Below are 461373 nucleotides of genomic sequence, written 5' to 3'. Positions count from 1 at the left end.
CGGCGAGGGCCAGCACCGCGCCCGCGACGAACCCGATGACGGCCTGCGGCCCCCCGAAGGCCGCCACCATCAGCGGGATGGTCACGAACGGCCCGATGCCGCACATCTGGCTCATGTTGAGCGCGGTGGCCTGGAAGAGCCCGATGCGGCGTACGAACCCGACCCGCGGCTCCGGCCGTTGTCCCGTGTCTGCCATGGCGGTCAGCCCTTTCTCGCGCCGGACGGTGCCCTGCCCACTGCACAGGTAGCACCGGCGTGCCGGAAGCGTCCATGACCTGGACGTCGGTGAACCGTCCGGGCGTTCTGTCACCGCCCGGACGGCGCAGTGTAGGTTCCGACTCCGAGGGAGCGCGGGCGAACGCGCGGAACCGGGGAACGGGGCGTCGAGAGGGCGGACATGCGGGTGCGTGGATCACGGGTGGCCGTCGTCGGCGGGTCGGTCGCGGGGTGCGCCACCGCGCTCGCCGCGGCGCGGGCCGGAGCCGGCGAGGTCGTGGTGTACGAGCGGGCGGCCGGCGGCCTCCAGGACCGGGGCGTCGGCCTCGCCGTCCACGACGACCGCTACGCCGAGCTGGCGGCGGCCGGGCACCTGGGGCCGGACGTGCCCTGGCGGCGGCTGACCCGGCGCCCCTGGATCGTGCGGGACGGCGGCGCGCCCGCCGGACGGGCGGTGGGCGTGCTGCCGTTCCCCTTCCGCTCGTACAACTGGGGATCGCTCTGGCGGGAGTTACGGGCGGGGCTGCCCGCCTCCGTCGGCTACGTCCAGGGCGCGGCCGTCGAGCGGGTGCTGCCCGGACCGGACGGCGCCGCGCTGCGGTTCGCCGACGGGCGCACCGAGCGCTTCGACCTGGTCGTCGGCGCCGACGGCTACCGCTCGGCCGTCCGGGCCGCGACCCGGGCGGCCACCGTGCCCGCGTACGCCGGCTATCTGGCCTGGCGCGGCACCCTGCCGGTGGAGCTGCTGCCCGGCCCCCACGACGCCTGGCCCGAGCACGACGCCGCGACCGTCGTCTTCCCCGGCGGCCATATGATCGTCTACCGCATCCCCGGCCCGGGCGGCCGGGGCACCTCCGCGAACTGGGTCTTCTACACCGCGCCGCCCGCCTCCGTCGGCCCGGCCCTCCGGGACGCCACCAGCCTGCCCGCCGGCACGGTCACCGACGAGCTGGTCTCCCACCACGCGGCGGTCGTCGAGGAGCGCTTCCCGCCGTACTGGCAGGAGGTCGTCCGGCGCACGCCCCGGTCCGGCACGTACGTCCAGCCGATCTACGACCTGGCCGTGCCGCACTACGGCGAGGGCCGGCTCGTCCTCGCCGGGGACGCGGCCGCCGTCGCCCGCCCGCACTCCGGCAGCGGCGCCGTGAAGGCCCTCCAGGACGCCGCGGTGCTGGAGCGGGTGCTGCGCGAGGAGCCGGACCTGGACGCCGCGGTCCGTGCCTACGACGCCGAACGGTCGCCCACCGGCCGGGCCGTGGTCGGCGTCGGCCGCCGGCTCGGCCGCGCGCAGGTGCAGGCCACCCCCGACTGGGCGGCCATGGACCAGGAGGCAGTCGACACCTGGTGGCGCACGGCGGCCGACGGCGGCCGGGGCTTCGGCGGGCAGGCCCTGACGGGGCCTCGGGAGTGACCCGGAAGGCGCGTTCCGGAGTGCGTCCGGCGACGGGGCGGGGCGCTTATTGCACATCTATGGCAACTGCCACATCCTTGCCACAAGCGCCGGTCGGAGCGCTATGGTGGCCCGGCCGTGGTGTTCGGGAAGACCGGTGACAGGCCCTCGTGGCCCGAGTCCGGAGCGGCCCTCGCCACTGTGATCGGGGAGTTCCCGTTCCGTTCCGCGCGCCGCCACGGCGCGCGGAGCCACTGGCCGCAGCCCGCGGCCGGGAAGGCAGGGGCGGGCGCGCGCGAACCCGTAAGCCAGGAGACCGGCCACGGCATCACGCGATGATCCACGAGGTGCTTGGAGCGTTCACCCCCGATGACCCTGCCCACCGACGCCCCCGGCGCCGCCCCCACCGAAGCCCCCGGCGGCGCGCTGCCCGCCTTCCGGTGGCGCCGCCAGGACACCGTACGCACCGCCGGCCTGCTGGCGGTCGTCGCCGCCCTGCACGTCGTCGCGTTCGGCGTCCTCTATCTGCTCGTCGTCCCCGACCACTACACCGTGGGCTCCAAGGTCTACGGGGTCGGCCTCGGCATCACGGCCTACACCCTCGGCATGCGGCACGCCTTCGACGCCGACCACATCGCCGCCATCGACAACACCACCCGCAAGCTGATGGCCGACGGCAAGCGCCCGGTCTCGGTCGGCTTCTGGTTCGCGCTCGGCCACTCCAGCGTCGTGGTGGCCATGGCGGCCCTGGTCGCGGGCGGCACCCAGGCCGCGGGGACCCTCCTCGACGAGGAGTCCACCACGCACCAGACCCTCGGCGTGGTCGGCACCACCGTCTCCGGCGGCTTCCTCTACCTCATCGCCGCCCTCAACCTCGTCGCCCTCGCGGGCATCCTGCGCATCTTCCGCGCCATGCGCGAGGGCCGCTACGACGAGCGGGAACTGGAGCGCCACCTCGACTCGCGCGGCTTCATGAACCGGATCCTCGGCCGCTTCACCCGCTCCATCACCCGCCCCGGCCAGATGTACCCGCTGGGCTTCCTCTTCGGCCTCGGCTTCGACACCGCCACCGAGGTCACCCTCATGGTGATGGCGGGCAGCGGCGCCGCCGCCGGCCTGCCCTGGTACGCGATCCTGTGCCTGCCGCTGCTGTTCGCCGCCGGCATGAGCCTCTTCGACACCCTCGACGGCACGTTCATGAACTTCGCCTACCAGTGGGCGTTCTCCAACCCCGTCCGCAAGGTCTACTACAACCTCACCATCACCGGACTGTCGATCGCCGTCGCCTTCCTCATCGGCACCATCGAGCTGGTGAGCGTCCTGCACGAGAAGCTCGGCCTCGACGACGCGCTGACCGGCTGGATCGCCGGCCTGAACCTCGACAACGTCGGCTTCGTGATCGTCGGCCTGTTCGTGGTCGTGTGGGCGGCGGCGCTGGCGTACTGGCGCTTCGGCAAGGTCGAACAGCGCTGGGCGGCGCGCACGTCGACCGCGGCGCCCAAGGGCTGAGGGGCGCACGACGCGGAGGGGCCGGGAGGAGCCCCGGTGCGTAGCGGGCGGGGCGCCGGGGAAGGCGCCCCGCCCGTCACCGCCTAGGCCGCCGCACCCCGCCCCGGCGGGAACGGCACGGCGGCCAGCACCGGGAGCAGCCACTCCTCCTCGTGGTCCAGATGGGCCGTCAGCTCCGCCACCATCCGCGCCAGTTCCGCCCGGAACCGCACGGGATCCGCCGCTCCGATGTCCCCCAGCAGCGCCAGCAGCTCGTCCTTGACACGCGCCACCGTCCGGTGTTCCTCCCGGAGCCGGCCGAGCGCGTCACGCAGTCGCGGGTGGTGCTCCGCGAGCGCGGGGAAGACATGGGCGTCCTCGCCCGTGTGATGGAACGTCAGGGTCCCGCAGAACGCCAGGCAGTGCTGCCTGATCTGCATGCCCAGCCCCGGCGCCGGCGGTTCGCCGGGGCCCCGGTGGGCCGCGACCGCCGCCAGATGGGCGTCGGTCTCGGCGAATACGTGCTTCAGCTGCGCGCGCAGCCAGGTGTGGACCTCCAGGAGCTTGTCGGCGAGGGTGACGACCTCGCGGGGGCCTCCCGCGTCCGCGTGCTCGGCGCGCTCCAGTGCCACGACGGGCAGGAGGCGGGAGGTCCGCTCCTGGTATGCGGCGTAGCCGGGCTCGGCCCGGGTCACCCGCGCGAACAGCCGGTCGCGCCGGGCGCCCTCGGCGGGGACCGCGACGGCCTCGAACTCCTCGGTGCCCAGCTCCACCCGCACCAGGGGATGGGCGAGCAGGTTGTGGTACCAGGCGGGGTGGGCGGGGGCGCCGAGGTTGGAGCCGACGACCAGCAGGAGCCCCTCGTGGCGGACGTAGCCGAGGGGAGTGGTGTGCGAGGCGCCCGATCGCGCGCCGGTGGTGGTCAGCAGCAGGAGGTCACCGCCCTCGAAGGGGCCGCCGACCTTTCCTCCGTTGGCGCGGAACTCCTCGATGACGGACTGGTTGAACGATATGGGCATGACGGTGTGGGCTCTCCGGAGCGGGTACGTGAGCCGCGGTCGATCGCGGCGAAGTGATGGTGAAGAGCGCGACGGGGCGCGCCGAGGCGCGGCGGCGTGCGGAAAGAGGCACGCGGCGGCGCCGTACGGTCAGGCGCTGCCTGTGAAGTGAGAACTCATGGGAAGACCCTTTGAGGAAAGGTGTCTCGCCCGATCGCCGGCCTGCCCACTGCTCTTCGGCCGGCGTCACGCGGACACGCGCCCCATTAGAGCCATGTGCCGGTGCTCATGTCAATGCGGATGAGGCGCCTCCGCGTCGCTGCCGGCACCCCTGCGCGTCCGGCGCCGCCGCCCGTTCCGCCGCTCAGCGGGGGAGGGCGGCCGCCTCGCTCCCCTCGGCCGCGCTCGCGGGAAAAGGCTGGTCGTGACCGGCGGTGGGGGAGGCGCACACCCCGAACCAGGCGGCGACCCCGAGGACGACTGCGACGAAGCGGCGCATGCGAAGTTCCTTCCGGTGCGGGAGAGTCGGCGCGAGCGGGCGGCTCGGCGGCCGGGTCGCCCGAGGGCTTCCCAGCCGCCGGGACGCGCATGCGGTACTCACCCGAACGGGGGCGGCGGGCGGGGTCCGTGCCCTACGTTCAGGTGAACTCCGGTGGGTTTCCCGGCCCTTGGGTGAGTGGGCGGGGCTCAGCCGCCGGGTGTGTCCTGCGGTGCCCGAGCGGCCCGCGGGCGGGTGTCCGGGCGTTCGTCACGGCGACGCGGCCGGCAGCACGACCTCGAAGCGGCAGCCCCCGGGCACGTTCCGGACCGCCGCCCGGCCCGCGTGGGCCTCGACGATGCCGCGGACGATCGCCAGGCCCAGCCCCGCCCCCGCCGGAGGCGTCCGCGCCTCCGAACCGCGCCAGCCGGTGTCGAAGACGCGCGGCAGGTCCTCCTCCGGGATGCCGCCGCAGCCGTCCGTGACGGACAGGACGACCGTGTCCGCGTCGCGGCGCGCCGCCACGGCGACCGTGCCGTCGGCGGGGGTGCGGCGGATGGCGTTGACGAGGAGGTTGCCCAGTACGCGCGTCATCTCCTTCCCGTCCACTTCGACCGGCACCGGGTCCACCCGGTCCCCGACGAGCCGGACGCCGTGCTCGCGCGCCAGCGGCCCCGCGCCGGCGAGGGCGTCGCCCACCAGGTCGTACACCGACATCCGGCTGGGGGTGAGCGGCAGCGCCCCCGCGTGGATGCGGGAGAGCTCGAAGAGGTCCCCGACCATGGAGTTGAGCCGGTCGACCTCGGTGCGGATCTGCCGGAAGTAGCGCGGGGGATCCTCGGCGACGCCGTCCTCCAGCGCCTCCGACATCGCGCGGAGCCCGGCCAGCGGGGTCCGCAGGTCGTGCGAGATCCAGGCGACGAGCTCGCGCCGGGACGTCTCCAGCGCCTGCTCGCGCTCCCGTGACCGCGCGAGCTTCTCGCTCGTCGCCGCGAGCTCACGGCCGAGCGCGGCCAGTTCCGCCGTCGCGTCGCCGGCGGGGGCCGCGAAGCTGCCGTCGTCGCCGAAGGACCGCGCGGCGAGGGTCAGGGCGTTGCTGCGGGCCACCACCCACCGGCCGAGCAGCAGCGCGGTGGCGAGGGAGACGACGGCGGCCATCGCGCAGACCGTGGTCACGACCGTCAGGTCGTGCGAGGAGAGGAACATCGCCCGGGCCACGGCCAGGGTGCCCGCCAGCATCGCGGTCACCGAGACGGCCGCGACCACGGTCAGGGCCACGGCCACCGAGCGGTGGCGCAGGGCGCGCAGCGCGAGGGCGCCCAGCAGCCCGGCCGCGGCGGCGCCCAGGAAGGCGAACAGGGCGATCAGCAGGACGTCACGCATCGCGGGCCCCGTTTCCGGCAGCGCCTCCGGCCGTGTCCCCGGCGGTCTCCCCGGCCGTGCCCGCTCCCGTTTCCCCGGCCGTGCCCCCGCCTGTGTCCCTGTCTGTGTCTCCGCCCGTGTCGAAGCGGTACCCCACGCCCCAGACGGTCCGGATCAGCCGTGGCCGCGCGGGATCGTCCTCGACCTTGGCGCGCAGCCGTCGTACGTGCACGGTCACGGTCGACAGGTCGCCGAACTCCCACCCCCACACCTCGCGCATCAGCTCCTCGCGGCCGCACGCCCGCCCCGGGTGCCGCACGAGGAACGCCAGGAGGTCGAATTCCCGCAGTGTGAGGGCGAGTTCGGCGCCGTCCTTGGTAGCGCGGCGGGACGCGGGGTCGAGCGCGATCCCGCCCGCGCGCAGGGGTGGCGCCGCCGCGGGACCGGAGGACGCGACCGTCGCCCGCGCCTGCGCGCGGCGCAGCACGGACGTGACGCGCAGCACCAGCTCGCGGGGGCTGAAGGGCTTGGTCACATAGTCGTCCGCGCCGACCTCCAGGCCGAGGATGCGGTCGTCCTCGTCGCCGCGCGCGGTCAGCATGATGACCGGTACGGGCCCGTGCGCGCGGAGCCTGCGGCAGACCTCGAGGCCGTCCATGCCCGGCAGCATCAGGTCGAGGACGACCAGGTCGGGCGGGAACGCGGCGGCCCGCTCCAGGGCGGCGGGCCCGTCGGCGACGCGGTCGACGGCGAAGCCGGCCCGGCCGAGGTACCCGGCCACGACCTCGGCGACGGTCGGATCGTCGTCGACGACGAGGACGCGGGCGGTGTGGTGCGTGAAGTGCATGCGGCAAGCGTCGCACCGCGGCGGCGCGGACGCCCGGCCGGACCGGGGCCGGCGGCTCGGTCCCGGTCCGGCGCCGCCCGGGGGCTCAGACCAGGTTCTTCTCCAGCGCCGCGATGTACTTGCGGATCGAGTGGTCGCGTACGCCGTCGCTCGCCGGCGCGAGGGGGTCCGCGGAGAGGCCCTTGGCACGGTCGGCCAGGCCGCCCAGGAGACTCATGCTCTCGTGGACCTTGCCGCGGGAGTCGATGTACCGCAGGTTCTCGACGTGGGTGTAGGCGGGCTCCGGAGGCAGTTGCGGCACGATGTCGTTGTTGTTGACGAAGCGGTACATGCGCTCCTTGAAGCCCTTGTTGTACGCGGTGGCGAGCAGCCGGTCGCAGGTGCGCGGCTGGCCGAAGGTGCAGACGCCGTCCGCGCGCAGCCGCGGCTCCTCCAGGTACATCCGCGCCGCGGCGAGCATGGCCAGGGCGCCGCCGAGGCTGTGCCCGGTGAACCACACGCTCTGCCCGTCGGTGCGGAACTCCGCGAGGGCCTTCTTGACGTCGGGGAAGATGGAGTCCAGCGCCTCCCCGAAGCCGTAGTGGACGTAACCGGTCCGTCCCGGTCCGGGCCAGGGCGGGGTGGTCGCGTCCGAGAGCCAGTCCCGGATCTGCGCGGGCTCCGTGCCGCGGAACGCGGTGATGATCATGTGGTCGCTGGCGAGGGTGAACGCCTGTGTGTCCTCCAGCGGGAACGGCGGTGTGAACCGGGTGCGGTGGTGGCGCACGCGGTCGAAACCCCAGTGGGCGGCCCGTTCCTCGATGGTGGCCTCGTCCTTGTAGGCCAGGTCGGACGCCTGGGCCAGCCAGTAGGCCTGGGTGAGGCCGCAGGTGCTGGCGTGGTGGTCGATCGTGGACGGTACGGGCACGGCGGGTTCCTCCTGGGTCGGTACGGACACCGCCTCCCCGGCGGCGTTCGCGCGCGGGGGAGGCACCGCTGGATGTCGTATCCGCTGCGGCGGCCCGCGCCGATGACCCCCGCCCGACTTCACCCGAAAGGCGGTGTCGCCCTCGCGCGGTTGCCGCGCCCCGATAGGCTCACGGCCGTCCCCGGCCGGCGAGGCCGCAGGGTCCGAGAGGAGACGGCATTGTCCGCAGCCGAGGCGGTGACGGACGGGGCCGCCGGGCCGGACGCCGAGTTCTGGCTCGTCGTCGGTACCGGGCTGAGCGGAATGCGGATCGTCGGGGAGCTGACGGAGGCCTGCGAACGGCTTCTGACAGGTCGTTACGCGGTCGTCCGCACGGACGAACTGCTCCTGGGGGTGCACGGCGGCCGGCTGACCCTGCACGACGTCGGCGGCCGGCCGCTGACCGCGCCGGCCGTCGCCTACGCCCGGATGAGCAGCGCGGTACTGAGCACCGACCGGGAGATCACGCTGCTGCGCCACCTGGAGGCGATGGGCACGGCCCTGATCAACCCGACCGCCGCGGTGCTGGCCTGCGTCAACAAGTTCTGGCACCTCCAGCAGCTCGCGGTGGCGGGGCTGCCGGTCCCCGACACCCGCAGCTACGCGGACGTCCCCCTGTCGAAGGTGATCGACGCCGGTGTGCCCGAGCCGTGCGTGGTGAAGTCGGTGCGCGGCCAGCAGGGCCGGCGGGTCTTCCTCGCCCCCGACGCCGCGATGCTGCGCGCCGTCCACGGCAGCCTGAGGGACGACTCGCCGTACGTGTTCCAGCGGTACGTGGCGCACTCGCACGGGCGGGACCTGCGCGTGATCGTGGTCGACGGGCGTGCCGTCGCGGCGCAGATCCGCTCGGCCACCGACGGCGGCCTGACGTCGAACCTGGCGCTGGGCGGTACGGCCGAGCTGTGCCTGGGCCGGCACCCGGCGGGGGAGGAGCTCGCCGTACGGGCCGCCGAGGTGCTGGGGCTCGGTGTCGCCGGCGTGGACCTGCTCTTCGAGCCGGACGGCGGTTTCACGATCTGCGAGGTGAACGTCCACGTCGGCTGGCGGGCCTATATGGCCGAGGTCGCCCCGGCGGTCGTCGCCGCCTGCCGGGACCGGCTGGACGCGGCGGGCGGCGCCGGTGCCGGCGCGGGCCCCGGTTCCGCCGGCGGCGCGCCCGGCCCGGTCACTTGATCGTGGTGTCCCCGAACGACACGAGGAGCCGGCGCATCAGGTCCGACAGTTCCTCGGCCTCCGCGCGGTCGAAGAGCTCCAGCATGCGGGCCTCGTGGGCGAGGTGGTCGGCCATGTACTCGCGGGTGAGCTCGCGGCCCCGCTCGGTGAGCCGGATCTTCACCGAGCGCCGGTCCGCCGTGTCCCGCACCCGCTCGACCAGGCCCTTGGCCTCCATGCGGTCGATGCGGTTGGTGATGGCGCCCGACGTCACCATGGCGGCCTTGCGGAAGGCGCCGGCGGTCAGCTCGTAGGGCGGCCCCGACCGTTGCAGCGTGGTGAGGACGTCGAACTCGCCCAGCTCCAGCCCGCGCTCGGCCGCGAACGCCCGGAACCGCTTCTCCAGTGCCGAGCCCAGTCGCTGGAGACGGCCGAAGACATGCACCGGCCACAGGTCGTCCGCCAGGTCGGGGCGCTCCACGAGCCACTGCTCGATGATCTCGTCGACCGCGTCCCGCTCGGTGTCCTCGCTCGCTGCGTCGCCGCTCATCGCTCTCCTTCGGCCGGTCCGGCATCGTCCCCCCGATGATATCTCAACATTGAGACACTTGACGTTGAATAAATCGGAGTGGTTTTATCTCAACGTTGAAATTATCAACCTTGAGCAGAAGGAGCTCCCATGTCCACGTCCCCCCTCGCCCTCGACACCGCCGCCCAGGACCTCCTCTTCCGCGAGGCCCGCACCGCGAACACCTTCTCCTCCGAGCCGGTGACCGACGAGCAACTGCGAGCCGTCTACGACCTGGTCAAGTACGGCCCCACCGCCTTCAACCAGAGCCCGCTGCGCGTCACCCTGGTCCGCTCGCCCGAGGCCCGCGAGCGCCTCCTGAAGCACATGGCCGAGGGCAACCGGGCCAAGACCGCCGCCGCACCGCTCGTCGCGATCCTCTCCGCGGACAACGAGTTCCACGAGGAGCTCCCGCAGCTGGTCCCCCACAACCCGCGGGTCAAGGACGACTTCTTCGGCGAGCGCCGGGTCCGCGAGCAGTCCGCGCTGCTGAACGCCACCCTCCAGGCCGCCTACTTCATCGTCGGCGTCCGCGCCGCCGGCCTGGCGGCGGGCCCCATGACCGGCTACGACGCCACCGGCCTCCAGGAGGAGTTCCTGGACGGTGACCACACGCCGCTGATGGTGGTCAACATCGGCCGGCCCGGCGAGAACCCCTGGTTCCCGCGCTCCCCGCGCCTCGCCTACGACCAGGCCGTCACCACCCTCTGACACCCCCTCGTCACCCCGACACCCTTCACCTCACCAGGAGCACCCCATGTCCGATCAGCTGGTCGCCGAGCCCGCCACCGCCTCCGCGCCGCCCCGCACCGTAGAGGCGCCGGCCGGGCGGGTGCCGGTCCTCTGGCTGGCCCTGCTCGCGGCCCCCATCGCCATGGGCGCCAACGCCCCCGTGCTGATCCTGCCCGGCATGGCCGACTCCCTCGGGGTCCCCACGTCCACCGCCACCTGGCTCGTCACCGTCTTCGCCTGGGCGATGACCGTCGGCTCACCGCTGTGCGCGGGACTGATCAGACAGCGCGGCCTGCGTCCGGCCCTCCTCGTCAGCGCGGCGGCCGTCGTCGCCGGCACCGCCGTCGTCACCACCGCCCCCTGGCTGCCCCTCGCCCTCACCGGCCGCGCCGTCCAGGCCGTCGGCGGCGCGGGCCTGGTCGCCGTCGCCATGAACCTCGCCGGCTCCACCCGGCGCATGGGGGTCATCACCGCGGGCTTCGGCGTGCTCGGCGCCTCCGGGCCCCTGCTCGGCTCGCTCCTCGCGGACGCCGTCTCCTGGCGCCTGGCCCTGACGCTGTCCGCCGTCTCGCTCCTCGCGACCCCCGTGGTCTGGCGGTACACCCGCCGGACCCGGCCCGCCACCACGACGTTCGACGCCACCGGCGCCGGCCTCGTCGTCGCCCTGGCCTCCGCCCTCGTCCTCGTCCCCACGGCCCCGCTCACCGCCGCCCTCACCGCCCTGGCCGTCGCCGTCCCGCTCGTCCTCCACACCCGGCGCCACCCGGACGGCTTCGTCCCCGCCGTCCTGCTGCGCTCGCCCGCCTTCATCGGATCCGCGCTCCTCGCCTGCGCGTTCTCGACCTCCTACTTCTCCCTCCTCTTCAGCCTGCCGCGCCTGATCGCCCAGCGCACTCCCTGGAGCACCGACGCCATCGGCACCGGGCAGCTCGTCGCCCTGCTCGTCGGCTCGGCCCTGTCCTGGCTGCTGTCCGCGGCCTCCGGACGCCTGGGACACCGCACCGTCCTCACCGTCCTGATCACCCTCGGCGCCCTCGCACCCCTCACCGCCGCCCTCGCCACCTGGGGCCCCCTGCTCCTGCTCACCGCCACGGTCGCCGTCCTCGTCTCCACCGGCGGCAACGCGGTCCTGTCCGTCCGCGCCGCCAAGGACGCCCCCGACCACCAGCGCCCCACGGCGATCGGCCTGTTCGTCCTCTGCTACCAGCTGGGCGGAGCGCTCGGCCCCGCGCTCGCGGCGCTGCTGGTCCTGAAGTGAGACCCGGGGCGTGTGCGTACGCGCCCGACGGCCCGCGCGGCCGGTGACGGGAGACGAGCCCTTCCGAAGGGCTCGTCTCCCGTCACCGGCCGCGCGGCCGCGTCCCCCGTGGCCGACGGCCCGGGGGACGCGTGTGGCCGGGTGCGTTCACTTGTTCTCCTTCTCCTTCTCCTGCCGGAGGTGCCGGGATGTGGCCAGAGCGACAGCGGCGACGGCGACGACTCCGCAACCCGCCAGGATCATGTCGTTGTTGACGCCGCCGCCCGTGCTCTCCCCGGTGCGCGGAGCACCCTTGGGATCTTGGCCGACCCGTGGGGCAGCGCGGCGCTGTGCTGCCGGAGGGAGGCCTTGGCCGCGTGGTGCGCCGGAGTGGTGCCGCCCGGGTGGGGGCGCGGACCCGGTGTCGCGGGGTCGACCTTGAGGGTCGTACCGGCGGTTCCGTTGCTACAGACCAGCTTCACCGGGTAGGTGCCCGGGCGCGCGGTGATGTGCAGCCGGCCCTGGATGTCCTGCGGGTCGGTGCGGGTGAGCGTGACGGCGCCCGCCTGGGAGGTGACCGACTTGACGGTGGCTCCCGGGTACGGGGCGCACGAGCCGCTGATGTTCACCGTCTGCCCGGTACGTGCCTCACTCGGGCTGACGCTGATCCTGGCGGCGCCGACGAGCGGTCCGTGGCCGGACCCGCCGGAGCCCCCGGAGCCCCCGGAGCCTCCGGCGGCGGTCGCGACCGGCGCGAAGGCCAGGGCGCCGCACAGTGCGAGCGCGGAGCCCGCGGTGACGAGTGTGGTGTTCATGGGGATCGACGTCCTTTCGTCGATATCGGTGGTGCCGCGGTCCGTTTGCCGTCGCGGCGGGAACGTCTCCACCGTCGTCGACTTCGCCGCCCGGCGGTGTCGGGCCGGCGGGGGACCGGCCGGGCCTTCGGACGTCCTCCGGCGGGGGTCCCCCGACCGGTGGGGGCGAAGCCCCGCGTGGCGGCACCCCGCCCCACCCGGAACCGCCGAGCCCCCCGCACGCGTTTTCGAGCAGGACGGAGCAACGGGCACGGCCGCACCCAGGGGGGCACACGTGGAGCAGGAACCGGAACAGCTGCGAGGCCTCGGCAGACGCGGCCTGCTCCTCGGCGGCGCCGCCACCGCAGCGGGCCTGGCCACGGCGGGATACGCGGGACAGGACGACCTCAAGAGGTGGTGGTGGCGCACCGCAGGGCGGGAGCGGCCGCGCACCGACGGCGCGCTCGACCACGCGGGCGCCGAGTGGGTCGCCGCGTCGTCGGCGAACTGGCGGCGGGCGGACCGGCCCGCCGACTACACCGTCGACCGGATCGTCGTCCACGTCGTCGAGGGCAGCTACGGCGACGCCCTTCAGGTCTTCCGCGACCCCCTGCACGAGGCCGCCGCGCACTACGTCGTCCGTAAGGACGGCCACATCGCGCAGACCGTCCGCGAGCTGGACGTCGCCTTCCACTCCGGGAACCGGAAGTTCAACGAGCGCAGCGTCGGGATCGAACACGAGGGCTACGTGGACCGCCCGCGCGACTTCACGGACGCGATGTACGCGGCGTCCGCCCGGCTGGCGGCCGACATCTGCGCCCGTCACTCGATCCCGGTGGACCGGACGCACCTCGTCGCCCACTCCGAGGTGCCGGGGGCCGACCACACGGATCCGGGGCCGCACTGGGACTGGGACCGGTACCTGAGGCTCGTACGGGCCGCCGCGCGCTGAGGGTCTCCCGCCGCACGTCCTGCCACCTCCGGTTGCGGGAGCGGGCCGTTCGCCTAGGGTGACAGCGTGATCCGTCCCCCAGCCGCGCGTGCCGGGCGGCGCCCGGCGACCGGAACGGACCGGGAGCCGTCGTGGACGTGAGCGGGCCGGTCCGGTGGCTGCTGCGGCAGGAGCAGGGCGCCGAGCACCTCCGGAGCGCCACCTGGGCCACCGTCGCCGGGCTCACCGGCTTCTACGTCCTGCGGTACGGCTTCGAGGCGCCCGACATGGCCCTCTACGCCCTGTTCGGCGCACTGCCCCTGTGCCTGTTCGCCCAGGTGCCGGGCGCGGCGCCGGAGCGGACCCGTACGTTCCTCGCGGTGCTGCCGGCCGGCTGGGCGCTGGTCACGGCCGGCACCCTGCTCGCCGCGCACTCCTGGAGTGCCGCCTGCGGCATGTTCGTGGTGGGCTTCACGGCCTCGTTCCTGGGGGTCGGCGGTCCGCGTCTGGGCGGGCTGGCCACCGCCTTCCAGCTGTACTACCTGCTCCCCTGCTTCCCGCCCTACGCCCCCGGGACGCTGGGCGAACGGCTCGGCGGGCTCACCGTCGGGATCCTGCTCACCGCCCTGGTGGACCGGCTCCTGTGGCGTACGGAACGGCCGGTCCCGTACCGGACCCTCCTCGCCGACGCGGTGGACGCCGTGGCCGGCTACTGCGCCGCCACCGGGCGCCTGATGGCCGGCCCGGGCGACGGCACGGACCGGGCCGCGGCACGGCGGTGCGAGGAGGAGGCCGGCCGGGCGCTGCGGGCGACGCTGCTGTCCCGGGTGGCGCCGGCCGAGCGGCCCACGTCCGCCTCGCTGCGGGACCGGGCCTGCTACGACGTCCGCTCCGCCGTCCGGCACGTACGCGCGCAGCTGGACCGGCTGGTGGCCGGGGCGCGGGGGCCGGACCCCGACGCCACGCGGCTGCTGGAGCACACCGCGGCGGCGCTGCGGGAAGCCGGGCGGACCCTGCGCTCGGGGTCCCCGGGGCCGCGCGGCGACGGCCTGCCCACGGCGCTGGGCGCCTTCCGCGCCGGGCGGGCGCGGCGGCTGGCCGGTATCTCGGCCGTGCGGCTGCGCCAGGACTCGGTCGTCCAGGCGGCGGCCGCGGGCGCGGTGCTGGCGGGCGAGGGCGCCCGGATCGCCTTCGGGGCACCGCTCGACACCCGGTGGCGGCGGCCCGGCGGCCCGTTCGCGTACGCCACGCTGCGCGCCCCCGGCCGGTGGTGGCGGCGGCTCGCGCTGCATCTGACGCCGCGCTCGGTCCTCCTCCAGAACGCGCTCCGCCTGGCCTTCGCCCTGGCCGGCGCGCGGCTGATCGTCGGGGCCCTGGAACTGCCGCACGGCTTCTGGGTGCTGCTGACGGTCCTCAGCCTGATGCGCACCTCGGCCGCGGACACCCGGGGCGCCCTGCCGCCCGCGTTCCTGGGCGTGGCCGTCGCCGCGGCGGTCGCGACGCTGATGCTCGTCGTGGTCGGCGACACGCCCGCCTTCTACATCGCCGTCGCGCCCGTGGTGTTCCTGGTGGGGTTCGCCGTGGGGCCCGTGCTGGGCTCCGCCTGGACGCAGGCGGCGCTGACGCTCGTCCTCGTGCTGCTCTTCGTCCAGATCCTGCCCCCGGACCGGCACCTGCCCGCCGTGCGGCTCATGGACGTCGTGATCGGCGGCTCCCTCGGCGCGGCGGCGAGCCTGCTGGCCTGGCCCCGGGGAGCGGGAGGCGAGCTGCGGCGCTCCGTCATGGACTTCATGGTCCGGGGCGCGGAGGCGTGCGGGGCGGTGACGTTCCGGCTGTGCCACGGCCTCGCGCACGACCGCGGTACGGATCCGCTGCGGCCGGCCCGGACCGCGATGCAGCTGGCCCAGGCGGCCCACACCCAGTACCGGACGGAGCGCGCGGGCCGGGACGCGACGAGCCCGCCCTGGGAGACGGCCATGCAGCCCGGCCACCACACCGTCAGCGGCGGCGAACTGCTGCTCACGGCCCGGCGGGGCGGCGCCGGCACACCGCTGCCCCCGGAGGCGACCGCCCTGCTGGCGGCCCTGGCCGAGCGGGTGACGGCCGACTGCCTGCGCGCCGCGGACGTCGTCCGCTCGGCGGGGTCCTCGGGGCCCGACGGGCCTCCGGGCCGGTATCCGGCGGCGGAGTCGGAAGTGCTGCGCCACGCGGTGGAGGGGGTGCCGGAGGTGGACGACGCGGCGGTGCTGCTGATCGCGGACACGGAGGCGTGGCTGACGGGGGTGGCGCATGACGCGGCGTGGGTGGTGGAGGTGTCCCGGGCAGGGGCGGGTGGGGGCACCACTTGAGGGGGCGGGGTGGGTGCCGCTGCGCGGGGCTTTTCCCCAGCCCCGCCCCTTCCCGAAACCGGGGAGTACCCCGGGCCCCCGGCCGCGCTACCGCGCGGTGGCCTCATACGCCGGCCGGGCTGGATTCTTCCCCTGTCCGAGGCTGGCTTTTCCGGCCCGGTTCCGGGCAACGATTCAGCCCGTCCGGCGCTTGAGGGCCGGGGTCCGGGGCGGAGCCCCGGTTCGGGAAGGGGCGGGGCTGGGGACAAAGCCCCGCGCAGCGGCACCCGTCACCCAGCCGTCACGCAACCCCCTTCTTCTCCTCGTTCACCGCCGGCGTCCCGTTGTCACCCGCGACCGGCCCGGAGCCACCGCGACCGTGCCGCGGCGTGTCCGGCCCCGGATTCTCGACCTTCGTGTGGGACGTGAACACCTTTCCGTTCCGCGCCGTGCACGAGGCCTTCTCGTCGGCCGTCATGGGCCGGGTCTTGACGACCACGGCGTTCTTGACGCCGTCGGTGTCATTGGGGGCGGGGCTGGTGATGGTGTCGTCCCAGTACCAGTAGTAGTGGCTCCAGTGGGGGTTGTCGTAGTGGGTCTGCCACCTGCCGGAGACCTCGCGCATCACCTGGGCCCGGGAGATCCAGCCGACCTCGCCCGGCTTGACGGTCATGCCCATGCTGCCGCCGTCCGTGTGATTGACCTGCCAGCTGTGGCCGTACTTCGCGGTGACGCTCGTGTCCACGATGCCCGCGATCTTTCCGCCCGCGGTGACGGAGACCTCGAAGGTGTCCGTCGATCCGACGCTGTCCGACCAGTTCAGCCCCTGCGTGGCGTCGGACGTGCTGCAGTTGTAGAGGGTGTCGGAGACCTGGTGGTAATTGCCGAGGTAAGCCTTGTCGACGACGGGGTCGTTGAAGGTGCACTTGCCGACGCCGCTGGCGCAGTCCGCCATGAGCTCCTTCTCGGTGGGCTCACTGTCCGCCGCGGCGGGCAGCGCGGCGGCGCCGACCATGACGGCCGCGGCGACGCCCGTGAGGAGTATGCGCTTCCTGCCGACCGTCCTGGTGCTGAATTTCGACATACGCGTTCACCTGAACCCTTTCGAGTTTCGGAATTTACGGTTCCGGTTCGGTCCGCGAATTCAGGCTGCCCCACGCCCCTGCACGGGAAGAACAAAGGCGAGGCAAAGGACCGCCGATGCGCCTGGTCTCACATGTCCCGAGGGGGCAAGAAATTCTCTTCCGCGGCATGGAGAGTTTCTATTCCGGCACGTCGCGAGGTATTCGGAAGGCGATTTCCCGGAATTCCACCGGACGCGCCGGACCCCGCGCGGACGCCGCTCTCCCGCGGGCCGGCGGACTCCGCCCGCCCCGGCTCCTGAGGGGCCGTGCCCCGGGCGCGGGCCCCCGTGACCAGCACACCCAGGATCGCCACGACGGCCCCGCAGCCGGTGACGATCCACCACGCCGGCCGGGTCGCGTCCGCGAAGCCTGCCGCGTCACCGGTGCCCGGCGCGTGGCCCAGGCCCGCCGACAGGACGGCACCCATCACCGCCACGCCCACGGACACGCCGACCCGGCAGCTCGCCGTGCTGATCGCCGAGGCGACGCCGGCCCGGGCCCGTGGCATCCCCGCGACCGCGAGCCCGGTCGCGGGGACGTCGACCAGGCCGACGCCCGCGCCGAACAGCGCGTAGGCGAGGAGCAGCAGCGCGACGGACGACCCGGCGTGCAGGACGGTGAACGACAGCCCGCTGAGCACCGTGGCCAGGCCCGCGAGCACCAGCGGCGGCCGGGGGCCGTGGCGGGCCACCAGCCGGCCCGCCACGGGGGCGAGGAGCACCGTCATCACCGGCATCGGCAGCATCCACAGCCCCGCCGACAGGGCGGACAGCCCGCGCACGTCCTGGAGGTAGAGGGTGCTCAGGAAGAGGAACCCGCCGAGCGCGGCGAAGGCGGCCAGGGAGATGACCACGGAGCCGGTGAAGGGGGCGCTGCGGAAGAACCCCAGCTCGATCAGGGGGTCGCGGCGCCGGTGCTCGTACGGGATCAGCGCGGTCAGCGAGGCCGCCGCGACGGTCAGGCACGCGAGGACGGCCGGGGAGGCCCAGCCCCGGTGCGGCGCCTCGATGACGGCGTAGGTCAGGCCGCCGAGGAGGGCGATGACCAGGAGCTGGCCGACCGCGTCGGTCCGCCGGGGCGTGGGCGTCCGGGACTCCGGCAGGTGGCGGGCGGAGAGCGCCAGCACGGCGAGCCCGACGGGCACGTTGATCCAGAAGATCGAGCGCCATCCCTCGGCCGCCACCAGTACCCCGCCGACCAGCGGGCCGACGGCCAGGCCGATGCCGAACGTGCCGCTCCACATGCCGATCGCCCGGCTGCGCTCCGCCTTGTCCGGGAACGTGTGCGTGATCACCGACAGGGAGACCGGGGCGATCACCGCGCCACCGAGGGCCTGCACCACCCGGGAGCCGATGAGGGTGTCCAGACCGGGGGCGAGGCCGCACAGCGCCGAGCCGACGGTGAAGGCGGCCACTCCGGCCCGCAGGGTGCGGCGCCGGCCCGTCCGGTCGCCGACCGATCCCGCGAGCAGCATCAGCGCGGCGACGACGAGGTTGTAGGCGTCGACCACCCACTGGAGCCCGGCGATGGAGGCGCCCAGCTCCCTCCGCATGACGGGCAGGGCGACGTTGAGCGCGGTGCTGTCGAGACCGACCATGAGCACGGCCAGGCAGCAGACGGTCAGCGTCAGCCGGCCACGAGCGGACCTCAGCGTGATCATGAGTGGTCCCCCGCGCGCGGCGGGCGCGCGGCGGCCGGACGGACGCCGTCGTACGGCACCTCCGCCGGGGCCGGGGCCCGCCGTCGCGGCACGCCGTCGTGGACCGTGCCCACGGGCTCGTCCGGCGCGGTGCGCGGTGCGGCGTGGCGGCACAGTTCGGCAGCGTGGGCGGCCGTTCCCTCCGGCGCGTCCGGGGCGGTGAACAGCGTGATCTCACGGGACACGCCCGGCAGGGGACGGATGACCTGGGAGCGCAGCCGGGGCGGCACGGCGCCGGAGGGAACGGCGGTGAGCCCGGCGCCGTCCGCGGCGAGGGCGATCGCGGCACCGGCGGAGGGGACCTCCAGGAACGGCCGGCGCGGAAGCGGGCCGGGCTCGTCGGCGCCGGCGAGGAGGGCGAGCGGGCTCCGGCCGTCCTCCCGGTAGCAGATCCACCGGTCGTCGAGAAGCTCCCGCACGGGCGCGGCCCCGCCGCGCAGCGGATGGTCCGCCGGGCAGACCACGACGAACTCCTCGGTGCCGAAGGGCCGTATCGCGCCGTGCCACCCCTCCGGGCGCGGTCCTGCACCGAGGTCGGCGGCCCCCGAGGTCACGCCGTCCTGGAGCAGCCGCCGGCTCCCGCTCAGGCTGACGACGAGGCCGGTGTCCGGCCGCGCGAGCGACCACGCCCGCAGCACGGGCAGGAGCCCGGGCAGGAGCGAGGGCAGCGTGGCCACGCGCAGGGGCGCCTCGCGGGCACCGCCCGCGGCCAGTGCCGCGGAGCGCGCCTGCCGGGCGCAGCGCAGGGCGGTCCGGGCGTGCGGCAGGAGCGCCTCCCCGGCGGGCGTGGGGCGTACGCCGTCGGCCCCGCGTACGAGCAAGGGGGTGCCCACGGCGCGTTCCAGGGCCTTGAGCTGCTGGGAGACGGTCGGTTCCGTCACGTGCAGCCGCCGGGCGGCGCGCGTCAGGCGGCCCTCGCCGAGGGTGACGACGAGGTATTCGAGTTGCCGGAGGGAGAGGTTCACGCTGTCTTCGGCGACGGGTGCCGGGGGCTCGTACGGGCTGTCGCGGCGCGGTCGTGCCCGGTCGTCGCCGGTGAGCGGGGGGCTGGTCATGGCGGGCACCTCCCACGGTGTCGCGTCGGATGGGTGTCGGACGGCCGTCGCGGCGGCGGCCACGGGTACGGCCGCTCAGGCGGCCGGGAGCAGTTCGGCCCAGATGGTCTTGCCGTCGGGCGTGTACCGGGTGCCCCAGCGGTCGGTGAGCTGGGCGACGAGGAAGAGGCCGCGGCCGCCCTCGTCGTAGGTGCGGGCCCTGCGCAGGCGCGGCGCGGTGTGCCCGGCGTCGGAGACCTCGCAGATCAGACGGGTGTCGTGGATCAGCCGCAGCCGGACGGGGGCGGCGCCGTAGCGGATGGCGTTGGTGACGAGTTCGCTGACGACGAGCTCGGTGGTGAAGACGAGGTCGTCCAGGCCCCAGGTGGTGAGCTGACGCGTCGCCAGGGCGCGGGCGTCGGCGACGGCGGACGGGTCGGGGGCGAGCTCCCAGGTACGCGTCCTGTCACCGGGCAGCGCGCGGGTACGGGCGAGGAGCAGGGCGACGTCGTCCCCGGGCTTCTCCGGGAGCAGGGTGTCGAGGACGCTGTCGCACGTCTCCTCCAGGGAGTCCGCGGCCCCGGCCATCGCGCGCAGCAGCCGGTCGCCGCCGTGGCGGATGTCGTGGTCGGCCGATTCGACGAGCCCGTCGGTGTAGAGGGCGAGGACGCTGCCCTCGGGCAGTGAGACCTCGCGCGACTCGAAGGGCAGGCCGCCGAGACCGAGGGGCGGCCCGTGCGGCAGGTCCAGGAAGCGGGCGTCGCCGTCGGGGGTGAGGAGGACGGGCGCGGGGTGGCCCGCGGCGGCCATGACGCACGTCCGGGTGAGGGGGTCGTAGACGGCGTAGACACAGGTGGCGCAGAGCTCGTCGAAGGAGCCCGGCGCGCCCGGGTCGTGCTGTTCGCGCTGGTTCTGGAGGACGAGGTCGTCGAGGTGGGTGAGGAGCTCGTCGGGCGGCATGTCGAGGTCGGCGAGGGTGCGCACGGCGGTGCGGAGCCGGCCCATGGTGGCGGACGCGTACAGGCCGTGCCCGACCACGTCGCCCACGACGAGGGCGACCCGGGTGCCGGACAGGGGGATGACGTCGAACCAGTCGCCGCCCACGCCCGCCTCGGAGCAGGCGGGGAGGTAGCGGGAGGCCACGTCGACGGCGTTCTGGGTCGCCGGCCGGGCGGGGAGCAGGCTGCGCTGGAGGGTCACGGCGACGGCGCGTTCGCGGGTGTAGCGGCGGGCGTTGTCGATGCAGGTGGCGGCCCTGGCGGTGATGTCCTCGGCGACCAGCGCGTCGTCCTCGTCGAAGGGACCGCTCCGCCGGCTCCGGGCGAACTGGGCGAGCCCCAGCACCTGGCCGCGGGCCTTGAGCGGCACCGCGAGGACGGAGTGGATGCCGTCGCCGCGCGTGCTCTCGTCGAAGGTGAGCGCGCCGGACGACCACCGGCACGGCCCCGCGTGGGCGCCGAGGTGGAAGCGGGTGGCCCGGCCGGAGGCCAGGACGCGGGCGGGCAGCGAGCGCGGGGCGAGGGGGACGGCCCTCCGGCCCGGGCGGGGGAGCGGGGGCGCGCCGTGCGTCGCGCGCTGGGCGACACGGCGCAGCGCGGTGACGGGGGCGTCCTGCGGCCGGGCGTCGGCGAGGACGGGGTCGGCGAGGACCGAGTCGAGCAGGTCGACCGTGACGGCGTCGGCGAACCGGCCGCAGGTGACGTCCGCGAGTTCCTGCGCGGTGCGGGCGAGGTCCAAGGTGGTGCCGATACGGGCGGTGGCCTCGTTGACCAGGGACAGCCGCCGTCTGGCCAGGTATTCGCGGGTGGTGTCGAGCGCCGCGACCGCGAGGCCCAGCGGCCGGCCGGCGCCGTCCTCGACGGGGGTGAGGAAGGTCGTCCACGCCCGCTCCCGGTCCTCGCCGGGCACGGTCACGCGGACGTCGGCCCGGGCCGGCCGCCCGCTGCGCATGACCTGGGCGCCCTGACGGGCCAGCTCGTTCAGCGGCGGGTCGGGAAGCAGGTCCGTGAGGAGCCGGCCGTGGGTCTCGTCCTCGGTGCGGCCCGAGATGTACGCCATCTCGTCGTTGGCCCGGACCTGACGGCAGTCGCGGTCGTAGAGGGCCATGGCGATGGGCGCCTGGGTGAAGGCGTGCTCCATGAGGGGGGTGACGGCCTCCGGGGTGTCCGGGGGCGGAGCGGGGGCGGCCGGGGCGGGGACACCGGTCCTGGTGAGGGGGTTCATCGTCGGGCCTCTTCTCTGCGGGGTCTGGTGCCGGAGGGTGGTCCGGGCTTCCGCCGGGGGCCGCCGGAGGGTCTCCGCCGGCCTTCCTCCGGGCCGGCCGGTGGAGGGCCGGGGTCTGCCGGGGGGCGGTCCTCTTCCTCCGGGCCGCCGGTGGAAGACCGAGGGCCTGCCGGGGGTCCACCGGAGGGGCGGGCCGGTCCTCCGCGGAACGGCCGGACCCGGTTTCCGCCGTGCTTCTGCCGGAAGGGTGGCCGGGTGCTGTTCCCAGGCTGGCCGGGGCCGGGCGCGGCCGGGATCGGCCGACCGGCCGCGCGGGGGTCCGACCTCCCTCCTCCGACGAGGGGACAGCTACCCCGCCGCCTCCGCGCCCGGGCCGCCGAGGACGCGTGGCCGGAGGGGGCGGAGGCCGGGGGAGCACGGTGGATTCCCCCGGCCGGTGGACCGGTCGGCCGATACGCGGGGCGGGGCGGGGTTCCTACGGTGAGAGGGAGAGGCCGGTAGCGGGCGGAGGGGGCGTGGCGCGGAACCCGCGCAGGGCGGGCCCGGGACGTCCGGGCCGATGCGACTGGTCCCGCACGTACGGACCGGCACGTCTGGTCCCGCACGTACGGGCCGGCACGTCTGGTCCCGCACGTCCGGGCCGGTACGTCTGGCCCGGTCCGCGTCACGGCGTACCCCCCGACCGCCTCCCGCGTACGGACCGGCCCGCGCGGCGCCGCGAGCGGCCACGGGCCCCCGTCCCACAGACCCCGGAGAGGAAGGGCACCGATCATGCGACACCCCGCACACCCGAACCCCGCGGAGGCCGGTGCCGGACGCGCGTCCGGCACCCGGCGGGGGCGGGCTTCCCTGGCGGTCCTCCGGCGCACGGTTCTTCGGTGCACGGTTCTTCGGCGTACGGGCCGGCCCCGTATCGACCGGCGGCGTATGGGGCGGACGCGTACGGACCAGCGGCGCACGGGTCGGCGGCGTACGGATCACCGGCGTACGGACCGGCCGCGTACCGACCTGCGGCGCACAGGCCGGCCGCGTACGGCGCGTCGCCGCCGGCAGGCCCGCGCCGGTCTGTTCTTCCTGGTGACCTTGATCGCCCTCGGGGTCTGCCTGATCCTCCTCGGCGGCCGCACGCCCGCCCCCGCACCCCCGCCCGGACCGGGCGTGGGCGCCACCGCCCCGGTGTCGCCCGGCCCGGGGACCGCCGCGCCCATGTCCCGTTCGGAGCCCGTGCGGCTGGCGATCCCCTCGCTCGGCGTCACCGCCCCCGTGATGTCCCTCGGCCAGGAGGCCGACGGCACCGTGGAGGTGCCCCCGATCGCGAGGAACGCGCCGGCGGGCTGGTACCGCGGCTCCCCGACCCCCGGCGAGGCCGGTGCCTCCGTGATCCTCGGGCACTCGACCGTGGGCCGGTACGGCGACGGCGTGTTCTTCTCCATCGGCCGGCTGCGGCCGGGCGCCACGATCGAGGTGACCCGGGCGGACGGCACCACGGCGGTGTTCACCGTCCGGGCCGTGGAGCAGTACGCCAAGGCGGACTTCCCCGCGGATCGGGTGTACGCGGGGTCGGGGGTGCCGCGGTTGAGGTTGGTGACGTGCGGGGGGCCGCGGGACGGGGTGGGCGGGTACCGCGACAATGTGGTCGTGTTCGCGGATCTGACGGGTTGGCGGGCGGCTTAGTGGTGCCGGGGGCTTTTTCCCCAGCCCCGCCCCTTCCCGATACCGGGGGCGAGCCCCCGGCCCCCCTTTTCCGCGCTCCGCGCGGTGTCCTCAAGCGCCGGACGGGCTGAAAATCAGCCCGTCCGGCGCTTGAGGACCGGGGTCCGAGGCGGAGCCCCGGTTCGGGAAGGGGCGGGGCTGGGGAAAAATCCGCCCGCAGGGCGCCCACCCCTACCCCCGCCCGTCCTCCCCCACCACCCCCACCAGCCGCACCCCACCGAACACCCACCGCAACCAAAGCACCGACTCCACGTCCCAGTACGGCGGCGCGGCCGCCACCCCACCCCCGACCCGCACCCGGAATCCCTGTGTCGCGGCGATCGCCCGCAGCGTCATATGGACACCGGCGTAGTCCTGAGCCACCGCCCGCCAGTCGGGGAAGACGGAGCCGTCGTGGACGAGCGGATAGCGCTCGACGAAGGCCGCCCAGGCGGTGGCGTCACCGATCTCCAGGACCTCCGCCGTGGGGTCCGTGACCGGGAGTTCCCAGGTGTACCAGGGGCGGGGGTGGAGGCTGGAGCCCTGGTCGAGGTACATGCGCCACATGCCCGTACCGCCGTGCCGCGCCGTCGAGGTGTAGAGCCCCACGTGGAACGGCTTCGTGCTGGGCGGAAGGGGGGCGTCGCGGGGGGCGCGGAACCGCTCCCGGCGCGGGACGGACTCGCGGGAGGGCGCCAGTTCGTGGGGGCCGGTGCCGATCCAGTGCTGGCGGGTCCGCTCCAGGGGGCCGAGGACGATGCCCGGCTCCTCGCGCGCGAGGTGACGCAGCAGCAGGCAGTCCTCGACCGCCGCGTCCGCCTCGGACGGGTCGACGACGGCCGGGCCCCCGGCGAGGGCCGCCATCTCGGGCTCGGTCCACAGCGGCATGACCGAGGTGAAATGACGCAGCAGGACGTCGGCGTCGGCATCGGGGCCGGCGGCCGGGTCCGCCGCCGTGTCGAGCTGTGTCACTCTCCGGCGCAGGATCCGGGCGGGGGTGGGGCGCACGTCGGGACTCCTTCCCCGGCGGCGCCCCCGTGCAACGTGCCGCCGCTCCGGCGGCGGGTCAGCAGCTGATGGGCACTTCCTGGCCGAGGCCGTTGGCGGAGGCGGTCGGGGGGTTGTAGCCGGGCGGGAAGACGACCTTGAAGTACATCCAGCCGCGGTAGTTGCCGGGGCTGCACGGCACCGCCGCGTTGTTCTGCGCGGAGGCGGTGCCCGACTGCGTCCGCAGTGCCGACTGCTTGACGAGGTGTCCGTTCTTGTACAGGGCCGCCCGTGTGGTGATCTCCGACACGCGCGCCGTGCAGGAGACGGTCACGACGACGTTCACCGTGCCGGGCACATGGGTGGAGTTGTGCGGGCGCTGCACCTGGCCCTGGCATCGGATCACGGCCGAGGCGTCGGCATCCGAGCCGGCCTTCCCGGCCTCCACGCCGCCCCCGGGGTCGTCCGGGGCGGTCGAGGGCACGGTGGCCGGAGCGGAAGGGTCGGCCGCAGTGACTCCCGCCGAGGCGGGGGAGGTGCCGCCGAGGAGCGCGAGGACCGCCGACGCCGCGGCGACGACCGTCATCCTCCGTACGCGCATGTCTTCTCCTTCATCACATCAGGACTTCAGGACTCCATGACTTCAGCGCTTGGTGGCTGCGTCACGGAGGCCGCCGCGAGGTGCGGACGAGGGCCCGCGGCCGCGACGGCCTGGTATGAACCCATCAAGAAGGAGATCCTACGAAAGGTAATCGATTCGCCACTTATAGTGAAATACGTTCGAGTGGAGATTCGGCCACACCCGGGGGAAGGGGCTCAGGGTCTGCCTTTTTCCGGCTCGACGGAACGTTATCGGCCACCTCGATCACTCGGATCGCACGGTGCGCCGCGCCGGAGGAGCTCCCGATACCCCCGGCCCCTCGCGCCCCAAACGTAGGCCAACACGGCATAGTGGACGCGATCGCCGGCCCTGGCCACCGTCGCCCATCCCCGGGATCCGGGACGGGCCGCGCGAACCGCCCTCCCTTCGATGGCGTGAATACGACCATGCCCTCCCGGTCACCTCGACCAACATCATTAAGCGCTGATTCACTTGCGTCACAGGAGCTCCTCACAGTTCGCCCGATCGGGCTGTTCCGGGGGCTCCTTCTTGACGCATGCGCCCAGACGGAAGGGACCGGGATGTCGACCGCAGCGCACCGGCAGCAGCCGGAGCAGCCCGCACAGCACACGGGCAGGGGACAGCTCAGCCTGGGGATCGCCGCTGCGCGGAACCTGGCGACCACCACCAAGAGCGTCCCGCAGATGCAGGGCATCAGCTCCCGCTGGCTGCTGCGCATGCTGCCCTGGCTGGAGGTGAAGGGCGGCGCCTACCGGGTCAACCGCCGTCTGACGTACGAGGTCGGCGACGGCCGGATCACCTTCGTCCAGGAAGGCACCGCCGTCCGGGTCGTTCCCGCGGAGCTGGGGGAGCTGCCGCTGCTGCGCGGCTTCCACGACGACGCGACGCTGCGCGCGCTGGCCGAGCGGTGCCGGCAGCGCGAGTACGAGCCCGGCCAGGTCATCGCCGAGCAGGGCGGGTCCGTCGACCACGTCTATCTGATCGCGCGCGGCAAGGTGGAGAAGGCCGGCACCGGCAAGTACGGCGAGGAGACCCGGCGCGGTGTCCTGGCCGACGGCGCCTTCTTCGGCGACCGTGCCGTGGCCGAGGAGCCGGGCGAGTGGGAGTTCACGGCGCGCGCGATGACCGCGTGCACCGTCCTGGCCCTGCCCCGGACCGCCTACGAGGAGGTGGCGGGCCGCGACGAGCGGCTGCGCACCCACGTCCGGCGGCGCCAGGCCGACAAGGCGCGGCCGCAGAACAAGAAGGGCGAGGCGAACATCGCCCTCGCCGCCGGCCACACCGGCGAGCCCGTCCTGCCCGGCACCTTCGTCGACTACGACCTCGAACCCCGCGAGTACGAGCTGAGCGTGGCCCAGACGATTCTCCGGGTGCACACCAGGGTCGCCGACCTCTACAACGACCCGATGGACCAGGTCGAGCAGCAGCTGCGGCTGACCATCGAGGCGCTGCGCGAGCGCCAGGAGTCCGAGCTCGTCAACAACCCCGAGTTCGGCCTGCTGCACAACGCCGACCACAGCCAGCGCATCTCCACCCACTCCGGCCCGCCCACGCCCGACGACATGGACGAGCTGCTGAGCATGCGGCGGGGCACCCGGGCCTTCTTCGCCCACCCCCGGGCCGTCTCCGCCCTCGCCCGTGAGTGCAACAAGCGCGGCCTGAACTTCGACAGCGCCGACGTGAACGGTCACTCCGTGCCCGCCTGGCGCGGCGTCCCGATCCTGCCCTGCGGCAAGATCCCCGTCTCGGACGCGGGCACCTCCGCCATCCTCGCCATGCGTCTGGGCGAGGACGAGCAGGGTGTGGTCGGCCTGCGGCAGACCGGGATCCCCGACGAGTACGAGCCCGGCCTGAACGTGCGGTTCATGGGCATCAGCGACCAGGCCCACATCTCCTACCTGGTCAGCACCTACTACTCGGCAGCGGTTCTGGTCCCCGACGCGCTCGGTGTCCTCGAGAACGTCGAGGTCTTCCACACCCCGTCCTGACGGGCACGACCCTCCTGGAGCGGAGAGAAGAACCTGTGTCACTGCTGTCCCGGATCACCGCGCCCACGGCCCCGCACGACGTGGCGCGGCTCGTGGCCACGCTGCTCACCCACCAGCGGGGCGTCCGCCCCTCCGCGCCGGCCGCGCTGCCCGGCACCGCCGCCCGCCGGGTGGGCGCCGCCCTGCCCACCGGGCCCACGGGGCTGGGCACTTCGGCCGCCCGCGTCGGAGCGCGGAAGGCGGCCCGCGAAGCGGCCGGGCGGGAGGGCGGCCGGGACGGCGGCACCCCCGCCGTCCCGGCGGAGCGCGGCTCAGGCGTCCCCCCGCTCTACTGCCCGCCCGCGCTCCGGGACGACCCGGCGCTCGCCCGGGAGGTCAACGACCGGCTGGTGGACTGGGCCGACGAGACCGGCATCTACGCCGGACGCCTCGACCGCGTCCGCGCGGCCGACTTCGGGCGTCTGATGACGCTGGCCCACCCCGACGCCGACGACCCCGACCGCCTGCTGGCGGCGGGGAAGTGCGCCCTGGCGGAATGGGCCACGGACGACTACTACTGCGACGACGAGACCGCCGGCTCCAGGACCGAACTCCTCGGCTCCCAGCTCGGCCTCGCCTACGCGGCCGTCGATCCCTCCCACCTCCCCGTCCGTTACGCGCCCGCCCTGGAGAGGGAGATGCGCGGCGACCCCGTACGGGTCGCCCTGCGCTCGGCCCTCGGCCATCTGGACCGCTACGCGGAGCCCTCCCAGGTGAACCGGCTGCGGCACGAGATCTCCGTCCTCTTCGTCGGCTACGGCCAGGAGGGCTCCTGGCGGTCCCGCGGCCACATGCCCAGCGTCCACGAATACCTGTCCCACCGTCAGATCAACAGCTTCCTGCCCTGCATCGCCCTGACCGACGTGGTCGGCGGCTACGCCCTGAGCGCCACCGAGTACGCCGACCCGCGCGTGCGCCGCGCCGTGACGACCGCCGCCACCGCCGCCACGCTCGTCAACGACCTGTACTCGATGACGAAGGAACACGACTCCTCCGACGTGGAGTTCAACCTGCCCCTCGTCGTCGCCGAGGAGGAACGGTGCTCGCCGCGCGAGGCCGTCGAGCGGAGCGCCGCGATCCACGACGAGCTGGTGCACGCCTTCGAGACGCAGGCCGCTGCCCTCGCCCTCACCGGATCGCCCCAGCTGGGCCGGTTCCTCGCGGGGGTGTGGGCCTGGCTCGGCGGCAACCGCGAGTGGCACAGCGGCAGCTCCCGCTACCACAGCGCCTGAGCCCGCGCCCGTACCCGCCCGTACCGCCCGTCCTCCCGGGCACCACACACATCCCCCTGCACGCATGCTGTAAGGAGCACCCCATGACGACCACGCCCGCGCCCGCCCCCGGCGTCCTGCGCACCGCCTACCAGAAGTCCGTCGCGGAGTACTGGAACAACGAGAAGGACCCGGTCAACCTCCGCCTGGGCGACGTCGACGGCCTCTACCACCACCACTACGGGCTCGGCGACTACGACCCGTCCGTCCTGGAGGGCCCCGAGGAGACCCGGGACGCGCGCATCATCGAGGAGCTGCACCGCCTGGAGTCCGCCCAGGCCGACGTCCTCCTCGACAACCTCGGGCCTATCGCGGCCGACCAGCGCGTGCTGGACGCCGGCTGCGGCCGCGGCGGCACCAGCATCATGGCCAACGCCCGCTTCGGCTGCCGGGCCGACGGCGTCTCCATCTCGCAGACCCAGGTGGACTTCGCCAACGAGCAGGCCCGCAAGCGCGGCGTGGACGACAAGGTCCGCTACCACTTCGCCAACATGCTGGACACCGGCCTGCCCACCGGCGCCTTCCAGGGCATCTGGAACAACGAGTCCACCATGTACGTGGACCTGCACGAGCTCTTCGCCGAGCACGCCCGCCAGCTTGCCTACGGCGGCCGCTACGTCACCATCACCGGCTGCTCCAACGACGTGACGGGCCTGCGCTCGAAGGCCGTCAGCCGCATCGACGAGCACTACACGTGCAACATCCACCCGCGCAGCGCCTACTTCAAGGCCATGGCCGCCAACGGCCTCGTGCCCATCAACGTCGTCGACCTCACGGCCGACACCATCCCGTACTGGGAGCTGCGGGCTCAGTCCTCGCTCGCCACCGGCGTCGAGGACCCGTTCCTGACCGCGTACCGCGAGGGCAGCTTCCACTACCTCCTGATCGCCGCCGACCGCATCTGACCGGGGCCGCCCACCCACCGGGGTGGGCGGCGCCGCGACGGATCCGCCCGGTCACACCGCCGAAGGGACGGGCAGCGAGGGAATCGCGCCGCTCACCAGGCCGGGGATCTTCGTCAGCATGTCGTTCAGGTCCTTGATGGCGTCGGCCGCGGAGGCGTCGGTCGCCGCGGTGTCCTTCTTGGCGACGTCGTCGAGGAGCTTGCTCACGTCCTTGATCAGCTTGTCCAGTGCCTGCTTGATCTCCGCGGCCGGGTCCGGGGCCATGGGCGCGGCCTTGGGGCGGGCGGCGATGTCGTCGAGCAGCCGCTCGGCCGGCCGGTCGAGCTGCCGCTGGAGGTCCCGGAGTGTCGCCGTGTCAGCGGATCCGGACCGCGCCTCCCGCGTGATGCGGGAGACCAGCGTCCGTATCTCCTCCAGCGCGACGGGCACCTCGTTCCGCTGGAGGGCTTCGGTCCGTGCCCCGGGGGCCGCCGCGGGCGCTTCCGCCAGTGCGGGCCCCGCCACCCCCAGGACGAGCGAGCCGCAGGCCGCGGCGGTGAGCGTGGTGGAGAGCCATGTGGTGCGCATGACGGTATGCCCTTCCGTTCGGTGGGGCTGCCGGAGCAGCTTTCCGTTCACTCTGGGCCGACCCGCGACCCCCCACCACTTCCGCTGTCACGGTCCGTACCGCCGTGAGCACCTCCGGCCCACGGGCCGCCCTGCGGACACCAGGGGGACGGGCCGTTCCCGGAGGCGGGGCCGGCCGTGGGGCCGAACGAGTGAGCCGGGCGCTCGCGACCGCGGCCGATGCCGAGGATGCCCGGCCCGGGGGACCGGGGGGAACCGCCCCCTGAACGGCCGCCCGGTAAAACTGTCGCCCCGTCAGGGAACCCGGGGCCCGATCCCCACATCCTGATATTCACGACACGTACGCACGGCTCAGAGCCGTGCGCAGTTCCCTGGGGGGATCACATGTTCGCGTTCAACAGACACGCGGTGGCTACCGCGTTCGTCGCCTGCGCTCTCGCCGCGGGCGGTCTCACGGCCACCGCGACCCCGGCCGCCGCCGTCCACGGCGGGCAGGACACCACCACGACGGCCCACCCGTACGCCATGCTCCTCCAGACGCGGGGCGGGGAGCAGGTCTGCGGCGGCACCCTCGTCGCGCCCACGAAGGTGCTCACCGCCGCGCACTGCGTCAAGAACGCCGAAAAGGCCCGGGAACTGCTGGTCATAGGCGGGCGCACCGAGATCCGCAGCACCAAGGGAACGGTCCGGAACGTCTCCTCCGTCAAGCTCCACCCGCGGTACGACGACACCACGCTGACCTACGACGCGGCGGTCCTCACCCTCTCCGCGCCGATGCCGTACACCCCGCTCCCGGTGGCCGGCCCCAAGGACGCCGCCCTCTACACCTTCGGGAAGACCGCGACGACCATGGGCTGGGGCATGACCGCCCGCGACACCCCGGCGACCCGGCTGAAGTCCGCCGTGCTCACCCTGGCACCGCTCAAGAGCTGTGAGCCCTTCACCGACCCCGGCGAGTCCGACGCGCAGAAGACGTGCGGGACCGGTGCCCCCGGCACCCGCGACAGCATCTGCCGCGGCGACTCCGGCGGTCCGCTCGTCGCGGGAGGCAAGGTGATCGGCGTCGTCTCCACCGGCAACAAGTACTGCGACGACCAGTACCCGGTCTCCGTCTACACCCGGGCCGACCTGGTCGCCCAGGGGCTCGGCCTGCCGGTCGCGTAGCGTGCCACGACCGGCGGCGGCCCCGCATGAGGCGGTGGTACCGGGGTACCCGGGGGCGATGTGGTTCTTCCGGCTTCCTGGGGTCTACGCGCCGCAGGAGGACACGGCGGCACTTCTGGAGGCACTGGCGCGCGAGCGCCTGCCCCGGGGCGCGGCCGTGCTCGACGTGGGGACCGGCTCCGGCGTCCTGGCGGTGGAGGCGGCCCGCCGCCGCGCCCGGGTCGTGGCCGTCGACACCTCGTGCCGCGCCGTGCTCACGACCCGGCTCAACGCCCGGCTGGCGGGCGTGCGCGTACGGGCACTGCGGGGCGAGCTGTCGGCCGCCGGGCCCGAGGGACCCTTCGACCTGGTCCTCGCCAACCCTCCGTACGTGCCGGCCCCGGACGACGCGCGGCACCGCCGGGGCCCGAGGCGGGCCTGGGCGGGCGGGCCGGACGGGCGGGCCGTCCTGGACCGGCTGTGCGAAGAGCTCCCGGACCTGCTGAGGCCGGGTGCGCGGGTACTGATCGTGCACTCGGCCGTGAGCGGGCCGGAGCGGACCGTCCGGGCGCTGGAGAAGGGCGGCCTGTCCGCGGAGGTGACCTCGCGGCGCGTGGTCGCGTTCGGCCCCGTCATGCGTGGCCAGGCCGCCTGGCTGCGGAAGCGGGGACTGATCGGCGCCGACGAGGGGCGGGAGGAGCTGGTGGTGGTGCGTGGTGAGTACCGTGCCTGACATGCCTGACGTGCCTGACGTGCCTGACGAGGCGGACGGTGCCGACGGGCGTGCGCGGCCGGCGTGCGGGGTGCCGGATCCCGGTCGCGGGACACCTGAAACCGGGACGCCCGAAGCCGGGACGCCCGAAGCCGGGACGCCCGTACGCGAGAAGGGGACGGAAGCGCGGCGCGTGTCCCAGGAGCCGGGCGGGCCGATGCTGATCGAAGGACCGGTGGAGTTCGTGCGGGAGGACGGCGGCATCGTCCGCTCCGACCGCCCGGTCGTCGCGCTGTGCACCTGCCGCCGCAGCCGCCGCTACCCGTTCTGCGACACCAGCCACCGCCGCCGTCGGGCCCGCTGAGCGGCGGCGGCCCTCACAGCGGTGTACGGACGGCGGACCGGCCGGCCGCCCACGCCCGGAGGACATCGGCGCCGAGCCGCTCCTCCAGCAGTACGGTCGCGTCGGCGCCGAAGGCGATGTCACGCGCCAGCCCGGGGTCGTCCGCGAGCAGGCCGCCGACGACCTCGTGCCGCACCAGCTGCTCGTGCACGGCGTCCGCCTCGACGTGCTCGGCGTAGAAGTGACGGGCCGCGGCCCCCGCGCCGAGCCGGTCGATCGCCTCGACCAGCCGCCCGGAAGAGGGGGACGAGGTGATCTCCACGACCGCGAAGTGCCCGGCGAGCGCGCCCCGGTGCGCCCGGTGCAGCCCCAGGAGCGACATCAGGTTCACCACGGCCAGCATCGGCGCCGTGCCCGCTTCCAGGTAGCGGCCGTACGCCGGGTCGAGGCCGAGGTCGCCCATCAGGGCGGCGAACAGGTCCGCGTGGATGCGGTCGGCGCGGCCCGCGCCGAACTCGTCGTACTCCACGGCCACCAGCCCCGCCTTGGCCCGCCCCGTCAGCCGGGGCACGGCCCAGGCGTGCGGATCCGCCTCCTTCAGCTGGTAGAGCGAGCGCAGCGCCGCGTACTCCCGCAGGTGGGACAGGCGGCCCTCGTCGCGCAGGAAGTGCGAGACGCCCGCGCCGTCCTCGGGCTCCACCAGCACCTCCCGCAGCGCGGCGGTGACGTCGTCGCGGGCCGGGACCTCCTCGCGCAGCGCCGCCAGGAAGGCCCGTTCCAGCGCGCCCCGCAGCCCGAGCAGCCCGGGGTCCCACTCCCAAGCGTCGTCGACGCCGTCGAACCCGCGGTAGTGCAGCTCGTAGCAGAGGTACAGGGCGAGCTGGAGGTCGTCCCCGTACGGGTCCGCGTCGCGCGCGGCGGCGTCCGGGAGCGGGGAGTCCCGCCCGCCGGGTTCCCGGCGGAGCGCGCCGGTCACCGCTTCGGACAGCTCTCCCCGCGCTTCGGGCAATGCCGGCACCGCCGCTCCTCCCCGGTCGTTCGCGGGTCAGGCCGCCGTGGCCCGGCCGCGGGCACGTCCGTCGCCGTCGCGGACGCCGCTACCAGTAGTGCTTCCGGCCTCCGACCGCGTGCCCCACGGCTCCCAGTACCCAGAGAACCAGGCCGATCACGACCAGCACGATGCCGATCGTCCACAGGATGGAGATGCCGGCCAGGAACCCGATGAGGAGAAGAATGACTCCGAGGACGATCATGATGACCTCCCGGTCAGGCGGAGTGTCCTCTCCCACTGTCCACCCGCCGCCGAGCGCCGCGCCACTCGGCGGGGCGCGGGACGTCTTCCCTGGTGGCCCGCTGGTGGCCCGCGCCCGTGGGACGGCTGCCGGGCGCGGGCGGCGAGGCCCGCGAACGCCGCCGCCGGCCGGCAGGGCACTCCGCCGGCCCGCCTCGCCTCCCGGGGCTCACGCGGCGGCCGCGAACAGCTCCCCGGCCTCGGCGATGGCCCGTGCCAGTGCCTCCGGCTCCGGCCGCAGGCCGGCCACGAGCGTGTCGACGGTCCGGAGACCGGCCCGCTCCAGGAGCCGTTTCTCGTTGGTGGTCCACTCGCCGCGCGCCGCCAGCACCGCGTGCGCCGTCTCCATGGCGGCGATCGCCAGCGCGCCCGCGACCTCGGCCGCCCGGCCGCGCCGGGCGTACGCGCCCTCGGCGTAGCGCAGCGTCATGGCCGCCCGGTCCCGCCACACCGGCGGGGCCGCCTCGCGCAAGGCCCGCGGGTACTCGGGTCGCGGCAGGGAGCCGCGCAGCACCCGGCTGAGGGCGAGCTCGGCGACCAGCAGATAGCTGGGGACGCCCGCGAGGTGGAACATCAGGGGCTCCCAGCGGAAGCGGCCCCGCCGGGCCTCGGCGAGCTCGTGGCCGACCACGTCGAGGTCGCGGTAGTGGACGTCGACCCGCCGGCCGTCGACCGTGAGCCAGGCCCCGCCGTTGAAGACGCCGCCGCCCCAGTCGCCGATCCCGGAGACCTCGCCCGCCCAGCCGAGGGCACGCAGGTCGGCCGGGCGGAAATCGCCCCGGTAGTACACGGCCAGGTCCCAGTCGCTGTCGGGGGAGTGGGTGCTCTGGGCGCGCGAGCCGCCGAGGGTGACGGCGCGGACGGCGGGCAGGTCAGCGAGCCGGCCGGCGACGTGGTCGAGGAAGAGATCGTCTGTCATGGGGATCCGATCGTGAGAAGTGTGCGACGGGCGGCGCGGGCGCACCGGACGGGCGCCGGAGCGGAGGCTCGGACGGCGCCGTGGGGCCGGTGTACCGGGTGTCATCACTTCACGGCGCCGACCCTACCGTTCCCCTCGCCGCCGGGCGGAGCGATTTTTCCGGCCGTGCCGGAGCCCCTCGGGGCCGTGCCGGACCGGACGCCCGCTGCGGCCCGGGCGGGGACGCCGGTGTCCGGAGGGCTCCCCCGGCCGTACCCCCGGGGGGTGGCGATTCCCGGTCCGGCATTTCCGTAGGATTGCGGCGCAGATCATGGCCCGGGGGCGGAACCTCCGGAGCCCTTCGTCCCTCCATAGGGGCGGAAACACACGGTCATGTCCTTCGGGGCAGAGGAATGTCCGGAGCGACGTGATGACGCAAGCCAGCAACGGGACCTATCAGGCGCAGGGGTATATCCGCGCCCGCCGCGCCAAGAGATGGACGCTCGTGGTGGTGTGCATAGCCGTGGTCGGCCTGATAACCGCCGGCGTGCTCAATTACCTCAAGATCGGCCCGTTCTCCGACAAGGGTGAACCGGTCAGCTTCGGCCAGGACCAGGCCTCCGGCAAGGGCGGCGGCCAGGCGGGCGGCACGGACGGCGCGGCGGCCCCGGACTCCAAGATCCTCATGCCCACCGGGCCCCAGGCCGACTTCAAGAACGCCGACACCCTCGGGGACGGTACGCACATCGCCGTCACCACCCTGGAGGGCAAGAAGTCCGGATTCACGGGCAAGGTGTGGGTCTGGGCGCCCAAGGAATACAAGGACCCGAAGTTCAAGGACCACGGCTTCCCGGTCCTGATCGCCCTGCCCGGTGGCCCCGGATTCCCGAACAACTACTGGATGGGCACCAACCTCAAGCTCCAGTCGTCCATCTCCAAGTGGTACGCGGAGGGCAAGAGCAAGCCGTTCCTGCTGGCCATGCCGGTGCTCAACCCCAAGAACAACGGAACGTACTGGGACGGCAGCGACATCCCCGGCCAGCCGAGGATGGGCACCTGGCTGACCGAGGACGTCCCGGACCTGATGAAGGCCAATTTCCGCACGATCAAGTCGCGGGACGGCTGGGCGTTCATGGGCTCCTCCTCCGGCGGTTTCGCCGGGATGAAGGCCGTGCTGAAGCACCCGGACAAGTTCAAGGCGGCGATCGCCTCCGGCCCGGACTTCTACCCGGACTCCCCGCTGTGGAAGGGCCACCCCAAGGAGCGGGACGAGAACGACCCCAAGCTGCTGGCGAAGGACCTGATCGCCCGCAAGGGCCCCGACGTCTACATCGCCTTCCAGTACGGCACGCGGGAGGACCCCATCACCATCGAGGGGGTCAAGCACTTCGTGAAGGAATTCGGGAACGGTCCGGTGCACACCACGGTCAAGGAGATACCGGGCGGGAAGCACGACGCCGCCACGTATGTGCCGAGCATGGGGCAGGGGCCGATCCAGTTCATCAGCGAACAGCTCTCGGATCCGATTCCGGCGTCCTGACGGACGCGCGGGGCGGGGCGGACCTTTCCGGTCCGCCCCGCCCCTTTTTGTGACCTGGGTGTCGCTTCCGGGGTGGGGTGCCGCTGCGCGGGGCCGGGGAGAAACCCCCGTCAGACCCCCGGCAACCCCGCCCCCACGCACCGCACATCCCCTTCCGGCACCGCCCCGTCCACCAGATACGCCCCCACCGCCCCGTCCACGCACCCGTTGCCCCGGCTCGCGAAGACGCCGTGCGAGTAGTCGTTCTCCAGGGTCACCAGGCGGGAGCCGGGAAGCTCGCGGCGCAGCCGGTGCGCGCCCTCGACGGGCGTGACCGGATCGTGCGCGGACGCGACGAGGAGGACCGGCGGCGCGGCGGGGGAGCCGAGCGCCGTGCGGTGGGCCGGCCGGTGGTGCCAGTACGCGCAGGCCGACGCCTCGATGCCGGTGAGGACCGGCAGCGGGTCGAGCCGCCGCAGCCCCCGGATGCCGGCCGTGACCCGCGCGGGGCTCGGGCCGGGGCCGTCCGCGCACTTCACGACGCGGTTCGCGGCCTCGTAGTTGCGGGATGCGGGGCCGTCGAACGGCGCGGCGGGCCGTAGCCCGTCGACCGAGCCGTCCCGCAGATACGCGCCCAGGGCCTCGCCGAGCGGCGCCCACCGCTCCGTACGGCCCAGCGCCCGGTACACCGCCCGGTCGAACTCCGCCGGGCCGAAGCCGCCGGCCGGGCGCGCCGCCAGCCCGGCGCGCACCCGCTCGTACGCGGATCGCACCTCGCGCGCGTCGCTCCCGAGCCCGAACCGCCCGTCGTGGGCGGCGAGCCAGCCGAACAGGGTGTCGCGCTGCCGCAGCATGGCCCGCGCCTGGACGAGGTCGAAGTCGTACCAGTCCGTGGGGCCGACGACGCTGTCCAGGACCATCCGGCCCGTACGGTGCGGGAAGCGGGCCGCGTACGCCGCGCCGAGGTAACTGCCGTAGGAGACGCCGAGGAAGCCGAGGCGCGGTTCACCGAGCGCGGCGCGGATCGCGTCCATGTCCTCGGCCGTGGCCCCGGTCGACAGGTGGGGGAGCGCCGCGCCGGCACCGGCCGCGCAGTCGTCGGCGAGGCGGCGCAGCGCCGTGTCCCGCGCCCGTTCGGCGGCCCGGTCCCGGGGCACGGGGTCCGCCGCCGGTGCCGCGAAGAGCCCGCCCATCGGGCCGCAGCCGACCGGGGCGCTGCGGCCGACGCCGCGTGGGTCGAATCCGATGACGTCGTAGGCGCGGCGTACCCGTTCGGGGAGTTTGGCGCGCTTGGTCACGGCGTAGGCCAGGCCGGATCCGCCGGGCCCGCCGGGGTTGACGAGCAGGATGCCGCGGCGTTCGGCGGGTGTGCCGGTGGCGCGGACGCGTGAGACCGCGATGTCCAGGCGCGGCCCGTCGGGGCGGCTCCGGTCGAGCGGCACGCTCAGCGATCCGCACTCGACGCGGGCGGGCGCGGGCGGGGCGGGCACCCCGGCGGGGCAGGCGCCGAACTCCAGCGACGCGGAAGGTGATCGGGGCGGCGCGGCCGCATGGGCCGGGGCGGCGGGGGAGAGGGCGGCGGTCGCCGCCAGGAGGGAGCAGAAGGCGGCGGTGGTGCGGGTGAGGGGGCCGGCCGGGGGGTTCGGGCGGGTCGAGCGGCGCACGGGTCTCGCAATCGGGAGGAGGGGCTGGAGGTAAGGGGTGTGACGGCTGAGGCTGACGAGACAGCAGATGACAATGACAACCATTACCGATAGCGTGTGCACGGTCAAGACGGGCCGAGCCGCCCCGAGGGCCTCCGCCGGCATGCCCGCGCCCCTCGACACCGCCACGGAAAAGGAGAGTTGTGGGACATCTGCTGATGGTCGAGAGCTGGGTCGGGGCGATGAGCAGACTGCTGCCCCGGGCGATCCGCGAGGGCGGGCACGAATTCACCTTCCTCACCCGCGACCTCCACCACTACCTGCGATCCGCCCCCGAGGGCACCGCTCACCCCCTGCTGGGCGCGCGCAACGTCCTCACCGCCGACACCAACGACCTCGCCACGCTGCTGCCGTACATCGAGCGACTGCACCGGACCCTGCGCTTCGACGGCGTCGTCACCTCCTGCGACTACTACCTCCCCACCGTCGCCCGGCTCGCCGCCGCCCTCGGGCTGCCCGGCCCGGAGGCCGCCGCCGTCACCGACGCCTGCCGCAAGGACGCCACCCGCCGCGTCCTCGGACGCGCCGGTGTCCCCGGACCCCGCTACGCCGTCTGCCCGGACCTGGCCGCCGCCACCGAGGCCGCCCGCACCCTCGGCTACCCGCTCGTGTTCAAGCCCGTCGACCTCTGCGCCGGGATGTACGTACGCGAGGTCGCCGACGAGAAGGAGCTCGCCGCCGCCCACCGGGCGCTCGCCGGCTTCCCCGTCAACGCCCGCGGCCAGCGGCGCGAGCCCGCGGTCCTCCTCGAAGAGCTCCTGCACGGTCCCGAGGTCAGCGTCGAGACCGTGTCGTACGGCGGTGTCACGCGGGTCGTGGGCGTCACCGACAAGAGCGTGGGCGGCGCCCCCGCCTTCGTCGAGACCGGGCACATGTTCCCCGCCGCCCTCCCCGAGGCGCAGCGGGCGGCCGCCGCCGGCACCGCCGTACGCGCGCTCGCCGCGCTCGGCCTCGACGGGCTCGTCGCCCACACCGAGATCAAGCTCACCCCCGACGGCCCGCGCGTCGTCGAGGTCAACCCCCGCCCCGCCGGCAACCGGATCACCGAACTCGTCCGCCACGTCACCGGCGTCGACCTCGCCGCCGCCTGCGTGGACGTCGCCCTCGGCCGCACACCGGACCTCGCCGTCCGCGACACCGGGGTGCGCAGCGCCGCCGTCGGCTTCCTCATACCCGAGGAGACGGGCACGCTGGAGCGCATAGAAGGGGCCGAGACGCTCACCGGCGCGCCCGGCGTCCTCGAAGCCCGCCTCGCCGAGCCCGGCACCGCCGTCAAGGCCTCCGGCAGCAACAACGACTACCTCGGCCACGTCATGGCGGCCGACCGCGACGGCCCCGGCGCGCGGGAGCGCGTCGAACGGCTCCTCGCCGGCCTCCGCCCCCGGACGGCGGTGCGCCCGTGACCCCCACCGCCCCGCTCACCCGGGCCGCCTCCCTCCCCGATCTCGAACAGCGCGTCCGTGACGGCGGGTTCGGGCCCGCGCCCGAAGACCTGCGGATCTCCGTCGCCTTCACCACCACCCAGGCCGTACGCCACGAAGGCCGCGGCGGCGGCTACCGGAACGAGGTGCTCAGCCTCCGCCTCGGCGAGGCGGTCGGCTCCTGCGCCGTCGAACCGGGCACCCTGCCCCCCACCACGGTCGAGGACTGCGCCGGCGCGCCCGTAGCCCGCCTCCTCGCGCACCCCGCCACGGCCGTGCGCACCGCCGCCCTCGACGCCTACCTGATGCACGTCACCCCGCACACCGCCGACCACGGGGCACACCCCTGGCCGCTGCCCGCCGGCAGCTCGCTGCACAAGTCCCGGGCACGGGCGCGCGGTGTCGTCGACCTGCTGCGCGCCGCCCCCGGGCAGCGCGTCCTCGTCGTCGGCGTCGTCAACTCCCTGCTGGAGGCGCTGCGTGCGCGCGGCCTCGACTACGTGCCGTGCGACCTCAAGGGCGGCACCACCGAGTGGGGCGAGACCGTCCGCACCGACGCGCTCGCCGCACTCGACGGCTGCGACGCCGTGCTCGCCTCCGGGATGACCCTCGGCAACGGCACGTTCGAGCCCCTGCGCGAGCACGCCGTCCGGAACGGCAAGCAACTGGTGATGTTCGCCCAGACCGGCAGCGCGATCCTGCCGCGACTGCTCGGCGCCGGCGTCGACGCCGTGTGCGCGGAACCGTACCCCTTCTTCTGGCTGGACGGCGGCCCCGGCGTCATCCACCGCTACGGAGCCGGCTCCGGCCGGGGCGCCACGCGCCCGTACGGGCGGCCCGCCGCGGGAGGCACCGTATGAGCCGTACCCCGCGCCCCCGGCCGGGCCGCACCGCGAACCGTCCGGCGCACCGGCACACCGGCCACTCCTCCCCGCCCGCCGCCCCCTGGGCTCCCCGGGCCCCGCGCGCCAACCGCGAACTCCTCGGCCTCCTCGGCCGCACGCCCCTCGCCCGCATCACCGCTGACCTCCCCTGTCCCCACCCGGGCTTCTGGGCCAAGCTCGAAGGACTCGGCGCCGGTGGGATGAAGGCCCGCGCCGCCGTGTCCATGCTCATGGGCGCCGAGGAGCGCGGCGAGCTCCTCCCGGGCGCCCCCGTCGTCGAGTCCACCTCCGGCACCCTCGGCGTCGGCCTGGCCTTCGCCGGGCAGGCACTCGGCCACCCCGTCGTCCTCGTCGGCGACACCGGCCTGGAGCCCGCCATGCGACAGCTCCTGCGCTCGTACGGCGCCCGCCTCGACATCGTCGACCGGCCGGACGCCGAGGGCGGCTGGCAGGCGGCCCGGCTGCGACGGCTGCGCGAGCTGCTGGCGGAGCACCCGGACGCGTACTGGCCCGATCAGTACAACAACCCCGACAACGTGGCCGGTTACGCCTCCCTCGCCGCGGAGCTCGCCGGCGCGCTCGACCACCTCGACGTCCTCGTGTGCAGCGTCGGCACGGGCGGCCACAGCGCCGGCATCGCCGGGCCGCTGCGCCGCCACTGGCCCCGGCTGCGGATCGTCGGCGTCGACGCCACCGGCTCCACCATCTTCGGCCAGCCCGCCCGGCCCCGGCTGATGCGCGGCCTCGGCAGCAGCATCCACCCGCGCAACGTCGCCTACGACGCCTTCGACGAGGTCCACTGGGTCGGCCCCGCCGAGGCGGCGGGCGCCTGCCGGCGCCTGGCCCGGCAGAACTTCGTCAGCGGCGGCTGGAGCACGGGCGCCGCCGCCCTCGTCGCGGCCTGGGCCGCCCGCGTGCACCCCGGCGCCGTCGTCGCCACCGTCTTCCCCGACGGCCCGCACCGCTACCTCGGCACGCTCTTCGACGACGACTTCACCACCGCCCACGGCCTCGACCTCACGACCGCCGCCACCCGCCCCGTGGAGATCCCCCACCCCCGGGCGGCGGAAGCGGTCGGGTGGGCACGGTGCGCGACGGTCGTGGACCCGCTGAACCGCCGCCCGGTCGCGGCCGGGTGCGCCGCGACCGGCTCTCCGGTCGGCGCTTGCGCTGTCCCGGAGGCGCGGCCGGGCCCGGATGTACGGAGCGTCCGGGAGACGCGGATCGTTCCGGAGACACGGCCCGGCCTGGATGTACGGACCGTCCCGAAGACAGAGCCCGGTCCGGAGACGCGACCCGTACTGGAGACGCGGATCGTTCCGGAGACACGGCCGGTCCCGGATGTACGGACCGCCCTGAAGACAGAGCCCGGTCCGGAGACGCGATCCGTACTGGAGACGCGGATCGTCCCGGACGTGCGGACCGTCCCGGGTGCGTTGCCCGGCCCGGACACACGGACCGGCCCGGAAGCTCGGCCTGGCCTGGAAACGCGGCCCGGCCCGGATGCGTGGCCCGTCGGGGAGACGCGGCCCGGCCCGGATCTACGGCCTGACCCGTATGCGCCGACCGTCCCGGACGCGCGGACCGTCCTGGAGGCGCGACCCCTCCCGGATGTACAGCCCGTCCCGGACGCACGGACCCGCCCGGACGGGGCGGCGCCCGCCGCCGGAGGTGCCGCGTGAAGACCACCCTGCACACCACCCGGCTGCGGCTCGCCGAACCCTTCCGGATCTCACGGGCCGTCATGGACGCCCGGGACGCCGTCCGGCTGTCCGTCGAGCACGGCGGCCTGAGCGGTCACGGCGAGGTCGTCGCCAGCGTGTACTACGGGCTCGACACCGCCACGATACGGCGGCTGCTCGGCGTCGCCGCCCGGGTCCTCGGCCGGTTCGCCACGCCCGAGAGCGCCCTCGACGCCCAGCGGGAACGCAGGCTCCTGCCCGCGAGCACGCCCCCGGGCGTCGCCGCCGCCGTCGACGCGGCCCTCCTCGACCTCGTCGGCAAGCGGGCCGGCACACCCGTGCACGCGCTCCTCGGCACCACCGCCCCGCCCGCCGCGCCGACGGCCCGCACCCTCGGCATCATGTCCCCCGTCCAGGCGGCCCTCCGCGCCCGCGCTCTCGCCGACAGCGGGTTCACCGTCCTCAAGGTCAAGGGCGGGTCCCCCGACCCGAGGACGACCTCGCCCGCGTCCGGGCGGTCCGCGAGGCCGCCCCGCACGCCGCGCTGCTCCTCGACCCCAACGGCGCCTGGAGCGCCGGTCAGGCGCGCGCACTCCTGCCGCGCTTCGCCGAACTCGGCGTCGAGGCCGTCGAACAGCCCACCGTCCCCGGCGACCCCGAGGCCCTGGCCCGGCTCGCCGAGGGCTCCCCGCTGCCCGTCATCGCCGACGAGGACGCCGTCGGCCCCGAGGACGTCCGCCGCCTGGCCGGACGCGTGCACGGGATCAACGTCAAGCTCGCCAAGTGCGGCGGCGTCCACGCCGCCCTGCGCATCGCCGAGTCGCTCCGGGGCAGCGGCACCGCCCTCATGCTCGGCTGCCTGACGGCCAGTTCGCTGGGGCTCGCCCCGGCCGTGCACCTCGCCGACCGGGCCCGCTGGGTCGACCTCGACGGCCACCTCCTCCTCGCCCACGACCCCTGGGAGGGCATCGGCGGCACCGACGGCACCGTACGCGCGAGCGACCGCGCCGGCCTGGGCGTACGCCCGAGACCCGAGCCCGCTCCGACGCCCACGCGGGCGGCCCACGCCCCGGACAAGTCCCCCGCCCGAGAAGAGTCCGCACCATGAAGACATGGCGTGAGATACGCGGCTTCCCGCCCGCGATCCGCCTCCTGCTCGTCAACCAGCTCGGCGTCAACACCGGCTTCTACCTGCTCATCCCCTACCTCGCCACCCACCTCGGCCAGGACCTCGGCATGTCCGCCGCCGTCGTCGGCATCGTCCTCGGCGTCCGCAACCTCAGCCAGCAGGGCCTGTTCATCCTCGGCGGCTCGGCCGCGGACCGGCTCGGCGCCCGCGGCGTGATCATCGCCGGCTGCGCGCTGCGCACGGTCGGCTTCGCCCTCTTCGCCCTCGGCGACGGCCTGCCCGTCCTGCTCGCCGCGTCCGTCCTCAGCGGCCTCGCGGGAGCCCTGTTCAACCCGGCCGTACGCGCCTACCTGGCCCGGGAGGCGGGCGACCGCAAGGCCGAGGCGTTCGCCCTGTTCAACGTCTTCGCGACGACCGGCGCCCTGGTCGGCCCGCTCCTCGGCAGCGCCCTGCTGTTCGTCGACTTCCGGCTCTCCGCGCTCACCGCCGCCGGCGTCTTCGCCGTCCTCACGGTCGCCCAGGCCCTCGTCCTGCCGGCAGGCGAGGCCACCCCGAGCGGCGGCACCGTGCTCGCCGACTGGCGGGAGGTCGTCTCCCACCGCGCCTTCCTCGCCTTCGCCCTCGCCATGGTCGGCATGTTCACCATGGAGAACCAGCTCTACCTCCTGCTCCCCGACGGCGCCCGCCGGGCCACCGGCTGGGACGGCGCGGCGGGACTCGTCTTCCTCGTCGGCACCCTCGCCAACCTGACCCTCCAACTGCGCATCACCACCGCCCTCAAGAACCGGCGCACCCGCGCGGTGTGGATCAGTGCCGGACTCGCCCTGATGGCCCTCGCGTTCGTCCCGCCCATGGCCGTCGCCGGGGCCTCCGCGCCCGACGGCCCGGTCCGGGCCGCCCTCGGCCTGCTGCCGGTGCTCGCCGGGGCCCTCCTGCTCTACCTGGGCGTGATGGTGGCGCAGCCGTTCGTGATGGAGCTCGTCCCCGAATTCGGCAGGCCCGAGCTCACCGGCACCTACTTCGGCGTCTTCTACGTCGTCTCCGGCATCGCCGCGGCCGTCGGGAACACGGTCGTCGGCTGGGCCATGGACGCGGGCGGCGACCGGGCGGCCTGGCTGCCGTGGGCCTGCTGCCTCGCCCTGGGCCTGATGTCGGCCGCGGCCGTCGCCAGGCTGCACCGGACGCGGGCCCTGCCCGAACGCCTGCCGGCGGAGGCGGCCCGATGACCGGCGAGAACCTCCTCACCGACAACCCGGCCCTGTACGAGGCCCGGTTCCCCGACCCCGGGCACCTCGCCGCCCGCTGGGCGGACGCCTGCCTCACCGCGCACGGGGCGGGTCCCCGCGTCCTGGACCTCGGCTGCGGGACCGGCCGCGACGCCGCGTGGCTGCACCGCGCGGGCCGCGACGTCACCGGCGCCGACCTCTCCGGACCGATGCTCGCCCACGCCCGCGCCCACCACCCCGGGCCTGCCTACGTCCGCGCCGACCTGCGCGGCTTCGACCTGCCCGGACCGGCGTTCGACGCCGTCGTCTGCCTCGACAGCGCCCTGCTGTACTGCCACACGAACGAGGACCTGGACGGCCTGCTGTCCTCCTGCCGCCGCGCCCTGCGGCCCGGCGGGCTGCTCGTCGCGGAGATGCGCAACGGGGCGTTCTTCCTGGGCAGTACGGAGCTGCTGGACGCGCCGTCGTCCGGCGGGTTCGCCTGGGAGGGCACGACGTACACGTACGTCACCACGCTGACCGTGGACCGCGCCGCACAGTTGCTGCGCCGCCGGCGCGTGTGGACCTCGGACGACGGGGCGGCACCGGTGGAACAGGAGTCCGCGTGGCGGCTGCTGTTCCCGCAGGAACTCCGCCACGCGCTGGCCGCGCACGGCTTCGAGGTGCTGGCCCTGCACGACGGGCCGGGGCCGCGGACGTCGCCGGCGTGGGCGGGGGAGGGTGTGCCGGTGGGGCCGGGGCGGGCGGACGGGGACCGGCTGCATGTGGTGGCCAGGGTGGTGGGCGACTGAGGGAGTTTTCCCCAGCCCCGCCCCTTCCCGGAACTGGGGGCGAGCCCCCGGACCCCCGGCTGCGGGGCTCTCCCCCCCCGGGCCCCGATTCCGCGCTGCCGCGCGGTGGCCTCAAACTCCCCCAGCTACCGCTGGGAGGTGCCCCCAGCCGGGCTGGATTTGCCCTCTGTCCGTGGCTGGCTTTCCGCCCGGTTCCGGGCAACCACTCAGCCCGTCCGGCGTTTGAGGACCGGGGTCCGGGGCGGAGCCCCGGTATCGGGAAGGGGCGGGGTGGGGACAAGGCCCCACGCAGCGGCCCCCCACCCACCCCCACCTGCCACATCCACATCCGCACCCGCACCCGCACCCGCGCCCGCGCCCCCCACCCCCACCCCACGAACAAGGAGCGCCATGCACCCCACCCCCCGCCGCACCTTCCTCACCGCCGCCGGCGCCGGCATAGCCACCCTCACCCTCGCCGCCTGCGGCCCCGGCACCGGCCCCTCACCCGCAGACGACAAGGGCAAGCCGAAACGCGGCGGCCGCCTCCGCGCCGCCTTCGCCGGCGGCGGCGCCGCCGAGACCCTCGACCCGCACCTCAGCAACCTCTTCGCCGACGCCGCCCGCGCCAAGGCCCTCTTCGACAAGCTCGCCGACTACGGCTCCGACATGACCCCGCGCCCCCGCCTGGCCGAGCGCTGGGAAGCGGCCGGCCCCGGGCTCGACCGGTGGACCGTCACCCTTCGCGAGGCCACCTTCCACGACGGCAGGCCCGTCACCGCCGAGGACGTCCTCTTCAGCTACCGCCGCATCGCCGACCCCAAGAAGGCGTTCCGGGCCAAGGCCTCCCTGGAGCCCATCGACCTCGACGCGAGCCGTGCCACCGGCCCCCGCACCGTCGAGTTCCGGCTCAAGCGGCCCACCGCCGAATTCCCCAACGTCCTGGCCGCGTTCGGCGCGTACATCGTCCCCAAGGGCGCCGAGCGCTTCGACAAGCCGGTCGGCTCGGGGCCCTTCCGCTTCGTGTCCTTCACGCCCGGCCGCTCCGCGCGCTTCCGCCGCAACGACGCCTACTGGGACGGCGCGCCCCACCTCGACGAACTCGAATTCGTCGTCGCCAACGAGGAGTCCGCGCGCGTCGGCGCCCTCCTCGGCGGCCAGGTCGACTACGCGCACGAGCTCAACCCCACCACCGCCCGGGCCCACGAGGGCAAGGGCCGGATCGAGATCGTACGGCTGCGCAACAGCGCCATGCAGGGCTTCGCCATGAAGACCGACAGGGCACCGTTCGACGACCCGCGCGTCCGCGAGGCGTTCTTCCTCATCGCCGACCGCAAGGAGCTCGTCGACGGCGCGCTGTCCGGCGCCGGGGAGATCGGCAACGACCTCTTCGGCAAGGGCTACGCCCACTACGCCGCCGGCCTGCCCCAGCGCACGCAGGACCTCGACCGCGCCCGCCACCTCCTCAAGGCGGCCGGCGCCGACGACCTCCGCGTCACCCTCGACACCTCGCCCGTCGCGGCCGGATTCACCGAGGCCGCCGGCATCTTCCGCGACCAGGCGAGGAAGGCGGGCGTCACCGTCGAGGTGCGCACCGGCAACAAGGACAGCTACTGGAAGGACATCCTCGACTCCGGCACCCTGGCCAGTTACCGCTCCGGCGCCATGCCCATCGAGGCCCACATCTCCCAGCGGCTGCTCACCGGCTCCACCACCAACGCCACCCACTGGCGCCACAAGGACTTCGACGACCTCTACCAGCGCCTCCAGTCCACCAAGGACACCGCCGAACGCGCGGGGCTCTACGAGCGGATGCAGCGCCGGCTGCACACCGAGGGCGGCTTCCTGGTCTGGGGCTTCGCCGACTGGATCGTCGGCACCGGCCGCCGGGTGCGCGGCGTCGCGCGCGACGCCCCCGCCAACACCCTCGACTGGGCCCGCTTCGACACCGTGTGGCTCGCGTGAACCGCTGGATCGCCCGGCGGCTCCTGCTCGGCCTCGCCCAGACGGCCGGCGTCGTCCTGCTCGTCTTCGCGCTCACCGAGGCGCTGCCCGGCGACGCGGCCGTGGCCCTCGCCGGCGACGACCCGGACCCCGCCCGCATCGCCGCGCTCCGCGAGGCCCTGCACCTGGACCGGCCCGCGCACGAACGCCTCGCCGACTGGGCCGCCGGCCTGCTCCACGGCGACCTCGGCGTCTCGCTCGCCTCCGGGCGGCCGGTCACCGACGCCCTCGCCGCCGGGGCCGGGCCGACGCTGCTGCTGGCCGTACTGACCCTCGTCCTCCTGGTGCCCCTCGGCGTCGGGCTGGGCGTGCTGGCCGCCCGGTACGAGGGCGGGCCCGTGGACCGGGCCGTCAGCGCGGTGACGCTCGCGGTGTACGCGATGCCCGAATTCGCCTTCGGTATCCTGCTCGTGACCGTCTTCGCGCTCCGCCTGGCCTGGCTGCCGCCGACCGCCGTCGGCTACGGCACCGACCTGCTCGCCCACCCGGCGGTGCTCGTCCTGCCCGTCCTCGTGCTGCTCTCCCGGCCCGTGTGCTCGCTCGGCAGGCTCGTCCGCGCCGGCATGGCCGAGGCGCTGGCCTCCCCGTACGCCGCGCAGGCCCGCCGGTACGGCGTCCCCGGCGCCCGGGTGCGGTGGGCGCACGCCCTGCCCAACGCCGTGGCCCCGGCCGCCCAGCAGCTCGCGCGGACCGCCGACTGGCTGCTGTGCGGTGTGATCGTGGTGGAGGCGCTGTTCGCGATCCCCGGGCTCGGCACGGTCCTCGTCGACGCGGTCGCCGCCCGGGACGTGCCCGTGGTGCAGGGCCTCGCCGTGGTCTTCGGGCTGGTCGCCGTCGTCCTCAGCCTCGGCGCGGACCTGGTCGCCCGCCGCTTCGCGCCCCGGGCGGGGGTGGCGGCATGAGGGCGGCGGCCCGCACGCCGGGTGTCCTCCGTACGCGGCGTGCCCTCCGCGTGCCGCGCGTGCTCCGCGCCCGGAGCCGGTTCCTGCTCGGCGCGGCCCTCGCCGGTGTGCCGCTGCTGCTCGCGCTGCTGGGCCCGTGGCTCGCGGGCGCGGAGGGCCCGCGCGGTGTGTCGTTCACGGCGGGCGGCGGGCACTGGCTCGGCACCGACTTCGTGGGGCGGGACGTCCGGCGGCAGGTGCTGCTCGGCGGCCGGTCCGTCGTGGCCGTGTCCGTGGCGGCCACGGCGCTCGCCTACGCGGTGGCCCTGCCGCTGGGCCTCGCCGCGGCGCTCACCCGCCGGGCGTGGCTGGAGGAGGCGCTGATGCGCCCGCTGGACGTCCTGCTGGCCGTGCCGTCGCTGCTGCTCCTGCTGCTGGTAGCGGCGGTGTACCGGCCCGGCACGGCGGGACTGGCGGTGCTCGTGGCGCTCGTCAACGTCCCCGACGCCGCCCGGATCGTCCGGGCCAGGGCCGCCGAGGCCGCCGCCCGCCCGGCGGTGGAGGCCCTGCGAGCCCAGGGCGAGACGTGGTGGCGGATGGCCGTGGGCTACGTCGCCCGGTCCATGGTCCGCACGCTCGCCGCCGACGCGGGCGTACGGCTCACCGGTGCGCTGTACCTGGTCGCCACGGCCGCCTTCCTCGGCGTGGGCGTGGAGGCCGACGCCGCGGACTGGGCGGTGATGGTCGACCGCAACCGCACCGGCCTGTCCGTGCAGCCGTGGGCGGTCGTGGTGCCCGCGCTGCTGGTCGTGGCGCTGACGGTCGGCGTGAACCTGCTGTGCGACGCGGGGACGTCGACGGCGCGGAAGGGAGAACGACGGTGAGGGAACAGAGGAGGGGCACCGGCACGGCCGACGCCGTGGCCGTGGCCGGGACCGAGGGCGGCCCCGGCCGCATCGCCTCCGCCGGCACCGACGCCGTGGCCGAAGTCCGGGACCTGCGGGTCGAGATCGGCGGACGGGCCGTCGTCGACGGTGTCGGCCTGACCGCCCGGCCCGGCCGGGTCACGGCGCTCGTCGGCGCGTCCGGGAGCGGCAAGACGACGACCGGCCTCGCCCTGCTGGGGGAGTACCCGGACGGCGCGCGGGTCACGGGTGAGGTACGGGTGGCGGAGGGGCCGGTGGGCTACGTACCGCAGCATCCGGCGTCCGTCCTCAACCCGGCGCGGCGCGTCGGCGCGCTGCTCGCCGACATCGCACGGGCGGGAACGGCGGACCTGCCCCGGCGCGCCCGGCGCGCGGCGCGCCGCGCGCGCGTCCTGGCGGCGCTCGCGGCCGCCCAGCTCCCCGACGGGGAGGAGGTGCTGACCCGCTACCCGCACCAGCTCTCCGGCGGCCAGCAGCAGCGTGTCGTCCTCGCCCAGGCCCTCCTCCTCGGCGCCCGCACCGTCGTCGCCGACGAGCCCACCACGGGTCTGGACGCCCTCACCCGCCGCCGCGTCGCCGGGGAACTCGCCGCCGTGGCCCGCCGGGGCGTCGCCGTCCTCCTGCTCAGCCACGACCTCGATCTGGTCCGCGAACTGGCGGACGAGGTCCTGGTGATGCGCGCCGGCCGCGTGGTCGAGTCGGGCCCGACGGAGGAGCTGTGGCTCAGCCCGCGCCACCCCTGGACCCGCGAACTGCTCGGGACGCCGGACGAACCCACCGCCGGAGCCCAGGGGGAAGGCGAATCCCGCCCGGCCACCGCGCCTGCCCGTGCCGGTGCGGACGACCCTGCTTCCGTCCACGGCGGCGCGGCGGGCCCTGCCTCCGTCGGCGGCTCCACTCCTGCCCGCGGCCGCGCGGCTGCCGCCGTTCCGGCCCGTGGCAGTGTGTCTGCCCCGGCTCCTGCCGTCTGCGGCGTGGCGGTCCCCGCCTCCGCCGGCGGCTCCGCAGGTGGTCCCGCTCCTGTCCGTGGCAGTGCGCTTGCCCCGGTTTCCGCTCCCGGCAGCGTGCCTGCCGGGGGCAGCGTGGACGGCCCTGCCTCCGTCGGTGGCCTCGCAGGTGATCCCGCTTCTGCCCGTGGCCGCGCGGCTGCCGCCGTTCCGGCCCGTGGCAGTGTGTCTGCCCCGGCTCCTGCCGTCTGCGGCGTGGCGGTCCCCGCCTCCGCCGGCGGCTCCGCAGGTGGTCCCGCTCCTGTCCGTGGCAGTGCGCTTGCCCCGGTTTCCGCTCCCGGTAGCGTGCCTGCCGGGGGCAGCGTGGACGGCCCTGCCTCCGTCGGTGGCCTCGCAGGTGATCCCGCTTCTGCCCGCGGCCGCGCGGCTGCCGCCGTTCCGGCCCGTGGCAGTGTGTCTGCCCCGGCTCCTGCCGTCTGCGGCGCGGCGGTCCCCGCCTCCGCCGGCGGCTCCGCAGATGGTCCCGCTCCTTTCCACGGCACTGCGCCTGCCCCGGCTCCCACCCCCGGCAGCGTGCCCGGCCCCGTCCCCGCCCGCGGCACCGCGCCCGGCACCCCACCCGCCCCCGTCCTCGAAGCCCGCGCTGTCACCGCCCGTCACCGGGGCACCCCCGCCCTGCTGCGCGACGCCTCTCTCAGCGTCCGCGCGGGGGAGTGCCTGGCCGTCGTCGGCCGGTCCGGAAGCGGGAAGACCACGCTCGCCCGCTGCCTGGCCGGGCTGCACTCCCGGTACGAGGGCCACGTGTTGCTGGACGGCGCCCCTCTGCCGCGCAGCCTGCGGCAGCGGGACCGCGCGCGGCTGGCCGCCGTGCAGTACGTCTTCCAGGACGCGCGGGCCGCCTTCGACGAGTACCGGCCCGTACTCGACCAGGTCGCCCGCACGGCCGTGCGGCTGCGCGGCGTCGGGCCGGGCGCGGCCGAGGAGGAGGCGGTCGCCGCGCTCGGCCGGGTGGGGCTGACCGAGGAGACGGCGCGCCGGCGGCCCGGCGGGCTCTCCGGGGGTGAGCTCCAGCGCGCCGCCCTGGTCCGCGCGCTGCTGGCCCGGCCCCGGGTGCTGATCTGCGACGAGGTCACCTCCGGCCTCGACTCCGTCACCCGGCGCGGCATCCTGCGCCTGCTCGCGGACCTCGCCCGGGAGCCGGACGGGCCGGCGCTCGTGCTGATCACCCACGACCTGGACACGGCGGCCCTGGCCGACAGGATCGCGGTCCTGGACGCGGGCCGGATCGTCGAACAGGGCCCGGCCACGGAGGTTCTGACGGCTCCGCGGCACGCCTTCACGCGGGCGCTGACAGGCTCGTCCGGAGCCACGACCGACGGTGATCCGGGCCGGGCCGTCGCCCACCACCGGCAGGCCCCGCCGGAAGCAGGCGGTGGCGCGGCCGGGGCGCGCACCCGGCCGTAGCGGGCGCGAGGCCGGGCCGCCGTGCCCCGGAGGGGTGCGGTCGGCGCTTCTCCGGCCCGCACCCGGATATCTAGACTGCTGGCATGGTTTCGGGGGGCTGGGGATGGTTCACGACCGTCGCGTCGATCCTGATCGGCCAGGCCACGGTGGTGACGATGGGCTTCGTCAACAACCGCTCCCAGGCCCGGCGGGAAGCGCTGGCCAGGGTGGCCGACCGGTACAAGACGGTCGCCGAGCGCCGGGAGATGTTCGAGCTGACCCAGCTCGTCGAGGTGAACACCCTGCTGCGGAACGCCGTGACCTCCCTCCACGCCTTCGTCTCGGCGCGGCGGCACTACCGGTCGCGCATCCGGGAGGACCCGGCGGCGCCGCCGGAGACCTACCGGCAGCCGATGCTGGACGCGTCCGCCGCGTCGGACACCGCTCTCGACGCCCTCCGGTCCCAGATCGGCTTCATCCTGGCGGACGACGTCCGGGCGCTGGCCGACGCCGCGGAGAAGGCGCTGACGATGGCCGCGGCGAGCGTGCTGCGCGACGAGGCGGTCGACTCCGGCGCCCTGGGAGCCAGGGCCAACGCCGCGTACGAAGCCCTGTCCGTCCGGCTCCGGGACATCTACGCCACCCGGGAGTCGGCCGTGCCGGCGGCCTAGGTCACCGGTGTCCCGGCCAGGGGTCCGTCACCCGGGCGATCCGCCCGCCCACCCGGGCGGGGGTCCGTGCGACCCGCTCCCGTTCACGGAGCGAGAGGTCACGGAGCGAGAGGTCATGGCCAAGCCGGTCCGCGCGGCGTCCGAACACCTCCGCGCGCCGCCGTCGCCGCTCATCTACATAACTGCACGATTGTGCAGTGGTTGGGGGCGTGACGCTCCCACGCGCGGCCCGACGGGCAAGCAACTGGTCGGGCCCTTGGACGGGCACGGGTACGAGCGAGGGGCCGGTACGAGCGTGGGCAGTGAAGAGTTCATCAGCTGGCGCAACCATTTCCTGCTGCTGCTCGACCGGATCCCGACCCCGATCGCGGTCTGCCGGGCGGACGGCGAGGTCACGGTCGCCAACCCGGCCATGGCCGCGGAGTGGGGCACGGCGCCCGTGCGGCTGCGCGGCCGGAACCTCCACGAGCTCTTCCGGCCCAGGGCGCCCGGCAGGCTCGACCGGCACATCGAGGCGCTGCGGCTGGGCCGCCGGCCCCGGCACCCGATCGAGGTGCGCTGGCTGGTGGGCACGGACGGCGTCGAGCGGGAGGGCGAGCTGCTCGTCGACCCGGTCGGCGACGCGTTCCCGGCCAGCCCGATGCTGCTGGCGGTGCTGCGCGTACGGTCCGAGACCGTGCCCCGCCAGGCCGAGCCGATGGCGGAGGTCAGCGTCGTCGAGGGGCACATCCTGGCGCTGGCGGCGGCCGGGGCCACGACCGCGGCCATCGGCAAGGCCGTCGGCCTGACGGTCGACGGCGTCAACTACCACTTGACCAGGCTCACCCGGCGCTGGCGGGTGCCGAACCGCACCGCGCTGGTGGCCAAGGCCTATGTGCTGGGCGTCCTCTCCACGCGGGAGTGGCCGCCCGCCCCGGCCCCTCAGCGGGCCCGTGGCGCGTGCCGCAGCACGCAGTCGCCGCACATGCCGCCGGGCGGCACCCGGTAGTACAGGCAGCAGGTGGTCCGGACGAAGGACGGGCCACCCGGGCCCCCGGCGCTCAGGGTGCCGGTGCCGCGCAGCACCGGGTCGTCCAGGATCTCCCCGGCCAGGGCCAGTGCGCGGGCGGCCTCCCGCGGCCGGTCCTGTGCGCGGCACCACGTGTGGAGCACCCGCAGCGAACCGGCCAGTGAGGACGCGGCGTTCCCCCACAGCAGCCGCCCCGAGACGGGGACGGCCGCGCGGGTGGCGGTGTGCAGGAGGGCCAGCGGCCCGTGCAGGACCCGCTCGCGGATCAGGCCCGCGGCGTCGTCCGAGGGCGGCAGCGCCTCCGGCCGGGGCAGCCACAGGTCCTCCGGGGCCGTCCGGGCGGGATGCCAGCCGAGCCGCCCGGACGAGAGGTCGGGGACCCGCCCGGTGAGGACGGCCGAGCCGAGGGCGACGGAGAGCAGCCGCCCCGCGATGCCCTGGAAGGCGACGGACGCGGCGACCCGCCGGTCCTCCGTCCCCAGCCGCTCCGACACGGTCGCCACCCGGGCCCGCACCGCCTCCTCGCCGAGCGGAAGGTAGCCGGCGGCGTCCACGGAGCCGGTGTCCTCGGTACGCAGGGCGAAGAAGGGGCCGACCGAGGCGAGTTCGCGAAGGCGCATGGGCGAGTCGTTCCGTTTCGGTGAGGTCGTCGTCCGGCCGGGCCGGGACCCGTGCCCGGGGGACGGGAAGCGGGTCCCCGGCAGCCTCCCACAGGCCCGGGAGGGCACCGCCCCCGGGCGCTGTGAGCCCGGCCACGGACCCGCTGCCGCACGCTGTGCCAGGGCGCGGCGAGGGAGCCCTGGGGCCGCCGTCGCCACACCTGGCGAGCGAGGCATCATGACAGGGAGTCCCCCTCTCGATACCCTCGGCGCTGACAACGATGTCAGATCGGATGACGCGTCATACGAGGGGCGTGGACGATGAGATGCACCGGATGGGCTTCGCACCGAGGTCACCTGCGGCCGCGCGTCGGCGCCGTCGCGCTCGCCCTCGCGGCGATGCTGGGCGGCACCGCGCTCGTACCACCGCCGCCGGCCGCCGCCGCGGCCGAGGTCCCCACGGACCTGGTGAACCCCTTCATCGGCACCCAGAACGAGGGCAACACCTTCCCCGGGGCCGCCGTGCCCTTCGGCATGGTGCAGCTCTCCCCCGACACCGGGCACAGCACCGGCTACGACTACAAGGACCGCCGCATCCGGGGCTTCAGCACCGTCCACCTGTCGGGCGTCGGCTGCCGCATCGGCGGCGACCTGCCCGTGCTGCCCACCACGGGCGACGTGAAGCAGACCGACTACGGACGCTACGCCGCGGACTTCAGCCACACCGACGAGACGGCCCGCCCCGGCTACTACCGCGTCAAGCTGTCCTCCTACGGCGGCGTCACCGCCGAGCTGACGGCGGGCCGCCGCACCGGCCACCAGCGCTACACCTTCCCGGCCACCGACAAGGCCAACGTGCTCCTGAACACCGGGCAGTCGCTGCACCGGACGGTCAGCACCTCCGTCGAGGTCGTGGACTCCCGCACCGTCCGCTCGACGATCACCGGCCGCGGCTTCTGCCAGGACACCCGCCCGTACACCGTGCACACCCTGACCCGCTTCGACCGTCCGTTCGCCGCCTACGGCACCTGGAAGGACGACCAGGTCACCACGGGCTCCAAGACCTCCTCCGGCACCGGCCGCAACGGCGCCTGGGTGCGCTTCGACACCACCCGGGACCGCACCGTCGAGGCGACCACCGCGATCAGCTACGTCGACGCGGCGGGCGCGGCGGGCAACCTGCGCGCGGAGGACAGGGGCTTCGACCGCACGGAGCGGGCCGCGCGCGAGGCCTGGGCGGAGCGCCTGGACGACGTACGGGTCCAGGGCGGGGACCGGACGCTGCGCCGCGTCTTCCACTCCTCGCTCTACCGTGCCTTCCTCTCGCCCAACATCGGCAGCGACGCCGACGGCCGCTACACCGGCTGGGACCAGCGGACGCACCGCGCCGACGGCTTCACCTACTACCAGAACTGGTCGCTGTGGGACACCTACCGCACCCAGGCGCAGCTGCTGGCCCTGCTCGCGCCGCGTGAGGCGCGGGACATGGCGCTGTCGGTGCTGCGGGTCGACACCGACGGCGGCTGGCTGCCCAAGTGGGGCTACGGGACGGTCGAGACGAACATCATGACGGGCGACCCGGTGACCCCGTTCCTCACCACCGCCTACCAGCACGGGCTGCTGAAGGGGCACGAGGAGGAGGCGTACCGGATCCTGCGGAGGAACGCGGACGGCGTGCCGCCGCCCGGCAACCCCGGCGTCGGCCGGGAGGGCAACGCCGAGTACATCCGGGACGGTTACGTCCCCTACCTGCCCGGCCGGCCCAAGCGGAAGCCGGGTGACTCCGACTTCCACCAGGGCGCCTCGGCGACGCTGGAGTACGCGCTCGCCGACGCGGTGCTCGCCGAGATGGCCGAGGGCCTGGGCCACCGCGCCGACGCCGCCCGCTACACGGCCCGGTCGCGGAACTACCGCAAGCTGTACGACGCGAGCACCGGCTTCTTCCGGGCCCGGGGCGCCGACGGCTCCTTCGCCGGGCCGGCCGACCCGGCGAAGAGCGTCGGCTTCCACGAGGGCACCGCCTGGCAGTACCAGTGGCTGGTGCCGCAGGACCTGCCCGGGATGGTGGAGCTGATCGGCGGCCGGGAGGCGGCCAACCGCCGGCTCGACTCCTTCTTCGCCTACGACCGGCTGCTGAAGGACCCGGCGCGGACGGCCCGCGAGGTGTGGGTGCACGGCCCGTACGACTACTACAACGCCGACAAGTACAACCCGCAGAACGAGCCGGACCTCATCGCCCCGTACACCTACCTCTCCACCGGCCGGCCGTGGCAGACCACGGACGTGGTGCACGCGGCGCTCACCCTCTTCACGGACGGGCCCACCGGCATGACCGGCAACGACGACCTGGGCACCATGTCCGCCTGGATGATCTTCTCCGCGATCGGGGTGTACCCGGTGCAGCCCGGCGGGGACACCTGGGGGCTGAGTACCCCGGTGTTCGACCGGGTCGACCTGCGGCTGGACCGGGACTGGTACCCGAACGGGCGCTTCACGGTGACGGCGCCGGGCACCTCGGCCACCGCCCGCTACATCCGGTCGGCCCGGCTCGACGGTTCCCCGTACGGGCGTACGTTCCTGACGACGGAGCAGCTGACGGAGGGCCGGCGCCTGGACTTCACCGTCGGTGACTCCCCGTCGGACTGGGGCACCGGCCGCCGGGACGCGGCGCCCGCCATCGGCTGAACCGGCGGGCCCGGCGCGGGGCGGCGGCTTCCGTCGCCGCCCCCGCTCCGCCATGATGACCGGCCGTCAGGGTCGACGAGAGGACACCACATGGCTGGGCTCCGGGCGGGTCACGGCGTGCTGCGCCGCAAACCGATCGAGACGATCGAGGAGGGCGATGCGGACGAACGGCTGACCCGGACGCTGGGGCTGTGGCAGCTCACCGCGATCGGGGTCGGCGGCATCATCGGCGCGGGCATCTTCAGCCTCGCGGGTACCATCGCCAACGGCACCGCGGGCCCGGCCGTGCTGATCTCGTTCCTGATCGCGGGCGTCGCGAGCGCGGCGGCGGCCTTCTCGTACGCCGAGTTCGCGGGCCTGATCCCGCGCGCCGGATCGGCCTACACCTACGGCTATGTGGTCCTCGGTGAGCTGGCCGGCTGGTTCATCGGCTGGGACCTGCTGCTGGAGTACACCGCGATCGTGGCGGTGGTGGCGATCGGCATCTCGGGCTACATCAACTTCCTGCTCAACGAGATGAGCGCCGAGCTGCCGCGGTGGATGCTGGGCGCGCCGGGCACCGGCGACGGACACCGGGTCGACCTGTTCGCGGCGGTGCTGTGCCTGCTGATCGCCTATCTGCTGACCCTCGGCATCAAGAACGCCGCCCGCTTCGAGACCGTCGTGGTCGTCCTCAAGGTGCTCGTGGTGGCGGTCGTCGTCGTGGTGGGCTTCTTCCATGTGAAGGCGGCCAACTACGAGCCGTTCTTCCCCTTCGGGGTGAGCGGCGCGTTCACCGGCGCGGCCACGGTGTTCTTCGCGGTCTTCGGCTACGACGCGATGTCCACGGCGGCCGAGGAGTCCAAGGACGCGCAGCGGCACATGCCCAAGGCCATCCTGTACTCGCTGGCGATCTCGATGGTGCTCTACGTGCTGGCCTGCCTCGTGCTGACCGGGATGCAGAACTACAAGGAGATCGACAAGGAGAGCGGCTTCTCCACGGCCTTCAAGTCGGTGGGGCTGGGCTGGCTCGCGGACGTCATCGCCGTGGGCGCGATCATCGGCATCCTCACGGTGATGTTCACCTTCATGCTCGGGGTCACCCGCGTGTGGTTCTCGATGAGCCGGGACGGGCTGCTGCCGCACTGGTTCGCCAAGACCCACCCGACCCGCCACGTGCCGACGCGCGTGACCTGGATCGTCGGCTTCGCGTCCGCGGCGATCGCCGGCTTCGTCCCGATCGGCGAGGCGGCGGAGCTGACCAACATCGGCATCCTGCTGGCCTTCGCGGTGGTGTGCACCGCCGTGATCATCCTGCGCTACAAGCGGCCGGAGCTGCCGCGGGCCTTCCGTTGCCCGGCGGTGCCGCTGGTGCCCGCGATCGGCGTGGCCGCGTCGATCTGGCTGATCACCTATCTGGCGTGGCAGACCTGGCTGCGGTTCGCCATGTGGTTCGCGGTCGGTCTGGTGGTGTACTTCGCGTACTCCTACCGCCACTCGGGTCTGGCCAGGGCGGAGAACCGGCCGGACTGAGCGCGCGCCGGCACCGGCGGGGGCCCCTCATTTGAGGAGGCGGGACAGCCGCCGGTCCGCGAGCGGCTTCCCGCCCGTCTGGCAGGTGGGGCAGTACTGGAGGGAGGAGTCCCGGTACGACACCTCCCGGACGGTGTCCCCGCAGACCGGGCAGGGCTCACCGGTGCGGCCGTGCACCCGCAGGCCGCTCTTCTTCTCGGCCTTCAGCTCCCCGGCGGCGTGCCCGCGCGCCCGCTCCACGGCGCCGCGCAGCGTCGTGCCGACCGTCTCGTACAGGACGGCCGTCTCCTGCGGCGTCAGGCTCGCGGCGAGCTTGAAGGGGGACGTCCGGGCCGCGTGCAGGATCTCGTCCGAGTAGGCGTTGCCGATGCCCGCGATCACGCTCTGGTCGCGCAGGACGCCCTTGACCTGCCGCCGCTCCCCGGCCAGCAGCGCGGCGAAGGCGTCGAAGGTGAACTCGGGCGCGAGGGGGTCCGGGCCCAGCCGCGCGACGCCCGGCACGTCGTCCGGGCGGCGCACGCAGTGGACGGCGAGCCGCTTCTGGGTGCCCGCCTCGGTGAGGTCGAAGCCCGCCCCGCCGGCCAGCCGCAGGCGCAGCGCGAGCGGGCCCTTGCCCGGGCGGGGCGGGGCGTCGGGGAGCCGGTCGTGCCAGCGCAGCCAGCCGGCCCGGGCCAGGTGGAACACCAGGTGCGGGCCGCCGTCGGTGGCCAGGTCCAGGAACTTGCCGTGCCGCCGCACGGCGGTCACCGCGCGCCCTTCGATCGCGTCGAGCGGCGGGTCGTAGGTCTTGAGGACGCTCACGGCCAGCGGGAGGACCCGCTCGACGGTACGGCCGACCGCGCGCTCGGCCAGGAAATCGACGAGGGCCTCGACCTCCGGCAGCTCCGGCATGCCTCCAGTCTGCCGCAGGGGGCGGGCGCGGCAAGTCAGCGGACGGTGGCGTCCCAGTCGACGCGGTAGCCGTGCAGCCAGTCGCCGTCGGGAGCCCGGGCGGGGCCGGCCGCCTCGCCGCCGTCCGTCCGGCGCTCCTCGTCGGGGCCCGGCCGGGCGCGGCCCGCCAGGCCGGCGGACAGGGCCACGACCCGCTCGACCCGCTCGCGCCGCAGCCGCTCGTAGGCCCGGAACGCCGGCTCGGGGCCGGGCAGGTCGCGCAGACAGCGGGCGAGGACCACGCCGTCCTCGATGGCGATGGACGCGCCCTGGGCGGCGTTGGGCGCGGTGGCGTGGACCGCGTCGCCCACCAGGACGGTGTGACGGTCGTGCCAGACGGGGGTGGTGGGCATGTCGTAGGTGTTCATGCCGATGACGGCGTCACCGGTGGCGGCGACGATCGCGGCGGCCGGGGTCCGGTCCCCGGTGAGGGCCTCGGTGGCGTGCCGCCGCCACCAATCGGGCGTGGCGGCGGAGAGCTCCGCGCGGGACAGCTCGGCGCCCCGGATGTTGGCGAACCAGTGGGTGGTGCCGTCTGGGGAGGTCGTACAGCCGAAGAACGCCCGCTTGCCGAAGATCATCCGGTAGGTGCGGGGCGGCGCGGGGTGGACGGTGGCGCGGGTGCGGCCGCACACGCTGGCGTAGCCGGTGTAGCGCGGCGGGGGCGCGTGGGGATCGAGGACGGAGCGGGTCGCGGAATGGATGCCGTCGGCGCCGATCAGCAGATCCCCCTCGGCACGCGAGCCGTCCGCGAAGTACGCGACGACCGTGCCGCGCGGGCCGGTCGTGGCGTCCACGAGGCGCTTGCCGTACGCCACTTGGATGCCGCGCCGCGCGGCCTCGTCGAGCAGCGTGCGGTAGAGGACGGAGCGCTGCACGGTACGCGGGCTGAGCCCCGGGTCCCACGACCCGGCGATGGGCTGGCTGCCGAGCGGCTCCCCGGAGTCGTCGATGAACTCCACGGTCTCGGCGGGGAACGACCGCTCGCGCACGGGCCGTTCGGCGTCGATGGCGCGCAGTGCGGCGAGCCCGTTGGCGAAGAGGACGAGGAACGCCCCGAGGTGGTCCGCGCCGCCCGGGTACGCCTCGTGGACGACGACGTCGATGCCGGCGCGGCGCAGGGCCATGGCGGTCACGGGTCCGGCGATGCCGCCACCGATGATCAGAGCGCGGGTCATTGCCCTCCGTCCCGCCGGACCGGTCGCGCCGGCGCCGGTCCGAGGGTATCCGGGGGGAGGCCGGCGTGCGTAGACCGCGTGGCGGGGGCGGGGGTGGCCGCTGCGCGGGGGCTTTCCCCCACCCCGCCCCTTCCCGAATGTCCTCAATCGCCGGACGGGCTGGTTTTCAGCCTGTCCGGCGTTTGAGGACCGGGGTCCGGGGCGGAGCCCCGGTTACGGGAAGGGGCGGGGCTGGGGAAAGGCCCGCCGCAGGCGCACCCCGCCCCCCCGTTACCCGCCCGCCGAACCCAGCGCCGCCAAGAGATACGGCGCCGTCGCCCCGCCCGCCCCCGCCACCTCCCGCGGCACCCCCGCCGCCACGATCCGGCCGCCCGCCGCCCCGCCGCCCGGACCCATGTCGATGACATGGTCGGCCCCGGCCGCGACGGCCATGTCGTGCTCGACGACCACCACCGTGTTCCCCGCGTCGACCAGCCCGTGCAACTGCCGCAGCAGCAGTTCGGTGTCGGCGGGGTGGAGACCGGTGGTGGGCTCGTCCAGGACGTACAGGGTGTGCCCCCGGTGCGTGCGCTGGAGCTCCGTGGCGAGCTTGATGCGCTGTGCCTCGCCGCCGGACAGCTCCGTGGCGGGCTGGCCCAGGCGGAGGTAGCCGAGGCCGACGTCCTGGAGGGTGCGCAGGCCGCGCCGGGCGGCGGGCACGTCGGCGAGGAAGTCCACCGCGGTGTCGACGGTCAGGTCCAGGACCTCGGCGACGTTCCTGCCCCGGTAGGTGATCTCCAGGGTCCCGGGGTTGTAGCGCGCGCCGCGGCAGGCGTCGCAGGGCGCGTACGCGCCGGGGAGGAAGAGGAGTTCCACGGCGACGAAGCCCTCGCCCTGGCACACCTCGCAGCGCCCGCCGGTGACGTTGAAGGAGAAGCGCCCCGCGGTGTAGCCGCGCTCGCGTGCGCCGTCGGTGGCGGCGAAGACCTTGCGCACCGCGTCGAACAGGCCGGTGTACGTGGCGAGGTTGGAGCGCGGGGTACGGCCGATGGGCTTCTGGTCGACGCGTACGAGCCGGTGCACGGCGTCCAGGCCCTCGGCGGCCCGCACCGCGCGGCCCGCCGTCCCGCCGTTCTCCGCCGTCTCGTCCAGGTGGGCGGCGACGGTGTCGGCGAGGGCCTGTCCGACGAGCGTGGACTTGCCCGAGCCGGAGACGCCGGTGACGGCCGTGAAGACGCCGAGGGGGAAGTCGGCGTCGAGACCCTGGAGGTTGTGGCGGGTGATGCCGCGCAGCCGCAGGGTGCCGGAGGGACGGCGGGGCGCGCGGGGCTCCGCCGCGGGACCCTCGGGGAAGACGAAGCGGCGGGTGGCGGACGCGGCGACGTCCGCGAGGCCGGCGACGGGTCCGCTGTAGAGGATCCGGCCGCCGTGCTCGCCCGCGTGCGGCCCGACCTCCACGATCCAGTCGGCGCGGCGCACGACGTCCATGTGGTGCTCGACGACGAACAGGGAGTTCCCCGCGGCCTTCAGCCGGTCCAGGACGGTGAGCAGCGCGGCGCTGTCGGCCGGGTGCAGGCCCGCCGAGGGCTCGTCGAGGACGTAGACGACGCCGAAGAGGCCGGAGCGCAGCTGGGTGGCGAGGCGGAGCCGCTGGAGCTCGCCGGAGGAGAGGGTCGGGGTGGGCCGGTCCATGCCGAGGTAGCCGAGGCCGAGTTCGGTGAGGACCTCGATCCGGGCGACGAGGTCGGCGGCGAGGGTCGCGGCCGCGCCGTCCCCGTCGAGGGCCGGGCGCAGGGTGGCGGCGAGGCCGGACAGCGGCATGGCGGCGAGCGTGGCGATGTCGTGCCCGGCGAAGGTGACGGCGAGCGCCTCCGGCCGCAGCCGCCGCCCGTCGCAGACGGGGCACGGCCCGGTCACCATGTGCCGCTCGGCGCGGGCCCGCAGGGCGGCGCTCCTGGACTCGGCGACGGTGTGCAGGACGTAGCGCTTCGCGCTCATGTACGTGCCCTTGTACGGGCGTTGGATGCGGCCCGCGTCACGGACGGGGTGCACGGTGACGACGGGCTGCTCGTCGGTGAAGAGGATCCACTCGCGGTCCGCGGCCGGCAGCTCGCGCCAAGGCCGGTCGACGTCGTGCCCGAGGGCGGCGAGGATGTCCCGGAGATTCTTGCCCTGCCAGGCGCCGGGCCAGGCGGCGACGGCCCCCTCGCGGACGGACAGCGAGGGGTCGGGCACCAGCGACTCCTCGGTGACCCGGTGGACCCGCCCGAGCCCGTGGCACTCCGGGCAGGCCCCGGCGGGCGTGTTCGGCGAGAACGCGTCGGAGTCCAGCCGGGCGGCCCCCTCGGGGTACGCGCCGGCGCGGGAGAACAGCATCCGCAGGGAGTTGGAGAGCGTGGTGACGGTCCCGACGGACGACCGCGACGTGGGCGCGGACCGCCGCTGCTCCAGCGCGACGGCGGGCGGCAGCCCCGTGATCTCCCCGACCTTGGGCGCGCCCACCTGGTGGATCAGCCGCCGCGCGTACGGCGCCACGGACTCGAAGTACCGCCGCTGCGCCTCGGCGTAGACGGTGCCGAACGCCAGCGAGGACTTCCCGGAACCGGAGACCCCGGCGAACACGACGAGCGCGTCCCGGGGGATGTCGACGTCGACCCCCCGGAGGTTGTGCTCCCGCGCGCCGCGCACCCGGACGAAGGGGTCGTGGGCGGGGTGGGGCGTCGCGGGGTCGGCGGACGGGGTCATGGGGCTCCAGATCGGCGCGGGGTGCGCGGTGCGCGCGGCGGTGCGTTTCGCGCCGATTTTATGGGGTTCGGGGAGAGGCCCGCCGTGGGGGTGGGCGCTTCCCGGCCCGCTCCTTCGTGGGAGGTGCGCACCGGCGGGGACGTCACCCGGGACCTCGCCCACCGGTCGCGGAGACGGCCCTACCCCGCCCGGACGGCTCCTTCGCTCCCTCGGCCACCGCCGGGAGGTGCCCCCGGGCGGGGACGTCGCCCGGGACCTCGCCCACCGGCTGGAGGAGGGGGCCCTACCCCGCCTCCTCCAGCCGGAACCCCACCTTCAGGCCCACCTGGAAGTGCTGGATCACCCCGTCCTCGATGTGCCCGCGGACCTCCGTCATCTCGAACCAGTCGAGCCCGCGCAGCGTCTGCGCCGCGCGGCCGATGCCGTTGCGGATCGCCGCGTCCACGCCGTCGGGCGAGGACCCGACGATCTCGGTCACGCGATAGGTGTGGTCGGACATGACTCTCCCTCGGTCGGTCCCTGGGCGGAGCTCACAGGGCTCGTCCCACCGTGCCCCAGGTCACCGTCCGGCGCGAGGCGAGAGCCGGGGCGTCAGACCGGGGGACGCCGCTCCGCGCGGGCCTTGAGGGCGGCGTTGAGGGACCGGAAGTCCGTCCTGGTGTCGCGGATCCTGCGCTCCAGCAGGGGGACGAGGAGTCCCCTGAACACCTCGCTCTGGACGAGCCGGGTGCCTCCGGCCACAGGGGTGAGGAGGAAGCGGTGCTCGCCCTCGAAGAGGCCCGGCACCGGGAGCCGGCCGAGCCAGCGCAGTTCCCGGCCGGGCTCGGCGGTCAGCACCCGGGGCCGGAAGATCATCGGGCGCCCGCGCGCGGGGAACGCCCTCAGCGTGAGGGTCCGGCCGGCGGCCACCCTGCCGCCGGCCTCCCGGATGAAGGGGTTCCATTCGGGGTAGCGGCGCAGGTCGGTGAGGACCGACCAGACCTCCATGGGCTCCGCCCGGATCTCGGTCTCCTCGGAAATCTCGCGCATGCGCGCACCGTACCGCCGCCGAACGGCTAGCGCGGTGGATCCACCTCGAACGTGTCGGCCACGGGCGCGAGGGGGTCCACGGCCGCCGTCACGTCGCCGACGGGGCCGCGCTCGCCGCCCGGGGCCGGGCGGACGGCGGTGCCCGCGGAGTACACCGCGAGGAGCCGGCCCGCCCCGTCGACCACGGGGATGGCCTTCGGGATGACGCTCCCGCCGCCGGTCAGTCTCAGCACGAGCACGCCGTCCCGCTGCTCCAGCAGCAGCCCGCCGGACTCCTCGGGCGCTTCCGCCGCGCCCTCCGCCGCGTCCTCCAGCTCCGCCATGCCGTACGCCTCCTCGGTGCCGGGCAGCCGCAGGCTACCCACGGCGGCGGGCCGTGACACCCCTGCCCCACGGGAGTCCCGCGGCGCCCGCGAGGCCCCCGCTACGGCACCACCGTCACCGGCCAGCGCCCCGCCTTCACCAGCCGCACCGCCACCGAGCCGACGATGCGGTGCCCCGCCTGCTCCGAGGCGCCGACGACCACCGCGTCCGCCGTCAGCTCGTCGGCCGCGCGGACCAGCCCCGCGTAGGGGTCGCCCCGGAAGGTGTGGAACTCCCAGCGCACCGCGAAGATGCCCCGCAGCCGCTCCGTCGTGGCCCGGATCTCCGCCAGCAGCTCCTCCGCGACCTCCTCGGTGGCCTCCACGACCGGCGCGCCCAGAGCGGCGCCGCCGGCCAGGACCGGCTGGACGTACACCACGGCCAGCAGGGCGTTCTGACGCCGGGCCAGCCCCGCCGCGTAGGCGGCGGCCCGCCAGGAGGTGTCCGAGCCGTCGACACCGACGACGATCACCTTCGGGCCGTCGGTGCCCCGCTCGAAGCCGGTCGGAAGGCCTTCGCCGCGTCCCTGGTCCGTGTCCTCGTTCACACCGGCAGGCTAACGGGCACGGACAGGGACAGCGCGAAGCGCCCCTCCTCGTCCGTCCACCACCGGCTCAGCCCGAAGCCGGCCGCCGCCAGTTCCGCCCGCACCCCCTCCCGGCGGAACTTCGCCGAGATCTCCGTCCGCAGCTCCTCGCCCGCCGCGAAGTGGACCGCCAGATCGAGGGCGGGGACCTTCGCGACGAGGGCGGTACGGGCCCGCAGCCGCATCTCGATCCACTCCCGTTCCGCGTCCCAGAGGGCGACGTGGTCGAAGTCGTCCGGGTCGAAGTCGGCCTCCAGCTCACGGTTGATCACCGACAGCACGTTCTTGTTGAAGGCGGCGGTCACGCCCGCCGCGTCGTCGTAGGCGGCGACGAGCGTCCGCTCGTCCTTCACCAGGTCCGTGCCCAGCAGCAGCGCGTCGCCCGGGGCGAGTTCCGCGCGGACGGCGGCGAGGAAGACCGCCCGTTCGGCCGGGCGCAGATTGCCGATCGTGCCGCCCAGGAAGGCGAGCAGCCGGGGGCCCGGCGTGCCGGGCAGCGCCAGCCCGTACTGGAAGTCGGCGACGAGCGCGTGCACGGTCAGGGCGGGGTGCTCGGCGAGCAGCGTACGGGCCGCCCCGGCCAGGGCGCTCTCGCTGACGTCGACGGGGACGTAGTGGTCCAGGGAGGGCAGCGCGCCGATCAGGTGCCGGGTCTTGTCGGACGAGCCGGAGCCCAGCTCCACGAGCGTACGGGCGCCGGTGGCCGCGGCGATCTCACCGGCGCGGGACACCAGGATCTCCCGCTCGGCCCGCGTCGGGTAGTACTCCGGCAGCAGGGTGATCTCGTCGAACAGCTCGCTGCCCCGGGCGTCGTAGAACCACTTCGGGGGGAGCTCCTTGGGCGAGCGGGTGAGCCCCGTGGCGACGTCCGCGCGCAGCGCGGCGGCGGTCGCGTCGAGGGGAAGGGTGCGGGTCAGGGCGAACGGGCTCACGAAACGGGCTCCTTGAGCGAAGGAAGCGAGGAGAGCGGGGAGAGCGGGACGACGGAGAGCTCGGCGCGGGTGGCGGTGAGCAGCGTCCGGTCCGGCGCCTGTGTCCAGCGCGGGTCGTCGTCGTAGGGCTCGGACGCGACGGCCGTGCGGCCGTCCGCCACCAGGTACCAGAGGCTGTCGCCCCACGCGGTCGCGGTGACCGACGCGCCGTCGGTGAGCAGCAGGTTGAGCCGCGAGCCGGGCGCGGCCGAGGCCAGCGCCGCGACGGTGGCCGCGAGCGCCCGGCCCGGCGGCTCGCCGCCGCGCAGCCGCCGCTCCACCAGCGCCCAGACGAACGCCGAGTCGCACCGGGCCGCCAGCCGCAGCAGATCGGCGCGCGGCAGCAGCGCCGTGAGCGGGGCGACGGAGTCCGGCCAGCCGGTCAGCGCCCCGTTGTGGCTGAACAGCCACGGCCCGCCCGCGAAGGGGGCCGCCGCCGCCTCGCCGTCGGCGCTCGCCTCGGTGGCGTCCCGCACCGCCGCGAGCAGCGCCCCGGTGCGGACGACGCGCGCGAGATCGGCGAAGGACGGATCGGCCCAGATGGGCCCGGCCCGCCGGTAGCGGGCCGGCACGGGGTCCTCCGGGGCGTACCAGCCGACCCCGAAGCCGTCCGCGTTGACCGTGCCGTAGCGCTGCCGGCGCGGTGCCCACGACTGGCGGAACAGCGCGTGCGCCGGCTCCACCACGGTCGCGCCGATGGGCTCCGGGGGTCCCAGCACCGCGAGGTGGCGGCACATCAGGACGGCTCCGCGTCGCGCGCCGTGCGGAAGCCGGCGAAGATCTGCCGGCGGACCGGCAGGTCCCAGTTGCGGAACGTGCCCCGGCAGGCCACCGGGTCGACGGCGAAGGAACCGCCGCGCAGCACCTTGTGGGCCTCGCCGAAGAACACCTCCGAGTACTCCCGGTAGGGGAAGGCCCGGAAGCCCGGATAGGGCAGGAAGTCGCTCGACGTCCACTCCCACACGTCGCCGATCAGCTGCCGCACCCCCAGCGGGGACGCCCCGGCCGCGTACGCCCCCACCGGTGCCGGGCGCAGGTGCCGCTGGCCGAGGTTGGCGCGGTCGGGCGTGGGGTCCGCGTCACCCCACGGATAGCGGCGGGAGCGGCCGGAGGCCGGGTCGTGGCGGGCCGCCTTCTCCCACTCCGCCTCCGTGGGGAGCCGCCGCCCCGCCCACGCCGCGTACGCCGCCGCCTCGTACCAGCTCACGTGCAGCACCGGCTCCTCCAGGGGCACGGGCTCCTCGGCGCCGAACCGCCGCCGCACCCACCCCGTGCCCTCGCGCCGCCAGAACAGCGGCGCGGCGAGGCCGTGGCGGCGCACCTGCTCCCAGCCGCCCGGCCGCCACCAGCGGGCGTCGGCGTAGCCGCCGTCCTCGACGAACCGCAGGTACGCGCCGTTGCTGACGGGCAGCGTGTCGAGGAAGTAGGACGGCACGAAGCGGGCGTGCGCGGGCCGTTCGTTGTCCAGCGCCCACGGCTCGGCCGACGTGCCCATCGTGAACGGCCCGCCCTCGATCAGGACCTCCGCCGGCAGCGCGCCCGCGTCCGGCGCGGCCCCCGGTGGCTCCGGGGCGGACAGCACCGCCGGCCCCCGGCGCAGCTGGTGGGTGATGAGCATCGTCTCGTCGTGCTGCTGCTCGTGCTGGGCGATCATGCCGAAGGCGAACCCGGCCTCCAGCAGCGGCGCCCCCGACAGCGGCACTCTCTCCAGGACGTCCAGGACCCGGTCCCGCACGTCCGCCACATAGCCGCGCGCCTCCTCGGGCGCCAGCAGCGGCAGTCTCGGGCGCTCGGCACGCGGGTGCTCGAACGCGTCGTACACGGAGTCGATCTCGGGCCGCAGCGCCTCGCGGCCGCCCACGGTGCGCAGCAGCCACTGCTCCTCCTGATTGCCGATGTGCGCGAGGTCCCAGACCAGCGGCGACATCAGGGGGGAGTGCTGGGCGGTCAGCTCGGGCCCGTCCACACAGCCGGTGAGCGCGTGGGTGCGCGCCCGGGCGGTACGGAGGGCGTCCGCGGCCCGCCGCCGGAGGGCGGCGGGGTCGGACTCGGGGACGGTCATGCGCGGCGCTCCTTGCCGAGGACGTGGTCCAGGAGGTCGTCGGCGGGGCACCGGGCGCGGTCGACGTACCGGGCGGTGAAGTCGTCGACGGCGGCCAGGACCCGGGACGTCACCCCCATCCGGGGCAGTGCCTCCCGGGCCGCCGCGAAGCAGGCGACCGCCGCGGCGTGCAGCTCGGGGTCGGCCAGGCCGTGCCGGGCGGCGTTCCGCCACAGCGGGTTGTCCGGCGGGGGCGCCGCGCCGGCCGTGTCCGCGAGGGCCTTCACCACGCGGTAGGCCGTCTCGGACGCCACCGGGTCGTCGAACAGCGCGGCCGTCACGGCGAGCGGCACCAGCCAGCCGTCCTCCCCGGGCTGCGCGTCGATCATGCGCAGCTCCAGGTGGCCACGCGGCCGTACGGGCGGGAACAGCGTGGTCAGGTGGTAGGCGACGTCGTCCGCGGTGGGCCGCCGGGGCCGCCCGGTGCGCGTCCAGCGGCGCAGGTCCAGGCCCTCCGGGGCGTCCCACGGCCGGTCACCGGACTGCACGCACATCACCGGCGCGTCCAGGACGTACCCGGCCCAGGCCGCCCGGAGGTCCGGGAGCTCCGGCGGGGCCAGGGCGCGCCCGGGGTCGACGTCGGCGTAGGCGGCCTGCCGGGTGGAGCGCCAGCCGGTCGGGCGGCCCAGGTGCAGCGGGGAATTGGCGAACGCGGCGACGAGCACCGCGCCCAGCAGGTGCGCGAGCCGCCAGCGCCGCCCGAAACCGAGCGGACCGGGCTCCTCGAACCCGGCGTCGACGCACACCTGGACGGACGCGGTGCGGCACATGATGGTGCGCCCCGCGCCGTTGCGCCGGTCGTAGAAGGCCTCCATGGCCTCGTAGCGGGGGGTCTTGAGGACGCGCCGCGGAGGGTGCCAGGGGTCCTGGCCGTAGCCGGCGAGGACCAGTCCGAGGTCGCGGAGCGCGGGACGGGCGGCGTCGAGATCGGCGGAGACCTCCGCCACGCAGGTGGCGAGGGAGTCCGCGGGCCGGGAGCTGAACTCCAGCTGGCCGCCCGGCTCGACGGTGATCAGGGACCGCAGCGGCAGGTCACGCAGGCGGTCGGCGGCCGCCGCCAGCAGAGGCGGAGGGACCGGTCGGGCGGGGTCACGCAGGTCGTGGACGAGCCATTCCAGCTCCACTCCGAGGAGCCTGGGCGGGCCCGTCTTGAAACAGATGCCGCGCACGAGCGCGTTGACCTCCGCCTCGTCCACGAACTCGGCGGGGCCCGCCCTGTCGGACTCGCTGTCCGCCATGGTCCGTACCTCCCGTCCATCGCCGCATGCGGAACCTCAGCGGTTCCGCTGAACACCACGGGTGGAGCCGGGCCCCACGGTCCCATCGCGCTCGTCCGGCCTCAAGGGCACCTCGTCATTGTGACGAGCCCTTGACGTGCACGCCAGAGGAGGGCGTACGGTCGCAAAAGTGACCGGATCCGAGGTGCCCGCCGACATCCACCATCCCGAGACCTATGCCCGCGGGGTGCCCTACGCACGCTTCCGGGAATTACGGGAGCACAGCCCCGTCCACTGGACGGCGGAGCCGGCCGTCGGTCCCTGGCCCGCCGGCCCGGGCTACTGGGCCGTCCTCCGGCACGCCGACGTCAAGCACGTGCTGCGCACCCCCGAGATCTTCTCCTCGCACCTGGGCGCCACCCAGATCCCCGACCCGGACACCCCCGAGGACCTCGGCTTCGTCCGGTCGATGATGCTCAACCAGGACCCGCCCGCCCACGCGCGGCTGCGCCGCATCGTCGCCTCCGCCTTCACCCCGCGCGCCGTCCGGGAGCTGGAGGCCGTCATCGAGGCCCGCGCCCGTGCCCTGGTCGACGGCGTGGCGGACCGGGGAGCGGCGGACTTCGTGGAGCTCGCCGCGGACCTGCCCGTGTGGACCCTCGCGCACATCATGGGCGTGCCCGATCAGGACCGGCGGCTGTTCTACGACTGGTCCAACCGCGTCATCGGCTACCAGGACCCCGACCACGCCGGATCGGCGACCGCCGACCCCGCGGCGCTCACCCCGGCGGGCCGCGCCGCCCTCGCCCGCCGGCCCGCCACGCTCGCCCGCCCCGACGGCAGCATGATCAGCCCGCGCTCGCGGGAGGCCCTCGCCGACATGTTCGCCTACGCGCACGCGCTGTCCGGCGAGCCCCGGCCCGGCAGCGTGATGGCGCACATGCGCGAGGCCGGCCTGACCCGCGACGAGTTCGAGACGATGTTCTTCCTCTTCGCGGTGGCCGGCAACGAGACCCTGCGCAACGGCATCCCCGGCGGTCTGCTGACCCTCCTGGACCACCCCGGCCAGTACGAGCTGTTCCGCACCCGCCCGGAGCTGACCGCGCCGGCCGTGGAGGAGATGCTCCGCCACTGGCCGCCCGTCATGGACTTCCGCCGCACCGCCACCCGCGACACGGAGCTCGCCGGGGTGCGGATCCGGCGCGGGGAGAAGGTCGTCGTCTTCCACGCCTCCGCCAACCGCGACGAGCGCGTCTTCCCCGACCCCGACCGCTTCGACATCACCCGCACGCCCAACGACCACGTCAGCTTCGGCTTCGGCCCGCACGTCTGCCTGGGCGCCCACCTCGCGCGCGTCCAGCTGCGGGCCGTACTGCGGGCCGCCGTCGACCGGCTGCCCGGCCTGGAGCGGGCGGGCGAGCCGGTCCGGCTGACGTCCAACTTCCAGAACGGCCTCAAGCACCTGCCCGTCAGATGGCGAACATGTCGGTGAAGGCGCCGCTGGCGTCGCCCACGGCATGGCCGAAGGGGGAGTTGAAGTCCCAGATGAGGAAGAGGAGGAAGGCGATCAGGGCGCTGTAGAGCCCCGCCAGCAGCAGCTCGCGCGGTGACCGCCCGATCTGGAGCGTGAAGATCAGCCCCACCGCCACCAGCGCGCCCGCGACCAGCCCGAACCACACCACGCCCGGCATGGTGGGCTCGGAGTTCTCGCCCCGGGAGGTGCGCGCGGCGTCCGCCGCGCCGACCTGGTCCAGGATCGGCTGGTACGACTGGCCCTCGTGGTCGTTGCGCGGCTCGTAGGAGGTCACGTCCTCCCGGATCTTGGCCAGCAACTGCGCGCTGCGCTCGGTCAGTCCGCCGTTCTTGAGCATGACCGGCCACTCCTTGTGGACGACGTAGCTCACGTAGGTGTCGATGTCCTCGCGCACCTGGTCCCGGGCGGCCGGCGCGTACACCTGGACCCGCTCGTGGATCTCGTGCAGCGCCTGGGCCTCGGCGCGGACCTCGTCCTGGGCGCCGTTGCGCGCCTCCCAGACGCCGGCGATGGCCAGGCCGAGGACGATGGCGTAGACCACGCCGATCATCATCGTCATGTACTCGATGACGTCGGGGGTCTCGCTCGGATCGACGTCCTCGCCGAGCCTGCGGTGCCGCAGCAAGGTGATGGTCAGGACGACCGCGCAGGCGGCGGCCATCGCCAGGGCCAGGACCAGCCACTCGGACAAGGGAAAACCTCCGGGGTGAGGATGTCTGCGGGTACGGGAACGTGGGCGGGGCGTCAGCCGCGGCGCCCGCCGCCACCGCGCGGCCGCAGCAGGGCGGCCGAGAGCACGGCCGGAGCGGTGAGCAGCAGGGTGAAGGTCACCAGCGAGACGCCGCCTTCGGGGCGCTTGGAGACCGACTGGTGGTAGGCGCGGGGCGCGATGTGCGACGACGGTGTGGGTACGGGGGTGGGCGTCGGCTCCGGCGCGGGGGCCGGGGGCGGCGGTACGTCGCCGCCGCGCGCGATCACCGGCCGGGGCGCCGGCGCCGGCGGGGGCGCGGGCCGCTCCGGCGGTACGGGCGTGGGCGAGGGGGCGGGCGGCCGGGGCGCGGGCGGCTCGATCCGGACGGCCGGCGGGCGGGGGCGCGGTGCGGGACAGTGGCCGATGACGGCCGCGCTGCCGCCGGCCCGCGCGTCGACCGTCACGCACCCCGGGTCGTCCCGGATCACCACGGACGCGCCGTCGCCCGTCGTGACGGTCACGCTGCCCAGGTGCCGGCGCCCGGAGGCCCGGTCACGCCCCGGCGGTCCCTCGATGACGACGGTGGGGGAGGAGGCGCCGGCCGCGGGACGGCCGTGGGGGTGGGCCGGAGGAGCCGGGCGGGGCCGGCCGGCGGGGAAGAACGTTCCGCCAACGCGGACGCCTCGCACGTCCCCCGTGTCCCCTGGACCGTCTCCGGCGCTGTCCGCCTGTGCCGGTGCGGCCACGGCTGTCGCCAGCACGGCCGCGAAGGCCACGATCCCCGTCCGCCCCGCGCATACCCATCCACTCACGACAGAGATCTTGGTGGTCGGCAAGGCTTCCGCTTCGCTTTCGCGCCTCAATCCCTCCGATGGGATGAAGAACTGTGTGCGTTATGTGTGGAACATCTTCGGCAAGAAGGGCATACCGGGAGGGAGCGCCGAGACCCGGAAGCCGGGCCGCCGCACCTCACGGACCGTCATATCCGCGCCTCTCGGAGCCCGGAGAAGTCCCCGTGCCGGCCCGCGCCCGCGGCGAAGCGCGCCGCTCCCTCGGTGGCGTGCTCCAACGACGTCATCCCGTAGGCGAGTTCGGCCTCCATCGCGCGTTCCTCCGGCAGCCCCTCCTGGCCCAGCAGCGAGGCCCGGTCGCCGCGCAGGCACTCCTGCGGGAAGCGGGCGATCCCCGCCGCCAGTTCCTCCGCCGCCCGGCGTGACTCCCCGGGCGGCACGAGGCGGTTGACGAGCCCGATGGCGTGGGCCTCCGGCGCCTGTACCGGGCGGCCGGTCAGGATCAGGTCCATGGCCCGGCCCGCCCCGATCAGCCGGGGCAGCCGGACCGTACCGCCGTCGATCAGCGGCACGCCCCAGCGGCGGCAGAAGACGCCGAACACCGCGTCCTCCTCGGCCACGCGCAGATCGCACCACAGCGCCAGCTCCAGGCCGCCCGCCACCGCGTGGCCGCTCACCGCCGCGACGACCGGCTTCGACAGGCGCAGCCGGGTCGGGCCCATCGGCCCGTCGCCGCCGGGCGCGACGCGGTTGCCGCGCCCGGTGCCGAACGCCTTGAGGTCGGCGCCCGCGCAGAAGGTCCCGCCCTCGCCCCACAGCACCGCCACCCGCGCGCCCTCGTCCGCCTCGAACTCCCGGAAGGCGTCGGCGAGCGCGGTCGCCATGGGCCCGTCGACGGCGTTGCGGACCCCGGGCCGGGCGAGGATCACCGTGGTGACCGGTCCGGCCCGGACCACGCGGACGCCGGCGGTCACCGCGCGTCCTTCGCCCGCGCGCGCTCCAGGATCGCGCCCAGGTCCGCGCCGGCCGGCAGGGTGCCGAAGGCGTTGCCCCAGTCCGCGTCCAGCCGCGAGGCGCAGAAGGCGTCCGCGACGGCCGGGGTGCTGTGGCGGACCAGCAGGCTGCCCTGGAGGACGAGCGTGAGCTGCTCGGCGACGCGGCGGGCGAGGAGCTGCGCGCGGCCGGGGTCGGTGAGCTCGCCGAGGAGGCGGCGCAGGCGCGCGGCCGCCGCGTCGAGCCGGGCGTCCGCGCCGGCCGCCGCCTCGACCTCGGCGAAGTAGGCCGTGAGGGCGGCGGGTTCCCGGCCGAGCGCCCGCAGCACGTCCAGCGCCGCGACGTTGCCCGAGCCCTCCCAGATCGACAGCAGCGGCGCCTCGCGGTAGAGCCGGGGCATGCCCGACTCCTCGACGTAGCCGTTGCCGCCCAGGCATTCGAGGGCCTCGGCGGCGTGCGCGCTGCCGCGCTTGCACACCCAGTACTTCCCGGCGGCCAGCGCGAGGCGCCGCAGCGCGGCCTCCCCGGCGTCGCCCGCCTCGGACCGGTCGAGCGCCGCCGCCAGCCGCATCGCCAGCACCGTCGCCGCCTCGGACTCGACGGCGAGGTCCGCCAGGACGTTGCGCATCAGCGGCTGGTCGATCAGCTCGGCGCCGAACGCGCGCCGGTGCGCGGTGTGGTGCAGCGCCTGCCGCAGCCCGGCCCGCATCCCGGCGGCCGAGCCGATCACGCAGTCGAGCCGGGTCATGTTGACCATCTCGACGATCGTGCGCACCCCGCGCCCCGGCTCACCGACCGGCCAGGCCACGGCCCCCTCGTACTCGATCTCGGCCGAGGCGTTGGAGCGGTTGCCGAGCTTGTCCTTCAGCCGCTGGATCCGCATCGCGTTGCGCGTGCCGTCGGGCAGCACCCGGGGCATCAGGAAGCAGGTCAGGCCCTCCGCCGCCTGCGCCAGGACCAGGAAGACATCGCTCATCGGCGCCGACGTGAACCACTTGTGGCCGGTGATCACGTACGAGCCGTCGGCGGCCGGGACCGCCGTCGTGGTGTTGGCCCGGACGTCCGAGCCGCCCTGCTTCTCCGTCATCGACATGCCGGCGATCAGCCCCCGCTTGCCCAGCGGCGGCCGCAGCCCGAAGTCGTACGAGCGCGCGGCAAGCAGCGGTTCGTAGGCTGCGGCCAGCGCGGGCGCGGCGCGCAGCGCGGGCACGGCGGCGTAGGTCATGGAGACGGGACAGCCGTGGCCGGGCTCGGCCTGCGCCCAGACGTAGAACTTCGCCGCGCGCGCCAGGTGCGCGCCGGGGCCGCCCTCCGCCCAGGGGGCGGCGTGCTGGCCGCTCTCCACGGCGACGGCCATCAGCTGGTGCCAGGCGGGGTGGAACTCCACCTCGTCGACGCGGTGGCCGTAGCGGTCGTGGGTGTGCGCCACCGGCGGGTGGGCCTCGGCCATCCGGGCCCAGTCCTGCACCTCGGCCGACCCCGCCCGCGCGCCCAGCTCGCGCACCTCGGCCTCGGCGCCCCCGGCGCCGTCGCGCCGCAGGGCCTCCAGCAGGGCGGGGTCGTCGGCCGTGGTGAAACCGGTCAGGGGCGGAGCCTGGTTCAGGACTTCATGCGTGGCGCTCATGGGACGACCTCCGGACGGACGGGCGGGCACGAGGGGCATTACAGTTTTATGATGCGTGATCGGAGGCTGTAATGGACAGTGTCTCGCCGGACAGCGGCGACGGCGGCGGGAATCCCGGCGGAGCCGCGGGCGGCGCACTCGCCCTGCGGCCCCTGACCGCGCGCTCGGTCGTCCTCTCCACGCTGCTCGGCCATCACCCGCCCGCGCTCCCGGCCCGTGCCCTCGTCCGCGTCGGCGAGCTGTTCGGCACCGCCGAAGGGGCGGTCCGCACCGCCCTGACCCGGATGGTCGCCGCCGGTGACCTGGAGCAGCGCGACGGCGCGTACCGCCTCACCGACCGGCTCCTCGCCCGTCAGGCCCGCCAGGACGACAGCCGCGCCCCGCGCACCCGTCCCTGGGACGGCGGCTGGGAGATCGCCGTCGTCACCCCCGACCGCCGCCCCGCCGCCGAGCGCGCGGCCCTCCGTCAGGCCATGGCAGCCCTCCGCCTCGCCGAGCTGCGCGAGGGCTGCTGGCTGCGCCCGGCCAACCTCGTCCGCGACCGGCCCGCCGTCGTCACCGAGCAGTGCGCGCTGCTCACCGGCGCCGCGCCGGAGGGCGACCCGGCGCGGCTCGCCGCCACGCTGTGGGACCTGGACGCCTGGGCGGTACGGGCCCGCGCCCTGGAAGCGGCGCTGCGCCGGGAGCGCGCCGAGGGCCTGGCCCAGCGGTTCACCGTCTCGGCGGCCGTCCTGCGCCACCTCCTGGCGGACCCGGTGCTGCCGGCGGCCCTGCTGCCGGCGGACTGGCCGGGGGACCGGCTGCGGCGGCACTACGAGGACTTCGACCGGGAGTTCCGGAAGCTGCTGCTGCGGCACATCGGCGGGTAGCCTGCGCGGGTCACCGGCGCGCCGCGCCGCCCAGCTCGTCCAGGTGCGGGGCCGACAGGTGCAGCACCTCGTAGCGCTCGGTGGCGTCCTCGTCCTCAGGTACGGAGTGCTCCCACAGCGTCAGCCGCATCAGCTGCCAGTGGCGCGGGTCGACGGCCAGCGCGGCCGTGTGCACACCCTCCCGCGTGGCGAGCCGGCGCAGCAGCCGGGTCTCCTCCTCGACCAGAGCGGCCAGGTCGCCCGGCTCCGCGCCGGGCGGGACCGGGGTCAGCCGCCGGGAGGCGGCCGTGGGCACCTGGCCGCGGGCCGGGCCCGCCTCCGTCGCCAGGCCCGTCCAGTGGTGGACGGCGGGCCGGCCGAAGTCGCCGACGATCCCCTGGAAGCCGCCCCCGCCGACGAGGAAGTGGCTCATCGCGTCCGTGTCCTGCCACAGGTAGACGGGCGCGTACTGATTGACGGGCGAGCCGCCGACACCGCGCTCCCGGATCACATAGGCCTTCAGGCCCAGCCCGGGGAGGTCGTCGAGGAGGTGGCCGCGGGTGGCGACGCGGGTGCGGATGATCCCCATGTCGTAGTCGGCGGGAAGGGTGATCTCGTACTGCATGGCGTACATGGCGTGGCGGTCCTTGCTGTCCAAAGGGCTGTTCGGAGCGGTGCGGGGCTGTTCAGGAGGCGGGCGCGGCGGCGTACTCGGCGTCGGTGACGGCCTCGTCGACCTCGGCCTCGGTGCCGTCGGCGGCCGCCTCCTGGACGACGAGGTGGGTCATGGGCGTTGTCGCGCCGGCGCCGTGCCAGTGCCACTCACCGGGCTCGATCCGGACGGTGTCGCCCACGCCGATCGGCTCCACCGGGCCGCCGCGCCGCTGCACCAGCCCCGCGCCCTCGGTCACGTGCAGGACCTGGCCGAGCGGGTGGCGGTGCCAGTGCGTACGGGCGCCGGGGGCGAAGCGCACGCTGCCGACCCGCACGCGGGACGGGGGAGCGGGGGCGGCCAGCTCGTCGATGTGCACGGCGCCGGTGACCAGCTCGGACGGTGCGGCGACGGCGTCCGGGCGAGTGCGGATGATCTTCATGCCCGCACTGTACATACCAGTAGGTACAGAATCCAGCGGCGGTGTCCCGGCCGGGGAGCCGCCCGCCCGGCGCACTCCGCTCGCGCCACCGCCCGCCCCGTACGAGGCTGGGCGCATGATCAGCGGACGCGCCGTTCCCGCAGTGACGGCCGCGCTGGCGGCGGTGCTCACCTGCCTGGCCCCGCCCGCCCTCGCGGCCCCCCGCCCCGCGGCCCCACCCCGTACCGCCTCGGCCTGGCTGCCCTACTGGGAACCCGGCGCCTACCGCGACGCCCTCGCCCACGCCGACCGGCTCCACACCGTCAGCCCCTTCTGGTACGAGGCCACCGCCGCCGACCGCGTCACCGCCCACCCCGGCGCCGGCGACCGGACCGTCGTCGACGGCCTGCGCGCCGCCGGGATCAAGGTCGTGCCCACCGTCACCGAGAGCCTCGACGCCGAGGTGATGGCCCGCCTGATGGGCGACGCGAGGACCCGCGCCGCGCACATCGACACCCTGGTGCGGCTCACCACCGACCACGCCTACGACGGCCTCGACCTCGACTACGAGAAGATGAACGAGGGCGCCCGCACCCCGGGCCTCGTCGAGCGCGTCCGCACCGGCTTCAACGCCCTGACCACACAGCTGTGCGCCCGGCTGCACGCCCTGCGCAAGGAGTGCGTGGCCGCCGTCTTCCCCCGCACCGCCGCCCCCGCGCACGACGAGGGACCGGTCTTCGACTACGCCCACCTCGGCCGCACCCTCGACCGCCTGCGGATCATGGGCTACAACCTGCACAACGCCCTCGACGAGCCCGGCCCGCTCTCCAGCCCCGCCTGGTACGACGAGATCCTCAGCTACGCCACCGCTCGGGTGCCCGCCCGCCGCATCGAGATGGGCCTCCCCGCCTACGGCTGGGACCACCGCGTCGGCGACACCGCCCGCGCCACCCACCGCACCACCCGGGAGGCCGAGGCGCTGCGCCGCCGCGTCGGCGCGCCCTACGCCCTGGACCCCGTCTCCCGCACCCCGCACTTCACCTACACCGAGGACGGGAAGCGGCGCGAGGTCTGGTACCAGGACGCCCGCGGCGTCGCCGCCCACCTGCCCGTCCTGCGGAAGTACGGGGTGACGGGGACCGCGCTGTGGGCCCTGGACTTCGAGGACCCCGGGCTGTGGCCGGTCCTCGCCGGCGAGCGGTCCGAACGCGGGCCCACCGCCCGGCCGAGACCGGCGAATATGAGCAGTCGGTGACAGTTCGGGCGTCGGGAGGCCCGTGCGGCGCACGTGTGTGCGGCGGGGAACGATACTTGTCCGCATGTCACGCGTGCTGCTGATCGAGGACGACCGGGCCGTACGGGAAGCCGTCCTCCTCACCCTGCGCCGCCGCGGCCACGAGGTCGAGGGCGCGGCCACCGGCGAGGCCGGGCTCTCCGCCATGGAGACCTTCCGCCCCGACCTGGTCCTGCTCGACCTCATGCTGCCCGACAAGAGCGGCTTCGAGGTGTGCCGGCGCATCCGCGCCACCCAGCAGATCCCGATCATCATGCTCACCGCCCGAGGCGACGACATAGACGTCGTCCTCGGCCTGGAGGCCGGCGCCGACGACTACATCGTCAAGCCCGCCCGCGGCGAGGTCCTCGAAGCCCGCATCCGCGCCGTGCTGCGCCGCGCCGCCCCGGGCGACGGTGGCCCCGACCCCGCCGCGAGCCAGCCCGTGGAGACGCACGGCGACCTCTCCATCGACCGCAAGGGCCTGCTTGTCGCGAAGCACGGCCAGGACCTGCCGCTCGCCCCCTCCGAGATGAAGCTGCTGCTGTACCTGTCGGCGACCCCGGGCCGGGTCTTCAGCCGCCAGCAGCTCCTGGAGCACGTGTGGGAGCACAGCTACCACGGTGACGCCCGCCTGGTCGACGCCTGTGTGATGCGCCTGCGCACCAAGGTCGAGGACTCCACCCGGTCGCCGAAGTACATCCAGACCGTGCGCGGCTTCGGCTACCGCTTCGGACCCCTGTGAAGCGGCCGCGCTTCCGCAGGCCCGCGTTCCCGCGCCCCGACCTCCGGCGCCCCGAGTTCCGCCGGCCGTCGCTGCGCGCCCTCGCGTCGGGCCTGCGCGCCCGCCTGGTCGTCGCGTTCCTGCTGGTCGCCGCGCTCAGCGCGCTCACCACGGCGGGGCTGACCTTCCGCGAGGCCCGCACGGCGATCCTCAAGCGCACCCAGGACACCGCCGTCTCCGCCCTGCGCTCCCAGGTCAACTCGCAGATCCCCGACTACAGCTTCCCGCCCAGCCAGCAGAAGCTCCTGGAGCTCACGCACGGCCTCACCCGGGCCGGCGAGGCCCAGCACTGGATCATCCACGTCCGCTACGAGGACCACCCGATGGTCCCCGCCGCCGACGTGAAGGCGGTCATCCCGCAGGGGCTCCGGCAGAAGGTCCGCAACGGCATCGCGGCCTTCCAGCGCATGGACATCGACGGCAACGCCTGGCTCGCCATAGGCCTGCCCGTCACCTACGCGGACACCGGCCGGCCCTCCGGCCTGGAGGTCTACGCCCAGATGCCGCTCCGCGAGGACGAGATCAACGTACGGGCGCTCGTCCAGGCCGCGCAGAGCGGCGCCGTGCCCGGCGTGGCGCTGGCCGCCGTGCCCGCCCTGATCGCCGCGCGCGGCGTGCTCCGGCCCGTGCGCGAGCTGCGCCGCGCCACCCGCAAGATCGCCGCCGGCGAGCTGGACACCCGCCTCAAGGTCACCGGCCGCGACGAGCTCGCCGACCTCTCCCGCACCTTCAACGACATGGCCGAGGCCCTGGAGGAGAACGTCGCCGAGCTGCGCCGCATGGAGGCCAACTCCCGGCGCTTCGCCGCCGACGTCTCGCACGAGCTGCGCACCCCGCTGGCCGCCATGACCGCCGTCGTCGACGTCCTGGACGACGACGCCGGCTCGCTCGACCCCGACACCGCCTACGCGGTGCGCCTCATCAGCGAGGAGACCGGCAAGCTCGCCCGCATGGTCGAGGACCTGATGGAGATCTCCCGCTTCGACGCGGGCGCCGCCGCGCTCCACCTGGACGAGGTCGACGTCGCCGAGACCGTCCGCAAGACCCTCCAGGCGCGCGGCTGGCAGGACGAGGTGGCCGTCGACCTGCCCGAGGGCGTCCGCGCCCGGCTCGACCCGCGCCGCATCGACGTCGTGGTCGCCAACCTCGTGGGCAACGCCCTCAAGCACGGCGGCGGACCCGTCGGCGTCGCGGTCCGGGTGGCGGAGGGCAAGGCCCCGGGCGCCGCCGGCGAACGGCTGCTGATCGAGATCGCGGACCGGGGCCGGGGCATCGACCCCGAGGTGCTCCCGCACGTCTTCGAGCGCTTCTTCAAGGCGGACTCCGCCCGGGCCCGCTCCGAGGGCAGCGGCCTCGGACTCGCGATCACCCTGGAGAACGTGCGCCTGCACGACGGGACCGTACGGGCCGCCAACCGCCCCGAGGGCGGCGCGGTGTTCACGGTGGACCTGCCGCTGCGCCACTGCGGAGGTGAGGAAGGATGAGGAAGGGACGCCCGGCCCTGGCCGCGCTGCTGCTGACCGGGACGCTCGCGGGGTGCGGGGTCACCTCCACGGACGTCATCGACGTGGGGCAGCCCGCCAGCGGTGCCAAGCGGCCCGGCACGACCCAGGAGAAGGGGGCCAGGATCTATCTGATGTCCCCGACCGGAGTGAAGTCGGTGCCCCGCGACGCCAAGACCAAGCTCGGCGCGGAGGACGCCGTCGCCCTGCTCCTCAACGGGCCGGAGACCGACGAGCGCGTCCGCGGGCTCTACACCGACCTGCCCAGGATGCGGGCCGACCAGGTGCACGTCACCACCGGCACCCTGCGGGTGAGCGTCCAGATGCCGATCAACGTCCTGAAGCTGAGCCTGGCCGCCCGGAGCCAGCTCGTGTGCACGGCGGCGGACAACGAGACGCCCCGCAGGCGCCAGGTCCACGACGTGAAGGTGGAGCTCAGCGGCGGCGGCTACGTCATCTCCGATCTGGTCTGCGACAGCAACAACGCCTTCCCCGCGGCCAAGCTGCCCACCCCGCAGGTCGACGGCGGCAGCGGCGGCGGGGGCCGCTGAATCCGCGTCGCCGCGTCCCCGCTGGGGAACGCGCCGTCAGGTCCTGGGGAAGCTGAAGGTGTAGCCCTCCTGCTTCAGCCACGGCAGCAGCCGCTCCAGCGCCTCGACGGTCTGCTTGCGCGACCCGCCGTCGTCGTGCACCAGGACGGTCGGCCCCTTGCCGATCTGCCGCTTGACGGTGTCCACGATCTTGTCGACGCCCGGGTGCTGGAAGTCCTTGGTGTCGACGTTCCAGCCGAGGGGGCGCATGCCGTTCTCGGCGGCGATCCTGCGGCTGTCGGGGGTGAAGGCGCCACCGGGTGCCCGGTAGTAGGGGACCGGGGCGCCGCCCGACGCCTCCTCGATCAGCTTCTTGGCGTCGAGGATCTCCTTCGACTGGTACTCGACGGACTTCTTGTCCATCGTCGTGTCGTGCGACATGGAGTGGTCGCACAGCCGGTGGCCCCCGGCGACGACCCGCTTCACGAGGTCCGGGTGCTTCGCCGCGTTGGGGCCGATCATGCAGAACGTCGCCTTGACGTCGTACCGCTTCAGCAGGTCGAGGACCTGGGGGGTCCAAGTGGGGTCCGGCCCGTCGTCGACGGTGAGGTTCACGGTCTTCCCGGGGTCCTCGGAGAGGTGCTCGATCTCCTGGCTCACCTGCCTGGCCGGCGCGGACCGCTCCGCCGCCGGGGAACCGCCCCCGGAGCCGCGCTCGTTCGCCGCCACCGCGAGCGTGCCGCCGGCTATCGCGAGGACCGCCGCCGTGGCCACGATCCGGTACCTCTGCTTCTTCGGCAGCGCCATGGCGTCGCCCCGCCCTCCCTGTAGGTGCCTGTTACACCGAATGAGAGGGGAGGAGCGGGGGAAAAGGATCCCGCTGTTACCGATTGCTCATCAACCGGGCACGGGAACCGCACGTGCCGCCAGGAATTCCCGCCCTCCGAGGGCCCGGTGAGGCGCGTGCCGCCACATGGTGCTGTGGTGGCCGGAGCGGGCGGAGCCGCCGTGTGCCGTTCCCGTGGCGGTGGTGCCGGGACCCGTGGACGGCCCGGTCCCGCCGCGCGGGTGACCCGGCCTCACCCGTGGCTTCACCCCCACGGGTGAGGGGCGGTGCCCGTCAGGGCTGGAGGCCGCCGAGCCGTCCTTCGAGGAGGACGAGCAGCTCGGCGAGCGTCTCCGCGAGCCGCTCCCGGTGCTCCTCGCCCAGCCCCTCCAGGAGCGTGCTCTCGTAGCCCAGCTGATGGGGGACCAGCCGGTCGATGAGGCCGGTGCCCTCCTCGGTGAGGGAGAGGTGGGCCACGCGCCGGTCGCGCTCGTCGGCGCGCCGGGCGACGAGGCCCCGGTCCTCCAGGACGCGCAGCCGCTTGGTGACGGCCGCCCCGGACGCGAAGGTCTCCCGCGAGATCTGCCCGGGCGTCAGCTCCCGCCCCGTGCGCCGCAGGGTGCCGAGGATGTCGAACTCTGCCCGCGTCAGGCCCTCCCGCACCAGCGGGGCGTCCGTCGCCTGCTGGAGCAGCGCCGCGCAGCGGTTGAGCCGGCCGATCACGGCCATCGGCGCGGTGTCGAGTCCCGGGTGGACCTGCTGCCACTGGCGCAGCACGCGCGCGACGACGTCCTCGGTCACGGTCTCTGGTCCTTTCCCTGGGTGCTCCGGTGAAGATTCTGCCGTCCCGCCGGTGACCATCCGTAAGGAGGTCCGTCCACCGCGCGTCCGGGCCGGTCCCGGCGGGTCAGGCGGCGGCCGGCGCGAGCCTGCGGACGAGCGCGGCCAGCGCCCGGTGCCCGTCGTGCTCGGCGAGCCGTACGCGCTCCGCGGGCAGGGCGCGCTGCCACCACTCGCCGGCCGCGACGTCCGCCGCCTCCCGCAGCTCGACGAGCGCGGTCGCGAGCCGGTCGCGGGCCCGGCCCGCCTCGTGAGCGGAGTGCGGGGCGTCCAGCAGGGCGAGGGCCGCCGCCCGCGCCTCGGACAGCCGGCCCAGCGCGGCGTCGGTACGGTCCGCCGCGCGCCGGTTGGTGACCAGCACGCAGACGAGCAGTCCCACCGCCGCGCCGATGAGCGTATCGGTCCAGCGGTCGCCGATGAGCTCCCGGGCCGGGTGACCGCCACCGAATTCGGTCAGCAGCAGGGCCATGGGGGTGACGCACACGCTCGCGAGCCAGTAGTTGCGGGCGATGAGGGCCTCCGCGCCGATCAGCAGGACCACGGTGAGCAGCGCCGTCGCCGCGTGCCCGGTCCGGACGGCCGGCGGCAGCAGGGCGAAGAGGAGCAGCCCGAGGAGGTTGCCGAGGACCCGCTGGAGCGCGCGCTGCCAGGACAGCGCGGTGTTCGCCTGGAAGACGGAGGCGGCGGTGACCACGGCCCAGTACGGATGGCCGACGCCCAGGGCGAGCGAGGCCCAGCCGGCCGCCGCGGCCCCGGCCGCGACCCGGACGGCGACGGGCACGAGCGGCGAGCGGAGGCGGCGGCGCCGGGAACGGGCGGGGGAGGGGCCGGCCGCTCCCACCGGCGCTCCGGCCCCGGTGGCCGTCGGCGCGTCCTGGGGCCCGGCGGACCGGACCGGCTCAGGCCCGGCGGCCGTAGCGGCGCCGGTTCCGCCGGTGGCGGGAGCCGGCCACGGGCCGTCCGGCAGCGGACGGCCCGCGCGGAGGTCGCGTGCCCAGGACTCGTGGAGCCGTGCGGCGGCGCCGTCCGCCCCCTCCGTGATCGTGGCCGATTCCGCGCGCAGGAGCAGTCCCTCCAGCCCCGCGAGCGGATGACCGTCCGCCCGTGTGTGCGCGAGCCCCCGCCGGGCCGTGTGCAGCGCGGCCGTCGCCGCGTGCCGGGCCCCCGGCACCTCGTCCCCCGCGCGCGGAGCAGCCGGGCCGTGGCCTCCAGCGCGCGGGCCGCGACGACGCGCTCGGGCCCGTGCGGCCGTACGAGCGCGGGGGCCATGCACACCAGCCAGGCGAACGCGCCGCACGCGAGGACCAGCCCGAGGTGGAGCGGCACCTGCCCGAGCCGCTGCGGCGCGAAGCACGCGCCCGCCGTGACGAAGGTGAGGACGATGTTTCCGGGCGGCCCGATCCGCGACGCGTCGCACAGCACCTTCTGGGCGGCCGCCAGCAGTGCCGCGACCAGCACCAGCAGCGCGGCGGAGCCGGTCAGGGAGGCGGCCGTCAGCGCCACGCCGACGCCGGCCGTCATGCCCAGGACCAGGACGGCGAGCGCCCCGGCCCGCGCGGCGTACGGCAGGGCGTGGCCGTAGAGCGCGCACAGGGCCCCGGCGGAGGTGTAGAGGACGAGGTCGGGGCGGCCGGCGGCGAGCAGCGCGCCGTCCGCCACGGCCGTCGCCGTGGCGGCGCTGAACGCGGGTTTGTACCAGATGTCACTGGGTCGGTTCAGCCGCCACGTGCCGCGCAGGGGCAGTGGACGGGCGCGCGTTCCGAGGGGTGTGAGCTGTGTGGACACCCCAATAGATTAACAAGTGTTTTACTCACGAAATAAATCCAGGGCGAGAGCCCGGAAGTCCGCCGGGGAGCCCCACGCGGACCGCAGGGCCCGCGCCTTCCCGATCCACAGCGACAGGTCGTACTCCGCGGTGTACCCGATCGCGCCGTGCAGCTGGAGCGCGGTGCGGGCCGCCGCGTACGCCACGTCGCAGGCCGTGGCCTTCGCCGCGGCGACCTCCGCCGCCGCGCCCGGCGCGCCCGCCGCGAGGGCGACGGCCGCGCCGTGCACCAGCGGCCGGGCGAACTCCAGCCCGGTCCGGGTGTCCGCGAGCCGGTGCTTGACCGCCTGGAACGCGCCCACGGGCGAACCGAACTGCGTCCGCGCCCCCACGTACGCCACGGTCCGCTCCAGCAGCGCCCGTCCGACCCCGAGCGCCTGGGCGGCGCAGGCGAACGCGGCGAGGTCGGCGGCGTGCGCGGCGGCGGCCCGCACGGCGGCCCCCGGCAGGGGAAGCTCCCGGCCGGGGACGGGCCGGGCGAGCCGCCGCGCGGGATCGACGGAGCCCTGCACCGGGCCGTGCCCGCCGGCGAGGAACAGCCGGGGCGGCCGTGGCGGGGGAGCGGGGAGGAGACGCCCGCGCCGGAGCGGGCGGCTCGCCGGCGTACGGCCGGTGCCCCCGCTGTCCGCTCCCGCGCCTTCCGCTGCCTCGTCCGCCGCCCCCTCCCGCACCACGAACACCCCGTCGCACACGTCCGCGTCCAGCGCGTACGGCCCGCCGCCCGGCAGTGTGAGCGTCAGCCGGGCCTCGCCCGCGCACACCCGGGGCAGCCACTCGGCGGCCGGGCCCGGCTCACCGGCGTCGGCCAGGCGTGACAGCAGCGCCGCCACCGCCGCCGTCTCGACCACCGGGCCCGGCACCGCGTGCCGCCCCAGCCGCTCGTAGGCCACGGCCAGTTCCACCGGCAGCGGCCCCACCCCGCCGTAGGCCTCCGGCACGGCCAGGCCGAAGACGCCGGCCTCCGCGAGCCGCCGCCACAGCGTGAGACCCGGCCCGTGCTCGCCCCGCGCCCAGGCCCGTACGGCCCCCGGCGTGCCGGCCGCCGTGAGCATCCGGTCGAGGGCGCGCCCGAACGCGACCTGCTCGTCGTCCAGCAGGAACCTCATCCGCCGCCCCTCCCCTTCGGCAGCCCCAGCACCCGCTCGGCCACGATGTCCCGCTGGATCTCGTTCGTCCCCGCGTACAGCGGCCCGGCCAGCGCGAACGTGTACCCGTCCGCCCAGCGGCCGCCCTCCGGCGCGTCGCCCGCCGTGTCGGCGAGCTCGCCGTACGGGCCGAGGAGGTCCAGGGCCGTCTCGTGCAGGGCGAGGTCCAGCTCGGACCAGAAGAGCTTGTTCATGCTGGGCTCCGCGCCGAGCGCGCCCCCGGCCGCGAGCCGCGCCGCGACGCCGTACCCGTACAGCTGGTACGCCCGGGCCCGGACCGCGACGTCGGCGACCCGGTCGCGCAGCGCCGTGTCGGCCGGGTCCGCCGTCTCCCGCCACAGCGCGACGAGCCGCCGGGCGGCGGCCAGGAACCGGCCGGGGCTGCGCAGGGTCAGCCCGCGCTCGTCGCCCGCCGTGCTCATGGCCACCCGCCAGCCCCGGCCCGGCTCGCCGAGCACATCGGCGTCCGGCACGAAGACGTCGTCGAGGAAGAGCTCCGCGAAGGCCGGCTTGCCGTCGAGACGGCCGAGGGGCCGCACGGTCACGCCGGGCGCGTCGAGCGGGAACATCGCGTACGTCAGCCCGTGGTGCGGCGGCCTGCCGGGGTCCGCGTGGCTGCGGAAGAGGCCGAACGCCCGGTCCGCGAACGCGGCCCGCGACGACCACGTCTTCTGGCCGCGCAGCAGCCACCCGCCCCGCTCGCGCACGGCCACCGACCGCAAGGAGGCGAGGTCGGACCCGGCCTCCGGCTCCGACCAGGCCTGCGCCCAGACCGTCGCGCCGCTCGCCATCGGCGGCAGCAGCCGGGCCCGCTGCTCCTCGGTGCCGTGGGCGAACAGGGCGGGCGCGAGCAGGCAGACGCCGTTCTGCGAGACGCGGGCGGGCGCGCCGGCGGCGTGGTACTCCTCCTCGAAGACCAGCCACTCCAGCAGCGAGCGCCCCCGGCCGCCGTACTCCTCGGGCCAGGTCACCGCCGACCAGCGGCCCGCGGCCAGCGTCCGCTCCCAGGCCCGGTGTTCGGCGAAGCCCTCCCGGGTCTCCAGCGAGCGCGGCGGTACCGGCGGCACGTGCGCGGCGAGCCAGGCGCGGGCCTCCGCGCGGAACGCCTCCTGCCCGGGGGTGAGGTCCAGGTCCATCAGCCGCCGCGCTCCTTCATCGCCCGTACGTCCATGCCGCCGAGCGGGTCCGCGGCGGTCTCCGCGTTGTGCGCGTGCGCGAGGTGGTGCAGGCCGAAGGCGGAGTCGAGGCCGCTGTGCAGCCCCTGGAGGTCCTCGGCCTGGTTGACGGCCCGCTTCGCCAGGGCCAGCCCCATCCGGGGCATCTCCGCGACCCGGGCGGCCAGTTCGGCCGTGCCGGCCGCGAGCCGGTCGCGCGGCACCACGCGGTTGACCATCCCGAGCTCGTGGGCGCGCCACGCCGTCATGCGGTCCCCGGTGAAGAGCAGCTCCTTGGCGACGCGCGGCGGCAGCACCCACGGATGGGCGAAGTACTCGACGCCGGGGATCCCCATCCGGACGACCGGGTCGGCGAAGAACGCGTCCTCGCTCGCCACGATCAGATCGCACACCCAGGCCAGCATCAACCCGCCCGCCACACAGGCGCCCTGCACGGAGGCGATCATCGGCTTGGGCAGCTCGCGCCAGCGCCGGCACATGCCCAGATAGACCTCGGACTCGCGCGCGAAGCGGCTCTCCGCGCCCGCCTTGCCGCAGTGGTCCCACCACAGGCCCGCGCGGCGCGGGAACGGCAGGTGGGCGTCGCGCCGCGGCGTGCCGATGTCGTGGCCCGCCGAGAAGTGGTCGCCCGCCCCGGCGAGGACGACGACCTTGACGCGGTCGTCGGCGGCCGCCTCGCCGAAGGCGTCGTCCAGGGCGTAAGTCATCGCGGAGTTCTGCGCGTTGCGGTACTCGGGCCGGTCCATGACGACGGTCGCGACCGGGCCGCTGCGCTCGTAGCGCACTGTCGGGGCGTCTGGTGCGGACGGGGGCATGGCCATCCTTCCCTAACAAGTGTTTGGTAGGTTAACGTACGGCCATGAGCAGCGTCGAGGCGTCCGACGACCACCCAACGACCGCTCGTCCAGGGGTCCGTGGCGGGCCGCCGGCCTGCCCCGCCGGGCATGAGCTCCTGGCCGGCCGCACGGCCGTCATCACCGCCGCGGCCGGCACCGGCATCGGCGGCGCCACCGCCCGGCGCTTCCTCGAAGAGGGCGCCCGGGTCGTCCTCGGCGACTCCCACGCGCGCCGCCTCCGGGTCTGCGTCGCCACGCTCAGCGACGAGTTCGGCGGCCGCCAGGTCACCGGACTGCCCTGCGACGTCACCGACGAGGCGCAGGTCGGAGCCCTCTTCGACCTCGCCGAGGAGCGGCACGGCCGCCTCGACGTCGTCGTCAACAACGCCGGGCTCGGCGGCACCGCCGAGCTCGTCGAGATGACCGACGAGCAGTGGGACAAGGTCCTCGACACCACCCTCACGGGCACGTTCCGCTGCACCCGCGCCGCCCTGCGCAGGCTGCGGGCGAGCGGCACCGGAGGCGTCGTCGTCAACAACGCCTCCGTCCTGGGCTGGCGCGCCCAGCGCGGCCAGGCCCACTACGCCGCCGCCAAGGCGGGCGTCATGGCGCTCACCCGGTGCGCGGCCGTGGAGGCGGCGGAGCACGGCGTACGCGTCAACGCCGTCGCGCCCAGCCTCGCCCTGCACCCGCATCTGGCCAAGGTCACCACGCCCGGACTCCTCGCCGGACTCACCGCGCTGGAGGTCTCCGGACGGCACGCCGAACCCTGGGAGATCGCCAACGTCATCGTCTTCCTGGCCAGCGGCTACTCCTCCTACATGACCGGCGAGACGGTCTCCGTCAGCAGCCAGCGCGCGTGACCGCGGATGCCTCCCACCGGCCCGCGCATGGCCGACAATGACCGGGTGCCGACGAACAGCAAGACCGACGACAGCAAGGCCGCGCACAGCAAGGCCGCCGGCCCCGCTCCCGCCCGACGCCGTGAACTCCTCGCCACCGCCGCCGAGGTGTTCGCCGCACAGGGCTACAACGCCACCACCGTCCGCAGGATCGCCGACGAGGCCGGACTCCTCGCCGGAAGCCTCTACTACCACTTCGACTCCAAGGAGTCGATGCTCGACGAGATCCTCGCCACCTTCCTCGACGAGCTGTGGGCCGGCTACGACGCCGTGCTGGCCGCCGGCCACGGCCCCCGCGAGACCCTCGAAGCGCTCGTCACCGAGTCCTTCCGGGAGATCGACCGGCACCGGCCCGCCGTCGCCATCTACCAGAAGGAGTCCCGGCACCTCGCCGCGCAGCCCCGCTTCGCCTATCTCGCCGCGTCCCAGCGCAGGTTCGAGAAGCTGTGGCTCGGCACGCTGGAGCGCGGCGTGGCCGACGGCGCCTTCCGCGCCGACCTCGACGCCCGGCTCACCTACCGCTTCGTCCGCGACACCGTCTGGGTCGCCGCGTCCTGGTACCGGCCGGGAGGCCGGCACCGCCCCGAGGAGATCGCCCGCCAGTACCTGTCCATGGTCCTGGACGGCATCGCCGTCCGGACCTGACCCCGGAGGAGCCGCAGCCATGCCCGAGGCCTACATCGTCGGAGCCGTCCGCACCCCCGTCGGCCGGCGCGGCGGCGGACTCGCCGCCGCCCACCCCGCCGACCTCGGCGCCCATGTGCTGCGCGCCCTGATGGAACGCACGGGCGTGGACCCGGCCGCCGTCGAGGACGTCGTGTTCGGCTGCCTCGACACGGTCGGCCCCCAGGCCGGCGACATCGCCCGGACGAGCTGGCTGGCCGCGGGCCTCCCCGAGGAGGTGCCCGGCGTCACCGTCGACCGGCAGTGCGGCTCGGGCCAGCAGGCCGTCCACTTCGCCGCCCAGGGCGTCCTGTCCGGCACCCAGGACCTCGTCGTCGCGGGCGGCACCCAGAACATGTCGCAGATCCCCCTCGCCTACGCCACCCGCCGGGCCACCGAGCCGCTCGGGCTCACCGACGGCCCGTTCGCCGGCTCGGCGGGCTGGCGGGCACGCTACGGGGACCGGCCCGTCAGCCAGTTCGCCGGCGCCGAGCTGATCGCCGCGCAGTGGGGGATCCCGCGCGCCGCCATGGAGGAGTTCGCGCTCCGCTCCCACCGGCGTGCCGTCCGCGCCGCCGACGAGAGCCGCTTCGACCGCGAACTCGCCCCCTACGGGCGGGTCACGGCCGACGAAGGACCCCGCCGGGACACCTCCCTGGAGAAGATGGCCGCCCTGCCGCCGCTCGCCGGGGGCGGCCGGCTCACCGCGGCCCTCTCCTCCCAGATATCCGACGGCGCAGCCGCCCTGCTCCTCGCGAGCGACCGCGCCCTCCGCGACCACGGCCTGACCCCGCGCGCCCGCGTCCACCACCTCTCCGTCCGCGGCGACGACCCCCTCCGGATGCTCACGGCGCCCATCCCCGCCACGGTCCTCGCCCTCAAGAAGACGGGCCTGACCATGGACGACATCGACCTCGTCGAGATCAACGAGGCCTTCGCCCCGGTCGTCCTCGCCTGGCTGAAGGACACCGGCGCCGACCCGGACAGGACCAACGTCAACGGTGGCGCGCTCGCCCTGGGCCACCCCCTGGGGGCGACGGGGGCGCGGCTGATGACGACGCTGCTGCACGAACTGGAGCGGACCGGCGGCCGGTACGGACTCCAGACGATGTGCGAGGGCGGCGGCCAGGCGAACGTCACGATCATCGAACGGCTGTAGCCCCGCGGTCCGCTACGCCCGGCCGGGGTCCCGCACGGAGGTGACGTCCTCCATGCCCATCCGGCGCAGCATCGTCCGCTGCCGTTCGGCGCGCACGGCGTTGACCTCCTGCGCGCCGTGGTGCTGCGGGTCCACGACGACGCGCGCCGGACGCGTCCCCGGCTCCATGGCGATCACGTCGCGGATCCTCTCCGCCACCTCCTCGACATCCGTGCGCGCCCCCGGCAGCGCCAGCGAGTCCAGGCTGGAGGCGAGCGCCTCGACCCGCTCCCGGAGGCCCGAGTAGACCGCGGCCCGCTCGGTGTCCTCCGGGTGCCGCGCCCCGGCGAAGTGGTCGGTGCCGCTGGTGTAGGCGCCCGGCTGGACGATGACGCAGTCGATGCCGAACGCGGAGTTCTCGTAGAACGTGGTCTCCGCCAGCCGGTCCTCGGCCGCCTTGGCCGCGACGTACGGGCCCTGGAAGGGGCTGGTGATCTCGGACGTCACCGAGCCGACGTAGACGACGAGACCGCCGCCCTGTTCCCGCATCCGCGGCAGCACCGCCCGGTTGACCCGCAGATGGCCGATCACGTTGACGTCGAAGCAGTGCGCGACCTGCTCCGGGGTGAAGGCCTCGGTGGGGCCGATGACCAGCATGCCCGCGTTGTTGACGAGCACGTCGAGCCGGCCCTGTTCGGCGACGACGGTCTTGACCGCCGCCGCGGCGGAGGCCTCGTCGCCCGTGTCGAGCTCCACGACACGCAGATCGGCGGAGTTCTCCCGGGCCCAGTCGAGCAGGCTCCTCGCGCGGTCCGCGTTGCGGGCGGCGACATCGCGCATGCTGGCGTAGACGGTGTGCCCGGCCGCGGCGAGCGTACGGGCGGTGAGGGCGCCGAATCCGCTGCCGGCGCCGGTGATGAGGACGACGGACATCTGCTGCCTTCCCTTCTTCCGGCGACGGCGGTAAGGCCCGCGGGCGCCGGACGTACGGGGTCCGCGGGCCTCACCCGTACACGATCACGGAGCGGCCGCGGCTGGTGCCGTCGGCCATGGCGGTCAGCACACCGGGCGCGTCGTCGAGGGCGATCGGCGTGACCGTGGGCAGGATGCCGTGCGCGGCCGCGAAGTCGAGCGCGTCCCGCAGGTCGTGCGGCGAGCCGGAGGGCGAGCCCATCACCCGCAGCCGGTTCATGATCAGCGGCTGGGTGGGCACGGCCAGCGGCTCGGGGCCGTAGCCGAGGAGCAGCAGGGTGCCGTCCGGCGCCAGCCCGCCGAAGGCGGCCAGGGCGGCGTCGGTGCTCGGCGCGGCGTTGACGACCAGGTCCGCGCCGCCGCCCCACGCCTTCAGCGCCTCGGCCGGGTCCTGCTCCTCGGTGGCGACGAACAACTCGGCGCCCATCCCGCGCGCCTGCCCCTCGCTGTCGCGCGACCGCGCGAGCGCGGCGACCCGCGCCCCCATGGCGACCGCGAGCCGTACGACCATGCCGCCCACCCCGCCGATGCCGACCACCGCCACGCGCTGCCCGGGCCGCGCCCCGGCCCGCCGCAGCCCGTTGAACGCGGTGACCCCGGCACACATCAGGGGGGCCGCCGCCACCGGGTCCAGACCGTCCGGCAGCGGGGAGACGAACCCCTCCCTGGCCAGGAAGTACTCGGCGTAGCCGCCGTCGGTGGCGATGCCGGTGACCTTCTTCCCCGGGCACAGGATCGGCTCACCCCGCGCGCAGGCGGAGCAGTGCCCGCACGAGGAGTGCAGGAACTGCGCGCCGACGGGCGTACCCGGCTCGGGCCAGGTCACTCCCGGGCCGAGCCGCTCCACGACTCCGGTGATCTCATGGCCGGGCACCGTCGGGTACCGGGCGAACGGATAGTGCCCGTGCACCAGATTGACCTCGGAGAAGCACATGCCGCACGCGGTGACCCGGACCAGGACCTCACCCGCTCCGGGCTCCGGTGTCTCGCGTTCCTCAAGGCTGAGTGTCGTTTCGGGGGCCTTCAATACGGCAGCGCGCATGGTCCGCTCCGAGAGCTCGGTCGGGACTGTCGGCACAGGTGAGGCGGGGCGGGGCGTACGGGGACGGGAGACCGCGCGTCACCCCTTCGAGGGCATGCCCTTCCATCCTGCGACACGTCCGGGAGGACCGCATGTCCGGGATTCCGTACCGGTGGGCGCGGCCGGTACGGGCGTCCACGGCGGGAGGCCGGCGTCCGGCATAGGCTGGATCCCCTACGTGAGCGACAGGAGGCCGAGGTGGCCGGGACGGCGCTGACCGAGGTGATGGCCGAACTGGCGGGGCTCGACGACCCGAAGGCCCGCTCGGTGAACGAGAAGCACGGTGACGATCACGGCGTGAACCTCACCGCGCTGCGCGCGCTCGCGAAGCGGCTGAAGACGCAGCAGGAGCTCGCGGGCCGGCTGTGGGAGACGGGCGACAGCGCGGCGAGACTGCTGGGGATCCTGATCTGCCGTCCGAAGGCGTTCGGGCGGGACGAGCTGGACGCCATGCTGCGCGAGGCGCGCACCCCCAAGGTGCACGACTGGCTCGTGAATTACGTGGTGAAGAAGAACCCGCACGCGGAAGAGCTGCGTCTGGCCTGGTCCGCCGATCCGGATCCGGTGGTCGCGAGCGCCGGCTGGGCGCTGACCACCGAACGCGTGGCGAAGAAGCCCGAGGGCCTCGACCTCGCGGGACTGCTCGATGTCATCGAGGCGGAGATGAAGGACGCTCCGGACCGTCTCCAGTGGGCGATGAACCACTGCCTGGCCGTGATCGGCATCGAGCACGCCGGGTACCGGGACCGTGCGCTCGCCATCGGCGAGCGCCTGGAGGTGCTCAAGGACTACCCGGCCTCCCCGGGCTGCACGTCCCCGTTCGCGCCCGTCTGGATCACCGAGATGGTGCGCCGGCGGCAAGGCTCGTAGAACCCGTAGAAGGGGGAGGGGGCGGGTTCCCGCGCGTGCTCGCACGCTCCGGGGGAGTCATTGCGCCCCGTACACCGCACCCGGTGGACGCGCCGCCTTCAGCAACCCCCGCACCTCCTCGCCCAGTTCACCCGCCTCCCATCGTCCCGCCCGCTCCACCGCGGGGCCCGGGCTCCAGCCCTCCATGACCGTGACGCGTCCCCCCTCGGCCTCGAACACCCGGCCGTTCACCCCGGCCGACGCCGCCGAGGCGAGCCACACCACCAGGGGGGACACGTTCTCCGGGGCCATGGCGTCGAAGCCCCGCTCCGGCGCCGCCATCCCGGGGAAGGCCCGTTCCGTCATCCGGGTGCGGGCGGCCGGGGCGACGGCGTTGGTCTGGACGCCGTAGCGGGCGAGTTCGGCGGCGGCGACGAGGGTGAGGCCGACGACGCCGGCCTTGGCGGCGGCGTACCCGGCCTGTCCGACGCTGCCCAGCAGGCCCGCGCCCGACGTGGTGTTGACGATCCGCGCGACGGGCGTACGGCCTGCCTTCGCCTCGGCGCGCCAGTGGGCGGCGGCGTGCCGCAGGGGAAGGAAGTGGCCCTTGAGGTGGACGCGGACGACCGCGTCCCAGTCGTCCTCGCCGAGGTTGACGAGCATCCGGTCCCGCAGGAAGCCGGCGTTGTTGACGAGCGCGTCGAGCCGCCCGAAGGCGTCCAGGGCGGTGGCGACGAGCGAGGCCGCGCCCTCGGTGGTGGCGATGTCGCCGGCGTGCGCGACGGCCCGCCCGCCGCGTGCGGTGATCTCGTCGGCGACGTGGCGCGCGGGGCCCGCCCCGCCGCCTTCGCCCCCGGGGTCCACGCCGAGGTCGTTGACGACGACCGCCGCCCCCGCCGCGGCGAGCCCGAGGGCGTGGGCCCGGCCCAGGCCGCGGCCGGCGCCGGTGACGGCGGCGACGCGTCCGGCGCAGATTCCGGTCATCTCTTCACTCCTCGTGGTGGGTTCGGGCGGCGGCCAGGAACGCGGGGCGCTCCCCGCCGCCGTGGACGAGCAGAGCGGCGCCCGTGATGTAGGCGGCCCGGCCGGAGGCGAGGAAGACGGCCGCGTCGCCGATCTCGTCGGGCTCGGCCAGACGGCCCGCCGGTACGGTGCGGGCGACGGCGGCGACCCCGTCCGCGTCCCCGTAGTGGAGGTGGGCGGACTCGGTGCGCACCATGCCGAGCACGAGGGTGTTCACCCGCACCTCCGGGGCCCATTCGACGGCCATGGTGCGGGCGAGGTGCTCCAGCCCGGCCTTGGCGGCGCCGTAGGCGGCGGTGCCCGGGGAGGGCCGGGCCCCGCTCACGCTGCCGGTCATCAGGACGCAGCCGCCGTCCGGTGCCGCGCGCAGGAGCCCGTACGCGGCGAGGGAGACGGTCAGCGGGGCGGTGAGGTTGAGGGCGAGGACCTTCGCGTGGCCCGCCGCGTCCGCCGCGCCCAGGGGCCGGTACGGTGTCCCGCCCGCGTTGTTGACCAGGACGTCCAGGCGCCCGTACCCCTCCGCGACGGTGGCGAGCAGGCCCTCCACGGCGGCCTGCTCCCGCAGGTCGGCGGGGAGGAAGCGGGCGGTGCGCCCGTCCGCCGCGACCGGCCGCCCGGGCGGTCTGCGGGCGCAGACGACGACGCGCGCGCCGGTGCGCAGGAAGGCCCGGGCGATGCCCGCGCCGACACCGCGCGTCCCGCCGGTGACGAGCACGACCCGGTCGTCCGGGCCGTGGGGGCGGTGAGCTGTGGCCATACGGGCACCTCCCGTGGGGACCGGTCCGCTGCTACCGTCGAACACCTAACAAACGTTTGGTGGAAAGGTAGCTGATCCCCTGATGGGTGTCTCCACCTCCCGGCCCGAACCGGGCGTCGCCGTCGTCACCGTGGACTTCCCGCCCGTCAACGCCCTTCCCGTGCACGGCTGGTACGAACTGGCCGACGCCTTCCGCGCCACGGGCGCCGACCCCGGCGTCCGCTGCGTCGTCCTGGCCGCCGCCGGGCGCGGCTTCAACGCCGGCGTCGACATCAAGGAGCTGCGGAGCACCCCCGGCCACACGGCCCTGCTCGGCGCCAACCACGGCTGCGCCGCCGCCTTCTCGGCCGTCTACGACTGCCCGGTGCCGGTCGTCGCCGCCGTGCACGGCTTCTGCCTGGGCGGCGGCGTGGGCCTCGCCGGCAACGCCGACGCCGTCATCGCCTCCGACGACGCCGTGTTCGGCCTGCCCGAGCTGGACCGGGGCGCCCTCGGCGCCGCCACCCACCTGTCCCGGCTCGTCCCGCAGCACCTGATGCGCACCCTGTACTACACCTCCCGCACGGTCACCGCGCGGGAGCTGCACGGCCACGGCTCCGTGTGGCGGGTGGTGCCGCGCGGCGAACTGCCCGCGGCCGCCCTGGCGCTGGCGCGGGAGATCGCGGCCAAGGACGGCTCGCTGCTGCGGCTGGCCAAGGCCGCCCTCAACGGCATCGACCCCGTCGACGTGCACCGCTCCTACCGCTACGAGCAGGGCTTCACCTTCGAGGCGAACCTCAGCGGCGTCGCCGACCGCCTCCGCGAGACCTTCGCGCCCGGCTCCGCCGAACGGCCCACCGAGGAGGACCGCGCATGACCGCCGACAAACGGATGACCGCCGACGAGGCCGTGTCCCGCCTGGAGAGCGGCATGACGATCGGCATCGGCGGCTGGGGCTCCCGGCGCAAACCCATGGCCCTGGTACGGGCCCTGCTGCGCTCGGACGTCACCGATCTCACCGTGGTCTCCTACGGCGGCCCGGACGTCGGCCTGCTGGCCGCGGCCGGCCGCGTACGCAGGCTCGTCGCGGCCTTCACCACCTTGGACTCCATCCCCCTGGAGCCGCACTTCCGGGCCGCCCGCCAGCGCGGCGAGCTCGAACTCACCGAGCTGGACGAGGCGATGTTCATGTGGGGGCTGACGGCCGCCGCCCACCGGCTGCCGTTCCTGCCCGTCCGGGCCGGGCTCGGCTCGGACGTGATGACGGCCTGGCCCGAGCTGCGGACGGTCGTCTCGCCCTACGAGGACGGCGAGGAGCTCGTCGCCGTGCCCGCGCTGACACTGGACGCCGCGCTGGTCCACCTCAACCGGGCGGACGCCCGGGGCAACGCCCAGTACCTGGGCCCGGACCCGTACTTCGACGACCTCTTCTGCGAGGCCGCGCGGGAGGCGTACGTCTCGTGCGAACGCGTCGTCGACAGCGCCGCCTTCGCGGAGCTGGGCGGCCCGCAGACGCTGCTGGTGCGGCGCGCGTGCGTCAACGGCGTCATCGAGGCCCCGGGCGGCGCGCACTTCACCTCCTGCGCCCCCGACTACGAGCGCGACGAGGCGTTCCAGGCCGCCTATGCCCGGGCCGCCGCGGACCCGGCGGCCTGGCGGGAGTTCACCGGCCGCTTCCTCTCCGGCGACGAGGCCGACTACCGCGCGGCCGTCGCCGACTTCACCCGGGAGGCGGCGTGAGCGCGACCCGGGCCGAGGTGTGCGCGGTGGCCTGCGCGGAGGCGTGGCGCGGCGACGGGGAGATCCTGGCGAGCCCGATCGGCGTCCTGCCGACGATCGGCGCGCGGCTGGCCCGGCTGACGTTCTCGCCGGACCTGCTGCTGACGGACGGCGAGGCGCTGCTGATCGCCGACACCCCCGCACTGGGCGCGAAGGCGGCCGTCGTCGAGGGGTGGCTGCCCTTCCGCCGCCACCTCGCGATGGTCAGCGGCGGCCGGCGGCACGTGATGATGGGCGCGAGCCAGCTCGACCGGCACGGCAACCAGAACATCTCCCGCATCGGCGCCGCGGCACGGCCGGCGCGGCAGCTCCTCGGCGTGCGAGGGGCGCCCGGCAACACCGTCAACCACCCCACGAGCTACTGGATCCCCCGCCACTCGCCCCGGGTGCTGGTCGAGCGGGTCGACATGGTGTGCGGCGTCGGCCACGACCGCGCGGCGGCCGCCGGACCGCCCGCCACCCGCTTCCACCGCATCCCGCGCGTCGTCACCGACCTGGCCGTCCTCGACTTCGCGACGCCGGACCGCACGATGCGGGTCCGGTCCCTGCACCCGGGCGTGACCGCCGAGGAATTGTGCGCGGCGACGGGCTTCCCGCTCGACGTCCCCGCCGGTGTGCCGCGCACCCGCGCCCCGAACGCCGAGGAGCTGCGGCTGATCCGGGACGTCCTCGACCCGGACGCCCTGCGCGAGCGGGAGGTACGGGCGTGAGGACGGCCCTCACCGACCTCGTCGGCGTCCGGTACCCGATCGTGCAGACCGGCATGGGCTGGGTGGCCGGGCCCCGCCTGGTCTCGGCGGTGGCGAACGCGGGCGCGCTCGGCATCCTGGGCTCCGCCACCATGACGCCCGGACGGCTGCGGTCGGCGGTCCGGGAGGTGCGGTCGCGCACGGACCGGCCGTTCGGGGTGAACCTGCGCGCGGACGCGGGGGACGCGGCCGAGCGGGTGGCCGTCCTGGTGGAGGAGCGGGTCGCGGTCGCCTCGTTCGCCCTCGCGCCCTCCCGCGACCTGATCTCCCGGCTGAAGGACGCCGGGATCGTCGTCGTCCCGTCCGTGGGCGCCCGGCGGCACGCCGAGAAGGTCGTGGCGTGGGGCGCGGACGCGGTGCTGGTCCAGGGCGCCGAGGGCGGTGGCCACACGGGCCGGGTGGCCACGTCGGTGCTGCTGCCGCAGGTGGTGGACGCGGTCGGCGTCCCGGTCGTCGCCGCGGGCGGCTTCCACGACGGGCGCGGACTGGTCGCGGCGCTCGCGTACGGCGCCGCCGGGGTGGCGATGGGCACCCGCTTCCTGCTGACGGCCGAGAGCACGGTCCCGGCGGCCGTGAAGGCCGCCTACCTCGCGGCGGCGGTCGAGGACGTCACCGTGACGACGAAAGTCGACGGCCTCCCGCACCGCGTGCTGCGGACCCCGTTCGTCACCGCGCTCGAACGCTCGGGCCGCGCCGCCACGCTCGTACGGGCGCTGCGGCACGCGGCGGCGTTCGGCCGGCTGGCCGGCCTGGGCCCGGGCCGCCTGGTGCGGGACGGGCTGGCGCTCCGCCGGGGCAAGGGCCTCACCTGGAGCCAGGTCCTCCTGGCCGCGAACACGCCGATGCTCCTGAAGGCGGCCATGGTGGACGGCCGTACGGACGCCGGGGTGATGGCCTCGGGGCAGGTCGTCGGCCTCATCGACGACCTGCCGTCGTGCGCCGAGCTGGTCGGGCGCGTCATGGCCGAGGCACGCGCGGCGCTGGCGGGCCTGCCGGAACCGTCCTGAGACGCGGACGGGCCCCTCCGGCGGTGGCCGGAGGGGCCCGTGCGGCGGAGAGCGCCGGTCAGGACACGATGTCCTTGTTCCGGAAGTGCCGGAACGCCAGCGCGAACAGCACCAGCGCGTAACCCGCCGACACCGCCACGCCCTTGATCATCCCGCCCCATTCCAGATGCGGCTGGAGCGCGTCCGCCCACGCGTACTGCCAGTGCGCGGGCAGCAGGTCGCGCCAGTCGCCGAGGGCCGTGACCGCGTCCAGGACGTTGCCCACGATGGTCAGGCCCACCGCGCCGCCGACCGCGCCCAGCGGGGCGTCCGTGACCGTCGAGAGCCAGAACGCCAGACCGGCCGTCACCAGCTGGCCGACGAAGACGTACCCGACGACGATCGCGAGCCGCGCGGTGGCCGTGCCGGCCGGCAGCGCCCCGCCGGTGGGGATCTGGAGCGGCCCCCACCCGTACGCGGCCGTGCCCGCCGCCAGGGCGACCACGGGCAGCAGCACCATCGCGGCGGCGCTGAACGCCAGCGCCACGGTCAGCTTGCTCGCCAGCAGGCGGGCGCGCGGCACGGGCGCCGCCAGCAGGTAGCGCAGCGACGACCAGCCCGCCTCCGACGCCACCGTGTCACCGCAGAACAGCGCCACCGGCACCACCAGCAGGAAGCCCGCCGAGACGAACAGGCACGTGGCCGCGAAGTTCGCGCCCGAGGCCGTCGCCGTGTCGATCAGGGTGACCCTGTTGTCCCGGCCACCGCGCTCCCCGCCGATCGCGAAGGCCGCGATCAGCACGAACGGCAGCACCGCGAGCACCGCTCCGACCACGAGGGTGCGGCGGCGCCGCAGCTGCCGCATCGCCTCCACACGCAGCGGCAGCGTGTGCCGGGCGCGGTAGCCGGGGGCGGACTCCGGCGCGGCCTGTCCCGCCTGCGTCACCGAGCTCATGACGGGCCTCCGATCAGGGTCAGGAACGCGTCCTCGAGACGGCGGTGCGGACCCACGCGCGCCACCGGGACCTCCAGCCGGACCAGCTCCACCAGCAGCGTGGCGGCGCTCATGCCGTCGAGCCGCACCAGCAGCCCGTCCTCGCCGCGGACGGCGGAGGCGACACCGGGCAGCGCCGCCACCTTCTCCACCACCGGCTCCGGCAGCTCGCCCTCCACGCCGACCAGCAGGGTGTCGCCGGAGCCGACGATGTCCGCGACGGGCCCGGCCGTCACCAGCCGGCCGCGGTCCATCACCACCAGGTGCGTGCAGGACTGCTCGACCTCGGAGAGGAGATGGCTGGAGACGATGACGGTGCGGCCGGCCGCCGCGTAACGGATCATCACCTCGCGCATCTCGCGGATCTGCGGCGGGTCGAGCCCGTTGGTCGGCTCGTCGAGGATCAGCAGGTCCGGCAGGCCCAGCATCGCCTGCGCGATCGCCAGCCGCTGCCGCATGCCCTGGGAGTACGTCCGTACGGCCCGCTCCAGGGCGGAGCCGAGCCCCGCGATCTCCAGGGCCTCCTCGATGTGCGCGTCCTCGGCCGGGCGGCCGGTCGCCTGCCAGTACAGGTCGAGGTTGGCCCGCCCGGACAGGTGCGGCAGGAAGCCCGCGCCCTCCACGAACGCCCCGACCCGCGACAGCACCGGGGCGCCGGGCCGGATCGCGTGCCCGAAGACCCGCACCTCACCACCGTCGGGGCGGATGAGGCCCATGAGCATGCGCAGAGTGGTCGTCTTGCCCGCGCCGTTCGGGCCGAGCAGGCCCAGCACCTGGCCGCGCTCCACCCGGAACGACAGCTCCCGCACCGCGTACCGGTCGGCGGACCTGGCATACCGCTTGCTCAGGCCGGTGATCTGCAACGGCACCTCGGCGAGCGCCGGATCGGGCGCGGCGGCGGTGGTGCGCCGGCGGCCGGTCAGCAGCACGGCCGCCGCGACGGCCGCGCCGCCGAGCGGCAGCCCCCACGTCCACCAGGGCAGCGCGGCCGAGGCGGTGCGCACGCCGGGCGCGGTCGGCACGCTCAGGCCGTCACCGGCGAGCGCGACGGTGTACGTGGCCGGCCTGACCGGTGAGGCGTAGCCGAGGTCGGTGGCGGAGAGCACGAGCCGCATCCGGTGCCCGGACTCGAAGACGTGGTCGACGGCGGGGAGCCGCAGCTCGACCGTCCTGCCGTCGCGGGCGCCCTCGACGCGGACCGGGGCGACCAGCTGTCCGGGCAGCACCTGCTGACCGTTCGGGCCGACGTCGTAGACCTTGGCGAAGAGGACGGCGTCCCCGCTGCCGGAGGCGACCTTGACCTTCACGGTCGGGGATCCGGTCACCCGGACGCCCTCGGTGAGCCGGGCGGAGTCGAAGCGGGCGTGCTGACCGGGGAAGTCCAGCGAGACGCCGACCCCCAGCCCCGACAGCTGGGCGACCCCGCCCAGGCCGGGCACCGCCGAGATCGCGGGCGGTGTGGCGCCCGCCGGGTTGCCGAACGTCTGCGGGCGGCCGGTCAGACCGACCGTCCGGGTGTCGCCGCGCAGCCCCGGGTAGGTGTCCCCGCTCGCGCCGCGCAGCCGGGCCTTGCCGTCAGTGGTGTCGATGCCGCCGGTCCGGCTGACGCGGAAGGCGGGGCCCGTGTCCACGCCCTCGTCGTCCTTCAGATAGCGGTCGAACCACGCCTTCACGCGGCCCTCGACGCGGCCGGCCTCGGTGTCGGTGCCGCCGTCGTGGCCGCCCGCGATCCAGTCGACGGAGACGGGCGCGCCGTTCCGGCCGATCGCGCGGGCGGCGGCGTCGGACTGGTCGAGCGGGAAGAGCGAGTCGGCCTGCCCCTGGACCAGGAGCGTGGGCACCTTGATGCCGGCGGCGACGGCCGAGGGGCTGCGCCGCTCCAGCAGCTCGCGCGCCGCGGCGTCCGGGGCCCCGGCGACGGCCACCCGCTCGTACATCGCGCACAGCGTCGTCTCGAACCGGCCGCAGCCCGGCTTCCCGGGCGGGGGCGGGGCCGCGGCCTTGCCCCCGCCGAGGGGTCCGGCCGGGACGCCGCCCGACCCGGTGGTGAAGAAGACGCCCGACCACAGGCTCTTGAAGACGCCGGACGGGAAGAGGGAGTCGGCGAGGTTCCAGTAGGTGATCTGCGGGGCTATGGCGTCCACGCGCTTGTCGTGTCCCGCGGCCAGCAGGGCGACCGCGCCGCCGTACGAGCCGCCCGCGATGCCCACCCTGGGGTCGCCGGCCTTGTCGAGGCGGACCTCGGGGCGGGCGGCCAGCCAGTCGATCAGCCGGCGGGCGTCGGCGACCTCGCGGTCGGGGTCGTTGAGCCCGATCCGGCCGGTGGAGCGCCCGAAGCCGCGCGCGGACCAGGTCAGCACGGCGTAGCCGTCGCGCGCCAGGTCCTCGGCCTGCTGACGCAGGTCGTCCTTGCTGCCGCCGAAGCCGTGCGCCAGCAGGACGGCGGGCCTGCGGTCCGGGCCGCCGGCGGTGTAGAAGGACGTGTCGATCCGCACCGTGCCCTTGCCGCCCGGTTCCTCGGGCATCGTCAGGAACCGGTCCTCGCGGTGCACGGGCGCACCACCGCCGGAGGCCGATGCCGCGGTCCAGGTGCCGGCCCCGGCGAGGACGGCGCCGGCGGCCAGGGCGGCGACCAGCCGCCCGCGGCGCCGGCGGGGGAGACGGAGTTTCATGTCCGCATGCTAAGCGGAGGTCCCGCACGGCTGGCCGGGCGGTCAGTCCCGGGCCATCGCGGCCAGCTTGGTGACGGTGTTCCAGTTGCGCGCGGTGCCCACGACCCCCAGGCGCCGCTCCGTCAGCTTCTTCGCCAGCCGGGAGTCCCGGATGCCCAGGGCGCAGTGCAGATAGAGGACGCGCTCCCCCAGGGCGAACTCCTCGGGCGCGAACTCCGCCGGGTCGAGGTCCGCGACGGCGGCCGGGTCGACCGGGCCGGAGAGGAACGTCACCAGGAAGCGCGACGGGTCGACCTCCTGTCCGGCGAACGGATTACCGTCAACCACCCGGCGCAGTTCACCCTCGGTGCGGACCAGACAGCTCACGGTCAGCCCGAGCTCCTGGGAGATCGCCCGCTCCAGACCGGCGGCCAGGCCCTCCTCGTCGGCGTCCGGGTGGGTGAACACGGCGTTGCCGCTGTTGAGGTGCGTCCGCACGGATCCGCAGCCCAGCCCGGTCAGCAGCGCGCGCAGGGTCTGCATGGGCACGCGCTGCTTGCCGCCGACGTTGATACCGCGCAACAGCGCCACATAGGTCGTCACTCCGTCACCGTAATATGCCCGCCATCACCGATGTGAAGGGCGATCGCATGGTGCACGAGGCTTCGCGAAGAAGGAACGGGGGCAGGGCGCGGGCCGGCTGGGCCCTCGCCGTGCTCGCACTGCTGCTGACGGCGGCCGGCGCACCGCCCGCGGGGGCCGAGGCCCCGGTGGAGAACCCCGCCCGGGTGGTGCGGGAGGTGCGGATCGACGACCGCACGCGCGACGTGGAGGTCCGGTCCCCCGAGATCGACGGACTGACCCACACCAAGTGGGTGCGGCTGCTGCTGCCCAAGACCTGGAGACCGGGCGCCAAGCGCACGTGGCCCACGCTGTGGCTGCTGCACGGCGGCGGTGGTGACCACAAGGACTGGACGGCCAACACCCATGTCGAGGAGCTCGTCGCCGGCCGGGACGCGATCGTCGTCATGCCGGAGACCAGCGGGTGCAGCGCCTACAGCGACTGGTGGAACCACGGCCGCGGCGGCGCCCCCAAGTGGGAGACCTACCTCCTGGACGAGCTGCGGCCGCTGCTGGAGCGGACGTACGGGGCGGACGCCCGGCGGGCCGCCGTCGCGGGCCTGTCCATGGGCGGCCTGGGCGCCCTGAAGTTCGCCGCCGCCCGCCCGGGCGAGTTCCGCGCGGCCGCGTCCTACAGCGGCGCCGTCAACCTCCTCCACAAGTCGCCCGACGGCGGCTTCGACGGCCCCGACGCGGTCAAGGCCGGAGGGCTCGTGTGCCTCACGGACTGGCAGCGGGTGTGGGGCGAGCCCGGATACCCCTTCGACACCACCGACCCCGGCGATGTGCGCCAGCGGGCCCTCTGGGAGCGCAACAGCCCCTTGTACCAGGCCGCGAAGCTCGCCGGCACGCCGCTGTACCTCTCCTACGGCGACGGCACGAAGAAGGGCCCGGACTGGAAATGGGGCGACCCGGCGCCGCCCGCGTCGCGCTGCACGGACCCGGCGACGCACGGCACGGACGACGGGATCGAGCGCGCGATCCACGGCATGAACCAGGAGCTGCGGCAACGGCTCGCGGAGCTGCGGATCCCGGCGACGGTGTGCGCGTCGGCGGGGGTGCACACGTGGCCGTACTGGGAGCGGGAGTTGGTGGCGTCGTTCCCGATGCTGATGGGGGCGCTGGGGGCGTAGCCCCGGTCCGCCCGGCTCGGGTGTGCCTGCCGGGCCGCCTCGTCGAGCGGGGCGGCCCGGCAGCCGTGCGGGGCGGCTCGCTCAGGCGCGGGCCAGCCGCAGCGTGACGATCTCGAACGGCCGCAGCGACAGGGGCACCCGCCTCTCCTCGGCCGTGACCGTCTCCGACGGCCGTTCCAGCAGGTCGCACACCGATACCGTCCCCGGTGCGAACCCCGCGCTCAGCGTTCCCCGGGCCCGGCCGCCCAGCGACTCGTACAGCCGCACCACCACGTCCCCGCTGCCGTCGTCGGCCAGCTTGACCGCCGAGATCACGATCGCCTCGTTGTCGACGCGGACCAGCGGCGCCACGGCGGCGCCGCCCGGCACCCGCCGCTCCGGAAGGTTGATCCGGTACCCCTCGCGCACCGCGTCCCCCACGGACGCGTGCGGCACCAGCGCGTAGCGGAAGCGGTGCACGCCCTGATCGGTGCGTGGGTCGGGGAAGCGCGGCGCGCGCAGGAGGGAGAGGCGGACCGTCGTCGTGGTGCCGGGGGCGCCCGAGGAGGCGTCCCGCACCGTGCGCGTCACGTCGTAGCCGTACGTGGAGTCGTTCACGACCGCCACGCCCCAGCCGGGCTCCTCCAGGTGCACGAACCGGTGCGCGCACGCCTCGAACTTCGCCGCCTCCCAGCTGGTGTTGGTGTGCGTGGGGCGGTAGAGGTGGCCGAACTGGGTCTCGGCCGCCGTACGGTCGGCGTGCAGGTCGAGCGGGAAGGTCGCCTTGAGGAACTTCTCCGTCTCGTGCCAGTCGACCACCGTCTCGATGTCCAGCCGCCGCGCGCCGCCGGGGAGCGAGAGCACCTGCTCGACGCGTGAGGACCCGAAGGCCCGGACCACGCGCACGGTGCCCTCGTCCGTGAGCTCCATCGTCTCCACGTCCGTCAGGTCCGTCACCGTGTTCCGGTAGAACAGGTCGACGTCCCACGCGTCCCACATGTTCGGGAAGTCCTGGTGCAGCTGGAGGAGGTTGGCCGCCGCCCCGGGCGCGATCGTCTCCCGCCCCGCCTCGTGGTCGAGCACGGAGACCACCAGCCCCCGCCCGTCGACCTCCGCCCGCAGCAGCCCGTTGTCGAGGACGAAACCGCCGCCCTCGCGCGGCCGGGCCGTGGCCGGGGGCGCGGCCTCGTCCGGCACGAGGCACGCGGCGTGGGCCGGGGCCCCGCCCCGCCCGTGCGGCGCCGCGTTGAAGACCACCGTCCCGCCGCCCGTGCCGTCGCCCGCCAGCGCCGCCAGCGCGTCGCCGACGATCTCCTCCAGCTCCGCCGCCACCCGCGCGTACGTCGCCGCCGCCTCGCGGTGCACCCACGCGATGGACGTGCCCGGCAGGATGTCGTGGAACTGGTGCAGCAGCACCGTCTTCCAGATCCGGTCCAGCCGTTCGTACGGATACGCGAACCCGGTCCGCACCGCCGCCGTGGCCGCCCACAGCTCCGCCTCGTACAGCAGGTGCTCCGCCCGCCGGTTGCCCTGCTTGGTGCGGGCCTGGCTGGTCAGCGTCGCCCGGTGCAGCTCCAGATACAGCTCGCCCACCCACACCGGCGCGTGCGCGTACTCCGCGTGCGCCTTCTCGAAGAACGCCGACGGCTTCTCGAAGACGACCGTCGCCGAACCCTCCAGATCCGCCAGCCGCTTCGCCCGCGCCAGCATCTCGCGCGTCGTCCCGCCCCCGCCGTCACCCCATCCGGTGGGGGCGAGCGACCGGGTGGCGCCGCCCTTCTCCTGGAAGTTGCGGACCGCGTGCGCGAGCTCCTGGCCCGAAAGCTGGGAGTTGTAGGTGTCGATCGGCGGGAAGTGCGTGAACACCCGGGTGCCGTCCAGGCCCTCCCACCAGAAGGTGTGGTGCGGGAACTTGTTCGTCCGGCTCCAGGAGATCTTCTGCGTCAGGAACCACTTCGCCCCCGCCAGCCGCACCAGCTGCGGCAGCGCGGCCGAATAGCCGAAGCTGTCCGGCAGCCAGACCTCCTCCGTCTCGATGCCGAACTCCTCCAGGAAGAACCGCTTCCCGTGGACGAACTGTCGCGCCAGCGCCTCCGACCCGGGCATGTTCGTGTCGGACTCCACCCACATGCCGCCCACGGGCACGAACCGGCCCTCCGCGACGGCCTTCTTCACCCGCGCGTAGACCTCCGGCCGGTGCTCCTTGACCCACGCGAACTGCTGCGCCTGGGACATGGCGTAGACGAACTCCGGCTCGTCCTCCAGCAGCGCCGTCATGTTCGCGGTCGTACGGGCCACCTTGCGCACCGTCTCCCGCAGCGGCCACAGCCACGCCGAGTCGATGTGCGCGTGCCCCACGGCGCTGATCCGGTGGGCGGAGGCGTGCGCGGGCGCGGCGAGGGCGGGCGCGAGCTCCACGCGCGCCCGGGCCGCCGTGCCCCCGACGTCCTGGAGGTCGACCGCGTCGAGCGCCCGCTCCACCGCCCGCAGGATCTCCCAGCGGCGCGGCGAGTCCGGCGACAGCTCGGCCATCAGCTCGCCCAGCACCTCCAGGTCCTGCACCAGCTCCCAGACCGTCCGGTCCAGGACGGCCAGGTCCATCCGGGCCAGCCGGTAGCGCGGCGCCGGGTCCGCCGTCTCCCGGTCGCCCAGCTCCGTCGGCCGGAACGGCCGGTAGTCCAGGATCACCGGGTTCGCCGCCGCCTCGATGTGCAGCAGCACCTCCTCGCCGCCCGCGACCGTGCCACCGTGGTCCCCGATCCGCACCCACTGGTTACGGGGGTTGAGGCCCTTCACGGGCGAGCCGTCCGGACGGTAGACGAGCCCCTCGCACTGGAAACCGGGCATGTTCTCGTCGAAGCCCAGGTCGAGCAGCGCCTCGACCGTCCGGCCTGCCCACTCCCGCGGCACCCGCCCGGTCACGGTGAACCAGCTCGTGGCCCACGGCGGCCCCCACTCGGCACCCACCTCGATGGGCGTCCGGGCGGCGGCCAGGCCCTCCGCCACGGGCACGGGCTCACCCGGCGCGTGCCACACGGAGACGGCCAGCGGCACCGACTCCGGATACACGGCGGGCCGGATGCGCTCCTCCAGCACACGCTTCAGACGGGCTTCGGTGAGGGTGCGGTCGTTGTGCATGAGGTCGGTGTCCTAACGCAGAGGGTCTACCAGCGGAAGGTGACGGACGCGGGCGCCGAGGAGGCGTACAGCTCGTCCACGGCGCGCACCTCGACGCGCGTGGCCGCCTCACCGGCCGCGCGGCGCAGGGCCGCGACGTAGTAGGCATGCCCACAGGTGCCCCCGAGGAAGCGACGGCCGCCGCCGGGCAGGAGCTGGTGCAGCTCGTAATGGCGTACGGACCCGGGGGAGCGGACGGGTGCCGTCCAGGCCAGGCGCAGCGCCACCGTCCCGTCGGCGCCCGGGCGCGACGCCGTGACCGTGGGCGTGCCCGGCCGGCCGGGCGGCGCGGGCGCGGCGTCACGCACCGCGAGGCCGCCCAGCCGCCAGCGGACCGTCCCGCCGTCCGGCGCGACGAGCCGTACGCCCAGGGAGAGAATCGTTCCGCCGGCCCGCTCGCGCAGCGCGCGGCCGACGCGCACGGCCGCCGTCGTCCAGCCGCGCCCGCCCGCCCGGAGGGTCCCGGCGGGCAGGTGGACGAGCCGGGACGGGCCGCCCCGCGCGGCGGCCACCTCCAGCGCCAGCTCCACCCGCACCGCCGCCGAGCCGTCGTCCGACCGGTGGGCGAGCTCCATGACCGTCGCGGCCGAGAGCGGGAGCCGCGCCGGGAAGAGCTCCACCGCCGCCGGGGCCGTGAGCCCGCCGGTCACCAGAAGGCTGCCGCCGCCCCGCCAGGCGTCGGCGAAGTCGAAGCCCACGGTGGGCCGGGCGCCGGTGGTACGGATCACCCAGCGGCGGCCGGGCAGCCGGTCCTGGAGCCCCAGGTGGTTCCAGGCGGAGTCCGACAGCCGGGTCCCGCGCTCGTACCAGCCCGGCCCGTGCCCGGTGTTGAAGCTCGTCGCGAAGGGCAGCGCGGTGAGCGTGGAGCGGTCCGCCACCGACGCCGCCGGAGGGCGCCAGCCGCCGCTGTCCGGGGCGGCCGGGTCCAGGGCGTGCCCGGACCAGAAGCGGTCGTCGCGCGCGTGGAAGTCCGCCGGGGTCCGGGCGGCCGCGGGCAGGCTCTTCCACGTCCACTCGGGGCGATAGAAGCCGTACGAGGTCACGTGCGGGCCGTCCGGCGGGACGACCGCGTCCCAGTCGACCCGGGTGTCCCAGCCGTTCGCCTCGACGTCGACGCCGGCCCACAGCTCGTACCGGCCGCGTTCGCGCTCCTCCGCGCGCCGCGCCGAGGAGACGAGCCCGGACCGGTCCCAGTTGAAGTTGAGGAACATCGAGTCGGACGCCTCGAAGAAGGGCGCGTTGCGGTCGTTGAGCTCGTTCTGCCAGGAGATGTCGCCGGTGACGGTCATCGCGTCGTACCAGGTGACCCGCAGCCCCTCGCCGCGCGCCCGCAGGTGGGCGACGAAGTCACGGGTGTCCGCGCCCAGCCGGGCGTCGCCGCCACCGGTCTCCGCGTTGAGGAACCACCCGTCGAAGCCGTACGCGTGGGCCACCCGGATCAGCTGGTCGGCGAGCGGGAAGCCGCCGTCCGGACCGCGCCGCACCAGCTCCCGCGTCCAGCTCAACCGCCCGCCGTACGCGGCCGGCGGCAGGAACACCGTCCCGAGCACGGGCACGCCGTTGCGGTGCGCCGCGTCCACGACGGGCGCGTTGGGCGCGAGGATCAGGCCCTCGCCCGAGGAGCCGCCCCAGAAGACCAGTTCGTCGAGGTAGGCCCAGTGCGTCAGGGCGTAGAAGTCCGCGGTGGCCGAGCCCTGCGCGGGGTTGCCCGAGGTCGGCGCGAAGGAGACGAGCGCGCTGACGCGGGCCTGCCCGGCGCGCGCGGTGGCGTTGGCGGGCGGCGGCGTGAAGCGGGCCGCGAGCGGCACGGTGGCCCGGTTGAAGGGAAGGTCGGCATCACCCTCGGGCGTCCAGGAGCGCAGGCTCCGCCAGACGATCCCGGCACCGGGCGAGCCGTCCGGGAGGCTGTCGGGGTACCAGTAGGAGGCGTAGGGCTGGAGCGTCCCCTCGCTCCCGGTGGACGCACGGGCCGCACCGGTCGCGGCGGCGGCGAGGGCGGCCGTCAGGAGGACGGAGCGGCGGGTGACTCTCTTACACACGGGGACTCCTTGGCGCAGGCGAGGGGCAGTCCGGAAGTTTCAGCCCGTCCGGCGTTTGAGGACCGGGGTCCGGGGCGGAGCCCCGGTTACGGGAAGGGGCGGGTAGGGGAAAAGGCCCCCCGCAGGGGCCACCTATCCCACCTCGTCCACCGACACGACGGAGTCGATCCCCCGCGCCGCCAGCCACTTTCCGTCCCCCGCCCGCGAAGCCAGCACGACGGCGGGCCGAACCCCCCGCGCGGCCGCCCGCGTCCACGCCTCGAAGAACGCCCCGCCCGGCGCGCACACCGACCGCGACGGCGCCGTCTCCACGTCCCCCACGTCCAGCACCAGCGCCGTGCGCCGGGGCTCCGGCTCCCGTCCGCCCTCGTGCCATTCGCGTACCGCGCGGGCGAAGGCCTCCCCGGCGGGTTTGATCCGGCGGTCGTTGGTGAACAGCCCCAGGCCGTACTCCAGCTCCGGGAAGTCGGCGAGGGCCCGGTCGACGTCGTGCGAGCACCACCAGGTGACGCCCCACAGGCCGGTGCAGTCCAGCGCGTGGGCGAGCGTCGCCCGGGTGAAGGCGGCGGCCCGCTCGGGCGGGATGTGCGGGGCCGGTGCCCCGACCTCCTGGAGCCACACGGGCCGGTCCGGGTCGTCGGCCCAGGCCTTGGACAGTTCGACGAGGTAGGCGGCGTGCCGCTCGGTCGCCGCGCCCGTGGGCCCGTGCCGCTGCGCGGTGCCGTTGAACACCCAGGAGTGCACGGCCGTCATGGCGCCGAGCCGCGCGGAGTGGGCGGGTGTGAAGGGGTGCGTGTCGTCGTACCAGGCGGCGTCGTAGGAGGCGTGCAGATGGGCCCGCCCCGGCGCCGCCTTCCCGCAGGCGTCGAGCATCCGGCCCAGCCAGCGCCCGGCCTGGTCGGGCCGGATCCGGTCCGGGTCGGGGTGCGGGTCGCCGGAGAACTGGTCGACCTCGTTGCCGACCGTCATGCCGAGGAAGTGCGGCCGGTCGGCGAGCGCCGAGGCCAGCGCGGTCAGGTACGCCTCCTGGGCCTCGACGACGTCGGGGTCGGTGAACATGTTGCGGCGGTGCCAGGTGGTGGTCCAGGAAGGGATGAAGTCGAAGCTCGACAGGTGGCCCTGGAGGCCGTCGACGGCCACGTCGAGTCCGCGCTCACCGGCCGCGTCGACCAGCGCGACCAGCTGCTCGACGGCGCGCGGGCGGATGAGGGCCCGGTTGGGCTGGAAGAGCGGCCACAGCGGGAAGACGCGGATGTGGTCGAGGCCGAGGGCGGTGAGCGAGTCGAGGTCGGCGCGGATGTCGTCGAGGTCGAAGTCGAGCCAGTGGTGGAACCAGCCCCGGGTGGGCGTGTAGTTGACGCCGAAGCGCATACGGGTGTCGTCCCTTCGGGCGGGTGCGGTGGCCGGTCAGCCCTTGACGGCGCCCTCGCCGACGCCGCGGAAGAAGTACCGCTGGAGGCAGGCGAACATCACGAGGAGCGGGGCGACGGCGATGACGGTCCCGGCGGCGACCAGCCGGGGGTTCTGCTGGAACGTGCCGTGCAGGAAGTTCAGGCCCACGGTCAGGGTGAAGCGGTCCGGGTCCGAGAGCACGATCAAAGGCCACAGGAAGTCGTCCCAGGCCCCCATGAACGCGAAGATCGCGACGGCGGCGAGGGTGCCCCGCACCGACGGCAGGGCGATCCGGGTGAACCGCTGCCACACGTTCGCCCCGTCGATCACGGCCGCCTCCTCCACCTCGTACGGGAGGTTCGCGAAGGCGTTGCGCATCAGCAGCACGTTGAGCGCCCCGACCGCCCCGGGCAGGACCACGGCGGTGAGGGTGTTGTTCAGCTGGAGGTCGCGCATCATGGTGAACTGCGCGATGACGATGGATTCCAGGGGTACGAGCAGCGCCGCCACGAAGGCGAGCCCGGCCGCCTTGCGGCCGCGGAAGCGCAGCCGGGCGAGGGCGTAGCCGGCCATGGAGGCGCCGACGAGGTTGGTGACGACGTTGGCGGCCGCGACCTTGAGCGAGTTCAGGGCGTAGTCCCAGACGGGGACGATGTCGGCGACGCCCTTGTAGTTGTCCAGGGTGGGGTGCTCGGGGAGGAGGCCGGGCGGGTAGGTGTAGATGTCCTCGGTGGTGCTCTTCAGCGAGGTCGACAGCTGCCACAGGAACGGGCCGACGGAGACCGCCAGCACGGCGAGCATCAGCAGATAGCGCAGGGCCTTCTCCCCGCCGGTCGTACGGGTCACCCGTCGGCCTCCTTACGGTCGGCGCGCAGCACCAGCAGCATCAGCAGCAGGGTGAGGACGAAGACGGCGAGGGAGAGAGCGGAGGCGTAGCCCACCCGCCCGTTCAGCCCGGTGCCCGTGCGCTGGACGAGCATGACGAGCGTGGTGTCCTGGCCGGCCGGGCCGCCCGTGGGCCCGGCCAGCAGATAGACCTCGGAGAAGACCTTGAACGCCGCGACCGACGACAGGGCGCCGACCAGCACCATCGTGGAGCGCAGGGCGGGCACGGTGACGCTGGCGAAGCGGCGCAGGGGGCCGGCCCCGTCGACGGCCGCGGCCTCGTGGAGCTCGCGCGGCACGTTCGCCAGCGCCGCCAGATAGATGATCATGTAGTAGCCGAGGCCCCGCCAGACCGTCAGCGCCATCGCGCTGAGCAGCAGCAGCCACTGGTCGCCGAGGAAGGCGACCGGCCCGGCGCCCAGGAACCGCAGGATGCCGTTGACGAGACCGCGGTCGTCCAGCATCCATCCCCAGATCAGCGACACCACCACGACGGAGGCCACGACCGGGGTGTAGAACGCGGAGCGGAAGAACGTGACGCCGGGCAGCTTCTTGTGGACCAGGAGCGCGAGCAGCAGCGGCAGCAGCACGGTGAGGGGCACGACCGCGACCACGTACAGGACGCTGTTGCGCAGGGCCACCCAGAACTGTTCGTCGTCCAGCATCTCCCGGAAGTTCCGCAGCCCGACCCAGGTGCCGGGCGTGAGCGTACGGGCGTCGGTGAACGCCTTGTGGACGGTGCTGAGGAAGGGGTAGAGGACGAAGGCGGCGACGACCCCGAGGCCCGGCAGCAGGAAGAGCCAGGGGCTGGCGGCCCGGTGCGTGCGGACGCGGCCCGCGCGGGCGGGCCGCCGCTCCGGGGTGCGCCCGGCGGCGCGCTGCACGGCCGTCAGCTCCGCTTGAGGAGCTTGTCGCTCTGCGCGGCGGCGTCGTCGAGGGCCTCTTTCGGGGACTTCTTGCCCTGGAGCGCCTTGGCGACCTCGTTCTTGAGCACGACCTTCATCTCGTCGCTCATCACCACGGGCGTGTAGTTGACCGCGCCCTTGAGCATCTTCGCCGAGGCCACCCGGACCCGGCCCTCGTCCGTGCCGTCGTCCTTCGTCCAGTACGGGTCGTCCAGCGAACCCTTGGTGCTGGGGAAGACGGCGACCTGGTGGGCGAAGGCCTCCTGGTTCCGGCGGTCCGTGACGAAGTGGGCGAACGCGACGGCCGCGGCCTTGTGCTTGCCGCGCGCGTTGACGGCCAGGCCCATCACGTACATGTTCGGCTTGCCGTTGTTGTTCGGGGCGTCGGTGATGCCGAGATTCCTGTACAGGGCCGGCGCGTTCTTCTTGAACGTCCCCAGGTCGTGGGCGCTGCCCGGATTCATGGCGACCTTCTGCTCCAGGAATTTCTGCCCGGATTTCTCGGGGGTGTTGGTGAGCGCCTGGGCGTCGAGCGCGCCGCGGTCGTAGAGCTCCTTGTAGCGGGTCAGCAGCTCGACGCCTTCGGGCTCGTTGTAGGTGAACCGGGTGGCGTCCTCGTTCATCAGCTTCACGCCGTAGCGGCCGAAGTCCTCGATCGACGGGGTGCCGGCGAGTGTCGCCGTCCGCCCGCCCGGCTTCCCGGCCATGGCGCGGGCCGCGGTGAACAGTTCGTCGTAGCTCTTCGGCGGTTTCTCGGGATCGAGCCCGGCCTGCCGGAAGAGGGACTTGTTGTAGAAGAGCGGGCCGGTGTTGAGGTACCAGGGGAAGGCGTACGAACCGTCCAGGCCGGGCAGCGTGTTGCCCTGCCAGGCCTCCGGCGTGTACTCGTCCTTGAAGCGGGCGGCCGCCTTCTCCTTGTCCAGGTTCATCAGGAGCCCGGCCTTCGCCAGCGGATAGGAGAGGTCGGGCGAGACGTTGACGACGTCGGGCAGGGTGCCGGCGCCGGCGTCCGCGCTGAGCTTCTCCGCGTAGTTCTCGGCCGGCTGGTCCAGCCATCTGACCTTGACGCCGGGATTCGCCTTCTCGAAATCACGCACCAGGCCGTCGAAATAGCCCTTGAAGTTGCTGCGCAGATTCCAGGTCTGGAAAGTGATGCTGCCCTCGGGCTTGCCGTCCGCGCCACCGCCTCCACCGCCGTCCCCGCCGGAACCGCAGGCGCTGAGCAGGAGAACGGAGGCGAGGAGCGGGGCGGTGACTACCGCGGCGCTGCGGGAGGGTGGCATGGCCGGTGAACTCCTTCGGTCGGACCGGGGAGACGAGGGCGAGCGCAACAAAAACTGCACCCGGGCCGCCGTGAAGTCAATACTCCCGGCGTACTTCCGTCGCGCACTAATGCGCTTTAGTCTGCGGCGAGTTGGCATACTGGAAGGCGTGCCGGCCCGCCGTCTCGGGCCGTTGCCGATCCAGTGCCTCGGTACGGCCCGCCGCGCCCGCGGGACGGAGGGAGAGCCATGCGCCGGACGCCGGCCCGCCGGCCGACCATGAAGGACATCGCCCGCCGCGCGGGGGTCTCGGAGAGCGCCGTGTCCTTCGCGCTCAACGGCCGGCCGGGCGTCTCGGAGGCCACCCGCGCACGGGTGCGGCGCGTCGCCGAACAGCTCGGCTGGCAGCCCAGCACCGCGGCCCGCGCCCTGTCCGGGGAGGGAGCGGCCACCGTGGGGCTGGTCCTCGCCCGGCCCGCCCGCACCCTGGGTGTCGAGTCGTTCTTCCTCCAGCTCGTCTCCGGCGTCCAGGAAGCCCTCGCCGTGCGCCGCCTCGGGCTGCTCTTCCAGCTGGTGGAGGACGTCGGCGCCGAGTGCGACGTGCACCGCCGCTGGTGGGCCGAGCGCCGCGTGGACGGTCTCCTCGTCGTCGACCCGCGCGCCGAGGACCCCCGGCCGGCGCTGCTGGACGGGCTCGGCCTGCCCGCGGTGGTGATCGGCGCCCTCGACGGCGTCCCCGGCGCGCATGGGAACGGAGGCGTCCCCGGTCCGCCCCACGGAGTGATCTCCAACCTCTGGGCCGACGACACCGGGGCGATGGCCTCCATCGTCGGTCACCTCCACGCCCTTGGCCACCGCCGCATCACGCACATCGCGGGCCTCCCCGAACTCGCCCACACCCGGCGCCGCATGGCCTGCCTGCGTGCCGAGGCCGCCCGGCGCGGCCTGCCCGACGTCACCTCCGTGACCACGGACTACTCCGACGCACAAGGTGCCGAAGCCACCCGCCGGCTGCTGGCCGGCGAGCGGCCGCCCACCGCGCTCGTCTACGACAACGACGTGATGGCCGTGGCGGGGCTGGCCGTGGCGGCGGAGCGCGGTGTGCCCGTGCCGGACCGGCTGTCGATCGTCGCCTGGGACGACTCGGTCCTCTGCCGCAGCTCCCACCCGGCGCTGACCTCGCTCACCCGCGACACGGCCGCCTTCGGCAGGCAGGCGGCGGAACTCCTGACGGCCCTGCTGGACGGTGCGCCGGCACGGCGGGTCCAGGCGCCGACCCCCCGCCTGGCACGCCGCGATTCGACGGGCCGGGCGCCCGCCTGAACGGCCCCCGGGCGGCGCCGCGCCGCCGTCCGGTCCGGCGACCCGCACCGCCCGCACGGCGTCCGAGAGCGGGAACCAGCCCTTCCGGCGGGCGCGGACCCCTGTTCCCGGCCCTTACCGACCGCTTAGTATGCGACGCGTCCGACCGCGGCTCACCCCACCACGGAGGCCCCATGAAGGCATGGCGAGTGCACCGAACAGGCGAACCCCGCACGGTGATGCGCCTGGAGGACACCCCGGACCCCACGCCCGGCCCGGGTCAGCTCCTCGTCCGGGTCCGGGCCGCGAACGTCAACTTCCCCGACGCGCTGCTGTGCAGAGGTCAGTACCAGGTCAGCCCGCCCCTGCCGTTCACCCCGGGCGTCGAGCTCTGCGCCGAGGTCCTCGCGCCCGGCGAGGGCGCCGAGGGCACGGTCGGGGCCCGGATCCTCGCGCGACCGGCCCTCCCGTCGGGCGGTTTCGCCGAACGTACGGTCGTCGACGCCCGGAGCGCCCTGCCCGTCCCCGCGGCCCTGGACGACGCCGAGGCAGCCGCCCTCCACATCGGTTATCAGACCGGCTGGTTCGGCCTGCACCGCCGCGCCCGGCTCCGCGCCGGCGAGACCCTCCTCGTCCACGCGGCGGCCGGCGGCGTCGGCAGCGCGGCCGTTCAGCTCGGCAAGGCCGCCGGGGCCACCGTCATCGGTGTCGCCGGCGGCCCGGACAAGGCGCGCACCGCCCGGGAACTGGGCTGCGACCTGGTGCTGGACCGCCGCGCCGACGACGTCGTCGCGGCGGTGAAGGAGGCGACCGGCGGCCGCGGGGCGGACGTCGTCTACGACCCGGTCGGCGGCGACGCCTTCGCGTGGTCCACCAAGTGCGTCGCCTTCGAGGGCCGTATCGTGGTCGTCGGCTTCGCCAGCGGCACCGTTCCGAAAGCCGCCCTCAACCACGCCCTGGTGAAGAACTACACGATCCTGGGCCTGCACTGGGGCCTGTACCAGACCAAGGACCCGGCCGCCGTCCGCGCCTGCCACGACGAGCTGACGCACCTCGCCGACCAGGGAGCGGTCCGCCCCCTCGTGAGCGAGCGGGTGCCGCTGGAGGCCGCCGCCGACGCCGTCCAGCGCGTCGCCGACGGCACCACGACCGGCCGGATCGTCGTCGTTCCCGCCGAGGAGGCGCCCTGATGAGCTCCACCCACCCCGGCCCGGCCGACCCGGAGGCGGCCGACGCCGCCGGGCTGCGCGCCCGTACCGCCGCGCTGCTCGCCGCCCACGACCCCGCCACCACACCACGGCTCGACTTCCTGCGGGCCCGCTTCGACGCCGGGCTCGCCTGGGTCCACTTCCCCGCGGGCCTCGGCGGGCTGGGGGCGCCGCGCGCCCTCCAGCCCGTCGTCGACGCCGAACTGGCCGCGGCCGGCGCCCCCGGGAACGACCCCCGCCGCATCGGCATCGGCCTCGGCATGGCCGCGCCCACCCTCCTCCAGTACGGCACCGACGAGCAGAAGCGGCGTTTCCTGCGCCCGTTGTGGACCGGCGAGGAGGTGTGGTGCCAGCTCTTCAGCGAGCCCGGCGCGGGCTCCGACCTGGCCGCGCTCGCCACCAGGGCGGTGCGTGACGGCGACGGCTGGCGGGTCGACGGCCAGAAGGTGTGGACCTCCAGCGCGCACCTCGCCCGCTGGGCGATCCTCCTCGCCCGCACGGACCCCACGGTGCCCAAGCACGCGGGCCTGACCTACTTCGTCTGCGACATGACCGACCCGGGCGTCGAGGTGCGGCCGCTGCGCCAGATCACCGGCGAGGCCGAGTTCAACGAGGTGTTCCTGACCGGCGTGCGCGTCCCCGACGCCCACCGCCTCGGCGCCGTCGGCGAGGGCTGGCGGGTCGCGCGGACCACCCTCATGAACGAGCGGGTCGCCATCGGCGGCAGCGCCGAGCCCGGCACGCCCGGCGGGACCAGGGAGACGGGCCTGCTCGGCCTCGTCGCCGACACCTGGCGCGCCCACCCCGAGCTGCGCACCCACGACCTCCACCAGCGGCTGCTGAGGCTGTGGGTGGAGGCGGAGGCCGCCCGGCTCACCGGCGAGCGGCTGCGCCAGCAGCTGCGGCGCGGCCGCCCCGGGCCGGAGGGCTCCGGCCTGAAGCTGTCCTTCGCCCGCCTCAACCAGGAGCTCAGCGGCCTGGAGGTCGAGCTGCTCGCCGAGGACGGCCTGGCGTACGGCGACTGGACCATGACCCGGCCCGAGGTCGTCGACTTCACGGGCCGTGACGCCGGCTACCGCTATCTGCGGGCCAAGGGCAACTCCATCGAGGGCGGCACCTCGGAGGTGCTGCTCAACATCGTCGCCGAGCGCGTCCTGGGGCTGCCGCCCGAGCCCCGTACCGACAAGGACCTCCCGTGGAAGGACCTGCCCCGATGACCCCGCCGCCCTCCACCGCCGCCTCCGCCGCACCGCCCGACCTGCTGCACTCGGAGGCCGAGGAGGACCTGCGCGCGGCCGTCCGCTCCCTGCTCACCCACCGCGGCGCCCCCGCCTCGGTGCTCGCCGGGGCCGAGAGCGGCCGGCCGTACGACGCGGAGCTCTGGCGGTCCCTGGCCTCCGGCATGGGGACGGCCGGGCTCCTGGTGCCCGACAAGCTCGGCGGACAGGGCGCGTCCGCGCGCGAGACGGCCGTCGTCCTGGAGGAGCTGGGCCGCGCCGTCGCCCCCGTGCCCTACCTCACCAGCGCCGTCCTGGCGGTCACCACCCTCCTCGGCTGCGACACCGGCGACGACGAGGTGGCCGCGCCGCTCGCCGCGCTCGCCGGGGGCCGCCGGGTGGGTGCCCTCGCCGTGCCGCTGACGACCCCGCCGGGCGCCGGGCAGGCGCGGAACGTACGGGTCGCCGGCGCCGGACGGCGGCCGCTGCTCAGCGGCGAGGTCACCGCCGTCGCGGGCGCGGCCGGGGCGGACCTCCTGCTCGTTCCCGCGGACACCGGGCTGTACGCCGTGGACGCCGGCGGGGAAGGTGTGCGGATCACCCCGGTCACCTCGCTGGACCTCACCCGGCCGATCGCCCGTGTCACTCTCACCGAGGCCCCGGGCAGCCCCCTCGCCGGGCCCGGCCGGGCCCGGGCCGCCGTCGACGCCGCGCTGCTCGCCGGCGCCGGTCTGCTCGCCTCGGAGCAGCTCGGGGTCGCGGAGTGGTGCCTGGAGGAGACGGTGCGCTACACGGGCGAGCGGCGGCAGTTCGGCCGCCCCGTCGGCTCGTTCCAGGCGCTCAAGCACCGGCTGGCGGCCCTGTGGCTGGAGGTCGCCTCCGCCCGTGCCGTGGCGCGCAACGCCGCCGACGCGCTCGCCACCGGCTCGGCGGACACGGCGGTCGCCGTCGCCGTCGCGCAGGCGTACTGCGGTGAGGTCGCGGTGCGGGCCGCGCAGGAGTGCGTGCAGCTCCACGGCGGCATCGGCATGACCTGGGAGCACCCGGCCCACCTCTACCTCAAGCGCGCCAAGAGTGCCGAGCTCGCGCTCGGCACTCCGGGGCGGCACCGCGAGGCCCTGGCCCGGCTGGTGGACCTGCCGGGCCCGCAGGACTGACGCGGCTGTCCGCGCGGGGCTCTCAGGAGCGGGCGCCGGCCCCGGCCGGCTCCCGCTCGGGCGCGCCGGTGCCCGGTCCGGAGGCCACGGTCCTCGACCGCGGCGCGGCCGCGCGGCGCACCGTCGCGACGGCGACGCCGGCCAGGACGAGCAGGCCACCGCCGACGGCGGTCGGCGCGGGGACGTTCCCGAGCAGGGCCGCGTCCAGGGCGAGCGCGGCGACCGGCACCGCGTAGAGCACGAGCGAGGCCGTGGAGGCGGTCGTCGCGCGCAGGGTGCGCGACCAGGTCCAGAAGGCCATCGCGGTGCAGCCGATGCCCAGCCAGAGGACCGCCGCGGTGCGGTGGCCGTCGGCCGCCGCGATCTGCCCGACGGCGCCGGGCGCCGTGGCCAGCAGGGGCAGCAGGCCGAAGAGGCTGCCGTAGAAGACGCATTCGGCGCCGGAGTACTTCTTCAGCAGCGGCTTCTGGAGCGCGAAGGAGGTGGCCTGGGTCGCGGCGGCGGCCAGGACCATGAGCGCGCCCATGAGGGAGCCGCTGCCCCCGCCGGTCGTGACCGCGACCAGCAGCGCGCCGGAGAGGGCGACGCCCAGCCCGGCCAGTCCGCGCCGGCCGGGCCGGTCGCCGAGGAAGGCCATGCCGAGGACGGTGGTGAAGACCGGCGAGGCGGCGATCAGCATCGCCGCGGTGCCCGCGTCGACGCTCTCCTCACCCGCGCACAGCAGCACCTGGTAGGCCGTCATGCCGGTGAGGCCGAACGCCGCCATGCGCAGGGCGTCGGCGCGCCGCAGCCGGCCGATCTTCCCGAGCGCCAGGAACGGCAGGAGCAGCACCACGGTGACGGTGATCCGCAGCAGGGCGATCGCGGCGGGGGAGTAGTCCGGCAGCGCGACCTGGATCGCGGTGAACGCGGATCCCCACAGCACCGCCGTCGTGGCCATGGGAAGCCAAGGGGTCGCCGCACGCTGTGCCGCCATGGAAAACACCACCAGCTCGGTCGGAAAGGACTGAGCCGTCAAATTAACAACGGGCGATCTATAAGGCAAATAATGAATTCTATTTCTCTCTCAAAGGAATCCTTTTAAGTGGTGGTCAGCGCCTGCGCACCAGCGGGAACGGCAGCGTCTCGCGGATCGACAGCCCCGTCAGGAACATGACCAGCCGGTCCACCCCCACCCCGAGCCCGCCCGTCGGCGGCATCGCGTACTCCAGCGCCCGCAGGAAGTCCTCGTCCAGCTCCATCGCCTCCGGGTCACCGCCCGCCGCCAGCAGCGACTGCGCCGTCAGCCGGCGCCGCTGCTCCACCGGATCGATGAGCTCCGAGTACGCCGTCCCCAGCTCCGTGCCGAAGGCCACGAGGTCCCAGCGCTCGGCCAGCCGCGGGTCCGTCCGGTGCGGCCGGGTGAGCGGCGAGACGTCGGTCGGGAAGTCCTTGTAGAAGACCGGCAGCTCCGTGCGCTCCTCGACCAGCCGCTCGTACATCTCCAGCACGATGTCCCCGCGCCCGTGCTCCGGCTTGTGCGGCACCCCGGCGGCGTCGCAGTGCCGGCGCAGGGCGGCCACGGACGTGTCCGCGCCGACCTCCTCACCGAGCGCCTCCGAGAGCGCGCCGTAGACGGTCTTCACCGGCCACGGGCCCGAGATGTCGTGCTCGACCAGCCTGCCCCCGGCGTCCGCCCGCAGCGCCACCGCCGAACCGTGGGCCGCGACGGCCGCCCCCTGGATCAGCTCACGGGTGAGGTCGAGCATCACGTCGTAGTCCGCGAACGCCTGATACGCCTCCAGCATCGTGAATTCGGGATTGTGCTTGTACGAGACGCCCTCGTTGCGAAAGGTGCGGCCCATTTCGAAGACCTTTTCCATGCCTCCCACGCACAGCCGCTTCAGATACAGCTCGGGCGCGATCCGCAGATACAGGTCGAGGTCGTAGGCGTTGATGTGGGTGGTGAAGGGCCGGGCGTTCGCACCGCCGTGGATCTGCTGGAGCATCGGCGTCTCGACCTCCAGATAGCCCCGGTCGAGCAGCCCCTGCCGGAGCGCCTGGACGGCCGCGCTCCGGGCCCGCACGGTCTGCCGGGCCTCCGGCGAGACCGCGAGGTCCACATAGCGCATCCGCACCCGCGCCTCGGGGTCGGCCAGTCCCCGGCGCTTGTCCGGGAGCGGGCGCAGACACTTGGCGATCATCCGGCTCCGGGTCACGAAGACGGTGAGCTCGCCGCGGTCGGTGGTGCCCACCTCGCCCTCGGCCTCGATGTGGTCACCGAGGTCGACGTGGGCGGCGAAGGCCCGCAGGCACGCCGCCCCCGAGTCGTCGCGGGTGAAGGTCAGCTGGAGATCGCCCGACCAGTCGCGCAGCACCGCGAAGGCGACCCCGCCGTGGTTGCGCACCAGCAGCACCCGCCCGGCCACCGTTACCCGCTCGCCCGTACGGACCGAGGGCGGCAGGCCCGGGTGCGCGGCCCGCACGGCGGCGAGGGAGTGCGTGCGGCGGGCGTCGACCGGATAGGGGTCGACCCCCGCGGCCCGCAGCCGCTCCAGCTTGTTCCGCCGCACCCGCACCTGCTCGGGCAGGCCCGCGAGCTCGTCCCGCTCCGCGGCCTCCCCGGTGTCGGCGAGGCCGAGTTCGGACAGCGACGGCAGGCCCGCCGTCGAGGCGGGGGAGACGACGCCCCGGGGCCGCCGGCCCCGGCGCCACAGCGTGCCCAGGCTCGGCACCGAGACGAAGCCCTCCGCGATGCCCGCCGCCAGCCCGATCCGGGCCAGGGCACCCGTGTCCGCGTAGCAGAGGAACCGCGGGTGCCACTCCGGGTTGTACTTCACGTTCGAGCGGTAGAGCGCCTCCAGCTGCCACCACTTGGAGAAGAACAGCAGCAGCCGCCGCCACAGCCGCAGCACCGGCCCCGCGCCGATCCGGGCGCCCTCCTCGAACGCGGACCGGAAGACCGCGAAGTTCAGCGAGACCCGCTTGACGCCGAACCGGCCCGCCTGCGCGCACAGCTGGGCGACCATGAACTCCATGACGCCGTTGGGCGCGGCCCGGTCCCGGCGCATCACGTCCAGCGACACCCCGTCGCGCCCCCAGGGCACGAACGACAGCAGCGCGATCATCCTGCCCTCGTTGTCGAACGCCTCGACCAGCAGGCAGTCGCCGTCCGCCGGGTCGCCCAGCCGGCCCAGCGCCATCGAGAAGCCGCGCTCGGTCTCGGTGTCCCGCCAGGCGTCGGCGCGGTGGATGACCTCACCCATCTCCTCGTCCGAGAGCGCCGAGTGGCGCCGGATCCGGGTGGTCGCGCCCGTCCGCTCCACCCGGTTGACGGCCTGCCGGGTCACCCGCATCTCCCGGCCGTCGAGGTCGAACGCCGGGACCTGGAGGATCGCCTCGTCGCCCAGTTGCAGCGCGCCCAGCCCCGAGCGCGCGTACGCCTTGGCCCCGGCCTCGCTGGCCCCCATCACGGCCGGCTGCCAGCCGTAGCGGCCCGCGAGCTCCAGCCACGCGTCGATCGCCGGCGTCCACGCCTCCGGATCGCCCAGCGGATCGCCGGAGGCCAGCGCGACCCCGGCCTCGACGCGGTAGGTGACCGCGGCCTTCCCGCTCGGGGAGAACACCACGGCCTTGTCCCGGCGGGTCGCGAAATAGCCCAGCGAGTCCTGGCTGCCGTAGCGGCCGAGGAGGGCGCGGATGCGCGGCTCCTCGTCGTCGTGCAGCGCCGCCTCCAGACGCTGCGAGCGGAAGAGCGTCATCGCGGCGTTGAGCAGCGCCAGCGCGCCCAGCAGACCGAGCAGGAAGTACAGCCAGTGCGGCGGGTGCCCGTCGAAGTGCCGGCCGCTGACCAGACCGCCGCACACCTTGTTGGCGACGAACAGCAGCCGGTTGCCGCCGCCGGGCTCCAGCGAGCCCGGGAACAGCGACACCAGCCCCCAGCCCAGCAGCACCGCGGCGCCGAGACCGGCCGCCAGCACCAGCAGCGCCCGCAGGAACGCGCCGCGCCGCGACGCCGCGTAGAACTCCCGCCGGGCCAGGACCAGCAGCGCCATCGCGGCGACGCAGAGCACGAGCGAGGGGATCGTGTCCCAGTAGCCCACGGCCAGCAGCAGCACGTCGGCGATCAGCAGCAGGGTCAGGTAACCCAGGACGAACCAGAGCGTGACCCGCTTGCGGGCCGCCATCGCCGCCGCCAGGAGCAGCAGGAAGACCGCGTAGGCGAGGTTCGGGGCCGTCGGGACCGTCAGCGTGTCCAGCGCGTCGGTCAGCGGCCGCGCCGCGCGCCGCAGGGGTGTGATCAAGGACGTGACCGCGCAGAACAGGCCCAGCAGCCCGAAGAAGATCGCGAAGCCGTTGGGCACCCGGTGCAGCAGCCGGCGCCAGGCGGATCCCCGGCCCTCGGGGCCCTCCCGGCGGTCCCGCGCCCGCTCCGCCGCGGCGGGCCGGCCCGTGGCGTGCTGCGCGTCCGGGGCTGTGCGGCTCATTCCGCCAGCCTAGGCACGCCGCGCCCGGCATGCCCGCCGAGCACCGCGCACCGGTGACGTCACCCCCTCCCGTCCGGGGCGTCCGGGCCGGTGGGGGCCGGCGGGACGAGGCGCGGCAGGGTCGCGGGCACCCCTCGGCGTACCGAGCCGGGGGCCCGGGCCACGGTGCGGTGGCGCCGGTGGGCGGACGAACTGAGCTGCCAGGGCACACTGATGACCATCACGCCGGGGACGAACAGCAGCCGCCCCTTGAGCCACAGCGCCGACTGGTTGTGCAGGACGTTCTCCCACCAGCGCCCCACGACGTACTCGGGGACGAACACGCTCACGATGTCGCGCGGGCTGTCGCGGTTGAGCGCGCGCACGTACCCCACCACCGGCCGCGTCACCTCGCGGTAGGGGGACTCCAGGGTCTTGAGCGGCACCTCGATGCCGTACGCGTCCCACCGCTCCCGCAGCGCCCGCGCCTCCTCGGCCTCGACGGCCACGTTGAGGGCCTCCAGCGCGTCGGGCCGGGTGGCCCGCGCGTAGGCGAGCGCCCGCAGCGTCGGCTTGTGGATCTTGGATACGAGCACGACGGCGCGGACCCGCGACGGCAGGGCACTCGCGTCGGCGGCGTCGGTGACGGCGAGTTCGGCGTCGGTGTTGTCGTAGTGGCGCCGGATGCCGCGCATCATCAGCCACAGCAGCACCGCGGCGATCACCGCGAGATAGGCGCCCTGGGTGAACTTCGTCAGCAGCACGATGACCAGGACCAGGCCGGTGACCCCGGCCCCCAGGGCGTTGATCGCCCGCGCCGTGTGGATCCGCCGGCGCGCCGCCGGCGCGGGCCCCTCCCGCAGCTCGCCGTTCCAGTGCCGGACCATGCCCGTCTGGGAGAGCGTGAAGGAGGTGAAGACGCCGAGGATGTAGAGGTGGATGAGGCTGGTGACGGACGCGTCGTAGGCCCACAGCAGGGCGGCGGCGACCGTGGCCAGGGCCAGGATGCCGTTGGAGAAGGCGAGCCGGTCGCCCCGCGTGTGCAGCTGGTGCGGCAGGTAGCGGTGCTGGGCCAGGATGGACGACAGCAGCGGGAAGCCGTTGAACGCGGTGTTCGCGGCCAGGATCAGCACCAGCGCGGTGGCCGCCTGGATGTAGAAGAAGCCGAAGCCGTCCGGGCCGCCGAAGACGGCCGCGGCGAGCTGCGCGATGACGGTGCGCTGCGGCACGGTCCCGCAGTCCCCCTCGAAGCCGGTCAGCCGGCAGGTGTCGGAGGCGATCCGCACATCGGCGATCAGCGCCAGCGCGGTGATCCCGGAGAACATCAGCACCGCGATCAGCCCCATCGCGGCCATCGTCGTCGCGGCGTTGCGGGACTTGGGCTTGCGGAAGGCGGGCACGCCGTTGGAGATGGCCTCCACACCGGTGAGCGCCGTACAGCCGCTGGAGAACGCCCGGAGCACGAGGAGCAGCAGGGCCAGACCCGTCAGATCCGTGTCGCCCGGGTCCGGGACGATGCCGTAGCGGGCGGACTCCGCCACCGGCGCGTCGCCGGCGGCCCAGCGGACCAGCCCGGTCGCGCAGAGCACGGCGATGCCGGTGACGAAGAGGTAGGTGGGAGCCGCGAAGGCCCGGCCGGATTCGCGCAGCCCGCGCAGGTTCACCGCCGCCAGCAGCACCACGAACCCCACCGCGAGGGCCGTGCGGTGCTCGTTCCAGGAGGGGAAGGCGGAGATGATGTTGTCCACGCCGGAGGCGACGGAGACCGCCACCGTCATCACGTAGTCGACCAGCAGCGACGCGGCCACGACCAGCCCGGCCGACGCGCCCAGGTTGGTCGACACCACCTCGTACGAGCCGCCGCCGGACGGATAGGCGTGGACGACCTGCCGGTAGGACAGCACCACGACGGCCATCAGCGTCACGACCGCCAGTGCCACCCAGGTGGTGAAGTGGAGATAGGCGAGGCCGCCGAGCGTGAGCACCAGCAGGATCTCCTGCGTGGCGTAGGCGACGGACGAGAGCGGGTCGGACGCGAAGATGGGCAGCGCCAGCCGCTTGGGCAGCAGCGTCTCCTGAAGACCCTCGCTGGGAAGTGCCCTGCCTACGACCAAGCGCTTGACCGCGTCCACGAATCTCGCCACGCCCGTGAGCGTAGAGCGCCGTTCCCGCTTCAGGAGCTACCGAGAGATACGAAAGTAAGGGAAAACGGCCGAACCAGTGAATTCGTACCCGAATGGAGTACGGCGGCCTTCGTGGATATCAGGCCGCAATGGGACAGACTGGCGACAACCGCGCCGCCCGGAAGGTGCCGTCTGGAAGGTTCGCCATGGCCGTCTCGATCTCCGTGGTCCTACTGCTGCTGATCCTGGCGGTGGTGTTCCTCCGCAACGGCGGGCTGAAGGCCTCGCACGCCTTGGTCTGCGTCCTGCTCGGATTCTTCCTCGCGAGCACGAGCGTCGCCCCGACCATCTACGACGGCATCTCCGCCACCACGCGCATCGTCGGCGGCGTACGGCCCTGACGCCGCGGCTCCCTCCGGCCGGCCGCACCGGCGGGAGGGAACCACGGAGGTCAGGCCACCCGTCCGGCTACCCGCGACCGATCTCGACGTCCTCCAGCACACCGAGCGCGTCCGGCACCAGGATGGCCGCGGAGTAGTAGGCGCTCACCAGGTAGGACGAGACCGCCTGCTCGCTGATGCCCATGAAGCGCACATTGAGGCTCGGCTGGTACTCGTCCGGGATGCCGGTCTGGTGCAGACCCACTACGCCCTGGTTCTCCTCGCCCGTCCGCATGGCGAGGATCGAGCTCGTCCCCGACTCGGTCACCGGGATCTTGTTGCACGGCAGCAGCGGCACCCCGCGCCAGGACCGCACCGCGGTGCCCATGACGTCGACGGCCTGCGGGTACAGACCCCGGCTCGTGCACTCCCGGCCGAACGCCGCGATGGTGCGCGGATGGGCGAGCAGATACTGCGTCTTGCGGCGCCGGGCCAGCAGCTCGTCGAGGTCGTCCGGGGTGGGCGGGCCCGTGCGGGTGTGGATGCGCTGCTTGAGGTCGGCGTTGTGGAGCAGGCCGAACTCGCGGTTGTTGACCATCTCGTGTTCCTGGCGCTCGCGGAGCGCCTCGACGGTCAGCCGGAGCTGCTGCTCCAGCTGGCTCATCGGCTCGTTGTAGAGGTCGGCGACGCGGGTGTGCACCCGCAGCACCGTCTGCGCCACGCTCAGTTCGTACTCGCGCGGCGCCGGCTCGTAGTCGACGAACGTGCCCGGGATCGGCGGCTCGCCCGTGTGCCCGGAGGTCACCGTGATGTCGGCCTCACCGCGCCGGTTCAGCGGCGGGTGGGTCCGGGAGGCGAAGCCCGCGACGTGCTCGCGCAGCGCCTCGGAGCGGTCGGCGAGCTCCTGGAACGCCTGGAGGGGGAGCGCCAGCACGGTGCAGCGCGTGACGGCCCGTACCGTGAACGCCCAGGTGCCGTCCGGCTCCAGCGGCACCGTCTCGCCGAAGTAGTCCCCGTCGGCCAGCACGCCGAGCACGGTCTCGTCGCCGTACTTGCCGGGGCCGGTGCGGTTGAGCTTGCCGTGGGCGATCAGGTAGATGTGATCGGCCGGGGCGCCCACCTCGACGAGCGTGTCGCCCGCCGCGTACTCGCGCTGGACGAAGCCGTCCGCCAGTGCCTCCAGCGCGGTGTTGTCGTCGAAGCCCCGCAGGAGGGGCAGTTCGCCCAGCTCCGGCGGGATGACCCGCACCTCCGTGCCGGTCGAGATGAACTCGACCCGGCCGTCCCCGACGGTGTAGGTCAGTCGCCTGTTCACCCGGTACGTGCCCGCGGACACCTGCACCCACGGCAGCACCCGCAGCAGCCAGCGGGAGGAGATCCCCTGCATCTGCGGTACGGACTTCGTCGTGGTGGCGAGCTGCCGTGCTGCGGCTGTGCCCAGGCTCAGCTGGGACTCGCCCGTCCGCTCGGCGTGATCGGGCTCCACTGACGTGGTCATAGCTGGTCATCACCCATCTGTTGCGTTGTCCGGCTGTTGCGTTCTCCGGCGCGGAAATGTGCGGTGCTTTTCGGATGAGGGCACCCGGCGGTCCGGTGCCCCACGGGTCAGTGCCCGACTTCGACGTTCTCCAGAATTCCCAGCGCGTCGGGGACCAGGACGGCCGCGGAGTAGTAGGCGCTCACGAGATAGGAGATGATGGCCTGCTCGCTGATTCCCATGAACCGCACGGAGAGACTGGGGCGGTACTCGTCGGGAATTCCCGTACGGTGCAGGCCGACCACTCCCTGCGCGTCCTCTCCGGTCCGCATCAGCAGAATGGAGCTGACGCCGTTGTCGGTGACCGGGATCTTGTTGCACGGGAAGATGGGCACGCCTCGCCAGGCGGGCACGGAGTGGCCGCCGACCTGCACGGGGTCGGGGTAGATGCCCCGGCTGTTGAACTCGCGGGCGATCGCCGCGATCGCCCGGGGGTGCGCCAGCAGGAAGCCGGGGTCCTTCCACACGGTGGCCAGCAGCTCGTCGAGGTCGTCCGGGGTGGGCGGGCCCGTGCGGGTGTGGATGCGCTGCTTGAGGTCGGCGTTGTGGAGCAGGCCGAACTCGCGGTTGTTGACCATCTCGTGTTCCTGGCGCTCGCGGAGCGCCTCGATCGTCAGCCGGAGTTGCTGCTCGACCTGGTTCATCGGCTCGTTGTAGAGGTCGGCGACACGGGTGTGCACCCGCAGCACCGTCTGCGCCACGCTCAGCCCGAACTCACGGGGCGCCAACTCGTAGTCGGCGAAGACGCCGGGCAGGGCCGGCTCGCCCGAGTGGCCGGAGGCGACGTCGATGGCCGATTCCCCGTACTCGTTCTGCGGGCGGCTCGTGGTGGAGCGGAACGCCGCGACATGGGAGCGCAGCCCCTCCGAGCGCTCCAGGACCGCCTCGAACTCCTGGCGGGGCAGGGTCAGCACCGTACAGGCGGTGACGGCCTTGACCGTGAAGTCCCACTCGCTCGCCTCGGGCGCCGCGAGCGCCCGGTCGCCGAAGTACCCGCCGTCGGCCAGCACACCGAGCACGGCCGGGTCGCCGTACTCGCCCTCACGTTCCTTGTGGACCTTGCCGTGGGCGATCAGGACGACCTGATCGGCCGGCTGCCCGGCCTCCACCAGCACCTCGCCGGGCCGGTACTCGCGCTGGGTGAAGCGGCCCGCCAGCTCCTCCAGCACCGCCGGGTCGGAGAAGCCGCGCAGCAGCGGCAGCTCGCCCAGCTCCGCGGGGATGACCCGCACTTCCGCGCCGGTGGAGACGAACTCCACCCGGCCGTCGCCCAGTGTGTGTGTCAGCCGCCGGTTGACCCGGTACGTACCTCCGGGGACATGGACCCACGACAGGAGACGCAGCAGCCACCGTGAGGAGATGCCCTGCATCTGGGGTACGGACTTTGTCGTGGTCGCCAGATTCCGTGCGGCCGCGGTGCCCAGGCTCAGGGAGCCCGGCCCGTTATTACTGTCGGCGTCGGTGCCGGTCTCCACTGACGTCGTCATATTCGAATTCCCACCCATCCCATTGCGGAACTGCCCCTTGCGGGCCCCGACGGTTGCTTTCCGCTTGCGCAACGTCGAAGCTAGCAGCGGGATTTGACCGACGCAGTCACTCGAATGGGTGGATTGATCGACGATGTTAAGTTCGGATAAAAATGCCGATGCCGTTCGCGACCGCTCGTTCCGCCCCGCCCGACGGATGGTTGCGCACCGCGGTGCGGCCGTCGTCGGGGTCGCGGGTGACCATCGTGCTCGAACCCCCGCCGTCGAGGTTCAGGGCGTCGTCGGCCCCGAGCTCCCGCATGACGTCGGCCAGTTCGGCGATGGTCAGACCGGTGCGGTAGTCGGCGGCGCCGTCCAGCGCCAGCAGGTAGAAGACGCGCCCGCCGCCGCCCGAGCCCGCCGCGGAGCGGATGGCCGAGGTGACGCCGTCCAGCCTCGCCAGAGGCTGCCCGCCGCGCAGCACCGGGAACCCCCCGACCGCGAAGCGCAGGGCGCCGGGCTTGGCGGAGTCCAGATGCTCCTTGACGCGCACCCTGTCACCCACGCGCAGCTTGCGCAGCTCGCGCGCCCCCGCCTCGCGCCCCACCAGCACGACCGATCCGGAGGCGATCGTCCCGCGTCCCGGCCGCTCCGCCACGGAGGCCACCCGCTCGCGCCGCACGGTCACCTCGTAGGTGTCACCGCTGCACGGCGCGCTCCGGTCGGTGTCCGTACCGCAGACGGCGCGGACCCGTGAGGTGGCGCCCCAAGAGGGGGTGTACGCGCCGATGCCGCCGACCGGAAGGGCGTACTGGTTCAGCCCGCGCAGCGTCAGCCTGCGGCCCGCGGCGGTCACCGTGCCGTCCAGGGTGAGCCGGTCGAGCCGGGCCCTGCCGTCCGTGCCGACGCCGATGACGTCGCGGGTGGTGACGCCCGTCGGCATCGCGGGCCCGAAGCGCTGGCCGTTGGGCACTGCGGCGCCGAGCCGGCGGCCGCTCGCGACGGACGGCCCCACCGGGGCGCCGGTCGCGTCCACCCCTGGGTGCTGGGTCTCCGTGATGTTGAAGAAGTCCCCGTTGATCCCGCCGACCGCGCCGCGCTGGGAGACCATCCGGGAGACCGTCGACCGCGCGGCCACCGTGCCCGGGTACAGCAGGTCCATCGAGACCGCCGCGACATCCAGATCCGCCGTCAGGAGATGGCCGTACGCCGGGCCGTGCGAGGCCGCCAGCGAGAACTCCTGATAGGTCACGCCCGGCGCCACCGGGGAGAGGGCACCGAGCCGCAGGGCCGTCCGCGGCCCCGTCTCCGCCCAGGCCGTTCCCCCGCCGACCAGCGAGGTCCATGCCATCAGAATCGCGAATACCGCGCGCACGCGGCTGCTACGTCTCTTCACAGTCACCCCAGAGGTCCCGTCAACTCTGGCACGGCACAAAAGAGTTCACCATGCCCCGAAAGAACGACAGGGAACGTACCGACGTCGACGCGGGCAACTCTCGGCACATCCCTGCCCACCGGCCCGTCGGGCCCGGATACTCACAGAAGCCGGCCCCCGCGTGCCACCGGCCGCCGCACACCGCCGCACACCGACCCGGGAGACGCCATGACCCCTGCCATGCCCCCCGTCGTGAACCCCGCCACGTCCCCGCGCACGCGCCGCGCCGCCGTCGTCACCCTCGGGGCCGCTCTCGCGGGAGCCCTCGCGGGACCCGCCCTGGCCGTGCCCGCCACCCGGGCCGGGGCGGACAGGCTCCAAGGGCCCGCCGGACCACCGCTGGCCCGCGCCCACGCGCACAACGACTACGAGCACCCGCACCCGCTCGCCGACGCGCTCTCCCACGGGTTCGGCAGCGTCGAGGCGGACATCTGGCTGGTCGGCCGGAAGCTCCTCGTCGCCCACGACGCCTCCGGGCTCGACCCTTCCCGCACCCTCGAATCGCTCTACCTCGAACCGCTGCTGCGCCGGGTGAGAGCCGGGCACGGCCGCGTCTACGAGGGGTACGACCTGTCCGTGCAGCTGCTCGTCGACATCAAGACCGAGGGCGCCGCCACCTACCGGGAGCTCGCCCGGCACCTGCGGCGCTACCGGTCGATGCTCAGCTACTGCGTCGGTGAGCGGGTGCGCCACGGCGCGGTGACCGCGGTCGTCTCCGGCGACCGGGGCGCGCGGGTGCCCATGGCGACGGAACGGGTGCGACGGGCCTTCTACGACGCCCGGCTCGCCGACCTCGGCACCGGTGTGCCGGCCTCCTTCGCCCCGCTCGTCAGCGACAACTGGAACACCAAGTTCAGCTGGCAGGGCGTCGGCCCGATGCCCGAGCGGGAACGGGCCGAGCTGGTGCGGATCGTGTCCCTGGCGCACGCCGAGCACCGGCGGGTGCGCTTCTGGGCCACACCCGACCGGCCCGGCCCGGCGCGGGAAGCGGTCTGGCGGGAACTCCTCGCGGCCGGCGCGGACCACCTCAACACCGACGACCTGGCGGGGCTCGAGGCGTTCCTCCGCGCGGCCGGCTGAATGCCCTGCGTACGGTTCGACAACCACCGTCGGATCGTAAGGTTATGGGATAAACCGGATGCGGGAGCCACGCGGTGACGGGCCGGCGTTTTCGCCCGGTCGCACGACCGGCCGTACCGGCGGGCGCGGGAGGCGGGCGCGCTGTCGGGCGGGCGGTGGAATGTCATGATCCGGAGCGGAAGATGTGGCGGTACCGTCATCGCGCGGTGGCGGAGGTGCGGACGCGGGGAGCCTGGTCCGTATGACCGCTTCTTCTGGTCCACCCGGTCCCCCCGGCCCACCCGGCCCGCCTTACGGTCCGCCCTCGGGCCCGCCGCCTCCGCCTCCGGGCGGGTTCGGTCCCGCCCGGCCGCCCTGGGATCCCGAGCCGCCGCCCGGCGGGGAGGGCGGTGGCCGGCGGATCGCCGTCGCCGTGGCCGTACTGGTGGTCATCGCCGCGCTCGCGCTGGGGGCCGTGCTGTTCATCAGGGACGGCGACGGCGAGGAGCGGGACGGGCCGGGCGGGAGAAACCCGTCCGCGGAGCCGTCACCGTCCTTCTCCCTCCCCAGCGGACTGCCGTCGGGGCTGCCGACGGCCCTGCCCAGCGGCCTGCCGACGCGCCTGCCCACGAAACTGCCCACCAAGCTGCCGTCGGGCTTCCCCACGAGCTGGCCCAGCGGGTTCCCCACCGAGCTGCTGCCGCGGCTCCCCGACAGCAAGCCCGTCGTGACCGCCGGCCGGGAGCCGGGCGCCGGTCACTGAGCGGGCACGGCCTGGATGTCGAGCTCGATCCGGATCGTCGCGCCGATCATGGCGATGCCGCGCTGGAGCATCGAGCGCCAGTCCAGGGTGAAGTCCTCGCGGTGCAGCTCGGTCGAGGCCGAGCAGGCGGTGCGGGTCTCGCCCATGATGCCGGTGCCGATGCCCAGGTACCGGGTGTCGAGGGCGATGTTCCGGCTGACGCCGTGGAGGTTGAGCACACCCTGGACGGTCCACCGCGAACCACCGCGGTGGACGAAGCGCTCGCTGGTGAACTGCATGTGGGGGAACTTGGCCACGTTGAGGAACTCCGCGGAGCACAGGTGCGCGTCGCGCTGGGCGACGCCCGTGTCGATGCTCGCGGTCTCGATGACGACGTCGAGCCGGGAGTCCTCCATGCGCTCGCCGATCCACAGGGAGCCCTCGAACCGGTTGAACCGGCCGTGGACCTCGGCGAGCCCGATGTGCCGGGAGATGAAGCGCACGGCGGTGTGGTCGGGGTCGATGCGCCACGCGCCCGGCGAGGGCATGGAGGGTGCCGGCGCCGGCTCCAGGGCCATCGGGTCGAGGGTGGTCCGTACGCCGTCCGCGGACTGGAACGTGCGGCGTACGGGCGTGAACCCCTCGGCGGTCACGGCGAGGCTGTACTCGCCCGGCGCCACGGTCGCCGCGAAGCGGCCGTGCGGGTCGGTCTGGCCGTGGACGACCTCCTGGCCGTGGACGTCCCGGACGGACACCTCGGCTCTGTGCATCGGCAGGCGCACGGGGTCGAGGACGACACAGTCGAGGGCCCCCGCGCCGTACGGGATCGGTGCGTTCTGCCGGTAAGGAGAACGCTTGTAACGGCGCAGCAGGGCGAAAGCCATCCCAAAGGACCTTTCCGTGACCAGAAGGTGATTGAAGACTAGATCACCATATTCTGGCACTGATAGGCAAAACGTCACCGATCGCCTTGGAAAGCTCGATTTCTCGACTGTGTCGCCTTTGGTTTATCCGTTCCCCTCCGTAAGGAGCTCGGCGAGCGCCGTCGCCGGATCGTGTGCGCAGGGACCGGCCGGCAGCCAGTGGCCGCCCTCCCGGCGGTAGGGCCACCAGCGGTCGTCCGGCCCGTAGCGCAACTGCGCCGCGGTGCCGACGACCGTCCACCGGTTGCGCGTCGCCCGCAGCCGGGGCGCCGGCCCCTCCTCCCACGCCGCGGCCAGCTGGGCTCCGGCGCGCGCCAGCGCCTCGGGCTCCGGCGCCCACTCCTCCTCCAGGACGGCCAGTGCGGCCGGTCCGCCGCACTCCCAGGCCCGTACGGCCCGCGTCAGCGCGGCGCCGTCGCGGCCCGAGCCCGTCGCGAGCCTGGCGGCCACCCGGGCGGGGGCGCCCGCGGCGGCGAGCCGGACCGCGTCCTGCGACACGGTCAGGCCGGCCGGTACGGGCGTCCGTTCGTGTCCCGGCGCCAGGGCTTCCGCCAGCAGTCGCCGGGCGCGGGCCGCGGCGTCCGCGGCGAGGAACTCCAGCGCCTCGACGTCGAGCCCGGGCGGGGGCGCGGTATCGGCGACGAGCGCGAGGGGCCTGCCGGGCGCGTCCACCGGCGGAGGCGGGCCGGGCAGGGCGTGAGGGCCGGTGCGTGCGGCGAAGGCCTCCAGGGCGGGGATCCCGGGCGGCGCCTCGGCGGACGGCTCCGGTGCGTGGGAGGCGCTGCGCGCCTGGAGGTCGTCCAGCAGCTCACGCTCTCCGCGTCCGCGCATCAGCAGCAGGACGAAGGGGTCCTCGTCGAGGAGCCTGGCCATCTGATGGCACAGGGCCGCCGTGTGCGGGCAGTGGTCCCATGCCTCGCAGCCGCACTCCGGCTCCAGGTCGCCGATGCCGGGCAGGAGCTCCACACCGGCCGCGAGCGCGTCCTCGGCCAGGTGCGACGGTATGTCGTGGTCGAGGAGCGCGGCGATGTACCCGGCCCGGTCGGCCACCAGGTCCAGCAGCCGGTCCCACTCGGCGGCGGAGAGCTGCTGGACCATCACATCGGAGCGGTACGCGGTGCCGTCGCGGTCGCGCACGAGCGCGGTGATCCGGCCCGGCCGGACGGACACCGCGCCCACCGCGCCCGCGCGCGCGTGCCGGCGCCCCGCCTTCACCTGCTGGCCGTCCAGCGCCGTGTCCTCCAGCGCCTTGAGCCACGCGCGCCCCCACCAGCTCCGGGCGAAGCCCTGCCCGGGCGCGGGCGGCAGCGCCGCGAACGTCCGCTCCACGCTGTCCTGTCCGGTCATCGTCCCGCCCCCCTCAGTGCGACGAGCTCGGCGAGCTCGGCGTCGGTCAGTTCGGTCACGGCCGCCTCCGCGGAGCCCAGCACGGAGTCCGCCAGGGCCTGCTTGCGGGTGAGCATCTCCGCGATCCGGTCCTCGATCGTGCCCTCGGTGACCAGGCGGTGCACCTGCACGGGCTGCGTCTGGCCGATGCGGTAGGCCCGGTCGGTGGCCTGAGCCTCGACGGCGGGGTTCCACCAGCGGTCGAAGTGCACCACGTGCCCGGCCCGGGTGAGGTTCAGGCCCGTGCCGGCGGCCTTCAGCGACAGCAGGAAGACCGGTACCTCGCCGTCCTGGAAGCGCCGGACCATCTCCTCGCGCCGGGGCACCGGCGTACCGCCGTGCAGGAACTGCGCCGCGACGCCCCGGTCCGCCAGGTGCCGCTCCAGCAGCCGGGCCATCTGCACGTACTGCGTGAACACCAGCACGCTCGCGCCCTCCGCGAGGATGGTGTCCAGCAGCTCGTCCAGCAGCTCGACCTTGCCCGAACGGCCCGCGATCCGAGGGCTGCCGGGCTCCTTGAGGTACTGCGAGGGGTGGTTGCAGATCTGCTTCAGTCCGGTGAGGAGCTTGACGATCAGCCCCCGCCGCTCGATGCCGTCCGCCGCCTCGACCTCGGCGAGGATCTCCCGCACCACGGCCTCGTACAGCCCCGTCTGCTCCTTGGTGAGCGCGACCGCGCGGTCCGTCTCGGTCTTCGGCGGCAGCTCGGGGGCGATCCCGGGGTCGGACTTGCGGCGGCGCAGCAGGAACGGGCCCACGAGGGCCGCCAGGCGCTCGGCGGCGGCCGGGTCGGCACCGCCCTCGACCGCCTGGGCGTAGCGCCTGCGGAAGGCGCCCAGGGAGCCGAGGAGCCCGGGCGTCGTCCAGTCGAGGATCGCCCACAGCTCGGAGAGGTTGTTCTCCACCGGTGTGCCGGTGAGCGCGACCCGCGCCTTCGCGCCGATGTCGCGCAGCCGCTTCGCGGTGTCGGAGTACGGGTTCTTGACGTGCTGTGCCTCGTCGGCGACGACCATGCCCCAGCCGGTGGCGGCCAGCCGCTCCGTGTCGAGGCGCATCGTGCCGTAGGTGGTGAGGACGAACTCGCCGTCCGCCAGGCCGTCCAGGGTCCGCCCGGAGCCGTGGAAGCGGCGTACGGGCGTCCCGGGCGCGAACTTCTCGATCTCGCGCTGCCAGTTGCCCATCAGGGAGGTCGGGCAGACCACCAGGGTCGGTCCGGCGGCCTCGGGGAGGGTCCCGCGGTGCAGGTGCAGGGCGATGAGGGTGATGGTCTTGCCGAGGCCCATGTCGTCGGCGAGGCAGCCGCCGAGGCCGAGCGAGGTCATCCGGTGCAGCCAGGCCAGACCGCGCAGCTGGTAGTCGCGCAGGGTGGCGGCGAGCGCGGCGGGCTGGGCGAGCGGCTCCTCGCCGCCGTCCGGGTCGGCGATGCGGTCCCGGAGCGCCGCCAGCCAGCCGGTCGCCGCGACCTCGACGGTCTCCTCGCCGTCGCCTTCCTCCCTGGCGGGCGCGTGGCCCGTAAGGGCGGCGCCGAGCGCCTCGACCGGGGTGAGCGCGCGGTCCCGCCGGCCGAGGGCGCGGCGGACGGACTCGGGGTCGACGAGCACCCATTGGTCGCGCAGGCGCACGGCCGGCCGGCTGGCCTCGGCGAGCCGGTCCAGCTCCTCCTTCGTCAGCTCTTGGTCGCCGACGGCGAATCGCCAGCTGAAGGTGAGCAGGGCGTCCGCCGACAGCAGGGAGGGCATCCCGGAGCGGTCCTTGCCGAACGCCTTACGGTCGTCTCCGTCTCCGTCTTCCTCCGCGGGTGGGCCGACGACGGCGCGCGCGGTGAGCTCGCGCGCCATGTCCTTGGGCCAGTGCACCTGGACGCCGGTGGCGTCCAGCGCCGCCGAGGCGGCCCCGAGCAGCTCGCCGACCTCCTCGTCGGCGAGATCGACCGCGTCGGGCACCGCGGCCGACAGCAGCGGGGTGAGCGCGGGCCAGGCGTGCGCGGCGCGGCGCAGGGCGAGCAGGGCGTTCATACGCGCGCCCCGGCCGAGCGCGGCGGCCACGGGGGAGGCCCCGGACCAGACCTCGGCGGCGTCGGCGACGAGGGCGGGGTCGGTGAGGCTGTGCAGTTGGAGCACGGCCCGGAAACGCGGCGCGGCCCCCTCCTCGTCGAGTCCCAGGACCTCGACCCGGAGCGAGAGGCGTACGCCCGCGTCGTGCCCGGCGGCGACGGCGTCCGCCCAGGCGCGTCGCGCGGGCGTCCGCTGCGGTTCGGCCGCGGCGAAGGCGGGTCCGCCCGCGGCCAGCGCCGCGGCGGGGGAGCGGGGCAGGCCGTCGGCGACCGCGTCCAGGAAGGAGCGGACGAGCCGCTCCGGATCGGGCAGCAGCAGCGGCCCGGTGCCCGGCAGGGGCACGGCGTGCGCGGCGGGCGGCATGGCGGCGGCCAGCTCCCGCACCCGGGCCAGGTCCTCTGGGGCGAGCGGTCCCGCGCGCCAGGCGTCGTGGTCGGTCGCCGTCAGACCGGGCAGCAGGCGGCCACGGGCGGCCAGTTGCAGGGCGAGCACCGCGGCGGCTCCCCAGAAGGCCGCCGCCTCGTCGGCGCGTGCCGCCCGCGCGCGGGTGAGCACGGGCACGGCATCGCGTACGGGCAGCACCATGGCCCGTACGTCCAGGGTGCCGACGCCGGTCCCGTCGGCGACGGCCACGGTCAGATCTTCGACGGCGCCGGGTCCGGCGGGCGGGTCGCCGTCCGGCCGCCAGAAGGCCACGCGCCCCGTGCGGGCGGGGTCGCCCGGGAGGAAGACCGCCGGACAGCGGGCGAGCAGGGAGATCTCGGAGGGTGTTGCGGCAGAGGGCGGTGTCACAGCGCTGCGCATTCCTCAAATTTGACTAGTGGAGCTCGGAGCGGCCGAGGGTACAGGACGCGCGCCCCGGAAGGAGGCCCGCCGCGTGTGAACCACGCCACGCCCAGGGCGAGGGGGTGTAGCCAGCCCCCCTCGCCCGGCAGGGGCAGACCCCCCACGGTTCCGGGTGGTGCCGCCATGGCCGTCCCGTGCCCCCGATCCGTACGTTCTGTGAGGTCAGCCCGCCGACCGACCGTCCGGAGATGCCATGCCCCAGGCCACCGCCCCACCCGCAGAACGCGCCGCCGGCAGCGATTTCGCCCCGCTGCTGCGCCAGGTCAGGGAACAGGGCCTGCTCGAACGCCGCCGCGGCTGGTACGCGCTCGCCATCGCCGCGAACCTGCTCGCGCTCGCCGCCACGGCCGCCGGGATCGTGCTCGTGGGCGACTCCTGGTGGGCCCTCCCGCTGGCCGTTCCCGCCGCGGTGTTCTGCGCCCGGGCCTGCTTCGTCGGCCACGACGGCGGGCACGCGCAGATAGCCGCCACCCGGCGCGGCAACCGCCTGATCGGCCTGCTCCACGCCGACCTGCTGCTCGGCATGAGCTACGGCTGGTGGAACGACAAGCACAACCGCCACCACGCCAACCCCAACCACGTCGACAAGGACCCGGACGTCGGCGTCGGCGCGCTCGTATGGACACAAGGACAGGCCGCGCGGCGCGAAGGGGCCTTCGTCCGCTGGCTGACCCGCAACCAGGCCCGGCTCTTCTTCCCCATGCTCCTTCTCGAAGGTCTCAACCTGAAGGTTTCGGGCGTCCGCGACCTCAAAAGGCAAGAGGCGCCGGAACGCCGGGTGGAGGCGATGCTGATGGTCCTCCACTGGACGGGCTACGCGACCCTCCTCCTGTCGTCGATGTCCCCCGGTAAGGCTGTCGCCTTCGCGCTGCTGCACCACGCGCTCTTCGGGCTGCACCTCGGCGCCGTCTTCGCCCCCAACCACAAGGGCATGGAGATGCCCGACCCGGACGGCGAGCGCTGGGGGCACCTGCGCCGCCAGGTCCTCACCTCGCGCAACGTACGCGGCAGCGCGCTGACGGACTGGTTCCTCGGCGGCCTGAACTACCAGATCGAGCACCACCTCTTCCCCAGCATGCCCCGCCCCCACCTGCGGCTCGCCAGGCCGCTGGTGCGCGCCCACTGCCGCGCGGCCGGACTGCCCTACACGGAGACCGGCCTCGTCGACTCCTACCGCCAGGCGCTGCGCCACATGCACGAGGTGGGCGCGCCGCTGCGCGCGGAGCGCTCCCTCACCGGGCGGTGAAGGCAGGGGCCAGGGCGGCCCGCATGGAGACCGACGGACTGCCCGAACCGTCCGCCGGCACGGTCCACAGGTCGGATCCGTAGTCGCCCGGCAGGGAGTAGACGAGGGTCCTTCCGTCCCGCCAGACCGCCTGGTCGTCGACGCTCCGCCGCTCGGCCGTGGGCGTCTCCCGCAGGGTGCGCAGGTCCAGCACGTACAGCCGCCAGGGCGCGTCGGAGGACGCGCCCTCCACGCGCTTCTTGTAGGCGACCCGCGTCCCGTCCGGTGACAGCGACGGGCACTCGACGTTGGTGTGCACGGTGTGCAGGGTCCGGGCCGCGCGGTCGCCCCGGACGAGGTACGTCCGCCCGCCGGTCGCCGCCGTGGCGTAGAACCGTGTGTCGTCGGCGAAAGTGACGCCCCAGACGTTGAGGTCCACCGGCTTCCGGGGCCGGCCGTCCAGGAAGAAGCGGTAGTCCTCCAGCGTCCGGTCCAGGTGGCCGGTGCGGAGGTCGAGCACCGACGTGCGCGTCGAGAACGCCGTGCCCGCGTACGAGTCGCCGCTGACGAAGACTGTCCAGGCGGCGCTGCGGCCGCCGGGGGAGACCCGGGCACGGGAGGGCACGCCCGCCAGGTCGTAGCGGCGCGTCTCGCGCAGCCGGGAGTCGAGGACCACGGCGCGGTAGGTGTCGCGGAGCCCGCCGCGCACCGCCCGCAGACAGACGCCGGTGCCGCCGGCCGTGTGGAAGCGCAGGCAGCGCACCCCGGACGAGGTGCGCGGGCCCGTGGGATCACCGGCCGGGACCGACGCGATCTCGTCGCGGTGCGGGCCCCACGCCATGTTCCGGAACACGCTGACCCCGGGCGCGTCCAGGGTGACCTCACCGGACCGCACGTCCGGTCCGCCGGACCGGGCGTGGTCCTTCTCCGCCGCCCGCCCCGCGGCGTGCAGGGTGGCGCCCACGGCGACACCGCCGAGGACGAGGACGGCGACGAGGAGGATCAGGACGCGGCTCTTACCACTCACGTGACTCTTACGGTTCAACGGAAGGACTCCGGTGGGACGTCGGCGGGAACTCGGCGGGTGCGGGACGCAGCAGGAGGGCGCCGGCGGCGGTGGACACGACGAGCCCGGCGGCCGCGGCGCCCAGCGCCGTGCGGTCGCCCCAGACGGTCCAGGCCGCCCCGAACGCGATCGAGCAGACGAACCGGGCGGCGGCCTGACCGGTCTGCACCACCGCCAGCCCGGTGCCCCGTACCGCGCTCGGCACGGCGTCGGCGGTCGCGGCGGCCAGGACGCCGTCGGTGGCCGCGTAGAAGCTCCCGTGCAGCGCGAGGACGAGGCAGCAGAGCGCCGCGGACTCGCCGAGCGGGGCGACGAGCAGGCCGTAGGCCGCCAGGAGCGCGAGATGGCCGCAGAGGAAGAGCCTCCGGCGTCCCACTCGGTCGGCGACGACGCCCAGGGGAACGGCCAGCAGGAGGAAGGCGGAGGCCGTTCCCAGGGGCAGCAGGGGGAACCACGCCTCGGACAGGCCCAGGCGCCGTTGCAGGGTGAGGTAGAGGAAGGAGTCGCTGACCGTGGTCAGGCCCAGCAGCACGGCGCAGCCGGTCAGCCGGCGGACGGCGGGACGGCGCAGCACGGCGCGCAGCGGCGCCCTTCCCACCCCGGGTGCCGGGCCCGGTGGTGCGGCGGTCCGGCCGGGTACGAACAGCAGGAGGACGAGGACGCCGAGGACGGCCACGCAGCCGCTGACGGTGAAGACGGCGTCGTAGCCGCCCGCGGCGGCCCGCAGGATCATGAACGCCACGAGCGGTCCGAGCAGCGCGCCCGCGGTGTCCATCGCCCGGTGCACACCGAACGCCCGGCCCCGGGCGCCGGGTTCGCAGGCGAGCGAGATCATCGCGTCGCGCGGCGCCGTGCGCAGCCCCTTGCCGGTGCGGTCGGCGGCCAGCACGGCGCCGATCAGCGGCATGCTGTGCGCGACGAGCAGCAGGGGCTTGCAGAGGGCGGAGAGCCCGTACCCGGCCAGCGCCACGGCCTTGGGTCCGCCGCCCCGGTCGGAGAGCCTGCCGCCCACGAGGCGTACGAGCGCGCTGACGCCGTTGTAGACGCCGTCCAGAAGGCCGAATCCGAGCGGGGACAGGCCGAGTTCGGCCACCAGGTAGAGCGGCAGGACGGCGGCCACCATCTCCGAGGAGACGTCGGTGACCAGGCTGACGGTGCCCAGGGCGAGCACGGCGCCGGGGACGGCCGCGGCCCGCCGGCCGGGGAGGGGTCGCCGGCCGGCGGTGTCGGGGTGGTCCGGGGTGCGGTCCGGGGTGGTGCGGCTGTCCGCGACGTACACGGTCAGCTGTTCCAGATGCCGGTGATGTCCTTGGCGTTCGCGGCCTGTCCGGCGTGTGAGGTGCCGTACATGTCCTCGATGGTGCGCAGCACGTCGTAGTGGTTGTAGGTCGTCCCCGACGTGGCGCCCTCCTTGACGGGCTGCCCGTACAGGACGGTCGGGATGCGGTTGCCGCTCAGCCGGTTGTCCTCGTCGAAGGTGATGAGGAGCAGGCTGTTGTGGGTCTTGGCCCAGTCGGCGTAGCCCTTGAGGTTGTTCTTCAGCCAGGTGTCGCCGGTGCGCACGGAACAGTCGTGCATGTCACTACAGAGGTTCGGGACGACGAAGGAGACCGTGGGCAGCTTCGTGTAGTCGGTGGGGAAGGCGCTCATGGTGTGCGCGGTGCCGGTGGGCACGTTCCCGAAGCCGAACCAAGGGTTGTGCTTCTGCGCGTACTTGCCGCTCTTGCACACGGTCGAGCCCTCGCTCGGCAGGGACTCGTTGTAGCTGGCCCAGGTCTTGCCGGCGGAGATGAGCTCGGAGGCGAGGTTGGGCTCGTCGCTGAAGCCGGGGGTGACGCAGCTGTCGTCGGTGACGCCCTGGGTGTCACCCGAGAAGAGCGCGTAGTAGTTCGGCTGGCTGGGGTGCGTCTCGGCGTACGAGCTCGTCAGGTTGGCGCCCCCGGAGACCAGGGAGTTGATGTACGGGGCGCCGGAGGTCCCGATGACCTGGCCGTAGGCGTGGTTCTCGAAGACGACGACCACGACGTGGTCGGGCGTGGGCACGGCCGCCGCGGCCGAGGACTCGGAGGCCCACAGGCCCAGGGACGTGGCGGCGAGCGCGAAGGACGCGGTCAGCGCGCCCAGGTGGCGGCGGGAGCGGCGGGATCTGTGGGGGTGGTGGGCTGCGGCGGACACGGATCCTCCGTACAGGGGGAGCGGGCTGGGGGCAGGGGGTGGGTGCCTGCGGCTTCGAGGGCAATGTAGGACTGACGGAATGACATGTACACGCCTTTCGGGTGACGGGACGGGGAACAGTGGCCGAGCGGCGCGTGAGCGCGCGCCGGAGGGGGCGGCCGGCAGGGGGCGGTCGTCAGGCCCCCGGCAGGCCGAGCAGGGACCGCGCCACGCGCTGCGGCGACTCGTCGTGCTCGCGGGCCAGGGCTATGACGGCGCGACAGGCGAGCTCGTTCACACCGAAGCAGAGCGCCTCCGGCGACACCCAGCGGGACGCCTCCGCGCACCGCTCGTGGTCGTCCTCGGCGCACGCCGCCACGTACACGGCCGCCGCCTCGAAGAGATTCCGCTGCCGGCCCGCCGGTGGCTGCGGAGAAGGGACGTGCCGGGCATTCTCGAAACGCTTGCGGAGCTTGTCGAACACTGCGGATCACCTGCCCCGTGAAGTGTTTGCCGTACGGTCGTTCAAGTGTGCCCTTCGCCCGTAGAGTTGAACCTCCGACGAACGAAAGGGAGACCGCGCGGTGAAACGCTTCGACTGGCTCAGGGAGATTCAGCGGCTCGACCCCGAGAAGGACTTCCTCCGGATCTATCAGATCATGTCGACCCTGGAATTTCCCTGGGACACGACGCGGGCATTGGAGCTCGCCCTTTACAGGACTTACGCCGTGCCCAGCATCGGCCGTCTCCTGGGGGAGACCGGCGAGTTCGTCAACCGCACGCAGAAGCGCTACGACGACACCACGCTGCTGCTCGACGCGGTCGTGGAGCACGGTTTCGACAGTGAGACCGGCCGGTCGGCCATCCGCCGTATCAACCAGATGCACCGCAGCTATGACATCAGCAACGACGATATGCGCTACGTCCTGTGCACCTTTGTCGCGGTCCCCGGAAGGTGGCTCGACCGCTACGGCTGGCGAAGGGTTACCGAGCACGAGCGCCGGGCCATGGCGGCGTACTACAGGACCCTCGGGCGGCATATGGGTATCCGGGACATTCCCGAGACCTACGACGACTTCTGCCGCTGCCTCGACGAGTACGAGGACGCCTACTTCGGGTGGGACGAGGACGGGCGCGCCGTCTCGGACGCCACCCTGGACCTGATGGCCTCCTGGTATCCGGCACCTTTGGCTCCGCTTGTTCGCGGCGCGAGCAAGGCCCTCCTGGACGAGCCGTTGCTGCGCGCGTTCCGTTACGAGAGCCCGCACCCCGCCGCCCGCGCCCTGGTCCAGGGAGCGCTGCGTGCCAGGGCCAAGGCCGTGCGGCTCCTCCCGCCGCGGCGCACCCCGCACCACGCCCGCCAGAACCCCGAGATCAAGGGTTATCCGAACGGCTACGACGTCGCCGAACTCGGCACCTTCCACGGCTCCCAGGCTCCCAAGCGGCTGGGTGCGTGCCCGGTGCCCCACGGGAGGTGAGGATTCCTCTCGCCACCCCCAACCCTCGAACAGTTGCTCGTAGCGCGGGGATAGTGTGACTCCCCCGTAGCGGAGTCACTGAAGGGGTTCGGGGTATGCGTCAGGTCGAGTTCGGTCCCACGGGGGCACATGTGCGCTGGACCGAGGCGGCGGGGGAGGGCCCCGCGCGGGTCTACGTCCACGGCCTCGGTTCCGCCTCGACCGTGTACCACGCGCACATCGCCGCGGACCCCGCCCTCGCCGGGCGGCGGTCGCTCTTCGTCGACCTCCCCGGACACGGCATCAGCGACCGTCCGCTCGACTTCGGTTACACCCTGGAGGAGCACGCCGACGCCCTGGCCGCCGTACTGGACGTGGCCGGGGCGCGAGGCGCCGAGCTGATCGGGCACAGCATGGGCGGCGCCGTCGCCGTCGTGCTCGCGGCCCGGCGCCCCGACCTGGTCTCACGGCTGGTCCTGGCGGAGGCGAACCTCGACCCGAACCCGCCCAGGACGGCCGGGAGCAGTGGCATGGCGGCCTACACGGAGGACGCCTTCGTGCGGGGCGGGGGCTTCGAGGAGACGCTGGAGAGGGTCGGCCCCCTGTGGCGCGCGACGATGCGCCTGGCTGACCCGACCGCCCTCCACCGCACCGCGGTCGCCCTGGTCCGCGGGACCACGCCCACGATGCGCGCCATGCTCCTGGAGCTCGACATTCCGCGTGTGTACCTGGTGGGGGAGCACGGCGACGACATCGCCGGCCGGCCGGAGCTGACGGCGGCCGGGGTGACCGTAAGGACGATCGCCGGGGCCGGCCACAACATCATGTTCGACAATCCGGAGGACTTCGTGGCGGCGGTGGCGGGGCGGGCGGCGTAGGGGCGGAGCCGGCCCGCCCGGCGCCTGAGGACCGGAGCCTCGATCCGGGAAGAGGCGGGGCCGGAGGCGGGGCCCGCTCAGCCGGTACGGCGTCCCCACCCACCCCGCATGCGCCGCTGCTGCTCACCCCTCCCGTCAGAGGCGATCCGCGACCACGAGGAACCGCGCGTCCTCGTCCACATACGACACCATCCGCCACCCGCCCCTCCCCAGCAGCGGCCCGAGATTCCCCTCCGCCCGCTCGTCGTCCGCCGTGATCCGCCGCCCATGGCGCGCGGCCAGTGCCGCCCGCCCGACCGGGTGGAAGAGCGCGAGGCGGCCGCCGGGGCGGACGATCCGGGCCAGCTCCCGGAAGCCCGCCTCCGCGTCGGCGAGATGGGAGATGAGGCCCGCGGCGAAGACGGCGTCGACCGAGCCGTCCCGGAGCGGCAGCCGTGTGACGTCCGCCAGGAGGAGCCGCCCGTCGCGGTCCCGGCCGGCCCGCACGGCCGCCCGGAGCATCGCGGGCGTGAGGTCCGCGCCGAGTACGACCCCGCGCGGGCCCACCGCGCTGCGCAGCGCCGGCAGCGCCCGGCCCGTACCGCACCCCGCGTCCAGGACCACGTCACCGGGGCGCAGGCCGAGGCCGGCGACGGCCGCACCGTAGGCGGGCCCGTCGTCGGGGAACCTGGCGTCCCAGCCGTCGGCCCGTGCGGTGAAGAACTCCTGCACCCGGGTGGGGTCGTCGCTCACGTCATGGCTCCTTCGATGAGGGGGAATCGGTTCTCCGGGCGGCCGGCCGCCCGGACGCGGCTCCGGTCCTCGTGACCTTGTCCGCGTCGCGTCCCCATCCTGCGCCAACTGGCCAACAGGGAGGTGCCGACGGTACGGGCGGGTTGCCGACGGGGCCCCGGTGGGCAAGGCTGGCACGGCAGTCACGGGGAAGAGCGGAACGGGGAGGCGGGACATGGCACTCAGCAAGGAACTCGACTGGATGCTCGACGACCTGACCGAGCGCGTCGAGAACATACGCCACGCGTTGGTGCTGTCCAACGACGGCCTGGTGACGGGCGCGAGTTCCTCTCTCGAAAGGGAGGACGCCGAGCACCTCGCGGCGGTCGCGTCCGGGCTGCACAGCCTCGCGAAGGGGACCGGACGGCAGTTCAGGGCGGGCGGGGTGCGCCAGACGATGGTCGAATTCGACGAAGGCGTGCTGTTCGTGACGGCGGCGGGGGGCGGGAGCTGCCTGTGCGTGCTCGGTGGGCCGGGCGCGGACATCGGGCAGGTCGCCTACGAGATGACGCTGCTGGTCAACCGCGTCGGCGAGCACCTGGGTATCGAGACCCGGCGGCAAGGGGGCGCCGACGGCGCCGATCCGGCCCCGGGCCGCGGGCGCTGACGGGAGTTATCCACAGGGCTGACGCGCTGTCGCGACCCGGCGCTATCTTCGTCACTGTCGGTGACCGAAGTGGGGCGGGGAGGCTGTCATGGCAGTGCAGCAGTGTCAGAAGCGGGGGACAGCGGTGGCCGCTGTCCCGTTCGCGAGGGCCGCGCGGGAGCTGGAGCTCAAGCCGCGCGAGTTCGAGCTGGCCGTCCAGCTGGGGCTCGTGCGGACCGTCAGCGCCGGGCCGGGGGGGGGCCGGCGCCGGGTCGCGCGGGAGGAGATCGACCGGCACGTGGCCGGTCCGGGGTTCCCGGAGGCCCTGCGCACCCGTGTGTGGGTGGTGGGCACGTCCGAGGGCGCCGAGCTCATGGGCATCAGCCCGGCCCGGTTCGGACGCCTGGCCAGGGCCGGCTGCTTCGCCCCCGTGCGCTTCTACGTCAATCGCTATCGCGCCGTGGTCTGGCACTATCTGGCCACCGATCTCGTGGACTTCGCGGACGCCAGCCCCGAACTCCTCACCGGGCGCACACCGGCGGCCCTGCGCGACGCTCTGGAGGAGCGCGAGGACCGCCGGGCCCGTGGCTGGCGTGCCCGGCGGCTCGACCAGCTGCTGGCGTTGACCGACGACCCGTGGGAGCGGGCGGCGGCCACCGCGTCGGTGCTCGGCCCCGAGCAGCTGGCCGACGCGGTTCCGGATCCGTACGAACGGGCTCGCGTGAGCGAGCTGAGGCCGGAGCTGTCCGCCGTGCGCGCGGACACGCAAGCTGTCCGCGTGGTGGTCGAGAGGGTGACCCTGGCGGCGGATCCCGAGGAGATCGCCTGGTACCGGAAGCAGCTCACGGACGCGCTGGCGCGGGCCCGCGCGGCCTGCCCCGTGACCGGGCCCGAAGGGTATGCGGTGCGGGTGACGGCCCGAGAGGAGCCGTCGGCCCGGGAGGCGAGGCCGGCGCCGGAGCCGGCGGTGGGGCTGCGGGCACTGTGGGGACGGCTGCGGGGCCGGAGATGACGTACCGTCGGCCGCGCGGGCCGGGTCCGCGGGCCGGCCGGCGCCGGTGGAGCAGGCCCGCGGCCAGGGACTCTCACGGCATCTTGCGGAAGAGCCCTTCCTGCATCACCGAGACCAGCAGCCGGCCCTCACGGTCGAAGATCTGCCCCCGGGCAAGCCCCCTGGCACCCGTCGCGATCGGGGACTCCTGCTGGTAGAGGAACCACTGATCGGCGTGGATGGGCCGGTGGAACCACATGGCGTGGTCCAGGGAGGCCATGTCGAAGCCGCGCTGTCCCCACAGCGGCTCGACGGGGATGCGCACCGCGTCCAGGAGCGTCATGTCGCTGGCGTAGGTGAGGGCGCAGGTGTGGACGAGCGGGTCGTCGCCGAGCGGCCCGAGCGCGCGCATCCACACCGCGCTGCGCGGCTCCGCGTCTGCCAGCTCCCGTGCGGTCCAGCGCAGCCGGTCCACGTAGCGGATGTCGAACGCCAGCCTGCGCTCCATGTGCCGGAGCGCGCTCGGCAGCTCGCCGCCGAGGTGTTCGCGGATCTCGTCCGCGAGCTTGGGCAGCTCCTCGGGGCCCGGCACCCGGGGCGCCGCCACCTGGTGCTCGAACCCCGGTTCGCTGTGATGGAAGGAGGCGGTGAGGTTGAAGATCGTGCGCCCCTGCTGGACGGCCACCACCCGCCGGGTGGTGAAGGACCGCCCGTCGCGCACCCGCTCCACCTGGTACACGATGGGCACCCCGGGCCGGCCGGGGCGCAGGAAGTACGCGTGGAGCGAGTGCACGGGCCGGTCGCCGTCGGTGGTCCGCCCCGCCGCGACCAGCGCCTGCCCGGCCACCTGGCCGCCGAAGACGCGCTGCAACGACTCGTCCGGGCTGCGGCCCCGGAAGATGTTGAGGTCGATCTGCTCCAGGTCGAGCAGACCCACCAGGCGGTCGGTGGGACTGGTCATCGGTACTCCTTCACCGCTCGAGGAAACCGCGCGGGCGGTGCCTCGGAGGCTACAGCTGACCGACGTCCATGACGCGGACCACCGCGCGGCCTTCCTCGTCGGAGGCCGCGAGGTCCACCTCGGCGGAGATGCCCCAGTCGTGGTCGCCGTTGGGGTCGGCGAAGGTCTGCCGGACCCGCCACAGGCCGTCCTCGGGCTTCTCCTCGATCCGCAGCAGTTTCGGGCCCCGGGCGTCCGGGCCGGTGCCCAGCTCGTCGTACTCGTCCCAGTAGGCGTCCATGGCCTCGCCCCAGCGGTCCTCGTCCCAGCCGGACTCGGCGTCCATCTCGCCGAGCTCGCCGACCTTGTCGAGCGCGGCCAGCTCGACCCGGCGGAACAGTGCGTTGCGCACCAGCACCCGGAAGGCGCGGGCGTTGGCGGTGACCGGCTTCACCTGGTCGGCCCGCTCCTGGGCCTGCTCCGCCGTCTCCACCTCCGGGTTGGCCAGCTGCTCCCACTCGTCCAGCAGGCTGGAGTCGACCTGGCGCACCATCTCGCCCAGCCAGGCGATCAGGTCCTCGAAGTCGTCGGACTTGAGGTCGTCGGGCACGGTGTGGTCCAGCGCCTTGAACGCGCTGGCGAGATAGCGCAGCACGATGCCCTCGGTCCGCGCGAGGTCGTAGTGGGAGGTGAACTCCGTGAAGGTCATCGCGCGCTCGTACATGTCGCGGATGACCGACTTCGGCGACAGCGGGTGGTCGCCGACCCAGGGGTGGCTCCTGCGGTAGACGTCGTAGGCGTGGGACAGCACCTCCTCCAGCGGCTTGGGGTAGGTGACGTCCATGAGCCGCTCCATGCGGTCCTCGTACTCGACGCCGTCCGCCTTCATCGCCGCGACGGCCTCGCCCCGCGCCTTGTTCTGCTGCGCGGCCAGGATCTGCCGGGGGTCGTCGAGCGTCGACTCGACGACGGAGACCATGTCCAGGGCGTAGGACGGCGACTCCGGGTCGAGGAGCTCGAAGGCGGCGAGCGCGAAGGTCGACAGCGGCTGGTTGAGGGCGAAGTCCGACTGGAGGTCCACCGTCAGGCGGACGATCCGGCCCTCGGCGTCGGGCTCGTCGAGCCGCTCGACCACGCCGCCGTCCAGCAGCGAGCGGTAGATGGCGATGGCGCGGCGGATGTGCCGCAGCTGGTTGCGGCGCGGCTCGTGGTTGTCCTCCAGCAGGCGGCGCATCGCCTGGAAGGCGTCCCCGGGCCGCGCGATGACGGCCAGCAGCATCGCGTGCGTGACGCGGAAGCGGGAGGTGAGCTGCTCCGGCTCGGCGGCGATGAGCTTCTCGAAGGTGTTCTCACCCCAGTTGACGAAGCCCTCGGGGGCCTTCTTGCGGACCACCTTGCGCCGCTTCTTGGGATCGTCGCCCGCCTTGGCCAGCGCCTTCTCGTTCTCCACGACGTGCTCGGGGGCCTGGGCGACGACGAACCCGGCCGTGTCGAAGCCGGCCCGGCCGGCCCGGCCCGCGATCTGGTGGAACTCCCGGGCCCGCAGCGTGCGCACCCGCTGGCCGTCGTACTTCGTGAGCGCGGTGAACAGCACGGTGCGGATCGGCACGTTGACGCCGACGCCGAGGGTGTCCGTACCGCAGATGACCTTGAGCAGACCGGCCTGGGCCAGCCGCTCCACCAGGCGCCGGTACTTGGGCAGCATTCCGGCGTGGTGCACGCCGATGCCGTGCCGGACGTAGCGCGAGAGGTTCCGGCCGAACTTCGTGGTGAAGCGGAAATTGCCGATCAGCTTGGCGATCTCGTCCTTCTCCTCGCGCGAGCACATGTTGATGCTCATGAGCGCCTGCGCCCGCTCCACGGCGGCCGCCTGGGTGAAGTGCACGATGTACACCGGTGCCTGCTGCGTCTGCAACAGCTCGGTCAGGGTCTCGGTGAGCGGCGTCGCGCGGTATTCGTAGGACAGCGGGACCGGTCGCGTGGCGGAGCGGACCACGGTGGTGGGCCGGCCGGTGCGCCGGGTGAGGTCCTCCTCGAAGCGGGAGACGTCACCCAGCGTCGCGGACATCAGGATGAACTGGGCCTGGGGCAGTTCGAGCAGCGGGATCTGCCACGCCCAGCCGCGGTCGGGCTCCGCGTAGAAGTGGAACTCGTCCATCACGACCTGGCCGATGTCGGCGTCCTTGCCGTCGCGCAGCGCGATGGAGGCGAGGACCTCGGCGGTGCAGCAGATCACGGGCGCGTCGGCGTTGACCGAGGCGTCGCCCGTGAGCATGCCGACGTTCTCCGTGCCGAAGATCTTGCACAGGTCGAAGAACTTCTCCGAGACCAGCGCCTTGATGGGCGCGGTGTAGAAGGTCACCTGGTCGTTGGCCAGCGCGGTGAAGTGCGCGCCCGCCGCGACGAGGCTCTTGCCGGACCCCGTCGGCGTCGACAGGATCACGTTCGCTCCGGAGACGACCTCGATCAGTGCCTCCTCCTGCGCGGGGTACAGCGTGATACCCCGCTCCTCGGCCCAGGTCGAGAAAGCCTCGAAGAGGGCATCGGGGTCGGCATGGCTCGGCATCTGATCGATAAGGGTCACGCCTCCATACTGCCTGGCCCATGGCCGGATCAGAGAACCGGGCGGCGGATCGATGATCATCGGAGGCTACGCTGAGTCGCCGACCCGATGTCAGGAAAACGGGACTTCGGCCTACAAAAGGGGTGGAATCGGAATGATGGGACCGGCGCACTCGCTCTCAGGCGCTGCCGCCTGGCTGGGGGTGGGATCGGCGGTCGCGGCGGCCGGGCACCCCATGCCCTGGCCCGTGCTCATCGTCGGCGCCCTGATCTGCGCCGGCGCGGCACTCGCGCCCGACCTCGACCACAAGTCCGCCACGATATCGAGAGCGTTCGGCCCGATCTCCCGCGTCCTCTGCGAGATCATCGACAAGCTGTCGCACTCCGTCTACAAAGCCACGCGAGGTCACGGCGATCCCCGCCGCAACGGCGGTCACCGCACCCTCACCCACACCTGGCTCTGGGCGGTGCTGATAGGCGCCGGCGCCTCGGTCCTCGCCATGACCGGCGGCCGCTGGGCCGTCCTCGGCATCCTCTTCGTCCACCTGGTGCTCGCCGTCGAAGGTCTCCTCTGGCGCATGGCCAGGACCTCCAGCGACGTCCTCGTATGGCTCCTCGGCGCCACCAGCGCCTGGATACTCGCGGGCGTCCTCAACGAACCGGGCAACGGCTCCGACTGGCTCTTCACCGGCGCCGGCCAGGAGTACATGTGGCTCGGCCTGCCCATCGTCCTCGGCGCCCTCGTGCACGACATCGGGGACGCGCTCACCGTCTCCGGGTGCCCGATCCTCTGGCCGATACCCATCGGCCGCAAGCGCTGGTACCCGATCGGACCGCCGAAGGCCATGCGCTTCCGGGCGGGCAGTTGGGTGGAGCTGAAGGTCCTCATGCCGGTCTTCGTGCTGCTCGGCGGCGTGGGCGGACTCGGGGCCCTGGGAGTCATCTGACCTCCCGGGCCCCGGCCCCGGCCCCCCGCCGACGCGTCGGCTACTGATGCCAGGAGCGCCACAGCGCCGCGTACGCGCCGTCCGCCGCGACCAGCTCGTCGTGGCTGCCCAGCTCGGTGATCCGGCCGTCCTCCGTCACCGCGATCACATCCGCGTCGTGCGCGGTGTGCAGCCGGTGCGCGATCGCCACGACCGTCCGGCCCTCCAGCACGCGCGCCAGCGAACGCTCCAGGTGCCGGGCCGCGCGCGGGTCCAGCAGCGACGTCGCCTCGTCCAGCACCAGCGTGTGCGGGTCGGCGAGGACGAGCCGGGCCAGCGCGACCTGCTGCGCCTGGGCCGGGGTCAGCACCGTCCCACCCGAGCCGACCTCCGTGTCCAGGCCGCTCTCCAGCGCCCGCGCCCAGTCCTCAGCGTCCACCGCGGCGAGGGCGCTCCACAGCTCGGCGTCGTCGGCGGTCGCGCGGGCGAGCCGCAGATTGTCCCGCAGCGAACCCACGAAGACGTGGTGCTCCTGGTTGACCAGCGCCACGTGCCGGCGCACGCTCTCCGCCGGCATCCGCGCCAGCTCCGCGCCGCCGAGCGTCACGCTGCCCGACCGCGGCGCGTAGATCCCCGCCAGCAGCCGCCCCAGGGTCGACTTGCCCGCGCCGGACGGCCCGACCAGCGCGATCCTGCTGCCGGGCGGGACCTCAAGGGACACACCGTGGAGCACATCGCTGCCCTCCCGGTAGCCGAAGCGCACCTCGTCCGCGCGCACCGCCCGTCCCCGGGGAGCCACGCCCTCGTCCGCGCCTTCGGGCTCGATCTCGCGGACCCCCACCAGGCGGGCCAGCGACACCTGGGCGATCTGGAGCTCGTCGTACCACCTGAGGATCAGCCCGATCGGGTCGATCAGCATCTGCGCGAAGAGCGCCCCCGTCGTCAGCTGTCCGACCGAGACCCAGCCCTGGAGCACGAAGACGCCACCGATGATCAGCACCGAGCCGAAGACCAGCGCGTGCGTCACATTGATCACCGGGAACAGCACCGACCGCAGCCACAGCGTGTAGCGCTCCCATCGGGTCCACTCCGCCACGCGTCGGTCGGAGAGCGCCACCCGGCGTTCACCCAACCGGTGCGCCTCGATCGTCCGCCCCGCGTCCACGGTCTCCGTGAGCGAGGCCGCCACCGCCGCGTACCCCGCGGCCTCCGACCGATAGGCGGCGGGCGCCCGCCGGAAGTACCAGCGGCAGCCGATCACGAGCACCGGGAGCGCGACCAGCACACACAGCGCCAGCGGCGGCGCGGTCACCGTCAGTGCGCCGAGCAGCAGCCCGGCCCACACGAAACCGATCGCCAACTGCGGCACGGCCTCCCGCATGGCTTCGGCCAGCCGGTCGATGTCGGTGGTGATGCGGGACAGCAGATCGCCCGTGCCCGCCCGCTCCAGGACGCCCGGCGGGAGGGCCACCGACCGCACGAGGAAGTCCTCCCGCAGGTCCGCCAGCATCTCCTCGCCGAGCACCGCCCCGCGCAGCCGCACCATGCGCACGAACACGGTCTGCACGCCCAGGGCGACCGCGAACAGCGAGATGGTCAGCCCCAGACGGATGTCCTCCTTGCCCGAGGACAGGTCCTCGACCAGGCCGCCCAGCAGGTACGGGCCGACCATGGAGGCCGTCACCGCGACCGCGTTCACCACCACCAGCAGCACGAAGGCCTTGCGGTGCCTGCGGAGCATCCCCCGCACATAGCCCCGTACGGTCGCGGGCGCGGCGACGGGCAAAGTGGTCGCCGACTCCGGTGCCGCCGGGTCGTACGCCGGTGGCGCCACGCCGATCATGCCGACTCCTCGATCTGTTCGGTCTTCTCCAGACGGGTGAGCTCCGTGTCGAGCGCCGTCCCCGTGTCCTCACCGGCCGCGCCCTTCGCGGGCCCGGCGCTCTCCTCGTCGGTCTCCCGCGTGACGACCGCGCGGTAGGCGGGGGCCTCACGCAACAGCTCGCGGTGCGTGCCCACGGCCGCCACCCGGTCCTCCCGGGTGAACACCACGCGATCGGCACGGTCCAGCAGCAGCGGGCTGGAGGAGAACACCACCGTCGTACGGCCCTCCCGCAGCTCCTTCAGGCCGTCCGCGATCCGGGCCTCGGTGTGCGAGTCGACCGCCGAGGTCGGCTCGTCCAGCACCAGCACCTCCGGGTCGGTGATCAGCGACCGGGCCAGCGCCAGCCGCTGCCGCTGTCCCCCGGACAGCGACCGGCCCCGCTCGGTGATCCGGGTCCGCATCGGGTCGCCGGAGTCGTCCGCCGACGCCTGCGCCAGCGCGGTCAGCACATCACCGCACTGCGCGGCCTTCAGCGCGGCGTCGGTCCCTACGGCCCCCGAGGAAGGCACGTCGAGCAGCTCGGCGAGCGTCCCCGACAGCAGCACGGGGTCCTTGTCCTGGACGAGCACCGCCGCACGGGCCTCGTTCAGCGGGATCTCGTCCAGCGCCACACCGCCCAGCAGCGCCGACGCCGCCTTCGCCGCCCCGGGCGCATGCCCGCCCAGCCTCTCGGCGAGCCGGCCGGCGGCGTCCGGGTCGCCGCAGACCACCGCGGTCAGCCGTCCGGCCGGGGCGAGCAGCCCGCTCTCCGGGTCGTAGAGATCGCCCGACGGTGCCTCTCCGGCCCGCGTGGTGTCCGCCGACGGCGCGGTCCGCCGCAGTGCCAGCACCCGCGCGGCGCGCGCCGCGGACGGCCGGGAGAAGGAGTACGCCATCGCGATCTCCTCGAACTGGTGCAGCGGGAACAGCAGGAACGTCACCGTGCCGTAGACCGTGACCAGCTCACCCACGCCGATCCGGCCGTCCTGGACCAGCCCGACGCCGTACCAGACAACCGCGATCAGCAGCAGTCCCGGCAGCAGCACCTGCACCGCCGCGATCAGCGCCCACATCCGGGCACTGTGCACGGCGGCCTTACGGACCTCCTGCGAGGCACGGCGGTAGCGGGCCAGGAACAGCTCCTCGCCACCGATGCCCCTCAGCACACGCAGACCGGCCACCGTGTCGGACGCCAGCTCGGTCGCGCGGCCCGCCTTCTCGCGCTGGTCGTCGGCCCGCCTCGTCGCGTGCGGGAGCAGCGGCAGCACGGCCAGGACCAGCACCGGAACCCCGATCGCCGTGACCACGCCGAGCGCCGGCTGGTAGATCACGAGCGCCACGCACACCGCCACGGTCGTCAGAGCGGCGGAGACGAACCGCGAGAACGCCTCCACGAACCAGCCGATCTTCTCGACGTCACCCGTCGACACCGCGACGACCTCACCGGCCGCGACCCTGCGCGTGAGCGTGGCCCCCAACTCGGCCGTGCGCCGGGCCAGGAGCTGCTGCACCCGGGCGGCGGCCGTGATCCAGTTGGTGACGGCCACCCGGTGCAGCATCGTGTCGCCCAGCGCGATGAGGACCCCCAGCAGCACCATCAGCCCGCCCGCGAGCGCCAGTCGGCCACCGGACCGGTCCACCACGGCCTGCACGGAGAGCCCCAGCACCACCGGCAGCAACGCCACCGCGGCCATGTGCACGACGCCCCACAGCATGGCCTTGACCTGGCCGGCCACCTGCTTCCGGCCGAGCCAGAGCAGGAGCCGCGGCCCCGACCGCACGTCCGGTCGGCCGGGATCGGTATACGGAAGATCGCGAATCTGCATGACATCCCAGGGGGTCGGGGCGCGAGGACGGGCCTGTGCAAGGCTTGCGCCACACGACCACGGCGTTCAACTGGTTTTCCCGCCCGGCCCCGGATACGGCCAAAGGGGCACTGGCGTACAGCAGTGCGAAGCGCTTCACTCCTGCCACATGAGACGACTGCTTCTCGCGCTGTGCGCCGCGGCCGTCGGCCTGACGCTGGGCATCAGCCCCGCCACGGCCGCGGCGCCGCCCACCGAGTTCGGCACCGACTGGCACGACCCGGTCACCGCCGGGCCACCGGTGTCCACGCCGGACACCACCTCGTGCAAGGTCACCGTCGCCGACACCGAGTTCCGCGACTACACCCCCTACCGGGGGACGTACCTCCCGCCCAAGGCATGCGGCGACCGCTGGAACAAGGTCGTCCTGCGCCTCGAAGGCGCCGTCGCAGGGCGGCAGTACGACCGCCTCGGCTATGTGCGGATCGGTGGTGTGGAGGTCCTGCGCACCTCCACGCCCGAGCCCTCACCGGAAGGGATCACCTGGAACGTCGAGAAGGACGTCACCCGCTACGCCGCCGCGCTGCGTGACCGGCAGCCCGTCGAGATGCTCATCGGCAACGTCGTGAACAGCACCTACACGGGCGTCATCAAGGTCAAGGTGACGCTGACGTTCTACGCCGCCGAGGGCCGCGTCGAGCCCGCACGGACCCCCGACAAGGTCCTCACCCTGGACGGGGCGCAGCAGGTGGGCACGGCCTCCGAAGGGCAGTTGACCACGCCGCGCAACAGCGAGCGGATCGTGGCCGAGGTGTACGCGACCGGCTCGGGCGGCGGCTGCGAGGAGTTCTGGTACCTCACCGTGCCGGACGCCGCGCCGTACTCCTGCAAGGCCAAGGACGGCCCCTACCGGGAGGTGCGGGTCTCGGTGGACGGCCGGCTCGCGGGAATCGCCGCGCCCTTCCCGACCGTATGGACGGGTGGATGGTCGAATCCCTTCCTCTGGTACGTCATCCCCGGCCCGCGCGCCTTCGACGTGCGGCCGGTGGAGTACGACCTCACGCCCTTCGCGGGGCAGCTGAACGACGGCAAGCCGCACCGGATCTCGATCTCCGTGGCCGGGGTCCCCGAAGGGCAGAGCGGGTGGAGCACGCCCACGAACGTCCTGGTCTGGCAGGACGCCGGAGCGTCGCGGGTCACCGGCGCCCTGACGGCCCACCGGGCGGGGGAGCCGGCGGGCACGGTGGCGCACGAACCGGGCGCCGAGCACCGGTTGAAGGCCGAGGGCCGCCACTCGCTCACGGTCTCGGGCTACCTCGACACCTCGCACGGCCGGGTCACCACGACCGTCGAGCGGAACGTCGCCAACACCTCCACGCACCGCTGGACGGAGGGCGAGGCGACGGACGCGCTCCAGGCCCGCTGGAACGACGACGAGACCGTCGTGACCGGCGGCCGGGGCCCCGCGACGGTGACCCGTACCCACCGCGCGTACACCATGGACGGTGAGATCACCGGTGCGACGGGCGAACGGCTGCGTACCGTGATGACGATGGGCGACCGCTCGGACAGCGTCACCGCGCGGGCCGGCAAGAGGCTCGACTGGTCGCGCCTGGACGACACGTACACCGGGGACGCCGCGTACAACCAGAACGTGCCGCGGGAACAACGGCACGCGACGGGTGTCTCCCGTGAGCGCTACCGGCTGTACGGGCCCGGCACCTGCCACGACCGGACCCTCGCCACCGCCCAGGGGGAGCTGACGGAGGACATCCGGCGCTGCTGAGCGCGCGACCCGGGCGGGCCCGGGGCCGGACGGCCTCGGGCCCGCCCGGTGCGTCCGCGCCGCCTCGCCTCAGCAGTGGTGGCCAGGGCCTCGCATGAGCTCGGTGAGCAGGCTGCCAAGGGTGTCCCGCTGCTCCGCGGAGAGCGGGGCCAGTATGTCCTCGACCGCGGCCCGCCGCGCCTCCCGCAGCTCCCGCAGGGTGGCGCGGCCCGCCTCGGTGAGCTCGATACGGATCACGCGGCGGTTGGTGGGATCCGGCACCCGGCGTACGGCGCCGTTCGCCTCCAGGGCGTCCACCAGCGTCGTGACCGCCCGCGGCACCACTTCGAGGCGCTGGGCGAGGTCGGCCATCCGGGGCGGCTCGTCGTACTGCGCCACCGTGCGCAGCAGCCGGGACTGGGCGGGCGTGATGCCGACCGGGTCCAGGTAGAGCTTCTGGGCGCGGTGGAGCCGGCGCGTGAGGCGCAGCAGCTGTTCGGCCAGCTGTCCGGACGGGTCGGAGGCGGTCATGATCAGAGATTACAGGACGGAGTGCATTGTGAGCATAGGTAACAGTGAGCTATGCTCGGTACGGCATCGTTGCCCCGGCCCTTCCGCCGCCCTTCCGCTCGTTCCTCTCCGCAATCCCCTCTCGCCGCACCCGGCGCCCAGAGCACTTCGCGATCAGAGAACTAGGAGCCCATGCGTCACGACGAACCCGACTGGACACCCCCGCCCGCCGACCCGGAGCAGCCCGCGCAGGTGCGCCGCATCCTCCGGCTCTTCCATCCCTACCGCGGCAGACTCGCCCTCGTCGGGCTGCTCGTCGCCGCTTCCTCGCTCGTCTCGGTGGCCTCGCCGTTCCTCCTGCGCGAGGTCCTCGACGTCGCCATCCCGCAGGGGCGCACGGGTCTGCTGAGCCTGCTGGCGATCGGCATGATCGCCGCGGCCGTCGTCACGGGCGTCCTCGGCGTCCTCCAGACCCTCGTGTCCACCACGGTCGGCCAGCGCGTGATGCACGACCTGCGCACCGCGGTCTACGACCGCCTCCAGCGCATGCCGCTGGCCTTCTTCACCCGCACCCGGACCGGCGAGGTGCAGTCCCGCATCGCCAACGACATCGGCGGCATGCAGGCCACCGTGACCTCCACCGCGACCTCACTGGTCTCCAACCTCACCAGCGTGGTCGCCACGATCGTCGCGATGCTCGCCCTGGACTGGCGGCTCACGGCCGTCTCCCTGCTCCTGCTGCCGGTGTTCGTCTGGATCAGCCGTCGCGTCGGCCGCGAGCGCAAGCGGATCACTTCCCAGCGGCAGAAGCAGATGGCGGCCATGGCCGCGATGGTCACCGAGTCCCTTTCGGTGAGCGGGATCCTGCTCGGCCGCACCATGGGGCGCTCGGACTCCCTGACGCAGGCCTTCGGCAAGGAATCCGAGCGGCTCGTAGGGCTCGAAGTGCGTTCCAGCATGGCCGGGCGCTGGCGGATGTCCACCATCGGGATCGTGATGGCCGCCATGCCCGCCGTCATCTACTGGGCCGCGGGCATCGCCCTGCGCACCGGCGGGCCGGCCATATCGCTCGGCACGCTCGTCGCCTTCGTCTCCCTCCAGCAGGGCCTTTTCCGCCCCGCCGTGAGCCTGCTCTCCACGGGCGTGCAGGTGCAGACCTCGCTCGCCCTGTTCCAGCGCATCTTCGAATACCTGGACCTGCCGGTCGACATCGCCGAGCCGGACCATCCGGTGCGGCTGGAAAAGGTGCGCGGCGACGTCCGTTTCGACCACGTCACGTTCTCGTACGACCCGGCGGTCCAGGGAGCCGGCGGGGCGGGCGCGACGCTCAGTGACATCGACCTCGCCGTCCCGGCCGGCGGCAGCCTGGCCGTCGTCGGCCCGACCGGCTCCGGGAAGAGCACCCTCAGCTATTTGGTGCCGCGCCTGTACGACGTCACCGGCGGCCGGGTCCTGCTCGACGGGGTCGACGTCCGCGACCTCGACTTCGACACGCTCGCCCGCGCCGTCGGGGTGGTCTCGCAGGAGACCTACCTCTTCCACGCCTCGGTGGCCGACAACCTCCGTTTCGCCAAGCCGGACGCGACCGACGAGGAACTCGTCGCCGCCGCCCGGGCGGCGCAGATCCACGACCACATCGCGTCCCTTCCCGAGGGCTACGACACCCTGGTCGGCGAGCGGGGCTACCGCTTCTCCGGCGGGGAGAAGCAGCGCCTCGCCATCGCCCGTACGATCCTGCGCGACCCGCCCGTCCTCATCCTGGACGAGGCGACCAGCGCACTGGACACCCGTACCGAACACGCCGTGCAGGAGGCCATCGACGCGCTCTCCGCGGGGCGGACGACCATCACCATCGCCCACCGGCTCTCCACGGTCCGGGACGCCGATCAGATCGTCGTCCTCGATCGCGGCCGTGTCGCCGAGCGCGGCACCCACCAGGAACTCCTCGCGGACGACGGGCACTACGCCGCGCTGGTGCGCCGCGACGCACGCCTGACGGCCGACGTCTGACGCTGTCCCCAAGGGCTCAGAGGGAGCCCAGGTCGACGGCTTCGGCCATGATCCGGTAACCCGCGTCATTGGGGTGCTTGAGATCGCCGCAGTCATAGCCGGGCTCCAGCACCTCGGGGTCGTCGGCCGAGGCGAGGGCGGCGGCGAAGTCGGCCACCGCGTCGTACTCCCCGGAGGTGCGGATCCACTCGTTGAGCGCGACGCGCTTCGCCTCGGCCCGCGGGGTGTGGTACTCCGATCCCTTGAAAGGAAGGATGGTCGCCCCGATGACCTTGACGCCACGGTCGTGGGCCCTCCGGATCAGCGAGCGGTAACCGGCGATCAATTGCTCCACCGTGACGTCCGGGTTGGGCTTGTAGGTCTCCAGGTCGACCTCGCTGAAGCCGATGTCGTTGAGACCGCCGAAGACGATCACGGAGCGGACGCCGGGCTTGTCGAGCACATCGCGCTCGAACCGGCTCACGGCCCGGTCGCCGTACCACTGCGAGTCGCTCAGCACGAGGTTGCCGCCGATGCCCGCGTTGAGCACCGCCCACCGGTCCCCGGTCGCGGCGAGCCGCTCGGCGAGCACGTCCGGATAGCGGCGGTCGGCGTCCACGGTGGAGCCGAAGCCGTCCGTGATCGAGTCACCGAAGGCCACCACGGTGCCCTTCAGCGGCTCCCCGCCCGACAGCTCGACGTCGGAGAGGTAGTACCAGGAGTGGGTGCGCGCGTCGAAGCTCCCGCCCTCGGCATCGGCCGTCCGGTCGCCCGCCGCCCGGTAGCTGGTCGCATAGGCCTGGGCGTGGAAGGTCGAGGGCCCGGTCGGGCCGTCGAAGAAGAGCGTCACGGCCACGGAGTCGAACGCTTCGGTGCGGAGCTCCGTCGCGTCGCTGACCGTCTCGCCCCCGGCGGGGATCGTCACCGACGTCAGGCCGCCGAAGGTCACCTCCCTGGCCGTTCCGGGCCGGAGCGCCGCGCCTTCCCCCGCCAGGGCGATGCCCGCGGCGGACACCGTCAGCGGCTGCTCGCCGAAACGGTTCGACAGCCGTATCCGGGCGCCGGTGCCCCCACCGGCGACACGCACGACCTGGCGGACGGACTGCTGGGCGAAGCCCGCCTCGGACCAGTTCTCCTCGAACCCGGCGCTCGGCCGCTGGACCGGTGCCGCCCAGCCGACCGACCAGGTTGTCGCGGATTCCGCAGTCCGCCGCTCCTCCGTGCGAAGTGCCGCCGCCGGAGCCGTTTCCTGAACTGTCATGATCTCGCCTCTTCCTTGCGTGGGATGAACCGCTGAGGAAGAGACTGCCGCCGGCCGGACGGGCCACCCAGACCTGTGTGCTTCGTACGAACCCCGTGCGTACCACTGGCAGTGTCACCCTCCGAGAACCGGACTCGGACGGGTGTGCGATAGAGGTGGTGAGGGGACCAGAGGATCATGACGCAATCCAAGTCCCTGCCCGCGGACGGTGCTCACACCGTGACACCGGAAGGAGCACCACCTTCCGCTTCCCGCTCCTCGATACGACAGCTCGCGGCGGCGTCCGTCGGCAACGCCGCCGAGTGGTACGACTGGTACGCCTATTCCTTCCTCGCCGTCTACTTCGCCGACCGGGTATTCCCCAAGGGCTCCGGAAACTCCCTCGTCCCCCTGCTCTCGACCTTCGCCGTCTTCGCCGTCGGCTTCTTCATGCGCCCGGTCGGCGGCCTCCTGATGGGCTCGATCGCCGACCGGCGTGGTCGTCGCGCCGCTCTCACCGCCACGATCCTGCTCATGGGAGGCGGCAGCCTGCTGGTGGCGCTCACCCCCACCTACGCCTCCGCCGGCGTGCTCGCCCCCGTGGTCCTCGTCGTCGCACGCCTGGTCCAGGGACTGTCGGTCGGAGGAGAGTTCGCGGCCTCGACGACGTTCCTCGTGGAGTCGGCGGGCCCCGGCCGCCGAGGGCTGTTCTCCAGCTTCCAGTACGTGTCCACCACCATCGGGCAACTGCTCGCCTCCGGCATCGCCGCGCTCCTCGCCCACCTCCTCACCGAGGGGCAGATGGGCGACTGGGGCTGGCGAGTGCCGTTCCTCGTCGGCGCGCTCATCAGCCTGGTCGGCTTCTGGATCCGGCAGGGCGCCCACGAGACAAGGGAAGTGCCGCACGGGACGGACGCGGAGCGCCCCGCCCTCTTCGAAGCGCTGCGCCGCCACCCCCGTGAGTCCCTCCTCATCTGCGGCATCACCGCGGGCGGCACCCTCGCCTACTACACCTGGACCACGTACCTGCCGACCTACGCCCAGGTGAACGCCGGTTTCGACAAGGGCGACGCGCTGATCGCGAGTACCCTCTCCCTGGCGTTCTTCGCCGTCCTCCAGCCACTGGGCGGACTGCTGTCCGACAGGGTGGGGCGACGACCACTGCTGATCGGCTTCGCGCTGGGATTCGCGATCCTGGCGGTGCCCCTCCTGCACGCGATCACCAGCGCGTTCCTCTCCCTGCTGCTCGTGCAGTGCGCGGGGATGGTGCTGCTCACCGGCTACACCTCGATCGCCGCCGCCGTCAACGCCGAAATCTTCCCCGCGCGGGTCAGGGCGGCCGGAATCGGCTTCCCCTATTCCCTCACCGTCGCGCTGTTCGGAGGGACCGCGCCCTACCTGGGCACCTGGTTCAAGGAGTCCGGCCACCCCGGGGCGTTCCCCTGGTACGTCGCCGGGCTCTGCCTGGTCTCCGCCTGCGTCTACGCGGTCCTCCCGGAGACGGCCAAGCGCCCCCTCGACCGCTAGGCGTGTCCCGGGTCCGCCGAGAACTCCGCCCGGATCGCGTCCGTATGGGCGCCGAGCTCCGGCACGGCACCCATCGCCGCCTCCCGCCCTGCCACCGAGACCGGTGGCAGCAACCCCCGCAGTGGACCCACGGGCGAGTCGAACTCGCGCCAGCGGTCCCGGGCGCGCAGCTGCGGATGGTCGGCGAACTCCGCGACCGTCCGCAGCCGCGCGTTGGCGATGCCCGCGCCGTCCAGCAGGGCGGCGACTCCGCCCGCCGTGTGCTGGGCGAAGTGCTTCTCCATGACAGCGGTCAGTTCGTCGTCATGAGCGCGCCGCGACGGGTTGTCCGCGAAGCGGGCGTCGCGTACCAGCGCGGGCTCGCGCAGCACCCGCTCGCACAGGGCCACCCATTCCCGGTCGTTCTGCACGCTCAGGAAGACGCGGGCGCCGTCGCCGCAGCCGTAGTGCCCGTACGGCGAGATGGTCGGGTGCCGGGCGCCGCTGCGGGTGAGCGGAGCGCCGCCGTAGGCCTGCGCGAAGTACGGCTGTCCCATCCACTCCGCGAGCGCGTCGAGCAGCGAGACGGACAGCGAGGTGCCCTCCCCGGTGCGCTCACGCTCGTACAGCGCGGTGAGGATGCCGGAGTAGGTGTACATGCCGCCGGCGATGTCGGCGACGGAGATGCCGGGCCGGGCGGGGGAGTCGGGGCTTCCGGTGATCGACAGCAGTCCGGTCTCGCACTGCACCAGCAGGTCGTAGGCCTTCTTGTCGTGGTACGGGCCGGTCGCGCCGTAGCCGGTGATGTCGCAGGTGATCAGGCGTGGATGGCGGGTACGCAGCGCCTGGCCGCCGAGCCCGAGGCGGTCGGCCGCGCCGGGGCCGAGGTTCTGGACGAAGACGTCGGCACGGGCGAGGATCCGGTCGAGCAGCGCGCGGTCCTCGTCGGCCTTGAGATCGAGGGCCACGCTCTCCTTTCCTCGGTTGACCCAGACGAAATAGGCGGAGATCCCCTTCACCCTGCGGTCGTAATCCCGGGCGAAGTCCCCTTGTCCGGGCCGCTCGATCTTGATCACTCGTGCGCCGAGGTCCGCCAGTTGACGGGTGGCGAAGGGCGCGGCGACGGCCTGTTCGAGGGCGACGACGGTGATGTCACGCAGTGGCGGTTCCAACTCGACTCCTCCCATTGGTGTGATCGTATGACCGAGACTGTGGACAGTCGAGTACCGCTGGACGCCCTCCCGTCTACGCTCGCGTTCATGGAGATCAGGGGGAGATCCACCGTCGGGGGAACCCGCCACCGGCCGTCAGCGCGCGGGCCGCAGGCGGTAGGAGTAGCTGTACGCACGGTCGGCGGGCAGCAGATAGCTCGCCAGGGGAGGGGCACCCCAGGAGTCGTTTCCGCCCACGCCCATCTGCCGGTGGTTGACCGCCATTACGGTCTCCTCGCGCGCCACCACCGCATGGGGATGCCTGAGCCCTTCGAGGTCGAAGGGCGTCCAGCGCGACGCGCTGATCTCCAGCGGATCCGCGTCCCCGCCCGGCTCGGCCAGCACGGTCAGCCCGATGCCGTCCGGGGCGGTGAGGGAAGCATGACGGACGTCCGTGACGTCGCCGGCCTGTTGCGGGCGCGCGTACGGCATGCGGGGTGTGTCCAGCGACGCGCGGTGGAGGCCCATGAACGCTCCGGTGCGCCGGTCCCGGTAGTTCTCGTGCGGCCCCCGGCCGTACCAGGTGAGAGTCCGGAAGGCGGGCGGCACGGTCAGCAGGGCGCCGATCAGGGGGAGTTCCGGGAGTCCGTCACCGGGGGTGAGTGTGTGCCGGACGAGGATCTCGCCGTCACCGCGCACGGTGAGGAGGGTCTTCCAGAGCGAGACGGCCGGGGCGGTGGGCAGCGTGGCGGTGACGGCGAGGGCGACCTCGGAAGGCGTGAGCCGGGTGACCTCCACGCCGGTGACCGTGCGGTGTGCCCCGGCGTCCCGCCAGGTGCGCAGGGTGACGTGGGCGCCACGGCCGATGTCGTTGTCGGTCGGCGCGCGCCAGAAGTTGGGCACCGGGCCGCCCGTCAGCAGTTCGTTTCCCTGGTGACGGTAGGTGGTCAGGACCCCGGTCGCGCGGTCGAGGACCAGAAGGAGTTCAGGGCCGGTCACCGTGACGGAGCGGGGGGTCTGCGCGATGTCGAGCGTCCGCGCCGGCGTCGTACCGCGGGCAGGGGCCGCCGCCGGGGCGTGCCAGGGCAGCGCGAGCTGCTCGTGGGCGACGACATGTCCCGCCTCCGCCCAAGGCGTGGCGTCCCGGAGGGCGAACGACACGTTCAGCCAGTACTCCGCGCCGGGTTCAGGCTTCTCCGGCGCCTCCAGCGGGAGTTCCACCGTCGTGGTCCCGCCCGCCTCGACCGGCGGCGCGGCAAGGGCGCCATGCTGGACGGTTTCGCCGTCGCGGGTGACCTCCCACCTCAGTTCGTACGCCTGAAGGCCGGTGAAGAGCTGCTTGTTGGTGATCCGGACGGTCCTCTCGGCGAGGTCCCCGGCGTCGACGCGCACGGGTTGGTAGACCTTCTTCACCTCGCGCAGAGCGGGACGGGGGCGCCGGTCGGCGTCGACGAGCCCGTTGCAGCAGAAGTTGCCGTCGGAGTGGGCGCCGGGGCTCCAGTCGCCGCCGTAGGAGAGGAAGCCGCGCCCGGGGTCGCCGGGCACCGGCAGGCGGATCGCCTGATCGGCGAAGTCCCAGATGAACCCGCCGTGGAGACGCGGATGGGCGTCGATGACGTCCCAGTACTCCTGGAGGTTGCCGGTGCTGTTGCCCATGGAATGCGCGTACTCGCACAGGACGAACGGCTTGGTGCCGCCCGAGGTGGCGTAGGCCTCGACCTCCGCCGGTGTGGCGTACATCCGCGACTCGACGTCGGCCACCTCGTTCATGCCCTCGTAGTGCACGGGCCTGGAGGGGTCCCGGCCGTGCACCCAGTCGGCCATGACTTCGAAGGTGCGGCCCCGGCCCGCCTCGTTGCCCAGCGACCAGAGCACGACGCTGGGGTGGTTCTTGTCCCGCTCCACCAGGCTGCGGAGCCGGTCCAGGCAGGCGGCGGTCCACTCGGGCCGGCTCGCCGGCAGGGTGTCGCGGAGGGCGTGCGTCTCCAGGTCTGCCTCGTCGACCACGTAGAGGCCGTACTCGTCGCACAGCTCAAGCCAGCGCGGATGGTTGGGGTAGTGCGAGGTGCGGACGGCGTTGATGTTGTGCCGCTTCATGATGAGGATGTCCTCGACCATCCGCCGCTCGGGGACCGCCTGCCCGTGGTCGGGGTCGCATTCATGCCGGTTGACGCCCCGGAGGACGAGCGGCTTGCCGTTGAGGGCGAGCTCGCCGTGCCCGTAGGAGAGCGTGCGGAAGCCGACACGCGTCCGCTGGACGTCGAGGGGTTCGCCGTCCGGGTCGAGCAGTTCGACGACCAGGGTGTAGAGGTGGGGTTCCTCGGCCGACCACAGAGCGGGTGCGGTGACGTGCTCCATGAGCTCGACGGTCGCGTCCCCGGAGCCGTCGAAGCGGGCGGTGCCGGTGGCGGAGAGGACGTGCTCACCACGTGCGTCGTGGAGCGCGGCCCGTACCCGGTGCCCGGAGTCCGGTGCGGGACCCGTGTCGGCGCGCAGGGTCACGGTCACCCGCAGGTCGGCGTCACGGAAGGCCTCGTCCAGCTCGGTCCGTACGAACAGGTCGTGCACGCGCACACGCGGGACGGAGTAGAGGAACACCTCGCGGAAGATCCCGGACAGGTCGATCAGGTCCTGGTCCTCCAGCCAGCTCCCCTTGCACCAGCGGTAGACCTCGACGGCCAGGGTATTGGCCGAGGCTTCCTCGCCGGAGCGGAGGCAGGGGGTGATGTCGAACTCCGCGGGGGCGTAACTGTCCTCGCTGTAGCCGACCCGCTCGCCGTTCACCCACACGAAGAAGGCGGACTTCACTCCCTGGAAGGAGATCAGGGTCCGCCGGCCGGCCCAGGCTCGGGGGACGGTGAAGGTGCGGCGGTAGGAGCCGACCGGGTTGAAGGCGGTGGGAGCGTGAGGGGGAGTGGGCTGCTCGTAGCCGGTCCAGGGATAGGCGACGTTGAGGTAGACGGGTTCCGGGTAGCCCTGTGTCTCCCAGTTGCCTGGCACGGTGAGGTGTGCCCAGCCGGTGTCGTCGAAGCCGGGGGCGTGGAAGTCGACGGGGCGCTCGGCGGGATTCCGGGACCAGGCGAACCGCCAGGGGCCGTCGAGCGAGAGGCGGTACGGCGAGTCCGCGGGCCCGGCGGTGAGCGCGGCCCGGGCGTCCGCGAGGGGGACGAGCGGGGCGCGGGCGGGTTCCCGGTTCTCCTGGAAGTGTTCCGGGGAGGCGTCTGTCACGAGGGAGGAGCGGGGGTCCGGTCGTCGTGCGCGCATACGTCGGCTCCGGATGAGCGATACGCGAAGGAACAGGAGACGCCAGGATCGAACAGAACCCTTCCCCGCCACAAGCCCAGCGACCGGCGTGCCTCAGCCGGACCGTGGATCACCCGTCACGAGGATCACTTCCAGGGTGCGCGGCCCATGGACGCCCTCGACCCGGTCGAGCTCGATGTCGCTGGTCGCCGAGGGGCCCGAGACCCACGTGAGCGGCCGGGCCGCCGCCGGCGCCAGGCGTTCCAGGGCCTGCGGCACCGAATCCACCACCTGGTCCGCCGCCCGCACCACACACAGGTGGTGGTCCGGCACGAGGGTGAGGGCGCGGCGTCCCTGCCCCGGGCCCGCGTCGAGCACCAGCGTGCCGGTCTCGGCGATCGCCAGGGCGCAGCCGGTGACGACGCTGTCCACCCGGTCCAGCTCGCTCGGCGTCAGCGCGGGGGTGTCCGACAGCATGTCCACCGGGGCGTCCTGGAGCCATGCGCGGGGCAGCCCGGCGGGTACGACCACGCGGCGGGCGCCGCGCTCCGCGAGCAGCCGGGCGAGGAGGGCGGGCAGGCCGGGGGCGTCCACACGGTGGACGTGGGCACGGTAGTCCGCGAGGTTCTCGGCGAGGAGGTCGAGGGACTCCGCGGGGGTCCGCTCGCCATGGACCCGCAGATAGTCGCGCGTCACCGGGTGGTCCTCCGGGCGCTCGTCCCGTGGCACGTCGGCCAGGGCACGGCGCACCCGTCCCAGGACCCGCTCCCTGCTCGTGCCGCCGCCGTTCACGCCGTCGCTGTTCACGCGGTGCCGCCACGGGTGCGGGCCCACCAGTCGCGGAACGACTCCGCGGGGACGGCGGGCAGCTCGCGGGTGTCCGTCCAGGCGCGGCCCGGCCCCGGGAGCCGCCGCGGCTGGAGCCGGCGGGTCCGGGCGAGGATCCGCTGGCCGCGGCGGAGCGCGCCCGGGTGGTCGAAGGCCCAGCGGGCGGCCCGCATCGCGGCCCGTTCGGTGGCGTGCCCCTTCGCGGGCCTGATGACCGTGCGTGTCCCGCGGACCGTCACCTCACCGCCTTCCGCCACCCGCTCCCGCAGGTGGACGAGCACCTCCGGGATGTCGATGGCGACGGGACAGACCTCGAAGCAGGCGCCGCACAGCGAGGAGGCGTACGGAAGGGACTCCTCCAGCGGGGAGGAGAGACCGCGCAGCTGGGGAGTGAGGATCGCCCCGATCGGCCCGGGGTACGGCGAGCCGTACGCGTGGCCCCCGGCCCGCTCGTACACGGGGCAGACGTTGAGACAGGCCGAGCAGCGGATGCAGCGCAGCGCCTGGCGGCCGACCTCGTCGGCGAGGGTGTCGGTGCGCCCGTTGTCGAGCAGCACCAGATGGAAGACGCGGGGCCCGTCGCCGTCGGCGGTGCCCGTCCACATCGACGTGTACGGGTTCATCCGCTCGGCCGTCGAGGAGCGGGGCAGCAGTTGGAGGAAGACCTCCAGGTCCCGCCAGGTGGGCACGGTCTTCTCGATACCGACGACGGAGATCAGCGTCTCGGGGAGTGTCAGGCACATACGGCCGTTGCCCTCGGACTCGACCACGACGAGGGTGCCCGTCTCGGCGACCATGAAGTTGGCGCCGGACACCCCGACCTTGGCACGGAGGAACTTCTCCCGCAGGTGCTGCCTCGCGGCTTCGGCCAGTTCGGCGGGCCGGTCGGTCAGCCCTTCGGGGGCCGGGCGCCCCCAGCTCGCCATCCGGTCCCGGAAGATGTCGCGGATCTCGCCGCGGTTGCGGTGGATGGCGGGGACGAGGATGTGCGAGGGGAGGTCGTCGCCCAGTTGCACGATCAGTTCGGCCAGGTCGGTCTCGTACGCCCGGATACCGGCCTCCGCGAGGGCCTCATTGAGCCCGATCTCCTGCGTGGCCATGGACTTGACCTTGACCACCTCGTGCTCGCCGGTGGCCCGTACGAGATCGGTGACGATGCGGTTCGCCTCGGCGGCGTCGGCGGCCCAGTGGACGGTGCCCCCGGCCCGTGTCACGGCTTCCTCCAGCCGGACGAGGTGGTGGTCGAGATGGCGCAGGGTGCGGTCCTTGATCGCGGCGCCGGCCTCCCGCAGCCGTGCCCAGTCGTCCAGTTCGGCGACCGCCCGGGCGCGCTTGGCGCGGATGGTGTGCGTCGCGTGGCGGAGATTGGCGCGCAGCCGGCCGTCGCGGGTGGCGGCGTCGGCGGCCTGGGGGAAGGCGGGCATACCGAGGTACGTGGCCCCGCCCTGCGGGAAGCCCGCCCCGCCCCGCGGGGCCCTCGCTCCGTCGCGGCTCATCGGGCCGGGTCCTTCGTGCCGGCGAGGATCTCGGCGATGTGCACGGGGCGCACGGGCGAGCCCTCCCGGGCGAGGACGCCGCCGATGTGCATCAGACAGGAGTTGTCGACCGTGCAGACGGCCTCGGCGCCGGTCCGGGCGATGGCCCGGGATTTGTCGGAGCCCATCGCGGAGGACACGGCCGGGTTCTTCACCGCGAAGGTGCCGCCGAAGCCGCAGCACTCCTCCGCCCCCTCCAGCTCCCGCAGTTCCAGCCCCTCGACCCGCTCCAGCAGCCGCCGGGGCCGGTCGCCGAGGCCCAGTACCCGTAGCCCATGACACGTGGGGTGGTAGGTGACCGTATGAGGGAAGTACGCGCCGACGTCCGTCACGCCCAGCACGTCGACGAGGAATTCGGTGAGTTCGTAGGTCTTGGGCACCACGCTCGCGGCGGCCTCGGACAGCTCCGTGCCCCGTCCCTCGGCCTCGGCCCTGGCCCCGATCCTCGGGTAGTTGTCCCGGACCATGGCGGCGCACGACCCGGACGGGGCGACGATGTGGTCGTGGTCGCGGAAGGCCGCCGCGTACCGGCGCACGAGCGGCTCGGTCTGGTGCCGGTAGCCGGTGTTGAACATCGGCTGACCGCAGCAGCTCTGCGCCATGGGGAAGTCGACCTGGACACCGAGCCGTTCCAGCAGGGCCACCACGGCCCGGCCCGTGCGGGGGTAGAGCGAGTCGTTGACGCAGGTGACGAAAAGGCCCACGCGCATGACTCCTCCTCACGGCCCGACAGCCGGGGCGCCGATAGTGATCATCCGCGCCTCATACTGCCGCAGCGGCCGACCGCTGGGAAGGACCGGTGACCGGTCACCGGTGGGACGGGCCGTCCGTGCCGCCCATGGCGAGGGCGGTCAGGCCGGTGCCGGCAGGAGGGCGCCGGTGGAGGCGCCCAGGAGTGCCTTGATCTCGCGTACCGCGCCGCGGCCCGCCCTGTTGGCCCCGATGGTGCTCGCCGACGGTCCGTAGCCGACCAGGTGGACGCGGGGGTCGCGGACCGCGCGCGTGCCCTCGACGCGGATGCCGCCGCCGGGCTCGCGCAGCCTCAGCGGCGCCAAGTGGTCGATCACGGCCCGGAAGCCGGTGGCCCAGAGGATGACGTCGGCGTCCACCGAGGTGCCGTCCGCCCACTCCACCCCGTCCGGGGTGACGCGGTCGAACATCGGCCGGCGGACGAGCACGCCCGCGGCGCGGGCCCGCTCCATGGCCGCCGTCATCGGCAGCCCGGTCACGGACACCACGCTCTGCGGCGGCAGCCCCTGGCGCACCCGCTCCTCCACGAGGGCCACCGCGTTCCGTCCCCGGTCCTCGTCGAAGGGGCCCTCGCGGAAGGCGGGCGGCCGGCGTGTCACCCAGGTCGTCTCCGCTCCGGCTTCGGCGATCTCCATCAGGTGCTGCACACCGGAGGTGCCACCGCCCACGACGATCACCCGCTGCCCGGCGAACTCCCAGGGCCCGGGGTAGTTCGCGGTGTGCAGCTGGCGGCCGCGGAAGGTCTCCTGGCCGGGGTAGCGGGGCCAGAAGGGGCGGTCCCAGGTGCCGGTGGCGTTGATCAGCGCACGGGCCGACCACACCCCCTCGGAGGTCTCGACGAGGAGCCGGCCCCCGTCGCCCTCGCGCACGGCACGCACTCCCACGGGGCGGCGTACGCGCAGGTCGAAGGCGTGCTCGTACTCGGCGAAGTACGCGCTGATCACTTCGGAGGAGGGCCGGGTGTCGTCGGCCCCGGTCAGCTCCATGCCGGGCAGGGCGTGCATGCCGTGCACCTTGCCGTAGGTGAGCGAGGGCCAGCGGAACTGCCAGGCCCCGCCCGGCGCCGGCGCGTGGTCCAGGACGACGAAGTCACGGTCCGGCTCGTACCCCGCCCGGCGCAGGTGGTAGGCGCTGGAGAGGCCCGCCTGCCCGGCGCCGATCACCAGGACGTCCACCTCGCGCTCACGCACCACAGCATTGTTCATGCTTCTACTAACTAGGCGGGTGGAAGATCTCTTCCCGAGGCCTCCGTGCGGCTCCGAGGCCTCCATGCGGCTCCGAGGCCTCCGCGCGTGCTTCGAGAGCGGAGCGGAGCCGGCCATGAGCGCTCGCGCTCCCGCGGGAGCCGCCGCGTGCCCTCACGCGCCGGGCGCACTCGCGGGCTGCCGCAACCGGCCGCCGTGCGCCGCCGTCTCATAGCAACGCATCATCACCGCATCGGGGGAGTTGACAATGGTCAGGCTCATCTTCCGACTGTTAGCAGAGGCCGCCGCGGGCAGCGTGGTGACCTGGATCCTCTCGCACCTGGGTGACCTCGGTACCTTCTTCGGCCTGCTCGGGAGCGGGGGACTGCTCGGCGGCACGATATTTTTCGACGGGGCCCAGGCCGGGCTGGTCCGGTTCGGTGTCGCCGTCGCCGTGTTCGTCACCCCGTTCTTCTGCGCCAACGCGTACGAGCGTCACGAGGGAAAGCCCATCGCGGCGGTCGTCGCGGAGGAACCCCGGACCGGCACCACCTGGGACGAGACCGGCGGTTCCGTGATCAAAAAGATCACGCCCGGCGGCAACAAGCCACAGACCTGCCCCGACGGCGGCACGGCACCCCACTGCGGCGGGACCACGTCCCCCGTGCCGTCCGCCACCTCGACCCGCGGCCCGAGCCCGGAGCCGAGCCGTACCTCCAGCGGAGGTCCCGGCGTCCCGTCGAGCCCGGGCGTGACCCGGAGCCCGTCCCCCACCGCGCCTCCGTCCGCCACCCGCGGCCCGTCCCCGAGTACCGGCATCTCAGGTGACACGGTGGGCGGCAGCACGAACGGCACCACGAACGGCACGACGGGGGGCATCGACCCCGGCGGCCGGGTCTCCCCGCCCGCACCCCGGCGCTCGTCACCGCCGACCGTCCCGGCTCCCGACCCGAACCCCGCCCCGAACGGCGACCGGAACACCCCGGCCGGCCCGCCCGGCGGCCCCGGCGTCGCGCCCGACCGCGCCCGGAGCGGGGCACCGACGCCCTGAGGATCAGCCCTGCGGTTACCGTGAAGAAATGGCTGACACCTTCACCACCCGCACGATCAACGTCCCGACGGGCTCCGTCGAGACCGTTTACGACCTGACGGACGCGTGCTCCGCATTCCTCCAGGAGACCGCCCGGGGGCGGGACGGCCTGCTCAACGTCTTCACCCCCCACGCCACCGCCGGCCTGGCCGTGATCGAGACCGGTGCCGGCAGCGACGACGATCTCCTGGCCGCCCTCCACGACCTCCTCCCGGCCGACGACCGGTGGCGTCATCGCCACGGCACCCCTGGTCACGGCCGGGACCATGTCCTCCCCGCCCTGGTGCCGCCGCACGCCACGCTCCCGGTGGTCGGGGGCGAACTGGCCCTGGGGACATGGCAGTCGGTCGTCCTGGTCGATACGAACGTGGACAACCCGGACCGTCAGGTCCGCCTTTCCTTCCTCGGCTGAGGGAGCGGCGAGGCCGGCAGGCAATGCCGAAAGACTGACAGGCCCGCAAAAAAGCCCCTATGGGAGCACTCCCATAGGGGCATCATTCAGTTACCCAGACATGCATGCATCCGCGGCGACGGGCATCAGTCCCGCTGCGCCGACTCCGGAAGCCGGCGGAGCTTCACGTCGGACCTGGTCTTCGTCTTGAAGGCCCAGTCCAGCATCTTCACGGCGTCCGGATAGCGCTGCGTGGGGTCGTTGAGGAGGACGCCCACGACGGTCCGGCCGTCGCGCTGGGCGGCGAAGACCAGGCAGGGTCCGGCCGCGGTGCCGGTGCCCGTCTTGATGCCGAGCGCACCCTTGTAGGAGCCCAGCAGCTTGTTCGTGTTGTCCCAGTAGTACGTGCGGTTGACGTTCGCCGCCTTCTGCTGGGTGGACGTCGTCTTCACGACCGTGCGGAACGTGCTGTTGGAGAGCGCGTGGCCGGCGAGCTTGGCCGCATCGCGCGCCGAGGTGTAGTTGGCGCCCTTCGCCGATATGCCGTCGAAGGAGTCGTACTTGGTGTTCTTCATGCCCAGGTCGGCGGCCTTCTTGTTCATCTTGGCGATGAACGAGGTGGTGCGCGCCGACTCGGTCTTGCCCGCGCCGAAGGTGTCGGCGAGCGCGTACGCCGCGTCGCACCCGGACGGCAGCATCAGGCCGTACAGCAGCTGCCGCACGGTCATCTTGTCGCCGGTCCGCAGGTCGGCGGTGCTCGCCCCGTTCCGCGCCACGTAGTCGCGGTAGGACTGCTTGACGGTGACCTTCTTGTCGAGGTCGACGCCCCGGGTGTCCAGGACGACCGTGGCGGTCATGATCTTGGTGGTGCTGGCCATCTGCCGTCTGGTGTCGGCGTCCTTGGCCCACAGCTGGCGGTTCTTGCCGCTGTCGAGCAGGAACGCGCCCTTCGCGGCCACGGCCGGGCCGGTGGCGGCCTCCGCGGTCGTCGCGGGGAGTGCGACGGCGACCGCCGCGGTCGAGGCGATCAGGGCCGCGCCCCAGCGGCGGGCCGGTCTTCCCTCACATCGCTCCATCTATGCCTCTGTTTCTCACGTGCCGATTCTCGCTTGTCGAGCCGGGCGAGCAGATGATCGCACCAACTCTTTCGCCAGGAGAAACCGAGGCCCCTCGCTCACCTCCCGCGACCCACCCGTGGACCACCTTCGCGTCGAATTCCTTCCGGGGCATGGGGAAAACAGCCCGACGCGCCGGACGCGAGGGTGCCGGCGGACCCCGCTGGAGAGGTACGGCGAAGCGGCGCACGTGGGAGGCGTACGGGTGAGGGCACGGGGCGTCGTGAGGGCCCGTCCACCGGCTCGTCATTCCTCGGCCTACTGCCCACGTGTTCCGTCGAGATCGAAAATGACCGAGGCCTGCCGGGGAATGCAAGGAACGTGTTTCCGCTGAATGGGGGAGATGCTCATGCGCCGCAGGATGCGGACGTAATCACGTCCGGCGGCCAGGACGGTGTCACGAATTCCGCTGAGCCGCCCGCCCCACCGCGTCCACGAGCGGCACCATCCGATACGGAACCCGTTCGCGCAGTACGACCTCCGTGCGGGTACGCACCACCCCGGGGAGCTGGACGAGCAGCTGGATCACGTCCTCCAGGTGCCCGGCGTCCCGCGCGACGACGCGCGCCATCATGTCGCCGCCCCCGGTGATGGAGAAGGCCTCGATGATCTCGGGGACCTCGGCCAGCGACGTCGCGACCGGGTCGAGATGGCCCTGGGTGACCTCGATGTGGACGAAGGCCAGCACGGGGTGGCCGAGCGCGGCGGGCGAGAGGCGCGGCCCCGTCCCCGTGATCACACCGTCCCGCTCCAGCCGGTCCAGGCGGGCCTGGAGCGTGCCGCGCGCGATGCCCAGCAGCCGCGCGTACTCGCGCACGCTGGTGCGTGGCTGCTCCAGCAGCAAACGGAGGATCTTCGAGTCCAAAGCGTCCACAGCCATGCGCCGACGGCCTCCTCATGGTCGGGATTCCCGGCCGGTCAATGTACCAATGGCTCATCCCCTCGGCCCGGAGAGCCTCTCGACGGCCTTTCGGAGGCGTGACGGGACCACGCCATGCGGACCGGCGGCCGGGCGAGGGCGCCATTGGTCCTCCTCCGGCCGGAACCATGGCCTCAGGAGTGTGCCATTGGTCCAGTGGAATTCGCCTCTCTTGAGCCAACAGCCGATGAGATGTTGTGATGGAGCAGTCGATGGCGCTGCGGATGATCCCGCGGCGCCTTTTTCATGCCGGAACGTAGAAGGGCGGCAGCTCTGAAGAGAATGTTCGTGGCACCGGACCCGGGCCGGGTCAGGCTGCGCACCGCGGCCCGCGCCGTCCTGGGCGTGGGCTTCGCGGTCACCGTCGTGGAGCTGTCCGGCCTGCCGCTGCCCGCCACCATCGCGGGCGGCCTGGCGGCGCTGCTCGCCATGTTCACCGTCGGCGACCCGACCGCGCGGCGCCAGGTGGTCACCACCGCGCTGCTGCCCGTCGTCGGCTTCCCCGTGCTCGCGCTGGCCGCTTCCCTGCACGGCCTGCCGCTGCTGCGCGACGCGGCCTTCCTCGCGGTCGTCTTCTGCGGGGTCTACGCCCGCCGCTGGGGCCCGCGCGGACAGGCGCTCGGGATCTTCGGCTTCATGATGTTCTTCGCCACGCAGTTCCTGCACGCCGTCCCCGCGCAGCTGCCCCAGCTGTACCTGGCCGTGCTGCTGTCCCTCGCGGCGTGCGGGCTCGTCCGCTTCGGCGTCTGGTGTTTCGAGCGCCGCACCCCGCCGCCCGCCGGCCCCGCCCCGCTGGCCGCCCGCGGCCTCGCCCGTCCCACGACCCGGCAGGCCTTCCAGAACACCTTCGCGTGCGCCATCGCCCTCGGCGTCGGCCAGCTCGTCTCCGACGAGCGCTGGTACTGGGCCGTCGGCACCGCCTGGTGGATCTTCGTCAACACCGCCTCGCGCGGCGAGACCCTCGTGCGCGGCTTCCGCCGCGTCGTCGGCACCCTGGCCGGCATCGCCGTCGGCCTCCTGGTCGCGGTGCCGCTGCACGGGGCGCCCGGGCCCACCGCCCTCCTCGTCGCCGTCTGCGTCTTCGGGATCTTCTACACGGCCGCGCCCTCGTACAGCTGGATGATGTTCTTCGTGACCGTCATGGCCGGTCTCCTCTACGGGCTCCTCGGCGTGCTCCACCCCGGGCTGCTCACCCTGCGCTTCGAGCAGACCCTCGTGGGCGCCGCCGGGGCGGCGCTCGCCGTCGCCCTCGTCCTGCCCGTCACCACCCACGCGGCCACCGACGCCTGGATACAGCGCGCCCTGCTGGCCGTGCGGCACTGCACCGCGGAGACCGCCCGGCGGCTGGCGGGCGACGAGTCCGCCGACCCCGCCCCGCACGTCGCCGAGCTCGAACTGCTCCTCGGCAAGGTCCGGGTCTCCCTCGCACCCCTCCTGCACCCGCTCAGCCCCCTGCGCGTCCGCAAGGAGCGCGCCCGGCAGGTCATGGCGCACCTCGACGACTGCGCCCGGCAGGCCCGTGGCCTGGCGGCGGTCGCGGCCGACCCGGACGCCTCGCACGACGCCCGGCTCACCGCCGCCTGCCAGCGGGTCGAGACGGCGCTCCACGGTCTGGTCGCGCCCGGCGGGGAGCAGGCGCCCCTGGCCGCCGCGGCCCTCGACGCCGTTCCCCACCACCACCCCGGCGCCGAGCGCGCGCTCGCCCACCTGCGCGAGCTGGAGGAGGCGATCTCCTCGCTCGCCAAGCCGCTGCGCGGCAACCCGCGCGGGGTGTTCGCCGAGGCCTGACGCGCCCCGCCGTCGCTCCCCGCGTCCCCTTCTCCGGGACCGTCCGGCACCTGTGTGCCGGGCGGTCCCGGAGCCCGTTCCAGGACACCGACCGTTCCCTGACACGTCCCTGACCTCGCTCTGTCGGTGTCTGCGTGTAGCGTCGGAGACACACGTGGTCCAAGGGGAGGGCGGCATGGTGATCAGCAGCGCACGGCCGAGGCGTCGGGGGAGTCTCGCGTACATCGGTTCGTTCACGGAGGCGGGCGGCCCCGGTCTGACCGTCGCCGAGGCCGACCCGGACACCGGTGTCCTGACGCCGGTGCACTCCACCGACGCGGTCGTGAACCCGTCGTTCCTCGCGCTCTCGCCCGGCGCGGACGTCCTCTACGCGGTGAGCGAGACCGACGAGGGCGCCGTGGCGGCCTTCTCCCTCGCCGACCCCGCCCGGCCCGAGCCGCTCGGTAGGCCCGTGCCCGTGCGGGGCGACGGCCCCACCCACCTCGTCTTCGCGGGCACGCACGTGTTCACCGCCAACTACGGTTCGGGCAGTGTGAGCGCCCTGCCGGTCCGTACGGGCGGCGGCCTCGGCGCGCCCGCGGCGGTCCTGCCGCACCGGGGCGGCGGTCCGGTCGCCGACCGGCAGGAGGCGCCGCACGCGCACGCCGTCGTGCCCGACCCCTCCGGCCGCTGGCTCCTCGCCGTCGACCTCGGCACGGACTCCGTGTGGATCCACGCCCTGGACCCGGTGTCCGGCCTGCCCCGCCCGCACCACGAGACGGCGCTGCGGCCCGGCACGGGCCCCCGGCACCTCGCCTTCCACCCGCGAGGCGACCGGGCCTATGTGCTCAACGAACTGGAGTCGACGGTCACGGTGTGCCGCTGGGACGCGGCGAAGGGGGCCTTGGAGCCGTTGGGTGAGACGCGCGTCGTACCGCCGGACGCCGGGGTCGTGAACTATCCGTCGGCGCCCGTGATCTCGCCCGACGGGCGGTTCCTGTGGGTCGCCAACCGCGGACACGACAGCGTCACCACCCTCGCTCTCGACGCCTCGGGCGACGGCCTCGAACTCCGCTCGGCGGTCGGCTGCGGGGGCCGCTGGCCCCGGGACCTGACGCTGCACCCCTCGGGGCGCCACCTGTACGCGGCCAACGAGCGCTCCGGCGACGTCGCGTGGTTCACCGTCGATCCGGCCACCGGCATACCGCGGCCCGGCGGCACGCTCCCGGTGGCCGCCGCGTCCTGTGTGATCTTCGCCTGAGGCGTGCGGGCGCCGGGACGGGTGGACCCGGCCGTGCGGGCTCAGGACCCACCTCGCGCCACACCCTCAAGCTGAACTCCAGGGTGAGACCCTCAGGGCTCCCGCGAGCGCGGCACCGGTCCGCCGTCGGCGCGGATCCGGCCCCGGACGTGCCTGGGGGCCCCGGACGTGCCGGAGGGGCCCCCGCCGGGCGGGAGCCCCTCTCCGGACACCGGACGGCCGATCGGGCCCGTCAGGCGTGTACAGCTCGTGCGTCGTGCGCGCCGCTCAGCGGCCCGGTACGCCCTGCGGAGCCGGCTGGGGGGTGATGCCCAGCACGCTCGCGTACTTCGCGAGCGCCAGCTTGCCGATCGCCGGGTAGGCGCCCAGCGGCTCGGCCGCCGCGCAGGAGATCTCACGCGCGGCGTCGGCGGCGAGACCCTCGGCCACCTCGGGGCCGATCAGGCACGGCGCGAGCGCCAGCTGCCGGGAGCCGGAACCGCGCAGTTGCTCGGCGGCGCGGGCGATGGCGCCCTCCTCGTCCAGCGCGGCGGCCAGGACCGGCACGGCCAGACGGGCGGAGAGCAGCATCCCGGTGATGCCGGCGGCCTGCACGGCCTCCTCGCCGCCCACCGTCGCCAGGATGATCCCGTCGGCAGCGGTTGCAACTGTGAACAGTCGGGCGCGGTCGGCGCGGGCCAGCCCGGCCTCCGAGAGGCGCACGTGCAGCGCCTCGGCGAGCAGCGGGTGCGGGCCGAGCGTGTCGGTGAGCTCGGTGACGGAGCCGCTGTTCATGACCGACTGGCGTATCCGCCGGAGCAGCGCGTTGTCGGGTCCGGCGAGCAGCGGCACGGTGATGGCGGTGGGCCAGCGGTCCCAGGAGTCGGCGGCGTCCTCCGCGCTGCCCGAGGCCTCGGCTTCGCGCGCGCGAGCGGCGCGCTGGGCGGCCGCGTGCGCGAGGACGGACTCCAGCGACGGGTAGCCGCCGCTGTCGCCCTCGGCGTCGACGTAGCCGATCCGCGCGTCGATGCCGGGGAGCTCGGAGCGGGCGATGCTCAGGATCTCCTCGGCGAGGCCGCGGGTGGCGGGCTCGGGTGTGCCCGGCACGGCGAGGACCAGCGGAGGCGCACCCACCGGCGCGGCCGCTGGCTCCGGTCGCCGATGCCGTCCGGGCTGACGGGGTCGCGGCATTCGTACGGGCAGGCCAGGCGCGGGCCCTGTGGGGGAGCTCATGGCGCCGCATGTTAGTCGTTCATCGCACCGGACTGTTCGGGTGGGTCCGTCCCGGTCTTGTCTGTCCGGATTTATTCGCCTGCGCATACGACGAATGAATGAGTGTTCAGCAAATGATACGGAGCATCGCGGGGTCGGCCGGCACCAGGAGACTGTCCGTCACCAACGCTCCCGCCACGCGTAATGCGCCGTCCAGCGGTTCGCCCACGGCGTCGACCGGCCGCGCGTGAGGTAGTTGCTTTTGCAACTCTTCGCGCACGGGTGCGAGCAAGGGATCGCCCATCCGGAACAATCCGCCGACGAGTGCCACTTCACACGTCGCACCGGCCCCCTCCGTCGCCTCGCCCGGGGGCGTCCCCGCATCCGGATCCGCGGATTTCCGGCCGGAAAACGTCCGGCCGGATGTGAGGGAGATATCGGAGATGCCGGACATATTGGGGGGCCGGTCCGCGGTAGCGGTGGCCGGCGGGCAGGCCGCGGCCGCCGCGCCGGCGATGTGCCAGGCGGCCTCGCGGAGGATGGCGGCGGCGACCGGGTCGGCCGCCGCGCACGCGGCGACCTCCGGGGCGAACGAGGCGAGCACGGCCGGACGGTCCGCCCGCGGGTACAGCAGCCCCGGCAGCCCTTCCGCCGGACCGAACACCGCGCGCAGCCGGTCGAGCAACGCCTTCGAACCGCCGGCCCGCCCGTCGTGCGCCCGCATGGCCGCTTCCAGCCCGGCGCGCCCGATCCAGGCGCCGCCGCCGCAGTCCCCGAGCAGGTGCCCCCAGCCGTCCGCGCGCCGCCAGCCGCCTTCGGGGGTCAGGTCCGTCCCCAGGGCCACCATGCCCGTGCCGGCCGCCACGACGACCCCGGGGCGCTGCCCCAGGGCCCCCACGTACGCGGTCACCGCGTCCGAGGCCAGGGCGAGCCGCCGGGTGCCGAGCGCCTCGCGCAAGGCGGACGGCAGGACGGCGCGGAGTCCGTCCCCCATCCCGGCCATGCCGGCCGCGCCCACACAGACGGCCTCGCAGCACCCGCCGCCCGCGCGCCCGAGGAGCTCGCGGGCAGCGGTCAGCACCTGCTCCAGGAGGCCGCGGGCGTCGATGCCGCCCGGGCCGACGGCGACGGGCACGGAGGAGGACCAGCGCAGCGAAGAGCCCCCGCCGTCGGCGGGGGCCAGGGCGACACGGACGCCCGAGCCGCCGGAGTCGACACCCAGGACATGACCGGACGGCCGTGTCGTCGGAGTCATCGGAGCGGTCGTCTCCGCGGGGCCCGGGACGGCGCCGGGCGCCGGGTCACGGAAGCCGCCAGTCCACCGGGGCCGCCCCCTGCCGGGTCAGCAGCTCGTTGGCCCGGCTGAAGGGCCGGGAGCCGAAGAAGCCGCGGTCGGCGGACATGGGCGAGGGGTGGGCGGACTCCACGGACGGCACCTGCCCGAGCAGCGGGCGCAGATTGCGGGCGTCGCGGCCCCACAGGATCGCCACCATCGGGCCGCCCCGGGCGACCAGCGCCCGGATCGCCTGCTCGGTGACCTCTTCCCAGCCCTTGCCGCGGTGCGCGGCGGGCTTGCGCGGGGCCGTGGTCAGCGCGCGGTTGAGGAGCAGCACGCCCTGGCGCGTCCACGGGGTCAGGTCCCCGTTCGACGGTCGCGGCAGTCCCAGGTCCGTGTGCATCTCGCGGTATATGTTCTCCAGGCTGCCGGGCAGCGGCCGCACCTCGGGCGCGACGGAGAAGCTCAGCCCCACGGCGTGACCCGGTGTCGGGTACGGGTCCTGACCGACGATCAGAACCCTCACTTCGTCGAAGGGCTGCTGGAAGGCCCGCAGCACATTCGCGCCCGAGGGCAGGTACGTACGGCCCGCGGCGATCTCGGCGCGCAGGAAGTCGCCCATCGCGGCGATCCGCCCGGCCACCGGCTCCAATGCCTTGGCCCAGCCCGGTTCGACGATCTCATTCAACGGTCGTGCAGCCACGGGGCGTCACTCTACTGGCTCAGTCCGTTCCCGTACGAACGCGCCTTCCCGCCGCCGTCCGTGCGAACCCCGCCGTGCCTCGGCCACCTGCCTCCGCGGCATCCCCCGGACGAGTGATCACCTTGCCGCTTCGAGGGCGGCCGGATACCTCCGGAGACCGCCGGGCGGTGGTCTCCGGAAGCGTGTACGGGCGGGTCAGAGGGCCCGGCCGTACTGGGCCGGCACGCGCTTGGCGGCGCCCAGCGCGTCGGCGGCGCGGTGCGCCCAGTGCGGGTCGCGCAGCAGCTCGCGGCCGAGCAGGACGGCGTCGGCCTCGCCCGCGGCGACGATCTTCTCGGCCTGCTCGGGCTCGGTGATCAGGCCCGCCACGGCGGCCGGCAGCCCGGCCTCGTCCTGCACCCGGCTCGCGAACGGCACCTGGTAGCCGGGGCCGACCGGGATGACCGCGTCGGGCACGAGGCCGCCGGTGGAGACGTCGAGCAGGTCCACGCCGTGGGCCCGCAGTTCACGGGCGAGGGCCACGGTCTGGTCCGCGGTCCAGCCCTCGCGCCCGTCGTCGGCGTTCTCCGAGAGCCAGTCGGTGGCCGAGACACGGAAGAAGACCGGCAGGTCCTCCGGCCACACCGTGCGCACCGCGTCGACGACCTCCAGGGCGAACCGGATGCGGTTCTCGAAGGAGCCGCCGTAGGCGTCGGTGCGGTGGTTGCTGTGCGGGGAGAGGAACTCGTGGATGAGGTAGCCGTGCGCGCCGTGCACCTCGACGACCTCGAAGCCGGCGGCCAGGGCGCGCCGGGCGGCGGCCGCGAACTGGCCCACGACCTCCTGGATCTGCTCCACCGTCAGCTCGACGGGCGCGGGGTGGCGGTCGTCGAAGGCGACCGCGCTGGGGGCGACGGTCTGCCAGGCCTCGTCGGCGTCGGCGTATCCGCTGCCGTGCCAGGGGCGCTTGGTCGACGCCTTGCGGCCGGCGTGCGCTATCTGGATGCCGGGGACCGTGCCCCGCTCCTTGAGGAAGGCGGTGATCCGGCGCAGCGCGTCGGCCTGGGTGTCGTTCCAGATGCCCAGGTCTCCGGGGCTGATCCGGCCCTCGGGGCTGACGGCAGTCGCCTCCAGCAGGACCAGTCCGGTGCCGCCGGTGGCGCGGGCGGCATAGTGGGCGAAGTGCCAGTCCTGTGCCACGCCCGCGTTCGGTCCGAACGCGTCCGCGGAGTACTGGCACATGGGTGCCATCCAGACGCGGTTGGGGAAGGTCAGCGACCGAAGGGAGTAAGGCTCGAAGAGTGCGCTCACGCTCACAACAGACTCCAAATGCGCTACACGGGTGGGGCAACGGGCGCGGTGTCCGCCGTTGGGCGTCGACCACGGTTCGTACGATACCCATCGTAGTACGCTGGATGTCAAACTACGAGGATCCTCGTACAATGAGGTTCTCGCCCGGCACCGACGGCGAGAACGACCGAGCCCGGAGGAGCAGCCGTGCGGACACAGACCCGGCCCCCGTCGACCGGCCGCTCCCTGGAGCACCCCGACCGCGACCTGATCCGCCTGGAGGACGTGCTCCACGCCCTCTCCGACCCCATGCGCCTCCAGATCGTGTGCACGCTCGCGCGCTGCGAGGACGAGCAGAGCTGTTCCGTCTTCGACCTTCCGGTGAGCAAGTCCACGACCACGCACCACTTCCGGGTGCTCCGCGAGAGCGGCGTGATCAGCCAGATCTACCGGGGGACCGCCAAGATGAACGCGCTGCGCCGCGACGACCTGGAGGAGCTCTTCCCCGGGCTGCTCGACAGCGTCCTCACGGGTGCCCACCGCCAGGCGGCGCGACTGGAGGCGGCCGGCCGGTAGGCCCTTGGGGGACCGTCCGCCGCCTTCCGGTTACGTACCCTCCTGCCTACCGTCCCGCGCGCACCGGTGACGGCGGTTCCGCGCCCGCCTCAGCCCCGCGTGCCGTGGGCGGCGCCGAGCAGGCCCGCCCAGTCCGGGATCTTCACCGGACCCCGGCCCAGGCTCGCTCCGAGCGCTGCCTCCGCCGCCTCGATCCCCAGCCAGCCCGGCCACTCCACGGGCTCCTGGCCCGCCGCACGCAGCGCGGCGCGCGTGTCCCGCGCGGGCCGCCGCTCCAGCAGCGCCCGCGCGTCGGCGAGCAGCGACGCCACGGTCTCCTTGGCGCACGAGCGGTTGGTCCCGATCACCCCGGTCGGCCCCCGCTTGATCCAGCCCGCCACGTACTCGCCCGGCGACGGCGTACCGTCCCGCAGCACCCGCCCCCGGTCGTGCGGGACCGTCCCGCTGCCCTCGTCGAACGGCAGCCCCGCGATCGGCACCCCGCGGTAGCCCACCGACCGCAGCACCAGCCCCGCCTCGATCTCCTCGAACCGGCCCGTGCCCGTCACCCCGCCCCGCCCGTCCGGAGCGGTCCGCTCGAAGCGCACCGCGCGCACCGCCTCGTCGCCGAGCAGCGCCACCGGGCGCAGGAAGAACCGCAGGCGGATCCGGCGCGCCCGCCCGAGCGGCGGCCGCCCGGCCCAGCCCCGCAGCACCTCGACGTTGCGCCGCACCGCGGCGGGCAGCCCGGACGGGTCGGCCCAGCCCGCGTCCAGCTCCGCCTCCTCGGGTTGTACGAGCGTCTCGGCGCCCGGCAGCGCCCCCAGTTCGCGCAGCTCCTTCGTGGTGAACCGGGCCTGTGACGGGCCGCGCCGGCCCACCATGTGCACATCGGTCACCCGGCTGTCGGCGAGCGCGGCCAGCGCCGCGTCCGGCACGTCGGTGTGCCGCAGCTCCTCGGCGCCGCGCGCCAGCACCCGGGCCACGTCGACCGCCACGTTGCCCACCCCGATGACGACCGCCGACCGCGCGCCGAGCACGAAACCGCCCGGCGCGGCGTCCGGGTGGGCGCTGTACCAGGAGACGAACTCGGTGGCGGAGAAGCTGCCGGGCAGGTCCTCACCGGGGATGCCGAGCCGCCGGTCGGTCGCCGCCCCGACGCAGTAGACCACCGCGTGGTAGAGGTCCAGCAGTCGCCCGGGCGGCAGCTCGCGCGGGCCGTCGCCCACCGCGACATTGCCGAGGAAGGTGATGCCAGGGTGCTCCAGCGTGGTCCGCAGGGTGTTCTGGAGCGACTTGATCTTCTCGTGGTCGGGCGCCACGCCGTAGCGCACCAGGCCGTACGGGCACGGCAGGCGGTCCAGGACGTCCACCGTCACCCCGGGCACGTCCCGCTGCTGAACGAGGGCCTGCGCGGCGTAGACCCCGCTCGGTCCCGATCCCACGACTGCGACGCGAAGCACGCTGGGCCCCTTCCCGCGGCAGGGCCGCAGACGTCCCGCAGAGACCTCCAGAATGGCACCGGGGGACGGGATACGGGAGAGGCGCGCGAGACCGGGGGCGGCCGGAAACAGCGGGACCGCCTCTTTCCGCGCGCCGAGCCGGACGCGTGGCTTCCGGCGGAGTGGATCACGAGGCCCGCGTAGGTGATTCCCGGGGCGCGAAATTGACGGGCGAGGCTTCACCCGGGCGTGTTAACGTAGCGATCGTTAGTGTTCGACCGGATTTCTGAGCGAGTAGGGAGGTGAGGTTGATGACCGTGCTGAAGACCGCTGCCGTGCGCAGCGCCCGGACCATCCTCACGTCCCGGGCCCCGGTCTGACCGCTTCCGCGACCCCTCCGCGCGACGAGCCCGTGCTCGGCGTGCCGGTCGTCTCCGTGTGCTGACGGGGCCCCTTCCCGCAAGGGCCTTCCGACTTGTTCCGCAGCTCTCTGCTTCTCACGGTCCTCCGCCTGTCCTCCCGGCAGCCGGACGCGCCGGGCCCTTCGGGAACGAATCGCACCGATCCCAAGAAACGGACAGTCATCCCGTCATGAACACTCGCACCGACTGGATCACCCGCACCGAGACCGACGCCGACATCCCCGCGATCCGCGCCGTCGTCCTCGCCGCCTTCGACACCCCTCTGGAGGCCGGCCTCGTCGACGCCCTGCGCGCCGACACCTCCTGGATCCCGGGCCTCTCCGTGGTCACCCAGACCACGGACGGCACCGTCGTCGGCCACGCGTTGCTGACCCGCTGCCACATCGGCGACACCCCGGCCCTCTGCCTGGCCCCCGTCGCCGTCCTCCCGGAGTACCAGAAGACCGGCGCCGGCTCCGCGGCCGTCCGCGCCGCGCTCGACGCGGCCGAGGCCATGGGCGAGAACGCCGTCACCGTGCTCGGACACCCCGACTACTACCCGAGGTTCGGCTTCACCCGCGCCTCCACGTACGGGATCCGTCCCACGATCGACGTCCCGGACGAGGCCATGATGGTCCTCGGCCTCGACGCCGGCCGACCGCTCCCCGCCGGAACGCTGCACTACGCGGCCCCGTTCGGTATCTAGGCGGATCGATCAGCCGCTCGGTTCCTCACCGCGCCGGGCGTCGAAGCCCTCGCGCGGCGCGGGACCGGGCGGCACGCCCAGCCCCCAGTCCAGCCCGTACCGCCGGAACAACTCGGCGCGCAGAAGCCCGGCGGGCATCGGCGCCCCCGGCAGCAACACAGCTACCACCGAGCCCATCAACAGGGCGCGCAGCAGCCGGTAATCGGTCTCCGGATCGGCCGAGCCGTAACACGCCATGGTGTCCCGCAGCAGATGGGCGAGGCACCGCTGGTCCGGACACTGGAGGAAACCGTCCTCCTGGAGGATGCCCGCCATGTGCGTGCGCATCAGCAACGGACGGTCGCGGGCGAGGCCGAGGACCGCGTCGATCGCCCGCGCCAGCCGCTCCCGGCCGTCCGTCGCGCGCGGCGGACGCTCCAGCTCCGCGGCCAGTCGCAGGTGCATCAGCCGGTGCACGGCGGACTGGAGGAGCTGCCGCTTGCCGGGGAAGTAGTACGACACCAATCCGCGCGCCGTGCCCGCCCGGTCCGCGATGTCGGCGAGCGTCGTCGCCTCGTACCCGTGCTCGGCCACGAGTTCGACGGTGGCGTCGAGCAGTCGCTCGCGCGACCGGCGCCGCAACTCCTCGTTGACGGACGCGCTGCGAGGAGACATGCCCTAACTCCTGCGTTGACTGGCTCCGGGCCAATATACTCAGCGTGTCTCCGGTTGTCCTTGCCGCCAACGCGCCGGCCGGGATCCGGTGCGTCCGCTGATCGGGCGCCGCGGGGGAGCGCCCGATCAGCGGACGATGCACGGATCAGCGCCACTGCCCAGGCCAAGGGACGCCCGTAGGCGGGCAGATGGGCACGGGACGGGAAAAACGTGACCGCACCCCGGAATCTACGCGCGAAGCCCTGCCGGCGGTTACGTTGTCACCATGAGCAACCTTGATCGACAAGCCGCCCTCACCCTCTGCGGCGGCCGCGCCGGAGTCCCCGGCGAGCCGGTGCACGAACTGCTCGCGCCCAAGCATGTGCGGCTCGGTGAATCCACCCACGTACGCCGGCTGCTTCCCAACCTCGGCCGTCGCATGGTCGGAGCCTGGGCCTTTGTCGATCATTACGGGCCGGACGACATCGCCGACGAGCCCGGCATGCAGGTGGCTCCCCATCCGCACATGGGGCTCCAGACCGTCAGCTGGCTCCACGACGGCGAGGTCCTCCACCGCGACAGCCTCGGCAGCCTGCGGACGATCCGCCCGCGCGAACTCGGCCTGATGACATCGGGCCGGGCGATCTCCCACTCCGAGGAGAGCCCCCGCCCGCACCCCCGCCTCCTGCACGGCGCGCAGCTCTGGGTCGCCCTGCCGGATGCCCACCGGCACGTCGACCCGCACTTCGAACACCACCCGGACTTGCCGCTCGTCACCGCCCCGGGCCTGACGGCGACCGTCATCCTCGGCGAACTCGACGGCGCCCGCTCACCCGGCACCACCTACAGCCCTCTCGTCGGCGCCGACCTGACCCTCGCGCGCGGCACACGGACGAGCCTGCCGCTCGACCCGGACTTCGAGTACGCCGTCCTGTCCATGTCGGGCGAGGTCCACGTCGACGGCGTCCCCGTCCTGCCCGGCTCGATGCTCTACCTCGGCTGCGGCCGCACCGAACTGCCCCTGCGCGCCGAGTCGGACGCCGGCTTGATGCTCCTGGGCGGCGAGCCCTTCGAGGAGCGGATCGTCATGTGGTGGAACTTCATCGGCCGCTCGCAGGCGGACATCGAGGAGGCCCGGAACGACTGGACGGAGGGCACCCGCTTCGGCGAGGTGCACGGCTACGCGGGGGACCGGCTGCCGGCTCCCGCGCTGCCGCCGGTGGCGCTCAAACCGCGGGGGAGGGTGCGTTGACCCGCGGCTGAGCCGCTGGACCGCGTCTCCCCGGGGCCCTTGCGCTGCCTCCCTCGGCCAGCTCGGCGGAGGCAGGCGCGGCGCTCCGGCTTACCTGGCTGCTCAACGGGAGTTCCTCGTCCAGCGCCGACGGGTCCATGCGGTGCCCGGAGTCCGTGGGGACCGTGATCACGGCGTCCTCGCCGAGTCCGATGAAGCCGGCGGCGCGGGCGAGGGAGAAGTGGGCGGCGCGGGAGCACAGGACGCGCGGCCGGGCGCCGGACGGGATGCCGGTGCGGGCGGCGGAGACGCCGAAGTGGCGGGCGACGGTGTGGTCGCGTGCGAGGAGGAGCCCCATGAGGTCGGACTCGGTGCCGCCGGTGGTGACGACGCCGGAGGCGGTGGCGGGGTCGTAGTCGGCCAGTCCGGCGAGCGCGGCGACGACGGAGCGCTCGACGGTGGTGGTGGCGGGGGCCTGGTCCCAGGAGTCCCGGGAGGGGTTGAGGGCGGCGGCCATGTCGGCGGCTACGGCCACGGCCAGTGGCGGGCAGTGCGGATGACCGGCGCAGGCCGGGTCGGCGGGGTCGGCGGCGCCCGCGGCCAGCAGGCGGGTCACCTCCGCCAGCGCGGCGGTCGCCCCCGTCCCGTGTTCGGGGAGCGGTGTGCCGAGCCGGGTTTCCCACCGGGCCGCGAGCTCGCCGGGAGCGCCGGCCGGGACGGGGCCGCCACGCTCGGCGCTTCCCTCGCTCAGCGCCAGGACGGCAGTGGACAGCAACTCGCCCAGTACGGTGGGGCCTCCGCGGCCCTGAGCCAGGCTGCTGCTCAAGGCGCTCGGCGTGCTGCACGGGTGTTCGCCTCCGAGAGCGTCGGTGAAGCGTTCCAGGATCGTTTCGGTTTCCTCATCGCTGAAGCCGGACGACGACGTCGTGCCGGCCACCGAGCTCGACGATGAGCCCGCGCTCGGGCCGGGCCGCGCGTACGACGCGGGCCGGAGAGGGGTTGGCCGGAAGGCTGCCGAGGGGGTCGGGTTCGCTCTCGGGGGCGATCAGTTCCACCCCGAGCAGCGGTCCGCGGACGTCGCCGGCGTGTGCGTACCGGGTGCGCGGCCCGTCCCTCCCCGTTGACCGCGGGCCTCACGAGACTGTTGGCTTCCCCCGGCTCGTACACCATCCATCGCTCCAGCAAGGGGAGTCGCATGCGCTATCTCAGAAGGACGGCAGTCGTTGCGGCGGCCTTAGGGACCTGCGTGACGGTGCTGCCGGCGGCCGCCGCTACGGAGGGGCACAGGCAGCGTACCGAGCGGGTGAGCGTAGCCGCCGACGGTACGGAGGCGAACGGCGAGTCGGGGCAGGGGAAGATCAGTGGCGACGGCCGCGTCGTCGTCTTCGGCTCGGGGGCCGACAACCTGATCCCCGGCGACCCTCGCAAGGGCGGCCCCTTCGTGAAGGAGTTGCGCACCGGCAGGGTCGAGCGGGTCGCCGTGGCCCCCGACGGCACCCCGTCCGACGGCTCGACATGGGACGTGGCGGTCAACGCCAACGGCCGGTATGTCGTCTTCAGCTCGGACGCGACGAACCTCGTGCCGGGTGGCAACCCCACCGGCAGCACCGAGGTGTACGTGCGCGACCGCTGGACCGGGCGCACCGAGATCCTCATCGGGAACCCGAAGCAGGCCCGTGTCGACAACAGTGAACCATCGATCAGCGCCGACGGTCGCTATGTCGCCTTCCTCTCCACGCGCGGCGACCTGGTGCCAGGGGACACCAACGACGCGCGGGACGTGTTCGTGAAGGACCGGTGGCGGGGGACCGTCGAACGCGTCAGCGTCGCCTCCGACGGCACCCAGGGCGACGGCGAATCCGCCTCCCCGGTGATCAGCGCGGACGGCAGCCGCGTCGGATTCAAGAGCAGGGCATCCAACCTGGTCCCCCGAGCGGGCACCGACGAGGACCTGCGGGCGCGGCCCCGGGCGCGGGCGTTCTACGCGCACGAGCTGCGCACCGGCCGCACCGAGCTGGCCGCGCACTCCCGCACGGGGGCGAAGGTGGCGGTTCTCACCGACATCGGTCTGAGCCCGGACGGGCGCCACGCGCTGTTCATGAGCGCCAACGACGACATCGTCGCCGGTGACACCAACCGCACCGCGGACGCCTTCGCCACGGACCTGCGCACGGGCGTCACCCGGCGGCTCAGCGTGGCCGCCGACGGAACCGAGGCCGACGGGCTGTCCTACGGGCACGTGGCGATGAGCGCCGACAACCGGCGCGCGTTCTTCACGTCCAGTGCCTCCAACCTGGTGCCGGACGACACCAACGGCAAGGAGGACGTGTTCGCGCGCGACCTGCGGACCGGCGCGGTGGAGCGCGTCAACGTCGCGTCCGACGGGACCCAGGCGAGCGGGTTCTCGCTGAATTTCAGCGTCGACCTGTCCGGGCGCACGGCGGTGTTCGACAGCGAGGACGCCGACCTCGTGCCCGACGACCGCAACGGGGGGAGCGACGTCTTCCTCCGGCACCTGCGGTGAGCCGGGCGGCTACGGCGAAGTCGGGGAATGAGCACGCGACCCATCAGTTTCGGCTCAATGCCGGGGGTCACCATGTTGGCCAGGGCTGAACTCAATCTGTAGTCCGATGGGGTGAAGCCGTACCGGGAGCACCTCCGTGCTGTTGCCCACGAAACTCGGATGCCGGGGCAGGTCGCGGTCGGGTACGGCGAGCGCGAGGCCGGGGTAGCGGTCGAAGAGGGCTTCCAGGGCGGTCGTCGCCTCCAGCCGGGCCAGCTGTGCGCCCAGGCAGTAGTGCGGGCCGTGGCCGAAGGAGAGGTGCCGGACCGCGGGGCGGCGGGTGACGAGGAAGCGGGCCGCGTCGGAGCCGTGCGCGCGCTCGTCGCGGCCGGCGGCGGTGTACGAGGCGAGCACCGGGGTGCCCCGGGGGATGACCGTGTCACCGACCTTCAGATCGCGGGTGGGGTAGCGGAAGGGGAAGAAACTCACCGGGCTGTCGTAGCGCAGGGTCTCCTCGACGACATCTGCCCAGCTCGCCGCTCCCGCGCGTACCAGTGCCAGTTGCTCGGGGTGCGTGCACAGCGCCCGTACCGCGTTGGTGATCAGATTCAGTGTGGTCTCGTGCCCGGCGATGACCATCAGCAGGAGGGTGCCGACGAGCTCGCGGTCGTCGAGACGGTCGCCGTCCTCGGCCTGCGCGGCCAGGAGGGCGCTGGTGAGGTCGTCCCCCGGGGCGGCCCGGCGCCGGGCGACGACGAGGCCGAGGACCTGGGCCATGTCACGGTTGGCGGCCAGGGCGCGTTCCCGCGTGGTCGTGGTGCTCACGATCAGATTCGACAGCTCGTGCAGTCTGCCGCGCATGTCCGGGTCGACGCCGAGCAGTTCACTGATGACAGCCATGGGCAGCGGAAGTGCGAAGTGCTCGCGCAGGTCGACCACCCCCGGGACCGTCGTTTCCTCGCTGAACGCCGCCTCTCCGAGAGCGTCCAGCAGCAGGGTCGTCAGCTCCTCGACGCGGGGCCGTAACCCTTCGACGCGACGGGGGGTGAAGACCTGGGTGACCAGGCCCCGCAACCGCCGGTGGTCGTCGCCGTCCGCGGTGGTCATCCCCTCGACGGTGGCGAAAGTGGCCAGCGGCCACCCTGGTGGTACGGCCCCCTCACGCAGCGCCGCGAAGTGGCAGGCGTTCTTCGCGACGTCCGGGTGGGCGAGGAACGCCTTCAGCTCCTCGTGCCGGGTGACCGCCACGGCGGCGACCTCGCCCGGCAGGACCACCGGAACGGCAGGGCCCCGCGCGCGCAGCCGGTCGTTGTCCGCGTGCTGGTCGGCTCCTGTGGGGTCGAGGCGGTGCGGAGTGACGGGACTGTCCTGCATCTGAGGCTCCTCGGGGCGGGTATGGCGGATGAGGCTTCATCGGACGGGAGTGACATGGTGCCGTCAACTTCTGCACCGCACCCCCTCCGTACCCATCGCGTCCGCGGCCGACCCTGGCCCCGCTGCGCTGGACCGGTATGTCACGACCCGCCGGGCCCCGGGACGATGGAGACGCTCGGTTCTGAGCAGGGGGCAGGGGGCAGGGGGCAGGGGGGGCAAGGGAGGGCAGGGGCAGCCGGGAGAATGGTGGAGAGACCGTCCCGTCGTGTGACCCACGTCATGGGAACCCGTACCCCCCACCGGACATATACAGACGTGACGTCAATACACACCCGCATCAGGGACGGCGACCCGGACTCCTTCCGCCATCTCTTCCGCTCGCACGCCCAGCTCGTCCACCGCTACGCCATCCGCGCCACCGGCGACTGGGCCACCGCCGAGGACGTCGTCTCGCTCACGTTCCTGGAGGCCTGGCGTCTCCGCGCCAGGATTCCCGAGGAACCGGACGGCGCGAAGGCCTGGCTGATGGGCATCGCGGTGAACGTCCAGCGCAACACCAGCCGTGCCGCCCGCCGCCACGAGAAGGCCCTGGCCCGCATGCCCGCCAAGGAACCCGTGCCGGACATCGCCGGTGAGGTGGTGGGCAGGATGGCGGACGCCGAGCAGCTCACCGCCGCGAAGAACGCCCTGGGGAAGCTGCGCCGGTCGGAGCGCGAGGTCGTCACCCTCTGCGTCTGGTCCGGCCTGAGCTACGCGGAAGCCGCCGAGGCCCTGGGCGTGGCCGTCGGCACCGTACGGTCGCGGCTGTTCCGGGCCCGCGAGCGCCTGCGCAAGCTCGCCGAACACGAGCTCCGGAAGAACGCGGACGGGGCGGCGGCCCGGCGCGGCCCGAGCACCACCACCTGCACCTGAACCGGCCGAAAGAGAAGTGGAACCGATGATGCGTACCTCCCGGCGGCCCCAAGGGTCGCTCAACCTCGGCGACTTCGACCTCCTCCTCCCGCGGCAGGACGAGACCTCCCTGTCCCAGGCCCGGCAGGACCTGCTCGAAGAGGCCCTGTGGGCCGAGGCACACCGCACCGCCCCCGCGCGCCGCGCTCCCGTGCGCGCCGCACGGCCTGGATCGCGCTCCCGGCAGCAGCGGCCGTGATAGCGGGCGCCGTGATCGTCGCCCCGGACAGCTCCGGTACGTCCGGTACGGACACCAGCCCGCCGAGGGCCGGCGCGAAGCCGGCACCCGGCACCGCCAAGGGCCTGTCGGCGACGGTCGACCGCATCTCGCTCGCGGCGGCACAGCGGCCTGCCCTGGAGCCCCGGCAGGATCAGTACATCTACGTGGAGAGCAAGGTGAGGGGCGGGTCGGTCGACAGGGCGGGCGGCAAGGAGAAGCTCGTGGTGACTCCGCTGCGCTCGCGCCAGGTCTGGCACTCGCCCGACGGTCTCAAGGGCTTCATCTATGAGCCCGGCCATGAATTCATGGACAAGAACGGCGAGGACCTCGACCTCGACCGTCCCGATGACGTCACCGAGCGAGGCTCCTACAACAGCGTCAAGAAGCTCCCCACGGACCCTGACGTCCTGCTCAAGCGCCTCTACCAGGGGGAAGGGTGGGTGACCCGCAGGCCGACTGGACGGCGTTCGGGGAGATAGGCCAGCTGCTGGAGGAGCAGATCGCGCCCCCGGAGATCAGCGCCGCACTGTTCAAGGCGGCCGCCAAGATCCCGGGCGTCACGCTCGTGGACAAGACCGTCGACGCGACCGGCCGGGCCGGAGTCGCGATCGCCCACACCGGTCCCGTCAGCCGTCAGGAGTGGATCTTCGACAAGGGCACTTATGAGTACCTCGGCCAGCGCGACGTGCTGGTCAAGCCGTACCGGGGCCTCGAACCCGGCGCCGTCACCTCCGAGACCGTGGTCCTCAAGCGGGCCGTGGTCGACGCGAAGAAGGAACTCCCCGACGGCACGACGCTCTGACCTGATCGGACCTCGGGCGGGCGGCGAGCCCTGATCATGGGTCGCTGCCTGGAGCCGGACGCTTCCCTGTCCGGCGGCGGGTCGGACGCGGTGGCGTGTTCGGTCAGGCCGCCCCCGCCCAGGCTTTGCGGGCCAGCAGGTGAACCTCCTGGAACTGCCGTCGGTCGGTGGGCTGAGGCTCGCGAACCATCCGGGCCACCTCGCCCAATCCGGACTCGCGCAGCATCGCGGCAAGATGATCAGGCCACCAGCGATAGGCCGGCGCGACCGTGTGATCGAAGACCTGCGTCGGCTGGGACGGGCCGTCGCTTGCCGAGAAGCCGATCAGGAGGTGGCCGCCGGGTGCCAGCACGCGGTGGAACTCCGCCAAGATGACGGGGAGTTCCCGCGGCGGCGTGTGGATGACGGACCAGCGTGAGAGTACGCCGCCCAGCGCGCCGTCGGCGATGTCCAAGGCGGCCATCGAGCCCACGTCGAACCGCAGGTCCGGGTGGGCCTGTCGAGCCAGTTCGATCATCGAGGGAGAGGCGTCGACGCCGAACGCCGCCAGTCCGAGCTCGTCCAGATGAGCAGTTATATGGCCAGGTCCGCACCCCAGGTCCCCGACCTGGCTGTTCCCACTCGCACGGACGACCTCGGCGAAGACACCCAAGATCGCGCGGTCCAGGGGGCTGTCGCGCAGCGTGTCGCGGAACAGCCGCGCGTAGGTGGGTGCGGCAGCGTCGTAGGCCTCGCGGGTGGCATTGAGGGCATCGTGTTCGAGCATGCTCGCGACTGTAATACTTCCTGGCGCGTCGAAGGCCACCTGTAGGCCCTGCCTGTCAGTGGTCTGCCGGGCTGACGGAGTGTCGGCCGCCCCCCGTCAGCCGGTATGGCGGACTCGAACGAGGAGGCGGCGGCCCGACCGGGTGCTCATCGCCGCCCGCACCCAGGGCAAGGCGCCCTGGAGGTCCTTCGAAGCGGCGGCCGGTGCGCTGCCCCCTCGCCGACGGTCAGTGCCGCTCTCTGTCGCGCACCAGCCGGTGCTCCGCGTCCCCTACGCCTCGCGTGCGTACGAGCTGTCCATCGCCGCCGCCATCCTCAGGTACGGGGCCGCGTCCTCCGAGCGGTTCTGGCGTTCCAGGCTGCGGCCCAGCAGCAGGTAGGCGTAGGCCTCCGCCGGGGCGTGGGCGATCACTCGGCGGGCCTCCGCCTCGGCCCGCCGGAGCTGGGCGGAGTGGTAGTAGGAGCGCGCGAGGAGCAGCCGGGCCGCGAGGTGGGCCGGCTCGGCCTCGACGATCGGGGTCAGGATGCGCGCGGCCTCGGTGTAGTCCCTGGCCTCGAAGAAGAGGTGGGCGCGCGCGTACTCGTCCGCCAGCGGGTGCGGCGTGGCCGGCAGCTCGGCGGTGGGCGAGAACGGGGTGAAGTCGGTCATGGACGGCTCCTTTCACCCACCCTCAACATAGGTGAAGCTTGAACTATTTCCTGGGCCTCCGCTACGCCGGTCTCCCGGCTCCGCCTCGTCCCGCGACCGCCGCGTACGCCCCCACCGACAGCGCCACCAGCGCCCCGCCCAGCAGCCACCCGCCCACCACGTCCGACAACCAGTGCACCCCCAGATACACCCGCGTGAAACCCACCCCGACCACCGACACCACGGCGGCCACCAGCGCACCACGCACCCACCGCACGCCGGCGCCGTGCAGCCACAGCAGCCACACCAGCAGCCCGCAGGCCACCGTCGCGCTCAGCGCGTGCCCCGACGGGAACGCCTGGTAGTGCGCCATCGCCACCGGGTCCGCCCACGACGGCCGGTCCCGGCCCACCGCCGCCTTCAGCCCCTGCTGGAGTGCGGTACCGAGCAGCGACGTGACCGCGATCCACGCCGCCAGCACCCCTTCGCGCCGCCGCACCAGCCACAGCGCGGTCACGGCGAGCGCCGCCCGCATCGTCCAGGGGTCCCACAGCCAGTCCGACAGCAGGCGCATGGCGTGGGTCCAGCCGCGGTGACCCGTGGCCGCCGGGTGCAGCCCGTCCGCGACCCGCCCGTCCAGTGTCAGCAGCGGTGCCCATTCGGCGCTCACCAGCACCAGGAGCACCACGAACAGCGCGCCCAGCACGGCACCGGCCCGTATCGGCACCGAGGACCGGTACGGGCGGACGTCGGCCGGGAGCGGAAGAGGGAGGCGCCGCGGAGAATGCATGATCAGATCGTCGCCGATCGGACCACGCCGGCACCAGACGCCGGGGACGCCCGTCAGCCGAGGGCGCTGAGCCCCGGCACGAAAGTCACCAGCAGGGGGACCGCCGGCACCAGCGCCGCCGCGGCCGTGAGCCGCAGCCGCCGGGCCGCCGTCAGCCGGGGCGCGGGCGCCAGCAGCCGGTGCACCCGGCCCGGCACCTGGGAGAGCTGGGTCGGGCAGGGGCCGAACACCCCACGGTCCTCGTTGAGTTCGACCAGCGCCAGGGCGGTGTTCAGCCGGCCGAAGCGGCGCGACGCCGCGTCGTCCGCCGCCAGCTCCACCAGGTGGTGCACCTGGTCGCGGAACGCCGCGAACACCGGCACCTGCGGGAAGCCGTTCGCCAGCGCGCCCGAGCAGTGCAGCAGCCAGTCGTGCCGGGCCCGCGCGTGTCCCTGCTCATGGGCCAGCACGGCGTCCAGCCGCTCGCCCTTGAGCCGCCGCAGCGCCGCCGTGGTGATCACCACCTGAGGCGCGGCGCCACCCAGCGACCACGCGTCGGGCCGCTCGCCCTCCAGCACCACCAGCCGCTCCGCGCCCGCGTCCTCACCGGGCAGCCGGGGGGAGCGTACGACCAGCTCCGCGCGCCGCTGCCGGCGCTGGGCCCGCGCCCCTCGCACCTCCCGGGTGAGCATCGCCGCCGTCCACACCGCCCCGCACGCGAGAGCGACGGCCAGCGGCGCCGCCCACGACGCGTACGAGGTCAGCGCGTACGCCTCCACCACCGCGTGCGGGGCGACCGCGAAGACATGGCCGCGCACGGCCTCCCAGGCCGCGGCCGCGCTCAGCGACATCGCGAGCGCGCAGCACAGCAGCACGGCCGCCACCACGCACTGCCACACCCACAGGGCCACGACGGGTTCGCGGTCGGGCCAGTCGGCACGGGTCAGCAGGCGCGGCGCCATTGCCGCGACCAGTCCGGCGAGGACCAGCAAGGCGAGCGGGACCATCATGGCCGAAGCCTATGAGGGCCGGGCCGCGCACGGGTACGCCCCGGTACGCGAAGTGACGTATGCCACGGCCGTACGGCGCCCCCAGGCGATATACAGCAGCCCCGAGCCGCGACGGAACGCCCGTTCACATCGTCAGCAGCATCGCCAGCATCCCGATGCCCATGGACAGCCGGCAGGCGTTGGTGAGATTCGGCCGGCCCGGCCACGTCACCTCACCGGACGTCGCGGCCACCACCGGCACCAGCACCGCCACCGTGCGGACCACGTACACCGCGAAGTACACCAGCAGCAGCCCCGTCAGCAGCGGCGTCCCGGCCGGTTCGTGACCCGCCACGTGCCCCGAGTGCCCGGCCATGGGGGCGCCCGCCATCGCCAGCGCCATATAGACCATCGCGAACGCGCCCACCGCGTGGTGCAGGTGATTCGGCTCGGTGCGTCCCCGCGCCGCCACCACCAGCGACCGCAGCCCGGCCGCGCCGAAGACGACCGCGAACAGCGGCGCGCCCCACGGGCGGGTGTCCAGCACGGCCGTCGGCACGGCCATCGCGGCCATGCCGAGACCCATCAGGGCGTCCCCACCGGTGGCCCGGCCGCCGGCCGGCCCCGCGTCCGTCCGTATCCGGGCCAGGCAGTACGCGCCCGTCGCGGCGCACAGCGCCACCAGCAACCAGCCGACCAGCGGCGGTCCTTGCACGGCACACCTCCCCGGACGCGCGGACCCACCCGAACGCGCAGACCCACCCCCGGAGGATTCCCCTTCCCGCACGCGGCATGGGAGCGCACGGGCGCACAGGGGGAGCACGGGACGCCCAAGCGTGCGCCCGCGCATTCGCCGGATGCGGGTGAGGAGGGGCGGCCCGGTCTTCCGCGGGGCTGATCCGGGTCATGGACGGACGCCGGGTCCGGTGAGGAGTGCCTCTTCGGCCGCTCGGACGGCGTCGACCATGTCGATCTTGCGGCCCATTGAACACCGCGCCACCGGCCCCACCGTCCGACCGTGACCACCCTGCGAATGGATACGATCGGGGGCCGGCGGCAGGTGTCGGCAGGGCCTGTGTGCACTTCGGCAACCGCCGCAGGTACGGCGATTTCTGTAAACGCCGCAGCTCGGCCGTCGTTTCGAGGTTCGAGGAATTCTCTCGGACTCCGGGTGCGGTGCTCGTTTCGATCCGCGCGGGGCGAGGAGCCCGTATCCGAGAAGTCGTCAACGCGTAAACAAACTGAGGGCTTCCGGGGGCACCGCGAGCGAGTCGGCAGTCTAGGACAATGGCATATCACCGCCCATTGCCCACCGCTGCCCGCACGAGGATCCGATCGCGCCCGGCGAACCACGCGCCGGACCCGTCCACCGCTCCGGAACGGGCCGAGGCGCGCGTGCCGGCAGCCGTCGCACCAGCGCCATGGCGGAAACGCGCAGGCCGTCTCGGGCCTTGACGGTCGGCCACTGAGGCTCTCCCCGGTCCACCCCGGCCACGGGCACGAACACCGCCCCGCCCCTCGTCCCGCTCCCGCCGGAACACTGACGCGCCATCCGGCTGAAGATCGAAAACCGTCACGAGGTGTTATCGGGAAGGGCTCGCCCGTCACTTCGGTGAGTTTGATCAGGAGAGAATTCAGTCAATACGGTAACTTGACTCGGGTGAATTGATCATTCCGGGGTGGAATGCTTTGTTCCCGATCGAAGAGGTGCCATGCTTGACAGATGCGTCAAAGGCCGGTCTCACTCGGGTGCGGCCGGCGGGGGAAATAGCGGGATTCGCTTCCCAGGCTTCGTCGGCCTGGTTGGAGGGTGGCTGTTGGCGCCCCATTTCACAGAGGAATCCCAGGGCTGAAAGACGACGTGAAATACCGGGGGAATGCCAGTGAAGTTCAACTTGCTCGGTGCTCTGGAGATGGTGACCGACGACGGGCGGTCCCTGGAGCTGAACACCTCGAAGACGGGACAGGTGATCGCGCTGCTTCTTGTGCGGTGCCGGGAGACGGTCAGCTCCGACACGCTGCTCGAAGAGCTGTGGGGGCAGCGATTACCGCGCAGCGCCCGGACCACGCTTCAGACGTACGTGTACCACGCGCGGCAGATGTTCGACCGGGAACTGCCCGGGCGGGCCGGGCACGAGGTGCTCGTGACCCGACCGCCCGGGTACGCGATCCTGGCCGACGAGGAGCTCGTCGACAGCAAGCGCTTCGAGCGCCTCGTCAGGGAAGGCAAGGGACTCCTGGACGCGGGCCGTCCCGAGGACGCGATGGCGCGGCTGGACGAGGCCCTGGCGATGTGGCGTGGCCCCGCCTTCTCCGGGATGGCCTTGGGCAGAGTGCTCAGCGCACATCTGACGCACCTGTGCGAGGTGCGCATACGGGCGATCAACCTGCGCATCGAAGTGCTGCGCCGGCTCGGCTTCTACCAGGAGCTGGTGCCCGAGCTCAGCTCGCTGGTCGCGTTCCACCCGCTCAACGAGCACTTCCACGCCCAGTTGATCGAGGCCCTGTACAAGACCGGGCGGCGGGCCGACGCCCTTCGGGCGTACCAGCAGCTGCGCACCGTCCTGGACCAGGAACTCGGCGTCGAACCGGCACCGGAGATCCGGCGGTTGCAGTACGAGGTGTTGAACCACGGTCGGTACGACGAGGAACGGCCCACGCGCGGCGTCGCTCCGCGCGACCGCTTCGAGGCGTCCTGGGGCTTTCGCGCCAAGGCCGGCTAGGTTCCGGGCCGGCGCGCGAGTCGCGGACCGCGCCCCGGTGCCCGGCCGGACAGGCCGGGCACCGGGGCACGCGGCCGCCTCGGCTCGGCGCGGCTCTCCCGGTTCCGTGCTCAGATCTCCAGGCACTGGGCCGCGTAGGAGTCGGCCGCGGGCTGGAACCGGAGCGCGATGTGGCTGGCGGCGGAGTTGACGTCCCGCCACAGCCGTTGCAGCGGGCCGGCCTCGGCCTGCCCCGAGGTGCCCGCCGCGTGGAAGAGCCGGTTCACCGACGTGACGAGGAGGTCGACGGCGTAGGAGCAGTCGCGCAGATTGCGCGTCACTTCGAGGCGGGTGGCCGCCGCTCCCTTGTCGCCGATCAGCGAGGCACGTTCGAGAAGGATTGCCGCGGCGTCGATGTCGGCCGCGCAGCGGGCCAGTGCGGCGTGCACCGAGGTCCGGTCGATCTGCGGGGCGCCGGGGCGTGACGCGGCTGACCTGATCTTCTCGGTGAGGTACGCCGACCAGACTGCGAGCGCCCCGCGCGCGGCGCCGAGCACCGGGGTCGCGAAGGAGAGGCCGTTGACCGCCTCCAGCGGCACCGAGTGGCAGGGCGCGGTCGAGTCCACGGCGCGTCCGGTGAACAGGTCCTGGCGGTCGAAGCACCGGGAGTCGGGGACGAGGACGTCCTCGACCGTGACGGTGTTGCTGCCGGTGGCCCGCATGCCGATGTTGAACCAGGTGTCGGTGACGGAGAACTGCCCCCTGGGCACGGCGAACACCTTGGCCGCGGGCCGCTCCGCGCCGGGGACGTCGGCGCACACCAGCGTCCAGTCGGAGAAGTCCACCGCGCTGATGTAGGGCCACTGGCCGCTCACCCGCCAGCCGCCCGGCACCTTACGGGCCCGGCCTGCCGGCACCAGGGACCCGACCACCACGGTGTCCGGGCCGCCCGCCCACACCTCGCGGAAGCCGTCCGCGGGCAGGAACGCGGCCATCCGCGAGAGGTTGGCCATCAGCGAGGCGCACCAGGCGGTGGCCGCGCAGTTCCGGCCGATCTCGGCCACCGCCGGGGTCAGTTCCCGGAACGTGCCGGCGTTCCCGCCGCATTCGACGGGCACGAAGTGCCGGGGGAATCCGGCGTCGACGAGGGCCTGGGCCACCTCCGGGTCGAGCCTGCGTGCGGATTCCGCCGCGGTCGCGCGCTCGGCGGCGAGGGCGGCGACGCCGGCGGCCGCCGGAGCCGCCTCGGTCCCGGTCGCGGACGGCGCGGTGGTGGCGATGCGGGGCGGGGATTGGTCCAGCATCCCGGTACCTCACTGGTCTCCGTGGCAGCCCACGGCTCGGCTCGGTTGGGGCGTTCCAGACACTCGTCCGCCGCCGTCCAACGCGACTCGATTCCGGCTGGAAGAGCCGGGGTTCACCCCAGCGACCAGCGCAGGAGGTCGTCGAGACCGGCCTTGACGTCCTGGGCGGTCGTCCCGCGCGCCTGCCGCTGATGGTCCATCAAGAGGGCGGAGACCGGGGCGAGGAGCGCGTCGGCGAGGAAGCGCACGTCGGTCCCCGGTGGCGTCACCTGTGTGAGCAGCGTGACCAGATGCGTGTGGTGGACCGCGTACGGGCCGCTGCGGTAGCGGGCCCCTGGAGCGCTGGCCTCGGCCGCGAGGATCAGCTCGAACTGCGCGGTGCCCCGGTCGGCGAGGGCGTGCAGGAACGCCCGGATGCGCGCGCCGGGTTCGGCACCCGGCCCCAGCGGGGGCGGCCCCGTCATGAAATCCCGCTGGAAACCGCGCTCGTGCTCGTCGAGGAGGGCGAAGACCAGCCCCGCACGGTCGCCGAAGCGGCGGTAGAGGGTGCCCACGCCGATTCCGGCCTCGCCCGCGACCAGGTCGACGGTGAGCCCCTGCACGCCGTGCCGGGCCACGATGCGGGCCGCGGCGTCGAGGATCCTGCGGCGGTTGCGGGCGGCGTCGGCGCGCTCGGGAGCGGTCTTTCCGGCCAGTGGCAGCGACGTCAGCAGCTCCGGCGCGACGGACGACGGCGTCGGGGCCGGGCGGCGGCTGTCCACCGTGGTTCCTCACTTCCTGCCGGGAGGGCGGTCGGGGAAGTCTACGTGATCTTCGCGGAACCGAGCGGGAGGGGCTTTCTGATGCTTTCTGATCCCCCTTGTAATCGGAGTGCGCTCCGGTTAGTGTCTGGCCCCGTACGCTAGCACGCCCCAACTCCCGCTGAACGCAAGGGTGTTCCAAGGCCGGAAGGCGGGCCGCCGCGGTCCGTGCCGCCCCGCGCCGGACCTGCCCGAACCGCACCGCACGCGCCCCTTGGTCAAGCCCGCGCAAGACAACAAGGCAGGAATCCCTGATGAGCCTGAATGTCGCCGTCATCTACTACTCCGCGACCGGGAACGTGCACCAGATCGCCCAGGCGGTCGCCGAGGGAGCGGGCAAGGGCGGGGCGGAGGTGCGCCTGCGCCGGGTCGCCGAACTCGCCCCGGGCAGCGCGATCGACGCCAACCCCGCGTGGCGGGCGCACATCGACGCCACCACCGACGTCGAGCTCGCCACGCTCGACGACCTGACCTGGGCCCACGGCGTCGCCTTCGGCACCCCGACGCGGTTCGGGAACGTCTCCGCGCAGCTCAAGCAATTCCTGGACACCACCGGCGGACTGTGGGCCTCCGGTGCGCTCGCGGACAAGACGGCGACCGGCTTCACCAGCGCCGCCAACCACCACGGCGGCAACGAGTCCACGCTGCTCGCCCTGTACAACACCATGCACCACTGGGGCGCGATCACCGTCCCGCCCGGCTACACCGACGCCAGTGTCTACCCCGCGGGCGGCAACCCCTACGGCACCTCGCACGCCTCGCAAGGCGGCGGCCCCTCACCGGAGGTGCTCGCCGCGGCCCGTTTCCAGGGCCTGCGCCTGGCCCGGATCACCGCCCGGATCGTCGGCGACGGCCGGAACTGAACCGGCGCACGGCACCACGGGCGTGGCCCCACCGCACAGCGGCGCACGACCGCACCGGGACTTCGAGCCGTCTTCGAGCGGGCCCGGAGAGTGTCGCGGGGGACGGACCGCCCATGCGGCGGACCGGACGCGGCAGATCCGGCCGCGCAGGCATTCAGGCAGCACAGGGGGAGAGCAAGCAGCCATGGCAGACCACCCCGACGAGCAGCGATCACACCGAGCCACGGCGCCGGCGGGCGAACACCCGCACCAGCGCGAGGTGCTGTGGAACACCGACTTCGGCGAGGGCTTCGCCACCAGTGGGCCCGGCGCGCGCTGGTACCACTCCGCGACCGGTCCCTACGTCGGGGACGACGGAGTGGTCACCACCGGTGCGCACGGCCTGCGGGTCGACTCCAGCGGCGTCGGCGAGAATGGCACGCCCGCGTTCGTCCGCACCCTCGCCCAGGAGCGGGAGAACGGCCACGGGCTGCCCGGCCTGCTCGACCACGTCAAATGGCTCGCCTACATCCAGCACCAGTCCTCCGCGGGGCTCCCCGGCTTCGACGCGCCACCCGAAGGGGAGCTGGTGTTCGAGGTCCAGGTGTCCGGCCGTACCTACGGCACGGAGGGGCATCCCTTCGGCGAATCCGTCACCGACCCCGAGGACGACCTGCGCCTCGCGTCGACCGCGGTCAACGCCTTCGACCCGGAGACGCTCCTGGTCGTCGACTTCTTCCTGACCAACTCCCGGATCTACGCCTTCTACGAGCGGCTGCCGTTCGCCCGCCGGCAGCTGGGTGACTACGCCTCGTTCTCCTACGCGATCCCCGTCGCCCGGCGCTCGCCCGATCAGCAGCACCACCTCGCCCTGCACTACGACCGCTCCGCGGGCCGGGTGCGCTGGGTGGCCGACGGCGAGGAGGTCTTCCGGGTGGAACGGCTCGGCCGCCGCCTCGCCTCCTCGCGGCACCTCGTCCTGGATCACGGGGGCGACGAGACGCACATCGCGCCGCGCCAGCTCAACGGCGGCATGGGCATGTTCAGCCTCCTCGACGGCGCGCGTCCCGGACAGGCCGGAGCCGCTCTGGTGCGGCTGTCCGGCACGGAGGACTTCTACTTCGCCCCGGCTGAGGGACAGCCGCGGCCGCAGACGTTCCTGGACGACAAGAGCGCGCGGGCCAGCCGGCTCTTCGGCCAGGGCGCGAGCCTCTCCGTGGCCCGCTACACCGTCTGGAGGGGGCACGGCAGGTGAACCGACACGACACCGAGCCGCCCGCCCCGGCAGCGGCCGAGCTGGCCGGGACCTGGCGCCTCGTCTCGTACGTCGATGTGGACGAGGCGGGCAACGTCAGCGAGGGGCCGCTCGGCCCCGCCCCCGAGGGGCTCCTCATCTACCACGAGCAGGGGCACATGGCGGTCAGCATGATGCGCACCGGTGCCCCCGCGGCCGCCGGGCCGGGGGAGCGGGCGGGGGGAGCGCCCCCGGCCCGGCAACACGAGACGTTCATGGGGTACGCGGGGCGGTGGCGCCTCGCCGACGAGCGCACCGTGGTGCACCACGTCGCCGTCAGCGCCCACGGCCACCAAGTGGGCCAGGAACTCGTCCGCGAGCTGGAGCGGGACGGCGACCGGATCGTCCTGCACGGCACGGCGGTGATCGGCGGGCGGCCGCAGCGGCGGCGGCTCCGCTGGGAACGGGTGCGCGGGTGAGCCCGTCCCGCGCTCCCCGGACCGACGGGCGGACGGGGTGAGCCGACCCCGGCCCGCCGGGGGCCGGACGACGCCCCCGTACCCGCACGACAGCAGACCACGGGCAATGTCCATCGTTCTTCAACGCAAAGGAAACTCCGCCATGAAGGCTCTGATCGCTTCCTCCTACGGCCCGGTCGACCAGCTGACCGTCACCGACGTGACCAAGCCGGTACCCGCGGCCGGGCAGGTGCTGATCAAGGTGCGGGCCGCGAGCCTGAACGCCCTCGACATCCGCCTCACGACGGGCGCGTTCCGCGAGCAGATGCCCGTGGAGCACCCCTTCCACCTCGGGCTCGACGCCGCGGGAACGGTGGAGGTCGTGGGCGAGGGCGTGTCCCGCTTCACGGCGGGCGACGAGGTCGTGGCCTTCACCTACCCGTTCTTCGGCACCGTCGCCGAATACGCGCTGGCCGGCGAAGGCCCGAACCTGGTGCACCGTCCGAAGTCCCTGTCGCCGGAGGCCGCCGCCGCCCTCCCGCAGGCGGCCATGACCGCCGCCGCCGCGCACGACGCGGCCCAGCTCAAGTCCGGCCAGAGCGCGCTGGTGATCGGCGCGTCCGGCGGTGTCGGGTCCTTCCTGGTGCAGCTCGCCCACCGGTCCGGAGCCCAGGTGCTGGCCACCGGCAAGCCCGAGGACGAGGCGTACCTGCGCCGCCTGGGGGCCGTCGAGACGATCGACTACACCGGCAAGGACGTCGTCGAGGAAGCACGCCGCCTGCGCCCCGACGGCGTGGACGTGGTGATCGACCTGATCAACGCGGGGCCGGGACTCGCCGCCACCGCGGCCGCGGCCAGGAACGCTGGCCTCCTGGTCTCCACGCTGGGCGGCGCGCCGGGGTTCGAGCGCGGGGTCACGGTGGCCTACGTGGGGGTGGACCAGGGCGTCGGGCAGCTCGAGGACCTCGTCCGGCGCGCCGCCGAGGGGCAGCTGGACGTGCAGGTCGAGACCTTCCCGTTCTCCCGGGCCGTCGAGGCGGCGCAGCGGTTCGCCGGCTCCCACTCCCGCGGCAAGCTCGTCATCACCTTCTGAACCCACCGCCGCCCGCGGCCCCGGCGGGGCCGCGGGCGGCACGCCGCACGAAGCGACCCCACCGAGGTGACTGCCGTGGCCTACGACTACGACCCCGAGCTCGCTCCCTGGGCGGCGCGCCTCGCCCCGGTCGACTACACGGACCCGGTCGCCGCGCGGGCCGCGGTCCGGGGCATCGCCGGGCGCCAGGCGCCCTACCGGCCCCTCGGCGCCGTCGAGGTGTCCGAGGCCGCCGCCCCCGGCCCGGACGGCGCCCCACCGGTGCCGCTGCGCGTCTACCGGCCCGCCGCCCGGGGCGCGCGGCCCGGCCCCGGACTGCTGTACCTGCACTGGGGCGGCTTCGTCTGCGGCGACCTGGACGCCCTGCACCCCACGTGTCTGCGCCTGGCGGACCACACCGGCGCCGTCGTGGTCGCACCGGCCTACCGCCTCGCTCCCGAGCACCCCTTTCCCGCCGGCCCGGAGGACGCCTACGCCGCCCTGTGCTGGACGGCGGGGAACGCGGCTCGGCTCGGCGTGGACCGGGACCGGCTCGGGATCGGTGGCGAGAGCGCCGGGGGAGGACTGGCCGCCGCGGTCGCCTTGCTGGCCCGCGACCGCGGCGGGCCGCCCCTGCGCATGCAGTGCCTGATGTGGCCGGAGCTCGACGACCGCCTCGACACGGTCTCGGCCCGCGCTTTCACCGACACACCGAAATGGGACCGAGCCTCCGCACAGGCGAGCTGGGGCCACTACCTGGGGCCGCGCCACCGGCCCGGCGCCGACGGGGTGCCTCCGTACGCCGCACCCGCGCGAGCGGCGGACCTGTCCGGACTGCCGCCCGCGTATGTGTGCGCCTGCGAGTACGACCCAGGGCGCGACGAGGCCCTCGCCTACGCCCACCGGCTCATCCAGGCGGGGGTACGCACCGAGATCGGCTACTGGCCGGGGACGTTCCACGCCTCGGTCTCGGTCGCCGGCGCGGCCGTGAGCCGGAGGATGCTCGCGGACCAGACCGACGCGCTCGTCCGCGGTCTGGGCGGCACGGCGCGGGACACACCGCACGCCGACACCGAGGGAGGGAAGCGCACGTGAGTCATGGCGCGGCAGAGAAGGTGATCTGGGACGCCGACTTCGCCGGCGGGTTCACCACGACGGGCCCGGACGCCCGCTGGTGGCACTACGCGCAGCGGCCCTACGTCGGCGACGACGGGCATGTGACGACCTCGGCACAGGGCCTGCGAGTGGTCTCCAGCGGCGTCAACCCGGCCACGGGGGAGCCCGCCTTCGTGCGCAGCCTGGGACAGGACCACGCCAACGGCGCCGGACTGCCCGGCGAGATAGACCACGTCAAATGGCTGTCCTACGCCAACGAGCGGGCCGCCGGAGGGATGCCCGGGTTCGACGCGGTCCGCGGGCAGGTGCTCCACTTCGACACGGTGTTCTCGGGGCGTACCTACGGCACGGCCGCCCACCCCTTCGGCGAGGCGGTCGCCGACCCGGACAGCGACCTGAGGCTGGCCTCGGTGGCGGCCCCCGTCGTGGACTTCGAGAGCTTCATCGGTGTCGAGTTCTTCCTCACCAATACCAAGGTGTACGTCTTCTACGAACGGCTGCCCTTCGGCCGCGAGCGGCTCGGTGACTACGCGGCGTTCCTCTACGCCGTCCCGGTCGCGGACCGCACGCCCGAGGACGTGCATCACTGCCGGGTCTCCTACGACCGCGCCGCCGGAACGGTGCGTTACCTCCTGGAGGGCGAGGAGGTCTTCCGGGTGGACCGGCTCGGACACCGCCTGGCCGGCGACGAGCACCTGGTGCTGGAGCACGGGGGCGAGGACACACCGGCCGAACCACGCCAGTTCGCCGCCGGAATCGGTTTGTTCACCGTTCTGGACGGAGCGCTGCCGGGCCGCGCGGACCCCTCCGGCCTGGTCCGCCTCACTCCCCGGCCCGGGCAGTACTACAGCACGCGGCAGGGGCCGCCGGCCCCGCAGGCCTTCGTGGACCCCGGCAGTGCGGAGACCAGCAGGCTCTTCGGGCAGGGGGCCGAGGTGACGGTGGCCTCCTGCACCGTCTCCGTGTCCGAGGCGGCCGGCGGCTGAGACCCTTCGGCAAGCGCACGCGAGCGGGGCCCGCGGAAGCGGGCCCCGATGTGCGTCCGGGAGCGCTCAGGACCTGTGCGGAAGCTCGACGGACTGCGCGTGGCGGAAGAAGTCCGTGGGGTCGAACCGCGCCTTGGCCCGTTGCAGCCTGCGGTAGTTGTCCTTGTAGTACAGGGCGTGCCAGGGCACCCCCGACCGGTTGAACCTCGGGTCCTTGATGTCGGTGTCCGGCGAGTTGATGTAGCAGCCGTCGGACTGCTCGTTGGGCACCGGGTAACCGCCGGTCGAGTCGAAGGCGGTGTGGTAGATGTCGCGGAGCCAGCCCATGTGGTGATCGTCCTCGCGCGGGTCCTGCCAGTAGTTCTCGAACAGGGCGAGGAACGCCGAGTCGCGGTGCGCGGACGCGGTGGCGTGCGGATCGACGGCGTTGATCCGGCCGCCCGCCACTCCGGTGAGCTGGAGCGTGGCGTGGGGGTTGGTGTAGTCGTCCCGGGTCATCTGCTCGTAGAGCGTGCCTATCTGGGCGTCGGTGAAGCCCTTGCGCATGTACGCGGACTTCACGGCGCTGCGCATGGCGGGGCTGGTCATCAGCGTGGGGTTGCTGGTGCCGATCAGCTCGGTCGCGTCCAGCCAGGACAGCTTCTGCGCGGGCGGGACGGCGGCCTTCGTTCCCTGGGTGATCGCCGAGAGGTAATCGGTCAGCAGCTCCTCGGCGTGCGGGATCCCGGCGTCGATCTGGGTCAGGATGTTGACGGACTGCGACGCCTTGTGCTGAAGGAACACCACTCCGGTCAGCGAGGTGTACGGCGAGTCCGGGGCCTTGTTCCGCTCGTGCCAGGTGCCGAAGTTGCGCACCAGGTGGGTGAAGCCGGTGCGGTCCAGGTCTGACCAGGGGATCGGGACGACGCTCAGGAGCACGTCCTTGGGCGGGCGCGGGAGCTGCGCGGACGGGTTCGCCTCGCGCCTGCCCGGAGAGCGGAACCAGTAGCGCGTGACGATGCCGAAGTTGCCGCCACCGCCGCCGGTGACCGCCCACCACAGGTCGTGGTTCGGGTCGTCGGGGTTGCGGGACGCGGTGATCCGGCGGGCCCGGCGGTCGCGGCCGACGACCACCATCTCCACCGCCTCCAAGTGGTCCACCACATAGCCGAACTTGCGGGACAGCAGCCCGTATCCGCCGCCGCTGGCGTGGCCACCGATGCCGACGCCGGGGCACACCCCGCCCGGCAGCGTCACCCCCCACCCCTTGAACAACCACTCGTAGATCCGGCCCAGTTTGGCGCCGCCCTCGACGGCGAAGGCCCGGCGCCGTTCGCAGTAGTAGACGTCGTACATCAGCGACAGGTCGATGATGACCTCGGTCTCCGGGTGGTAGACGAACGGCGCGTAGCTGTGGCCACCGCCGCGCACGGAGACCCGCTGCCCGGCCCGGGCGGCCCGGTCCACGGCGTGCAGGACCTGGTCGGAGTTGCCGACCACGTGAACGTACTGGGGTGCGGCGACCCACCGTTTGTCATTGCCGCTGACGAGCTCGGGATAGCGGGGGTCGTCCGGCGTGACCTGTACCGCGCGGAAGGGCGCGGCGATGCTCTGTACGGGCTCGACGGCGACCGCGGCGGCCTCGGGCGGGGAAATCTCTCTGTGCTCCGCCGGCTGCTCGCTCTTCGTGATGTCCATGGTTACCTTCTCGTGTTCCTCATCGCTTGCCGGATGACGCTGCCGGGTCCGTGGAACGGCCGGGACGGTCCGGGGTCTCGTAGTCCGAGGGATCGACGCGGCGGGTGCGGCGCCAGTACTCCTGCGCCGTGAAAGGCCAGTTCTGTGCCGAGCGCCCTTTCTCGTTGGTGAACCAGTTGCTCACCTTCGACCACCCCCAGGCCCGCTCCGAGTTGGCCCGGTCGACCCAGGCGTTGTACGCGTCGTGAACATCCCTCTTCACGTCCAGGGACCGCCGTCCGCTTTCGAGCAGCAGTCGGACGGCGTCGAGAAGGTAGGTCACTCCGCACTCGGAGAAGTAGAAAATACTGCCTCCCTGCCCGGAGAGGTTGGTGTTCGGGCCATAAAGGCAGAAGAGATTGGGAAATCCGGGAACGGTCAGGCCCAGGTATGCGCGGGCGTCCCCGTCCCATGTCTCGTGCAGATCCGCACCACCGATACCGGTGACGCGCATCGGTGCCAGAAATCGGGAAGCGGCAAATCCAGTTCCGTAAATGAGGATATCGGCCTCGTGCAGAACACCGTCCGCGGTGCGCACACCGCTTTCGGTGATTTCCGAGATCTTTTCGGTGACCAGCGTGACATTGTCCCGCCGCAGCGTCCGCAGCCACACCCCGTTGTCCCGCAGCACCCGCTTGGCCCCCACCGGATACCGCGGGAGCACGCGCGGGAGCAGTTCGGGCGCGTCGGTCAGCTGAGCCTGGAGGTGGCGCGTGAGAGTGGCGCGCAACTCGTCGTTGACCGCGGAGACGGCCCGCTCGGTGGGCGGGTGGTCCGGGTCCACGATCCAGCCCTCCAGTACGCCCCGCAGGCCCGGGGCGAAGAGCCAGAAGCGGTGCCAGGCCGCGTAGTAGGGGATGTGCTCGTACAGCCAGGCGGTGCTCGGCGGCACCGGGTCGTGGTAGTGCGGGGTGGGGCGCAGCCACGGCGGCGTGCGCTGGAACACGGTCAGCTCACCGGCGATCTTGGCCACTTCCGGAATGAACTGGTACGCGCTGGCGCCCGTCCCGATGACGGCCACCCGGCGGCCGGCGAGCGGTACACCGTGGTCCCAGGAGGCGGAGTGGAACGCCGGACCGGCGAACCGCTCCCGGCCGGGGATGTCCGGCAGTTCGGGCCGGTTCAGCTGCCCTACGGCGCTCACCAGCACTTCGCTCCGCACGCTCCGCTCCCCGTCCGGGCCGTGCAGCCGCAGCCGCCAGCGGGCGCTCTCCTCCTCCCAGCACGCCTCCCGCACCTCGGTGTTGAACCGGATGTGCTCGTACAGGCCGTACTCCTTGGCGAACGCCTGGAAGTACTCCAGGAGCTGGTCCTGCGTGCAGAAGTGGTCCGGCCAGTCGGAGCGGTTGGCGAACGGGTAGCTGTACAGATGGCTGGGGACGTCGACCCGGCAGCCCGGGTAGTGGTTCTCCAGCCAGGTGCCGCCGACGTCGTCGTTCTTCTCGTAGATGGTGAACGGCACGCCCGCCTGGGCCAGCCGGTATCCGGCGAGCAGTCCGCTCATCCCGGCGCCGATGATCGACACGCGCACGGCGCCGGGGCCCCGGGGCCGCTCGGGCGCCTCGCCGGCCGGTGCGGCGAAGTCCCGCGCCCGCCAGCGCGGGGCCCTCGGGTCCTGGCCGGGAAGGACGATCTCCTCGGCGAGCAGGGGCAGCACGTCCTCGGTGTCGCCGCCCATGGCCCAGCCGCTGATCCGGCGCAGCGTCTCCCGGTCGGGCGGGGGCGGGGGCACGCTGCCCGCCTGCCGGTAGCGGACGAGCGCGCCGAACGCGGTCTCCCGCGCCGCGGCCCGCTGCTCGGCGGAGAGACCGCCCTGCGGGGCGAAGAGCCAGCCGGCGGCCCGCAGGTCCTCGCGCAGGACGGACAAATCGCCCGTGAGGTGTGCCACGGTCATCAGCAGAGCGGGCACTTCGGCGCTCTCCAAGTGGGCCCGCAGCGCGTCGTCATCGACGGTGATCGGCTTCAGCGGCCCGTGGAACGACATGGGGCGACGCCTTTCGTGACGGGAGGTGGGACCGGGCGGTGCGTCGCCCGGCGGACGTGGGGCACGGCCCCCGGACCGGGCCGGACCTGACTGGTGCTCATGGGCCCGGTCCCCGGGGCGTGCCGCTCCGGGCGCAGTCCGCACCGCACAGGGAGCCGAAACCCCGGTCGACATAGACGGCGGGGCGGCCGCCGCGTTCCGGCAGCGTCACATGCTCCGCCTCCCCGAGGAGGATCACATGGTCCCCCGCGTCCACCCGGCGCCGCACCGCGCACTCCACGACCGCGAGCGCCCCGGCCACCACGGTGCCCCCGTGCGCGGTGGGCACGAAGCCGCCGCCGGAGAACTTGTCCGGGCTCTTGCCGGCGAACCGCCGGGCGAGCTCGGAGTGCTCGTGCCCCTCGCGGAGCACGCTGACGGCGAACCGCGGACTCCGCGCGAAGACCGGGTAGCAGCGCGCCGACGTGGCCAGACAGACCAGGAGCAGCGGCGGATCCAGCGAGAGCGAGCAGAGCGAACTCGCGGTGAAGCCGTGCGGCCTGCCGTGCCGGTCGTGCGTGGTGACGATGGCGACCCCGGAGGGGAAGCGGGTCATCGCGCCGCGGAACAGGGCGGGGTCCAGGCCCGCGCCGCCGCCGTCCGGACCCGGGGCCGCACAGGCTCCCGGTGCCGACCGGGCGTCCACCCCGGGCCGTGCCGTCACGGCGTCGCCTTACGGTGCACGAAGTCGGATATCGAGACCGTGTACCGCCGCTCGGCGCGGTCGTAGTCCATGCAGTACTTGGTCGGGTACCACCCGGAGACATCCCACGCCTTGGGCTGTTTGACCGGCTCGCAGCCGCCCGCGCGCCCGCGCGCGAGCCCCTCGATCCAAGCCTTGGCGACCATGGGCTCGTAGAAGGTGATCCGGCCGTCGTACGCGCCGTACATGAACGTCTCCGTGAACGGCTTGCCGTTCATCTCCGGCGCGTCCATGTCCATCAGGTGGTTGCCCATCTGCGGCACCACGGCGCCCATGTCCATGTACCGGGCCGGCATGTGCCGCTCCGGTACCGGCTTGCGCGCGGTCTTGAGGTCGTCGCAGTTCATGAGGCCGGCGCACGGGCCGGTGCGGATGCGGCGCACGGCCGCCTCGTCCTGGGTGTAGAAGTGGAAGTCGAAGTGCGGGACGCTGTAGTACTCCGGCGGATGGCCCCGCGGGTCCCAGGTCAGTTGCGCCCAGCTGAAGGGGCCGCCGACGTGCTCACGGAACCCCTTGGGCAGGTCCAGGGCCGTCTCGACCTCGTCCACGCACTCCGTGGCCCGGTCCACCGTGCCGTCGCCGTTCACGTCATAGCAGAGCTTGCCGTCGCCCTCCTTGGGCAGGTTCCGCAGGGCGGCGGCGGAGAAGGTGTAGCCGAGGGTGAGCGGGCGGGAGCCGCGGCGCTGGGAGTAGACGCGGATGGTCCCGTCGCCCAGGCGCTGGGGCGTGCCGTACTCGGTCTTGACGCGGCCGTGGGCCGCCGGGTCCGCGGCGGGCCGCGAGGCGTCCGCGCGGCCGGTGTCCGCCGCCGCCCAGGCGCCGAACAGGGCGGCGGCCGCGAGGACCGCCATGCCGGCGCGGCGCGCGCGCCGGCCGCGGGTGGCCGAGCTGGACTGTCGACTGGGTGCCGTCTGCACGGGCGAGGTCCTTTCCGGATCGGGTAGGTGAGGCGGGTCGAGCGGTGTGTGCCGTCAGCGGTGCGGTACGAGCGCGGGGCGCGACGCGCGGCGGGTCACGCCAGGCAGGTGGGCAGGCGGCCCCCGTTGAACGTGACCATCTCGCCGAACGCGGCCACCGGGTCCACGCCGTGCGCCGGTGCGTCCGCCGCGGCGGACGCCGGCCCCGGCAGCTCGGCGCGGGCGACATGCAGATTGCCGACGATGCGCTCGGCGTCGAGCAGGTGGTCGAACTGCGCCCGGTGCGCGCTCCTCGCCGTCTCCAGAGGGGTGAGACCCCGCGCCGCGCCCTCCTCGGCCAGGCCCTGGATCCACCGCAGATACCGGGCGTTGTCGTCGAGGACCTCGGGGCCGGTGACCGGCCCGTGCCCGGACACCACGGTCCGCGGCCGCAGCGCGCGCAGCCGCTCGATCGCCCGTAGCGTCCCGGCGACCGTGCCGAACAGACAGAACGGCGCGGCCCCGGAGAACACCACGTCCCCGGCGAAGAGCACCCGCTCGTCCGGCAGCCACACCACCACGTCACCAGTGGTGTGCGCCGGGCCCACGTGCAGCAGCTCCACCCGCCGCTCGCCCAGGTGCAGCGTGAGAGCGTCGCGGAAGGTCAGGTTCGGCAACGAGAGGCGCACGTCGCCCCACTCCACGTGCGGCCACAGGCCGGTGAGGGCGAGCCCGGTGGCCGCCATCTCGGTGCGCGTCCGCTCGTGCGCGAGGATCGTGGCCCCGGGCCCGAAGACCTGGTTGCCGAAGGTGTGATCGCCGTGGTGGTGGGTGTTGACCAGGGTGCGGGCCGGACCGGGACGGAGCCGGTCCACGGCTTCGCGCAGCCGCTCGGCGCGCCGCACGGTCGCCAGCGTGTCCACCACGACGGCGCCCCGCGGCCCGGCGAGCACCCCGGAGTTGCTCAGGCACCAGCCCCCGGGAGGCTGTTCGTAGACATAGACCTGATCGGCCACCTCGACCAGGCGCGCGTCGTCGGCCACGGGAGGCGTGGCGGTCACGGTGTCCCCTCGCGAGGCGGACTGCCCGGCGCGAGCGCCGCGGCGTTCGCGCCCGCGTAGGCGGCCGCGTGGGTGAGCGTGGTGCGGCTGTTGGCGCCCAGCGCCTCGCGCAGGTACGCCCGCGCCTCGGCGAGGGTGCGGCCCTCGCCGAGCACCTTGGGGACGGCGGCCGGGTCGACCGCGACGGTGTGCCGGGCGACGGCCACGGCGCCGCCCGCCCCGTCCGGGGTGAACTCCCAGGCCCCGCTGTGTCCCAGCAGCAGCGCGGGTGGCACCAGTTGTTTGTAGACGATCGACGAGTCCGGGAAGCAGAGCCGCACGGAGCGCGTCGTGTGCGCGCCGCCGTCCGCGGTGACCGTCTCCATCTCCATGTCCTGCACCCCGGGCGGGTCCACGCGCAGCCGCACCCGGCGTACATGCGGCAGTCGCCGCGGCCAGGCGTCGGCGCGGTCCACGAACGCGTAGGCGTCCGCCGCCGCACCGGAGAGCTCGATGCGGTCGGTGAAGGAGAAGACCAGCTCGTCGATCGCATGAGGGAGTTCGGCGATCCGCGCGAGGGCGGCCAGCTCCCGCTCGCTGTTGCGGTTCACCCCCTCGGTGACCCACGCGCCCGCCTCCTGGCCGAGCGTGGTGAAGTCGTGGGTGAGACTCACCATGGTCCTGCCGTCCGGCTGCGGGGCGAACCGCCATCGGCCGCCCATCGAGGCGAACGGCGACTGGCCGCGCTCCTGGCGGAACGTCACGGTGCGCTCCCGCGGATCCAGCGTGCGCCGCGAGACCCAGTTCTTGACCTCGCCGTTGACCAGGGCCCACAGATGAAAGCGCTCGGTGCCGTCGCCCCGCTCCAGATGCCGGACGTGCACGGTGGGTTCGAAGATCACCGGCCATCGGGTCACATCGGCCACCAGCGTGTACACGGTGTCCGCGGGAGCCGCGACGACGCGGGTGTGCAGGGTGTGGTGCTCTCGTAGCTCGGTCATGGTCGAGGGCCTTCCGGGTCGGCGGGTCGGTCGGTGAGCGCCGCGCGCCGCTTCACACGGTCTTCGCGGTGGGGCCGTTGACCAGGTCGAGTACGTCGCGCGGGCTGGTGAGCTGCGGGATCACCTCGTCCGGCACCTGCACGCCGAACTCGTTCTCGATGCGCACGGCGGCCTCCAGCAGGGCGAGGGAGTCGTAGCCGAGCTCCTCGAAGGGCCGGTCGTGCACGTCCTCGCCCGCCGGCCAGGACTCGCTCGCGCCCCCGCAGACGGCCAGGATGCGGTGCAGATCGTCGAGGGTCATGGTGGTGTTCGTCATGGTCGAATCCTTGCTGTCAGTGGTGAGGCGACGCCTGGACGGATGAGCATCAGAGGGTTGCCTCGCGTACCACCACGGCCGAGTTGAACCCCCATCGGCCGCGGGCGAGGACCAGGGCGCAGGCGACGCGGGCCTCCCGCGGGCCCTTGGTCACCAGGTCGATCCCGTAATCGGCCGGGACGTCGACGACGGCCCCGGAAGCCGGGATCACACCGTCCCGGATGGTCAGGAGCGCGGTGGCGACGTCCAGCGGACCGCCGCCCGCGTAGAGCCTCCCGGTGAGCGCCTTGGGCGCGGTCACCGGCACCCGGTGTGCCCCGAAAAGCTCCCGGATCGCCGTGGCCTCGGCACGGTCCAGGTCGCGGACACCGGCCGCGTCCGCGAACACCACGTCCACGTCCTGGGGCGTCAGCCCGGCCTGGGCCAGGGCCTGCTCGGCCGCCCGGCGCAGCCCCGGTGGCCGCCCGGGAGGTGCGGCGAGTTCCCCCCGGACGCCCTCCGGGGCGGGGTCGAAGGTCGAGGCGTACCCGGCGATCTCCCCGTACACCCGGCCCGCCCCGCGCGCCCGGGCCGCCACGGGGTCCTCGACCACCAGGATCGCCCCGCCCTCGCCCGGCACATAGCCGCAGGCCGCCGCGTCGAACGGCAGGTAGGCGCGCTCCGGGTCGGTGGCGTGGCTGATCCGCCCGCTGGACAGGTGGGAGACCCACCCCCACGGGTCGAACGCGGAGTCCACGCCTCCGGTGACCACCAGGGGAGTGCCGCGGTGGACGGTGCGCCGGGCGTGTCCGAGGGCGTCGAGGCCGCCGGCCTGCTCGGCCACCAGGGCGCTGCTGGGTCCGCGCATACCGTTGCGGATCGAGATCTGACCGGTGTTGACCGCGTAGAACCAGGCGAAGGACTCGTACACGCTGACCGCCTGGGGGCCGACGCTCCACAGCTTCTTGAACTCCCGGTGGGTGAACTCGAAGCCGCCGCACCCGTTGGAGGTCACCACGCCCATGTCGTAGTCCGTGGTGCTCGACGGATCCACGCCCGCGTCGGCGATCGCCCAGTCCGCGGCGGTCAGCGCGAGCCGGGTCGAGACGTCGGTCTGCGGAAGGAGCCGGCTCGGCAGGTGCGCGGACGCGTCGAAGTCCTCGATCTGACCCGCCAGCCGGGCCGGATAGCGGGACGTGTCGAAGCGGGTGATCGGTACGACGCCCGAGCGGCCCGCGAGGACCGCCTCCCAGTAGCGCTCCAGGCCGAGGCCGTTGGGCGCGGCGACGCCGATGCCGGTCACGTACACCGGGCGGGTGCCCGGGTGCGGGCTCGCGCCGGGGCCGGGCTGCCGCGCGACGGCCGCCGCTCCGACGGCACTCATGAGACCTCCTGGGGGCTGCGCAGGACCATCGCGCTCTGGAACCCGCCGAAGCCGCTGCCCACGGTGAGGACCGTGTCCACCCGGTGCTCGCGAGCGGTGACCGGTACGTAGTCCAGGTCGCACTCGGGGTCGCTGGTGTGCAGATTGGCCGTGGGCGGAACCACGTTGTGCTCGATGGCCAGCAGCGATGCCGCGATCTCCACCGAGCCGATGGCGCCGAGCGAGTGCCCCACCATCGACTTGATCGAGCTGACCGGGGTCTCGTAGGCGTGCTGCCCGAGACTGCGCTTGAACGCGGCGGTCTCGTGGCGGTCGTTCTGCTTGGTCCCCGAGCCGTGCGCGTTGATGTAGTCCACGGCCGTCACATCGGCCCGCGACTCGTCGAGGGCGACCCGGATCGCCTCGGCCATCTCCCGGCCGTCCGGCTTGAGGCCGGTCATATGGAACGCGTTGGAGCGCGTCGCGTACCCGGTGACCTCGGCGTAGATGTGCGCGTCGCGGCGCCGGGCGCTGTCGTACTCCTCGAGGACGAACATGGCCGCGCCCTCGGCGAGCACGAAGCCGTTCCGGGAGCCGTCGAAGGGGCGCGAGGCGTGCTCCGGGTCGTCGTTGCGCGGCGTGGTCGCCTTGATGGCGTCGAAGCAGGCCACCACGATCGGGGTGATCGGCGTGTCGCAGGCCCCGGCCACCATCACGTCGGCGCTGCCCTCACGGATCAGCTGCGCGGCGTGGCCGACCGAATCGAGCCCCGAGGTGCAGCCGTTGGAGACCATCGCCACCGGGCCCTCGGCGCCCACCGTCCACGCGACCTCGGCCGCCATCACACTCGGCGCCATGTAGTCGAACATGTGCGGGGAGAGCCGCGCGGGGTCCATCTCCCAGTCACGGCCCCGGCCGGACAGGGCCAGGTATTCGCGTTCGAGGCTCGTGGCGGCCGCGACCGCGCTGCCCAGAGCGACACCGACGCGGTACGGGTCCAGGCCGCCGAAGCCGAGCCCGCTGTCCCTGACGGCCTCTTTCGCGCAGACCACCGCGAACTGGGTGGCCCGGTCCATGCGGTCGATCTCCGGTGCCGTGAGTCCCTCGATGACCGGGTCGAAGTCGGCTTCGGCGGCGACCTGCGACCGGTAGGGCGAAGGGTCGAAGAACGTGATCCTGCGGGTGGCGGTGCGGCCGTTGGTCAGCGTGGACCAGAACTCCTTCGCGCCCTTGCCTCCGGGGGCCCGGATGCCGATTCCGGTGATCACGACACGGCGCGTCATCGGGGGCCGTCCACGGCCGTCGGCACAGTTGAACTGAGCATCTCAGTGCGTTCCTTTGCGTTGGTGTGGGGCGGGGGAGCGGGCGGCGCGGCCGGCGCGTGCCGGTGCGCGGCGAACAGGGGGCGCGGCTCCACGCCCCCTTCCCGGCCCGGGCCGCGGACCGGCGGGATCAGTAGTTGCCGAGCCCGCCGCAGACGTTCAGGGCCTGGGCGGTCACCGCGTTGGCGCCCTCGCTCACCAGGTAGTCGACCATCGCGGCGACCTCGCCGGACTCCACGTACCGGCCGATCGGCGCGCGGGCGCTGATCCGGCGGTGTGCCTCCTCCGTGTCCACGCCCCAGATCGCCGCGTAGTGCTCACGCACTCCCACGGCCATGGGCGTCTCGACGAACCCCGGGCAGACCGCGTTCACCGTGATGCCGGTCTTGGCGAGCTCCAGACCGAGCGCCTTGGAGAAGCCGACGACGCCGTGCTTGGAAGCCGAGTACGGGGCGGCGTGGATCACGCCCTGCTTGCCGCCGGTGGAGGCGATGTTGATGATCCGGCCCCAGCTCTTGTCCTGGAGGCCGCCGCGCGTCAGCACCTGCTTGGTGACGAGGAAGACGCTGTTCAAGTTGGTGTCGATCACGTCGTACCAGACCTCGTCCGGGATCTCGGCGGTGTTCCCGCCACCGGGCCGGCCGGCGTTGTTGACCAGGATGTCGATGGGGCCGAAGCGGTCGACGGCCGCGTCCACGAGCGCGCGGATCCGCTCCGGCTTCCGGACGTCGCAGGACCGCCCGTCCACATCGAGGCCCAGATCGCGCAGCTCCTTGACGGTCGCGGCCACCGCGTCCTCGCGCCGCGAGCAGATGTAGACGCTGATGCCCTGCCGGCCCAGGCCCTTGGCGATCTCTAGGCCCATGCCGCTGGTCGCTCCGGTGACCAGTGCCACTCGCCGGGTGCGTTCCGCCATGGTCGGTCCTTTCGGGTTCTGCCGGGACAGCCCGGGCGTTTCGCTCTGGCTGCGAACTGCGCTCCACGCTGGCCGGAGGTGCTCGAACCCGGATCCAATCGGACTGGAATTCCGGTCTCGCCGGAGCGGAACGGCACCCGTGACGGGGTGGCCGGCGGCCGGGAGCCGCATCGAGTGGACTTCGAGGGGACTTGGACGAGCAGGCCGGACGGTGGCGGGGCCGACGACAGTGAAGGGTCGCCCGGCACCGTCCACCGAAGGGGCTTCAGCCATGACGAGCAGGCGTAGCGGCAGCGAACCGGACGAGCGTTTGCTGTACGCCGAGGTCCAGCAGTTCTACGCGCGGCAGATGCAGTCGCTCGACGCGGGCAAACTGGAGGCGTACGCGGAGACGTTCACCGAGGACGGCGAGTTCTCCCACACGCCGGGCCGCGAACCGTCGCGGACCCGCGCGGGCATCACGGCGGACCTGTACGACTTCCACAAGCGGTTCGAGGACGACCCGGTACAGCGCAGGCACTGGTTCAACATGATCGACCTGGATCCGCAGGACGACGGCAGCATCCACTCCACGTTCTACGTGCTCGTGGTGACCACCAGGCCCGGAGTGCGCGAGCCCGAGGTCGCCCCGAGCTGCCTGGTGCAGGACGTGCTGGTGCACGAGAACGGCGAACTGCGCAACCGCTCCCGGCGGGTGGGATACGACCAGTTCCTCATCTGAACCCTGAGGACCACGCCGCCGGGAGGGCGGTCAGCGACCGATGTGCGACATGTCCGGGTACCGCTCGCCGCGCACCGCGCCCGGGGGACGGCCGTCTCCAGAGCCGCGAGCGTCCGCCCGGACAGCTCCACCTCCGTGGCGGCCACGTTCTGCTCCAGGTAGCTCCGCCGCTTGGTGCCCGGAATCGGCACGATGTCCTCGCCCTGCGCGAGCAGCCAGGCGAGGGAGAGCTGGGCCGGGCTGAGCCCGGCCTCGTTCGCGATCTCCCGGACCCTGGCCACGAGACGCGCGTTGTGCTCGGCGTTCTCACCGAGGAAGCGGGGCGCCGCCCGGCGGAAGTCTCCGTCGGCCAGTTCGGACGCGGGCGGCAGGGCGCCGCCGAGCAGGCCCCGGCTGATCGGGGCGTAGGCGACCAGGGAGACGCCGAGCTCCCGGGCCGTAGGCAGCACGCTCTCCTCGACGTCCCGGCTGAACAGCGAGAACTCGCTCTGCAACGCGGAGATCGGATGCACCGAGCAGGCCCGGCGAAGGGTCTGCGCGCTCACCTCGGACAGCCCGAGCCAGCGCACCTTCCCGGCCCGCACCAGCTCGGCCATCGCCCCGACGGTCTCCTCGATGGGCACCTGGGGATCGCGACGGTGCAGGTAGTACAGGTCGATGTGGTCCACGCAGAGCCTGGCAAGGGACGCGTCGCAGGCGGCGCGCACATATTCCGGGCTGCCGTTGATGCCACGCGCCGCGGGATCCCCGGCACGGACCACACCGAACTTGGTGGCGAGCAGCACACGGTCGCGACGGTCCGCGACGGCGCGCCCGACCAGGCGCTCGTTCTCCCCGATCCCGTACATGTCGGCGGTGTCCAGCAGATTCACCCCGAGGTCGAGGGCGCGGTGGATGACCGCGATCGACTCCGGCTCCCGGGCACTGCCGTAGAACTCCGACATGCCCATGCAGCCGAGTCCGAGAGGGAAGACCTCGGGTCCCTCACGACCGACGCGGCGGAGCTTCATACGCATTCCTTCCCCCCGCCCGGTCAGCCGGCGTCCTCGATCAGTTCGTCGAGCGAGGAGCCCTCCGGCACGCCCTGGCCCACGTCCCAGTGCTCGGCGAGGCGGCCTTCCTCGATCCGCCAGATGTCCACCACCACCGAGGGCGGTACGTCCGGCGCGACCCTGGCCACGCTGTGCGTCCATACCTGGTCGCCCTCGGCCACCATGCGCCGCACCGTCAGCGAGAACCCGGGCATGGCGGCGGCGACGGCCGAGAACGTCTCGACGGTCCGGTCGCGGCCCGCGCCGACGCCGTGGTGGTGGTTGACGAAGCCCTCGGTGAGCAACCGGCGGGCCTGGTCGAAGTCCTTGTCGTTGTAGAACAGCCGGATGTACTCGGCCACGAGATCCTTGTTCGCCTGAAGGGACTTCGCTAAGGAGTTCTCTGAGTTCATTCCTTCACCCTTCCACGAACGGGTGTGGCCCACTAGCTGTTCTGTCCAGGTGCGGCCGAACCCGTCTTCCGGAGGCCGGAGGTCCGGCGACGTGGGGCCCGGGGCCGGACCTAGATCCCCGGGCGGTAGCGCATCGGATGGTCCTCCGGCACCTCCACCACCGCGATCCGCACCCCGTCCGGATCCGCGATCCACATCTCGATCAGCCCCCACGGCTTGCGCTCCGGCGGCTCCAGGATGGCGACGCCCCGCCGGGCCAGCTCCTCGTGCGTGGCCGCCGCGTCCGCGACCTGCAACCACAACTCCATGCCGGGCCCCGGGGGAGTCTCGGAGCGGCCCGAGACCTCCAGGTATCCGCCGCCCAGGAAATAGACGGTGCCGCGCTCCGGGCCCGTGCCGAACTCGCGGTAGACCGCGAGTCCCAGCGTGCTTCCGTAGAAGGTACGGGAGCGCTCGGGGTCGGTGGGCCGGAGGAGCACCCTGCTGCTGAGTACGTGCGCCATGACCGTGACTGTACGCACCATGGATCGGGTTAGTGTTCATACGAGTCGAAACGTATGGAGAGGAACCTACGGGTGACCATGGAAACCGCCGGCAGCCGCGCTGCCGAGCCGACCTTCCGCACCGCCACCGCCGCCGATGTGCCCGATCTCGTGGCGCTCGTCGAATCGGCCTACCGGGGTGACGACAGCCGGGCCGGGTGGACGACCGAGGCGGACCTGCTCGACGGCCAGCGGACCGATCCCGACGGCGTCCTGGCCGTGGTGACCGACGCGAACAGCCGGCTGCTCGTGGTCGAGCTCGACGGTGCCATGGTCGCCTGCTGCCAGCTCGAACACCGTGGTGACCACGCGTACTTCGGGATGTTCGCGGTCCGGCCGGCGATGCAGGGCGCCGGCCTCGGCAAGCTGATCATCGCGGAGGCGGAACGTTTCGTCCGCGCCGAGTGGGACGCCCGCGAGATGCACATGACGGTCATCCGGCAGCGTGACGACCTGATCGCCTGGTACGAGCGCCGTGGCTACGCGCGCACCGGCGAGATGAGCCCCTTCCCCTACGGCGACGAGCGCTTCGGCGTCCCGCAGCGCGACGACCTCGAATTCGAGCTGCTGCTCAAGAAGCTGCCGTAAGCGGTGCGGCGATAGCCGGTAGGCCGTCACGCACGACAGATATGGGTAAGGGGCTCCGGCTACAGCCGGAGCCCCTTACCCATGTCATCCCGTCACGGACGCCCTCACAGCCTGCCGGCCTCCACCAGCCGCCGCAGGAACCGCCGCGTGCGCTCCTCTTGCGGATCGCCGAAGACCTCGGCCGCGGTGCCGCGCTCCAGCACCACCCCGCCGTCCAGGAAGCAGACCTGGTCGGCGACGTCCCGGGCGAAGCCCATCTCGTGGGTGGCCAGGACCATGGTCATGCCCTCCTCCTTGAGGTCGCGCACGACGCCCAGCACCTCACCGACCAGCTCCGGGTCGAGGGCCGCGGTGATCTCGTCGAGCAGCAGCAGCCGGGGCCGGCCCGCCAGCGCCCGTACGATCGCGACCCGCTGCTGCTGGCCGCCGCTCAGCCGGTCCGGGTACTCGCCCGCCTTTCCGCCCAGGCCCAGCCGCTCCAGCAGTTCCCGTGCCCGCTCCTCCGCCCGCGCGCGCGGCTCCCCGTGCACCCGGCGCGGCGCGAGGGTGATGTTGTCGAGCACCGTCATGTGCGGGAAGAGGTTGTAGGCCTGGAAGACCACTCCGATCCGGCGGCGCACGGTGTCCGGGTCCACGCGGGGGTCGGTGATGTCCTCGCCGTCGAGGAAGATCGCGCCGTCGTCGATCTCCTCCAGCAGGTTCGCGCAGCGCAGCAGCGTCGACTTGCCGGAGCCGGAGGCGCCGATCAGTGCCGTGACCGTGTGCGGCGCGACCTCCAGGTCGACGTCGCGCAGGACGACGGTCCGCCCGAAGGTCTTACGGACCGCCTCCAGCCGCAGCACGGGCGCCGAGGAGCCCTGCCCGGGCGCCGGGGCGCCTGCCCCGGCCGCCGCGCCGTCCTCCCGCGGCACCGGCACCGAGGCGTCCTTCCGCAGCCCGCCCGGCACCGGCGTGCCCTCGTCCTTACGGTCGCCGGTCGCGCCGTCGCTGGTCATACGATCCCTCCCTGGGCCCGGCGGCGGTCCATCCGGGCCGTGACCCAGTCCGTGAACCGGGTCGCGGGGATGGTGAGGGCGACGAAGATGAGCCCGGCGACCACGTACGGCGTGTAGTTGAAGCTCTTGCTCGCGACGATCTGCGCCGCGTACACGGCGTCGACCGCGCCCGCGATCGACACGAGACCGGTGTCCTTCTGGAGCGAGACCAGGTCGTTGAGGAGCGGCGGCACGACCCGCCGCACGGCCTGCGGCAGGACGACGAAGCGCAGGGTCTGCCGGCCGTTGAGCCCCAGGGAGCGGGCGGCGGCCCGCTGGCTGGGATGGACGGACTCGATGCCCGCCCGGAAGACCTCCGCGACGTACGCCGAGTAGGTGAGGACCAGCGCCGTCCCGCCCAGCAGCACCGGGTCGGTGGTGACGCCCTGGAGGCGCAGGGCCGGGATGCCGAAGACCACCATGAGCAGGCAGATCACCAGCGGCAGACCGCGGAAGAAGTCGGTGTAGGCGGTGGCCAGCGCGCGCAGCGGGAAGAACACCGGGCCGCGCAGCGTGCGGGCCACGGCGATCAGCATCCCGAGGATCAGGACGGCCGCCCCGCAGATGACCAGCAGCCGCACGTTGAGCCACAGGCCGTCGAGCACCTTGGGCAGCGCCTCGCGGGCGTAGTGCGCGCTGAAGAACGTCTCCCGGGTGCGGGGCCAGCCGGGGGAGTTGACGACGGCGAGGAACAGCACGACGCCCGTGACGAGGGTGCTGAGGGCGGCCACCGCGGTGGCCCGGCGGGCCCGGGTCCGTTTGAAGCGCTCGCGCTCCAGGCGCCGCGCGGACGGTACGTACCGGTCCTCGGCCGCCGTGCCCGCGGCGTCCGCGACGGGCACGGGCGCCCCGGCCGCCGTGTCCCCGGCCGTCACTTCAGCACCGGGGCGTCGACGGCCTCGGAGAGCCACCGCTTCTCCAGCTTCGCCAGCGTGCCGTCCTTGCGCAGGGAGTCGACGGCGCCGCTGACGCAGCCGGTGAGCCGGCTGCCCTTGTCCAGGACGAGCCCGAACTGTTCGGCCTTGCCGCTCCCGGCCGCGAACTGGCCGACGATCTTCGCGTCCGTGACCTCGGCCGAGGTGATGTAGAAGGCGGTGGGCAGGTCCACGACGATCGCGTCGACCTGGCCGTTCTTCAGGGCGGTCTTGGCGAAGTCGTTCTTCTGGAAGACGGCCGGTGCCTGGCCGGGCTTGATGACGTCGTTGACGACGTCGAGGCTGGTGGTGCCGACCTGCGCCCCCAGCTTCACCCCCTTGAGGTCCGCGGCCGTGGTGGCCTTGGCGGCGGGGGAGTCCTTGAGGGCGACGACGGCCTGCCGGACGTCGTAGTAGCCGGAGGAGAAGTCGACGGCCCGGCGGCGCTCGTCGCTGACGGAGATCTGGTTGATGTCGAAATCGAATTTCTTCGCGCCGGGTGCGACGGCGCTGTTGAAGGGCACGGTCTGCCACACCACGTCGGTCCTGGCGTAGCCGAGCCGGTCGGCGACGGCGTAGGCGACGGCGGACTCGAAGCCCTCGCCGCTCGTCGGGTCGTCGTCGCGGAACCAGGGGGCGTAGGCGGGCTTGTCGGTGCCCACGGTGAGCTTTCCGGCGGTCTCGGTGGCCAGCTCGCCCTTGGCGCAGGCGGCGGCTCCGGCGGACGGCCCGGCGGGGGACTTCGCGGCGTCGGTGTCGTCCTGCGGGGCACAGCCGACGGCGGCGGTGAGGAGGACGGCGAGGCCGGCCGCGAACGGGGCGGCGCGGCGCGTGGCGCGGCGGCGCGGGAGCGGATCGGCGTGGTGTACGCGCTGGTTGGCGACGGGCATGGCGGGAGACTGGCAGTGCCCGTGGTGATCTGTCCAGGTCAGGCCATGATCCGTCCGAATAGCGGAAGACTGTTGCCGATTCGTGAACAGTGCGCGTCCCGGACGGGCCCCGGAAATGCGCCGGAGGTGGCCGGAAACTGGCTGGAAACCGCCTACGGCCTCCTAGGACGCTGTCTGATGCGGATGAGGCTCGTGAGGCGAAAACGCACGTTTGAGGCGATCGACGTGTCCAGAAGCAGGAAAAAACGCGGCCCGACCGGGGGGTCGGCAGGATAATTTGTCGCTCTCCCTCTTGAGGTGGAGAACCGCGCACGGATACGGTGTCTTAACGCCAAGTTCTCCTGAGGAGGGGTAGCCATGACGGAAATTCTTGCGTCCACGGCGATAGCGGCCGAGGAATCGACCACCGAGCGGGTAGTCGACCACCCGGCCTGGAGGGTGCTCAAGGACGCAGTCGAGACGATCCGGCCGTGGCAGTCCCCCGACGGGTCCATCGACCTCGACGCGGAGGGCGCACCCCCGGGCGAGACCGTCCGAGCGGAGATCGGCCGCGTCGTCGCGGCCGTCGAGGAGCTCTCACCCCTCCTGCCCCACGACGCGGCCTATCACACGGCCCTCGTCGCGGACCTCCGCCGCTGGGCCGACGCCGGCTTCGGCGTCCCGGACTTCCTCGACTCGCTGCTGGTCTTCCACCCCGCCGCGCACCGCGCCGACGGCCTCCAGCACCTCGTCGTCTTCCCGATGTACACGCAGAACGGCAACCCCGACCGCAACCTCGAAGCGGTCGTGCTGCGCGTCGTGTGGCCGGAGTGGCTCGCCGAGCTGGAGCGCACCCGCTTCGACAACCCCCTCTTCCTCAGCATCACCTTCGAGGACTTCACCGCGGGCTACGACACCCACTCCGCGGTCCTCTTCCCGGAGACCATCGCCGTGCGCGAGGCCCCCGAGCGCTTCACCTGGGGCGCGATCTTCTGCGACCGCGAGGGCGCCCGCTTCCGCCGCGTCACCGAGGCGGCCGTCGCCGCCCTCGGCCTGGAGCTGCCGGCCGACATCGCCGGGATGATCGGCGACCAGCACCGCTGCCAGCAGGCCTTCGCCCTGTGGGACATGGTCCACGACCGCACCCACAGCCACGGCGACCTGCCCTTCGACCCCTTCATGATCAAGCAGCGGCAGCCGTTCTGGATGTACGGCCTGGAGGAGCTGCGCTGCGACCTCACCGCCTTCAAGGAGGCCGTGAAGCTGGAGGCCGACGGCTACGGCCAGGGCCGCGACGCGCAGTACGCCATCCTCTTCGACCGGATGTTCCGCTTCCCGGTCAGCGGCGAGCGCGTGCGCAACTACGACGGCCTCGGCGGCCAGCTGCTCTTCGCCTACCTCCACCAGCACGACGTCGTACGCTGGACGGACAACACCCTCCACATCGACTGGGACCGGGCCCCGCAGGTCACCAACCAGCTGTGCGCCGAGATCGAGAAGCTCTACCGCGACGGCATCGACCGCCCCAAGCTCGTCCACTGGCTCGCCGCCTACGAGCTCGTCTCGACCTACCTCGCCCCGCACCCCGGCTCCGTGTGGGCCAAGGGCCCCGACGCCCTCGACCTCACACTGCCGCCCCGCAAGCTCGTCGACGACGTGCTTCCGGACGAGTTCCCGCTCAGCATGTTCTTCGAGGCCCTTGCCAAGAAGCTGCGCACCGTGATCGCCTCGACCAAGGGGATCACCGCCGCGGACGTCGAGCAGGTGGCCGCGTGAGCGAGCGCGAGAAAGAGGCGACGAAGATGAGCATTCCGACGAACGGCGGCCGCCTGGACGGCGCCGTGGTGGCGGTGGCGGGAGCGGCCGGCCCGGCCGGCCGCGCGGCCCTGCTGCGCCTGGCGGAGGCCGGTGCCACGGTCGTCGCCTCCGACGCCGACGCCGCACGCCTCGCCGAGGCCGTGGACGCCGCCCGCTACGCCCACGGCGGCGCCACCGTCACCGGCGACACCGTCGACCTCCTGGACCTCGACGCCACCCGCGCCTGGGTGGACCGCACCGAGAAGGAGTTCGGCCGCATCGACGGCCTCGTCCACCTCGTGGGCGGCTGGCGCGGCTCGTCGACCTTCGCCGAGACCGACCTCGCCGACTGGGAGCTGCTGGAGAAGCTGCTCATCCGCACGGTGCAGCACACCTCGCTCGCCTTCGAGGGTGCCCTCCAGCGCAGCGGCAACGGCCGCTATCTGCTGATCAGCGCCGCCGGCGCCAGCAAGCCCACCGCCGGCAACGCCGCCTACGCCGCCTCCAAGGCCGCGGCCGAGGCGTGGACGCTCGCGCTCGCCGACTCCTTCCGCAAGGCGGGGGGCGACGAGGGCCCGAAGGCGGCCGCTGCCATCCTGGTGATCAAGGCGCTGGTGCACGACGCCATGCGCGCCGAGCGCCCGACCGCGAAATTCGCGGGCTTCACGGACGTCAAGGACCTGGCCGAGGCCATCGTCGGCGTCTGGGACATGCCCGCCCAGGAAGTGAACGGAACCCGTCAGTGGCTGACTCCGCAACCGTGACCCAGGCACCCTCCCCGGGGGCGACCGACGCGATACGCCGGCACGACCCCGAGGTGCGCGGCTTCGCCAGCGACAACTACGCGGGCGCCCACCCCGAGATCCTCGCGGCGCTCGCCCTCGCCAACGGCGGCCACCAGGTCGCCTACGGCGAGGACGACTACACCGCCCATCTCCAGGACGTGATGCGCGCCCACTTCGGGCCGACCGCCGAGGCCTTCCCGGTCTTCAACGGCACGGGCGCCAACGTGGTCGCCCTCCAGGCGGCCACCGAGCGCTGGGGCGCGGTCGTCTGCGCCGCCTCCGCGCACATCAACGTCGACGAGTGCGGGGCGCCCGAGCGGGTCGGCGGCCTCAAGCTGCTGACCGTGCCGACCGAGCACGGCAAGCTCACCCCCGAGCTCATCGACCGCGAGGCCTGGGGCTGGGAGGACGAGCACCGCGCGCAGCCGCAGGTCGTCTCGATCACCCAGACCACCGAGCTGGGCACCTGCTACACCCCGGAGGAGATCCGGGAGATCTGCGACCACGCCCACGAGCGCGGCATGAAGGTCCACCTGGACGGCGCGCGGATCGCCAACGCGGCGGCCACGCTGGGCGTCCCGCTGCGCGCCTTCACCACCGACGCGGGCGTGGACCTGCTCTCCTTCGGCGGCACGAAGAACGGCATGGTCTTCGGCGAGTGCGTCGTCGTGCTCAACCCCGACGCCGTGCGGGCGATGAAGCACCTGCGCAAGATGTCGATGCAGCTCGCCTCCAAGATGCGCTTCGTCTCCGCGCAGTTCGAGGCCCTGCTCACCGGCGACCTGTGGCTGCGCAGCGCCACGCACGCCAACGCCATGGCCGGCCGGCTGGCCGAGGGCGTGCGCTCCGTCGAAGGCGTCGAGGTGCTGCACCCGGTGCAGTCCAACGCCGTCTTCGCCCGGCTCCCGCACGACGTCAGCGAGCGCCTCCAGAAGCGCTACCGCTTCTACTTCTGGGACGAGGCGGCCGGCGACGTCCGCTGGATGTGCTCCTTCGACACCACCGAGGCCGACGTGGACGCCTTCGCCGCGGCGATCGCGGAGGAGATGGGCAAGCGGTAACGCGCGTACGCGGGTGAGCCCGGCCGGGAGTCGTCGACTCGCGGCCGGGCTCATTTGTGCGCCACCCGGTGTACGGGCCCGTCCGCCGGGTGGCGTACGGGCCCCTGCCGCCCGGCTAGCGGCGGTCCAGGACCGCCGCCTCGGCCGGGGTCGGCGCCGTACCGCCCAGGTGCGCCGGGATCCACCAGGTGTCCGAGGCGTCCTTGGGGCGCACGGGATAGGCCCGCTGGGCGGCCTCCAGCAGCTCCTGGACGCGCCCGCGCACCCGCTCGGTCACCGTGTCCGCGTGCTCGGCCGGATCGGCGCTCATGGGCTCGCCCACCCGCATCGTGATCGGGATGTGGTTGCGGCCCAGATTCCGCTTGTGCCCCTTGGTCCACAGCCGCTGGGTGCCCCACAGCGCCATCGGGAGCAGCGGCACCCCCGCCTCCTGCGCCAGCCGGGCCGCGCCCGACTTGAAGTTCTTCAGCGTGAACGACTGCGAGATCGTCGCCTCCGGGAAGACCCCGATGATCTCGCCCGAGCGGAGCGCGGACAGCGCGTGCTTGTAGGCGTCCATGCCGGCCGCGCGGTCCACGGGGATGTGCTTCATCGCCCGCATCAGCGGCCCCGACACCTTGTGCCGGAACACCGACTCCTTCGCCATGAAGCGCACCAGCCGCTTGGCGGGCCGGGCGGCCAGGCCGCAGAAGATGAAGTCCAGGTACCCGATGTGGTTGCTCACCAGGACCGCCCCGCCGCGCCGCGGAACGTGCTCGGTGCCCTGGATGTCGAAGCGCAGGTCCAACGCCTTGAACATGGTGCGGGCGGTACCGATCACCGGGGGGTAGACGAGCTCTGCCATATCGGACAATCCTCTGGGCCTGGGGGAGGGGGCTCCCGGCGGAAGTTACGCGGCCGTAGGTTGTCGGCCCGTGCCGAATCGTGCCTGATCGTCCGGGTCAGGGACCAGCGAGGGCACCCCGCGGGCCGGGAGATTCTCATCACGTCGGCCCGCCGCCCGGTTACCGCCGAAGGTACACCGCGCCCCCACGGGAACCCCCGGGGAGACACCGGGCGGAAATTTTCCCGCCCCCGGCGGTGCTGCAATCGGCGGTACCCATGGGCCCGGCCCGTGGACGACCACACGAGGACAACGACGGCGGAGGGAAGAACGTGCCGGGGCGGGACGGGAAGGTGCGGCTCGACGCCGCGGACATCGGCGCGGAGCTGGGGGAGCGGGCCACGCTCGTCCAGTTCTCCAGCGCCTTCTGCCAGCCCTGCCGGGCTACCAGACGCACGCTCGCGGAGGTCGCGGCCATGGTCGAGGGCGTCGCCCATGTGGAGATCGACGCCGAGGCCCGCCTCGGCCTCGTGCGCGCCCTGGAGATCGCCGCCACCCCCACCACGCTCGTCCTGGACGCGCGCGGCCGGATCGTGCGCCGGGCCGCCGGGCAGCCGAGGAAGGCCGATGTCATCGCGGCCCTGGGCGCGGCCCTGTGATCGCCGTGATCCGTCTCCCATATGCCCGGCCGCACTTGACGCTGCGCACCACTGATCGTCAGTGTGACGCTATGTGGCCTGGACCGCTTCTCCACGGACGCGTTCTCCACGGACGCGCGCACATCGATCTGCTGCGGACCGCGAGCGCGCGCTGTCCGGGTCGTCGGTGACCCCCTCGCGCCCGCACAGCTCCTGGTTCGACACCACTTCTGGTCCGACCTCCAGCAGAAGGACAGATCCATGACGGCCACGCCCGCTCTCGGCACGCCCGCCCTCGCCGCCCCCGAACTGCTGCGCTCCGTCTTCCGCCGGCACGCCGCCGGCGTCGCCGTGATCACGGCGGGCGGCGCGCGCCCGGTCGGTTTCACCGCCACCTCCCTCACCTCCGTCGCCGCCGAGCCCCCGCTGATCTCCTTCGGGGTGGGCACCGGCTCCTCCAGCTGGCCCGTGCTGGCCGAGGCCGAGCACGTCGGCGTGCACATACTCGGCGAGCACCAGCAGGAGCTGGCCGGCACCTTCGCGCGCAGCGGCGCCGACCGCTTCGCCCCGCCCACCCGCTGGCAGGAGGGCCCCGAGGGGGTGCCGCTGCTCGACGGCGTCCTGGCCTGGATGGTGTGCCGCGTCGTGGCCAAGGTGCCCGCCGGCGACCACCGCCTCGTGCTCGCCGAGGTCGTGGCCGGCGACCCCGACGGGGCGGGCCGCCCGCTCGTCTACCACCAGGGGCGCTTCAACGGTCTGCGGGACTGAGACGTCCCTGATCTCCCGCGTTGGGCAGATCACAGCCGACCACCCTTGCGCTCGGGTGACACGCTCGATGTACTGACGAGTAACATTCCGCTCGGGGCGCAGGCCGGTCCGACCGGAATCCGCCCCACAAGGCGCCTATGCTGCCTGCACAAGGCAGCTACGAAGAGACGATGCAGTAGGAGAGCCGGCGTGAGCTTGAGGATCGTTGTCTGTGTGAAGTACGTGCCCGACGCCACCGGCGACCGGCACTTCGCCGAGGACCTGACCGTCGACCGTGACGACGTGGACGGCCTGCTCTCGGAGCTCGACGAGTACGCCGTCGAGCAGGCGCTTCAGATCGCCGACGAGGCGGACGACGCGGAGATCACCGTGCTGACCGTCGGCCCCGAGGACGCCAAGGACGCGCTGCGCAAGGCGCTCTCCATGGGTGCCCACAAGGCCGTCCACGTCGAGGACGACGACCTGCACGGCACCGACGCGCTCGGCACCTCGCTGGTGCTGGCCAAGGCCGTCGAGCACGTCGGCTACGACCTGGTCATCTCCGGCATGGCCTCCACCGACGGCGGCATGGGTGTCGTCCCGGCGATGCTGGCCGAGCGCCTGGGCGTCCCGCAGGTGACGCTGCTGTCCGAGGTCGCCGTGGCCGACGGCAAGGTGACCGGCCGCCGTGACGGCGACGCCGCGAGCGAGCAGCTCGAAGCCTCCCTCCCGGCCGTCGTGTCCGTCACCGACCAGTCCGGCGAGGCCCGTTACCCGTCCTTCAAGGGCATCATGGCCGCCAAGAAGAAGCCGGTGGAGTCCCTGGACCTCTCCGACCTCGGCCTGGAGGCCGAGGAGGTCGGCCTGGAGGGCGCCTGGACGAAGGTCGACGAGGCCAACGAGCGCCCGGCCCGCACGGCCGGCACCGTCGTCAAGGACGAGGGCGAGGGCGGCAAGCAGCTCGCCGAGTTCCTCGCGGGCCAGAAGTTCATCTAGCGGCCGGTCCGGGGACGGGCCCGTCCCGAACCCCCGGAGCGCACCGCGGCTGAGCTTCCGTCAGCCCGCAAGAACGCCGTCACCCGCCCTATTTTTCCGCTCAGGAGTGCAATCCCATGGCTGAAGTCCTCGTCTACGTCGACCACGTGGACGGCGCCGTCCGCAAGCCCACCCTCGAACTGCTCACCCTCGCCCGCCGCATCGGCGAGCCCGTCGCCGTGCACCTCGGCGCCGGTGCCGACGCCGCGGCGCGGACGCTCGCCGAGTACGGCGCGGTGAAGGTCCTCACCGCCGACGCCCCCGAGTTCGCCGACTACCTCGTCGTGCCGAAGGTCGACGCGCTCCAGGCCGCCTTCGAGGCCGTCTCCCCGGCCGCCGTGCTCGTCCCGTCCTCCGCCGAGGGCAAGGAGATCGCGGCCCGCCTCGCGGTCCGCATCGGCTCCGGCATCATCACCGACGCCGTCGACCTGGAGGCCGGCGCCGAGGGCCCGGTGGCCACGCAGTCCGTCTTCGCGGCCTCGTACTCCACCAAGTCCCGCGTCACCAAGGGCACGCCGGTCATCACCGTCAAGCCCAACTCCGCCGCCCCGGAGGCCGCCCCGGCCGCCGGTACGGTCGAGCAGCTCGCCGTCTCCTTCGGGAGCGCGTCCACCGGCACCAAGGTCGTCTCCCGCACCCCGCGCGAGTCCACCGGCCGCCCGGAGCTGACCGAGGCCGCGATCGTGGTCTCCGGCGGCCGCGGCGTCAACGGCTCCGAGAACTTCTCCCTCATCGAGGGCCTGGCCGACTCGCTCGGCGCGGCCGTCGGCGCCTCCCGCGCCGCAGTCGACGCCGGCTGGTACCCGCACACCAACCAGGTCGGCCAGACCGGCAAGTCGGTCTCGCCGCAGCTGTACATCGCGGCGGGCATCTCCGGCGCGATCCAGCACCGCGCCGGCATGCAGACCTCGAAGACGATCGTCGCCATCAACAAGGACGCCGAGGCCCCGATCTTCGACCTGGTCGACTACGGCGTGGTCGGCGACCTCTTCGAGGTCGTCCCGCAGCTCACCGAGGAGGTCAAGTCCCGCAAGGGCTGACCCCGCTCGCCCCTGGGCCCCCGTGCGCACGCGCACGGGGGCCCAGGGCGTTTCCCGGCACCCCGCCCCGGCACCCGCCCGATCCCCGTGCGCCCCGGGGCTGTTGACCTTCCGCCCGGCCCGTCGATAGCTTCGCCGGACGGACAGTCGATTCCGCCCAGCGGAAGTACGGAGGCGTCTCATGGGGCAGCAGCGGACGGTCGCGACCACCTTCGCGAGCACGGTGACGGAACGGATCGGCGCCTCCCTCGCCGGCGTCGACGCCGAGCTCGCGCGCCGCTACCCGGGCGACCCGGGCACCCGCCAGCCCGTCCACACCGTCTACGTCCCCGCCGACGCCCTCACGGCCGGCACCCCGCGCTCCTGGGGCGACCAGGCGCTCGACGCGCTCGACGCGCACGCCCCCGACGCCGGCGCCTTCGCCGCCGTCCTCGGCATACCCGACGACCTCGCCGGGCCCGTCCACGCGCGCGTACGGGCGAAGCTGGAGCGCGAGCCGGTCGAGGACCTGCGGATCGACTTCGAGGACGGCTACGGCCCGCGGCCCGACGACGAGGAGGACGCGGCGGCCGCGCGCGCCGCGGAGCTGGTGTCCCGGGCGTGCGCCGACGGCACGGCCACCCCGTACGTCGGCATCCGCATGAAGTGCCTGGAGGCCGCCGTCCGCGACCGCGGCATCCGCACCCTCGACATCTTCCTCACCGGCCTGATGGACGCGGGCGGCCTGCCCGGCGGACTCGTCCTCACCCTCCCCAAGGTGAGCTACGCCGAGCAGGTGGCCGCGATGGCGGGGCTGGCCGAGGAGTTCGAGAAGGCCCGCGGCCTGGAGAACGGCCGGCTCCGGTTCGAGATCCAGATCGAGACCACCCAGGCGGTGCTCGGCGCCGACGGCCGCGCCACCGTGGCCCGCATGATCGACGCCGCCGGGGGCCGGGCCACCTCCCTGCACTACGGCACCTTCGACTACAGCGCCGCCTGCGGCGTCGGCGCCGCTCAGCAGTCGCCCGACCACCCGGCGGCCGACCACGCCAAGGCCGTGATGCAGGTCGCCGCCGCCGGCACCGGCGTCCGGCTCTCCGACGGCTCGACCAACGTCCTGCCCGTCGGCCCGACCCCACGGGTCCACGACGCCTGGCGGCTCCACCACCGGCTCGTACGGCGCTCGCTGGAGCGCGCGTACTACCAGGGCTGGGACATGCACCCGGGCCACCTGCCGACGCGCTACGCGGCCGTGTACGCCTTCTACCGGGAGGGGCTGGAGGCCACCGCGGCGCGGCTCACCGCGTACGTCGCCCGCTCCGGCGGCGACGTGCTGGACGAGCCCGCCACCGCGCGGGCGCTCAGCGGCCATCTGCTGCGCGGTCTGGACTGCGGTGCCGTCGACACGGCGGAGGTCGCCGGGCTCACCGGGCTCTCCCGCGCGGACCTCGACCGGCTCGCGGGGCGGGCGAAGTAGCGGGGGCGTCCCCTGCCGGGTCCGGGCCCGGAGGAGGGCTCAGCCCTCGGCGGGCGGGAGTTCGCCCGAGCCGCGCACGACCAGACGGGTCGGCAGCTCCACCCGGCGGGGCGGCTCCAGCACACCGTCCAGGCGGCGGAAGAGCCGCTCGGCCGCCGTGCGGCCCAGCCGGGCCGCGTCCTGGGCGACGACCGTGACGCCGGGGGAGAGCAGGTCGGCGAGCTCGAAGTCGTCGAAGCCGACGAGCGCGACCGGGCGCCGCGCCCCGGCGAGGACACGCACCACCGTGACCGTCACGCGGTTGTTGCCCGCGAACAGGGCCGTGACCGGCCGGGCCCCGCCGAGCATCCGCTCCGCCTCCCGCCGGACCCGCTCGGGGGCGGTCGCGCCCAGCGACACCCAGGCGTCGTTCACGGGCAGCCCGGCGTCGGCCATGGCCGCGCGGTAGCCCCGCAGCCGCTCGGTGGCCGTGTGGATGTGCGGCTGGTCGCCGAGGAAGCCGATGCGGCGGTGACCGTGCGCGATGAGGTGGGCGACGCCCTCGCGGGCACCGCCGAAGCTGTCGGAGAGCACGACGTCGGCGTCCAGCAGGCCGGCCGGGCGGTCCACGAAGACGGTGGCGACGCCCGCGGCTATCTCCGGTTCGAGGTAGCGGTGGTCGCTGCCCGCGGGGATGACGATCAGGCCGTCGACCCGGCGGGCGCAGAACGCCAGTGCCAGTTCGCGCTCGCGCTCGGCGTCCTCGGCGCTGGAGCCGTTGATGAGCAGCGCCCCGTGGGCCCGGGCCACCTCCTCGACGGCGCGGTTCAGCGGCGCGTAGAAGGGGTCGGCGAGGTCTTCGAGGACGAGCCCGATGGAGGCGGTCCGGCCCTTGCGCAGGATGCGCGCGCTGTCGTTGCGGCGGAAGCCGAGAGCGGTGATGGCGTCCCGCACCCGCCGCTCGGTGTCCGGGGTGACGCCCGGCTCGCCGTTCACCACCCGCGAGACGGTCTTGAGCCCCACCCCGGCGCGCGCGGCCACGTCCTTCATGGTCGGACGGGTGCCGTAGCGCTGCTGGGGGCTGTTCTCGACCACGGTGCATCTTCCTTCGCGCGGGACGCCGGGAGTACGGGGTGACGTCGAGCATAGAGCCTGGACAACGTTGTCAACTCTGGGGAGACTGACGACCTCACGCCATCCCGCACGCCGTGGACCAGGAGAGATCGCCTCCATGCCCGCCTCCATGCCCGCCTCAACGCCCGTTTCCGTACCCGCCTCCCCGGACCCCGGTCTGGTCGCGGCCCTCGACATCGGCGGAACCAAGATCGCCGGCGCGCTGGTGGACAGCCGGGGCCGGCTGCTCGCCCGCGCGCGGCGGCCCACGCCCGCCCGGGAGGACGGCGCCACCGTGATGGGCGCGGTGGCCGAGGTGCTCGACGCGCTCGCGGCGGACGGCGGGTGGCCGCGGGTGCGCGCCGTGGGCATCGGCAGCGCGGGACCCGTGGACGCCTCCCGAGGCACCGTCAGCCCGGTCAACGTCCCCGGCTGGCGGGGCTACCCGCTGGTCGAGGAGGTGGCGCGGCGGGTGGCCGGACGCCCCGTCACCCTGGTCGGCGACGGCGTCGCGATGACCGCCGCCGAACACTGGCAGGGCGCGGCACGGGGCCGGGCCAACGCCCTGTGCATGGTGGTCTCCACCGGGGTCGGCGGCGGCCTCGTCCTCGACGGCCGGCTGCACACCGGACCCACGGGGAACGCAGGGCACATCGGTCACATCAGTGTCGACCTCGACGGGGACGCCTGCCCCTGCGGCGCCCGCGGCTGCGTCGAGCGCATCGCCAGCGGACCCAACATCGCGCGCCGGGCCCTCGACGCCGGCTGGCGCCCCGGCCCCGACGGCGACCGGTCCGCCGCGGCCGTCGCGGCGGCCGCCCGCGCCGGGGACGCGGTGGCCCTCGCCTCCTTCGAGCGGGCCGCCCAGGCGCTCGCCGCGGGCATCGCCGCGACGGCGACGCTGGTGGAGATCGAGGTGGCCGTCATAGGCGGCGGTGTGGCGGGCGCGGGCGACATCCTCTTCGCGCCGCTGCGCGCGCGCCTGCGCGACTACGCGACGCTGTCCTTCGCGGCCGGCGTCGAGGTGCTGCCCGCCCGGCTCGGCCCGGACGCGGGCCTGGTGGGCGCCGCCGCCGCGGCGGCCCAGGGCACGGGGCTCTGGCAGGTGCCCGGGGCACGGTGACGGCGGCCCGGTCGTAGGGCGGGCCCGACGGCGTCGGTACGGCCCGCTGGACGCCCCCGACCTGTCGGCCCGTCACGACCCCCGCACCCCGGCCATCCCACCCACCACACCCGGTCCCTGGCGCGACGGCGTACGCACCGGTCGGCGTGGCCGGGAGCGCGCCGGGCAAGGCCCGCACGGGGGCGCGAGGGCGGAAACCGGACGCCGTCGGGCGTCCGGGAGCCCCGCCGTGCGTCATGCCGCTCGCACGCGTTTCCGTGGCAAGGTGTTCCGGGCACGTCACAGGGGCCTACGGAGAAGGGGGAACCGTGATCGTCTGGCTTAACGGCGCGTTCGGTGCGGGGAAGACCAGCACGGCGAGGGAGCTGACCGAGCTGGTCCCGGGCAGCACCCTGTACGACCCCGAGGTGATAGGCGGGGCGCTGGGACACCTCCTGCCGCCGAAGAGACTGGGCGAGGTCGGTGACTTCCAGGACCTGCCGATCTGGCGCCGGCTGGTCGTCGACGCGGCGGCCGCGCTGCTCACGGAGGTCGGCGGGGCGCTCGTGGTCCCCATGACGCTGCTGCGCCAGGAGTACCGCGACGAGATCTTCGGCGGGCTGGCCGCGCGGCGCATCCCGGTCCGGCATGTGCTGCTGGACACCGACGAAACGATCCTGCGCGGCCGCATCGAGGGCCGCGAGGACTACCCCGACGACCCCGGACGCACCGAGTCCGTGCGCCAGTGGTGCCGCGACCACATCGGCCCCTACCGGGCCGCCCTGCCCTGGCTGCGGTCCGACGCCTTCACCCTCGACACCGGCGCGCTGACCCCCCGCGAGGCCGCCGGGCGGATCGCCGACGCCCTGCGCACCGGCGCCGCCGGCACCTGCGCGATCGTCCAGACCCCCGAGCCGCGGGCCGAGACGCTGGCCGCCGGCGTGCTGCTCTTCGACGAGGAGGACCGGGTGCTCCTCGTCGACCCCACCTACAAGCCCGGCTGGGAGTTCCCCGGCGGGGTCGTGGAACCGGGCGAGGCGCCCGCCCGCGCCGGCGTGCGCGAGGTCGCCGAGGAGTTAGGCGTCGAACTCCCCTCCGTGCCCCGGCTGCTCGTCGTCGACTGGGAGCCGCCGAACCCGCCGGGCTTCGGCGGGATGCGGTTCCTCTTCGACGGCGGCCGGCTCCCGGGCGCGGACGGGGACCGGCTGCTGCTGCCCGGCTCGGAGCTGCGCGGCTGGCGCTTCGTCACCGAGGACGAGGCGGCCGGGCTGCTGCCGCCCGTCCGCCTGAAGCGGCTCCGGTGGGCGCTGCGCGCCCGGGAACAGGGCCGCCCGCTCAACCTTGAGGCGGGCGTGCCCGTCGGCTGAGGTCCGGCCCGCGCCGTGCCCGGCGAGGGTGCCCGTACGGGCACCCTCCGCCCGCCGTGGAGCGGCGTGGCGGCGTCAGCTCCGGCTGTCCGCGTAATGGGTGAGGAAGAGGGCCTCGGCGAGCGAGAGCCGCTCCAGCTCCTCCGGGGAGACGCTCTCGTTCACCGCGTGGATCTGGGCGTCCGGCTCGCTCAGGCCGATCAGGAGGATCTCCGCCTCGGGGTAGAGGGCGTCCAGCGCGTTGCACAGCGGGATCGAGCCGCCCATGCCGGAGATCTGCATCTCCTGGCCCGGGTACGCGACGCGCATGGCCTCGGCCATCGACGCGTACGCCGGGCTCCCGGTGTCGGCGCGGAACGCCTGGCCCTGGCCCACCTGCTCCACGGCCACCCGGGCGCCCCACGGCGCGGCCGACTCCAGGTGCGCCGTCAGCAGCTTCGTCGCCTCGACCGCGCACGTGCCCGGCGGCACCCGCAGGCTGACGAGCGCCCGCGCGCCCGCGTGCACGGCCGGGGTGGCGCCCACGACCGGCGGGCAGTCGATGCCGAGCACCGTGACGGCCGGGCGCGCCCACAGGCGGTCGGCGACGGTGCCTGAGCCGATCAGGCCCACCCCGTCGAGGACCTTGGCGTCCTTGCGGAACTCCTCCTCCGGGTACTGGAGACCCTCCCAGGCCGCGTCCGACGGCAGCCCGTCCACCACGGTCGTGCCGTCCTCGGCGCGCAGCGAGTCCAGGATGCGGATCAGCGCGGCGAGCGCGTCCGGCGCCGCCCCGCCGAACTGACCGGAGTGCAGATTGCCCTCCAGCGTGTCCACCTGGACGCGGACCAGCGTCATGCCGCGCAGCGTCGCCGTCACGGTCGGCAGGCCCACCCGGAAGTTCCCCGCGTCACCGATGACGATGGCGTCGGCGGCCAGCAGCTCCGGGTGCTCCTGCGCGTAGCGCTCCAGGCCACCCGTGCCCTGCTCCTCCGAGCCCTCCACGACGACCTTCAGGTTGACCGGGACGCCGCCGTGCTCCTTCAGCGCCCGGATCGCGGTGAGGTGCATGATCAGGCCGCCCTTGCAGTCGGCGGCACCCCGCCCGTACCAGCGGCCGTCGCGCTCGGTCAGCTCGAACGGCGGCGACAGCCAGGCGGCCTCGTCCAGCGGCGGCTGCACGTCGTAGTGCGCGTAGAGCAGCACCGTGGGGGCGCCCGCCGGACCCGGCAGGAAGCCGTAGACCGACTGCGTGCCGTCCGGGGTGTCCAGGAGCGCCACGTCCGTGAAGCCCTCGGCGCGCAGCGCCCGGGCCACCCAGTCCGCCGCGGCCTCGCACTCGCTGCGGGGGAACTGCGCCTCGTCCGCGACCGACGCGAAGGCCACCAGCTCCGCCAGCTCCGCCCTGGCACGGGACTGGAGGGCGGCGACGGTCTCCGCGAGCGCGGTCGGCCGGGGCGGGACGGGCGAGGACGGTTCCATGGGAACGCTCCTTGGGGGCGAGGCGTTATATCCGTACGTACGGGCGATTGTCTGCTGATCCTCCCATGGTCCGTCGCACGGCTCCTCCCTGGACCCCGGCCGTCCGCGCCCCTTCGGACCCGGCCCCGGATCCCCCCGGAGCGCGGGCGACGGCCTTCCCACGGCGGAGCGCGGGGCCGGGGGGCCTTAGGATGCGGGCGGTAGCCCTAGCCGGTGATCGAGCGGGAGTAGAAGCACAGGTGAGCAGCGACAACGCAGCCCAGGACGCGGAGCGGGACGCGACCGGGGGTCAGGAACCGGTGTGGGACGTCGTGGTGGTGGGGGCGGGCCCCGCGGGGGCCTCGGCCGCCCACGCGGCGGCGTCCGCGGGCCGCCGGGTGCTCCTCCTGGAGAAGGCCGAACTGCCGCGCTACAAGACGTGCGGCGGCGGCATCATCGGCCCCTCCCGGGACTCCCTGCCGCCGGGCTTCGAACTGCCCCTGCGTGACCGGGTGCACGCCGTCACCTTCTCGCTCAACGGGAAGCTGACCCGCACCCGCCGCTCCAAGCGGATGCTCTTCGGCCTCATCAATCGCCCCGAGTTCGACGCCGCGCTCGTCGACTCCGCCCGCGCGGCCGGCGCCGAGGTGCGCACGGGCGTCACGGTCTCCCGGGTCGAGCAGCACGGCCCGGCCGTGCCCGACCGGCGCACCGTCGCGGTCGTCCTCGGTGACGGCACGACCGTCCTCGCCCGCGCGGTCGTCGGCGCCGACGGCAGCGCCGGGCGCATAGGAGCCCACGTCGGCGTCAAGCTCGACCAGGTCGACCTCGGCCTGGAGGCCGAGATCCCGGTCCCGCCGACCGTCGCCGAGGACTGGGCCGGCCGGGTGCTCATCGACTGGGGCCCGATCCCGGGCAGTTACGGCTGGGTCTTCCCCAAGGGCGACACCCTCACCGTGGGCGTGATCTCCGCCCGCGGCGACGGCTCGGCCACCAAGCGCTATCTGGAGGACTTCATCGCCCGGCTCGGCCTGGCCGGCTTCGAGCCCAGCATCTCCTCCGGGCACCTCACCCGCTGCCGCTCCGACGACTCGCCGCTCTCGCGCGGCCGGGTGATCGTGTGCGGTGACGCCGCCGGACTGCTGGAGCCGTGGACCCGCGAGGGCATCTCCTTCGCCCTGCGCTCCGGGCGGCTGGCGGGGGAGTGGGCCGTCCGCATCGGCGAGGCGCAGGACGCCGTCGACGCCCGCCGGCAGGCGCTGAACTACGCCTTCGCCATCAAGGCCGGCCTCGGCGTGGAGATGGGCGTCGGCCGCCGCATGCTCGCCTTCTACCAGCGCCGCCCCGGCCTGATGCACGCCGCGCTCACCGGCTTCCGGCCGGCGTGGCAGGTCTTCGTGAAGATCACCCGGGGGACCACCACGCTCGCCGAGGTCGTCCGCACGCACTCCATGGCCCGGCGGGTGCTGTCCTCGATGGACCGCTGACGGCGCCGCCCGGCGCGTGGAAGGGCGGGCTACTCCCCGGGGAGCAGCCACGACCACCCCGTGCGGTGGACGCCCCGTGCCCGCCCCGCCCACTAGCGTGGCCGGTATGGGTCGCGACAGACGGGCGCCGTGGGCGCGCGAGGACGGCGCCGGGCCGCCGTGGGAGCGCCGGCCGGGCGGCCGGGGCCCGTCCCGGCGGCTGCCCTGGCCCTCCACCCTCGCGGTCGCGCTCGTCCAGCAGGCCGGCAGCCACTTCGCGGCCCTGAACCAGCCCGACCGGGCGCCCCTGGACTCCTTCGCCCGGGTCCTGCTCGCCGTGGGGCCGGCCTTCCTGCTGATCCGCCACCGCCGTCCCCGGGTCGCCGTCTTCGGGGCGTCCGCCGCCACCATGCTCTACCTCGGCGGCGGCTACCCCTACGGCCCCGTCTTCCTCAGCGTCGTCGTCGCCTGCTTCACCGCGATCGTCGCGGGTCACCGGCGCGCGGCCTGGTGCGCCGTGGCCCTGCTCTGGGCCGGGCACCTCCTCCTCGCCCACTGGCTCTACCGGTGGCTGCCGCCGGGCGGCGACGGACCGGCGCCCTGGAACGAGGAGTGGGCGCCCGCCGCCTGGGCCGTGGCCGTCGTCGTCGTGGCCGAGCTCGTGCACGTACGCCGTGAGCAGTGGGCCCGCGAGCGGGCGGAACGGGCCATGGCCGAGCGCCGCCGCGCCGACGAGGAGCGGCTGCGGATCGCCCGCGAGCTGCACGACGTGCTGGCGCACAGCATCTCCGTCATCAACGTCCAGGCCGGGGTGGGCCTGGCGCTCCTCGACGAGCACCCCGAGCAGGCCCGCGCGGCGCTCGTCACCATCAAGGCCGCGGGCAAGGAGGCCCTCGGCGAGGTCCGCCAGGTCCTGGACACCCTCCGTGCCCCCGGCGAGGCCCCGCGCGCGCCCGCGCCCGGCCTCGACCGCCTGCCGGAGCTGGCCGAGCAGGCCGCCGACGCGGGCCTGACCGTCGACATCTCCACGGAGGACGTGCCGGCCGGTCTGCCGCCCGGCACCGAACTGGCCGCCTTCCGCATCGTCCAGGAGGCCCTCACCAACATCGTCCGCCACTCCGGCTCCCGCACCGCCCGGGTCCGGCTGAGCCACCGGGACGGCGCCCTCGAACTGCGCGTCGACGACGACGGGCCCGCCGCCCCCGCGGCCAAGGAGGCCCTCCCGGGCGGCGGCAGGGGACTGGTCGGCATGCGGGAGCGGGCCGCGGCCCTGGGCGGTACGGTCGAGGCGGGCCCCCGGCCCGACGGCGGCTTCCGGGTACGTGCCCGGCTTCCCCTCACCGCCCGGCACCAGGAGGAACCGTGACCGCTGACCCGGGCCCCGGCCGCCCCGAGCGGTCCGGGACGCACGGCCCCGGACCGGTGGGAGGCGCGCCGGAGAGGGGCCCGGTCCGGGTGCTGCTCGCGGACGACCAGCTCCTCGTGCGCGCCGGGTTCCGCGCCCTGCTGGACGTCCAGCCCGACATCACGGTCGTCGGCGAGGCATCCGACGGCGAGCGGGCCCTGGCCCTGGTGCGCGAACTGCGGCCCGACGCCGTGCTGATGGACATCCGGATGCCCGTGCTCGACGGGCTCGCCGCCACCCGCCGGATCACCGAGGACCCCGCCCTGGCGGAGGTGCGGGTCGTCATGCTCACCACCTTCGAACTGGACGAGTACGTCTTCGAGGCGATCCGCTCCGGGGCCTCCGGCTTCCTCGTCAAGGACACCGAGCCCGCGGAGCTGCTGCGCGCCGTACGGGCCGTCGTGGCCGGCGACGCCCTGCTCTCGCCAGGGGTGACGCGCCGCCTCATCGCCGAGTTCGCCGCGCGCTCCAAGGCGCCGGCCGAGCCCGCGGGGCTGGCGGAGCTGACGGACCGCGAGCGCGAGGTGATGGCGCTGGTCGGCATGGGGCTGTCCAACGAGGAGATCGCCCGCCGACTCGTCGTCAGCCCGCTCACCGCCAAGACCCACGTCAGCCGCACCATGGTCAAGCTGGGCGCCCGGGACCGCGCCCAACTCGTCGTCCTCGCCTACGAGACGGGGCTGGTACGGCCCGGCTGGCTGAGCTGACCCGGGGCGGCGGCCCGCCGGTCCGGCGTTCGGGAAGGGGCCGGCATCGAGGCGGCGCTGTCCGGGCCGGGGCGTGCCTCTTCCGGTCCGGGGTTTCGGCCGGCTCCGGAAAGGCCCGTGGGCTCGCTCTCCGGCCCACGGCCTTCGCCGCCCGGCTCAGAACAGGGCGTCCGGCCCGGCCGGCTCCGGCGGGCGGACGGCCGCCGTGACCGCCGTCCCCGGGTCCGTGGCCCGCAGCGCCCACCCCGCCAGCTGCCGGGCGTCGACCAGCAGCAGCCGCCCGTCCGCCGTATCCAGATACACATCGGGCCCGGCGACCGCCGCGACCCGGCCCGCTATCGCGCACCCCGGGGAGAGCCCGACCAGACCGGGGCCGGGCCGGAGGCGGTCGAGGTGGAACTCCTCGTCGTGGTGCACCGGCGCGAACGCGCGGACCGCCAGCGACTCCGGCAGACCGGCGAGCCCGAGAGCCCGCCCGTGGAGCTCCGCCAACTCGGCCGTCCGCGGCTCCCGCGCGGGCAGCGGGTGCCGGGCGGCGCGCTTGGCGGCGTACGGGAAGCGGTCGGGGACGGCGAGCGCCGCGCCGAGCACGGCCTCCGCCCGGCGGGCGGCCATCAGCGGGCCGCGGCCGAGCAGCGCGTAGGACAGTGCCGCCTGCTCCCGCAACCGGGCCCCCTCGCGCTCGGCCGCCGTGATCCCGACCTTGATCAGGCCCGGGCCGAACCACGCCAGATAGACGTCGTACGGGCGCGGGTCGTCGGCGACGGTGTCGGCGGCCACGGAGTGCGCCCGGTCCAGCCGCGCGCACTCCGCGCACTGCGCCGAGACGGCCGTGGCCGTCAGGGCCGCGCCGGCCGGGCACGGGGTGTGCCGGCCGCCCCTGCGGACCCCGAGACAGCGCCGGGCGTCGCCGGTGGTGAAGGCCAGCTGCCGCCCGGCGGGCAGCGGCGAGGTGCGCCCGCCGCGCACCGGGTGCAGCCAGGCCAGCTCGGGCCCGGTGGGTGGCCGGCGCACCCCGGCGCACCGCCAGTCGTCGCCTTCCGCGCGCATACCGCCCCACCCCTTCCCGTTCGCCGGCCCCGGGCCCCGCCCGGCTGTTCCCCTGCGTGAAGTGTGTCAGGCGCCACTGACAACGCCCGGGCCCCTCACCGGGTCGCGGCCCGCACCACGTTCCGGGTTCCATAGGCGATCAGCGCGGCCATGGCCGCGAGGCCCGCGACCGTCGTCAGGGCGGTGGGCAGCGAGAACCACTCCGCGAGGAAGCCGATCGCCGGCGGCCCGAGCAGCATGCCGCCGTAGCCGAATGTGGAGGCCAGCGCGACCCCGCTCGGTCCGGCCAGCTCGCCCGCCCGTCCGATCGCGACGGGGAAGATGTTGGCCAGGCCGAACCCGGTGACCGCGAAGCCGACGATCGCCATCCAGGCCGTCGGGGCGAGGGAGCCGAGCAGCATGCCCAGCGACGCCGTCGCGCCGCCCGCGACCAGCGTCCGCGTCTGGCCCAGCCGTTCGAGGAGCGCGGTGCCCGACAGCCGTCCGACGGTCATGGCGAGCGCGAAGACGGAGTAGCCGACGGCCGCGAGGCCCGCCCGCGCGCCGAGGTCCTGCTGGAGGTGGAGCGCGCCCCAGTCGGCGAGCGCTCCCTCACCGTAGGAGTCGCACAGGGCGATCAGACCCAGGACCACGACCAGGCCGCGCCGGCTGCCGGCCGGCTTCGCGCCGGGTGCCGCCGCGGGGGCCACCCGGTCGACGACGGGCGCCGGCCGGGACAGCAGCGCGCGCCCGGCGAGCACGCTCACGACGAGGCCCAGGCCGGTGAGGAGCAGCAGGTGGCGGGTGACGGACAGGTGCCCGGCGACCAGCCCGCCGAGCCCCGCGCCGAGCATCCCGCCGAGGCTGTACGCGGCGTGGAAGCCGGGCATCACCGGCCTGCGCATCGCCGCCACGAGGTCCACGGCGGCACTGTTCATGGAGACGTTGAGCCCGCCGTAGGCGACGCCGAAGACGAGAAGGACGAGTCCGAGGGTGAGCGCCGAGTGGGTGAGCGGCGGCAGGGCGATGCCCAGGCACATCAGCACGGCGGCGGCGACCGTGACCGGGTGGCTCCCGAACCGGCGGCACAGCCGGCCGGTCACCGTCATGGTGGCCACGGCACCCGCCGACACGCCGAGCAGGGCGAGGCCGAGATCCCCGGCCGAGGCGCCGGTCTGCTCCTTGATGGCGGGGATGCGGACCACCCAGCCGGCGAAGAGGAGGCCGTCGAGGGCGAAGAAGAGGGTGAGGGCGGTGCGGAGGCGGCGGAGGTCGGGATCGGTGGGTATCCGGCCGGATCGGCTCGAAATGGCTGTCCGTATTTTGTTCAGCGTCGGCACAAAGTCAGAATAGGGGTGTGACCCAGACTCGGACAACACGTTTGGAACGCGGCCGTGGCGCCCTCGGCCCGGCGCTGGAGCTCGTCCACACCGGCCGCGCCCCCACCCGGGCCGTGCTCACCGCCGAGCTCGGCGTGACCCGCGCGACCGCCGGCGCCGTCGCGGCCGAGCTGGAGGCCCTCGGGCTGATCGAGGTCGACGCGCGCCCCGGCGCCGCCGCCGGGTCCCAGGGCCGGCCCTCCCACCGGCTCTCCCTCGCCCCGGACGGTCCCGTCGTCCTGGCCGCGCAGATCCACGCCGACGGGTTCCGCGCCGCCCTCGTCGGCCTCGGCGGCCGCATGGTCGCCACCGCCCCCGGCTGTATGACCGTACCCGCCGACCCCGCGCACATCATCGACGCCGTCGTCGAGGCCGGAGCGGGGCTGCTGCGCGGGACGGACCGCCGCTGTCTGGGCGCGGGACTCGCCGTGCCCTCGGCCGTCGCCGAACCGGAGGGCACCGCTCTCAACCCGCTGCACCTCTCCTGGCCCGCCGGGGCGCCGGTCCGCGAGCTGTTCACCGAGGCGCTCGCCAAGGCGGACGTCCCCGGTCCCGGCGGCACGACCGCCCTCGGCGTCACCGGCAACGACGTCAATCTGGCCGCTCTCGCCGAGCACCGCCACGGTGCGGGGCGCGGCGCCCGGCACCTGCTGTGCGTCGCCACCGGACACCGCGGCGTCGGCGGCGCGCTCGTCCTCGACGGCCGGCTGCACAGCGGCAGCTCCGGCCTCGCCCTGGAAGTGGGCCACCTTACGGTCAACCCCGCCGGTCTGCCCTGTCACTGCGGCAGCCGTGGCTGCCTGGACGTCGAGGCCGACCCGCTGGCCTTCCTGACGGCCGCGGGCCGCGACCCGGGGCCCGAGGTCTCCTTGCTCCAGCAGTCCCGCGACCTGCTCCGCACGGAGTACGCCGACCCGGCCGTGCGCGCCGCCGCCGAGCTGATCGTCGACCGGCTCGGCCTCGGCCTCGCGGGCCTGGTCAACATCCTCAACCCGGACCGCATCATCCTCGGCGGCCTCCACCGCGAACTGCTCGAAGCCGACCCCGAACGCCTCCGCGCGGTCGTCGCCGACCGCAGCCTGTGGGGCCGCAGCGGCAGCGTGCCCATCCTGTCCTGCACCCTCGACCACAACAGCCTCATCGGAGCGGCCGAGGCGGCGTGGCAGCCCGTCCTGGACGATCCCCTGGCGGCGCTCGGCTGAACGGACCGTCCGGCTTCGTCAGGAGGACCTGACGGGAACGGGGCACGAGGCGGGGAGTACACGCAGAGCGGCCGCGTACTCCCCGCGGGGGAGCGCGACCGACCCCGGCCGTACGACGACGGACGGGCCCGTCGCGACGAGGCTCGGTGGTGCAAGGGAAACACCCTCACCACCGAGGAGCTGACACCTCATGAACACCCTCGCGTACACCGCGGCCGACGGCGGCCCCGGTCCCTGGATCCTCTTCTTCCCGCTGATCTGGGCGGCCGTCGTGATCGGCGTCATCGTCCTCCTGCGCCGCACGGTGTGGCGCGGTCGCACCTCCTGCCAGGGCCGGGCGGCGCCTCCCGGACCCTCGCCGACGGCCCTCCTGGGCGGCCGGTACGCCGCGGGCGAGATCGACGAGGACGAGTACCGGCGCCGGATGGCCGTACTGGAGAAGGACTTCGGCACTCACACGGGAGGCACGAGAGCGAAATAGCGGTCGAGCGCGCGCCGGTCGCCCGTCACGTCGAGCCGCTCCGCGGGGATCCGCTGCCACAGGAACAGCAGCAGGTCCGAGGCGGTCCCCGCCACCTCGACGTCGCGGGGTCCGGCGCCGCCGGCGGTCCGCACGTCGTCCCCGTCGAAGGACACGGTCCACTCTCCGGGGCCGTCGGTCCGCCGGAACCCGAACCGCTCGCCCGCGCCCGCCGGGACGCTCTTCCAGGTCCGCCGGGCCGGCACGAACACCTCGAAGTTGTGGCCGACGGCGTCCGCCGCGAAGTCCGCCTCCAGGGGGCGGGCCGTGCCGAGCGCCCGCTCGGCGTCCCAGCGGTGCACCGACGCCTCGACGGCCTGCACCCGCCGCCAGAACCCGACCGTCCGCTCCCCGGACCACGTCCACGCCCACGCGTCCGGTGCACGGTCTCCCAGCACCGACTCCAGGGCGCCGGCCCCGGCCGCGAACCAGTCGGACAGACTTGCGGGCACCGGGCCTTGATGGGGAGCGTTCTCGGGAAGCGGCCAGTCGTGGGTGTCCGCGGGCAGACCGAGATAGGAGAGGTCCGAGGGGTCCGGCGGGCCGTCGAGCCGCCGCGTCACGATATGGGCCACGGCCCGGTGGACACTGCCCAGATGGACGACCAGGTCGGCCACCGACCAGCCGGGGCAGGAGGGGACCAGGGGCGATCCGCCCGCGTCGGCCGCGCGCCGTACCGCCGCCTCGAACGCCAGGACTTCACGGTGGAATACGGAGAGGTGGTCCACGGCCTCACTCTGCCACGCGGCGCCGCCCGGGGCGGTGCGATCGGCCGGGAGCCCTTGGCATCTACGCCACCGGACCGTGGCGCGCGGGCGCGTACCGGAGGCGTGCGGGGACGTGCGTCCCTGCGCGGTGGGGCCCGGGACCCGGCCCGCCCGGCGGGCGGCGCGTCCGACGTGTCGCGCGCCGTCGCGGCCGTTGCGTGCCGCTCCCGCGAGGGTGGGTGGGGTGACCGGGTGGGGGTGCGCCCGCCGGGCGGCTCAGCCGGGGACGGGGGAGCGGCCGCCGAGCGACGCCGTCCGGAGAGCCGCCGCGGGCTTCTCGAAGACGGACTCGTCGAGCGCGGGCAACCGGGTGACGGACTGTTCGAACGTGACGGCGCGGTCGGCCTGCGTGCGCCGGGCCGCGGGCGTACCGGGCACGGCGAGCGTGAACCACACGACCTTCCCGCCGTCGTGCCGCTCCTGCACCCCCCAGCTGGCGCTGACGGCGGCGATCAGGGCCAGGCCACGCCCGTGCGTGCTCCCGGTGTCGGCGTCCCCGAGGCGCGGCAGCCGGGGGTCGTGGTCCCGCACCGAGACCGTGAGCTGGTCCAGGACGAGGTCGATCTCCACGGTGCAGCGTTTGTCGGGTTCCGCGTGCCGGTGCACGTTGGTCAGGAGCTCGGTGACGCCGAGCGCGGCGGTGTCGATGAGGGGATCGAGATGCCAGTAACGGAGCTGCGCAGATACGATTCTGCGGACCTGGCCGATCCGCGGCGGCAGAGCCTGGAGCTCTACGGTGCAGTGCTTGTTCGGTCGACTGATCACGGCTGCGACTCCCTGAAGAAGTAGGGCTAGCCTGATGCAGATAGGCGTTCTGGCACGCGCCGGGTCCGGTCCAACGGCGGTGGCGGCTGAGCCGGTCGGCGGAACACTGATCCGGAGTGTAATCGCCGCTCTACCCTCGGTGATGCCGATACGAGTCAAGGGTCGGTTCTCACCGCCACATGCGCAACTCCTACGCCTTCAGCCCCGCGCATCGCTGTCGCGCGCGGAGCGGACCGCCTCCAGGAACCGCCGGACCGCCGAGGGCCCCGGTTCCTCGGCCGCACCGTCCCGGCCGCCCAGGGTGAGGACGTAGCGTGTGCCGTTCACCCGTGCCCGCGCCCGGTCCCGGGCGGCGAACCACGGTTTGCTCGCGTGGACCGCGTCCAGCGGAGCGCTGTCTATCTCCCGGCCGTAGCTCGTCAGCAGCTCCAGCCTGCCGTCCTTGATCTTCACCTGACCGGCCCTGGTGAGAGAGCGCAGAGCCCGCTCGATCCGCACCCCGGTCGCGTTGAACTCCGGCTCCGCCACGGCAACCGCCTCCCCGGCCGAATCGTGTGCCTGGTGCGCAGTCTGCCTGTGAGGCGGCTCACGCACCAGTGCCCATTTATGATCGAAACGTCCGGGTGCTCCCGTATGAGCCAGGACGAACTGCGTGAGGAGCGTCGTGAACAGCACCGTGCGCGCGGGCGGCTCCGCCGGCCCCACCCCCACCCTCGACATCGACCGCAGCGACCCCGCCCACCGGGCCTGGCTGGCCGAGGCGGTCCGGAAGGTGCAGGCCGACGCGAACCGTTCGGCCGACACCCACCTGCTGCGCTTCCCCCTGCCGCAGGAGTGGGGCATCGACCTCTACCTCAAGGACGAGTCCACCCACCCCACCGGCAGCCTCAAGCACCGCCTCGCCCGCTCACTCTTCCTCTACGGCCTGTGCAACGGCTGGATCCGCCCCGACGCCCCCGTCGTGGAGGCCTCCAGCGGCTCCACCGCCGTCTCCGAGGCCTACTTCGCCGCCCTGATCGGCGTCCCCTTCGTCGCCGTCATGCCCCGCACCACCAGCCGGGAGAAATGCCGGCTGATCCAGGCCCAGGGCGCCCGCTGCCACTTCGTCGACGACCCCCGGACGATGTACGCCGAGGCGGCCGCCCTCGCCGAGCGGACCGGCGGCCACTACATGGACCAGTTCACCTACGCCGAACGGGCCACGGACTGGCGCGGCAACAACAACATCGCCGAGTCGATCTACCAGCAGCTGCGCCTCGAACGCCACCCGGTGCCCGCCTGGATCGTCGCCACCGCCGGCACCGGTGGCACCTCCGCGACCCTCGCCCGCTATGTGCGCTACATGCAGCACGACACCCACATCTGCGTCGCCGACCCCGAGAACTCCTGCTTCTTCGACGGCTGGCGGGACCACGACCCCACCGCGACGAGCGACCGCGGCTCACGCATCGAGGGCATCGGCCGGCCCCGCATGGAGCCCAGCTTCGTGGCCGGCGCGATCGACCGGATGATGAAGGTCCCGGACGCCGCGAGCGTCGCGGCCGTACGGGCCCTGGACGCGGCCATCGGCCGTAAGGCGGGCGGCTCCAGCGGCACCGGCCTCTGGAGCGCGCTGAAGATCGTCGCCGAACTCGCCGACCAGGGCCGTCAGGGCAGCGTCGTCACCCTCATCTGCGACCCCGGGGAGCGCTACCTCGACAAGTACTACTCCGACGCCTGGCTCGCCGAGCAGGGCCTGGACATCGCGCCGTACACCGCGGCCATCACCACCTTCCTGGCGACCGGCCACTGGCCCGGCTGACACCTCCCGCGAGGCGGTACGGGCACCCCGGCCGGCGTCCCTGGCGGCCCCGCCGTCCACGCCTAGAGGTCCGCGGTCTCGCCGAAGCCGTCCGCCACCACCAGCTCCGGCAGCCGCTCGGCGATCTCCCGGCGCGCCGCCGGCGGCAGCCCCGCGTCCGTGACCAGGGCGTCCACCTCGTCGAGCGTGGCGAAGGAACTCAGCGCCACCGTCCCCCATTTGGTGTGGTCCGCCAGGACCACCACCCGGCGCGCCGCCCGCACGAAATGCCGGTTGGTCTCCGCCTCCGCCAGATTCGGCGTCGACAGCCCCGCCTCGGCGGAGATCCCGTGCACCCCGATGAACAGCACGTCGAAGTGCAGCGAGCGGATCGCGGCGTCCGCCACCGGCCCGACCAGCGTGTCCGAGGGTGTCCGCACCCCGCCCGTGAGCACCACCGTCGCCGCGCCCGGCCGCGCCGCGGGCCCCGTCGACGACACGGAACGCTGCGCCGTGTGGAACACGTCGGCGGCCCGCACCGAATTCGTCACCACCGTCAGGTCCGGGACGTCGACCAGCCGCTGCGCCAGCGCGAACACCGTCGTCCCGCCGGCCAGGGCGATCGCGCCGCCCCGCGCGGCCATCCGCGCCGCCGCCCGCGCGATGTCCTCCTTCGCCGCCAGCTCCAGGGCCGACTTGGCCTCGAAGCCGGGTTCGTGGGCCGTCGCCTCCGTGACCGGCACCGCGCCGCCGTGCACCTTCTCCACGACGCCCTGCCTGGCCAGGGCGTCGAGATCCCGGCGGACCGTCATGTCCGAGACGTTCAGTCTGCGCGTCAGCTCGTTGACCCGCACGCCGCCGCGCCGCCGGACCTCGTCCAGGATCAGGGCGCGCCGCTGCTCCGCGAGGAGGTTCTGGTTGTCGCTCACCCGGGCCGTCCTCTCCGGTCAGCCGCCGACAGCTGTGCCAGCTCATCTTCCCACGCACGTAAGGCAGATGATCGGCTTCGTTCAACTCTCATCACGATTGCGCCTCGTTCGGCGCCGCGCGCGCATTGTCAGTGCCTCCTGGGACGATTCTTGAAGTGAGGGACCACACCGGGATCGGGGGACGCGGTGGCAGCACAGGAACAGCCGGCGACGGCACCAGGACTCGCTCTCGAACTGCTCGTGCACGGCGTCGGCGGCGCCACTCCGGAGACCATGCTGGGCGATCCGCGCACCGAGCGCGTCACCGGCGACGACATCGCGGGCATCCACCGCCGCACCGACGACCTCGACGCCGAGGCCCGCCCGCGCGAGCCGCGCGACGGGCCCGTCCGCGAGGCCTATGTGTGGTCCAACCTCACCTCGGGGAACGGCTCGCGCGCCCTCTGGCTCGTCCTGCTGCCCTTCATGATCGTCAATCTCGCCCACTGGATGCGCCCCGCCGCCGACGCCCGCACCCGCGCGTCGCGGGCCTACGGCGTGCTGGTCCGCCTCGTCGCCCTCAGCCTCACCGTCCTGCTCACCGCCGCGATCTGCGAGGTCACCCTCGACCTGACGGCCTGGCAGTGCGCGGGCACCCGCGCGTGCTCCTCGGGCAAGGCGTGGCTCGGCTTCATGTCCTCCGCCAGGGACGGCTGGTGGAGCCAGCCCGGCCGGCGGCTCGCCCTGGCCGCCGTCGTGCCCGCCGCCCTCACCGGCCTGCTGTGGTTCCTCTCCCACCGCACCTGGAGCGCCTACGAGACCCAGCCGCCCGCCGGTTCCGCCCCCGACGACAGTGAGCTCCGCACGGGCGGCGGCCCGGCCCTGCGGCTGCCCGGCTTCTGGTACGGCCGGCGCATCGTCGCCCGCCTGCGCGCCGCGCACACCGCGGCCGCCCTGCTGACCGTCGCCGCCGTCCTCACCCAGGCCGCCACCCGTCACGACCGCGCGCCCGGTGGCAGCCCGGCCCTGGACGTCACCGGCTGGGCCCTCGTCACCGCCCTGTCGGCCGCCGGAGCCCTCACGCTCGTCACCGTCTGCCGCCGCGGCCGCCACGAGACCGCCCCCGACGGGAGGACCGACCGCGCCGCCGTCCGGGCGCTGCCCGCCGCGGCCCTCGCCCTGCTGGTGCTCGCCGTCCTGCACGCCGCCTGGAGCCGCCCCCGCTGGGTCTCCTCCGGCATGCTCCCCGGTGACCGCCTCTTCGGCGCCGTCGGCCTCACGCAGATCCTCCTGGCCGTCCTCCTGGCCGTCGTCGCCCGCCGCCTCCACCGCGCCGAGCCCGTCGAGCGGGCACCGCTGGCCGGGCTCGCCGGCCCCGTCGTCGCCACGCTCGCCTGTGCCCTCGGCGGCCTCATGACCGCGGGCGTCGCCCAGCGGGCCGCGGACTGGCTCGACGGCCGCGCCACCCCCGGCATGGGCGGCAGCCCGATCGCCGGCCCCCCGGTCGTCCTGTCCTGGCAGGCCGCCGCCATACCCCCGCTGCTCGCCGCCCTGCTCCTGCTGGCGCTTTACCTCGCCGTGCGCGCCATGCGGGTCCGCCGCGCGCTGCTGCGCACCGTCCCCGGCGACTACCCCGGCGAGGAGCCCGACCGGGCCCGTACGAGCGCCATCGCGGGCGCCGTCGCCCGCGCCGGGCTCACCGACTCCGCCCCCTGGGTCGCCGGCACCGCGGCCGGGCTCACCCTCCTCCTCGGCGGTGGCGCCCTCGCCGGCGCCTGGGCCACCGGTGACGTACCCGGCCGCGCCGCCCACGGCACGCCCGAAGCCGTCGAGAGCTGCGCCCAGACCGCCCAGGCACTCGGCTCCTGGTGCGTCGGCCTCGGCTTCGTCCTCCTGCTCACCTGGGGCCGGCGCGCCTACCGCGATCCCGCCGCGCGCCGCACCGTCGGCATCCTCTGGGACGTCGGCACCTTCTGGCCCCGCGCCGCCCACCCCTTCGCCCCGCCCTGCTACGCCGAGCGCGCCGTCCCCGACCTCACCTGGCGGATGCGCACATGGACCGAGCGCACGGGCGGCAGGCTCGTCATCTCCGGCCACTCCCAGGGCAGCGTCCTCGCGGCCGCCGCCGTCTGGCAGCTCGACCGCGGGACCCGTGCGCGGGTCGCCCTGCTCACCCACGGCTCGCCCCTGGAGCGCCTCTACGGCCGCTGGTTCCCCGCCTACTTCGGGCCCGCGCAGCTCACGGCGCTGCACCACGACCTTCGGTGCTGGCGCAATCTGTGGCGCCGTACCGACCCCATCGGCGGCCCCGTCCGCCTCCCTCCCGGCGAGGCCGGCGACACCGCCCGCCGCGTCGACCGGGGCCCTCTCAAGGACCCCCTGGCCTACGGGCGCACGCCCGAGCACCCGCTGCCCGCCCCCGTCCTCTGCCACTCCCGCTACCAGGCCGACCCGGCCTTCGCCGAGGAGCGCACGGCGCTGCTGGCCGAGCTGGCCGCCTGGATACCCGCTCAGGGCAGCTCGGGCAGGTCCTCCGGGTAGAGCAGCGTCAGCTCGTCCGTGCTCGGCGCGGACAGCTGCGCCACCCGGCCCGCGTGGTGCTCGACCATCGATTCGAAGGTCTGCCGGGCGGTCCGGCCGTTGCCGAAGGCCGGGCCCTTGGGGATCTCCGTGAAGTACTTCAGCAGGGCGTCCGCCGCTCCCTCGCCGAGCCGGTACTCCTGCTCGACCGCCTGCTGCTCCACGATCCGCAGCAGCTCGTCCGGCGCGTAGTCGGTGAAGGTGATGGTCCGTGAGAAGCGCGAGGCCACACCCGGGTTGACGGTCAGGAAGCGCTGCATCTCCGCGGTGTAGCCGGCGACGATCACCACGACCGCGTCCCGGTGGTCCTCCATCAGCTTCACCAGCGTGTCGATGGCCTCCCGGCCGAAGTCCCGCCCGGAGTCCTCGGGCGACAGGGCGTACGCCTCGTCGATGAAGAGGACGCCGCCGCGCGCCCGGTCGAAGGCCTCCTGGGTACGGATCGCCGTCGACCCGATGTGCTCGCCCACCAGGTCCACCCGGGAGACCTCCACCAGGTGCCCGCTCTCCAGCACCCCCAGCGAGGCGAGGATCTCGCCGTAGAGCCGCGCCACCGTGGTCTTGCCGGTGCCGGGGGAGCCGGTGAAGACCAGGTGCCGGCGCACGGACGCCGCCTTGAGCCCCGCCTCCTGCCGCCGCCGCCCGACCTCGATCATGTCCGTGAGCGCCCGCACCTCGCGCTTGACGCTCTCCAGACCCACCAGGGCGTCCAGCTCGCCGAGCACCGTCGCCGCCGGGCGCCCGGTCTCACGGGCGGCCGGCACGGCGTCGTCGGGGGAGCGCTGGAGGGGTACCCCGACCGACAGCACCGGCGTCGGGGGAGCCGGCGGCGCCTCCACCACCGGGGCGCCGAGGGCCCGCCCCCGCGACAGCGAGGCCCCGGCCGTGGCGATCGCGCCCTCGTCGCTCGTACAGCCCTCGCTCACGGTGCCGGCCTCGGCGAACTCGTAGCCGCCGCGCGCGCACCGCTCCGTGCGGCACCGGCTCAGCGTCGAACGGCAGCCGTCGATGACGTGGAAGCCGTAGCCGCCGCTGCCCGTCACCCGGCAGTCGTGGAAGGTGCCCCGGCCGCCCGCCGACACATAGAAGCCCGCCTCGGCGGGCGAACTGACCGTGCAGCGCTCGACGGTGGGATCCGCGCCCTTGGTGACGATGACGCCCGTGGCCGCCGCGTCGATGGTGCAGTCCGTCATCACGCCGCCGCTGCCGTGGTCGCGGAACCACGCGCCCGTACCGGCCTGCCGGATCCGGCAGTCGTCGAGGCGGGCCGTCGCGCCGTCACTCACCGACACGGCGGTGTTCCGGACCTGCGCGAGATCGCTGTCGACCACCTCGACGGCGGACCCCCGGTCCAGCACGAACAGGGCGTCCGGCACCTCGCGCACCCGGCAGGCGCCCAGCACGGCGGTCGCGCCGTCGCTCACCCAGACGGCCGGATAGTCGCCCGTGCTCTCGTGGATGTCGCACCGGTCGGCCTCCACGCGGGTGCCGGGGTCCCACACGGACAGGCCGTTGCGCCCGAAGCGGCGCACCGCCGTGCGCGTCATCGACAGGACCGAACGGGAGCGCAGGTCCACCCCGTTCTCCGGGACGTCGTGGATCTCGCAGTCCATCAGCGAGAGCACCGCGTCGGTGTCCAGGGTCACGCCGTCGCCCGAGGTGCGGTGCACCTGGCAGTCGGTCAGATGCCCGGCCGCGCGGGCGGTCACCTGCACCCCCGTGCCCCTGATCTCGTAGACCTCGCAGCCGATCGCCTCCAGGGCGCTGCCCTCGCCGGTGACGGACAGCCCCGCGCCCGAGGACTGGTGCACCCGGCAGCGCTCGAACCGCGGGTGGGCGCCACCGCGCACGGTGACCCCCGACTGCCCGGCGGCCACCACCTCGCAGTCCTCGAAGAAGCCGCCCGAGCCGTCCAGCACGCTGATCCCGATGCCGCCGGGGTTGTCGACCGTGCAGCGGCGCACCGTGGGCCGGGAGCCCCCGCGCACCTCGATGCCCGCCGCGGACCGGGTGGTGATCCGCAGATCGGCCAGCTCCGGGGCACCGTCCTCGACGAGCAGCGCGGGCGCCGCGGCGTCCTGCCCCTCGATGTGGAGGTCCAGCAGTGCCGCCGACGCCCGCACGGTCAGGGCGACGCCCTCCGTCGGGGCGATCCGCACCGAGCCGCGCGTGCCCTCGCTGCCGCGCAGGGTGACGGCGCGCGTGACCACCAGATTCTCGCGGTAGGTGCCCGGCGCGACGGACAGGACGTCGCCGTCGGCCGACGCCTCCAGGGCCGAGGCCAGGGAGTCGTACTCCCCCGTGCGCCGTCGCCACCGCGACGTACCGCTGTGCGTCACCTGGACCGAGCCCTGTGCCATGGTGCTGCTCTGCCCCCACCTCGTGCGTGCGTTCACCGGCACGATACGTACCGGCCGGACCACCGTAGCGCGCGCGGGCCACGGGAGTTGACCGGTCAGCTCCCCGCGTCCGCGCGACCCCAGGTGTGGGCGGCCTGCCGCCAGGAGCGGTCCCAGTCGGCGTACCGCCGTCGGGTGAGCCTCCAGACGACCACCCTGCGGCACCCTTCGATCAGCCCCGCGGCGCCCGCGCCGGCGCCGGCACCGGCGAGGACCGCGTGGACGGTGGCGGTGCCCCGGTCCATGGGGCGGCCCGCGACCCGCCCCTGGTCGTCCGTCCACAGCCGGAAGCGGTGGCCGGGGTCGGCGGCGTCGCGGACGGCGACCACGCCGGAGAGCCGCTCGCCCTCCGGGCCCGGCCAGCGGGCGATCACCCGGAGGTGCCCCTCGCGTTCGGTCGCGGCCTCGCGGTCCGTCCCGGTGGGCCGGCTCCGCAGGGTGCGCAGCGCCGTGGCGGTCACGAGGTGGCGGTGCCGCTGCTGTTCGCGGACCGTCTCCCGCAGCGCCTTGTGCGCGAGCGTCCCCGTCGCCCAGCCGACGGCCGTGCCGGCCAGCAGCATCAGGGCCACGGCGGCCACGCAGATCCATGCCTCCAGGGCGTCGGTACGGCGGCGCAGCGGATTGCGCCGCCATCGCCATGCCCACCTCGTCGCGCGCACCACGCTCACCCCCTTCCGCGTTCCGTAGATACCTCACACAGGGCATCGCATGCGGATGAAGACGGCGGAGAGAGCAAAATCACCCCCTCCGGATGCCGTTCGGGGCGGCGCGTTGACGGGTGGCGTGCGGTGACGGGGCGGCAGGGGCGTGCGGAGCGCTCGTTTCCCGAGGGGTTCGGACGCCGGATCCGGAGGCCGGTCCCGGAAGGTCCGGGCGCGGGAGCCGGCTCTCAGAGGTCCGGGCTCAGGAGGCCCGGGCCAGGATCTCGACGGGGTCGCCCACGCGCAGCACCCCGGTGCGCTCGGGGATGAGGTTCATGCCGAACACCGCGCCGTTGCCTATCCGGTGGTGCCGGACGAGCGTGCGCAGCGGCTCCTTGCCCCGTACGGCCGTGAGCTGGTCGGTCGTGGTGACGACGCAGCGCTTGCTGGGCTTGACGGCCCGGAAGGTGACCTCGCCGATCCGGACGCGCCGCCAGCCGTCCTCGGCCCAGGGCTCGGTGCCCGCGATCACCACGTTCGGCCGGAACCGGTTCATGGGCAGCGGGCCCTCCGCCGCGTGATCGCCCTCGGCGATCAGGGAGTTGAGGGCGTCCAGCGAGCCGAGCGTGGCGGCCAGCAGCGGAAAGCCGTCGGCGAAGCTCACGGTCTCGCCCGGCAGGGAGTACTCGGGATCGATCCCGCGCCGGACCGCCGGGTCGTCCATGTGCAGGAGGCGGGCCGGGCACTCCAGGAAGTCGCTCACCCACGCGTCCGCCGCCGGCCCGGCGGGCACGGCCTCGATCTTGTCCCGGAACACCTGCACCGTGACCGTGCCGCCCTGCTCGGCGACGTCGGGCACGGGGACGTCGAGCGGCTCGGAGCCCGGCGCGTGGAGCCGGATCCCGCCGGCCGCCGAGGGCCGCGCCGAGGCCAACGCGAGTCTCGGCCGCTGCCGTTGGGTGATCTGCGCACCGCTCTCGTCGGTGACCAGCCACCGCCGGTCCCCGGCGAGCCCCCAGGGCTCCACGGCCGCCTCGGCGGGCGCGCACCCGGCCATGGACTTGACGGGGTAGTAGTGGACCGAGGTCAGCGCTGGCGTGGACATGCTGCCATCCTGCCACCGCGCCCCGTTGATCGGATGATTCCCCCCTCGCCCGCCCCGGCCCCCCGGCACCCGGCGTGGCCCGGCCGTCCGGCCGGGTCGGCGAGGCTCAGTAGCCGCCCTGCTGCGGGGGGTACGGGCGGTTGTACGGATCCTCGTACTGCGCGGGGGCGGGGCGGGGTGCCACGGGCCGCATCGCGTCGTACCCGGCCGGGCCGGCGGGACCGGCGGCCGCGGGGCGCGGCTGCTGCTGGTACTGCTGGGGGCCGGTGTAGCGCGGCGCCTGCTGCGGGATGTAGGGCGCCGGGGCCTGCTGGAGGCCGGCGGGCTGCTGGCCGTTCCCGGCCGGGTAGCCGTACTGCTGGCCGGGGGCGGCGTAGCCGTTCTGCGGCGCCTGCGGCTGCGGCGCGGCCGACGGGCCGGAGGGCAGCGCCGGCAGGGCGGGCAGCTGGCTCCCGCCGTCGTACGGGGACGACACCCGGATGGGTGCGATCTGCGGGGTGCCCCGCTCCGCGACAAGGCTGTCGTAGATGGGGGTGTCCGGGAACGACGGCGTGGCGTAGTAGCCACCGCCGTAGGTGCTGCGGGGGGAGGTCATAGCGCATAAGTTAAGCCCTTTCCCCGGCCCGGTCTACGCCGAGGTCGCCGCAACCCCTTTCTGACCTGCAAAGACGCAGGTCAGGACAGAAACGACAGGTAGGGACACATCCATACGAGCGGGTGATCCGGTCACCGCTTTTCGGCGTGTCGCACGACCTGTTCGCACCTTTTCCGACGATGTGCCCGGCGGTGAACTGGCGGTCCGTCAGGTGGCGCCGGAGGCGGCCGGGGAGCGGGCCGCCTCCGCCGGGGTCGCCGGGTGCCGGGTGCGGTCGGGGGCGGCCGGGGTCAGGCGGTGCGCTCCTCCTCGCGCTCCCCGCTCCACCCGGTGTGGAACGAGCCCTCGCGGTCGACACGCCGGTAGGTGTGCGCCCCGAAGAAGTCGCGCTGCCCCTGCGTCAGCGCGGCGGGCAGCCGCTCGGCGCGCAGCGCGTCGTAGTACGCGAGGGCGGCGGAGAACCCGGGCGTGGGCACGCCGTGGGTGACGGCCGTGGTGACGACCGAGCGCCAGGCGTCCTGGGCCCGGCCGACCTCCTCCGCGAAGCCCTTGTCGGCCAGCAGGGTGGGGAGGGCCGGGTCGGCGGCGAAGGCGCTCCGGATGCGGTCCAGGAACGCGGCCCGGATGATGCAGCCGCCCCGCCAGATGGCGGCCGTCGCGCCCAGGTCGATGTCCCAGCCGTACTCGGCGCTCGCGGCGCTGATCATGTTCCAGCCCTGGGCGTACGAGACGACCTTCGACGCGTACAGCGCCTCCTCGACCCGCGCGGCGAAGGCCTCCGCCTCGTCGGCGGAGAGGCTCTCGCGCCGCGGCCCGGGCAGTCCCCGGGCCGCCTCGCGGAGATCGCGGTGACCGGACACCGAGCGGGCGAACACGGCCTCGGCGATGCCGGACACCGGGGTCCCGAGGTCCAGCGCGGTCTGCACCGTCCACCGGCCGGTGCCCTTCTGCTCGGCCTCGTCGGCCACCACGTCCACGAAGGGCCGCCCGGTGTCCGCGTCGGTGTGGGCGAGCACCTCCGCGGTGATCTCGATGAGGTACGAGTCCAGGCGCCCGGCGTTCCAGCCGCGGAAGGTCTCGGCGATCCGGGCCGGCTCGAACCCGGCGACGTTGCGCAGCAGGTCGTAGGCCTCGGCGATGAGCTGCATGTCGGCGTACTCGATGCCGTTGTGCACCATCTTGACGAAGTGTCCGGCGCCGTCGGGTCCGACGTGGGTGCAGCAGGGCGTGCCGTCCTTCGCCTTCGCGGCGATGGATTCGAGGAGCGGGCCGAGGGAGTTGTAGGACTCCTCCGATCCGCCGGGCATGATGGCGGGCCCGTTGAGCGCGCCTTCTTCACCACCGGAGATACCGGCGCCGACGAAGTGGATGCCTTTCTCTCGGAGTGCCTTTTCACGGCGGCGGGTGTCGGCGAAGTGGGCGTTGCCGCCGTCGATGATGACGTCGCCGGGCTCCAGGAGGACGGCGAACTCGTCGATGACGGCGTCGGTGGGGTCGCCCGCCTTGACCATGACGATGATGCGGCGCGGCTTCTGGAGGGCGGCGACGAACTCCTCGGCGGACTCGGCCGGGACGAAGTCGCCCTCGTGGCCGTGCTGGTCGACGAGCGCCTTCGTCTTGGCGTAGGTGCGGTTGTGGAGGGCGACGGTGTGCCCGTGCCGGGCGAAGTTGCGGGCGAGGTTGCTGCCCATGACGGCGAGCCCGGTGACACCGATCTGCGCGGTGGCCTTGGGGGAGGGGGTGCTGGGCATTGCGGGGATCCACTCCTGTCACGTGCGTCGGTGAGGCTGTGCGTAAGGCTTGTGCGAGGCGGCAACGCCGGCGGGTGTCGAGCTCTTCCCGCCGGGATGCCGGGCATCACCTGGTCATCGTGGCACGGGCGTGGGGAGGCGGGCGGGAGTGCGCTGAGGTGACCTCGATCTTGTCACCTTGCTCTTTGACGGAGGCGGCCGCAGTCGGGGCCCGATTGTGTGACTCGGACAAGTGTGGGCTCCGGGTGGGCGGTCACTGGATCGGAGTGCCGGGGGCGAGAGGGGCGCGGTCCTACAGCTGATGGAGCGTCAAGACATCCGGCCGCCAGGCCGTGGAATCCACGACGCAGGCCGTGGTACGGCCCCGCTGTGTGCGTGACTCTTTGAACTCCGTCTTCAGGCTCCGGGTGGCATCACCCGCCATGTGGCGGGGTGATCACCCCGCCGACCGGCGGAATTCCATGGTGGTGAGGCCGGTTCCGGGGCACGTCACGCGGGCTCTCGGGCCGGCCGGCAGCACTCCCGTGCTTGCCACCGGCGGCCGTCCGCTGACTGCCGAAGTCGTGGTCCGGTCGGGGAACGCCGGTTCGATGTCTCCTATATCCTGGAACGGCACCCTGGACTGTAGGAACGGAGGATTCGACCATGCCTGGGCCTGATGTCACGGTCATCATCGCCGCGTACAACGCCATGCCGTACGTGACCGGTAGCGTCACCTCTGTTCTCGACCAGTCCCTGGGAGCGGACCGGATCGAGCTGATCGCGGTCGACGACGGTTCCACGGACGGTACGGCGGAGGAGCTGGACCGGCTGGCGGAGCGCGCGCCGCTGATGCATGTGATCCATCAGCCGAACTCCGGTGGCCCGGCGGGTCCGCGCAACCTCGGACTCGACCGCGCCGCCGGACGCTACGTCTATTTCCTCGACGCGGATGACCGCATCGGCCCCGAGGCCCTTGAGCGCATGGTCGCGGCGGCCGACGAGAACGGCTCCGACGTCGTCCTCGGGCGGATCGTGGGGGAGGGCGGGCGCCGCGCACCCCGGTCGATGTTCAAGCGGGACCAGCCCAGGACCGATGTGTTCTCCTCCAGGGTCTACTGGACCCTCAACCCCATGAAGCTGTTCCGTCGCGAGCTGATCGACCGGCTCCGGCTCCGCTTCGACACGGGCCTGTCGATCGGCGAGGACCAGCCGTTCGTCGCCACCGCCTACCTTGAGGCCGCCGCGATATCCGTCGTCGCCGACTACGACTGCCTTTACTGGGTCGCGCGCGAGGACGGCAACAACATCACCGCGCAGGAGCACGGCACACGGATGCGGATGGATCTCTTCCGCACGATGGCCGAGCTCGTCGCCGACCGGGTACCGGCCGGCCCCGACCGCGACGCGCTGATGCACCGGCACTTCGCCGTCGAGCTGCGGGACGCCGTGCTCCAGCTGAGTCGTGAACCCCGGCGTGACGTCCAGGAGAAGCTGCTGCACGAGCTGGCCGACCTGGTCGCGCTCTACTGGACCGACGGCCTGGCCGCCCGCCTGCCCGCCGTGGTCCGCCTGCGCTGCCACCTCATAGGCCGTGCGCTTCTCGACGAACTCCTCACCCTTGTCCACTGGGAGCTCGACCGAGGTGCCGCCAGCTACGGCATCACCACCCTCGCCGCCACGGCCACGACCCTTCCGGAGATCCAGGTCGAAGGCGGCCGTGCCTACGCCCTTTACCCCTACTTCCGCGACAGCACGCTGAACATCCCCGACGACTGCTACGACCTCACGGCCGAGCTGGGCGTCCGCCACCGCGTCGACTCCGCGGTGCTCGACGCCACCCGGCTGCGCCTCACGGGTCACGCCTACATCCACCGAATAGCCACGCGTGATGTCACCACGGAGCTCGTCCTCCGCAAGCGCGGCACGGATACGGAGCGTCGCCTCGCGGTCCGCCACACCCCTGCTCCGGGTATCGACAAGGACAGCGACCTCCACGACTACAGCGCGGCGGGGTACGAAGCGGCGATCGAGCTCGCGCCGTTGACGGCCGGTCTCTGGGACATCTCGCTCGCTGTGGGCGCCCAGGGCATCGTGAAGGAGGCCCGCCTCGGCAGCGGCCGCGCGGAGGCGGTGACCACGGCGACCACCATGCTCGTCACGGACGAGGGGACCGCGGTCGCCCTCTACACCACCAAGCCTTACGGCAATCTGACGCTGGACGTGGGCGAGACACGGCACCGCGTCACGCCGCGCCTGCGGGTCACCGGCGCACAGTGGTCGACCGAGACCCCGGCCACCCTCGTCGTGAACGGACGTTGCACGCTGAACGGTTGGCCTCTCGGCGCACTCACCGTGCGTGCCAAGGGGGCGGAAGGCGTCGAACGGGCAGTGCCCGTCGAGCCCTCGTCCGCCAAGGGCGCGTTCACGGCCCAGGTGCCCTGCGCGACCGCCGGGGAGTGGGAGCTGACCCTCCGCCTCGCCGTGGAGGGCAAGGAGTGGTCGGTTCCCGTGCCCGCGCAGCCCTCGCTGAAGCCCGCCCGCTGGCGGCGGTTCGGTATGCCGTGGTACGCCAAGCCGCTGGCGGGGCGTGACGTGCTGACCTTGCGGGTGGGGCGGGTGGAGTTGCTGAAGGCGGCGCGAGCGCGGTTGAAACGGCGTTAGCCTCCGGGGCGGACGGCCCGCGAAGGGCCACCCCCGGGGAGACACGGCGCCGCTTGCCGCCCCTGCCGCCTCGCCCGCCACGGGCATCGGGCACCATGGGGGCATGAGCGTAGTGAAGATCAACGTCCTGACGGTCCCCGCCGACCAGCGCGAGCTCCTGGAGAAGCGGTTCGCGGCGCGAGCCGGCCTCGTGGAGGGCGCGGACGGGTTCGAGTGGTTCGAGCTGCTGCGGCCCGTGGACGGGACGGACGACTACTTCGTCTACACCCGCTGGCGCAGCGAGGAGGACTACCAGAACTGGTTCAACGGCACGATGCGGCAGGGGCACCAGGGCGGCGGCGACGGCGAGCGGCCGAAGCCGGCGGCCACGGGGTCGAAGCTGATGGCCTTCGAGGTCGTCCAGCACGCGACGCCCGGGAACGACTGACGCCCCGGGCCGGCGGGGTCACCGCGCCGCCGCGCCGTGACCCCGTCCCTCTCCGGGGCCGGGACGGCCCGCCGGCACCGCCGTGCTCACAGCCAGCCCAGCCGCGCCGCCTTCAGGCCCGCCTCGAAGCGGCTGCGGGCGCCGAGGCGGTCCATCAGGGAGGCCATCGTGCGGCGGGCGGTGCGCGGTGAGACATGGAGCTGCCGGGCGGCGGACTCGTCCGTGTGCCCCTGGGCGATGTAGGCGAGCAGCGCGCGTTCGTGGTCGGACAGGGAGTGGGCGGTCCCGTCACCGGGAGGCCCCAGCGGAGCGGCCCGTTCCCAGGTCTGCTCGAAGAGGGCGAGGAGCGGGGCCAGCAGGGCCGGGCCGGACAGGCACAGGGCGCCCCGGCGGGTGTCCTCCGGATCGAGGGGGATCAGCGCCGTCGCCCCGTCGACCAGGACCATCCGCGGCGGCAGGCTCGCCGCGGTGCGGAACTCGCCGCGCTGCCCGGTCAGCCACCGCGCGTAGCCCAGGGTCGCGGTGTCCTCGCGGGCCCCCTCCGGGCCGATCACGCGGATCGCCACCCCGCGCTCCAGTGCCTGCCCGTCGTTGTGCCGGGCGGCCCGCAGCACCGCCGCCGACCGAGGGCCTCCGGGCATGAACGTCAGCACCTCGCGGACCGCGTCGCGGGTCAGCTCCTGGAGCCGCCGCCGCACCGCGTCCATGCCCTCCAGCCGCTCGACGCCGTCGCCGGGGGAGGGGCGGGCGCCCGTACCGGCGAACAGGCGGAGGAACGAGGCCTGGCTGTCGGCCATCTGCCGCTGCCGTTCGATCAGTTCGGCGTGCTGCCGGGCCAGCAGCCGCTGGAGGCCCATGGCCGGTTCCACCGCCAGGAAGCGGCCGGGCGCCTCGAAGGACTCCTGGACCAGCCGCAGCTCGAACAGCTTGTCCAGACAGGCGCGTACACGGCCGGGGGTGGTCGCCAGCCGGACCGCGATCTCCTCGACCCCCAGGGCCGGGGACTCCAGCATCTCGCGGTAGACCGCCTCGTCCGTCGTCTCCAGACCGAGTGCCACCAACATGCGTACCCCTTCCTCGTGCGACAAGCACCCCCGTGCCGGTCAGTCTGCGCGGGCCCGGTCAACAGCGGATCAACACGCGGGGGACGCCGCTCCGGGCGCCCGTTCCGCGCCGCCGGCACATGGCACAAACCGGCCTGGACGGTTTGGACCGGCCCGAACCGCTTCCCCCGGCCCGGGGTGACCGACCAGGATGGTGACCACCGGGACGGCGCGGAAGCGCCGGCGACCCGAACGGCTCCGGCAGCACCGCCGGCCGGCCCGGCGGCTCCGGCAGCCCGGCCGGCCCGACCAGACAAGGCGTCTCCCATGGCAGTCCGCACCCGCGTCCCCGGCAGACCGGCCGCTCCGGCCACCGCCGTCCGGCAGACCCCGGCCCTCCGGCCGGGTACGAGCGCTGTGATCCGGGACTGACGCGCGCCTTCCGACCATGCGAATGACCGTCATCACCCTGGCCGCCACCGGCACCAGGGCCTGTCAAGTGCTCGACGGAGCACAGGTGACCGACGTGCTGTGGCTCGCGGCGGTCGCCGAGGACCGCCTGGAGCACATCAGCATCCGCTGCTCTCCCGGCCGCCTCCACCTGGGGATCTTCACCGCGGCACCCCCGAGGCGGTCGCCGGGGCCGCCGCCCTGGGCATCTGCCGCCGCGCACTGGCCATGTCCCCGCTCCTGCGCGACTGGAGCGTCCACGCCGTCCGCCCCGAATAGGACCGGTGCCCCACCCGTTCCCGCCAGACCGACCCGACCCGGAGACCCCCCATGTCCGAACAGCGGCAGCCGGCCCGTACGGCCCGGCCCCGGCATCATCTGACGCGCCGTCCGGCACCCGCCGCCGGCCTCCGCCACCGCGCCACGGGCGGGCACCGGTGAACCTCCACTGGTCCGTCGGGCCCGGCCGGCCCGCCACCCTCGTGGCCCCCACCAGCCCGGCGTCGAGGAGGCCCTGCACTGGCTGGCCGCCGCGCACGACGCGCTCCGCGCCGGTCTGCGCGAGCACGGCGCCGTGTACATCCGCGGCCTGCCCGTGCACAGCGTGGAGACGTTCGCACAGGTCAGGGACGTGCTCATACCTCAGCGCACCCCGCGCCTGGAGACGGTCACGCCCGGCGGCGACCTCGGCCACGGCCTCCACTCCGCCACGAACCTCCCGGCCGGCGAGCCGATCCGGACGCACAACGAGGACAGCTACGCCCCCACCTTCCCCGGACTGCTGCTCTTCGGCTGCCTGAGCGCACCCGAGCAGGGCGGCGCCACCCCGGTCGCCGACTGCCGGACCGTGCTGCGCTACCTCCCCTCGCACCTGGTCGAGCGGATGCGGACGCACGGCTGGCTGCTCACCCGCACGTACTCCGACCGCCTCTCGGCCGACTGGCGGACCGCGTTCGCCACCGACTCCCCGGCCGAGGTGGAGCGCCGCTGCGCCGAGGACCTCGTCTCCTGCGACTGGCGCCCCGACGGCAGCCTCCGCACCCGGGGCCTGCGCCCCGGCGTCGTCCGGCACCCGGAGACCGGCGAGGAGGTGTGGTTCAACCACATGGCGTTCTGGAACGAGTGGGCGCTGGACGAGAAGGTCCGCGAGATCCTCGTCGACGAGCTCGGCCACGGCGGGCTGCCCTTCAACACGGGCTTCGGCGACGGCCTCCCCCTCACCCGGGGCGAGCTCTACACCATCAGCGCCGCCTACGAGGCCGCCACCGTCCGCCGCGCTTGGGAGCCGGGCGACCTGATGCTCGTCGACAACATCCGCAGCGCGCACGGCCGCGACCCCTTCCGCGGCGACCGCCGGATCGTGGTCGCCACGGGCGCCCCCACGACCTTCGCCGACTGCCGGGCCACCGTGGCGCCCGCCGCCGCGCCCCTCCCGGTACCGATGAGGATGGTGGCGTGACGACGAGGAGCCGGCACGCCGTCGGGGCGCGTCATACCTCCGCCGCCCCCGACGGCCCGCGCAGCGCCCGGTACAGCTCCTCGGCCCGCTCCAGGTGCGACGCGGCCTCCGGCTCCTCGCCCACCGCCCGCAGGGCCAGCCCGAGAGCCCGCTGACTGTGCGCCGTCAGCAGAGGCTCCTGCGCCAGCCGGGCACCGGCCACGGCGTCCCGCGCCGTGCCGAGGGCGCCCACGGTGTCACCGGTGGCCAGGAGCGCCTCGGAGAGCCGGAACAGACACTCCGTCTCGTTACGGGCGTGACCGCTGTCCCGGGCGCGTTCCAGCACCCGGCGGTACAGCCCGGCGGCCTCCGCGTGCCCGCCGCCGCGCAGGACGCTCTCCGCCTCCGTCATCAGCATCCTGATGAGCCACTTCTCGTCCTCGCTCCGGGTGAAGACGCCCGACAGCTCCCGGCACTGCGCCGCGATCCCGGTCAGGTCCATCCGCCGGTCCGGGTCCTCGACCTCGACCTGGAGCAGGAGGGTGCGCCGCCGCGCCACCAGCTCCCGGTCGCCGCTGAGCCGCGCCACGGCCACCGACCGCTCCGCGTAGGCGCGGGCCGCCGCGAAGTTCCCGAACTGGAGCTCCAGCTGGGCGAGCATCGCCAGCGAGAACAGCACCAGCAGGAAGGGGCGGGGGCCGCCGCCCGGCGCCGGGGTGTCCCCGAAGGTGTCCAGGACCCGCAGCAGGTGCGCCCGCGAGCGGTGCAGGGACTCGGGGGAGGAGTGCTTCTGGAGCACCACGCCCGCCGCGTAGTAGGCGGTGCCCGCGATGTCACCGCGGCAGTGCGCCACGGCGGCCGGGACCAGGGCGGACGCGGCCTGCGCGAACGACCCCAGCGGCACGATGTCCTCGAAACAGGGCACGAGCGTGACGGTGTCCACGGCCAGCGCCACCGCGTCCGGGTCGCCGCTGGCGGCCGCCTGCTCGACGACCGCGACGACCGTGGGCAGCACACCCCGCACCCACAGCATCGCGTCGTGCCCGGTGCCCACGTCCGCGCCGGCCGACCGCCGGGGGTGGATCTCGGCGGTCAGCGGACCGGCCAGCGGCTGCGAGGCCCGGACCGCGGCCACGACGCTCGCGCAGATGTAGTCGGCCGCGCGGCGCACCACCGTACGGCGCTCCCGCTCGGTGAGCTCCGCCCGCGCCTTCGCCCGCGCGTACGCGCCGACCAGGTCGTGGAAGTGGTAGCGGCCCGGCGCGCGGGTCTCCAGGAGCACGGCGTCGACCAGCGCCTCCAGGACCGTCTCGGCGTCCTGTTCCGGCAGGTCGAGGACGGCGGCCGCGCCCTTGACGTCGAACTCCGCGTAGTGCGGGATCGACAGCGCCATGAACGCGCGGGCCTGCCGGGGCGGCAGCTGCGACGTCGACAGCTCGAAGACGGCCTCGACCGTCAGCTCGCCCACCCGGAGCTCCCCGAGCAGCCGGGCCTGGTCCGACACCCGCTCCAGCAGCGTGGCGACGCTCCACGCCGGCCGGGCCGCCAGCCGGGCACCGGCCGCGCGCAGCGCCAGCGGCAGGTGCCCGCAGGCCGCCGCCAGCGCCGCGACGGCGTCCGGCTCCTCGTCGAGCCGGCGGGCACCGGCGACCTTGCCGATCAGCTCCACGGCGTCGTCGGGCCCCATGCCCACCAGGGGCACGGTGAGGGTGGCGGGCATCGCCGCCAGGGCCCGCGCCGTGATCAGCACGGCACACCGGGCCGCGCCCGGCAGCAGCGGTTCGACCTGCGTCACGCTGGTGGCGTTGTCGAGCACGACCAGGACGGCCCGCCGCGACAGCAGGGTGCGGAACAGCGCCGTGCGGTCGGGGAGCGACGCCGGGAAACGCTCGTGCGGGACGCCCAGCGCCGCCAGGAAGCCCGTCAGGACCGCGGCCGGGTCGCTCGGGGCCCCGTCGGGGCCGCGCAGGTTCGCGTACAGCTGGCCGTCCGGGTAGCCGGCGGCGACGGTGTGCGCGGTGCGCAGGGCCAGCGTGGTCTTGCCGACCCCGCCCATGCCCGTGATGACCGCGACGGCGTGCTCGGCGCCGCCGGTGAGCGCGGCGACCAGCGCGGAGAGCTGTTCCTGACGGCCGGTGAAGTCGTAGGGCGCGGGCGGGAGCTGGGCGGGCGCCGGGAGATCCGGTACGCCCGGCCGCACCGGAGCGGGCGCCGCGGCGCCCTCCTCCGCCGGGGAGGGGCCGGCGAGGAGCGCCCGGCCCCCGGGGCCCGCCAGAAGAGCCTGGTCCTCCGCCAGGATGGCGGCGTGCAGTTCCCGCAGGGCGGGGCCCGCGTCGACGCCGAGCTCGTCCGCGAGCACCCTGCGGGCGTCGTCGTAGGCCAGCAGCGCCTCGGCCCCGCGCCCGGAGCGGTAGAGGGCCAGCATCAGCGCGCCGTGCAGCCGCTCCCGGTACGGGTACGCCTCCAGCGCGCGCAGGATGTCCGGTACGAGCTCCGCGCTGCGCCCGCACTCCAGCAGCAGCTCCAGGTGGTGCTCCACCGCGGACGCCCGCTGTTCGTTGAGCGCGCGGCGGTGGTCCTCGGCGCCGGGCCCCGGCAGCCCGGCGAGAGCGGGCCCCTGCCACATGCCGAGCGCCTCCGCCAGAGCGGCCGCGGCGGCCGCGGGGTCGCCGTTGCGGGCGTGGTGCCTGGCCCGCGCGGTGAGCAGGCCGAACCGCAGCGCGTCGACGCACTCCTCGGGAAGCCGCAGCACATAGCCGTCGTCGGTCGTCCCGAGGACCGCGGACGGGCGTTCACCGGCGGTCTCCTCCGCCGGGTCCACCCGGTCGATGTGGGTCCGCAGCCGGTGCACGTAGTTGACGACCACGCGCCGGGCGGTGGACGGGGGGTCGTCGTGGTAGAGACCGTCGATCAGCTCGTCGATGGTCACGAGGCTTCCCGCGCGCAGCGCCAGGGCGGCGAGCACGGCCTGCGGCCCGGGCGCGCCGGGGCGGGTGGCCGTCCCCCGGGCCGAGACGTACTGGACGGGCCCGAGCAGACGGATGCGAGTCACCTGGTGCGGCACGGGCACTTCTGACGTCTCCCCCTGTCCCGTCCCCCGGTCCCGACGGATCCGGTCCGATCATATGCCTCCTGGAATGTACGTCCGATAATCGGCCGGTCGGCGTGATCCCGCGTCCCCGAGGACCGGCCCGCTCACCGTTCTCCTCCGGGCTCCTCCTCGAAGTCGAGGACCGAGGAGACGTCACGGCGCAGCGAGCGGGTGGTGGGCGGACCGGCGTAGGAGAGGCGGAACAGCAGGAGTTCGGCTTCGCCGGGCCGGCGGGGGACGACCCGGGAGAACCGGGTGCGAAGAGCCCGCAGGGCGGACGTCTCGTCGGCGTCGAGCCCCGCCCCGCCGCCCCGTTCCACGCGGGCGAAGAGGTAGAGCAGCGAGGTGACCGGCTGGAACGCGAGACCCAGGGACGTGGCGGTGAGCCAGAGCCGCTGCGTCGCGCGGCCGCCGTCGAAGTGGTCCCGGGCCGTCGTGCCGGGAACGGTCAGGCAGCCGACGGCCGAGGAGGCCGCGACGCTCCTGCGGGCGCCTTCCTCGAAGCCCCCGCCCCCTCCGACCCCGCGGACGAACGCGAGGGCGGGCCAGTGCCGGGCCACGGACATGCCCGCGAGGTCGGTGGCGTCGAGTTCGAGGGTGGCGAGGTCGATGCCGTCCCGGGTGCGCCGTGCCTCCCGGGCGTCCCACCGCAGTTCGTCCATCATCTCCCGGTGCATGCGCCGCGACAGCATCCGCAGCCGGTCACCGGCCCCCAGGACGGCGCCGATCTCCCGCATCCGGTCGCGGTCGGTGACGAGGTGCAGCCGGGCCCCGCCGCCGGCCGCGCAACGCGCCAGCTCCTCGGCGTGCCGGCCGGCCAGCGGGACGCCGGGGCCGGGTCCGCGGTTGGTGACACGCCGTTCGATCCAGTCGGCCAGCGGCGGCCGGGGCACGCCGCCGGCCCTGGAGAACACCAGCTCGCAGACCAGCCCGGGATCGGCCGGGTCGGGGAAGGGGCGCACGCGGCAGGCCCATCCGGCGGCCCCGGCCGCGAGACGGATGTTCTCCACCGCCGCCCCGAGAGCCAGATGGGTGGCGCTCTCGCCGAAGTCGAGCAGGGTCGCGGGCTGTGTGTCGTCGGTGCGGCAGTGCAGCACATGACCGCGGGCCACGAACCGCCAGGGCTGGCGGTTGCCGCCGGAGGGGGCCCGGGTCCCGAAGGCCACGAGGCGGCGGATCCCCTCCTCGCCGAGTACGTCGCCGGGGCCGGGCAGGAGGAGCGGCTCCGGAGCCGGCCCGGGTACGGGCGCGGGGGCGGGCCCGGCCGGGGTCAGGGGAGCCTGTGTCCCGTCGCGCACCAGTTCCCCCGGGTCGACGAAGTAGCGCCCCGAGGCGGTGAACTGCCCGAGGAGGATCCGGCGGGCGGTGTCGGTGACCAGGGCGGCGCCCAGCGCCACCCCCGAGGCCAGCTGCGGCCACGAGGAGAGGGTGTGCCCGATCTCGACCAGGGAGGGCACGAAGCGCTCGGAGGGCCGGTCCTGGCCCAGGATCCGCAGGACGTACGGCACCTTCTCACGGGTCGTGAGCCCCTGGAGACCGGCCGCCGCCACCCCGTCGAGGAGTCCGTGCAGCAGCGGACGGTCCGGTTCGAGGTCGAACCGCTCCACGTCCAGCATGCCGCGCTCGTTCGTCTCCATCAGCACCGGGATGCCGTGGGCCCGCGCGCGCTCCCGGGCACGGACCTTGACGTACAGGTCGTCGCACTCCTCGACGAGGAGATCGGCGTGGCCGCCGCCGGTGAGGAACGCGTCGATGTTGTCCTCGGTCAGGCCACGCGGCCACACCTCGATGTCCAGATAGGGGTCGAGCTCGTACATCTGCCGTGCGGCGATCACCACTTTGGGCACGCCGATGTCCGCCACCGAGGCACGGAGCCGGTTGAGGTTCGACAGGGACAGCCGGTCGAAGTCGGCGAGCCGGAACCTGTTCCCCACACCCTCCTGGGCGAGGGTGACGGCGCCGGCCGCGCCCACGGAGAGACCGAGCACGGCGACGGTCCTCCCCGTCAGGAGGTCCTGCTCCGCCGCCGTGATCTTGTACTGGTTGCGGGACCGCCGCAGCTCGCGGAACTCCACGGCCGGCAGGACGTGCACGAGCCGTCCCGACCACGGGTACCACGCCCAGCGGCCGTACTCCGCCGGTGACCGGCCGCCCAGGTGGTCCCGCACCGCCGAGGCCGGCTCGCCGGCGCCGGGCCGCCAGCCGGGCCGGCGCGCCGTCAGCAGCTCCTCCACCTGCTCGGGCACCGTGTCCCGGACGGCCGTCACGGCGCCACCGTCCAGGAGCCGTTCCAGCGCGCGCCGCCCGACGGGGTCGCCCGGGGCGAACAGCGTCGGTCGCCAGACGGCCGTGTCCCTCGTGGCCTCGGCGAGGGCGTTCATACGTATGTCCAAGCTCATCGGAAACCTCCGTCGGCTCCCCGGGAGCCGTAGCCGCACACGAACGCCCGGACTCTACGGCCGCCGCGATCGCGGCGGCCGTCACGAAGGGGAAGAGCTGAGCGACGCGCTCCGGTCCGTACGCCCGTCGCCCCCGCCCCGGTCCTCCCGGTTCAGTCGTCGAAGCTGGCGAAGTACGAGGCGGCCATGTCCTCCTGGCCGTGGCCCTGTTCGGCGGCCCGGCGGAAGCGCTCGGCGCCCGCCGCCGTCACGTCCAGGCGCACCCCGGCCCGTTCCCCCGCCGCGACGATCAGCCGGGCGTCCTTCTCGGCCGTGGCGGTGGCGAAGCTCGGCGGGGTGAGCCCGCCGTCCAGGATCAGCCGCGACTTGGCCCGCAGATAGCCCATGTCCAGGGGGCCGCCCTCGACGGCGGCCAGGAAGTCGGCCGGGTCCACGCCGAGGCCCTTGGCGAGGGCGAGCGCCTCGGCGGCGCCGTGGGTGACGGTGAGCACCCAGCTGTTGAGGACGAGCTTGAGCCGCGTCGCGGCACCGCCGGCCGCCTCGTCGGCCACCCAGACCGTACGCCCGCCGATCGCGTCGAACACGGGGGAGAGGGTGCCGCGCGCCTCCTCGGGCCCGGCGGCCAGGACGGTGAGCTTGCCTTCCTCGGCCGGCTGCTTCGTCCCCAGGACGGGCGCGTCGACGAGGACGAGGCCGTGTTCGCGGGCGAAGGCGGCGAGTGAGTCGAACCCGTCGAGGCCCGCGGTGGTCGACTGCGCCCACACGGCACCGGCCCGCAGACCGGGGGCGGCGTCCCGCATCACGTCCAGGGCGGCGGGCCCGTCGAAGAGCATGGTGAGCACGACGTCCGCGCCGCGCACGGCGTCGGCGGGCGTGTCCGCGACGCGCACACCGTCGGCGGCGAGCGGCGCGGCCTTCGCACGGCCACGGTTCCAGGCGCGCACGTCCAGCCCGACGCGGGCGAGGTTACGGGCCATCGGGAAGCCCATGATGCCGGTGCCGAGGACGGCCACCGAGGGGGTGTTGTCTGACATGCCCCGACCGTAGGCGCTGGAGTGCGCTCCAGGTCAAGGGCGTGCCGGAGCGCTCCGGCACGCCCCGGCACGAGGACACGCCGGTGGGTACGGGCGGGCCCGTACCACCGGGTTCCTCAGCGCTCCGACAGCTCCGACGGGGCCTCCTGGACGACCCAGCCGTTGCCGTCCGGGTCCTCGAAGGACATGAACGAGTTCCAGGTGTCGCCCTTGCCGTCCTCCCAGCCCGTCGCGCCGACGTGCCGCACCGGGGAGACGTCCACGCCCCGGGCCACCAGCTCCTCGCGGGCCGCCTCGATGTCCGTGACGCAGAGCTGGAGCCCGTGCAGCGTGCCCGGCGCCATTTCCTTGCCGCCGGGTCCCGCGGGCAGCCCTTGGATCATCGCGATCGAACACCGCGAGCCGGGCGGCGTCATCTGGATGATGCGGACGCCGGGGGCGACCTCGTCGTCCAGGTCGGCCCTGAAACCGGCCTTGTCGGCGTAGAACGCCTTCGCCCGGTCCATGTCGGTGACGGGGACCGGGACGACTTCGAGTGTCCAGTTCATGGCGGGTCTCCTCGGGGCGCGTGAGCGGATGCGGGCGGACGGATCACCCTCGGCGCGAGCCGCGGACCGCGCGGCGCGCGGCCGGGCGGGCACCGGGGCCGCTGGTCCACCGTCGCGCACAAGGCGGCCGCTCCGCACGTCGAAACGCCCTTCCGGTACGCACGTGTGCGAGCGGCGCGCCCGCTCACCCGGCCGTCCCCAGGAACCGCGCCAGCACGGGGTTCTCGTCCGAGGCCCGCCACACCAGGTGCTGGACGGTGGCCGTGCCCTCGACCGGCCGCGGGACGACGCCGACCCGCCGGAGCACCCGCATCGAGTCCGCGAGCACCGCGGCCCCGAACCCGGCGGCCACCAGCGCCAGCACCGTCTGGACGCTGCGCCCCTCGGCCCCCACGCGTGGCACCACCCCCGCGCCGTGGCACAGCGCGATGATCTCGTCGTACGAGGGCGGGGACACCTCCCGGGGCCACAGCACCAGCGGTATCTCGCCGAGCAGGCGCGGCGGCGCGGCCGGCAAGGGGCGGCGCGGTCCCTGCGCCAGCCGGTGGCCCTGCGGCAGGTACAGCGTGAGCGGCTCCCGCCACCATTCGCGCGTGGCCAGCCTCCGGTCGGGCAGGGGGAGCCGCTGGACGGCGACGTCGAAGGCGCCGTCCAGGACACCCTGCGACATCTCCTCGTCGTTGAAGCTCTCCACCAGGCGCAGGGACACCTTCGGCAGCTCGCGCCGGAACCGGGCGAGCGCGGGGCCGAGCGGGCCGTTGATGCCCGAGCCGGCGAAGGCGACGGTGAGCGAGCCGGCCTCGCCCCGCGCGGCCAGGCGTACGTCCTCCAGGGCACCCTCGGCCTCGGCCAGCACCCGGCGCGCCCGCTCGACGAGCGCCAGCCCGGCCGGCGTCGGAACCAGCCCCCGGCCCTCCCGGGCGAACAGCGAGACGTCCAGCCGGCGCTCCAGATCCCTCAGCTGACGGCTCAGCGTGGGCTGCGTCAGGTGCAGCCGCCGGGCCGCCGCGCTGATCGACCCCGCCTCGGCGACGGCCACCACGTACGCGAGCAGACGAATCTCCATCCATGCCTCCCAGGCATGGGGACGATACCCGAACACGCCTCCAGGGCCTGAGCCCGCCGGAACCGGGAGACGCTTGGGACCACACCGATCCGGAGCGTCCGCCCCGGACGGCTCCTCGCCCCGACCACCCCCCGTCAGGAGAACCGCCGTGACCACGCCCCTCGGGACCGGACCCACCGCCGACCCCACCGTCAACGCCTTCTTCGCCGCCCTGGGCACCCGCGACCTGGGCGGCCTGCTCGCCCTGATCGCCGAGGACGCGACCTGGACGATCCCGGGCGACCCCGCGATCGTCCCCTGGACCGGCGAACGCCACGGCCGGGACGCCCTCCCCGAGGGCTTCTTCACCCCGCTGTTCGAGGCCGCCGAGCCGCTGGCCTTCGAGGTCCTGCACAGCCACACCGGCGACGGGACGGTCTACGTCCACGGCAGCTTCCGCTACCGGTTCCACGTCTCACGGCAGGTACTGGACGACGAGTTCGTCATGCGGTTCACCGTCGCGGACGGCCGCATCACCTCGTACCGCATCTTCGAGGACTCGCTCGGACTGGCCCGCGCCCACACCGGCGACCTCGGCCTCGGCCTGAGCGGCGTCTGACGGGCGGACGTACGGCCACGGCGGCCCCGGGCGGGCCGCCGTGGCCGCCGTCACCTCAGCCCCTCAGCAGGCCGTCGAAGAGCGCCCAGCCCGACCAGCCGCCGCTGACGGAGGTCTGCCAGCGGTGGTACGGGTAGCCGCTGCTGTTGACACCGAACAGCTCGATGCGCCCGTCGGCGTTGGTCTCGGCCGCCACCTGGCTCAGCCCGCCGTCGAACTGCGCCCAGCCGCCCCAGGGGCCGCCGATGGAGTTCTGCGAGCGGTGGTAGATCCCGCCACCGCTGTTCGTCCCGAAGATCTCCAGCCGTCCGTCGGCGTTGCGGGCGGCGGCGATCGAGGCGAGCGCGCCGTCGAACTGCTCCCAGCCGGACCAGGCGCCGCCGGGCGAGGTCTGCCAGCGGTGGTAGATGGCGCCGCCGCTGTTGACGCCGAACAGCTCGACGCGGCCGTCGGCGTTGGTCTCGGCCGCCACCTGCGTCAGCCCGCCGTCGAACTGCGCCCACCCGGACCAGGCGCCGCCCGGTGAGGTCTGCCAGCGGTGATAGATGTTCCCGGCGCTGTTGGCCCCGAAGATCTCCAGCCGTCCGTCGGCGTTGCGGGCGGCGGCGATCGAGGTCAGCGCGCCGTCGAACTGCTCCCAGCCGGACCAGGCGCCGCCGGGCGAGGTCTGCCAGCGGTGGTAGACGGCGCCGCCGCCGTTGACGCCGAACAGCTCCACGCGCCCGTCGGCGTTCGTCTCGGAGGCGACGGCGCGCAGCGCCCCGTCGAACTGTGACCAGGGGCTCCAGGAGCCGCCGATGGAGTTCTGCGAACGGTGGTAGATCGCGTCACCGCTGTTCGTCCCGAACAGCTCCAGCCGCCCGTCGGCGTTGCGGGCCGCGGCGATCGACGAACCGAAGACGGTGGCCGCCCTCGGATCCGCCGCGGCCGCCCCCGGCAGCGCGAGCCCCGGTGCGGCCACCAGCAGCGCCCCCACCACGGCGGCCGCCAACGCGCGGCCCACCCGGCGGGCGCCGCCCCCACCGCTCGTACTCGCTCCTCGCGGACGGCCCGCGAGGGAAGGCGCACCCCTGACACCCGGTACGCCGGTCGTCCGGCCGATCCGTCTGAACCTCTCGCGCAGTCGCTTCCGCATGCGCACAGCCCTTCCTGTCCGGAAAACGGAACCCATGGGCCCGGGGCGTCGTCGCCGACGCCCCGGTCTTCGCGCCGCGGTGGCGGATCTGAACAGGGCTCACCCGTGCGTCGGAGCACCGGCGCGAGCCGTTTCGAAAAGGTGCGGGACGCTCTCGCCACCGCGACATCGCCCGCAACGTACACGGCCCCACCGCACAGCACACCCCGGCTTTCGGCCGTGCCTCGCCCGGCACCCGGCCCGCGGGGGCGTCGGCACCAGGGGCGCTGTCGCCCCAGGCCCTCAACCCCGGCCGGCCGGCGCGGATCCCGTCCCGCTCACGGGCTGGTCGACATAGCCCGAGGCCCCGCCGGTGTAGTACGTGGCCGGATCGCCGGCGGCCAGGGCGCGGCCCATCGCGAACCGGGTGACGAGGTCGGGGTTGGCGATGAAGTGCGTGGCGAACGAGACGGCGTCGGCGATGCCCGCCTCGACCACCGCGTTCCCGGACTCGCGGCCGAACCCCAGGTTCGCGATCAGCGGGCCGCCGAACAGCCGCCGGTAGCGCGCGAACGCCCCGAAGTCGGGGTTACCGCCCGGCACGGCGAGGTCCCGGCCGCGCAGGTGCAGGTACGCCACCGGGCGCTCGCCCAGTTCCGCCACGAGCGCGTCGTAGTCCGCGAGCGTCCGCCCGTCGGCCGTGAAACGGTCGCCGGTGTCCCAGTACGGCGACAGCCGCACGCCGACGCGCCGCCCGTCCCAGGAGGCGGCGACCGCGTCGACGATCTCGCACAGCAGACGCCGCCGGCCCGCCGCGCCCGCCCCGTACGCGTCGGTACGCCGGTTCAGCCGGGGATTGAGGAACTGCGGGATCAGGAACGGCCCGACGGCCTGGACCTCGACCCCGTCGAACCCGGCCCGCCGGGCGTTCGCCGCGGCGGCCCCGTACTCGGCGACCGTGCGCGTGATGTCCGCGGCCGTCATCTCCCGAGGGGTGACCGTGTTCTTGAACCCGTCCCGGGTGAAGGACCTCTCCCGCGGGTCGACCGCCGACGGCCCCGCGGGCAACTCGCCCCCCAGGTGGTCCGGGTGGGAGGCGGCGCCCGTGTGCCAGAGCTGGAGCACGACGCGGCCGCCGAGGGCGTGCACGACGTCGGTGACCCGCCGCCACCCGGCGACCTGCTCCGCGCTGTAGACGCCCGGCACGTCGGTGAAGCCGATCGCCCGCTCGCTGACCCAGGTCCCTTCGGTGACGATCAGCCCGGCGGTGGCGCGCTCCCCGTAGTAGGCGGCGTGCAGCTCCGTCGGCACCAGCCCGGCGTTGGTCGCGCGGGCCCGGGTCACCGGGGCCATCACCACACGGTTGGGCAACCGGAGGTCACCGAGGTCCGCCCGGCGCAGCAGCGGCTGGACGGAGGCGGTCGACCGGATCGTGTTCATGGCGGGTATCTCCTCATCGGGCGGCACCGGATCGGCCGGTACGGAACCGGAGCCGTACCGGAGCGGTGGGGTACGAGCACGGGCGAGCCACCGCGGTCGGCGGGCTCCCGTGCTCTTCGCCCATCGTGGGAGCGGGGGCCGGCCGGGACGAGGGCCGGGATCATCCTGGTACGGGCAGGGCGACCCTCAGCGGGATCGCGCACGCCACAATGGGGTCATGAACCCCACCGACCTGGGCGCCTGTCTGCGCGCCTGGCGCGACCGCCTGGCGCCCGCCGACGCCGGCCTGCCGGCCGGGCCGCGCCGGCGCGCCCCCGGGCTGCGCCGCCAGGAGGTCGCCACCCTGGCCGGGCTCTCGGTCGAATACCTGGCCCGGCTCGAACAGGGCCGCGCGGGACGGCCCTCCGCCTCGGTCCTCGGGCCGCTGGCCCGCGTCCTGCGCCTGAGCGGCGAGGAACGGGACCACCTCTTCCGGCTCGCCGGGCACGCGTCCCCGGCGGACGGCGCCGCGGCCACCCGGGTCACGCCGGGACTCCACCGCGTCATCGACCGCCTGCACGACGCGGGGGTCATGGTCATCGACCGCGCCTGGAACGTCGTGCTGGCCAACCCGCCGGCGGTCGCCCTCCTCGGCGACGACGCGTCGGGGGAGGACGGCGAGCGCAACGTCCTGCGCCGCCACTTCACCGGCGGACCCTCCCGGGTGGTCCGTACGGCCGCCGAGGCCGCGGCCTTCCACGCCTACGCCGTCGCCGACCTGCGCGCGAGCCTCGGCCGCTTCCCGGACGACCCGCTCCCGCGCGCGCTCGTCGGCGAACTCCTGGAGCGCAGCCCGGCCTTCGCCGCGGCCTGGGCGAGGACCGACGTGGCCGCGAGCGCGTCGCAGCCCAAGACGGTCGAGCACCCCGAGGCCGGGCGGCTGACCCTCGACTGCGACGTGCTGGAGGCCGTGGGCTCGGCGCTGCGCCTGGTCGTGTACACCGCCGCGCCCGGCACGCCGGACCACCGGGCGCTGGAGCGGCTCGCGGCGGCGGCACCGCGCCCGGCGGGGGAGTCCGTCACCGCGGGTTGAACGGATTCCCCCGTTCTTGTGCCCGGCAGGCCGGAGGGCCGGTGGAAGGATGTCCTCCACCGGCCCTCCGCGCGGGACCTGCCGGGTCTTTCAGGCCTGGGCGACCAGGCTCGCGGGCCGTAGGTCCGTCCAGTGGGCGTCCACGTAGGCGGTGCAGCCCTCGCGGGAGTCCTCGCCGTGCGCGACGGTCCAGCCGTCGGGGATCTCGGCGAAAGCCGGCCAGAGGGAGTGCTGGTTCTCGGCGTTGACGAGGACGTAGTAGCGGGCGTCGTCGTCCTCGAAGGGGTTGGTGGCGGCCATGGCTGTGGTGCTCCTTCGTCGTTCCGTGTCAGATTCTGATAGGTGGTCAGGAATGGTGGGAGGGAAGCCGGGGTCCGGCCGGTTCAGCCCGTGTGCGCGGCCGTGACACCGTCGCCGGCCTCGGCCTCCAGCCGCGCCCGTACGTCCCGTTCCGCGCGCCGCAGCAGCAGCGAGTCGCGGATCTCGCCGGAGCGCACGGCGAGCGTGGAGAGCAGGGTCGACGTGATGCCGTGGGTGTGCTCGGTGACGCCGCCCTGGAGGTAGACGCCGGCCCGGACCCGGTCGGTCGTCATGACCCGGTGGTCGCGGCCGATCCGCAGCCGCCCCTGGTCGTCGGTGAGGAACTCCCCGGCCAGGTCGCCGAAGAGCTCGCGGGGGTCCGTGGGGCGGTAGCCGGTGGCGAGCACCACCGCGTCGCAGTCCAGCGTGTACGCCTCGCCGCCGGACAGCGGCCGGACGACGGCGCGGGCGCCGTCGGGCAGCTCCTCGACGGCCGTGAGGCGGGTCGTGTTGAGGATGCGCAGCCGCTCCACCCCGGCGACCTTCTCCTGGTAGACCGTGCGGTAGAGCTGCTCGATCAGCTCGCCGTCCACCACGGAGTAGTTGGTGTTGGCGTGGTAGCCCTGGAGTGCCCGCTTGGTGTCCTCGGGGGCGTCGTAGAAGTGGTCCACGGCGGCCGGGTCGAAGATGCGGTTGGCGAAGGGGCTGTCGTCGGCCGGGCTGTAGCCGTAGCGGGAGAAGACGGCGCAGATCTCGGCGTCGGGGAAGGTGCGGTGCAGGTAGTCGGCGGTCTCGGCGGCGGACTGACCGGCGCCGACCACGACGAAGCGGCGGTGCGGGCGCTCCTTGAGCTCGGTGGCCCGGAAGAGCAGCTCCTGGTTGTGCCAGACGCGCGCGCCGGTGCGGACGCCCTCCGGCAGCCGGGGCCGCAGGCCGGTGCCGACGACGACGTTGCGGGTCCGCAGCACGCGGTCGTCGGACGGCCCGTTCACCGCGCGCGTGACGACCTCGACGCTGTCGACCGTCCCGGCGGACTCCACCGCCCGTACCGCCGTGGCCGTGTGCCCGTACGCCACCCGGTCGGTGAACTCCGCGGCGCACCAGTGGAAGTAGTCGTGGAACTCGATCCGGGTGGGGTAGAAGCTCTTCTGGTTGATGAAGTCGGCGAGCCGGCCGCGCTCGTGGAGGTAGCGCAGGAAGGTGAAGCGGCTGCCGGGGTCCCGCATGGTGGCCAGGTCCTTGAGGAAGGACACCTGCATGGTGGCGCCTTCGAGGAGCATCCCCTGGTGCCAGCCGAAGTGCTCCTGGCGCTCCACGAACGCGGCGCGTATCGCGCCCTCGGGGTCGGCCCGGCCGTGTTCCGCGGCCGCTATGGCCAGGGCGAGGTTGGCCGGGCCGAAGCCGATGCCGACCAGGTCGTGGGGCGCTGAGGCGCCTTCGTGTGCGGTGTGCGCGTGCCGTTCCGGCATGCTCGTTCCCTTCTCGGTGCTGCCCGGTGTGCGGAGGGTTCCCGGATCCCTTCCTCCGTGCGGCGGGTGGCGCCGGCAGAGGTGCTCCGGGGTGTGTGTCAGTGGCCGAGGATCCCCGGCAGGGCGGCGACGAACGCGTCCGCCTCGCCGTCGCCCAGCGTCAGCGCGGGGGCCAGCCGCAGGGTGTCGGGGCCGGTGGCGTTCACGAGGAAGCCGGCGTCCTGCGCCGAGGCCCGCACCCGCGCGGCGACGGGCTCGGTGAGCACCACGGCCAGCAGCAGCCCCGCCCCTCTGACCCGGCTCACCAGGGGGTGCCGCAGCTCCTCGACGCCCTGCCGGAGCCGCTCGCCCATCCGCTTGACGTGGTCCAGCAGCCCTTCGGCGGCGATCGTCTCCAGGACGGCGAGGCCGGCCGCGCACGCGACGGGGTTGCCGCCGAAGGTCGAGCCGTGCTGACCCGGCGTCAGCAGCCCGGCCGCCGGGCCGAAGGCGAGCGTCGCGCCGATCGGCAGCCCGCCGCCCAGCCCCTTGGCCAGCGTCACCACGTCCGGGTCGACGCCGGTGACCGCCTGGTGCGCGAACCAGTGGCCGGTCCGTCCCACCCCGGTCTGGATCTCGTCGAGGACCAGCAGCGCGCCGGTGGCCCGGGTGATCTCGCGGGCGGCCCGGAGATACCCCTCGGGGGCCGGCAGGACGCCCGCCTCACCCTGGACGGGCTCGACGAACACCGCCGCCGTGTCCTCGGTGACCGCCGCCCGCAGGGCCGCCACGTCGCCGAACGGCACGTGCGAGACCCCGCCGGGCAGGGGCCGGAACGGATCCTGCTTGGCCGGCTGACCGGTCAGCGCCAGCGCGCCCATGGTCCGGCCGTGGAAGCCGCCCTCGGTCGCCACCAGGTGCGGCCGGCCGGTCCGCCGGGCGATCTTGAAGGCCGCCTCGACCGCCTCCGCACCGGAGTTGGCGAAGTAGACCCGGCCCTTCCGGCCGGCCAGGAACAGCAGGCGTTCGGCCAGCCGCACCGGGGGCTCGGAGACGAACAGGTTCGACACGTGCCCCAGCCGGGCGACCTGCCGGCCCACGGCCCCGACCACCGCCGGGTGCGCGTGCCCGAGGGAGTTCACCGCGATGCCGCCGGTGAGGTCCGTGTACGCCCTGCCGTCGGCGTCCCACACCGTGCTGCCCTCGCCCCGGACGAGCGCCAGCGGCGGGGTGCCGTAGTTGTCCATCATCACCGCGCGCCAGCGCTCGGTCAGCCGCGTGCCGCCGCTCGTCGCGTCCCGCGGCACGTCCTCCGCCACGCCGGCGTCCCCCGTCATGACACGTTCCTCTCGTCGGCCGGCGCGTCGGGCACGACCGTGGTTCCGGTGTTCCCGTCGGTGAACACCTCCAGGAGCAGGGCGTGCGGCACCCGCCCGTCGAGGACCTGTGCCGTGCGCACGCCCTCCCGCACGGCACGCAGACAGCCCTCCATCTTCGGGACCATCCCGCCGGTCAGGCCCGGCAGCAGCCCGGCCAGCTCGCTCGCGGTCAGCCGCTCGACGACCTCCTCGCTGCGCGGCCAGTCCGCGTACAGCCCGGCGATGTCGGTGAGCACCACCAGCTTCTCCGCGCCGAGGGCGACCGCCAGCGCGGACGCCGCCAGATCGGCGTTGATGTTGTAGACCTCGCCGTCGCCGCCCCGGGCTATCGGGGAGACCACCGGGATCCGGCCGTCGTCGAGCAGCGCCCGCACGGCGTCGGGGTCCACCCGGACGACGTCGCCGACCAGCCCGATGTCCACCAGCTCGCCGTCCACCCGGGCCGGCCGTCGCACGGCCGTCATGGTGTGCGCGTCCTCACCGGTCATGCCGACCGCGTACGGTCCGTGCGCGTTGATCAGCCCGACCAGCTCCCGCTGCACCTGACCCGCCAGCACCATCCGTACGACGTCCATGGTCTCGGGCGTGGTGACCCGCAGCCCGGCCGTGAAGCGCACCTCCAGGTCCAGCCGTTCCAGCAGCGCGCTGATCTGCGGGCCGCCGCCGTGCACGACCACCGGGCGCAGCCCCGCCCGGCGGAGCGCCACCACGTCCTGGGCGAAGGCCTCCTTGAGCTTCTCGTCCACCATGGCGTTGCCGCCGAACTTGATGACGACGGTCCGGCCCCGGTAGTGCCGGAGCCAGGGGAGGGCCTCGATGCCGGTGCCGGCGGGGGAGTTCCCGATCCGGCCGTCGGCGGCCGTCACGGCGCCACGCCGTTCTTCGGCAGGCCCAGGCCCTCGGGCAGGCCGAGGGCGACGTTCATGCTCTGCACCGCGCCGCCGGCGGTGCCCTTGGTGAGGTTGTCGATCGCGCTGACCGCCACCAGCCGCCCGGCGTCCGCGTCGAGGGTGACCTGCACCTGTGCCGAGTTGGAGCCGAGCACGGCGGCCGTCGAGGGCCACTGGCCCGGCGGCAGGAGCCTGATGAACGGCTCGTCGGCGTAGGCCGCTTCGTGGACGGCGCGGATGCGCTCCTCGGTCACCCCCGGCCGGACCCGCGCCGAGCACGTGGCCAGGATGCCGCGCGCCATGGGCACCAGGGTGGGGGTGAACGACACGGTCACCGCCTCGCCCGCCACGGCGGAGAGGTTCTGCGTCAGCTCCGGTGTGTGGCGGTGGACGCCGCCGACCCCGTAGGAGCTCACCGAGCCCATGACCTCCGAGCCGAGCAGGTGCGGCCTGGCCGACCGGCCGGCCCCCGAGGTGCCGCTGGCCGCGACGACCACGGCCTCGGGCTCCACCAGTCCCGCGGCGAACGCGGGGTACAGCGCGAGCGTCACGGCGGTGGGGTAGCAGCCCGGTACGGCGACGCGCGAGGCGCCCTTCAACGCCTCCCGGGCGCCCGGGAGTTCGGGCAGCCCGTACGGCCAGGTGCCGGCGTGGGGTGTGCCGTAGAAGCGCTCCCAGTCGGCGGCCCGGCGCAGCCGGAAGTCCGCGCCGCAGTCCATCACCAGGGTGCCCTCGCCCAGTTGGCCGGCGAGCGCGGCGGACTGCCCGTGGGGCAGGGCCAGGAAGACGACGTCGTGCCCCCTCAGCGACTCCGCGGAGGTCTCCGCCAGCACCCTGTCGGCCTCTCCGGCCAGGTGGGGTTGCACCTCCCCGAGGGGCCGGCCCGCGCTCGTATGGGCACTTATCACGCCAAGCTCCACCTCGGGGTGGTCGGCCAACAGCCGCAGGATCTCACCCCCGGCGTAGCCACTCGCGCCCGCCACAGCCACCCGCAAGGTCATGTTTGTCCCTTTTCGCGTTCTTCTAGGCATTCCAGGGCGCGCCGGCGGCCGCTGGAAGTTAGCTTAGCCTACCCTAAGTTCCCTGGCGGGGATCTTGAGCATTCACCCCCTCCGTGACGAGAAATCGACGCTTGAAGGCCTGCTTCCGGTGGCCCTGGAGGCTGCCCGGCGGGGCCGCGGGGCCGCGGGGGATGTGTGCCGCACGGGCGGTGCGGGGTCCGTCCCGCACCGCTCATCCCTCTCCGGGCGTCGACCGGACTGAGGAATTCCGCCGTGCGGCGCCCGCGATCCGCGCGGGGTTCGCGAGGCGGGGAGCCCGTCAACTCCCGGCCGTACGGCCGGTGTGAGTAATCGTCAAATCATCAATCGTTGACACATCCTTGGCCAGGCCTTTACGGTCTGAGCGCGGCGCAGAGCTCAACTCCCCGCCGCTTCCCTCACCATTCGGAGGTCCGAAATGGAAAAGCTCATCCAGAAGATGGCCCAGGACAGTGTCTGGCGTGGCTGGGTCGCCGCCAATTCCGCGCAGAATTCCGCCAAGGAAGGCTGCATCAGCGTGGCGAAGTCCGGCTGCATCAGCGTTGCCAAGACCGGTTGTATCTCCTGAACAGCCGCTGAACGCTTCACCTCGGGTGGGTCGTGGACGGGTAATTCCCGCCACGGCCCACCCGGCCCAGCGAACCGATCAGGGCTCGGCGCACGAGCCCCCGTTCCCCGAGCAGCACCTGAGGGTGGCAATGGATGGTCAGCCGACTGCCGAGGTCGTCGATCAGATACGGGACATCCCGATCTATCGCCCGTCGATCGAGCGCGGGTACTTCCCCGTGCTCGAGAAGCCCGAGATAGCCCGCGGTTTCCCGGACAACTGGATGACGCCCCAGCTCGCCGAGGCGCTCGCCTCCGGCGCGGCGGAGTTCGTGCTCTCCACGGGCACCAACCACGACCGCATGCAGATCATCCGGCCCCCGTACTTCCTGCTCCACTCCTACTACCGGCTGTGGAGCGAGCACCCGGACATCGCCGCCACCTGGGAAGAGGGCTGCCGGAGGGTCTCCCTGACCACGGTGCTGGCCACCGAGCACGTCGCCCGTGTCAACGCCCGGAAGCGCGGGGCCGAGCCGGACCCGCTGCCGGACCTGGAGGAGCGGCGCCTCGACGAGCGCACCGTCTACGTCAACCTGCGGCTCGACCCGGCGCTCTGGGAGCGCGACGAGGTCGAGCGCATGCTGGCCGAGATGCGGACGGCCCGGGACACGCACCCGAAGGGCTGGTACCACCTCGACTGCTCCAGCTATCACCTGGCACACCTGGTGCGGAAGGTGTCCGAGTGGAGTCTGTGGGACAAATTCCCCCAGCCCGCCAGCATCATCCACGCCTATGAATACACGCCGGTGAATGTCAAGCGCTTTCTCCAGCAACATTTCGCCTGCCCGATCATCGATCTTTTCGGCAGTACGGAACTGGGCTACCTCTATTACAGCGACCGGCGCGGACGGTACCGGCCGCACCTCGACAAGATGAGCGTCGAGCTCCTGCCGGTCGCCCCGGACAGCCAGATCTACCACCTCGTCGTGTCGAGCGTGCGCAACCCGTACATGCCGCTCATCCGCTACCGCTCGGGGGACTGCGTCCGCACGCTGGACGGCACCCCGGACCCGGACCGCATCGCCCGCTTCTGCGGCCGTGAGAAGGAGCTGCTGCGCACCGCGCACGGCCCGGTCTCCCAGGGGGACCTCGACGACCGGGTGGCCGCCGCCACGCCCCGCGTCTTCCTCCACCAGCTGCGCGTCACGGGCGAGGCCGAGGCGGAACTGCACTGCACGACCTTCGACGGCGCTCCGCTCGGCCCTGCCGAGACGGCCGCGCTGGAGGACGGGGTCCGGGAGCTGACCGGCCGCCGCTGCCGCGTGGAGCACCGCGCGCACATCGCCATCGGGAAGTCCGGGAAGTACGCCTGGCTCGCCAAGGACCACTGAAACACCGGACGGGGAGAACCATGACCACACAGCCCTACGTGTCCGCCGGAGACCTCACCGCCCTCCTGGGCGACCGGCTCCACGCCGAGGTGGTGACGCACTTCGCCGCCAAGACGGAGGCCCCGCCGGAGTACGTCGAGCGCCAGGTCACCGAGTGCCTGCGCTACCTCTACCTCATCTCCCGTCACCGCGAGGAGCTCAGCGGGCTCTTCCTGCCGGTCGAGCAGGAGATCGACGAGATCTGGCACTACCTCATCCTCCAGACCCGCGAGTACCGCGAGCTGTGCGAGGAGCGGCTGCCGGGCGGCTTCTTCATCCACCACCGCAGCATCGGCTACGAGGACTACCAGCAGGAGCCCGGCCGCGAGCAGGCGATCGAGGAGGCCCTGCGCTGGATCCCGCTGTACTGCGGCGCGTTCGGCCCGTTCGACGAGGGCGCGCTGCCGCACTGGACGATCGTCCGCTTCCTCCACGAGCGGATGAGCATGTCGCTGGAGGAGATCTCCGCGCTGGAACCGCTCGGGGCCGCCTGACCCACCGGCGCCGGCGCGCCCTCCGCGCCCGGCCCACCTCCGCAGGCCCGGCGACGTCCGGGCCGCCGACCCTCCTGGACGCACAGGGGAAGGAACCATGAGCGCCCGTCCCGGCCGACCGGCCACGCACCGAGACACCGAGGCCCGCGAAGCCCCCGAGCAGAAGCGGATCCTGACCGTCCTGGTGATCTCCCAGGTGCTCAGCGGCGCGGGGCTCGCGGCCGGCATCACCGTCGGGGCGCTGCTCGCGGAGGAGATGCTGGGCTCGACCGGACTCGCGGGCGTGCCCAGCGCCCTGTTCACGGCCGGCGGCGCCCTCGGCGCCGTGGCGGTCGGCCGGCTCTGCCAGCGCTGGGGCCGCCGGCCCGGCCTCTCCCTGGGGTACGTCATCGGCGCGCTCGGCAGCCTCGGGGTCGTCGCGGCCGCCGTCGCCGACAACGTCCCGCTGCTGTTCCTCTCCCTGCTCGTCTACGGGGCCGGGACCTCGACCAGCCTGCTGGCCCGGTACGCGGGCGCGGACCTCGCCTCTCCCGCGCGCCGCGGCCGGGCCGTGAGCACGGTCCTCTTCGCCACCACGCTCGGCGCCGTCGTGGGCCCCGTCCTGGTGAGCGCCACGGGGGACGTCGCGCACGCGTGGGGCATGCCCCGGCTCACCGGACCGTTCCTGCTGGCCGTGGCCGCCTTCACCGCGGCCGCCGTCGCGATCGCCGTCCTCCTCCGCCCCGACCCGCTGGTCCTGGCGCGCGCGCTGGCCGCGGCGGACCGGGCCCCCGACTCCCAGGACGCCGGGGCCGCCGCCATCCCGGCGGGCCGCACCGACACCCGCGGTCTGGTCACCGGCACGGCGGTCATGGTCCTCACCCAGCTCGTGATGATCGCCATCATGACCATGACGCCCGTCCACATGCGGGCGCACGGGCACGACACCCAGGCCGCGGGGCTCGTCATCGCCCTGCACGTGGGCGCGATGTTCCTGCCCTCGCCGCTCACCGGCGTGCTCGTCGACCGGTTCGGCCGGCAGCGGATCGCCGCCGCGTCCGGTCTGATCCTGCTCTGCGCCGGGGTGCTGGCGGCCCTCGCGCCGCCGCACTCCATGGCGGCGCTCGCGGCGGCGCTCGTCCTGCTGGGCATCGGCTGGAACTTCGGGCTGATCAGCGGCACCGCGCTCGTCACCGACGCGGTGCCGCTCGACCGGCGGGCCGGCGTCCAGGGCCTCGTCGACGTCGGCATCGCGCTCGCCGGCGCGACCGGGGGCATGGCCTCGGGCGCGGTCGTCGCGGCCGGCGGCTTCCCGGTGCTGGCCGCCGGGGGAGCGGTCCTCGCTCTCGCGATCGTGCCCGTGGTGGCCCTCTCCGCCCGTGACGGGCGCACGCCCCCGGAGCGTTCGCCGCGTAATACACCTATTAACCAGGTAAACCGATGATAGGAATCCGCTTTACCTTGTTGTCCAAAGGTAAAGTGAGCGTAAAGGCGTTTGTGGTCGCCAGGCGGTGACGCCGCGTCACCCCATCGGCGCGTCACTCCTCGGCGTGGCGGCGACGGCAGGGCCGCCCACGGCTCCCCACCCACCCCCCTCCCGCGGTGGAAGGATCCTATGCTCGCAGCTCCGAAAAACCTCGCCGGCGTCCGGCGTGACGTGCTGGCCTCGCTCGTCGTCTTCCTGGTGGCCCTGCCGCTCTGCGTCGGCGTGGCCGTCGCCTCCGGCGTGCCCGCCGAACTCGGCCTGATCACCGGCATCGTCGGCGGACTGGTCGCGGGCGCCCTGCCCGGCAGCTCCCTCCAGGTCAGCGGCCCGGCCGCCGGCATGACCGTCCTCGTGCTCGAAGCCGTCACGGAATTCGGGCTCGGCGCCCTGGGCGTCCTCGTGCTCGCCACCGGCCTGCTGCAAGTGGCCCTCGGCGCCCTGCGGTTCGGCCGCTGGTTCCGCGCGATATCGGTCGCCGTCGTCCAGGGCATGCTCGCCGGCATCGGACTCGTCCTGCTCCTCGGCCAGCTCTACACCATGGCCGGCCGCGCACAGCCGCACTCGGGACCGGCGAAGCTCGCGGGACTGCCCCGGCTGGCCGCCCGGATCGCCACCGACCGCGCGTCCCTGACCGCCTTCGCGGTGGGCGCCCTCACCATCGCCGTCCTGGTCCTGTGGCGCCGGCTCCCGGCCTGGGCCCGCACGGTGCCCGCGCCGCTCGCCGCCGTCGCGCTGGCCACCGCGGTCACCGCCGCGGCCGGGCTCCGCATCGCCCACGTCGAGGTCCAGGGTCTCCTGCGGGCCGTACAGCCGCCGGGCGCGGACGACTTCGGCGCCCTCGCCGGCCCGGCCGTGCTCGGCACCGTCCTCGCCTTCACCCTCATCGCCTCGGCGGAGAGCCTCTTCAGCGCCGCCGCCGTCGACCGCATGCACCGCGGCCCGCGCACCGACTACGACAAGGAACTCATCGCCCAGGGCGTGGGCAACACCGTCTGCGGCGCCCTGGGAGCGCTGCCCATGACGGCCGTCATCGTCCGCAGCGCCGCCAACGTCCAGGCCGGGGCCCGCACCTCGCTCTCCCGGATCCTGCACGGCGTGTGGCTCCTGCTGTTCGCCGCGCTGCTCCCGGCCGCGATCGGCGTCATCCCCCTGGCCGCGCTCGCCGGCGTCCTCGTGCACGCCGGAACCAAGCTCATCCCCGTCAAGGAGATACGCCCCCTGTGGCGCGAACACCGCGGCGAAGCCGTCGTCCTCGCCGTCACCGCCACCGCGATCCTCGTCACCAACCTCTTCGAAGGCGTCCTCCTGGGACTGGTCCTCGCCGTCGTCAAGACCGCGTGGGAGACCTCCCACCTCCACGTCGACGTGCGCACGGCGGCCGACGGCCTGCTGACCGTCACCCTCACCGGCAGCGCCACATTCCTCCGCCTGCCGCGCGTCCTGGAGGCCCTGGAAGCGCTCCCCAAGGAGCGCCCCGTCGAACTCGACCTCTCCCCGCTGCGCCACCTCGACCACGCGTGCCGCACCGCCCTGGACACCTGGGCGGCACGGCAGGGCGCCACCGTCAAGGGCGTGCCGATCGGGGCCGCGAGCGGGAACGCCGACGGGGTACGGGGGTGAGACCCCCGTACCCCGCCGGCCCGGCGTCGCTCAGCTCGCTCAGCCCTCCAGGCCGTAGCGCTGCCGCGCCTCCCGCACCGTCTCCGGCTTGACCTCGCCCCGCCGGGCCAGGGTCGCCAGCGCCGTGGCCACGATCGACTGGGGGTCCACGCCGAAGTAACGGCGCGCCGCCTCACGGGTGTCCGACAGGCCGTAGCCGTCCGTGCCGATGGAGGTCCAGTCCTGCTCCACCCACTGCGCGATCTGGTCCGGGACCGCGCGCATCCAGTCGCTGACCGCCAGCACCGGACCCGGTGCGCCGTGCAGCGCCTGGGTCACGTACGGCACCCGGTCCTCGCCGCGGAGCTGCGCCGCGTCACAGGACAGGGCGTCGCGGCGCAGCTCGGTCCAGGAGGGAGCGGACCAGACGTCGGCGGCCACGCCCCAGTCCTCCGCCAGCAGCCGCTGGGCCTCGATGATCCAGTGGACCGCGGTACCGGAGGCCAGCAGCTGGAGGCGCGGGGCGTCGGCCGGCGCCTCGGCGGCCTCCTTGTAGCGGTAGAGGCCCTTGAGGATGCCCTCCTCCACGCCCTGCGGCATGGCCGGCTGGACCTTGGGCTCGTTGTAGACCGTCAGGTAGTAGAAGACGTCCTCGGCGTCGGGACCGTACATCCGGCGCAGGCCCTCACGGACGATGACCGAGATCTCGTAGGCGAACGCCGGGTCGTACGAGACCGCCGCCGGGTTGGTGGAGGCGATCAGGTGGGAGTGGCCGTCGGCGTGCTGGAGGCCCTCACCGGTCATGGTGGTGCGGCCCGCGGTGGCGCCGATGACGAAGCCGCGGCCGAGCTGGTCGCCCAGCGCCCAGAACTGGTCGGCGGTGCGCTGCCACCCGAACATCGAGTAGAAGATGTAGAAGGGGATCATCGGCTCGCCGTGCGTGGCGTAGCTGGTCGCCGCGGCCGTGAAGTCGGCCAGCGAACCCGCCTCGGTGATCCCCTCGTTGAGGATCTGACCGTCCTTGGCCTCCTTGTAGTAAAGGAGCTGGTCGCGGTCGACGGGGTCGTAGGTCTGGCCGACGGGGGAGTACAGACCCGCCGAGGGGAACAGCGACTCCATGCCGAAGGTGCGGGCCTCGTCGGGGACGACGGGCACCCAGCGGCGGCCGGTCTCCTTCTCCCGCATCAGGTCCTTGACGAGCCGGATGAAGGCCATGGTGGTGGCGATCTCCTGGCGGCCGGAGCCCTGCTGGAGCGCCTCGAAGGGCTTCGCCGACGGCTCGGGCAGCGGCCGGGCGACGACCTTGCGGGCCGGGGCGGGGCCGCCGAGCGCCGCGCGGCGCTCGCGCAGATAGCGCACCTCGGGGGAGTTCTCGCCGGGGTGGGCGTACGGCACCTGCTCGCCGGCCAGCGCCGAGTCCGGGATGGGAAGGCCGAGCAGGTCCCGCATGGCGCGGAACTCCTTGCCCGTCAGCTTCTTCATCTGGTGGTTGGCGTTGCGCGACTCGAAGCCGGGGCCCAGCGTGTAGCCCTTGACGGTCTGCACCAGGATGACGGTCGGCGCGCCCTGGTGTTCGACGGCGGCCCGGTAGGCGGCGTGGACCTTGCGCGGCTCGTGGCCGGCCCGGGAGGTCCGGAAGAGCTCCAGGAGGTCGGCGTCGCCCAGGGCGGCGCCGATGGTCCGCAGCGCGGGGTCGCCGCCGAAGAAGTGGCCGCGGACGTACTCGGCGTCCCGGGTGGCGTACGTCTGGAACTGGGCGTCCGGCACCTCGCGCAGCCGGCGGACCAGGGCGCCCGTGGTGTCCTGGGCGAGGAGCCGGTCCCAGGCCGTGCCCCACAGCGACTTGACGACGTTCCACCCGGCGGCGCGGAACTGGGCCTCCAGCTCCTGCACGATCTTGAAGTTGGGGCGGACCGGGCCGTCGAGGCGCTGGAGGTTGCAGTTGATGACGAACGTCAGGTTGTCCAGCCCCTCGCGGCCCGCGAGGGCGAGGGCGGCGGTCGACTCCGGCTCGTCCATCTCGCCGTCGCCGAGGAACGCCCACACGTGGGAGTGCGAGGTGTCCTTGATGCCCCGGTGCTCCAGGTAGCGGTTGAACCGCGCCTGGTAGATGGCCGAGAGCGGGCCCAGGCCCATGGAGACGGTGGGGAACTCCCACAGCCAGGGCAGCCGGCGCGGGTGCGGGTAGGAGGGCAGGCCGTCGCCGGCGGTCTCCTGCCGGAAGCGGTCCAGCTGGCCCTCGGTGAGCCGGCCCTCCAGGAAGGCGCGGGCGTAGATGCCGGGGGAGGCGTGGCCCTGGATGTAGAGCTGGTCGCCCGAGCCGTCGGCCTCCTTGCCCCGGAAGAAGTGCTGGAAGCCCGTCTCGTACAGCCACGCGGCGGAGGCGAAGGTGGCCATGTGGCCGCCCAGCCCGGCGCGCTGGTTGCCGCGGGTGACCATGGCGGCGGCGTTCCAGCGGTTCCAGGCGGTGATCCGGGCTTCCATCTCCTCGTCGCCCGGGTAGGCGGGCTCGGAGGAGGTCGGGATGGTGTTGAGGTAAGGAGTCTCCAGCAGTGGCGGAAGGTCCAGTTCCGTCCGCTCGGCGTGCTCGTTGACACGGCGCAGCAGATACGAGGCCCGGTGCCGCCCGCCGAACCGCACGGCGGAGTCCAGGGACTCCTGCCATTCGGCGACCTCAGTCGGGTCGTTGTCGGGCAGTTGGTCGAGCTGGGACATGGGTGATCCCCTTTCGCGTTCCCGGGCGAGGGGCCGGGGCCCCGCAGGTTCCTGCGGGGCCCCGGCGGTGACGATGCGCGACCAGGTATGCGGGTGGACCGGCCGCCGGGCTGTGCTTGCCCGTAGAACCCTCGATTCCGGGACGTGGAACGAGGCTTCCGTTCACGACGCTAGAAGGAACAAGTTGTTGGAGTCAACATCTAACAACCGGAAATGAGCGATGATCGATCATTTCTGGCCGGTGCCCCGAAGGCGTCCCTCAGCTGGCGGCCCGCTTCAGGATGGCCTCGTAAACGCCCGGGTCATTGGCTGTTACCTCGGGAAAGCCCGTGCCGTACTTGCCGTGCCAGCGCGCCGCGACGCCGGGATTGGCGTGATCCGACCCATCCGAAAGGTAGAGGTGCGGGCTGCACTTGACGCCGTGCTCCTTCGCGCACAGGAAGTCACGCGTGATCACCCGACGCGCCCGCCCGTCGTCGAGGCCCTCGGCTATCGCCTCCGCGTCCACGCCCTCGGTCTCCTCGGCGACGGCCACCACGACGGCGCGCGCGCCGATGGAGCGGCTCTCCGCCCAGAAGGCCCGGCGCAGTGCCAGGTCCAGCCGCTCGGACGCCTCCAGCCCCTGCTCCTTCGCGAGCTGGACCGCCTCCAGGGCGGGCAGTGAGGAGGAGGGGAACTTCCAGTCCGGGGCCCGCCACAGCTGCCAGCCGGCGTCCGGTTCGATGTGCGCGACCCCGCCGACCTCGGAGTCCGTGCCGGGCCGCGGGCTCGGCCCGTTGTTGAACAGCTCCAGCGGGAACGCCCGGTGGTCGAAGCGGACCCGCTCCTCCAGGCCGAGCCGGCGGCGCGTGGTGTGCAGCCGGTGCACGGCGACGTGCGCGAACGAGCACCAGATGTCGGTGAAGAGGGTGATGACCCCGGGGCGGGTCTCGGTCCGCGGTGCCGGTGTGGTGGTCATGAGGCTCCGATCGGTTCGTGGGCGTAGCCCAGGATGTGGAGTTGCAGCAGGCGTCCGACGTCCGGGTCGCGGCGGCGGAACGCCTCGATGATGGGTTCGTGGTCGCGGGCGTTCTCGTGCAGCCCGGTGCGCACGCGGGTCAGGGAGAGGTGGGTCCACAGCTCGACGGCCAGGGACTCCCAGTTGGTGATCAGGAAGGCGTTCCCGGCGGCCCGCACGATCTCGCGGTGGAACGCTACGCCGTGCCGCGCCTGTGCGTCGACGTCCTCGGCGGCCGCAGCCCGGCGCATCCCCTCGGTGTGCTCCTCCAGCCGGGAGACGTCCCCGGCCAGCCGGGGCAGGGCCAGCTCCGCGGCCAGCCGCTCCAGGGCCCCGCGCACGGGGTAGACCTGACAAAGTCGTCGCGGAGTCAGATCGCCGACGCGCGTTCCGCGATGGGGTGAGGACTCGACCAGCCGCATCGCCTGGAGATCGCGCAGGGCCTCCCGCACGGGCGCCTGGCTGACGCCCAGCTCCGTGGCGAGACGGCGTTCGACAATGCGCTGACCTGCCTGCCAGCGGCCCCGCACCAGGTGGTCCAGCATGATCCGCCGGACTTGTTCGCTCAAGGGGGCACGGGTCAAGTTCCCGGTGGATTCAGCGTTGTTGTGCGGTCCCTCGCCGTTCATGGGTGATTGTCTCCCCGCAGAAATTCTGCTTGAGCGATGATCGATCGTCGGTTAACGTACGTCAATAGGTGGCCACCGCACACAAGTTCGGCCACTTCCGACCAGCTCGACGGCCCGTACTCACCACGACGACAGCCGGACGCCCGCCCCGTGTCCCACTCGGGCGGCACCGGTCACGACCCGGACGGCATCGGCAGGCGTCCGGCCCCTTCCGTAGTACGAGAGCACACCGTTCCGCTCCATCGAACCGCCGTGGATCTCCGGACGTCATCCGTCCGGCCCCGGCGGTGTGTCCCCTTTCCCTCGCGCGAGCCCACAGGCTCCCGCGCCACCGACTGCCGGCCCCACCGCGCCGCAGCCGACAAGGAGATCACGTGACCGAGCAGCTTCTCGACCTCACCCAGCACGAGATCCAGGCCCTGAAGACCCGGTACAACCTGGCCGACGCCCACACCCACCAGCAGCAGTCCGTGGGCCAGCGGCAGATCGTCTCCGCGCTGCCCGACCTGTGGTACGAGGCGGAGGCGACCCGTCAGGCGGATCTGGAGGACCGGTTCAAGGAGGTCTTCTTCCGGCTGCACGGCCAGAACAGCGTCCGCGCCGACACGACCATGCTCTCCTACGCGGCCTCCATATCGACGCTGGTCGCGGGCATGTACCTCAGGCAGCGCGAGATCAGCGTGAGCCTCGTCGAGCCGTGCTTCGACAACCTCCCGGACGTCCTCCACAACGTCGGCGTGCACCCCGTGCCGATCCCCGAGGACGCGCTGCACGACGCGGACCGGATCTACGACCGTCTCGTCGAGACCGTCAAGACCGACGCGCTCTTCCTCGTCGACCCCAACAACCCCACCGGCTTCAGCCTGCTCAGCCATGGCCGCAAGGGCTTCGAAGAGGTCATCCGCTTCTGTGTCGACCACGACAAGCTCTTCGTCGTCGACCTCTGCTTCGCCGCGTTCGCCCTCGCCGACCCGCGCTTCGGCCGCTTCGATCTCTACGAGCTCCTCGACACCTCCGGCGTCAGCTACATCGCCCTGGAGGACACCGGCAAGACCTGGCCGCTCCAGGACGCCAAGTGCGCCCTGCTCACCTGTAGCCGGGACCTCTACGAAGCTGTCTACAACATCCACACCAGCGTTCTTCTCGATGTCTCGCCGTTCGTCCTCAACTTCCTCGCCCGGTACGTGGAGGACTCCATCGAGGACGGCATGGCCTCGGTCCGCGATGTGATCACCCGCAACCGCGAGGCCGCGCAGAAGGCCCTCGCCGGCAGCCTGCTGGAGCACATCGAGCCGGCCGTCAACGTCAGCGTGGCGTGGTTCCGGATCACCGACGAGAAGATCAAGGCGACCGAGCTCCAGGCGCACCTCGCGCAGTACGAGGTCTACGTCCTGCCCGGCACCTACTTCTACTGGAGCGAGCCGGAGCGCGGCGAGCGCTACGTCCGCGTCGCCCTGGCCCGCGACCCCGGCGACTTCCGCGCCTCGGTGCAGCGCCTGCGCGAGGGAGTGGACAGCTATGGCGCCTGAGGTCTTCCTGGACGCCTCCTTGTTCATGGGCATGCACAGCACCGATCCCTCCTTACGCGCCGCCGCCACCGCGTTCTTCGCCGCCCACCTGGAGCGGCCCGTGGTGATGACGTACGAGGAGGTGGGGCGCTGCGACGACTACGTCTGGCGGTTCCCGCGCGAGGTGCAGGACGCCTATTACCCCTTCATGGACGTACTGCATTCCCTGATGCCCATCCGGCGCCGCGCCTACGACGCGGACGTCCTCGCCGCCCTGCCGGGGCTCCCCAGCCAGGCGGAAGAACTGCGTCCGCGCGACCGGCTGCTGCTCGCCTCGGTCGTCGCCGCCGGCGGTGAACTCGTCACCCTCAACCCCCGGCTCACCGCCCTGACCGGCCTCGGACTGCCCGTGCGGACGCCCGGCCCGGCCGCGGACCGCGGGATCTTCCCCGCCGACCTCGACAAGCTCTACGAGCAGTCCCTGGTACTGGAGGCCGACCATGCCGAGCTCTGAGCGCGCGGCGGCCGAACAGCGTCTCAGGGCGCTGCGCGGCACCGTGGTCCCCCTGGTCACCCCCGTCGGCGAGGACCGGCGCGTGAGCGCCCCCGACGTCGCCCGGCTGGTCGGGTCCCTGCGCGGACAGGTCGCCGGCTACATGCCCGCCCTGAGCACCGGCGAGGGCTGGCACCTGACGACCGCCCAGTGGACGGACGTCGTCCGGCTGACCGTGGAACACGCCGGCGGCGCGCCCGTCCTGGCCGGGGTGGAGCTGCCCGGGACCGACGCGATCGTGGCCCGCGCCGAGCTGGCCGCGGAGCTGGGCGCGGACGCCGTCGTCGTCCCCCCGCCGTGGTCCGAGGACGGCGGCACCGCCGCCACGGGCTTCGTGGAGCACTACACCACCGTCGTCGAGCGCAGCCCGCTGCCCGTGGTCGTCTACCACGAGAACGTGGTCTCCAAGGCCCCGCTGGACCTCGACGCGCTCCTGGAGGTGTGCTCCCTGCCCGGCGTCGTCGGCGTCAAGGAGTCCAGCGGCTCCGCGGAGTTCACCCGCAAGCTGCTCGAAGGCGGGCCCGCGGTCCCGGTCCTCCAGGGCTGGGAGCACCTGCTCTCCGCCGTGCCCGGTGTGCAGGGCTTCGTCGGGCCGCTCGCCAACCTCGACCCCGCGGCGTGCGACGAGGCCCTGTCCTCGCCCGGGCAGGACGCCCAGCAGCGGGTGGACGCCCTGTCCGAGCGGTACCGGCTGCTGGCGGACGACTGGTACCTGCACGTCAAGGAGGAACTGGTCCGCCGAGGCACCATCGGCACCGCCCTCGCCGTCAACTGAAGGCGCCCGTACGGGGCCGGCCCGCCCGGCCCCGTACTCCCACCGTCCGCACGTTCCCGCCCTGGAGTCCCCATGGCCACCACGACGGCCACTACGGCCGGCAGCCGCCTGTTCGTCCTCAACCGCACGATCCCCAGCCCCGAGGAGCTGCGCGAGCTCCACGACCTGGAGGAGCGGCTCATCGCGAGCCGCGCCCGGGAGATCGAGGCGGAAGCCCCCGTCATGGCCGACCGCGCGGCCCTCGGCCGCCATATGAAGGCGCTGCTGGAGGCGGAGAAGAACGATCCGCCGGAGTTCGAGCGCGTCATGGCCGAGGACCTCGACCGTGAGCAGTTCAAGGAGGTCGTCGCGCAGTTCGCCGTGGACGGCCTGACCGAGTCGGAGTCCTTCCTGCCGATCGTCTGGCGGCTGCCGAAGAAGGCCAAGATGGCCGTCTTCCGCGTCCTGGTCGACGAGTTCGGCTGCGGCAACCTCGACCAGGCGCACTTCAACATCTACCGCGACCTGATGACCGAACTGGGCATGTCCCTGGACGTCGACGACTACCTCGCCCGGACGAACGAGGAGACCTACGCCTACGTCAACACCTTCTTCTGGGCCGCCGCCCGGGCCCCCCGGCCCGAGTACTTCCTGGGCTGCCTGTGCTACCTGGAGTCCAGCATCCTCTACGCCTTCCAGTGCTTCGCGAACGCCGCGACGCGCCTGGAGCTGGCCGGCGCCCGCTACTACACCGAGCACCTGCACATCGACAACTTCCACGCCAAGGAACTCCAGGTGGCCATCCGGGAGTTCGACGCCGAGGCGGACCTGCACCCGGTCAAGGTCTGGACCGGCTTCAAGCTCGCCAGCGAGGTCATCGGCGGAGCCACCGAGGCGGCCGTCGCCTCCGCGCTGAAGGCGGGCTCGCATGGCTGAGGCGTCCGGCGCGCCCGGCGCCCCCCGGCCGTACTCCGTCGAGCAGATCAGCGAGGACCGCATCCGGGTGTGCGTCGGCGACCGCGAGTTCGAGGCCGACGCGTTCTGCCCGCACCGCAAGGGGCACATGGTCCACGGCTACGTCAACGTGGCCCGGCTGCGGATCACCTGCCCCCTGCACCACTCCAGCTACTCCCTGGAGACGGGCGAGGCCATCACCGGCCCCACCGCCACCCCGATGTGCGTGAAGGAGACCACCCCCTCGGCCGGCTGACGGCACGATGCGGGCCACGCGAGCGCCCGGCGCCCCGGAGGACCTCCGGCCGCGCCGGGCGCCTTCGCCGCGCCCCCGGCCTCAGTGCGACAGGTGCGCGGGCGTGTGGGTGAGCTCCTCGATGTCGACCCCGGCCTTCTCCAGCAGTTGCGCCGCGAGGTCGTGCAGCGCCCGCGCCGCCGCCACCTCCTCGCCGACCCGCTGCTGACCCGGGTCGTCGGGGTGGCGGTTGGTGACCCCGTGGGCCTTGAGCTCCGTGCCGTCGTGCATCCGCAGCACCGCCGCCGCCTGCGTCAACAATCCGGCCTCACGGAACTCCATCTCGACGTTGCACCTGACGATCGTCTCCATGGTGATCACACCTCCAGCGATTCACGGCTCCGCCCGGTGGGGAGCGCCGGGCCCGTCACCCGCCGCACCGCCGCGCCGCAGCAGCGCGACGACCTCCTCGTCCGTCGTCTGGGAGAAGTCCTGGTACCACTCGCCGACCGCGAAGAACACGGCCGGCGTCGTGAGGCAGATCAGCTCGTCCACCTGGGCGCGCAGCGCCTCGGCCGCGTCCGGGGCGGACACCGGCACCGCCAGCACCACCCGGGCGGCCCCATGGGCCCGTGCCACCCGGCAGGCGGCCGACGCCGTCGCGCCCGTCGCCACCCCGTCGTCGACCACGACGGCCGTACGGCCCTCCAGGGCGACCCGCGGCCGTCCGCCGCGGAACGTCCCGGCCTGCCGCGCGAGCCTGGCCTCCTCATGCGCCTGGATCTCGGCGAGGTCGTCCTCGCCGACCCGGCTCACCCGCATGATGTCGTCGTTGAGCACCCGCACACCGTCCTCGCCGACGGCGCCGAAGCCCACCTCCTCGTGGCGCGGCACACCGAGCTTGCGGACCAGGATCACGTCCAGCGGGGCGCCGAGCGCGCGGGCGACCTCGTAGGCCACCGGGACGCCGCCCCGGGGCAGCCCCAGTACGACGGGGGACTCGGCGCGCAGTGGTTCCAGCCGGTCGGCCAGCCGGCGGCCGGCGTCCACGCGGTCGCGGAACCTCATGATCCACCTCTGCCATACCTGCGATACATCCAATATGGCCAGATTCAGGCGGATAGTCCATGCGGGGAGGGGCGCGGGGGAGGGCTCAGAGCGCGGCCCGCACCCGTGCCGCGACCTCCGCCGCCTCCTCCTCCGACGCGTACCGCGTCCGGGGCCAGAAGAACCCCCGCAGCCCGTCCTTGCGGTTGCGCGGAACGACATGCACATGGAAATGCGGCACGGACTGGCTGACCCTGTTGTTGGCGGCCACGAAGGACCCCGCCGCGCCCATGCCGCGCTCCACCGCGCCCGCGATCCGCTGCACCCGGGTGAAGAACGGCCCCACCTCGTCCACCGGTAGATCGGTCAGCGTCTCGGCGTGCCGCCGCGGCACCACCAGCACATGCCCGGGGAAGAGCGGCCGGGCGTCCAGGAAGGCCACCGCCGTACCGTCCGCGAAGACCCGGTGACCGGCGGACTCGCCCGCCGCGATCGCGCAGAACACGCAGCCCGTGTCACCCATGACCTCACACCCCCGCTGGTGGCGTCCCCGCTGTCCCGGGGCAAGGATCATGCCATGCCCCTGCTCGTCGGAACCTCGGGATGGCAGTACAAGGACTGGCGCGGCGGCCTCTACCCCGGCGGCTGCCCCCAGCGGCTGTGGCTGGAGGAGTACGCCCGGCACTTCGCCACCGTCGAGAACAACGCCGCCTTCTACCGGCTGCCCACGCACGAGACCTTCGCCGACTGGCGCGACCGTACCCCGCCGGGGTTCCTCATGGCCGTCAAGGCCAGCCGCTACCTCACCCACATCAAGCGCCTCCGCGACCCCCAGGAACCGGTGGAACGCCTGATGCGGCACGCCGACGGCCTCGCCGACCGGCTCGGGCCCGTCCTCCTCCAGCTGCCTCCCACGCTCCGCGCCGACCCCGCCGCGCTGGACACCGCCCTCCGCTGCTTCCCCGCCGGCACCAGGGTCGCCGTCGAACCCCGCCACGACTCCTGGTGGACCGACGAGACCCGCGCCGTACTGGAGGCCCGCGGCGCCGCCCTCTGCTGGGCCGACCACGACTCCCGGCCGGTGACCCCGCTGTGGCGGACCGCTGACTGGGGATACGTACGGTTCCACTGCGGCCGGGCCGAACCGTGGCCGCGCTACGGCCGCCGCGCCCTCGACAGCTGGGCCCACCGGATCGCCGACCACTGGCCCGACCGTTCCGACACGTACGCCTACTTCAACAACGACCCCGGCGGCGCGGCCGTCCACGACGCCACCGCCTTCGCGCGGGCGATGGCACGCCTCGGGCGCACCGTGAGCCGCACCCCGCCCGTCCAGGTCTGAACCAGCGCCCCCACGGCGGCCCTCTTCCGCGCACATCGCCATGACCACGACGCGGATCCGGGAACGGGACGCGGGGCCGCGACGTCTCAGCCAGTGTGGCCCGAACGCGTACGGCCTCCGGGGGTGCCGTACGCGCGGGAAGGGGGGCGTTCGGCATGACGGAGGAGTCGCGGAACCGCTTACTGGCAGGGCGGTACCGCCTGATCGACGAACTGGGCAGCGGAGGCATGGGCGTCGTCTGGCGCGCCCGCGACGAGCTGCTCGGCCGGGAGGTCGCGGCCAAGGAGGTCCAGGCACCGGCCCACCTGCGCGACCACGACGTACGGATCCTGTACGCCCGCCTGAACCAGGAGGCCAGGGCCGCCGCGCAGATCAACCACCCGAACGTCATCACCGTCCACGACGTCGTCGAGGAGGACGGCCGTCCGTGGATCGTCATGGAGCTCGTGCGCGGCCGCTCGCTCGCCGAGATCCTCCAGCGCGACGGGGTGCTCGACCCCAAGGCGGCGGCCCGGATCGGCTCGATGGTCCTCCAGGGCCTGCGCAGCGCCCACGCCGCCGGCATCCTGCACCGCGACGTCAAACCGGCGAACGTCCTGGTGGAGCCGGGCGGCCGGGCCGTCCTCACCGACTTCGGCATCGCCCTGATCGAGGGCTCCAACACCCTCACCCGCACCGGCGACCTGGTGGGCTCCCCGGACTTCCTCGCGCCGGAGCGCGCGCGGGGCGAGCGTCCGGGCGCCCCCTCCGACCTGTGGTCGCTGGGCGCGACCCTCTACGCGGTGATCGAGGGCGTGTCGCCCTTCCGCCGGACGACCGCGCTGGGCACCCTCCAGGCCGTCGTCCAGGACGACCTGCCGCCGCCCAGGCTCGCGGGCCCCCTCACCCCGCTCCTGGAAGGGCTGCTGCGCAAGGACCCGGGGGAGCGGATGGGCTCCGTGGAGGCCCAGCGGCTGCTCGACGCCGTCGCGGCCGGGCACATGACCACCCGGGCGGGCCTGACCGAGGTGGACCCCGGCGGGCGGTACGTGCCGACGGCCGTCGGCACGCCCGCCCCGGCACCGGTGTCCGCCCCCACGGCGAACGCCACGTCCGGCCCCGTCCCGATGCCGGCGCCGGTACCCGTTCCGGTCGCCGCGCACACCCCCTTCCCCACGCCTATGCCCACGCCGGTGCGGACGGGGGGCATCGTCTTCCCGCTCCCCGTCCCCGATCCGGCCGCGCCCGACCGGCGCCGCCTGGTGGCGCTCTTCCTCGGGTCGCTGCTGGCCCTGTTGCTCATCGGGGGAGGGGCCGCGGCGATGATGGCCGCCCGGGGCACGGGGGAGACGGGGAGCTCCGGCGGCACGACCACGGGCACCCCCGCGCCCTCGAAGGGCGCCGGGGCCCCGGCGGGTTCGGGTACGTCGGAGGAACCGACCCCCGCCCCGCCCAAGCCCACCCCCGGAAGCACGGGTTACTCCTGCGGAACGGGCGGGTGGCTGGAGACCTGCGCGCCGGGATGACCTTCCAGGGACATGCGGACAAGCGCTGACGCGGTACGCGTGCTGACGCGGTACGAGCACGGCAGGAAACGACCACAGATCGGCTATCGGGGGTAAACGCATGCGGCAGGTGACCGTCCGGACCGTCTCTCTCCTCACGGTGACCGCCCTGCTCGGGGGCGTCGGCGTGGCGGGATGTACGAACAAGCAGAAGAGGCAGGCCGTGGAGCTCGTCCTGGAGGCCGCGGGGGTGATAGGCGTCGACCCGTTCCTGGAACATCCGGACATCGACCTCCGGAACGTCAACTCACCGTCCCACGGCGGCGGAACCATGGCGGTGGACGCCCGCGGCACGTTCGGCGGCACGCGCGGCTCCACCCGCTGCGACAAGGCCCTGCTGATCAAGGGGATCACCCAGGACCCGGCCAGGGCCAGGGCCTGGGCCGGGGTGCGCAATCTGGACCCGAGCCGGATCCCCGCGTACATCAACAGTCTGACGGAGGTCAATCTGGAGTACGACACCCTGGTCAAGAACCACAACTACCAGGGGGACGGCCGGATCAGGGGCTATCTGTCGGTGCTTCAGAAGGGCGTGGTGGTCCTCAACGACCCGCTCACGGGACCGGCCGTCAAGTGCACGTGCGGGAACCCGCTCACGGGCCCGGACCGCACGGTCGACCTGAAGGCGGTGACGTACAAGGGGGAGCGCTGGGAGACCTTCACCAGCGTGGAGATCACGGTCATCGCGCCGAGGCCCAAGGAGAAGGGGCCGGTCAAGGAGCTCCAGCTCGTCGATCCCTTCGAGAGCGGCAAGGCGTTCGACCGCGCGGTCGGGAGCGACGGCAAGCGGGACTCCAAGGAGTTCGCGTGGGAGCCGCCGCCGCGGCCCGTTCCCTCGAAGGAGCCCCCGCGCATCGTGCCGCCCGGCGCCTCGGACGCGCCACCGGCGTCCGGTTCGGCCGGGTCCGGCTCCCAAGGGCCCGGTTCTCAAGGACCTGGCTCCCAGGGGCCTGGATCTCAAGGCCCCGGATCCGACGGGCCCGGTACGAAGGGGCCTGGATCTGGATCCCAAGGGCCCGGTTCCCGTGGCCCCGGTTCGCCCGTTCCGCCCACGGGAGGCGGTTCCTCGAAGAACCCGGTCCCGCCGGAGAAGGGCACGTCCCCGGCGACCAAGCAGCCGCTGGAAGGCCCGAAACAGCCGTCCGATCCGCCGAAGAAGCCGCCGGCCACGTCGAATCAGCCTCCGCCGGACGTCAAGCCACCGGCCGGCGGGTCCAAGCAGCCCCCTTCCGAGCCCAAGCCGCCGCCCGCAGACCCGAAGCCGCCTCCCGCCCAGCCCAAGCAGCCTCCCGCCGAGCCGAAGCAGCCCCCCGCGGAGCAGAAGCAGCCTCCGGCCCAGCCCAAGCAGCCTCCCGCGGAACCCAAGCAACCCCCGGCGGAGCAGAAGCAGCCACCGGCCGAACCCAAGCAGCCCGCCGGCGGTGCCCCCGGCGCCCAATCCTCGTGAAGGCGCGGTAACCGGGATATTCCGCCGCCAGGGTACGTTGGGACCCTGCAAGGACGGGACTGTTCACAGGGGTGGAGTATGGCGATGCAGAAGGGCACCAACGTCCGGATTCCGGCGGCCGCGGTGCGCGTCGAGCTGGGCTGGCGCACGGGCCCCGGGATACCGGACGTGGACGCCTCCGCGCTGCTGCTGTCCGCGGGCAAGGTCCGCTCGGACGCGGACTTCGTCTTCTACAACCAGGCGGTGCACTCCTCCGGCGCGGTGCGCCACGAGGGCAAGCGCCCGGCGGGTGACGCGGTGACGGACGCCCTGTCGGTCGACCTCGCCTCCGTGGAGCCCTCGATCGAGACCGTGGTCCTCGCGGCCTCCGCCGACGGCGGCACCTTCGGCCAGGTGCCCGGCCTGCACATCCGGGTGCTCGACACGGCGTCCGGCGCGGAGCTCGCCCGCTTCGACAGCTCGGACGCCACGGTCGAGACCGCGTACGTCCTCGGCGAGCTCTACCGCCGCCAGGGCGAGTGGAAGTTCCGGGCCGTCGGGCAGGGCTACAGCAGCGGTCTGGAGGGTCTGGCGACCGACTTCGGGATCACCGTCGACGAGCCGCAGCAGGCAGCGCCCGCCGCCGCCCCGGCCCCGGTGCACGAGCGGCCGGGTACGCACACGCCGCCCGCCCCGGCGCCCGTGCCGCCGGCGCCCGCCGCGCCGCCCGCGCCCCAGCCCGTACGCCTGACGAAGGTCACGCTCACCAAGGAGGCCCCGGCGGTCTCCCTCACCAAGCAGGGCGGCACCTCCGGGTCGCTGCGCGTCAACCTCAACTGGGAGGTGCAGAAGCAGTTCAAGGGCTGGGGCCAGCGGCTCGGCAAGGCCATGGCCATGCACTCCGACCTCGACCTCGACCTCGGTGCCCTGTTCGAGCTGCGGGACGGCAGCAAGGGCGTGATCCAGGCACTCGGGAACTCCTTCGGCTCCCTCCACCAGCCGCCCTTCATCCACCTCGACGGCGACGACCGGACCGGATCGGTGGCGTCCGGCGAGAACCTCACCGTCAACCTCGACCACATCGCGGACTTCCGCCGCATCCTCGTCTTCGTGACGATCTACGAGGGCGCCCGGAGCTTCGCCAACCTCAACGCCACCGTCACCCTCCAGCCGCAGCACGGCGCCGCCATCGACTTCTCGCTCGACGAGTGCACCGTGCCCTCCAACGTCTGCGCGCTGGCCCTGATCACCAACAACGGCGGCGACCTCGTCGTCCAGCGCGAGGCCCGCTACCTGGTGCCCGACCGCGGCGTCAGCCCGCAGCGCACGCTGGACCGGGCGTACGGCTGGGGCATGAACTGGACGCCCGGCCGGAAGTGACCCGCACGGGCCCGGTCAGGGCGCGGCCTCGGGGCGGGCGTACGTCCGCCCCTTCCAGGCCGCGCCCCGGCCGCGGTGGTGCTGCACCGCGGAGTCCACGGTCATCAGCAGATACAGCAGGGCCGTGAACGGCAGCAGCGGCGCCAGCGCGACCGGCTGCCGGTAATAACGCAGCATCGGGACGTACGTGCCCGCCATCACCGCCCACGCCGCGGCCCCCGCGGCCAGCGGGGCACCGTCACCCGCCAGCGCGCCGGCCGCCACGGCCACCGGCGGCACCAGATACACCACCGCCAGGCCGGCGACCGTGCCCGCCAGCAGCAGCGGGTTGTGCCGCAGCTGGGTGTACGCGCTGCGCGAGATCATGCGCCACAGCTGGCCGAGGCGCGGGTAGGGCCGGACGCTGTCCACCCGGTCGGCGAGTCCCAGCCAGATCCGGCCGCCCGCCCGCCGCACGGCCCGGGCCGTGGAGACGTCGTCGATCACCGCGTGCCGGACGCTGTCCGGGACCCCGGCCCGCTCCGCCGCCTCCCACCGCAGCAGGACGCACCCGCCGGCCGCCGCCGTGGTCCGCGCGCCGGGGCGGTTGATCCAGCGGAACGGGTAGAGCTGGGCGAAGAAATAGACGAACGCCGGGACGATCAGCCGTTCCCAGGCCGTCGCCACCCGCAGCCGGGCCATCTGCGACACCAGGTCCAGGCCGCCCGAGGAGGCCGCCGCCACCAGCTCCCGCAGGCTGTCCGGACGGTGCGCGATGTCCGCGTCGGTCAGCAGCAGGAACTCGGCGTCCGTACGGGCACGGGCGAGGGCCATGCCGTGCCGCACCGCCCACAGCTTGCCCGTCCAGCCGGGCGGCGGCTCGCCGGGGGAGTCCACCGTCAGCGCCAGCCCGCCGTGCTCCCGGGCCAGGGCACGGGCCACCTCGCCGGTGCCGTCCACGCTGCCGTCGTCGACGAGGAAGACCTCCGCCCGCCCCGGATAGTCCTGCGCGAGGAGCGAGGGCAGGCTCGCCGGCAGCACCCCGGCCTCGTCCCGGGCCGGCACCACCACGGCGACCGGAGGCCATCGCTCGGGGTCGGCGCGCCGCGGCAGCCGCACGTCCGTGCGCCAGAAGAAGCCCTGGCCCAGCAGCAGCCACAGCCACGCGGCCAGTGAAGCGAAGGTGATCCACGTCAGCACGGTCACCCTCCGCAGTCTGCCCCACAGGGGGACGCTCGCGCGGGTGATCGACGCTCATCCATTAAAGTGACCGGGTGAAGATCGCGCTCATCGACTCCGGTATCGGCCTCCTGGCTGCCGCGGCAACCGTCCACCGGCTGCGCCCCGACGCCGATCTCGTCCTGTCCGGGGACCCCGCCAGCATGCCCTGGGGCCCCCGTACCCCCGAGGACCTCACCGCACACGCGCTGGCCTGCGCCCGCGCCGCCGCCGCGCACCGCCCCGACGCCCTGATCGTCGCCTGCAACACCGCCTCCGTCCACGCCCTGGACGCCATACGTGCCGAGCTGGAGCCGGAGCTGCCGGTCATCGGGACCGTACCGGCGATCAAGCCCGCCGCGGCCGCCGGCGGCCCGGTGGCGATCTGGGCCACCCCGGCGACCACCGGCAGCCCGTACCAGCGCGGCCTGATCCGCGACTTCGCGGCGGGCGTCGAGGTGACCGAGGTGCCCTGCCCGGGCCTCGCCGACGCCGTGGAGCGCGCCGACTCGGCGGCCATCGACGCCGCCGTGGCGGCCGCCGCCGCCCTCACGCCGCCCGGCACCCGGGACCTCGTCCTGGGCTGCACCCACTACGAGCTGGTCGACGACCGCATCCGCGCGGCCGTCCAGCCCCGGCTCGGCCCCGAGGCGCCGGAGCTCGTCCTGCACGGCTCGGCCCCGGCCGTCGCCGCCCAGGCCCTGCGCCGGGCGGGCACCGCGCCCGACCCCGACGCCCCGCCGACGGGCCGGCTGACCGTGCTGCTCAGCGGGCGCGAGGGGGTCCTCCAGCCGGCCGCGCTCGCCTACCGCGAGGGCCGCTCGCTCGTCGAGGCCGCCGCGGCTCGTTCCTGACACCCGATCCGGTTCCGTCCGGGCCGGCCCGCGCATCACCCCTGCCACGGGCGCGGAAGATGAGTAGGCTGCCTCATATGAGGGACCACTCCAAGGGCCCGCAGGGCCACGAGGACGACGAGAAGCCCACCGCCGGACCGGACGCGGTCGGTACCCCTTCCCCGGCCGACAGCGCCGGTGATCTCGCGGTCTGGACCGGACGTGCGACCAACCGGATCCAGTGGCTGCTGGCCGTCGCCGGCGCCGCCTGCCTGGCGCTGGGCGTCGAGCTGGCCGTCGACAGCGCGTGGACCTCGGGTCTGGCCCCTCTCGTCATGGCGGTCGTCGGCTGCGTCGCGGCCGGGCTCCTGATGCTCTACGGCACCCTCGCGTTCGTCCATGTGGCCGTACGGGTGGACACCGAGGCGCTGGAGGTCCGCTGCGGCCACATCGGCGTGCCCCGGACCCGCATCCCGCTCGCCCACGTCGTCGGCGCCGACTTCGCCCCGCGCGTCACCCCGCGCCAGTGGGGCGGCTGGGGCTACCGCTGGCGCCCCGAGAAGGGCACCGCCGTGGTCGTGCGGCGCGGCGAGGGCTTCGTGGTCCGGCTCGGCGACGGCCGGTCGTTCACCGTCACCGTCGACGACGCGGAAGCCGCCGTTCAGGTGATCCGCAGGGGTCTGCGCCTGGCGGCGGGCCGCCGGGCCGCCGCCTGACCGCCCTCCGGCCCACCGGAGCGTGGCCGGAGGCGATCACCGGGGCCGTTAGGCTCGACGCATGCCCACCCCGCACTTCATCCGCGAGATCCGCGAGAGCATCGGCAACCAGCTCCTGTGGATGCCCGGCGTCAGCGCCATCGTCCTCGACGACCAGGACCGCATCCTCCTCGGCCGCCGTTCGGACACCGGCGAGTGGTCGATCATCGGCGGCATCCCCGAGCCGGGCGAGCAGCCCGCCACGGCGATCGTGCGCGAGGTCTACGAGGAGACCGCCGTCCGCTGCGTCCCGGAGCGGGTCCTGCTCGTCGAGGCGCTGGAGCGCGTCACCTACCCCAACGGCGACGTGTGCCAGTTCATGGACGTCTGCTTCCTGTGCCGCGCGGTGGGTGGCGAGGCCCGCGTCAACGACGACGAGTCCCTGGAGGTGGGCTGGTTCGAGGCGGACTCCCTGCCGGCCATGGAGAGCTTCGCCGTGAGCCGCATCAAGCAGGCCACGGAGGGCGGACCGACCTGGTTCGAGGGCATCGGCAAGAGGTGAGCCGCCCGGCGCGGCCGGCGGGCCTCAGGACGCCACCAGGCGCACGGGCAGCCGCTCCGGCGCCAGCACGGCCCTGACCGCCGGCCGGACGACGGCGCCGGGCACGGGCCGGAGCTCCCAGCGCGCCACCAGCGTGGCCAGCGTCATCGTGGCCTCGGTCAGGGCGAACGCCTCGCCGATGCACCGGTGCGCGCCGAGGCCGAACGGCATGTACGTGCGATGCCGCGCGGCCGCCGCACCGCCGCCGGACCCCTCGGCCCAGCGGTCCGGGAGGAAGCGGTGCGGCTCGGGGTACAGATCGGCGCGCCGGTGCAGGACGTAAGGGCAGAACACCACCGCGCTGCCCACCGGGAGACGGCGTCCCGCCAGGGACGTCTCGCGCGTGGTGATACGAGGGACGAGCCAGGCCGGCGGGTAGAGCCGCAGCGCCTCGGTGAGGACGCGGCCGGTCACCGTCAGCCGGGGGACGTCCTCCAGCGTGGCGACGCGCCCCCCGAGCACCGTCCGCGCCTCCTCGCGCAGCCGGCGCCCGGCACCGGGGTGCCGGGTGAGGAGATGGCAGGACCAGGCGAGCGCGGCGGCGGTGGTCTCGGAACCGGCGAGGACCAGCGCGGTGACCTGGTCGTGGACGTCCGGGTCGGGCAGCGGCGAGCCGTCCGCCGTCCGGGCGGCGACCAGGTGGGACAGTACGTTCCTGGCGTCGGCGGGCGTCCCGGCCCGGTGGGCGGTGATCAGCCGGCCCGCCTGGGCGCGCCACTGCTCCAGTGCCCGGCCGTAACGCAGGTTGCCGGGCGTCGGCAGCCGGCCCGCCCACGGCATCAGCGACTGCCGGTAGACACCCTTGAGGAAGACCGCCAGGGCCTGGTGGAGCTCCTGCGCGGCGGCGGGCGTCAGATCCGAGGCGAACAGGGCCCGCACCGTCGTCCTGGTGGTCAGCGCGAACAGCTCCTCCGCGAGATCCACCTCCAGACCGTCGCGCCAGCCGTCCACCGTCTCCGCGATCGTCCGCCGCATCACTGCGGCGTACCGCTCCAGGTGATCCGGGCGGAAGGCCGGCTGGAGCATGTGCCGCTGCGCCCGGTGGTCGGCGTACGGGCAGGTGGCCAGCCCGTTGCCCATCGCCCGCCGGGACCCCTCGTACGAGGGGCCGTCGCGGTCGTACGTCCGGTCGTCGGTGAGCACCGCGCGGGCGAGCTCGGGGTGGCAGAGGACGAGGAACGGGCGGCGGCCGATGCGGATCTCGACCAGGTCGCCGTGGCGCGGCAGATCCGTCAGGAAGGGCAGCGGCGCCCTGTACAGCCGTGCCAGATGTCCCGTCAGGGGCCGCGCTCCCGGTGCGCGTCCGGCCCGCAGGCCGGCGTCGGGCGCGCGTTCGCGGTCGTGGTGGGTCACCGTGAACCTCCAGGCGCGGCGTGGCGCGGGCAGCCGGTGCGGCCACCGTAGCGAAGCGGTGGCGGCGGAGGGCACCGGCGCACCGGTGGCCGGCCCGCTCTCAGTCCGCCTCCGGACCGCCCGCCGGTGCCTTGGCGGTGCGGCGGCCGCGCAGCAGCTCCAGCGCGAGCGGCAGCAGGGAGAGCAGCACGATGGCGCCGACGATCGGCAGGAGGTAGCGGTCGACGTCCGGCACCGCCGAGCCCAGGGCGTACCCCCCGAGGATCAGCCCGACCGTCCACACCAGGCCACCGGTCGTCTGCCAGAGCGCGAAGGTGCGCGGCGGCACGCCCAGGGCGCCCGCCAGGGGGTTGAGGACGGTGCGCACCACCGGCACGAAGCGCGCCAGCACGATCGCGCGGGCGTGCCCGTAGCGCTCCAGGAGCTCCTCCGCCCGCGCGGCGCCCTCGTGCAGCCGGCGGTTGCGCGACCGGGTGAGCAGGGCACGGCCGCCGCGGCGCCCGAGGACGTACCCGCACTGCGCGCCGACCAGCGCCCCGACCACCGCGGCGGCCAGGACCTGCGCCAGATCCAGCCGCGGCCCGGAGTGCGCCCCCGCCCGCGACAGCAGGCCGGCGGTGAACAGCAGCGAGTCCCCGGGCAGGAAGAAGCCGATCAGCAGACCGGTCTCGGCGAAGAGCACCACGGCGATGCCGAGCGCGCCGAAGGCCGCCAGCAGTGAGGAGGCGTCGAGGAGATTGACCGCGAGGGCGGTGGGCTGTGCGAGCACGGGTGTGTGGCCTCCCATGTGACCGTCGTGACCGTCGTCCGACCGGGATGTCGAACTACGGATGCGTTAACGACGGCGGGGGCGGGCGGGTTTTCCCCGGTCCACCCCTTCCCGAACCGGGACTCCGGCCCTCAATCGCCGGACGGGTCGAAAATCGGCCCGTCCGGCGATTGAGGACACCGCGCGGTAGCGAGGCAGGGGGTCCGGGGATCTCCCCGATTTCGGGAAGGGGCGGGGCTCGGGAAGGGGCGGGGCCGGGGAAAAACCCGCCCGGCACCCTACGGGCGCATACCGCTCACCCGAGCGATCGCATCGACCTCGCACCGGTCCCGCTCCCGCCCGTCCCCCTCCGCGGCCTCCCCGATCCCCCCACCGACAACCACCCGCATCCCATGCGGTCCGAGATAGCCGGCCAACTTCTTCAGCACCCGCCCGAACTCCGGCGTGAACAGCTCCTTCTCGCGCGCGCTGAACGGAAGGTCCACGCCGGTGTCACGGTGCACGATCGCCTCGTTGAGCCCCTGGAGGATCCGCAGCAGGAGGGCGTACGACTCAGGGTCGAGGCTCGTGTGGAGCTCCGCCATGCAGAGCGCGAGCTGCCTGGTGCGCTCCAGGAAGTTCTGGTCGTTCATGCGGCCATCGTCGCGAAGTCCTCCTGCCACGGGGGGAGCTTTTGCGATGTTCGTGGCGCGGACGATGTGAAGAATGGATTCAGCCTATGGTTTTACCTTGCGGATTCACCGATCCGAGGGAACGGCCGTACCGTCGCCGAGGGCGTTGCGCCGGCCGGGCCCGTGGCATCCACCTTCGAACACAGGCGAGTTGACGGCCCGGCATGTGCCGGAGGCATGTCGCGGCCAAGAGAAATGCCTCCTTCCGCTCCCTATCCGGCAAGTGTTGCGCTTTGCTAAAGTGTCTGCCGAGATCCTGCCGAGCGCAGCCGGGGGGCGCCGAAGATGGGCCGCGAGAGCTTATGACCGACTGCTCGCCCACATAGGCGCCTACAAGCCTCCCTCTGCACGGTAATTGGCGAAACCTGCACGGAAATCGGGCTGGGCGCGGTGTAATCCGAAAGTGCCCCGGCCCTGCACGGGCCGACTGCGGGGACGCGCATGAGAACTCTTCGGGCGGTCCGCGAGTCTCCTCTCGCATTGCGATTGCTATTCATCAATCAGTTCGGGGTGGACATCGGCTTCTATCTCCTGATCCCCTTTCTGGCGTCCTATCTGGGGCACGACCTCGGCCTGTCAGCGGCCTTGGTCGGACTGGTACTCAGCGTGCGGAACCTCAGCCAGCAGGGCCTGTTCGTCGTCGGCGGCAGCGCGGCCGACCGCTTCGGCGCCCGCCTGGTGATCCTCGCCGGCTGCGCCCTGCGCACCGCGGCGTTCGCCCTCCTCGCCTTCGGCGACTGCCACACCCTGCTGCTCACCGCCTCAGTGCTCTGCGGCCTCGCGGGCGCGCTCTTCTACCCGGCCGTGCGCACCTACGTCGCCCATGAGTCGGGTGACCGCGCCGCCGAGGTGTTCGCGCTGCTCAACGTCTTCTCCACCAGCGGCTCGCTGGTCGGCCTGCTGCTCGGGGGCCTGCTGCTCCTCACCGACTTCCGGCCCTGGGCGCTGGCCGGGGCCGTCGTCTTCACCGCGCTGACCGTCGCCCAGGCGATCGCGCTCCCGCCGCGCGGGGCCTCCGGCGCCCGCGAGAGGGTGCTCGGAGGCTGGCGCGAGTGCCTCGGCAACCGCCGCTTCCTGTGTTTCTGCGCCGCCACCGGCAGCCTGTTCATCCTGGAGAACCAGCTCTACGTCCTGCTCCCGGAAGGCGCCCGCAAGGTGTCCGGCTGGAGCGGATCGGCGAGCGTGCTCCTGGCGTCCGGGGCCCTGGCCACCCTGCTCTTCCAGTTCCGGATCACCCGGACCCTGGAGCGGCGCGGGGGCGGTGCCCGCTGGGTGGCCTCCGGGATCGCCTTGATGGGCCTCGGCTTCGTACCGCCCCTGCTGATCTGCGACGCGGCGCCGCCGGAGGACGGCACGGCGGTCCCCGGCCTGCTGGTGATGACGGGAGGCTCGCTGCTGCTCTACTTCGGCGGCATGGTCGCCTACCCGTCGGTCATGGAACTCGTCCCGCGCTTCGGGCGCGCCCGGCTGACCGGCACGTACTTCGGGCTCTTCTCCGTGCTCTCGGGGGCGACGGCCGCCCTCGGCAACGTCGTCGTCGGCTGGGCCATGGACCTCGGCGACCGCACCCGGCGCCCGTGGCTGCCCTGGCTGACCTGCCTGCTCCTCGGCCTCGCCTCGGCGGCGGCCGTGGCCTGGCTGCACCGGGCCCACGCGCTGCCCGTCCGCCCCGCCGCGGCCGTGCGGCGGGGCGACGGCGCGCGGGCCACCGGCACGGTACGGCTCCCCGGCCAGACGCCCGCCCCGGACGACGTGCCGGAGAGCCCGCCGCGCTGAGCACCCGCGTGCGGCGGCCCGGGTCCGGCCCGGGTCCGTCTTGCGCCGCCCGCCCGGCCGCTGCAAGGTCGAGGCATCGAGCATGAGGAGGGACACCCATGCCCATCGCCACGGTGAACCCGGCGACCGGTGAGACGCTGAAGACCTACCAGGAGCTGGCACCGGAGGAGATCGAGTACTGCCTGGCCACCGCGGCCGCGGCGTTCCGGCACTACCGCACCACCGGCTTCCCCGAACGGGCCCGGCTCCTCGGGCTCGCCGCCGACCTCCTGGACCACGACCGGGAGACCGCCGCCCGCCTCATGACGACGGAGATGGGCAAGCCCCTGGCCGCCGCCCGCGCCGAGGCCGCCAAGTGCGCGAAGGCCATGCGCTGGTACGCCGGGCACGCCGAGGAACTGCTGGCCGACGAGCACCCCGACGCCGCCGAGGTCGAGGACTCCGGCGCCGTCCGCGCCCGGGTGCGCTACCGCCCGCTGGGCGTGGTCCTCGCCGTCATGCCGTGGAACTTCCCGCTCTGGCAGGTCGTCCGCTTCGCCGCGCCCGCGCTGATGGCGGGCAACGTCGGTCTGCTCAAGCACGCCTCGAACGTGCCGCAGACCGCGCTCTTCCTGGAGGACCTGCTGCGCCGGGCCGGCTTCCCCGACGGGTGCTTCCAGACCCTGCTCGTCGGCTCCCGGGCCGTCGAGGGGATCCTGCGCGACCGGCGGGTCGCCGCCGCCACGCTCACCGGCAGTGAACCGGCCGGCCGCGCGGTCGCCGCGGTCGCCGCGGACGAGGTCAAGAAGACGGTCCTGGAGCTGGGCGGCAGCGACCCGTACGTGGTGCTGCCCTCCGCCGACATCGACCGGGCCGCGCGCACCGCCGTGACCGCCCGGGTGCAGAACAACGGGCAGTCCTGCATCGCCGCCAAGCGCTTCATCGTGCACGCCGACGTCTACGACGCCTTCGCCGAGCGGTTCACGGCCGGGATGGCGGCCCTGACCGTCGGTGACCCGATGGCCGAGTCGACCGACGTCGGACCGCTGGCCAGCGAACAGGGCCGCGCCGACCTGGAGGAGCTCGTCGACGACGCCGTGGGCCGGGGCGCGACCGCCCTGTGCGGCGGGCGGCGGCCCAAGGAGCTCCCCAAGGGCTGGTTCTACGAGCCGACCGTCCTCGCCGGGGTCACCCACGAGATGCGCATCCACCACGAGGAGGCCTTCGGCCCGGTCGCCACGCTGTACCGGGCGCGGGACCTGGACGAGGCCGTGGAGCTGGCCAACGACACCCCCTTCGGCCTCAGCTCGAACGTCTGGACGCGGGACGAGGCCGAGCAGGACCGGTTCGTCCGGGACATCGAGGCGGGCGGCGTCTTCTTCAACGGCATGACGGCGTCGCACCCCGCGCTGCCGTTCGGCGGCGTGAAGCGCTCGGGGTACGGGCGGGAGCTGTCGGGGCACGGGATCCGCGAGTTCTGCAACATCACGACGGTGTGGCACGGGGCGGAGCCGGACGGCGGGTGACGGGGCGGCGGCCGCGCGTCCGGCCCGCGTCCGGACCGTATCCGGGTGACGCGTGGATACTTCGCGGGAACGCGGGCACCCGGTCGCACATGGTCCGGATCGGTGGCGCGCGGCAGGAACCGTACCTGGACCGGGCGGCCCGTGAACTCCTGTCGGCGCCGCGCGAGCTGTGCGGTTGCGGGCCTCTCGGGGTGGCTGCAAGGTGGGTTCCGGAATATCCCGTTCCATCTCCCTCAACGGCCGGTCCCGACGACCGGTCCCGAACGGAAGGACGACCGTCATGGGTAAGGGCAAGGCGAAGGCGAAGCAGATGAAGGGTCAGGTCAAGGAGACCGCCGGGCGGGCCATGGACGACAAGCGGATGGAGGCCGAGGGACGCGGCGAGAAGGTCGTGGGCAAGGCCCAGGAAGCCGCGGAGAAGGCCAAGAAGAACTTCAAGCACTGAACGGGCGCGGGCGCCGGAAGGTGAGGATCGACGACGATGCCCCGAGGGTCCAGTCCCAAGCGTGAGCGGCAGTACGAGCACATCAAGGAGAGCGCCGAGGAGCGCGGCGAGAGCACCGAGCGGGCCAAGGAGATCGCCGCCCGTACGGTGAACAAGGAACGCGCGCGCTCCGGTGAGTCCCGCACCGCGAGCAAGAGCTCCACCCAGGACATGTCGTCCTCCAAGCGCGGCGGACAGCGCTCGCACAGCGGAGCCCAGGGGCCCACCTACGACCAGCTGTACGCGGAGGCACAGCGCCGTAACGTGGACGGCCGCTCGTCCATGAACAAGGCCCAGCTCAAGCGCGCGCTCGGGCGCTGACCAAGGCCCACAGGGGCAGCGCGAACCAGCACAGCGCGAACCACCCGCCGACCCCGGCGACGATCCACGTCGCGGCGGCGTCGCGCAGCGCGACCCGCAGGACGAGCAGCAGCGCCGCCATGACGGTGCCCAGCAGCAGGAGCAGTCCGACCAGCGTCAGGGCCGAGGCCCAGGCGACGGTCTGCGGCTTGAGGCGGCGGCCGGTGAGCAGACGGTGGATCGACACCGGCCCGATGAGCGCCGCGGTCGTCGCGGCGCCCAGGATCACCGTCGCGGTGTAGATGTCCTTGTCCACGGCCGGCAGCGTGGCGAAGCGCGGCGTGAAGACGGCCATGAACAGGAAACCCAGCAGGATCTGGACCCCCGTCTGGGCGACCCGCACCTCCTGCAACAACTCCGCCCACCGCCGGTCGGCCCGCTCCTCCGGCGACTCGTCCCGCCCGGACCCCGTGCTCACGTCACCCCGGCACGGGGTCCGCGGCGTGCGGTGACGTCCAAGGCGGCTCGATTCGACGGGGTGGATGATGGCGGCCGACGAGGGTGGATGGTACTCGGGGTGAGGGTGTGGCTCCGGGTAACACGCTTGGGTGCGGCGGGGCTCCGGCTCGAAGCCCGGTCCTCACCGCGCGGAGCGCCGAAAGGGGGCCCGGGGGCGAAGCCCCCGGTTACGGGTAGGGGAACACCGCCCCGTCCCTGGGCACGCTCCCCGCCCCCGAGCCGACGACCTATGACCCGTTCGGCCCAACTGACGGTGGGCCGAACGGGGTAGGTGAAGGGGGCGGGCAGCCGGTCCGGTTCGGTGGTTCGGATCATCGTTCCGGCCAGCCGGTGTGGACGTTCGAGCCACCGCCCGGGCATCGCGAACGCGCCATGTGCGGGGGGCGACATGACCACACCCACACCGATCCGTCTGTTGCGGAGCACCGACCTGCTGGACCTCACGTTCGGGTTCCCCGGGCTGCGGTTCGCCGACGGCCTGGGGCCCAGACGGCTGGTCCGCGCGGATCCGTCGGCCGACGGGCTGCTCGTCGTCACCTTCGGGCCGCAGCACGTCCTGGAGCGGGCCTTCGACGAGGAGAGGCCGGCCGAACCCCGGGACCGGCCCGTCGACTCGATCGTCAGCGGCAGGAGCGTGCTCGTCTTCGAGGTCGGCCCGCAGGACTCCATCGACTACAGCGAGACCGGCCTGCTCGGCGCCATGCGGCGGCTGCGGCTCCGCGTCGTCGACGCCGCCCGCGAGCCCGAGACCCCGGCCGTCACCTCCATCCGGCTGCCCGAGAGCGACGGCCCGGAGGACGGCACCGACGACGTGGCCCGCGCCTTCGCGCTCGTACGCCTGCTGCGCACCACCGCCGAACTCACCGCCCGCTACGGCCTGGAGACCACCCTCGCCGCCGCCGCGGCCGCCGGCGCCGTGATCGAGACCAGCGGACCGGACGACGCCGCCCCCGACACGGCCCCCGCGGGCCCGCAGGACCCGCTGGCCGACCCCGCCCACCCCCGCACCGGCATCGAACTGCCCTACCGGCTCTTCCTGTCACCCACCCAGAAGGCCCACTGGAACCACCGCGGGGCGATCGACGACCCCGCACCGGGCGAGCGCGTCGAGCTCTGGCACACCCGCACCGACGGCCGCACCGCCCGCGCCGTCTGGAACCGCGACCGGGACCCCGAGCCCGTACCGCCACCCCCGCCGCCACCCACCTTCCCGGCCTCGGTCTCACCGGCCCAGCGGACGAACCTCGTCGACCTCACCTCGGGCGAGGGCCTGCGCACACCCGACGGGAAGCCCTACGTACCCACGCCCGTCGCGGTCGGCAACCTCATGCTGTCGGCCGTCGGAGGCTGGCTCGACAGCCTCGGCACCTGGCCCGTCCGGCCCGCGGGCGTCACCCTCTCCGAGTGGCGGCACCGCGCGTCGATGGGCCGCGACCACTACGTACGCCTGATGTTCTCGGGCCGTCTGTGCCCCTTCGGCCACCGCGCCGACCTGGTCCTGGTCACCGAACGGAAGTTCACCGACCCGCGCGCCGCCTTCCTCCTCCAGCGGCTGTTCATCGTCGTCCGCCAGCCGGTACGGACGTACGAGCCCGGACGCCCCCTCCCCGCCGACCCGGCGGACCCCACCAGCGACCTGACGAACGTCCTCTTCCCCTTCACCAGCGTGCGCCTCGACACCCTCGTGACACCGAACCTCAGCAACCGGCCGGACAACCCCGGGGACTGCGACTTCATCCCCGCCACCGCGGCCGAGAGCCCCTTCCGGTTCAAGGTCACCGCTGTCGACCACGGCAACCGCACCGTCGAGTTCCGCACCCCCCTCCTCTTCCTCACCGAGAACCGCGCCACGGGAACCGCCCTCGCCGACGTCGTCAGGCGGTACAACCTCCTGTCACCCCTGCCGCAGGCGGCCGACGCCCCCGCCGACCCGCCCGCCGAGACCAGCGCCGCCCTCCTCGGCCAGTCCGTGGCGCTCGCGCCCAGCCTCGGCCCCGACGACACCAGCCTCGACGTCGCCCACATGGTCTGGGGCGTGGCCGCGCCACCCGGCCTGGCCGAGCAGGACCCGGCCCGGCCGCGGCCGGGCGACGCCCACTTCCTCCCGCAGCTGCGCTGGGCGGCCGCCACCGTGCCCGCCGTCAGCCGGCTCGGCGGCGGCGACACCACGGTCGCCGTCGCCTACGCCAAGCGTTACGCCCTCTCCGGCTTCCGGAAGGCCGCCGAGGGCGCCCGCCCCGGCAACGCCGGCGAGGTCTTCCTCGGCCTGCTCCCGCAGAACCCCCTGAAGATGGACTTCCAGGGTCATTCCGACCGCTCCGGCGGCCTCGTGGCCCCCAGCTTCGACGTGGCCGGCCTCTCCCGCACGACCGGGCCCGTCTCCGGCACCGGCGCCGACGCCCTGGAGAAGATCGCCAACGGGGAGTTCCACCCGGACGACTTCTTCCGGGCCCTCGACGCCAACCTGCTCGGCGTCGTCCCCCTGGCCCAGCTCGTCAAGGCCGCCAAGCTCGACGAGGCCCTCAAGGTCCCCCGGTTCCTCACCGAGACCATCAGCGCCGTCACCGGATTCCTGTCCGACCTCCGCCGCGTCCGCGACCAGATCCAGCGCGAGGCCGGCCGCTACCCACCCGCCGCGCGGCGCGTCGTGGACACCGCGCAGGCCCTGGTCAAGACCGTCACCGACTTCCTCGCCCAGCGCCTGGCGGGGCATACCGAACCGCTCACCATGCGCCACGTCGACGAGGCCTTCGACGCCTTCGCCGCGGCCCTCACCGAGCTCTTCGACGCGCTGCCCGCCGACGCGGACGCCGGCGTCCGGGCGCTCCTCGTCCGCGTCCGGGAACAGGTCGCCACCTGGAACAACGGCGCCGGGCGGATCCTCTCCCTGCGCCAGGCCGTCGAGAAGGCCGCGGACGGCGCCAAGCTCCCCGAGACGGTCAACGCCCGGCTGGAGTGGAACCCCGGCATCCAGCCCTGGGGCCCGGGCAGCACCCCCGTCTTCGTACCGCACCCGGTCAACGGCCGCTTCTCCCTCGTCGTCGACCTCCGCGGCTCGCTCCGCCCCGACCTCGCCTCGGGCGCGGACATCACCTGCACCCTGGAGGAGTTCAAGCTCGTCCTCGTACCCGGCTTCGACGCCATGGAGCTGGAGTTCACGCGCATCCGCTTCACCGCCCGCGCCGGGAAGAAACCCGACATCGAGGTGGTCTTCCGGGGCGTCAAGTTCACCGGTCCACTGGCCTTCGTCGAGACGCTGCGCCGGCTCATCCCGATCGACGGCTTCAGCGACCCGCCCGGCATCCAGGTCACCCCCAGCGGCATCGTCGCCTCGTACGGGCTGCCCCTGCCCAGCCTCGCCATCGGCGTGTTCAGCCTGGAGAACCTGCGCCTGGACGCCTCCCTCGACCTGCCGTTCGTCGGCAAGGCCCTGGAGGTCCGCTTCTCCTTCTGCACCCGCCAGGCACCCTTCCGGCTGACCGTCTCCATGCTCGGCGGCGGCGGCTTCTTCGGCATCGTCGTGACCCCGAAGCGGGTGGCCGTCCTGGAGGCGGCGCTGGAGTTCGGGGCCGCGCTGTCGATGAACCTCGGCGTCGCCTCCGGGAGCCTGTCGGTGATGGCCGGCATCTACTTCCGGCTGGAGATCGAATCCGGTGAATCCCGGCTCACCGGCTACTTCCGCGCCCGGGGCGAGGTCGACGTCCTCGGCATCATCTCCGCCTCCATCGAGCTCTACCTCGAACTGACCTGGGACTTCGGCACCCACACCGTCTTCGGCCGGGCCCGGATCACGATCAGCGTCCACATCGGCTTCTGGTCGCAGTCCGTCACGATCGAGTGCGAGAAGCGGTTCGTGGGCTCCGGCCCCACCACCGTCGCCGCAGTCGGGGGACCCGCCGCGGACGCCGTCCGGCCCCCCACCTTCGCCGAGATGATGGCGCCCTACACCGACCCCGCCACCGGCACCCGGCGCGACCCCGTCGACGAGTACTGCACCGCCTTCGCGGAAGTGAGCTGAGCCATGCCCGAGACGATCCGGTGGACCGTCCTGCCCGACGGGGTCACCGCCGACGGCAAACTCCGGCTGACCGTGCTGGTCAGCCCCCGCCTGACCGGGGGCACGACCCTCGGCGCCTTCCCCGGCTTCGTGGACTGGCCGCGGACCCTGGCCGGCTACGTACCGGCCCTCCAGGTGGAGTTCAGGCCGCCGGCGGGCGCGAGCACCACCCTGCCCACCACCGCACAGGCCGGCCGCTTCCCGCCACCCGCCAGCACCGTCTGGAAGACCCTCTTCACCCCCACCACCGAAGTGCGCGGCCCCACCTCCGCCACGGCCGCGGCCCTCGCCCGGGGCGTGCCGCCGACCCTGCGCTCGTTCCCCGGCCAGGCGGTGCACCAGCAGATCGACGCGCTGTACGAGACGGCCGTGACGACGACGGCGTTCCACCGGGCCTTTCCGGGGGGCGGGTCGAACGGCAACGGGGGGTCGAACGGTGACGGTGGTGCGCACAGTGACGGTGGAGCGAACGGTGACGGCGGATCGCATGGTGATGGTGGTACGCACGGCAGCGGTGGTGCGCACGGTGACGGCGGGTCCCACAGCACCGGTGGGATGAACGGCACCGGTGGGACGAACAACGCCGGTGACGCGAACGGCACCGGCGGTCCGAAGGCCGACGGCCCGGCAGCCGGCGACCCGCACGGCGAGGACACAACCGGGACCCCGGATCCCGCCACACCCTCCGCCACGTCCCCCGAAGCCCCACCCGCCCCGCCCAGCTGGGACCACCCCGCGCTCGACGACCTCCTCACCCCCCTCACCGACCCCATCAGGACCCTCGCCAAAGCCGTCGGCAAGAGCTACCCCCGCCTCGACGACCTCATCGCGGGGCGGACCGGCGGCGGCATCCCCGCCGCCGAGAACCCCTTCCGCCCCAAGCACATGAGGCGCGACGAGGAGCCCTACCTGCGCGGCGGCCCCATGCTCTACTTCGCCGAGCTCTACCGCTTCTACGACCGCCCCGCCGCACCCCCGACCCCTGGCACCCCGGACGCACCGCCCGCCCCTCCCGAGCGCCCGGACCTCGACTTCCACGGCGCCTGCGCGCTCCTCGCCGACTACCCCGAGCTGCTCCGCCGCTTCGGCCTCGCCGTCGACCTGCTCGTCACCCCGCCACCCGGCACGCTCGACCAATGGCAGGCGCGCGTCGTCTTCACCGCCGCCCAGGGCCACCTCAACACCGACGAGAGCCTGCGGCCGTGGACGAAGCTGCGCCACGTCGCCGGTCAGCGCTTCGAGCCCTACGCGGACGACGACGGCACGTACGGCCGCCGCACCCTGGCGCTCGGCACCGCGGATGTGCGCGTCACCGACCTCGACGTGGACGGCGCGGCGATCAAGTTCGTCGAGTTCGCCCGCGTCATCGAGCAGGCCCTCGCCGGGATCACCGACCCCGAAGGGTCCACCGCGCCGGACACCACCGCGCCGCCCGCCCTGCACGGCGCCGGCCTCACCGTCCTCCGCGAGGCCCAGGACGCCGCGCTCGCCCGCCAGATGGAGGACGACGCCCGGCACGTGGCCGGAGTCGACGCCGGCGGCGCGCCGCTGGCCGCCGCCGTCCTGGACGCCTCCCACCTGCTCCGCGGCTACCGCGTCGACGTGGGGCTCGTCGACGAGGCCACCGGCAGCGTCACCGCGTGGCGCCCGCTCTGCGCCCGTACCGGCACGTACACCGTCAGACGGGCCGGTCAGCCGCCGGTCGCCCTCGCGGTCGGCCCCGACGAGGGCCACGTCAAGGCGAGCACCGTCACCGAGGACAAGCTCAAGTCCGACGAGCTCTACGTGCACCAGGCGCTCTTCGGCTGGCACGGCTGGTCCCTGGTCGCCCCGCCGCCGGGCCTGACCATCGGCGCCGACAACCGGCCCCAGGTCCCCGACCCCGAGATCGACCCCGACTTCCCGCTGGACACCAAGTTCCGGCCCACCCCCGGCACCCTGCCGCCCCTGCGCTACGGGCGGACGTACCGGCTGCGCGCCCGCCTGGTCGACCTCGCCGGGAACAGCCTCGGACCGGCGGCGCCGACCGCCGACGCACGGGCCACGGCGCCGGTGACGTACGGCCGATGGGAGCCGGTGCCGCCCCCGGCGCTCGTACCGAAGTGGCCCTTCCTGGAGGGCGAGTCGGAACCCCGCATGGTGATCCGCTCGACCGTCGACGACGACGGCGAGCCGATGACCCCGGACGCCTGGGCGCGCGACCGGAACGGCAAGGTCCCCGACCACGAGAGGGAATCGCCCGTCGACGGCCTCGACCGGCGCTACCGCGCCTTCGACGAACGGCACCTGTCACCGCCGAAGAGCTCGCTCCAGATGGCCGAGCAGCACGGCGCGTACGACAACGTCTTCGGACCCGGCAAACCCGACAGCGTGCGCCGCCGCTTCTTCGCCGCCGCGCGCCGCGAGGCCGGCAGCTACCTCGACACCGTGGTGCGCCTCGCGGAGAACCCCGACCTCACCCACGACCTCAAGGCCTTCGGCCAGATCCGCGTCGCCAAGCACAATGTGCGGGACACCGAACCCCTCACGGAGCTTCCCGTCCCCCGCGGCGCCGGCCTGAGGCCGGGGGAGTACGTCCTGCACACCGCGGACCAGCTGCTGCTGCCCTACCTGCCCGACGTCCTGGCGCGCGGCGTGTCCCTGCGCGGGCTTCCCGGCGCCGACCCCAACCAGACGTACGACTTCCCCGGACCCTGGCCGCAGGCGAAACCGCTCCGGCTGAAGATCGTGGAAGGGGAGGGCCCACCCCGGTGGGGCGGACCGTTCAACCGCGAGCTGACCGTCTTCCTGCCCAAGGCCGAGTTCGCGACCGTCCGGGTGAGCTGCCACCTCGCCCCCGCCGACCTCGAACTCTTCCGCAACTGGCAGCTGCTCACCTCCTCCAAGCTGTGGAACGACCCGGTCACCGGGCTGCCGCAGCAGAAGAAGGAGGAGCTGACGGCCGCCTCCGCCGACGGCGAGAACTGGATGCTCACCCCCTGGGCCGAGCTCACCCTGGTGCACGCCGTGGAGAAGCCCCTGGAGTCGCCCAAACTGGGGGAACTCCGCTTCGTCCGAGCCGCGGAGGACACCTTCGCCGGGCTCCGCGGCGAGGTGCGCTCGCACTCCCGCAGCACGGGCCAGGTCGACATCGACGCCACCTGGACCGAGTGGTCCGACGACGTCCTGGAACCGGCACCGGCCCGCGTCACCGGTCACGCGCACGTCGGCGCGATCACCGTGGGGCGGGGGCAGGACAGCCTCCCCCTGCGCGACGTCCGGCACGAGTTCCGCGACACCCGGCACCGCAACGTCACCTACACCCCCACCGCCACCACCCGCTTCCGCGAGTACTTCCACCCCGTGCTCACCGCGCAGCCCGCGCTGATCACCCGCAAGGGCCCGGACAGCACGGGGGAGACGGGCCTGGGCTGGCCCGTACTCAGCTCACGGCGGCCCGAACCGCCGCTGGTGCGCCACCTCGTGCCCACCTTCCGCTGGGAGCGGTCCGTCGACCACACCGCGCACCGCGTCACCCGGGTCCGCCGCCACGCGGGCCTCCGCGTCTACCTGGACCGCCCCTGGTTCTCCTCCGGCGACGACGAACTCCTCGCCGTCGTCCTCGACCCGGGCCGCACCACCGACCCCAAGCTGCCCGACGAGATGGTCAGCCTGTGCGGCAACGACCCCGTCTGGTCCGACACGACCGTGCTGCCCCGGCTCACCGCCGAGATGTTCCCGGGCGCGAAGCTCACGGCCGCGGACGTGGTCACGGCGGAGACGGTCGCCGGCACGACCGCGGCGGTGAAGGTCGTGGCCTACGAGCCGGCCTTCGACGAGCGGCAGCGGCTGTGGTTCTGCGACATCGACGTGGACCTCGGCGCCGGCCCCACCGCCACGGCCTACTTCCCATACCTCCGGCTGGCCCTCGCCCGCTACCAGCCGTACTCCGTCGCCCCGCTCCACCTCTCCAAGATCGTCACGGCGGAGTTCGCCCAGCTGATGCCCGACCGCGAGATCGCCGCCGCCATGACGACCGACGGCCGGATCCACCTCGACCTCTCCGGCCCGGCCGCCCTCGACGCCGTCGGCAGGCGCGTCGGCCCCGGCCTGCCGGGCATGGCGGCGAGCCGCAGGATCGTCGCCTCGGTGCAGAGCCGCGGCCTGACCTCGGGGGAGCTGGACTGGGTGACCACCGACTCCGTCGTCGAGCTCACCTGCGTCGCGCGCGGCCCCGGCTTCGCCTGGACCGGCGACCTCACCCCGCCCCCGCCGCGCCTGCCCCAGCTGTCCCGCTACCGGATGCTCGTCGAGGAGTACGAGACGTACCTGACCGACCCGGCCACGGCGACCGGGACGGTGACGGCGGGCGGCACCGCCCTGCCGGTGAACCGGAGGCTGATCCACGCGGACTACTTCGGGCTGGCGACGACGCTGCTGGGAAAGATCGTGCTGGAGGAGTGAGGCGCTCGACCGTATGGCCTGTCCGTACGGTCAGGCCGTACGGACAGGCCATACGGGCGGGTCAGCGCCCCCAGCGCAGCCCGGCGGTCTGCACCGGCGCGTCCCACAGCCGCAGCAGCTCCTCGTCCACCTGGCACAGCGTCACCGAGGCCCCGGCCATGTCGAGGGAGGTCACGTAGTTGCCCACGAGCGTCCGGGCGACAGGGATCCCGCGCTCCCGCAGCACTCGGTGCACCTCGGACGTGAACCCGTACAGCTCCAGCAGCGGCGTCCCGCCCGCGCCGTTCACCAGGGCCAGCACCGGACCGGTGGGCCTCAGGTCGGACAGGACCGCGTCGACGGCGTAGTCCGCGATCTCGCCGGACGTCATCATCGCCCGCCGCTCCCGGCCGGGCTCACCGTGGATGCCGACGCCCAGCTCCAGCTCCCCGGCGGGCAGATCGAAGGTCGGGCTGCCCTTCGCGGGCGTCGTGCAGGCGGCGAGCGCGACACCGAAGCTGCGCGACGACTCGTTCACCCGCCGGGCGAGGGCCTCCACCCGCTCCAGGGGCGCGCCCTCCTCGGCCGCGGCCCCGGCGATCTTCTCCACGAAGAGGGTGGCGCCGGTGCCCCGGCGGCCCGCCGTGTACAGGCTGTCGGTCACGGCCACGTCGTCGTTGACGAGCACACTGGCGATCTGGATGCCCTCGTCCTCGGCCAGCTCGGCGGCCATGTTGAAGTTGAGGACGTCACCGGTGTAGTTCTTCACGATGAAGAGCACCCCCTTACCGCTGTCGACCGCGGCGGCGGCACGCACCATCTGATCGGGCACGGGCGAGGTGAACACCTCCCCGGGACAGGCCGCGTCCAGCATCCCGGCCCCCACGAACCCCCCGTGCAACGGCTCATGCCCCGACCCACCCCCGGACACCAGCCCCACCTTCCCCGCCACCGGCGCGTCCCGCCGCACCACGACCCGCCCCTCGACATCGACGGTCAGCTCGGGATGGGCGACGGCCATGCCCCGGAGGGCGTCGGCGACGGCGGTCTCGGGGACGTTGATCAACATTTTCATGCGGGTCTCCTCGGGTGTTGGGAGGGCGGGGCGCTGACCTGCATTTCAGCAGGTCAGTAGCGGTGTGGGCGGTAGTTGGCCTGCGCGTGCTCCGGCGGCCTGCGGCGTGTTCCGACGGTACTGATGACGGCCAAATGCCGACATGCCTGATGGTGCGTCAATTTGTCGGCTGAGATGCTGGACCTGGGAACAGTATCGATATCGGCGCTGGACGTGGGAGCGATGGCGGGATGGGTTGGTAGCCGCGTCGATGCCCCCTTCGCGCAGCTAAGCGGGCCAGGCCCATCCTCGATGTCCTCGACATGGCCTCATGGCGACGCGACCGGGCCGACACCCCGGCCGGCCCCGGGCTGGTTCATCATCTGGACGCGGGCAGTCAATGCCCGCCAGTCCGCCGCCACAATCCGCACCCACGACAATGTTCACGAGAGTCGACGGCGCGGGCCTTCCGTGTGGGTCCGGTCGTCGCCGGTGGGGGTGGCCCGTAGGCGTGAGCCGGAGAAGCCCGGATGCCGGGGTTGAAACTGCCGCTGCGGCAGCTTCTACCGTTCTGAACCGGGCCGGAGAGACCGGCCCGGTGGAACGATTCGTGAGGGAGACGGCGATGGCGTGGCCGACCGCGGAGGTCGCCCGGATGTCGGGCGTGACGGCCCGGACGCTGCGGCACTACGACGAGGTCGGCGTGCTGCCACCGGCGTGGATCGGCGCCAACGGGCACCGCTACTACGAGGACCGGCAGCTCCTGCGACTGCAACAGATCCTGGTGCTGCGGGAACTGGGCGTGGGACTGCCCGAGATCGGCCGGATCCTGGCCGAGCAGGTCGACGAGCTGGAGGCCCTGCGCGGGCACCGCGGCCGGCTGCTCGCCGAGCGGGACCGCCTCGACGCCCTGGTCCGGACCGTCTCCCGCACGATCGCCGAACTGGAGCAGTCCAGGAAGGACGGTAACCCCATGACCAGCATCAACCGACCGGAGAACCTGTTCGAGGGCGTCCGGCCCGCCGTGTACGAGGAGAGTATGCGCGATTTCCCCGAGCTGGCCGAGGACAACCGGCGGCGCCTCTCGGCGATGAGCGAGGCCGAGGTCGACGCGGCGCACCGCCAACGGACCGCGCAGATGATTCGTCTGGCCGAGCTCATGGCCGCTGACCTGCCCGCCGACGCAGACCAGGTGCAGGCCGAGGTCGACGACCAGTACCGGGCACTGACCGAGCAGCGTGCCGTCTCCGCCGAGGAGTTCCAGGCGCTCGGACGCTCTTGCGTGGACAACGAGCCGTGGCACGCGGCCTACGAGGCGATCGCGCCGGGCCTGGCCGCCTATCAGCGCGACGCCATCGAGGCGTACGCCATGACCCGGCTGAGCTGAGCCGAATCCTGGGTACTGAGGCCGGTGCCTTGCAGAACGCCGGCGCCTCAAGAGCCGGCCCCCGTCAGGAAGCCTGTTGCGGCAGCCTGAGCCAGGCTTCGGTGTGTCTGCTCAAGGTGGGAGCGAGGTTGTGCATGAGGGTGACCGGCCGGGCCGCGTGGTGGAGGACACGGCCGACCGCTGCCCCCGGAGATGCCGGCCGACGCCCTTCGCCTGTCAGGCGGCTCTCCGCCTCGCCACCATCCTGATCCGGGTCCGCGGCTGACCGCGCAGGCGGACCCCAGAGGCGTTCTACTTACCACTCGCCTCCGCGAGGGTGTGGGCGACAAGGGCATTGGCATGGCCGTGCCCCAGGCCGTGTTCGGTCTTGAGCCAGCTGACCAGCTCCATGTGCTTGGTCAGGGGGGAAGCATGGATGAGGCCCTTCCATTCGGCTATCGACCGGCCGTACTTCTTCTCGATCGACGGAAAGTAGCTGGCTGGGCCCTTCACGGTTTCAGTCATGGCCGCAGCATGCCACCCACCACTGACAACGCGGCCTGCCGCCGCATGCTCTGGTCGAGCACGGACGCGGTGGCCCCGGGTGGGTGGAGCGCGGATGCGGTGGAGGGCGCGGTAACCACCCTGGAGGTTCTCGCCCGGTGTGCTCGCACAGCGGGACCCCGGGAGTGCGGAGATCCTCGCCGTCGTCCTGACGGCGGTCACCGCGCTGCGCGAGCACGCCGGCGCACGAGGAAACCTGCCTGGACAACTCGGATGAGCCTTCCAATGTATAGCCACCAGCGGGGACGGCAACCAGATCGTCTGCTCCGAGCGAAAGATCGCGGGCGGGGGCGGATGGCCCGCTCTCGACCGGTAATCACGGGTTCACGTTGAGGGTCCTCCTTCAGGTCCGCTCCTGAAGGAGGATCTCGCTCAAGCCGGTGGTCGCTCCGGAGTGGTAGGCATGTCGAAAGCCGAAGGCCGGGATGTCGCAGGCTCTCTCGACGGCAACGCCTATGGGGCGAGGTCTCGTGGCTGTTGCTGGGTGGAGAAGGCGTGTCGCCAGTGCTCGACGGACCGGAGCAGATCGTGGCCGACGTGTTCGAGGACTTCGCCCATGCCTTTCAGCCGGGCGCCGGCGGGTGTGTCGGCGCCGAGGACGCCCGCGCCGTCGCAGGCGGTCTCGGCGAGGACGGCTGCCAGCTGGGCGCTGATCAGCATGGCCCGGTACCACACGTCTTCATCGATGACGTACCGGTCGCGCCGCTGTGACGCGTCGCGCTCGCGCCGGATCATCTCCTGCCCTTCGAGGTAACCGACAGCTTTGGAGATCGATGCCGGGCTGACGCGCAGCCGCTGGACGAGGTCGGCGGCGGTGATGTTTCCCGAGTCGGTGGTGTACAGGCAGGCGAGCACGCCGGCCGCCATTCGCGGTAGGCCCATGTCGACCAGGAGCCGCGTGAGCCGCTCGTCGTAGTCGCGTACCGCTTCCTCGTCCCGCCCGTAGGCGGCGACGGCGGTGGCGGCCGCCGGGGTGCACGCACCGGAGCGTCTGCCTCGCCGGGCACGCAGCCCGGTCGCGTGGTGCGCACGGTCCGCGCGGTACTCGACCGGACCGCCGTTGCGCATCACTTCCCTGGTGACGGTCGACGTCGGCCGGTCCAGTCGTTTGGCGATATCCGCGTACGAGAGCCCGTCGGCCAGTCCAGCCGCGATGCGCCGGCGGTCCTGCTGCGTGAGCCTGCTTCCCGGCATGGGTGATCACCTCGTGAGGTCCGGAGCCGGGACCAGTGTGCGTTCGACACCAGCTCGTTGCAACAGTGCCTCGACTCCTTTTGCATTAACCGTCATAGCCGTTGCAACAGTTTCTCCGAGCCGACCTGCCGGTTCGCGCGAACTCCCTATTTCCTTCATTGACGTCGGAGTGAATGCGAAATAGTTTCTCTGCATGGCGAAGGCCGCACAGGGTCTACGGGCATCTGCACGGGGGACCGTAAGACCAGCACAGTCCGAGGTCTTTCATGGAAGTCCTCGGTGCGGCCTTCGCCAGCCGGGGCCGCCGTTCTTCAGTTCACCGCGGACGACGGGGGCGGCGCCGAGGCGGGTTCCGGATCCGCGGGTGAGCTGTCGATCGGTGGCGCGGATACGGATGGTGTCGTCGTCTTTCGTGAACGGCTGGAGGCACGGAACGGGAAACTGTGTCCGATGGGGGACAGGAGGAGGAAGAGGCCTGCCCACATGGCGAAGGCGAAACTCCACAAGCCCATCAGGACGGCGATGCCCAAGTGGAATGCGATACCCGGCGGGAGCAGCGCCCATCGTCTGCGCTGCGGCATCAGGAGCGCCGCGGCCAGGGCGAGCTCCAGGGCGACGGGCAGCCAGGTCAGGGCGGCGATGCCCACGGGGGAGTAGACGACCGGGTCGGTCAGGGGGCGCAGCCACACGGGGAAGCCGAAGGAGGAGTTGTTCGCCCAGTAGTACATGGCGCTGCCGTCGGCCCATTCGGTGTGCGGGAGTTTGGCCACGCTCGCCTGGAAGTAGAGGAAGGCCATCTGGAGGCGGGCGACGGTCCACGCGCTGGTGCCGAGGAGAGCCCAGCCTCGGGTGGCGCGGGTGGACGGCGCGTCGGCGGTGGGGGCTTCGGGCGTCTGCCAGTGCCAGCGCCGTCCGTCGCCGAGTGCTACAGGCGCCAGCAGCAGGGACAGGATCCAGGTGATCTGGTCGCCGCCGTCGCCGATGGCGATGCCGGAGAAGACGCTGAAGCTGATGTAGGCGTGCGGCAGGGCGGTGAGTCGCGGCCGCCAGCCGGACGCGACGACCAGCAGGACCGCCACGGACAGCCACCGGAGCACGTCGAACTGCCCCCGGGGTACGAGGCAGAACGCCCCGCCGGCGGTCATGCCCTGGCACAGCGGGTATTCGCCGATCGTCACGACGGGCCGGAAGAGGGTGGCTGTGCTGCTGAAGGCCAGGGTGCCCGCCGTGCCGAGGGCGAGCAGGGTGCGGGCGAGCCCGTAGGCGTTGCCCCAGGGCAGCGGGACGCTGCGGGCGCGGGTCAGCACGTGACGTCCAGGGTGAGGAAGCGCTCGGGCGTCGTGCGCTCGTCGACGAGGTCGCGCCAGGCCCAGGGGACGGGCTTCTCCTGGACGAGCGCGACACGGCCGCAGACCGTCGGTTCGGGCGAGGGATTCTCGACCTTCCGCGCGGGCCGGGCGCCGGCCAGGCAGTCGGCGAGGTCCTCCTCGCACTCCTGCCAGTCCTTCTTCTCGGCCAGGTTGAGCAGGAGGGAGATCTCGATGCCCTGGGAGCGGGACGCGCGGTCGAGGCCGAAGGCGTTGCGGGGGCTGGAGTGCGGAGTGAGGGCCAAGGAGGTCCAGTCGCCGCTCACGGCCTGCCGATAGGGCAGGACCTCCACGTCCCGGGGCGACTTGGTGAAGAACGCCCAGCCTTGCGGGGCGACGTCGGCGACGGTGGAGCGGGCCTGCTTCTGGCCCGGCAAGGAGAGCACGTTCTTGGGTACGTGGACCTGCGCCACGTAGAGGATCGCCAGGCTCCAGACGGCGACAAGGGCGAGTACCGAGCGCCCGGAGACCTGTACCCGGCGCGGTGAGACCCCGTGCGTGGCTCTGCGGAAGTAATTGCGGACCCCTGCGGTCCCTTGGGGGCGTATCACGTCGTCATCCCGGTCGTGGGTGGTCTGGGTGCGGGCCGGGCGGCCGGCGTGGCCCGGCCCACGGGAGGTGCTGTTCCGCCGCGCCTGGGTCAGGCGGCCTTAAGGATCTTCGTCACGGTGGCGACGGCCTCGTCGTGGCCGAGGGCGGTGTCGTCGCCCTGGGGCGCCACGCTCCAGAACCAGTTCTTGGCCTTGACGAAGTTGGCGCCGACCGCGACGGTCACGGTGACCGCGGCGGCAGCGGCCGTCACCGCCGCGGCGACGTGCACGACCGCACCGGCGACGGCGACGAGCGTGCCGCACATCTGGCCGTTCCGGACCGGCTGTGCCGAGTCCTTGGCGCTGGTCTTCTCGGCTATCGACAGCAGCTTGGTCTGGGCGTCGTTGACGGCGGACTCGACCTTGCGCGGGTCACCGCTGCGGACCTTCCTGTAGAAACCGGCGAAGAAGCCGGGGTACTTGGCCTCGATGGCGTCGGTGACCGCTTGGGCGACGCGCGCGGAGTCCTTGGCGTCGGCCTTGGCGAGCTCCTTGCGCATCTCGCTGAACATCGGGCTCTTGGCGAGGTCGGCGCCGACCTCGCCCTGGCCGAAGAACAGGCCGTTGAAGACGGCCTTGCCGTCCTCGGTCGCGTTCGGTCCCGGCTCGGCGGGCGCGGCCTTGCCGGTCTTCGCGTGGTCGGCGGCGCTCGGCGCGGCGGCGGCCGTGACGCCGGTGAAGCAGACCGCGGCGGCCGTCAGGACGCCGACGATGCCGGCGGTGCGCCGTTTCATCTTCATGGGAGTTCCCCCTCGACTGTGGTGTGGCGGTCCCGCGGACAGTCGAACGGTCGCTGTCCGCGAGACACATGATCATCGGCGAGGAACTTTTCCATTACCCGGAGGACAAGGTCACCGGCCGTCGAGGGTTTCTTATGTGTTCTTGATGCCGGGAATCGGCGCCCTTTGTACGGAAGTTCAGGTTCCGTCGGTGAGGGACGTTCTGACGAGGGTGAGGAGCTCGTCATCGCTCAGCCCGAGCGCGCGGGCGTCGGCGGCCAGCCGACGGGCCTGCACGACGAGCAGGGCCCGTCCGGAGGACGATCCTCCGGTGACGACCGCCCCCCTGCCCCGACGCAGCTCGATCAGCCCCTCTTCGCGCAGCCGCTGGTAACCACGCAGTACCGTGTGCATGTTGACGCCCAGCGACTCGGCGACCTCGCGGGCGGAAGGCAGGCGCTCACCGGTGCGTACGGAGCCGTCGGCGATGGCGCCACGGACGCCGGCGGCGATCTGGTCGCCGAGTGAGAGCGGCAAGGAGTGGTCGACGCGAAAGAGCATGGTCACCCTCCGGCGGGAGTCCGGCGTTCACGGTCGGCCAGGGTGTTGAGCAGCGCCGCCGCGGTGGCGGCGTCGTCGACGGTGACGACGAACTCGCTGCCTGTGGTCAGCCGTGCGGAGAGGGCGTCACCGGAGCGCAGCACGATGCCGCTGGCCCCGGGCCGGGCCCGGTAGCCCCAGCCGCCGAAATCACGGATGGGGTTGACGGGGCGGTGGCCGGCTTCGGCGATGCGCTCCAACGGGACATTGAGACGAGGCCAGGAGGCGAAGGTGGGCGTGACGGTGATGCCACGCCGGTCGGCGGTGACGCGCGCTCCGGTCAGCAGGGCCAGGGGCGCACCGGTGATCAGCAGGGGCAGGGCGGGCAGCCATCCGGTGGTGATCCCCACCACGAGGCCGGCGGCCAGCACGAGGGCGCCGGTGACCGGCAGCACGCGGGATCCGGTGGCGCGGGACCAGACGGCCGTCTCGGAATCGCCGAGGGAGAGGCGCGAGGCGCCGGCCGAGGGGCCCGAGGCGGTCTCGGTCTCCTGAACCCGGCCGCAGATCACCCACCCCAGTGCCGCGTAGACTGCCGCGGCTCCGAAGGCGAGCGCGGCTTGGAGGCCGGGCAAGGTGACCGAAGCGGCGTCGCGGGCATCGGCGTTGGCCAGCAGCACGGCGGTGACCAGCCATCCGGTCAGCACGGCGACGGCGCCGCCGATGACCGCGAGCACCCGCTGAGCGCCGGGGTTCGTCCGTATCCAGTGGACGAGTCCCCCGAAGAGCACCGCGTCACCGAGCAGCACGGTCAGCGTGACGGCGAGGAACGCCCCTTGCCCCGAGAAGCCGTCGGCTTCCCCGCCCGGGCCTATGTGGGTGGCCATCCGCGCAGGCAGGCGGTCGTGCAGGGAGAGGAAGACCGAGAGGACGACGACGACCGCCAGGAGGGACGGTGCGACGGTGACCAGGGAGCGGTGTGCGGTGACGGGCAGGTGCCGGGTTCGCGGCATGACAACACCTCCATTTGTTCGCATAGTAATAGAACAAGTGTGGCTGGGGAAGGTGTTCATGGGCTTCTGCGGGTGCGGCCCGTTCGGGGGAGCCGACGCCGTCGTACGCGGTCCCGATGGCCGGGTTCGTCAGGATCGGAGGGGGCGTCACCGACGCAGGGGTGGTTACCTGGCGGGGCTCCGGGCGGCCCGGCTCTGCTGCCACTGCTCCGTGACCTGTCGGAGGGACTCGCTCACGAGGAGGAGGAATTCGGTGGTCGACTCGAAGCGGGTACCCGCGGGGGTCGCGGCCCCGAGAATCTCGGTCGCGTGCTGCGACGCGGCCGCCAGGGCGTCGTTCATCTGGAGAGACGCACGCAGGGACCGGAGCCAGATGTCGTCGTCGATGACATAGCGTTCGCGGCGTGTGCCAGGAATTCGTTCCCGACTGAGCAGCCCCTGCTGTTCGAGGTAGGTGATGGCGTGCGAGACGGACGCGGGGCTGACGCCAAGCCGCTGGACCAGGTCGGCGGCGGTGAGGGTGCCGGAGTCGGTGAGGGCCAGGCAGGCCAGCACCCTGGCCATCATCCGGGGCAGCCCCTGCTGTTCGAGGAGGGCGGTGAAGAAATGGGTGAAGTCCTGGACCGCTTGAGGATCACGCCCATGGCCGCTGTCGGGGACCGGCGGCGCCGGCGGCTGAGCCTGCTTGCGCCGGCGGGCACGATGCTGTGTGGCCCTGTGTGCCCGGTCCGCTCCGTAGCCGTAGGGGCCACCGTTCCGGGTGACCTCCCGCATGATGGTCGAGGCGGGGCGCCTCAGGCGTCGGCCGATCTCTGTGTATCCGAGCCCCTCGGCCAGCCCCGTCGCGATGTGCTGACGCTCCTCATGCGTGAGTCTGCCGCCAGGCATCGGCGCTCGTCTCCTCGTTGTCGACGTGCGCGCAGCTCGGGCGCCCGCGCCCCGCTGCCCAGTATGTGTTCACCCCTCAAACCATTGCAATCGAAGCCTGATTAGTCATTGCATTCAACCTCACGTTCATTGCAATTTGGCCCTCGTGTGCCCCCTGAAATGAACCGGATTGACTTTTTTCCCTTTGTCTGATCAATGAACGCAATGTACCTTCGCAGGTGTTCAGTCAACGCTGAACGCTGGCGGCTGGTTGCACAAGGGGGTTCACCATGGGCAACAGCGACTCGCCCTGGTCGGCCGGGGAGTTGCCAGGGTGTGCGGCGGGTTGTTCCGGCAGGGTCGGAAACGGGTGGGGCGGCCGAATCTTTTGACCGCAGCGGTGACGGGCGGCCGGGCGCGACCTCACCCGTCACCGGTTCGCAGTCACACGTCCCAGGCGACCGGGAGGCTCTTCACCCCGTAGATGTCGGCGGTCTCCGGGCGCAGGACGATCTCCTCGGGCGGTACGGCCAGGCGCAGGGTGGGGAAGCGGTTGACCAGCGCGGGGAAGGCGACCCGCATCTCGACGCGGGCGAGTTGCTGGCCCAGGCACTGATGGATGCCGTGGCCGAAGGCAAGGTGCCCGCCGCCCTGCCGGTGGAGGTCGAGGACATGGGGATCGGTGAAGCGCTCGGGGTCGCGATTGGCTGTGTTGTACGACAGGACGACCGTCGTGCCGGCCTTGATGGTCTGGCCACCCAACTCGACCTCCACCAGCGCCGTCCTCATGAACGTCTTGGCGACACTGAGATACCGCAGCAACTCCTCCACCGCCTGGTCGGTGAGCGCGGGATCGGCGCGCAGTGCGGCCAGCTGCGCCGGGTTGCGGAGCAGCGCGAACGTGCCCAGCGCCAGCATGTTCGCGGTGGTGTCGAACCCGGCGGCCAGCAGAAGCAGGGCGATCCCCATCAGCTCCTCATCGGTCAGGTCGCCGTCGGTGAGTTCGCTGAGCACGTCGTCGGTGGGGTTCGCGCGCTTGGCGGCCACCAGTTCCGCGAGGTAGACCTGGGTCGCGGTGTAGGCCGCTATCAGCTCCTCTTCGCCTGTCTCCCCGCTGAGGAACGTCTCGATCTGTTCCTGGAAGGAACCCCGGTCCTCGTACGGCACCCCGAGGAGCTCGCAGATCACGATGGCGGGGATGGGTTTGGCGAAGGCGGTCACCAGGTCCGTCGGCGGCCCGGTCTTCTCCATGGCGTCCAGGCGGTCGGCGGTGATCTGCTCGACGCGCGCGGTGAGCAGTCGCATCCGCCGGACGGTGAACTTGCCCATCAGCGGTTTCCGGTAGCGCCTGTGCTCCGGGTCGTCCATGAGGAGGAACTCGCCGGGCGGCGCCGGAGGGACCTCGAAGTCGACCACGTTCAGCAGTTCCTTGCGCGAGCTGAACCGCGGGTCGGCCAGGACCGACCTGACCAGGTCGTATCCGGTGATCAGCCAGCCAGGTTGCCCACCGGGGTGGGTGTAGCGGCTGAGGGAACCGTGCCGCCGGGCATCGATCAGCTCCGCCGGCGGGTCGAAGGGGCAGCCGGGCTGACGCGCCGTCGGCATTGTCGCAACGGTGTGGAGAGATTCCCCCATGGTCATTCCTCACTTCGCGATAGTACGTGTTCGGTGTAGCCCGAAAGCTACGTTGCGTTCATGGTTGCGTCAATCGCAAGAAATGCGTTTCCGCAGGTGAGAGGGGGAAAATTCATGCAATGACGCTGAACCTTAATGCAACGGAACGTTGCAATGACTGATGGCGAAGGCAATGCTGACGGCATGCCAGGAGGACGGTTGACCCGGCAGGGTCGCCGGCACGTCGTGGTGGGGCTCGCTGACTTCCTGGAACTGGTCAAACGTCGCGGGCGGCCCGGGTGACCTCGGGGCCGGTGACGGAAGGTCGGCCGGTGCCTTGGCCGCGGACGGCGAACAGGCCCTCGCGTTACCGGAGATGACGGCGGAGCCGACCGAGTGGCTGCGCACGCGCCCTCGTGGCCCGCGTTGCACCCCCGTCGAGCTCCCGGCGTACGGGACGGCGCCGTGCCGTCCCCGCCGCCGCACTGGAGCGGGCCGATCCGGTCTCGCCGGTGGTCCGTCTCTGCGGTGCCGCGCTCGCCTACGGCGACCGGGCGCTATTGCTTGTTGTAGGTGATTGTCACCTGGCCGTCGGCGACGCCGCTGACGCCCTGGAAGGTCGCGACTTGGCACTTACCCGACTCGACCGTGAATCGGTTGGCGGGCAGGGAAGCACCCATGGTTTCGGGAACAGCCAACTCCCCTGAGTATCTACGTGCCTTTGGCCTGCGGCTGCCGCGTCGCGGTGACCGCCGCTGCGCGGGCGCCGAAGCCGGTGCCGTTGATTCCGTTGATTCCGTTGATGCCGGTGTGCGCGGTGGTGCGGTCGTTCGCGAGCCTCTGCGCGCCGGCCGAGCGGGGGCAGATATCATCGTCTTTGGATCATGGAAGCTTGCTGAGCGGGTGGGTGCGCCTGGCCGGTTCAAGCCACATGCCTGGACGAGGGTGGCCGGATCGGCGCATGTCGCGGCAGGTGGAGTCGGGGGCTCCTAACTTGTGGGCATGGGAAAATTCACGATCACTCACGAGCTCAATGGCACCGAGTCCGAGACTTGGGCACTGCTCCTCGACGATGCGTTCCTGGGAGAGACGTACGTCCAGGCTCTGGAGTACCCGGAGTGGACCGTTGTTGAGCGCAAGGAGGGTCCCGAGCAGACCACACGCCGGGTGGCGATGCAGCCGAAGCGCGCCTTCCCGGGGCCGGTGGCGAAGGTCCTCGGTAGCGGCTATCGGGAAGTCGAGGAGAGCACGTTCCACATCTCCACGCGTGTCTGGGACTGGAAGCGGATCCCCTCGACCCTGGCGGACAAGCTCTCCCAGAGTGGCGTGGTGCGTTTGGAGCCGATCGGAGACACGAAAAGCCGGCTGATCTCCGAGATCAAGATCGAAGCCAAGGTCTTCGGCATCGGCGGCCTGATGGAATCCACCTTCGAAAAGATCTACAGGGAAGAAGCGGACAAGTTCGCGGCGTCCCTCAACGAGCGGTTGGCGAAGGGGACGGCGTAGTCCGCTCCGTCGGATCACCTCGCTGACCAGATGAAGATCGCGGCGAGGCGGAGTCCGGCCTGGTAGATGGCCGCGGTCTTGCCTAGCAGGTGGCGAGGCCGCGCCATCGCTTGACGTGGTCGACGCGGCGCTCGACGGCGTTGTGCCGGCGGTTGTGTACGCGGCCGGGCCCCGAGGCTGTGGACTTGGTCTCCTACAGGCGGCCCGGTGCACCTTCAAGCGCCGACGCCCGGGAACGGCTCAGTGCCCCGGTGGCGCCTCGCCCCGGTCGGCACTGACGCCGCCCTCCGGCGCGGGTCCGGCAAGCTGACGAGTCGCTCCGCCAGCGACGGCCCGCCAACCGGTCCGGTGGCAGGCCATGGCGAGATGTGGCATCGCAGGCTGACGGTACGTCGAAGCTCCGTTGCAGGCGGACGACTTGGGAAGACCACCGGCAGCAACGGGTTCTCGTTGTTCCAGGCACGGCCACCCCGCCCCGCGACGCCACGACATCACGCGACTTGGCGGCGGCCTTGTGCCGGGACCTGCCATGCTGGGCAGGTTCGACTCGGTCCTCACACCTTGGGGGTTCTGATGCGTGCAGGTGTCGTTGTCGCGGCGCAGCCCGGTGTGGAGGACCTCGCCGTGCGCGCCGAGGAGTTGGGCCTGCACAGCTTCTGGGTCAACGACACCCCGATGGTCCACGGCGATCCCTTCGTCGCCTTGAGCCTGTGCGCGAAGACCACCAGCCGCATCAGGCTCGGCATCGGCGTGACCTCGCCGGCGCTGCGCTCGGCCCCGGCCGCCGCGAGCGGGCTCGCCAGCCTCAACGCCCTGGCACCGGGCCGGATCATCTGTGGAGTCGGCACCGGAAACACCGCCCGGCGCACCCTGGGCATGCGGCCGACCACGGTGGCCAGGCTGGAGGACTTCACCGCCGCACTACAGGACCTGTGCGCCGGACGTTCGACCGAGTACCGCGAAGGCGACCGGGTCCGCGACATCCGGTTCCTGCACGCCGGGCCGCACGTGAACACCACCGACCCGATCGAGTTCGCCGTGGCAGCGCTGCTCGGACCGAAGGCCGCCGCCGTCGCCGGCCGCCGCGGCACCGGCCTCATCTCCGTCGGCCTGCTGGACCCCACCGCCTGGCACGCGCTGCACGACACCCATCGCCACGCCGCCCACAGCACACCCCGCGACCCCGGCCCCCGCACGGACTCCTACCTGGTCACCCCGCTCCACCTGCTCCACGAGGGCGAGGACCCCCACGGCGACGCGGCCCGGGACGCGACGGGCCACCTCGTCCTGTCGCTGCTGGCCTTCGCCGCCGACACCGCCGCCGACACACCCGCCTTCGCCGAGCAACTCGGCCCCGAGGAACGCGAGGCGGTGCGGCGGCTCCTCGACCGGCGCGGCACCACCGCCACAGCACCGGACCGGCACACCAAGCTGTACCCCAATTACCTCGGACGCATCGCACCGCAGGACCGGGACCTGGTTCTGCCCTCGCTGATGAACACCCTGGCCCTGGTCGGCACCCGCGACGACCTCCTCGCCCGCATCAGCACCCTGGAACAGGCCGGCGTCGACGAACTCCTCATCCAGCCGGTGGTCGACCCGCCCACCGAGATGGCCCTGCTCGCGAAACTCCTCACCTGAACCGACCCGCCCGCCGCCGGCGGGACCGGCATGCGCCGGGCTCGGGCATCGTCGACGTCAACCAGTGCGAACGCGGCCGCGCCTCCCCGCGCTGGTTCTCCGCACCCTTCGACGCCTCCTCCGGCCCCGACGAGACGGGGGAGTGACACCCGCGGTGCACCGGTGACGGTGTCCAGGTGGCGCTCGTACACGGCTTCACCGTGCGGGCAGGTCAGCGGACGACTTTGATGCCGAAGTGGCCGCCGAGCTCCTGGCCGCCGAGGCCGAGACGGATGGCCTCGTGCAGGTGGGTGTGCATCTCCATGCCGCGGGCGCAGACGAGGGCGCCGAGGTCGAGGATGTCGTTCCAGCCGTAGGACTTCAGCAGGTCGACGGTCTGCCGCTTGGCATGGGCGTGATCGCCGGCGACGAACATCGTGTGGTCGCCGCCGGCGACGGACCGCGGGTCGACCACGGTGGTCTGCTCCTGGGTGACGAAGGACTTCACGACCTTCGTGGCGGGCAGGGCGCGCTGGATCTGCTCGCCGAGGCTGTCGGTGTCGCAGGGGTCCAGCTTCGGCATGATGCCCCACGGCGTGGGCCAGGGGTGCTCCGGGGAGTGCTGGTAGATGAACGGGACGGCGTAGTCCCTGCTGCAGACGCGGCGGGAATGGTCCGGCGCCGACCTGGCCGACCGCCTCTCGGTGACCGTCCGCACCGTCCGCCGCGACATCGACCGCCTGCGCGAGCTGGGCTACCCCGTCGACAGCGCCCGTGGGCACGCCGGCGGCTACCGCCTCACCTCCGGCAGCGACCTGCCGCCCCTCGTCCTGGACGACGAGGAGGCCGTCGCCGTCACCGTCGCCCTGCGCACCACCGCCGGCGGCCTGACCGGCATCGAGGACACCGCCCTACAGGCCCTGGCCAAACTCGAACAGGTCCTTCCCCGCCGCCTTCGTCGCGAGCCGGCTGGCCACGGCCCCCACCTCCTACCGCGCGATCGCCACCGTCCAGGCCCCCGCCGACCGGATCCGCGCCGGCACCCGCGGCCTGGCCACCCGCCTCCAGCCCCTCACCGACACCACCTGCCGCGCCGACGCCTCCGACGACCACCTGCCCCGCGTCGCCCAGATCCTCGCCGGCCTCGACGCCGCCTACACCCTCGACGCCGACCCCGACGTCCTCCACCACCTCCGCACCACCGCACACCGCATCTTGCGCGCCCTCCCGGCGTAGCGGCATGAACGGCCTCATCGGCCGCGACGGAAGTGTGGGATCCCCGGACCGGCCCCAGGATGGTCGGTGTCAGCAGGCCCCGCGCCGGGCGGGGATCCGGCACCGGGAGGCGGTCGGTGGACACAGCGGTGGCTCTGGTCTTCGCGTTGCTGACCACCGCGAGCAACGCGCTGGCGACGGTGTTGCAGCGCAAGGCGGCCGGCCGGGTACCCGCGGCGGACGGCCTGCGGTGGAGCCTGATCGCCCGGCTGGCGCGTCAGCGGGTCTGGCTGGCGGGTATCGCGGCGGTGCCCGTCGCGGCCTGCTTCCAGGCGCTGGCGCTGGGGTACGGGCCGCTGTCGGTGGTGCAGCCGGTGTTCGTGCTGGAGCTCCCGGCGGCGCTGCTGCTCGCCGGGGTGGTCCTCGGCCGGCGCCCGCCCGCCGGGGTGTGGTGGGCGGCGGCGTGCATCACGGCGGGGCTGGGCATCGCGCTGTGGGCGGCCGCTCCGAGCGCCGGGCGCGCGGCGGTGCCGGCGGGCCACTGGCCGCCGGCCCTGGGCTGCTGTCTGGCCGCGGTCGCCGTCCTGGTCGCCGTCGCGGCGGTGCGCGCCCCCGGCCCCGTCCGGGCCTCCTGCCTCGCGACGGCCGCCGCGATCTGCTACGCGCTGACGGCGGCTCTGCTCAAGACGTCCGTCCTGCGGTGGGAGGCCGCGGGGGCGGGCGGTTTCTTCTCCGCCTGGCAGACCTACGGCTTCGCCGTCGCGGGCGTCGCCGCGCTCTTCCTGTTGCAGAACGCGTTGCAGTCCGGATCCCTGGTCTTCTCCCAGCCCGCCCTGACCCTGGGGGACGCTGGTACGAGCGTGGCGCTGGGAGTCGCCCTGTACGGGGAGAGGATCCGCGGCGGCCGGTGGGCCGTGGCCGAACTGGCGGGCGTGGCGCTGATCCTCACCGGACTCGTCCTGCTCAGCCGGTCACCCCTGGCACACGAACTCACCGGATCGGCCGACCGGACAGACGCGCCGGACCGGTGAGACGCGACTCCCGGCTCCGCCAGGATCAGTCCGTTCCTCCGGTGGGGGTGACCAGGACGAGCGGGATCTCCCGGGCCGTCGCGGTGCGGTAGGCCGCGTACGAGGGCATCGCGGCTGTCACCGCCGGCCACAGGCGGGCCGATTCGGCTGCCGTGGCCGGCCGGGCCGTCGCGGTGAAGGTGGCCGCGCCGACCTGGAGGGTGACCTCCGCCGTGGTCAGCAGGTTCAGGTACCAGGCCGGGTGGCGGTCCGAGCCGGCGTTGGAGGCCGTCAGGACGTACGCGTCCCCGTCCCGGACATAGGCCAGCGCCGTGCGGCGCAGCAGGCCGGACTTGCGGCCGCGGGTCGTGAGGAGGAGGTCGGCCACTCCTGGGCGAGGGCGGCCGCCGGTCTCCTCGAAGCGGCGGATGTGATCGGCGATCCAGGGAACCGGGTTGTCGTGGATCTCTTCGGTCATGCGGCAGACACTCCCTTGTGCGTCCGGGGAAAGGCCGGTCCTCGGCCTCGTACGGCGGTGCGTAGGGCGAAGTCCGTGATCGGGAGCGTAGGCCAGGGGCTGGTTTCCCCTCGGATACCGCTTCGCGGCCCAGGCCGTCGCTTCCGGGTGCGGGGGAGCCGACCGGGAGCCCCCGGAGGCCACCGGCGCGGGCCGGCTCAGCCGTCGGTGCGCGGTTCGCGTTCGGCCTCGACGAGGACGCGGCGGAGCAGGTTCACCAGAAGTTCCCGCTCGGCCGGTTCGAGGGCCTGGAGGATGCGGTGCTCCTCGCGCCCCTCGGTCTCCAGGGCGGACTGCCAGGCCGTCCGCCCCGGGGCGGTGAGCTCTACCGTCACCTTGCGGCGGTCCGCCGCGGACGCCTCGCGACGGACGAAGCCGCGCCGCTCCAGGCCGTCGAGGCGGCTGGTCATCGCGGACGGGGAGAGCTTGAGCGCGGCCGCGAGCTCCGACGGCGTGGCCCGGCCGCCGCGGCCGGAGAGCGTGTGCAGCGTCAGGTACTCGAAGCTCTGGAGGCCGTGCTCGGCGAGGGCGGCCTCCTTGGCCCGGCCCAGATGCCTGACGAGTGCCGACATCCGGGTCACCGCGCCTTCCACCACCGGATCGAGGGTCGGAAGGATCTTCTGCCAGCGGGTGACGTGTTCGTCCACGGAGTCGCGCTCAGTCATGGACACATTTTACTTCGTCGTCACAAAGTGCGTTGTCAAATATTGCGACGTCGAATTAATCTCGCCGGATGACCCACCCCCTGCGACTACGTAACTTCCGGCTGCTGTTCCTCAGCCGCACCATGTCCACGCTCAGCGACGCCCTGGTGCCGACCGCGCTGAGCCTGGCCGTCGTGCAGGTCACCGGCTCGGCCACGCTGCTGGCCGTCGTCCTGGGCTGCGCCCTCGGCACCCGGCTCGTGCTGCTGCCGGTGGCCGGCGCGGTCGCCGACCGGTTCGACACCCGCCTGGTCGCGCTCGCCGCGGACCTCACGCGGATGGTCACCCAGGCCGTGGTGGCCGTGGAACTGCTCGGTGACGACCCCGGCGTCACGCACATCGCGATTGCTCAGGCCGTGGCGGGGGCGGCGTCGGCGGTCGGCCTGGCCAACCTCTCGCCCCTGGTCACCAAGGTCGTGCCCGCCGCCGGGGAGCAACGGATCAAGGCCAACTCCCTGATGAGCGTGGCCAAGAGCGTCTCCCTGCTGGCCGGTCCCGCCCTGGCCGGCATCCTGATCCTCACCGTCGGCCACGGCTGGGTCTTCGTGGTCGACGCGACCGCCTTCGGCGTCAGCGCCGCCCTGATGCTGGCGGTCCGCTTGCCCGGGGCCGCCCGCGCACCCCGGGCGCGCACCTCGATCCGGGCCGACCTGACCGAGGGGTTCGCCGAGGTGCGGGCCAGGGACTGGTTCTGGACCAGCCTGATCGCGCACGCCGTGTGGAACTTCGTCGCCAACATCCTCCTCACGCTCGGCCCGCTCATCGCCGTGCGGCGGCTCGGCGGCGAGGGCGCCTGGGTCGCGGTCACCCAGGCCGGCGGCGTCGGTCTCCTCGCCGGCTCGCTCCTGTCGGTCAGGGCCCGCCCGAAGCGGCCCGTGCTCGTCGGCAACATCGCCCTGGCCGGCTACGCGCTGCCGCTCGCCCTGTTCGCCGCCGGAGCCCCGCTGCCGCTGCTGGTGACCGGCTACGGCATCGCCCTCGCCGCACTCGGCTTCCTCAACCCCACCTGGGACACCGTCGTCCAGACGCTCGTCCCGCAGGGCGTGCTCGCCCGGGTCAGCTCCTACGACTGGCTGGTGTCGCTGGCCGCGCAGCCGCTCGGCGTGATCCTCGCTCCGGTCGCGCTGTCCCTGTGGGGCGAGCGGGTGCCCTTCGCGGTCGCCGCGGTCCTGGTCGCGGTGGCCTGCGTGGGCACGGCCGCGGTCCCAGGCGTACGGAACCTGCGCCTGGACCGCGAGGTTCTCGTCAGATCCGGGCCCGCGGCCGAGGGAACGGGCGCGACGGAGAAAGCCGGCCCGGCAACAGGTGTCGCAGCACCGGCCGGGAACAGGCCCGAAGCCCTCAGGGCGAGCGGGAATGACTGAGGCGCCCGCCGCCGGCTCCGGACCGGGGCGGATCGACGTTCATCCGCTCTCTCCAGGTATCGGAGAAGTCTCGGGGATCCGGAGCCGGCGTACCGATCACCGGATCGCGCTCACCACGTCGCTCACGACTCTCCGATCCGGTTCTGCCGGCCCGGGTACGGCCGCGTGCGTCATGCGTCGCCGCCCTCGGCCGTCGTGCCGGTGACCGCCGGGCATCCGGATGTCCAGCAGCACGATGTCGGGCCTGTGCCGGACCACGGCGGCGACCGCCTCGGGGCCGTCGCAGGCGGCCACGACCTCGATGCCCGGCGCGGCCGAGAGGATCATCCGCAGGCCCGACCGCATCAGTGCCTCGTCATCCACCACGACGAGGCGTAGCGGCACCCCTGTCCTGTCCGTCAACCCTCTACCTCTCGACCCTGTGCAGTTTTCAATTAATCTTGCGAAATCATCGGCCACCGTACCGGCGAGGGCAATCCCCGTCGTTCGGCTGGGCGCACCCCGCCGACCAGCGGGTATGGCCGGATCAGGCACTCACGCCAGGCATGATGCGTGGGGTCCGTGCGGCCTCCGTCCGGATGGACCACGGGTCGCGCCGTGTCCGGATGATCCGCATATCGTGGCGCCATGGGTGAGGAGAGCGCCGGCGCCGGTACGCCCCACGGGAGGCATCGCGAACGCTGGTCGGCGTTCCGGCGCTCGCCGTTCTTTCCCGCCACCGTGCTCGTGTTCATCGTGGCCGCGGCCGCCGGGCTCTTCGCGGGGTCCTACACCTACGCCATGGCCAATCCGACCCCGCACAACATCCCCACCGCCGTCACCGGGGTCCCCGCGTCCGAGGTCAAGCGGGCCGAATTCGTCCAGGGCATGGAGAGGGCGCTCGGGGCCGAGCTCCGGCTGCGGCACTTCGCCACCTACGAGGAGGCCCGGAACGCGGTCGACAACCAGCGGGTCTACGCCATCCTCCAGGACCGGCACCACGCGGCCGAGCTGGATGTCTCCGGGGCCTCCGGGGCCACCGTCGCCCAGCTGCTGACCGAGACCGCGCCGCGGGTCGGCGAGGAGATGGGCGTTCCCGTGGCCGTGCAGGACGTCAACCCCCTCCAGAAGGGCGATCCGCGCGGCCTCGCACTTTTCTACATCACCCTGGCGGCGGTCATTCTGGGCTTCGTCGGTGCCATTCAGATGAGCGTCCACGCCCGCGAGCTCAATCCGGCCGAGCGTATCGCCTTCACCGCCGCCTATTCCGTGCTCGGCGGCTTCACCATCGCCGCCGTCGTGGATTGGGGACTCGGTGCCCTGCGGCTTCCTTTCGCGGAATCCTGGCTGATCCTGGCGCTGACCATGTTCACCTCGGGCATGGTCTTCACGATGTTCAACGCCCTCTTCGGGCGGTGGGCGATGCTGCCCACCTGGGGCCTCATGGTCCTGCTGGGCAACCCGTCCTCGGGCGGTGCCGTCTCCTGGCCCCTGCTGCCCTCCCTCCTCGGCGAGATCGGCCGCTGGCTGCCCCCGGGCGCCTCCGTGAACGCTCAGCACACGGCCGTCTACTTCCGGCAGCACCAGCACTTCTTCCCGTTCGGTGTGCTGATCGCCTGGGCCGCCCTGTCCTGCGCGGTCTTCTGGACCTGGCGGCACCGCCACCCCGGCGGGCGTGAGCCGGCCGCCGCGCCCGCGGGCTGAGCCCTTCTCCTTTTCCGCCTCCTTTTCCGCCGTTTTCGCGCTGACTCCGCGCGTATGCGACCTTGCTCTGTGTTGTTTCCGGGGCGCCCCCGTGTGAGGCGCCCCATGCGGCGTGGGTCACTTACGAAGGTGGTTAGTGGGCAGGGTGCCGCAATTTCAGGGGCAGGTCGATATTCGGGTGCCGCTCGATGAATGTGCTTAGTAGGTCACAGTGATTGCCAGGGGATTTGCCGGCCGCTAACAATTACGGGGTCGCTGGGCGCCGTCGACCGAGAAACGGCGCTTCGTTATTGCGCCGCTTCAGGGCCGGGCGACACCCCCGCGATCGGAAGGTTCAGCACAGTCATGCGCTCCACCATCTCCGCTTATACCCGTCTGCCCAAGATCCACAAGTTCTCCGTCGCCGGCATCGCCGCGACCGGTGCCGCGGTCGTCGCGGTCGCCGTCGCCCCGCAGGCCTTCGCCGCCGACACGCACGCCGCTCCGGTGCCGACGGCCGCGGTGCAGCCCGTGGTGTGGAACGCCGAGGCTTCCGACGACGAGCACCAGGCCGAGCTGGCGAAGCTCGCCGGCGCCGCCGCCGAGTCCGGTTCGGCCGCCGCCGCCAAGGCGAAGGTCGAGAAGGAGCGGGCCGCACAGCAGGCCGCCAACCGTTCCACCGAGCGCAAGGCCATCGAGCCCAAGCCCGCCGCCCCGGCGAAGAAGGCCTACGCGGACAACCTGGAGGGCTGGATCAACGAGTCGCTGGACATCCTGCGCTCCAAGGGCATTCCCGCCTCGTACGACGGCATCAAGCGCAATGTGATGCGCGAGTCGACCGGTAACCCGCGTGCGATCAACGACTGGGACGTCAACGCCGTCAACGGCATCCCCTCGAAGGGCCTGCTCCAGGTGATCGACCCGACCTTCAAGGCGTACCACGTCGAGGGCACGTCCTGGGACATCTACGACCCGGTCGCCAACATCACCGCCGCGTGCAACTACGCCGCCGACAAGTACGGCTCGATGGACAACGTCAACTCCGCGTACTGACCGGCGCGGATCGCCTGACGGCACCGGCACCGGCACACTCCGCCGAGGGCGGTGGCACCCCTACCGAGGGGCGCCACCGCCCTCGTCGCGTACCCGGGGTGGCACGGGCCCCCGTGACCCGGGAGGAATGGAAGGGCCAAGATGAGGTAGCCGGAAAGGTGAAGACATTCGAACACTGGAGGGACGCGATGTTACGGAGCACCCTGCGCGGGACGACCGCCACCACCGCGGCGATGGCGGCGACGGTGGCGACCGTCACCGCCCTCGGCGGCGCGGCGACGGCCTCGGCCGCCCCGCAGACCCCGACCTGCCACGTATCGGGCCTGCGGGCCTCGCTGTCCGACAAGGGCGGCCACCAGAACGGCATGTCCCACGAGGGCACCGTGCTGGCGCTGACCAACACCTCCGGCCGCACCTGCGCCCTGCGCGGCTACCCCGGCCTCCAACTGGAGGACACCCGGCACAAGGCGGTCGACACGATCACCTCCTGGGGGAGCACCTACTTCGTGCCCGACCCGGGCAAGCGCACGCTCGTCCTGAAGCCCGGCGGCTCCGCCGAGGCCGCCCTGGCCTGGGCGCACGCCGACGCCCCGCGGATGGTGCAGGCCGGCTATCTGCGCGTCACGCCCCCGGCGTCCCGCGACCACCTGACGATCCCGTTCGAGAAGACGGTGACCAACGGGCAGCTCTCCGTCACCGCGCTCGCCTACGGCATCGACGTGTCCTGAACGCCGTGCGGCCCGGCCGCCCGCCGGCCGTCCTGTGCTCTCACGTGATCTCCCGGAGGGCGTTCGTGGCGCAGTGGACCTCGCCGCCGCCGAGGTGGGCCCAGGAGAAGTCCTCCACCCAGTGGACCCGCACCCCGCCGGCGGCCAGGGCCCGCTCGGTCTCGGCGCGGAAGAGGTCACGGCCGGCGACCCGCGGGCCGTGCGGGGTGGGGGCGGCGTAGTCGCGGGCGGTCAGGGACAGCCCGTTGGCCAGCGCGGGGGAGAGGGCGAGGTGGCGGCGCGGCAGGCCCTCGCCCGACGCGACCCGGTAGTAGAGGACCGGGAGCCGGACGATCTCCCCCGGCTTCAGCCCCGTCTCCCGCAGCAGGACCGCGAGCTGTCCGTCGATGTGCCGGGCGGCGTCCTCGTTGTCGCCGGCGTGCCGCTCGTGGCGCAGGAGCTCGTCGACGGTCGGCTTGTCCTCCGCCACCGTGTCGGCGAAGAGGCGCTGACCGCCCTCGCCCGCCCGCCGGGCCCGCTCCAGGAGCGCCACCGCCGCGCGGGGGTCGGAGACGGCGAGCGTCCAGCCGCGCGCGTTGTCCGCCCGTACGACGTGGACGGTCTCGTCGACGTGGCCGACCAGCAGCCACGAGGTGTCCAGTACCACCGCGGGCTGCTGCCCCTGGGCGTTCAGCATGCCGACGAACGAGGGGTCGGGGCGGCGGTCGGCGCTGCCGCCGTGGACGACGCGGCCCTGGGGGTACCCGGCGTACGGCGGCAGGGACTCGAAGTTGCCGGTGAAGTTCAGCAGTTCGTCGACGTTCTTCTCGCGTCGGGCCGTGGGCGTGTACTGCTGGACCACGCCCACACCGGGACCGCGGAGGTCCTGGTAGAGGAGCCGCCCGGCACGGCGAAGGCTCGCGGAGCGGCCGTCGGCGGACGTCCAGTAGTTGGGGGAGCGCAGCAGGATGCGCAGCGTGTGCCGGCCGTGGGGCGTCGTCCTGGTGACGTAACCGGGCTCGGCGATGTCCTGGCGCCAGACGTCCCGCCACCACTGCGCGGTGCCGGGCTGGAACCGCAGGCCGCTCCCGGGAAGGCCGGACTTCTCGGCGGCTTCGCGCAGGGAGTCCGCGAACTCCCGCCACTGCCCGGGCCGCCGGGGTGAGGCGGGGACCTCGACGGGCTGCCCCTCGCCCGGGCCCGGCGCGGAGGCGAAGACGTGCTGGGCGCGCTGGAGGTCGTGTTGCAGGAGCACCGGCGCCACGCGCAGGTCCGCCCGGGCCGTCCGGGTGGTCCCGTGCCGCGTGACGGCGAGCGTCACCTCGATCCGGCCGTCCCACCGCTCGCGGTCCCGCACGATGTCACGGGCCTCGACGGCGAGCCGCACCCCGCGCCGCAGTTCCCCGGCGTCAAGCCGCCCGTCGGTGCCCAGCGACACGTACCGCCCGTCGCGCACCACGAAGACGCGCGCGTAGGGGCGTTGGGCGGCGGGCAGCGAGACCCGGCCCTCGGCACGGTCGCCGGCGGCCATGGGCATCACCCTCAGCGGGGTGAGGTCCTCGGCGTCGGCGGCGCCGTTGAGCACCTCGTCGGCGGCGTCGTCGCACGCGGCCAGCCGTTCGTCGACGGCCACGTCCAGCCGGTCCAGGTCGCCGGGGCGCAGGGTGCAGCGCCGGGCGTCGTCGTCGAGGTTCGGCAGTACGGTCGTGCCCTCGGGCGTGCGCAGCTCGGGCCGGGCGACGGGGGCGGAGGCCTGGGCGCCGCCGGGGGAGAGCAGCGTGGCGACGAGAGCCGCGCAGGCCAGCGCGCCGGCCACCGGGGCCCGCCGGGTCAGTGGTCTTGTCATTCCCCCACTGTCCCGCCGCCCGGCGTCACGTCACATCGGCCACCGGGCGGATCCGGGGTTGCATCGTTGTGTCCAGTCCGGGGGAGAGCCTCTCCTCACACGGGTGGAGGCCCGATCGCGCCATCGACGGTGGTCCCGGGCCCCGGGTTCACGGTCTGTAGATGCACGCCGCCAGCCGGGAGTGAGACTTCCAGCCCAGCGTCTCGTACAGGGCGCGCCCCTCGTCCGTCGCGCCCAGGACGCCGAGGGACGCGCCTTCGGCCACCGCGTGGTCGGCGAGCGCGCGCATCACGAAGGCGCCCAGACCGCGGCGCCGGTGGGCCTCCTCGGTCACCACCTGGTCGACGACCGCCCCGTGACCGAGCAGGGCCAGCTGCCCCCTGGCGGCGAGTCCGCCGTCGGCGTCGAGCACCCGGACGTACGTGACGCCGTCGTCCGTCTCCAGCGACGCGGTGTATCCCTCGGGCACCACCGGCTCCGTGGCCGTCAGGTCCACGGCCATGAGATGGCCCGCCTCCTCCTCGTCGACCACCCACCCACGCGGCAGCCACGGGCCTATGTCCTGGGGTTCCACGGCCGCCTTGATCCAGGTGTCCGCGACGTCCACCGATGCCGCGGCCTCGCGTACCGCCGACTCATGGGCCTCGAAGAGCACATGACGCCCCACGTGTCCGGGCTTTCCCACCTCTAGATAGACGCCCCAGGGATGCTCGGTGGGCCGGGGCGTGTGCCGTGACAAGGCCCATCCCGCTGCCCACACCTTGACGAGTTCCGTGACCACGACGCCTCCCGATGTAACCGTCAATCAGCAGGAGCGCACATTACGCGGTGCGGCGGGACACAGCACCCCTTTTTCGGTGGCGCGAGTCCCCAGGGCCCACCGTCTCCCTTCATGACGCCGGGGCCCCGGGCCGGTTGTGGTGAGACCGGCCCGGGGCCCCGCGGGGAATCAGCCCCTCAGCGGACCTTCACAGGTGAAGTCCGCGGATCCCGCGGGGCGGTCCGCCCAGAGGTCGACCTTCCCGAAGGAGCAGTTCATGTCGGCGAAGTTGTTGTTGCCCTTCTTGGTGCGGTCGAGGATGAAGTAGTCGACCGTCCCGGACATGTCCTTGAAGACCAGATCGGGGCTGCCCGGGTCGCTCAGGTTGGCGGTGATGCGGCCCGTGCAGGTGAAACGCGGGCGTTCCGGGGCCTCGTTGGTGCGGCATTCGGGCGTGATGCCGGTGGTGGCCTTGAAGGAGGCGCGGACCGTGGCGGGGTGGCCGGCGTCCAGGCCGCCGACGGGCGTGAACGAGGTGTCCGGCACGTACAGGTCATTGACCTTGGCGATCTGCTGGTCGAGGAAGGCGTCGTACGCGCGCTGGAGCCCGGTGTCCCGGCCGAGCCGGTCGCGCCAGGCGTCGAAGCCCGCGACGTCGTTCGCGCGGAGGCGGCCGTACATCTCCTTGAGCAGCGAGGGGCGTTCCGTCCACAGGAACTCGAAGAACGTGCCGGCGTAGGAGTAGAAGCGGAAGCCGTCCCGGTCGTACTCCGCGTGCAGCAGCTCGTACACGCTCATGCGCGGCTTGGTGCCGCCCGCCGTGTCGTTGATGACGCTCTGGACCAGGGACTTGCGGACCTTGATGCCCTCGCCCCGGGTGGCGCCGTCGAAGAACTCGGCCGTGCCCTCGTCCATCGCGGTGGTGCGGTCGCCCTGGTACCACGGGCCTTCGCCGAAGGAGCCGGGGACGGCCCAGCGGCCGTTGAGGTAGTGCGTGTACTCGTGCCGGAAGAGCTCCTCCAGCGTGAGCGTGGAGTCCTGGGGGACGCGCCGCTCGTACGTGTAGAAGGTGGCGCCGTTCTCGATGTAGATGCCGCCGTTGTCGGTACCCATACCGGTCAGTAGCGGGTGGTAGACCTCGTAGTCGGCGCGGGAGGCGTACAGCACGATGTTGAGCGTGGTGTTGGTGTCGCCCGCCAGCGGCTGCTCGGTGCCCAGGACCCGGTGGAACTGCGCCTTGACCTGCTTGCTCGCGTAGTAGAGGCGGTCGACGGTGGCGCGGGGCAGGGCCGTGCGGACCTTGATGGCGCCGTTGTCGTACGTGTAGGTGGACGGGAAGATGCGGCGCTCGATGTCGGCCTTGCACACCCCGTACTGCTTGCAGGCGTCGAATTCGTTGAGCCAGGTGACGACCTTGGCCCAGGGCTGGCTGCCCTCGCCGAAGTTGGCGGTCGTGGTGGCCAGCAGCCCGCCCAGGTCGGAGGTGATCTGCCCCTTGAGGGCGTCGATCTGGCCCATCCGTCCGTACTCCCCGACGGCGTCGCGCACCACCCAGGCGTTGGACGTGCCCTTGAGGTGGGTGTGGCCGGCGAAGGCCTTGAAGGCCGCGCGGTAGGAGGCGTCGGCGGTGACGGCGGCGTGGAAGGCGGTGTCGTGGTTGCCGGGGTAGACGCCGAGGTAGTTGAGGGAGAGCGCGGCGAGCGCGGCGCCGGCCCAGGAGGTGTCCTTGGCGGTGTCGGGGTGTGAGGCGTCCATGGTGGCCAGGACGCGCTTGATCAGCGGCAGCTGGTGCTGGCGCAGGCCCGGGGCGCCGGCCGCGTAGAGCGCCTCGCGCAGGGTCTCGGCGTTGGCGCGGGTCACGTCGAAGGTGCGCGCGGCGGTGCCGAAGGCGGACACCGCGCGGCGCATCGCCTCCACGGTGGGCGCGTCGGTGAGGTCGATCTCGCCGCGGGAGAAGTCGTGGTACGCGACGGCGTGGAGGTAGGTGAACATCTCCAGCAGGTGGCTGTCGTTCTTGCCGTCGTGCGCCGCGGCCAGGCTCTCGATGCGGCGGGAGACCGCCTGGACGTGCGGTCGCGACATGACGGGGACGAGCCGCTGGTCCCAGGTCCAGATGAGCGTGCGCAGGCAGCCGTCGGCGGTGACGGCCGGGTCGGCGAGGAAGTCGGCGAACCGCTCCGGGGTGAGCCCGGTGACCCCGTCGAGGGTGCAGGGTACGGCGGCGCCGCCGACGGTGGCGCGGGGCGGCACGGCCGTGGGTTTCGGCTTCGCGGTGAGGGCGCCGGGGACGCGCCCCTTCGTGAGGCCGCCGGGGGCGGTGGGGGTGGCGAAGGCCGGCCTGGGGGCGTTCGCGAGGCGGGTGACCTCGTCGAAGGGGTTGGGGGTGGGCGTGTCCGCACGCGCGGTCACCGGGGGAGCCGTGGCGGACGAGGGGGCCGGCGAGGGGGAGTCCGCGAATCCGGGCTGGACGGCGGTGGCGCAGAGTGTCACGGCTATCGCGGCGGTGAGCAGGGATCTGCGCAGGGTTCTGGAGTAGGACACCGATGACTCCTGTGTGGGAGGTAGGGAGGGATACGCACGGGAAAGGGGGGTGCGGTGTGCGCGACAGGGGCAGCGCGCGGGGCCCGGCGGCCGTCCGACAGGCGGTGCGTGAGGGGCCGGTGCGGCGCCATGTCATGTGTAACGTAGTAATGTGAAATGGTACTGACAACCCCTCAGTAGCCCCCAGTTGACGGAGACGCCGAAGCGGAAGTCGTCCTCCGGGCGACCGCGCCGGCCGGCACCGGGCCCGCGCCCGGCCCGGACGCCGGCCCAGGACCGGGGTGGTCCGGTTCAGGCCGCCTCCGGAAAGTGGCAGGCCACCTCACGCGCCTCGCCCGGCACGGCGATCCGCAGCAGCGGCGCCTCGGACCGGCAGATCTCCCGCGCCTTGGGGCAGCGCGGATGGAACGTACAGCCCGGCGGGGGAGCCGCCGGGCTCGGCGGGTCGCCGAGCAGGGTGATCCGCTCCCGCGTCCGCTCGGCGACCGGGTCCGGCAGCGGAACCGCGGACAGCAGCGCCCGCGTGTACGGATGGGCCGGGGCCGCGTACACCCGCTCCTTGTCGCCGGCCTCGACGATCCGCCCCAGATACATCACGGCCACCCGGTCGCACACCCGCTTCACCACCGACAGGTCATGGGCGATGAAGAGGTAGGCGAGCCCGAGTTCGCTCTGGAGCCGCTCCATCAGATTGACGATCTGGGCCCGCACGGAGACGTCCAGGGCCGACACCGGCTCGTCGGCGACGATCAGACGGGGCCCCGTGGCCAGCGAGCGCGCGATACCGATGCGCTGCGCTTGGCCGCCGGAGAACTCGTGCGGATAGCGGTCGATGTGCTCGGGGATGAGCCCGACCAGCTCCATCAGCTCCGCCGCCCGCCCACGCGCCTCGGCCGCCGGCACGCCCTGCGCCAGCAGCGGATCGGCGATGACCCGCGCCACCGTCTGGCGTGGATTGAGGGAGGAGTGCGGGTCCTGGAAGACCATCTGGAGGTCCTTGCGCAGCGGCTTGAGAGCGCGCCGGCCGAGGCGGCTGATGTCGCGCCCGTCGTAGGTGATCGACCCGGTGGTCGGCTCCAGCAGCCGTACGATCATGCGGCCGGTGGTCGACTTGCCGCAGCCGGACTCGCCCACCAGCCCCAGGGTCTCGCCCGCCGCCAGGTCGAAGGAGACGCCGTCGACGGCCCGGACGGGCGCCCCGCGGCGCCGCTTGCCCGGGAAGGCCATGGTCACGTCCCGTACGGACAGCAGGGGTGCGGTACCGGCGGTCATCGGGGGCCTCCTTGTGCAGGGGCTGTGGTGTGGTGCGGGGACAGGTGGCAGGAGACCAGATGCCCTTTGGCGGGCCGGAGTTCGGGCCGGGTGCCCGCGCAGCGCTCGTGCTCGGCCGGCGTCGCCGCCGCCGCGCGCGGGCAGCGCGGCGCGAAGGCGCAGCCCGGTGCCGGGTCCAGGAGCGAGGGCGGGCTGCCGGGGATGGCCCGCAGGGGTGCGTCGTCGGGGTCGTCGAGGCGGGGGAGCGAGTCGAGCAGCCCACGGGTGTAGGGGTGGCCGGGGTCGGTGAACAGCGTGTCGACCGGGGCCTGTTCGGCCGCCCGTCCGCCGTACATCACGAGCACGTCCCGGGCGACGCGGGCGACGACGCCGAGGTCGTGCGTGATCATGACGACCGCGAGTCCGCGCTGCTCCTGAAGGCGGGCGATCAGCTCCAGGATCTGGGCCTGGACGGTGACGTCGAGGGCGGTGGTCGGCTCGTCGGCGATCAGCAGGTCGGGTTCGCAGGCGAGTGCCATGGCGATCATCACGCGCTGGCGCATGCCCCCGGAGAACTGGTGCGGATACTCGCCGGCCCGCCGCGCGGGCTCCGGGATGCCGACCTCCGCGAGCATCTCCACCGCCCGCTCGCGCGCCGCGGCCCGCCGGGAGCCGAAGTGGACCCGGTGGTGCTCGGCGATCTGCTCGCCGACGGTGTAGTACGGGTGGAGGCTGGAGAGCGGGTCCTGGAAGATCATCGCCATGCGGCGGCCGCGCAGCCGCCTCAGCTCGCGCTCGGGCAGGCCGGTCAGCTCGCGGCCGTCGAGGGCGATGGAGCCGGTGACCCGGGCGCCGGTGTGCAGGCCCATCACGGCCAGGGAGGTGACGGACTTGCCGGAGCCGGACTCGCCGACGATGCCGAGGGTCTGGCCGCGGCGCACTTCGAAGCTCAGGGAGTCCACGGCCCGTACGTCTCCATGCCGGGTGGGGAAGGTGACGGTCAGGTCCGTGACGGACAGGAGAGGGAGGCCGGTGGTCATCAGTACCTCACTCGCGGGTCGACGACGGCGTAGAGCAGGTCGACGGCCAGGTTGGCGACGACGATGAAGACGGCCGCCAGCAGCGTGACGCCGAGGATGACCGGCTGGTCGCCGGTGGACAGCGCGCCGTAGAAGAGCCGCCCGATCCCCGGCAGCCCGAAGATCGACTCGGTGATGACGGCGCCCGCGAGCAGCCCGCCCAGGTCCATGCCGAAGAGGGTGAGGACCGGCGTCATGCCGGCCCGCAGCCCGTGCTTGACGACCACGGTGCGGCGCGGCAGGCCCTTGGCGCGGGCGGTGCGGATGTACGGTTCCGCCATCGTCTCGATCATCGAACCGCGGCTCTGCCGGGCGTACATGGCCGCGTACAGCACGGCCAGTGCCAGCCAGGGCAGGAGCAGGTTGGACGCCCAGCGCAGGGGGTCGTCGCCGAGCGGCACGTACTGCGGGTAGGGCAGCAGGCCGGCCGTCCGGATGAGGCCGTAGATCAGCATCATCGAGGTGAAGTAGACGGGCAGCGAGGCCGCGGCGACGGCGCCGACCATCAGGACGCGGTCGGTGAGGGTGTCCTTGCGCAGGGCCGCGGTGACCCCGGCGCTCAGGCCGAGCGCGAGCCACAGCACGGCCGCGCCCACGGCCAGCGAGGCGGAGACCGGCAGGCGGTCCATCAGCAGGTCCCAGACGGCCTCGGAGTTCTCGTAGGAGTAGCCGAGGCAGGGGAAGGAGCAGTGCAGGGCGTACCGGCCGCTGCCCATGGTGCGGCCGGTGAAGACGCCGGTGACGAAGTCCGCGAACTGCCGCCACAGCGGCCGGTCCAGGCCCATGTGGGCGCGGATCGCCTCCAGGCGGTCGGTGCTGCACGACTTGCCGCAGGCGGCGGCCGCGGGGTCGGAGGGCAGCACGTAGAAGACGGTGAAGGTGACGGCGGCGACGGCGACGAGCACGCCGAGGACGGCGAGCAGCCGGCGCCCCAGGTAGAGGATCATGTGCGGCCGCTCCTCGGGTCGAGGACGTCGCGCAGCGCGTCGCCGAGCAGGGTGAAGGCGAGCACGGTCAGGAACAGGCAGGTGCTCGGGATGACGAAGTACATGGGGTCCGTGTCGTAGAAGGCGACGCTCTCGGCGATCATCTGGCCCCAGGAGGGGGTGGGCGGGCGGACGCCGACGCCCAGATAGCTCAGGGCCGCCTCGGTGGCGATCATGCCGGGGACGACGAGGGTGGTGTAGGCGATGACGGGCCCGGCGACGCCCGGGAGAATGTCGCGGGTGAGGATGCGCCAGGGCCCGGAGCCCCCGACACGGGCGGCGTCGACGTACTCGCGGTGTTTGAGCGAGAGGGTCTGGCCGCGGACGACGCGGGCGATGCCGGGCCAGCCGAACAGGCCGATGACGGCGGTCATCAGCAGGACACGGTTGACGTCCTTGGCCACCGACATCATCGCGATCATGAAGATGAGGGACGGGAAGGACATCGTGAGGTCCATGAGCCGGGAGAGCACGGCGTCGGTGCGGCCGCCGAAGTAGCCCGCCGTGATGCCGGCCGCCGTCCCGGCGAGCACGACGATCGCGGTGGCGGTGAGGGCGATCAGCAGCGACACCTGGGCGCCGTGCACGACCCGGGCGAACAGGTCGCGGCCGGTGACGGGTTCGACGCCGAGCCAGTGGTCGGCGGAGATGCCGCCCAGGGGGCCGAGCGGCCGGCCGCCGAGGTAGGGGTCGACGGCGGTCTTGTCGAACTCCTCGGGAGACCAGCCGGCGAGCGAGCTCAGCAGCGGGGCGCCCGCCGCCATCAGCAGGAAGAGCGCGACGACGGCGAGGGAGACCTTGACGGAGGTGCGGCGGCGCAGTTCGGCGCGGGCGAGCCGCCAGGGGCCGCTGCCGGCGGGGGCGGCCGTCGCGGTGGGGGAAGTGGCGCTCATGAGGGCCCTCAGTCCCGGCTCTCGGCGGGGTCCTTGAGGCCGACCGTGGCGTAGTCGAGCTGGCCGCCGAAGGAGGTGTGCCCGTACGCGCCCGCGATGTTGGTGCCCAGGACCAGGGGCCACCGCCGGACGAGCACCGGGACGGCCGGAGCCTGGGTGAGGATCCGCCCGTCGAGCTGCTGCCAGGCACCGGCGGCCCGCCCGGTGTCGGTCATGGCGCCGATCTCGTCCATCCGCCTCATCGTCGCGTCGTCGCGGAAGAGGGAGTGGTTGCCGGAGTTGCCCTTCTCCTTGATGAAGCGGCCGTCGAAGACGAAGGGCAGGAAGGTGGAGCCGGAGGGGTAGTCGGGGCACCAGCCGGTGTAGACCATGTCGGTGCGGTTCTTGGTGTCACCGATGGTGGCGTAGAAGGCGGACGGGTCCACGGTCTCGATGGTGGCCTTGATGCCGGCCCGGCCCAGGGCCTGCTGGATGGCCTCGGCGCGGCCCTTGTCACCGGCCGAGGCGGTGATCTTCGTCGAGAAGCCGCCGGGTCTGCCGGCCTCCTTCAGCAGTTGCCTGGCCTTCTCCGTGTCGCCCGTCGCGGGGATCTTCAGGGTGTCGGGCTGCTTGCCGCCGAAGAGGGACGCCGGCATGTACGCGGTCGACAGGTCGTTGAAGGCGGGGCCTCCGGAGGAGGTGAGGACGGCGTCCCGGTCGAGGGCGTACTGCACGGCCTGCCGGACCTTGGTGTTGTCGAAGGGCGCCCGGCCGGTGTGCATCTGGACCATGTCGGTGCAGTTGGTGGACTCGGCGAGCAGCCGCTCGCGCACTCCGGCGTCGGGCAGGACCTTCGCGGCGCTCTCCGGCCGCAGGGCGCCCCAGGAGACGGCGGAGGCGTCGGCGCCCTGGCTCGCTATCAGCCGGTCGTCGATCTGGTTCGCCTTCAGGCCCATCATGACGACCAGCTTGTCCGGGTACGCCTTGCGGACCTCGTCCGTCCCCGGGTCCCAGTGCTCGTTGCGGACGAGGACGAGCTTCTTGCCGCGCGCGTAGGAGTCGACCTTGTACGGGCCGGAGGAGAACGGCCGGTTGTCGTACTGCGGGCCCTTGTCCCGCGCCTGCGGCACGGGCGCGAAGGTGGGCATGACCGTGGCGTTGGGGAACTCGGCGAAGGGCTTGCGCAGTTCGAAGACGAGGGTGCGGTCGTCCGGCGTCCTGACGGAGTCGAGGTGCTCGCCCTGGGCGGGGCCCCGGTAGCCCTCGGCGCCGGCGAGGTAGCGGGCGGCGTAGTCGGCGCCGCCGGGCAGGTCGGGGGAGAAGGACCGCTCGACGTTGTACTTGACGTCCTGCGCGGTGACGGGCGAGCCGTCCTCGTACTTCACGCCCGGCTTGAGGTGGAACGTCCATGTCCTGGCGTCGGCGGACGGCGTGCCCAGGTCGGTGGCGAGGTCGGGGACCAGTGTGCCGCCCTGCGTGCCGGGCGCGGCCTTGTACGTCACCAGGGTGCGGTAGAGCAGCCGGGTCCCGAAGTCCATGTCGTTCATGACCCAGTTGCGGGCCGGGTCGAGGTGGGTGAAGTCCTGGTTGGACAGCACCGTCAGCGTGCCGCCCTTCCGCGGGGTGCCGCCGATCGCCTTGCCCTCGTGGGCGGCGGCGGGGTTCTTGCCGCCCTCCTTGCCGCCGGCCGACCGCTTCCCGCCGGAACACCCGGCCGCCCCCAGGGCGAGGGAGGCCGCCAGCATCGCGGCCATGGCAGTGCACGTGCGCTTGTTCATCAGTGGTCACTCCGTGAACAGTCGAACAGCTGGACGCTGAAATGTGACCCGTAACATAGTAATGTGAAATTGCACTGACAAGGCGTCAGTCGGTCCGTTACCCACCTGTGTCCGAGGGGGAGTCCCGTGCAGGAACCCGCAGTCTCCGCGATCCGTACGGTCAGTCATGACCTGCCGGTCTCGGCCGAGTTCGAGGCGTTCATGGCGAACGGCTGGGCGGCGACGCCGCTGCCCGCCGACATCCGGCTGCCCGTGGCGGACCTCGCCGCGGCCCGCCGCGCGAAGCTGTCCGCACGTTTTCCCGGCGAGCGGCTGATCGTGCCCGCGGGCGAGTTCAAGGTCCGCTCCAACGACTGCGATTACCGCTTCCGCCCGCACAGCGCCTACGCCTGGGTGACCGGTCTGACCGGCGAGGACCAGGCCGGGCACGTGCTGGTCCTGGAGCCCGACGGCCCGCACCGGCACGAGGCGGTGCTGTACGTGCGGCCGCGGTCGCCCCGCGCCGGCGCGGAGTTCTACCGGGACCGGCGCTACGGCGAGTTCTGGGTCGGCCGCCGCCCCGACCTCACCGAGGCCGAGCGCATGACCGGCATCCGCTGCGCCCACCGGGAGGAGTGCGACCGGCTGCCGCCGGGCCGCGACGCGTCCGGCGACGCCGAACTCGCCGCCGCCCTGAGCGAACTGCGGCTGGTCAAGGACGCGTGGGAGGTCGGACAGCTTCAGCTGGCCGTGGACCACACCGCCGCCGGCTTCGAGGACGTCGTACGGGCGCTGCCCCGCGCCCTCGCCCACCCGCGCGGCGAACGGTGGATCGAGGGCGTCTTCGGCCTGCGCGCCCGCGCCGAGGGCAACGGCCCCGGCTACGAGACCATCGCGGCCTCCGGCGCGCACGCGTGCGTCCTGCACTGGATACGCAACGACGGCAGGCTCGACCCCCGTGAACTCCTCCTGCTGGACGCGGGCGTGGAGACCGACACCCTCTACACCGCCGACATCACCCGCACCCTGCCGCTGTCCGGACGCTTCACGCCCGTCCAGCGCCAGGTCTACGAACTCGTCCTCGCCGCCCAGGACGCGGGCATGGCCGCCCTCAAGCCCGGCGCGAGCTTCCGCGACTTCCACCGGGCCGGCATGCGGGTCATCGCCGAGGGGCTCGCCGAGTGGGGCGTGCTCAAGAGCGCCGAAGGCGACTTCCATCGCCGGTACACGCTGTGCAGCAGCGGTCACATGCTCGGCCTGGACGTCCACGACTGCGCCCAGGCGCGCGCGGACGCCTACCTCGACGGCGTCCTGGAGGAGGGGCAGGTCCTCACCGTAGAGCCCGGGCTCTACCTCCAGCCCGACGATGAGTCGCTGCCGGCCGAACTGCGCGGCATCGGCGTGCGGATCGAGGACGACCTGGTCATCACCGCCGACGGGGCCCGGCTGATGTCGCACGCGCTGCCCCGCACGCCCGAGGCGGTCGAGGCGTGGATGGGTGAACTCCTCGAAGGATAGGGAAAGCGTCAACCACGAGGTGCGGACGGGCTCTTGGCAGCGGCAGTGCAATGTGAAATATTACTGACGTGCTCATGAGCAACTCCTCCTCGGACGTCATCGTCGTCGGAGCGGGCGTGGTCGGCGCCGCCTGCGCCTACTACGCCGCCCGCGACGGCCTCACCGTCACCGTGGTCGACCGCGGCCCCGTCGCCGGCGGGACCACGGGCGCCGGCGAGGGAAACCTCCTGGTCTCCGACAAGGAACCCGGACCGGAGCTCGAACTTGCCCTGCTCTCCGCGCGGTTGTGGCGCGAGCTGGCCCAGGAGCTCCCGGCCCGGATCGAGTACGAGGCCAAGGGCGGCCTCGTCGTCGCCTCCGACGCCCCCGGCCTGGCCGCGCTGCGGAAGTTCGCCGCCGCCCAGGCCGGGGCCGGCGTCACGGCGGAGGAGGTCCCGGCGGACCGGCTCCACGACCTGGAGCCGCACCTGGCACCGGACCTCGGGGGCGGCTTCCACTATCCGCAGGACGCCCAGGTACAGCCCGCCCTCGCCGCCGCCCACCTGTTGCGCGCCTCAGGAGCCCGGGTCCGTACCGGAGAGGAGGTCACGGCCGTCCTCACCGGCCCGAACGGGGAGGTGCGGGGCGTGCGCACGGCCGCCGGCGAGCTGCGTGCCCCGTTCGTCGTCAACGCCGCCGGCACCTGGGGCGGCGAGGTGGCCCGGCTCGCCGGCGGACACCTGCCCGTACTGCCCCGCCGGGGCTTCGTGCTCGTCACCGAACCGCTGCCGCGCGTGGTGCGGCACAAGGTCTACGCGGCCGACTACGTCGCCGACGTCGCCAGCGGCTCGGCGGCGCTCCAGACCTCCGCCGTGGTCGAGGGCACCCCGGCGGGCCCGGTCCTCATCGGCGCCAGCCGCGAACGGGTCGGCTTCGACCGCACCCTGTCGGTGGAGGTGCTCCGGCGCCTCGCCGCCCAGGCCACGGCCCTGTTCCCGGTGCTGGCCGGGGTGCGGGCCCTGCGCACGTACGCCGGGTTCCGCCCGTACCTGCCCGACCACCTGCCCGCCATCGGCCCCGACCCCCGCGTCCCCGGACTGCTGCACGCCTGCGGTCACGAGGGCGCGGGGATCGGGCTCGCCCCCGCCACCGGCCTGGCCGTCGCCCGGCAGCTGACGGGCGGCGAACCCCCGTTCGACCTCGGCCCGTTCCACCCCGGCCGCTTCACCCCGGCCGCCTGAACCCCCGCCCCGCTTCCGCCCGTTGCCCCGCACCGTCCCGAGAGGAGGCCCGCACGTGGCCCGTACCCCCGCCGACCTGGTCAGGGCGGAGCCCGACCCGCCCTTCGAGATCACCTTCGACGGCCGTACGGTCACCGCCCTGCCCGGCCAGTCCGTGGCCGCCGCCCTGTGGGCGGCGGGCATCCTCGCCTGGCGCACCACCCGGCACGGCGGCCGCCCCCGCGGGGCCTTCTGCGGCATCGGGCAGTGCTACGACTGCCTCGCCACGGTCAACGGCGAGCCCAACCGCCGGGCCTGCCTGGTGCCCGCCCGGCCCGGGGACGCGATCACCACCCAGGAGGGACACGGCCATGCCGGGCTCGCCGTCTGAACCGTACGACCTCGCGGTCGTCGGCGCGGGCCCGGCCGGCCTCGCCGGGGCCGCCACGGCCGCCCGGCTCGGCCTGTCCGTCGCCGTCCTGGACGCCGCCGCGCAGGTGGGCGGCCAGTACTTCCGCCACCCCGCGCCGGGCCTGGGCGCCGCCCGCCCGCAGGCCCTGCACCACGACTGGGCCGCCTTCACCGAGCTGAGAGGTCGCTTCGAGGCGAGCGGGGCCACGCACTTGGCCGGACACCATGTGTGGGCCGTGACGCGGCAGGGCGAGGAGGCGTGGAGCGTGCACGCGCTCGTCGGGGTGGACGATGGCGCGGGGGCCGGCCGCGAGGGCGGCGACGTTCCCGCTGACGGCGGCCGAGGCGGCACCGACACCGGCGAGGGCCGGGGCACCCGCGGCGGTCGCGCGGACGGCACGTACAGCCGAAGCGCCCTCGCCGACGGCAGCCGCGGCACCGGCAGCGCCGAAGTCTCCGGTACCCCCGGCGCCGGCACGGGCGGCGAAGGCCGCACCGGCGCGGGCTTCAGGGGCCGGCGTCCCGTACGGCTGCACGCCCGTGCCGTCCTGTTCGCCACCGGCGCCGGCGAGCGGCAACTTCCCTTCCCCGGCTGGACCCTGCCCGGCGTCGTCGGCGCGGGCGGCGCCCAGGCCATGCTGAAATCCGGGCTCGTCCTGCCCGGCCGGCGGATCGTCGTCGCGGGCAGCGGGCCGCTGCTCCTCGCCGTCGCCTCCTCCCTCGCCGCCGCCGGCGCCCAGGTCCCCGCCGTGGTGGAGGCGTCCGGCTATCTCGGCTACGCCCGCCGGCCGGGCGCCCTGGCGGCCAACCCCCACAAGCTCCTCGAAGCTTCCGTCCACGGCGCGGCACTCCTGCGCCACCGCGTACCGCTGCGCACCCGTAGCGCGGTGACCGAGGCGCACGGCACCGACCGCGTCGAGGCCGTCACCGTCTCCCGGCTCGACCGCGACTGGCGGCCCGTGCCCGGCACGGGCCGCCGCGTCGCCTGCGACGCCCTGGCCGTGGGCCACGGGCTGGCACCCCAGACCGAGCTGGCCACCGGCCTCGGCTGTACGACCCGTCGGACGCCCGACGGCACGTACGCCCTCGTCCTGGGCCGCTTCCAGCAGACCTCGGTGCCCGGCCTGTGGGCCGCCGGCGAGGCGGGCGGGACCGGCGGCTGGCAGCTCGCCCGCGTCGAGGGCGAACTGGCGGGCATCGCGGTGGCCGCCCGGCTGCGCGCGCTCCCGGCGCTCACCCGGAGCCGGCGCGTACGGGACCTGGCCCGGCGCCGCGACCGCATGCGCGCCTTCGCCGGCGCCATGGCCGCCGCCCACGCGCCCGGCCCCGGCTGGACCGCGTGGCTCGACGACGACACCGACGTCTGCCGCTGCGAGGAGGTGACCGCCGGAAGCGTGCGCGAGGCCGTCACCGCCCTCGGCGCCCGGGACGCCCGGACCGTCAAGCTCCTCACCCGGGCGGGCATGGGCTGGTGCCAGGGGAGGATGTGCGGCGCGGCCGTGGCCTGCCTCGCGGCGTCCGGTACGGCGCAGGGGACCGTACCGCCGTCCGCCGAGCGCAGGCCGCTCGCCGTGCCCGTCCCGCTGGGATCCCTCGCCGCCCTGCCCGAGGACCCCGGACAGGGGGACACCTGAACCACCGCACCGCCCTCGCTCCCGCATGTCCCACGCCGTAGCACGTCATAGAAGGGTTTACCGATATGACCGCCTCCTCCTGGACCCCCGACCGCCCCTGGCGCGGCATCATGGTCGCCACCGCCCTCCCGCTGCGCGCGGACCTCTCCGTCGACCACGACGCCTACGCCGAGCACGTCCGGTGGCTGCTCGACAACGGCTGTGACGGAGTCGTCCCCAACGGATCCCTGGGCGAGTACCAGACGCTCACCGACGAGGAGCGCGCCCGCGTGACGCGCACCGCCGTCGAAGCGGCGGGCGACGGCGCGCGCGTGATGCCCGGTGTCGCCGCCTACGGCGGGGCCGAGGCGCGCCGCTGGGCCGAGCAGGCCGCCGAGGCGGGCTGCGGCTCCGTCCTGCTGCTGCCGCCCAACGCCTACCGTGCCGACGAACCCGCCGTGCGCGCCCACTACGCCGAGGTCGCCCGGGCCGGGCTGCCCGTCGTCGCCTACAACAACCCCGTCGACACCAAGGTCGACCTGACCCCCGCCCTGCTGGCCCGGCTGCACGCCGAAGGCAGCGTCGTGGCCGTCAAGGAGTACAGCGGCGACGTCCGGCGCGCCTACGAGACAGCCGAACTCGCCCCCGAGCTGGACCTGCTGATCGGCGCCGACGACGTCCTGCTCGAACTCGCCGTCGCCGGGGCGGTCGGCTGGATCGCCGGCTACCCCAACGCCTTCCCCGCCACGTGCGCCCGGCTCTACCACGCCGCCGTCGCCGGTGACCTGGAGACGGCGCTGCCCCTCTACCGCTCCTTGCACCCGCTCCTGCGCTGGGACTCCAAAACGGAGTTCGTGCAGGCCATCAAGGTCTCCATGGACATCACCGGACGTCACGGCGGCCCCACCCGCCCGCCGCGCCTGCCGCTCACGGGAGAGACCGAGGCCGCGGTGCGCGCCGCCACGGAGAAGGCCGTCGCCGACGGGCACCACTGACCCGAGGCGGCCGCAAGCCCTTCTTTCCCCTTGCCGAAAGGAAAGGACATCCGTGCGCACCCGTCATGTCTTCCATGCCGTCGACTCGCACACCGAGGGAATGCCCACACGCGTCGTCACCGGCGGCGTCGGTGTGATCCCCGGCGCCACCATGGCCGAGCGCCGGCTCCACTTCATCGAGCACATGGACCACCTGCGCACGCTCCTGATGTACGAGCCGCGCGGCCACGCCTCGATGAGCGGCGCGATCCTCCAGCCCCCCACCCGGCCCGACGCCGACTACGGGGTCCTCTACATCGAGGTCTCCGGGGTGCTGCCGATGTGCGGGCACGGCACCATCGGGGTGGCCACCGTGCTCGTCGAGACCGGCATGGTGCCGGTCAGCGAGCCCGTGACCACCGTGCGCCTCGACACCCCGTCCGGTCTGATCACCGCAGACGTCCAGGTCGAGGACGGCGCGGCCAAGGCCGTCACGCTCACCAACGTGCCGTCCTTCTGCGTCGGTCTCGACCTCAAGGCCGACGTGCCCGGCCACGGGACGGTCACCTACGACCTCGCCTTCGGCGGCAACTTCTACGCCTTCGTCGAACTCGACGCCCTGGGACTGCCCTTCGACCGGGACCGCAAGGACGACCTGCTCGCCGCCGGGCTCGCCGTCATGGAGGCGGTCAACGCCTCGCCGGACCGGCCCGTCCACCCCGAACAGCCCGGGATCAGCGGCCTCAAACACGTCTACCTCGCCGCCCCCGGCTCGGACGCCCATCGCTCCCGGCACGCCATGGCCATCCACCCCGGCTGGTTCGACCGTTCCCCCTGCGGCACGGGCACCTCCGCCCGGATGGCGCAGCTGCACGCCCGCGGCGCGCTGCCCCTCGACCGCGACTTCGTCAACGAGTCCTTCATCGGCACCAGGTTCACCGGCCGCCTGGTGGGGGAGACGCGGGTCGGCGACGTGCCCGCGGTCGTGCCCGCCATCACCGGCCGCGCCTGGATCACCGGCACCGCCCAGTACTTCCTCGATCCGGACGACCCCTTCCCCGGAGGTTTCCTCCTGTGACCGCCGCCCCGACCTCCCTCGCCTCGCACAACCCGGCCGACCCGGCCGACACCGTCCACGACGGGCCCGCGGCCGGCGCCTCCGGTGCCGCCGAGGCCGTCGAGCGGGCCCGCGCCGCCCAGCCCGGCTGGCTCCTGGCCGGCGCCGCCGCCCGCTCCTCCGCGCTCTCCGCCGTCGCCGCGGCGATCGAGGCCGCGGCCGGCGAACTCGCCGCCCTCGCCGTGCGCGAGGTGGGCAAGCCCCTCGCCGAGGCACGGGCCGAAGTGACCCGCACGGCCGCGATCTGGCGCTACTACGCCCAGGCGCCCTACGAGCCCTCCGGCGCCGTCCACGAGACCGCCGGCGGCCCCGGCCTGCTGCTGACCCGGCGCCGCCCGCACGGCGTCGCCGGCCTCGTCACCCCCTGGAACTTCCCCTTCGCCATCCCGTCCTGGAAGGCCGCGCCCGCGCTCGCGGCCGGCAACACGGTCGTCCTCAAACCCGCGCCCGAGGCCACCGCGTGCGCCCTGCGCCTCGCCGGGATCGTCCAGCGGGCCGTACCCGACGCGGTGTTCACGGTCGTTCCCGGCGGCGCGGCCGAGGGCCACGCCGTGGTCGCGACCGCCGACGTCGTCTCCTTCACCGGCTCCACCGCCGTAGGCGACGCGGTCGCCCGTGCCGCCACCGCCCGGGGCGTCCCGGTCCAGGCCGAGACGGGCGGGCTCAACGCGGCGATCGTCCTGCCCGACGCCGACATCGGGCGGGCCGCCGCCCACCTCGCCGCGGCGATCGCCGGATACGCCGGGCAGAAGTGCACCGCGACCAGCCGGGTCATCGCCGTCGGCGCCGCCCTCGACCCCCTGCGCGAGGCGCTCGCCGAAGCGTTGCGCGCCCTGCCCGTGGGCGACCCGGCCGAACCCGCCACCGTGTGCGGCCCCCTCATCTCGGCACAGGCTCGGGACCGCTTCGACCGGTCGCTCGCCGGCGCCTCCGTCCTCGCCGCCGGCACCGCGCCGGACGGCCCCGGCTGGTACACGGCCCCCACCCTGGTCGAAAAGGTGCCGGCCGGGCACCGGCTGCTCACCGAGGAGGTCTTCGCCCCCGTCGCCGCCCTGCTGCCCGCGGACGACCTGCCGCACGCCGTACGGATCGCCAACTCCGTTCCGTACGGCCTGGTCACCTCGGTCCACACCGGCGGGCTCGAAGCGGCGCTGCGCGGCCTCGACCACCTCGACACCGGCATGATCCGCGTCAACGCCCCCTCCACCGGAGTCGACTTCCACCTGCCGTTCGGCGGCACCAAGGCCTCCGGCCACGGGCCGCGCGAGCAGGGCCGCGCGGCGCTGGAGTTCTACACCTCCAGCCGGACCTACACCCTGGCGCCATGAGAAAGATGTGACATTGTACGCTCGTTGGTCCGTCCAGGTACGGACCAGCCGGGGAGCGCGGCTGCGCACGTACCGCGGACGCGGCTGCCGGACCTCGGCCGCCGCACCGGCGACGAAGGGACACGGGACACCATGGGCCACCTCAAGCAGCGCACCCTCATCACCGCCACCGAGCGGCTGCGCGACCAGGTCGCCCACGCCCTGCGGGCCGCCCTCATCTCGGGCGAACTCCGCCCCGGCGAGGTCTACTCCGCGCCGCAGCTCGCGGAGGACTTCGGCATCTCCGCGACCCCGGTGCGCGAGGCCATGCTCGACCTCGCCCGCGAGGGCCTGGTCGAGCCGGTCCGCAACAAGGGCTTCCGGGTCACCGAGGTCAACGAGCGCGACCTGGACCAGTACACCGAGATCCGCACGCTCATCGAGGTCCCCACCACGGGCCGCGTCACACGCACCGCGGCCCGCGAGGACCTCGAAGCGCTCCGCCCGGTCGCCGAGGAGATCGTGCGCGCCGCCCGCGACCACGACCTCATCGGCTACCTGGAGGCCGACCGTCAGTTCCACCTCACCCTGCTCGCCCTCTCCGGCAACGAACGCCTCGTCGAGACCGTCGGCGACCTGCGCAAGCGCTCGCGCCTGTACGGGCTGACCGCGCTCGACCGGCGCGGCGAACTCATCCCCTCCGCCGAGGAGCACCTCGAGATCCTGGACCGGATGCTCGCCGGTGACGCCGAGGGCGCCGAGGAGTCCATGGCACGGCACCTGGGACACGTGCGCTCCCTGTGGGCGAAGGGCAGCAGCGACAAGGACTCATGACCGCGCCCGGGAGGCCGGCGCGAGAAGGAGGGCGTACATGCGCACTTCACCCCTGATCGCGGCGGCCCTCGCAGGGTGCCTGGCGTTCCCCGCGACGGCGTCGGCGTCTCCCGCCCGGCCCCCGTCCGCGCACGGCTGCGCCCTCAAGGGCGCCACGGGCTGGACGGACGAGGGCCACGACACCGACCCCGTCCGCTTCCGGCGCGCCACCGGCACGCACCGTGTCCTGACCCTCTTCGCCGACTTCCCCGACGCGCGGGCCACCGGTCCCACCGCCCCGTACGCCGCCCACCTCGCCCCCGCCGCCGACTGGCTGCGCGAGGCCTCCTACGGGCGGGCCCGGCTGGAGGTCACACCGCTGCACCGCTGGATCCGGATGCCGGCGCCCTCCGCCTCGTACGGTTTCCGGCGCGGCCTCACCTTCGAGGCCCACGAGCGCTACCTCCGCGACGCGGTCACGGCCGCCGAACCGTACGCGGACTTCTCCCGCTACGACATGGTGTACGTCGTCCCCGCGCGGGAAGCGTCCGAGATCTCCTTCTCCCCGGCCTACCTCTTCGACCCCGCCACGCCCGGCGTCACGGCCGACGGCACCCGCGTCCGATGGGCCGTCACCTTCGGGCAGGACATGTGGCGCTGGGGCCACAAGGTCGTCGCGCACGAGACCGGCCACCTCTTCGGCCTGCCCGACCTCTACGCCTTCACGGGCGAGACCCACCGCCACGTCGGCGGCTGGGACGTCATGGGCGACATCGCCGGCACCGCACCGCAGTACCTCGGCTGGCACTCCTGGAAGCTCGGCTGGACGCGGGACGACCAGGTCGCCTGCCTCGGCGCACCCGGCCGGCGCACGGTCCGGCTGACCCCGGTGGAGCGGCCGGGCGGCACCAAGATCGCCGTGGTCCGCACGGGGCGGACGAGGGCCTACGTCGCCGAGTCGCGGCGTGCCGAGGGCAACGACGAGGGCGCGCCCTCGACCGGCGTCCTCATCTACGAGGTCGACTCCGCCACCCCCACCGGCGAGGGCCCCGTCCGGGTCGTGAGGGCCCGCGCCCACGCGCCCGGAGAGTCCTTCACGGATCCGGTCGCCGGTGTCCGCGTCGACGTCGTCGCGGGCGGCGGGAGGGGAGACGTGGTGCGCGTCGTCCGCTGGAGGGGTGCGTCGGCAGGGGCGGTGTGACCTGGGCCGGGAGCCGGCGCCCGGTGAGGCCGTGGTCGATCTTCGGACAGTTTCCCGGCCCGGGAGTGTCCGGCCCGGCGGTCCCACCGTGGGAGACCCGCTCCTCGGTACCGAAGTGAGACAAAGCCCTTGGTGACAGGCGGGCGCCGCGATCCGGCCGTCATGACGTGATCACAGGCGGTGATCGCGTGGCCGGAAAAGCGCGAGACCGGCCGGACGGCTCCGTGGATCGGGCAATGATCTCCCTCGGCCCGGCTCCGGGGGTGCGGCAGCGGAGAGCGTGGGCGGTTCCTGTTGTCCCCGGTGGTACGGAGAGGGCTATGCCGGTCGAGGTCGTTTTCTTCAATGTCGGTCAGGGTGACTGCACCCTGTTGTGGTTCTACGACCGGAAGAACAAGAACGTCGGTACGCACGCCGTACTGATCGACTGCGGCTCGACCGAGCCGCTCCGTCCGTTGAACTCCTTGGCGCGGGGCCAGGCGTTGTCCGCCAAGGACGAGATGGTCGAGCGAATAAAGGCCAAGCTGGACCACTACCTCGGGCGCTTGCGGAATCCCTACGTCCTGGACTGCCTGATCGTCACGCATCCCGACGAGGACCACTTCAACCTGCTGGAGCACGTCCTCCTGTCGGAGCTGGACCCGCCGCAGCTGAAGTACACGATCCGCCAGGTCATGTACAGCCTCCATCCGCTGGACTACCGCGAGCGCGGCGGCGACTTCCTGTGGACCTTGTTCCACCACTGGGGGGACATCGGCGGGGCGAGCGGCCAGAAGATCGAGAATCCGCCGCAGCAGGTCACCATGCCCTCGGCGCCGGTGCCGCTCCTCCCGGGGATCCTCGGGGCGAACGTCTACATGCTCGGTGGCGTTCTCGGCCCGGAGCGCCCGAACGACGTGGCGAAGTACGAGACCGGCCCGAAGGAGGCCATCGCCAACGCCTCCAGCCTGGTGACGGTGGTCATGGGCGAACCCGACGCGAACAAGAAGCGCCAGAAGGTGCTGCTGATGGCCGACGCCGTGACGCTCAACGAGCGCTATCTCGTGGGCACGGCGAACACCTTGTGCCGGCGGGAGAACAACCTCTGGCTCAAGATCGGCCACCACGGCAGTGAGACCTCCACGGACAACGCGTGGCTGGACCACACCACCCCCGACGGTCTCTTCGTCAGCACCGGTCCCAAGAAGTTCGGCGGCAAGACCGCCACGTGCACCCAGAAGAACATCACCGATCGGCTCGTGCCTCACTGGAGAGGCGTGCGCCCGCGGCTCCCCCTCCCTGATCCACGGATCAAGACACCCCCGAACTGGGGCTACGTCGTCCAGGACGACACCAGCGGCGCCCGCGGCCCCTTCGTGCACCTCCCGGCGACCGACCCGAACACCCACGTCACCGACCCGCTGTTCAGCTCGATGGCCGTACCCAACGTGAACGGCACGGCGACGGGATGGCGCGGTGTCGACTGGCACCTGCGGCTGGACGACGCGGCACCCGGTTCCTTCGAGATCTGGTTCGAGTAGGGAGAGGCCCGGATCATGCCTTTGAACATCGCCGATCTGCGCGCCGCACTGGAGCGCGCCCGCACCGACCACCGTCTGCACGTGGACGTCGGGTTCCTCCAGCTCGCCCCCGCGCACGACCTGTTCGCCCGGTTCCTGCCCGGCGCCGTGCTCGACGTCACCGGTGTGACGACCGTCGACACGGACGGCCTGCGGGTGACCGGCCAGGTCACCCTCCTCGGCCAGGCCGCCTCCACGGCGGACGTGGTGTTCCTCGCCGACGCCGGCGGAACCACCGTCGAGGGCGTCCGTGTGGACGTCGCCCTGCTGCCGGGCGGCCTCGTACTGCCCGCCGAGCTCGCCCAGGTGCCCTCGGCACTGGAGCGCGTCGGACTCGGCACCTCACACCTGGTCTTCGGGATCGAACCCGGCGGCGACGCGGGCCCGCTCCCGGCCGTCGGGTGCGGAGTGGAGCTGCTGTTCCCCGACAAGAGCGCGGCCCAAAGGCCGTACGTATGGGGTTACCCACCGGTGGGCGACGTGCAGACCTGGCGGCTGGCGGGGGAGTTCCCCGCCGTGCCCCTGTCCGGCCTGGACGACCTCCTGCCCTGGGCCACCCTGCCCAGCGGCGGCTTCGACCTGCTCCCCGACGACGTGGCCAAGGGCGCGTCCCTGCGCCTGACCGCCCTGTCCCTCGACTTCGCCCTCGGAGCGGCACAGGACGGTGAGGGTGCGCCGGAAGGCGGCGCCGGCACGGGCCCGCGCTGGCTCGCCGCCGGTATGCGGATCGGCCTCGGCCGGTCCTGGGAGCCCCTGCCCGGTCTGCTGAAGCTGGACGACCTGCACGCCGACTTCTCCGTGGCCGACCCCCTGGGCAAGGGCTGCACGGCGGCCGTGGTGCTGGGCGGACGCGTCACGCTCGCCGCCGACGTCGTCCTGGACGTCGGTGTGAGCCTGCCGGAGAAGTCCGTCAGCGGCGTCCTCGTCGGCCCCCTCGCCGTCGGGACCCTGCTCACCGACCGCTTCCCGGGCGTCCCGGTGCCCAAGGACCTGAAGGTGACCCGCCTCGCCGTGGGCGCCGAGCTCGGCCGGGGCCCCGCCTGGGGCTACGGCCTGGACCTCCGGCTCGGCGACGTCTGGCACGTCGACGACGAGATCGCCCTGTCCGAGGTCGGCCTGTCCCTCCTCCGCGCGGGCGACACGACGACCGCCGAGGCGACCGCGTCCTGGAAGCTGGGCGAGGGAACCGTGGACGTCCACGGCACCTGGCAGACCGGCGCCGGGTGGCGGTTCGAGATGGACGCCGCCCACATCGCCCTCGGCGACGCCTTCGCCGCCTTCGGGATCCAGCCGCCGCCCGTGCTCCAGGGCGTCACCGTCGAGCAGTTGACGGTGACGTACGACAGCGCGACGAAGAAGTTCGAGCTGCACGCCCGGGCCGCGTTCCCGCTCGGCGCGATCGCGGCGGACCTCGACGTCACCGTGAAGCTGACCAAGCGCACCGGCGGGCCCGGCTACGACCAGGAGTACACGGGCGGTCTGACCCTGGCCGTCCCGCAGGACCACGGCGACCCGCGCACCCTGGCCTTCTCCGTCAGCGACGTCCAGCACGCCCAGTTCGTCGCCACGTGCACGGACTCCAAGGGCGTCTCCTTCGCCGACGTCGCACGCCTGCTCGGTGTCACGGACCCGTCCACCGGCCAGATCCTCGACCGGCTCGGCGCCCTGGACGCGCTCACGATCGCCTACACCTCCGCACGTAAGGCCATCGTCCTCGCCGCCCACGAGAAGAACGGCGGCTCGCTCGTCGCCGTCTCGGACAAGCCGCCTGCCGGCACCCGCGCCTGGGCCGTCCGCGTGGGCGTGGCGCTGGACGCCCGGCTGTCCCAGGTGCCGCTGCTCCAGGGACAGATCCCCGAGGCCGAGGACGTCGGCGTGCGCGGGCTCGGCGCCCTGGTGGCTCTCGACGCCCTGCCCGCCGACCGGGTCACCGAGCTCAACAAGGCGCTGACCGCCGCCGGTAGGACGCTGCCCCTGCTGCCCGCCGAAGGTATGGCCAAGGGCATGGCCTTCACGGTGGACCTGAAGCTGCCCGGCCGGACCGGGACGACGTCGCTCGCGGTCCGGGGCGCCGGACGGGGCGACAAGGCCCCGGCCGTTTCGCACGCGAACGCGCAGAACAGTGACAGCACCCCCGCGCCACCGCGCGCGAACGCGGGGGACGGCGGCGGCAGCGCCCTCCCGCTGGTCGCCTGGATCGGCGTCCAGCGCTCGATCGGCCCCCTGACCCTGCGCCGCGTCGGCGCCGGATTCGCCGACGGCACGGTGTGGGTGCTCTTCGACGCCTCCCTCGGCATGGCCGGACTCACCGTCGGCGTGGACGGACTCGGACTGGGCATCCCCCTGTCCGACCCGCGGCACCCCCACTTCCGGCTGGACGGGCTGAGCGTCGGCTACTCCCGGCCGCCGCTGGCGATCGAGGGTGCGCTGATCCACAAGCAGGACAAGGACTACGACCCGCTCATCGAGGGCGCGCTGGCCGTCAGGGCCGAGGAGTTCGGGCTCACCGCCCTCGGCGCGTACGCCCGGCCCACCGCCCACCCCGACCAGACCTCACTGTTCATCTTCGGCAAGGCGAACGGCGAGTTCGGCGGACCCCCGCCCGTCCAGGTCACCGGCATCATGGCCGGCTTCGGCTTCAACACCGACGTCCGGCTGCCCGAGGGCGACCAGGTCCTGGACTTCCCGTTCCTCCAGGACCTGACGGCCACCGAACCGCTGAAGGTCCTCGAAAAGCTCATGGGCGGCGGCAAGGACGCCTGGGTCCGCCCGGCGGCCGGGCAGCTGTGGTTCGCCGCCGGCCTGGAGTTCAGGATCTTCGAGTTCCTCGACGGGCAGGCCCTGCTGGTGCTGGAGGTCGGCGACGACTTCGCCGTCGCGGTGCTGGGCACGGCCGAGGCACGGTTCCCCAAGGATCGGTCACTGGCCCCGTACGCGCGGGTCCGGCTCGGCCTGTCCGCCAAGTACCGGGCCAGCGAAGGCGTCCTGAAGCTCACCGCGCAGCTCGCGCCCGGCTCGTTCCTCCTCGACGAGGCGTGCGTCCTCACCGGCGGCTTCGCCCTGTACACCTGGTTCGACGGCGAGAACGCCGGCGACTTCGCGCTGACCCTGGGCGGCTACCACCCGAAGTACCCGGTGCCCGCGCACTACCCGCGGGTGCCGAGGCTCGGCTTCAACTGGCCGGTCACCTCCGAGCTGACCATCAGCGGCGGCTCGTACTTCGCCCTCACCCCCGGCGCGATCATGGCCGGTGGCGCGCTGGACGTGAACTACCGCTCCGGCGACCTGCACGCCTGGCTGACCGCCCACGCCGACCTCCTCATCGAATGGGCACCGTTCCACTTCGACGCGGACATCGGCATCAGCATCGGGGTCAGCTTCGTGCTCGACCTGTGGCTGGTCCGGGAGACGATCAGCGTCGAGGTCGGCGCGTCCCTGCGGCTGTGGGGCCCGCCCACGGCCGGTGAAGTCACCATCCACCTCTGGTTCATCTCCTTCACCATCGGCTTCGGCGACGGCAGCGCCCGCGACGATCAGCCGGCCCCCTGGGCGGACGTGGTCAAGCAGCTGCCGCCGAAGCGGGACGCCGTCCGCCTGGTGCCCATGGACGGGCTGGTACCCGCCCAGGCCGGGGACGGGCTGTGGGTCGTCACCCCCGGCGCCTTCTCGTTCGCCGTCCGCACCGCCGTCCCGGTCTCCGGTCTCGACCTCACGAAGGAGACCGGAGTCCGGAAGATCGACGGCGCGCCCGTCAACATCCGCCCCCGCCGCGACCAGGGCAAGGACCTGGACTCCACCCTCACGGTCACGCTCACCAAGCACGGGGTCGTCCAGGACCTGAGCACCTGGTACGCCGGTGACACGGCGCGGAACCGGGCGAGCCTGCCGGCCGCGCTGTGGGGCGCGTACGACGGCAAGCTGACCACCGGCAGCGCACAGCGGGTGGACGACCAGCTCATGGGCGTCGACCTGCGGCTGCCGGCACCCCACCAGGGCGGCAGCCCGGGGCACATCAAGGCCGGGACGATCGCCCACGACGACCGCGAGCCGGACGGGATCCTGCCGCTGCGGCAGGCCGCCACCGCGCGGACCGCCACCCTGGAGTTCGCGGCCGAAGCAGCTGAAACGGTCGTAGCGGCTGAAGCGGCTGAGCTGGCCGACGTCGCACCGGCGCCGAGCGTCGGCGCGCTCACCGGCGACCTGACCGGCGGCCCCGTCGACCAGTCCCGCGACCGCCTCTTCGCCGCGATGGGCTACCTCGGCGTGAGCCCGGGCACCAACCAGCGGCTGGACGCCACCGACGGCCTGGTGGCCGGTGACGTCGAGGCGAAGCCCGACCACACCGTCCCGGGCACGCCGACCGAGAGCGAGCGGCTGTACGTGCTGGGCGAGGGGCGGACGGTGACGCCCGTCGACGCGCAGAGCCTGACCGCGTACGCGCCCTTCACCTCGGCCTACGAGCACCCGACGCAGCTGGCCGTCAGCCCCGACGGCACCCGGCTCTTCGCCGCCGACCCGGCCTCGCAGCACATCGACGCGTTCGACATCACCGCGAACCCGCCGGGGAAGGCCGTCGACACGACCACCGGCCCCCCGACGTGGCTGGCGCAGAACGTGCGCGCCGCGTCCTTCTCGCCCGACAGCAAGTGGGCGTACGCGACCTACGCGCAGCCCAACCAGCTGGAGATCCTCAACGTGCGGGACGGGGCGCCGAAGGCCGTGCACACCTACGGCACGGACAACCGGACGCCCGCGGACGTCGTGCCCGCCCTGCCGTGGGACGGCACCCACCAGAGGGTGTACATCGCCCTGCCCGACAGCGGCGCCGTCCTCGAACTGGACGTCGCCAACCTCCAGAACCCCATGCCCGTGGGCGACCCGCTGCCCGCCGGCCCGTCCCCCACCCGGCTCGCGGTGGACCCCAAGGGCCGCTGGGTGTACGCGCTCAACGAGGGCGGCGCGACGGTCACCGTCGTCGACGTCACGGCCCGGAAGGCCGTCGCCACCCTGCGGACCGGTACCGGCCCGAGCGCCCTGGCCGCCTCCCCGGACGGCAGGCGCCTCTACGTCACCAACGCCACTACCGGCACGGTGTCCGTCTTCGACACCTCCGGCGAGGTGCCGCGCGAGGCGGCCGAGCCGGTATGGATCGGCCCGGAGCCGATCGCGCTGACGGTGTCCGCCGCGAGCGACCGGCTGTACGTCGCCTGTGCGAAGAACCGGGAGGTACGGGTCGTGGACATCGCCGCGGACCCGCCCGCCCTGCTCGACGTCACCGTCCCCCTGACCGACGACCCGGTCGCGCTGGCCGTCACCGTGCCACCGCCGGTCCAGCAGACCACCCGAACCACCGAAGGCGGTGCCGCATGAGCCCCCTCGCGTACGCCCCGGACCCCGATCCCTCCCTGGACGTGCAGTTCATCGACTCGCTGGTGCCCCAGGTCACCGCCGGGCGCTACACCCTCACGGCCCACCAGACCCTCACCCACGCGGGCGGCCGCGTCGACGAGGACGGCTACCTGGATCCCCCGGCGACCCAGGAGGTGGAGGTCCGGGCACCGCGCTTCACCGTGCAGCCGGACTGGATCCACGGCACCTACCCCTCGCCGGGCGCCACCGGCCTCTACGACGACGTCCTGCCGCACATCACCCTCGACCGGCCCACCCTGCCGTGGGAACGCGACGAGGCGACAGCGGCGAACGGCACGCGGCTGCCGTGGCTCGCCCTGCTCGTCCTCGGCGAGGGCGAGCTCCCCGAGACCGATCCGCACTGCCTCGGCCAGACCGAGGCGCGGACCGTGGAGCAGCTGACCGGCACGGAGGACGGCGTCGTCCTGCCCGCCTTCGACCAGGCCACGGACCCCGTCACCGACGACGACAAGAAGACCGTGTGCCGCACCGTCCTGGTGCACCGCTCCGTCTTCCACGCCGTCGCCCCCACCGAGGCCGAACTGCCGCTCCTCACCCACGTCCGCCGCGTCAACCACCGGCACCAGGCCCCGACCCTCACCGCCGACCTGATCCAGGCCGGCGACTACGCGGTCGTCGTCGGCAACCGGCTGCCCCGCGCCGCCGGCGGCCGGTACGTCGCGCACCTGGTCTCCCTGGAGGGCTGGCAGAAGTTCCTGCCCGACGGAACCAAGGAGGCCTACGACGGCCCCGACCAGAAGCTGCGGCTGATCTCCCTGTGGTCATGGGCGTTCGAGACCGTCCCCGACCACGCGCCCGGCTTCGCCGCCCTCACCGAGCACTTCGTCGACACGGAGGGCGAGCAGGGGTCCGCGCTGCTGCTGCGCGTCCCGCCGGGCGACCGCCCGCTGTCCGGGGACGACCAGAAGGAGGTCGCCGACCGGCTGCGCGACGGCTACCTCCCGGTCTCCTGCCACACCGAGTCCGGCCGCGAGACCTTCGCCTGGTACCGGGGCCCGCTCCTGCCCCGGCCCGCCCGGCCGCGGAGCGACCGCGAGCGGCGGCGCTGCGCCGCCGAGGCACTGATCCACCTGGAGCAGTACGGCGTCTTCGACGTCAGCCTCGCCACCGCGTTCACCGCGGGCCGCGGTGTCGCCCTGGCCGACCACCAGTTCGGCGCCGCGCTCCTGCGGCTGCGGGGCAAGGTGCGGCGGGCGAAGGACAAGCCCGCGGCCGGCGCGCGGGCCCGGCTCGAACACCTGGTGACGAACGGTCTCGCCGGCCACCTCGGCGAGGCCCTGCGCGCCCCCGCCCGGGCCACACCGGACACCCGGCCCGCCGCCGTCACGCCCGTACCGGCCGCGGCCGGCGCACCCACCGGCGCGCACCTCGCCGTACGGGGCGACGACCCGCTCGTCGACCCGCAGGACGAGGACCTCCTCCTCGTACGGAACCGGCTCCTCGGCCTCCGCGACCTCGCGGGCGTCCCCTTCGCCCACCTCGTCCCCGACACCCGGATGCTGCCCACCGAGAGCCTGCGCTTCTTCTACGTGGACCCCGACTGGACCGCCATGCTGCTCGACGGCGCGCTCAGCGTCGGGCTCGCGCACTCCTTCGACCTCACGACGGACGCGCTGGTGTTCGGCCCGGACGGCCAGGCCCCGCTGCCCGGGCCCGCCGCGCCCGTCACGGGCCTCCTCCTGCGCTCGCAGCTGGTCAGCGGCTGGCCCGCGCTGGAGATCCGCCCCTACGCGAGCCCCCGGACCACCGGCGACGACGAGAAGCCGCTGCCGGTCGTGCGCCGCGAGGCGCTCGCCGACGACGTCCTGCTCGTGCTGATCGAGGGCGTCCCCGGCCGGGTCGAGATCGCCGAGCCCCAGCAGGGCGTCCACTTCGGCATCGACGAGCTGGACGAGGGCGTCGTCCACGACCCGGTCGACGACGGCGTCATCCGGCTGCGCGCCCTCACCGGCGACGACATCGGCAAGGAGGTCCCGGACAAGCACTTCCCGGCCACGCCGGGACTCCGCCCGTACCTGCGGGCCACGGGAGCGGGCGCCCCCGACACCGTGCTGAGCGTCTCGCGCCTCGCCGCCGGGCTGAAGGCGGCGCTGCCCCTCGACCACGACCTGACACCCAGCGAGTTCGCCATCCAGATGATCAACGCCGCGCAGCGCCGCACCTTCACCACCGACACCGCCACGACAGGAGACCACCGCAATGGCTGACCGAGACGACACCCTCATCGTCCCGGTGAACGTGGACGCCCTGGTGGTCAACCAGAAGCTCCGCGAGCGCGGCGGCCAGGGCTTCCGGCGCTGGCAGCCCAACTTCAACCTGCTGCGCCACAACCGCACACCGGAGCCGGACCCCTTCACCAACGAGGAGAAGTGGAACGCCACCGAAAAGGGCGAGAGCGACGACGCGTACAAGCGGCACGACGGCGTGTACATCCGCTGGGAGCTGCCGGAAGCGCTGCGCCAGGGCGCCGCCCGCGCGGCCGGCGGGCGCACGGAGTTCCCGCTGGTGCCCAACCGCTGGCTCGTCGTGCGGCAGGCGGACGGCCTCCCGGCGGCGGGCTGGGTGGTCGAGAGCGACCACCTGGACCCCCAGACCGGCACCTCGCGCTTCGTGCACCCCGTCGAGCCCGGCGTCCAGGACCCGACGGTGACGCCGTACCGCTCGACGATCGTGCCCACGAGGATCGGCGCGGCGCGGGACATCGGCCCCGGCGGCACGGCGTGGAGCGAGCCCGCCGCCACGTCCGAGGCCCGCGGGAAGCTGTTCCTCACCGCGGTCGGCCCGGGCATCATGACCTTCCACGTCTACCAGCCGTACCACGAGAACGTCTTCTCCCTGCACGACCCGCTGACCGGCGTCCCCGCCGGCACGACCCTCAACTACCAGGTCGTCGGCTGGTACTCGGACCCCCGGCAGGAGGAGCTCAGCCGCCGCCTGCGCGAGCCGGGCGCCACGGTGGACTCCGTCCTGGCCGGACTCGGCTGGAGCGTCGACGGCCTGCCCGGCGGCTGGACCCCGGACAGCACCACGTACTGCGGCCGCGCCGTCGGCGTGCGGTGGACCCCCGACGCGCTCCCGGACTCGGACTGCCCGGCGAAGGAGGACGTCCGGGAGAAGATCGCGGTCGGGAGCAGCGCGGACGAGGCGTACGCCACGCTCGTCGCCGACCTCGGCCACGACGCCCTCGACCACACCGACCCCGCCCTGCTGCACACGCTCGGCCGTGACCTGCTGGACGTCGTCGACGGCCTCGACGGCTCCATCGAGGCCGCCGAGGCCCTGCACAAGGGCTGGTTCCGGCAGCTCCCCGGCGGCTATGTGTGGCGGCTCGCCGACACCACCGACAAGGGCAACACCTCCGGCGACCCGGCGTCCGTCACCTGGTCCGGCGCGGCACCCGAGCACGAGGCGTGGCTGGCCCGGCTCAACTCCGACCAGGCCGCCCACGACCGCGCCGCGAGCGAGCTCACCGTGCTCCAGCAGCGGCTGTACGCCCTGTGGTGGATGCACGGCCTCCCGCTGATCCCGCCGCAGTACACCCGCGAGCGGCTCCGCGCCGAGATCGACCCGGCGAACGACAAGGGCCTCGCCTTCGAGGTGGCCCGCCGGCAGGACGAACTCCGCGCGCTCCAGGCGAAGATCCCCCACGGCGCCGACGGCGCCGAACTGGAGCGGTCCCTCGCCGCGTACCGCACGGCACACCCGCTGCCCGGGACGTACCAGGTCCGCCGGGAGACCCTCCCGCCCTTCCACCAGGTCACCGACCCCACGGTGGTCCTCGCGGGAGCGAGGAGCCACACCGCGCACCAGGCGCCGGCCGGCGGAAAGACGCTGCCCTGCCGCACCCCCGCGCAGCTCGTCGGCGGCGACCGGACGAACCCGTACCCCGACCTGAAGACGAGCGGGCTGCCGCCGGTCGCGTCGGCCCTGCTCAGCGAGTTCGCCTTCCTGCTGGACCCCGCCGACAAGGACAAGATCCCCGCGAGCCTCGTCCCGCGGCCCTGGCGGCAGCCGTGGAAGCCGCTGCTCTTCCAGTGGCGCGTCAAGCACTGGCCGGTGCCGTACGCCGACGGGGCCACGCCCAACTGGCAGTACGACGGCACCACCTACCGGTGGACGAGCGGGTCCGCCACGGGCGCCGTCGAGGTGACCGGCCGCCGCTTCCTCGTACCGCTGGTCCAGCACACCCTGAGCAGCAGGCTCGAACGGTACGCCGCGGACCACCCCGACGAGGAGGTCTCCAAGGCGTTCGAGAAGGCCGCCGGGCAGATCAAGGACCTGGACCTGCTGTCCCAGCGACTGGACGGCCTGACGGACGCGTTCGCCCTCCGGGACCCCGCGCCCAACCTCAGCCCGCCCGGCCGCATCGGCGAACTCGTCGGCGACGCCTACCACCACCTGCCCGACGCCGGCGCCCTGCCCGAGCCGTTCACGGACTGGGTCCCGTCCGGGTTCACCCGGATCCGGTCCGGACAGTTCGCCCTGAGCGCGCTCACCGTCGTCGACGAGTTCGGCCAGACCCTCGACGTGCTGCTGCCGGGCGACGCGGACTTCCTGCGCCCGAAGGTGGGCGACAGCCTGCTACCGGGCGAGAGGTTCGCCGACGCGCAACTGCGCGAACGGCTCGTCCAGCTGCCGCCGCGGCTGCTCCAGGCCGCCCGGCTGCGGTTCGACTTCGTCACCGAGCACGACGACGAGCGACTGGTCGACCTGACGGCGAACACGACACCGGTGGGCGCGTGGATCGTCCCCAACTACGTCGACCGGTCGCTGCTGTGCTACGCCCCGACGGGCGAGCCGCTGGGCGAGCTGCGCCTCGAACTGCGCGAGAGCGGGGGCGCCGTATCGACGGTGGTCGGCTGGGGCCCGCTGCCCGACTCGCGGATCCGGGACGTCCAGGACCTGCGGGACGCGCGACCGCAGCTGTACGCCTTCGCCCGCGAGCTGGTCGCCAAGGGGCCCGGCGCCTTCGCCGACCTCATGGCCACCGTCGACGGCGCGCTGGGCGGTATCGACCCCGGCAACCCGTACGGTGACGAGGTGCTCGGCGCGCTCCTCGGCCGCCCCCTCGCCCTGGTCCGCGCCCGGCTCGGCTTCGAACTCGACGGCCTGCCGGTCGCCGACCCGGGATGGCAGTACGCCCTCGACTGGCGGACCGTCGCCGAGTGGGGGCAGCGGCCGGCCGGGAAGCCCACGCCGCCGCAGCTGGCCCACCTCGACTACCGGTGGCCCATCCGCCTCGGCAACGCCGGACACCTGGGCGACGGCCTGATCGGCTACTTCGACGAGGCGGACTACACGACGTTCCACGCGGTGACCACGCCGGGCGACTCCGCGCACACGGACTACGTGGCGAAGATCGGCCCGTCCAACTGGCCCTCGCTGCCCGCCGACTCCACGGCACGGAAGCACCTCACCCTGCTGCTCGACCCGCAGGCCGCTGTCCACGCGGTCACGGACCTCCTGCCGGTGACGGACCTCCAGCTGCCCTCGCGCTTCACGCGGACCGCGATGGCCGCCATGCGGGTGGCGCTGAGGCTCAGCCCCGTACTGACCACGACCCGCAGGGTGCCGACCGGGAAGGCACAGGCGGGCGACGGGAAGCCGGAGTTCGCCGACGCCCTGGCGCTGCCGCACCCGACGTCCCCGCAGGGGACGTGGGACTGGGCCGAGCTGACCCCCGCCTCCGAGTGGGCCCACCAGCCGGTCGTCCAGATCGACCAGAACGCCCGGCTGGACGAGGACGGCCCGGTCGTCCGCACCGGCTTCCTCCGCCTGAGCGGCGGATTCGACACCAAGTGAACCCGAGCAGCCTCGAAGCGACTTCGAAAGGATCCCCCTTCGTGAACGCGCCGGACATCGGCAAGCCTCTGCTGGACTACGCCCTCATCACCGAGCCCTTCCCCCTCTACGCGGCGACCACCGACGCCCCGCCCACCACCTTGCACATCGTGGTCTCCAACGGTGGCGGCAGCACGGTCTTCTGCCGTGAGATCGTCTTCTCCCTGCCGCATGGGGACCTCGCCCAGAGCCTGGTGGACGCCACCTCGGGCGACGGCGACGCCAGTGCCGCCGGCTGGACCGTGACACCGCTCCAGAAGGGCGTCGACCTCGTCGTCCCCGAAGGGGACTACGCCAACTTCGTCGCCAAGGCGCCGGGCGACGGCGCTCAGGTGGACGCCTCCGGCATCACCATCACGCTGAAGAACCTGCACATCAGCAAGATGCCCGGCACGGCGCGGGTGGAGGTCCGTGAGACGGCCACGCTGGACGCGGGCCACTGGCCGCCGAGCCCCGGTTTCGTCACCCTCCCGGTCACCAAGTTCCCGGCGCCGCTGATCCCGGTCCAGGCGGTGTGCGACTTCCGCGCCGACAAGCTGGAGGTGTCCTCCGGCAGCCCCGTCCACCTGACCTGGAACGGCCCGTCCACGCTGGAGTACACGATCCTGCACGGCGCCGGTGCGACGCCGGCCGGAAGCCAGAAGGACAAGACCACCGACCACGAGTGGAACGGCACGGTCACCCGGGACACGGCGTTCGTCCTCCAGTACGTCACCGGTGGCACGACGCACTACCTGAGCACGGCGGTCATGGTCGACAACCCCACGGTCAACGGGCTGAAGATCGTGGGCGACGAGGGCCTCCACGTGACGAAGGACGCCCATGTCGACGGCGACCTGAACGTCGGCAGGAACGCCGGCATCACCGGCACCCTCGCGGCCACCGAGGACATCACCACGCACGCCCATTTCATCGACCCCGACGGCCGTCCGCTCCGGAGCAACTGACATGGCCGGAAAAGTCACCATCGGCGGCAGTGTGACCATCAACGGCAATGTCACCCTGGGCAAGGGCGGCCACCTCACCCTCCTCAACCCCCAGGGCAGCAAGGACTTCACCGACACCGGCCAGGACCAGGACCAGCCCTTCACGGTCCCGGCGGACGTCACCCTCCTCCGCCTCGACCTGCGCGGCGCCGGCGGGCGGTCCGGCGGCGCCGGCGGCGGCAAGGGCGCGAGCATCAAGGCCCTGCTGTACGTGAACCCCGGCGACGAACTCACCGTCCGCATCGCCCGCGACGGCGCCTCGGGCGCCGCGGCCAGGGTCTCTCACAAGGGCACCCTGATCGCGGGCGCCGGCAGCGGCGGGGACGCGGGCGGGAAGGGCGGGGACGGGGACTCGGGTGGGGGAGGAGGCAAGGGCGGCGACGGCTCCGCCAGCGGCGGGGGCGGCGGAAGCGCCGGTGGCGGCGGCAGGGGAGGCGGCGCGGGCGCGGGTGGCGATGCCGGCGTGGTCTCGTCCGGCGGGGGTCAGGCGGCCGGCGGCTCGGGTGGCTCGGGGTCGGGCGGGAGCGACGGCAGCGGTGGGGACCGCGGCGGCGACGGCTCGAAGTGGGGCGCGTACAACCCCGGTTACGGGGGGAACGGTGGAGGCGGAGGAACGACTTCCGGCGTCGGCGGCGGCGGTACCGCCCGGGACTCTGACACCGGCAACGGAAGTGACGGAAGCGGACGGCAGGGCGGCTCCGGTGGTTCGGGAGCATCGGACGGAGGCCACGGCGGCGGCGACGGCGGCTCAGGGGGCACCGGTGGATCCGGTGGCCGGGGAGGCCGGTCCGGCGCCAACGGAAGCGCGAAGGGCCGTGCGTCCGACGGAAGCACGGGAACCGACGGTTACGGCGGCGGTGGCGGTGGCGGCGGAGGCTGGGGAGCGGGCGCGATCTGGTTCTCCGGTGGCGGCGGTGGCGGCGGTGGCGGTGGCGGCGCCGGCGGCCACGGTGGTGACGGCGGCGCGGGTGGCGACAGCTACTTCGACGCCACCAAGGCCACGCTGACGCACGCCGCAGCGGACAACACCGGCTCCGCGGCCGTCACCCTCTCCTGGGGCGACTACACGGTTCCGTCCTGACCCCGCCGGGGATCTCAGACGGGGTGCTTGCGCGCGGCGACGTAGCTGAACGGCTCGCAGACGCCGGCGCTGTGGTGGCCGGCGGCGGCGAGGGCCAGGGCCAGCCGCTCACGCGGCTTGAGGCCCAGGCCCGCCGTGGCGTGCAGGGCGCCGAGCGCGATCTCGTCCCCGCACCCGACGGCCGCGTACCCGTCGGCGGGCTCGCCTATCTGGTAGTCGTCGTAGACGACGAACAGGCGGTCGTATATGCCGACGAGGAACGTCCCGGCCTTCTCCTGCTCGGAGTCCTTGCGCGACCAGCCGCCGGCCTTGAGGCAGGTGCGCAGCCTGTCGACGAAGACGGTGGTCATGAACCGGTCCAGGTCGCCCTTGGGCCTGGGCGCCTTGAACGCGTGGTGCAGCAGCTGGCCCATGCGGAAGCTGGTGGTGAAGCCCATGGCATAGGGGCCGTTGCGGAAGACCTTCGGATCCCGGCGGACGGTGAGCCTGAGGCCGGAGACCCCCGCCGAGTCCCCGCCCAGGTGCACCCGCCCGTTGTGCACGAGCCCGACGATCACCGTCATGGCCTCCCCTTCCGCCGCGCCGTCCCCTCGATACTGCGCGCGAGGAGACGGCCGGAAACCGGGGCCTTCTGGGTGGGGGCTCAGCGGGCGAGGGCGTCCAGGTGCCGGTAGAGCACTTCGTGGCCCTCGCCTTCGGGGTGCAGACCGTCGACGAGCAGATCGGACCTCTCGCGGAGCGGCTCCCACATGTCGAGGTGGTCGACGTGGTGGGCGTCGCACCAGGCCCGTACGGACTCCCGCACGGCCAGCGCCCGCTCCAGGGTGAAACGCAGACCCCCGTAGTCCCGGGTGCGGGTCTCGTCGAGCCACATCGGACCCATGACGACGAGCCGCGCGTTGTGGCTCAGGGCCGTGGCGGCCAGCGAGTCGAGACTCTCCGTGATGCGCGGCGGCTCGTCGGAGAGGGCGCCGGGGCCGGCGAGCGGCTGGGCGGAGTCGTTGACGCCCGCCGCGACGAGGAGGGTGTCGGGCAGGCGCGGAGCCAGCAGCGCGGGCGTCTGCTCGCTGACCTCGGCCAGGGTGCTGCCGGGGATGGCCAGGTTGAACACCCGGTGGTCGGCCTCGTTCGCACCGATGTGAGCGGCCGCCAGCCGGCCCGCCCAGCCGCCCTGCGGATCACAGCGCCCGTAGGCGATGCTGTCGCCCACGATCACGATCCGCGCCGCCGGCCGCAGCGGCTTCGCGTCCAGGTACGCCCAGGCACGCTCCCCGGAGGAGAGGACCACCCGCCGACGGGCGTAGTCGTCGACCTCATAGGCGTCCGCGGCGGCGAGATCCTGGTCGGTGAGGTGCAGGACAGCACCCTTGACCTCGGCGCCGATCCTGCGCTCCAGGGTCAGATGGACGTCGAGACCACTGGCGGCGATCACGGCCGGGTCGGTGATCGGCTGCGGCCGGGTGGTGTACCCGGCCAGCGACGCGGGGGAACTGGGCACGGCCTGGCCGAAGAGAGCGGTCTGGACGCGCTCGTCCAGCAGCGTGCCGAAGGAGAAGAGTATGTGGGGGCGCGGCTCGGTCACGGTGAGCGGTACGGCCTTTCGGGTAAGGGTGATCGGATCTTGATCGCCCAAGCCTAATCGGGGGCCGCGTGGGGTGGGTGGGGTGTGTGCCCCGGCGAGCCCCAGACCTGTCCCTTACCGTGACCGGGGGTTGGCGCCGGACTGCTCTCTCTCACCTGCATCGCCGTCGAACAAAAACAAGCACTCGGCGTGAGGTGGAGGGTGCCGGCCCGTGGGCGACGCCGAAGCGGGGATCGAAGGGGAGGGGTCGAACATGAGTACCTGTACTCATGTGCGCGCATGGATCGCCGGATAGCGTTTCCGCTGCACGGAGTACAGAGCAAGAAGGAAGCAGGGCAAGGAAGAATGGCTTCCTTCGAGACCGAGTGGGCGCAGCTCAAGCAAGAGACGTCCATCGGTGACGGGATGCGCCTCGCGGGCGCAGGCGGCACGGCCGGCTGGGACAAGGGCGCTTCGGGCGGGGTGAAGTCCAGCAAGAACGCGTGGAACACCGCTGCGGACGGCGTCGGACGGCTCGGCGGGAACGTCAAGCAGGCCCTGACGGCTCTGGAGCAGGGCCAGAAGGGCGCGGGCGCCCAGGGGGTGCTGAGCGCGGCGGCCCAGCGGGAGGTCCACCAGTCCTGGAAGCAGTATCTGGACGCGATGGCCGGCAGGTGCGCCGCGCTCACGGAGCGCCTGGAGAAGGCGGGCAACCACCAGTACAAGGGTGAGCAGCAGATCACGGAAGCCTTCGACCAGATGAAGAAACAGTACAAGGACACCCCGGCCGTCGGTGGCCGGACAGCGGGCCGGTGATCCGGACCCATGGACTACGCGGTGCTCAAGGCGTTCAAGAAGTCGCAGTACACCGACGCGGCGGACTCCTACCGCACCACCGGTGACATGGCCGACCAGGCGAAGGCCGGCATAGAGAACCAGATCACCGCCTCGATGCGGAAGACCCTGAAGGGTGAGGCAGCCGGCGCGGCACTTTTCCAGCTCAGGGAGCTGGCGAAGAACTTCCACTACGTCCAGGTCGAATGCGGCCTGGTCAGCACCGCGCTGAACGCCTTCGCCTCGGACATCGACACGGCGAGGACGAAGCTCGACCGGGCGGTGGAGGACGCGGAGTCCAGGAAGTTCACGGTGGGCGCCGACGGTTCGGTCAGCTACCCGGAAGGCGGCGAGAAGACCGACGGCAAGACGCCGAAGGGCGGCACGGCCAAGGGCACCACGGACACGACGGCTCGGGCGATCAACCGCCAGGCCGCGAACTTCGACCCCAACCCGAACTTCGCCGCGGCCCAGGAGTGCGCCGACCGCATAGCCGAGGCCCTTAAGGAAGCCACCGCGGCCGACGAGAAGTGGGCCCCGAAGCTGCGCTCCCTGCGGGCCGATGACGACCTGACGGTCTCCAGCAGCGACTGGGTGGACGCCCAGGAGGACATGGGCCGGGTGCGCGACGGGGCGAAGTCCTACCTGGACCACATCAAGGCCCCGCCCAAGGACGGCGGCCCGGAAGCCAACGCCGACTGGTGGAAGAAACTCTCGGAGCAGGAGAAGGCGGCTTACCTCTCGGTGCACCCGGCCACTGTCGGCGCGCTGAACGGCCTTCCCGCAGGTGTGCGGGACGAGGCCAATCGCACTCTGCTGGACGAGAAGCAGGCCCAGTACCGCAAGCAGCTGGACGCGATACCGAAAGAACCCGAAAGGTACATCACCTTCCGCGACAGCGTGAGGACCAACGGCGATTGGGTGAAATGGGATCGCGAGTACGGTGACAAGCGCGAGCAGCTGCGGGAGGCCCTCCACGGGATGGAGGCCATCCAGAAGCGTCTTGACAGCACCGGTGGCAAGGAGGGCATCCCCGAGGCGTATCTCCTGGGCTTCCGTCCCGAAGGGGACGGGCGGGTGATCCTGGCGAACGGTAATCCCGACACCGCCGACCACACGGCCATCTACGTGCCGGGTACGAAGACACACCTGGGCAGCATCGAGGGTGACCTCAACCGTGGGGTGAAACTCTGGCGGTCGAGCGACGCCTTGTCCCCCGGCGCGAAAATCTCGACCATCACTTGGTTCGACTACGACGCCCCGAACCTTCTCCCCAACGCCACGAGAGACGGTTACGCGGAGAAAGGCGGCCCCGATCTGCGGGATTTCCTCGACGGCAACAAGGCCGCCCACCATGCGGCGACGGGGAGCACCGCGCACACCACGTTGATCGGTCACAGTTACGGCAGCACCGTCATCGGCGACGGAGCCAAGTCCGGCCACTGGCCGGACGGCCCGCTGGCCGTCGATGACGTGATCGCGGCAGGTAGCCCCGGTATGCAGGCCCGCCGCGCCGCCGACCTCGGCATCAAGCCGGACCATATGTGGGCCGAGAAGTCCGACAACTACGACGACTGGTTCGTCCGCAACGGCGGGAAGATAATGGGGCTCGGCGGCGACGGGGTCATTCCCACGGACAAAGAGTTCGGCGGGCGCGTGATGAAATCCGATGCCCCTGACCACGGCGGCTACTGGAACGTGAACAAGGACGGGGCCCCTTCCGTCAGCCTGAAGAACCAGGCGCGGGTCATCGTCGGTGACTACGAAGGTGTGACACTTGAGTGAGCTGCGCTCCGGGCCGGTGTTCGCCGCCCGACGTTTTTTCCTGCCGGCCGCCGCCCTGGCGGTCTCACTGATCCTGACGGGATGCTCAATGGCGGAGAGCGACAGCGACAAGCTCGGCTACGAACCGGAAGTTCGTGCGGTCAAGCCCGCCGAGGAAGAGGTCAACGCGATCTCCAGCCAGCTGCTCGACTGGATGGGAGCCAAGGGCGCAGTCACCGCATCAGGGGCGATGGCCGGCACCTGTGATGCCGTCGATCCGGACTTCAAGACGCACTACGCCGTGAACCACCCCTGGTCGCTCTACGACCTGAAGTCCGGGACGTTCGAGGAAGCCATGCGCAATCTCCGGGAGATGCTGCCGAAGAACGGCTGGGAGATCACCAGGGACGGCGAGACGGATTCCCAGGCGCGGAACCCGGAGATCGTGGCGGTGAACCGCAAGACCCATCACTCCGTCACGATCGAGTGGGCCAGGAACCGGACCGGCGGCAAGCTCAAGCCGCTGATCAGCGTCCACGTCGACTCCCGCTGCTACAAGGCCCCCAAGGGCACCGACCTCGGCTGACCCCAGTGGGCTCGCTCCCGGTGGCGGCTTGCCTCCACGCACGTATGGAGAGGCCTTGCAGGAAACTCCCTGCCGAACGGTGACCGGGCGGTGCCCTTGAGCAGTTCGTCGGCGCCGGCCTCCGCTGTCCCGGGGTCGGTGTCGGTGACCTCGGCGAGCACTCTCCCCACCCTGGCCGACAGCGGCGAGGCGAGGAACCGGCGGGCTGCCCGGGAGACGAGGACCAAGCCAACTCGTATCGGGTGGGTGGCCAGGCACCACAAGGGAGCGCTCCTGGCCTTGTGAGTGCCATGGCCGGGGAATGTAAATGACCGTTCGTTTCAGACATCACCACGTGGCAGTCGTCGCCGCATGGAGATCTGCAAGCACCTCACGGTCCACACGGGCTGTCGGCGGGAGTTCCAGATGAGAACCCTCCAAAGCTTGATAGGAAGCGTGGCCCGCAAGGCTGGGTGCGACAGACACCACCAGATCACGACTTATGGCCAACAGGCCGCTGTCGAAGAGGCGGTGAATGTCGGAGCGCAGCAGCAGTCCTTCCTCGACCCTGTGCCGTTCCGTGCTGGCAAACGGTCGCAGATGAGCGGCCTCGAGCACCTCCGCGGGCGCTGCGCCGGTGACAGCGCAGGCCAGCCCGTACTCGCGGACCAAGGCCTTACGGAAGGCGTCCTGGCCGCGTCGGGCGGCGGCCGTCGTCCGCCTGCGACCCCCGGCAGCTCGTAGGAACGAGGCCCATCCGTGCCGGACGTGTGCCTTGATCTGGGGAGACGGATACCTCGGGATGCGACCGCCGCGAGGGTCTTCGCCCTGTCCATCGCCTTTATCGACTGCTGGTCCGATCTGCTGAGGCTGAGCGCTGCCAACTGGTCCTTGTCCAAGCAACCCTCGAGCGGCTGCCAAGTTCCTCCGTAGTGCGCCCTGTAGACGGTCACCGATATCGTCTCGACTTTCGGGTCGTCGAAGACGTTGGCGCACGGACTACAGCGGAAGCGGGGCTGCTCCGTAGTCCGCTCCTTGAAGCCGGTGCTTCTGCAATAGGGGCATCGGCTCCGTTGCTTGGTCTGATCGGGCAGCACTTCCAAGGCCTCGATACACCCGACGCCCAGCGCTTCGTGTCCGCTCCGGACAACCACCAGATCGCCTACCGAGACCCGGCGGTGATTCCCTACGGTCGAGTCGTAGCTGTAGGACTCCTCTATGACGTCCTCGTAGCCGGTGTTCCCTTGGAACTGGCGTTCCTCTCCCACCACCAAGAACGACCATGCACTTGCGCCCGCGGTTTCTGCCGCGATCTCCACCCCATCCATGGAGAGATCATAGGATCGGTCGCCGGGGCGTGCGGGCGGCGTTCCACCCTGTGCGGTGCCGACTTCCAGGACCTGCCCGGGGGCGCGTGCTAGCGGGCACGGACAACCGTGTATTCGATCGGCACCAGGCGACTGAGGCCGCCCACCGCGTCCACTTTCGCCTGCGCAGCCGCCGTCATCCGGTCGAATGTGCCATCCGCCGCCCACCCGATCACTTTGACGACAAACCCCTAGAACCGGTCAGCCGCGCCACGCCGAAGGTGCTGGAGCCGCGCCTCGAAGTTCGTGTGGGCCGACTTCGGCGCCGGTCCCGGCTGACGCGGGACCGGCGCCGGCCGTGCCGGCATCGGCGGCGCTCCCGGAGGGAGGAACTGCGGCGGCACCGGCGGAGAGGCGTGAGGCGTGGACCGTGCCTCATGCTCCGCGGCCAGCACCGTCATCAGCTCGTCGCCGAAGCCGAGCCCCGCCGCGTAGTCGTCCGCGCGGAACTCCGCACGGCGGTGCAGCCAGGCGATGAGTACCGGGGCCGCGATGAGGGGCAGGATGAGCCACCACATCGACTCCTGGAAGGCCAGCACGTAGACGAACTGGAGGAGCAGCAGGGTGAGGCAGCCCCCGCAGGCCATGTTCGCCTTGCTCTTCGATCGGAAGAGGGCGGCCAGACCCGCCAGGATCCACCGCCAGATCGTCCGGGCCGGCAGCGCGTACCAGTCGGCGAGCATGCCCGCCCAGGTGTGGCCGCCCACGTGGTGACCCAGTTCGTGGGCGAGCACCGCGGCCAGCTGGGAGTTGGGTAAGCGGTCCATCGCGTGGCGGGTCACCGCGACGATGTGGCCGGCCGCGGCGGTCGCGTTCAGCTCGGCGCGTTCCTGCACCCACAGTTCGTAGGTGCCCTGGCTCACCCCGGCGCGGCGGGTCACCTCCTCCCACACCGCGCCCAGCCGTTCGGCCTCCATCGGCGTGGGCCGTCGCATGCCCAGCAGGTACCGGGCGATGGCCGCCTCGGCGGGGCGGTGGAAGACCAGCGGGCCGGACAGCAGCCAGGCCGCGGCCATGACCAACCCGAGGGCGGCGTTGACGAGAGAGAACGCGAAGGAGACCAGGGAGAGGCTGATCAGCGCCACCGGCAGGCTCATCACCAACTGCGCGAGGGAGGCGCCGTCCACGCCGCGCTGATGCGCCTTGAGGTGCTTGCGTCCTGATTGCAGGGTCAAGTCGTCGGGGTGGAAGGCCGGTCCGGGGTGGAGGTGGGACGGGTCCTGGTAAGGCTGTGGCGGCGCCTCCGGGTAGGGGGAGGGTGTCGTCGGCGTCTGTGCTTCGCCATGTGTGCCGGCTGCCCGAGGGGGCGAGGGAACGGGTCCGCCGGGAGGCGAGGCAGCGGGCGTGCTCGTGCCCGGCCCGTCGCCGGGGTGGGCGGGTGGCGCCTCGCCCGGGTGTGCGGGTGGGGGACCGGCGTTCGGGTGTGCCGGGGATCCCGCCTCACCCGCGTATGTGGATGGCGTGTCGGCGTTCGGGTACGCCGGAGGTGCCGCCTCACCCGGGTACGCGGGTGGCGCGTCGGCGTCCGGGTACGCCGGAGATGCCGCCCCGCCCCGGTACGCGGCCGGTGCGCCGGCGTCCGGGTTCGGCTGAGGTACCGCATCCTCCGGGTACGCGTGCCGTCCACCGGTCTCCGGGTACGCCGGAGGTCCCGCCTCACCCGGGTACGCAGGCGGCGCACCGGCCTCCGGGTACGGCTGACGTACCGCACCCTCCGGGTACGCGCTCCGTCCAGCTGCCTCCGGGTACGCCGGAGGTGTCGCTTCGGCCGGGTACACGGGCGGTCCGCCGGCGTCCGGGTACGGCGGCGCCGTCTCGCCCGGGTACGCGAGCCGTGCCGCCTCCCCTGGGTACATGGGGGCAGCTCCGCCCCCGGGTACCGTGGGGGTGCCGCCTCGCCCGGATACGTGGGCGCCTCCTCGGCGGCCCCCGCGCCCGGGACGGCGCCGTCCGCCCCGTACCCGGGCGAGGCGGCACCCCCGCCCGGGTACGGGGGCGGAGGCGTCAGCGGCTCGGACGCCGTCGGATACGGCGGTGGCTCCTGCGGCAGGGGTGCCGGAGGCGGGTCGTGGCGGTTCTGCTCGGGCATGGGCGTACTTCTCCTGAATGCCTGAATGAGTGTCAATTTCTTCCGGGCGGCAGCCGGTCAGCCGACCAGCAGCGCGCCCGGCAGCAGCACCATCGCCGCCGTGAACCCGGCCATGCCCGTACGCAGCCACCGGTACTTGTGGGCGACGATCCGGCTGTTCTCCGTGAGTGCCATGAGGAGCGCGGGCACGGGGGCCCGCTCGGTCTCCCGCAAGGCCTCCTCCAGTGCCGTCGGCCCTTGGCGCGCCGCGCCGTGGATGTCGGCGAAGTGCGTGAGGGGCAGGCCCGGGCGCCAGCCACGGGCCCGGTAGCGCGGGATCACCGTCATCAGCAGCGACAGCAGCGAGCCGACGAAGCAGACCGCGCCCGCCCACCACATCACCTGGCCGAGCGCCGAGAGGGACCCCGGCTGCCAGCCCCGTACGGCGAGCACCCCGACGAGCGCGGACGCGGCCATGCCCTGCGCGGCCACCAGCACGGAACCCTTGGTGTCGGCCCTCGCCGCCTCCTGGCGCAGCTCGGCGAGGAGCCGCTCGGCGATGCGCGGCGCGGTGCCGGCGGCCGGTGCCGGAGGGACGGGGCCCGGAGTGGTGGGGTCCGGAGCCGCGGTGGTCACTGACCGGCGGGCGGGGTCGAGGTCCGGTACCCGAAGACGGGGCCCGCGTCGTGCGGGGCCGCGCCGTTCGCGGGGACCCGCGGTGGAGCGGTGGGCCGCGGGGGCGCGCCGTCGACCGGGGGAAGCGGCGGGGCGTCCGCCGGCACGCCGCCCTCCGCCTCCGGCTCCGCGCGGTCCTCGGACGCCTCGTCCGGCGCGGGGCCCGCCGCGCCCTCCACCGCCCGCACGCCGTCCGGGGCCGAGATCGGCAGCTTGGCGCTCAGGACCTCCCTGATCACGTTCGCCGCCAGCCTGCGCGGCTCGTCCAGCTGGTGCTCCTCCAGACCACCCGGCCCCCCGCCGAGCGCCTGGAGCGCGACCTGGAGCTGGCTCTGCATCGCCCGCAGCTGGTCCTCCCGCAGGTTCTCCATGATCAGACGGGTGTCCTCCGGGCGCCGCGCGAGCTGGAAGGCCATCGCCGTCGGCCCGCCGCGCTCCAGGTAGTGCGCGTAGTACCGGATCTTCTGCGCCTCGATCTCCTGGAGCTCCAGCTCCTGCTGGCCCTGGATCACCCGCCGCTCGTGGTCCAGGTTCTGACTGCGCAGCTCGACCCGGTGCTGGTGCTCGCTCTGGGCGAGGGCCCGCTCCGCGGCCAGCTCGTCCTCCCGCATGAGCAGGGCGTGCTGGGGGTCGAGCTTCCGCCGCGCGAACTCGATGTCGCGCAGCTCCCGCTCGTGGGCGAGGGCCGCCTCGTCCCGGCGGATCTGGATGCCGCACCGCACGTGCAGACCGGCCGCCACGCCCAGCGGCCCCGCGTCGGCGAGCGCCTGCTGTGCCGCCTTCTCCGCCGCCGCGCTGTCCTCCATCGCGTACCCGCGCAGCACCGGACGTACGGCGTCGTCGACGAGGCGCTGCACCATGGCCGGCACGTTGCGCTCCCCGCTGGCGACGAAGGCCGCGGGCGTGAGCACCTGCCAGCTGCAACTCATCGACACCTCGAAGAGGAAGGCGTCGTTGCTGCCGGGCAGCGCGAGCTCCGCGCCCGCCTCGTGCAGGCCCATGTCCACCTCGTACACGCTGGTCCAGCGGCGGGTGGCCAGCTCGGTGCGGCTGGGGCGGTTCGGCGGCAGGTACGTGTCGAGCCCGCCCTGGGCCGTGGTGAAGACGAGGGCGTAGTCGATGCGCGTGCTGCGCAGCGGTTTGAAGCGCGACAGCTCCTGGATCGTGACGACCGGGTCGACGAGCTGCGTGTGGCGGTTCACGTTCTGCTGCTGCCACTGGGGCTGCTGGCTCATCATGGTGTTGCTGCTCCTTGGGACGGTTCGGTGCGGCGGGGAGCCGTGGAGATCACCGGGTGGGACGGGCGGGCACGGCGGCCGGGCCGGCGCCGGGGCACCGGCCCCGGCAGGCGTGGGGTCCGGCCGGGTCACGGCACGGGTCGGGGCGCCGGAGCGGCCGGCGCGTGCGGCGGGAACAGGGTTCCGCGCAGCCGGAGGGCCACGGCGAGCGGCGCCGGGCCCGCTCCGTCCCGCAGGTTCTCCAGCAGGTAGGCGAGCCGCTTCGTGTCCTCGACCGACACCGCGAGGAGAGGCAGCAGCTCGGCGAGGGCGCGTTCGGCCTCCGGGTCGGTGGCGGCCGCCCGGACCCAGCGGCGCATGGTCTCCAGGCCGGACCCGGAGCACATCGGATCGTTCAGGACACTCCGCCACAGGGCGGCGAGCGACTGCCGGAGCAGCCCGCCGGGCGTGCCGGCCGCCGCCTCCGCGCGGCCGAACAGGTCGAGGAGGAGGGGGCGCCCGGTGCCGTCGGCGCCGTCCGTGGGGCCGCAGGCGTGGACGACGGCGCGCAGGACGAAGTCCCGGGCCGCGCCGCCGCGCGTCAGGGGTACGAGCGCGGGCCACAGCTCGGCCGCCGCGCCACCGGCCTCGCAGGCGCCCGCGTCCTGCCCGGCCGCGAGCAGCAGGGTGGCCGCGGACTGGGCGAGCTCGTCGAGCTCCTCCGGCCAGGTACGGGCGGGGCCGCCCCGCGCGTCCATGGCGCGCGCCGCCTCCAGGAGCGCCTCGACGGCCTCCCGGGGGAAGGTGTCCCCGACGAGGGCGTACGTGCGCACCGCCGCACGGCGCAGCCGGTGGTCGGGCGTGGTGCACCAGCCGCGCAGGATGCGCGGGACGTGCGGCGCGCCCAGGTGGTGGGCGAGGGCGAGCGCGTTGGCCGCGGCCAACCGGGCGCGCAGCCGCCGTTCGAGCGCCCAGGGCCGGACGAGCAGGGCCATGGTCGAGGGCAGGTCGGTCTGCGCCAGCACCGCCGCGGTGGACGCGGCCCGGGTGCGTACGACGGCCCGCGGATCGTCCGCCAGCCGGCGCAGCCACGCCACGAGGGCGGGGCGGGACGACGGGTGGCCGGTCCAGACCTCGCGGAGCAGGGTGATGGCCGTGAGCGGGTCGCGGAACTGCACCTTGGTCTGGAGCACCGGTCCCCATTCGGTCTCCTCGGCCTCCTGGTACCGGTCCGCCCGCGCGTGCTCCACACGCTGGGCGCTGGAGGTGCCGAAGACGGGGATGCGGGCCGGTTCCCCGGGGTTCTCGATGCGCTGGAGGAAGCCGAAGAGGACGTCGCTCAGTTCGGCGGTGAGGGGGTAGGGGGCCTCGTCGAAGGTGGCGAGGGCGATCAGGAACGCCTTGTCGTGGAGCGTCTGTTCCGTGCTGTCGAACCACTCCCGCACCTGCCGTTCGGCGGCGTAGTGGCCGAAGTCGGCGAGGGCCGCCAGGGAGAGCGCCCCTCGGGCGTGCTCGGCGATCCGGTCGGCGAAGCGGGCCAGTTCGGCCACGGGCCTGCGGTGTCCGAGCACCGACCGCACCTCGGCCAGTGCGAGGAGGGCGCCGATGTCGTGACCGGCCAGGTCCTTGTGGCGCAGGTGGCCGCGGAGCAGCGCGGCGGGCTCCGGGGGTCGCCATGGTACGTGCCCGTCGTCGCCGTGGATGACGGGGTGCGGTCCGACGACGATGACGAGGTGCCCGCCGACCGCGTGCAGCTTCTCGCTCAGTGCGCGTAAGTGGTGCTCGCGGAGCGGTCGTTCGGCAGTGGTGGGCAAGTCGACGACGAGATGCCCGCATCCTTCGCGTAACTCCCCGGTGAGACGTCCCGGGGAGAGCGCCGGGTCCAGGGCCCGGTAGGCGGTCGAGCCCACGGCACGCAGCAGCATGAGGGCGGCCGCCCGGCGGCCGGTGGTCGCGGGGCCGGAGAGGACGGTCACACGGTGCCGCCGGAGCCTGGTGAGCGCGAGGTCGAACGGGCTGCCGGGCTCCCATGTGCCGCGGGTCGTGCCAGTGCTGGCGGCCGGATCGTCCGAGGCCGGATCGTCCGGGGTGGCGTCCGTACCGCCCGGCCCGCTCCGGCCGGCTGAACCGCTCGTACCGCCTGAACCACCCGGCCCACCCCCCTCAGCCGCACCCGCCGGCCCGGCCGTCCCCTCGGAGGCATCCCCGCCGCCCTCCTCACGCGGCGGGAACACGAAGTACCGCGCCAGCGCCTCCACCTCCGCGACCGGGATCTCACCGGACCGCTCCTCGCTGTCCCCGCCCAGGTGGTACTCCACCTTGCTGCCGCCGAGGATGACGTCGCCGGTCACCTGGCCGCCGCTCACCCCGTGCTGGTCACCGCCGACGAGCGAGCCGCCCAGCCGCGCGGCGCGGCCGAGCATGATGGCCGGGCTGTGGCGGTAGAGGTCCTGGCGGGAGTCCCAGGCGTATTCGAACTCGGCGTCGGTGTCGGCGTCCGTGTCGTCCGCGTCCGGGGCCGTCCCCGGGCCGCCGGCGTGGGGCTCGGCGGGCGCTTCCGGTTCCGCCGGAACGCCCTGCGCCACACCGGGCCCACCCATGGGGCCACCCGCCGGACCACCCCCTGGGCCGCCCACCGGCTCGTCGCCCGCGCCCGGGTGCTCGTGAAGTGCGCTCATGGTCGGTCCCCGTTCCCGTCCTGGTCGTTCTCGCCCTGGCCTTCGCCGGTACGGCCGTTCGGCGCCGTCTTCGTGACGGACCCTCCGAGCACGACATCACCGTTCACCGGGCCGCCGCCGCTCACCCCGTGCTGGTCACCTCCGACCACCGAGCCGTGCACCACCGGGGCCCCGTGGAAGTGGAAGACCGCACCGGCGGGCCGTTCCGGCGACGGCGACGGCGACTGCGGCTCGGGGCGGGGCCGGGACGGCGCCCGGTCCCGGTGGCCGCCCGAGGCGGCGGACGCCGCCCGCTCCCGCCCGTCCGGTTCGCGAGGCCCCGGCTCCGTCCCCTCCGGGGCCGCGGAGGCGTCGTCCCCGTGGAGCCAGGCGGACAGCACGCCGTCCTTGACCGTCACGTCCGCCCGCCGGAACTGCTCCGGCCGGACGCCGCGGTGGCCGTGCCGGACGACCCCCTCGTACACCGGCGTGCTCACCGCCAGGACGCAGTGCGAGTCCGTCCGCGCGGCGAGGGCCTCGCGCAGGGCGTCCGAGTCCAGCAGCCGGAACGCCTGGTTGAGGTCGTGGCCGACCAGCCCGCCGGTGGTGCCCGCCTGCGGGTCGTGGGCGACCTCTCCGGCCGCGAGCACCATCCGCAGCCGCATCTGGGCGCTGCCCGAGGCCAGCCGGTTGTGGTCGTGCAGGAGTTCGGGCGTGACCGTGAGGAGCGCGCGCAGGACCGCGGTCTTGGCCACGTCCCCGCTGAGGAGCACGATCAGACCGTCGCCGCGGTCCTCGCGGTACTGCTGGGTGGCCTCGACGCCGGCTGTCACCAGGGTCTGGTCGACGACCGTGTTCAGGGTGCGCCGGAGCACCGCCTGCACCACGTCGTCGCGGCGGCTGAACCGCTCGATGTCGAGGAGGAGGATGGTCCGGTTGACAGGCTCGCGCATGGCCGCCTTCCGCTGGAGACGTGGGCCTTCAGGGCCCTTCGGGACACCGAAAAGATGCCACCGATACGGAGTTTGAGGCGACGGAACCTAGCACATTCCCAATGTGACCGCGTACACACAGCGGGCCCGCGCGGCGACCGGCGGCCGGGCCGGGACACAGCGGGAACGTCCGTCACCGGTTCTCCGGGCGCACCATCTTCCGCAGCACGTCCGGGCGCACCACGACCAGGCCCCGGCGGCCGGTGCGCACGATGCCCCGCTCGCGCAGCCCCTTCAGCAGCCGGGCCACGGCTTCCCGGGAGGCGCCCACCGAGCCCGCCAGCTCGCTCTGGGTGAGCCCGGACGTCAGCTGTACGCCCTCGTCCGCGTCCTCGCCGTGGCTGTCGATCAGCTCCAGCAGCAACAGGGCCAGGCGTTCCTGCACGTTGAGCGCGGCGTACTGCACGCGCCGGCGGTCGCTGTCGCGCATCCGGTCGGAGGTCAGGGCCAGCAACTTCCGGGAGATGTCGGGACGTTCCTCCAGGAGGCCGCTGAACCGCGCGGCTTCCACGGCGAGGGCCTCGACCCGCTTCAGCGCCGTCACCGTCGCCCCGCGCGGACGCCCGCTGAGCACGGCGCCCTCCCCGACGATGTCCCCGGGCCCGCGCAGCGCCAGGAGCGCCTCGTAACCGTTGGCGGCGGCCGAGGTCACCTTCGTCCACCCGGAGAGCAGGATCAGCACGTGCGCCGTGGGCTCGTGCTCCCGCAGGAGCACCTGCCGGGCGGGGAAGACGAGGGGCGTCCCGCTCTCGAAGAGCGCCTGCCGGTCCTCGGCCTCCAGCCGGACCACGAACGGTACCCCGTCCTCGAACCTCATCCGCCGTCTCTCCCGCCTGGCTCGACCGCGCCCGACACGCGGCACCTCGGGGAGACAGCCTCCACGCGGGTGCGGCAGGAGGCAACGCCCCTGGTGAACGGGGTGGCCTCCGGCCCTGAATGTCCTGAACGCGGCGCCGGTGCGATCCGCGTGCCGCCGGTGCTCCTCCCCCGCGAACTCCGCGTTCCGGATGCGGGGCGCCCACCGGCAGGGCACCATCGGTCTCCAGGAGGACACCCATGCCCGACCAGGAACCCCGCGCCGAACTGGACGCGCGTTACAGCAGCGAGGGAGCGACCGCCACGGAGTGGCAGGACGCCGTCGCCGCACTGGCCCGGGCGGAGGTGTACTGGCTGACGACCGTACGCCCCGACGGGCGGCCGCACGTCACCCCGCTGATCGGCGTCTGGACCGAGGGCGCGCTGTACTTCTCCACCGGCGTGGAGGAACGCAAGGCGAGGAACCTCCGGGACAACCCGCATGTCGTCCTCACCACCGGCTGCAACCGCCTCGACGAGGGTTTCGACCTGGTCGTCGAGGGCGAGGCCGCGCGGGTGACCGGCGCGCCGCGGCTGCGGGCGCTCGCCGAGGCGTGGGAGGCGAAATACAGCGCGGAGTGGCACTTCGAGGTGGAGGAGGGCGGGTTCGTCAGTTCCGTGGCGGGCGAGGTCCTGGTCTTCGAGGTCGCCCCCCGTACGGCCTTCGGCTTCCGCAAGGGCGAGCTCTACAGCCAGACGCGGTGGCGGTTCGCCTGAGCGCACGGCCCCCTGCGCCGCGCGGGGTGTCCGGGCCGGGGGAGCCCCCGGCCCGGACACCTGACGATCAGCCCTCGACCCCGTAGTACTGGGCGAGGAAGCCGATCACGTGGTCCGCGTGCGGGCTCAGCTCCGGCAGGTGCGTGGCCAGGGCCGCGCGCACGGCCGCGGTGAGCTCGGGCAGCCCGGTGGCCGCGCCCTTGACGTAGGGGTCGAGGCGCCGGACGAGCTCGTAGTTGCTCTCCACGTCGAGCTGCCGCATCGCCCGCTCCAGCGGCGCGGCGTCCGTGGCGGCCACCGGCGGCAGGAGCCGGCTGACGAAGGTGACGCGGTGCATCACCCGCCAGCACGGCGGCTTGCGGTCCGACTGACGGGCCTGCCGCAGCGCGGCCGCGTTCGGGTCGGTGCCGTTCTCCAGCCAGGACGGGTCGACGACCTTGTGGAAGAAGGTGTCGAAGTGCTCGGTGTCCTCGCCGAGGTAGAAGCTGAGGAACCGGTACGCGTCCACCTTGCCCGGCGCGTTGACCGGCTTGCCGTCGGCGTCGAACACCGGCTTCCGGTTGGCGTCGTACTGCTGGACGTTGCCCGACGGCGCGCAGGTGACGTTCAGCCCGAAGGACCGCGTCGCCTCCTTGCCGCGCGCCCGGGTGACGGACATGCCGCCGCCGAGGGAGGCGTCGAGCTGCGCGTTGACCCCGATGCCCATCACATCGAAGGACGTGCCCACGGAGGCGCCCACCGAGCCGGACAGCGCGTACGAGCCGGAGGTCGTCTCGCTGACGGCGTCGGTCGTCTCCGTCGTCTCGGCGAAGAAGCCGCCGTCCGCCGTCCAGACGTAGGTGTTCACCAGGTCGCGGCGTGAGAACCCGTCGCCGGTGGCGCTGCCCGCGGTCTCCCGCCCCTTGCCGGGCGAGGTGTCGCCGCCGATCGCGCCGCCCAGCACCCGGCCCGCCCGCTCGGCGGTCGGGTCGGGTGCGTGGGTCTCGGTGGACACCGACTCGTAGTAGCCGCGCAGCCGCTGCTGCTCACGCTGGATCCGCCGCTTGATCGCGTACGCCTCGCGCGGCTTGTAGTAGCTGTACTCGCCCTGCTCGCGGGCGCCCGCGTAGTCGGGGTCGAGGACCCTGCCGCGCTCGTCGAAGCCGACCGTGCCGTCGAGCGTGCCCTGCTTGGTGTAGCGGGGGTTGAGGGGGAAGGGGACGACGTTCCAGTCCTTGGGGATGTCCGGGTTGGGCTGGATGCGGTAGGCGACCAGGGTGCCGCTGTGCGCGAGCCGCAGCGCGAAGACGTCCGCGGTCTGGGACTGCACCACCGCGAACCCGGTGTTCACCGGCACGTAGCGGCGGCCCACGGCCGCGTTGAGCGGCTTCAGCGGGTCCTCCCAGCTGCCCGACAGGTCGACCTTCATGGCCCGGGCGGTGTTCTCGCCCTGCGACACGGCCGTCTCGTCGGCCCAGCTGTTGGAGAACTCCAGGCTGCCGCGCACGCCCACCGACACCCTGGCCTTCGCCATGGACTTGGCGACACCGAAGCCCAGCGGCGCGGCGATCATCCACATGTCGACGTCGACCTCGTTGGAGAGGGCGAAGTCGAACGCGGCGTCGACGCTGCGCTCCTTGGCCGACGAGAGCGAGTGGACGACCTGGTCGGCCTGGGTGAACTCCACCGAGGCGACGCCGTCGTAGGTCGCGCGGTCGGGGTCGACCGTGTTGGGCGTGAGGTTCTCCGACGGCACCGGAGGCGCGCCCTCCACGTAGCCGACCAGCTGCGGGTCGAACTGCACCTGGCTGACCCACTCGCTGACGAGGTCGCCGACCTTGTAGCCGGTGACCAGGTGCCAGCGCCCGTCGCGCAGATAGCCGTACGCCCGCTTGAGCACGCCGAAGGCCTCGCCCTTGACGGTGTACTGCATGTCGGCGTACTCGGCGACGGCCGGCGAGCCCGAGAGCTTCTCGTGGAACGGGGTGCGCATCGCCGCGAGGGCGGAGCGGACCTGGGCGGTGTCGCTGGAGACGGGGGCCGTGGACAGGACGGCGGCCGGACGGGCGGGGGTGGCACGGAGCGTCAGGTGGTTGCCGCGCAGGCCCTCGTCGCGCACGAGGTCCGCGGTCTCGTCGGTGGAGGCCCGGTCGAAGGACCAGTAGGCGAGCAGGTCCTCCTTCTCGCCCCTGAGCCGGGTGAAGAGGTTGTCGAGGACCTGTTCCTGGGTGCGGGCGGTGCGCCAGATCCGCACCTCCTCCAGGACGCCGTGGAACGGCTGGTCGGCCTTGCCGTCCTTGAGCCGGGCGCCGAGCGCGAGCGCGGTGTCCCCGTAGCCGGCGAAGTCCTCGCCGTCCAGCGGGTCGCAGGCGACGGACACGCCGTTGCGGTAGAGGCGGAAGAGGCTGCCGCGCGGGTCGGGGTTGGCCGTCCAGCGGGCCCCCCGCAGCCGGGCGGCGTGCGAGCCGGTGGCGTCGGCCGCGGTGTTGCCCGCGTTCTCCTCGAACCGCCAGTGCGCCGTCAGCCCGCGGTCGCGCGCCGAGACCGGCGTGCCGAGCTGGGCCGCGTCGCGGGCCACGCCCCACAGCCGCGCCTCGGAGACGACGCCGGTGAAGGCGCGCGTCTCCAGGCCGTCCCGGACCCGGCCGAGGTCGAGGGTGCCGGTGTTGCCCTTGGGGCCGGGCCCCTCGTAGCGGGCGGTGCCGGCCTCGCGGCCGTCGACGAAGAAGCGGATGTCCTGCCACTCCTGGAGGTCGACCGACTCCACGAGCTCCACGGTCTGCCGGACGGGCCTGCCGTCGGCGCCCGCCGCCGTGATCTCCTTGGAGCCCTTGCGCTCCTGCATCGACCGGCCGCCCTTACGGACGACGGCGATCCGGTGGAACGTTCCGGCGGTGAGGCTCCCGGTGGAGGTGAACCGCACGAGCTTCCCGTCCGGCTCCTCGAAGCCGAACTCCAGCCGCCCGTCGGGCAGGACGAGCAGCCGGTACGGGACGCTGCCGCCCGCCCCGTCGGCGGCGCGCCCCTTGGAGAGCAGGCCCTGGGGGGTGCCCAGGGCGTCGACGCGGCAGAACACCTCCACGGTGAGGTCGCCGGTGACGTCGAGCGCGTCGTTGTCGGGCACCTCCAGGAACGCCCCGTCGGCGAGCTCGACCGCCCACGACTGCTCGTAGGCGGCGGCCAGGTGGGTCCACTCGCGCAGGGGGAAGGAGGCCCGGGTGGCGGTGAGGCGGTCGCCGACGGCGGCGACGATGCGGTAGCCGGGGGTCTCGCCGGCGGTGAGCACCTCGGGGGCGGTGGCGGTGGTGACGGTACCGCGCAGGGTCACGGGGTAGTGCTGCGGCGAACGGTCGGTGACGACCGGCTTGCCGTCGGGCCCGGAAGCCGGCCCCGCGCAGGACCAGCAGCCCCAGATGCCGTCCTCGTCGCCCTTGAGCCGGGTCCCCATCCGCTCACGGATCTGGGTGGCGGTACGGGCGGTGGCCCACAGCCGGACCTCGTCCATCTCGACGCGCGCGTAGTCCGGGATCCAGCCGGCGTGGGAGCTGCCGAAGCTGAAGGGGCCGCCTCCCCGGTACTCGCGCGTCGCCGTGCGCCGGGCCACCTCCGCGCCGTCCCGGTAGATCACCTGCTCACGGGAGGTCTTGGTGAAGACGCACGCCCAGTGGTGCCAGGCGGTGTCGGTGTACTTCTCCTCGGTGTCGAGGTCGTCCCCGTAGAAGGCGAAGGTGAAGGCGCCGTCCCCGCGGAAGCCGATGTGCAGCGAGGAGCTCTCGGCGGCGTGCGACGTGCCGTGCCCGACCACGATCTGCGGGCGGCCGTCGGGGGCCGCGGGCCGCCGCGCCCAGAACTCGACCGTGAAGTCGCTGGAGGACATGTCGAGCTGCGTTTCCGTGACGGCGATGCCGTTCTTGCCGTCGAAGGACAGCGCGGGGGTCGCGGGCGGCGCGGGCGGGGCGAGCAGGCCGAGGGTGTACGGGTGGTCGCCGGTGTTGGCGTGGACGACGCGGGCCGCGCCACGTACCCGCTCGGGGTTGACCCACGCCTCCAGGGTCAGGTCGCCCGTCGTGGCGACGCGGTCCAGCCGCTCGTCCATGGTCAGGACGTGCTGCCGGCCGTCGAAGGCGTACGCCCGGCCGGGCTTGTCCGCACGCCAGCGGGGGCCGTGACCGGTGACGAGGTCGGGCACGGCGCCCAGCGGCACCTCCTGTGCCTTGCCCGCGTCGACGACCAGGAGCCGGGAACCCGCGGACAGCGGCACACCGGGGCGGTTGCTCCCGGCCTGCCCCGCGTAGTCGTACGCCTGGCCCGCCGCGCCGTTGACGATCGCGGCGAAGTCGGCGGCCCGGCGCGGCAGCCGCCGCCAGATCTCGCTCTCCTCGCCGCGCCGGATCGTCAGCTCGCACAGGCCGGCGTCGCCGACGTCCATGATGAGGATGTCCAGGCCGGCGAGGTCGGTGCCCGCGTCGCGGGCGGCGAAGGTCATCGCGGTGCCGTCGGGCCCCGCGAACCGCCGGGTGGCACGGGAGACGAGGGTGTCGTAATAGGTGGCGAAGAACTGACCGTCGGCGCCCCGGAAGTACAGCACGACGCTGCCGGTGGCGCTGTCCAGCAGGTACGGGCGGTCGGCGCCGCGGGCGAACTCCAGCAGGGCGCCGGCGCAGCTGAGGCCGGTGCGGTCGACGGAGAGCTGCGGCATCGGCAGCGCGATGTCGTCGGCGCCCTTGAGGCCGCCGGTGAGCCGGGCGAGCTCGTCGCGACCGGCGGCCAGCTCGGCCTGGACGACGGCGAGCTCGCGCCGGAGCCGGTCGATCCGCTCCTGGCCGGCGTCGGCCTCGCGCAGTCTGGCCTCGGCGAGCGTGAGACGGTCGTGCTGGCTCTGGATCTCGGAGTCGTACCCGCGGGGCCGGACCCGCTCCATGACGACCGCCGCCTCACCGCCGGCGGTGGCCGTGCCGAAGTCGTACTGCACCACCCGGTCGCGGTTGATCCCGTCGAGGGCGCTGATCGCCTTGCCGCTGTAGCGGTTGACGAGGGCCGAGTAGCCGTCGCCGAGGTCGCGGACGATGAAGTGGCTGTTCCAGCCCCTGATGTTGCGCCGCCACAGGACCAGCTCGGCGCCGTTGTCCCGGCTCTCGTCGCGGACGTGGACGTCGAGCCCGCCGGCCTCGTTCATCATGAAGAAGACGGGGTAGCCGTCGTGGGTGCCACCGTGGTCGACGAAGTGCCACACGGCGTTCGCGTCGTCCTTGTCCGTGGTCCTGATCAGCGGGGTCCCGTTCTCCAGCCGGCCCGACACCGTGAGGTACAGGTCCTGGCCGTCGCGCCGCTGCTTGAACCGCACGCGCCAGAACCACGCCAGCACGTTGCCGTCCAGCCGGCTCTTGAGCGCGTCGCGCTCCTCACGCGCCTGCTGGGCGTCCGCGGTCTGCTGCGCCAGCCGCGCGATCTCGGTCTCCTTGGCCGCGGCCGTGCGGTCCAGCTCCCGTACCCGCGCGTCCAGCTGGCTGATCGCCTCGACGTCGCCGCTGGCCTCCGGCGCGGCCAGCACGGGCAGCGCCAGCTCGTCGGGCACCTGGGCGAGGCGGCCGTCGCGCCCGACGCCGAAGTCGACGGTCGCGAGGCAGGCGTCGCCGGTGGCGGCGCCGGTCCTCGGGTCGGGGCCGGAGGTGGCGTACGACAGGAGCACGCGCGCCTGGCGCTTGGCCGGCTTGGGCTCCTGCCCGTAGCCGACGGCGGTCTCCTCCTGCTGGTGGTAGAGGACGGCGGACAGACCGGAGACGGTGGCGCGCCCGGCGACGGCGAAGCTGTCGCGGCGCACGCCCGGGTGGTCGCCGACGGGCGCCTCGGAGGTCACCCACTTCGGGCCGCCGACGAGCTCGCCGTGGCGCGCGCGGTCGGTCTGGTCGTGCAGACGGGTGCCGGAGCCCTCGTCGAAGCGGTAGTAGGCGACGAGCCCGGCGTCGTTGCCGATGAGACGGACGCCCTTGTCCCGCTTGAGCTCCTCGGCGGTGCGGGCGCGGTCCCAGATCCGCACCTCGTCCAGCTCGGCGCGGGCGCCGCCGAGCCAGAGCGCCTTGCCCAGCAGCAGCGGGCCTTCCCCGGCGTACGTGCCGTCCGCCGTGCGGGTGCCGACCTCCTGGCCGTCGCGGTAGACGGACTGCCGGCGGGTGGCGTGGTCGTGGACGCAGGCCCAGTGGTGCCAGGCGGTGTCGTCGCCGCGCGCGTCGGTGTCGAAGTCGTCCTGGTAGAAGCCGAAGACGAACCTGTCGTCGCCCCGGAAGCCGATGTGCAGGGACCGGCGGTGGGCACCCGCCTCGTCGCCGTGCCCGACGAGGAACTCCTCGCGGCCCGTCGCCGTGCGCCGCGCCCAGAACTCCACGGTGAAGTCGCGGCCGGCGAGCTCCGGCGCCGCCGCGACGCGCACGTGGCCCTCGTCCTCGCCGAAGGCCAGCGCGGTCTCCGCGTGCCCCTCCGTGCTCACCACGGGTATCAGCGGCTGTCCGGTGAACGGGCAGGTGCCGGGCCCGCTCTCGTACACCGCGTCGCGGTACGCGGGGTCGGGGCTGGTCCACGCCTGGGTGCCCTGGAGGTTGAACAGGCCGTCGCGGCCCTGCTCCACGTTGAAGGAGTCGACGCGGCCGGTGGCGTCGTTGTGCGCGAAGATCTGCCAGCGCTGCCGCCCGTGGACGGCGGTGGGGACCAGCAGGGCGGTGAAGCGGCCGTCCGAGAGGTGGCGGACGAACGACAGCTCCTGGGTCGGCTCGTGGAAGGGGCGGCCCTCCATGTCCGTGGTGCCCAGGCTGTCCTTGGCCGAGTCGGGGCGGTTCTTGTGCCGGCTGCGGCGGTAGCGGGCCTCCAGGACGGGCTTGAGCTCACCCCCCACGAGCAGGAAGCGGTCGAGGAGCAGGGTGCCCGCGACCAGGGGCACCTTGGCGCCGTCACGGTCCACGGCGTAGTCCGCGCGGCCCGGGTCGCCGGAGGAGCCGCCGTCGGCCAGCTTGTGGACCGCGTCGGGGTGCGCCGCCCCCACGGACTGGCGCAGGACGACGATGTGCGTCCCGTCGGACAGCGCGTGGAAGGGCGCGAGGGCGGTGAGCCGGGCGGTCGTCGAGAGGAACGGGTCCACCTCCTCCTCGCCCAGGCGCTCGTCCGGCGCGGCCTCGACCCGGCCGCCGCGCTTGACGACCGGCATCCTGGTGGCGCCGGCGACCGCGAAGCCCACATCGGTCGTCTCGGCGGGGAAACGCAGGGGGAGCGGGTTCTCCGACCAGTAGGCGGCGTCGAGTTCGCCCTTGGCGTCGTCGTGGCGGCTCAGGTCGAGCACGGTGTACACGAGCCGCCGCTGGTCGTCCATGGCCAGGGCCACCGTGGTGCCCTGGTGGCGCACGGTGGTGGTGTGGGCATAGGAGCGGTCGCTGTAGACCTTGGACAGGTGTTGCTCGCCGGACAAGGCGTCTCCTCGGAAATCACATACGGGAAGGGCGGGGTGACCCCGCTGACCTGCGCCGCTCCCCCTTCGCGAGCGCAGCGACCCACGATTTACCGGCGTGAATTCCGCGTCAAGGAACGGTTTTCGCCAAGGCGTCCGAATACAGGGGGTGGTGAGGTCGTCACCCCCTGGCGATGTGAGGTGTGCCGCCCCCTTCCGGCGGCACGCCTCACCATCACCGGGTCCCCTCACGACCCGTCAGCTCCCGCTATTCCGGCAGGTTGCCGTTCCCGCCCAGGTTCGCGACCATGCGGCGCAGGACGTCGATGGTCCTCGCGTACTCGGCCGGGTCGACGCCCTCACGCATCCGCGTGTGGACCCGCGCGTTGCGGTCCCGGGCGCGCAGCCGTCCGGCCTCCCCGGCCTCCGTCAGCGTCAGGACCCCGCCGTCCTCCGTCAGCCAGCCACGCGCGACGAGGTCGTCGAAGACGCCGTCGAAGTCGGTCCCGAGGTCGTCGTACGGCGTCAGCCGCTCGACGAGCGCCGCGCGGGTCCAGGTGCCGGGCGCCCCGGCGGCGTGGTTGAGCGTCCACCAGTGCGGCTGGGTCAGGTCCTCCACGGCCAGCTCCGCGCGGAGGGCCCCCACGATCAGGCGGTACGCCTGGCCGGTCCACGAGCCCATGGGCTGGGCGACGAGCTCTTCCTGCGTGTACTCCTTGAACTCCATGGCGAGGGTCCCCCTTCAAAAACGATCACTTGGACATGATCAAGGTAGGACCTCAAGCGGACTTGGGGTCAAGGAGCGCCGGCGCGGGGGCCCGGTGCTCAGGCCGCGACGAGCTCGCCCAGCCGCCTGCGCTCCGGGACGCCGAGCTCCTCGAAGACCGCGAGCGCCGCCCGCCAGTGCGGGAGGGCGGCCTCCGGTCCGTGCAGGGCCTGTTGCGCCAGGCCGTACACGTACAGGGTCCTGGCCATGACGAGCCGCTGGCCGTGCCGCCGCGCCAGCTCCAGCGCCCGCTCGGCGTAGCGGACCGCGCGCGGCTCGTCGCCGAGGTCGAGGTGGGCGTGGGCGATGCCGGCGAAGGCACGGGTCCGGGAGAGGAGCAGTCCGGTCGCCCGGATCCGGCCCAGGGCCTGCCGGCCGTAGTACAGGGCCCGGGCGGGCCGGCCGTCCGCCCGGTAGGCCTCGATCAGGCTGGTGAGCACCCTGACCTCGCCGTAGCCGAAGTGGATCTCGCGGGCCAGGCCCAGGGCGCGGTGGTAGTCGGTGAGCGCCGCGGTGGTGTCCCCGGTGCACCGCCGGACCGTGGCGAGGGCCTCCAGCGCCGCCGCCTCGTGGACCCTCTCCCTGGTCCAGCGGCTGAGGCCGATCGCCTGGCCGGCGTCGGTGGCGGCCTGTTCGTAGTCGCCCGCGTCGCAGCGGGTGCCGGACAGGTGCGACAGGGCGTTGTTCTCCAGGTGCGGGTTCCCGAGGCGCCGGGCCAGCTCCAGGCACTCCGAGAACGCCGCGAGCGCCGCGGCGAGGTCGCCCTGGAACCACGCCACGATGCCGGTGCCCGCCAGTGCCTGGCACAGCGTGGCGCCGTTGCCCGCGCGCCGGCTGAGGGCGAGGGCCTGTTCCTGCCTGCGGAGCCCGAGGCCGGGCCGGGTCGACAGCAGCTCGGCGATCCCGATGTGGTGCAGCGCCAGCGCCTGCGCGTCGACGTCGCCCGCCCGCCGGGCCAGCGTCAGGGCCTCCTCCTGGTAGCGGATGCTGTGCCCGGGGCGGCCCAGGTGGACGTTGGCCAGACCGAGGTTGAAGAGGCTGTCGGCCTGCCCGGAGACGTCACCGGTCCGGCGGCTGATCTCCAGCGACCGGCTGTGGCACCGGTCGGCCTCCTCGTAGCGGCTGAACAGGAAGTGGATGTCGCCCATGAGGCCGAGGACGGACGCCTCGGCGCGCTCGTCCCCCGCCCGGCGGGCCGCGGCGAGCGCGGCGTCGCACACCGCGAGCCCCTCGGCGCCGTGCCCGCGGGACGTGAAGTAGCCGCGCAGGGCGTCCGCGAGGCGCCAGGCGTGGGCGAGGGTGCCCATGTCGAGCGCGCGGCGCGCGGAGGCCACCAGGTTCGGCAGCTCGCTGTCCAGCCAGTCCAGCGCCTCCGCCTCGTCCATCGGCCGTACCGGCCCGCCGGCCGCGGCGGGCGCGGCGGGCGCGGGCGGCGGCGGTCTACGGGCCCGGGGGCGGAGGAGCTCCGCGGCGGCGCGGGCCGTTCCCAGGTAGAAGGCGAAGAGCCGGGCGCGCGCCGCCGGGGCGCCCGCGTCGCCCTCGGCCCGCGCCGCGGCGTACTCGCCCAGCAGGTCGTGGATCCGGAAGCGGCCACCGCTGCCGGCGGACACCAGGTTCGCCGAGACCAGCGTGTCCAGCAGCGGCCCCGCCCCGGCGGGGGAGCGGTCCATCAGCACCCCGGCCGCCGGACCGGCGAAGTCCGGGCCCGGCACCAGGCTCAGCCGCGCGAAGAGGGTCGCGGCCGGCTCCGACAGCCTCCGGTAGGACAGGTCGAAGGCCGCCCGCACGGCCGCCTCCTCGTCACCCGGGGACACCAGGTGGGCCAGCCGGCCCCGTGAGCGCAGGACGTCGACGTAGTGCGCCACCCGGGTCTGCGGCAGGGCGTCGACGTTCGCCGCCGCGATCCGCAGCGCCAGGGGGAGCCGCGCGCACTCGGCCGCCAGGGCCCGCACGGCCCCGGGCTCGGCGTCCGCCCGCGCCGGCCCGAGCAGGCCGGTGAGCAGGGCCACCGACTCCTCGTCGGTCATCGGGGCGAGCCGGAGCCGGTGCCCGCCCTCGATCGCGGACAGCCCGCGCAGGTCGTCCCGGCTCGTCACGATCACCGCGCAGCCCGGGTCGCCGGGGAGCAGCGGCCGCACCTGGCGCGGATCGGCGGCGTCGTCGAGCAGGACGAGCACCCGCCGGTCGGCGAGCAGGCTGCGGTAGAGGCCGACCCGTTCCTCCTCGTCGGCCGGCACCTGGTGGGCCGGCAGGCCCAGCGCGCGCAGGCACCGGCCCAGGGCCACCGACGGTGCCAGCGGGGCCGCGCGGCAGTGGCCCTGGAGGTTGACGTAGAGCTGGCCGTCCGGGAAGCGGGCCCGGACCTGGTGGGCGACGTGCAGGGCGAGGGTGGTCTTGCCCACGCCGGGCTGGCCGGTGACGATGCCCACGGGCATGGCCTCGCCGGGGGTGCCCCCGCGCCCGTACGCCCGCGGGGCCAGGAGCTCCGCCAGGGACCGGACCGGGCCGGCCCGGCCGACGAAACAGCGCGGGGCCGGGGGCAGTTGGAAGGGCTTCACCTCCCAGGGGCCCCGCCCGGTGCCCGGTGCCCGGGGCTCCGCCCTGCCGGACACCGCGTTCCCGGTCAGGACCATCTGGTGCACGCGGTCCACGTGCTCGCCCGGGTCGATGCCCATCTCGTCGCGGAACAGCCTGCGCACGCGCCGGTACGCCGCCAGCGCCTCGCCCGTGCGGCCCGACCGGCTCAGGGCGAGCATGAGCGCGGCCCACAGCCGCTCGCGCAGGGGGTGCTCCCGCGTCAGCGCGTCGAGCTCCCCGACGATCTCGGCGTGCCGGCCGAGCCGCAGCTCGACCTCCGCCCAGCGTTCCAGGGCGTGCAGCCGCTCGTCCGCCAGCCGGGGAGCCGCGCCGCGCTGGAGGGAGTCGGAGGGGACGTCGAGGAGCGGCGGTCCCTGCCACAGCGCGAGCGCCTCGGTGAGCAGGGCGGACTCCTCCACCGCGTCACCCGTGGTGTGCGCCTTGCGGGCCCGTTCCAGCAGCTCGTGGAAGGCCGCCACGTCCAGTCGGCCCGGGGCGACCTCCAGGGCGTAGCCGTTGGGTCTCGTGCGCACGAGCGGGGTGCCGTCCGGTCCGTCGCCGAGGGCGCGGCGCAGGCGCATGGTGTAGACGTGGACCGTGTTGCGTGCCGACGGTGGCGGGTTCTCGCCCCACAGCCTGTCGACGAGGGTGTCGAAGGGCACGGTCCGGTTGGCTCCGAGCAGCAGGGTGGCGAGGAGGACGCGGAGCTTTCCGGCCGTGAGCGGGACGGGCGTCGTGCCCCGGAACACCTCCATGTGTCCCAGCAGGCGGAAACGCAACTCCGTCACCACTGCGCCACCCCCCTCCACGACAGCGCGCACGAGGTGTTGGAAGCACAGTAAGTCCGTTTCGCGCGCCGGGGACAGCGCCGTTCGAGCCAGGCGGCCGGGTGGTGACCGTACGGGCCCTGGGGTGCCCGCTACCGCCACGGGCAGCGCGGAAGCCCCGGGTACGGGTCCTTGTCGGTCCACAGGTAGTTGGCCGGAATGCTGCCCCAGGCGAGGACCGAGGGGATCTGCACGGTCTCCTGGCCCTGGGTGTAGTACCAGACGCTGTTGCCGCCCGGGTGGGGGTCACCGAGCGTCCAGCACACGAACCAGCTGGTGGTGGTCTTGAGGAGGCCGGTCACGGGGGCGAGGAAGGCGGCCCGGCCGTAGAGCTGGCCGGGAGCGTTCTCGCAGTAGAGGTCCTTGGTGAAGGAGTTGCCGAGGGTGTCCGCGTGCGGGCTGTTCTCCCGCATGTAGCAGGTACGGGCGGATCCGGAGGCAGGAGCGGCAGAGGCGGCAGGGGCGGTGGCGTCCGCGGCGGTGCTCGCCGCCGTGGCCGGGGTGGCGGACAGCGCGGCCGTCGCCGCGAGGGCGGCGGCCACCGCCCCGCCCCGGTGCGCGGCCCTTCCCGGCGGCCTCACCGGTGGCCGTCCCGCACGGCCTCCGCGGCCTTCATGGACGGTACGCAGGGCGGCAGGCCGGGGAACGGGTCGACCGTGGTGGTCAGCCGGTACGCGGGCACGTACCCCCAGCCCTTGCGCATCGGCCAGTTGAGGATGCGGTCGCCCTGCGTGTAGTACCAGACGCGGTTCTTTCCGGCGTGCAGCTCACCGGTCTCCCAGCACACGAACCAGCTCAGGGTGGAGACGAGCTTGCCGACCACCGTGGCGTAGTTCTCGGACTTCGCGTACACATCGGCGACGACGTTCTCGCAGTAGAGGTCCTTGGTGAAGGTCTTGCCCGCGTAGTCGGTGTGGGAGACACCGTTCCGGATCTGGCAGATGCCGCGTGGGCCGGACGCGCCGGGAGCGGCGCCGTCCCCCGCCGTGGCGGCCGCCGCGGGAACCGCTCCGGCGAGCGCCGCGACGCTGACGGCGGACATGGCGAGGGCCGTCCAGCCCCGTCGGCCGGGCCTGATCGCTGTCGTTTTCACGTGCCTTCCTCTTCCTTCGTTCCTGCCCGGTGACGCTCGCTTCCCCGCCCGCCGGCCCGGCCGGCGCCCGGGTCCGGTCAGGCCCACCGGCACTTGGGCACGCCGGGCGCCGGATGGCTGTCCACGTGCAGCAGATGGCCGGGCAGATAGCCCCAGCCCTTCGCCCCCGGCCGGTCGACGATCACATCGCCCTGTGTGTAGTAGTAGAAGTTGTTGCCGCCCGGCGGCGGATCGCCGGTCTTCCAGCAGACGAACCAGCTCCGGGTGGACAGCAGCCTCGACACCACCGGGCTCGTCGGGTACGTCTGAAGGCGCAGCTCACTGGGGGAGTTGTCGCACACCACGTCGTGGTCGAACCACATGCCCGTCCAGTCGACGTGCTCGACACCCTCACGCGTCACGCACGGCGCGCTCGCCGTCCTGGGCTCGCCCGACGCGGGCAGCGCGGCGCCCAGGACCAGCGCCGCGGCCGACACCGTGGCCGCCGTCCAGGTCCGTGACCTGCTCATGGTCGTCACTCCCACGTCTTCTTCCCCCTGCCGGCTTCTTCCGGTTCCTTCTTCCCTGACTCCTCTTCCGGGCGCCTTCTCTTCCGGGCGGTACGAGGCTCTTCCTCCGGGCTCTTCCTCCGGACGGTACGAGGCGGGCACAGGGATCCGGCGCGGACCCGGCCCAGTGTGGCCCGTACGGCTGACATCCCTCTGACGGCCTTGTCAGCCGCGTGTCAGATGACCGTGTAAGGATCCGGACACGGGCAGCGAGCCGCAGGTCTGGGGGCGTCGACGGATGGTTTTCTCTGGAACGCAAGCCGACGGATCCCGGAACCGGCCGGTGTGGGCCCCACCCTCACCACCGGCCGCCCGGGACCATCCGTTACGCAGCTACCTCTCCTATCTCGCGGGTGAGGACGTCCCGGGCACCGGCTGGGTCTACACCGTCACGTCCCGCTCCCTCCTGGAGGACGTCTTCGCCAGCGTCTCCCTCAAACGCGAGCTGGAACGCGACCCCCACTCCACGGCGGCGGACCACCCGTACGTGGTGGGCCGCGTCGCGGTGGCCTCCGCCCGGGACAACGCCCGCGCCCTGGAGGCCGCCGCCGGGGCCGCCCCCGCCTGGGCCGCCGTCCCCCTGGAACGCCGCATGGAACTGGGCGCCGCCTTCCGCGATCAACTCCTGCGGCACCAGGACGAGTTCCTGCGCCTGCTGACCGCCGAGGCACACCCCCTGAAGCTGGCACGCTGGGAGCTGAGCTGCCTGCTGGCGGTCTACGCCGAGGAGAGCCTCGACTGGTACCGCCGGCAGATGCACACCGAGTTCCGGCACGGCGGCAGACGGCTGATCGTCCGCCGCGTCGCCGACGGCGTCGTCTGCCTCAACCCGCCGCAGAACGCCCCCGCCCCCAGCGCCGCGCTCGCCGTGCTGGCCCTCATGGCCGGCAACGCCGTCGTCGTCCGCGCGCCGCGCAGCATCGCGCTCAGCACGATGTACGTCATGCGCGAGCTCGTCGCCCCGCTCCTGGAGGACATGGGCGCCCCGCCGGGCACGCTCGGCGTCGTCTGCGGCAACCCCGGCTCCACGCTCGACCTCTGGGTCGACAGCCCCCTGGTCGACGACATCTTCTACATCGGCGGCTGCGAGGAGGGCCTGCGCCTCGAACAGCGGTGCGTCGCCAAGGGCAAGAAGCCCATCCTGGAGCTGGCCGGCAACGACACGATCACCGTCTGGAAGGACGCGGACCTCGACCTGGCCGCCCGGGCCGCCTGCGAGGCGTTCTACGGCTCCGGGCAGATCTGCATGGCGCCCAACCGCGTCCTGGTCCACGAGGCCGTCGCCGACGAGCTGACCCGGCGCATCGCCCGCGAGGCCGCCCGCGTCCGGCCGGGACACCCCGAGGACGAAGGCGTGCTGCTCTCCCCGGTGCGGCGCAGCGAGCGGTTCTTCGCCCTGCTCGACCAGGCCCGGGAGGCCGGCGCCGCGCTCGTGTGCGGCGGCCACCGCACCGAGCTGGACGGCACCCGCTCGGACACCGGTGTCTTCCTGGAGCCGACCGTCCTGCGCGTCGACGGCCTGGCCGCCGCCCGGCGCGTCGACGCCGTGCAGCAGGAGACGTTCTTCCCGCTGCTCCCCGTCGTCTCCGTCGGGCCGGGCGACGACGGCCCGCTCCTCGACGAGACGCTCGCGTTCGTCGACGCCGGCGCGCACGGGCTGCGCAACTCCCTGTGGACCCGCTCGGACGAGGTCGTCGACACCTTCCTGCGCCGGGTGCGCAACGGCGGGCTGCTCAAGGTCAACGACTCCCACATCGGCTTCCTGCCCTACCTGCCCAGCCACGGCGGCACCGGCCTGACCGGAGGCGTCTTCGGCGAGGCCAACTACCCGATGCTCAAGACCTCGCACCTGCAAGGGGTCAGCGTCAGCGCCGGCACCGACCCGCGCCGCGCCGCCTTCGGCGACCTGTGGGGCGGCTGAGCGGCGCGCCCCCCGGCGCCCCGCACGGCAGCCGCCCGTACGGCCGGGACCGTACGGAGGCGGCCCCTGCGGGAGCGGCCCACCCCTCCTGCCCTGAAGGGAACCGTCAGTGACCGAAGTCCACCCCCGAACCCACCCGCCCGGCGCGGCGCGGACCGAGGACCTGCCGCACGCCGGGACCGAGCAGGACGTCCTGCGCCTCTACCGCGCCCACCTCAGCAAGGGCCGGGCCACCCTGGCCGAACTCTTCGGAGGCCATATGGAAGTGGCCTCCGAAGGGGCCTGGCTGCGCACCTCCGACGGCGCGAGCTTCCTCAACTGCGGCGGCTACGGCGTCTTCATCACCGGCGCCCGCCACCCCCTGGTCACGGAGGCCGTGCTGCGCCAGCTGCGCACGCACCCCACGGCCACCCGCATCCTGCTGGAGCCCACCGTGGCGCGCGCCGCCGAGGCCCTGGTCTCGGTGACGCCGGCCGGGCTGGACCGCGTGCACTTCAGCCTCTCCGGCGCCGAGGCGGTCGAGACCGCGCTCAAGCTGGCCCGCGCCGGAGGGCGCAGGCGGACCGTGGCCATGTCCGGCGGCTACCACGGCAAGACCCTGGGCGCGCTGTCGGCGACGGCCAAGGAGGTCTACCAGGCGCCCTTCCGCCCCCTGCTCGCCGACGTCACGCACGTGCCCTACGGTGACGCCGACGCCCTGGAGAAGGAGCTGGCCGGCCACCCCGGCGAGGTCTGCGTCCTGGTGGAGCCGGTGCAGGGGGAAGGCGGCGTCGTGGTCCCGCCGGACGGCTATCTGCGCCGCGTCGAGTCGCTGGTGCGGGAGTACGGCGGGCTGCTGGTCCTCGACGAGGTCCAGACCGGCCTGGGCCGCCTCGGCCACTGGTGGGGCGCCGACATCGAGGGCGTCAGGCCCGACATCCTGCTGGCGGGCAAGGCCCTCGGCGGCGGGATCGTCCCCGTCTCGGCGACCGTCGCCACCCGCGAGACGTTCCGGCCCTTCGACAAGGACCCCTACATCCACACCTCGACCTTCTCCGGCCAGCCGCTGCTCATGGCCGCCGTCCAGGGTGTCGTCCAGGCGATCCGCGAGGAGGACCTGATCACCCGGGCGAGGGTGCTGGGCGAACGCCTCCTGCCGGGCATCAAGGAGGTCGTCGAGGACACCCTGGGCGACGGGCTCGCGGTGGAGGTACGCGGCCGGGGGCTCCTCATCGGCGTCGAGCTCGCCGAGCCCGGCCTCGCCGGCGAGCTGCTGATGGAGCTCTTCAACCGGCGGGTCATCGCCAACCACTCCATGATCGGCAGCTCGGTCGTCCGCTTCACCCCGCCCGCCACGCTCACCGACGGCGAGGCGGATTTCCTCCTCGGCTCCCTCGACCAGGCATGCCGCGCCCTGCGCTCGGGTGCGACGACGATGCCGGAAGGCGGTCGCTGAGATGCGGCGTGTGGAACTGGAGGCGACGGTGCGCGGCGAGAAGGCCCGGGAGGTCTTCGACGCCCTGCTCGCCTGGGAGCGCTACCCCGAACTCGCGCCCCACGTACGGGCGACGACCGTGCACCGCAGCGTGCCCGGCGAGGGCGGCAGCTCCAGCTGGGAGCTGTACTTCCGCAGCGGGCTGCTGTCGTGGTCGGAGGAGGAGTTCTTCGACCCCGGGGCGCTGCGGATCCGGTTCGAGCAGACGTACGGCGACTTCGACGAGTTCCGCGGCACGTGGCAGCTGCGGCAGGACGCCGACGACGTCCATGTGCGCTTCGACGCCGAGTTCGACTTCGGCATCCCCAGCATGGAGGGGATCCTCGACCCCATCGCGGAGCGCGTCATCAAGGAGACGGTCGCCTGGGCGGTGACCGGTCTCTTCCTGGACGTCACGCACCAGGAGCCGCTGCCGCCCCGGCAGCCGGGGAGGAACGTTTCCCCGGTGGGGTCCGCGGCGGCCGGGGACACGGACGAGAACACCGAGAACACCCCCGAGGGATGAGTCATGGACCAGGCAAACCCTTTCGACACCCCCACCACGGCCAAGCTGCACCGCGCGGAATACCTCGTCGGCTTCGCCGTCACCACCGGTCTGATCATCGCGCACGCGGGTGAGATCCGCTGGGGGGTGGCCGTCGCGCTGTTCCTCTACATCGACCTCATCGGCTACCTCCCCGGCGCGATCGCCTACCGCCGCAGCCCCGACAAGGAGATCTCCAAGGTCTACTACGTCCTCTACAACACCATGCACAGCCTGGTCACCCAGGGCGCGGTGGCCGCCCTGTGGATCTGGCTGATCGGCCCCGAGTGGGCGCTGTTGCTGCTGCCCTGGCACCTCTTCGGCGACCGCGGCCTGTTCGGCAACTTCTACAAGCCCTTCGGCATGCACTTCGAGCCCGTACCCGAGCCCGGTTACCGCGAGCTGCTCGGCGGGCTGCACGGGCCGCTGCTGGCCCGCGCCGTCCCGCAGCACGGCAAGAAGGACAAGAAGAAGGACCCGGAGGGCCGGCGGCCGGTCGGCGCCAACCCGTGACCCTGCCCCCGGTTCCCTCCCCACCACCGTCGAAAGGACGCCGGATGCGCTACGAGGCGCTGTACGAACGGCTCAGGGACATCCTGGCCGGCAAGCTGCACGTGGACCCGGACCGCATCACGTACGACGCCACGCCCGAGGAGATCGAGCTGGACTCGCTCGCGCTCGTCGAGCTGTCCCTCGTGCTGGAGACGGAGCTCGGCATCCGGATCAGCGAGGACGACCTGGCCGAGGCCCCGACCGTCGGCGCCGTCGCCCGCCTGATGGCGGAGCGCAGCGCCGCGGCCGGGTCCTCGTGACCGGGGGACCGGCACGATCGCCGGGCGGCCGTACGGGTCAAGGGTGCAGGGCGGCCCAGGTGTTGGGGCCGACGAACCCGTCGGCGGTCAGCCCGACCGCCTGCTGGAAGTCCTTGACGGCGGCCAGGGTCGCCTCGCCGAAGATCTTGTCGACGGTCACGTTCCGGTAGCCGTAGACCTTGTTGAGGACGCACTGGGCGTGCCCGACCGCGTCGTTGGCGTGCCCCTTGCCGAGCTCCGGGTGGGTGCCGGTGTAGGGGCACAGCCGCCACTCGCCGTTGACGCCGTTGCGCACCTGCTCCCGCGCGGAGGGCGCGGCGCGCGCGGTCGCGGAGTCGCCTCCGGGCCCGAGTACCGGGCCGAGTGACAGCACGCTGCCGAGCAGGGCCGCCGTGACGAGCGCGTGGAGTCGTCCTGATGTCATGACGGGATCTCCCGGACTGTGGGGGACGGTGGGGTGAGGGGGCCCGGTGCGGGCCCCGGGGTCCGATGACGAGGGCGGGCCGGTCAGACCCAGGCGCACCGGGGGACACCCGGGTAGGGGTGCCGCGGTGTCTGCACGACCCGGGCGGGGACGACCCCCCACGCCTTGAGGCCGGGCTGGGTCACCACCTCGTCCCCCTGCGTGTAGTACCAGATCTTGGTCTGGCCCGGCGGGGCCTCGCCCTCCGTCCAGCACACGAACCAGCTCGGCGACAGCTTGAGCCTGCCGGTGACCGGCGCGTTGAAGGCGGACCGCCCGAGGACGTCCGTGGCGAGGTTGTCGCAGAACAGGTCCAGGGTGAAGGTGTTGCCCAGGTTGTCCTGGTGCCTTTGGTTGCGCAGCCCGCAGGTGGCCGCGGTGCCCGTCCCGCCGGCGGGCTCCGCCACCACGGCGGGGGCGCCGACGGCGAGGATCCCCAGGGACAGCAGGGCGGCCGTCCACGCCTTCCGGCCGTGTGCCCGGCGCTTCCCGGTCAGGTCCATCTCAGCCTCCGGAAGCCGTCGGGGCCGACCAACTGCACCGCGCCAGCCCCGGGACCGGGTGCTTCGTCACCTGTAGCTCGGCCGCCGGAAGGTAACCCCAGCCCTTCGTGCGCTTGTTGCCGGAGACGCTGTCGGCCTGCGTGTAGTACCAGATGTCACTGCCCTGCTGCGGGGTCCCTGGCTTCCAGCACACGAACCAGCTCGGCGAGAAGGCCATCCGCCCGTTGACGGGGCTCTGGGTCGTCGACTGGACCCGGGTGTTGACGAGGTTGTGCGGGCACACCACGTCGCCGAGGAAGTTCATCGGGGTCCAGTCGGTGTGCCGCGCGTCGGGCCGGACCTGGCAGGTGTCGGCGGCCACGGGCCCGGCGGCGGCCCCGGAGGCCGTGGAGGCGGGGGGTACGACCGGCAGCACCGCGCCCCCCGCCACGGCGGCGACGACCGCGGCCCGGCGGACGCGCCGGCCCGGTGCGCGGGTTCCGTGTCTTTCACGTCTGACAGCCATGTCCGCTCCTGGTGATTCGGCGACACACGAACGGCTGCCGGGGCGTCGGCCGCGGCCGCCCGGTAGGGACCGATACTGGCAGGGCGGTGTGAAGCCTGCCTGACATCCCGCTGACGGGCCCTCAGTCGGTGCCGGGGCCCGGGGCACGGCCGGGGAAGGCCGGTCCCCGGGCGCCGTTCACCCGCGGGTCACCGGGTGCGGTACGCGTCGGTGACGGTCTGCGTGAGGGTGTTGCCGTCGGTGTCGGTCAGCTCCGCCCGCAAGGAGACGCCGGTGCCCGCGCGGGTTGCGGACGAGGGCGGTCAGGGCGGTCAGGGCGGTCCGCCGCGGTCATCGCGAGGACCGCTCCGCCAGCAGCTCCCGGACCTCCGACCGTTCCGCCGCGCCCAGCCGCTCGTACGCGGCGAGCGCGTCCCGCCAGCACGCCCGTGCCCGCCCCTCCTGCCCGATCCGCGCGAGCGCGCGGCCCAGCAGCGTCAGGACGTGGGCGCTCCGCAGGTCGTCGCCCAGGTCGCGGAGGACGGTCAGGGCGAGGTCGGCGTGGCGGGCCGCCGCGGCCGGGTCGCCGGCCGCGAGCTGCGCGACGGTGAGGCGCCAGGCCGTCATCCCCTCCCACCAGCGCTGCCGGCCCGCCTGGAAGACCGCGAGCGCGTCGGCGAGACTCCGCACGGCCTCCTCCGGGCGGCCGCTCTCGGTCAGGGCGATGCCGTAGGCGTAGAGGGCGTTGGCCCGCCGCCAGGACGGTCCCGCGGCCTCGTAGCGGGCGAGCGCCCGCCCGGCGAGCTCCGCCGCGAGGGCCGGGCGGCCCATGTCCAGGTGCGCGCGGGAGAGGTTGCTGAGGGCGCTGGCCTCGCCCGGGAGGTTCCCGTCGGCGCGGAACCCCCTCAGCGCCGTCGCGAGGTGCCGCTCCGCCTCCTCGGGGCGCTTCAGCCATGTGGCGAGGGAGCCACGGAGGTTCGACGCCTGGCAGAGGGCCAGCGGGTCCGCGGTGACGGTCCCCAGGCGCACGGCCTGCCGGGCGTGCTCCTCGGCCCGGGCGAACCGCGCGGTCAGGCCGTGGTGGTAGGCCAGGATCGTGTGCGCGCGGCCCTCGGCCCGCGGGTCGCCGGTGTCCCGGGCGGCGGTCAGGACGGCGGCGGCCACTTGCCCGTACAGCCTGCGCCCCATGCCGTTCTCGGCCAGGTCCTTCACCACGAACAGCAGGTCGACGGAGCGCCGCAGGGTGTCGCCGGACGCCTGCTGCCGGACACAGGCCAGGAGGCAGGAGACCTCGGTGAGGAGCCAGTCGGTCGCCGCACGGCTGCCGGGGAAGGTGAGGCCGGGCACCGGGACCGGTTCCAGGTGGGTGCCGAGCCGGTCGCCCGGCCGGTCCACGGCGTAGGCCCGCGCGGCCGTGGCCAGGTAGAAGTCGAGGAGCCGGGACATGGCGGCGTCGCGCTCGGCGGGCGGCTCCTCCCGTTCGGCGCGGGCGCGCGCGTAGAGGCGCAGGAGGTCGTGGAGGCGGTAGCGGCCCGGGGTGGTGGATTCCAGCAGCGAGGTGTCGACGAGCGACTCCAGGACGTCCTCGGCCGCGTCGGGGTCCAGGTCCAGGAGGGCGGCCGCGGCGGGGAGGGAGAGGTCGGGCCCGTCCGGCAGGCCCAGGAGCCGGAAGGCGCGGGCCTGCCCGTGTTCGAGGTGGTGGTAGCCCAGGTCGAAGGTGGCCTCCACGGCCAGGTCGCCGGCGTGGAGTTCGTCGAGGCGGCGGCGCTCGTCGGCGAGTCTCCGGGCGAGGTGGGCGACGGTCCACGTGGGGCGGGCCGCCAGCCGGGAGGCGGCGATGCGCAGCGCCAGGGGCAGGAAGCCGCAGGCGGCGACGGTGTCCAGGGCCGCCTCGCGCTCCACACCCACCCGTTCCGCGCCGACGATGCCGGTGAAGAGGGCGAGCGCCTCGCCGGGGTCCATCACGTCGAGGTCGACGAGGCGGACGTTCTCCAGGTCGAACAGGCGGACCCGGCTGGTGACGAGCGCCGCGCACCCCTCCGCCCCGGGGAGCAGGGGACGGACCTGGGCGGCGTCGCGGGCGTTGTCGAGCACGACGAGCACGCGGCGGTCCGCGAGGAAGGAGCGGTAGAGCGCCGCGCGCTCCTCCGCGTTCCCGGGGATCGCGGAGTCGGCCGTGCCCATGGCGCGCAGGAACGCGCCGAGCACCGCGTCGGGTTCCGCCGGGCCGGGCCCGCCGCCCTGGAGGTCGGCGTAGAGCTGGCCGTCCGGGAAGTGGTGCCGGACGGCGTGGGCCACGTGGACGGCGAGGCTCGTCTTGCCGACGCCGCCGATCCCGGCGATGGCCGAAACCGCGGGCGCGCCGCCGCGCGGGCCGGTCAGCTGCGCCCGGAGCCCGGCCGCCAGGCCGGCGCGGCCGGTGAAGTGCGCGACGCGCGCGGGCAGCTGGGCGGGCCGTACGAAGGGGCAGGCGTGGCCCTGGGAGGGGTCCGGTACGGCAGCCAGGTCGGTGTCCGCCTGGAGGATGCGCTGCTGGAGTTCGGAGAGTTCGGGGCAGGGGTCGACGCCGAGTTCGTCGGCGAGGAGGCGGCGGGTGTCGGCGTAGACGGCGAGGGCTTCGGCTTGGCGGCCGCTGCGGTAGAGGGCGAGCATGAGGAGTTCGCGGAGGCGTTCGCGCAGGGGGTGGGCGGCGGTGAGGGCGGTGAGTTCGGAGACGGCCTCGGCGTGGGCGCCGACCTCCAGATCGAGGTCGAGGCGGGATTCGAGGAGGGTGAGGCGCCATTCCTCGAGGCGGGTGCGCTGGGTTTCGGCGAAGGGGCCGGGGAGTCCGGCCAGGGGTTCGCCGTCCCAGAGGTCGAGGGCTTCGTTGATGAGGTCGCGGGCGCGGGGGCGGTCGCCGGTGGCGCGGGCTTTTTCCGCGTCGGTGGCGAGGTGTTCGGCCCGGTCGGTGTCGAGGCAGCCTTCGCCGACGCGTATCGCGTAGCCGCCGGATTCGCTGACGAGGGCGTCGGCGTCGGGGCCGAAGACCTTGCGCAGTCGTGAGGCGTAGGTGCGCAGTGCGGCGAGGGCGGCGTGGGGTGGTTCCTCGCCCCACAGTGCGTCCACGAGTTCCGCCGCGGTGGCGGTGCGGCCGCCGCGCAGCAGCAGCGCGGCCAGGAGCGCGCGCTGCTGGGGCGAACCGGTGTGGAGGAGCTCCGCACCGCGCCGGGCCCGCACGGGCCCGAGCACGGAGAAGAGGAGCCGCGGTCGTCCGGGGGCCGCCACCGGCGCGCGGCCGGGGGCGTCGGATGCGGTGTCGGTCACGAGTGGTTCCAGGGGGTGGGGGACGGGGCCGGTCCGGGCCGGCCGCCGCGCTCGCCGGCCGTCGGCGGCCGGCCCGGCCCATCCCCCTGATCTTGTCCTGCCCGGAGGGTTCCCGTCCGGTCCATTCCCGGTCATCTCGTGCAGGAAGCGCGCCCGGGCGCGCGAGCGGGCCCCTCCCGTCAGGCCGGCTTCGCCTCGATGAGCTGGAAGACGTTCGGCGGCGGCATCGGGGTGATGCTGTCGACCCGGAACCCGGCGCCCGCGCACAGCTCGGTGAAGTCCGCCGCGGTGCGCTCCCTGCCGCCGACGTTCACGAGCATGTTGAGGTCGCTGAGGTACGTCAGGTCGGGGGCCTCCGGGGACACGGTCGCCGGCAGGACCGGCTCGATGATCAGGAGGGTGCCGTCGGCCGGGACGACCTTCCTGATGTGCCGCAGGATGGTCGTGCACTGCTCGTCGTTCCAGTCGTGGATGACGCTCTTCAGCATGTAGAGGTCACCGCCCGCCGGGGCCGAGGCGAAGAAGTCGCCGGTCTCCAGGGCGGTCCGGTCGGTGAGGCCCTCGCGGGCGAACCGCGCGGCGGCCTGGGCGAGGCCCTCGGCGGTGTCGTGGACGATGCCCCGGGTGCCGGGGTGCTCGCGCAGGACGGCGGAGAGCAGGGTGCCGTCGCCGCCGCCCACGTCCACGACGGTGCCGAAGCGGCCGAAGTCGTAGTGGCCGGGGAGGGCGTCGGCGAGGAGCCGCGTGGCCTGGCTCATCGCCGTGTTGAACTCGGCGGACAGCTCGGGGTGCGCCTTGAGGTGGCCGAAGAAGTCGGTGCCGAAGACCGAGTCGAAGGACGTCCGCCCGGTCCGTACGCTCTCCTCCAGGAGGTCCCAGCCGCGCAGCATCGCCGGGTCGGTGAACATCCGGGCCATGGAGAGCATGGTGTCCGGGGTGTCGGAGCGCAGCAGGTCCCCCGCCGCGGTGGTGGTGAACGTGCCGGGGGCCGTCTCGGTGAGCAGCCGCATCCCGGCCAGCGCCCGCAGCAGCCGGTGGGTGGCCCGCAGCTGGGTGCCGAGGTCGTCGGCGAGGCCGTCGGCCGTCCGCTCGCCCGTGCCGATCCGGTCGAAGATCTCCAGTCGTACGGCGGTCCCGAGCAGCTGTGTGCCCATCTGCCCGAAGGCCAGCCGTGCCACGGTGCCGCGCTCGTGCCAGCCCGCCGTCACACGCTCCTCGTCGTTTCCCGCCCCGGTCATGTGCGCCCCCTTTCGTCGTGGCGCCGTCCGGCGCCCCGTCACCTGCGCGCGGCATGCCCGGGTGTGCGCGTGGCATGCCGAAGGTCGGCGGCAGGATGCCGCCACCGCGCAGTTAGGTAAGCCTAAGTTGATGGTCGTCCGGATGGCAACGGCTTCCCGCGGCGGGATGGTCAGGCGCCCGCGGTCCGGGGCGGGGTGAGTGGGGGTCAAGGGTCCGGCGGCGCGTCCGCCCGCCACCGGTTGTCCCGGTCTCCTCACTCCCCGCAGCCCTTCCCGGGCGCAAGCGGAAGCTTGTAGGCCACACGCGATGCGGCCTCGGGCCCGCGTTCTTTCGCCTAGCTGATCGAGAAGCGGAAGCGTGTGCGAAGATTCCGTCCCCCGGTCCGTCCGGACCGGGTGACAAGGGGAAACATCGTGAAACAAACGACGTCAAGAACCGCTGTCGGAGCGGTACTGACGATGGCTGTCTCGGCCGTGCTCCTGCCCGTGTCGACCGCGAACGCGGCGCCGGCCCCGCGCGCCGCGGACGGCGCGACGACCAAGACGTTCGCCACCCTCGCCGACGCCGTCCTGACCAAGCGCACGGCGGCGCTCCTCGACGGCCGGTCCGCGCGGACCACGCCGAAGCCCGGCAACATACGCCTCTCGGCCGCGCTGGCGCGGACGGAGGACACCGGCCTGTCCACGCTCCGGACCCGCAAGACGCGCCTCGCGTCCCTGGGCGAGGCGTACACCGCCGGTGACACCCGGGTCTCCGTGGACTCGACCAGCGTCAAGGGCGGCCGGGCCACGGTCCGGGTCACCGAGGTCACCACGCTCACGTACAAGAAGATCCGCGGCGACGAGCCGTCGACGACCGGCTTCCGGGCCCACCACGAGCTGAACTTCAGCAGCTCGTCGGGCAAGTGGGAGCTGACCGGTATCCGGCCCACGGACTCCGGCCCGCGCCCCATCAACGAGCCCCGCACGGCGGTGGCGACGACGAACACCGGTGGCGGTCTCGACGGGACGCCCGCCGCCATCACGTGGCCCGCGCGGCCGCAGCCGAAGACGCGGGGCACCGCCGGCTACAACTACGCGGCCATGGCGGCCTACGCGGAGAAGTACTGGCGGAACTACAACCCCGCGTACCGCAAGTTCAACGACCAGGGCGGTGACTGCACCAACTTCATCAGCCAGGCCCTGCGGGCCGGCGGCTGGAAGAACGACTCGGGCGTCGCGACGGACTACCGCAACTGGTGGTACGACAACACCACCCAGACGACCTCCTGGGTCGGCGCCAACGAGTGGGCGTGGTTCACGCTCTCCTCCAAGCGCGCGGTCAACCTGGCGAACGTCTACCAGATGGACGTCGGCGACATCCTCCAGATGGACTTCGACCGGGACGGGTCCAAGGACCACTCCATGATCACCACGTACCGGAGCCGGGCCGGCGTCCCGTACCTGACGTACCACTCGACCAACACCTACCGGAAGTCGGTCGCGAGCATCATCGCCTCCAACCCGGGGGCGGTCTACTTCGCCTACCGCACCTGACGGTCCGACGGCGATGACCTCACCGCCCGGCTGAGGCCGGGCGGCGCGTGAGCACCGGCCCGTCCGGCCGCCGCGCCGCTGGGCCCCGCCTCCGGGCGGGGCCCACCGCGTTTCCCGCGGTCCTTCCCCGCCGGTGACGGCTTCGGAAATTGACCCCCGATTTTCGGTCCGGATTGCACCCTGCTCAAAGTCTTTAGTTTCCCCTAAAGTTGTGATCACAAGACGGCGAACACGCCGTGCAACGAGGGGAACAGCGCCATGACCGGCAACAACGCCGAGAACGCCCGGAAGTCCGACTTCACCGCCGTGCTCACCCGGGCCGCCGAGGCCGAGACCACCAGCGACCCCAGCAGCGTGATGACCCTGCTCGCCGACTCCGACACCACCGGCGGCCTGCTGACGAGCTACCGGTCGCACTTCGCCGAAGGCGCCGTGGGTGCCCCCGCGCACTTCCACACCCGCGCCGCCGAGCTCTTCTTCGTCATCGACGGCTCGCTGCGCGTCCTGGTGGACGAGGAGATCGTCGTGCTGAACGCCGGCGACTCCCTCGTCGTGCCGCCGCACACCCCGCACGCCTTCGCGGCGGCGCCCGGAAGCGAGGCCGACGTGCTGTTCGTCTTCACGCCCGGCATGGCCCGCTTCGACTACCTGCGGCTGCTGGGCCGTGTGATGCGGGGCGAGGCGAGCCCGCAGGAGATCAAGGACTCCTCCGAGCGCTACGACAACCACTACGTGGACAGCCCCGTCTGGCGCGCGGAGCTCGGCGCGTAGCGGTCCTCGTCCCCGGGCCGGTCGCGCCCTGTCCGCCGTGCCCGGGCCGCCGTGCCCGGGCACCGGCCCCTCCCGACACTCCGGAGATCCCTCCGGCTTGATCTCAACCATGCTTGAGGTTTTAGCGTTGAGGTAAGCCCGAGGACGACGGAGGAACCCCGATGGACATGGAAGTCACCGCCTGGACATCGCTGCACAGCGCGATGAACGCCCAAGAGGACCGGCGGCCGTTCTCCCGGGCGACGCTGCGCCGCATCACCGCCTTCGCGCGGCCGCACCGGCGGCGCCTCGGCCAGTTCCTGCTGCTGAGCGTGGTCATGGCACTCCTCGCCGTGGCCACCCCGGTCCTGGCCGGCCGGGTCGTCGACGCGCTCGTGAAGGGCGACGACGCGGGCACGGTCACCGGACTCGCCCTCCTCATCGCCTTGATCGCCGTCGCCGAGGCGGCCCTGGGCCTGCTCACCCGCTGGCTCTCCGCCACCCTCGGCGAGGGCCTCATCCTCGACCTGCGCACGGCGGTCTTCGACCACGTCCAGCGGATGCCGGTCGCCTTCTTCACCCGCACCCGCACCGGGGCGCTCGTCAGCCGCCTGAACAACGACGTCATCGGCGCCCAGCGCGCCTTCAGCAACACCCTCTCCGGCGTCGCCTCCAACCTCGTCACCCTGCTGCTGACGCTCGGCGTGATGCTCAGCATCTCCTGGCAGATCACCCTCCTCGCCCTCGTCCTGCTCCCCGTGTTCGTCGTCCCCGCCCGCCGCATGGGCTCCCGGATGGCCGGGCTCCAGCGCGAGGCGGCCCACCACAACGCCGCCATGGGCACCCAGATGACCGAGCGCTTCTCCGCCCCCGGCGCCACCCTCGTCAAGCTCTTCGGCCGCCCCGCAGACGAGTCCGCCGAGTTCGCCGCCCGCGCCCGGAAGGTACGGGACATCGGCGTCCGCACCGCCATGGCCCAGTCCGCGTTCATCACCGCCCTCACCCTCGTCTCCGCCCTGGCCCTCGCGCTCGTCTACGGACTCGGCGGCTTCTACGCGCTGCGCGGCAGCCTCGACCCCGGCGCCGTCGTCGCCCTCGCCCTGCTCCTCACCCGCCTCTACGCCCCGCTGACCGCCCTCGCCGGCGCCCGCGTCGAGGTGATGAGCGCCCTCGTCAGCTTCGAGCGGGTCTTCGAGATCCTCGACCTCGAACCGCTGATCGCCGAGAAGCCCGACGCCCGCCGGGTGCCGGACGGGCCCGTGTCCGTCGAGTTCGACGGCGTCCGCTTCGCCTACCCCGCCGCCGACAAGGTCTCCCTCGCCTCCCTGGAGGACGTCGCGACCCTCGACACCCGCGGCGGCACCGAGGTTCTCCACGACGTCTCCTTCCGCGCCGAACCCGGCCAGATGGTGGCCCTCGTCGGCTCCTCCGGCGCCGGCAAGTCGACCATGGCCCAGCTGCTGCCGCGCCTCTACGACGCCGACGCCGGCTCCGTACGCCTCGGCGGCGTCGACGTCCGGGACCTGACCGCCGAGTCCCTGCGCGACACCCTCGGCATGGTCACCCAGGACGGCCACCTCTTCCACGACACGGTCCGCGCCAACCTGCTCCTGGCCCGTCCCGGGGCCACCGAGGACGAGGTCTGGGACGCCCTGCGGCGGGCCCGCCTGGACGGCATGGTGGCCTCCCTGCCCGACGGCCTGGACACGGTCGTCGGCGAGCGCGGCTACCGGCTCTCCGGCGGCGAACGGCAGCGGCTGACCATCGCCCGCCTGCTGCTCGCCCGCCAGCGCGTCGTCATCCTCGACGAGGCCACCGCCCACCTCGACTCCACCTCCGAGGCCGCAGTCCAGGAGGCCCTGGGCGAGGCCCTGGAAGGCCGCACCGCCGTGGTCATCGCCCACCGCCTGTCCACCGTCCGGGCCGCCGACCTCATTCTCGTCGTCGAGGCCGGGCGCGTCGTCGAACGCGGCACCCACGCCGAACTGCTCGCCGCGCGCGGACGCTACGAGGAGCTGTACCGCACCCAGTTCCGGCGGGCCGAGTCCGAGCGGACGGCCGGGTCGGAGGCCGGCCTCTGACACCCGCCGCACCGGCCCGACGGGGTCCTGGAGGAGGCCGCCCGGTCCCGGGTCCTCCCCCGGGACCCCGTCCGTCTACCCTGGCTCCGACGGCGCGTACCCCTTTGCGGGGGCGCGACCCCTTTCACCGCAGGGAGAAGTGACGCTGTGCTGCGCACCATGTTCAAGTCCAAGATCCACCGGGCCACGGTCACCCAGGCCGACCTGCACTACGTCGGCTCGGTGACCGTCGACGCCGACCTCATGGAAGCGGCCGACCTGCTGCCCGGCGAGCTCGTCCACATCGTCGACATCGACAACGGCGCCCGCCTGGAGACCTACGTCATCGAGGGCGAGCGCGGCTCGGGCGTCATCGGCGTCAACGGCGCCGCCGCCCACCTCGTCCACCCCGGCGACCTCGTCATCCTCATCAGCTACGCCCAGGTCGACGACGCCGAGGCGCGCGCCCTCGTGCCCAAGGTCGTCCACGTGGACGCGGACAACCGGATCGTCGCCCTGGGCGCGGACGCCTCGGCCCCCGTCCCCGGCACGGACACCGAGCGCAGCCCGCACGCGCGCGTGGCGGAGCCGCTCGGCTGAGACCGGGCGGGGCGAGGAGTACGGGAGGGCGGTACGCCCGTGGCCCGAGGGTCGCGGGCGTACCGCCCTCGCGCATAACCGAAAGGGTCCCGGCGGAAGACGACCGGACATGTTTCGAAGATCTGGAGACATTCTGCCGCTCGTTCGATCTCCCTAGGGTTGAGGCATCAAGACAGCGACACCCTGATGAAAGACAAGGGAGACTTCCCATGCGGGCTGTAATCCAGAACTCCTTCGGCGGTCCCGAGGTCCTGCGGACCGTGGAGACCGAGCGCCCCACCCCGCTCGCCGCGGAGGTGCTCGTCCGGGTCCACGCCAGCGCGGTCAACCCGGTGGACGTGGCCGTCAGGTCCGGCGCCTTCCCGCTGCTGGGCGAGCCGCCGTTCGGAGTCGGCTGGGACATCTCCGGCGTCGTCGAGGAGGCCGGCCCCGGCGCCCGCTTCGCCGTCGGCGAGGAGGTCTACGGCATGCCGTTCTTCCCCCGCGCCGCGACCGGCTACGCCGACTACGTCGCCGTGCCCTCGCGGCAGGTGGCCCGCAAGCCCGCCTCCCTCGACCACGTGCACGCCGCCGCCCTGCCCTCGCCGCGCTCACCGCGTGGCAGGGCCTGGTGGACGCGGCCCGGATCGGTGCGGGCGACCGCGTCCTGATCCACCGCGCGGCCGGCGGCGTCGGCCACCTCGCCGTGCAGATCGCGAAGGCCCGCGGCGCCCATGTGACCGCCCTGGCCGGCGCGGCCAAGCACGACTTCGTCCGCGGCCTCGGCGCCGACGAGGTCATCGACTACCGCACCACCGACTTCACCGACGTGGTGCGCGACGCCGACGTCGTCTTCGACTCCACGGCCCAGGGCGAGCGCTCGCTGGGCGCCCTGCGCCCCGGCGGCACTCTCGTCAGCATCCTGGAGCACGGCGACCGGGAGCTCGCCGCCCGGGTCGAGGCGGCCGGGCGGCGCTTCGCCGGCATCTCGGTGGAGCCCGACTACGCGTCGCTGGAGGCGATAGCCGAGCTCGTGGACGCCGGGCGGATCCGCCCGCACGTCGACGCGACGTTCCCGCTCACCGAAGCCGCGAAGGCGCACGAGCTGGTCGCGGCCGGGACCGCCCGCGGCAAGATCGTCCTGACCGTCGCCTGAGCCCGGGGGCCCGTATCGTGGGAGGCCGGGAACGCCCGGAAGGCCGGGACGAGGGGACGGGGAGGACGATGGACATCCTGACCGAGGCGCTGGGTTCGATGCGGACCGGGAGCCCGGCGTCCGTCCGCACCGAGGGCCGCGCGCCCTGGGCCCTGCGGCTGCCGCCCGTCGTCGGCGCCGGCTTCCACGTCGTGCTCTACGGCACCTGCTGGCTGATCCCCCTGGAGGACGCTCCCGGGGACGGCCCGTCCCGCCCGGAACCGATCGCCCTGAGCCCCGGCGACGTGATCTTCCTGCGGGACGGCCGCGGCCACATCCTCGCCGACCACCCCTCCACCCCGGCCGAGGAGGAGCGGCCCGAGCAGTTCTGCCCGGGTTCCCCGATCGGCACGGTGACCCTGGGCGGCGACGGGCCCCGGACCAGCCTGCTGTGCGGCAACTACCACCTGGACCAGGGCCGCCCGCACCCGCTCGTCCGCCAGCTGCCCGCCGTGATCCACCTCCAGACGCGGCACGGCCACCACCCCGAGCTGAGCGCCGCCGTCCAGCTGCTCGGCGCGGAGCTGGAGAACCCGCGCATCGGGTCGGACGGCATCGTGCCCACGCTGATCGACTCGCTCCTCCTGTACATCCTGCGGGCCTGGTTCGAGGCCCAGCCGGCGGCGGCCGCCGAAGGCTGGGCCGCCGCGCTCGGCGACCCAGCGGTCGCCCCGGCCCTGGCCGCCGTCCACGACGACCCCTCGGCCCCGTGGACCGTGGAGGCGCTGGCCGAGCGGGCCGGCCTCTCCCGGGCCGCGTTCGCCCGCCGGTTCACCACCCTCGTCGGCGAACCGCCCATGGCCTACCTGACGCGCTGGCGGATGACCACGGCGGCGGAGCTCCTGCGGGAGTCCGACGCCCCGCTGACGGTCGTCGCCGCACGCACCGGGTACAGCTCGGAATTCGCCTTCGCCAAGGCGTTCAAGCGGGCGTACGGGCTGGCGCCCGGGGTGTACCGCCGAGGGCCGCGGGCGGCCTGACCGCGGTGTCCTGGGTGCCGGACGGGACGGAGCGGCGCCCGGGCCGCGACGTCACGGGCGTTCGCGGGCGGGACGCGGGTGGTACAGCGCCCGGGCGCGGGGAACGTCGAGGGGCTCGTCCTCGGATAGCCGCAGGAAGTGCCGCACCTGCCAGGCCTGTGTGCCCCGGGCCTGGCGGCTGGTGGTCGTCACCCACGGCGGATAGACGCGGAAGGCCCGCTTCCCGCCGGAACCGTCCACCGACACGATGTCCCGTTCGCGGAGCACCTCCAGCGGGAACACGAACTGCCCGAACCGGTCGCCCTCGCGGGTGCTGATGACGAAGAGGTCGACGGGGTCCGCGGCGTCGAAGGGCCGGATCGGCCCGCTCGCGGACCTCTGCCACACCGTGACGAACTGGCCGGCCTTCGTCGGCGTCGTCCTGGCCGTGCGGAACCGGACGGAGAGCCCGTCCAGGGTGAACGCGCACGCCCCGTACTCGGCGCTCTCCGCCTCGGGCACCGGCGGCGCGCACACGAACCCAGCCGGGTCGTACGCCAGCTCCTTGGCCCTCAGCAGATCGCCGGGGATCCCCGGCCCGCACGGCCAGGGTCCGGGGCCGCGGGTGCCGGGTCCCGAGAGGGCTTCACGTTCCGTCGACATCCCCGCATCCTGCCAGATGTCGAACGTGTGAACGAATTCATCCCATCGGGCTCCCCGCATCCGGACCGCTCGCCCCTCACCCGCAACGGCCCGGGGCCCCGCGCGTTACCCAAGGCGGCACACCCACCTCAAGGACGACCGGGGAACATGACTGACCACGACCATGGGCACGGATGGACCCGCCTGGGCACCGAGATCGTGCACGAGGGACCGCATCTCACCGTCCACCGCGACCGGGTGGTCCAGCCGCACGGCGCGGAAGGGACGTACGAACGCGTCGAGATCGCGGACGGCGCCCGCATCGTCCTGGTCGACGGGCAGCGCCGGGTGGCCTTCGTCGAGGACGCCTTCTACCCGCTGGGAACGCGACTGCTCCATGTCCCCGGCGGGGCGATCGGGAAGGGCGAGGACCCCCTGGACGCGGCGCGGCGGGAGTGCGAGGAGGAGACGGGCTGGTACCCGCGCGAGCTCCGGCACCTGACCGCCTTCCACCCGCTCCCGTCCCGGACCCCGGCCGTCGTGCACCTCTACCTCGCCACGGACCTTTTCCGGGGCACCGTCCGGCGCGACCCGACCGAGGCCGGCATGACCCTGCGGTGGCTGCCCTTCGAGGCGGCCGTGGACGCCGTCCGGTCGGGCGAGATCTCCGAGGCGGCGAGCGTCATCGGGGTCCTGCTGGTGGAGCGTGCCCTCACGGTCTGAGTCCGTACGGGGGCGGCACGTTCTTCCGCCGGATCGATCGCCCGGCCTGTCCTTCCGCCGTCTCGATGGCCTTGCCGGGCCCCCGCTTTCAGCCCGCGCGCCGTGCGATGAGCGCCTCCAGCCCGTCCAGGATGCGCTGGAGGCCGAACTCCAGCGCCTGGTCCTGCTCCCCGGGCGCGGCGGCCGAGGCCAGGGCGGCGCCGAGCGCCGGATAGCGCTCGCCGTGCTCGTCCATCAGCCGGCCGAGGACGGCGGCCAGTTGCTTCTCGGGGCCGCCTGCCGGGCCGGCCGCGCGGGACTGCTGGGCGATCCCGCGGACATGGCTGGTGAGCAGGACGACGGCGTCCATCCGCTCGGCGCCGGAGAGGCCGGTGCCGTCCAGGGCGGCCAGGGCGCGTTCCATCCAGCCGAGCTCCCGGGGGCCCATGACGCGCGTGCCGATCGTGGCGTCGAGCAGCCACGGATGCTCCTGGAACACCGCCACCAGCCGGTGCGACCACGCGCCGAGCCGCTCCCGCCAGCCGTCCTGCCCCGTGTCCTCGGCCGGTGCCTCGCCGATCGCGGTGTCCACCATCAGCGCGACGAGTTCGGCCCTGCCCGGCACGTACCGGTAGAGCGACATCTTCGTGAACCCGATCAGCTCGGCGAGGCGCTGCATGGACAGCGCGGCGAGCCCTTCCGCGTCGGCGATCTCGATGGCGGCGCGGGCGATCCGGTCGAGGTTCAGGGCGGGTTTCGGACCGCGCCGGGGCTTGACCGGCGGCTCCCAGAGGATCCGTACCGTCTCCGCCCACTCGTCCCGCTCGTCGCTCATCGCCACCACGCTCCCGCGTCCGCGCTTGCCAGGTCCAGAAACTGTGTCTACCGTACACAACAAGAAACAGCGTCCACCGGACACAGTTGTTCGGGGCGCGTCGACCCCCAAGGGAAGTGGTTCGCGTGAGCAAGAAGATCCTCGTCTCCGGTGCCGGCATCGCGGGCCCCGCGCTCGCCTACTGGCTTGGCCGCCACGGCTTCGACGTCACCGTCGTCGAACTCGCGCCGGGCCCGCGCGAAGGCGGCCAGGCCGTCGACTTCCGCGGTGACACCCACCTGGGCGTGCTGGAGCGGATGGGCGTCCTCGACCGCCTGCGGGGGATCGCCACCGGCGGCAGCCCCATGCGCTTCGTCGACGGGAACGGCGCCGGACTCCTCCACCTCCCGGCCGACTTCGCCGGCGGTGACCTCGAAGTACTCCGCGGCGACCTCGCCCGCGCCCTTCACGAGCACAGCCTCCCGTACGCCACCTATGTCTTCGGGGACACGATCACCTCGCTCACCGAGACGGCGGACGGCGTACGGGCCACCTTCCGCCACGGCGCCCCGGCCGACTTCGACCTCGTGATAGGCGCGGACGGACTGCACTCCCACGTGCGGCGGCTCGCCTTCGGCCCCGAGAAGGACTACGTGACCCACCTCGGCCACTACGCCGCCACCTGGAGCCTGCCCAACTACCGCGGCATGGACCCCGGTGAGGGCTCCGTCGGCTACAACGCCCCCGGCAGGCTGGCCAGTATGGGCGCCGACCACCGCGACCCCGGGCGGGCCGGCGCCTTCTTCGTCTTCGCCTCGCCCGAACTCTCCTACGACCGCCACGACACCCGGCGCCACAAGGAGCTGATCACCGAGGCCTTCGCCGGACTCGGCTGGGACGTCCCCCTGCTCCTCGGCACCCTCGAAGCGGCGCCCGAGGTCTACTTCGACTCCATCAGCCGGGCGGACGTGGACGCCTGGTCCACCCCCTCCGGCCGGGTCGCCCTCGTCGGCGACGCCGCCTGCGGCGCCACCATCGGCGGCATGGGCACCGGCACCGGCATCGTCGCCGCCTACATCCTGGCCGGCGAACTCGGCCGGACGCCCGACGACCAGCGCGCGGCCCTCGCCCGGTACGAGAACCTGACGCGCGGCTACGCCCAGGGCTGCCAGAAGGGTGGCGACCGCACCGGCAGGTTCCTCGCACCCGGCACCGCCTGGGGGCTCCGCCTCCGCAACGGTCTGCTGAGCAGGCCGTGGATCCTCAACCGGATGCTGGAGGAAGGCAAGAAGGTCACGAACACGATCGCTTTGCCCGACTACCTGGGCGGCCTCAGAGTCACGGGCCGGTGAGCGGGGCCGAGGGGAACCGGGTCACCGGGCGGTGTCGGGGCGGGGAGGCGGCTCAGGGGTGCCGATCACTTCAGAACGTGAGCGCGCCGAGGTCGACCGCGGCCGCCATGGCCAGGGCACCGGCGTCGTTGAGGTGCATGCCGTCCCCGCAGTCGAATTCGGGGCGGATGCGGTCCGGCCGGGCCGGGTCCTCCACGGCGCGGGCGACGTCGAAGACCGAGTCGAAGGTGTCGGCGGTGCGGATCCACTCGTTGACCTCGCGCCGGGCGGCGAGGCCCTCGGGGGTGTTGTGGCCCGGGTGGACCGCGCCGGCGAACGGGCCGATGGTCGCGGCGTGGATCGTCAGCCCGGCGTCGTGCGCGCGGCGGGCCAGGTCGGTGAACCCGGCCGTCAGCTCGCCGGCCGTGGCGGGGGGCAGGCCGATCATTCCGGGCAGGCCCAGGTCGTTGATGCCGAAGTTCACCAGGACGTGGGCGGCGCCGGGCACGGACAGCACGTCCCGCTCGAAACGGGCCAGGGCGTGCTCGCCGACCCCGTCGGTGAGCAGCCGGTTTCCGGCGATGCCCTGGTTGACGGCCCAGCCGCGCTCCAGCCGCCGGTTGAGAGCGTCGACGGAGCGCCGGTTGGCGCCGAGAGTGGTGCCGACGCCCTCGAACCAGGAGTCGCCGAACGCGACGGCGACCGCCGTGCCTTCGGCCGCGAGCACGTCGATCCCGGTCACGTAGAACCTGGCCTCGACCTGCTCGGCTCCGGGGAGGGCCGAGGCCCCGGCCCGGTTGCCGCCGGTGACGTAAGCCGTCTCGACGGGCATGTGAGAGTAGGTGGCCGGGCCGGTCTCCGCCGGCAGGTAGAGGCTGAGCACGAGATCGGTGCCCGCCCGGACGGGCAGTTCGACCGGGTCGCTGACCGCCTCACCGCCCGCCGGGACCGTCACCCGCGCCGAGCCGTCGAACCGCACACCGGTGTCGGTCCCGGCGACGATCTCGTCGGCCGTCCTACGCTCGGCCACCCGGGCTTCGGCGACGGTCAGCGGGGCGCGGCCGTAGCGGTTGGAGAGCCGTACGCGTATCCGTTCGCCGCCGCCGGCCATGTACAGGATCTGACGGACCGTCTGGTCGTGGAAGCCGCGCGGTTCGGAGAACCGGATCCTCTCGTACGGGCTGATCACCGCGCTGCGGAATCCCGCCACCCACTGCTGGGTCATGACGCGCCTTTCTCTCGGGTGCCTGTGGTTCGTACGGTCGACTTGGTGAGTGTGGTCTTGCGGGGGAGTGCGGCCCGGGCCGGCACGGTCTCCGTCCGGGTGCCGCGCAGCCGTCCCGCGAGGGCCGCGCTGACGGCCAGTGTGATCAGGCAGAGGGCGGACAGGGCGAGGGGCAGGGCGCCGACGCCGTACGTCTCGATGACCGCGCCCAGCACGGGTGGGAAGGCGACGGAGCCGAGCATGGCCGCGGCGATGACGTAGGCCATGGCGTTGCCCGCGGCGGGGGCGGAGCGGTTCAGCCAGTTCAGGCCGTTGGGGAAGACGGGGCCGATGCACAGCCCGGCCGCCGCGTACGCCCAGGGGGCGAGACCCGGCACCGGCAGCAGCAGCACGCTGACGGTCATCAGGGCGCAGGAGCCGGTCACGATCGTGGCGGGTGACCAGCGGCGGGCGAGCGGGACGACGAGGAAGCGGCCGGCGGTCATGGCCAGCCAGTACGCCGATGTCGCGGCGGTCGCGCCGGTCATGCTCCGGCCGAGCGCGTGCAGGTGGGTGGGCTCCCAGTTGCCGATGCCGCTCTGCACCGCGAAGTGCAGCATGTAGACGGCCACGAACCCGGCGAGCACGACGGCCGGGCCGCGGCCGCCCCGGCGGCGGGCGGGGGAGGCCCCGGCGAGTTCGGAGGGCGTCGGACGGGCGCGGATCCCGCGGACGCACGCCAGAGGGATCAGGGTCAGGAGGCCGATCGTCACGAACGTGGCGCCGTAGTGGTCGGGGCCGGTGACGGCGATGACGGTGGGCGCCAGGACCGTGCCGAGCCCGAAGCAGCCGTGGGCCACGTTGAGCAGGGCCGGTCCGCGGGAGCCGAGCCCGATGAGGAACAGCCGGCTGACGGCGAAGTCGACGCCGCCGAGGCCGAGTCCCGTGACGACCGCGGCCGCCAGCACCATGGGCCAGGTCCCGGAAAGGCCGAAGGTGACGGTGCCCGCCAGCATGGTCAGGTAGGACGAGGTGAGCAGGGCCCGGTTGCCGATGCGGTGGTGGACGGCGTTGAAGCCGAGGACGCCCACCACCGCGCCGAGCGACTGGGCGGCCAGGGGCATCCCGGCCGTCGGCTCCGACAGACCGAACCGGTCACGCAGGGCGGGGACCACCGGTCCGTACAGGGCGATCAGCGCGCCGATGATCACCATGCCCGCGCAGGACGCCGCCACGGCGGTACGGGTGAGCAACGGCCCCTGCCCGCCGTGGGGAGAGGGTAAGCCGCCCCGGGCCGTCACGGCGTGTCCTCGCCGGTGGGCGCGAGCGCGGCCAGGAAGACGGTCACATGCTCGGCCGCCGCCTCCCGGGCGGCCTTCGGGTCGCCGCCGTCGATCGCCTCCAGGATGCGGGCGTGCCCCGGGTCGCCGTAGTGCTCCCGGGGCCGGCGCACGCCGCCGAGCCGGACCGAGTCCCGGACGGGGCCGAGCATGCTGCCGTACAGCCGGATCAGCACGGGGTTGCCCGCGGCCTCGACCACGGCCGTGTGGAACTCCACCGCCGCCTGCTCGAACTCGCGGGCCCTGCCGTCCCGGTGGGCCGCCGTCTGACGCTCGTACACCGCCGCGAGACGGTCCAGGTCGGCCCGGCTCCGCCGTTCGGCGGCGAGTCCGGCCGCCTCCACCTCCAGGCCGCGCCGGGTCTCCAGGACGTGGCGGAGCTCGGCGTCGGCCAGGTAGCGGGTCAGGACGGTGTCGACCTCATGGGTCCCGCGTACGAACGTCCCCCGGCCCTGCGCGGTCTCCAGCAGGCCCACGTGGACCAGGGCCTGTACCGCCTGACGCAGCGTGCTGCGGCTGACCCCGAGTTCTTCCACGAGCTCGTCCTCGATGGGGATCTTGCCGCCCATCGGCCATCTGCCGCTGACGATCTCGGACTTCAGCCGGTCGATGGTGCCTTCGATCAGTGCCGAACGCGGTACTGCGCGCACTTCGCCCACCCCTTGATGGAACGTATCATCATCCCTTAGTTAGCTCACCCTAACTTATTGGGGAGTCGGCGTGGGGCCGGGATTGTTCGCGCGGCGCACGTCCATGACGAGCCGTGCGCGACGTCCCCTACGGGAGCGAGCGGGAGGCGACGTGCTCCAGCCGCTCCGCGAAGACCTTCCCCGCATCGGGCGTGAGGGTGCGGAGGGCGACCATGGCGGTCAGTATGACGTCGCAGAGCTCTTGTTCGACGTCGTGCCAGGTATGGCCGGCGCCCTTGCGGGGGTTGTAGCGGGTCGCGCCGATGACGGCCTGGGCGACCTCGCCGATCTCCTCGGTGAGCTTCAGTACGCGCATGGTCCGGTGCGTCCGGTCCGGCGCGGGGTTGCTCTCGGCCAGCCATTCCTTGAGCCGGGCGACTGTGGCCCAGATGTGCTCGTCCATCGCTGCGCTCCTCCGTGGGATCGCTGAGGCGGGCGGGGCTCCGACGCTACCGGCCTTCGGCCGGCGGGCGGGCAGCGATCTGGACGGGTGCCTCCGGTGGAGTGCCGAGGTGGTGTCCACCACCAGGGCTCGGGCGCCGGGGTGCCCGAGAGCATGGCCAATTGTTCGCGGGCCGCCGCCGGTTCGCACCGGCGACGGCCCGCTTCCTCGCCTTCGGTGACAACAGCTCAGATCAGGTCTGGCCAGCGGATCTACTTGGAGCAGGTCTGGTCACCGGCGGGCAGTTCGCCGGTTGCCAGGTACTGGTTGACCTTGTCGTCGACGCAGGAGTTCTCGTAGAGGCCGTAGATCGCGTGCCGGTTGGCGCCCTGGAGGGTGATCAGCTTGGAGCTCGGCAGCAGGCCGTGCAGGGCGACGGCCCCCTTGTGCGTGGTGCGTGGGTCGCCGGTGGCGGACACGATCAGTGCCTTGGCGTCGTGCTTCACCTGGGTGGGCTCCTCGCGGGGGCGGTCCCAGAAGGCGCACGGGCCGATGTTGTCGGCCAGCGCGCCGAAGCGCGGGTACGCGGCACGGCCGCGCTCGATGTCCCGCCAGTAGACCTCGGGGTCGCGCGGGGCCGCCCTGTCCCCGCAGATGATCGCGGTCTGCGCGCTGCCGTAATGCGACCGCTCGCCGGTCATCGCGAGCCGCAGGGTCGCGGCGAACTGCTTCGAGATATGGGCCGGCTGCCCGGCCGCGGCCTTGTTCAGCACGGAAACCTGCTCGGCGAGCGACGCGCGGGACGTGTCGGTGTCGCTGTCGACCCCAGCGAGCAGGAGGAACGGGATGTGGGTGTCGTCGAGCCGGAAGGTCTCGGGCGCGGTGCCGACGGTCAGCGGGGCGCGCGCGGACGTCCTGATGAGACGGTCGACGGTGGCGAGGACCTGGGCGCGGGTGCGGCCGAGGCCGTAGGTGTCGTCACGGGCGGCGGCCCACGTGGCCCAGTCGGCGAGCGCCCGCTCGTTCTCGCCGACGGACTCCTGGAGCAGCCGGGGGCTGAACTTGCGCGGGTCGATGGCACCGTCCAGGACCACGCGGTCGGTGCGGCCGGGGAACATCTGGGTGTAGACGGTGCCCAGGTACGTACCGTACGAGTAGCCGAAGTAGGAGATCTTCTTCTCGCCGAGCGCGCCGCGGATGACGTCCATGTCGCGGGCCGTGTTGCGGGTGCTGACGTGCGGCAGCACGGAGGCGTTGGTGGCGCGGCACTTGGCCGCCAGATCCTTCTGGAAGGCGACCTGGCGCTCGAAGCTCGCCCGGCCGAGACCGGCCGAGAAGAGATTGGTGCCGACGGGCCAGCCGCAGTCCAGCGGCGTGCTGCGGCCCACGAAGCGCGGATCGAAGCCGACGATGTCGTACCGCGGGCCGGCCTTCTTCATCCACGTGTGGAATTCCGGCGGGGAGTCGACGGCGGTGCCGCCGGGACCGCCGTTGTTGAGCAGGATCGAGCCGATGCGGTGGCGGGTGTCGGTGGCCTTGAGCCGGGATATCGCGACGGTGATCGTACGACCCCGCGGGTCGGCGTAGTCGAGCGGCACGGTGACGTCCGCGCACCGCACGCCGGCCTTGTCCAGACCGCGGCCCATGGTGTCGTCCGGGCCGGTGACGCAACTGCCCCAGGCCGGACGCTGGTTGTAGTAACGGTCGAGCCCGGCCCCGGATCCCGGCGCGGTGGGGGCGGCCGTGGCCGTGACGGCGGGGGTGGCGCCCAGGCAGGCGGCGAGGGCGAGTCCCACGGCCGCGGTGCGGCGCGCGGCGGGGCTGGGGGTGGTCATGAAGTCTCCTTGAGGGGATGGGTGCCGGAGCGGTCGGGAGTACGTGCCGTACGCGCCGCGTCGCCCGTGGGTAAGGCCACCGCCATCACGGTCCGCGCGCCGGCCGACACCGCTGAGGGGCAGGCCGGTTCCCGTATGCCCAAGGAGGACTCTTCGCCCTGTTCCGGTATATGTCTCACACCGTCAGACGCTAGGCGGCGCGGCTGCCCCACTCACTACGGCTGTCCCCCCATTCTCGATGGAGCCACCCCCACCACCGGGGCCCGGTCATCGGCAGTCGTCGACCCGGTCACCAGGGATCAGGTCACGCAGCCGGTCCAGGTCTCCTGCCGTCCGGCCACGGGCCAGGAGGGCCATGCCGTCCTCTGCGGAAGGACGCCATGGAGCGCGGCCCCGGCGCGGTCGAGCGCGCCGCGGACCGTGCCCGATCGCTGACGGCGCGTGCGGCTTCCACCCCGGAGGACCGGAAGGTGAACCGCGCGACTCGTGAAGACCGGCCACCGCGTCGCACTTCGACCCGTCGAAAACCACACGAAGCCGAGACCTCGCAGGCGTACCACGCCGCACACCCCGCCTCGGTGACATCATGAAGTGTCATGACCACTCAGCTCATGGCCTTCGCAGCCGCATCACTCGCCATCATCGTGGTGCCCGGACCCGATCTCGTACTGCTGTTGCGCAACGCCGCGACGGCCGGTCGCCGGGGCGCGGCAGCCACCGCCACCGGAATCATGCTCGGCAACGGTGTCCTGGCAGCCGCCGCCGTGGCCGGCCTGACCGCTCTGCTCACCGGCTCCCAGATGCTCTACACGGTCATCCGCGTCGCGGGCGCCGGCTACCTCGTCTACCTGGGCGTACGCGCCCTCACCGACTTCGTCCGACACCACAGGCGGCACGACGACGCGGCCACGGCGCGGCAGACGACGCCGGAGCCCGCCGACCGCCGGCGTCACCACACACCCGGCCAGGCGTTCCGGCAGGGCCTGGTCAGCAACCTCCTCAACCCCAAGGTCGCCGCCTTCTACCTCTCCCTCTTCCCGCAGTTCACGCTGCCGGGGATGTCCACCCTCACCCAGCACATCGTCATGGCCGGCCTCTTCTGGGGACTCGCGCTGGTCTGGTACGTCGTGGTCGTGGCCGTCCTCGGCCGTGTCCAGAGCCTGCTGCGCCGCCGTCGGGTCCAGCGCGGCATCAGCGGGGTCTCCGGGGTGGTCCTGGTCGGCCTCGGCGCCGCGCTGGCCTTCCGGGACTGATTCGCCTTTCCGTAGACAGGAAGCGACAGCGCCGAGCCCATGTCACACGGTCTTCACGAGGTGAAGACCGCGCTGGCCAGGATCACATGGGTGGCCGTGCCGCCGAGGATGCTCAGCAGCGCGTTGCGGCGCCACAGGTGCAGGCCGACCGTGACGGCGAGCGCGGCCGCCGGGGCCACGGCGCGTGCGTGGGTGAGGGGGAGGTCGCGCAGGCAGTAGACGAGGAGGATCACCATGACGCCGGCCGGCATGCGGGTGCTGAGGTACTGGACGGTGCGGCTGGCGCGCAAGGGGGTGAGGGCGGCGAAGGGGAGGGCTCGCAGGCCCCAGGTGACGGCGGCGGCGACGAGGACGGCGGCGACGGCGTAGCGGGTGTCAGGCATGGCTCGGCTTCCTGCCGGTGGTGAGGTGCCGGGCCAGGAGGGCGGCGGTGAACAGGGCGAAGGCGGCCAGGAGCAGCTGGCCGGGGAAGAGGAGCCGGGCGGCCAGGGCGCTCAGCAGGGCGAGTACCGGGGTGGGCAGGTCGTCGCGCAGGTCCCGGACGGCGTCGAGGGCGAGGACCGTGAACATGGCGGTGAGGGCGAAGTCCAGGCCTGTGACGCCGGCCGGGATGAGGGAGCCGAGCAGGGCCCCGGCGACCGAGCTGGCCGCCCAGTACAGGTGCAGGAAGAACTGTAGCCACAGGATGCGCCGGCCGGGCCAGGAGCGGGCCTGCTTCCCGGTGGCCAGCGCGTACGCCTCGTCGCACAGGGCGAAGGTGGCGTACGTCTTGCCGAGTCGGCCGGTCACGCGGTGCAGCGGGAAGGACAGCGCGTAGAAGACGTGCCGGACGTTCACCATGAACGCGGACAGCGCGACGGCCGCCAGCGGGGCCGCGGCGGTGACCATGCCGATGAGCAGGAACTCGAACGATCCGCCGAAGGCGAGCGTCGCGGACAGCCCCGCCCACCACCAGTCCAGGCCCGACTGGGTCACGAGCGCCCCGAAGGCGAGGCCGAGCGGGACGAACCCCAGGCCGGCGCCCACGGACGCCCGGAACGCCGCACGCGCCTCGGACGGTCCGGAGGACGGCGGGAGGACGGGAGGGAGGGCGGGAGAGGGAGCGGGCGGGACAGCGGGTGCGGGCCGGGGCCGGTCCCCGGTGGTGGCGGCAGGGCTTATGTGCATGGAGAAATTTTAGGAAGAATCCCGCCTCATATGGTTGCTGATTATCGCTCTATGATGGCGAGGTGAGCAACGAAATAAGCCTTGACGACCTCGATCGGGAAATTTTGTTTCACCTTCGTCAGGACGGGCGGCTGACCAACGTCGAGCTGGCCAAGCGGGTCGGCCTGACCCCACCGCCCTGCCTGCGCCGCGTCAAGCGGCTGGAGGAGCTCGGCGTGATCGCCGGGTACCGGGCCGTCATCAACCCCGAGGCCATGGGCCGTGGGCTGGAGGTCCTCATCGACGTCGAGATCTACGCCCAGGACCGCAAGAGCTTCGAGGAGTTCGAGGACACCGTGGCCTCCTACGACGAGGTCATCGAATTCCGCCGCATGTACGGGCGTCCCGACTACTTCATCCGTGTCGCCGTGGCCGACCACGCCGCTTACGAGGCCTTCCTCACGGGCAGGCTCAGCTGCTTGCCCGCCGTCCTCCGCCTGGAATCCCATCTGACCATGAAGGAGATCAAGACCGGCCGGTGAGCGGGGCACGCGCCGCGGCCCGGTGCCGAGATGCCTCACCCGGACTCGTCCACGAGAGTCGAAGAGACGCGGACGGCGATGTCGAGAACCCGTGACCGGCTCCGTCCCCGTGACGAACACGACGACGAACGCGGCCGAAAGCGGCCGCACCAGCACCGAGGAGAGCCATCATGGCCAAGTACTTGCTGCTCAAGCACTACCGCGGCGCCCCGGCCGCGGTCAACGACGTACCGATGGACCGGTGGAGCCCGGAGGAGATCTCGGCGCACGTGCGGTACATGAACGACTTCACGGCCCGGCTGGAGAAGACGGGCGAGTTCGTCGACGGTCAGGCGCTCGCCCCCGAGGGCGCGTGGGTCCGCTACGACGGTGAGGGACGCCCGCCGGTCACCGACGGCCCGTTCGCCGAGACCAAGGACCTCATCGCCGGCTGGATGGTGATCGACGTCGACAGCTACGAGCGTGCCGTCGAGCTCGCCGGGGAACTGTCGGCCGCCCCGGGGCGGGCGGAAAGCCGATCCACGAGTGGCTGGAGGTACGCCCTTTCCTGACCGCCCCGCCCACCGTCACGGAGTGAGCCCGTCGATGGACGAGGTCCTGCTCCGGAGCCTCGTGCCGAGCGTGCTCGGGATCCTCGTCCGCCGCGGAGCCGACTTCGCGGCGGCCGAGGACGCCGTACAGGACGCGCTGGTCGAGGCGGTCCGCGTCTGGCCGGCCGACCCTCCGCGGGACGCGAAGGGCTGGCTGGTCACCGTGGCCTGGCGCCGGTTCCTCGACGCGACCCGCGCGGACGCCTCCCGCCGCCGGCGGGAGGAGCGCGTCGACGAGGAGCCGGCGCCCGGCCCCGCGCCCGCGGTGGACGACACGCTCCAGCTCTATTTCCTGTGCGCCCACCCGTCGCTGACGCCGTCCTCCGCCGTCGCGCTCACGCTGCGCGCCGTCGGCGGGCTGACCACCCGCCAGATCGCCCGGGCCTACCTGGTGCCCGAGGCGACGATGGCACAGCGGATCAGCCGGGCCAAGCGCACCGTCTCCGGCGTGCGGTTCGACCGGCCCGGCGACGTCGCCACCGTGCTGCGCGTCCTGTACCTGGTCTTCAACGAGGGCTACTCCGGCGACGTCGACCTCGCCGACGAGGCCGTCCGGCTCACCCGGCGGCTCGCGGCCGCGATCGACCACCCCGAGGTGGCGGGGCTGCTCGCCCTCATGCTGCTCCACCACGCCCGGCGCCCGGCCCGGACCGCGCCCGACGGCAGCCTGGTGCCGCTCGCCGAGCAGGACCGGGGACGGTGGGACACCGAGTCGATCGCCGAGGGCATCGCGATCCTTCAGGCGGCCCTCGCCCGCGACCGGCTCGGCGAGTTCCAGGCCCAGGCCGCCATCGCGGCACTGCACGCCGACGCGCCGACCGCCGAGGAGACCGACTGGGCGCAGATCGTCGAGTGGTACGACGAGCTCGCCCGCCTGACCGACAGCCCGGTCGTCCGCCTCAACCGCGCGGTCGCCGTCGGCGAGGCCGACGGGCCACGCGCGGGCCTGGCGGCTCTCGCGGCGCTGGACCCCTCACTGCCGCGCCACACCGCGGTGGCCGCGTACCTCCATGAGCGCGACGGCGACCTGGCGACGGCGGCACGGCTGTACGCCGAGGCGGCCCGGAAGGCGCCCGACCTCGCCGAGCGCGACCACCTGACACGCCAGGCCGCCCGGCTCAACACCCGCGGGCGCGGCTGACGGGGCGCGCCCGGTCCGACGGCGGGGCGGCGGCACGGGCAGGCGCGGCGGGAACGGGCTCCAGGCCCCCATGCGCTACGCCGTCACCCTGTGGCGTGAACCGCCTCTTGAGCGATCGCTCAAACACCCCGTAGGGTGCGTTTGAGCGACTGCTCAAGTCGCCGTCGGCGGGGGATCGCATGGGGATATACGTGGAGACGCGCGTACGGACCGGCCTCGACACGCTCTGGGAGCGCACCCAGCAGCTCCGTCAGCACCGGCGCTGGGACGTCCGCTTCACGGACATCGACCCGCTGCCCGCCGCACCCGGCGAGCCACAGAGGTTCCGGTACGCGACCCGCGTGCTGCCCTTCCTCACCGTCTCCGGCACCGGCGTCAGCGCCGGGGAGAAGCACCGCCCCGACGGCACCCGCACCTCGGCCCTGCGCTTCGCCTCACCGCACCCGCTGTCGCTGATCGCGAACGGGAGCGGCTACTGGCGCTACCTCCCCGAGGGCGAGACCGTCCGCTTCGTCACCGGCTACGACTACCTCCCGCGCTGGGGGCGCCTCGGCAGGCTCGTCGACCGCATGGTCTTCCGGCCCCTCATCGGCTGGGGCACCGCCTGGTCCTTCGACCGGCTGCGGCTGTGGTGCGAACGCGGCATCACCCCGGAGCGGGCCCTGCGCCAGGCCCTCGCGGAGCCGGCCGCCCGCCTGGCGGCCGTCGTCCTGACAGCCGTCCTCACCGGTCCGGTCACCACTTGCGCCGTGCTCGCGCCGGCCCTGACCTTCCCGCCTCTGCCGACCACCCCGGCCGCCCGCCGGTGCCCGCGCCGTCCACCGGACCTCGACACCCAGTCCCCGCCCCGCCTCCTCGACCGACTGGAACACCCTCATGACCTCGATCTTCCAGCGCGCCCTGGGCGCCGACTTCGACCGGCTGCACCCACAGATCCGGCGCCGCTTCTCCGTCGGACTCGACAGCGGTGAGACGTGCACCGGGCGCGGGGTGATGGAGCGGGTGTGGCACGGACGCCCCTTCGTCCGGCCCTTCCTCGCGCTCGGCGGAAGCCGCAACATCCTGCTGCCGCGCGCGGGTGAGAACATCCCCTTCACCATCGAGAACGCCCCCTACCGTGACGCCTACGGACGCGAGACCGTGACCTTCGTGCGGACCTTCGCCTTCCCCGGCCGGCCGCGCCGCTTCGACGCCACCATGGTCTTCAGCCACGAACGCGGCTGCGTGGTGGACTACCTCGGCACGCACCAGCACCTCGCCACCGACCTGCACTTCACGGCCGACCGCACCGGGGCGCTGGTCATCCGCTCCGGCGAGCACCGCTTCAGGGAGGGCCCCGTCGACGCCCGGGTGCCCGCGCTCGTCGCCGGTGACGCCGTCGTCCGCGAGTCCTACGACGACGCGGCGCGGTGCTTCCGTATCGAGGTACGGGTCACCAACCGCCGCTTCGGACCGCTCTTCGGCTACCGGGGCTCCTTCACCGCCGACTACACCACCGGGCATCCGCCGCGGGCAGGGCTGCGGCCGGTGCGGGAAGAGGCCCGCGCGTGAGCGAGGACACCCGGACCAAGCTCCTCGAAGGGGCCCTGCGGACCCTGACCGAACAGGGCATCGCCAAGACCTCCGCCCGCTCCGTCGCCGCGGCGGCGGGCGTCAACCAGGCACTGGTCTTCTACCACTTCGGGACGGTGGACGAGCTGCTCGCCGCCGCGTGCCGGCACGGTGCCGAGCAGCGGGTGGCCCTCTACCGGGAACAGCTGGCCGAGGTCAGCACGCTCACCGGGCTCCTGGCCCTGGCCCGGGAGCTGCACGCGCGGGAGCGGGCGGGCGGCCATGTGGCCGTCCTCGCCCAGCTGCTGGCCGGCGCCCAGACCCAGCCCCGCCTCGCACCGGCCACGGCGGCCGGTCTCGGCCTGTGGATCGAGGAGATCGAACAGGCCCTCAACCGCGTCCTGGCCGCCCACCCGCTGGCCGGGTTCATCGACGTGACCGGCCTCTCCCGGGCCGTGGCGGCCGGCTTCGTCGGCCTCGAACTCTACGAAGGCGTGGACGAGGCGGGCGCGGAACGGGCACTGGCAGCGCTGGAACAGCTCGCGGACCTGGCAGGCGCGCTGGAGGAAGCCGGCCCGATGACACAGCGGATCCTCCGGTCCCGCCTGCGACGACGGGAGGGACGGGGGTAGAGCACCGGCGCGGCCCCGGCCGTCCGGCCCGCGTACAGGACCGCTGTCAAGGGCGCGTCCCCGTGGTGGCCGGTTATGACCGGGCCGCACCGCCCCGCGTTCCGGTGCGCCCATGACGGATGGGGGCGGCGGCGCCTCGGCGGAGAGGGCGCGGGAGGTGGCGCGTACGCAGGGAAGGGACGCGCGCGCGAAGACTAGGGAATGTCCGGTTCGCGGCACGTGAGCATGTTCCTCGCGATGATCAACGATCACCAGGGGGAGCGGCACATGACCACGACCGACGACCCGTTCGGCGACGCCTACCGCTGCGTCCACGAGAGCGGCGCCCAGCCCGGCGTCACCCACCTCGTCTACGAGATGGACGACGGTTACATCTACGCCGAGGACGCCGTGAACTACTTCCACGGCCCCGACACATGGCTGCCGGTGGACCGGATGGCCTGTGAGCGCGCCACCGGCCGCATCCTCGACATCGGCTGCGGCCCCGGACGCCACAGCTCCGTGCTGGCCGCGGCCGGCAAGGACGTCGTGGGCATCGACACCTCGCGCGGCGGCGTGGAGGTGGCACGGCTGCGCGGCGTCGAGGCGCACGTGGCCTCCGTGTCCGAACTCCCCGACGACCTCGGCACGTTCGACACCTTCCTGATGCTCGGGGCCAACCTGGGACTGCTCGGCGACGAGAAGCACAGCAGCGGCATCCTGGCGGGCCTGGCCCGGCACGCCCGCCCCGGCGCCCGGCTGCTGGGCACCAACATGGCCTTCGGCGAGGCGGAAGGTGCCGACCCCCTGGCGCCGCAGGGGGTGCACACCGCCCGTGCCCACAGCGGCGAGGAGTTCGTCCGCATGCGGGTGCGCCACCGCACCGCCGCCACGGAGTGGTTCGACTTCCTGTTCTGCCCGCCCGAGCAGCTGGAGAAGGTCACGCACGGCACGCCGTGGACCGTGCACGCCGTCCACCAGGACGAATCGACGGCCTGGCCCACCTATCTGGCAGACCTGCGACTGGAGAGCTGACACCCATGAACCGCGTGGACACAGCCACAGCCACAGCCACCACGACCGCGGCCGACGCCGCGCTGCTGGTCGACATGGCCCTGGGCCACCTGGCCTCGGCTGCCCTGCGCACCGCCGTCGACCTCCGCGTCGCCGACCACCTCGCCGACGGGCCGCTCCACCCGGACGAACTGGCCCGCCGCACCGGGGCCCGCGGCACCCACCTGTGCCGCGTGCTGAGGTTCCTCGCCTCCCGCGGTGTCTTCCGCGAGGACGACGCGGGCGCCTTCCACCTCACCCCGGCGGCGGCGCTGCTGCGCACCGGCGTGCCCGGGTCCCAGCACCCCGGCATCGTCATGATCACGGACGACATGTACCGGCGGACCTCGGGCGGGCTCACGGAGACGGTACGGACCGGCGAGCCGTCCTTCGCCCGCTTCCACGGTGCCCCGTACTTCGCCTACCTGGAGTCCGACGACGCGGCCCGCGAGGTCTTCGACGCCGGGATGGCCGCCTTCTCGGCTCCCGCCGACGCGCTCGTCGCGGAGGTCTACGACTTCCCGGCCACCGGCACCGTCGTCGACGTCGGCGGTGGCCGGGGCGGACTGCTGCGGGAGATCCTCGAACGTCACCCTGGCCTCGACGGCGTCCTCTTCGACCGCGAGGTCACCGCCGGTGACCACACCCTGGACGTCCCGTCCCTGGCGGGGCGCTGGCGCGTCGAGGCCGGTGACTTCTTCGCCTCCGTCCCCACCGGAGGCGACCTGTACGTCCTCAAGCAGATCCTGCACGACTGGGACGACGCCGACGCCTCGCGGATCCTGCGCTCCTGCCGCTCGGCCATGGCACCGGGAAGCCGCCTGCTCGTCATCGACGCCCTCATCCCGCCGGGCAACGACCCGCACCCCGGCAAGGCCCTGGACCTGGCCATGATGACGCTGTTCGACAGCGCGGAGCGCGACACCGGCGAACTGGACGCCCTGCTGTCCCGGGCCGGCCTGCGCCGCACCCGGATCGTCCCCACGCCGTCCCCCACCTCGATAGTGGAGGCGGTCGCGGTGTGACGGCGGCCCCGCCTCGCCGCGTGCGAGCGCCCGAGGTCAGTCCGCCTGGCAGACGGCGTAGACGGTGAGGTTGATGGTGTACGGGCCGGCGGCGACGGCGGTCCAGCCTCTGCCGTCGGGGGCGGGATAGCTGTCCTTCCCGTCCCCGTTGCTCTGCCAGCCGCCGCCGGTGGCGTGCTTGCCGGGCGGGCAGACGGCCGTGGCCTGGGCGGTGTTGTGCTTGCTGGCGGTCGCGGTGACGATGTCCGGCTTGAGCTCCGCCTGCGCGGAAGCGGACGACGCGGCGAACCACACCCCGCCGGAGGCGGCCAGGGCGGCCGCGCCGGCGGTGAGCGCCAGATGCCGGCGGGTGAAGTTGAAGCGGGTGCCTGACGTCATCGCCGTTTCCCTCCGTGGCGGGAGCGCCACGCGGGCTGCGTGCGCCTCCTCACGGAGCACTGTGCTCAACGGGACAGCAGGGCTAACGCGACGAGGGCAAGCAGGGTGATGCTTTGTCAGTTCGGAGCCTGCGGAAAGCGGCCAGGGTCCCGCCACCCGGTGTCCGTCGGCCTCGATGCCCTGATCCTTCTGTACGAGAAGGTCTTCGCGCCGCCCACCGGTGTTCACTGGACCGCGTGAGGACGGTCTGCCACCAGGAGGCGCGATGCCGAAGATCGAGCTGTCGTCCGGAACGATCGACTACCAGGACACCGGCGGGGACGGGCCGGTGCTGGTGCTGTGTCACGGCCTGCCGATGAACGAGAAGCAGTGGCGCAAAGTGGTGCCGCTGATGGACGGGTATCGCTGTGTCCTGCCCACGCTGCCCCTCGGCGGGCACCGCCGGCCGATGGCCCCGGACGCCGACCTCTCCCAGCGCGGTGTCGCGCTGCTCCTGGGCGAGTTCATCGAACGGCTCGCCCTTGACGATGTGACCCTCGTCCTCAACGACTGGGGAGGCGGCCAGTTCCTCGTGTCGGCGGGCAAGGCCGAGCGGGTCGCGCGCATGGTGCTGGTGGCGTGCGAGGCGTTCGACAACTTCCCGCCCGGGCCCGCCGAAGCGGGGGCCGTGGTGTGCAGGGTCCCCGGCGGCGTACGGGTCCTGACGTGGCTCATGCGCATCCCGTTCTTCCGGCACCACCGCAGCGGTTACGGCGGGATGAGCCTCCGGGGGATCCCGGACGAGATCATGGACGAGTGGTTCGCCCCCGCGAGCCGGAGCAGGGCCATCCGCAGGGACTTCGCCAAATTCGCCACCTCGGCGCCCAAACGGGCGACCCTGCTGGCCTGGAGCGAACGACTGCGTGACTTCGACCGCCCGGTACTGGTCGTCTGGGCGACCGAGGACCGGCTGATGCCGCGCGAGCACGGCCCCCGGCTGGCCGAGCTGTACCCGCGGGGCCGCCTGGTCGAGATCGCGGATTCGGCCACCCTCGTCCCCGAGGACCAGCCCGAACGACTCGCCGAAGTGCTCACCGGCTTCCTGATCGAGACCGGGGCGGAGCCGGTCCGGCAGGCCGACCGAGCCTAGAGGGGCGGCAGGTTCGACCGTCGGCCGGGCGGCCGCTGACGAGCACGATGGCGGGCTCACGTCGCTGTGAAGGCCTGGTGTCAGACCCCTGCCGCCTGGTCGAGGAAGTCGAGTACGAGCGGTCCCGCCACGGCGCGGAACTCCTCGAAATAGGCGTGCCTCGCCCCGGGGATCACCTCCAGCCGGGCCCCGGGGACGCGGCCCGCCAGCAACGGCGCGTTCGCGGTGGGGTTGAGGACGTCGTCTCCGCCGTGCAGCACCAGCGTGGGGGAGCGGATGCCGGGGAGCGCGTCCCACGCGTCGTGCCGGCGGCTCGCGGTCAGGTGCCGGCGCCAGGCGAGGGCGGACATGGCGGGGTCGCCCAGGGTGTGGAAAGGACCGGAGCGGGTCGCGAGCCACTCCGGGGTGTACATCGTCTCCAGCAGGGCCCGTCGCGCCTTCGCCGGGTCGGGGTGGGCCAGCGACCGGAGCACGTCGCCGCCGCGCTCGACGCCGTACCGGCCGCCCGGCGAGGTGCAGCCGAGCACGAGCGCGCGGACCCGCTCCGGGTGGAGGGCGGCCACCCACTGGGCCACCCGCCCGCCCATGGACGTGCCGTAGACGTCCGCCCGCTCGATGCCGAGCTCGTCGAGCACGGCGATCACGTCCCCGGCGAAGTCCCGGGTGCCGACGGGGTCCGTGGCCTCGTCGCTGCCGCCGGTGCCCCGGTAGTCGAGCGTGAGAGTGCTCCGCGCGCCGTGGAAGTCGTCGCGGACCCCGTCCCACCAGCGGTGACTGTTGGCCTGGCCCGCCAGCAGGACGAGCGGGGCTCCGGTGCCACGGAGCTGGTAGGCGATGCGTACCCCGTCCGGGGTCCTGGCGTACGGCACGGCGAGCGTCCTTCCGGAACGGGTCCGACGGCGGCGGGCGGCTCGCCGGTCACACCGGCGCACGGGCCCGCGCCCGTACCCGCCGACCGGTCAACAGGCCGGACGCACCCGTTCTTCCCGGAGACGCCGGAGACGCGGGGCGCGCGTGGCACCGGCGGTTTGCACATGACGTCGCGGCATGTGTTCTGGTGGGAGCAGCTGGAAGCGAAAGGCTGAGTTCCGATGATCACCCCCACCCCACCGCGCAGCGTCAAGATCGGCGAGGCGGCCGCCCTGGCCGGCACCACCCCGCGGGCCATCCGCCACTACCACGCGCTCGGGCTGCTCCCCGAGCCGGAGCGCGGGGCGGACGGCCGCCGCCGCTACGGCTACGACGACATCGTGCGCCTGCTGTGGATCCGGCGGATGACGGGTACCGGGCTGAGCCTGGAGGACATCCGCACCGTCATGACCGCCGGCGACAACCGCCGCCGGCGGACCCTGCTGGAGGAACTGGAGGAGAGCCTCGCGGAGAAGGCCGAGACCGTCCGGCGCCAGCGCGAGGTCCTGCACCGCCTGCGCGAGGCCGACAGCGACCTGGGACTCCTCTCACCCCAGGTGATGGAGGTGCTGGACAAGCTCGGCGCGGGCCCGCTGCGGCCCGACGAGCTCGACGCCCTGCTGGTCACGGAGCGGTTCGGGGGACCGGAGGCCGCCGCGGCGCAGGCCGTCGGCTTCGGGGTCCTCGCCGCCGACGAGGGCCTGCGCGCCGAACAGGACCGCCTCGACCGGGCCGCCGCCGCCCTGGCGGACACCGACCCGGACGACCCGCGGATCGGGGAACTCGCCGCGCGGTACCTGGCTCACTACCGGGCCATGGAGGACGCCGAGCGCGCCGCCGGGATCGATCACGCGGAGTACGAGCCGGAGCTCGTCGTCGACGAGGAGACCGGCGAGGTGGAGTGGCCGGAGATCAAGGAGGCCATGCGCCTCCCGGGCACGCTGTCACCGGCGGAGGCGCGCCTCGCGGAGCTGATCGGCCGGATGACGGCCGAGGAGTTCCTCGCGGCGGAGGAAGCGAAGGAAACAGAGAAAGCGGAAGAAGAGGCGGGTGGGACGGACCCGGTGGAGTCGGCGAGCGGCGCGTGACGCCGCGTGCGCGGCGCACGGCGGGAGCCGTGCGCGATCCCGTACGGGCGGCGTAAGGCCGGGGAGCGGCGCGTGACGCCGCGCCCGAGCGGTCAGATCGCCCCGCCCCGACCTCCCGGGCCCTCGGCCCGCGCCTTCCCACCGGAGTCCCCGGCCGCCGCCTCCCCGTACCACGTGTAGTCCCCCGGGTCGAAGCGCCCCAGCCGGCGCACGAGCCGCCCCGTGGACCACGGCCAGGCGTAGGTGTTCCGCCCGCTGGGGGCGAGGTAGTAGCTGGCGCAGCCGCCGGAGTTGTACACCGTGGTCCGCAGCGCCTCCTGCACCGCCGTGTCGTACGCGGCCTGCACGGCCGGCCGGACGTCCAGGGCTGCGTGGCCGTCGCGGCCCAGGTGGGCGAGGGCCGCGGTGAGGTACGTCAGCTGGGCTTCGAGGACGCCGATCGCGGAGGTGGAGCCGCCCAGCACATTGGGCCCCAGGAGCAGGAAGAGGTTGGGGAAGCCGCTGACGTTCGTCCCCAGATAGGCCTGCGGCTCGCCGCCCCAGCACTCGTGGAGGGTGCGCCCGTGCGCGCCGCGCAGGTCCCGGGCCAGGGGCAGCTCGCCGACGCGGAAGCCCGTGGCCGTGACGAGGACGTCGGCCCGGACCACGGTGCCGTCGGCGCCGACGACCTCGTCGCCCCGGACGGCTGTCACCGCGGTGGGGTGGAGGTGGACGTGCGGCTGGGCCAGGGCGCGGTAGTAGGTGCTGGAGGTCAGCAGGCGCTTGCAGCCCAGCCGGTAGTCCGGGGTGAGCGCCCGGCGCAGCCGCCGGTCGCGGACGGCGAACCGCAGGTGCGCGCGGGCGCCGGCCTCCAGCAGGCGCGCGAGCTCGGGGTGACGGAAGGCGCAGCCGAAGCCCTCCTGGATCCCGTACTGCCCCGCGCGCAGGGCCCGGCGGACGCCGGGGAGGTGGTCCAGGCCCCGGTTGACCGCCGCCGGCACGGGCAGGTCCGGTTTGGGCAGCACCCAGGGGGCGGTCCGCTGGAAGTGGTGGACCTCCGCCGCGCGCGACTGGATGGCCGGGACGATCTGTATGGCCGAGGCGCCGGCGCCGACCACGGCCACGCGGCGGCCGGCCAGGTCGACGCCGTGGTCCCACCGGGCGGTGTGGAAGACGGGCCCGGCGAACTCCTCGACCCCGGGCACGTCGAGCGGGCGCGGTACGTGCCAGGGCCCGGTGGCCAGGACGAGGACCGCGGCGCTGTACGGCCCGTCACTGGTATCCAGCCGCCAGCGCGCGGCCGCCGGGTCCCACCGGGCGCCCCGTACCCGCACCCCGCAGCGCAGCACGTCGCCGAGCCCGTGGCGCTCCGCCGTCGCCCGCAGGTAGTCGTGGATCTCCCGCTGCCCGGCGAAGACCCGGGTCCAGGCCGTGTCCGGGGCGAAGGAGTAGCTGTAGAGCGTCGAGGGCACGTCGCAGGCGCAGCCCGGGTAGGTGTTGTCCCGCCACACGCCGCCGAGCTGCGGCGCCTTCTCCAGGACGAGCACGTCGCGCAGACCGCCCCGGCGCAGCCGGACGGCGGCGCCGATGCCGGAGAACCCCGCTCCTACGATCACGACGCGCACGTCCCTGCCGGGCCGGGCGGCCTGTGCCGGGATCACCGCATCGGTCCGGTCTTGTGACATCAACGGGCCCTTCCTGCACTCTGGTCCGGGTTGTGACAGAGTGTCGTACCGCTCGCGCGGCCCGGGCAGAGCGTGAAGCGGGGCGCCCGGAGCGGTTCGGTGCGGCACGGCGGCCCCGTACGCCCGCCGGGAGACCCGCCCGGTGCGGCGAGGCGCCGCAGGGGGCACACGAGCCGCGGTCCCACCCGTCCGTGACGCGCTCCGGCCGCATCCCGGCCCGCGGGAAGGGGCAGGGATGAAGGGCCGCCGCGAGGCCCGGAGGGCGGCGGCACCCGTACGCAGGGACGACCGGGCCGCACGGGAGGTACCGGAGTGGGAACGGACCGGCACGCGCAGGCGATGACGTACACGGACGCCGACGCGGTGCGCCATTACGAGACGGCGCTGGAGCACCTGCTCTTCTTCCGCGAGCAGGTGGGCGACGAGGCCGGGGCGGCCGTCCGCGCCTCCCCGCGCTCGGCCATGGCCCACGTCCTCAGCGCCTACCTCGGCCTGCTGGGGACGGAGGAGACCGACGCCGCCGAGGCCCGCCGGTCCTTCGACGGCTTCCTCCGCGACGTCGACCTCACCGGTGTGACACCCCGCGAGCGGATGCACGTCGCGGCCGTGTCCTCCTGGCTGGCGGGCGATCTCCACCGGGCCGGCCGCGTCCTCGGCGAGATCAGCGTGGCGCACCCGCGCGACGCGCTGGCCCTGGCCGTCGGCCACCAGATCGACTTCTTCACCGGCAGCGCCGAGCTGCTGCGCGACCGCGTCGGCGGGGCGCTGTCCGCCTGGGACGAGGACGACCCGCACTACGGGCACCTCCTCGGCATGTACGCCTTCGGCCTGGAGGAGGCCGGCCACTACGGCCGGTCCGAGCAGGTGGGCCTGGAGGCCGTCGCGCGCAACCCGCGCGACGTGTGGGGCATCCACGCCGTGGTGCACTCCTACGAGATGCAGGGCCGGTTCGCGGACGGCATCCGCTATCTCGACGACCGGACCGGCGACTGGTCCGAGGGCAACTACCTGCGCGTCCACAACTGGTGGCACTACGCCCTCTACCAGCTGGAGACGGGCCGCACGGACCGGGCGCTGGAGATCCACGACGCCGCCCTGCACCACGAGGGATCCGCCGGCCTGGCGATGGAGCTGCTGGACGCGTCCGCCCTGCTGTGGCGGCTCCACCTGGCCGACGCCGGCACCGGTGACCGCTGGACGGCCCTCGCCGACGCCTGGGCGGGGCGGCGGGACGGCGCCTACTACGTCTTCAACGACGTCCACGCCGTCATGGCCTACGTCGGCGCCGGCCGGATCCCCGAGGCCGAGCGCCTCGTCCGCGACCGGGAGGCCTGGCTCCGTTCCCGCACCGGCCCCGAGGTCTCCAACGCGGCGATGACCGCCGGCATCGGACTGCCGGTGATCCGCGCGCTCCTCGCGTACGGCCGGGGGCGGTACGGCGAGACGGTGGACCTCCTGCTCCCGCTCCGGTACCGCCTGCACACCTTCGGCGGCAGTCATGCCCAGCGGGACGCGGTGCAGCGGACCCTGCTGGAGGCTGCCCTGCGCGCCGGACGGGCCGACGTCGCCCGCACCCTGCTGAGCGAACGCACCGGCCTGCGCCCGGTGAGCCCGTACAACTGGCGGGGCCACGCCCGGCTCGCCGACCAGCTGGGCGACCCGGAGCGGGCGGCCTCGGCCCGGCGCCGGGCGGACGCGCAGGCGTCGGCGGCCCCGGGGACGCTCCGGAGCTGAGATCATCGGTGCATGTCTGATCGCATCATCGCCGCCTGTGACGGGGCTTCGAAGGGCAACCCAGGGCCCGCGGCCTGGGCCTGGGTCATAGCCGACCCGCACGGAACCCCCGAGCGCTGGGAGGCGGGCCCGCTGGGCCGGGCCACGAACAACGTGGCGGAGCTCACGGCCCTGGAGCGGCTGCTCGAGGCCAGTGACCCGGCCGTGCCCCTGGAGGTGCGGATGGACTCGCAGTACGCCATGAACGCCGTCACCAAGTGGCTGCCGGGCTGGAAGCGCAACGGCTGGAAGACGTCGGCCGGCAAGCCCGTCGCCAACCAGGAGCTCGTCGTCCGCATCGACACCCTGCTCACCGGCCGCGCGGTGGAGTTCCGCTACGTGCCGGCGCACCAGGCCGACGGCGACCACCTGAACGCCATCGCCGACCAGGCCGCCAGCGACGCCGCCGTGGCCCAGCAGCCCGCGGGCACCTCCCACGGGGCCGCGGCCGTGCCCGTACCGGCGGCGCGCACCGAGGCCCCGCAGGGCGGCCGGTCCGGCGCGCCGAGGACGGGGAAGCCCGCGGCGGCGAAGGGCTCGCGCACGTCCAGGACGTCCAGGACCCTGAGCGCGAAGTTCGCGGGCCGGTGTGTCTGCGGCCGCTCGTACGCGGCCGGCGAGTCCATCAGCAAGAACGCGAAGGGCTGGGGCCACCCGGAGTGCCGGGAGCTGTCCCAGCCCTGACCGGCGCCGGCGCGCGGCGGAACGGTGAGGCCCCGGCACCCCGCCGGGGCCTCGGACCACGCGCCTCAGGGTCCCCGCCCGCCCCTCCTCCCCGGTGGCCCGGCCGGATGCCGTCTCGAACGTCCGTCCGGCTGCCCGTGAATGGCCGAACGCCGACGCCCGGGTGGCCGGTAAGCGGCTGTGTTCACACCCCTGCCCGAATATGGTCCGGCCCTGTGATGCCGGACCGCCCGGCCGGCACACCGTCCAGGGGGAGGGGAAGCCCATGCACGACGCGATCCACGACTACATCGTGGTGGGAGCGGGCTCGGCGGGCTGTGTCCTGGCCGCCCGGCTGACCGAGGACCCCGGCGTCCGCGTCCTGCTGGTGGAGGCCGGGCCGCCCGACGACGCCCCGGAGATCCACATCCCGGCGGCGATGGTGCAGCTGTTCCGGACCAAGTACGACTGGGACTACGTGACGGAGCCCGAGCCGGGCCTGGACGGCCGCCGCGCCTACCTCCCGCGCGGCCGGATGCTCGGCGGTTCGTCCTCCATGAACGCGATGATCTACATCCGCGGCAACCGCCGGGACTACGACGCCTGGTCCGACGCCGGCGCCAAGGGCTGGAGCTGGGACGAGGTCCTCCCCTACTTCCTGCGCGCGGAGGACCACCACGCCGGTGTCACCGCCCTGCACGGGGCCGGCGGGCCGCTGACCGTCAGCCAGGGACGCTCCCGCAACCCGCTCATGACGGCCTACGTGGAGGCCGGACGCGAGGCGGGCCACCCGTTCAACCCGGACTTCAACGGCCCCGAGCAGGACGGCGTCGGCTACTACGACGTCACCCAGCGCGACGGCCTGCGGTGCAGCACCGCCGACGCCTACCTGCGCCCCGCCCTGGACCGGCCGAACCTGACGGTGCTCTCCGACGCCCGGTGCACCCGGCTGCTCTTCTCCGGCGAACGGGCCGTCGGCGTCGAGGTCGAGCGGCACGGCACGTCGGCCGAGATGCGCGCCGAGCGGGAGGTCGTCCTCGCGGCGGGCGCCTACAACTCCCCGCAGCTGCTGATGCTCTCCGGCATCGGCGTCGCCCGGGAGCTCGAAGCCTTCGGCATCGCGCCCCGGGCGGACCTCCCCGTCGGCGAGAACCTCCAGGACCACGGCAACGTGCCCCTCATCCACCTCACCGACACCGAGTCGCTGATGACCGCGGCGTCCCCGGAGAACTTCGCGCTGCTGGAGTCCGAGGGCCGCGGACCGCTCACCTCGAACGCGGGGGAGGCGGGCGGCTTCCTCCGCACGCGCGACGGGCTGGACGCGCCGGACATCCAGCTCCACGCCATGCCGGCGATGTTCAGCGAGGAGGGCCTGGGAGCCCCCACCGCCCACGCCTTCAGCCACGGCGCCGTCCTGCTCGACGCCACCAGCCGGGGCAAGGTCACCCTCCGGTCCACCCTGCCCAGCGCCAAGCCGCGCATCGTGCACAACTACCTCACCACGGAGGAGGACCGCGCCACGGCGGTACGCGCCCTGCGGGTGCTGCTGGACATCGCGGACCGGCCCGCCCTGCGGGCCCACCGGCGCGCCGACCACCTCGTGCCGCGCTCGGACTCCGAACGCGACCTCCTCGACCACGCCCGGCGCCACCTGCACACGCTCTACCACCCGGCGGGCACCTGCGCCATGGGCACCGTCGTCGACTACGAACTGCGGGTGCACGGGGTGAGCGGGCTGCGGGTCGTCGACGCCTCGGTCATGCCGACGCTCGTGCGGGGCAACACCAACGCGCCCACGATCATGATCGCGGAGAAGGCGGCGGATCTGATCCGGGGCGCGGCGGGGGCTGCCGCCAGGGCCTGACCGAAGGGGACGGCGGCGGGGCCTGGGGACAGCGCCGCCTTCGGGTCCACGGGCCGGTGGACCCGAAGGCGGGGCTGTCCGACGACGTCATCTCTTCCTCGATCGCCATCGGGGCCGTCACCTTGTCGCCGTCGCCAGGTCGCGGACGGCCTCTCCGGGGGTTGCTGTGGCGGTGCGGGCGGTTGGTTCCCCAGCCCCGCCCCTTCCCGATACCGGGGGCAAGCCCCCGGGCCCCCGGTTCCGCGCTGACGCGCGGTGGCCTCAAGCGCCGGCCGGGCTGGATTTCCTGTGGACCGAGGTCAGTTCTCCCGCCCGGTTCCGGACGACAACTCAGCCTGTCTGGAGGATCTTGAGGACCGGGGTCCGGGGCGGAGCTCCGGTTACGGGAAGGGGCGGGGGCTGGGGACAAGACCATCACGCCTGCGCCGACAGGGCGGGCCGAGCCGTCACCCACCCGACACCCCCCGTCCATCGAACACGCAGGGGAATGCCACGCCCCTGTTCCACCCGCCCTCTAGCGTCCCTGTATGACGACGTCTCAGGCGTCACCGGCCCCCGCGCCCGCCCCACCGTCGCCGCCTCCGGCCGTGACGCCACCCGCCCCCGAGCCGCCCGCAGCCCGCCGCGGGCCGCGCCTGCGCGGGCTGAAGCCGCGTCGACGGGCCCTGTCCGCGCCGGGCAGGCTGCGCGTCCAGGCCCTCGCCATGCTCGTCGTGATCGCCGCGCTCTGCGCGGTCGTCGTGACGGCGGCCGTCTCCGTACGTGACGACGCCGCCGCGCTGCACCAGGTCGTCGCCGGCCGGGCCGCGGCCGCCGCCGACCTCCGGTTCGCGTTGGCCGACCTCGACGCGCAGCGGGCCAATTCCCTGGTGCCGGGCCACTCCGCCGACCGGCCCGCCACCCTCCCGCCCGGCCGCTACGCGGAGGAGTACGAGGCGGGCAACCGCGTCCTCGCCCTGCTCACCGCGCAGCAGCGCCGCACGCAGGTCAGCGACCTGTTACGGCGCCTGGCCGCCGACCCCGCCGAAGGGCCGCGCGTACGCGCCCTGCTGGACGGCCTCGGCCGCTACGACGACCTCAGCGGCCGCTCGGCCCACGTCGACGAGCAGACCGCCGACCGCCTCGCCGGACGCCCGCCCGCCACCGCCGTCACGCTCTCCGTGGAGGCGGGGCAGGTCATGCACGCCGAGCTGCTCCCCGGCGCCGCCGCGCTCGGGGCGGACTACCAGCGGCGGGCGGCGGAGCTCGAAGACCGCACGGCCGAGGCCGCCGCGCGGGCCGCGGCCGTCGTCGGCGCGGTGGGCGCGGTGGCGGTCGGCGTCCTGGTGTTCTGCCAGTACCGGCTGGCCCGCCGCTACGGCCGGGTGTTCAACCCGCCCCTCCTCGCGGCCACCCTCGCGGTCGCCGCGATCACGGCCGCCGGCCCCTGGGCCCTCCTGTCGACCGCCGACGAGGCGCGGACCGCCGGACGGGACGGGCTGCGGCCGTGGTCCCGCCTCGCCGAGGCCCGCGCGGTCGCCGCGGAGGCCGCCGCCGCGGAGAGCCGCTGGTTCGTCCGTGACGCCGCCGCCGGCTCGCTGGAGAGCACCCGCTTCGACGCCCTGACCGGCCGCCTCGACACCCTTCTCGCCCCCGCCGGCTCCCCCGGCCGCGCCGCGCACCGGGAACTCCTCACGCGCTACGGCCACTTCCGCGAGGACGACCGGAACCTGCGCCGACTGCGGTCGGCCGGCCGCCTGGAGGAGGCCACGGTCGTCCTCACCGAGGTCGGCCGGGGCCGCGTCGCCTTCGACTTCTGGGACTTCGCGACGAGGCTGGACACCGAGGCGGGCGGGCACATGGCGACGTTCACCACGGAGGCGGGACGGGCCCGGGGGGAGCTCTCGGGCTGGCCGGCGGTCCCGGCGACGGCGCTCGGGCGGCCGGGGTGCTGGTGGTGGCGGGTGTGCGGGTGCGGTTGGCGGAGTATCGGTGAGGGGTGCGCGGGCTCGGCGCGGCCGTCGGTGTGCGATGCGGTCCGGGCTGCCGGCGGGGTGTGACGCCCCTGCGTTTCGCCGCGGAAGCCGGGGCCCGAGGCTCGGCCGCCGGCCAGGGCGTACCTGAGCGCATTTTCCCCAGCCCCGCCCCTTCCCGAACCGAGGCTTCGCCCCGGGCCCCGGTTCTCGAACTTTCCTGGCCACCTTCCCCAGCTACCGCTGCCCGTGCCCCCAGGAGGTGCCCCCGGGCGGGCTGAATCGTCGCCCGGAACCGGGACGGAAACAGCCCTTGGCGTAGAGGAGGTTCCGGCCTCGGGCGGGAGCGAATCGAGCCTGTCCGGCGTTCGAGGACACCGCGCGTCAGCGCGGCCGGGTGCCGGGGGGATTGCCCCTGGTTTCGGGAAGGGGCGAGGCTGGGGAAAAGCCCGCCGCAGGCGCCCCGCCCTCGGCACCACGCGCCCCCGGCCTCACCTCGCCACCACCCCACCCCCACAATCACCCCATGGACGTCCTCGAACTACTGGAAGCCGCCTCCCTGCTGGCACCCGCCGACACCCCCGCCGAGAACGCCCTCACCGCCGACGACGTCTGGGACTACCTCGCCCACGACCAGTGGGAGACAGCTCTCAACCTGATGGAGGAGTTCCGCGGCGCCGGCCCGTTGCCCGTGAGCTTCTGGCAGTCGATGGCGGAGGCCGCCGAGGAGCTGCGGTTGGAGGGGAGCCGGTCCTGGTGCTGGTGGAGGTGGGCCGAGGCCCGGAGCGGCGTCATCCGGGCGCGGCTCACGCTCCGGCCCGCCGCCGAGACCAGGCGGCGTCTCCCCATACCGGGCGCCGGCGTCCTGAAGCCGTTGTGGAACGTGGGCAATCGCGCGCCTGACGGCGGGCCCTCCCTGAACATCGCCTCGCTCTGGGTGGAGAACACCCTGGAACTGCCACCCGGGGGGACAGCCTCCGTGCGGCTCCGGCCGCTGACCCCTTCGCAGTGGCGGCACCTCGCCCCGGACGACGTCATCACCATGCACGAGTCCGCTCCGGTCGCCGGCACCGCGACCGTCCTGGAGGTCAGGCCCCCGGTGGAGCCGCCTCTGCCGCAGGTCGGCGAGGGCCTTCGGTAGGAGGCGTCACCCCGGCCCCGGGTTCAGCTGCCCCCTTGGCCCAAGGGGGGCCAGGTCCACCCACGAGCGGTACCTGGCCCCATTCTCCCGCCCGGCGCCGGCCGGAAGGGTGGTGGGTGCCGCCGCGACCGGGCGGCGAGAACCTCAGCCACGGAGTCCGAGATGACCACGCAGCGTGCCCTTTCCCCCTTCGAGACCGGTTACTTCAGCGCGTCGGCGCGGTTCGGGAGCGTCCCGGTCGCCGGTATGCCGCTGTTCATCGGGTCGGTGGTGCGCGGCACCGTGGACGCCGGCCTGCTGCGGCGCGTCCTGGCCGAACTCGCGGGCGTGCACCCGCTGCTGCGCTGCCGGGTGACCACGGAGAACACCCTCGCGTTCCGGCTCCAGGAGGACTTCCGCCCCCGGCTCGACGTCACCGAGGGCGGTGACGACGCGTACCTCCGGCTGCTCAACTCCCCCCAGGACTGGACGACCGGTCTGTTCCGGGGACACCTGCTGCGCGACGGCTCGTCGAGCCGGGTGGTACTGGTGATCCACCACGGGATCGCCGACGGCCGTTCCGCGTTCCCGCTGCTCGACGAGATGTGGCGCCGCTACACCGCGCTGGCCTCCGGCACCGGCGGCCTGCCCGCGCCGGTGGAGAGCCGGCTGCCGGACGCGGTGGACACCCGGCTCGCCTCGGTCGTGCCCGACGCCGAGATCACCGGGTTCCTCGACCTGGTGGCCCGGGCCGCCACCGGCGGCGGCCCGGCGCCCGCGATGCTGCGGCCGGACGGCGACGGGACGGCCGACGACCCGCTGGGCCGCTTCGCCCTGGATCGCGTCGAGCTCGACACCGGGACCACCGGGGCGCTCCTCACCACCGCCCGCGCGCACGGCCTGACCGTCAACGCGCTGCTGTGCGGGGCCGTGCTCGCCACGGTCCGGGCACACCTGGAGCCGGCGGCGGGCGCGCTGCCGATGCTCTGCGGCCACGCCGCCGACCTGCGCTCCTCGCTCCGGCCCGAGCTGTCCGCGAGCACCGTGCTCAACTGCGCCTCCGGGCTCGGCACGATGCTGGCGGTGGACGCCGGCGCGGACCCCGTCGCGCTCGCCCGAGAGGTCGCCGCCGATGTCCGCGCGGCCCTGGCCCGGCGCGACCCCGCGCGCTTCCTGCTCGCCTCGCAGCGGGTTCGCAACGAGGCGGAGGCGGCGGCGCTCGGTGCCCGGCCGACGATCGCCGTCTCCAACGTCGGCCGGATACCTCGTCACCCGGCGCCCGCCGGCCTGAGCGTCGTCCGCGACGAGGCGTACGCGATGGCGGTCGGGATGCCGCCGAAGCTGTCCGCGTTCACCTACGACGGGAGGCTGACCGTGCAGGTCGAGTACGACACCGCCGTGCACGGCCGGGAGCGGATGGGACGGCTGGGCCGCGACCTGGAGGCGGCCCTGCGGAAGATCGCGCGCACCCCGGCACCGGCGGTGGCCGCCCCCGGCTTTCCTGTCACCACCGCCTGAGACGGCCGGAGGCTGTCCTTCTGCGGCCATCTCACCCTGGTTCGAAGGTGAGCAACTCGCCGGGCCGGCGGCCGAACTCGCGGCAGAGGACGCGGAGCGTGCTGAAGCGGATGCACTCGCCGAGGCCGGGGCCGAGGCCGAGTCCAGGGCCGGCGAAGGCCGGTTCGGCGTGGCGGGTGCCGCGTGGGCGACCAGGGCGGCTAGCCCTCCTCGTCGTCCGGCCCGGACCGCTCCGCCGGAGCGCTCGCCGCCGCGACGATCCGGCCCAGAGCCGCCGCGTGCCGCCGGAACGCGTCCCGGCCGTGGGGGGTGAGCCGGACATGGGTCCGCCGCACCCCCTGGTCCCGGCCCTTGCGGACCGTGACGTACCCGGCGTTCGCCAGGGCGGAGATCTGCTTGGACAGCGCCGAGTCGCTGGTCCCGACGGAGTCCCGGAGGAAGCCGAACTCCACCCAGTCGGCCGGCGCCAGCAGTGCGACGACCGACAGTCGCGCCGGGACGTGCAGGAATTCGTCGAAGTCGGGATCCATCAGACGTTCCGGCTGTCCCGGCGCACGATCGCGGCGAGGAGGGGGCGGGTGAAGCGCGCGCCCGCGAGGCTCGCCAGGGCCACGGCGGTGGCCGCGACCGTGTGCGGCGCCGGCAGCCCGGTCGCGCGGGTGGTGGCGAGGGAGGCCAGGTAGACCAGCATGAGGACGGCCGACGCGACCGCGTAGAGCAGCAGTTCCCGGCCGCTGTGCCGCCGCCGGACGGGAGCCCGGCGCTCCTGTGCGATCAAGGTGCCCGCCAGGAGGACGACCCCGAGCGCCAGGGTGGCGGTGCTCCAGGGGTGCGGAAGGTCGAACGAGGAGAGCTCGACGAAGAGCGTCACCGCCGTCATCAGCACGTAGGAGCGGGAGAAGCCGTGGTGGACGTACGCGTCGCCGGTGTGTTCCTGGAGGCGGCGGATGTCGTCGAGCGCGGCCTGGGCTTCGTACGAGGTCATGAGGCGTCCCCTGGTCTTCCGGCTGGCTACTTTCCTTACAGGAAAGTAGCACTTACTTTCCCATGAGGAAAGTAAGGGTCAGCTGCAGGCCGCCCGACGGCCCGGCCGTACGGTCCGCCCCGCTCATGAGGACCAGCCGGTGGTGGACCGGGTGGTAGTAGTGGTGGCCCGGCGCGAGACCGGCGACCGCGTTCCCGTCCGCCTCCACGTACAACTGCGTGGCGTACAGCGACCCGGGCGAGGCATTGCCGCACTTCGGCAGCGGCCGGTCGGGGCTGTGGAACTGCCCGAAGTAGCGGAGGATCTCCCCGAGTTCGGCGAGGGCCGGCGTCGCCGGGTCGCGGCGGGGAGCGGGCACAGGGCGGCCCGCGGCCGCGGCGTCGAGCAGGCGCGGGACGTCGGCCCTGTCCACCGGGCCCGGCACCCGCCGTTCCCCACCACCCCCGGACGCGCGGTGGCGCTGTTCGTGGTGCCGGGGTCTTTCATGACTCGGTTCCGTTTCGGTTCAGGTGGCTGTACTCCGGCCGGTGCCGGGGGAGTTGCCGAGGGAGTGCGGGGAAGTCCGGTCCCGGCGGCGGAGGTTCGCCGGGACCGGCGTCGCCGCGCGGACGGGCGTAGGGGCAGGCCGCCCGGCGGAAGGACGCCGACCGCCAGCGGCGCCGTGCCGCGCACCCGGGCGGCAGGGCAACGAGAGGGCACGACGTACGTGCGAGCGGGGCGCGGGGGTCCGGTGCGGACATGGTGGGCTCCTGATCTCCGGGGCCCCGGCCCGGAAGGGCGGGGCGTACGGGCTTGTCCTTCCACGGTGGGCGTCCCGGGGCCCCGGCCACATGAGAGGAGGGCTCCGTCCTTGTCCCAGGCCCTGTCCCGGTCGCTGTCACGGGCGGCCGGGACAGGCGGCCCCGACCGGCGCCCTGCCGCAGTCGGCGGCGCGCTCACGGGGCCGCCGCCGACGCATGGGCCTTGCCCACCCGAGCCACCTCGGCGCGGCCGGCGGACGGGGCGGCCGGTGCGACGGCGGCCAGGCCCGTACGGAGCAGCGGCCGGCCGACGGCGGTGAGCATGCCGTCCCGGCCCATATGGGGCCGGCCCAGATCGTCGAGCAGGACCATCGCGCCGCCCTCCGCGCCCGCGAGGACCCGCTCCACGACGCGATCCGCCGGGAAGGGCCCCGGGAGCCGCGGCGGCGCTCCCCAGCGGGCGATCAGATCCCGGTGCGCCCGCTCGGCGGCCGGATCCAGCAGACCGGCCTCCACCGCGACGCGGGCGGCGACCAGCATGCCCAGCGCCGCCGCGTCCCCGGCCGGCAGCGCCCCGCCGGCCTCCGCGCGCAGCGCGTCCGCCACCGTACGCCCGTAGGACAACGCCCTGGCCGGGCCCTGTTCGAGCGGGTCGTAGCACACGGCGGTGGCCCGGCACTCGGCGCACAGGGCGAGGAACGAGGCCAGGATCTCGGGGGCGTATCGGCCGCTCGGCCGGAGCCGGGAGGCCACGGATTCGTAGGAGCCGGGCCTGACGGCCAGGACGTTCCGGATCAGCGGTGCGAGCCCGCCGCGCACCTCCGCGGCCGGGAGCGTGCGGAGGAACTCCAGTTGCGCCCGTACCAGGACAGGGGCGGTACGGGGCCGGCCGTCGGCGCCGACCAGGGAGAGCGCGGTGTCGGCCATGGCCCGCGACGTGGTCGGCATCAGGACCAGCCGGGACCGGCCGCCGCCGCGACCGGCGAAGTCCGTGGCCGCCTCGATCACACGGGTGCCGCCCAGGGCCACGACCACCGCACCGGGCGCGACCCGGGTGCCCTCGGGAACACCCCCGCCGGTGGTCCACAGCAGGCGGGTCGGCGCGCACGCGCCCAGGTGACGCAGGACGCGCGCGATGTGGGCACGCGGCACGCCGCGCTCGGTGACCAGCGGGAACTCCTCGGCACCCAGGGCGGCCGCGACCCGCGTGAGTTCGGCCCACGAACCGTCCCCGTGCCGTATCTGCACGGGGAAGTGCGCGCACCCGGCGAGAACCGCGCGGTCCAGCGCGATCTCCGGTGAGGCCGCGGACGGAGAGGGCGCGGGCGCGGGGGACGGGGTGGCAGGGGCGGAAAGCAGCGGGGGAGCCGGGGTGACGTTCATGTCGGTGCTCGCTGGTGAGCTCGTAACGGTGTGCTTGCCCGTCCACCGTCGGCCGCCCGGCATCCCGAGGTCATGAGCCGACGGCCCCCTACGGGCCCCACTTCCCTCCCGCACCACCGGGGGCGGCGGGCGGGCACGGGGGCAGCATCCTCCGGGAACGCCCGGTCGTTGTCCCTTCCGGCCCCGGCTTCGCACCGATCGCACCGCACCGCCCTGCACCGCACCGCATCGCCTCGCCCGTGCGCAAGTAAGGAACCTCGCCATGACCTCCGACCAGCACGTTCCTCCGGCGCTTACCCGGCGCGCGTGTTCAGCAGCCCCCTGCTGGACGAACTGCTCCCGGACCCGCCCACGAGGTAGGACGACGCGTCAGAGCGCCCGGCCGGAGGTTTCTCCTCGGCCGGGCGCCGGACCGAAGGGGGTGAACGCGGCGGCCGATTACCGCCGGACTTCCCCTCCCCCGGCGACCAAGCTGGTGCACATGAACGAGATCGAGAACAGCGACAAAGCCGGCGTCGTCCGCGCCGGTGCCGGCCGGCTCCAGGGGAAGGTCGCCCTGGTCACCGGCGGCAGCCGGGGGATCGGCGCGGCGATCGCCGCGCGCCTGGCCGAGGAGGGCGCCGACGTGGCGCTGACCTACGCGAACGGCGGTGAGGACGCCGCCTCCGTCGCCGCGGGGATCCGCGGGCTCGGGCGGCGGGCCCTGGCGATACGGGCCGACAGCGGCGACGTCGCCGCCGTCACCGGCGCCGTGGAGGAGACCGCCGCGACGCTCGGCGGCCTCGACATCCTGGTGAACAACGCGGGCCTCTTCGTCGTCGGAACGGTGGAGGACCTGGGGCCGGAGGAGTTCGACCGGGCGCTCGCGGTCAACGTCCGCGCGCCGTACCTCGCCGCGCGGGCGGCCGTACGGCACATGACCGACGGCGGAAGGATCATCAGCATCGGCAGCAACATCGCCGGACGGACCGTCTTCTCCGGCCTCACCCTCTACGCGCTGACCAAGACCGCCCTGGTCGGCATGACCAAGGGGCTGGCCCGCGACCTCGGCCCGCGCGGCATCACCGCCAACGTCGTCCACCCCGGCCCGACCGACACCGACGCCAACCCCGCCGACGGCCCCGGCGCGGAGACCATCCGTGGCTTCACGGCCCTGGGGCACTATGCCGCGCCGGAGGACATCGCGGCGACGGTGGCGCACCTGGCCGGTGACGACGGGCGCTACATCACGGGCGCGATGATCGAGGTCGACGGCGGCTTCACGGCCTGACGCGCGGGGTTCTGCCCAGGGACCCGTCGCCGGACGGGCCGACCCTTCGGGCCCGTCCGCCTGCCCGAGGGCATCCGGGGTGAGTCGGGCAGGGGAGGGCCAGCCAAAGGAGGAGCGACCAGGGGAGAGCCTCAGCCGGAACCACCGGGCGAGCCCTGCCCGTCACCGGCCGAAGCCCGCTTGCCCTCCGGCTCAGGAGTCTCCCCGCCCTCCTCGTGGGCGAGCCGCTCGCGGCGCCTCTCCGCGAGCTCGGCCGCCATGCGGTCCGAATGCAGCCGCATATCCGCCTCCGCCTTGAGATCGAACAGCACGGTCCCTCCCCGACAACCTCAACAGTCCGACACCCGGGCCGGAGCAAGTCGTATCACCTTCAAGTATCCCTGTGGTGCCCGTGTTTGACCCGGCCGATGCCCTCGGCCGGGTG

General features: G+C 73.6%; 390 protein-coding genes, 8 pseudogenes and 1 riboswitch (1 of these 399 only partly in view). Of the genes and pseudogenes, 185 read left to right on the top strand and 213 right to left on the bottom strand.

What is annotated here, in order from left to right; all coding sequences use genetic code 11:
- Positions 1-196 carry the 5' portion of an APC family permease gene (locus SMD11_RS04225; RefSeq protein WP_087925140.1) on the bottom strand. Its footprint begins 1373 nt before the window's first position, so 196 of the gene's 1569 nt are visible here — the first part of the coding sequence; its start codon is at positions 194-196; its stop codon lies off the left edge, out of view.
- 201 nt (positions 197-397) lie between these two features.
- On the opposite strand from SMD11_RS04225, the gene SMD11_RS04220 reads away from it, so the two are divergent.
- Complete coding sequence (locus tag SMD11_RS04220) at positions 398-1627, top strand: FAD-dependent monooxygenase (protein ID WP_234365885.1); 1230 nt, start codon at positions 398-400, stop codon at positions 1625-1627.
- Between the two features lie 101 nt (positions 1628-1728).
- Positions 1729-1946, top strand: a riboswitch (cobalamin riboswitch).
- A gap of 29 nt (positions 1947-1975) precedes the next feature.
- Positions 1976-3115 (top strand): HoxN/HupN/NixA family nickel/cobalt transporter, encoded by a 1140-nt coding sequence (locus SMD11_RS04215; protein WP_087925139.1) that lies wholly within the window; start codon positions 1976-1978, stop codon positions 3113-3115.
- Between the two features lie 83 nt (positions 3116-3198).
- Here SMD11_RS04215 and SMD11_RS04210 read toward each other — a convergent pair whose 3' ends face one another.
- From SMD11_RS04210 to SMD11_RS04195, 5 genes are all read right to left on the bottom strand, one after another.
- Positions 3199-4113, bottom strand: a complete 915-nt coding sequence (locus tag SMD11_RS04210) for a nitroreductase/quinone reductase family protein (protein ID WP_087925138.1) — start codon at positions 4111-4113, stop codon at positions 3199-3201.
- Between the two features lie 343 nt (positions 4114-4456).
- Entirely contained in the window at positions 4457-4591 is a 135-nt protein-coding gene (locus SMD11_RS36795) for a hypothetical protein (protein WP_267896801.1), read from the bottom strand.
- Positions 4592-4840: 249 nt separating this feature from the next.
- Entirely contained in the window at positions 4841-5953 is a 1113-nt protein-coding gene (locus SMD11_RS04205; protein ID WP_087925137.1) for a sensor histidine kinase, read from the bottom strand.
- Positions 5946-6779: a response regulator transcription factor gene (locus SMD11_RS04200; RefSeq protein WP_087925136.1), complete on the bottom strand. Its 834-nt coding sequence runs from the start codon at positions 6777-6779 to the stop codon at positions 5946-5948. The genes SMD11_RS04205 and SMD11_RS04200 overlap by 8 nt, the downstream gene beginning before the upstream one ends.
- A gap of 85 nt (positions 6780-6864) precedes the next feature.
- Positions 6865-7686 (bottom strand): lipase family protein, encoded by an 822-nt coding sequence (locus tag SMD11_RS04195; RefSeq protein WP_087930276.1) that lies wholly within the window; start codon positions 7684-7686, stop codon positions 6865-6867.
- Between the two features lie 219 nt (positions 7687-7905).
- On the opposite strand from SMD11_RS04195, the gene SMD11_RS04190 reads away from it, so the two are divergent.
- The gene (locus SMD11_RS04190; RefSeq protein ID WP_159395214.1) at positions 7906-8898 is read left to right on the top strand and encodes a RimK family alpha-L-glutamate ligase; all 993 of its coding nucleotides are present in this window, start codon (positions 7906-7908) and stop codon (positions 8896-8898) included.
- Here SMD11_RS04190 and SMD11_RS04185 read toward each other — a convergent pair.
- Complete coding sequence (locus SMD11_RS04185) at positions 8891-9427, bottom strand: MarR family winged helix-turn-helix transcriptional regulator (protein ID WP_087925134.1); 537 nt, start codon at positions 9425-9427, stop codon at positions 8891-8893. The two genes, SMD11_RS04190 and SMD11_RS04185, sit on opposite strands and share 8 nt — an antisense overlap.
- 129 nt (positions 9428-9556) lie before the next feature.
- Here SMD11_RS04185 and SMD11_RS04180 point away from each other — a divergent pair, with 129 nt between their 5' ends.
- Both SMD11_RS04180 and SMD11_RS04175 read left to right on the top strand, forming a co-directional pair.
- Positions 9557-10156 carry a malonic semialdehyde reductase gene (locus tag SMD11_RS04180; protein WP_087925133.1) on the top strand — a complete coding sequence of 200 codons (600 nt, stop codon included), beginning with the start codon at positions 9557-9559 and terminating at the stop codon, positions 10154-10156.
- Between the two features lie 46 nt (positions 10157-10202).
- The gene (locus tag SMD11_RS04175; RefSeq protein WP_087925132.1) at positions 10203-11435 is read left to right on the top strand and encodes an MFS transporter; all 1233 of its coding nucleotides are present in this window, start codon (positions 10203-10205) and stop codon (positions 11433-11435) included.
- A gap of 239 nt (positions 11436-11674) precedes the next feature.
- Here the strand turns inward: SMD11_RS04175 and SMD11_RS04170 are convergent, their stop codons facing one another.
- Positions 11675-12229, bottom strand: coding sequence for a hypothetical protein (locus tag SMD11_RS04170; RefSeq protein WP_087925131.1), 555 nt, complete (start codon positions 12227-12229; stop codon positions 11675-11677).
- A gap of 274 nt (positions 12230-12503) precedes the next feature.
- On the opposite strand from SMD11_RS04170, the gene SMD11_RS04165 reads away from it, so the two are divergent.
- Both SMD11_RS04165 and SMD11_RS04160 read left to right on the top strand, forming a co-directional pair.
- A complete protein-coding gene (locus SMD11_RS04165; protein ID WP_107421927.1) occupies positions 12504-13160 on the top strand; it encodes an N-acetylmuramoyl-L-alanine amidase in 657 nt (218 codons plus the stop codon).
- 137 nt (positions 13161-13297) lie between these two features.
- On the top strand, positions 13298-15487 hold the full coding sequence (locus SMD11_RS04160; protein ID WP_159395213.1) for an FUSC family protein: 2190 nt from the start codon (positions 13298-13300) through the stop codon (positions 15485-15487).
- Positions 15488-15767: 280 nt separating this feature from the next.
- Here SMD11_RS04160 and SMD11_RS04155 read toward each other — a convergent pair whose 3' ends face one another.
- From SMD11_RS04155 to SMD11_RS04140, 4 genes are all read right to left on the bottom strand, one after another.
- Complete coding sequence (locus SMD11_RS04155; protein ID WP_199843793.1) at positions 15768-16550, bottom strand: hypothetical protein; 783 nt, start codon at positions 16548-16550, stop codon at positions 15768-15770.
- A gap of 128 nt (positions 16551-16678) precedes the next feature.
- Positions 16679-18250 (bottom strand): MFS transporter, encoded by a 1572-nt coding sequence (locus tag SMD11_RS04150; RefSeq protein WP_087925128.1) that lies wholly within the window; start codon positions 18248-18250, stop codon positions 16679-16681.
- On the bottom strand, positions 18247-19344 hold the full coding sequence (locus SMD11_RS04145) for a LysR family transcriptional regulator (RefSeq protein ID WP_087925127.1): 1098 nt from the start codon (positions 19342-19344) through the stop codon (positions 18247-18249). Before SMD11_RS04145 ends, SMD11_RS04150 begins: the two co-directional genes overlap by 4 nt.
- A gap of 75 nt (positions 19345-19419) precedes the next feature.
- Positions 19420-21546 carry a SpoIIE family protein phosphatase gene (locus SMD11_RS04140; protein WP_087925126.1) on the bottom strand — a complete coding sequence of 709 codons (2127 nt, stop codon included), beginning with the start codon at positions 21544-21546 and terminating at the stop codon, positions 19420-19422.
- A 1077-nt stretch (positions 21547-22623) separates the two neighbouring features.
- Between SMD11_RS04140 and SMD11_RS04135 the strand changes: the two genes are divergently transcribed.
- Positions 22624-23220 (top strand): class F sortase, encoded by a 597-nt coding sequence (locus tag SMD11_RS04135; protein ID WP_234365884.1) that lies wholly within the window; start codon positions 22624-22626, stop codon positions 23218-23220.
- 210 nt (positions 23221-23430) lie between these two features.
- On the opposite strand, the gene SMD11_RS04130 is transcribed toward SMD11_RS04135, so the two are convergent.
- Together SMD11_RS04130 and SMD11_RS04125 are read right to left on the bottom strand one after the other, a co-directional pair.
- On the bottom strand, positions 23431-24246 hold the full coding sequence (locus SMD11_RS04130) for a hypothetical protein (protein WP_087925125.1): 816 nt from the start codon (positions 24244-24246) through the stop codon (positions 23431-23433).
- 58 nt (positions 24247-24304) lie between these two features.
- Entirely contained in the window at positions 24305-24826 is a 522-nt protein-coding gene (locus SMD11_RS04125; protein ID WP_087925124.1) for a hypothetical protein, read from the bottom strand.
- Positions 24827-25407: 581 nt separating this feature from the next.
- On the opposite strand from SMD11_RS04125, the gene SMD11_RS04120 reads away from it, so the two are divergent.
- From SMD11_RS04120 to SMD11_RS04110, 3 genes are all read left to right on the top strand, one after another.
- Positions 25408-26835 (top strand): family 2B encapsulin nanocompartment shell protein, encoded by a 1428-nt coding sequence (locus SMD11_RS04120; protein WP_087925123.1) that lies wholly within the window; start codon positions 25408-25410, stop codon positions 26833-26835.
- A gap of 35 nt (positions 26836-26870) precedes the next feature.
- Positions 26871-28106 carry a family 2 encapsulin nanocompartment cargo protein terpene cyclase gene (locus SMD11_RS04115; protein ID WP_087925122.1) on the top strand — a complete coding sequence of 412 codons (1236 nt, stop codon included), beginning with the start codon at positions 26871-26873 and terminating at the stop codon, positions 28104-28106.
- 83 nt (positions 28107-28189) lie between these two features.
- The gene (locus SMD11_RS04110; protein ID WP_087925121.1) at positions 28190-29050 is read left to right on the top strand and encodes a geranyl diphosphate 2-C-methyltransferase; all 861 of its coding nucleotides are present in this window, start codon (positions 28190-28192) and stop codon (positions 29048-29050) included.
- A 51-nt stretch (positions 29051-29101) separates the two neighbouring features.
- Here SMD11_RS04110 and SMD11_RS04105 read toward each other — a convergent pair whose 3' ends face one another.
- Positions 29102-29617 (bottom strand): hypothetical protein, encoded by a 516-nt coding sequence (locus SMD11_RS04105; protein WP_087925120.1) that lies wholly within the window; start codon positions 29615-29617, stop codon positions 29102-29104.
- 408 nt (positions 29618-30025) lie between these two features.
- Here SMD11_RS04105 and SMD11_RS04100 point away from each other — a divergent pair, with 408 nt between their 5' ends.
- The 3 genes from SMD11_RS04100 (at position 30026) to SMD11_RS36175 (ending at position 31836) form a co-directional block, all read left to right on the top strand.
- Positions 30026-30781, top strand: coding sequence for a S1 family peptidase (locus SMD11_RS04100; protein WP_234365883.1), 756 nt, complete (start codon positions 30026-30028; stop codon positions 30779-30781).
- Between the two features lie 58 nt (positions 30782-30839).
- Positions 30840-31493 carry a HemK2/MTQ2 family protein methyltransferase gene (locus tag SMD11_RS04095; RefSeq protein ID WP_087925118.1) on the top strand — a complete coding sequence of 218 codons (654 nt, stop codon included), beginning with the start codon at positions 30840-30842 and terminating at the stop codon, positions 31491-31493.
- Between the two features lie 196 nt (positions 31494-31689).
- Complete coding sequence (locus tag SMD11_RS36175; protein WP_234365882.1) at positions 31690-31836, top strand: CDGSH iron-sulfur domain-containing protein; 147 nt, start codon at positions 31690-31692, stop codon at positions 31834-31836.
- A 13-nt stretch (positions 31837-31849) separates the two neighbouring features.
- Here SMD11_RS36175 and SMD11_RS04085 read toward each other — a convergent pair whose 3' ends face one another.
- The 3 genes from SMD11_RS04085 to SMD11_RS04075 form a co-directional block, all read right to left on the bottom strand.
- Entirely contained in the window at positions 31850-32833 is a 984-nt protein-coding gene (locus tag SMD11_RS04085) for an iron-containing redox enzyme family protein (RefSeq protein ID WP_087925116.1), read from the bottom strand.
- Positions 32834-32912: 79 nt separating this feature from the next.
- Positions 32913-33068 (bottom strand): DUF6131 family protein, encoded by a 156-nt coding sequence (locus SMD11_RS35770; protein WP_087925115.1) that lies wholly within the window; start codon positions 33066-33068, stop codon positions 32913-32915.
- Between the two features lie 207 nt (positions 33069-33275).
- A complete protein-coding gene (locus SMD11_RS04075; RefSeq protein ID WP_087925114.1) occupies positions 33276-34025 on the bottom strand; it encodes a nucleotidyltransferase domain-containing protein in 750 nt (249 codons plus the stop codon).
- A gap of 409 nt (positions 34026-34434) precedes the next feature.
- Between SMD11_RS04075 and SMD11_RS04070 the strand changes: the two genes are divergently transcribed.
- Positions 34435-35544: an alpha/beta hydrolase gene (locus tag SMD11_RS04070; protein WP_087925113.1), complete on the top strand. Its 1110-nt coding sequence runs from the start codon at positions 34435-34437 to the stop codon at positions 35542-35544.
- Positions 35545-35654: 110 nt separating this feature from the next.
- Here SMD11_RS04070 and SMD11_RS04065 read toward each other — a convergent pair whose 3' ends face one another.
- A complete protein-coding gene (locus SMD11_RS04065; protein WP_087925112.1) occupies positions 35655-37271 on the bottom strand; it encodes an alpha/beta hydrolase in 1617 nt (538 codons plus the stop codon).
- A gap of 98 nt (positions 37272-37369) precedes the next feature.
- Here SMD11_RS04065 and SMD11_RS04060 point away from each other — a divergent pair, with 98 nt between their 5' ends.
- The 12 genes and pseudogenes from SMD11_RS04060 (at position 37370) to SMD11_RS04005 (ending at position 52198) form a co-directional block, all read left to right on the top strand.
- Positions 37370-38629, top strand: a complete 1260-nt coding sequence (locus SMD11_RS04060; RefSeq protein ID WP_199843792.1) for an ATP-grasp domain-containing protein — start codon at positions 37370-37372, stop codon at positions 38627-38629.
- A complete protein-coding gene (locus SMD11_RS04055; RefSeq protein WP_087925111.1) occupies positions 38626-39507 on the top strand; it encodes a Rossmann-like domain-containing protein in 882 nt (293 codons plus the stop codon). The genes SMD11_RS04060 and SMD11_RS04055 overlap by 4 nt, the downstream gene beginning before the upstream one ends.
- Positions 39504-40652 (top strand): annotated as a pseudogene (locus SMD11_RS04050) (PLP-dependent cysteine synthase family protein); the annotation flags it as partial. The gene SMD11_RS04055 and the pseudogene SMD11_RS04050, both read left to right, overlap by 4 nt.
- A 557-nt stretch (positions 40653-41209) precedes the next feature.
- Positions 41210-42321 (top strand): annotated as a pseudogene (locus SMD11_RS04045) (enolase C-terminal domain-like protein).
- Complete coding sequence (locus SMD11_RS04040) at positions 42318-43568, top strand: MFS transporter (RefSeq protein ID WP_087925110.1); 1251 nt, start codon at positions 42318-42320, stop codon at positions 43566-43568. The pseudogene SMD11_RS04045 and the gene SMD11_RS04040 overlap by 4 nt, the downstream one beginning before the upstream one ends.
- Positions 43565-44359 carry a class I SAM-dependent DNA methyltransferase gene (locus tag SMD11_RS04035; protein WP_087925109.1) on the top strand — a complete coding sequence of 265 codons (795 nt, stop codon included), beginning with the start codon at positions 43565-43567 and terminating at the stop codon, positions 44357-44359. The genes SMD11_RS04040 and SMD11_RS04035 overlap by 4 nt, the downstream gene beginning before the upstream one ends.
- Positions 44360-44749: 390 nt before the next feature.
- Positions 44750-46303, top strand: a complete 1554-nt coding sequence (locus tag SMD11_RS04030; RefSeq protein WP_087925108.1) for an ABC transporter substrate-binding protein — start codon at positions 44750-44752, stop codon at positions 46301-46303.
- Positions 46300-47244 carry an ABC transporter permease gene (locus tag SMD11_RS04025; RefSeq protein ID WP_418952406.1) on the top strand — a complete coding sequence of 315 codons (945 nt, stop codon included), beginning with the start codon at positions 46300-46302 and terminating at the stop codon, positions 47242-47244. The genes SMD11_RS04030 and SMD11_RS04025 overlap by 4 nt, the downstream gene beginning before the upstream one ends.
- 50 nt (positions 47245-47294) lie before the next feature.
- The gene (locus SMD11_RS04020) at positions 47295-48107 is read left to right on the top strand and encodes an ABC transporter permease subunit (RefSeq protein ID WP_418952405.1); all 813 of its coding nucleotides are present in this window, start codon (positions 47295-47297) and stop codon (positions 48105-48107) included.
- Between the two features lie 71 nt (positions 48108-48178).
- On the top strand, positions 48179-50560 hold the full coding sequence (locus tag SMD11_RS35275; protein ID WP_234366343.1) for an ATP-binding cassette domain-containing protein: 2382 nt from the start codon (positions 48179-48181) through the stop codon (positions 50558-50560).
- Between the two features lie 83 nt (positions 50561-50643).
- A complete protein-coding gene (locus SMD11_RS04010) occupies positions 50644-51210 on the top strand; it encodes a hypothetical protein (protein WP_087925106.1) in 567 nt (188 codons plus the stop codon).
- A gap of 295 nt (positions 51211-51505) precedes the next feature.
- Complete coding sequence (locus SMD11_RS04005) at positions 51506-52198, top strand: PAS domain-containing protein (protein WP_234365881.1); 693 nt, start codon at positions 51506-51508, stop codon at positions 52196-52198.
- Here SMD11_RS04005 and SMD11_RS04000 read toward each other — a convergent pair.
- A complete protein-coding gene (locus SMD11_RS04000; RefSeq protein WP_087925104.1) occupies positions 52132-52839 on the bottom strand; it encodes a (2Fe-2S)-binding protein in 708 nt (235 codons plus the stop codon). The two genes, SMD11_RS04005 and SMD11_RS04000, sit on opposite strands and share 67 nt — an antisense overlap.
- 378 nt (positions 52840-53217) lie before the next feature.
- Here SMD11_RS04000 and SMD11_RS03995 point away from each other — a divergent pair, with 378 nt between their 5' ends.
- Both SMD11_RS03995 and SMD11_RS03990 read left to right on the top strand, forming a co-directional pair.
- Complete coding sequence (locus SMD11_RS03995; protein WP_087930272.1) at positions 53218-55503, top strand: GH92 family glycosyl hydrolase; 2286 nt, start codon at positions 53218-53220, stop codon at positions 55501-55503.
- 90 nt (positions 55504-55593) lie between these two features.
- A complete protein-coding gene (locus SMD11_RS03990) occupies positions 55594-57015 on the top strand; it encodes an amino acid permease (protein ID WP_087925103.1) in 1422 nt (473 codons plus the stop codon).
- A 27-nt stretch (positions 57016-57042) separates the two neighbouring features.
- Here the strand turns inward: SMD11_RS03990 and SMD11_RS03985 are convergent, their stop codons facing one another.
- The 11 genes from SMD11_RS03985 to egtA form a co-directional block, all read right to left on the bottom strand.
- Complete coding sequence (locus SMD11_RS03985) at positions 57043-57906, bottom strand: Fpg/Nei family DNA glycosylase (protein WP_087925102.1); 864 nt, start codon at positions 57904-57906, stop codon at positions 57043-57045.
- Positions 57907-57941: 35 nt separating this feature from the next.
- Positions 57942-59123: an FAD-dependent monooxygenase gene (locus SMD11_RS03980; protein WP_087925101.1), complete on the bottom strand. Its 1182-nt coding sequence runs from the start codon at positions 59121-59123 to the stop codon at positions 57942-57944.
- Between the two features lie 270 nt (positions 59124-59393).
- Positions 59394-61847 carry an excinuclease ABC subunit UvrA gene (locus SMD11_RS03975; RefSeq protein WP_087925100.1) on the bottom strand — a complete coding sequence of 818 codons (2454 nt, stop codon included), beginning with the start codon at positions 61845-61847 and terminating at the stop codon, positions 59394-59396.
- Between the two features lie 283 nt (positions 61848-62130).
- Positions 62131-62346 (bottom strand): dodecin, encoded by a 216-nt coding sequence (locus SMD11_RS03970; RefSeq protein ID WP_087925099.1) that lies wholly within the window; start codon positions 62344-62346, stop codon positions 62131-62133.
- A gap of 92 nt (positions 62347-62438) precedes the next feature.
- Complete coding sequence (locus SMD11_RS03965) at positions 62439-62876, bottom strand: SRPBCC domain-containing protein (RefSeq protein ID WP_087925098.1); 438 nt, start codon at positions 62874-62876, stop codon at positions 62439-62441.
- Positions 62877-62902: 26 nt separating this feature from the next.
- A complete protein-coding gene (locus SMD11_RS03960) occupies positions 62903-63241 on the bottom strand; it encodes a hypothetical protein (protein WP_087925097.1) in 339 nt (112 codons plus the stop codon).
- Between the two features lie 59 nt (positions 63242-63300).
- Complete coding sequence (locus tag SMD11_RS03955) at positions 63301-63786, bottom strand: universal stress protein (protein WP_087925096.1); 486 nt, start codon at positions 63784-63786, stop codon at positions 63301-63303.
- A complete protein-coding gene (gene egtD, locus SMD11_RS03950; RefSeq protein WP_087925095.1) occupies positions 63783-64757 on the bottom strand; it encodes an L-histidine N(alpha)-methyltransferase in 975 nt (324 codons plus the stop codon). The genes SMD11_RS03955 and egtD overlap by 4 nt, the downstream gene beginning before the upstream one ends.
- On the bottom strand, positions 64754-65533 hold the full coding sequence (egtC, locus tag SMD11_RS03945) for an ergothioneine biosynthesis protein EgtC (protein WP_087925094.1): 780 nt from the start codon (positions 65531-65533) through the stop codon (positions 64754-64756). Before egtC ends, egtD begins: the two co-directional genes overlap by 4 nt.
- Positions 65533-66858 (bottom strand): ergothioneine biosynthesis protein EgtB, encoded by a 1326-nt coding sequence (gene egtB / locus SMD11_RS03940; RefSeq protein WP_087925093.1) that lies wholly within the window; start codon positions 66856-66858, stop codon positions 65533-65535. Before egtB ends, egtC begins: the two co-directional genes overlap by 1 nt.
- Complete coding sequence (gene egtA, locus SMD11_RS03935) at positions 66855-68135, bottom strand: ergothioneine biosynthesis glutamate--cysteine ligase EgtA (RefSeq protein WP_087925092.1); 1281 nt, start codon at positions 68133-68135, stop codon at positions 66855-66857. Before egtA ends, egtB begins: the two co-directional genes overlap by 4 nt.
- Positions 68136-68304: 169 nt before the next feature.
- On the opposite strand from egtA, the gene SMD11_RS03930 reads away from it, so the two are divergent.
- The gene (locus SMD11_RS03930; RefSeq protein ID WP_234365880.1) at positions 68305-69606 is read left to right on the top strand and encodes a cytochrome P450; all 1302 of its coding nucleotides are present in this window, start codon (positions 68305-68307) and stop codon (positions 69604-69606) included.
- On the opposite strand, the gene SMD11_RS03925 is transcribed toward SMD11_RS03930, so the two are convergent.
- The 4 genes from SMD11_RS03925 to SMD11_RS03910 all read right to left on the bottom strand — a co-directional run bounded on the left by SMD11_RS03925 (position 69584) and on the right by SMD11_RS03910 (position 73747).
- On the bottom strand, positions 69584-70339 hold the full coding sequence (locus SMD11_RS03925) for a DUF4239 domain-containing protein (RefSeq protein ID WP_087925091.1): 756 nt from the start codon (positions 70337-70339) through the stop codon (positions 69584-69586). The genes SMD11_RS03930 and SMD11_RS03925 overlap by 23 nt on opposite strands.
- Positions 70340-70392: 53 nt before the next feature.
- The gene (locus SMD11_RS03920; RefSeq protein WP_159395212.1) at positions 70393-71151 is read right to left on the bottom strand and encodes a hypothetical protein; all 759 of its coding nucleotides are present in this window, start codon (positions 71149-71151) and stop codon (positions 70393-70395) included.
- Positions 71152-71318: 167 nt separating this feature from the next.
- Positions 71319-72104 carry a crotonase/enoyl-CoA hydratase family protein gene (locus SMD11_RS03915; protein ID WP_087925089.1) on the bottom strand — a complete coding sequence of 262 codons (786 nt, stop codon included), beginning with the start codon at positions 72102-72104 and terminating at the stop codon, positions 71319-71321.
- Positions 72101-73747, bottom strand: coding sequence for an acyl-CoA dehydrogenase family protein (locus SMD11_RS03910; RefSeq protein WP_087925088.1), 1647 nt, complete (start codon positions 73745-73747; stop codon positions 72101-72103). Before SMD11_RS03910 ends, SMD11_RS03915 begins: the two co-directional genes overlap by 4 nt.
- Before the next feature lie 71 nt (positions 73748-73818).
- On the opposite strand from SMD11_RS03910, the gene SMD11_RS03905 reads away from it, so the two are divergent.
- Entirely contained in the window at positions 73819-74616 is a 798-nt protein-coding gene (locus tag SMD11_RS03905; RefSeq protein WP_087925087.1) for a PaaX family transcriptional regulator C-terminal domain-containing protein, read from the top strand.
- A gap of 10 nt (positions 74617-74626) precedes the next feature.
- On the opposite strand, the gene SMD11_RS03900 is transcribed toward SMD11_RS03905, so the two are convergent.
- Positions 74627-75229, bottom strand: coding sequence for a DUF4865 family protein (locus SMD11_RS03900; protein WP_087925086.1), 603 nt, complete (start codon positions 75227-75229; stop codon positions 74627-74629).
- 52 nt (positions 75230-75281) lie between these two features.
- A complete protein-coding gene (locus SMD11_RS03895) occupies positions 75282-75689 on the bottom strand; it encodes a cupin domain-containing protein (RefSeq protein ID WP_087930270.1) in 408 nt (135 codons plus the stop codon).
- Between the two features lie 115 nt (positions 75690-75804).
- On the opposite strand from SMD11_RS03895, the gene SMD11_RS03890 reads away from it, so the two are divergent.
- The 4 genes from SMD11_RS03890 to SMD11_RS03875 all read left to right on the top strand — a co-directional run bounded on the left by SMD11_RS03890 (position 75805) and on the right by SMD11_RS03875 (position 79778).
- Positions 75805-76923 carry a glycosyl hydrolase family 18 protein gene (locus tag SMD11_RS03890; protein ID WP_159395211.1) on the top strand — a complete coding sequence of 373 codons (1119 nt, stop codon included), beginning with the start codon at positions 75805-75807 and terminating at the stop codon, positions 76921-76923.
- Positions 76924-76987: 64 nt separating this feature from the next.
- Positions 76988-77686, top strand: a complete 699-nt coding sequence (locus tag SMD11_RS03885) for a response regulator transcription factor (RefSeq protein ID WP_087925084.1) — start codon at positions 76988-76990, stop codon at positions 77684-77686.
- Positions 77683-79209: an ATP-binding protein gene (locus SMD11_RS03880; protein WP_087925083.1), complete on the top strand. Its 1527-nt coding sequence runs from the start codon at positions 77683-77685 to the stop codon at positions 79207-79209. The genes SMD11_RS03885 and SMD11_RS03880 overlap by 4 nt, the downstream gene beginning before the upstream one ends.
- The gene (locus tag SMD11_RS03875) at positions 79206-79778 is read left to right on the top strand and encodes a GerMN domain-containing protein (RefSeq protein WP_087925082.1); all 573 of its coding nucleotides are present in this window, start codon (positions 79206-79208) and stop codon (positions 79776-79778) included. The genes SMD11_RS03880 and SMD11_RS03875 overlap by 4 nt, the downstream gene beginning before the upstream one ends.
- A 36-nt stretch (positions 79779-79814) precedes the next feature.
- Here the strand turns inward: SMD11_RS03875 and SMD11_RS03870 are convergent, their stop codons facing one another.
- The 6 genes and pseudogenes from SMD11_RS03870 to SMD11_RS03845 form a co-directional block, all read right to left on the bottom strand.
- Entirely contained in the window at positions 79815-80564 is a 750-nt protein-coding gene (locus SMD11_RS03870; RefSeq protein WP_087925081.1) for a polysaccharide deacetylase family protein, read from the bottom strand.
- A gap of 313 nt (positions 80565-80877) precedes the next feature.
- A complete protein-coding gene (locus SMD11_RS03865) occupies positions 80878-81384 on the bottom strand; it encodes a MarR family winged helix-turn-helix transcriptional regulator (RefSeq protein WP_087925080.1) in 507 nt (168 codons plus the stop codon).
- Between the two features lie 106 nt (positions 81385-81490).
- A pseudogene (locus tag SMD11_RS37205) lies at positions 81491-83208 on the bottom strand (FUSC family protein).
- A gap of 21 nt (positions 83209-83229) precedes the next feature.
- Positions 83230-84354, bottom strand: a complete 1125-nt coding sequence (locus tag SMD11_RS03855; protein WP_087925079.1) for an acyl-CoA dehydrogenase family protein — start codon at positions 84352-84354, stop codon at positions 83230-83232.
- A complete protein-coding gene (locus SMD11_RS03850; protein WP_087925078.1) occupies positions 84351-85529 on the bottom strand; it encodes an acyl-CoA dehydrogenase family protein in 1179 nt (392 codons plus the stop codon). Before SMD11_RS03850 ends, SMD11_RS03855 begins: the two co-directional genes overlap by 4 nt.
- Entirely contained in the window at positions 85529-86383 is an 855-nt protein-coding gene (locus tag SMD11_RS03845) for an enoyl-CoA hydratase (protein ID WP_199843790.1), read from the bottom strand. The genes SMD11_RS03850 and SMD11_RS03845 overlap by 1 nt, the downstream gene beginning before the upstream one ends.
- Before the next feature lie 44 nt (positions 86384-86427).
- Here SMD11_RS03845 and SMD11_RS03840 point away from each other — a divergent pair, with 44 nt between their 5' ends.
- Genes SMD11_RS03840 through SMD11_RS03830 form a run of 3 tightly spaced genes read left to right on the top strand, consistent with a single transcriptional unit; the run spans position 86428 to position 89128 of the window.
- Entirely contained in the window at positions 86428-87267 is an 840-nt protein-coding gene (locus tag SMD11_RS03840) for an SDR family oxidoreductase (protein WP_087925076.1), read from the top strand.
- A 27-nt stretch (positions 87268-87294) separates the two neighbouring features.
- Positions 87295-87951 (top strand): TetR/AcrR family transcriptional regulator, encoded by a 657-nt coding sequence (locus SMD11_RS03835; RefSeq protein WP_087925075.1) that lies wholly within the window; start codon positions 87295-87297, stop codon positions 87949-87951.
- A gap of 19 nt (positions 87952-87970) precedes the next feature.
- Positions 87971-89128, top strand: a complete 1158-nt coding sequence (locus tag SMD11_RS03830) for an acetyl-CoA C-acetyltransferase (protein ID WP_087925074.1) — start codon at positions 87971-87973, stop codon at positions 89126-89128.
- 12 nt (positions 89129-89140) lie between these two features.
- Here the strand turns inward: SMD11_RS03830 and SMD11_RS03825 are convergent, their stop codons facing one another.
- Both SMD11_RS03825 and SMD11_RS03820 read right to left on the bottom strand, forming a co-directional pair.
- Positions 89141-90040 (bottom strand): SDR family NAD(P)-dependent oxidoreductase, encoded by a 900-nt coding sequence (locus tag SMD11_RS03825; RefSeq protein ID WP_087925073.1) that lies wholly within the window; start codon positions 90038-90040, stop codon positions 89141-89143.
- 70 nt (positions 90041-90110) lie between these two features.
- Positions 90111-91121, bottom strand: coding sequence for an alcohol dehydrogenase catalytic domain-containing protein (locus SMD11_RS03820; protein ID WP_087925072.1), 1011 nt, complete (start codon positions 91119-91121; stop codon positions 90111-90113).
- Between the two features lie 264 nt (positions 91122-91385).
- On the opposite strand from SMD11_RS03820, the gene SMD11_RS03815 reads away from it, so the two are divergent.
- The gene (locus SMD11_RS03815) at positions 91386-92030 is read left to right on the top strand and encodes a DNA alkylation repair protein (RefSeq protein ID WP_199844034.1); all 645 of its coding nucleotides are present in this window, start codon (positions 91386-91388) and stop codon (positions 92028-92030) included.
- 57 nt (positions 92031-92087) lie between these two features.
- Here the strand turns inward: SMD11_RS03815 and SMD11_RS03810 are convergent, their stop codons facing one another.
- Together SMD11_RS03810 and SMD11_RS03805 are read right to left on the bottom strand one after the other, a co-directional pair.
- Positions 92088-92993, bottom strand: coding sequence for an SDR family oxidoreductase (locus SMD11_RS03810; protein WP_087925070.1), 906 nt, complete (start codon positions 92991-92993; stop codon positions 92088-92090).
- 4 nt (positions 92994-92997) lie between these two features.
- Entirely contained in the window at positions 92998-93789 is a 792-nt protein-coding gene (locus SMD11_RS03805) for an SDR family oxidoreductase (protein WP_087925069.1), read from the bottom strand.
- Positions 93790-93871: 82 nt separating this feature from the next.
- On the opposite strand from SMD11_RS03805, the gene SMD11_RS03800 reads away from it, so the two are divergent.
- Genes SMD11_RS03800 through SMD11_RS03785 form a run of 4 tightly spaced genes read left to right on the top strand, consistent with a single transcriptional unit; the run spans position 93872 to position 97303 of the window.
- A complete protein-coding gene (locus SMD11_RS03800) occupies positions 93872-94645 on the top strand; it encodes an enoyl-CoA hydratase family protein (RefSeq protein ID WP_087925068.1) in 774 nt (257 codons plus the stop codon).
- Positions 94642-95508 (top strand): CoA transferase subunit A, encoded by an 867-nt coding sequence (locus SMD11_RS03795; protein WP_087925067.1) that lies wholly within the window; start codon positions 94642-94644, stop codon positions 95506-95508. Before SMD11_RS03800 ends, SMD11_RS03795 begins: the two co-directional genes overlap by 4 nt.
- A complete protein-coding gene (locus tag SMD11_RS03790) occupies positions 95505-96257 on the top strand; it encodes a CoA-transferase subunit beta (RefSeq protein ID WP_087925066.1) in 753 nt (250 codons plus the stop codon). The genes SMD11_RS03795 and SMD11_RS03790 overlap by 4 nt, the downstream gene beginning before the upstream one ends.
- Positions 96254-97303, top strand: coding sequence for an NAD(P)H-dependent flavin oxidoreductase (locus SMD11_RS03785; protein WP_087925065.1), 1050 nt, complete (start codon positions 96254-96256; stop codon positions 97301-97303). The genes SMD11_RS03790 and SMD11_RS03785 overlap by 4 nt, the downstream gene beginning before the upstream one ends.
- Positions 97304-97361: 58 nt before the next feature.
- Here SMD11_RS03785 and SMD11_RS03780 read toward each other — a convergent pair whose 3' ends face one another.
- The 3 genes from SMD11_RS03780 to SMD11_RS03770 are packed head-to-tail and all read right to left on the bottom strand — an operon-like array spanning position 97362 to position 101530.
- Positions 97362-98237, bottom strand: coding sequence for an ABC transporter permease (locus SMD11_RS03780; protein WP_087925064.1), 876 nt, complete (start codon positions 98235-98237; stop codon positions 97362-97364).
- A complete protein-coding gene (locus tag SMD11_RS03775) occupies positions 98234-100948 on the bottom strand; it encodes an alpha/beta fold hydrolase (protein ID WP_087925063.1) in 2715 nt (904 codons plus the stop codon). The genes SMD11_RS03780 and SMD11_RS03775 overlap by 4 nt, the downstream gene beginning before the upstream one ends.
- A 42-nt stretch (positions 100949-100990) precedes the next feature.
- Complete coding sequence (locus tag SMD11_RS03770) at positions 100991-101530, bottom strand: DUF1697 domain-containing protein (protein ID WP_087925062.1); 540 nt, start codon at positions 101528-101530, stop codon at positions 100991-100993.
- 47 nt (positions 101531-101577) lie between these two features.
- Between SMD11_RS03770 and SMD11_RS03765 the strand changes: the two genes are divergently transcribed.
- Positions 101578-102681, top strand: a complete 1104-nt coding sequence (locus tag SMD11_RS03765) for an alpha/beta hydrolase (protein WP_159395210.1) — start codon at positions 101578-101580, stop codon at positions 102679-102681.
- Positions 102682-102762: 81 nt separating this feature from the next.
- Here the strand turns inward: SMD11_RS03765 and SMD11_RS03760 are convergent, their stop codons facing one another.
- The 6 genes from SMD11_RS03760 to SMD11_RS03735 all read right to left on the bottom strand — a co-directional run bounded on the left by SMD11_RS03760 (position 102763) and on the right by SMD11_RS03735 (position 112341).
- Complete coding sequence (locus tag SMD11_RS03760) at positions 102763-105798, bottom strand: alpha-mannosidase (RefSeq protein ID WP_087925060.1); 3036 nt, start codon at positions 105796-105798, stop codon at positions 102763-102765.
- A 26-nt stretch (positions 105799-105824) separates the two neighbouring features.
- Positions 105825-107876, bottom strand: coding sequence for an endo-beta-N-acetylglucosaminidase (locus SMD11_RS03755; protein ID WP_234365879.1), 2052 nt, complete (start codon positions 107874-107876; stop codon positions 105825-105827).
- Positions 107877-108008: 132 nt separating this feature from the next.
- A complete protein-coding gene (locus tag SMD11_RS03750) occupies positions 108009-109247 on the bottom strand; it encodes a glycoside hydrolase 5 family protein (protein ID WP_087925058.1) in 1239 nt (412 codons plus the stop codon).
- A gap of 36 nt (positions 109248-109283) precedes the next feature.
- Positions 109284-110069 carry a carbohydrate ABC transporter permease gene (locus tag SMD11_RS03745; RefSeq protein ID WP_087930269.1) on the bottom strand — a complete coding sequence of 262 codons (786 nt, stop codon included), beginning with the start codon at positions 110067-110069 and terminating at the stop codon, positions 109284-109286.
- Between the two features lie 41 nt (positions 110070-110110).
- Positions 110111-111037: a carbohydrate ABC transporter permease gene (locus SMD11_RS03740; RefSeq protein ID WP_087925057.1), complete on the bottom strand. Its 927-nt coding sequence runs from the start codon at positions 111035-111037 to the stop codon at positions 110111-110113.
- A 5-nt stretch (positions 111038-111042) separates the two neighbouring features.
- Positions 111043-112341, bottom strand: coding sequence for an ABC transporter substrate-binding protein (locus SMD11_RS03735; RefSeq protein ID WP_087925056.1), 1299 nt, complete (start codon positions 112339-112341; stop codon positions 111043-111045).
- 228 nt (positions 112342-112569) lie between these two features.
- On the opposite strand from SMD11_RS03735, the gene SMD11_RS03730 reads away from it, so the two are divergent.
- The 4 genes from SMD11_RS03730 (at position 112570) to SMD11_RS03715 (ending at position 117204) form a co-directional block, all read left to right on the top strand.
- Positions 112570-113643, top strand: a complete 1074-nt coding sequence (locus tag SMD11_RS03730) for a LacI family DNA-binding transcriptional regulator (protein WP_087925055.1) — start codon at positions 112570-112572, stop codon at positions 113641-113643.
- Positions 113644-113816: 173 nt separating this feature from the next.
- Positions 113817-114812: an NADPH:quinone oxidoreductase family protein gene (locus SMD11_RS03725; protein ID WP_087925054.1), complete on the top strand. Its 996-nt coding sequence runs from the start codon at positions 113817-113819 to the stop codon at positions 114810-114812.
- Complete coding sequence (locus SMD11_RS03720) at positions 114812-116047, top strand: acyl-CoA dehydrogenase family protein (protein ID WP_087925053.1); 1236 nt, start codon at positions 114812-114814, stop codon at positions 116045-116047. The genes SMD11_RS03725 and SMD11_RS03720 overlap by 1 nt, the downstream gene beginning before the upstream one ends.
- Positions 116044-117204 carry an acyl-CoA dehydrogenase family protein gene (locus SMD11_RS03715; protein WP_087925052.1) on the top strand — a complete coding sequence of 387 codons (1161 nt, stop codon included), beginning with the start codon at positions 116044-116046 and terminating at the stop codon, positions 117202-117204. The genes SMD11_RS03720 and SMD11_RS03715 overlap by 4 nt, the downstream gene beginning before the upstream one ends.
- 22 nt (positions 117205-117226) lie before the next feature.
- Here the strand turns inward: SMD11_RS03715 and SMD11_RS03710 are convergent, their stop codons facing one another.
- From SMD11_RS03710 to SMD11_RS03700, 3 genes are all read right to left on the bottom strand, one after another.
- Complete coding sequence (locus SMD11_RS03710; RefSeq protein ID WP_234365878.1) at positions 117227-118180, bottom strand: DMT family transporter; 954 nt, start codon at positions 118178-118180, stop codon at positions 117227-117229.
- A 115-nt stretch (positions 118181-118295) separates the two neighbouring features.
- Entirely contained in the window at positions 118296-121670 is a 3375-nt protein-coding gene (lysX, locus tag SMD11_RS03705) for a bifunctional lysylphosphatidylglycerol synthetase/lysine--tRNA ligase LysX (protein WP_087925050.1), read from the bottom strand.
- 59 nt (positions 121671-121729) lie between these two features.
- Positions 121730-123793, bottom strand: coding sequence for an APC family permease (locus SMD11_RS03700; RefSeq protein WP_087925049.1), 2064 nt, complete (start codon positions 123791-123793; stop codon positions 121730-121732).
- A 185-nt stretch (positions 123794-123978) separates the two neighbouring features.
- On the opposite strand from SMD11_RS03700, the gene SMD11_RS03695 reads away from it, so the two are divergent.
- Entirely contained in the window at positions 123979-124173 is a 195-nt protein-coding gene (locus tag SMD11_RS03695) for a hypothetical protein (protein ID WP_087925048.1), read from the top strand.
- A 67-nt stretch (positions 124174-124240) separates the two neighbouring features.
- Here the strand turns inward: SMD11_RS03695 and SMD11_RS03690 are convergent, their stop codons facing one another.
- The 3 genes from SMD11_RS03690 to SMD11_RS03680 all read right to left on the bottom strand — a co-directional run bounded on the left by SMD11_RS03690 (position 124241) and on the right by SMD11_RS03680 (position 128506).
- The gene (locus SMD11_RS03690; protein WP_087925047.1) at positions 124241-125650 is read right to left on the bottom strand and encodes a family 2B encapsulin nanocompartment shell protein; all 1410 of its coding nucleotides are present in this window, start codon (positions 125648-125650) and stop codon (positions 124241-124243) included.
- Between the two features lie 107 nt (positions 125651-125757).
- The gene (locus tag SMD11_RS03685; protein WP_087925046.1) at positions 125758-127176 is read right to left on the bottom strand and encodes a family 2B encapsulin nanocompartment shell protein; all 1419 of its coding nucleotides are present in this window, start codon (positions 127174-127176) and stop codon (positions 125758-125760) included.
- Positions 127177-127312: 136 nt separating this feature from the next.
- The gene (locus tag SMD11_RS03680) at positions 127313-128506 is read right to left on the bottom strand and encodes a phosphodiester glycosidase family protein (RefSeq protein ID WP_087925045.1); all 1194 of its coding nucleotides are present in this window, start codon (positions 128504-128506) and stop codon (positions 127313-127315) included.
- Between the two features lie 264 nt (positions 128507-128770).
- On the opposite strand from SMD11_RS03680, the gene SMD11_RS03675 reads away from it, so the two are divergent.
- On the top strand, positions 128771-129670 hold the full coding sequence (locus tag SMD11_RS03675) for a phosphatidylinositol-specific phospholipase C/glycerophosphodiester phosphodiesterase family protein (RefSeq protein WP_234365877.1): 900 nt from the start codon (positions 128771-128773) through the stop codon (positions 129668-129670).
- A 412-nt stretch (positions 129671-130082) separates the two neighbouring features.
- Positions 130083-130412 (top strand): hypothetical protein, encoded by a 330-nt coding sequence (locus SMD11_RS03670; RefSeq protein WP_234365876.1) that lies wholly within the window; start codon positions 130083-130085, stop codon positions 130410-130412.
- Here the strand turns inward: SMD11_RS03670 and SMD11_RS03665 are convergent.
- The 3 genes from SMD11_RS03665 to SMD11_RS03655 all read right to left on the bottom strand — a co-directional run bounded on the left by SMD11_RS03665 (position 130406) and on the right by SMD11_RS03655 (position 135558).
- On the bottom strand, positions 130406-131275 hold the full coding sequence (locus SMD11_RS03665; protein WP_087925042.1) for a YceI family protein: 870 nt from the start codon (positions 131273-131275) through the stop codon (positions 130406-130408). The two genes, SMD11_RS03670 and SMD11_RS03665, sit on opposite strands and share 7 nt — an antisense overlap.
- 123 nt (positions 131276-131398) lie before the next feature.
- The gene (locus SMD11_RS03660) at positions 131399-132661 is read right to left on the bottom strand and encodes an SWF or SNF family helicase (protein ID WP_087925041.1); all 1263 of its coding nucleotides are present in this window, start codon (positions 132659-132661) and stop codon (positions 131399-131401) included.
- Entirely contained in the window at positions 132658-135558 is a 2901-nt protein-coding gene (locus SMD11_RS03655; protein ID WP_199843789.1) for a DEAD/DEAH box helicase, read from the bottom strand. The genes SMD11_RS03660 and SMD11_RS03655 overlap by 4 nt, the downstream gene beginning before the upstream one ends.
- A gap of 235 nt (positions 135559-135793) precedes the next feature.
- On the opposite strand from SMD11_RS03655, the gene SMD11_RS03650 reads away from it, so the two are divergent.
- A complete protein-coding gene (locus SMD11_RS03650) occupies positions 135794-136846 on the top strand; it encodes a fatty acid desaturase family protein (protein WP_087925039.1) in 1053 nt (350 codons plus the stop codon).
- On the opposite strand, the gene SMD11_RS03645 is transcribed toward SMD11_RS03650, so the two are convergent.
- From SMD11_RS03645 to SMD11_RS03630, 4 genes are all read right to left on the bottom strand, one after another.
- A complete protein-coding gene (locus SMD11_RS03645) occupies positions 136833-137852 on the bottom strand; it encodes a TolB family protein (RefSeq protein ID WP_087925038.1) in 1020 nt (339 codons plus the stop codon). The genes SMD11_RS03650 and SMD11_RS03645 overlap by 14 nt on opposite strands.
- A 7-nt stretch (positions 137853-137859) precedes the next feature.
- Positions 137860-139170, bottom strand: coding sequence for an MFS transporter (locus tag SMD11_RS03640; RefSeq protein ID WP_087925037.1), 1311 nt, complete (start codon positions 139168-139170; stop codon positions 137860-137862).
- A gap of 2 nt (positions 139171-139172) precedes the next feature.
- Positions 139173-140006 (bottom strand): alkaline phosphatase family protein, encoded by an 834-nt coding sequence (locus tag SMD11_RS03635; protein ID WP_418952502.1) that lies wholly within the window; start codon positions 140004-140006, stop codon positions 139173-139175.
- A 235-nt stretch (positions 140007-140241) separates the two neighbouring features.
- Positions 140242-140529 (bottom strand): hypothetical protein, encoded by a 288-nt coding sequence (locus tag SMD11_RS03630; protein WP_087925036.1) that lies wholly within the window; start codon positions 140527-140529, stop codon positions 140242-140244.
- Positions 140530-140629: 100 nt separating this feature from the next.
- Here SMD11_RS03630 and SMD11_RS03625 point away from each other — a divergent pair, with 100 nt between their 5' ends.
- The gene (locus tag SMD11_RS03625; RefSeq protein WP_087925035.1) at positions 140630-141523 is read left to right on the top strand and encodes an oxygenase MpaB family protein; all 894 of its coding nucleotides are present in this window, start codon (positions 140630-140632) and stop codon (positions 141521-141523) included.
- A gap of 95 nt (positions 141524-141618) precedes the next feature.
- Positions 141619-142380, top strand: coding sequence for an alpha/beta fold hydrolase (locus tag SMD11_RS03620; protein ID WP_087925034.1), 762 nt, complete (start codon positions 141619-141621; stop codon positions 142378-142380).
- Positions 142381-142515: 135 nt separating this feature from the next.
- Here the strand turns inward: SMD11_RS03620 and SMD11_RS03615 are convergent, their stop codons facing one another.
- The gene (locus SMD11_RS03615; RefSeq protein ID WP_087925033.1) at positions 142516-143112 is read right to left on the bottom strand and encodes a class I SAM-dependent methyltransferase; all 597 of its coding nucleotides are present in this window, start codon (positions 143110-143112) and stop codon (positions 142516-142518) included.
- Positions 143113-143326: 214 nt separating this feature from the next.
- On the opposite strand from SMD11_RS03615, the gene SMD11_RS03610 reads away from it, so the two are divergent.
- Complete coding sequence (locus SMD11_RS03610; protein WP_087925032.1) at positions 143327-143758, top strand: roadblock/LC7 domain-containing protein; 432 nt, start codon at positions 143327-143329, stop codon at positions 143756-143758.
- A gap of 88 nt (positions 143759-143846) precedes the next feature.
- Positions 143847-144749, top strand: coding sequence for a DUF6397 family protein (locus SMD11_RS03605; RefSeq protein WP_159395209.1), 903 nt, complete (start codon positions 143847-143849; stop codon positions 144747-144749).
- A 73-nt stretch (positions 144750-144822) separates the two neighbouring features.
- Here SMD11_RS03605 and SMD11_RS03600 read toward each other — a convergent pair whose 3' ends face one another.
- Positions 144823-145689 (bottom strand): acyl-CoA thioesterase, encoded by an 867-nt coding sequence (locus tag SMD11_RS03600; RefSeq protein WP_087925030.1) that lies wholly within the window; start codon positions 145687-145689, stop codon positions 144823-144825.
- Positions 145690-145738: 49 nt separating this feature from the next.
- The gene (locus SMD11_RS03595; RefSeq protein WP_087925029.1) at positions 145739-148252 is read right to left on the bottom strand and encodes a DEAD/DEAH box helicase; all 2514 of its coding nucleotides are present in this window, start codon (positions 148250-148252) and stop codon (positions 145739-145741) included.
- Positions 148253-148385: 133 nt separating this feature from the next.
- Here SMD11_RS03595 and SMD11_RS03590 point away from each other — a divergent pair, with 133 nt between their 5' ends.
- Complete coding sequence (locus SMD11_RS03590) at positions 148386-149177, top strand: metal-dependent hydrolase (RefSeq protein WP_087925028.1); 792 nt, start codon at positions 148386-148388, stop codon at positions 149175-149177.
- A gap of 40 nt (positions 149178-149217) precedes the next feature.
- Here the strand turns inward: SMD11_RS03590 and SMD11_RS03585 are convergent, their stop codons facing one another.
- Together SMD11_RS03585 and SMD11_RS03580 are read right to left on the bottom strand one after the other, a co-directional pair.
- Positions 149218-150999: an ABC transporter ATP-binding protein gene (locus tag SMD11_RS03585; RefSeq protein WP_087925027.1), complete on the bottom strand. Its 1782-nt coding sequence runs from the start codon at positions 150997-150999 to the stop codon at positions 149218-149220.
- On the bottom strand, positions 150996-152846 hold the full coding sequence (locus SMD11_RS03580; protein WP_087925026.1) for an ABC transporter transmembrane domain-containing protein: 1851 nt from the start codon (positions 152844-152846) through the stop codon (positions 150996-150998). Before SMD11_RS03580 ends, SMD11_RS03585 begins: the two co-directional genes overlap by 4 nt.
- A 148-nt stretch (positions 152847-152994) precedes the next feature.
- On the opposite strand from SMD11_RS03580, the gene SMD11_RS03575 reads away from it, so the two are divergent.
- The gene (locus tag SMD11_RS03575; RefSeq protein ID WP_087925025.1) at positions 152995-154611 is read left to right on the top strand and encodes a peptide-N4-asparagine amidase; all 1617 of its coding nucleotides are present in this window, start codon (positions 152995-152997) and stop codon (positions 154609-154611) included.
- Between the two features lie 69 nt (positions 154612-154680).
- On the opposite strand, the gene SMD11_RS03570 is transcribed toward SMD11_RS03575, so the two are convergent.
- Complete coding sequence (locus tag SMD11_RS03570) at positions 154681-155121, bottom strand: MarR family winged helix-turn-helix transcriptional regulator (protein WP_087925024.1); 441 nt, start codon at positions 155119-155121, stop codon at positions 154681-154683.
- A 171-nt stretch (positions 155122-155292) separates the two neighbouring features.
- Here SMD11_RS03570 and SMD11_RS03565 point away from each other — a divergent pair, with 171 nt between their 5' ends.
- On the top strand, positions 155293-157110 hold the full coding sequence (locus SMD11_RS03565; protein ID WP_087925023.1) for an ABC transporter ATP-binding protein: 1818 nt from the start codon (positions 155293-155295) through the stop codon (positions 157108-157110).
- Positions 157111-157126: 16 nt separating this feature from the next.
- Here SMD11_RS03565 and SMD11_RS03560 read toward each other — a convergent pair whose 3' ends face one another.
- Positions 157127-158350 carry an SGNH/GDSL hydrolase family protein gene (locus tag SMD11_RS03560; protein ID WP_087925022.1) on the bottom strand — a complete coding sequence of 408 codons (1224 nt, stop codon included), beginning with the start codon at positions 158348-158350 and terminating at the stop codon, positions 157127-157129.
- Between the two features lie 177 nt (positions 158351-158527).
- On the opposite strand from SMD11_RS03560, the gene SMD11_RS03555 reads away from it, so the two are divergent.
- Positions 158528-159856 (top strand): MFS transporter, encoded by a 1329-nt coding sequence (locus SMD11_RS03555; protein ID WP_087925021.1) that lies wholly within the window; start codon positions 158528-158530, stop codon positions 159854-159856.
- Here SMD11_RS03555 and SMD11_RS03550 read toward each other — a convergent pair.
- The 6 genes from SMD11_RS03550 to SMD11_RS03525 form a co-directional block, all read right to left on the bottom strand.
- Complete coding sequence (locus SMD11_RS03550) at positions 159853-161022, bottom strand: CaiB/BaiF CoA transferase family protein (RefSeq protein WP_087925020.1); 1170 nt, start codon at positions 161020-161022, stop codon at positions 159853-159855. The genes SMD11_RS03555 and SMD11_RS03550 overlap by 4 nt on opposite strands.
- 120 nt (positions 161023-161142) lie before the next feature.
- Positions 161143-164250 carry a glycoside hydrolase family 2 TIM barrel-domain containing protein gene (locus SMD11_RS03545; RefSeq protein ID WP_087925019.1) on the bottom strand — a complete coding sequence of 1036 codons (3108 nt, stop codon included), beginning with the start codon at positions 164248-164250 and terminating at the stop codon, positions 161143-161145.
- Between the two features lie 93 nt (positions 164251-164343).
- On the bottom strand, positions 164344-165036 hold the full coding sequence (locus tag SMD11_RS03540) for a LutC/YkgG family protein (RefSeq protein WP_087930267.1): 693 nt from the start codon (positions 165034-165036) through the stop codon (positions 164344-164346).
- Positions 165033-166553 (bottom strand): lactate utilization protein B, encoded by a 1521-nt coding sequence (locus SMD11_RS03535; RefSeq protein ID WP_087925018.1) that lies wholly within the window; start codon positions 166551-166553, stop codon positions 165033-165035. The genes SMD11_RS03540 and SMD11_RS03535 overlap by 4 nt, the downstream gene beginning before the upstream one ends.
- On the bottom strand, positions 166550-167302 hold the full coding sequence (locus tag SMD11_RS03530; protein ID WP_087925017.1) for a (Fe-S)-binding protein: 753 nt from the start codon (positions 167300-167302) through the stop codon (positions 166550-166552). The genes SMD11_RS03535 and SMD11_RS03530 overlap by 4 nt, the downstream gene beginning before the upstream one ends.
- A 141-nt stretch (positions 167303-167443) precedes the next feature.
- Complete coding sequence (locus tag SMD11_RS03525) at positions 167444-168547, bottom strand: NAD(P)-binding domain-containing protein (protein WP_087925016.1); 1104 nt, start codon at positions 168545-168547, stop codon at positions 167444-167446.
- A 247-nt stretch (positions 168548-168794) separates the two neighbouring features.
- On the opposite strand from SMD11_RS03525, the gene SMD11_RS03520 reads away from it, so the two are divergent.
- Complete coding sequence (locus tag SMD11_RS03520) at positions 168795-169577, top strand: hypothetical protein (RefSeq protein ID WP_087925015.1); 783 nt, start codon at positions 168795-168797, stop codon at positions 169575-169577.
- A 28-nt stretch (positions 169578-169605) separates the two neighbouring features.
- On the top strand, positions 169606-170028 hold the full coding sequence (locus SMD11_RS03515) for a YjbQ family protein (RefSeq protein WP_087925014.1): 423 nt from the start codon (positions 169606-169608) through the stop codon (positions 170026-170028).
- Positions 170029-170153: 125 nt separating this feature from the next.
- On the opposite strand, the gene SMD11_RS03510 is transcribed toward SMD11_RS03515, so the two are convergent.
- Both SMD11_RS03510 and SMD11_RS03505 read right to left on the bottom strand, forming a co-directional pair.
- Positions 170154-171083, bottom strand: a complete 930-nt coding sequence (locus SMD11_RS03510) for a D-alanyl-D-alanine carboxypeptidase family protein (protein ID WP_087925013.1) — start codon at positions 171081-171083, stop codon at positions 170154-170156.
- A 436-nt stretch (positions 171084-171519) separates the two neighbouring features.
- The gene (locus SMD11_RS03505) at positions 171520-172002 is read right to left on the bottom strand and encodes an Lrp/AsnC family transcriptional regulator (RefSeq protein WP_087925012.1); all 483 of its coding nucleotides are present in this window, start codon (positions 172000-172002) and stop codon (positions 171520-171522) included.
- A 321-nt stretch (positions 172003-172323) separates the two neighbouring features.
- Here SMD11_RS03505 and SMD11_RS03500 point away from each other — a divergent pair, with 321 nt between their 5' ends.
- Entirely contained in the window at positions 172324-173829 is a 1506-nt protein-coding gene (locus SMD11_RS03500; protein WP_087925011.1) for an FUSC family protein, read from the top strand.
- A gap of 175 nt (positions 173830-174004) precedes the next feature.
- Positions 174005-175069 (top strand): lactonase family protein, encoded by a 1065-nt coding sequence (locus SMD11_RS03495; RefSeq protein ID WP_087925010.1) that lies wholly within the window; start codon positions 174005-174007, stop codon positions 175067-175069.
- A gap of 267 nt (positions 175070-175336) precedes the next feature.
- Here the strand turns inward: SMD11_RS03495 and SMD11_RS03490 are convergent, their stop codons facing one another.
- The 4 genes from SMD11_RS03490 to SMD11_RS03475 form a co-directional block, all read right to left on the bottom strand.
- On the bottom strand, positions 175337-176281 hold the full coding sequence (locus SMD11_RS03490) for a sirohydrochlorin chelatase (protein WP_087925009.1): 945 nt from the start codon (positions 176279-176281) through the stop codon (positions 175337-175339).
- Positions 176282-176387: 106 nt separating this feature from the next.
- A complete protein-coding gene (locus SMD11_RS03485) occupies positions 176388-177515 on the bottom strand; it encodes an N-acetylglucosamine kinase (RefSeq protein WP_087925008.1) in 1128 nt (375 codons plus the stop codon).
- A 46-nt stretch (positions 177516-177561) separates the two neighbouring features.
- On the bottom strand, positions 177562-178239 hold the full coding sequence (locus tag SMD11_RS03480) for a uracil-DNA glycosylase (protein WP_087925007.1): 678 nt from the start codon (positions 178237-178239) through the stop codon (positions 177562-177564).
- Between the two features lie 195 nt (positions 178240-178434).
- A complete protein-coding gene (locus tag SMD11_RS03475) occupies positions 178435-179529 on the bottom strand; it encodes an NADH:flavin oxidoreductase/NADH oxidase (protein ID WP_087930266.1) in 1095 nt (364 codons plus the stop codon).
- Positions 179530-179715: 186 nt separating this feature from the next.
- Between SMD11_RS03475 and SMD11_RS03470 the strand changes: the two genes are divergently transcribed.
- Entirely contained in the window at positions 179716-180084 is a 369-nt protein-coding gene (locus SMD11_RS03470) for an ArsR/SmtB family transcription factor (RefSeq protein WP_107421925.1), read from the top strand.
- 89 nt (positions 180085-180173) lie between these two features.
- Here the strand turns inward: SMD11_RS03470 and SMD11_RS03465 are convergent, their stop codons facing one another.
- The gene (locus tag SMD11_RS03465) at positions 180174-181526 is read right to left on the bottom strand and encodes an FAD-dependent oxidoreductase (protein ID WP_087925006.1); all 1353 of its coding nucleotides are present in this window, start codon (positions 181524-181526) and stop codon (positions 180174-180176) included.
- Positions 181527-182096: 570 nt separating this feature from the next.
- Between SMD11_RS03465 and SMD11_RS03460 the strand changes: the two genes are divergently transcribed.
- A complete protein-coding gene (locus SMD11_RS03460; RefSeq protein ID WP_087925005.1) occupies positions 182097-182612 on the top strand; it encodes a GNAT family N-acetyltransferase in 516 nt (171 codons plus the stop codon).
- A 9-nt stretch (positions 182613-182621) separates the two neighbouring features.
- On the opposite strand, the gene SMD11_RS03455 is transcribed toward SMD11_RS03460, so the two are convergent.
- Positions 182622-183266 carry a TetR/AcrR family transcriptional regulator gene (locus tag SMD11_RS03455; RefSeq protein ID WP_087925004.1) on the bottom strand — a complete coding sequence of 215 codons (645 nt, stop codon included), beginning with the start codon at positions 183264-183266 and terminating at the stop codon, positions 182622-182624.
- A 265-nt stretch (positions 183267-183531) separates the two neighbouring features.
- On the opposite strand from SMD11_RS03455, the gene SMD11_RS03450 reads away from it, so the two are divergent.
- Entirely contained in the window at positions 183532-184497 is a 966-nt protein-coding gene (locus tag SMD11_RS03450; protein ID WP_087925003.1) for a pirin family protein, read from the top strand.
- Here SMD11_RS03450 and SMD11_RS03445 read toward each other — a convergent pair.
- Together SMD11_RS03445 and SMD11_RS35270 are read right to left on the bottom strand one after the other, a co-directional pair.
- Positions 184472-185302, bottom strand: coding sequence for a pyridoxal-dependent decarboxylase (locus SMD11_RS03445; protein WP_087930264.1), 831 nt, complete (start codon positions 185300-185302; stop codon positions 184472-184474). The two genes, SMD11_RS03450 and SMD11_RS03445, sit on opposite strands and share 26 nt — an antisense overlap.
- 73 nt (positions 185303-185375) lie before the next feature.
- Positions 185376-185531, bottom strand: a complete 156-nt coding sequence (locus SMD11_RS35270; RefSeq protein ID WP_159395208.1) for a hypothetical protein — start codon at positions 185529-185531, stop codon at positions 185376-185378.
- A gap of 248 nt (positions 185532-185779) precedes the next feature.
- Here SMD11_RS35270 and SMD11_RS03440 point away from each other — a divergent pair, with 248 nt between their 5' ends.
- Complete coding sequence (locus SMD11_RS03440; RefSeq protein ID WP_159395207.1) at positions 185780-187000, top strand: PD40 domain-containing protein; 1221 nt, start codon at positions 185780-185782, stop codon at positions 186998-187000.
- 54 nt (positions 187001-187054) lie between these two features.
- Here the strand turns inward: SMD11_RS03440 and SMD11_RS03435 are convergent, their stop codons facing one another.
- Entirely contained in the window at positions 187055-188353 is a 1299-nt protein-coding gene (locus tag SMD11_RS03435; RefSeq protein WP_087925001.1) for a cytochrome P450 family protein, read from the bottom strand.
- A 315-nt stretch (positions 188354-188668) separates the two neighbouring features.
- Between SMD11_RS03435 and SMD11_RS03430 the strand changes: the two genes are divergently transcribed.
- Genes SMD11_RS03430 through SMD11_RS03415 form a run of 4 tightly spaced genes read left to right on the top strand, consistent with a single transcriptional unit; the run spans position 188669 to position 190326 of the window.
- Positions 188669-189265 (top strand): RNA polymerase sigma factor, encoded by a 597-nt coding sequence (locus SMD11_RS03430; protein ID WP_324614683.1) that lies wholly within the window; start codon positions 188669-188671, stop codon positions 189263-189265.
- A gap of 25 nt (positions 189266-189290) precedes the next feature.
- Positions 189291-189503 carry a hypothetical protein gene (locus tag SMD11_RS35265; protein WP_087925000.1) on the top strand — a complete coding sequence of 71 codons (213 nt, stop codon included), beginning with the start codon at positions 189291-189293 and terminating at the stop codon, positions 189501-189503.
- Positions 189413-190003 (top strand): CU044_5270 family protein, encoded by a 591-nt coding sequence (locus tag SMD11_RS03420; RefSeq protein ID WP_199843788.1) that lies wholly within the window; start codon positions 189413-189415, stop codon positions 190001-190003. The genes SMD11_RS35265 and SMD11_RS03420 overlap by 91 nt, the downstream gene beginning before the upstream one ends.
- Positions 189961-190326, top strand: a complete 366-nt coding sequence (locus tag SMD11_RS03415) for a hypothetical protein (protein WP_087924998.1) — start codon at positions 189961-189963, stop codon at positions 190324-190326. The genes SMD11_RS03420 and SMD11_RS03415 overlap by 43 nt, the downstream gene beginning before the upstream one ends.
- A gap of 103 nt (positions 190327-190429) precedes the next feature.
- On the opposite strand, the gene SMD11_RS03410 is transcribed toward SMD11_RS03415, so the two are convergent.
- The 5 genes from SMD11_RS03410 to SMD11_RS03390 all read right to left on the bottom strand — a co-directional run bounded on the left by SMD11_RS03410 (position 190430) and on the right by SMD11_RS03390 (position 194192).
- Positions 190430-191092 (bottom strand): class I SAM-dependent methyltransferase, encoded by a 663-nt coding sequence (locus SMD11_RS03410; RefSeq protein ID WP_087924997.1) that lies wholly within the window; start codon positions 191090-191092, stop codon positions 190430-190432.
- A gap of 270 nt (positions 191093-191362) precedes the next feature.
- The gene (locus SMD11_RS03405; protein ID WP_087924996.1) at positions 191363-191740 is read right to left on the bottom strand and encodes a tetratricopeptide repeat protein; all 378 of its coding nucleotides are present in this window, start codon (positions 191738-191740) and stop codon (positions 191363-191365) included.
- A gap of 61 nt (positions 191741-191801) precedes the next feature.
- The gene (locus SMD11_RS03400; protein ID WP_087924995.1) at positions 191802-192509 is read right to left on the bottom strand and encodes a phosphatase PAP2 family protein; all 708 of its coding nucleotides are present in this window, start codon (positions 192507-192509) and stop codon (positions 191802-191804) included.
- A 53-nt stretch (positions 192510-192562) separates the two neighbouring features.
- Entirely contained in the window at positions 192563-193498 is a 936-nt protein-coding gene (locus SMD11_RS03395; protein WP_087924994.1) for a M56 family metallopeptidase, read from the bottom strand.
- A gap of 124 nt (positions 193499-193622) precedes the next feature.
- The gene (locus SMD11_RS03390) at positions 193623-194192 is read right to left on the bottom strand and encodes a DUF5134 domain-containing protein (RefSeq protein WP_234365874.1); all 570 of its coding nucleotides are present in this window, start codon (positions 194190-194192) and stop codon (positions 193623-193625) included.
- Positions 194193-195360: 1168 nt separating this feature from the next.
- On the opposite strand from SMD11_RS03390, the gene SMD11_RS03385 reads away from it, so the two are divergent.
- Positions 195361-196200 (top strand): AfsR/SARP family transcriptional regulator, encoded by an 840-nt coding sequence (locus SMD11_RS03385; protein ID WP_087924992.1) that lies wholly within the window; start codon positions 195361-195363, stop codon positions 196198-196200.
- A 110-nt stretch (positions 196201-196310) separates the two neighbouring features.
- Here SMD11_RS03385 and SMD11_RS03380 read toward each other — a convergent pair whose 3' ends face one another.
- Both SMD11_RS03380 and SMD11_RS03375 read right to left on the bottom strand, forming a co-directional pair.
- Positions 196311-197483 carry an acyl-CoA dehydrogenase family protein gene (locus tag SMD11_RS03380; protein WP_087924991.1) on the bottom strand — a complete coding sequence of 391 codons (1173 nt, stop codon included), beginning with the start codon at positions 197481-197483 and terminating at the stop codon, positions 196311-196313.
- Positions 197484-197596: 113 nt separating this feature from the next.
- The gene (locus SMD11_RS03375; RefSeq protein WP_234365873.1) at positions 197597-198244 is read right to left on the bottom strand and encodes a TetR/AcrR family transcriptional regulator; all 648 of its coding nucleotides are present in this window, start codon (positions 198242-198244) and stop codon (positions 197597-197599) included.
- A gap of 293 nt (positions 198245-198537) precedes the next feature.
- On the opposite strand from SMD11_RS03375, the gene wrbA reads away from it, so the two are divergent.
- From wrbA to SMD11_RS03345, 6 genes are all read left to right on the top strand, one after another.
- Positions 198538-199146, top strand: a complete 609-nt coding sequence (gene wrbA / locus SMD11_RS03370; protein ID WP_087924990.1) for an NAD(P)H:quinone oxidoreductase — start codon at positions 198538-198540, stop codon at positions 199144-199146.
- 184 nt (positions 199147-199330) lie between these two features.
- Positions 199331-200380 carry a DUF6081 family protein gene (locus tag SMD11_RS03365; protein WP_087924989.1) on the top strand — a complete coding sequence of 350 codons (1050 nt, stop codon included), beginning with the start codon at positions 199331-199333 and terminating at the stop codon, positions 200378-200380.
- Complete coding sequence (locus SMD11_RS03360; RefSeq protein ID WP_087924988.1) at positions 200377-200838, top strand: lipocalin-like domain-containing protein; 462 nt, start codon at positions 200377-200379, stop codon at positions 200836-200838. The genes SMD11_RS03365 and SMD11_RS03360 overlap by 4 nt, the downstream gene beginning before the upstream one ends.
- 142 nt (positions 200839-200980) lie before the next feature.
- Complete coding sequence (locus SMD11_RS03355; protein ID WP_087924987.1) at positions 200981-201910, top strand: NADP-dependent oxidoreductase; 930 nt, start codon at positions 200981-200983, stop codon at positions 201908-201910.
- Positions 201911-201985: 75 nt separating this feature from the next.
- Complete coding sequence (locus SMD11_RS03350; RefSeq protein WP_087924986.1) at positions 201986-202984, top strand: alpha/beta hydrolase; 999 nt, start codon at positions 201986-201988, stop codon at positions 202982-202984.
- Entirely contained in the window at positions 202981-203991 is a 1011-nt protein-coding gene (locus tag SMD11_RS03345; RefSeq protein WP_159395205.1) for a DUF6081 family protein, read from the top strand. The genes SMD11_RS03350 and SMD11_RS03345 overlap by 4 nt, the downstream gene beginning before the upstream one ends.
- A 66-nt stretch (positions 203992-204057) precedes the next feature.
- On the opposite strand, the gene SMD11_RS03340 is transcribed toward SMD11_RS03345, so the two are convergent.
- The 10 genes from SMD11_RS03340 to SMD11_RS03295 all read right to left on the bottom strand — a co-directional run bounded on the left by SMD11_RS03340 (position 204058) and on the right by SMD11_RS03295 (position 215266).
- Entirely contained in the window at positions 204058-205668 is a 1611-nt protein-coding gene (locus tag SMD11_RS03340) for an FAD-binding oxidoreductase (RefSeq protein ID WP_087924984.1), read from the bottom strand.
- Between the two features lie 19 nt (positions 205669-205687).
- The gene (locus tag SMD11_RS03335) at positions 205688-207691 is read right to left on the bottom strand and encodes a flavin-containing monooxygenase (protein WP_087924983.1); all 2004 of its coding nucleotides are present in this window, start codon (positions 207689-207691) and stop codon (positions 205688-205690) included.
- 97 nt (positions 207692-207788) lie between these two features.
- Positions 207789-208394: a flavin reductase family protein gene (locus SMD11_RS03330; RefSeq protein WP_324614682.1), complete on the bottom strand. Its 606-nt coding sequence runs from the start codon at positions 208392-208394 to the stop codon at positions 207789-207791.
- The gene (locus tag SMD11_RS03325; RefSeq protein ID WP_087924982.1) at positions 208391-209350 is read right to left on the bottom strand and encodes a hypothetical protein; all 960 of its coding nucleotides are present in this window, start codon (positions 209348-209350) and stop codon (positions 208391-208393) included. The genes SMD11_RS03330 and SMD11_RS03325 overlap by 4 nt, the downstream gene beginning before the upstream one ends.
- A 95-nt stretch (positions 209351-209445) precedes the next feature.
- Entirely contained in the window at positions 209446-210390 is a 945-nt protein-coding gene (locus tag SMD11_RS03320) for an MBL fold metallo-hydrolase (RefSeq protein WP_234365872.1), read from the bottom strand.
- A complete protein-coding gene (locus tag SMD11_RS03315; protein WP_087924981.1) occupies positions 210387-211370 on the bottom strand; it encodes an aromatase/cyclase in 984 nt (327 codons plus the stop codon). Before SMD11_RS03315 ends, SMD11_RS03320 begins: the two co-directional genes overlap by 4 nt.
- 52 nt (positions 211371-211422) lie before the next feature.
- Positions 211423-211686 (bottom strand): acyl carrier protein, encoded by a 264-nt coding sequence (locus SMD11_RS03310; protein WP_234365871.1) that lies wholly within the window; start codon positions 211684-211686, stop codon positions 211423-211425.
- 49 nt (positions 211687-211735) lie between these two features.
- Positions 211736-213049: a ketosynthase chain-length factor gene (locus SMD11_RS03305; RefSeq protein WP_087924980.1), complete on the bottom strand. Its 1314-nt coding sequence runs from the start codon at positions 213047-213049 to the stop codon at positions 211736-211738.
- Positions 213046-214311, bottom strand: a complete 1266-nt coding sequence (locus tag SMD11_RS03300) for a beta-ketoacyl-[acyl-carrier-protein] synthase family protein (protein ID WP_087924979.1) — start codon at positions 214309-214311, stop codon at positions 213046-213048. Before SMD11_RS03300 ends, SMD11_RS03305 begins: the two co-directional genes overlap by 4 nt.
- 169 nt (positions 214312-214480) lie before the next feature.
- On the bottom strand, positions 214481-215266 hold the full coding sequence (locus tag SMD11_RS03295; RefSeq protein ID WP_087924978.1) for an SDR family NAD(P)-dependent oxidoreductase: 786 nt from the start codon (positions 215264-215266) through the stop codon (positions 214481-214483).
- Positions 215267-215537: 271 nt separating this feature from the next.
- Between SMD11_RS03295 and SMD11_RS03290 the strand changes: the two genes are divergently transcribed.
- Positions 215538-215987 (top strand): nuclear transport factor 2 family protein, encoded by a 450-nt coding sequence (locus tag SMD11_RS03290; protein WP_087924977.1) that lies wholly within the window; start codon positions 215538-215540, stop codon positions 215985-215987.
- Between the two features lie 152 nt (positions 215988-216139).
- Here the strand turns inward: SMD11_RS03290 and SMD11_RS03285 are convergent.
- From SMD11_RS03285 to SMD11_RS03275, 3 genes and pseudogenes are all read right to left on the bottom strand, one after another.
- Positions 216140-216931: pseudogene (locus tag SMD11_RS03285) on the bottom strand (aldo/keto reductase); the annotation flags it as partial.
- A gap of 89 nt (positions 216932-217020) precedes the next feature.
- Complete coding sequence (locus SMD11_RS03280; RefSeq protein WP_159395204.1) at positions 217021-217380, bottom strand: nuclear transport factor 2 family protein; 360 nt, start codon at positions 217378-217380, stop codon at positions 217021-217023.
- A 161-nt stretch (positions 217381-217541) separates the two neighbouring features.
- Positions 217542-217934: a VOC family protein gene (locus SMD11_RS03275; RefSeq protein ID WP_087924975.1), complete on the bottom strand. Its 393-nt coding sequence runs from the start codon at positions 217932-217934 to the stop codon at positions 217542-217544.
- Positions 217935-218012: 78 nt separating this feature from the next.
- Between SMD11_RS03275 and SMD11_RS03270 the strand changes: the two genes are divergently transcribed.
- Positions 218013-218561, top strand: a complete 549-nt coding sequence (locus SMD11_RS03270; RefSeq protein WP_087930258.1) for a GNAT family N-acetyltransferase — start codon at positions 218013-218015, stop codon at positions 218559-218561.
- A 104-nt stretch (positions 218562-218665) separates the two neighbouring features.
- On the opposite strand, the gene SMD11_RS03265 is transcribed toward SMD11_RS03270, so the two are convergent.
- From SMD11_RS03265 to SMD11_RS03255, 3 genes are read right to left on the bottom strand one after another with little or no spacing between them, the layout of a single operon-like run.
- Positions 218666-219556 (bottom strand): amino acid ABC transporter ATP-binding protein, encoded by an 891-nt coding sequence (locus tag SMD11_RS03265; protein ID WP_087924974.1) that lies wholly within the window; start codon positions 219554-219556, stop codon positions 218666-218668.
- Positions 219553-220437 (bottom strand): amino acid ABC transporter permease, encoded by an 885-nt coding sequence (locus tag SMD11_RS03260; protein WP_234366340.1) that lies wholly within the window; start codon positions 220435-220437, stop codon positions 219553-219555. Before SMD11_RS03260 ends, SMD11_RS03265 begins: the two co-directional genes overlap by 4 nt.
- 29 nt (positions 220438-220466) lie before the next feature.
- Positions 220467-221399, bottom strand: coding sequence for an ABC transporter substrate-binding protein (locus SMD11_RS03255; protein ID WP_087924972.1), 933 nt, complete (start codon positions 221397-221399; stop codon positions 220467-220469).
- Positions 221400-221756: 357 nt separating this feature from the next.
- Between SMD11_RS03255 and SMD11_RS03250 the strand changes: the two genes are divergently transcribed.
- Genes SMD11_RS03250 through SMD11_RS03240 form a run of 3 tightly spaced genes read left to right on the top strand, consistent with a single transcriptional unit; the run spans position 221757 to position 225021 of the window.
- Positions 221757-223154, top strand: a complete 1398-nt coding sequence (locus tag SMD11_RS03250; RefSeq protein ID WP_087924971.1) for a DUF6421 family protein — start codon at positions 221757-221759, stop codon at positions 223152-223154.
- Between the two features lie 26 nt (positions 223155-223180).
- A complete protein-coding gene (locus tag SMD11_RS03245; protein ID WP_087930257.1) occupies positions 223181-223939 on the top strand; it encodes an SDR family NAD(P)-dependent oxidoreductase in 759 nt (252 codons plus the stop codon).
- A complete protein-coding gene (locus SMD11_RS03240) occupies positions 223918-225021 on the top strand; it encodes a threonine aldolase family protein (protein WP_199843786.1) in 1104 nt (367 codons plus the stop codon). The genes SMD11_RS03245 and SMD11_RS03240 overlap by 22 nt, the downstream gene beginning before the upstream one ends.
- A gap of 115 nt (positions 225022-225136) precedes the next feature.
- Here the strand turns inward: SMD11_RS03240 and SMD11_RS03235 are convergent, their stop codons facing one another.
- Positions 225137-225865 (bottom strand): lysophospholipid acyltransferase family protein, encoded by a 729-nt coding sequence (locus SMD11_RS03235; RefSeq protein ID WP_087924969.1) that lies wholly within the window; start codon positions 225863-225865, stop codon positions 225137-225139.
- 311 nt (positions 225866-226176) lie between these two features.
- Between SMD11_RS03235 and SMD11_RS03230 the strand changes: the two genes are divergently transcribed.
- From SMD11_RS03230 to SMD11_RS03210, 5 genes are all read left to right on the top strand, one after another.
- Positions 226177-226503 (top strand): TlpA family protein disulfide reductase, encoded by a 327-nt coding sequence (locus SMD11_RS03230; RefSeq protein ID WP_418952404.1) that lies wholly within the window; start codon positions 226177-226179, stop codon positions 226501-226503.
- A gap of 240 nt (positions 226504-226743) precedes the next feature.
- Entirely contained in the window at positions 226744-227250 is a 507-nt protein-coding gene (locus SMD11_RS03225) for a flavin reductase family protein (RefSeq protein ID WP_087924967.1), read from the top strand.
- 189 nt (positions 227251-227439) lie between these two features.
- On the top strand, positions 227440-228225 hold the full coding sequence (locus SMD11_RS03220; protein WP_087924966.1) for an electron transfer flavoprotein subunit beta/FixA family protein: 786 nt from the start codon (positions 227440-227442) through the stop codon (positions 228223-228225).
- A gap of 116 nt (positions 228226-228341) precedes the next feature.
- A complete protein-coding gene (locus SMD11_RS03215) occupies positions 228342-229304 on the top strand; it encodes an electron transfer flavoprotein subunit alpha/FixB family protein (RefSeq protein ID WP_087924965.1) in 963 nt (320 codons plus the stop codon).
- 181 nt (positions 229305-229485) lie between these two features.
- Complete coding sequence (locus SMD11_RS03210) at positions 229486-230760, top strand: DUF6986 family protein (RefSeq protein WP_087924964.1); 1275 nt, start codon at positions 229486-229488, stop codon at positions 230758-230760.
- Between the two features lie 39 nt (positions 230761-230799).
- Here the strand turns inward: SMD11_RS03210 and SMD11_RS03205 are convergent, their stop codons facing one another.
- Entirely contained in the window at positions 230800-231789 is a 990-nt protein-coding gene (locus SMD11_RS03205) for a LacI family DNA-binding transcriptional regulator (RefSeq protein ID WP_087930256.1), read from the bottom strand.
- 181 nt (positions 231790-231970) lie between these two features.
- On the opposite strand from SMD11_RS03205, the gene SMD11_RS03200 reads away from it, so the two are divergent.
- Complete coding sequence (locus SMD11_RS03200) at positions 231971-232975, top strand: ROK family protein (RefSeq protein ID WP_234365870.1); 1005 nt, start codon at positions 231971-231973, stop codon at positions 232973-232975.
- Positions 232976-233283: 308 nt separating this feature from the next.
- Complete coding sequence (locus SMD11_RS03195; protein ID WP_199843785.1) at positions 233284-234321, top strand: NUDIX hydrolase; 1038 nt, start codon at positions 233284-233286, stop codon at positions 234319-234321.
- A gap of 75 nt (positions 234322-234396) precedes the next feature.
- Here the strand turns inward: SMD11_RS03195 and SMD11_RS03190 are convergent, their stop codons facing one another.
- Positions 234397-235782: a dipeptidase gene (locus SMD11_RS03190; protein ID WP_087924962.1), complete on the bottom strand. Its 1386-nt coding sequence runs from the start codon at positions 235780-235782 to the stop codon at positions 234397-234399.
- Between the two features lie 239 nt (positions 235783-236021).
- Here SMD11_RS03190 and SMD11_RS03185 point away from each other — a divergent pair, with 239 nt between their 5' ends.
- The 3 genes from SMD11_RS03185 (at position 236022) to SMD11_RS03175 (ending at position 239339) form a co-directional block, all read left to right on the top strand.
- Complete coding sequence (locus SMD11_RS03185) at positions 236022-237248, top strand: geranylgeranyl reductase family protein (RefSeq protein ID WP_234365869.1); 1227 nt, start codon at positions 236022-236024, stop codon at positions 237246-237248.
- Between the two features lie 106 nt (positions 237249-237354).
- Entirely contained in the window at positions 237355-238593 is a 1239-nt protein-coding gene (locus SMD11_RS03180; protein WP_087924960.1) for a sensor histidine kinase, read from the top strand.
- A gap of 56 nt (positions 238594-238649) precedes the next feature.
- Complete coding sequence (locus tag SMD11_RS03175; RefSeq protein WP_087930254.1) at positions 238650-239339, top strand: response regulator; 690 nt, start codon at positions 238650-238652, stop codon at positions 239337-239339.
- Between the two features lie 156 nt (positions 239340-239495).
- Here SMD11_RS03175 and SMD11_RS03170 read toward each other — a convergent pair whose 3' ends face one another.
- Together SMD11_RS03170 and SMD11_RS03165 are read right to left on the bottom strand one after the other, a co-directional pair.
- Complete coding sequence (locus tag SMD11_RS03170) at positions 239496-240389, bottom strand: DUF2797 domain-containing protein (protein ID WP_087924959.1); 894 nt, start codon at positions 240387-240389, stop codon at positions 239496-239498.
- A 95-nt stretch (positions 240390-240484) separates the two neighbouring features.
- A complete protein-coding gene (locus SMD11_RS03165; RefSeq protein ID WP_087924958.1) occupies positions 240485-241708 on the bottom strand; it encodes an MFS transporter in 1224 nt (407 codons plus the stop codon).
- Between the two features lie 17 nt (positions 241709-241725).
- On the opposite strand from SMD11_RS03165, the gene SMD11_RS03160 reads away from it, so the two are divergent.
- Together SMD11_RS03160 and SMD11_RS03155 are read left to right on the top strand one after the other, a co-directional pair.
- The gene (locus tag SMD11_RS03160) at positions 241726-242949 is read left to right on the top strand and encodes an ROK family protein (RefSeq protein ID WP_087924957.1); all 1224 of its coding nucleotides are present in this window, start codon (positions 241726-241728) and stop codon (positions 242947-242949) included.
- Between the two features lie 190 nt (positions 242950-243139).
- The gene (locus tag SMD11_RS03155; protein ID WP_087924956.1) at positions 243140-243430 is read left to right on the top strand and encodes an SHOCT domain-containing protein; all 291 of its coding nucleotides are present in this window, start codon (positions 243140-243142) and stop codon (positions 243428-243430) included.
- Here SMD11_RS03155 and SMD11_RS03150 read toward each other — a convergent pair.
- The 3 genes from SMD11_RS03150 to SMD11_RS03140 form a co-directional block, all read right to left on the bottom strand.
- Positions 243403-244197, bottom strand: coding sequence for a maleylpyruvate isomerase family mycothiol-dependent enzyme (locus tag SMD11_RS03150; protein WP_087924955.1), 795 nt, complete (start codon positions 244195-244197; stop codon positions 243403-243405). The genes SMD11_RS03155 and SMD11_RS03150 overlap by 28 nt on opposite strands.
- A 255-nt stretch (positions 244198-244452) precedes the next feature.
- Entirely contained in the window at positions 244453-245001 is a 549-nt protein-coding gene (locus SMD11_RS03145; RefSeq protein WP_087924954.1) for an ATP-binding protein, read from the bottom strand.
- Between the two features lie 198 nt (positions 245002-245199).
- Positions 245200-245529, bottom strand: coding sequence for a hypothetical protein (locus tag SMD11_RS03140; RefSeq protein WP_087924953.1), 330 nt, complete (start codon positions 245527-245529; stop codon positions 245200-245202).
- Positions 245530-245665: 136 nt separating this feature from the next.
- On the opposite strand from SMD11_RS03140, the gene SMD11_RS03135 reads away from it, so the two are divergent.
- Positions 245666-246802, top strand: a complete 1137-nt coding sequence (locus SMD11_RS03135; RefSeq protein ID WP_324614681.1) for a PLP-dependent cysteine synthase family protein — start codon at positions 245666-245668, stop codon at positions 246800-246802.
- 62 nt (positions 246803-246864) lie between these two features.
- On the opposite strand, the gene SMD11_RS03130 is transcribed toward SMD11_RS03135, so the two are convergent.
- Positions 246865-247710 carry a DeoR/GlpR family DNA-binding transcription regulator gene (locus tag SMD11_RS03130; RefSeq protein ID WP_087924952.1) on the bottom strand — a complete coding sequence of 282 codons (846 nt, stop codon included), beginning with the start codon at positions 247708-247710 and terminating at the stop codon, positions 246865-246867.
- A gap of 186 nt (positions 247711-247896) precedes the next feature.
- Here SMD11_RS03130 and SMD11_RS03125 point away from each other — a divergent pair, with 186 nt between their 5' ends.
- A complete protein-coding gene (locus SMD11_RS03125) occupies positions 247897-250230 on the top strand; it encodes a hypothetical protein (RefSeq protein ID WP_087924951.1) in 2334 nt (777 codons plus the stop codon).
- Here SMD11_RS03125 and SMD11_RS03120 read toward each other — a convergent pair.
- From SMD11_RS03120 to gndA, 5 genes are all read right to left on the bottom strand, one after another.
- Complete coding sequence (locus SMD11_RS03120; protein ID WP_087924950.1) at positions 250200-252629, bottom strand: right-handed parallel beta-helix repeat-containing protein; 2430 nt, start codon at positions 252627-252629, stop codon at positions 250200-250202. The genes SMD11_RS03125 and SMD11_RS03120 overlap by 31 nt on opposite strands.
- A 95-nt stretch (positions 252630-252724) precedes the next feature.
- Positions 252725-253330, bottom strand: a complete 606-nt coding sequence (locus tag SMD11_RS03115; RefSeq protein WP_234365868.1) for a hypothetical protein — start codon at positions 253328-253330, stop codon at positions 252725-252727.
- A 241-nt stretch (positions 253331-253571) separates the two neighbouring features.
- On the bottom strand, positions 253572-254414 hold the full coding sequence (locus SMD11_RS03110; RefSeq protein ID WP_087924948.1) for an MOSC domain-containing protein: 843 nt from the start codon (positions 254412-254414) through the stop codon (positions 253572-253574).
- A 106-nt stretch (positions 254415-254520) separates the two neighbouring features.
- Complete coding sequence (locus SMD11_RS03105) at positions 254521-255009, bottom strand: DUF6643 family protein (protein WP_087924947.1); 489 nt, start codon at positions 255007-255009, stop codon at positions 254521-254523.
- Positions 255010-255299: 290 nt separating this feature from the next.
- Positions 255300-256760 carry an NADP-dependent phosphogluconate dehydrogenase gene (gndA, locus tag SMD11_RS03100; RefSeq protein ID WP_087924946.1) on the bottom strand — a complete coding sequence of 487 codons (1461 nt, stop codon included), beginning with the start codon at positions 256758-256760 and terminating at the stop codon, positions 255300-255302.
- 645 nt (positions 256761-257405) lie between these two features.
- Here gndA and SMD11_RS03095 point away from each other — a divergent pair.
- Together SMD11_RS03095 and SMD11_RS03090 are read left to right on the top strand one after the other, a co-directional pair.
- On the top strand, positions 257406-259403 hold the full coding sequence (locus SMD11_RS03095; protein ID WP_087924945.1) for a glycosyltransferase family 2 protein: 1998 nt from the start codon (positions 257406-257408) through the stop codon (positions 259401-259403).
- A gap of 103 nt (positions 259404-259506) precedes the next feature.
- Positions 259507-259830, top strand: a complete 324-nt coding sequence (locus SMD11_RS03090; RefSeq protein ID WP_087924944.1) for an antibiotic biosynthesis monooxygenase family protein — start codon at positions 259507-259509, stop codon at positions 259828-259830.
- Positions 259831-259916: 86 nt separating this feature from the next.
- Here SMD11_RS03090 and SMD11_RS03085 read toward each other — a convergent pair whose 3' ends face one another.
- Entirely contained in the window at positions 259917-260894 is a 978-nt protein-coding gene (locus SMD11_RS03085) for a helix-turn-helix transcriptional regulator (RefSeq protein WP_087924943.1), read from the bottom strand.
- A 1003-nt stretch (positions 260895-261897) separates the two neighbouring features.
- Here SMD11_RS03085 and SMD11_RS03080 point away from each other — a divergent pair.
- Positions 261898-262782, top strand: a complete 885-nt coding sequence (locus tag SMD11_RS03080) for a TauD/TfdA family dioxygenase (RefSeq protein ID WP_234365867.1) — start codon at positions 261898-261900, stop codon at positions 262780-262782.
- A 31-nt stretch (positions 262783-262813) separates the two neighbouring features.
- Here SMD11_RS03080 and SMD11_RS03075 read toward each other — a convergent pair whose 3' ends face one another.
- From SMD11_RS03075 to SMD11_RS03055, 5 genes are all read right to left on the bottom strand, one after another.
- On the bottom strand, positions 262814-265813 hold the full coding sequence (locus tag SMD11_RS03075; protein ID WP_234365866.1) for an AfsR/SARP family transcriptional regulator: 3000 nt from the start codon (positions 265811-265813) through the stop codon (positions 262814-262816).
- A 143-nt stretch (positions 265814-265956) separates the two neighbouring features.
- Complete coding sequence (locus tag SMD11_RS03070) at positions 265957-268251, bottom strand: Rv1355c family protein (RefSeq protein WP_087924940.1); 2295 nt, start codon at positions 268249-268251, stop codon at positions 265957-265959.
- Positions 268252-268403: 152 nt separating this feature from the next.
- Positions 268404-269285: an NAD(P)-dependent oxidoreductase gene (locus tag SMD11_RS03065; protein ID WP_087924939.1), complete on the bottom strand. Its 882-nt coding sequence runs from the start codon at positions 269283-269285 to the stop codon at positions 268404-268406.
- Between the two features lie 116 nt (positions 269286-269401).
- Positions 269402-269833 (bottom strand): VOC family protein, encoded by a 432-nt coding sequence (locus SMD11_RS03060; protein ID WP_087924938.1) that lies wholly within the window; start codon positions 269831-269833, stop codon positions 269402-269404.
- A 184-nt stretch (positions 269834-270017) separates the two neighbouring features.
- Positions 270018-270899, bottom strand: a complete 882-nt coding sequence (locus tag SMD11_RS03055; RefSeq protein WP_159395203.1) for a LysR family transcriptional regulator — start codon at positions 270897-270899, stop codon at positions 270018-270020.
- Positions 270900-271047: 148 nt separating this feature from the next.
- Here SMD11_RS03055 and SMD11_RS03050 point away from each other — a divergent pair, with 148 nt between their 5' ends.
- The gene (locus SMD11_RS03050; protein WP_159395202.1) at positions 271048-271497 is read left to right on the top strand and encodes a nuclear transport factor 2 family protein; all 450 of its coding nucleotides are present in this window, start codon (positions 271048-271050) and stop codon (positions 271495-271497) included.
- 55 nt (positions 271498-271552) lie between these two features.
- Here the strand turns inward: SMD11_RS03050 and SMD11_RS03045 are convergent, their stop codons facing one another.
- Positions 271553-272500, bottom strand: a complete 948-nt coding sequence (locus SMD11_RS03045; RefSeq protein WP_234365865.1) for a tectonin domain-containing protein — start codon at positions 272498-272500, stop codon at positions 271553-271555.
- 414 nt (positions 272501-272914) lie between these two features.
- Positions 272915-274051, bottom strand: a complete 1137-nt coding sequence (locus tag SMD11_RS03040; RefSeq protein ID WP_087924935.1) for an alkene reductase — start codon at positions 274049-274051, stop codon at positions 272915-272917.
- A gap of 217 nt (positions 274052-274268) precedes the next feature.
- Between SMD11_RS03040 and SMD11_RS03035 the strand changes: the two genes are divergently transcribed.
- On the top strand, positions 274269-275123 hold the full coding sequence (locus tag SMD11_RS03035; RefSeq protein ID WP_087924934.1) for a helix-turn-helix transcriptional regulator: 855 nt from the start codon (positions 274269-274271) through the stop codon (positions 275121-275123).
- A 90-nt stretch (positions 275124-275213) separates the two neighbouring features.
- On the opposite strand, the gene SMD11_RS03030 is transcribed toward SMD11_RS03035, so the two are convergent.
- From SMD11_RS03030 to argC, 5 genes are all read right to left on the bottom strand, one after another.
- Positions 275214-275423, bottom strand: a complete 210-nt coding sequence (locus SMD11_RS03030) for an MbtH family protein (protein ID WP_087924933.1) — start codon at positions 275421-275423, stop codon at positions 275214-275216.
- A gap of 83 nt (positions 275424-275506) precedes the next feature.
- Positions 275507-276892: a lysine N(6)-hydroxylase/L-ornithine N(5)-oxygenase family protein gene (locus tag SMD11_RS03025; protein WP_087924932.1), complete on the bottom strand. Its 1386-nt coding sequence runs from the start codon at positions 276890-276892 to the stop codon at positions 275507-275509.
- 98 nt (positions 276893-276990) lie between these two features.
- Positions 276991-278208: an acetylornithine transaminase gene (locus tag SMD11_RS03020; RefSeq protein WP_087924931.1), complete on the bottom strand. Its 1218-nt coding sequence runs from the start codon at positions 278206-278208 to the stop codon at positions 276991-276993.
- Complete coding sequence (gene argB / locus SMD11_RS03015; RefSeq protein ID WP_234366336.1) at positions 278205-279068, bottom strand: acetylglutamate kinase; 864 nt, start codon at positions 279066-279068, stop codon at positions 278205-278207. Before argB ends, SMD11_RS03020 begins: the two co-directional genes overlap by 4 nt.
- A 44-nt stretch (positions 279069-279112) precedes the next feature.
- Positions 279113-280141 carry an N-acetyl-gamma-glutamyl-phosphate reductase gene (gene argC / locus SMD11_RS03010; protein WP_087924930.1) on the bottom strand — a complete coding sequence of 343 codons (1029 nt, stop codon included), beginning with the start codon at positions 280139-280141 and terminating at the stop codon, positions 279113-279115.
- A gap of 457 nt (positions 280142-280598) precedes the next feature.
- On the opposite strand from argC, the gene SMD11_RS35765 reads away from it, so the two are divergent.
- From SMD11_RS35765 to SMD11_RS02990, 5 genes are all read left to right on the top strand, one after another.
- On the top strand, positions 280599-280748 hold the full coding sequence (locus tag SMD11_RS35765) for a hypothetical protein (protein WP_199843784.1): 150 nt from the start codon (positions 280599-280601) through the stop codon (positions 280746-280748).
- Positions 280749-280878: 130 nt separating this feature from the next.
- Positions 280879-282117, top strand: coding sequence for a hypothetical protein (locus SMD11_RS03005; protein ID WP_087924929.1), 1239 nt, complete (start codon positions 280879-280881; stop codon positions 282115-282117).
- 20 nt (positions 282118-282137) lie between these two features.
- Positions 282138-282650: a glycine-rich domain-containing protein gene (locus SMD11_RS03000; RefSeq protein ID WP_087924928.1), complete on the top strand. Its 513-nt coding sequence runs from the start codon at positions 282138-282140 to the stop codon at positions 282648-282650.
- 97 nt (positions 282651-282747) lie between these two features.
- The gene (locus SMD11_RS02995) at positions 282748-284073 is read left to right on the top strand and encodes an MFS transporter (RefSeq protein ID WP_087924927.1); all 1326 of its coding nucleotides are present in this window, start codon (positions 282748-282750) and stop codon (positions 284071-284073) included.
- 171 nt (positions 284074-284244) lie between these two features.
- Complete coding sequence (locus SMD11_RS02990) at positions 284245-285735, top strand: SulP family inorganic anion transporter (protein WP_087924926.1); 1491 nt, start codon at positions 284245-284247, stop codon at positions 285733-285735.
- Positions 285736-285774: 39 nt separating this feature from the next.
- Here SMD11_RS02990 and aceE read toward each other — a convergent pair whose 3' ends face one another.
- The 3 genes from aceE to SMD11_RS02975 all read right to left on the bottom strand — a co-directional run bounded on the left by aceE (position 285775) and on the right by SMD11_RS02975 (position 290055).
- The gene (aceE, locus tag SMD11_RS02985) at positions 285775-288429 is read right to left on the bottom strand and encodes a pyruvate dehydrogenase (acetyl-transferring), homodimeric type (RefSeq protein WP_087924925.1); all 2655 of its coding nucleotides are present in this window, start codon (positions 288427-288429) and stop codon (positions 285775-285777) included.
- Between the two features lie 259 nt (positions 288430-288688).
- Positions 288689-289387, bottom strand: coding sequence for a DsbA family oxidoreductase (locus tag SMD11_RS02980; RefSeq protein WP_087924924.1), 699 nt, complete (start codon positions 289385-289387; stop codon positions 288689-288691).
- Complete coding sequence (locus SMD11_RS02975) at positions 289384-290055, bottom strand: GntR family transcriptional regulator (RefSeq protein ID WP_087924923.1); 672 nt, start codon at positions 290053-290055, stop codon at positions 289384-289386. Before SMD11_RS02975 ends, SMD11_RS02980 begins: the two co-directional genes overlap by 4 nt.
- 374 nt (positions 290056-290429) lie before the next feature.
- Between SMD11_RS02975 and SMD11_RS02970 the strand changes: the two genes are divergently transcribed.
- The 5 genes from SMD11_RS02970 to SMD11_RS02950 all read left to right on the top strand — a co-directional run bounded on the left by SMD11_RS02970 (position 290430) and on the right by SMD11_RS02950 (position 294080).
- The gene (locus tag SMD11_RS02970) at positions 290430-291584 is read left to right on the top strand and encodes a pyridoxal phosphate-dependent aminotransferase (protein WP_087924922.1); all 1155 of its coding nucleotides are present in this window, start codon (positions 290430-290432) and stop codon (positions 291582-291584) included.
- Complete coding sequence (locus SMD11_RS02965; RefSeq protein WP_087924921.1) at positions 291574-292077, top strand: DUF6190 family protein; 504 nt, start codon at positions 291574-291576, stop codon at positions 292075-292077. Before SMD11_RS02970 ends, SMD11_RS02965 begins: the two co-directional genes overlap by 11 nt.
- Positions 292064-292891, top strand: a complete 828-nt coding sequence (locus tag SMD11_RS02960) for a dihydrodipicolinate synthase family protein (protein ID WP_087924920.1) — start codon at positions 292064-292066, stop codon at positions 292889-292891. Before SMD11_RS02965 ends, SMD11_RS02960 begins: the two co-directional genes overlap by 14 nt.
- Positions 292892-292963: 72 nt before the next feature.
- Positions 292964-293806 (top strand): iron-containing redox enzyme family protein, encoded by an 843-nt coding sequence (locus tag SMD11_RS02955; protein ID WP_087924919.1) that lies wholly within the window; start codon positions 292964-292966, stop codon positions 293804-293806.
- Positions 293799-294080, top strand: coding sequence for a Rieske (2Fe-2S) protein (locus SMD11_RS02950; protein ID WP_087924918.1), 282 nt, complete (start codon positions 293799-293801; stop codon positions 294078-294080). The genes SMD11_RS02955 and SMD11_RS02950 overlap by 8 nt, the downstream gene beginning before the upstream one ends.
- Before the next feature lie 81 nt (positions 294081-294161).
- Here the strand turns inward: SMD11_RS02950 and SMD11_RS02945 are convergent, their stop codons facing one another.
- The 3 genes and pseudogenes from SMD11_RS02945 to SMD11_RS02935 form a co-directional block, all read right to left on the bottom strand.
- Positions 294162-294431: a DUF1876 domain-containing protein gene (locus SMD11_RS02945; RefSeq protein ID WP_087930250.1), complete on the bottom strand. Its 270-nt coding sequence runs from the start codon at positions 294429-294431 to the stop codon at positions 294162-294164.
- Positions 294432-294473: 42 nt separating this feature from the next.
- Positions 294474-295127: pseudogene (locus SMD11_RS02940) on the bottom strand (phosphoribosyltransferase); the annotation flags it as partial.
- Between the two features lie 85 nt (positions 295128-295212).
- Positions 295213-295629, bottom strand: coding sequence for an HIT family protein (locus SMD11_RS02935; protein ID WP_087924916.1), 417 nt, complete (start codon positions 295627-295629; stop codon positions 295213-295215).
- A gap of 54 nt (positions 295630-295683) precedes the next feature.
- Between SMD11_RS02935 and SMD11_RS02930 the strand changes: the two genes are divergently transcribed.
- The 4 genes from SMD11_RS02930 (at position 295684) to SMD11_RS02915 (ending at position 300798) form a co-directional block, all read left to right on the top strand.
- Positions 295684-296448, top strand: coding sequence for a DUF72 domain-containing protein (locus SMD11_RS02930; RefSeq protein WP_087924915.1), 765 nt, complete (start codon positions 295684-295686; stop codon positions 296446-296448).
- Between the two features lie 155 nt (positions 296449-296603).
- Positions 296604-297953 (top strand): serine/threonine-protein kinase, encoded by a 1350-nt coding sequence (locus SMD11_RS02925; protein ID WP_087924914.1) that lies wholly within the window; start codon positions 296604-296606, stop codon positions 297951-297953.
- A gap of 100 nt (positions 297954-298053) precedes the next feature.
- Complete coding sequence (locus tag SMD11_RS36790) at positions 298054-299439, top strand: DUF6777 domain-containing protein (RefSeq protein WP_087924913.1); 1386 nt, start codon at positions 298054-298056, stop codon at positions 299437-299439.
- A 78-nt stretch (positions 299440-299517) separates the two neighbouring features.
- Positions 299518-300798: a TerD family protein gene (locus tag SMD11_RS02915; RefSeq protein WP_087924912.1), complete on the top strand. Its 1281-nt coding sequence runs from the start codon at positions 299518-299520 to the stop codon at positions 300796-300798.
- 15 nt (positions 300799-300813) lie between these two features.
- On the opposite strand, the gene SMD11_RS02910 is transcribed toward SMD11_RS02915, so the two are convergent.
- Entirely contained in the window at positions 300814-301983 is a 1170-nt protein-coding gene (locus SMD11_RS02910; protein ID WP_087924911.1) for a glycosyltransferase, read from the bottom strand.
- Positions 301984-302051: 68 nt separating this feature from the next.
- Between SMD11_RS02910 and SMD11_RS02905 the strand changes: the two genes are divergently transcribed.
- From SMD11_RS02905 to SMD11_RS02895, 3 genes are all read left to right on the top strand, one after another.
- Positions 302052-302849 (top strand): glutamate racemase, encoded by a 798-nt coding sequence (locus SMD11_RS02905; RefSeq protein ID WP_087924910.1) that lies wholly within the window; start codon positions 302052-302054, stop codon positions 302847-302849.
- Positions 302850-302926: 77 nt separating this feature from the next.
- Positions 302927-303544 carry a hypothetical protein gene (locus tag SMD11_RS02900; protein ID WP_199843783.1) on the top strand — a complete coding sequence of 206 codons (618 nt, stop codon included), beginning with the start codon at positions 302927-302929 and terminating at the stop codon, positions 303542-303544.
- A 61-nt stretch (positions 303545-303605) separates the two neighbouring features.
- Positions 303606-304085: an NUDIX hydrolase gene (locus tag SMD11_RS02895; protein WP_087924908.1), complete on the top strand. Its 480-nt coding sequence runs from the start codon at positions 303606-303608 to the stop codon at positions 304083-304085.
- A gap of 24 nt (positions 304086-304109) precedes the next feature.
- Here SMD11_RS02895 and SMD11_RS02890 read toward each other — a convergent pair whose 3' ends face one another.
- The 3 genes from SMD11_RS02890 to SMD11_RS02880 all read right to left on the bottom strand — a co-directional run bounded on the left by SMD11_RS02890 (position 304110) and on the right by SMD11_RS02880 (position 306878).
- Positions 304110-305477, bottom strand: coding sequence for a cytochrome P450 (locus tag SMD11_RS02890; protein WP_159395201.1), 1368 nt, complete (start codon positions 305475-305477; stop codon positions 304110-304112).
- A gap of 100 nt (positions 305478-305577) precedes the next feature.
- Entirely contained in the window at positions 305578-306264 is a 687-nt protein-coding gene (locus SMD11_RS02885) for a DedA family protein (RefSeq protein WP_087924906.1), read from the bottom strand.
- Between the two features lie 260 nt (positions 306265-306524).
- Positions 306525-306878 (bottom strand): hypothetical protein, encoded by a 354-nt coding sequence (locus SMD11_RS02880; RefSeq protein ID WP_087924905.1) that lies wholly within the window; start codon positions 306876-306878, stop codon positions 306525-306527.
- A gap of 480 nt (positions 306879-307358) precedes the next feature.
- Between SMD11_RS02880 and SMD11_RS02875 the strand changes: the two genes are divergently transcribed.
- From SMD11_RS02875 to SMD11_RS02860, 4 genes are all read left to right on the top strand, one after another.
- Positions 307359-308693 carry an MFS transporter gene (locus SMD11_RS02875; RefSeq protein ID WP_087924904.1) on the top strand — a complete coding sequence of 445 codons (1335 nt, stop codon included), beginning with the start codon at positions 307359-307361 and terminating at the stop codon, positions 308691-308693.
- 98 nt (positions 308694-308791) lie between these two features.
- Complete coding sequence (locus SMD11_RS02870; RefSeq protein ID WP_087924903.1) at positions 308792-310198, top strand: NADP-dependent succinic semialdehyde dehydrogenase; 1407 nt, start codon at positions 308792-308794, stop codon at positions 310196-310198.
- A 280-nt stretch (positions 310199-310478) separates the two neighbouring features.
- Entirely contained in the window at positions 310479-310643 is a 165-nt protein-coding gene (locus SMD11_RS02865) for a CsbD family protein (RefSeq protein ID WP_087924902.1), read from the top strand.
- A gap of 36 nt (positions 310644-310679) precedes the next feature.
- Positions 310680-311003, top strand: a complete 324-nt coding sequence (locus tag SMD11_RS02860) for a plasmid stabilization protein (RefSeq protein ID WP_087924901.1) — start codon at positions 310680-310682, stop codon at positions 311001-311003.
- On the opposite strand, the gene SMD11_RS02855 is transcribed toward SMD11_RS02860, so the two are convergent.
- Positions 310981-311460 carry a DUF6328 family protein gene (locus SMD11_RS02855; RefSeq protein ID WP_087924900.1) on the bottom strand — a complete coding sequence of 160 codons (480 nt, stop codon included), beginning with the start codon at positions 311458-311460 and terminating at the stop codon, positions 310981-310983. The two genes, SMD11_RS02860 and SMD11_RS02855, sit on opposite strands and share 23 nt — an antisense overlap.
- Positions 311461-311889: 429 nt before the next feature.
- Here SMD11_RS02855 and SMD11_RS02850 point away from each other — a divergent pair, with 429 nt between their 5' ends.
- On the top strand, positions 311890-315519 hold the full coding sequence (locus SMD11_RS02850; protein WP_087924899.1) for a hypothetical protein: 3630 nt from the start codon (positions 311890-311892) through the stop codon (positions 315517-315519).
- A 3-nt stretch (positions 315520-315522) separates the two neighbouring features.
- On the top strand, positions 315523-320001 hold the full coding sequence (locus SMD11_RS02845) for a hypothetical protein (protein ID WP_087924898.1): 4479 nt from the start codon (positions 315523-315525) through the stop codon (positions 319999-320001).
- Positions 320002-320062: 61 nt separating this feature from the next.
- Here the strand turns inward: SMD11_RS02845 and dhaK are convergent, their stop codons facing one another.
- Positions 320063-321055 (bottom strand): dihydroxyacetone kinase subunit DhaK, encoded by a 993-nt coding sequence (gene dhaK, locus SMD11_RS02840; RefSeq protein ID WP_087924897.1) that lies wholly within the window; start codon positions 321053-321055, stop codon positions 320063-320065.
- A 604-nt stretch (positions 321056-321659) separates the two neighbouring features.
- Here dhaK and SMD11_RS02835 point away from each other — a divergent pair.
- Positions 321660-322421 (top strand): MerR family transcriptional regulator, encoded by a 762-nt coding sequence (locus tag SMD11_RS02835; RefSeq protein WP_087924896.1) that lies wholly within the window; start codon positions 321660-321662, stop codon positions 322419-322421.
- A gap of 291 nt (positions 322422-322712) precedes the next feature.
- Here the strand turns inward: SMD11_RS02835 and SMD11_RS02830 are convergent, their stop codons facing one another.
- The 9 genes from SMD11_RS02830 to SMD11_RS02790 all read right to left on the bottom strand — a co-directional run bounded on the left by SMD11_RS02830 (position 322713) and on the right by SMD11_RS02790 (position 330889).
- Positions 322713-322925 (bottom strand): DUF4287 domain-containing protein, encoded by a 213-nt coding sequence (locus SMD11_RS02830; RefSeq protein WP_087924895.1) that lies wholly within the window; start codon positions 322923-322925, stop codon positions 322713-322715.
- Between the two features lie 492 nt (positions 322926-323417).
- Complete coding sequence (locus SMD11_RS02825) at positions 323418-324158, bottom strand: GbsR/MarR family transcriptional regulator (RefSeq protein ID WP_087924894.1); 741 nt, start codon at positions 324156-324158, stop codon at positions 323418-323420.
- A gap of 311 nt (positions 324159-324469) precedes the next feature.
- On the bottom strand, positions 324470-325465 hold the full coding sequence (locus SMD11_RS02820) for a sporulation-delaying protein SdpB family protein (RefSeq protein WP_087924893.1): 996 nt from the start codon (positions 325463-325465) through the stop codon (positions 324470-324472).
- The gene (locus tag SMD11_RS02815) at positions 325459-326076 is read right to left on the bottom strand and encodes an SdpA family antimicrobial peptide system protein (protein WP_234365864.1); all 618 of its coding nucleotides are present in this window, start codon (positions 326074-326076) and stop codon (positions 325459-325461) included. The genes SMD11_RS02820 and SMD11_RS02815 overlap by 7 nt, the downstream gene beginning before the upstream one ends.
- Before the next feature lie 89 nt (positions 326077-326165).
- Positions 326166-326855: a sporulation delaying protein family toxin gene (locus SMD11_RS02810; RefSeq protein WP_087924892.1), complete on the bottom strand. Its 690-nt coding sequence runs from the start codon at positions 326853-326855 to the stop codon at positions 326166-326168.
- Between the two features lie 177 nt (positions 326856-327032).
- Complete coding sequence (locus SMD11_RS02805; protein ID WP_087924891.1) at positions 327033-327395, bottom strand: GntR family transcriptional regulator; 363 nt, start codon at positions 327393-327395, stop codon at positions 327033-327035.
- Between the two features lie 2 nt (positions 327396-327397).
- Positions 327398-328387: a hypothetical protein gene (locus SMD11_RS02800; RefSeq protein WP_087924890.1), complete on the bottom strand. Its 990-nt coding sequence runs from the start codon at positions 328385-328387 to the stop codon at positions 327398-327400.
- A 165-nt stretch (positions 328388-328552) separates the two neighbouring features.
- Positions 328553-329275, bottom strand: coding sequence for a GbsR/MarR family transcriptional regulator (locus SMD11_RS02795; RefSeq protein ID WP_087924889.1), 723 nt, complete (start codon positions 329273-329275; stop codon positions 328553-328555).
- Positions 329276-329698: 423 nt separating this feature from the next.
- On the bottom strand, positions 329699-330889 hold the full coding sequence (locus tag SMD11_RS02790) for a cytochrome P450 (protein WP_087924888.1): 1191 nt from the start codon (positions 330887-330889) through the stop codon (positions 329699-329701).
- Positions 330890-331870: 981 nt separating this feature from the next.
- On the opposite strand from SMD11_RS02790, the gene SMD11_RS02785 reads away from it, so the two are divergent.
- Together SMD11_RS02785 and SMD11_RS02780 are read left to right on the top strand one after the other, a co-directional pair.
- A complete protein-coding gene (locus tag SMD11_RS02785; RefSeq protein WP_159395200.1) occupies positions 331871-332374 on the top strand; it encodes a DUF2505 family protein in 504 nt (167 codons plus the stop codon).
- A 573-nt stretch (positions 332375-332947) separates the two neighbouring features.
- Positions 332948-334015 (top strand): LLM class flavin-dependent oxidoreductase, encoded by a 1068-nt coding sequence (locus tag SMD11_RS02780; protein ID WP_087924886.1) that lies wholly within the window; start codon positions 332948-332950, stop codon positions 334013-334015.
- A 211-nt stretch (positions 334016-334226) separates the two neighbouring features.
- On the opposite strand, the gene SMD11_RS02775 is transcribed toward SMD11_RS02780, so the two are convergent.
- Complete coding sequence (locus SMD11_RS02775) at positions 334227-334577, bottom strand: hypothetical protein (protein ID WP_234365863.1); 351 nt, start codon at positions 334575-334577, stop codon at positions 334227-334229.
- Positions 334578-334644: 67 nt separating this feature from the next.
- On the opposite strand from SMD11_RS02775, the pseudogene SMD11_RS36165 reads away from it, so the two are divergent.
- Positions 334645-335013, top strand: a pseudogene (locus SMD11_RS36165) (helix-turn-helix transcriptional regulator); the annotation flags it as partial.
- 333 nt (positions 335014-335346) lie between these two features.
- Positions 335347-336240 (top strand): DMT family transporter, encoded by an 894-nt coding sequence (locus tag SMD11_RS02765; RefSeq protein WP_087924885.1) that lies wholly within the window; start codon positions 335347-335349, stop codon positions 336238-336240.
- Between the two features lie 25 nt (positions 336241-336265).
- Here SMD11_RS02765 and SMD11_RS02760 read toward each other — a convergent pair whose 3' ends face one another.
- Positions 336266-336697, bottom strand: a complete 432-nt coding sequence (locus SMD11_RS02760) for a nitroreductase/quinone reductase family protein (protein ID WP_087924884.1) — start codon at positions 336695-336697, stop codon at positions 336266-336268.
- A gap of 197 nt (positions 336698-336894) precedes the next feature.
- Positions 336895-337401 carry a MarR family winged helix-turn-helix transcriptional regulator gene (locus SMD11_RS02755; RefSeq protein ID WP_087924883.1) on the bottom strand — a complete coding sequence of 169 codons (507 nt, stop codon included), beginning with the start codon at positions 337399-337401 and terminating at the stop codon, positions 336895-336897.
- A gap of 68 nt (positions 337402-337469) precedes the next feature.
- Between SMD11_RS02755 and SMD11_RS02750 the strand changes: the two genes are divergently transcribed.
- The gene (locus SMD11_RS02750; protein WP_087924882.1) at positions 337470-338804 is read left to right on the top strand and encodes an MFS transporter; all 1335 of its coding nucleotides are present in this window, start codon (positions 337470-337472) and stop codon (positions 338802-338804) included.
- Positions 338805-338900: 96 nt separating this feature from the next.
- Here the strand turns inward: SMD11_RS02750 and SMD11_RS37200 are convergent, their stop codons facing one another.
- Complete coding sequence (locus tag SMD11_RS37200) at positions 338901-339206, bottom strand: response regulator transcription factor (protein WP_418952403.1); 306 nt, start codon at positions 339204-339206, stop codon at positions 338901-338903.
- Between the two features lie 225 nt (positions 339207-339431).
- Between SMD11_RS37200 and SMD11_RS02740 the strand changes: the two genes are divergently transcribed.
- The 3 genes from SMD11_RS02740 (at position 339432) to SMD11_RS02730 (ending at position 342247) form a co-directional block, all read left to right on the top strand.
- A complete protein-coding gene (locus tag SMD11_RS02740) occupies positions 339432-340487 on the top strand; it encodes a DUF3533 domain-containing protein (RefSeq protein WP_087924881.1) in 1056 nt (351 codons plus the stop codon).
- Between the two features lie 345 nt (positions 340488-340832).
- On the top strand, positions 340833-341519 hold the full coding sequence (locus tag SMD11_RS02735; protein WP_087924880.1) for a transglycosylase SLT domain-containing protein: 687 nt from the start codon (positions 340833-340835) through the stop codon (positions 341517-341519).
- A 188-nt stretch (positions 341520-341707) separates the two neighbouring features.
- Positions 341708-342247: a DUF4232 domain-containing protein gene (locus tag SMD11_RS02730; protein WP_087924879.1), complete on the top strand. Its 540-nt coding sequence runs from the start codon at positions 341708-341710 to the stop codon at positions 342245-342247.
- Between the two features lie 40 nt (positions 342248-342287).
- Here the strand turns inward: SMD11_RS02730 and SMD11_RS02725 are convergent, their stop codons facing one another.
- From SMD11_RS02725 to SMD11_RS02690, 8 genes are all read right to left on the bottom strand, one after another.
- Entirely contained in the window at positions 342288-344072 is a 1785-nt protein-coding gene (locus SMD11_RS02725) for a protein-arginine deiminase family protein (RefSeq protein WP_159395199.1), read from the bottom strand.
- A 148-nt stretch (positions 344073-344220) separates the two neighbouring features.
- A complete protein-coding gene (locus SMD11_RS02720) occupies positions 344221-344853 on the bottom strand; it encodes a GNAT family N-acetyltransferase (RefSeq protein WP_087924877.1) in 633 nt (210 codons plus the stop codon).
- A 168-nt stretch (positions 344854-345021) separates the two neighbouring features.
- On the bottom strand, positions 345022-347373 hold the full coding sequence (locus SMD11_RS02715; RefSeq protein WP_087924876.1) for a collagenase: 2352 nt from the start codon (positions 347371-347373) through the stop codon (positions 345022-345024).
- A gap of 291 nt (positions 347374-347664) precedes the next feature.
- Positions 347665-348645: an ABC transporter ATP-binding protein gene (locus SMD11_RS02710; protein WP_087924875.1), complete on the bottom strand. Its 981-nt coding sequence runs from the start codon at positions 348643-348645 to the stop codon at positions 347665-347667.
- Positions 348642-349664: an ABC transporter ATP-binding protein gene (locus SMD11_RS02705; protein ID WP_087924874.1), complete on the bottom strand. Its 1023-nt coding sequence runs from the start codon at positions 349662-349664 to the stop codon at positions 348642-348644. Before SMD11_RS02705 ends, SMD11_RS02710 begins: the two co-directional genes overlap by 4 nt.
- Positions 349664-350650, bottom strand: a complete 987-nt coding sequence (locus tag SMD11_RS02700) for an ABC transporter permease (RefSeq protein WP_087924873.1) — start codon at positions 350648-350650, stop codon at positions 349664-349666. Before SMD11_RS02700 ends, SMD11_RS02705 begins: the two co-directional genes overlap by 1 nt.
- Positions 350647-351582 (bottom strand): ABC transporter permease, encoded by a 936-nt coding sequence (locus tag SMD11_RS02695; protein WP_087924872.1) that lies wholly within the window; start codon positions 351580-351582, stop codon positions 350647-350649. The genes SMD11_RS02700 and SMD11_RS02695 overlap by 4 nt, the downstream gene beginning before the upstream one ends.
- Before the next feature lie 8 nt (positions 351583-351590).
- The gene (locus SMD11_RS02690; protein WP_087924871.1) at positions 351591-353339 is read right to left on the bottom strand and encodes an ABC transporter substrate-binding protein; all 1749 of its coding nucleotides are present in this window, start codon (positions 353337-353339) and stop codon (positions 351591-351593) included.
- A 126-nt stretch (positions 353340-353465) separates the two neighbouring features.
- Here SMD11_RS02690 and SMD11_RS02685 point away from each other — a divergent pair, with 126 nt between their 5' ends.
- The 15 genes from SMD11_RS02685 to SMD11_RS35260 all read left to right on the top strand — a co-directional run bounded on the left by SMD11_RS02685 (position 353466) and on the right by SMD11_RS35260 (position 378368).
- Positions 353466-354836: an aminopeptidase P family protein gene (locus SMD11_RS02685; protein ID WP_234365862.1), complete on the top strand. Its 1371-nt coding sequence runs from the start codon at positions 353466-353468 to the stop codon at positions 354834-354836.
- Positions 354837-354910: 74 nt separating this feature from the next.
- A complete protein-coding gene (locus SMD11_RS02680; protein ID WP_087924870.1) occupies positions 354911-356056 on the top strand; it encodes an NAD(P)/FAD-dependent oxidoreductase in 1146 nt (381 codons plus the stop codon).
- Positions 356057-356111: 55 nt separating this feature from the next.
- Positions 356112-356426, top strand: coding sequence for a (2Fe-2S)-binding protein (locus SMD11_RS02675; RefSeq protein WP_087924869.1), 315 nt, complete (start codon positions 356112-356114; stop codon positions 356424-356426).
- A complete protein-coding gene (locus SMD11_RS02670) occupies positions 356407-358080 on the top strand; it encodes an NAD(P)/FAD-dependent oxidoreductase (protein ID WP_087924868.1) in 1674 nt (557 codons plus the stop codon). Before SMD11_RS02675 ends, SMD11_RS02670 begins: the two co-directional genes overlap by 20 nt.
- 65 nt (positions 358081-358145) lie before the next feature.
- Entirely contained in the window at positions 358146-359054 is a 909-nt protein-coding gene (locus SMD11_RS02665; protein ID WP_087924867.1) for a dihydrodipicolinate synthase family protein, read from the top strand.
- Between the two features lie 52 nt (positions 359055-359106).
- Complete coding sequence (locus tag SMD11_RS02660; RefSeq protein WP_087924866.1) at positions 359107-360111, top strand: proline racemase family protein; 1005 nt, start codon at positions 359107-359109, stop codon at positions 360109-360111.
- Positions 360108-361478 carry an aldehyde dehydrogenase family protein gene (locus SMD11_RS02655; RefSeq protein WP_087924865.1) on the top strand — a complete coding sequence of 457 codons (1371 nt, stop codon included), beginning with the start codon at positions 360108-360110 and terminating at the stop codon, positions 361476-361478. The genes SMD11_RS02660 and SMD11_RS02655 overlap by 4 nt, the downstream gene beginning before the upstream one ends.
- 132 nt (positions 361479-361610) lie before the next feature.
- Complete coding sequence (locus tag SMD11_RS02650) at positions 361611-362291, top strand: GntR family transcriptional regulator (RefSeq protein WP_087924864.1); 681 nt, start codon at positions 361611-361613, stop codon at positions 362289-362291.
- 37 nt (positions 362292-362328) lie between these two features.
- The gene (locus SMD11_RS02645) at positions 362329-363471 is read left to right on the top strand and encodes a M6 family metalloprotease domain-containing protein (RefSeq protein ID WP_087924863.1); all 1143 of its coding nucleotides are present in this window, start codon (positions 362329-362331) and stop codon (positions 363469-363471) included.
- A 320-nt stretch (positions 363472-363791) separates the two neighbouring features.
- Entirely contained in the window at positions 363792-364991 is a 1200-nt protein-coding gene (locus SMD11_RS02640) for a hypothetical protein (RefSeq protein WP_087924862.1), read from the top strand.
- Between the two features lie 15 nt (positions 364992-365006).
- The gene (locus SMD11_RS02635; protein WP_159395198.1) at positions 365007-370400 is read left to right on the top strand and encodes a DUF6603 domain-containing protein; all 5394 of its coding nucleotides are present in this window, start codon (positions 365007-365009) and stop codon (positions 370398-370400) included.
- A complete protein-coding gene (locus tag SMD11_RS02630; RefSeq protein WP_087924860.1) occupies positions 370397-372667 on the top strand; it encodes a hypothetical protein in 2271 nt (756 codons plus the stop codon). The genes SMD11_RS02635 and SMD11_RS02630 overlap by 4 nt, the downstream gene beginning before the upstream one ends.
- Entirely contained in the window at positions 372660-376262 is a 3603-nt protein-coding gene (locus SMD11_RS02625; RefSeq protein ID WP_087924859.1) for a hypothetical protein, read from the top strand. The genes SMD11_RS02630 and SMD11_RS02625 overlap by 8 nt, the downstream gene beginning before the upstream one ends.
- 41 nt (positions 376263-376303) lie before the next feature.
- Positions 376304-377248, top strand: coding sequence for a hypothetical protein (locus SMD11_RS02620; RefSeq protein WP_087924858.1), 945 nt, complete (start codon positions 376304-376306; stop codon positions 377246-377248).
- A 1-nt stretch (position 377249) separates the two neighbouring features.
- On the top strand, positions 377250-378368 hold the full coding sequence (locus tag SMD11_RS35260; protein ID WP_087924857.1) for a hypothetical protein: 1119 nt from the start codon (positions 377250-377252) through the stop codon (positions 378366-378368).
- Positions 378369-378382: 14 nt separating this feature from the next.
- On the opposite strand, the gene SMD11_RS02610 is transcribed toward SMD11_RS35260, so the two are convergent.
- Both SMD11_RS02610 and SMD11_RS02605 read right to left on the bottom strand, forming a co-directional pair.
- On the bottom strand, positions 378383-378931 hold the full coding sequence (locus tag SMD11_RS02610) for a hypothetical protein (protein WP_087924856.1): 549 nt from the start codon (positions 378929-378931) through the stop codon (positions 378383-378385).
- A gap of 80 nt (positions 378932-379011) precedes the next feature.
- Positions 379012-379950: a GDSL-type esterase/lipase family protein gene (locus SMD11_RS02605; protein ID WP_087924855.1), complete on the bottom strand. Its 939-nt coding sequence runs from the start codon at positions 379948-379950 to the stop codon at positions 379012-379014.
- 345 nt (positions 379951-380295) lie between these two features.
- On the opposite strand from SMD11_RS02605, the gene SMD11_RS02600 reads away from it, so the two are divergent.
- The 3 genes from SMD11_RS02600 (at position 380296) to SMD11_RS02590 (ending at position 383113) form a co-directional block, all read left to right on the top strand.
- A complete protein-coding gene (locus SMD11_RS02600) occupies positions 380296-380745 on the top strand; it encodes a hypothetical protein (RefSeq protein WP_087924854.1) in 450 nt (149 codons plus the stop codon).
- Positions 380746-380832: 87 nt separating this feature from the next.
- Positions 380833-382548: an alpha/beta hydrolase gene (locus SMD11_RS02595; RefSeq protein WP_324614679.1), complete on the top strand. Its 1716-nt coding sequence runs from the start codon at positions 380833-380835 to the stop codon at positions 382546-382548.
- Entirely contained in the window at positions 382541-383113 is a 573-nt protein-coding gene (locus SMD11_RS02590) for a hypothetical protein (RefSeq protein ID WP_234365861.1), read from the top strand. Before SMD11_RS02595 ends, SMD11_RS02590 begins: the two co-directional genes overlap by 8 nt.
- A gap of 327 nt (positions 383114-383440) precedes the next feature.
- On the opposite strand, the gene SMD11_RS36155 is transcribed toward SMD11_RS02590, so the two are convergent.
- From SMD11_RS36155 to SMD11_RS02545, 7 genes are all read right to left on the bottom strand, one after another.
- Positions 383441-383710, bottom strand: a complete 270-nt coding sequence (locus SMD11_RS36155; RefSeq protein WP_234366335.1) for an HNH endonuclease signature motif containing protein — start codon at positions 383708-383710, stop codon at positions 383441-383443.
- A gap of 940 nt (positions 383711-384650) precedes the next feature.
- Positions 384651-385634 carry a M48 family metalloprotease gene (locus SMD11_RS02575; RefSeq protein ID WP_159395196.1) on the bottom strand — a complete coding sequence of 328 codons (984 nt, stop codon included), beginning with the start codon at positions 385632-385634 and terminating at the stop codon, positions 384651-384653.
- A 971-nt stretch (positions 385635-386605) separates the two neighbouring features.
- Positions 386606-387163, bottom strand: a complete 558-nt coding sequence (locus tag SMD11_RS02570; protein WP_234365860.1) for a Pycsar system effector family protein — start codon at positions 387161-387163, stop codon at positions 386606-386608.
- A complete protein-coding gene (locus tag SMD11_RS02565) occupies positions 387160-388440 on the bottom strand; it encodes a PE-PGRS family protein (protein WP_107421922.1) in 1281 nt (426 codons plus the stop codon). The genes SMD11_RS02570 and SMD11_RS02565 overlap by 4 nt, the downstream gene beginning before the upstream one ends.
- A gap of 128 nt (positions 388441-388568) precedes the next feature.
- Positions 388569-391097, bottom strand: a complete 2529-nt coding sequence (locus tag SMD11_RS02555; protein ID WP_159395195.1) for a hypothetical protein — start codon at positions 391095-391097, stop codon at positions 388569-388571.
- On the bottom strand, positions 391094-392029 hold the full coding sequence (locus SMD11_RS02550; protein WP_087924847.1) for a hypothetical protein: 936 nt from the start codon (positions 392027-392029) through the stop codon (positions 391094-391096). The genes SMD11_RS02555 and SMD11_RS02550 overlap by 4 nt, the downstream gene beginning before the upstream one ends.
- Positions 392030-392201: 172 nt before the next feature.
- Positions 392202-392885, bottom strand: a complete 684-nt coding sequence (locus SMD11_RS02545; RefSeq protein WP_087924846.1) for a Crp/Fnr family transcriptional regulator — start codon at positions 392883-392885, stop codon at positions 392202-392204.
- Positions 392886-393124: 239 nt separating this feature from the next.
- On the opposite strand from SMD11_RS02545, the gene SMD11_RS02540 reads away from it, so the two are divergent.
- Positions 393125-393640, top strand: coding sequence for a pyridoxamine 5'-phosphate oxidase family protein (locus SMD11_RS02540; protein ID WP_087924845.1), 516 nt, complete (start codon positions 393125-393127; stop codon positions 393638-393640).
- A 67-nt stretch (positions 393641-393707) separates the two neighbouring features.
- Here the strand turns inward: SMD11_RS02540 and SMD11_RS02535 are convergent, their stop codons facing one another.
- From SMD11_RS02535 to SMD11_RS02510, 6 genes are all read right to left on the bottom strand, one after another.
- On the bottom strand, positions 393708-401072 hold the full coding sequence (locus SMD11_RS02535; protein WP_234365859.1) for a LamG-like jellyroll fold domain-containing protein: 7365 nt from the start codon (positions 401070-401072) through the stop codon (positions 393708-393710).
- A gap of 247 nt (positions 401073-401319) precedes the next feature.
- On the bottom strand, positions 401320-401778 hold the full coding sequence (locus SMD11_RS02530) for a MarR family transcriptional regulator (protein ID WP_087924844.1): 459 nt from the start codon (positions 401776-401778) through the stop codon (positions 401320-401322).
- 98 nt (positions 401779-401876) lie between these two features.
- Positions 401877-405182 carry an AfsR/SARP family transcriptional regulator gene (locus SMD11_RS02525; RefSeq protein ID WP_159395194.1) on the bottom strand — a complete coding sequence of 1102 codons (3306 nt, stop codon included), beginning with the start codon at positions 405180-405182 and terminating at the stop codon, positions 401877-401879.
- A 131-nt stretch (positions 405183-405313) separates the two neighbouring features.
- Positions 405314-405763, bottom strand: coding sequence for a hypothetical protein (locus SMD11_RS02520; protein WP_087924842.1), 450 nt, complete (start codon positions 405761-405763; stop codon positions 405314-405316).
- Between the two features lie 35 nt (positions 405764-405798).
- Complete coding sequence (locus SMD11_RS02515; RefSeq protein ID WP_159395193.1) at positions 405799-406314, bottom strand: hypothetical protein; 516 nt, start codon at positions 406312-406314, stop codon at positions 405799-405801.
- Positions 406315-406391: 77 nt separating this feature from the next.
- Positions 406392-406823 carry a hypothetical protein gene (locus SMD11_RS02510; protein ID WP_159395192.1) on the bottom strand — a complete coding sequence of 144 codons (432 nt, stop codon included), beginning with the start codon at positions 406821-406823 and terminating at the stop codon, positions 406392-406394.
- A 322-nt stretch (positions 406824-407145) separates the two neighbouring features.
- On the opposite strand from SMD11_RS02510, the gene SMD11_RS02505 reads away from it, so the two are divergent.
- The 5 genes from SMD11_RS02505 (at position 407146) to SMD11_RS02485 (ending at position 411592) form a co-directional block, all read left to right on the top strand.
- Positions 407146-408783, top strand: a complete 1638-nt coding sequence (locus SMD11_RS02505; protein WP_234365858.1) for an aldehyde dehydrogenase family protein — start codon at positions 407146-407148, stop codon at positions 408781-408783.
- Between the two features lie 163 nt (positions 408784-408946).
- Positions 408947-410218, top strand: coding sequence for an aspartate aminotransferase family protein (locus tag SMD11_RS02500; RefSeq protein WP_234366334.1), 1272 nt, complete (start codon positions 408947-408949; stop codon positions 410216-410218).
- A gap of 1 nt (position 410219) precedes the next feature.
- Complete coding sequence (locus SMD11_RS02495; RefSeq protein WP_087924838.1) at positions 410220-410762, top strand: SRPBCC family protein; 543 nt, start codon at positions 410220-410222, stop codon at positions 410760-410762.
- Between the two features lie 3 nt (positions 410763-410765).
- Entirely contained in the window at positions 410766-411293 is a 528-nt protein-coding gene (locus SMD11_RS02490; protein WP_234365857.1) for a hypothetical protein, read from the top strand.
- 44 nt (positions 411294-411337) lie between these two features.
- Positions 411338-411592 carry an acyl carrier protein gene (locus SMD11_RS02485; protein ID WP_324614678.1) on the top strand — a complete coding sequence of 85 codons (255 nt, stop codon included), beginning with the start codon at positions 411338-411340 and terminating at the stop codon, positions 411590-411592.
- A gap of 37 nt (positions 411593-411629) precedes the next feature.
- Here the strand turns inward: SMD11_RS02485 and SMD11_RS02480 are convergent, their stop codons facing one another.
- From SMD11_RS02480 to SMD11_RS02460, 5 genes are all read right to left on the bottom strand, one after another.
- Complete coding sequence (locus SMD11_RS02480) at positions 411630-412016, bottom strand: peptidoglycan-binding domain-containing protein (RefSeq protein ID WP_087924837.1); 387 nt, start codon at positions 412014-412016, stop codon at positions 411630-411632.
- Between the two features lie 83 nt (positions 412017-412099).
- Positions 412100-412558, bottom strand: coding sequence for a hypothetical protein (locus tag SMD11_RS02475; RefSeq protein WP_087924836.1), 459 nt, complete (start codon positions 412556-412558; stop codon positions 412100-412102).
- A gap of 1 nt (position 412559) precedes the next feature.
- On the bottom strand, positions 412560-413063 hold the full coding sequence (locus SMD11_RS02470) for a hypothetical protein (RefSeq protein ID WP_087924835.1): 504 nt from the start codon (positions 413061-413063) through the stop codon (positions 412560-412562).
- A 330-nt stretch (positions 413064-413393) separates the two neighbouring features.
- The gene (locus SMD11_RS02465) at positions 413394-416345 is read right to left on the bottom strand and encodes a BTAD domain-containing putative transcriptional regulator (protein WP_418952402.1); all 2952 of its coding nucleotides are present in this window, start codon (positions 416343-416345) and stop codon (positions 413394-413396) included.
- Between the two features lie 179 nt (positions 416346-416524).
- Positions 416525-417583, bottom strand: a complete 1059-nt coding sequence (locus tag SMD11_RS02460; RefSeq protein WP_087924833.1) for a methyltransferase — start codon at positions 417581-417583, stop codon at positions 416525-416527.
- Between the two features lie 459 nt (positions 417584-418042).
- On the opposite strand from SMD11_RS02460, the gene SMD11_RS02455 reads away from it, so the two are divergent.
- The 6 genes and pseudogenes from SMD11_RS02455 to SMD11_RS02430 all read left to right on the top strand — a co-directional run bounded on the left by SMD11_RS02455 (position 418043) and on the right by SMD11_RS02430 (position 424683).
- Positions 418043-419119, top strand: a complete 1077-nt coding sequence (locus tag SMD11_RS02455; protein WP_087924832.1) for an amidase domain-containing protein — start codon at positions 418043-418045, stop codon at positions 419117-419119.
- Between the two features lie 258 nt (positions 419120-419377).
- Entirely contained in the window at positions 419378-419890 is a 513-nt protein-coding gene (locus SMD11_RS02450) for a cupin domain-containing protein (RefSeq protein ID WP_087924831.1), read from the top strand.
- 161 nt (positions 419891-420051) lie between these two features.
- A complete protein-coding gene (locus SMD11_RS02445) occupies positions 420052-421950 on the top strand; it encodes an ABC transporter ATP-binding protein (RefSeq protein WP_087924830.1) in 1899 nt (632 codons plus the stop codon).
- Positions 421951-422097: 147 nt separating this feature from the next.
- Positions 422098-422529 (top strand): aspartate 1-decarboxylase, encoded by a 432-nt coding sequence (gene panD / locus SMD11_RS02440; RefSeq protein WP_087924829.1) that lies wholly within the window; start codon positions 422098-422100, stop codon positions 422527-422529.
- 209 nt (positions 422530-422738) lie between these two features.
- A pseudogene (locus SMD11_RS02435) lies at positions 422739-423664 on the top strand (NADP-dependent oxidoreductase).
- 68 nt (positions 423665-423732) lie between these two features.
- Positions 423733-424683 (top strand): AraC family transcriptional regulator, encoded by a 951-nt coding sequence (locus SMD11_RS02430; RefSeq protein ID WP_087924828.1) that lies wholly within the window; start codon positions 423733-423735, stop codon positions 424681-424683.
- Between the two features lie 51 nt (positions 424684-424734).
- On the opposite strand, the gene SMD11_RS02425 is transcribed toward SMD11_RS02430, so the two are convergent.
- Positions 424735-425325, bottom strand: a complete 591-nt coding sequence (locus SMD11_RS02425; RefSeq protein WP_087924827.1) for a MepB family protein — start codon at positions 425323-425325, stop codon at positions 424735-424737.
- A 147-nt stretch (positions 425326-425472) separates the two neighbouring features.
- Here SMD11_RS02425 and SMD11_RS02420 point away from each other — a divergent pair, with 147 nt between their 5' ends.
- A complete protein-coding gene (locus SMD11_RS02420) occupies positions 425473-426027 on the top strand; it encodes an NUDIX domain-containing protein (RefSeq protein WP_087924826.1) in 555 nt (184 codons plus the stop codon).
- A gap of 88 nt (positions 426028-426115) precedes the next feature.
- On the opposite strand, the gene SMD11_RS02415 is transcribed toward SMD11_RS02420, so the two are convergent.
- The gene (locus tag SMD11_RS02415) at positions 426116-426841 is read right to left on the bottom strand and encodes a TetR/AcrR family transcriptional regulator (protein ID WP_087924825.1); all 726 of its coding nucleotides are present in this window, start codon (positions 426839-426841) and stop codon (positions 426116-426118) included.
- A 125-nt stretch (positions 426842-426966) separates the two neighbouring features.
- On the opposite strand from SMD11_RS02415, the gene SMD11_RS02410 reads away from it, so the two are divergent.
- Positions 426967-428172, top strand: a complete 1206-nt coding sequence (locus SMD11_RS02410; RefSeq protein WP_087924824.1) for an FAD-dependent monooxygenase — start codon at positions 426967-426969, stop codon at positions 428170-428172.
- A gap of 70 nt (positions 428173-428242) precedes the next feature.
- On the opposite strand, the gene SMD11_RS02405 is transcribed toward SMD11_RS02410, so the two are convergent.
- The 5 genes from SMD11_RS02405 to SMD11_RS02385 all read right to left on the bottom strand — a co-directional run bounded on the left by SMD11_RS02405 (position 428243) and on the right by SMD11_RS02385 (position 433601).
- Positions 428243-429376: a GDSL-type esterase/lipase family protein gene (locus SMD11_RS02405; protein ID WP_087924823.1), complete on the bottom strand. Its 1134-nt coding sequence runs from the start codon at positions 429374-429376 to the stop codon at positions 428243-428245.
- Entirely contained in the window at positions 429373-430608 is a 1236-nt protein-coding gene (locus SMD11_RS02400) for an MFS transporter (RefSeq protein WP_234365856.1), read from the bottom strand. Before SMD11_RS02400 ends, SMD11_RS02405 begins: the two co-directional genes overlap by 4 nt.
- A 44-nt stretch (positions 430609-430652) precedes the next feature.
- Positions 430653-431345, bottom strand: a complete 693-nt coding sequence (locus SMD11_RS02395; RefSeq protein ID WP_159395191.1) for a FadR/GntR family transcriptional regulator — start codon at positions 431343-431345, stop codon at positions 430653-430655.
- A gap of 127 nt (positions 431346-431472) precedes the next feature.
- Positions 431473-431787 (bottom strand): MazG-like family protein, encoded by a 315-nt coding sequence (locus tag SMD11_RS02390; protein WP_087924821.1) that lies wholly within the window; start codon positions 431785-431787, stop codon positions 431473-431475.
- Positions 431788-432038: 251 nt separating this feature from the next.
- Positions 432039-433601: an alpha/beta hydrolase gene (locus SMD11_RS02385; RefSeq protein WP_087924820.1), complete on the bottom strand. Its 1563-nt coding sequence runs from the start codon at positions 433599-433601 to the stop codon at positions 432039-432041.
- A 596-nt stretch (positions 433602-434197) separates the two neighbouring features.
- On the opposite strand from SMD11_RS02385, the gene SMD11_RS02380 reads away from it, so the two are divergent.
- The gene (locus SMD11_RS02380) at positions 434198-434854 is read left to right on the top strand and encodes a LysE family translocator (RefSeq protein WP_087924819.1); all 657 of its coding nucleotides are present in this window, start codon (positions 434198-434200) and stop codon (positions 434852-434854) included.
- Positions 434855-434907: 53 nt separating this feature from the next.
- On the opposite strand, the gene SMD11_RS02375 is transcribed toward SMD11_RS02380, so the two are convergent.
- On the bottom strand, positions 434908-435237 hold the full coding sequence (locus SMD11_RS02375; RefSeq protein WP_087924818.1) for a branched-chain amino acid transporter permease: 330 nt from the start codon (positions 435235-435237) through the stop codon (positions 434908-434910).
- On the bottom strand, positions 435230-436021 hold the full coding sequence (locus SMD11_RS02370; protein ID WP_087924817.1) for an AzlC family ABC transporter permease: 792 nt from the start codon (positions 436019-436021) through the stop codon (positions 435230-435232). The genes SMD11_RS02375 and SMD11_RS02370 overlap by 8 nt, the downstream gene beginning before the upstream one ends.
- Before the next feature lie 62 nt (positions 436022-436083).
- On the opposite strand from SMD11_RS02370, the gene SMD11_RS02365 reads away from it, so the two are divergent.
- From SMD11_RS02365 to SMD11_RS02330, 8 genes and pseudogenes are all read left to right on the top strand, one after another.
- Entirely contained in the window at positions 436084-436542 is a 459-nt protein-coding gene (locus tag SMD11_RS02365; RefSeq protein ID WP_087924816.1) for an Lrp/AsnC family transcriptional regulator, read from the top strand.
- Between the two features lie 170 nt (positions 436543-436712).
- A pseudogene (locus SMD11_RS02360) lies at positions 436713-437119 on the top strand (YciI family protein).
- An 8-nt stretch (positions 437120-437127) separates the two neighbouring features.
- Entirely contained in the window at positions 437128-438273 is a 1146-nt protein-coding gene (locus SMD11_RS02355; RefSeq protein WP_087924815.1) for an RNA polymerase sigma factor, read from the top strand.
- 179 nt (positions 438274-438452) lie between these two features.
- Positions 438453-439244 (top strand): hypothetical protein, encoded by a 792-nt coding sequence (locus SMD11_RS02350; protein WP_234365855.1) that lies wholly within the window; start codon positions 438453-438455, stop codon positions 439242-439244.
- Positions 439150-439824 (top strand): DUF4166 domain-containing protein, encoded by a 675-nt coding sequence (locus SMD11_RS02345; RefSeq protein ID WP_087924814.1) that lies wholly within the window; start codon positions 439150-439152, stop codon positions 439822-439824. The genes SMD11_RS02350 and SMD11_RS02345 overlap by 95 nt, the downstream gene beginning before the upstream one ends.
- A complete protein-coding gene (locus tag SMD11_RS02340; RefSeq protein ID WP_087924813.1) occupies positions 439821-440456 on the top strand; it encodes a TetR/AcrR family transcriptional regulator in 636 nt (211 codons plus the stop codon). Before SMD11_RS02345 ends, SMD11_RS02340 begins: the two co-directional genes overlap by 4 nt.
- 237 nt (positions 440457-440693) lie before the next feature.
- Complete coding sequence (locus SMD11_RS02335) at positions 440694-441470, top strand: class I SAM-dependent methyltransferase (protein ID WP_159395190.1); 777 nt, start codon at positions 440694-440696, stop codon at positions 441468-441470.
- Positions 441471-441484: 14 nt separating this feature from the next.
- Positions 441485-442513, top strand: a complete 1029-nt coding sequence (locus SMD11_RS02330; protein ID WP_234365854.1) for an acetylserotonin O-methyltransferase — start codon at positions 441485-441487, stop codon at positions 442511-442513.
- A 36-nt stretch (positions 442514-442549) separates the two neighbouring features.
- Here the strand turns inward: SMD11_RS02330 and SMD11_RS02325 are convergent, their stop codons facing one another.
- Entirely contained in the window at positions 442550-442891 is a 342-nt protein-coding gene (locus tag SMD11_RS02325; protein WP_087924810.1) for a hypothetical protein, read from the bottom strand.
- Between the two features lie 265 nt (positions 442892-443156).
- Between SMD11_RS02325 and SMD11_RS02320 the strand changes: the two genes are divergently transcribed.
- Positions 443157-444020: an alpha/beta fold hydrolase gene (locus SMD11_RS02320; protein ID WP_087924809.1), complete on the top strand. Its 864-nt coding sequence runs from the start codon at positions 443157-443159 to the stop codon at positions 444018-444020.
- Between the two features lie 80 nt (positions 444021-444100).
- Here SMD11_RS02320 and SMD11_RS02315 read toward each other — a convergent pair whose 3' ends face one another.
- Positions 444101-444889 (bottom strand): alpha/beta fold hydrolase, encoded by a 789-nt coding sequence (locus SMD11_RS02315; RefSeq protein ID WP_087924808.1) that lies wholly within the window; start codon positions 444887-444889, stop codon positions 444101-444103.
- 222 nt (positions 444890-445111) lie between these two features.
- On the opposite strand from SMD11_RS02315, the gene SMD11_RS02310 reads away from it, so the two are divergent.
- Entirely contained in the window at positions 445112-446017 is a 906-nt protein-coding gene (locus tag SMD11_RS02310) for a MerR family transcriptional regulator (protein ID WP_087924807.1), read from the top strand.
- A 92-nt stretch (positions 446018-446109) separates the two neighbouring features.
- Here SMD11_RS02310 and SMD11_RS02305 read toward each other — a convergent pair whose 3' ends face one another.
- Positions 446110-447681, bottom strand: coding sequence for a flavin-containing monooxygenase (locus SMD11_RS02305; RefSeq protein WP_087924806.1), 1572 nt, complete (start codon positions 447679-447681; stop codon positions 446110-446112).
- 312 nt (positions 447682-447993) lie between these two features.
- Between SMD11_RS02305 and SMD11_RS02300 the strand changes: the two genes are divergently transcribed.
- The 6 genes from SMD11_RS02300 (at position 447994) to SMD11_RS02275 (ending at position 456571) form a co-directional block, all read left to right on the top strand.
- Complete coding sequence (locus SMD11_RS02300; RefSeq protein ID WP_087924805.1) at positions 447994-449415, top strand: tetratricopeptide repeat protein; 1422 nt, start codon at positions 447994-447996, stop codon at positions 449413-449415.
- 12 nt (positions 449416-449427) lie between these two features.
- On the top strand, positions 449428-450138 hold the full coding sequence (locus tag SMD11_RS02295; protein WP_087924804.1) for a ribonuclease H family protein: 711 nt from the start codon (positions 449428-449430) through the stop codon (positions 450136-450138).
- A 265-nt stretch (positions 450139-450403) separates the two neighbouring features.
- On the top strand, positions 450404-451981 hold the full coding sequence (locus SMD11_RS02290) for a GMC family oxidoreductase (RefSeq protein ID WP_087924803.1): 1578 nt from the start codon (positions 450404-450406) through the stop codon (positions 451979-451981).
- A gap of 527 nt (positions 451982-452508) precedes the next feature.
- Entirely contained in the window at positions 452509-454020 is a 1512-nt protein-coding gene (locus SMD11_RS02285) for a hypothetical protein (protein WP_159395189.1), read from the top strand.
- Positions 454021-454459: 439 nt separating this feature from the next.
- Positions 454460-455074 carry a hypothetical protein gene (locus SMD11_RS02280; RefSeq protein WP_087924801.1) on the top strand — a complete coding sequence of 205 codons (615 nt, stop codon included), beginning with the start codon at positions 454460-454462 and terminating at the stop codon, positions 455072-455074.
- Between the two features lie 162 nt (positions 455075-455236).
- Positions 455237-456571 (top strand): phthiocerol/phthiodiolone dimycocerosyl transferase family protein, encoded by a 1335-nt coding sequence (locus tag SMD11_RS02275; RefSeq protein WP_087924800.1) that lies wholly within the window; start codon positions 455237-455239, stop codon positions 456569-456571.
- Positions 456572-456771: 200 nt separating this feature from the next.
- Here the strand turns inward: SMD11_RS02275 and SMD11_RS02270 are convergent, their stop codons facing one another.
- The 4 genes from SMD11_RS02270 to SMD11_RS02255 form a co-directional block, all read right to left on the bottom strand.
- A complete protein-coding gene (locus SMD11_RS02270) occupies positions 456772-457101 on the bottom strand; it encodes a winged helix-turn-helix domain-containing protein (protein ID WP_087924799.1) in 330 nt (109 codons plus the stop codon).
- A complete protein-coding gene (locus tag SMD11_RS02265) occupies positions 457101-457556 on the bottom strand; it encodes a hypothetical protein (protein ID WP_087924798.1) in 456 nt (151 codons plus the stop codon). The genes SMD11_RS02270 and SMD11_RS02265 overlap by 1 nt, the downstream gene beginning before the upstream one ends.
- A gap of 52 nt (positions 457557-457608) precedes the next feature.
- The gene (locus SMD11_RS37195; protein ID WP_159395188.1) at positions 457609-457968 is read right to left on the bottom strand and encodes a hypothetical protein; all 360 of its coding nucleotides are present in this window, start codon (positions 457966-457968) and stop codon (positions 457609-457611) included.
- A gap of 523 nt (positions 457969-458491) precedes the next feature.
- Positions 458492-459679 carry a hypothetical protein gene (locus SMD11_RS02255; RefSeq protein ID WP_159395187.1) on the bottom strand — a complete coding sequence of 396 codons (1188 nt, stop codon included), beginning with the start codon at positions 459677-459679 and terminating at the stop codon, positions 458492-458494.
- Between the two features lie 481 nt (positions 459680-460160).
- Here SMD11_RS02255 and SMD11_RS02250 point away from each other — a divergent pair, with 481 nt between their 5' ends.
- Positions 460161-460949, top strand: a complete 789-nt coding sequence (locus tag SMD11_RS02250) for an SDR family NAD(P)-dependent oxidoreductase (RefSeq protein WP_087930240.1) — start codon at positions 460161-460163, stop codon at positions 460947-460949.
- A 131-nt stretch (positions 460950-461080) separates the two neighbouring features.
- Here SMD11_RS02250 and SMD11_RS02245 read toward each other — a convergent pair whose 3' ends face one another.
- Positions 461081-461260 (bottom strand): hypothetical protein, encoded by a 180-nt coding sequence (locus SMD11_RS02245; RefSeq protein WP_087924795.1) that lies wholly within the window; start codon positions 461258-461260, stop codon positions 461081-461083.
- Positions 461261-461373 lie beyond the last annotated feature (113 nt).

This window comes from Streptomyces albireticuli, assembly GCF_002192455.1.
GTDB lineage: Bacteria > Actinomycetota > Actinomycetes > Streptomycetales > Streptomycetaceae > Streptomyces > Streptomyces albireticuli_B.
This window is presented reverse-complemented; position numbering and strand designations above follow the sequence as displayed.

What these genes read in the sequence shown, in the direction of transcription:
- SMD11_RS02405 (WP_087924823.1), bottom strand. Translation starts at nt 429,376, where the DNA reads ATGACCCAGCAGTGGGTGGCGGGATTCCGCAGCGCGGTGATCAGCCCG.
- egtB (WP_087925093.1), bottom strand. Translation starts at nt 66,858, where the DNA reads ATGACCGTCCCCGAGTCCGACCCCGCCGCCCTCCGGCGGCGGGCCGCG.
- SMD11_RS03620 (WP_087925034.1), top strand. Translation starts at nt 141,619, where the DNA reads ATGCGTCAGGTCGAGTTCGGTCCCACGGGGGCACATGTGCGCTGGACC.
- SMD11_RS03695 (WP_087925048.1), top strand. Translation starts at nt 123,979, where the DNA reads ATGGCCGTCTCGATCTCCGTGGTCCTACTGCTGCTGATCCTGGCGGTG.
- SMD11_RS35265 (WP_087925000.1), top strand. Translation starts at nt 189,291, where the DNA reads ATGATGCGTACCTCCCGGCGGCCCCAAGGGTCGCTCAACCTCGGCGAC.
- SMD11_RS04120 (WP_087925123.1), top strand. Translation starts at nt 25,408, where the DNA reads ATGTCGACCGCAGCGCACCGGCAGCAGCCGGAGCAGCCCGCACAGCAC.
- SMD11_RS03495 (WP_087925010.1), top strand. Translation starts at nt 174,005, where the DNA reads ATGGTGATCAGCAGCGCACGGCCGAGGCGTCGGGGGAGTCTCGCGTAC.
- SMD11_RS03070 (WP_087924940.1), bottom strand. Translation starts at nt 268,251, where the DNA reads ATGAGCTTGGACATACGTATGAACGCCCTCGCCGAGGCCACGAGGGAC.
- SMD11_RS03055 (WP_159395203.1), bottom strand. Translation starts at nt 270,899, where the DNA reads ATGGAGATTCGTCTGCTCGCGTACGTGGTGGCCGTCGCCGAGGCGGGG.
- SMD11_RS03200 (WP_234365870.1), top strand. Translation starts at nt 231,971, where the DNA reads ATGCCCGCCTCCATGCCCGCCTCAACGCCCGTTTCCGTACCCGCCTCC.
- SMD11_RS03245 (WP_087930257.1), top strand. Translation starts at nt 223,181, where the DNA reads ATGAGCATTCCGACGAACGGCGGCCGCCTGGACGGCGCCGTGGTGGCG.
- SMD11_RS03825 (WP_087925073.1), bottom strand. Translation starts at nt 90,040, where the DNA reads ATGTCCGTCGTCCTCATCACCGGCGCCGGCAGCGGATTCGGCGCCCTC.
- SMD11_RS03685 (WP_087925046.1), bottom strand. Translation starts at nt 127,176, where the DNA reads ATGACGACGTCAGTGGAGACCGGCACCGACGCCGACAGTAATAACGGG.
- SMD11_RS04175 (WP_087925132.1), top strand. Translation starts at nt 10,203, where the DNA reads ATGTCCGATCAGCTGGTCGCCGAGCCCGCCACCGCCTCCGCGCCGCCC.
- SMD11_RS03395 (WP_087924994.1), bottom strand. Translation starts at nt 193,498, where the DNA reads ATGATGGTCCCGCTCGCCTTGCTGGTCCTCGCCGGACTGGTCGCGGCA.
- SMD11_RS02455 (WP_087924832.1), top strand. Translation starts at nt 418,043, where the DNA reads ATGGCTGTCTCGGCCGTGCTCCTGCCCGTGTCGACCGCGAACGCGGCG.
- SMD11_RS02415 (WP_087924825.1), bottom strand. Translation starts at nt 426,841, where the DNA reads ATGAGCGACGAGCGGGACGAGTGGGCGGAGACGGTACGGATCCTCTGG.
- SMD11_RS02955 (WP_087924919.1), top strand. Translation starts at nt 292,964, where the DNA reads ATGGCCACCACGACGGCCACTACGGCCGGCAGCCGCCTGTTCGTCCTC.
- SMD11_RS02950 (WP_087924918.1), top strand. Translation starts at nt 293,799, where the DNA reads ATGGCTGAGGCGTCCGGCGCGCCCGGCGCCCCCCGGCCGTACTCCGTC.
- SMD11_RS02740 (WP_087924881.1), top strand. Translation starts at nt 339,432, where the DNA reads ATGGGTGAGGAGAGCGCCGGCGCCGGTACGCCCCACGGGAGGCATCGC.
- SMD11_RS02595 (WP_324614679.1), top strand. Translation starts at nt 380,833, where the DNA reads ATGGCCGACCAGGCGAAGGCCGGCATAGAGAACCAGATCACCGCCTCG.
- SMD11_RS02680 (WP_087924870.1), top strand. Translation starts at nt 354,911, where the DNA reads ATGAGCAACTCCTCCTCGGACGTCATCGTCGTCGGAGCGGGCGTGGTC.
- SMD11_RS04110 (WP_087925121.1), top strand. Translation starts at nt 28,190, where the DNA reads ATGACGACCACGCCCGCGCCCGCCCCCGGCGTCCTGCGCACCGCCTAC.
- SMD11_RS03750 (WP_087925058.1), bottom strand. Translation starts at nt 109,247, where the DNA reads ATGCGCTTCGGCGTCAACTACACGCCCACCCGGGGCTGGTTCCACCAC.
- SMD11_RS03795 (WP_087925067.1), top strand. Translation starts at nt 94,642, where the DNA reads ATGACCGCCGACAAACGGATGACCGCCGACGAGGCCGTGTCCCGCCTG.
- SMD11_RS04075 (WP_087925114.1), bottom strand. Translation starts at nt 34,025, where the DNA reads ATGACAGACGATCTCTTCCTCGACCACGTCGCCGGCCGGCTCGCTGAC.
- SMD11_RS02380 (WP_087924819.1), top strand. Translation starts at nt 434,198, where the DNA reads ATGACCACTCAGCTCATGGCCTTCGCAGCCGCATCACTCGCCATCATC.
- SMD11_RS02805 (WP_087924891.1), bottom strand. Translation starts at nt 327,395, where the DNA reads ATGCTCTTTCGCGTCGACCACTCCTTGCCGCTCTCACTCGGCGACCAG.
- SMD11_RS03665 (WP_087925042.1), bottom strand. Translation starts at nt 131,275, where the DNA reads ATGGCTTTCGCCCTGCTGCGCCGTTACAAGCGTTCTCCTTACCGGCAG.
- SMD11_RS03800 (WP_087925068.1), top strand. Translation starts at nt 93,872, where the DNA reads ATGGGTGTCTCCACCTCCCGGCCCGAACCGGGCGTCGCCGTCGTCACC.
- SMD11_RS04210 (WP_087925138.1), bottom strand. Translation starts at nt 4,113, where the DNA reads ATGCCCATATCGTTCAACCAGTCCGTCATCGAGGAGTTCCGCGCCAAC.
- SMD11_RS03580 (WP_087925026.1), bottom strand. Translation starts at nt 152,846, where the DNA reads ATGCAGATTCGCGATCTTCCGTATACCGATCCCGGCCGACCGGACGTG.
- SMD11_RS03875 (WP_087925082.1), top strand. Translation starts at nt 79,206, where the DNA reads ATGAGGAAGGGACGCCCGGCCCTGGCCGCGCTGCTGCTGACCGGGACG.
- SMD11_RS02490 (WP_234365857.1), top strand. Translation starts at nt 410,766, where the DNA reads ATGGACCAGGCAAACCCTTTCGACACCCCCACCACGGCCAAGCTGCAC.
- SMD11_RS03675 (WP_234365877.1), top strand. Translation starts at nt 128,771, where the DNA reads ATGCCCCCCGTCGTGAACCCCGCCACGTCCCCGCGCACGCGCCGCGCC.
- SMD11_RS04035 (WP_087925109.1), top strand. Translation starts at nt 43,565, where the DNA reads ATGACCGGCGAGAACCTCCTCACCGACAACCCGGCCCTGTACGAGGCC.
- dhaK (WP_087924897.1), bottom strand. Translation starts at nt 321,055, where the DNA reads ATGAAAATGTTGATCAACGTCCCCGAGACCGCCGTCGCCGACGCCCTC.
- SMD11_RS02865 (WP_087924902.1), top strand. Translation starts at nt 310,479, where the DNA reads ATGGGTAAGGGCAAGGCGAAGGCGAAGCAGATGAAGGGTCAGGTCAAG.
- SMD11_RS02485 (WP_324614678.1), top strand. Translation starts at nt 411,338, where the DNA reads ATGCGCTACGAGGCGCTGTACGAACGGCTCAGGGACATCCTGGCCGGC.
- SMD11_RS03110 (WP_087924948.1), bottom strand. Translation starts at nt 254,414, where the DNA reads ATGTCCACGCCAGCGCTGACCTCGGTCCACTACTACCCCGTCAAGTCC.
- SMD11_RS02390 (WP_087924821.1), bottom strand. Translation starts at nt 431,787, where the DNA reads ATGGACGAGCACATCTGGGCCACAGTCGCCCGGCTCAAGGAATGGCTG.
- SMD11_RS02460 (WP_087924833.1), bottom strand. Translation starts at nt 417,583, where the DNA reads ATGACCGGGGCGGGAAACGACGAGGAGCGTGTGACGGCGGGCTGGCAC.
- SMD11_RS03120 (WP_087924950.1), bottom strand. Translation starts at nt 252,629, where the DNA reads ATGGCACAGGGCTCGGTCCAGGTGACGCACAGCGGTACGTCGCGGTGG.
- SMD11_RS03380 (WP_087924991.1), bottom strand. Translation starts at nt 197,483, where the DNA reads ATGCTGGACCAATCCCCGCCCCGCATCGCCACCACCGCGCCGTCCGCG.
- SMD11_RS02830 (WP_087924895.1), bottom strand. Translation starts at nt 322,925, where the DNA reads ATGACTGAAACCGTGAAGGGCCCAGCCAGCTACTTTCCGTCGATCGAG.
- SMD11_RS03735 (WP_087925056.1), bottom strand. Translation starts at nt 112,341, where the DNA reads ATGCCACCCTCCCGCAGCGCCGCGGTAGTCACCGCCCCGCTCCTCGCC.
- SMD11_RS02630 (WP_087924860.1), top strand. Translation starts at nt 370,397, where the DNA reads ATGAGCCCCCTCGCGTACGCCCCGGACCCCGATCCCTCCCTGGACGTG.
- SMD11_RS04095 (WP_087925118.1), top strand. Translation starts at nt 30,840, where the DNA reads ATGTGGTTCTTCCGGCTTCCTGGGGTCTACGCGCCGCAGGAGGACACG.
- argC (WP_087924930.1), bottom strand. Translation starts at nt 280,141, where the DNA reads ATGACCTTGCGGGTGGCTGTGGCGGGCGCGAGTGGCTACGCCGGGGGT.
- SMD11_RS03275 (WP_087924975.1), bottom strand. Translation starts at nt 217,934, where the DNA reads ATGGCGCACGTACTCAGCAGCAGGGTGCTCCTCCGGCCCACCGACCCC.
- SMD11_RS03455 (WP_087925004.1), bottom strand. Translation starts at nt 183,266, where the DNA reads ATGTCTCCTCGCAGCGCGTCCGTCAACGAGGAGTTGCGGCGCCGGTCG.
- egtC (WP_087925094.1), bottom strand. Translation starts at nt 65,533, where the DNA reads ATGTGCCGCCACCTCGCGGTGCTGGGACCCCCGGAGCCCATCGGCGCG.
- SMD11_RS02325 (WP_087924810.1), bottom strand. Translation starts at nt 442,891, where the DNA reads ATGACGTCAGGCACCCGCTTCAACTTCACCCGCCGGCATCTGGCGCTC.
- SMD11_RS02385 (WP_087924820.1), bottom strand. Translation starts at nt 433,601, where the DNA reads ATGACCACCCCCAGCCCCGCCGCGCGCCGCACCGCGGCCGTGGGACTC.
- SMD11_RS02470 (WP_087924835.1), bottom strand. Translation starts at nt 413,063, where the DNA reads ATGGCTGTCAGACGTGAAAGACACGGAACCCGCGCACCGGGCCGGCGC.
- SMD11_RS02370 (WP_087924817.1), bottom strand. Translation starts at nt 436,021, where the DNA reads ATGCACATAAGCCCTGCCGCCACCACCGGGGACCGGCCCCGGCCCGCA.
- SMD11_RS02550 (WP_087924847.1), bottom strand. Translation starts at nt 392,029, where the DNA reads ATGCGCGAGCCTGTCAACCGGACCATCCTCCTCCTCGACATCGAGCGG.
- SMD11_RS03265 (WP_087924974.1), bottom strand. Translation starts at nt 219,556, where the DNA reads ATGACCAGCGACGGCGCGACCGGCGACCGTAAGGACGAGGGCACGCCG.
- SMD11_RS03300 (WP_087924979.1), bottom strand. Translation starts at nt 214,311, where the DNA reads ATGACGCGCCGTGTCGTGATCACCGGAATCGGCATCCGGGCCCCCGGA.
- SMD11_RS03885 (WP_087925084.1), top strand. Translation starts at nt 76,988, where the DNA reads ATGTCACGCGTGCTGCTGATCGAGGACGACCGGGCCGTACGGGAAGCC.
- SMD11_RS02795 (WP_087924889.1), bottom strand. Translation starts at nt 329,275, where the DNA reads ATGCCTGGCGGCAGACTCACGCATGAGGAGCGTCAGCACATCGCGACG.
- SMD11_RS03500 (WP_087925011.1), top strand. Translation starts at nt 172,324, where the DNA reads ATGTTCGTGGCACCGGACCCGGGCCGGGTCAGGCTGCGCACCGCGGCC.
- SMD11_RS03715 (WP_087925052.1), top strand. Translation starts at nt 116,044, where the DNA reads ATGACCCCGCCGCCCTCCACCGCCGCCTCCGCCGCACCGCCCGACCTG.
- egtA (WP_087925092.1), bottom strand. Translation starts at nt 68,135, where the DNA reads ATGGCGGACAGCGAGTCCGACAGGGCGGGCCCCGCCGAGTTCGTGGAC.
- SMD11_RS03155 (WP_087924956.1), top strand. Translation starts at nt 243,140, where the DNA reads ATGAACACCCTCGCGTACACCGCGGCCGACGGCGGCCCCGGTCCCTGG.
- SMD11_RS02980 (WP_087924924.1), bottom strand. Translation starts at nt 289,387, where the DNA reads ATGACCACCACACCGGCACCGCGGACCGAGACCCGCCCCGGGGTCATC.
- SMD11_RS02275 (WP_087924800.1), top strand. Translation starts at nt 455,237, where the DNA reads ATGACCACGCAGCGTGCCCTTTCCCCCTTCGAGACCGGTTACTTCAGC.
- SMD11_RS03210 (WP_087924964.1), top strand. Translation starts at nt 229,486, where the DNA reads ATGGGGCAGCAGCGGACGGTCGCGACCACCTTCGCGAGCACGGTGACG.
- SMD11_RS03560 (WP_087925022.1), bottom strand. Translation starts at nt 158,350, where the DNA reads ATGACAGTTCAGGAAACGGCTCCGGCGGCGGCACTTCGCACGGAGGAG.
- SMD11_RS02450 (WP_087924831.1), top strand. Translation starts at nt 419,378, where the DNA reads ATGACCGGCAACAACGCCGAGAACGCCCGGAAGTCCGACTTCACCGCC.
- SMD11_RS02600 (WP_087924854.1), top strand. Translation starts at nt 380,296, where the DNA reads ATGGCTTCCTTCGAGACCGAGTGGGCGCAGCTCAAGCAAGAGACGTCC.
- SMD11_RS02900 (WP_199843783.1), top strand. Translation starts at nt 302,927, where the DNA reads ATGAGGGACCACTCCAAGGGCCCGCAGGGCCACGAGGACGACGAGAAG.
- SMD11_RS03555 (WP_087925021.1), top strand. Translation starts at nt 158,528, where the DNA reads ATGACGCAATCCAAGTCCCTGCCCGCGGACGGTGCTCACACCGTGACA.
- SMD11_RS03855 (WP_087925079.1), bottom strand. Translation starts at nt 84,354, where the DNA reads ATGAGGTTCCTGCTGGACGACGAGCAGGTCGCGTTCGGGCGCGCCCTC.
- SMD11_RS04140 (WP_087925126.1), bottom strand. Translation starts at nt 21,546, where the DNA reads ATGAACCCCCTCACCAGGACCGGTGTCCCCGCCCCGGCCGCCCCCGCT.
- SMD11_RS03600 (WP_087925030.1), bottom strand. Translation starts at nt 145,689, where the DNA reads ATGACCAGTCCCACCGACCGCCTGGTGGGTCTGCTCGACCTGGAGCAG.
- SMD11_RS03335 (WP_087924983.1), bottom strand. Translation starts at nt 207,691, where the DNA reads ATGTCGTTCCACGGGCCGCTGAAGCCGATCACCGTCGATGACGACGCG.
- SMD11_RS35260 (WP_087924857.1), top strand. Translation starts at nt 377,250, where the DNA reads ATGGCCGGAAAAGTCACCATCGGCGGCAGTGTGACCATCAACGGCAAT.
- SMD11_RS02480 (WP_087924837.1), bottom strand. Translation starts at nt 412,016, where the DNA reads ATGACATCAGGACGACTCCACGCGCTCGTCACGGCGGCCCTGCTCGGC.
- SMD11_RS02760 (WP_087924884.1), bottom strand. Translation starts at nt 336,697, where the DNA reads ATGACCGAAGAGATCCACGACAACCCGGTTCCCTGGATCGCCGATCAC.
- SMD11_RS04220 (WP_234365885.1), top strand. Translation starts at nt 398, where the DNA reads ATGCGGGTGCGTGGATCACGGGTGGCCGTCGTCGGCGGGTCGGTCGCG.
- SMD11_RS02825 (WP_087924894.1), bottom strand. Translation starts at nt 324,158, where the DNA reads ATGCCGGGAAGCAGGCTCACGCAGCAGGACCGCCGGCGCATCGCGGCT.
- SMD11_RS03570 (WP_087925024.1), bottom strand. Translation starts at nt 155,121, where the DNA reads ATGACCGCCTCCGACCCGTCCGGACAGCTGGCCGAACAGCTGCTGCGC.
- SMD11_RS02475 (WP_087924836.1), bottom strand. Translation starts at nt 412,558, where the DNA reads ATGGACCTGACCGGGAAGCGCCGGGCACACGGCCGGAAGGCGTGGACG.
- SMD11_RS02530 (WP_087924844.1), bottom strand. Translation starts at nt 401,778, where the DNA reads ATGGAGTTCAAGGAGTACACGCAGGAAGAGCTCGTCGCCCAGCCCATG.
- SMD11_RS03680 (WP_087925045.1), bottom strand. Translation starts at nt 128,506, where the DNA reads ATGGCATGGACCTCGCTGGTCGGCGGGGGAACGGCCTGGGCGGAGACG.
- SMD11_RS02800 (WP_087924890.1), bottom strand. Translation starts at nt 328,387, where the DNA reads ATGCCGCGAACCCGGCACCTGCCCGTCACCGCACACCGCTCCCTGGTC.
- SMD11_RS03840 (WP_087925076.1), top strand. Translation starts at nt 86,428, where the DNA reads ATGAGCAGCGTCGAGGCGTCCGACGACCACCCAACGACCGCTCGTCCA.
- SMD11_RS02270 (WP_087924799.1), bottom strand. Translation starts at nt 457,101, where the DNA reads ATGGATCCCGACTTCGACGAATTCCTGCACGTCCCGGCGCGACTGTCG.
- SMD11_RS36795 (WP_267896801.1), bottom strand. Translation starts at nt 4,591, where the DNA reads ATGCGCCGCTTCGTCGCAGTCGTCCTCGGGGTCGCCGCCTGGTTCGGG.
- SMD11_RS04180 (WP_087925133.1), top strand. Translation starts at nt 9,557, where the DNA reads ATGTCCACGTCCCCCCTCGCCCTCGACACCGCCGCCCAGGACCTCCTC.
- SMD11_RS02710 (WP_087924875.1), bottom strand. Translation starts at nt 348,645, where the DNA reads ATGACCGCCGGTACCGCACCCCTGCTGTCCGTACGGGACGTGACCATG.
- SMD11_RS02965 (WP_087924921.1), top strand. Translation starts at nt 291,574, where the DNA reads ATGGCGCCTGAGGTCTTCCTGGACGCCTCCTTGTTCATGGGCATGCAC.
- SMD11_RS03255 (WP_087924972.1), bottom strand. Translation starts at nt 221,399, where the DNA reads ATGCCCGTCGCCAACCAGCGCGTACACCACGCCGATCCGCTCCCGCGC.
- SMD11_RS03760 (WP_087925060.1), bottom strand. Translation starts at nt 105,798, where the DNA reads ATGCACAACGACCGCACCCTCACCGAAGCCCGTCTGAAGCGTGTGCTG.
- SMD11_RS03995 (WP_087930272.1), top strand. Translation starts at nt 53,218, where the DNA reads ATGCTGGGCGGCACCGCGCTCGTACCACCGCCGCCGGCCGCCGCCGCG.
- SMD11_RS03090 (WP_087924944.1), top strand. Translation starts at nt 259,507, where the DNA reads ATGAGCGTAGTGAAGATCAACGTCCTGACGGTCCCCGCCGACCAGCGC.
- SMD11_RS03005 (WP_087924929.1), top strand. Translation starts at nt 280,879, where the DNA reads ATGGATGGTCAGCCGACTGCCGAGGTCGTCGATCAGATACGGGACATC.
- SMD11_RS02735 (WP_087924880.1), top strand. Translation starts at nt 340,833, where the DNA reads ATGCGCTCCACCATCTCCGCTTATACCCGTCTGCCCAAGATCCACAAG.
- SMD11_RS02555 (WP_159395195.1), bottom strand. Translation starts at nt 391,097, where the DNA reads ATGAGCGCACTTCACGAGCACCCGGGCGCGGGCGACGAGCCGGTGGGC.
- SMD11_RS03545 (WP_087925019.1), bottom strand. Translation starts at nt 164,250, where the DNA reads ATGCGCGCACGACGACCGGACCCCCGCTCCTCCCTCGTGACAGACGCC.
- lysX (WP_087925050.1), bottom strand. Translation starts at nt 121,670, where the DNA reads ATGAGCCGCACAGCCCCGGACGCGCAGCACGCCACGGGCCGGCCCGCC.
- SMD11_RS03910 (WP_087925088.1), bottom strand. Translation starts at nt 73,747, where the DNA reads ATGAGCGCCACGCATGAAGTCCTGAACCAGGCTCCGCCCCTGACCGGT.
- SMD11_RS02310 (WP_087924807.1), top strand. Translation starts at nt 445,112, where the DNA reads ATGATCACCCCCACCCCACCGCGCAGCGTCAAGATCGGCGAGGCGGCC.
- SMD11_RS03030 (WP_087924933.1), bottom strand. Translation starts at nt 275,423, where the DNA reads ATGGCCGCCACCAACCCCTTCGAGGACGACGACGCCCGCTACTACGTC.
- SMD11_RS03905 (WP_087925087.1), top strand. Translation starts at nt 73,819, where the DNA reads ATGGACAGTGTCTCGCCGGACAGCGGCGACGGCGGCGGGAATCCCGGC.
- SMD11_RS02915 (WP_087924912.1), top strand. Translation starts at nt 299,518, where the DNA reads ATGGCGATGCAGAAGGGCACCAACGTCCGGATTCCGGCGGCCGCGGTG.
- SMD11_RS02925 (WP_087924914.1), top strand. Translation starts at nt 296,604, where the DNA reads ATGACGGAGGAGTCGCGGAACCGCTTACTGGCAGGGCGGTACCGCCTG.
- SMD11_RS03085 (WP_087924943.1), bottom strand. Translation starts at nt 260,894, where the DNA reads ATGTTGGTGGCACTCGGTCTGGAGACGACGGACGAGGCGGTCTACCGC.
- SMD11_RS02700 (WP_087924873.1), bottom strand. Translation starts at nt 350,650, where the DNA reads ATGATCCTCTACCTGGGGCGCCGGCTGCTCGCCGTCCTCGGCGTGCTC.
- SMD11_RS03765 (WP_159395210.1), top strand. Translation starts at nt 101,578, where the DNA reads ATGGTGCACGAGGCTTCGCGAAGAAGGAACGGGGGCAGGGCGCGGGCC.
- SMD11_RS02775 (WP_234365863.1), bottom strand. Translation starts at nt 334,577, where the DNA reads ATGCCGAAGCTGGACCCCTGCGACACCGACAGCCTCGGCGAGCAGATC.
- SMD11_RS02990 (WP_087924926.1), top strand. Translation starts at nt 284,245, where the DNA reads ATGCTCGCAGCTCCGAAAAACCTCGCCGGCGTCCGGCGTGACGTGCTG.
- SMD11_RS03710 (WP_234365878.1), bottom strand. Translation starts at nt 118,180, where the DNA reads ATGGCGGCACAGCGTGCGGCGACCCCTTGGCTTCCCATGGCCACGACG.
- SMD11_RS03225 (WP_087924967.1), top strand. Translation starts at nt 226,744, where the DNA reads ATGACGGCCACGCCCGCTCTCGGCACGCCCGCCCTCGCCGCCCCCGAA.
- SMD11_RS03655 (WP_199843789.1), bottom strand. Translation starts at nt 135,558, where the DNA reads ATGCGCAGCGCTGTGACACCGCCCTCTGCCGCAACACCCTCCGAGATC.
- SMD11_RS02850 (WP_087924899.1), top strand. Translation starts at nt 311,890, where the DNA reads ATGACCACACCCACACCGATCCGTCTGTTGCGGAGCACCGACCTGCTG.
- SMD11_RS02860 (WP_087924901.1), top strand. Translation starts at nt 310,680, where the DNA reads ATGCCCCGAGGGTCCAGTCCCAAGCGTGAGCGGCAGTACGAGCACATC.
- SMD11_RS03745 (WP_087930269.1), bottom strand. Translation starts at nt 110,069, where the DNA reads ATGCTCGCCGTGCTGGCGGTCTCCGTCGGCCCGTTCCTGTGGCAGCTG.
- SMD11_RS03215 (WP_087924965.1), top strand. Translation starts at nt 228,342, where the DNA reads ATGGCTGAAGTCCTCGTCTACGTCGACCACGTGGACGGCGCCGTCCGC.
- SMD11_RS02670 (WP_087924868.1), top strand. Translation starts at nt 356,407, where the DNA reads ATGCCGGGCTCGCCGTCTGAACCGTACGACCTCGCGGTCGTCGGCGCG.
- SMD11_RS02350 (WP_234365855.1), top strand. Translation starts at nt 438,453, where the DNA reads ATGGGGATATACGTGGAGACGCGCGTACGGACCGGCCTCGACACGCTC.
- SMD11_RS02665 (WP_087924867.1), top strand. Translation starts at nt 358,146, where the DNA reads ATGACCGCCTCCTCCTGGACCCCCGACCGCCCCTGGCGCGGCATCATG.
- SMD11_RS03290 (WP_087924977.1), top strand. Translation starts at nt 215,538, where the DNA reads ATGACGAGCAGGCGTAGCGGCAGCGAACCGGACGAGCGTTTGCTGTAC.
- SMD11_RS03515 (WP_087925014.1), top strand. Translation starts at nt 169,606, where the DNA reads ATGGCTGACACCTTCACCACCCGCACGATCAACGTCCCGACGGGCTCC.
- SMD11_RS02445 (WP_087924830.1), top strand. Translation starts at nt 420,052, where the DNA reads ATGGACATGGAAGTCACCGCCTGGACATCGCTGCACAGCGCGATGAAC.
- SMD11_RS03190 (WP_087924962.1), bottom strand. Translation starts at nt 235,782, where the DNA reads ATGGAACCGTCCTCGCCCGTCCCGCCCCGGCCGACCGCGCTCGCGGAG.
- SMD11_RS04010 (WP_087925106.1), top strand. Translation starts at nt 50,644, where the DNA reads ATGGTTTCGGGGGGCTGGGGATGGTTCACGACCGTCGCGTCGATCCTG.
- SMD11_RS02725 (WP_159395199.1), bottom strand. Translation starts at nt 344,072, where the DNA reads ATGACAAGACCACTGACCCGGCGGGCCCCGGTGGCCGGCGCGCTGGCC.
- SMD11_RS03505 (WP_087925012.1), bottom strand. Translation starts at nt 172,002, where the DNA reads ATGGCTGTGGACGCTTTGGACTCGAAGATCCTCCGTTTGCTGCTGGAG.
- SMD11_RS03490 (WP_087925009.1), bottom strand. Translation starts at nt 176,281, where the DNA reads ATGAGCTCCCCCACAGGGCCCGCGCCTGGCCTGCCCGTACGAATGCCG.
- SMD11_RS02880 (WP_087924905.1), bottom strand. Translation starts at nt 306,878, where the DNA reads ATGAACGACCAGAACTTCCTGGAGCGCACCAGGCAGCTCGCGCTCTGC.
- SMD11_RS03830 (WP_087925074.1), top strand. Translation starts at nt 87,971, where the DNA reads ATGCCCGAGGCCTACATCGTCGGAGCCGTCCGCACCCCCGTCGGCCGG.
- gndA (WP_087924946.1), bottom strand. Translation starts at nt 256,760, where the DNA reads ATGCCCAGCACCCCCTCCCCCAAGGCCACCGCGCAGATCGGTGTCACC.
- SMD11_RS04205 (WP_087925137.1), bottom strand. Translation starts at nt 5,953, where the DNA reads ATGCGTGACGTCCTGCTGATCGCCCTGTTCGCCTTCCTGGGCGCCGCC.
- SMD11_RS35765 (WP_199843784.1), top strand. Translation starts at nt 280,599, where the DNA reads ATGGAAAAGCTCATCCAGAAGATGGCCCAGGACAGTGTCTGGCGTGGC.
- SMD11_RS03720 (WP_087925053.1), top strand. Translation starts at nt 114,812, where the DNA reads ATGAGCTCCACCCACCCCGGCCCGGCCGACCCGGAGGCGGCCGACGCC.
- SMD11_RS04155 (WP_199843793.1), bottom strand. Translation starts at nt 16,550, where the DNA reads ATGTCGAAATTCAGCACCAGGACGGTCGGCAGGAAGCGCATACTCCTC.
- SMD11_RS02265 (WP_087924798.1), bottom strand. Translation starts at nt 457,556, where the DNA reads ATGACCTCGTACGAAGCCCAGGCCGCGCTCGACGACATCCGCCGCCTC.
- SMD11_RS03025 (WP_087924932.1), bottom strand. Translation starts at nt 276,892, where the DNA reads ATGCCGGAACGGCACGCGCACACCGCACACGAAGGCGCCTCAGCGCCC.
- SMD11_RS03810 (WP_087925070.1), bottom strand. Translation starts at nt 92,993, where the DNA reads ATGACCGGAATCTGCGCCGGACGCGTCGCCGCCGTCACCGGCGCCGGC.
- SMD11_RS03660 (WP_087925041.1), bottom strand. Translation starts at nt 132,661, where the DNA reads ATGACCGGACAGGACAGCGTGGAGCGGACGTTCGCGGCGCTGCCGCCC.
- SMD11_RS03970 (WP_087925099.1), bottom strand. Translation starts at nt 62,346, where the DNA reads ATGTCCGACCACACCTATCGCGTGACCGAGATCGTCGGGTCCTCGCCC.
- SMD11_RS03355 (WP_087924987.1), top strand. Translation starts at nt 200,981, where the DNA reads ATGAAGGCTCTGATCGCTTCCTCCTACGGCCCGGTCGACCAGCTGACC.
- SMD11_RS02870 (WP_087924903.1), top strand. Translation starts at nt 308,792, where the DNA reads ATGCCCATCGCCACGGTGAACCCGGCGACCGGTGAGACGCTGAAGACC.
- SMD11_RS02645 (WP_087924863.1), top strand. Translation starts at nt 362,329, where the DNA reads ATGCGCACTTCACCCCTGATCGCGGCGGCCCTCGCAGGGTGCCTGGCG.
- SMD11_RS03590 (WP_087925028.1), top strand. Translation starts at nt 148,386, where the DNA reads ATGATGGGACCGGCGCACTCGCTCTCAGGCGCTGCCGCCTGGCTGGGG.
- SMD11_RS04150 (WP_087925128.1), bottom strand. Translation starts at nt 18,250, where the DNA reads ATGATCACGCTGAGGTCCGCTCGTGGCCGGCTGACGCTGACCGTCTGC.
- SMD11_RS02495 (WP_087924838.1), top strand. Translation starts at nt 410,220, where the DNA reads ATGCGGCGTGTGGAACTGGAGGCGACGGTGCGCGGCGAGAAGGCCCGG.
- SMD11_RS04000 (WP_087925104.1), bottom strand. Translation starts at nt 52,839, where the DNA reads ATGCGCCTTCGCGAACTCGCCTCGGTCGGCCCCTTCTTCGCCCTGCGT.
- SMD11_RS03730 (WP_087925055.1), top strand. Translation starts at nt 112,570, where the DNA reads ATGCGCCGGACGCCGGCCCGCCGGCCGACCATGAAGGACATCGCCCGC.
- SMD11_RS03435 (WP_087925001.1), bottom strand. Translation starts at nt 188,353, where the DNA reads ATGCAGGACAGTCCCGTCACTCCGCACCGCCTCGACCCCACAGGAGCC.
- SMD11_RS03340 (WP_087924984.1), bottom strand. Translation starts at nt 205,668, where the DNA reads ATGGACATCACGAAGAGCGAGCAGCCGGCGGAGCACAGAGAGATTTCC.
- SMD11_RS36175 (WP_234365882.1), top strand. Translation starts at nt 31,690, where the DNA reads ATGCTGATCGAAGGACCGGTGGAGTTCGTGCGGGAGGACGGCGGCATC.
- SMD11_RS03890 (WP_159395211.1), top strand. Translation starts at nt 75,805, where the DNA reads ATGATCAGCGGACGCGCCGTTCCCGCAGTGACGGCCGCGCTGGCGGCG.
- SMD11_RS02280 (WP_087924801.1), top strand. Translation starts at nt 454,460, where the DNA reads ATGGACGTCCTCGAACTACTGGAAGCCGCCTCCCTGCTGGCACCCGCC.
- SMD11_RS03205 (WP_087930256.1), bottom strand. Translation starts at nt 231,789, where the DNA reads ATGAAGGACGTGGCCGCGCGCGCCGGGGTGGGGCTCAAGACCGTCTCG.
- SMD11_RS02355 (WP_087924815.1), top strand. Translation starts at nt 437,128, where the DNA reads ATGGACGAGGTCCTGCTCCGGAGCCTCGTGCCGAGCGTGCTCGGGATC.
- SMD11_RS03690 (WP_087925047.1), bottom strand. Translation starts at nt 125,650, where the DNA reads ATGACCACGTCAGTGGAGCCCGATCACGCCGAGCGGACGGGCGAGTCC.
- SMD11_RS04040 (WP_087925110.1), top strand. Translation starts at nt 42,318, where the DNA reads ATGAAGACATGGCGTGAGATACGCGGCTTCCCGCCCGCGATCCGCCTC.
- SMD11_RS02690 (WP_087924871.1), bottom strand. Translation starts at nt 353,339, where the DNA reads ATGAACAAGCGCACGTGCACTGCCATGGCCGCGATGCTGGCGGCCTCC.
- SMD11_RS03585 (WP_087925027.1), bottom strand. Translation starts at nt 150,999, where the DNA reads ATGATCGGCGTGGCGCCACCGGCGTACGACCCGGCGGCACCGGAGTCG.
- SMD11_RS03805 (WP_087925069.1), bottom strand. Translation starts at nt 93,789, where the DNA reads ATGGCCACAGCTCACCGCCCCCACGGCCCGGACGACCGGGTCGTGCTC.
- SMD11_RS02930 (WP_087924915.1), top strand. Translation starts at nt 295,684, where the DNA reads ATGCCCCTGCTCGTCGGAACCTCGGGATGGCAGTACAAGGACTGGCGC.
- SMD11_RS02835 (WP_087924896.1), top strand. Translation starts at nt 321,660, where the DNA reads ATGGCGTGGCCGACCGCGGAGGTCGCCCGGATGTCGGGCGTGACGGCC.
- SMD11_RS04030 (WP_087925108.1), top strand. Translation starts at nt 44,750, where the DNA reads ATGCACCCCACCCCCCGCCGCACCTTCCTCACCGCCGCCGGCGCCGGC.
- SMD11_RS03870 (WP_087925081.1), bottom strand. Translation starts at nt 80,564, where the DNA reads ATGGCGCTGCCGAAGAAGCAGAGGTACCGGATCGTGGCCACGGCGGCG.
- SMD11_RS03775 (WP_087925063.1), bottom strand. Translation starts at nt 100,948, where the DNA reads ATGAAACTCCGTCTCCCCCGCCGGCGCCGCGGGCGGCTGGTCGCCGCC.
- SMD11_RS03725 (WP_087925054.1), top strand. Translation starts at nt 113,817, where the DNA reads ATGAAGGCATGGCGAGTGCACCGAACAGGCGAACCCCGCACGGTGATG.
- SMD11_RS03485 (WP_087925008.1), bottom strand. Translation starts at nt 177,515, where the DNA reads ATGACTCCGACGACACGGCCGTCCGGTCATGTCCTGGGTGTCGACTCC.
- SMD11_RS02960 (WP_087924920.1), top strand. Translation starts at nt 292,064, where the DNA reads ATGCCGAGCTCTGAGCGCGCGGCGGCCGAACAGCGTCTCAGGGCGCTG.
- SMD11_RS03180 (WP_087924960.1), top strand. Translation starts at nt 237,355, where the DNA reads ATGGGTCGCGACAGACGGGCGCCGTGGGCGCGCGAGGACGGCGCCGGG.
- SMD11_RS02510 (WP_159395192.1), bottom strand. Translation starts at nt 406,823, where the DNA reads ATGAGCAGGTCACGGACCTGGACGGCGGCCACGGTGTCGGCCGCGGCG.
- SMD11_RS02635 (WP_159395198.1), top strand. Translation starts at nt 365,007, where the DNA reads ATGCCTTTGAACATCGCCGATCTGCGCGCCGCACTGGAGCGCGCCCGC.
- SMD11_RS02305 (WP_087924806.1), bottom strand. Translation starts at nt 447,681, where the DNA reads ATGTCACAAGACCGGACCGATGCGGTGATCCCGGCACAGGCCGCCCGG.
- SMD11_RS04145 (WP_087925127.1), bottom strand. Translation starts at nt 19,344, where the DNA reads ATGACCAGCCCCCCGCTCACCGGCGACGACCGGGCACGACCGCGCCGC.
- SMD11_RS03460 (WP_087925005.1), top strand. Translation starts at nt 182,097, where the DNA reads ATGAACACTCGCACCGACTGGATCACCCGCACCGAGACCGACGCCGAC.
- SMD11_RS03610 (WP_087925032.1), top strand. Translation starts at nt 143,327, where the DNA reads ATGGCACTCAGCAAGGAACTCGACTGGATGCTCGACGACCTGACCGAG.
- SMD11_RS03235 (WP_087924969.1), bottom strand. Translation starts at nt 225,865, where the DNA reads ATGGCAGAGCTCGTCTACCCCCCGGTGATCGGTACCGCCCGCACCATG.
- SMD11_RS03820 (WP_087925072.1), bottom strand. Translation starts at nt 91,121, where the DNA reads ATGCGCGCTGCCGTATTGAAGGCCCCCGAAACGACACTCAGCCTTGAG.
- SMD11_RS03965 (WP_087925098.1), bottom strand. Translation starts at nt 62,876, where the DNA reads ATGCGCGAGATTTCCGAGGAGACCGAGATCCGGGCGGAGCCCATGGAG.
- SMD11_RS02285 (WP_159395189.1), top strand. Translation starts at nt 452,509, where the DNA reads ATGACGACGTCTCAGGCGTCACCGGCCCCCGCGCCCGCCCCACCGTCG.
- SMD11_RS03020 (WP_087924931.1), bottom strand. Translation starts at nt 278,208, where the DNA reads ATGACGGGGGACGCCGGCGTGGCGGAGGACGTGCCGCGGGACGCGACG.
- SMD11_RS36790 (WP_087924913.1), top strand. Translation starts at nt 298,054, where the DNA reads ATGCGGCAGGTGACCGTCCGGACCGTCTCTCTCCTCACGGTGACCGCC.
- SMD11_RS03000 (WP_087924928.1), top strand. Translation starts at nt 282,138, where the DNA reads ATGACCACACAGCCCTACGTGTCCGCCGGAGACCTCACCGCCCTCCTG.
- SMD11_RS03990 (WP_087925103.1), top strand. Translation starts at nt 55,594, where the DNA reads ATGGCTGGGCTCCGGGCGGGTCACGGCGTGCTGCGCCGCAAACCGATC.
- SMD11_RS02290 (WP_087924803.1), top strand. Translation starts at nt 450,404, where the DNA reads ATGCACGACGCGATCCACGACTACATCGTGGTGGGAGCGGGCTCGGCG.
- SMD11_RS03405 (WP_087924996.1), bottom strand. Translation starts at nt 191,740, where the DNA reads ATGACCGACTTCACCCCGTTCTCGCCCACCGCCGAGCTGCCGGCCACG.
- SMD11_RS03310 (WP_234365871.1), bottom strand. Translation starts at nt 211,686, where the DNA reads ATGACGAACACCACCATGACCCTCGACGATCTGCACCGCATCCTGGCC.
- SMD11_RS02335 (WP_159395190.1), top strand. Translation starts at nt 440,694, where the DNA reads ATGATCAACGATCACCAGGGGGAGCGGCACATGACCACGACCGACGAC.
- SMD11_RS02565 (WP_107421922.1), bottom strand. Translation starts at nt 388,440, where the DNA reads ATGATGAGCCAGCAGCCCCAGTGGCAGCAGCAGAACGTGAACCGCCAC.
- SMD11_RS02975 (WP_087924923.1), bottom strand. Translation starts at nt 290,055, where the DNA reads ATGAACGGCGAGGGACCGCACAACAACGCTGAATCCACCGGGAACTTG.
- SMD11_RS02935 (WP_087924916.1), bottom strand. Translation starts at nt 295,629, where the DNA reads ATGGGTGACACGGGCTGCGTGTTCTGCGCGATCGCGGCGGGCGAGTCC.
- SMD11_RS02730 (WP_087924879.1), top strand. Translation starts at nt 341,708, where the DNA reads ATGTTACGGAGCACCCTGCGCGGGACGACCGCCACCACCGCGGCGATG.
- SMD11_RS03510 (WP_087925013.1), bottom strand. Translation starts at nt 171,083, where the DNA reads ATGGAGCGATGTGAGGGAAGACCGGCCCGCCGCTGGGGCGCGGCCCTG.
- SMD11_RS02695 (WP_087924872.1), bottom strand. Translation starts at nt 351,582, where the DNA reads ATGAGCGCCACTTCCCCCACCGCGACGGCCGCCCCCGCCGGCAGCGGC.
- SMD11_RS03270 (WP_087930258.1), top strand. Translation starts at nt 218,013, where the DNA reads ATGGAAACCGCCGGCAGCCGCGCTGCCGAGCCGACCTTCCGCACCGCC.
- SMD11_RS03900 (WP_087925086.1), bottom strand. Translation starts at nt 75,229, where the DNA reads ATGTACGCCATGCAGTACGAGATCACCCTTCCCGCCGACTACGACATG.
- SMD11_RS03040 (WP_087924935.1), bottom strand. Translation starts at nt 274,051, where the DNA reads ATGAACACGATCCGGTCGACCGCCTCCGTCCAGCCGCTGCTGCGCCGG.
- SMD11_RS02320 (WP_087924809.1), top strand. Translation starts at nt 443,157, where the DNA reads ATGCCGAAGATCGAGCTGTCGTCCGGAACGATCGACTACCAGGACACC.
- SMD11_RS02640 (WP_087924862.1), top strand. Translation starts at nt 363,792, where the DNA reads ATGCCGGTCGAGGTCGTTTTCTTCAATGTCGGTCAGGGTGACTGCACC.
- SMD11_RS03060 (WP_087924938.1), bottom strand. Translation starts at nt 269,833, where the DNA reads ATGAACTGGACACTCGAAGTCGTCCCGGTCCCCGTCACCGACATGGAC.
- SMD11_RS03365 (WP_087924989.1), top strand. Translation starts at nt 199,331, where the DNA reads ATGGCAGACCACCCCGACGAGCAGCGATCACACCGAGCCACGGCGCCG.
- SMD11_RS03575 (WP_087925025.1), top strand. Translation starts at nt 152,995, where the DNA reads ATGAGACGACTGCTTCTCGCGCTGTGCGCCGCGGCCGTCGGCCTGACG.
- SMD11_RS02995 (WP_087924927.1), top strand. Translation starts at nt 282,748, where the DNA reads ATGAGCGCCCGTCCCGGCCGACCGGCCACGCACCGAGACACCGAGGCC.
- SMD11_RS03835 (WP_087925075.1), top strand. Translation starts at nt 87,295, where the DNA reads ATGGCCGACAATGACCGGGTGCCGACGAACAGCAAGACCGACGACAGC.
- SMD11_RS03520 (WP_087925015.1), top strand. Translation starts at nt 168,795, where the DNA reads ATGGTCAGGCTCATCTTCCGACTGTTAGCAGAGGCCGCCGCGGGCAGC.
- SMD11_RS04070 (WP_087925113.1), top strand. Translation starts at nt 34,435, where the DNA reads ATGACGCAAGCCAGCAACGGGACCTATCAGGCGCAGGGGTATATCCGC.
- SMD11_RS02650 (WP_087924864.1), top strand. Translation starts at nt 361,611, where the DNA reads ATGGGCCACCTCAAGCAGCGCACCCTCATCACCGCCACCGAGCGGCTG.
- SMD11_RS02250 (WP_087930240.1), top strand. Translation starts at nt 460,161, where the DNA reads ATGAACGAGATCGAGAACAGCGACAAAGCCGGCGTCGTCCGCGCCGGT.
- SMD11_RS02945 (WP_087930250.1), bottom strand. Translation starts at nt 294,431, where the DNA reads ATGGAGACGATCGTCAGGTGCAACGTCGAGATGGAGTTCCGTGAGGCC.
- SMD11_RS02895 (WP_087924908.1), top strand. Translation starts at nt 303,606, where the DNA reads ATGCCCACCCCGCACTTCATCCGCGAGATCCGCGAGAGCATCGGCAAC.
- SMD11_RS02255 (WP_159395187.1), bottom strand. Translation starts at nt 459,679, where the DNA reads ATGAACGTCACCCCGGCTCCCCCGCTGCTTTCCGCCCCTGCCACCCCG.
- SMD11_RS03305 (WP_087924980.1), bottom strand. Translation starts at nt 213,049, where the DNA reads ATGAGTGCCGTCGGAGCGGCGGCCGTCGCGCGGCAGCCCGGCCCCGGC.
- SMD11_RS03535 (WP_087925018.1), bottom strand. Translation starts at nt 166,553, where the DNA reads ATGAGCCGCGACGGAGCGAGGGCCCCGCGGGGCGGGGCGGGCTTCCCG.
- SMD11_RS03250 (WP_087924971.1), top strand. Translation starts at nt 221,757, where the DNA reads ATGACGGAAATTCTTGCGTCCACGGCGATAGCGGCCGAGGAATCGACC.
- SMD11_RS03315 (WP_087924981.1), bottom strand. Translation starts at nt 211,370, where the DNA reads ATGACCGAGCTACGAGAGCACCACACCCTGCACACCCGCGTCGTCGCG.
- SMD11_RS03525 (WP_087925016.1), bottom strand. Translation starts at nt 168,547, where the DNA reads ATGAACAATGCTGTGGTGCGTGAGCGCGAGGTGGACGTCCTGGTGATC.
- SMD11_RS02780 (WP_087924886.1), top strand. Translation starts at nt 332,948, where the DNA reads ATGCGTGCAGGTGTCGTTGTCGCGGCGCAGCCCGGTGTGGAGGACCTC.
- SMD11_RS04185 (WP_087925134.1), bottom strand. Translation starts at nt 9,427, where the DNA reads ATGAGCGGCGACGCAGCGAGCGAGGACACCGAGCGGGACGCGGTCGAC.
- SMD11_RS04105 (WP_087925120.1), bottom strand. Translation starts at nt 29,617, where the DNA reads ATGCGCACCACATGGCTCTCCACCACGCTCACCGCCGCGGCCTGCGGC.
- SMD11_RS02295 (WP_087924804.1), top strand. Translation starts at nt 449,428, where the DNA reads ATGTCTGATCGCATCATCGCCGCCTGTGACGGGGCTTCGAAGGGCAAC.
- SMD11_RS02425 (WP_087924827.1), bottom strand. Translation starts at nt 425,325, where the DNA reads ATGTCGACGGAACGTGAAGCCCTCTCGGGACCCGGCACCCGCGGCCCC.
- SMD11_RS03400 (WP_087924995.1), bottom strand. Translation starts at nt 192,509, where the DNA reads ATGCATTCTCCGCGGCGCCTCCCTCTTCCGCTCCCGGCCGACGTCCGC.
- SMD11_RS02375 (WP_087924818.1), bottom strand. Translation starts at nt 435,237, where the DNA reads ATGCCTGACACCCGCTACGCCGTCGCCGCCGTCCTCGTCGCCGCCGCC.
- SMD11_RS03845 (WP_199843790.1), bottom strand. Translation starts at nt 86,383, where the DNA reads ATGCCCCCGTCCGCACCAGACGCCCCGACAGTGCGCTACGAGCGCAGC.
- SMD11_RS02790 (WP_087924888.1), bottom strand. Translation starts at nt 330,889, where the DNA reads ATGGGGGAATCTCTCCACACCGTTGCGACAATGCCGACGGCGCGTCAG.
- SMD11_RS04200 (WP_087925136.1), bottom strand. Translation starts at nt 6,779, where the DNA reads ATGCACTTCACGCACCACACCGCCCGCGTCCTCGTCGTCGACGACGAT.
- SMD11_RS02845 (WP_087924898.1), top strand. Translation starts at nt 315,523, where the DNA reads ATGCCCGAGACGATCCGGTGGACCGTCCTGCCCGACGGGGTCACCGCC.
- SMD11_RS02885 (WP_087924906.1), bottom strand. Translation starts at nt 306,264, where the DNA reads ATGGGAGGCCACACACCCGTGCTCGCACAGCCCACCGCCCTCGCGGTC.
- SMD11_RS04215 (WP_087925139.1), top strand. Translation starts at nt 1,976, where the DNA reads ATGACCCTGCCCACCGACGCCCCCGGCGCCGCCCCCACCGAAGCCCCC.
- SMD11_RS02345 (WP_087924814.1), top strand. Translation starts at nt 439,150, where the DNA reads ATGACCTCGATCTTCCAGCGCGCCCTGGGCGCCGACTTCGACCGGCTG.
- SMD11_RS03985 (WP_087925102.1), bottom strand. Translation starts at nt 57,906, where the DNA reads ATGCCGGAGCTGCCGGAGGTCGAGGCCCTCGTCGATTTCCTGGCCGAG.
- aceE (WP_087924925.1), bottom strand. Translation starts at nt 288,429, where the DNA reads ATGTCCCAGCTCGACCAACTGCCCGACAACGACCCGACTGAGGTCGCC.
- SMD11_RS35770 (WP_087925115.1), bottom strand. Translation starts at nt 33,068, where the DNA reads ATGATCGTCCTCGGAGTCATTCTTCTCCTCATCGGGTTCCTGGCCGGC.
- SMD11_RS03975 (WP_087925100.1), bottom strand. Translation starts at nt 61,847, where the DNA reads ATGACCCCGTCCGCCGACCCCGCGACGCCCCACCCCGCCCACGACCCC.
- SMD11_RS03895 (WP_087930270.1), bottom strand. Translation starts at nt 75,689, where the DNA reads ATGAAGATCATCCGCACTCGCCCGGACGCCGTCGCCGCACCGTCCGAG.
- SMD11_RS03650 (WP_087925039.1), top strand. Translation starts at nt 135,794, where the DNA reads ATGCCCCAGGCCACCGCCCCACCCGCAGAACGCGCCGCCGGCAGCGAT.
- SMD11_RS02755 (WP_087924883.1), bottom strand. Translation starts at nt 337,401, where the DNA reads ATGACTGAGCGCGACTCCGTGGACGAACACGTCACCCGCTGGCAGAAG.
- SMD11_RS02750 (WP_087924882.1), top strand. Translation starts at nt 337,470, where the DNA reads ATGACCCACCCCCTGCGACTACGTAACTTCCGGCTGCTGTTCCTCAGC.
- SMD11_RS03035 (WP_087924934.1), top strand. Translation starts at nt 274,269, where the DNA reads ATGAACCCCACCGACCTGGGCGCCTGTCTGCGCGCCTGGCGCGACCGC.
- SMD11_RS03605 (WP_159395209.1), top strand. Translation starts at nt 143,847, where the DNA reads ATGGCAGTGCAGCAGTGTCAGAAGCGGGGGACAGCGGTGGCCGCTGTC.
- SMD11_RS03565 (WP_087925023.1), top strand. Translation starts at nt 155,293, where the DNA reads ATGCGTCACGACGAACCCGACTGGACACCCCCGCCCGCCGACCCGGAG.
- SMD11_RS03065 (WP_087924939.1), bottom strand. Translation starts at nt 269,285, where the DNA reads ATGTCAGACAACACCCCCTCGGTGGCCGTCCTCGGCACCGGCATCATG.
- SMD11_RS03410 (WP_087924997.1), bottom strand. Translation starts at nt 191,092, where the DNA reads ATGCTCGAACACGATGCCCTCAATGCCACCCGCGAGGCCTACGACGCT.
- SMD11_RS02810 (WP_087924892.1), bottom strand. Translation starts at nt 326,855, where the DNA reads ATGAAGATGAAACGGCGCACCGCCGGCATCGTCGGCGTCCTGACGGCC.
- SMD11_RS04125 (WP_087925124.1), bottom strand. Translation starts at nt 24,826, where the DNA reads ATGCGCGTACGGAGGATGACGGTCGTCGCCGCGGCGTCGGCGGTCCTC.
- SMD11_RS02430 (WP_087924828.1), top strand. Translation starts at nt 423,733, where the DNA reads ATGGACATCCTGACCGAGGCGCTGGGTTCGATGCGGACCGGGAGCCCG.
- SMD11_RS02610 (WP_087924856.1), bottom strand. Translation starts at nt 378,931, where the DNA reads ATGACGGTGATCGTCGGGCTCGTGCACAACGGGCGGGTGCACCTGGGC.
- wrbA (WP_087924990.1), top strand. Translation starts at nt 198,538, where the DNA reads ATGAGCCTGAATGTCGCCGTCATCTACTACTCCGCGACCGGGAACGTG.
- SMD11_RS03815 (WP_199844034.1), top strand. Translation starts at nt 91,386, where the DNA reads ATGGCCGAACTGGCGGGGCTCGACGACCCGAAGGCCCGCTCGGTGAAC.
- SMD11_RS02705 (WP_087924874.1), bottom strand. Translation starts at nt 349,664, where the DNA reads ATGACCACCGGCCTCCCTCTCCTGTCCGTCACGGACCTGACCGTCACC.
- SMD11_RS03780 (WP_087925064.1), bottom strand. Translation starts at nt 98,237, where the DNA reads ATGAGCTCGGTGACGCAGGCGGGACAGGCCGCGCCGGAGTCCGCCCCC.
- SMD11_RS03980 (WP_087925101.1), bottom strand. Translation starts at nt 59,123, where the DNA reads ATGACCCGCGCTCTGATCATCGGTGGCGGCATCGCCGGACCCGTGACC.
- SMD11_RS03550 (WP_087925020.1), bottom strand. Translation starts at nt 161,022, where the DNA reads ATGGGAGGAGTCGAGTTGGAACCGCCACTGCGTGACATCACCGTCGTC.
- SMD11_RS02420 (WP_087924826.1), top strand. Translation starts at nt 425,473, where the DNA reads ATGACTGACCACGACCATGGGCACGGATGGACCCGCCTGGGCACCGAG.
- SMD11_RS02875 (WP_087924904.1), top strand. Translation starts at nt 307,359, where the DNA reads ATGAGAACTCTTCGGGCGGTCCGCGAGTCTCCTCTCGCATTGCGATTG.
- SMD11_RS02785 (WP_159395200.1), top strand. Translation starts at nt 331,871, where the DNA reads ATGGGAAAATTCACGATCACTCACGAGCTCAATGGCACCGAGTCCGAG.
- SMD11_RS03170 (WP_087924959.1), bottom strand. Translation starts at nt 240,389, where the DNA reads ATGCGCGCGGAAGGCGACGACTGGCGGTGCGCCGGGGTGCGCCGGCCA.
- SMD11_RS03450 (WP_087925003.1), top strand. Translation starts at nt 183,532, where the DNA reads ATGAGCAACCTTGATCGACAAGCCGCCCTCACCCTCTGCGGCGGCCGC.
- SMD11_RS03095 (WP_087924945.1), top strand. Translation starts at nt 257,406, where the DNA reads ATGCCTGGGCCTGATGTCACGGTCATCATCGCCGCGTACAACGCCATG.
- SMD11_RS02625 (WP_087924859.1), top strand. Translation starts at nt 372,660, where the DNA reads ATGGCTGACCGAGACGACACCCTCATCGTCCCGGTGAACGTGGACGCC.
- SMD11_RS03850 (WP_087925078.1), bottom strand. Translation starts at nt 85,529, where the DNA reads ATGGACCTGGACCTCACCCCCGGGCAGGAGGCGTTCCGCGCGGAGGCC.
- SMD11_RS04065 (WP_087925112.1), bottom strand. Translation starts at nt 37,271, where the DNA reads ATGGTTGTCATTGTCATCTGCTGTCTCGTCAGCCTCAGCCGTCACACC.
- SMD11_RS03105 (WP_087924947.1), bottom strand. Translation starts at nt 255,009, where the DNA reads ATGACCTCCCCCCGCAGCACCTACGGCGGTGGCTACTACGCCACGCCG.
- SMD11_RS02540 (WP_087924845.1), top strand. Translation starts at nt 393,125, where the DNA reads ATGCCCGACCAGGAACCCCGCGCCGAACTGGACGCGCGTTACAGCAGC.
- SMD11_RS04170 (WP_087925131.1), bottom strand. Translation starts at nt 12,229, where the DNA reads ATGAACACCACACTCGTCACCGCGGGCTCCGCGCTCGCACTGTGCGGC.
- SMD11_RS02545 (WP_087924846.1), bottom strand. Translation starts at nt 392,885, where the DNA reads ATGAGGTTCGAGGACGGGGTACCGTTCGTGGTCCGGCTGGAGGCCGAG.
- SMD11_RS03295 (WP_087924978.1), bottom strand. Translation starts at nt 215,266, where the DNA reads ATGGCGGAACGCACCCGGCGAGTGGCACTGGTCACCGGAGCGACCAGC.
- SMD11_RS03530 (WP_087925017.1), bottom strand. Translation starts at nt 167,302, where the DNA reads ATGCGCGTGGGCCTTTTCGTCACCTGCGTCAACGACTCGCTCTACCCC.